This window comes from Streptomyces sp. NBC_01689, from assembly GCF_036250675.1.
Classification (GTDB): domain Bacteria; phylum Actinomycetota; class Actinomycetes; order Streptomycetales; family Streptomycetaceae; genus Streptomyces.
The window spans coordinates 1554735-2016107 of sequence record NZ_CP109592.1 but is presented as its reverse complement, the minus strand read 5'-3'; the positions used below and the strand labels follow the sequence as shown (position 1 = coordinate 2016107).

Annotated in this window: 390 protein-coding genes, 1 tRNA gene and 7 pseudogenes (1 of these 398 cut by a window edge); 196 read left to right on the top strand and 202 right to left on the bottom strand. The window is 72.5% G+C overall.

The genetic code is table 11. From position 1 onward, the window contains the following. Positions 1-764 carry the 5' portion of an ABC transporter ATP-binding protein gene (locus OG776_RS08605; protein ID WP_329319899.1) on the bottom strand. The gene continues 178 nt to the left of window position 1, outside the view, so only the first 764 of its 942 coding nucleotides appear in the window; its start codon is at positions 762-764; the stop codon falls past the left edge of the window. 344 nt (positions 765-1108) lie between these two features. Further along, positions 1109-1588 carry a carboxymuconolactone decarboxylase family protein gene (locus OG776_RS08600; protein ID WP_148009599.1) on the bottom strand — a complete coding sequence of 160 codons (480 nt, stop codon included), beginning with the start codon at positions 1586-1588 and terminating at the stop codon, positions 1109-1111. A 661-nt stretch (positions 1589-2249) separates the two neighbouring features. Between OG776_RS08600 and OG776_RS08595 the strand changes: the two genes are divergently transcribed. Together OG776_RS08595 and OG776_RS08590 are read left to right on the top strand one after the other, a co-directional pair. Beyond that, positions 2250-2675 carry a hypothetical protein gene (locus OG776_RS08595; protein WP_148009598.1) on the top strand — a complete coding sequence of 142 codons (426 nt, stop codon included), beginning with the start codon at positions 2250-2252 and terminating at the stop codon, positions 2673-2675. A 163-nt stretch (positions 2676-2838) separates the two neighbouring features. Beyond that, positions 2839-4053 (top strand): carbohydrate-binding protein, encoded by a 1215-nt coding sequence (locus OG776_RS08590; RefSeq protein ID WP_329319895.1) that lies wholly within the window; start codon positions 2839-2841, stop codon positions 4051-4053. A 35-nt stretch (positions 4054-4088) separates the two neighbouring features. On the opposite strand, the gene OG776_RS08585 is transcribed toward OG776_RS08590, so the two are convergent. Further along, positions 4089-5378: an alpha/beta hydrolase family protein gene (locus OG776_RS08585; protein WP_329319893.1), complete on the bottom strand. Its 1290-nt coding sequence runs from the start codon at positions 5376-5378 to the stop codon at positions 4089-4091. Positions 5379-5667: 289 nt separating this feature from the next. Between OG776_RS08585 and OG776_RS08580 the strand changes: the two genes are divergently transcribed. Then, on the top strand, positions 5668-7800 hold the full coding sequence (locus tag OG776_RS08580; RefSeq protein ID WP_329319891.1) for an FUSC family protein: 2133 nt from the start codon (positions 5668-5670) through the stop codon (positions 7798-7800). A gap of 157 nt (positions 7801-7957) precedes the next feature. On the opposite strand, the gene OG776_RS08575 is transcribed toward OG776_RS08580, so the two are convergent. Together OG776_RS08575 and OG776_RS08570 are read right to left on the bottom strand one after the other, a co-directional pair. Beyond that, positions 7958-9862 carry an N-acetylmuramoyl-L-alanine amidase gene (locus OG776_RS08575; RefSeq protein WP_329319889.1) on the bottom strand — a complete coding sequence of 635 codons (1905 nt, stop codon included), beginning with the start codon at positions 9860-9862 and terminating at the stop codon, positions 7958-7960. Positions 9863-10257: 395 nt separating this feature from the next. Next, positions 10258-11883, bottom strand: coding sequence for a M1 family metallopeptidase (locus tag OG776_RS08570; RefSeq protein ID WP_329319887.1), 1626 nt, complete (start codon positions 11881-11883; stop codon positions 10258-10260). Positions 11884-12692: 809 nt separating this feature from the next. Here OG776_RS08570 and OG776_RS08565 point away from each other — a divergent pair. Continuing rightward, complete coding sequence (locus OG776_RS08565; RefSeq protein WP_329319885.1) at positions 12693-15425, top strand: SpoIIE family protein phosphatase; 2733 nt, start codon at positions 12693-12695, stop codon at positions 15423-15425. A gap of 184 nt (positions 15426-15609) precedes the next feature. Here the strand turns inward: OG776_RS08565 and OG776_RS08560 are convergent, their stop codons facing one another. The 5 genes from OG776_RS08560 to OG776_RS08540 all read right to left on the bottom strand — a co-directional run bounded on the left by OG776_RS08560 (position 15610) and on the right by OG776_RS08540 (position 20962). Then, positions 15610-16785 (bottom strand): PP2C family protein-serine/threonine phosphatase, encoded by a 1176-nt coding sequence (locus OG776_RS08560; RefSeq protein ID WP_358752080.1) that lies wholly within the window; start codon positions 16783-16785, stop codon positions 15610-15612. 465 nt (positions 16786-17250) lie between these two features. Further along, positions 17251-17985 (bottom strand): DUF1345 domain-containing protein, encoded by a 735-nt coding sequence (locus tag OG776_RS08555; RefSeq protein WP_148015076.1) that lies wholly within the window; start codon positions 17983-17985, stop codon positions 17251-17253. A 131-nt stretch (positions 17986-18116) separates the two neighbouring features. Then, entirely contained in the window at positions 18117-19322 is a 1206-nt protein-coding gene (locus OG776_RS08550; protein ID WP_148009798.1) for a cytochrome P450, read from the bottom strand. Between the two features lie 28 nt (positions 19323-19350). Then, a complete protein-coding gene (locus tag OG776_RS08545; protein ID WP_148009799.1) occupies positions 19351-20745 on the bottom strand; it encodes an NAD(P)/FAD-dependent oxidoreductase in 1395 nt (464 codons plus the stop codon). Beyond that, complete coding sequence (locus OG776_RS08540) at positions 20735-20962, bottom strand: ferredoxin (protein ID WP_148009800.1); 228 nt, start codon at positions 20960-20962, stop codon at positions 20735-20737. Before OG776_RS08540 ends, OG776_RS08545 begins: the two co-directional genes overlap by 11 nt. Positions 20963-21280: 318 nt before the next feature. Between OG776_RS08540 and OG776_RS08535 the strand changes: the two genes are divergently transcribed. Beyond that, a complete protein-coding gene (locus OG776_RS08535; RefSeq protein WP_148009801.1) occupies positions 21281-22735 on the top strand; it encodes a hypothetical protein in 1455 nt (484 codons plus the stop codon). Between the two features lie 225 nt (positions 22736-22960). Here the strand turns inward: OG776_RS08535 and OG776_RS08530 are convergent, their stop codons facing one another. Next, complete coding sequence (locus OG776_RS08530) at positions 22961-23494, bottom strand: GNAT family N-acetyltransferase (protein ID WP_148009802.1); 534 nt, start codon at positions 23492-23494, stop codon at positions 22961-22963. A 142-nt stretch (positions 23495-23636) separates the two neighbouring features. Then, on the bottom strand, positions 23637-26987 hold the full coding sequence (locus OG776_RS08525) for a GH92 family glycosyl hydrolase (RefSeq protein WP_329326392.1): 3351 nt from the start codon (positions 26985-26987) through the stop codon (positions 23637-23639). Positions 26988-27508: 521 nt separating this feature from the next. On the opposite strand from OG776_RS08525, the gene OG776_RS08520 reads away from it, so the two are divergent. Next, positions 27509-27790: a hypothetical protein gene (locus OG776_RS08520; protein ID WP_329326390.1), complete on the top strand. Its 282-nt coding sequence runs from the start codon at positions 27509-27511 to the stop codon at positions 27788-27790. 21 nt (positions 27791-27811) lie between these two features. Here OG776_RS08520 and OG776_RS08515 read toward each other — a convergent pair whose 3' ends face one another. Further along, a complete protein-coding gene (locus OG776_RS08515) occupies positions 27812-29161 on the bottom strand; it encodes a flavin-containing monooxygenase (RefSeq protein WP_148012642.1) in 1350 nt (449 codons plus the stop codon). Positions 29162-29369: 208 nt separating this feature from the next. Here OG776_RS08515 and OG776_RS08510 point away from each other — a divergent pair, with 208 nt between their 5' ends. The 4 genes from OG776_RS08510 (at position 29370) to OG776_RS08495 (ending at position 33506) form a co-directional block, all read left to right on the top strand. Next, a complete protein-coding gene (locus OG776_RS08510) occupies positions 29370-30023 on the top strand; it encodes a TetR/AcrR family transcriptional regulator (RefSeq protein ID WP_329319874.1) in 654 nt (217 codons plus the stop codon). After that, positions 30020-31729, top strand: a complete 1710-nt coding sequence (locus OG776_RS08505; RefSeq protein WP_329319872.1) for a GMC family oxidoreductase — start codon at positions 30020-30022, stop codon at positions 31727-31729. Before OG776_RS08510 ends, OG776_RS08505 begins: the two co-directional genes overlap by 4 nt. Continuing rightward, a complete protein-coding gene (locus OG776_RS08500) occupies positions 31726-32367 on the top strand; it encodes an acetoacetate decarboxylase family protein (RefSeq protein WP_222723853.1) in 642 nt (213 codons plus the stop codon). Before OG776_RS08505 ends, OG776_RS08500 begins: the two co-directional genes overlap by 4 nt. Before the next feature lie 194 nt (positions 32368-32561). After that, the gene (locus OG776_RS08495; RefSeq protein WP_329319870.1) at positions 32562-33506 is read left to right on the top strand and encodes a poly(ethylene terephthalate) hydrolase family protein; all 945 of its coding nucleotides are present in this window, start codon (positions 32562-32564) and stop codon (positions 33504-33506) included. A gap of 157 nt (positions 33507-33663) precedes the next feature. On the opposite strand, the gene OG776_RS08490 is transcribed toward OG776_RS08495, so the two are convergent. Beyond that, positions 33664-34638: an aldo/keto reductase gene (locus OG776_RS08490; protein ID WP_329319868.1), complete on the bottom strand. Its 975-nt coding sequence runs from the start codon at positions 34636-34638 to the stop codon at positions 33664-33666. A gap of 569 nt (positions 34639-35207) precedes the next feature. Between OG776_RS08490 and OG776_RS08485 the strand changes: the two genes are divergently transcribed. Further along, on the top strand, positions 35208-35498 hold the full coding sequence (locus tag OG776_RS08485) for a WhiB family transcriptional regulator (RefSeq protein ID WP_329319866.1): 291 nt from the start codon (positions 35208-35210) through the stop codon (positions 35496-35498). Between the two features lie 117 nt (positions 35499-35615). Here the strand turns inward: OG776_RS08485 and OG776_RS08480 are convergent, their stop codons facing one another. The 4 genes from OG776_RS08480 to OG776_RS08465 form a co-directional block, all read right to left on the bottom strand. After that, positions 35616-36311 (bottom strand): alpha/beta hydrolase, encoded by a 696-nt coding sequence (locus OG776_RS08480; RefSeq protein WP_148012637.1) that lies wholly within the window; start codon positions 36309-36311, stop codon positions 35616-35618. 136 nt (positions 36312-36447) lie between these two features. Next, positions 36448-37143 carry an alpha/beta fold hydrolase gene (locus OG776_RS08475; protein WP_329319863.1) on the bottom strand — a complete coding sequence of 232 codons (696 nt, stop codon included), beginning with the start codon at positions 37141-37143 and terminating at the stop codon, positions 36448-36450. Positions 37144-37303: 160 nt separating this feature from the next. Continuing rightward, complete coding sequence (locus OG776_RS08470; protein WP_329319861.1) at positions 37304-37666, bottom strand: DoxX family protein; 363 nt, start codon at positions 37664-37666, stop codon at positions 37304-37306. Beyond that, entirely contained in the window at positions 37663-37791 is a 129-nt protein-coding gene (locus tag OG776_RS08465; RefSeq protein ID WP_329319859.1) for a hypothetical protein, read from the bottom strand. The genes OG776_RS08470 and OG776_RS08465 overlap by 4 nt, the downstream gene beginning before the upstream one ends. Before the next feature lie 80 nt (positions 37792-37871). Here OG776_RS08465 and OG776_RS08460 point away from each other — a divergent pair, with 80 nt between their 5' ends. Beyond that, entirely contained in the window at positions 37872-38723 is an 852-nt protein-coding gene (locus OG776_RS08460) for a LysR family transcriptional regulator (protein ID WP_329319857.1), read from the top strand. A gap of 49 nt (positions 38724-38772) precedes the next feature. Here the strand turns inward: OG776_RS08460 and OG776_RS08455 are convergent, their stop codons facing one another. The 4 genes from OG776_RS08455 to OG776_RS08440 form a co-directional block, all read right to left on the bottom strand. Continuing rightward, complete coding sequence (locus OG776_RS08455; RefSeq protein ID WP_148011587.1) at positions 38773-39435, bottom strand: deoxynucleoside kinase; 663 nt, start codon at positions 39433-39435, stop codon at positions 38773-38775. 497 nt (positions 39436-39932) lie between these two features. Further along, positions 39933-40529: an RNA 2',3'-cyclic phosphodiesterase gene (thpR, locus tag OG776_RS08450; protein ID WP_329319855.1), complete on the bottom strand. Its 597-nt coding sequence runs from the start codon at positions 40527-40529 to the stop codon at positions 39933-39935. A gap of 176 nt (positions 40530-40705) precedes the next feature. After that, positions 40706-42025, bottom strand: a complete 1320-nt coding sequence (locus OG776_RS08445; RefSeq protein ID WP_329319853.1) for a right-handed parallel beta-helix repeat-containing protein — start codon at positions 42023-42025, stop codon at positions 40706-40708. A 396-nt stretch (positions 42026-42421) separates the two neighbouring features. Further along, on the bottom strand, positions 42422-44242 hold the full coding sequence (locus OG776_RS08440; protein ID WP_329319851.1) for a cellulase family glycosylhydrolase: 1821 nt from the start codon (positions 44240-44242) through the stop codon (positions 42422-42424). 759 nt (positions 44243-45001) lie between these two features. Here OG776_RS08440 and OG776_RS08435 point away from each other — a divergent pair. Next, a complete protein-coding gene (locus tag OG776_RS08435) occupies positions 45002-47134 on the top strand; it encodes a glycoside hydrolase family 6 protein (RefSeq protein ID WP_329319849.1) in 2133 nt (710 codons plus the stop codon). Positions 47135-47592: 458 nt separating this feature from the next. Beyond that, on the top strand, positions 47593-49704 hold the full coding sequence (locus OG776_RS08430) for a discoidin domain-containing protein (RefSeq protein WP_329323674.1): 2112 nt from the start codon (positions 47593-47595) through the stop codon (positions 49702-49704). A gap of 141 nt (positions 49705-49845) precedes the next feature. Here OG776_RS08430 and lpdA read toward each other — a convergent pair whose 3' ends face one another. Continuing rightward, positions 49846-51246: a dihydrolipoyl dehydrogenase gene (gene lpdA / locus OG776_RS08425; RefSeq protein ID WP_148009752.1), complete on the bottom strand. Its 1401-nt coding sequence runs from the start codon at positions 51244-51246 to the stop codon at positions 49846-49848. A 238-nt stretch (positions 51247-51484) separates the two neighbouring features. Here lpdA and OG776_RS08420 point away from each other — a divergent pair, with 238 nt between their 5' ends. Both OG776_RS08420 and OG776_RS08415 read left to right on the top strand, forming a co-directional pair. Then, a complete protein-coding gene (locus OG776_RS08420; protein ID WP_148009753.1) occupies positions 51485-51877 on the top strand; it encodes a hypothetical protein in 393 nt (130 codons plus the stop codon). 3 nt (positions 51878-51880) lie between these two features. After that, the gene (locus OG776_RS08415) at positions 51881-52177 is read left to right on the top strand and encodes a PASTA domain-containing protein (RefSeq protein WP_148009754.1); all 297 of its coding nucleotides are present in this window, start codon (positions 51881-51883) and stop codon (positions 52175-52177) included. A gap of 78 nt (positions 52178-52255) precedes the next feature. On the opposite strand, the gene OG776_RS08410 is transcribed toward OG776_RS08415, so the two are convergent. From OG776_RS08410 to OG776_RS08375, 8 genes are all read right to left on the bottom strand, one after another. Continuing rightward, positions 52256-53602: a hypothetical protein gene (locus tag OG776_RS08410; protein ID WP_148009755.1), complete on the bottom strand. Its 1347-nt coding sequence runs from the start codon at positions 53600-53602 to the stop codon at positions 52256-52258. Beyond that, entirely contained in the window at positions 53599-55056 is a 1458-nt protein-coding gene (locus OG776_RS08405) for a hypothetical protein (RefSeq protein WP_329326389.1), read from the bottom strand. The genes OG776_RS08410 and OG776_RS08405 overlap by 4 nt, the downstream gene beginning before the upstream one ends. 3 nt (positions 55057-55059) lie before the next feature. Next, positions 55060-56994, bottom strand: a complete 1935-nt coding sequence (locus OG776_RS08400) for a hypothetical protein (RefSeq protein ID WP_329319843.1) — start codon at positions 56992-56994, stop codon at positions 55060-55062. Beyond that, positions 56994-60482, bottom strand: coding sequence for a hypothetical protein (locus OG776_RS08395; protein WP_329319841.1), 3489 nt, complete (start codon positions 60480-60482; stop codon positions 56994-56996). The genes OG776_RS08400 and OG776_RS08395 overlap by 1 nt, the downstream gene beginning before the upstream one ends. Before the next feature lies 1 nt (position 60483). Beyond that, a complete protein-coding gene (locus OG776_RS08390) occupies positions 60484-63132 on the bottom strand; it encodes a hypothetical protein (protein ID WP_329319839.1) in 2649 nt (882 codons plus the stop codon). A 152-nt stretch (positions 63133-63284) separates the two neighbouring features. Further along, positions 63285-63866 carry a hypothetical protein gene (locus tag OG776_RS08385; protein ID WP_329319837.1) on the bottom strand — a complete coding sequence of 194 codons (582 nt, stop codon included), beginning with the start codon at positions 63864-63866 and terminating at the stop codon, positions 63285-63287. Next, positions 63863-65701: a hypothetical protein gene (locus OG776_RS08380; protein WP_329326388.1), complete on the bottom strand. Its 1839-nt coding sequence runs from the start codon at positions 65699-65701 to the stop codon at positions 63863-63865. The genes OG776_RS08385 and OG776_RS08380 overlap by 4 nt, the downstream gene beginning before the upstream one ends. Positions 65702-65977: 276 nt before the next feature. Continuing rightward, positions 65978-66793, bottom strand: coding sequence for a Crp/Fnr family transcriptional regulator (locus OG776_RS08375; protein ID WP_329319834.1), 816 nt, complete (start codon positions 66791-66793; stop codon positions 65978-65980). A 325-nt stretch (positions 66794-67118) separates the two neighbouring features. On the opposite strand from OG776_RS08375, the gene OG776_RS08370 reads away from it, so the two are divergent. The 19 genes from OG776_RS08370 (at position 67119) to OG776_RS08285 (ending at position 85898) form a co-directional block, all read left to right on the top strand. Further along, entirely contained in the window at positions 67119-67910 is a 792-nt protein-coding gene (locus OG776_RS08370; RefSeq protein ID WP_329319833.1) for a hypothetical protein, read from the top strand. Positions 67911-68509: 599 nt separating this feature from the next. Continuing rightward, positions 68510-69598 (top strand): hydrogenase expression protein HypE, encoded by a 1089-nt coding sequence (locus OG776_RS08365; protein WP_148011244.1) that lies wholly within the window; start codon positions 68510-68512, stop codon positions 69596-69598. An 81-nt stretch (positions 69599-69679) separates the two neighbouring features. Further along, complete coding sequence (locus OG776_RS08360; protein ID WP_148011245.1) at positions 69680-71464, top strand: nickel-dependent hydrogenase large subunit; 1785 nt, start codon at positions 69680-69682, stop codon at positions 71462-71464. Beyond that, positions 71461-72063, top strand: a complete 603-nt coding sequence (locus tag OG776_RS08355) for a hypothetical protein (protein ID WP_148011246.1) — start codon at positions 71461-71463, stop codon at positions 72061-72063. Before OG776_RS08360 ends, OG776_RS08355 begins: the two co-directional genes overlap by 4 nt. Further along, positions 72060-72719, top strand: a complete 660-nt coding sequence (locus OG776_RS08350) for a DUF5947 family protein (RefSeq protein ID WP_148011247.1) — start codon at positions 72060-72062, stop codon at positions 72717-72719. Before OG776_RS08355 ends, OG776_RS08350 begins: the two co-directional genes overlap by 4 nt. Continuing rightward, positions 72716-73408 (top strand): DUF6084 family protein, encoded by a 693-nt coding sequence (locus tag OG776_RS08345; RefSeq protein ID WP_148011248.1) that lies wholly within the window; start codon positions 72716-72718, stop codon positions 73406-73408. Before OG776_RS08350 ends, OG776_RS08345 begins: the two co-directional genes overlap by 4 nt. After that, complete coding sequence (locus tag OG776_RS08340; RefSeq protein ID WP_148011249.1) at positions 73405-74835, top strand: hypothetical protein; 1431 nt, start codon at positions 73405-73407, stop codon at positions 74833-74835. Before OG776_RS08345 ends, OG776_RS08340 begins: the two co-directional genes overlap by 4 nt. After that, a complete protein-coding gene (locus tag OG776_RS08335) occupies positions 74832-75392 on the top strand; it encodes a hydrogenase maturation protease (RefSeq protein WP_148011250.1) in 561 nt (186 codons plus the stop codon). The genes OG776_RS08340 and OG776_RS08335 overlap by 4 nt, the downstream gene beginning before the upstream one ends. Positions 75393-75407: 15 nt before the next feature. After that, a complete protein-coding gene (locus OG776_RS42420; protein ID WP_382650265.1) occupies positions 75408-75512 on the top strand; it encodes a DUF6893 family small protein in 105 nt (34 codons plus the stop codon). A 232-nt stretch (positions 75513-75744) separates the two neighbouring features. Next, positions 75745-76140: a hydrogenase maturation nickel metallochaperone HypA gene (hypA, locus tag OG776_RS08330; protein ID WP_148011251.1), complete on the top strand. Its 396-nt coding sequence runs from the start codon at positions 75745-75747 to the stop codon at positions 76138-76140. A gap of 3 nt (positions 76141-76143) precedes the next feature. Then, entirely contained in the window at positions 76144-76923 is a 780-nt protein-coding gene (gene hypB, locus OG776_RS08325) for a hydrogenase nickel incorporation protein HypB (protein WP_148011252.1), read from the top strand. After that, positions 76920-79370 (top strand): carbamoyltransferase HypF, encoded by a 2451-nt coding sequence (hypF, locus tag OG776_RS08320; RefSeq protein ID WP_329319825.1) that lies wholly within the window; start codon positions 76920-76922, stop codon positions 79368-79370. Before hypB ends, hypF begins: the two co-directional genes overlap by 4 nt. A 62-nt stretch (positions 79371-79432) precedes the next feature. Further along, positions 79433-79741 carry a HypC/HybG/HupF family hydrogenase formation chaperone gene (locus OG776_RS08315; RefSeq protein ID WP_148011254.1) on the top strand — a complete coding sequence of 103 codons (309 nt, stop codon included), beginning with the start codon at positions 79433-79435 and terminating at the stop codon, positions 79739-79741. After that, positions 79738-80862, top strand: coding sequence for a hydrogenase formation protein HypD (gene hypD / locus OG776_RS08310; RefSeq protein WP_148011255.1), 1125 nt, complete (start codon positions 79738-79740; stop codon positions 80860-80862). Before OG776_RS08315 ends, hypD begins: the two co-directional genes overlap by 4 nt. A 25-nt stretch (positions 80863-80887) precedes the next feature. Then, entirely contained in the window at positions 80888-81943 is a 1056-nt protein-coding gene (gene hypE, locus OG776_RS08305; RefSeq protein ID WP_329323673.1) for a hydrogenase expression/formation protein HypE, read from the top strand. 422 nt (positions 81944-82365) lie between these two features. Beyond that, positions 82366-83160 (top strand): SigB/SigF/SigG family RNA polymerase sigma factor, encoded by a 795-nt coding sequence (locus OG776_RS08300; RefSeq protein ID WP_329319822.1) that lies wholly within the window; start codon positions 82366-82368, stop codon positions 83158-83160. Between the two features lie 448 nt (positions 83161-83608). Further along, entirely contained in the window at positions 83609-84289 is a 681-nt protein-coding gene (locus OG776_RS08295; RefSeq protein ID WP_148011257.1) for an ABC transporter permease, read from the top strand. Continuing rightward, positions 84286-84957: an ABC transporter permease gene (locus tag OG776_RS08290; protein WP_329319819.1), complete on the top strand. Its 672-nt coding sequence runs from the start codon at positions 84286-84288 to the stop codon at positions 84955-84957. Before OG776_RS08295 ends, OG776_RS08290 begins: the two co-directional genes overlap by 4 nt. Further along, on the top strand, positions 84954-85898 hold the full coding sequence (locus OG776_RS08285) for an ABC transporter substrate-binding protein (RefSeq protein WP_148011259.1): 945 nt from the start codon (positions 84954-84956) through the stop codon (positions 85896-85898). Before OG776_RS08290 ends, OG776_RS08285 begins: the two co-directional genes overlap by 4 nt. Before the next feature lie 276 nt (positions 85899-86174). On the opposite strand, the gene OG776_RS08280 is transcribed toward OG776_RS08285, so the two are convergent. From OG776_RS08280 to rhaI, 7 genes are all read right to left on the bottom strand, one after another. Then, the gene (locus OG776_RS08280; protein WP_329319817.1) at positions 86175-87329 is read right to left on the bottom strand and encodes an ABC transporter ATP-binding protein; all 1155 of its coding nucleotides are present in this window, start codon (positions 87327-87329) and stop codon (positions 86175-86177) included. 22 nt (positions 87330-87351) lie between these two features. Continuing rightward, on the bottom strand, positions 87352-87999 hold the full coding sequence (locus OG776_RS08275) for a LutC/YkgG family protein (protein ID WP_329319816.1): 648 nt from the start codon (positions 87997-87999) through the stop codon (positions 87352-87354). Continuing rightward, entirely contained in the window at positions 87996-89483 is a 1488-nt protein-coding gene (locus tag OG776_RS08270; protein WP_148011261.1) for a LutB/LldF family L-lactate oxidation iron-sulfur protein, read from the bottom strand. Before OG776_RS08270 ends, OG776_RS08275 begins: the two co-directional genes overlap by 4 nt. Further along, on the bottom strand, positions 89480-90235 hold the full coding sequence (locus OG776_RS08265) for a (Fe-S)-binding protein (RefSeq protein ID WP_148011262.1): 756 nt from the start codon (positions 90233-90235) through the stop codon (positions 89480-89482). Before OG776_RS08265 ends, OG776_RS08270 begins: the two co-directional genes overlap by 4 nt. Before the next feature lie 95 nt (positions 90236-90330). Continuing rightward, positions 90331-91779 (bottom strand): rhamnulokinase, encoded by a 1449-nt coding sequence (locus OG776_RS08260; protein WP_148011263.1) that lies wholly within the window; start codon positions 91777-91779, stop codon positions 90331-90333. Beyond that, positions 91776-93815, bottom strand: coding sequence for a bifunctional aldolase/short-chain dehydrogenase (locus tag OG776_RS08255; protein WP_148011264.1), 2040 nt, complete (start codon positions 93813-93815; stop codon positions 91776-91778). Before OG776_RS08255 ends, OG776_RS08260 begins: the two co-directional genes overlap by 4 nt. Positions 93816-93983: 168 nt before the next feature. Further along, complete coding sequence (gene rhaI / locus OG776_RS08250; protein WP_148011265.1) at positions 93984-95144, bottom strand: L-rhamnose isomerase; 1161 nt, start codon at positions 95142-95144, stop codon at positions 93984-93986. Positions 95145-95450: 306 nt separating this feature from the next. Between rhaI and OG776_RS08245 the strand changes: the two genes are divergently transcribed. From OG776_RS08245 to OG776_RS08205, 9 genes are all read left to right on the top strand, one after another. Beyond that, the gene (locus OG776_RS08245; RefSeq protein ID WP_329319809.1) at positions 95451-96968 is read left to right on the top strand and encodes a sugar ABC transporter ATP-binding protein; all 1518 of its coding nucleotides are present in this window, start codon (positions 95451-95453) and stop codon (positions 96966-96968) included. A gap of 28 nt (positions 96969-96996) precedes the next feature. Further along, positions 96997-98037, top strand: coding sequence for an ABC transporter permease (locus OG776_RS08240; protein WP_148011267.1), 1041 nt, complete (start codon positions 96997-96999; stop codon positions 98035-98037). Further along, positions 98030-99022, top strand: a complete 993-nt coding sequence (locus tag OG776_RS08235; protein WP_148011268.1) for an ABC transporter permease — start codon at positions 98030-98032, stop codon at positions 99020-99022. Before OG776_RS08240 ends, OG776_RS08235 begins: the two co-directional genes overlap by 8 nt. A 29-nt stretch (positions 99023-99051) precedes the next feature. Beyond that, positions 99052-100140 (top strand): rhamnose ABC transporter substrate-binding protein, encoded by a 1089-nt coding sequence (gene rhaS / locus OG776_RS08230; RefSeq protein WP_148011269.1) that lies wholly within the window; start codon positions 99052-99054, stop codon positions 100138-100140. 17 nt (positions 100141-100157) lie between these two features. Then, a complete protein-coding gene (locus OG776_RS08225; protein WP_148011348.1) occupies positions 100158-100478 on the top strand; it encodes an L-rhamnose mutarotase in 321 nt (106 codons plus the stop codon). A gap of 368 nt (positions 100479-100846) precedes the next feature. Beyond that, positions 100847-101872, top strand: a complete 1026-nt coding sequence (locus OG776_RS08220; RefSeq protein ID WP_148011270.1) for a LacI family DNA-binding transcriptional regulator — start codon at positions 100847-100849, stop codon at positions 101870-101872. 121 nt (positions 101873-101993) lie between these two features. Continuing rightward, the gene (locus OG776_RS08215) at positions 101994-103295 is read left to right on the top strand and encodes an alpha/beta fold hydrolase (RefSeq protein WP_329319805.1); all 1302 of its coding nucleotides are present in this window, start codon (positions 101994-101996) and stop codon (positions 103293-103295) included. Between the two features lie 341 nt (positions 103296-103636). Next, positions 103637-104539, top strand: a complete 903-nt coding sequence (gene sigJ / locus OG776_RS08210) for an RNA polymerase sigma factor SigJ (RefSeq protein WP_261994703.1) — start codon at positions 103637-103639, stop codon at positions 104537-104539. A 77-nt stretch (positions 104540-104616) separates the two neighbouring features. Further along, the gene (locus OG776_RS08205) at positions 104617-105471 is read left to right on the top strand and encodes a pentapeptide repeat-containing protein (RefSeq protein WP_148011273.1); all 855 of its coding nucleotides are present in this window, start codon (positions 104617-104619) and stop codon (positions 105469-105471) included. Here the strand turns inward: OG776_RS08205 and OG776_RS08200 are convergent. Further along, positions 105433-106917 carry a cytochrome P450 gene (locus tag OG776_RS08200; protein ID WP_148011274.1) on the bottom strand — a complete coding sequence of 495 codons (1485 nt, stop codon included), beginning with the start codon at positions 106915-106917 and terminating at the stop codon, positions 105433-105435. The genes OG776_RS08205 and OG776_RS08200 overlap by 39 nt on opposite strands. 108 nt (positions 106918-107025) lie before the next feature. Here OG776_RS08200 and OG776_RS08195 point away from each other — a divergent pair, with 108 nt between their 5' ends. After that, a complete protein-coding gene (locus tag OG776_RS08195; protein ID WP_148011275.1) occupies positions 107026-107643 on the top strand; it encodes a TetR/AcrR family transcriptional regulator in 618 nt (205 codons plus the stop codon). A 98-nt stretch (positions 107644-107741) separates the two neighbouring features. After that, positions 107742-108467 (top strand): DUF2470 domain-containing protein, encoded by a 726-nt coding sequence (locus OG776_RS08190; RefSeq protein ID WP_148011349.1) that lies wholly within the window; start codon positions 107742-107744, stop codon positions 108465-108467. Here the strand turns inward: OG776_RS08190 and OG776_RS08185 are convergent. From OG776_RS08185 to OG776_RS08170, 4 genes are all read right to left on the bottom strand, one after another. After that, positions 108435-109688 (bottom strand): lactonase family protein, encoded by a 1254-nt coding sequence (locus OG776_RS08185; RefSeq protein WP_329319802.1) that lies wholly within the window; start codon positions 109686-109688, stop codon positions 108435-108437. The two genes, OG776_RS08190 and OG776_RS08185, sit on opposite strands and share 33 nt — an antisense overlap. Before the next feature lie 113 nt (positions 109689-109801). Continuing rightward, a complete protein-coding gene (locus OG776_RS08180; protein WP_148011277.1) occupies positions 109802-110848 on the bottom strand; it encodes a hypothetical protein in 1047 nt (348 codons plus the stop codon). 52 nt (positions 110849-110900) lie between these two features. Then, positions 110901-112166, bottom strand: coding sequence for an FUSC family protein (locus OG776_RS08175; protein WP_329319799.1), 1266 nt, complete (start codon positions 112164-112166; stop codon positions 110901-110903). 302 nt (positions 112167-112468) lie between these two features. Continuing rightward, a complete protein-coding gene (locus tag OG776_RS08170) occupies positions 112469-113086 on the bottom strand; it encodes a CGNR zinc finger domain-containing protein (protein ID WP_329319797.1) in 618 nt (205 codons plus the stop codon). A 129-nt stretch (positions 113087-113215) separates the two neighbouring features. On the opposite strand from OG776_RS08170, the gene OG776_RS08165 reads away from it, so the two are divergent. Then, complete coding sequence (locus OG776_RS08165) at positions 113216-114217, top strand: quinone oxidoreductase family protein (protein ID WP_329319795.1); 1002 nt, start codon at positions 113216-113218, stop codon at positions 114215-114217. Positions 114218-114268: 51 nt separating this feature from the next. Here OG776_RS08165 and OG776_RS08160 read toward each other — a convergent pair whose 3' ends face one another. Beyond that, positions 114269-114844 (bottom strand): TetR/AcrR family transcriptional regulator, encoded by a 576-nt coding sequence (locus OG776_RS08160; protein WP_315986970.1) that lies wholly within the window; start codon positions 114842-114844, stop codon positions 114269-114271. Between the two features lie 122 nt (positions 114845-114966). Between OG776_RS08160 and OG776_RS08155 the strand changes: the two genes are divergently transcribed. Continuing rightward, a complete protein-coding gene (locus OG776_RS08155; RefSeq protein ID WP_329319792.1) occupies positions 114967-115857 on the top strand; it encodes an NAD-dependent epimerase/dehydratase family protein in 891 nt (296 codons plus the stop codon). On the opposite strand, the gene OG776_RS08150 is transcribed toward OG776_RS08155, so the two are convergent. Together OG776_RS08150 and OG776_RS08145 are read right to left on the bottom strand one after the other, a co-directional pair. Continuing rightward, complete coding sequence (locus OG776_RS08150) at positions 115760-116035, bottom strand: hypothetical protein (protein WP_148014907.1); 276 nt, start codon at positions 116033-116035, stop codon at positions 115760-115762. The two genes, OG776_RS08155 and OG776_RS08150, sit on opposite strands and share 98 nt — an antisense overlap. A gap of 89 nt (positions 116036-116124) precedes the next feature. Beyond that, positions 116125-116895, bottom strand: coding sequence for a TNT domain-containing protein (locus tag OG776_RS08145; RefSeq protein ID WP_187286133.1), 771 nt, complete (start codon positions 116893-116895; stop codon positions 116125-116127). Positions 116896-117441: 546 nt separating this feature from the next. On the opposite strand from OG776_RS08145, the pseudogene OG776_RS08140 reads away from it, so the two are divergent. Then, positions 117442-118170: pseudogene (locus tag OG776_RS08140) on the top strand (reductase); the annotation flags it as partial. A gap of 110 nt (positions 118171-118280) precedes the next feature. Here the strand turns inward: OG776_RS08140 and OG776_RS08135 are convergent. Genes OG776_RS08135 through OG776_RS08120 form a run of 4 tightly spaced genes read right to left on the bottom strand, consistent with a single transcriptional unit; the run spans position 118281 to position 122342 of the window. Next, positions 118281-119093: an ABC transporter ATP-binding protein gene (locus OG776_RS08135; RefSeq protein WP_148014905.1), complete on the bottom strand. Its 813-nt coding sequence runs from the start codon at positions 119091-119093 to the stop codon at positions 118281-118283. Then, positions 119090-120244: a FecCD family ABC transporter permease gene (locus OG776_RS08130; protein ID WP_148014904.1), complete on the bottom strand. Its 1155-nt coding sequence runs from the start codon at positions 120242-120244 to the stop codon at positions 119090-119092. Before OG776_RS08130 ends, OG776_RS08135 begins: the two co-directional genes overlap by 4 nt. Then, the gene (locus OG776_RS08125) at positions 120241-121251 is read right to left on the bottom strand and encodes a FecCD family ABC transporter permease (protein WP_148014903.1); all 1011 of its coding nucleotides are present in this window, start codon (positions 121249-121251) and stop codon (positions 120241-120243) included. The genes OG776_RS08130 and OG776_RS08125 overlap by 4 nt, the downstream gene beginning before the upstream one ends. A gap of 35 nt (positions 121252-121286) precedes the next feature. After that, the gene (locus OG776_RS08120; protein WP_148014902.1) at positions 121287-122342 is read right to left on the bottom strand and encodes an ABC transporter substrate-binding protein; all 1056 of its coding nucleotides are present in this window, start codon (positions 122340-122342) and stop codon (positions 121287-121289) included. 247 nt (positions 122343-122589) lie between these two features. Here OG776_RS08120 and OG776_RS08115 point away from each other — a divergent pair, with 247 nt between their 5' ends. Further along, positions 122590-123132, top strand: coding sequence for a TIGR00730 family Rossman fold protein (locus tag OG776_RS08115; RefSeq protein WP_148014911.1), 543 nt, complete (start codon positions 122590-122592; stop codon positions 123130-123132). A 26-nt stretch (positions 123133-123158) separates the two neighbouring features. Here the strand turns inward: OG776_RS08115 and pdxR are convergent, their stop codons facing one another. Continuing rightward, entirely contained in the window at positions 123159-124598 is a 1440-nt protein-coding gene (gene pdxR / locus OG776_RS08110) for a MocR-like pyridoxine biosynthesis transcription factor PdxR (protein ID WP_148014901.1), read from the bottom strand. Between the two features lie 253 nt (positions 124599-124851). Here pdxR and OG776_RS08105 point away from each other — a divergent pair, with 253 nt between their 5' ends. The 8 genes from OG776_RS08105 to OG776_RS08070 all read left to right on the top strand — a co-directional run bounded on the left by OG776_RS08105 (position 124852) and on the right by OG776_RS08070 (position 137582). Continuing rightward, entirely contained in the window at positions 124852-125994 is a 1143-nt protein-coding gene (locus OG776_RS08105; protein ID WP_329319785.1) for an MIP/aquaporin family protein, read from the top strand. Beyond that, on the top strand, positions 125991-126863 hold the full coding sequence (locus OG776_RS08100; RefSeq protein ID WP_329319783.1) for an NAD-dependent epimerase/dehydratase family protein: 873 nt from the start codon (positions 125991-125993) through the stop codon (positions 126861-126863). Before OG776_RS08105 ends, OG776_RS08100 begins: the two co-directional genes overlap by 4 nt. A gap of 1046 nt (positions 126864-127909) precedes the next feature. After that, positions 127910-128902: a L,D-transpeptidase gene (locus OG776_RS08095; protein WP_148011956.1), complete on the top strand. Its 993-nt coding sequence runs from the start codon at positions 127910-127912 to the stop codon at positions 128900-128902. 376 nt (positions 128903-129278) lie between these two features. Next, entirely contained in the window at positions 129279-129938 is a 660-nt protein-coding gene (locus tag OG776_RS08090; RefSeq protein WP_148011955.1) for a hypothetical protein, read from the top strand. A gap of 5 nt (positions 129939-129943) precedes the next feature. After that, positions 129944-130597: a DUF5987 family protein gene (locus OG776_RS08085; protein WP_222723838.1), complete on the top strand. Its 654-nt coding sequence runs from the start codon at positions 129944-129946 to the stop codon at positions 130595-130597. Then, positions 130594-132183 carry a GMC family oxidoreductase N-terminal domain-containing protein gene (locus OG776_RS08080; protein ID WP_148011954.1) on the top strand — a complete coding sequence of 530 codons (1590 nt, stop codon included), beginning with the start codon at positions 130594-130596 and terminating at the stop codon, positions 132181-132183. Before OG776_RS08085 ends, OG776_RS08080 begins: the two co-directional genes overlap by 4 nt. A gap of 92 nt (positions 132184-132275) precedes the next feature. Further along, on the top strand, positions 132276-135152 hold the full coding sequence (locus OG776_RS08075; protein WP_329319778.1) for a TIGR03767 family metallophosphoesterase: 2877 nt from the start codon (positions 132276-132278) through the stop codon (positions 135150-135152). A gap of 213 nt (positions 135153-135365) precedes the next feature. After that, positions 135366-137582 (top strand): TIGR03767 family metallophosphoesterase, encoded by a 2217-nt coding sequence (locus OG776_RS08070; RefSeq protein ID WP_329319777.1) that lies wholly within the window; start codon positions 135366-135368, stop codon positions 137580-137582. Between the two features lie 38 nt (positions 137583-137620). Here the strand turns inward: OG776_RS08070 and OG776_RS08065 are convergent, their stop codons facing one another. Continuing rightward, a complete protein-coding gene (locus OG776_RS08065) occupies positions 137621-139774 on the bottom strand; it encodes a proline-rich domain-containing protein (protein WP_329319775.1) in 2154 nt (717 codons plus the stop codon). A 357-nt stretch (positions 139775-140131) separates the two neighbouring features. After that, positions 140132-141106, bottom strand: coding sequence for an ArsR/SmtB family transcription factor (locus OG776_RS08060; protein WP_148011950.1), 975 nt, complete (start codon positions 141104-141106; stop codon positions 140132-140134). A gap of 80 nt (positions 141107-141186) precedes the next feature. On the opposite strand from OG776_RS08060, the gene OG776_RS08055 reads away from it, so the two are divergent. Beyond that, complete coding sequence (locus tag OG776_RS08055) at positions 141187-142548, top strand: MFS transporter (protein WP_443077235.1); 1362 nt, start codon at positions 141187-141189, stop codon at positions 142546-142548. Here the strand turns inward: OG776_RS08055 and OG776_RS08050 are convergent, their stop codons facing one another. The 3 genes from OG776_RS08050 to OG776_RS08040 all read right to left on the bottom strand — a co-directional run bounded on the left by OG776_RS08050 (position 142549) and on the right by OG776_RS08040 (position 145495). Beyond that, entirely contained in the window at positions 142549-143136 is a 588-nt protein-coding gene (locus OG776_RS08050) for a hypothetical protein (RefSeq protein WP_148011948.1), read from the bottom strand. It lies immediately after the preceding gene. Next, positions 143133-144581: a sensor histidine kinase gene (locus OG776_RS08045; protein WP_261994811.1), complete on the bottom strand. Its 1449-nt coding sequence runs from the start codon at positions 144579-144581 to the stop codon at positions 143133-143135. The genes OG776_RS08050 and OG776_RS08045 overlap by 4 nt, the downstream gene beginning before the upstream one ends. Positions 144582-144805: 224 nt before the next feature. Then, a complete protein-coding gene (locus OG776_RS08040) occupies positions 144806-145495 on the bottom strand; it encodes a response regulator transcription factor (protein ID WP_148011947.1) in 690 nt (229 codons plus the stop codon). Between the two features lie 271 nt (positions 145496-145766). On the opposite strand from OG776_RS08040, the gene OG776_RS08035 reads away from it, so the two are divergent. Next, on the top strand, positions 145767-146666 hold the full coding sequence (locus OG776_RS08035) for a DUF3152 domain-containing protein (protein ID WP_148011946.1): 900 nt from the start codon (positions 145767-145769) through the stop codon (positions 146664-146666). Between the two features lie 3 nt (positions 146667-146669). Here OG776_RS08035 and OG776_RS08030 read toward each other — a convergent pair whose 3' ends face one another. Beyond that, positions 146670-147569, bottom strand: a complete 900-nt coding sequence (locus tag OG776_RS08030) for a helix-turn-helix domain-containing protein (RefSeq protein WP_148011945.1) — start codon at positions 147567-147569, stop codon at positions 146670-146672. A 221-nt stretch (positions 147570-147790) separates the two neighbouring features. Between OG776_RS08030 and OG776_RS08025 the strand changes: the two genes are divergently transcribed. Both OG776_RS08025 and OG776_RS08020 read left to right on the top strand, forming a co-directional pair. Next, complete coding sequence (locus OG776_RS08025) at positions 147791-148225, top strand: nuclear transport factor 2 family protein (RefSeq protein ID WP_148011944.1); 435 nt, start codon at positions 147791-147793, stop codon at positions 148223-148225. 315 nt (positions 148226-148540) lie between these two features. Beyond that, on the top strand, positions 148541-149383 hold the full coding sequence (locus tag OG776_RS08020; RefSeq protein ID WP_187285837.1) for an NAD(P)H-binding protein: 843 nt from the start codon (positions 148541-148543) through the stop codon (positions 149381-149383). A gap of 197 nt (positions 149384-149580) precedes the next feature. Here the strand turns inward: OG776_RS08020 and OG776_RS08015 are convergent, their stop codons facing one another. From OG776_RS08015 to OG776_RS08000, 4 genes are read right to left on the bottom strand one after another with little or no spacing between them, the layout of a single operon-like run. Beyond that, the gene (locus tag OG776_RS08015; RefSeq protein WP_148011989.1) at positions 149581-150939 is read right to left on the bottom strand and encodes a GH1 family beta-glucosidase; all 1359 of its coding nucleotides are present in this window, start codon (positions 150937-150939) and stop codon (positions 149581-149583) included. A 29-nt stretch (positions 150940-150968) separates the two neighbouring features. Then, positions 150969-151808, bottom strand: a complete 840-nt coding sequence (locus OG776_RS08010) for a carbohydrate ABC transporter permease (protein WP_148011988.1) — start codon at positions 151806-151808, stop codon at positions 150969-150971. A 25-nt stretch (positions 151809-151833) separates the two neighbouring features. After that, positions 151834-152835: a carbohydrate ABC transporter permease gene (locus OG776_RS08005; protein ID WP_148011943.1), complete on the bottom strand. Its 1002-nt coding sequence runs from the start codon at positions 152833-152835 to the stop codon at positions 151834-151836. A 14-nt stretch (positions 152836-152849) separates the two neighbouring features. Continuing rightward, positions 152850-154163, bottom strand: coding sequence for an ABC transporter substrate-binding protein (locus tag OG776_RS08000; RefSeq protein ID WP_148011942.1), 1314 nt, complete (start codon positions 154161-154163; stop codon positions 152850-152852). A gap of 167 nt (positions 154164-154330) precedes the next feature. On the opposite strand from OG776_RS08000, the gene OG776_RS07995 reads away from it, so the two are divergent. Both OG776_RS07995 and OG776_RS07990 read left to right on the top strand, forming a co-directional pair. Further along, complete coding sequence (locus OG776_RS07995; RefSeq protein ID WP_148011941.1) at positions 154331-155653, top strand: ROK family transcriptional regulator; 1323 nt, start codon at positions 154331-154333, stop codon at positions 155651-155653. A 214-nt stretch (positions 155654-155867) separates the two neighbouring features. Continuing rightward, complete coding sequence (locus OG776_RS07990; protein ID WP_148011940.1) at positions 155868-156767, top strand: alpha/beta fold hydrolase; 900 nt, start codon at positions 155868-155870, stop codon at positions 156765-156767. Between the two features lie 327 nt (positions 156768-157094). On the opposite strand, the gene OG776_RS07985 is transcribed toward OG776_RS07990, so the two are convergent. Both OG776_RS07985 and OG776_RS07980 read right to left on the bottom strand, forming a co-directional pair. Then, positions 157095-158054 (bottom strand): SDR family NAD(P)-dependent oxidoreductase, encoded by a 960-nt coding sequence (locus OG776_RS07985; RefSeq protein WP_148011939.1) that lies wholly within the window; start codon positions 158052-158054, stop codon positions 157095-157097. 417 nt (positions 158055-158471) lie between these two features. Beyond that, positions 158472-159509 (bottom strand): PHP domain-containing protein, encoded by a 1038-nt coding sequence (locus OG776_RS07980; protein WP_148011938.1) that lies wholly within the window; start codon positions 159507-159509, stop codon positions 158472-158474. A gap of 132 nt (positions 159510-159641) precedes the next feature. Here OG776_RS07980 and OG776_RS07975 point away from each other — a divergent pair, with 132 nt between their 5' ends. Then, positions 159642-159881, top strand: a complete 240-nt coding sequence (locus OG776_RS07975; RefSeq protein WP_148011937.1) for a hypothetical protein — start codon at positions 159642-159644, stop codon at positions 159879-159881. Positions 159882-160147: 266 nt separating this feature from the next. Here the strand turns inward: OG776_RS07975 and OG776_RS07970 are convergent, their stop codons facing one another. The 4 genes and pseudogenes from OG776_RS07970 to OG776_RS07955 form a co-directional block, all read right to left on the bottom strand. Continuing rightward, positions 160148-161383, bottom strand: a complete 1236-nt coding sequence (locus tag OG776_RS07970; protein WP_329319767.1) for a ricin-type beta-trefoil lectin domain protein — start codon at positions 161381-161383, stop codon at positions 160148-160150. A gap of 135 nt (positions 161384-161518) precedes the next feature. Beyond that, complete coding sequence (locus OG776_RS07965; RefSeq protein ID WP_261994711.1) at positions 161519-162067, bottom strand: VanZ family protein; 549 nt, start codon at positions 162065-162067, stop codon at positions 161519-161521. Between the two features lie 199 nt (positions 162068-162266). After that, positions 162267-162917, bottom strand: coding sequence for a DUF4230 domain-containing protein (locus OG776_RS07960; RefSeq protein ID WP_148011280.1), 651 nt, complete (start codon positions 162915-162917; stop codon positions 162267-162269). Between the two features lie 146 nt (positions 162918-163063). Further along, positions 163064-163314 (bottom strand): annotated as a pseudogene (locus tag OG776_RS07955) (GTP-binding protein); the annotation flags it as partial. 245 nt (positions 163315-163559) lie between these two features. Between OG776_RS07955 and OG776_RS07950 the strand changes: the two are divergent. Continuing rightward, positions 163560-164513, top strand: a complete 954-nt coding sequence (locus OG776_RS07950) for a ribose-phosphate diphosphokinase (protein ID WP_148011281.1) — start codon at positions 163560-163562, stop codon at positions 164511-164513. An 89-nt stretch (positions 164514-164602) separates the two neighbouring features. Here the strand turns inward: OG776_RS07950 and OG776_RS07945 are convergent, their stop codons facing one another. The 6 genes from OG776_RS07945 to OG776_RS07920 form a co-directional block, all read right to left on the bottom strand. Then, the gene (locus tag OG776_RS07945; RefSeq protein WP_148011282.1) at positions 164603-165520 is read right to left on the bottom strand and encodes a DMT family transporter; all 918 of its coding nucleotides are present in this window, start codon (positions 165518-165520) and stop codon (positions 164603-164605) included. Positions 165521-165958: 438 nt separating this feature from the next. Beyond that, positions 165959-166288, bottom strand: coding sequence for an ArsR/SmtB family transcription factor (locus tag OG776_RS07940; RefSeq protein WP_148012050.1), 330 nt, complete (start codon positions 166286-166288; stop codon positions 165959-165961). 158 nt (positions 166289-166446) lie between these two features. After that, the gene (locus OG776_RS07935) at positions 166447-167181 is read right to left on the bottom strand and encodes an SDR family NAD(P)-dependent oxidoreductase (protein ID WP_148012049.1); all 735 of its coding nucleotides are present in this window, start codon (positions 167179-167181) and stop codon (positions 166447-166449) included. Between the two features lie 563 nt (positions 167182-167744). Beyond that, positions 167745-167918, bottom strand: coding sequence for a hypothetical protein (locus OG776_RS07930; RefSeq protein WP_187285846.1), 174 nt, complete (start codon positions 167916-167918; stop codon positions 167745-167747). A gap of 338 nt (positions 167919-168256) precedes the next feature. Continuing rightward, positions 168257-168637: an anti-sigma factor antagonist gene (locus OG776_RS07925; protein ID WP_261994820.1), complete on the bottom strand. Its 381-nt coding sequence runs from the start codon at positions 168635-168637 to the stop codon at positions 168257-168259. A 308-nt stretch (positions 168638-168945) separates the two neighbouring features. Then, positions 168946-169896 carry an NADP-dependent oxidoreductase gene (locus tag OG776_RS07920; protein ID WP_148012047.1) on the bottom strand — a complete coding sequence of 317 codons (951 nt, stop codon included), beginning with the start codon at positions 169894-169896 and terminating at the stop codon, positions 168946-168948. A 70-nt stretch (positions 169897-169966) separates the two neighbouring features. Between OG776_RS07920 and OG776_RS07915 the strand changes: the two genes are divergently transcribed. The 4 genes from OG776_RS07915 (at position 169967) to OG776_RS07900 (ending at position 173903) form a co-directional block, all read left to right on the top strand. After that, the gene (locus tag OG776_RS07915) at positions 169967-170914 is read left to right on the top strand and encodes a GlxA family transcriptional regulator (protein WP_148012046.1); all 948 of its coding nucleotides are present in this window, start codon (positions 169967-169969) and stop codon (positions 170912-170914) included. 636 nt (positions 170915-171550) lie between these two features. After that, complete coding sequence (locus tag OG776_RS07910) at positions 171551-171733, top strand: hypothetical protein (protein ID WP_329326387.1); 183 nt, start codon at positions 171551-171553, stop codon at positions 171731-171733. 3 nt (positions 171734-171736) lie between these two features. Further along, the gene (locus OG776_RS07905; RefSeq protein ID WP_329326385.1) at positions 171737-172849 is read left to right on the top strand and encodes an MFS transporter; all 1113 of its coding nucleotides are present in this window, start codon (positions 171737-171739) and stop codon (positions 172847-172849) included. A 64-nt stretch (positions 172850-172913) separates the two neighbouring features. Beyond that, positions 172914-173903 (top strand): zinc-binding dehydrogenase, encoded by a 990-nt coding sequence (locus OG776_RS07900; protein WP_148012123.1) that lies wholly within the window; start codon positions 172914-172916, stop codon positions 173901-173903. Between the two features lie 22 nt (positions 173904-173925). On the opposite strand, the gene OG776_RS07895 is transcribed toward OG776_RS07900, so the two are convergent. The 3 genes from OG776_RS07895 to OG776_RS07885 all read right to left on the bottom strand — a co-directional run bounded on the left by OG776_RS07895 (position 173926) and on the right by OG776_RS07885 (position 176303). Continuing rightward, positions 173926-174354 carry a VOC family protein gene (locus tag OG776_RS07895; protein WP_148012044.1) on the bottom strand — a complete coding sequence of 143 codons (429 nt, stop codon included), beginning with the start codon at positions 174352-174354 and terminating at the stop codon, positions 173926-173928. A 376-nt stretch (positions 174355-174730) separates the two neighbouring features. Next, the gene (locus tag OG776_RS07890; protein WP_148012043.1) at positions 174731-175501 is read right to left on the bottom strand and encodes a DUF427 domain-containing protein; all 771 of its coding nucleotides are present in this window, start codon (positions 175499-175501) and stop codon (positions 174731-174733) included. 55 nt (positions 175502-175556) lie between these two features. Continuing rightward, complete coding sequence (locus tag OG776_RS07885) at positions 175557-176303, bottom strand: SDR family oxidoreductase (RefSeq protein WP_148012042.1); 747 nt, start codon at positions 176301-176303, stop codon at positions 175557-175559. A gap of 470 nt (positions 176304-176773) precedes the next feature. Between OG776_RS07885 and OG776_RS07880 the strand changes: the two genes are divergently transcribed. Beyond that, positions 176774-177145, top strand: a complete 372-nt coding sequence (locus OG776_RS07880; RefSeq protein WP_384954326.1) for a cupin domain-containing protein — start codon at positions 176774-176776, stop codon at positions 177143-177145. Positions 177146-177506: 361 nt separating this feature from the next. Here OG776_RS07880 and OG776_RS07875 read toward each other — a convergent pair whose 3' ends face one another. After that, positions 177507-178403 (bottom strand): RNA polymerase sigma-70 factor, encoded by an 897-nt coding sequence (locus tag OG776_RS07875; RefSeq protein ID WP_329319758.1) that lies wholly within the window; start codon positions 178401-178403, stop codon positions 177507-177509. 473 nt (positions 178404-178876) lie between these two features. On the opposite strand from OG776_RS07875, the gene OG776_RS07870 reads away from it, so the two are divergent. After that, entirely contained in the window at positions 178877-179947 is a 1071-nt protein-coding gene (locus OG776_RS07870) for a ferritin-like domain-containing protein (RefSeq protein WP_148008204.1), read from the top strand. 267 nt (positions 179948-180214) lie between these two features. On the opposite strand, the gene OG776_RS07865 is transcribed toward OG776_RS07870, so the two are convergent. Further along, on the bottom strand, positions 180215-182149 hold the full coding sequence (locus OG776_RS07865; RefSeq protein ID WP_329319756.1) for an N-acetylmuramoyl-L-alanine amidase: 1935 nt from the start codon (positions 182147-182149) through the stop codon (positions 180215-180217). Between the two features lie 513 nt (positions 182150-182662). Between OG776_RS07865 and OG776_RS07860 the strand changes: the two genes are divergently transcribed. Then, positions 182663-183019: a hypothetical protein gene (locus tag OG776_RS07860; protein ID WP_329319754.1), complete on the top strand. Its 357-nt coding sequence runs from the start codon at positions 182663-182665 to the stop codon at positions 183017-183019. A gap of 753 nt (positions 183020-183772) precedes the next feature. On the opposite strand, the gene OG776_RS07855 is transcribed toward OG776_RS07860, so the two are convergent. Then, positions 183773-186211: a SpoIIE family protein phosphatase gene (locus OG776_RS07855; RefSeq protein WP_329319752.1), complete on the bottom strand. Its 2439-nt coding sequence runs from the start codon at positions 186209-186211 to the stop codon at positions 183773-183775. 308 nt (positions 186212-186519) lie between these two features. On the opposite strand from OG776_RS07855, the gene OG776_RS07850 reads away from it, so the two are divergent. Continuing rightward, positions 186520-187269 carry an SDR family oxidoreductase gene (locus tag OG776_RS07850; RefSeq protein ID WP_329319750.1) on the top strand — a complete coding sequence of 250 codons (750 nt, stop codon included), beginning with the start codon at positions 186520-186522 and terminating at the stop codon, positions 187267-187269. A 75-nt stretch (positions 187270-187344) separates the two neighbouring features. Here the strand turns inward: OG776_RS07850 and OG776_RS07845 are convergent, their stop codons facing one another. Both OG776_RS07845 and OG776_RS07840 read right to left on the bottom strand, forming a co-directional pair. Next, the gene (locus OG776_RS07845) at positions 187345-187899 is read right to left on the bottom strand and encodes a TetR/AcrR family transcriptional regulator (RefSeq protein WP_148012038.1); all 555 of its coding nucleotides are present in this window, start codon (positions 187897-187899) and stop codon (positions 187345-187347) included. Further along, positions 187896-188258 (bottom strand): DUF1304 domain-containing protein, encoded by a 363-nt coding sequence (locus OG776_RS07840; protein ID WP_148012037.1) that lies wholly within the window; start codon positions 188256-188258, stop codon positions 187896-187898. Before OG776_RS07840 ends, OG776_RS07845 begins: the two co-directional genes overlap by 4 nt. 194 nt (positions 188259-188452) lie before the next feature. Between OG776_RS07840 and OG776_RS07835 the strand changes: the two genes are divergently transcribed. Genes OG776_RS07835 through OG776_RS07810 form a run of 6 tightly spaced genes read left to right on the top strand, consistent with a single transcriptional unit; the run spans position 188453 to position 193292 of the window. After that, a complete protein-coding gene (locus tag OG776_RS07835; protein WP_329319747.1) occupies positions 188453-188914 on the top strand; it encodes a hypothetical protein in 462 nt (153 codons plus the stop codon). A 57-nt stretch (positions 188915-188971) separates the two neighbouring features. Next, positions 188972-190618 carry an ATP-binding protein gene (locus OG776_RS07830; RefSeq protein ID WP_148012035.1) on the top strand — a complete coding sequence of 549 codons (1647 nt, stop codon included), beginning with the start codon at positions 188972-188974 and terminating at the stop codon, positions 190616-190618. A gap of 5 nt (positions 190619-190623) precedes the next feature. Further along, positions 190624-191034 (top strand): roadblock/LC7 domain-containing protein, encoded by a 411-nt coding sequence (locus OG776_RS07825; protein ID WP_148011283.1) that lies wholly within the window; start codon positions 190624-190626, stop codon positions 191032-191034. Continuing rightward, positions 191031-191405 (top strand): DUF742 domain-containing protein, encoded by a 375-nt coding sequence (locus tag OG776_RS07820; protein ID WP_148011284.1) that lies wholly within the window; start codon positions 191031-191033, stop codon positions 191403-191405. The genes OG776_RS07825 and OG776_RS07820 overlap by 4 nt, the downstream gene beginning before the upstream one ends. After that, positions 191386-191988, top strand: a complete 603-nt coding sequence (locus tag OG776_RS07815; protein WP_148011285.1) for a GTP-binding protein — start codon at positions 191386-191388, stop codon at positions 191986-191988. The genes OG776_RS07820 and OG776_RS07815 overlap by 20 nt, the downstream gene beginning before the upstream one ends. Further along, positions 191985-193292, top strand: a complete 1308-nt coding sequence (locus tag OG776_RS07810; RefSeq protein WP_329319743.1) for a cytochrome P450 — start codon at positions 191985-191987, stop codon at positions 193290-193292. Before OG776_RS07815 ends, OG776_RS07810 begins: the two co-directional genes overlap by 4 nt. Before the next feature lie 418 nt (positions 193293-193710). On the opposite strand, the gene OG776_RS07805 is transcribed toward OG776_RS07810, so the two are convergent. From OG776_RS07805 to OG776_RS07795, 3 genes are all read right to left on the bottom strand, one after another. Next, a complete protein-coding gene (locus OG776_RS07805; protein WP_261994705.1) occupies positions 193711-194184 on the bottom strand; it encodes a terpene synthase family protein in 474 nt (157 codons plus the stop codon). A gap of 306 nt (positions 194185-194490) precedes the next feature. Further along, positions 194491-196119, bottom strand: a complete 1629-nt coding sequence (locus tag OG776_RS07800; RefSeq protein WP_329319740.1) for an amidohydrolase — start codon at positions 196117-196119, stop codon at positions 194491-194493. 43 nt (positions 196120-196162) lie between these two features. Continuing rightward, positions 196163-197656, bottom strand: a complete 1494-nt coding sequence (locus OG776_RS07795; RefSeq protein ID WP_329319738.1) for an APC family permease — start codon at positions 197654-197656, stop codon at positions 196163-196165. A 118-nt stretch (positions 197657-197774) separates the two neighbouring features. On the opposite strand from OG776_RS07795, the gene OG776_RS07790 reads away from it, so the two are divergent. The 3 genes from OG776_RS07790 to OG776_RS07780 all read left to right on the top strand — a co-directional run bounded on the left by OG776_RS07790 (position 197775) and on the right by OG776_RS07780 (position 199531). Further along, positions 197775-198578: a TetR/AcrR family transcriptional regulator gene (locus tag OG776_RS07790; RefSeq protein ID WP_148011289.1), complete on the top strand. Its 804-nt coding sequence runs from the start codon at positions 197775-197777 to the stop codon at positions 198576-198578. 167 nt (positions 198579-198745) lie between these two features. Beyond that, on the top strand, positions 198746-199057 hold the full coding sequence (locus OG776_RS07785) for a hypothetical protein (RefSeq protein WP_329319735.1): 312 nt from the start codon (positions 198746-198748) through the stop codon (positions 199055-199057). An 81-nt stretch (positions 199058-199138) separates the two neighbouring features. Continuing rightward, on the top strand, positions 199139-199531 hold the full coding sequence (locus OG776_RS07780) for a VOC family protein (RefSeq protein WP_187285760.1): 393 nt from the start codon (positions 199139-199141) through the stop codon (positions 199529-199531). Positions 199532-199569: 38 nt separating this feature from the next. Here OG776_RS07780 and OG776_RS07775 read toward each other — a convergent pair whose 3' ends face one another. Continuing rightward, entirely contained in the window at positions 199570-199902 is a 333-nt protein-coding gene (locus OG776_RS07775; protein ID WP_329319733.1) for a DUF4235 domain-containing protein, read from the bottom strand. 262 nt (positions 199903-200164) lie between these two features. Here OG776_RS07775 and OG776_RS07770 point away from each other — a divergent pair. Beyond that, positions 200165-201079: pseudogene (locus tag OG776_RS07770) on the top strand (cation diffusion facilitator family transporter); the annotation flags it as partial. 254 nt (positions 201080-201333) lie between these two features. On the opposite strand, the gene OG776_RS07765 reads toward OG776_RS07770, so the two are convergent. Continuing rightward, the gene (locus OG776_RS07765) at positions 201334-201777 is read right to left on the bottom strand and encodes a nitroreductase family deazaflavin-dependent oxidoreductase (protein WP_148011292.1); all 444 of its coding nucleotides are present in this window, start codon (positions 201775-201777) and stop codon (positions 201334-201336) included. A 257-nt stretch (positions 201778-202034) separates the two neighbouring features. After that, positions 202035-202667 carry a LysE family transporter gene (locus OG776_RS07760; RefSeq protein ID WP_148011293.1) on the bottom strand — a complete coding sequence of 211 codons (633 nt, stop codon included), beginning with the start codon at positions 202665-202667 and terminating at the stop codon, positions 202035-202037. Positions 202668-203088: 421 nt separating this feature from the next. Between OG776_RS07760 and OG776_RS07755 the strand changes: the two genes are divergently transcribed. Both OG776_RS07755 and OG776_RS07750 read left to right on the top strand, forming a co-directional pair. Beyond that, positions 203089-204276, top strand: a complete 1188-nt coding sequence (locus OG776_RS07755; protein ID WP_148011294.1) for a cytochrome P450 — start codon at positions 203089-203091, stop codon at positions 204274-204276. 19 nt (positions 204277-204295) lie between these two features. Next, entirely contained in the window at positions 204296-204547 is a 252-nt protein-coding gene (locus OG776_RS07750) for a ferredoxin (protein ID WP_329326632.1), read from the top strand. Positions 204548-204738: 191 nt separating this feature from the next. Here OG776_RS07750 and OG776_RS07745 read toward each other — a convergent pair whose 3' ends face one another. Beyond that, entirely contained in the window at positions 204739-205326 is a 588-nt protein-coding gene (locus OG776_RS07745) for a TetR/AcrR family transcriptional regulator (protein ID WP_148011295.1), read from the bottom strand. Positions 205327-205454: 128 nt separating this feature from the next. Here OG776_RS07745 and OG776_RS07740 point away from each other — a divergent pair, with 128 nt between their 5' ends. After that, a complete protein-coding gene (locus OG776_RS07740; RefSeq protein ID WP_148011296.1) occupies positions 205455-205913 on the top strand; it encodes a nuclear transport factor 2 family protein in 459 nt (152 codons plus the stop codon). Between the two features lie 65 nt (positions 205914-205978). Further along, positions 205979-206527, top strand: a complete 549-nt coding sequence (locus tag OG776_RS07735; RefSeq protein WP_148011297.1) for a flavoprotein — start codon at positions 205979-205981, stop codon at positions 206525-206527. Between the two features lie 73 nt (positions 206528-206600). Here OG776_RS07735 and OG776_RS07730 read toward each other — a convergent pair whose 3' ends face one another. The 7 genes from OG776_RS07730 to OG776_RS07700 all read right to left on the bottom strand — a co-directional run bounded on the left by OG776_RS07730 (position 206601) and on the right by OG776_RS07700 (position 214388). Further along, positions 206601-208292 carry a phospholipid carrier-dependent glycosyltransferase gene (locus tag OG776_RS07730; protein ID WP_187285761.1) on the bottom strand — a complete coding sequence of 564 codons (1692 nt, stop codon included), beginning with the start codon at positions 208290-208292 and terminating at the stop codon, positions 206601-206603. Positions 208293-208476: 184 nt separating this feature from the next. After that, positions 208477-209796 (bottom strand): alpha-glucosidase/alpha-galactosidase, encoded by a 1320-nt coding sequence (locus tag OG776_RS07725; RefSeq protein ID WP_148011299.1) that lies wholly within the window; start codon positions 209794-209796, stop codon positions 208477-208479. After that, positions 209796-210377 carry a hypothetical protein gene (locus OG776_RS07720; protein WP_148011300.1) on the bottom strand — a complete coding sequence of 194 codons (582 nt, stop codon included), beginning with the start codon at positions 210375-210377 and terminating at the stop codon, positions 209796-209798. The genes OG776_RS07725 and OG776_RS07720 overlap by 1 nt, the downstream gene beginning before the upstream one ends. Before the next feature lie 5 nt (positions 210378-210382). After that, complete coding sequence (locus OG776_RS07715) at positions 210383-211201, bottom strand: carbohydrate ABC transporter permease (protein WP_148011301.1); 819 nt, start codon at positions 211199-211201, stop codon at positions 210383-210385. Then, positions 211198-212160, bottom strand: a complete 963-nt coding sequence (locus tag OG776_RS07710) for a carbohydrate ABC transporter permease (protein ID WP_187285762.1) — start codon at positions 212158-212160, stop codon at positions 211198-211200. The genes OG776_RS07715 and OG776_RS07710 overlap by 4 nt, the downstream gene beginning before the upstream one ends. A 128-nt stretch (positions 212161-212288) precedes the next feature. Then, positions 212289-213584, bottom strand: coding sequence for an ABC transporter substrate-binding protein (locus tag OG776_RS07705; RefSeq protein WP_329319725.1), 1296 nt, complete (start codon positions 213582-213584; stop codon positions 212289-212291). Positions 213585-213596: 12 nt separating this feature from the next. Further along, on the bottom strand, positions 213597-214388 hold the full coding sequence (locus OG776_RS07700; RefSeq protein ID WP_410093240.1) for an endo alpha-1,4 polygalactosaminidase: 792 nt from the start codon (positions 214386-214388) through the stop codon (positions 213597-213599). Between the two features lie 315 nt (positions 214389-214703). Here OG776_RS07700 and OG776_RS07695 point away from each other — a divergent pair, with 315 nt between their 5' ends. Next, on the top strand, positions 214704-215654 hold the full coding sequence (locus tag OG776_RS07695; protein ID WP_148011304.1) for an alpha/beta fold hydrolase: 951 nt from the start codon (positions 214704-214706) through the stop codon (positions 215652-215654). Between the two features lie 2 nt (positions 215655-215656). Here OG776_RS07695 and OG776_RS07690 read toward each other — a convergent pair whose 3' ends face one another. Next, entirely contained in the window at positions 215657-216478 is an 822-nt protein-coding gene (locus OG776_RS07690) for a phytanoyl-CoA dioxygenase family protein (RefSeq protein WP_329319722.1), read from the bottom strand. Positions 216479-216542: 64 nt separating this feature from the next. Between OG776_RS07690 and OG776_RS07685 the strand changes: the two genes are divergently transcribed. Next, positions 216543-217493 (top strand): helix-turn-helix domain-containing protein, encoded by a 951-nt coding sequence (locus tag OG776_RS07685; RefSeq protein ID WP_329319720.1) that lies wholly within the window; start codon positions 216543-216545, stop codon positions 217491-217493. Here the strand turns inward: OG776_RS07685 and OG776_RS07680 are convergent. Beyond that, positions 217453-217947, bottom strand: a complete 495-nt coding sequence (locus OG776_RS07680) for a universal stress protein (RefSeq protein WP_148011306.1) — start codon at positions 217945-217947, stop codon at positions 217453-217455. The two genes, OG776_RS07685 and OG776_RS07680, sit on opposite strands and share 41 nt — an antisense overlap. A gap of 16 nt (positions 217948-217963) precedes the next feature. Continuing rightward, positions 217964-219220 carry an arsenic transporter gene (locus tag OG776_RS07675; protein ID WP_148011307.1) on the bottom strand — a complete coding sequence of 419 codons (1257 nt, stop codon included), beginning with the start codon at positions 219218-219220 and terminating at the stop codon, positions 217964-217966. Between the two features lie 678 nt (positions 219221-219898). Here OG776_RS07675 and OG776_RS07670 point away from each other — a divergent pair. Beyond that, positions 219899-222997 (top strand): glycoside hydrolase family 2 TIM barrel-domain containing protein, encoded by a 3099-nt coding sequence (locus tag OG776_RS07670; protein WP_329319717.1) that lies wholly within the window; start codon positions 219899-219901, stop codon positions 222995-222997. On the opposite strand, the gene qcrB is transcribed toward OG776_RS07670, so the two are convergent. Continuing rightward, entirely contained in the window at positions 222908-224455 is a 1548-nt protein-coding gene (gene qcrB, locus OG776_RS07665) for a cytochrome bc1 complex cytochrome b subunit (protein ID WP_329319715.1), read from the bottom strand. The two genes, OG776_RS07670 and qcrB, sit on opposite strands and share 90 nt — an antisense overlap. Next, on the bottom strand, positions 224452-225414 hold the full coding sequence (gene sigJ, locus OG776_RS07660; RefSeq protein WP_148014914.1) for an RNA polymerase sigma factor SigJ: 963 nt from the start codon (positions 225412-225414) through the stop codon (positions 224452-224454). Before sigJ (OG776_RS07660) ends, qcrB begins: the two co-directional genes overlap by 4 nt. A gap of 184 nt (positions 225415-225598) precedes the next feature. On the opposite strand from sigJ (OG776_RS07660), the gene OG776_RS07655 reads away from it, so the two are divergent. The 3 genes from OG776_RS07655 to OG776_RS07645 all read left to right on the top strand — a co-directional run bounded on the left by OG776_RS07655 (position 225599) and on the right by OG776_RS07645 (position 230349). After that, positions 225599-227212, top strand: a complete 1614-nt coding sequence (locus OG776_RS07655) for an MFS transporter (protein WP_329319712.1) — start codon at positions 225599-225601, stop codon at positions 227210-227212. Then, the gene (locus OG776_RS07650) at positions 227209-227826 is read left to right on the top strand and encodes a hemerythrin domain-containing protein (protein WP_148014915.1); all 618 of its coding nucleotides are present in this window, start codon (positions 227209-227211) and stop codon (positions 227824-227826) included. The genes OG776_RS07655 and OG776_RS07650 overlap by 4 nt, the downstream gene beginning before the upstream one ends. Before the next feature lie 579 nt (positions 227827-228405). After that, positions 228406-230349, top strand: coding sequence for an RICIN domain-containing protein (locus OG776_RS07645; RefSeq protein ID WP_329319710.1), 1944 nt, complete (start codon positions 228406-228408; stop codon positions 230347-230349). A 132-nt stretch (positions 230350-230481) separates the two neighbouring features. Here OG776_RS07645 and OG776_RS07640 read toward each other — a convergent pair whose 3' ends face one another. Together OG776_RS07640 and OG776_RS07635 are read right to left on the bottom strand one after the other, a co-directional pair. Further along, complete coding sequence (locus OG776_RS07640) at positions 230482-231450, bottom strand: 2-hydroxyacid dehydrogenase (protein WP_148011308.1); 969 nt, start codon at positions 231448-231450, stop codon at positions 230482-230484. Continuing rightward, positions 231447-232616 carry a lactate 2-monooxygenase gene (locus OG776_RS07635; protein WP_148011309.1) on the bottom strand — a complete coding sequence of 390 codons (1170 nt, stop codon included), beginning with the start codon at positions 232614-232616 and terminating at the stop codon, positions 231447-231449. The genes OG776_RS07640 and OG776_RS07635 overlap by 4 nt, the downstream gene beginning before the upstream one ends. Before the next feature lie 113 nt (positions 232617-232729). On the opposite strand from OG776_RS07635, the gene OG776_RS07630 reads away from it, so the two are divergent. After that, on the top strand, positions 232730-233911 hold the full coding sequence (locus OG776_RS07630; RefSeq protein ID WP_222723816.1) for a PucR family transcriptional regulator: 1182 nt from the start codon (positions 232730-232732) through the stop codon (positions 233909-233911). 322 nt (positions 233912-234233) lie between these two features. Here the strand turns inward: OG776_RS07630 and OG776_RS07625 are convergent, their stop codons facing one another. The 3 genes from OG776_RS07625 to OG776_RS07615 form a co-directional block, all read right to left on the bottom strand. Continuing rightward, on the bottom strand, positions 234234-234986 hold the full coding sequence (locus OG776_RS07625) for a cyclase family protein (protein ID WP_148011310.1): 753 nt from the start codon (positions 234984-234986) through the stop codon (positions 234234-234236). Continuing rightward, positions 234986-236581, bottom strand: a complete 1596-nt coding sequence (locus OG776_RS07620; protein ID WP_148011311.1) for a purine-cytosine permease family protein — start codon at positions 236579-236581, stop codon at positions 234986-234988. The genes OG776_RS07625 and OG776_RS07620 overlap by 1 nt, the downstream gene beginning before the upstream one ends. A 245-nt stretch (positions 236582-236826) precedes the next feature. Then, the gene (locus OG776_RS07615; protein ID WP_148011357.1) at positions 236827-237423 is read right to left on the bottom strand and encodes a hypothetical protein; all 597 of its coding nucleotides are present in this window, start codon (positions 237421-237423) and stop codon (positions 236827-236829) included. Positions 237424-237773: 350 nt separating this feature from the next. On the opposite strand from OG776_RS07615, the gene OG776_RS07610 reads away from it, so the two are divergent. Next, positions 237774-238220 carry a protease inhibitor gene (locus tag OG776_RS07610; RefSeq protein WP_148011312.1) on the top strand — a complete coding sequence of 149 codons (447 nt, stop codon included), beginning with the start codon at positions 237774-237776 and terminating at the stop codon, positions 238218-238220. A gap of 331 nt (positions 238221-238551) precedes the next feature. On the opposite strand, the gene OG776_RS07605 is transcribed toward OG776_RS07610, so the two are convergent. Next, complete coding sequence (locus OG776_RS07605; RefSeq protein ID WP_148011313.1) at positions 238552-240051, bottom strand: MFS transporter; 1500 nt, start codon at positions 240049-240051, stop codon at positions 238552-238554. Positions 240052-240262: 211 nt separating this feature from the next. Here OG776_RS07605 and OG776_RS07600 point away from each other — a divergent pair, with 211 nt between their 5' ends. Together OG776_RS07600 and OG776_RS07595 are read left to right on the top strand one after the other, a co-directional pair. Further along, positions 240263-240616 (top strand): ArsR/SmtB family transcription factor, encoded by a 354-nt coding sequence (locus OG776_RS07600; RefSeq protein WP_148011314.1) that lies wholly within the window; start codon positions 240263-240265, stop codon positions 240614-240616. Between the two features lie 6 nt (positions 240617-240622). Next, on the top strand, positions 240623-241159 hold the full coding sequence (locus tag OG776_RS07595) for an SRPBCC family protein (RefSeq protein ID WP_148011315.1): 537 nt from the start codon (positions 240623-240625) through the stop codon (positions 241157-241159). A gap of 4 nt (positions 241160-241163) precedes the next feature. On the opposite strand, the gene OG776_RS07590 is transcribed toward OG776_RS07595, so the two are convergent. The 5 genes from OG776_RS07590 to OG776_RS07570 all read right to left on the bottom strand — a co-directional run bounded on the left by OG776_RS07590 (position 241164) and on the right by OG776_RS07570 (position 248204). Further along, entirely contained in the window at positions 241164-243977 is a 2814-nt protein-coding gene (locus tag OG776_RS07590) for an NHLP bacteriocin export ABC transporter permease/ATPase subunit (protein ID WP_148011316.1), read from the bottom strand. A gap of 1 nt (position 243978) precedes the next feature. Continuing rightward, complete coding sequence (locus OG776_RS07585) at positions 243979-246201, bottom strand: NHLP family bacteriocin export ABC transporter peptidase/permease/ATPase subunit (RefSeq protein WP_148011317.1); 2223 nt, start codon at positions 246199-246201, stop codon at positions 243979-243981. Then, positions 246198-247007 (bottom strand): HlyD family efflux transporter periplasmic adaptor subunit, encoded by an 810-nt coding sequence (locus tag OG776_RS07580; protein WP_148011318.1) that lies wholly within the window; start codon positions 247005-247007, stop codon positions 246198-246200. Before OG776_RS07580 ends, OG776_RS07585 begins: the two co-directional genes overlap by 4 nt. Before the next feature lie 90 nt (positions 247008-247097). Continuing rightward, on the bottom strand, positions 247098-247313 hold the full coding sequence (locus OG776_RS07575) for a type A2 lantipeptide (protein ID WP_148011319.1): 216 nt from the start codon (positions 247311-247313) through the stop codon (positions 247098-247100). 477 nt (positions 247314-247790) lie between these two features. After that, the gene (locus OG776_RS07570; RefSeq protein WP_148011320.1) at positions 247791-248204 is read right to left on the bottom strand and encodes a PaaI family thioesterase; all 414 of its coding nucleotides are present in this window, start codon (positions 248202-248204) and stop codon (positions 247791-247793) included. 197 nt (positions 248205-248401) lie between these two features. On the opposite strand from OG776_RS07570, the gene OG776_RS07565 reads away from it, so the two are divergent. Further along, positions 248402-249742, top strand: a complete 1341-nt coding sequence (locus tag OG776_RS07565) for a S1 family peptidase (RefSeq protein ID WP_187285763.1) — start codon at positions 248402-248404, stop codon at positions 249740-249742. A gap of 362 nt (positions 249743-250104) precedes the next feature. On the opposite strand, the gene OG776_RS07560 is transcribed toward OG776_RS07565, so the two are convergent. Then, a complete protein-coding gene (locus OG776_RS07560) occupies positions 250105-252255 on the bottom strand; it encodes a PP2C family protein-serine/threonine phosphatase (protein WP_261994708.1) in 2151 nt (716 codons plus the stop codon). Between the two features lie 413 nt (positions 252256-252668). Here OG776_RS07560 and OG776_RS07555 point away from each other — a divergent pair, with 413 nt between their 5' ends. Beyond that, entirely contained in the window at positions 252669-255113 is a 2445-nt protein-coding gene (locus tag OG776_RS07555; RefSeq protein ID WP_329319698.1) for a SpoIIE family protein phosphatase, read from the top strand. A gap of 78 nt (positions 255114-255191) precedes the next feature. Beyond that, the gene (locus OG776_RS07550) at positions 255192-255725 is read left to right on the top strand and encodes a metallophosphoesterase family protein (protein WP_148011323.1); all 534 of its coding nucleotides are present in this window, start codon (positions 255192-255194) and stop codon (positions 255723-255725) included. 57 nt (positions 255726-255782) lie between these two features. Here the strand turns inward: OG776_RS07550 and OG776_RS07545 are convergent, their stop codons facing one another. Next, the gene (locus OG776_RS07545; RefSeq protein WP_329319695.1) at positions 255783-257054 is read right to left on the bottom strand and encodes an XdhC/CoxI family protein; all 1272 of its coding nucleotides are present in this window, start codon (positions 257052-257054) and stop codon (positions 255783-255785) included. A 280-nt stretch (positions 257055-257334) separates the two neighbouring features. Here OG776_RS07545 and OG776_RS07540 point away from each other — a divergent pair, with 280 nt between their 5' ends. The 4 genes from OG776_RS07540 (at position 257335) to OG776_RS42410 (ending at position 261705) form a co-directional block, all read left to right on the top strand. Continuing rightward, positions 257335-259323 (top strand): translation factor GTPase family protein, encoded by a 1989-nt coding sequence (locus tag OG776_RS07540; protein WP_329319693.1) that lies wholly within the window; start codon positions 257335-257337, stop codon positions 259321-259323. 256 nt (positions 259324-259579) lie between these two features. Further along, positions 259580-260425: an MIP/aquaporin family protein gene (locus OG776_RS07535; RefSeq protein WP_148011359.1), complete on the top strand. Its 846-nt coding sequence runs from the start codon at positions 259580-259582 to the stop codon at positions 260423-260425. An 88-nt stretch (positions 260426-260513) separates the two neighbouring features. Next, complete coding sequence (locus tag OG776_RS42415) at positions 260514-261155, top strand: FGGY family carbohydrate kinase (protein ID WP_443077230.1); 642 nt, start codon at positions 260514-260516, stop codon at positions 261153-261155. A 4-nt stretch (positions 261156-261159) separates the two neighbouring features. Next, positions 261160-261705 carry an FGGY-family carbohydrate kinase gene (locus tag OG776_RS42410; protein WP_443077229.1) on the top strand — a complete coding sequence of 182 codons (546 nt, stop codon included), beginning with the start codon at positions 261160-261162 and terminating at the stop codon, positions 261703-261705. 63 nt (positions 261706-261768) lie between these two features. On the opposite strand, the gene OG776_RS07525 is transcribed toward OG776_RS42410, so the two are convergent. Both OG776_RS07525 and ctaD read right to left on the bottom strand, forming a co-directional pair. Then, positions 261769-262125, bottom strand: coding sequence for a hypothetical protein (locus OG776_RS07525; RefSeq protein ID WP_148011326.1), 357 nt, complete (start codon positions 262123-262125; stop codon positions 261769-261771). Beyond that, positions 262122-263807, bottom strand: a complete 1686-nt coding sequence (gene ctaD, locus OG776_RS07520) for an aa3-type cytochrome oxidase subunit I (RefSeq protein WP_329319691.1) — start codon at positions 263805-263807, stop codon at positions 262122-262124. The genes OG776_RS07525 and ctaD overlap by 4 nt, the downstream gene beginning before the upstream one ends. A 105-nt stretch (positions 263808-263912) precedes the next feature. On the opposite strand from ctaD, the gene OG776_RS07515 reads away from it, so the two are divergent. Together OG776_RS07515 and OG776_RS07510 are read left to right on the top strand one after the other, a co-directional pair. Then, the gene (locus OG776_RS07515) at positions 263913-264476 is read left to right on the top strand and encodes an RNA polymerase sigma factor (protein WP_329319689.1); all 564 of its coding nucleotides are present in this window, start codon (positions 263913-263915) and stop codon (positions 264474-264476) included. After that, positions 264469-265440, top strand: a complete 972-nt coding sequence (locus OG776_RS07510; protein WP_329319687.1) for a CU044_5270 family protein — start codon at positions 264469-264471, stop codon at positions 265438-265440. Before OG776_RS07515 ends, OG776_RS07510 begins: the two co-directional genes overlap by 8 nt. A gap of 362 nt (positions 265441-265802) precedes the next feature. On the opposite strand, the gene OG776_RS07505 is transcribed toward OG776_RS07510, so the two are convergent. Beyond that, entirely contained in the window at positions 265803-266168 is a 366-nt protein-coding gene (locus OG776_RS07505; protein WP_148011329.1) for a nuclear transport factor 2 family protein, read from the bottom strand. A 173-nt stretch (positions 266169-266341) separates the two neighbouring features. On the opposite strand from OG776_RS07505, the gene OG776_RS07500 reads away from it, so the two are divergent. Beyond that, positions 266342-266638 (top strand): hypothetical protein, encoded by a 297-nt coding sequence (locus OG776_RS07500; RefSeq protein ID WP_148011330.1) that lies wholly within the window; start codon positions 266342-266344, stop codon positions 266636-266638. Between the two features lie 140 nt (positions 266639-266778). Here the strand turns inward: OG776_RS07500 and OG776_RS07495 are convergent, their stop codons facing one another. Beyond that, entirely contained in the window at positions 266779-268533 is a 1755-nt protein-coding gene (locus OG776_RS07495) for an ABC transporter ATP-binding protein (protein ID WP_148011331.1), read from the bottom strand. Between the two features lie 343 nt (positions 268534-268876). Between OG776_RS07495 and OG776_RS07490 the strand changes: the two genes are divergently transcribed. The 3 genes from OG776_RS07490 (at position 268877) to OG776_RS07480 (ending at position 271767) form a co-directional block, all read left to right on the top strand. After that, positions 268877-269962, top strand: a complete 1086-nt coding sequence (locus tag OG776_RS07490) for an S-(hydroxymethyl)mycothiol dehydrogenase (RefSeq protein WP_329319684.1) — start codon at positions 268877-268879, stop codon at positions 269960-269962. Beyond that, positions 269962-270591: an MBL fold metallo-hydrolase gene (locus OG776_RS07485; RefSeq protein ID WP_329319682.1), complete on the top strand. Its 630-nt coding sequence runs from the start codon at positions 269962-269964 to the stop codon at positions 270589-270591. Before OG776_RS07490 ends, OG776_RS07485 begins: the two co-directional genes overlap by 1 nt. A 213-nt stretch (positions 270592-270804) precedes the next feature. After that, positions 270805-271767 (top strand): SDR family oxidoreductase, encoded by a 963-nt coding sequence (locus tag OG776_RS07480; RefSeq protein ID WP_329319680.1) that lies wholly within the window; start codon positions 270805-270807, stop codon positions 271765-271767. A 55-nt stretch (positions 271768-271822) separates the two neighbouring features. Here OG776_RS07480 and OG776_RS07475 read toward each other — a convergent pair. Beyond that, positions 271823-272158 (bottom strand): annotated as a pseudogene (locus tag OG776_RS07475) (hypothetical protein); the annotation flags it as partial. A gap of 50 nt (positions 272159-272208) precedes the next feature. On the opposite strand from OG776_RS07475, the gene OG776_RS07470 reads away from it, so the two are divergent. Then, positions 272209-273069 carry an SDR family NAD(P)-dependent oxidoreductase gene (locus tag OG776_RS07470; RefSeq protein ID WP_148009523.1) on the top strand — a complete coding sequence of 287 codons (861 nt, stop codon included), beginning with the start codon at positions 272209-272211 and terminating at the stop codon, positions 273067-273069. 139 nt (positions 273070-273208) lie between these two features. Here the strand turns inward: OG776_RS07470 and OG776_RS07465 are convergent, their stop codons facing one another. From OG776_RS07465 to OG776_RS07455, 3 genes are all read right to left on the bottom strand, one after another. After that, complete coding sequence (locus OG776_RS07465) at positions 273209-273793, bottom strand: Rv1733c family protein (RefSeq protein WP_148009522.1); 585 nt, start codon at positions 273791-273793, stop codon at positions 273209-273211. Between the two features lie 518 nt (positions 273794-274311). Further along, positions 274312-274590, bottom strand: a complete 279-nt coding sequence (locus OG776_RS07460; protein WP_187285636.1) for a hypothetical protein — start codon at positions 274588-274590, stop codon at positions 274312-274314. Continuing rightward, entirely contained in the window at positions 274587-275450 is an 864-nt protein-coding gene (locus OG776_RS07455; protein WP_329319676.1) for an isocitrate lyase/PEP mutase family protein, read from the bottom strand. The genes OG776_RS07460 and OG776_RS07455 overlap by 4 nt, the downstream gene beginning before the upstream one ends. A 373-nt stretch (positions 275451-275823) precedes the next feature. On the opposite strand from OG776_RS07455, the gene tmpA reads away from it, so the two are divergent. Further along, positions 275824-277530 (top strand): 2-trimethylaminoethylphosphonate dioxygenase, encoded by a 1707-nt coding sequence (tmpA, locus tag OG776_RS07450; RefSeq protein WP_329319674.1) that lies wholly within the window; start codon positions 275824-275826, stop codon positions 277528-277530. Between the two features lie 91 nt (positions 277531-277621). Here tmpA and OG776_RS07445 read toward each other — a convergent pair whose 3' ends face one another. The 4 genes from OG776_RS07445 to OG776_RS07430 all read right to left on the bottom strand — a co-directional run bounded on the left by OG776_RS07445 (position 277622) and on the right by OG776_RS07430 (position 280249). Continuing rightward, positions 277622-278416, bottom strand: a complete 795-nt coding sequence (locus OG776_RS07445; RefSeq protein ID WP_329319672.1) for a GntR family transcriptional regulator — start codon at positions 278414-278416, stop codon at positions 277622-277624. Between the two features lie 152 nt (positions 278417-278568). Further along, positions 278569-278925, bottom strand: a complete 357-nt coding sequence (locus OG776_RS07440) for a hypothetical protein (protein WP_148009518.1) — start codon at positions 278923-278925, stop codon at positions 278569-278571. Continuing rightward, on the bottom strand, positions 278922-279653 hold the full coding sequence (locus OG776_RS07435; RefSeq protein ID WP_148009517.1) for an Asp23/Gls24 family envelope stress response protein: 732 nt from the start codon (positions 279651-279653) through the stop codon (positions 278922-278924). Before OG776_RS07435 ends, OG776_RS07440 begins: the two co-directional genes overlap by 4 nt. Continuing rightward, positions 279650-280249, bottom strand: a complete 600-nt coding sequence (locus OG776_RS07430; RefSeq protein WP_443077355.1) for an RNA polymerase sigma factor — start codon at positions 280247-280249, stop codon at positions 279650-279652. Before OG776_RS07430 ends, OG776_RS07435 begins: the two co-directional genes overlap by 4 nt. 427 nt (positions 280250-280676) lie before the next feature. Here OG776_RS07430 and OG776_RS07425 point away from each other — a divergent pair, with 427 nt between their 5' ends. The 5 genes from OG776_RS07425 to OG776_RS07405 are packed head-to-tail and all read left to right on the top strand — an operon-like array spanning position 280677 to position 284005. Further along, positions 280677-281219 carry an Asp23/Gls24 family envelope stress response protein gene (locus OG776_RS07425; protein ID WP_329319669.1) on the top strand — a complete coding sequence of 181 codons (543 nt, stop codon included), beginning with the start codon at positions 280677-280679 and terminating at the stop codon, positions 281217-281219. Positions 281220-281279: 60 nt separating this feature from the next. Then, complete coding sequence (locus OG776_RS07420) at positions 281280-281465, top strand: hypothetical protein (protein ID WP_148007333.1); 186 nt, start codon at positions 281280-281282, stop codon at positions 281463-281465. After that, the gene (locus tag OG776_RS07415; RefSeq protein WP_329319666.1) at positions 281462-282526 is read left to right on the top strand and encodes a DUF6286 domain-containing Asp23/Gls24 family envelope stress response protein; all 1065 of its coding nucleotides are present in this window, start codon (positions 281462-281464) and stop codon (positions 282524-282526) included. The genes OG776_RS07420 and OG776_RS07415 overlap by 4 nt, the downstream gene beginning before the upstream one ends. Then, positions 282526-283101, top strand: a complete 576-nt coding sequence (locus tag OG776_RS07410; RefSeq protein WP_329319664.1) for a hypothetical protein — start codon at positions 282526-282528, stop codon at positions 283099-283101. The genes OG776_RS07415 and OG776_RS07410 overlap by 1 nt, the downstream gene beginning before the upstream one ends. Continuing rightward, entirely contained in the window at positions 283091-284005 is a 915-nt protein-coding gene (locus OG776_RS07405) for a YihY/virulence factor BrkB family protein (protein WP_148007336.1), read from the top strand. The genes OG776_RS07410 and OG776_RS07405 overlap by 11 nt, the downstream gene beginning before the upstream one ends. A gap of 283 nt (positions 284006-284288) precedes the next feature. Here OG776_RS07405 and OG776_RS07400 read toward each other — a convergent pair whose 3' ends face one another. Further along, the gene (locus tag OG776_RS07400; protein WP_443077226.1) at positions 284289-286970 is read right to left on the bottom strand and encodes a PAS domain S-box protein; all 2682 of its coding nucleotides are present in this window, start codon (positions 286968-286970) and stop codon (positions 284289-284291) included. A 743-nt stretch (positions 286971-287713) separates the two neighbouring features. Here OG776_RS07400 and OG776_RS07395 point away from each other — a divergent pair. Continuing rightward, complete coding sequence (locus tag OG776_RS07395; protein ID WP_329326384.1) at positions 287714-288502, top strand: lamin tail domain-containing protein; 789 nt, start codon at positions 287714-287716, stop codon at positions 288500-288502. 406 nt (positions 288503-288908) lie between these two features. Next, positions 288909-289604, top strand: a complete 696-nt coding sequence (locus OG776_RS07390) for a L,D-transpeptidase family protein (protein WP_148011334.1) — start codon at positions 288909-288911, stop codon at positions 289602-289604. 66 nt (positions 289605-289670) lie between these two features. On the opposite strand, the gene OG776_RS07385 is transcribed toward OG776_RS07390, so the two are convergent. Beyond that, entirely contained in the window at positions 289671-290873 is a 1203-nt protein-coding gene (locus OG776_RS07385) for a Gfo/Idh/MocA family protein (RefSeq protein ID WP_329319658.1), read from the bottom strand. A 218-nt stretch (positions 290874-291091) separates the two neighbouring features. Between OG776_RS07385 and OG776_RS07380 the strand changes: the two genes are divergently transcribed. Together OG776_RS07380 and OG776_RS07375 are read left to right on the top strand one after the other, a co-directional pair. After that, positions 291092-292255 carry an ROK family transcriptional regulator gene (locus tag OG776_RS07380; RefSeq protein ID WP_329319656.1) on the top strand — a complete coding sequence of 388 codons (1164 nt, stop codon included), beginning with the start codon at positions 291092-291094 and terminating at the stop codon, positions 292253-292255. Positions 292256-292326: 71 nt separating this feature from the next. Next, entirely contained in the window at positions 292327-292515 is a 189-nt protein-coding gene (locus OG776_RS07375; protein WP_148011337.1) for a hypothetical protein, read from the top strand. Positions 292516-292610: 95 nt separating this feature from the next. On the opposite strand, the gene OG776_RS07370 is transcribed toward OG776_RS07375, so the two are convergent. Then, on the bottom strand, positions 292611-293978 hold the full coding sequence (locus tag OG776_RS07370) for a S1 family peptidase (RefSeq protein WP_329319653.1): 1368 nt from the start codon (positions 293976-293978) through the stop codon (positions 292611-292613). Positions 293979-294240: 262 nt separating this feature from the next. On the opposite strand from OG776_RS07370, the gene OG776_RS07365 reads away from it, so the two are divergent. Next, a complete protein-coding gene (locus tag OG776_RS07365; RefSeq protein ID WP_148011339.1) occupies positions 294241-295035 on the top strand; it encodes a type 1 glutamine amidotransferase domain-containing protein in 795 nt (264 codons plus the stop codon). On the opposite strand, the gene OG776_RS07360 is transcribed toward OG776_RS07365, so the two are convergent. After that, the gene (locus tag OG776_RS07360) at positions 295032-296378 is read right to left on the bottom strand and encodes an NAD(P)/FAD-dependent oxidoreductase (RefSeq protein WP_148011340.1); all 1347 of its coding nucleotides are present in this window, start codon (positions 296376-296378) and stop codon (positions 295032-295034) included. The genes OG776_RS07365 and OG776_RS07360 overlap by 4 nt on opposite strands. A 240-nt stretch (positions 296379-296618) precedes the next feature. Between OG776_RS07360 and OG776_RS07355 the strand changes: the two genes are divergently transcribed. After that, positions 296619-297254: an HAD family acid phosphatase gene (locus OG776_RS07355; RefSeq protein ID WP_329319649.1), complete on the top strand. Its 636-nt coding sequence runs from the start codon at positions 296619-296621 to the stop codon at positions 297252-297254. Positions 297255-297278: 24 nt separating this feature from the next. Next, positions 297279-297665, top strand: coding sequence for a PPOX class F420-dependent oxidoreductase (locus tag OG776_RS07350; protein ID WP_329319647.1), 387 nt, complete (start codon positions 297279-297281; stop codon positions 297663-297665). 310 nt (positions 297666-297975) lie between these two features. Here OG776_RS07350 and OG776_RS07345 read toward each other — a convergent pair whose 3' ends face one another. From OG776_RS07345 to OG776_RS07335, 3 genes are all read right to left on the bottom strand, one after another. Further along, a complete protein-coding gene (locus OG776_RS07345; RefSeq protein ID WP_329319645.1) occupies positions 297976-298443 on the bottom strand; it encodes a Zn-ribbon domain-containing OB-fold protein in 468 nt (155 codons plus the stop codon). A gap of 289 nt (positions 298444-298732) precedes the next feature. Beyond that, entirely contained in the window at positions 298733-299401 is a 669-nt protein-coding gene (locus tag OG776_RS07340; RefSeq protein WP_187285765.1) for a TetR family transcriptional regulator, read from the bottom strand. A 347-nt stretch (positions 299402-299748) separates the two neighbouring features. Further along, complete coding sequence (locus OG776_RS07335) at positions 299749-301209, bottom strand: MFS transporter (protein WP_148014724.1); 1461 nt, start codon at positions 301207-301209, stop codon at positions 299749-299751. A gap of 342 nt (positions 301210-301551) precedes the next feature. Between OG776_RS07335 and OG776_RS07330 the strand changes: the two genes are divergently transcribed. Beyond that, positions 301552-303324 carry a tetratricopeptide repeat protein gene (locus OG776_RS07330; RefSeq protein WP_329319643.1) on the top strand — a complete coding sequence of 591 codons (1773 nt, stop codon included), beginning with the start codon at positions 301552-301554 and terminating at the stop codon, positions 303322-303324. 83 nt (positions 303325-303407) lie between these two features. Here the strand turns inward: OG776_RS07330 and OG776_RS07325 are convergent, their stop codons facing one another. The 5 genes from OG776_RS07325 to OG776_RS07305 all read right to left on the bottom strand — a co-directional run bounded on the left by OG776_RS07325 (position 303408) and on the right by OG776_RS07305 (position 310168). Next, entirely contained in the window at positions 303408-304586 is a 1179-nt protein-coding gene (locus tag OG776_RS07325; protein ID WP_329319641.1) for an acyltransferase family protein, read from the bottom strand. A gap of 361 nt (positions 304587-304947) precedes the next feature. Beyond that, the gene (locus tag OG776_RS07320) at positions 304948-306030 is read right to left on the bottom strand and encodes an aldo/keto reductase (RefSeq protein ID WP_148014727.1); all 1083 of its coding nucleotides are present in this window, start codon (positions 306028-306030) and stop codon (positions 304948-304950) included. 209 nt (positions 306031-306239) lie between these two features. Beyond that, a complete protein-coding gene (locus OG776_RS07315) occupies positions 306240-306635 on the bottom strand; it encodes a luciferase domain-containing protein (protein WP_148014728.1) in 396 nt (131 codons plus the stop codon). A 279-nt stretch (positions 306636-306914) separates the two neighbouring features. Next, entirely contained in the window at positions 306915-307595 is a 681-nt protein-coding gene (locus OG776_RS07310; protein WP_148014729.1) for a DUF6445 family protein, read from the bottom strand. 110 nt (positions 307596-307705) lie between these two features. Continuing rightward, positions 307706-310168: a SpoIIE family protein phosphatase gene (locus tag OG776_RS07305; protein ID WP_329319637.1), complete on the bottom strand. Its 2463-nt coding sequence runs from the start codon at positions 310166-310168 to the stop codon at positions 307706-307708. Between the two features lie 957 nt (positions 310169-311125). Here OG776_RS07305 and OG776_RS07300 point away from each other — a divergent pair. After that, positions 311126-311506: a peptidoglycan-binding domain-containing protein gene (locus OG776_RS07300; protein ID WP_443077224.1), complete on the top strand. Its 381-nt coding sequence runs from the start codon at positions 311126-311128 to the stop codon at positions 311504-311506. 6 nt (positions 311507-311512) lie between these two features. Here OG776_RS07300 and OG776_RS07295 read toward each other — a convergent pair whose 3' ends face one another. Continuing rightward, the gene (locus tag OG776_RS07295) at positions 311513-312496 is read right to left on the bottom strand and encodes an alpha/beta fold hydrolase (protein ID WP_329319635.1); all 984 of its coding nucleotides are present in this window, start codon (positions 312494-312496) and stop codon (positions 311513-311515) included. 186 nt (positions 312497-312682) lie between these two features. Next, positions 312683-313195, bottom strand: coding sequence for a methylated-DNA--[protein]-cysteine S-methyltransferase (locus OG776_RS07290; protein WP_148008407.1), 513 nt, complete (start codon positions 313193-313195; stop codon positions 312683-312685). Positions 313196-313445: 250 nt separating this feature from the next. Here OG776_RS07290 and OG776_RS07285 point away from each other — a divergent pair. After that, positions 313446-315277 (top strand): annotated as a pseudogene (locus OG776_RS07285) (hypothetical protein). Here OG776_RS07285 and OG776_RS07280 read toward each other — a convergent pair. The 8 genes from OG776_RS07280 to OG776_RS07245 all read right to left on the bottom strand — a co-directional run bounded on the left by OG776_RS07280 (position 315207) and on the right by OG776_RS07245 (position 322271). Continuing rightward, entirely contained in the window at positions 315207-315920 is a 714-nt protein-coding gene (locus OG776_RS07280) for a nucleoside/nucleotide kinase family protein (RefSeq protein WP_148008408.1), read from the bottom strand. The pseudogene OG776_RS07285 and the gene OG776_RS07280 overlap by 71 nt on opposite strands. Beyond that, complete coding sequence (locus tag OG776_RS07275) at positions 315917-316234, bottom strand: DUF6191 domain-containing protein (protein ID WP_329319632.1); 318 nt, start codon at positions 316232-316234, stop codon at positions 315917-315919. The genes OG776_RS07280 and OG776_RS07275 overlap by 4 nt, the downstream gene beginning before the upstream one ends. 164 nt (positions 316235-316398) lie before the next feature. Next, on the bottom strand, positions 316399-317670 hold the full coding sequence (locus tag OG776_RS07270; protein ID WP_148008410.1) for a serine hydrolase domain-containing protein: 1272 nt from the start codon (positions 317668-317670) through the stop codon (positions 316399-316401). Positions 317671-317832: 162 nt separating this feature from the next. After that, on the bottom strand, positions 317833-319113 hold the full coding sequence (locus tag OG776_RS07265) for a CAP domain-containing protein (RefSeq protein ID WP_148008411.1): 1281 nt from the start codon (positions 319111-319113) through the stop codon (positions 317833-317835). 76 nt (positions 319114-319189) lie between these two features. After that, positions 319190-319501 carry a DUF1232 domain-containing protein gene (locus OG776_RS07260; RefSeq protein ID WP_148008412.1) on the bottom strand — a complete coding sequence of 104 codons (312 nt, stop codon included), beginning with the start codon at positions 319499-319501 and terminating at the stop codon, positions 319190-319192. Positions 319502-319608: 107 nt separating this feature from the next. Then, positions 319609-320523 (bottom strand): MBL fold metallo-hydrolase, encoded by a 915-nt coding sequence (locus tag OG776_RS07255; RefSeq protein ID WP_261994462.1) that lies wholly within the window; start codon positions 320521-320523, stop codon positions 319609-319611. Positions 320524-320573: 50 nt separating this feature from the next. Continuing rightward, positions 320574-320951 (bottom strand): hypothetical protein, encoded by a 378-nt coding sequence (locus OG776_RS07250; protein ID WP_148008490.1) that lies wholly within the window; start codon positions 320949-320951, stop codon positions 320574-320576. Between the two features lie 393 nt (positions 320952-321344). Beyond that, positions 321345-322271, bottom strand: a complete 927-nt coding sequence (locus OG776_RS07245) for a MurR/RpiR family transcriptional regulator (RefSeq protein ID WP_148008413.1) — start codon at positions 322269-322271, stop codon at positions 321345-321347. 331 nt (positions 322272-322602) lie between these two features. On the opposite strand from OG776_RS07245, the gene OG776_RS07240 reads away from it, so the two are divergent. After that, entirely contained in the window at positions 322603-323769 is a 1167-nt protein-coding gene (locus OG776_RS07240) for a glycoside hydrolase family 88 protein (protein WP_329319626.1), read from the top strand. 155 nt (positions 323770-323924) lie between these two features. Continuing rightward, positions 323925-324908, top strand: coding sequence for an aldo/keto reductase (locus OG776_RS07235; protein WP_148008415.1), 984 nt, complete (start codon positions 323925-323927; stop codon positions 324906-324908). 122 nt (positions 324909-325030) lie between these two features. On the opposite strand, the gene OG776_RS07230 is transcribed toward OG776_RS07235, so the two are convergent. Next, positions 325031-325732 carry a DUF2238 domain-containing protein gene (locus tag OG776_RS07230; protein WP_329319624.1) on the bottom strand — a complete coding sequence of 234 codons (702 nt, stop codon included), beginning with the start codon at positions 325730-325732 and terminating at the stop codon, positions 325031-325033. 245 nt (positions 325733-325977) lie between these two features. Next, positions 325978-326970, bottom strand: a complete 993-nt coding sequence (locus tag OG776_RS07225) for a hypothetical protein (RefSeq protein ID WP_148008491.1) — start codon at positions 326968-326970, stop codon at positions 325978-325980. Positions 326971-327377: 407 nt separating this feature from the next. On the opposite strand from OG776_RS07225, the gene tgmA reads away from it, so the two are divergent. Both tgmA and tgmB read left to right on the top strand, forming a co-directional pair. After that, entirely contained in the window at positions 327378-327569 is a 192-nt protein-coding gene (gene tgmA / locus OG776_RS07220) for a putative ATP-grasp-modified RiPP (RefSeq protein ID WP_148008417.1), read from the top strand. Between the two features lie 15 nt (positions 327570-327584). Continuing rightward, on the top strand, positions 327585-328526 hold the full coding sequence (tgmB, locus tag OG776_RS07215) for an ATP-grasp ribosomal peptide maturase (RefSeq protein WP_148008418.1): 942 nt from the start codon (positions 327585-327587) through the stop codon (positions 328524-328526). Positions 328527-328719: 193 nt separating this feature from the next. Here the strand turns inward: tgmB and OG776_RS07210 are convergent, their stop codons facing one another. Both OG776_RS07210 and OG776_RS07205 read right to left on the bottom strand, forming a co-directional pair. Further along, a complete protein-coding gene (locus OG776_RS07210; RefSeq protein ID WP_315986883.1) occupies positions 328720-330363 on the bottom strand; it encodes a serine/threonine protein kinase in 1644 nt (547 codons plus the stop codon). Between the two features lie 239 nt (positions 330364-330602). Beyond that, positions 330603-331835: a 4-hydroxybenzoate 3-monooxygenase gene (locus OG776_RS07205; RefSeq protein ID WP_329319620.1), complete on the bottom strand. Its 1233-nt coding sequence runs from the start codon at positions 331833-331835 to the stop codon at positions 330603-330605. A 476-nt stretch (positions 331836-332311) separates the two neighbouring features. Between OG776_RS07205 and OG776_RS07200 the strand changes: the two genes are divergently transcribed. Then, a complete protein-coding gene (locus OG776_RS07200) occupies positions 332312-333853 on the top strand; it encodes a serine hydrolase domain-containing protein (protein WP_329319618.1) in 1542 nt (513 codons plus the stop codon). 266 nt (positions 333854-334119) lie between these two features. Beyond that, entirely contained in the window at positions 334120-335145 is a 1026-nt protein-coding gene (locus OG776_RS07195; RefSeq protein ID WP_148008422.1) for an alcohol dehydrogenase, read from the top strand. 180 nt (positions 335146-335325) lie between these two features. On the opposite strand, the gene OG776_RS07190 is transcribed toward OG776_RS07195, so the two are convergent. The 8 genes from OG776_RS07190 to OG776_RS07155 form a co-directional block, all read right to left on the bottom strand. Next, positions 335326-335676, bottom strand: coding sequence for a UBP-type zinc finger domain-containing protein (locus tag OG776_RS07190; RefSeq protein ID WP_329319615.1), 351 nt, complete (start codon positions 335674-335676; stop codon positions 335326-335328). Next, positions 335673-337121, bottom strand: a complete 1449-nt coding sequence (locus OG776_RS07185; RefSeq protein ID WP_148008423.1) for an ATP-binding protein — start codon at positions 337119-337121, stop codon at positions 335673-335675. Before OG776_RS07185 ends, OG776_RS07190 begins: the two co-directional genes overlap by 4 nt. Beyond that, positions 337118-338794 (bottom strand): FAD-dependent oxidoreductase, encoded by a 1677-nt coding sequence (locus OG776_RS07180; protein WP_148008424.1) that lies wholly within the window; start codon positions 338792-338794, stop codon positions 337118-337120. Before OG776_RS07180 ends, OG776_RS07185 begins: the two co-directional genes overlap by 4 nt. Positions 338795-338912: 118 nt before the next feature. Further along, positions 338913-340202, bottom strand: a complete 1290-nt coding sequence (locus tag OG776_RS07175) for a DUF4032 domain-containing protein (protein ID WP_148008425.1) — start codon at positions 340200-340202, stop codon at positions 338913-338915. Positions 340203-340251: 49 nt separating this feature from the next. Next, positions 340252-340680, bottom strand: a complete 429-nt coding sequence (locus OG776_RS07170) for an amidohydrolase family protein (protein ID WP_261994463.1) — start codon at positions 340678-340680, stop codon at positions 340252-340254. 180 nt (positions 340681-340860) lie between these two features. After that, positions 340861-341664 carry an N-formylglutamate amidohydrolase gene (locus OG776_RS07165; protein ID WP_329319609.1) on the bottom strand — a complete coding sequence of 268 codons (804 nt, stop codon included), beginning with the start codon at positions 341662-341664 and terminating at the stop codon, positions 340861-340863. Between the two features lie 97 nt (positions 341665-341761). Then, a complete protein-coding gene (locus tag OG776_RS07160) occupies positions 341762-342220 on the bottom strand; it encodes a Crp/Fnr family transcriptional regulator (protein ID WP_148008427.1) in 459 nt (152 codons plus the stop codon). A 193-nt stretch (positions 342221-342413) separates the two neighbouring features. Beyond that, the gene (locus OG776_RS07155; protein ID WP_329319607.1) at positions 342414-345122 is read right to left on the bottom strand and encodes a SpoIIE family protein phosphatase; all 2709 of its coding nucleotides are present in this window, start codon (positions 345120-345122) and stop codon (positions 342414-342416) included. Positions 345123-345300: 178 nt separating this feature from the next. On the opposite strand from OG776_RS07155, the gene OG776_RS07150 reads away from it, so the two are divergent. Continuing rightward, positions 345301-345537 (top strand): DUF6296 family protein, encoded by a 237-nt coding sequence (locus OG776_RS07150; protein WP_187285551.1) that lies wholly within the window; start codon positions 345301-345303, stop codon positions 345535-345537. Between the two features lie 187 nt (positions 345538-345724). Here OG776_RS07150 and OG776_RS07145 read toward each other — a convergent pair whose 3' ends face one another. Both OG776_RS07145 and OG776_RS07140 read right to left on the bottom strand, forming a co-directional pair. Beyond that, a complete protein-coding gene (locus tag OG776_RS07145) occupies positions 345725-346525 on the bottom strand; it encodes a VOC family protein (protein ID WP_329319604.1) in 801 nt (266 codons plus the stop codon). A 243-nt stretch (positions 346526-346768) separates the two neighbouring features. Next, on the bottom strand, positions 346769-347071 hold the full coding sequence (locus OG776_RS07140) for a DUF4177 domain-containing protein (protein ID WP_261994912.1): 303 nt from the start codon (positions 347069-347071) through the stop codon (positions 346769-346771). A 136-nt stretch (positions 347072-347207) separates the two neighbouring features. On the opposite strand from OG776_RS07140, the gene OG776_RS07135 reads away from it, so the two are divergent. Continuing rightward, entirely contained in the window at positions 347208-348809 is a 1602-nt protein-coding gene (locus OG776_RS07135; RefSeq protein WP_148012881.1) for an aminotransferase class V-fold PLP-dependent enzyme, read from the top strand. 112 nt (positions 348810-348921) lie between these two features. On the opposite strand, the gene OG776_RS07130 is transcribed toward OG776_RS07135, so the two are convergent. After that, positions 348922-350628: an ATP-binding cassette domain-containing protein gene (locus OG776_RS07130; RefSeq protein WP_443077354.1), complete on the bottom strand. Its 1707-nt coding sequence runs from the start codon at positions 350626-350628 to the stop codon at positions 348922-348924. Between the two features lie 317 nt (positions 350629-350945). Between OG776_RS07130 and OG776_RS07125 the strand changes: the two genes are divergently transcribed. Beyond that, a complete protein-coding gene (locus tag OG776_RS07125) occupies positions 350946-351578 on the top strand; it encodes a DUF6629 family protein (RefSeq protein WP_148011957.1) in 633 nt (210 codons plus the stop codon). 152 nt (positions 351579-351730) lie between these two features. Here OG776_RS07125 and OG776_RS07120 read toward each other — a convergent pair whose 3' ends face one another. From OG776_RS07120 to OG776_RS07105, 4 genes are all read right to left on the bottom strand, one after another. Continuing rightward, the gene (locus OG776_RS07120; protein WP_329319599.1) at positions 351731-353791 is read right to left on the bottom strand and encodes a beta-galactosidase; all 2061 of its coding nucleotides are present in this window, start codon (positions 353789-353791) and stop codon (positions 351731-351733) included. Positions 353792-353891: 100 nt separating this feature from the next. Beyond that, positions 353892-355232, bottom strand: coding sequence for an ABC transporter substrate-binding protein (locus OG776_RS07115; RefSeq protein WP_329319596.1), 1341 nt, complete (start codon positions 355230-355232; stop codon positions 353892-353894). A 93-nt stretch (positions 355233-355325) separates the two neighbouring features. Further along, positions 355326-356282 (bottom strand): carbohydrate ABC transporter permease, encoded by a 957-nt coding sequence (locus tag OG776_RS07110; protein WP_148011960.1) that lies wholly within the window; start codon positions 356280-356282, stop codon positions 355326-355328. Positions 356283-356286: 4 nt separating this feature from the next. Continuing rightward, positions 356287-357213, bottom strand: a complete 927-nt coding sequence (locus tag OG776_RS07105) for a carbohydrate ABC transporter permease (RefSeq protein ID WP_148011961.1) — start codon at positions 357211-357213, stop codon at positions 356287-356289. 282 nt (positions 357214-357495) lie between these two features. Between OG776_RS07105 and OG776_RS07100 the strand changes: the two genes are divergently transcribed. From OG776_RS07100 to OG776_RS07065, 8 genes are all read left to right on the top strand, one after another. After that, complete coding sequence (locus tag OG776_RS07100) at positions 357496-358527, top strand: LacI family DNA-binding transcriptional regulator (protein WP_329319594.1); 1032 nt, start codon at positions 357496-357498, stop codon at positions 358525-358527. 200 nt (positions 358528-358727) lie between these two features. Beyond that, positions 358728-360347, top strand: a complete 1620-nt coding sequence (locus OG776_RS07095; protein ID WP_261994812.1) for an alpha/beta hydrolase — start codon at positions 358728-358730, stop codon at positions 360345-360347. Between the two features lie 247 nt (positions 360348-360594). Then, the gene (locus OG776_RS07090) at positions 360595-361287 is read left to right on the top strand and encodes a response regulator transcription factor (RefSeq protein WP_148011963.1); all 693 of its coding nucleotides are present in this window, start codon (positions 360595-360597) and stop codon (positions 361285-361287) included. Beyond that, positions 361284-363122 (top strand): sensor histidine kinase, encoded by a 1839-nt coding sequence (locus OG776_RS07085; protein WP_329319589.1) that lies wholly within the window; start codon positions 361284-361286, stop codon positions 363120-363122. The genes OG776_RS07090 and OG776_RS07085 overlap by 4 nt, the downstream gene beginning before the upstream one ends. A gap of 782 nt (positions 363123-363904) precedes the next feature. Next, complete coding sequence (locus tag OG776_RS07080) at positions 363905-365356, top strand: carboxylesterase/lipase family protein (RefSeq protein ID WP_148011965.1); 1452 nt, start codon at positions 363905-363907, stop codon at positions 365354-365356. Between the two features lie 133 nt (positions 365357-365489). Then, positions 365490-366245: a hypothetical protein gene (locus OG776_RS07075; protein WP_329319585.1), complete on the top strand. Its 756-nt coding sequence runs from the start codon at positions 365490-365492 to the stop codon at positions 366243-366245. 224 nt (positions 366246-366469) lie between these two features. Further along, entirely contained in the window at positions 366470-367117 is a 648-nt protein-coding gene (locus OG776_RS07070) for a class I SAM-dependent methyltransferase (protein WP_148011967.1), read from the top strand. Between the two features lie 261 nt (positions 367118-367378). Further along, positions 367379-367921: a hypothetical protein gene (locus tag OG776_RS07065; protein WP_329319582.1), complete on the top strand. Its 543-nt coding sequence runs from the start codon at positions 367379-367381 to the stop codon at positions 367919-367921. Positions 367922-368041: 120 nt separating this feature from the next. Here OG776_RS07065 and OG776_RS07060 read toward each other — a convergent pair whose 3' ends face one another. Further along, complete coding sequence (locus tag OG776_RS07060; RefSeq protein ID WP_148011969.1) at positions 368042-369946, bottom strand: AMP-dependent synthetase/ligase; 1905 nt, start codon at positions 369944-369946, stop codon at positions 368042-368044. A 575-nt stretch (positions 369947-370521) separates the two neighbouring features. On the opposite strand from OG776_RS07060, the gene OG776_RS07055 reads away from it, so the two are divergent. Beyond that, positions 370522-372057: an AMP-binding protein gene (locus OG776_RS07055; protein ID WP_329323671.1), complete on the top strand. Its 1536-nt coding sequence runs from the start codon at positions 370522-370524 to the stop codon at positions 372055-372057. A gap of 10 nt (positions 372058-372067) precedes the next feature. On the opposite strand, the gene OG776_RS07050 is transcribed toward OG776_RS07055, so the two are convergent. Both OG776_RS07050 and OG776_RS07045 read right to left on the bottom strand, forming a co-directional pair. Further along, complete coding sequence (locus OG776_RS07050; protein ID WP_148011970.1) at positions 372068-373072, bottom strand: helix-turn-helix transcriptional regulator; 1005 nt, start codon at positions 373070-373072, stop codon at positions 372068-372070. Positions 373073-373214: 142 nt separating this feature from the next. Then, positions 373215-374405 (bottom strand): S1 family peptidase, encoded by a 1191-nt coding sequence (locus OG776_RS07045; RefSeq protein ID WP_443077219.1) that lies wholly within the window; start codon positions 374403-374405, stop codon positions 373215-373217. A gap of 567 nt (positions 374406-374972) precedes the next feature. On the opposite strand from OG776_RS07045, the gene OG776_RS07040 reads away from it, so the two are divergent. Further along, positions 374973-375542, top strand: a complete 570-nt coding sequence (locus OG776_RS07040; protein ID WP_329319577.1) for a lamin tail domain-containing protein — start codon at positions 374973-374975, stop codon at positions 375540-375542. A gap of 319 nt (positions 375543-375861) precedes the next feature. On the opposite strand, the gene OG776_RS07035 is transcribed toward OG776_RS07040, so the two are convergent. Continuing rightward, the gene (locus tag OG776_RS07035; protein WP_148011973.1) at positions 375862-376314 is read right to left on the bottom strand and encodes a MarR family winged helix-turn-helix transcriptional regulator; all 453 of its coding nucleotides are present in this window, start codon (positions 376312-376314) and stop codon (positions 375862-375864) included. Between the two features lie 331 nt (positions 376315-376645). Between OG776_RS07035 and OG776_RS07030 the strand changes: the two genes are divergently transcribed. The 10 genes from OG776_RS07030 to OG776_RS06985 all read left to right on the top strand — a co-directional run bounded on the left by OG776_RS07030 (position 376646) and on the right by OG776_RS06985 (position 387355). Continuing rightward, positions 376646-377590: a hypothetical protein gene (locus OG776_RS07030; protein ID WP_329326381.1), complete on the top strand. Its 945-nt coding sequence runs from the start codon at positions 376646-376648 to the stop codon at positions 377588-377590. Between the two features lie 367 nt (positions 377591-377957). Then, positions 377958-378863, top strand: a complete 906-nt coding sequence (locus tag OG776_RS07025; protein ID WP_329319572.1) for an NmrA family NAD(P)-binding protein — start codon at positions 377958-377960, stop codon at positions 378861-378863. Positions 378864-379036: 173 nt separating this feature from the next. Beyond that, positions 379037-380320 carry a methyltransferase domain-containing protein gene (locus OG776_RS07020; protein WP_329319570.1) on the top strand — a complete coding sequence of 428 codons (1284 nt, stop codon included), beginning with the start codon at positions 379037-379039 and terminating at the stop codon, positions 380318-380320. 217 nt (positions 380321-380537) lie between these two features. Then, positions 380538-381227 (top strand): aminopeptidase P family protein, encoded by a 690-nt coding sequence (locus tag OG776_RS07015; RefSeq protein WP_261994360.1) that lies wholly within the window; start codon positions 380538-380540, stop codon positions 381225-381227. A 432-nt stretch (positions 381228-381659) separates the two neighbouring features. Beyond that, a complete protein-coding gene (locus OG776_RS07010; RefSeq protein WP_261994361.1) occupies positions 381660-382388 on the top strand; it encodes a DUF1684 domain-containing protein in 729 nt (242 codons plus the stop codon). Between the two features lie 45 nt (positions 382389-382433). Then, a complete protein-coding gene (locus tag OG776_RS07005; protein ID WP_329319567.1) occupies positions 382434-383957 on the top strand; it encodes an ABC transporter substrate-binding protein in 1524 nt (507 codons plus the stop codon). After that, positions 383957-384922, top strand: coding sequence for an ABC transporter permease (locus OG776_RS07000; protein ID WP_148007236.1), 966 nt, complete (start codon positions 383957-383959; stop codon positions 384920-384922). The genes OG776_RS07005 and OG776_RS07000 overlap by 1 nt, the downstream gene beginning before the upstream one ends. Continuing rightward, entirely contained in the window at positions 384919-385797 is an 879-nt protein-coding gene (locus OG776_RS06995) for an ABC transporter permease (protein ID WP_148007237.1), read from the top strand. Before OG776_RS07000 ends, OG776_RS06995 begins: the two co-directional genes overlap by 4 nt. Continuing rightward, positions 385794-386594 (top strand): ATP-binding cassette domain-containing protein, encoded by an 801-nt coding sequence (locus OG776_RS06990; RefSeq protein WP_148007238.1) that lies wholly within the window; start codon positions 385794-385796, stop codon positions 386592-386594. Before OG776_RS06995 ends, OG776_RS06990 begins: the two co-directional genes overlap by 4 nt. After that, positions 386591-387355, top strand: coding sequence for an ABC transporter ATP-binding protein (locus tag OG776_RS06985; RefSeq protein ID WP_148007239.1), 765 nt, complete (start codon positions 386591-386593; stop codon positions 387353-387355). Before OG776_RS06990 ends, OG776_RS06985 begins: the two co-directional genes overlap by 4 nt. A gap of 38 nt (positions 387356-387393) precedes the next feature. Here the strand turns inward: OG776_RS06985 and OG776_RS06980 are convergent, their stop codons facing one another. Beyond that, complete coding sequence (locus tag OG776_RS06980) at positions 387394-388287, bottom strand: helix-turn-helix domain-containing protein (protein WP_148007240.1); 894 nt, start codon at positions 388285-388287, stop codon at positions 387394-387396. A gap of 143 nt (positions 388288-388430) precedes the next feature. On the opposite strand from OG776_RS06980, the gene OG776_RS06975 reads away from it, so the two are divergent. After that, a complete protein-coding gene (locus OG776_RS06975) occupies positions 388431-389156 on the top strand; it encodes an alpha/beta fold hydrolase (protein WP_148007241.1) in 726 nt (241 codons plus the stop codon). Positions 389157-389216: 60 nt separating this feature from the next. Here OG776_RS06975 and OG776_RS06970 read toward each other — a convergent pair whose 3' ends face one another. Both OG776_RS06970 and OG776_RS06965 read right to left on the bottom strand, forming a co-directional pair. Further along, the gene (locus tag OG776_RS06970) at positions 389217-389756 is read right to left on the bottom strand and encodes an AAA family ATPase (protein ID WP_148007242.1); all 540 of its coding nucleotides are present in this window, start codon (positions 389754-389756) and stop codon (positions 389217-389219) included. 81 nt (positions 389757-389837) lie between these two features. Beyond that, positions 389838-391721, bottom strand: coding sequence for an ABC transporter ATP-binding protein (locus OG776_RS06965; protein WP_329326630.1), 1884 nt, complete (start codon positions 391719-391721; stop codon positions 389838-389840). Between the two features lie 498 nt (positions 391722-392219). On the opposite strand from OG776_RS06965, the gene OG776_RS06960 reads away from it, so the two are divergent. From OG776_RS06960 to OG776_RS06950, 3 genes are all read left to right on the top strand, one after another. After that, entirely contained in the window at positions 392220-392405 is a 186-nt protein-coding gene (locus OG776_RS06960) for a CsbD family protein (RefSeq protein WP_187285469.1), read from the top strand. A 403-nt stretch (positions 392406-392808) separates the two neighbouring features. Next, positions 392809-393792, top strand: a complete 984-nt coding sequence (locus tag OG776_RS06955) for a tetratricopeptide repeat protein (protein WP_148007243.1) — start codon at positions 392809-392811, stop codon at positions 393790-393792. Positions 393793-394022: 230 nt separating this feature from the next. Next, a complete protein-coding gene (locus OG776_RS06950) occupies positions 394023-394430 on the top strand; it encodes a hypothetical protein (RefSeq protein ID WP_148007244.1) in 408 nt (135 codons plus the stop codon). Between the two features lie 242 nt (positions 394431-394672). On the opposite strand, the gene OG776_RS06945 is transcribed toward OG776_RS06950, so the two are convergent. Further along, a complete protein-coding gene (locus OG776_RS06945; RefSeq protein ID WP_148007245.1) occupies positions 394673-396124 on the bottom strand; it encodes an FG-GAP and VCBS repeat-containing protein in 1452 nt (483 codons plus the stop codon). 323 nt (positions 396125-396447) lie between these two features. Between OG776_RS06945 and OG776_RS06940 the strand changes: the two genes are divergently transcribed. Then, entirely contained in the window at positions 396448-396657 is a 210-nt protein-coding gene (locus tag OG776_RS06940; protein ID WP_148007246.1) for a hypothetical protein, read from the top strand. Between the two features lie 86 nt (positions 396658-396743). Here the strand turns inward: OG776_RS06940 and OG776_RS06935 are convergent, their stop codons facing one another. Together OG776_RS06935 and OG776_RS06930 are read right to left on the bottom strand one after the other, a co-directional pair. Then, positions 396744-398441 carry a peptidoglycan-binding protein gene (locus tag OG776_RS06935; protein WP_329319555.1) on the bottom strand — a complete coding sequence of 566 codons (1698 nt, stop codon included), beginning with the start codon at positions 398439-398441 and terminating at the stop codon, positions 396744-396746. Positions 398442-398641: 200 nt separating this feature from the next. After that, positions 398642-399088: a peptidoglycan-binding domain-containing protein gene (locus tag OG776_RS06930; protein ID WP_148007247.1), complete on the bottom strand. Its 447-nt coding sequence runs from the start codon at positions 399086-399088 to the stop codon at positions 398642-398644. Positions 399089-399351: 263 nt separating this feature from the next. Between OG776_RS06930 and OG776_RS06925 the strand changes: the two genes are divergently transcribed. The 3 genes from OG776_RS06925 (at position 399352) to OG776_RS06915 (ending at position 402446) form a co-directional block, all read left to right on the top strand. Continuing rightward, positions 399352-400317: a peptidoglycan-binding protein gene (locus OG776_RS06925; protein WP_148007248.1), complete on the top strand. Its 966-nt coding sequence runs from the start codon at positions 399352-399354 to the stop codon at positions 400315-400317. Beyond that, complete coding sequence (locus OG776_RS06920) at positions 400314-401435, top strand: helix-turn-helix domain-containing protein (RefSeq protein WP_329319552.1); 1122 nt, start codon at positions 400314-400316, stop codon at positions 401433-401435. Before OG776_RS06925 ends, OG776_RS06920 begins: the two co-directional genes overlap by 4 nt. 72 nt (positions 401436-401507) lie before the next feature. Continuing rightward, entirely contained in the window at positions 401508-402446 is a 939-nt protein-coding gene (locus OG776_RS06915; RefSeq protein WP_148012690.1) for a MerR family transcriptional regulator, read from the top strand. Positions 402447-402644: 198 nt separating this feature from the next. On the opposite strand, the gene OG776_RS06910 is transcribed toward OG776_RS06915, so the two are convergent. From OG776_RS06910 to OG776_RS06895, 4 genes are all read right to left on the bottom strand, one after another. Continuing rightward, a complete protein-coding gene (locus OG776_RS06910; protein ID WP_148012689.1) occupies positions 402645-403511 on the bottom strand; it encodes a carbohydrate ABC transporter permease in 867 nt (288 codons plus the stop codon). Positions 403512-403522: 11 nt separating this feature from the next. Beyond that, positions 403523-404473: a carbohydrate ABC transporter permease gene (locus OG776_RS06905; RefSeq protein WP_148012688.1), complete on the bottom strand. Its 951-nt coding sequence runs from the start codon at positions 404471-404473 to the stop codon at positions 403523-403525. A 12-nt stretch (positions 404474-404485) separates the two neighbouring features. Then, entirely contained in the window at positions 404486-405817 is a 1332-nt protein-coding gene (locus OG776_RS06900) for an extracellular solute-binding protein (protein ID WP_148012687.1), read from the bottom strand. A gap of 414 nt (positions 405818-406231) precedes the next feature. Then, positions 406232-407296, bottom strand: coding sequence for a LacI family DNA-binding transcriptional regulator (locus tag OG776_RS06895; protein WP_261994889.1), 1065 nt, complete (start codon positions 407294-407296; stop codon positions 406232-406234). Between the two features lie 218 nt (positions 407297-407514). Here OG776_RS06895 and OG776_RS06890 point away from each other — a divergent pair, with 218 nt between their 5' ends. Next, positions 407515-409368, top strand: coding sequence for a glycoside hydrolase family 2 protein (locus OG776_RS06890; protein WP_148012686.1), 1854 nt, complete (start codon positions 407515-407517; stop codon positions 409366-409368). Between the two features lie 106 nt (positions 409369-409474). Here OG776_RS06890 and OG776_RS06885 read toward each other — a convergent pair whose 3' ends face one another. The 3 genes and pseudogenes from OG776_RS06885 to OG776_RS06875 all read right to left on the bottom strand — a co-directional run bounded on the left by OG776_RS06885 (position 409475) and on the right by OG776_RS06875 (position 413199). Then, the gene (locus OG776_RS06885; protein WP_148012685.1) at positions 409475-410353 is read right to left on the bottom strand and encodes a geranyl diphosphate 2-C-methyltransferase; all 879 of its coding nucleotides are present in this window, start codon (positions 410351-410353) and stop codon (positions 409475-409477) included. Positions 410354-410368: 15 nt separating this feature from the next. Continuing rightward, positions 410369-411579 (bottom strand): annotated as a pseudogene (locus OG776_RS06880) (family 2 encapsulin nanocompartment cargo protein terpene cyclase). 207 nt (positions 411580-411786) lie between these two features. Beyond that, positions 411787-413199, bottom strand: a complete 1413-nt coding sequence (locus OG776_RS06875) for a family 2B encapsulin nanocompartment shell protein (protein ID WP_148012683.1) — start codon at positions 413197-413199, stop codon at positions 411787-411789. Positions 413200-413873: 674 nt separating this feature from the next. On the opposite strand from OG776_RS06875, the gene OG776_RS06870 reads away from it, so the two are divergent. Beyond that, positions 413874-414152, top strand: a complete 279-nt coding sequence (locus OG776_RS06870; RefSeq protein ID WP_148012682.1) for a GlsB/YeaQ/YmgE family stress response membrane protein — start codon at positions 413874-413876, stop codon at positions 414150-414152. A gap of 528 nt (positions 414153-414680) precedes the next feature. Here OG776_RS06870 and OG776_RS06865 read toward each other — a convergent pair. Next, the gene (locus OG776_RS06865; protein WP_148012681.1) at positions 414681-415949 is read right to left on the bottom strand and encodes a cytochrome P450 family protein; all 1269 of its coding nucleotides are present in this window, start codon (positions 415947-415949) and stop codon (positions 414681-414683) included. A 206-nt stretch (positions 415950-416155) separates the two neighbouring features. On the opposite strand from OG776_RS06865, the gene OG776_RS06860 reads away from it, so the two are divergent. From OG776_RS06860 to OG776_RS06845, 4 genes are all read left to right on the top strand, one after another. Then, positions 416156-417853, top strand: a complete 1698-nt coding sequence (locus tag OG776_RS06860; protein WP_148012680.1) for an FAD-dependent oxidoreductase — start codon at positions 416156-416158, stop codon at positions 417851-417853. 45 nt (positions 417854-417898) lie between these two features. Then, the gene (locus OG776_RS06855; RefSeq protein ID WP_148012679.1) at positions 417899-418900 is read left to right on the top strand and encodes an amidohydrolase family protein; all 1002 of its coding nucleotides are present in this window, start codon (positions 417899-417901) and stop codon (positions 418898-418900) included. A 5-nt stretch (positions 418901-418905) separates the two neighbouring features. Further along, the gene (locus OG776_RS06850; RefSeq protein ID WP_329319541.1) at positions 418906-419073 is read left to right on the top strand and encodes a hypothetical protein; all 168 of its coding nucleotides are present in this window, start codon (positions 418906-418908) and stop codon (positions 419071-419073) included. A 456-nt stretch (positions 419074-419529) separates the two neighbouring features. Further along, positions 419530-420729 (top strand): sensor histidine kinase, encoded by a 1200-nt coding sequence (locus OG776_RS06845; protein ID WP_148012678.1) that lies wholly within the window; start codon positions 419530-419532, stop codon positions 420727-420729. 66 nt (positions 420730-420795) lie between these two features. Here the strand turns inward: OG776_RS06845 and OG776_RS06840 are convergent, their stop codons facing one another. The 4 genes from OG776_RS06840 to OG776_RS06825 form a co-directional block, all read right to left on the bottom strand. After that, positions 420796-421329 carry a hypothetical protein gene (locus OG776_RS06840; protein WP_148012677.1) on the bottom strand — a complete coding sequence of 178 codons (534 nt, stop codon included), beginning with the start codon at positions 421327-421329 and terminating at the stop codon, positions 420796-420798. Positions 421330-421540: 211 nt separating this feature from the next. Then, the gene (locus tag OG776_RS06835) at positions 421541-422389 is read right to left on the bottom strand and encodes an SDR family NAD(P)-dependent oxidoreductase (RefSeq protein WP_148012676.1); all 849 of its coding nucleotides are present in this window, start codon (positions 422387-422389) and stop codon (positions 421541-421543) included. A gap of 480 nt (positions 422390-422869) precedes the next feature. Next, a complete protein-coding gene (locus OG776_RS06830; RefSeq protein ID WP_329319537.1) occupies positions 422870-423973 on the bottom strand; it encodes a Gfo/Idh/MocA family protein in 1104 nt (367 codons plus the stop codon). Positions 423974-424074: 101 nt separating this feature from the next. After that, positions 424075-424413 carry a hypothetical protein gene (locus OG776_RS06825; protein ID WP_329319535.1) on the bottom strand — a complete coding sequence of 113 codons (339 nt, stop codon included), beginning with the start codon at positions 424411-424413 and terminating at the stop codon, positions 424075-424077. A 210-nt stretch (positions 424414-424623) separates the two neighbouring features. Here OG776_RS06825 and OG776_RS06820 point away from each other — a divergent pair, with 210 nt between their 5' ends. The 6 genes from OG776_RS06820 to OG776_RS06795 all read left to right on the top strand — a co-directional run bounded on the left by OG776_RS06820 (position 424624) and on the right by OG776_RS06795 (position 430502). Continuing rightward, entirely contained in the window at positions 424624-425985 is a 1362-nt protein-coding gene (locus OG776_RS06820; RefSeq protein ID WP_329319533.1) for a sensor histidine kinase, read from the top strand. Continuing rightward, entirely contained in the window at positions 425982-426671 is a 690-nt protein-coding gene (locus tag OG776_RS06815; RefSeq protein ID WP_148012674.1) for a response regulator, read from the top strand. The genes OG776_RS06820 and OG776_RS06815 overlap by 4 nt, the downstream gene beginning before the upstream one ends. A 155-nt stretch (positions 426672-426826) precedes the next feature. Continuing rightward, complete coding sequence (locus OG776_RS06810) at positions 426827-427750, top strand: CPBP family intramembrane glutamic endopeptidase (RefSeq protein WP_261994887.1); 924 nt, start codon at positions 426827-426829, stop codon at positions 427748-427750. 273 nt (positions 427751-428023) lie between these two features. After that, the gene (locus tag OG776_RS06805; RefSeq protein ID WP_261994886.1) at positions 428024-428269 is read left to right on the top strand and encodes a hypothetical protein; all 246 of its coding nucleotides are present in this window, start codon (positions 428024-428026) and stop codon (positions 428267-428269) included. 387 nt (positions 428270-428656) lie between these two features. Continuing rightward, complete coding sequence (locus OG776_RS06800; RefSeq protein ID WP_148012673.1) at positions 428657-429649, top strand: epimerase; 993 nt, start codon at positions 428657-428659, stop codon at positions 429647-429649. Positions 429650-430010: 361 nt separating this feature from the next. Next, on the top strand, positions 430011-430502 hold the full coding sequence (locus OG776_RS06795) for a hypothetical protein (RefSeq protein ID WP_148012672.1): 492 nt from the start codon (positions 430011-430013) through the stop codon (positions 430500-430502). Here the strand turns inward: OG776_RS06795 and OG776_RS06790 are convergent. After that, the gene (locus OG776_RS06790; protein ID WP_148012671.1) at positions 430438-431892 is read right to left on the bottom strand and encodes an aminotransferase class III-fold pyridoxal phosphate-dependent enzyme; all 1455 of its coding nucleotides are present in this window, start codon (positions 431890-431892) and stop codon (positions 430438-430440) included. The genes OG776_RS06795 and OG776_RS06790 overlap by 65 nt on opposite strands. A 24-nt stretch (positions 431893-431916) precedes the next feature. Between OG776_RS06790 and OG776_RS06785 the strand changes: the two genes are divergently transcribed. After that, positions 431917-432579: a lysophospholipid acyltransferase family protein gene (locus OG776_RS06785; RefSeq protein ID WP_148012670.1), complete on the top strand. Its 663-nt coding sequence runs from the start codon at positions 431917-431919 to the stop codon at positions 432577-432579. A 237-nt stretch (positions 432580-432816) separates the two neighbouring features. Here the strand turns inward: OG776_RS06785 and OG776_RS06780 are convergent, their stop codons facing one another. The 5 genes from OG776_RS06780 to OG776_RS06760 all read right to left on the bottom strand — a co-directional run bounded on the left by OG776_RS06780 (position 432817) and on the right by OG776_RS06760 (position 436976). Beyond that, on the bottom strand, positions 432817-433470 hold the full coding sequence (locus OG776_RS06780; protein WP_148012669.1) for an HAD family hydrolase: 654 nt from the start codon (positions 433468-433470) through the stop codon (positions 432817-432819). A 119-nt stretch (positions 433471-433589) separates the two neighbouring features. Beyond that, positions 433590-434366: an ABC transporter permease gene (locus OG776_RS06775; RefSeq protein WP_148012668.1), complete on the bottom strand. Its 777-nt coding sequence runs from the start codon at positions 434364-434366 to the stop codon at positions 433590-433592. Further along, entirely contained in the window at positions 434363-435385 is a 1023-nt protein-coding gene (locus tag OG776_RS06770) for an ATP-binding cassette domain-containing protein (protein ID WP_329319524.1), read from the bottom strand. The genes OG776_RS06775 and OG776_RS06770 overlap by 4 nt, the downstream gene beginning before the upstream one ends. A 136-nt stretch (positions 435386-435521) precedes the next feature. Further along, on the bottom strand, positions 435522-436367 hold the full coding sequence (locus tag OG776_RS06765) for a DUF4097 family beta strand repeat-containing protein (protein ID WP_329319522.1): 846 nt from the start codon (positions 436365-436367) through the stop codon (positions 435522-435524). 78 nt (positions 436368-436445) lie between these two features. Next, positions 436446-436976 (bottom strand): toxin-antitoxin system HicB family antitoxin, encoded by a 531-nt coding sequence (locus OG776_RS06760; RefSeq protein ID WP_329319520.1) that lies wholly within the window; start codon positions 436974-436976, stop codon positions 436446-436448. A 608-nt stretch (positions 436977-437584) separates the two neighbouring features. Between OG776_RS06760 and OG776_RS06755 the strand changes: the two genes are divergently transcribed. Further along, positions 437585-437776, top strand: coding sequence for a hypothetical protein (locus OG776_RS06755; RefSeq protein WP_148014230.1), 192 nt, complete (start codon positions 437585-437587; stop codon positions 437774-437776). A 386-nt stretch (positions 437777-438162) separates the two neighbouring features. Then, positions 438163-438561 (top strand): NUDIX domain-containing protein, encoded by a 399-nt coding sequence (locus tag OG776_RS06750; RefSeq protein WP_148014229.1) that lies wholly within the window; start codon positions 438163-438165, stop codon positions 438559-438561. 118 nt (positions 438562-438679) lie between these two features. On the opposite strand, the gene OG776_RS06745 is transcribed toward OG776_RS06750, so the two are convergent. Next, positions 438680-439672 (bottom strand): DMT family transporter, encoded by a 993-nt coding sequence (locus tag OG776_RS06745; protein WP_329323669.1) that lies wholly within the window; start codon positions 439670-439672, stop codon positions 438680-438682. A 52-nt stretch (positions 439673-439724) separates the two neighbouring features. Between OG776_RS06745 and OG776_RS06740 the strand changes: the two genes are divergently transcribed. Next, positions 439725-440249, top strand: coding sequence for a MarR family winged helix-turn-helix transcriptional regulator (locus OG776_RS06740; RefSeq protein WP_329319517.1), 525 nt, complete (start codon positions 439725-439727; stop codon positions 440247-440249). A 126-nt stretch (positions 440250-440375) separates the two neighbouring features. Here OG776_RS06740 and OG776_RS06735 read toward each other — a convergent pair whose 3' ends face one another. Next, complete coding sequence (locus OG776_RS06735) at positions 440376-441338, bottom strand: zinc-binding dehydrogenase (protein ID WP_148014227.1); 963 nt, start codon at positions 441336-441338, stop codon at positions 440376-440378. A 210-nt stretch (positions 441339-441548) separates the two neighbouring features. Between OG776_RS06735 and OG776_RS06730 the strand changes: the two genes are divergently transcribed. From OG776_RS06730 to OG776_RS06705, 6 genes are all read left to right on the top strand, one after another. After that, on the top strand, positions 441549-442193 hold the full coding sequence (locus tag OG776_RS06730; protein WP_187286046.1) for a TetR/AcrR family transcriptional regulator: 645 nt from the start codon (positions 441549-441551) through the stop codon (positions 442191-442193). A 267-nt stretch (positions 442194-442460) separates the two neighbouring features. Then, entirely contained in the window at positions 442461-445235 is a 2775-nt protein-coding gene (locus OG776_RS06725; RefSeq protein WP_329319513.1) for a helix-turn-helix transcriptional regulator, read from the top strand. Positions 445236-445488: 253 nt separating this feature from the next. Further along, positions 445489-447171 carry an acetolactate synthase AlsS gene (alsS, locus tag OG776_RS06720; RefSeq protein ID WP_329319511.1) on the top strand — a complete coding sequence of 561 codons (1683 nt, stop codon included), beginning with the start codon at positions 445489-445491 and terminating at the stop codon, positions 447169-447171. 201 nt (positions 447172-447372) lie between these two features. Beyond that, the gene (locus OG776_RS06715) at positions 447373-448653 is read left to right on the top strand and encodes a PP2C family protein-serine/threonine phosphatase (RefSeq protein WP_148014224.1); all 1281 of its coding nucleotides are present in this window, start codon (positions 447373-447375) and stop codon (positions 448651-448653) included. 182 nt (positions 448654-448835) lie between these two features. Further along, the gene (locus OG776_RS06710; protein ID WP_148014223.1) at positions 448836-449483 is read left to right on the top strand and encodes a dihydrofolate reductase family protein; all 648 of its coding nucleotides are present in this window, start codon (positions 448836-448838) and stop codon (positions 449481-449483) included. Positions 449484-449589: 106 nt separating this feature from the next. Then, complete coding sequence (locus OG776_RS06705; RefSeq protein ID WP_329319508.1) at positions 449590-450456, top strand: hypothetical protein; 867 nt, start codon at positions 449590-449592, stop codon at positions 450454-450456. 159 nt (positions 450457-450615) lie between these two features. On the opposite strand, the gene OG776_RS06700 is transcribed toward OG776_RS06705, so the two are convergent. Next, entirely contained in the window at positions 450616-450783 is a 168-nt protein-coding gene (locus tag OG776_RS06700; protein WP_329319506.1) for a hypothetical protein, read from the bottom strand. Between OG776_RS06700 and OG776_RS42405 the strand changes: the two are divergent. From OG776_RS42405 to OG776_RS06690, 3 genes and pseudogenes are all read left to right on the top strand, one after another. Continuing rightward, positions 450745-451053: pseudogene (locus OG776_RS42405) on the top strand (GMC oxidoreductase); the annotation flags it as partial. The gene OG776_RS06700 and the pseudogene OG776_RS42405 overlap by 39 nt on opposite strands. After that, on the top strand, positions 451025-451249 hold the full coding sequence (locus OG776_RS42400; protein WP_443077353.1) for a GMC oxidoreductase: 225 nt from the start codon (positions 451025-451027) through the stop codon (positions 451247-451249). The pseudogene OG776_RS42405 and the gene OG776_RS42400, both read left to right, overlap by 29 nt. A gap of 23 nt (positions 451250-451272) precedes the next feature. Continuing rightward, positions 451273-451701: a pyridoxamine 5'-phosphate oxidase family protein gene (locus OG776_RS06690; protein ID WP_148014236.1), complete on the top strand. Its 429-nt coding sequence runs from the start codon at positions 451273-451275 to the stop codon at positions 451699-451701. A gap of 190 nt (positions 451702-451891) precedes the next feature. Here OG776_RS06690 and OG776_RS06685 read toward each other — a convergent pair whose 3' ends face one another. Together OG776_RS06685 and OG776_RS06680 are read right to left on the bottom strand one after the other, a co-directional pair. Further along, a complete protein-coding gene (locus tag OG776_RS06685; RefSeq protein WP_148014221.1) occupies positions 451892-452113 on the bottom strand; it encodes a helix-turn-helix domain-containing protein in 222 nt (73 codons plus the stop codon). After that, positions 452113-452604: a DUF2975 domain-containing protein gene (locus OG776_RS06680; RefSeq protein WP_148014220.1), complete on the bottom strand. Its 492-nt coding sequence runs from the start codon at positions 452602-452604 to the stop codon at positions 452113-452115. Before OG776_RS06680 ends, OG776_RS06685 begins: the two co-directional genes overlap by 1 nt. Before the next feature lie 145 nt (positions 452605-452749). Between OG776_RS06680 and OG776_RS06675 the strand changes: the two genes are divergently transcribed. The 3 genes from OG776_RS06675 (at position 452750) to OG776_RS06665 (ending at position 455709) form a co-directional block, all read left to right on the top strand. After that, positions 452750-453187 carry a hypothetical protein gene (locus OG776_RS06675; RefSeq protein ID WP_148014219.1) on the top strand — a complete coding sequence of 146 codons (438 nt, stop codon included), beginning with the start codon at positions 452750-452752 and terminating at the stop codon, positions 453185-453187. 126 nt (positions 453188-453313) lie between these two features. After that, positions 453314-454462 carry a PLP-dependent cysteine synthase family protein gene (locus OG776_RS06670; RefSeq protein ID WP_329319499.1) on the top strand — a complete coding sequence of 383 codons (1149 nt, stop codon included), beginning with the start codon at positions 453314-453316 and terminating at the stop codon, positions 454460-454462. Further along, positions 454459-455709: an MFS transporter gene (locus OG776_RS06665; RefSeq protein WP_148014217.1), complete on the top strand. Its 1251-nt coding sequence runs from the start codon at positions 454459-454461 to the stop codon at positions 455707-455709. The genes OG776_RS06670 and OG776_RS06665 overlap by 4 nt, the downstream gene beginning before the upstream one ends. A 141-nt stretch (positions 455710-455850) precedes the next feature. On the opposite strand, the gene paaI is transcribed toward OG776_RS06665, so the two are convergent. Next, positions 455851-456228, bottom strand: coding sequence for a hydroxyphenylacetyl-CoA thioesterase PaaI (paaI, locus tag OG776_RS06660; RefSeq protein WP_329323668.1), 378 nt, complete (start codon positions 456226-456228; stop codon positions 455851-455853). Positions 456229-456632: 404 nt separating this feature from the next. Here paaI and OG776_RS06655 point away from each other — a divergent pair, with 404 nt between their 5' ends. Both OG776_RS06655 and OG776_RS06650 read left to right on the top strand, forming a co-directional pair. After that, positions 456633-457109: a hypothetical protein gene (locus OG776_RS06655; protein ID WP_410093496.1), complete on the top strand. Its 477-nt coding sequence runs from the start codon at positions 456633-456635 to the stop codon at positions 457107-457109. 672 nt (positions 457110-457781) lie between these two features. Beyond that, positions 457782-458030, top strand: a complete 249-nt coding sequence (locus OG776_RS06650) for a hypothetical protein (RefSeq protein WP_329319496.1) — start codon at positions 457782-457784, stop codon at positions 458028-458030. Between the two features lie 603 nt (positions 458031-458633). Here OG776_RS06650 and OG776_RS06645 read toward each other — a convergent pair. Beyond that, a tRNA-Met gene (locus OG776_RS06645) sits at positions 458634-458708 on the bottom strand. A gap of 147 nt (positions 458709-458855) precedes the next feature. Between OG776_RS06645 and OG776_RS06640 the strand changes: the two genes are divergently transcribed. Further along, a complete protein-coding gene (locus OG776_RS06640; protein WP_187286044.1) occupies positions 458856-459389 on the top strand; it encodes a kinase in 534 nt (177 codons plus the stop codon). Positions 459390-459435: 46 nt separating this feature from the next. Here the strand turns inward: OG776_RS06640 and OG776_RS06635 are convergent, their stop codons facing one another. Continuing rightward, positions 459436-460893 (bottom strand): dihydrolipoyl dehydrogenase family protein, encoded by a 1458-nt coding sequence (locus tag OG776_RS06635; RefSeq protein WP_329319494.1) that lies wholly within the window; start codon positions 460891-460893, stop codon positions 459436-459438. Positions 460894-461373: the final 480 nt, after the last annotated feature.

Below are 461373 nucleotides of genomic sequence, written 5' to 3'. Positions count from 1 at the left end.
ACGTGCAGCTCCTCGGAGCCCGCGCTGCCGGTGATGTCGACGCCGGGCCCGGCCAGCACCTCCCGGAGCCGGGCCGGGTCGGCGGTGGCCACCTTCACGGTGTCGCCGCCCACGTCGCGGATCAGGTCCCGCACGGTGGTGTCGGCCAGCAGCCGGCCCCGCCCGACGATGATCAGGTGATCGGCCACCAGCGCGACCTCGGTCATGAGGTGCGAGGAGACGAAGACGGTACGGCCCTCGGCGGCGAGTCCGGTGAGCAGGTTGCGGATCCACAGCACGCCCTCGGGGTCGAGCCCGTTGACCGGCTCGTCCAGCATGACCGTCTGCGGATCACCCAGCAGGGCCGCCGCGATGCCGAGGCGCTGGCCCATGCCGAGCGAGAACGCGCCCGCCCGCTTCCTGGCCACGCTGCCGAGCCCGGCCAGCTCGATGACCTCGTCGACCCGGCGGCGCGGGATGCCGTGGGTGAGCGCGAGCGCGTGGAGGTGGTTGTACGCGGAGCGGCCGGGGTGGATCGACCGGGCCTCCAGCAGCGCGCCGACCTCCTGCAGCGGGGCGGCGTGCTGGGCGTAGCGGCGGCCGCCGACCCGTACGGAGCCCGCGCTCGGGGCGTCCAGCCCGACGATCAGGCGCATCGTGGTCGACTTCCCCGCGCCGTTGGGTCCCAGGAAGCCGGTGACGGTGCCGGGGCGGACGACGAAGTCGAGACCGTCGACCGCCGTCTTCTCCCCGTACCGTTTGGTCAGCTGCTGTGCCTCGATCATCGCCCATCCCTCGGGTCCGGGCGCCACACCGGTTCAGGAGCGCCTCACCTGCGACGTTAGACTCCGCCGAGCCGGTGAGCCGTGGTACCGGGGGGTGAACTACGGCCATCGGGTGGTACCGCGGTACCACCCGCGGCGCCGCGAGGGTGATCGAGGACGGTGACCGTGCGTCGGCCGCGCCCGACTCCCGGCGCCGGTGGATCCGGACCGGGACCGGACGGGGACCGGCTGGGGACCGGCCGGGCGCCGGGCCGGGACCGGGCCTGGGACCGAGCGGGGGTGTTCCCGCCCGGTGGAGCGGGCTCCGGCGTCCCGGGCCCCGACGCGGGGCCGGTCCGTCCGGGTCAGCCGAACTGGCCGGGCTGGTAGTCGCCCGCGGGCTGCCGGACGATGACGTTCATGCGGTTGTACGCGTTGATGAGCGCGACGAGGGACACCAGCGCGGCGAGCTGCTCCTCGTCGTAGTGCTTGGCGGCGTTCGCCCAGACCTCGTCGGACACGCCTCCGGCGGCGTCGGCGATCCGGGTGCCCTCCTCGGTCAGCTCCAGGGCGGCGCGCTCCGCGTCGGTGAACACCGTCGCCTCGCGCCAGACCGCCACCAGGTTGAGCCGGAGGGCGGACTCACCGGCGTGGGCGGCGTCCTTGGCGTGCATGTCCGTGCAGAAGCCGCAGCCGTTGATCTGGCTCGCCCGCAGCTTCACCAGTTCCTGGGTCGCGTGGGGCAGCGTCGAGTCCGTGACGGCCTTGCCCGCCGAGTTGATGTGCCGGGCGAACTTGGTCGCGAGGGGGCTGCCGTAGAAGTTGAGACGGGCATCGGCGTTCATGGTGGTCTCCTCTTTCGCGTCGGTGGATACACACCCTTGACGGACCGGCCCGGCGGGACGTGACGTCGGAGCGGACACGTTCGGATGTGACCTGCGTCTCTCCGGCCGGACGGGCGCAGCGGATGCGGCGGAGGCCGCGCGGTCGCAGCATGAGAGCCAGAGGTCTCGCCTCAGCGCCGAGCCGGGGGACACCTCGCGCCCTCGGCCCGACACGGCGGCTCAGGCCGCGGAGGTGCCCGATGGCTCCACCCGATACGACGCGTGGCCCCGCACCTGCATCCGGCTCCGGCCCCCGGCCCGGGCCGGGACCGGGCCCGCGGCGTCCGGCCGGGCCGACGCGTCCGGTCGTGAACCGCCGCACGGCCGGGGCGTCTTCCTGGGCTTCGCGCCCTGGATCGTCTTCGACGTCGTGGCGAGTCCCCGTACGGGGAAGTACGCCGCCCTGGCCGCGCTCGTCACCGCGCTGGCGCTCGACGTTCCCGAACTGCGGCGCGGGAGCCTCAAGGTGAGTACGCGGCGGCACCGGGAGACGCACCGGGACCTGGTCCGGGGGACCTCCGGGAGACCTCCGGGAGACCCAGAGGGTGACCGCGTTCCCGGAGAGCGGCCTCGCACGCTAGGGTGAGCGGCCATTCGTGCAGGTGAGGGGTAGGGGAGTCGCATGCTGGATCACTCGGAGGACAGGCTCCTGGAAGAGGCCCTCGGCGCGATCGCCGGGCAGGGGCGTCTCGGCGCGAAGTTCGCGGCCAGGTTCCTCAAGCACGACGTCCACGAGATCGAACTGCGGCTGCCGCTCGGCTTCGACCTCGCGCTCGAACGCGTCCGGGGGAGCCTGGCCGAGTCGACCGGCGCCACGGATCCGTCCCTGCTGCGGGACGGGGCCGACCTGGTGGCGCTGCGCGTGCTGGCGGGGGCCGGATTCGCCGCGATGAACCCGGTCGTGGTCACGGTCACCGTCACCCGTGCGGAGCCGGACAGCACCGGGATACGGGTGCGGGCGGTGGCCAAGGAGGGCCTGATCAAGCAGCACGCGGGGGAACGGACCGCGCAGCGGGTGGCGTCGGCGCTGGAGGACGGACACGGGTGACCCGGACGGGCCCCGCGTCCCGTACGCGGGGGTCACCGCCGCGGCGGAGGTAAAGAATTCGCATGGTCTAGTCCAAAGGGGAATCTGGTCTAGGCCAATCCATTGACATGGCCGCAACAGTCTCACGAAGCTGAGCGAACCCCCTCTCCCCTGGAGGCACGCAGTGAGACGTCTTCGCGCCTGTCTGGGCGCAGTCGCCGCCGTAGGAATCGCCGCGGCGGGCACGACCGCACTGATCGCGGGCAGCGCCTCCGGCGCGACCTCCGCCCTCAGCAACCGCTGGTACGCCGCGGCTCCCTATCTGATGCCACTCGACAACGACCCGCCGGACGCGGCCGCCATCATGGACGCCACCGGTCTGAAGGCGTTCCAGCTGGCCTTCGTCCTCGCCCCCAACGGCGGTGGCTGCAGCCCCACATGGGGCGGCACAGCCGCCGTCTCCTCCGACACGGCCGTCCAGTCGGTCGTCAACACCATCCGGGCCAGGGGCGGCGACGTCTCCGTCTCCATCGGCGGGTACGGCGGGACGAAGCTCGGCCAGGTGTGCTCGGACGCCTCCTCCACAGCCGCGGCCTACCAGCAGGTCATCACCAAGTACGGCCTGCACGCCATCGACTTCGACCTGGAGGAGCCGGAGTACGAGAACACCGCGGCCGTCAGGAACGAGATCGGCGCCGCCAAGATCCTCCAGCAGAACAACCCGGGCCTCTACGTCTCCGTCACCACCGCGGGCACGGCGGACGGCACCGGCTGGTTCGGCAAGCAGATGCTGCTGGAGGCCAAGTCGCAGGGGTTCACCCCGAACAACTTCTCCATCATGCCGTTCGACGGCGGCTTCAACGGCGCGGCCTCGCAGACCGGGGCGCTCACCAACTTCAACCAGATCCTGCAGTCCACCTTCGGCTGGGACCAGGCGACCGCCTACGCCCACGAGGGCTTCTCCGGGATGAACGGGCGCAGCGACGCCGGCGAGTACTTCTCGCAGGCCGACTTCCAGACCGTGCTGGACTACGCGACCGGTCACCACATGGACCGCTTCACGTTCTGGTCCCTCAACCGCGACCGCCAGTGCACCCCGGCGGACAACGGCGGCCGTACGTCCGGCACTTGCTCCAGCGTGGCACAGAACGCCTGGGACTTCGCGAAGTACTCGGTGAAGTTCGCCGGGGCGACGCCGCCCACCTCGACCCCCACTCCCACCCCGACCTCTACGCCCCCGGGTACGGGGTGCAAGACGGCCTGGAGCTCGGCCGCCGTCTACACCGCCGGCAACGAGGTGTCGTACAACCAGCACAACTGGAAGGCCAAGTGGTGGACCCAGAACGAGACTCCGGTCGCCTCGGACTGGGGTGTCTGGCAGGACGAGGGCGCCTGTTGAGGCCCTGACGCGAACGGGGGCGGGGATCTCCGGGGTCAGGCCCCGGGGACCCCGCCCCCTTGTGCGCCGGTGCCGGTGCCGGTGCCGGTACCGGTGCCCGGGCGGCCGGACGGATCCGGCGGGCCGGGGGCCAGTCGCGCGTCCAGCCAGTCGAAGATCCGCTGTTCGAACACCGCGCGGCCCATCGGCTCGCCGTGCAGCTGGGCTCCCTCGGCCTCGGTGAAACAGACCAGCGCCTTCGGACCGGGCAGCGCGTCGTAGAGCCGTCTCGAGGCACCGGGCCAGAGGCGTTCCCCTTCCGGCATGGTGATCAGCAGCGGGGTGGTGATCCGCGCGGCCACCGGGGTCACGTCGTACCGGCCGATCTCGGCCAGCAGGTCGTACGGCGAGTAGACCCCGTACGGCCGGGCCCGCCCGCGCCACCGCGCGGCGAGCGCCGGGTCCGCGGCCAGTGCCTCGCGGACCACGTGGTCGAACGCGTCCCGGTCACCGGAGTCCCACAGGCCCCGCACCTCCGGGCCGAGGCTGTGCCACCAGCTCTCCACGACGGCGACGACACCCGGATCGGCGACCGCGGCCGCGATCCGGTGCTCGAACGCGAGCGCGCGCGGCACCCAGTATCCGGCCTGGCCGACCCCGGCGAGCGCGATACGCCCGGCGTCGACGTCGGACCGCGCGGACAGGAGGTCCACGACCGGTGTGACGACCTTCTCCCAGTCCGGACGGAACGTCACCCCGCGGTCGAACAGCATGGACTGCTGGCCGGGCCCGTCGAACAGCAGCGCACGGTACCCCCGGGCGACGGCCGGCGCGCCGAGCAGCGTCCAGGCGGAACTGACCGCACCGGCAGCGCCGTTGTTGACGATCACCGTCGGCAGCCGGCCGGGCGGGCCGGGCGGGCCGAGCAGGTAGCCCGGCAGTGTTGTGTCCTCGTACGGGACGGCCACGCGCTCGGCGGGCGGGTCCCACGCCCGTGCGAACCGGTCGAAGCACGCGCGGTGCTCCGCGAACACCTCGCGCAGACGCGTCTGCGGGTCCTCGCACGACTCGGCGCCCGCCAGGGCCAGGGCGAAATACCCCGCGGCCCGCAGGAACGCGTCCCGGGCGGTGACCCGCCTGCCACGGGACGCGCTCCGCTCAGCCTGCTCCCGGACGCGCCGGCCGAGCGCGGCCCAGGTCCAGAACCAGGTCTCGCCTCCGGCGCCCGCCACGGTGGCCGACGTCGCCAGCACCTCGCCCACGTCCGCGCCGTGCCACCAGACGGAACCCAGCGCCATCCGTATCTCGTGGTCGAACTGGTCGTTCTCGTGGAACCGGTACGCCATGGCGACTCCCGTTGCCCGGCCCGGCGGACGCCCCCGGGCCGTGACCGCACCGTCCCAGGCTACGAGTCTCCCCACCCGCCCGCACCCGGCGACCACGGCCGCCACCGGCACCGCGTGCGCGGCACCTCCGCCGGGTCGAAAATGAGCGGGGGTCCGGTCGCCGGCGAGCCCGCGCGGCGTCTGCCGAGAGGATCGTCCGCATGTGCCCCACCCGACGCAGGAGCGCACCGCAGCCGTCTCCGTCACGGACCGGCCGGGCCGGGCGGCCCCGCGCGGGCGGCGAGCGGGTATGAGACCCGGGCCCGCCCGTTCCGCGGTCCTGCGGCGCTCCGTACAGGTCACCTGCTCGGCGGCCGCGGGCTTCTACGTCTTCCTCTACGGCCTCCACGAACCCGTGACGGCGCTGTACGCGCTGTTCACGCCGATCGCGCTCGGTCTGCTGTCCGCCATCCCCGGCACCGGCCGCCGGCAGGCGTGGATCACGCTGCGGACCCTGCCGTTCGGGCTGGCCCTCGTCGCGCTGGGCACCATGCTGGCGCAGTCCACGGCGGCCGCCGTGGCCGGCATGCTGGTCGCCGGGTTCCTGCTGAGCTTCAGCGTCGTGGCCGGACCGCGCGCGGCGGGACCCGCCACCGGTCTGCAACTCCTCTACATCCTCGCCTGCTTCCCGCCCTACGCCCCCGAAACGCTGGGCGGCCGGCTGACCGGGGTGGCCGTCGGCGTCGCCCTCCTCGCGCTGTGCCAGGCCTACCTGTTGCGCGGCCCGCCCGCCCGGAGCTTCCGGGCTCTGCTCGCCGACGCCCTGGAGACGGGCGCGGTGGCGGCGGCCGAGCCGGACCGCGTCCCCGTCGCGACCCTGCGGGAACGGAGCGAGGGGATGCGGTTGTCCCGGGTCGCGCCCGGCGAGCGGCCCACCGGCCCGGGACGCGGGGACCGGGCGCTCGGACAGGCGGGCGCCGCGGCCCGCAGGATCCTGGACCAACTGGCCTCCCAGTCCGAACTCTCCGCATCCGAGGGTGTGCCCCTGGGCAGGGACCCGGCCTCCGCGGCGCTGCGCGCCCGCGTCGCGGACGCGTGCGCCGGCACCGCGGCGTCCCTGCGCACCGGCCGGCCGCCGCCGACGGCCGGCCCGCTGCGGGAGGAGATCCAGGGGTTCCAGGCGGACCGGATCCGCCGCTCGGCCGATCCCGCCGAACGGGCCGTGGACGGCCGGGTGCTGCGCGGGCAGGCCGCGGTGCTGACGCTGGCGGAGTCCGCGTGGATCGCGGTGACCGCCGTCGAGGTCGCCGCCGCCGGACGCCGCCGCACACCGCTCTCGCCCCGCGACCTCTTCTGGTACGTGGACCTGCCCACGTCACGGCTGTGGGTGCGCCGGATCGCGGGCAACGCGACCCATCGCTCCGTGTGGTTCCAGAACGCGGTACGGGTCGCGTGCGGCCTCGCCGTCGCCCGGCTCGTCGCGGGCACGCTCGACCTCGCGCACGGATTCTGGGTCCTGCTGACGGTCCTGACCCTCGCGCGCACCACGGTCGGCGCCACCTGGCGCGCGGTCCGCGAGGCGGTGACCGGCAATCTGGTGGGAGCCGTCGCGGCGGGCGCGCTGCTCATCGCCGTAGGCCGGCACCTGGACGCCTACGCGATCCTCCTCGTGCCGGGCATGCTCGTGGCCTTCGCCCTGGGACCCCTGCTGGGAGTCGCCTGGGCCCAGGGGCTGTTCACCCTGGTCGTCTCGCTCGCCTTCGCCCAGATCACCCCGACCACCTGGCGGCTGTCGGAGGCACGTCTCGTGGATGTCGTCACCGGCAGCGTCATCGGCCTGCTGTGCGGACTGCTGGCCTGGCCGGCGGGGGCGCGCAAGGAGGTCCGCCGCACCATGGCGGGTCTGCTGCGCTCCTGCGGGGCCCTGGTCCCCGCCACGGTCGAGGCGCTGCTGGACGCGCCGGACGCCGATCCCTGCGCGCCCTCCACCTATCCCGCCCTGCACCACCTGCGGCTGGCGGAGGCCGCCTACGCCCAGTTCCGCAGCGAGCCGCCCGTCGCGGGGGAAGGGGTCCAGGCCGACTGGCACGGGGTGCTCGTGGTGGCCTACCACACCGTGCTGGGTGCCCAGCGGCTCCCCTGCTTCGAGGTGCCGTCCGCCGACGTGCCGCCGGATGCCTGCGCCTGGGCACGCAGGACCGCCGCGGAACTGACGACGGACGTGGAACGCGTCGCCGTGCACCTGACGAAGGACCGGGGACCCGCTCCCGGGCGGCGGCCCTGCGCTCCACCGCTGCCCCGGCACCATCCGGGGCTGCCCACTCTGGTCGATCTCGAGGTGTGGCTGACGGCGATGGATCACCAGCTCCGCCGCATCGAGGCCTCCCTCGCCGGACCACCGGCCGACCATGAGGGCGGCGGACCGTCTGGGGAGACGGGGTGAAGGGGTGAAGGGGTGACGGCGTGACGGCGTGACGGGGAAGCCGACCGTGACACCGTCCCAGCCCGCGCCGGGGCCTTCCGTCCGTCGTCCGTCTTCATCCGCCAGTCTTCTGCCGTCTGCCGTCTGCCGTCTGCCGTCTGCCGTCTGCCGTCTGCCGTCAGTCGTGGGGCGGGGCCGCCTGTCCCGCCGTGGGCTCGGACCCCTGGGACTCGATCACGTCCACGTCGCTCGCCCGGACGAAGGCGATCCGGTGCCCGAGCTGGATCTCGTACCACTGCTCACGCCCCGTCACGACCGGGCTCGGCACGTCACGGAACTCCGACCTGTCGATGTGGGACCCGACGAGACGGGCCTCGGTCGCGTACCGCTGACCCGCGAGGAAGTGGTACGGCAGCGGCGACTCGGCCTCCTCCTCCACGCCGTCGGGGTAGGCGTCCTTCTCCGGGAGGGCACGCCCGTAGACCGGGACCTCGCTCAGGCCCGGCCTCGGAGTCACCATCCGGCCACGCGCGCCGACGGCGGTCGGGTGGTCCGGCGCGTTCTTGAACCACGCCCGCTGACCCTGGTACCAGATCGCCGTCCAGTCGCCCTCGTACCCCGCCACCGCGAAGGTCTGCCCCGTGGAGACCCGTGCTCCCAGATCGTCGACGTCCACCGTGGAGGCCTCGCCCTTCGGGCGCCGGCCGGGGTCCTGGACCAGCGGAGCGCTCTCGTCCGGCGCGGTGCGCAGGCGCACCGCGCCGGAACCGTGCGCCGCGCAGGGCGTGCCGGCCCCGGCGCAGCCCGTGAACGTCGGCTGGTGGCCGGCGTAGTCCGGCAGCACGGTCACCAGGTCGCTGTCGGGCCCGGCGGTGGCACGCAGCGGGGCGCCGAGGAGGTCGAAATAGTGCCGCCAGTCCCAGAAGGGCCCCGGGTCGTCGTGCATCCCGGGAATCGACGAGGCGGTCGGACCCGGCACGTTGTCATGCCCGAGGATGTGCTGACGGTCGAGCGGGATGTCGTACTTCTTCGCGAGGTAGCGCACCAGCCGGGCCGACGCCCGGTACATCTGTTCCGTGTACCAGGTGTCGGGCTGTTTGAGGAATCCCTCGTGCTCGATGCCGATCGAACGGGCGTTCACCAACTGGTTTCCGGCGTGCCAGGCGATGTCCTTGGTCCTGACGTGCTGGGTCACCTGGCCGTCGCTGGAACGGATCGAGTAGTGCCACGACGGCTGCTTCGGGTTCCGGACGGTGTGCAGCATCGACGACATGTCCGCCTCGGTGTCGTGGATGACGATGTACTCGATCTTCTGGTCCCTCGGCCGGTCGGCCACGTCGTGGTTGCCGTAGCTGCCGTCGTCCGTCCGCTCGTACGGCGCCCCGATCCAGTCGCAGTCCAGCTCCGGCGGGCACTCGACCTCCTGCGCCCGGCGCGCCTTCTGCACGTCGGCGGCGCGCGGGCGCACCCGCGGGCTCGCGGGAAGGGTGACGAGCTCTCCGTCGTCGGTGGTGCGGTGCGCGCCCTGGCGGATCAGGGCGAACACGTCGTTCGCGTACGTCGCGGCCGACGCGGCGTCACCCGTGCCCGAGAAGCGTGCGACGGCGTCCCACCAGTCCTCGGGGTCGGAGCTGAGCGGCTTGCCGAGCCGGCGCTGCACGGCGGCCAGGAGCGCGGCGCCGCCGCGCACGTTGGCGGCGGCGTCCGTCCGCAGCCGTACCGCCGGGGTTCCGATCAGACGGGCGGCGTGGCGCAGGTCCGCCGGCTGGTCGGCGCGGTCGCCCGGGGGGCCCGCGGCGATCGCGGGTCCTCCGGCCCGCCCCTCCTGGGACGTCGACGGGTCCTGGGCCCGGCGGGTGTCCACCAGGTGCATCGGACCGTAGCCGCCGGCGACGCTCGGGGTGCCGGGCCGGGTGTCCCAGCGCGACTGCAGGTACGAGACGCCCATGAGCACGCTGCGCGGTACGTGGTACTCGTCCGCCGCGTCGGTGAAGACGTTCTGCAGCTTCCGGTCGTCCGTCGGGCTCCCGCAGGCCGGGGTGCCGGTCAGCAGGGGAACCAGGAGAGCGGCGGACGCGGTCATGCGGACGGTCCGGCGGTGCCCTCGTCCGGCGCCGGGGACTCGGCGGGTGGAACGTCTCTTCATCGCGGAAGGTCTCCAACCATGCTCGTCGCGGCCGGGACAAGGAGTTGCCCCTTGCACCACCCCCTGTACGTTTCCGTGCCCGACACGCGACGGCGCGCCGAGCGTCACCGATGTGGACCAGCGGCCGGACGGAGGCCACCCGGTCGGCGGCAGGATCATCAGATCTGATGGACGGTCAGCGACTTTTCCGTCCCGTGCGTGAGTGATCGTGACGGGGGTGCCGCGGCGCCGCGTGGTGGCCGGGCGGGGCCGGGTGACGAGCCGTTACGGAATGCTGACGGTCCGGGTGCCGGGTGCGGGGGAGCGTGGCCGGACGCTGACCGCGCGGCGGCTCAGCCCCGGACCGGTTCCTGGTGCCAGTCGGGGTGTCCCGGCATGGGCGGGGTGTGCCCCCCGTACAGCCACGGGGTCAGAAAGGCGCTCAGATCCCGGCCGGCGACCTCCGACGCGAGCGCGACGAAGTCGTGGGTGTCGGCGGCCCGTCCCTGATAAGTCGTCACCCAGGACCGTTCGATCTTTTCGAAGGTCTTCTCGCCGACCTTCTCCCACAGGGCGTAGAGGACCAGCGCCGAACCGTCGTAGCGCATCTGCTTGAACAGGTGCCCGTCCGCCTTGGGTTCGGCGGGCGCGCCGTCGTCACGACGCCACTGGTCGTGCTGTTCGTACGCCGTCCGCATCACGCTCTCGAAGCTCTCGCCGCCGTGGCCGGCGGAGTACAGGCGTTCGTAGAAACGCGCGTGACCCTCGCTCAGCCACAGGTCGGACCAGCGGCGCACGGCGACGCTGTCGCCGGTCCACTGATGGACCAGCTCGTGGACGAGGTTGCGCTCGGCGCCGATCCGGTCGCCGAGCAGGTCGGCCCTCGGCAGCACGGACAGGGACTGCGTCTCCAGGGCCACCGGCAGGTCGGTGTCCGCGACCAGGATCCCGTAGCGGCGGAAGGGGTACGGGCCGAGCCGCTGTTCCAGCCAGGTCAGATGCGCGGGGGTGAGCGAGCGGTAGGCCTTGGTGCCGGCGATCAGCCGGTCCGGGACCACGTCGCGGAGGGGCAGCCCGTGCGGGCCGGTGCTCTCGACGGACGTGAACTTCCCGATCGCCAGCTGGACCAGCTGGGCGGCGACCGGGTGCTCGGAGTCGTACGTCCAGCGGACGCGCCCGTCGGGCCGCCGGACGCGTTCGACGAGCCTGCCGTTGGCCACCGCCCCGAGACCCGGGGGTGTGGTGATGTGGAAGGTGTACGGCGCTCGCAGACTCGGATGGTCGTTCACCGGAAAGACCATTTTGGCGCCGTCCGGCTGCGGGTAGAGCACGGTTCCGTCGGGGGTCGGCACCCAGCCGTAGTCCGCGATGGCGTCGCCGCGGTGCCGTTGCCGGGCCGGGTCGGCGGTGTAGCCGACCCGCACGGTGAAGGCGGTCCCGCGGGGGATGGGCCGGGCGGGGGTGACGACGAGTTCGTCGCCGGCGCGGACGGCGCGCGCCCGGACGCCGTCCACGGTGACCTCGCGCAGCGTGTTGCCGGCGAAGTCGAGGTCGAAGCGGGAGAGCGCCTGGGTGGCGGTGGCGTCGACGGTGGTGCTCGCGCCGAACGGGGTCTTCGGGGCCACCCAGTCGAAGTCGAGGGTGTAGCGCCGGACCGTGTAGCCGCCGTTGCCGTCGAGGGGCATGAGCGGGTCGCCGAGCCCCGCGGCGCCGGGGGAGGGGGCCGCGGCGGGCCGGGTCGGCTCGGCGGGCGGCGCGGGGGAGGGGCCGGGGGCCTGGATGTCGAGGTGGACGGAACGGGGGTCGGAGCGGCGGTCGGACTCCTCGGAGGGGAGGGCGCCGACGAGGGCGACCGCCCCGGCGATCCCGACGGCGCCTCCGAGGGTGAGGAGGACGGCCGTGCGTCGGGAGCGGGGGCCCCTGCGGGGTCGTTCCCGCGGGCCCGCCTCGTCCGGGGGTGGCGTGAGCGACGCGCTCATCGCGGGAACCGGTCCTCGCCCCGGCACGCGCGCACCGGCGGGCCCCCGGCCCGGGATGACCGGACCGGCACGCGTGCGCCCCGGAGGGAGGGGGTTTCCGCGGCCGGGTGTGTGGGCCGGGGCGAGGCGGCATGGGCGGTGGGGTGCGGCGCGCTGGAGGGGAGGGGTCGCGCGGCCGGGTGGATGGGACGGGCCGGCCTGGCTCGCGTGGTGGGGTGTACGGCTCGGGGCGAGGCGGCATGTGCCGTGGGGTGCGGCGCGCTGGAGGGGAGGGGTCGCGCGGCCGGGTGGATGGGACGGGCCGACCCGGCTCGTGCGGTGGGGCGGCCGGTCCGGGACGAACGGGATCGCGTGTGCGGACATGCGGGCGTGCGCGCATCGGTCCAAGGCCGCGCGGGCCCGACGCCGGCCCCCGCCCGGCGCAGCCCGTCGCCGGTCCGCGGGCGCAGGCGGCTCGCGGCCCCGCCGGGGACCTGACCGAGGACGGTCGCGATCTTCATGGCCGCACTATGGCACCCAGGGACACGAGAGTCGCTCATCACCTCATATCAACCGCCCGCATGGACTACCCGGACGCGGGAAACCGTGGCTGAGAGGTCTCCGTCCATGACGCGGAAGCGCGGACCCGGACGGTCGGCCCTCGATGTCGCCCTCCCCGGTCGTCGCTCCGCCCGTCGGGGCCGGTGACGACCGACCGTGCGGGTGGCCCGCCCCGCGGGGTGAGCCGGAGGGGTGAAGCGCCCGGCCCGGCGGGGCCGTTCCACGGGTGGCCCATGGCCGCCAGGGATCACCAGTGCTAGAAAGGTCACATGGCGAATCGTTTCGCCGGATTTGGACGGTTTTCACTCAGGCCGCTGGTCAGCAAGAGCCCGCGCAGCGTAGCCGGGCAGGTGTTGGTTCTCCAGGTGGCTCTGGTCGTGCTGCTCGTGGCCTTCGGCGTGCTCGGGCTCGCCCTGCAGTCGAAGCGCGACACCGACGCCGAGGCCAGACGCCGATCCCTCGCGGTCGCCCAGACCTTCGCGCACTCGCCCGGTGTCGTCGCCGCGTTGGACAGCCCTCAGCCGAGCAAGATCCTCCAGCCGCTCACCGAAGCCGCGCGCAAGGCGGCCGGAGTCGACTTCATCGTGGTCCTGAACACCAAGGGGATCCGCTACACCCACCCCCTGCCGGGCCTGATCGGAAAGCGGTTCGTGGGCAACATCGCGCCCTCGCTGGCGGGGAAGATCTACACGGAGAGTGTCAACGGCCCGCTCGGCCGCGAGGTGCAGGCCACCGTCCCCGTGAAGAACGACGCGGACAAGGTGGTGGGCCTCGTCTCCGCCGGGATGAAGGTCAAGAACGTGAGCAACCAGGTGGCCCGGCAGCTGCCGATCATCCTGGGCGCCGGGGCGGGAGCGCTGCTGGTCGCCACCGGCGGCACGGCACTGGTGGGCAGGCGGCTGCGACGGCAGACCCACAGCCTGGCTCCGGCGGAGATGACCCGGATGTACGACCACCACGACACGGTGCTGCACTCCGTACGTGAGGGCGTGCTGATCATCGGCGGGGACGGGCGGCTGCTGCTGGCGAACGACGAGGCCAGACGGTTGCTGGCGCTGCCCCCGGAGGCCGAGGGGCGGTTCGTGTCGGAGCTGTCGAGCCTCGACGACGAGACGGTGGCACTGCTCGTGTCGGGACGCGAGGCGACCGACGAGGTGCACTTCGCCGGAGAGCGGCTGCTCGCGGTCAACCAGCGGCCCACGGACCGCGGCGGTGGCCCCAAGGGCACGGTGGTGACGCTGCGGGACTCGACCGAACTCCAGGCGGTGACCGGCAGGGCCGAGACCGCGCGCGAACGCCTGAAGCTGCTGTACGACGCCGGAGTCCGGATCGGCACCACCCTGGACGTCCTGCGCACCGCCGACGAACTGGCCAGGGTCGCCGTGCCGCGCTTCGCCGACTTCGTCACCGTGGACCTGGCCGACGCGGTGCTGCGCGGGGAGGAACCCGGCCTCACCGCCACCGGCATGCGGCGCACTGCCGTGTGCGGCATCCGGAAGAACCACCCGCTCTACGAGAAGGGGCGGCTGATCGACTTCGTGCCCTCCACGCCCCAGGCGCGTGGCTACGGAACCGGTCACTCCGAGCTGGTGACCGACCTGTCCACCGCCACCGGCTGGCACGCACAGGACCCGGCACGCACCCGGCGGATCATCGACTACGGCATCCACTCCCTCATCGCCGCCCCGATCCAGGCTCGTGGCGTCGTGCTGGGCATGGCCAACTTCTGGCGTTGCGAGCACCACGAACCCTTCGACGAGGAGGAGCTGTCGCTCGCGGAGGAGCTGGTGGCCAGGGCGGCGGTCAGCATCGACAACGCCCGCCGTTACACCCGTGAGCACGCGCTGGCGGTCACCCTCCAGCGCAGTCTGCTGCCGCGGGCGCTGCCCGAGCTGAGCGCGCTGGAGGTCGGCTACCGCTATCTCCCGGCGCAGTCGGGTGTCAGCGGGGACTGGTTCGACGTGATCCCGTTGCCGGGAAGCCGGGTGGCGCTGGCGGTCGGCGACGTCGTCGGACACGGCCTGCACGCGGCCGCCACGATGGGACGGCTGCGGACCGCGGTGCACAACTTCTCCACCCTCGATCTGCCGCCCGACGAACTGCTCAGCCATGTGGACGACCTGGTGGGTCTCATCGACCAGGACGAGGCGGGTACGGACAGCGCCGTGGGCGTCGTGGGCGCCACCTGTCTCTACGCGATCTACGACCCCGTCACGCGGCGCTGTGTCATGGCGAGCGCGGGGCACCTGGCACCCGCGCTCGTCCACCCCGACGGGACGGTCACCTTCCCGGACCTGCCGGCCGGACCTCCTCTCGGTCTCGGCGGCATGCCGTTCCTGACCACCGAGCTGGAGCTCGCGGAGGGGACCCAGCTGGTGCTGTACACCGACGGTCTGATCGAGGACCGCCGGCGTGACCTGGACGTGGGGATGGACCTGCTCGGCGCCGCCCTCGCGGGTCACCCGGACCGTACGCCCGAGGAGAGCTGCGGGGCCGTGCTGGAGGAGCTGCTGCCGGGACGCCCCAAGGACGACGTCGCCCTGCTCATCGCCCGCACCCGCGGGCTGCCCCGGGACCGGATCGCCGACTGGGACGTGCCGCTCGACCCGGCCGCCGTCGCGGGCATGCGCGACGCCCTGTCCCAGAAGCTCGACGAGTGGGACCTGGCCGAGCTCGGCTTCGGCATGGAGCTGGTCCTGAGCGAGCTCATCACCAACGCCATCCGCTACGGCTCCGAGCCGATCCACGTACGGCTGATCCGCGACCGCACGCTGATCTGCGAGGTGTCCGACGGCAGCAGCACCTCGCCGCATCTGCGGTACGCGGCCACGACGGACGAGGGCGGTCGCGGCCTGTTCCTGGTGTCCCAGGTGACCGAGCGCTGGGGTACCCGGTACACGCCTCAGGGCAAGGTGATCTGGGCCGAGCAGGCGCTGCCGCCGACCACCGCGGAGCCCGGCCAGGAGCCCGCCGAGCAGGCGGAGCAGGCGGACCCGGTCTGACACCGTCACCCCCGAGACGGCCGGCCCCGGCCCCCACGCCCAGGCTCTCCCGTCCCACCCGCTCGCCCCTGCCCCCGCTGTCGCCCCGGGATGCCTCGGCCCGCTGTCCACGGCATCGGCACCGGCACCGGTCCCGGTCCACGGCACCGGTCCCGGCCCGGAGCACCCGTCCCGGCCCGCGGTCCTAGTCCCGGTCCGGGGGCTCTCCCGGGATGCGGTACGCGGCCAGGGCGGCGGTGTCGTCGTCGAGGTTCCCGCCGCTGTGCGCCAGCAGGTCCTGGTGGAGGCTGTCGAGGAGTTCGCGGGGCGGCAGGCGGCACCAGGACCGGGCCCGTTCGGCGAGCGGGTAGAACCCCCCGGCGCGGTCCCGCGCCTCGGTGACCCCGTCGGTGTACAGCAGCAGCTGGTCCCCGGGGTGGAAGGGCACCACGTCCACGTGGTAGTCGTCCCCGGTCAGGACGCCGAGGTTGAGCGGCAGTGAGGGGTCCGCCGAGTCCAGCTCGGTGACGGTGTCACGGTCGATGAGCAGCGGCGGCGGGTGGCCGCAGTTCACGATGCGGACGACGGGTTCGTCGTCGGGAATCTCGGCGAACACGGCGGTGACGAAGCGTTCCGCGCCCTCGCTGCCCGGCAGCAGCGCGGCCCTGCGGTTCATGCTCTTCTCGACCCGGCGCGCCACCCCGGCCAGATCGGGTTCGTCATGGGCGGCCTCACGGAAGGCGCCGAGCATCGAGGCGGCCGTCTCCACCGCGACCAGGCCCTTGCCGCGGACGTCGCCGATGAGCAGGCGGACCCCGTACGCGGTGGGCACCGCCTCGTACAGATCGCCCCCGATGCGGGCCTCCGCGGCGGCCGACAGATAGAGGGTCTCCACCGAGATCGTGCCGAGCCGGCGGGGCACCGGGCGCAGCAGCACGCGCTGGGCGGTCTCGGCCACGGAGCGCACCGTGGCCAGGGTCCGTTCCCGGCGGATCCGGTGGGCGGCCAGAATCGTGCCGAGGACACCGACCAGCGCGGTGGAGATGTACGAGGCCACGTAGTGGCGTTCCCACAGATAGCCCACCGAGCGGCCCGCGCAGCAGGGGGTGCCGGCCAGGACGCCTTCGAACACCACGGCGAACACGGTGACGGCGGCGACGACCGCGGGCCCGTGCGCGTAGGCGGCGACCAGGGGGAGAGCGATGAGCAGGAAGCTGATCGGCCACTGCACCGGGGTGACGGGTTCGAGCAGCAGGAGGAAGGCGACGTAGAGGGCCGGCAGCCACCGCATCCACACGGGCGTCGCGGGTCCCTGCAGACCCGAGGCGCCCGCCCGCTCCGCACGGCGCCGCTCGGCTCCCCGGCTGCCGGGCCACCTCACTGCGCGCTCCGGGGGTGGCCCGGCGTCGGCGGAAGGGGGCGGGGAGAACGGGACGGGCGCACCGGGGAGGAGCCAGGGCCCGGACGGAGGTCCTGGCGGATCCACTCAAGCGGCCTGTGCACGAGAACTCCCGGCGGGCTCGGTCAAGACAACCGCCCTGATGCGGCTCGACAGCTCGACCCGATCATGGCTCCGGCAAGGGCATGTCAGGATCTTCGGGGCAATCCTACGACGAGGAGATCCCCATAAGGGCGTGAACCGCATCGGACCGGGGGAATCGCCGTGAATCGGTGCAAGCGGCACGGGGTCCCGCGTCCGGGGTCCTGACGATGCTGGTCCTGGACGTCACCGAGCGCTGGAACGCCCGCCGGCTCCCGTCACTGATCGACGACACCCGGGACCAGCATCGGCAGGACCCCGGACGCGGTGCGGACGGCCGGAGGCAGCCGGTGCCCGACTCCGGCGTCAGCGGAGGATGTTGACCGCGCGGGCGACCACCAGCACCACGGTCACCAAGGAGATCGAGGACTGCAGCATCATCAGCATCTTGGCCCAGCGCGAGAGGGGCATCACGTCCGTCGGGCTGAAGGCCGTGGAGTTGGTGAACGACAGGTACAGGTAGTCCAGGAACGCCGGTTCCCAGTCGGCCGGCGCGGTCTCCGGGCTCTGCATCTGCACGAAGAGGAAGTCGGCGAACTGGTGATGGCCGCGGGCCCGTGCCATCGGCCCGCCGCGGTCCCACTCCCAGTACCACAGGGCGAACACGATGACGTTCGTGAGCCAGATCCCGCCGCCGGTCAGCAGCAGCGGCCCGGCATCCTCACCCTCGGTGCCGTTCACCAGCCCCGCCACGAGCCTGACCGCCGCCCAGCCGTTGGCCAGGCTGATCACGGAGATCAGTGCCAGGCCCAGCCACCGCAGCCACCGGCCGCGCGGCTCCACCCGCCGGGGATTCGCCGCGACCAGACCGGCCAGCAGTACCGCCTCCAGGGCGGGCAGCGCCCAGTACGGCTGGAGGGCGAGCCCGTGCGGCACCGCCAGCTGGAGGGCGACCGCCACCAGGATCACCGCGGTCACCGCCCAGCGGGGCTCGCCACGCGTCGCCCGACGCCAGGCCGGTGCCACCTCCCGCTCCCGGTTCTCCAGGAGCCGCTCGATCCTGGCCAGCCGGCTCTCGGCGTCGTTCGTCCCGTCGGTCATGGCGAGCATTCTCCCGGGTGCCCCGCCGCCCAGGAGACCGCCCTGCCCGCTGCCCGCCGGCTGACCGCCGCACCGGCCGTCTCCGTGCCGCGGACGGTGCCCGGCCCACCCGCCCGGACGGTCTCCGGAACTCAGTCCGTCAGGCCCCCGATCGCCACGGGAAGATGACGCGGGCCGCGCAGCACCGCGTTCGCCCGGTACGGCGGCGGGTCCTCGAGCAGGCTGAAGTGCGCAACCCGGCGGAACAGTTCGGGCACGGCCGCGTGGAGTTCCATACGGGCGAGCGGGGCGCCGAAGCAGTAGTGGATGCCGGTGTAGAAGCCCAGGTGCTCGTTGTCCTCGCGGTCAGGATCGAACCGGTCCGGGTCCTTGAAACGCCTCGGGTCGCGATTGGCCGCGGCCAGCATCAGCCAGACCGGCGAGCCCTTGGGGATCGTGGTGCCGGCGACGTCGATGTCGGCCAGCGCGGTGGTCCACGGGACGAACTGGACCGGAGGCTCGTACCGCAGCACCTCCTCGATGAGGGGGACGGCCAGACCCGGATCGTTCTGGAACCGATCGAGGACGTCGGGGTGGCGCAGCAGCGTGAGGGTCGTATTGGTGATCGCGTTGACGGTGGTCTCGTGACCGGCGACCAGCAGCAGCACCGCGGTGGCCTCCAGGTCCTCCGGCGTCATGTCGGGGGCGAGCGCGCTGAGCATCCCGGGGCCGGGGCGGCGGCGCCTGGCCTCGATCAGACCGGCCAGATAGGCGCCCAGGTCCGCGCGCGCCCGCTGTGCCTCCTCCCGGCCGTCCTCGCCGGACCGTGGATCGAGCGACGACGCCAGCGCGTCCGCCCAGCCGTGGAAGCGAGGTTCGTCCTCGCGCGGTATGCCCAGGACCCTGCAGATGGCCGTGACGGGCAGGGGGTAGGCGAAGTCCTCGACGATGTCGACCCGCTCCTTGCCGTCGAAGGCGTCCAGCAGCTCCGTGACGACCCCGGCCAGGTCACCGCGCAGACCGTCGAGGAACCTGGGGCTGTGCGGCGGTCCGAACGGCCGGTTGATGGTGTCGCGCAGCCGGTCGTGCACCGGCGGGTCGGTGAAGATGAAACTCGGCGGCAGACCGGTCTCCTCCGCCGGCTGCCCGACGCGGGCGTAGCCCGGCGGACGGTTCCGCGTGTCGTTGCTCAGCCGTGGGTCGTTGGCCAGGCTCCGCACCTCGTAGTAGGTGCTGACCAGGTAGGTGCCGTCGTCCTCCCGCCTGACCGGTGTCTCGCGCAGCTTCGCGTAGAGCGGGTACGGATCGGCGCGATGGGCGTAGTCGGCGATCTGCGCGGAGAGGGGGCCGGACGTCATGGCGTCTCCTCGGGGCTCGGGCCGGTAGTCAGGCACGCGACGGAACGAACTCGACACGCCGCTCGCTCGGTGAGTGCCCCGTCAGCGTGACGGTGGGCCCGTGGGTGGGCAGGTGCGGGTCGGGGAACGCCGGGTCGGCCGCCTGGAGCGTCTCGGTGCGGCGGTCGACCGTGCGGTACTCGGGCGGGAAGGGCGCGCCGGCCGCGATCTGCTGCTCGTAGAACCCCAGCCACTTGGCGCCGTCGAAGGACACCGCGGCGATGACCCGGCCCCGGTACCCGTACACCGCCACGAACCGCTGCTCGTCGAGCGCTCCCTGCGGGACGACCAGACGATCTCCGAGCGAGGGAACCCCCACCGACTTGATGTTGACGCCGAACTGGGAGGACCAGAACATCGGCAGCCACAGGTGCGGACGGCGGTCGGGCCCCGCGCAGATCATGTTGTGGGCGGCGATCTCGGCCTGCTCGACCGCGTTGCCCCAGTGCTCCAGCGACAGGAACTGGTAGTCGAAGAGCGGGTGGGGGCTGCGCGCGACATCACCGGCGGCGTAGATGTCGTCGGTGACGATGCCGTTGACGTCGAGCACCCGGCACCCGGCGTCGCAGGCGATCCCGCGAGGACCGGCGGCCAGTCCCGAGCCGGCGAGCCACTCGGTGTTCCGCACCGCGCCGAGCGAGACGACCGCCACGTCCACGTCGATCGCCGAGCCGTCGGACAGATGGGCGCGCCTGAGGTGCCCGACGTAGTCGCCCTCCAGGGCGGTGACACTGATGCCGCAGCGCAGGTCCACGCCGTGCGCGCGCTGCAGCCGGTCCGCGACCGCGCCGATCACGCCGCCGAGGGCACCCACCAGCGGCGCCGGACCCCGTTCCGTCACCGTGACGTCGAGACCCAACTCCCGGCAGGCCGAGGCCACTTCCGAGCCCGTGAAGCCGGCGCCGATCACCAGGACCCTGGACACGCCCCCGGTCAGCGTCCGGCGCAGGCGCGCGGAGTCGTCGCGCGTGCGGAGCACGAACACCCCGTCCAGCGCGGCCTCTTCCGGGTTGAACCAGGGGCGCGCCCGGGTCCCGGTGGTGATCAGCAGGCGGTCGTAGGCCACGGTGTCGCCGTTCGCCAGGCGAACCTGCTGGGCGTCCCGGTCCAGGCTCTCGGCCGCGACGCCCAGCCGCCATTCGGCGGCGATGTCCCGTCTCCGCGGCAGTGCCGTGTCCTCGGGCCGTGACCGCCCGAGCAGCGCCTGCTTGGACAGCGGCGGCCGGTCGTAGGGCTCGTACGGCTCGTCACCGATCATGGTCAGTGATCCGGTGAAGCCCTGGTCGCGCAAGGTCTCCGCGGCGCGCAGACCCGCCAGCGAGGCACCGACGACGACGATCCGGCCCCGGTGGCGCAGGACCTCGACGTCCGTGTCAGCCGGCATCGGGCTCCGCCCCCTTCGTCGGCTCCTCGGAGCGGTCGACGAGGATGGCCTGCACGGGGCAGGCCGCGGCGGCCTTCTCCACCCGCTCACGCTGGGTCTCGTCGAAGCGGGAGGAGAAGAGCAGCGACTCCTCGCCGTGCAGGGCGAAGACGTCCGGCGCGAGGAAGACGCACTGCGCGAATCCCTGGCACCGGTTGAGATCGACGACAAGCCTCATCGGGAACACGCTCCCTGCGCAGGGCCGCGGTCCCGGCGGGTCCCGCGTGCCTCCGCGCTCGGTCCGGACGGTGGCCGGCATGCCTCTCCCCAAGGATGGGCCTCGGGACGGGGCGCCCGCAACGCGAGGACCGCCGGGCCGGCCGATCCGGCCCGGGGCTGCCGGGGACCGATCGTGGCGGCGGGTCGTTGTCGGTCGTTGTTCCGCACGTCGAACACTATGAACACAACGCCAGAAGCATGGTTCTGGCGCGGTCCCGCTCCCTAGCATCGCCGCCGACGGCGCGCGGAAGCGCCGACGACGACAGGGAGCCGCCCCTTGGACAGGTCGAGAACGCCCGCCCCCGCCCGCCGGACGAGCCGCCGCCGGCGCGCCGGAACACTCACCTCACTGGCGGCGGCCGTCACGGCCGCCTTCACCGCGGCACCGCCCGGGCACGCGGACACCCCGTCGCCCGCCGCCGTCTCCTGCCCGGCGGACCTGGCGGGCCGGGCCACCTGCTACACCGGCACGGACGCCGACGGCGCCGCCTACGCGATCGCCGTCCCCGAGCACTGGAACGGATCGCTGGTCGTGCACGCCCACGGCGGGCCCGACCTCGGCGCGGGCTCGGACCCGCAGCGCAGCGTCGACGACCTGGCCCGCTGGTCGGTGATGGTGGACCAGGGATACGCCTGGGCGGGTTCGTCGTACCGCAGGGGCGGCTACGGCACCCGCATGGCCGCCGAGGACACCGAGAACGTCCGCCGCGTGTTCGTCGCCAACTTCGGCGAACCCGGGCGGACTTACGTGCACGGTCAGTCCTGGGGCGGGAACGTCGCCGCCAAGGTCGCCGAGGTGTACGGCACCCGCGGCGGACCGTACGACGGCGTGCTGCTCACCAGCGGCGTCCTCGGCGGCGGGTCCCGTGGCTACGACTACCGCGTCGACCTCCGGGTGGTCTACCAGTACTACTGCCGCAACCTGCCTCGGCCGACCGAGCCGCAGTACCCGTTGTGGCAGGGGCTGCGCGCGGACTCCACGCTGACGACGGCCGGGCTGCGCGCCCGCCTCCAGGAGTGCACGGGCAACGCCTCGCCGCCGCAGGAGCGCACCGCCCTCCAGCAGCGCAACCTGGACGACATCCTGGCCGTCACCGGTGTCCCGGAACGCACCCTGGAGTCGCATCTGCGGTTCGCGGTCTTCACGTTCCGGGATGTCGTGCACGAACGGCTCGGCGGCCGCAACCCGTTCTCCGACCGGGGCGTGCGGTACTCGGGTTCGCACGACGACAAGGCGCTGAACGCCGGTGTCGAGCGGTTCACCGCCGATCCGACCGCGGTGCGCGACCTGTCGTACGACAGTGACCTCACCGGCAAGGTGGCGATCCCGGTGCTCACCCTGCACGCGATCGACGACCCGACGGCGTTCGTCGAGCACGAGTCGGCCTACCGGGCCACGCTCAAGGGCGCGGGGCGGGACTCCCGTCTGGTGCAGACGTTCACCCACGAGTCCGAGCACAGCGAACTGAGCGACGCCGAGTACGCCAACTCCATCGCGGCGCTGGACGGTTGGGTGCGCACGGGCCGCAAGCCCACACCCCGGACGGTCGCGGCCTCCTGCCCCGCGTTCGACCGGACGTATGCCACGGGCTGCTTCTACGACCCCGGCTTCCACCCGGTCTCCTACGCCTCCCGGGTCCACCCACGACCGGGCGGCCTGCACTGGCCCGCGATGACGGCGGCGCAGGAGAAGCGCTGGAGCAGGATCGACGGAATCGGCATCGCCCCCTGAACGCCCCGGCCGCACGCGCCCTGAACGCCCCGGCCGCACACCTCCGGGCCCCGGCCGCGGACGTCTCCGCGGAGACCGTCACCGGGCCCGGCGGTCGTGGGGGCCGTCCGTGGGGGTCGTCCGGCCCTCCGGCGGCCGGGGCACGTGCCGGCCGGGTCCTCCCGACGGGGTGCCGGCCGCGCCCCGGACCGCGGGCCTGCACGTGGTTCCGGGGGAGCGGGGGGCTCAGGCCTCGGGGCCGGCCTCGGCGCGCAGGACCGAGTAGATGACCATGTCGCGCCAGGCTCCGGCGCGGAAACAGGCGCCGCGCAGCACGCCCTCGCGAGTGAACCCGGCCCCTTCCAGCGCACGTTGCTCGGCGATGTTCACCACCTCGGTGCTCGCCTCGATCCGGTTGACCTTGGTGTGCGCGAACAGATATTCCACGAGCCGTCGCTGGGCCTGCTTGCCGTAGCCCTTGCCGCGTTCGGTGACGAGCAGGGAGATGCCGATGTTCCAGCAAGGTGACGCCGGGCCCTGAAGGACCTCGTGCCACTGCACCTCGCCGACGAACCGGTCGTCGTTCCCGGCGATCGTCAAGCGGCCGCCCCGCGGGGTGAGGAAACCGGACTCGGCCCACTGCCGGCGGAGCAGGCCGGGATTGCGGTAGCCGAAGAAACCGAGCTCGCCGTTCTCGTCGGGGTCCTCGTGAAGACGCTCGAGCGGGTCGAGGTCCTTCTCCGAGACGGGGCGCAGTCGGACATGATCACGATGAGGCATGAGGTCCAGCGTAGGGGCGACGTGCCCGGCCCGTCGGACGGGCCCGCGCGGGAGGCCCGAGTCACCTCCCGGCGACGCCCGGAGGGCTGGTCCCGGAGATCGTGACCGGAACCAGCCCTCTGTCGTCAGTGCCTGGGGCGCGTCACTGCCCGAAGCCGTAGGCGAACAGGTGGACGGTGCCGGTGGAGCCCGTCACCGGAAGGGTGACCGACGCCACCTGCTTGGACACGTCGAGGGGGACCTTCGTCGCGAAGACGTACGTCTTCACGCTGTCCCGGCCTCCGCTCGCCGTGTTCCGGTAGGCCGTCGAGACGGCCGTCGTGTCTCCCGGAATCGGCTTGCTGCCGCCTCCGTTGAGCGTCCAGTCCGAGAAGCCGACCGTCGCCCGGGAAGTGGTGCCGTCGGTGTACGTCACCGTCAGCGTGCCCGAGACCCCGCTGCCGTCGGTCGGCGCGTTGACCGCGGCGCCCAGCAGACCGAAGGACGAACCCGAGGTGCCGGCCGGCATGGGGATGGTCTGGCCGGCCATCTCCAGGTTGTCCGGCTGACCGGAGGTCACCGTGGGCCAGGTGTAGGAGATGCCGTCGGCCGTGACGGCCGAGCCGTTGGTGACCCCGGCCGCCGACAGCGCGTTCTGCGAGAACGCCCAGCCACCGCCGTCGAATCCGGCCGAGAAGGTGGCGCCGTCGGGGAAGACGCCCTCGTTGGTGTCGTAGGGCCACAGCGCGCCCGCCTCGGCGACGGCCACGCGGAGGGCCGCACTGCCCACCGCCGCGCCGGTGGTGTGGTCGGTCAGCGCGAAGGCGACCGGGAAGGTCCCTTCGCCGGAGCCCGCCGTCACATGGACCTTGGCCTCGGCGCTGCCGGACGGGGCCACCGTCAGTGAGCCGGAGGCCGTGTCCAGGGTGACTCCCGAGGGTGCCGTGGCCTTCCAGTCGACCGTGACGGCCTTGCCGCCGAGGTTGGTCAGCTTCAGCGTCCCGTCACCGGACGCGCCCGGCTGGAGGACGAGGCCGTCACTGGTGGGTCCGGTCGCGGCCAGCACCCGGTCACCGCCCGTGGTGTCCGAGGGCGGTGCCGCGGACCGGTCGGACGCCCACGACTTGTCGGGCTGGGTGCCGAGCGTGAAGTCGAGCGTGCCCGCTCCCGCGAACTGCTGGTAGGTCAGCCAGGAGGTCTTCCACGGCTTGCCCTTGACGCCGAGCGACTGCACGTACGGCGCGTCGGGCGCGGCCTGGGGCGCCTTGATCTGGACCGGCTTGCCGCTCCCCGGGGTCACCTCGGCCACCGGGAAGGCCGGACTGCCGAGCACCAGGGTGTCGGCGCCCGGGGTCTCGGGATACACGCCGAGCGCGGACCAGACGTACCAGGAACTCATCGCGCCGAGGTCGTCGTTGCCGAACGAACCGACCGGGGCGTTGAAGTACAGCTTCTGCTGGGCGTCGCGGACGGCCGCCTGGGTCTTCCACGGCTCACCCGTGTACGCGTACTCCCACGGGATCTCGACACTGGGCTCATTGCTCAGATCGGCGTCGGTGCCGCCGGGGTGGGCAACGTTGTCCAACAGGCTGTCCAGGTACGACGAGTACGCCTGTGTGCCGCCCCGCGCCTGGATGAGCTGCTTCAGGTTGAACGGGACCATCGGCGTGTACTGCGCCGACGTGCCCTCGACGAAGCCGTTGGAGGTGCCCGGGGTGAATCCGCCCGCGAACTGGCCGTCCTTGTTCCTGCCCTGCATGTAACCGGTCTGCGGGTTGAAGACGTTCATCCAGTCCTGCGCGCGGGTGGCGAACTTCGTGTAGACGGACGTCTTGCCGAGGGACTTCGCGAAGGCGGCGACGGCGTAGTCCGCGGAGTCGTACTCCAGCTGCGTGGAGACCGGCCCGTAGAAGTTGCAGCAGCCGTAGTCGTTCTCGTCCAGCGGGAGGTAGCCCTTCGCGTCCCGCACCGACTCGCCGGGGCGGTCGTTGTTCGGGGCCGTGCCCTCGTGCTGCAGGGCGGCGAGCGCCTTGTCCGTGTCGAAGCCGCGGGCGCCGAAGGCGTAGGCGTCGGCGATGATGCCGGCGGCCGGGTCACCGACCATGACGTAGCTCTCGCCGTTGTTCGACGCCCACTTGGGGAGCAGACCCGTCTGGTCGTACCCGTTGAGCATCGAGGTGACGACGTCACTGGTGACCTTGGGCTCGACCATCGCCATCAGCTGGGTCTGGGAGCGATAGGTGTCCCAGCCCGAGTAGTTGGCGTACTGGGCCTGTTGTCCCTCGGCCAGCTTGTGGACCTGGTTGTCCATGCCCATGTACTGACCGTCGGCGTCCGAGAGGACGTTCGGGTGCAGCAGGGCGTGGTAGAGCGCGGTGTAGAACTGCGTCTGCTGGTCCGCGGACCCGCCGCCGATCCGGACCTTGTCGAACACCGCGTTCCAGGCGTCGTGGTTGGCCTTCTCGACGGCGCCGAGGTTCCAGTCCTTGATCTCACGGGAGAGGTTGGCCGCCGCGCCGGTGTCACTCGTGTACGAGATACCGACCTTCGCGCGCACGGTGGGGTCGGCGGAGGTGTCGAAGGTGAGGTACATGCCGTTCGCGCCGGTGGTCGGCGGCTCGGCGCTCGACCCGGCCCCGCGCGCGGCCGACCCGGCGGCCGCGCTCGCCGCCGGGGACGGTGCGACGGAACGCGCCGCACCGCGGGTGCCGTGCACCGTCGGTGACGGGGCGGCCGGAACGGTGAAGTGCTTCTCCTTGAGCGCCTTCGACGGCTTCGTCGTCAGGTCCTGCCGGACCTTGCCCGCCTTGAGCGACTTCGCGCTCGGGTTGATCGTGCCGCCGACCCAGGTGCCGCTCGCGGTGAACGGCTGGTCGAACTTGATGTCGAAGTGCAGCGTGTACCTGTTGCCGGCGCCGCAGAAGTGACCGCTGTCGATCGCTCCGCTGATCTCCTTCTTGTTCACCACCTGGACGCGGGTCCCGTCCACCTGCGTGGCGCCGCCGCTGAGCTTGAAGAGCAGGTTGGCCTGCCGGCCGGCGGGGAACGTGAAGGAGCCGAGACCGGCGCGGGTGGTGTCGGTCAGCCGGGTGGTGACCCCGTTGGCGTCGGTCACCTGGTAGGAGCCGATGCCGGTCTTCTCGTCGTCGTGGCTGAAGCCGACGGACGTGCCGCCGAGGCTGCCGGAGAGCGCTCCGGTGACCGGCAGGACGGGCAGGTCACCGGCGACGCCGCAGCCGGGTCCGGAGACATGGGTGAGGCTGAAGCCGGAGATCTTGCTGTCGTCGTACTCGTAGCCGCCGCCCGAGGGCCGGTCGGGCGTGGTGTCGGGGCCCCACTGCATCATGCCGGCGGGCATGTCGGGCCCGGGGAAGGTGTCCACCGCACCGGAGGTGCCGATGAGGGGGTTGACCAGGGACGCGGGGTCCTTGACGAAGCCCGGTGCCGCGGCGCTCGCTGCCTGGGCGCTCCCGATCGCGGGGAGCGGAAGCACGGCGAGGCCCATGACGGACATCACGGCCAGGCGTTGACGGAATCTCTTGCGGTTACGTGGAGCGGCTGAACGTCGGGGTCGTGCCATCTGTTGCCTCCACAGCGGTTCCCACTTCGCACATGAGGAGTCGGCGTGCCGAGGAGCGCACGCCGACGAGAGGCGACGATGCCGGTCGATCCGATCGGCCTGACAACGTTGCCATGCACGAGAGACGAGTGAACGCGCGTGCCTGCGGGGTGTCAACGAGACCAACAGAACTTTCTGGTGGGGCAGTTCACGGTGAGCGACCCCGGGGTCGTCCGAGGTGCCGGCCGGTCGAGCCGCCCGTGGACGGGAGCCGGCCCCGAAGGCGGGCCCCACCTGCCCGGCTTCGGCCGCCGGTCGCCTCGGGCCGGACGACCCGCCCGGCCGCACGGGGCCGGCGGACTCACGCGCAGTCACCGCGGACGCGTCAAAGGTTCTGCAAAGTTGACCGGTGAACCAGGTGGTGGGTGAGGCGCGTGGCGGCACCGTGACAGGAAATCGGTCCCGCTTGTGTCGATTTGGGTCTCAGGTTCGCCGACGCACCTGGTTCCAGGCGGCGTTCATGGCTGGAGCTGGAGCTGGAGCTGGAGCTGGAGCTGGGGCTGGGGCTGGGGCTGGGGCTGGAGCTGGAGCTGGAGCTGGAGCTGGGGCTGGGGCTGGGGCTGGGGCCGGGACGGGGCCTTGGGCCGGGGGACGCGCCCCGGGGGCGCTCGGCTCGTCGGCGGTGCCGCGTTCCACGGTGCCGCGTCCCCGAACCGGTGCCGCGTCCACGGCCGGCCGTCTTCCCGCCCGACGGGTGAGGACGGTGCCGGTCCTCGGGCTCAACGCGCCCGCGGCCGACGGCCGGCAGGCTCGCGGACCCGTGCGCCCGCCCGCCGCCGCTCGTCGCGCAGCTCCCTGAGATAGGAGCGGGCGTCCACCTGGATCGTGTGCCGCGTGGACGCCACGTACCGGCGCGCCAGCGCCGCCCGGTAGGCCCGTGCCTCGGCGCGCATCCCCGCATGCCCGGGCAGGGCGCCGCGGCCGTCGAGGAGGTCCGCCACCCAGTGCGACTGGGCCTCGGCGAGCGGCATGATCGCGCCGAGCGGCTGCACGAGGCCGATGAAGTACAGGCCGGGGTGGTCGGGGGAGACCACCCGGTGGTAGAGGCTGACGGCGTTCTCCACGGGATCCGCCAACTCGCTGCCGAGGAACGGGAAGGAGATGTCGTACCCGGTGCAGTAGACGATGTCGTCGATCTCCTCGGAGGTGCCGTCCGTGAAGACGACGCGGTCCACCTCCAGGCGCTCGGGGCCCGGTTTCACCGTGATGTCTCCGTGGCCCAGGCGGGAGAGCAGGTCGTCGGAGACGGTCGGGTGGGCGCCGAGCACGCGGTGGCGGGGCGTCGGGAGCCCGTAGTCGCTCAGTCTGCCGCGGCTCAGCCGCAGGAGCAGCTGCAGCCCCCGGTCCTGAACCGCCAGCGGTGCCCTGGCCAGCACCGAGCCGGTGAGGTGGTCGGTGGGGATGCCGAACAGGTACTTCGGCAGGATGTGGGCGCCGCGCCGCATCGCGAGGAACGTGCGCCGGGAGACCCGGGAGGTCTCCACCGCGATGTCGCAGGCCGAGTTGCCGATCCCGACGACGAGGACCCGCCGGCCGGTGAAGGGGTCCGGGGTGCGGTAGTGGTGCGAGTGGGTCTGCCGGCCGGTGAACCGTCCGGCTCCGGGCAGCGGGGGCCGCGGCATGCGGGGTTTCCAGTGGTGTCCGGTCGCGACCAGGACCGCGCCGTACGTCCGTTCGCGGAAGTCCTGCGTGCCGACCTGACGAACCGTCACCCGCCATGCAGAGTCGGGTGCTTGCACCACCCGCGTCACCTCGGTACGGAACGTGATCGACGGGCGCAGCCCGAAGTGGTCCACGAAGGCGTCGAAGTAGCGGGCGATCTGGAAGTGGCTCGGGTAGACCGGGTAGTCGTCCGCCATGGGGAAACAGGCGTACTCCATGATCTGCCGCGAGGTGTTGATGTGCAGCGAGCGGTAGGCCGACGACATGCCGTTGTCGTTGAGGTACCGCCAGTTCCCTCCCACCTCCGACCCGGTCTCGTAGCAGTCGTACGGGATTCCGCGGGCCGCGAGCACCTGGCAGGCGGCGATTCCGGACGAGCCGGCGCCGATCACACACACCCGCTCCATGGCGGACCCCTCCTGCTGGAACCCGGCCCTGTGACCGGGTGGTCACAGGCTGGATCCGGCCTCCGTCCGTTGTCAATGACCGTGCGGTGCCGAGGGCGGGCTTCGGACTCCAACAGTCCTTTGTGTCGCACTCGTTGACAGCGCGTGGCGATGCCTCCACGATGACCGGGCGGTCACATGACCGCCCGGTCATCCGCGGGAGCGCCTCATGCCCACCACCACCTGGACAGGCCTGTCACCGGTCCGACGCGAGCGTGTCCTGGTCGCCGCGATGGACGAGTTCGGCACGCACGGATACTCCACCGGGAGCCTCAACGTCATCGCCCGCGAGGCGGGTGTCGCCAAGGGTTCGCTCTTCCAGTACTTCGCCGGGAAGCTCGACCTGTTCGCCTACGTGGCCGAGCAGACCTCGCTGCGCATCTACGCCGAGATGCGTCCCTGGCTCGAGGGATACGACGGTTCCACCGAGTTCTCCGCCTACTTGACGGACGCCCTGGGAGCCTGGCTCGACTACTTCACCACGCACCCCCTGGAACGCGGGGTGACCGCCGCGACCAACATGGAGATGAATCCGTCGGTCCGTGACGCGGTGCGCGCCCCCGTCCAGGAGATCTACCTCGTCGGCCTGCGGCCCCTGGTCGAGCGGGCGGTGGAGACCGGCGACCTGCGCAAGGACGCGGACGTGGACGCCCTGCTGTCGCTCCTGCTGGTCCTCCTGCCGCATCTGGCCCTCGCCCCGCACGCCCCCGGAGGCGAGGGCCCGGTGCCTCTCGTGGGGGAGAACCCCGAGGTGCGCCGGGAGAACATCGCCCGGCTGGTCACGCCCCTGCTCGCCGACTTCTCGGCCCGGAGCGGGCGATGAGCGCCTTCGACTACGACGTGCTCGTCGTCGGCTCCGGATTCGGCGGCAGTGTCACCGCGCTGCGCCTCACGGAGAAGGGTTACCGGGTCGGCGTGCTGGAGGCCGGCCGACGTTTCACCGACGCGGACTTCCCCCGTACCTCCTGGCACGTGCGCGACTACCTCTTCGCGCCCCGCCTCGGCTGCCGGGGCATCCTGCGCATGACCCTGCTCGGCAACATCCTGGTCCTGACCGGAGCCGGTGTCGGCGGCGGCTCGCTGGGTTACGCCAACACCCTCTACGAACCCCCCGATGCCTTCTACCGGGAATCGGCCTGGGCCGGGCTCACCGACTGGCGGGGCGAACTCGCCCCCCACTTCGCGCAGGCCCGCCGCATGCTCGGGGTGACCCCCAACCCCCTCTTCACCGAGGCCGACCGGCTGCTCAAGGACACCGCCCGCCGTCTCGGCCGTGAGCACACCTTCCGTCCCACCCCCGTGGGCGTCCACTTCGGCCCGCCCGGTACCCCGCCGGGGACCCGTGCCGCCGACCCGTTCTTCGGCGGCGCGGGTCCCGAACGGGACGCCTGCCTGCAGTGCGGTGCGTGCATGACGGGCTGCCGGCACAACGCCAAGAACACCCTCCCGAAGAACTACCTGGGCCTCGCCGAACAGGCGGGTGCCGTGGTCCTCCCGGACCGCACCGTCACGGACGTCAGCCCATGCGGCGAGGGATGGTCCGTCACCTCGGTACGGACCGGCGCCCTGCCGATGCGCCGCGGACGGACCCTCACGGCCCGGGACGTGGTCTTCGCCGCGGGCGCCCTGGGGACCCAGAGGCTGCTGCACCGGCTGCGTGACCGCGGCTCACTGCCCCGGCTGTCACCCCGCCTGGGAAGGCTCACCCGTACCAACTCCGAAGCGGTGCTGGCCGTCCGCTCGAAGGACAGGGACGCCGACTACACCAGGGGCGTCGCCATCACCTCCTCCGTGCGCCTGGACGACGTCACACAGGTCGAACCCGTTCGCTACGGCCGGGGCAGCAATCTGCTGGGACTGCTCGGCGCGACACTCGTCGACCCCGTACCCGGCCGGTCACGGCTGCTGCTCGGACTGGCGGCGATGGCCCGCGACGCGCGCGGCCTGCCGCGACTGCACAGTCCGCGCCGCTGGTCCCAGCAGTCCGTGGTCCTGCTGGTGATGCAGTCCGTCGACAACTCCCTGACCACGTACACCCGCAGGACCCCGCTCGGCCGTCGCAGGCTGACCAGCCGTCAGGGTGAGGGCGCGCCCAGCCCGGTGTGGATACCCGCGGCCCACGCCGCGGCGCGCGAGGCCGCCGCGCTGAGCGGCGGGCAGGCCTGCGGAACCTGGGGTGACCTCTTCGACATTCCGACCACCGGCCACCTCATCGGCGGCTGCGCCGTCGGCGACAGCGCGCGCGACGGCGTCGTCGACCCCTACCACCGGCTGCACGGCCACCCAGGTCTGCACGTCATCGACGGGTCCACCATCTCCGCGAACCCCGGTGTCAACCCGTCGCTCACGATCACCGCCCTCGCCGAGCGGGCCACCGCCCTGTGGCCCAACAAGGGAGAGCCCGATCCGCGCCCCGGCCCGGGAGAGCCCTACCGCACCGTCGTCCCGATCCCGCCACGGCACCCCGCGGTGCCCGCCGGAGCCCCGGCCGCCCTCCGTCCGCACCCTCCCGGAAAGGACGCCAGGTGACCGGCTATCCGAAGGAACCGTGGCGGCTGGCCGGGCAGATGTACCTGTCGCTGTGGCTGGTGACACGGCACGCACTGCCCCAAGTCCCCCTCGGGACACGGCCCGTCACCGTCGCCGGCCGTGGTGTGGTGGGAGCGGCCTGGGTCGTCTACGAGAACGACAGCGTCCTGTCGTACAACGAACTGCTCCGGGCGGTCCTGGTCCGGGTCGGGACCCGCCCCCGCGTGTGCATCACCGACATCTGGGTCGACAGCGAGATCTCGAAGGCCGGCGGCCGCGAACTGTGGGGCGTTCCGAAGGAGATGGCGACCTTCCGCCTGGACCGGGCCGACGGGCTGCGGGCCTCCGCAAGCTCCGGCGACGGGCTTGTGGCCGGCGCCGCCTTCCGTCCCGGCAGGGGACTGCCCGGCCGCTGGCCCCTGTCCTACCGCGTGGCACAGACGCTGTCCGGACGGCTGAAGACCAGCCCGGTGCGGTCGCGTACCGACCTCTCCCTCGCGCGGGCCGACTGGACCGTGGCGGACAGCGGCCCCCTGCGGGCGCTGGGCCTCAGCCGTCCCGTCATCAGCCTCGAACTGAGCGACTTCCGGATCCGGTTCGGCGACACCACCACAGGACCCCCCACGGGCGGGGAGTGAGCGGCCGGTCCCCTGAACCGGCCGCTCACTCCGATGTCCCTCCCGGTGCCCGGGCCGCGTGCGCGGCGGGCCGTACACCGACCCGCCGGGCTCCGGCCCGTTCTCCGCCCATGCCCGCTGCAGGCCCGGCGAGTTCACCGAGGGGCCCGACCGACAGAGAGCGTTCTCATCCCCCACATCGAGAAGGTGATCCCGTGTTCCGTCGACTCCTGCGGACCGTGTCCGTGCCGGCGATCCCGCTGACGCTCGCGGTCGCGTTCGCCGTCCCCTCCGCCGCGACCGCGGCCACTCCCGCACCGTCCACCGCCGCGGCGGTGGATCCCTCGAGCGCCGGGCCGTTCGCCGTGGCCCACACCGATCTGACGGTGTCCGCGGCGGGCCGTTCGTTCGCCGCCCGCGTCTGGTACCCCGGGACGACCGCCGGAGCCGATGCGCCCGTGGCCGCCGGACCGCACCCCGGACTCGCGTTCGGCCACGGGTTCTTCCAGGACATCTCCAAGTACGAGAGCCTGCTCACGCACTACGCCTCCTGGGGCGTCATCACGGTCGCCCCGAAGTCCCAAGCCGGCCTCTTCCCCAGCCACTCGGGTTTCGCCGACGACCTCAACGCCTCGCTCACCTGGCTGACCGCGCAGAACTCCACCGGCGGTTCGCGCTTCGCGGGTGCCGTGGACACGGCACGACTCGGTCTGTCGGGCCACTCGATGGGCGGTGGCGCCGCCCTGCTGGCGGCCGGTCGCAACAGCGCCGTCAAAGCCGTCTCCACCCTGGCGGCCGCCGAGACCGACCCCTCCGCCGTCACCGCGTCCGGCACCCTGAGCATGCCCGCCCAGTACGTGGGAGGAAGCGCGGACAGCATCGCCGGCGTCGCCGGGAACCAGCAGAAGATGTACGACGCGAAGCCCTCGCCCACCCAACTCCGCGTCATCACCGGGGGCTTCCACTGCGGGTTCGTCGACAGCTCGGGCATCGGCTGCGACAGCGGCTCCCTCAGCCGCGCCGTCCAGCAGAGGCTCACCCGGGGAATCACCACCGCCTACCTGCTGTACACATGGGGAGTCGACGACTCGCTCTACAACCAGGTCTGGGGCTCCGCGGCCCGGAACCTGGCCGGGGTCGTGTACTCGGCCAAGCCCTGACCACCCGCGAAGCCGTACCGGTACCGCACGGCGCGGTCGGGGGTGCACCCGGTAGGGCCACATCGCCTTGAGGCACGGCACACCATGAGGGCGCGGCAACATGCCGCGCCCTCATGGTCGTTGTCGCTTGTCGCCCGGTGGCGCCGGGGACTGCCCGTCAGTACCGGGCGCCGACGGGAGCCTGGATGGCGTCGAGATCGGCGAGGTCGGCCGGGGAGAGCCGGACGTCCGCGGCGCCCGCGTTGTCGGCGAGGTACTTCGGGGTCTTGGTACCGGGGATGGGGACGACGTAGGGGCCCTGAGCGGCGAGCCACGCGAGGGCCACCTGCGCGGGAGTGGCGCCGATCCGGTCGGCGACCTCGCGGACCTTCGCCGCGATGTCCAGGTTGGCCCGCAGGTTGTCCTGCTGGAAGCGGGGCAGGCGACGCCGCTGGTCGTTCTCGGGCAGGTCGCCGAAGGAGGTGAACCGGCCGACGAGGAAGCCGCGGCCCAGCGGGGAGTACGGCAGGAAGCCGATGCCGTGCTCCTCGCAGTACGGCAGGACCGCGGCCTGGACGTCGCGGGTCCACAGGGAGAACTCGGACTGCACGATTGTGACCGCGTGTACGGCCTGGGCGCGCCGGATCTGCTCGACGGTGACCTCGGACAGGCCCAGGCGGAGCGCCTTGCCGGCCGTGACCGACTCGGCCATCGCACCCCAGGTCTCCTCGATCGGGACCTCGGGGTCGACACGGTGGAGTTGGTAGAGATCGATGTGGTCGGTGCCCAGGCGGCGCAGGCTGCCGTCGATGGCGGCGCGGACGTGCTCGGGCCGGCCGTTGGGCCTGACCAGCGGGGAACCGCCGGGACCGCCGGTGGGGTCCATGGACTCCAGGCCGACCTTGGTGGCGATCACCGCTCCGTCGCGTCGGCCGGTCAGGGCCCGGCCGAGGAGTTCCTCGTTGGTGTACGGGCCGTAGACGTCGGAGGTGTCGATCAGGGTCGTGCCCAGGTCGAGGGCCTGGTGGATGACGGAGACGGAGGTCGCTTCGTCACGCGGGGTGACCATGTCGTAGGCGAAACTCATTCCCATCGCGCCCAGACCGATGACGCCGATCCGTGGTCCGTGGGTGCCCAGAGTGGTGGTGCGCATGCCGGGTTCTGCTTTCGTGTCGGAGCCGAGGGACGTCGCGGCCGAGCGACACTGACCGACCGGTCGACTAGAAGGAACCTAGGTCGCTCGGAGGGGGAGAGTCAAAGGTCCGGAGGCTTTGGTCCGGGACCTGCTTCCTCGCACCGGACAGGCGCGGACTTGCAGTGGGCGCGGCCTGGGCCTCGGAGGCGGCGGGAGATCCATCCCCACGGGGCGGCCGTGGGCTGTGTCCACGCGTCGGTCCACGCCCAGGCGGACGGCGCGCCCGGCGCGGTGGTCATCGCGCCCGGCGACGCACGGCACACCGTGCCGACGGAGGTCCGCCGGGCACCCGGTCACGGACGGTCTCCGCCGGGTCTGAGAGGAAGCGGGTCGCGTTGCGTATATCCGGTTGGACGGTGAAGAACGGGCCGAGGTGCCGGACGGAGCCGCGCTTCGCGGGTGGGGTGCGGGACGACGGCGCCGCGTCGGGGAAGGGCGGAGCGGGACGGCACGCACGGTCCGGGGACTGGATCGGTACGGCAACCTGCAGCAGCGTCATCAGCTCGCTCGGCCGTGGGAGGGACGTCATGACGAGTACGAAGACCGACTGGAGAGAGAGCTCCGCCTGCGGCAGCTCCGATGCGGACGATCTGTTCGCGGACAGTCCGCGCCAGAAGCGGGCGAAAATGATCTGCATGCAGTGTCCGGTGCGCACCGAGTGTCTGGCCGAAGCGCTGGACGAGCGGATCGAGTTCGGGGTGTGGGGCGGCATGACCGAGCGTGAGCGCAGGCTTCTGCTGCGGCGCAGACCGAACGTCGCCTCCTGGCTCTCCGTACTGGAAGAAGCCCGGGACAGCTCGATGTCCAGGGCCGGTTGAGGACTCAGGGGACTCGACGACCGACCGGAGGGCCGCCGGGACCGAGGGGCCGACGGGATCGGTGTCCTGGAACGCGAGCGGGGGGTGCGCCGTCGCGTGGCCGCCCCCCCCGCGATGTCAACTACGGTTTGTGACAGGTCCGTCGAGCCGTGGCTGAGGCTCGGCGGCAAGCTCCCGCAGGAGCCCGACCACGAGATCGGGCTGTCCGACGAACGGGGAGTGGCCTGTCCGCCACTCGCGTACGTCCGTGCAGCGCGAGGCCAGCTTCCGCTGGAGGAGCGGGTCGACGGCCCGGTCCCGCGTGCAGACGACGTAGGTGGAGGGAGTGTGTTTCCAGCCGTGGCGGTCCGGGACGCCCCGCCCGCAGCCGGGGGCCTGTGCACGGAGCAGGCCGACCGCCCAGGCGGCGCGAGCTTCGGAGCAGTCGCCGTAGAGGACGTCGGCGGCCCGGCCGGGGTGCAGGCTGGTCCAGCCGTCGGGCTCGGTGTCGATCGCGTCCTGGAGCTGCGCGGTCGCACCGCCCAGGCCGGCCGCGCTCTCACCGGCATCGGGTGTGAAGGCCGCCAGATAGACCAGGTGCCGCGCCCCGCGCAGGCCGGTGATCACTGATCCGCCGTAGGAGTGGCCGAGCACGATCGCGGGCTCCGGCAGCGAGTCGACGACAGCCTGGACCGCGGCGGTGTCGGCGGACAACGAGCCCTGGTGGAGTTCGGGTACGGCCACCTCGATTCCCGCGCTCCGCAAGGGTTCCGCCACCAGGGCGAAGTGCCCGGGGCGGTGATACAGGCCATGAACGAGCACCACGGCGGCCAATGGGTACGCCTCCTTCGGGCGATGTCGGTCGATTGATCCGCCGGACCGGGACGCGCGTGGGTGACCGGACGTCCGTCGCCGAGCCGTTCGGCCACCTACGCGTGCGTCGCCGACCGGCCGTGGTCGTCGAGGCCGGTCAGCACCGCCGCCACGAACGCCCGCCGGTCGTCACCGTGATCGCGCAGCCACAGCCAAACTGGTGCTGCGCGTGCGGAAGATCGAACCGCGTGTACCGCGCGCACATGGTGAGCGCGTCCTCCACGGCCTCGGTCACCCCCGAAGGGATCACCGCGTCGGTGCCGGGCACGGCCAGTACCGCCCGGCCCTCGAACGCCCGCAGCACCTGAAGCGCGGGCGCCGCACGCCAGCTGTCCGGCCGCCGGAGGATCCCGCTGAACCGGCCTTCACCCTGCCCGAAAGGCACGTCCCACGCGGCGGCCGCGTACACGGCGGGCGCGCACAGGCCCAGCGCCGTCACCCGGGCCCCGTAGTGCCGCACGAGATCGGCGACCGTCTGCCCGCTCATGCTGAACCCCACCAGGACCAACGGCCCGTCGGCCCCCGCGTACGCGTCGATCACCGAGACGGCCTGTCCGCACCGCCGCCGCAGGCTCGACTCGGCAAGGCTTCCGGTGCTGTCGCCCTGCCCGGAGAAGTCGAAGGCGATCCCTCGGCAGCCCTGGGTCACGAACTCCTCCACCACCGGCAGCAGTCGCTCCGTGCTGCCGGCACCCGCGCCGTGCAGTACCACGGCGGTCACCCGGGAAGGATCACCGCCGTACACACCGCGGAGCCGCTCACCGTCGTGGTCGTGTGCGAAGTCGGAAAGCATGCCGCCTATTCACTCACGGGCGCCGAACCCCCGTACCCGCACCCCCGCGGCCGCCTCCCCGGGCCCGTGGACGGGCCGTCCCGACGGGGAGTGGCGGTAGCCGGCGCTGTGGTGAGGGGAGTTCGGCTCCTGGTCCCGTCCGCGCTTCGAGAGCGGTGCGTCACCACCACACCGCGGCAAGCCAGATGGTCACCGCGGAGGTGGCGACGAGGACCAGGTTGAGCGCCGTCCGGCGGTCCTCGCCGGTCAGGTGGACGACGATCGCCCCGGCTTGCAGGAGCAGGAACCCGATGGCCGCTGCCGGTGCCAACCAAGGGGCGATGCCGGTCAGGGGCGGCAGGACGAGTCCGGTCGCGCCGAGCATCTCGATCGCCCCCAGCGCTCGGACGGCGGGCAGGGGCATGCGATCGACCCAGGCCATCATCGGGCGGAGCCGGTCCCGGCTGCGGACCGCCTTGAGCGCGCCCGCGTAGAGGTAGAAGAGAGCGAGGGTGCCGGCGACGATCCAGTACGCGATGATCATGATTTCCGTTCGTGGTCTGCGGCGGGTGCGGCGCAGCGGCCCATCACCCGGGCGCCGGCCTCGGGACCGGCCACCGGTACGGCGGGGTCGGCGTGTGCTGCGCCGGTCTCGGCTGCTTCCGGCATGACCTCAGTGCACCGCCGGGGGCACGCGACTGTCCAAGACCTGTTCCGCGAGGCCGATACCTTCTGGGTATGGTCGCCGCGTGGAGCTACGTACCCTGCGCTACTTCGTGGCGGTCGCCGAGGAACTCCACTTCGGCCGGGCCGCCACTCGGCTGCACATGAGCCAGCCGCCGCTGAGCCGGGCGATCAAGCAGTTGGAGGCCGAGTTCGGCGCCCGGCTGCTGGACCGCTCTCCTCTCGGCGTCACGCTCACCCCGGTGGGCGCGGTCCTGCTCGACGAGGCGCGGGCCCTGCTCGATCAGGCCGACCACGTCCTCGCCCGCGTGACCGCGAGGGCCGACGTCGCGACTCTCACCGTCGGCATCCTGGGCGACGGTACCGACCCGGGAGCGGCCAGGCTGGCGGCCGCCTACCGCCGGAGCCACCCCGATACCGACGTCCGCATCCGCGACACCGACCTGACCGATCCGACCTGCGGGCTGCGCGCCGGACTGGTCGATGTCGCCCTGACCCGGGCGCCGTTCGACGAGACCGCCCTGACGGTACGTGAGTTGCGCTCCGATCCGGTGGGCGTGGTCCTGCGCGCCGACGACCCGCTGGCCCGCCGCGGCCTGTTGCGGCGGGCCGACCTGGGCGACCGCCGCTGGTTCCAGTTCCCGCGGGGGACCGACCCGATCTGGCAGTCGTACTGGAACGGCGGTGAGCCGCGGGAGGGCCCGGTGGTGCGTGTCGTCCAGGAGTGCCTGCAGGCCGTGTTGTGGAACGGCACGATCGGTGTGGCGCCGCTCGGACACGACCTGCCCCCGGAGTTGGCGGTGGTGCCGTTGGCCGACATGGCGCCGAGCAGGGTGGTGGCGGTGTGGAACGAGGGTGACTCCAACCCGTTGATCCGGTCGTTCGTCGAGATCGCGACAGCGGCGTACCGTCCCTGAGACGGTCCTGACGATCCCGTCGCCGGGCGCACCCTCGCGGGACCCGGTCTCAGGCGCGGCGCCCGCCCTCCGCGAGAGCGTCCTTGACCTGGCGCGCCACGCGGGCCGCGTCCTCGGGGCTGTTCACCACATCCGTGTTGTTCATGTCGATGACGAGGACCTCGCTGGCCGAGTAGTGCTTGTGCACCCACTCGTCGTAGCCGGCCCACAGCGTTCGGTAGTACTCGACGAGGGTCTCGTCCTGTTCGAAATCACGGCCCCGCAGCCCGATGCGGTTCAGCACCGTCTCGAAGTCCGCCTTGAGGTAGACCATGAGGTCGGGCGCCTTGCGGTAGGGCAGGCCCTCGATCTCGTGCATCATCTCGTCGAGCAGTCCCTCGTAGACCTGCATCTCCAGGGCGCTGATCCTGCCCAGGTCGTGATTGACCTTGGCGAAGTACCAGTCCTCGTAGATGGACCGGTCGAGCACGTTGTCGCCCTGCTTGTACGCCTCCTTGATCGAGGCGAACCGGGTCCGCAGGAAGTAGAGCTGGAGCAGGAAGGGGTAGCGCTTGGCCTGGATCTCCTCGGGGCTCGCCGTGTAGAACAGCGGAAGGATCGGATTGTCGTCCACGCTCTCGTAGAAGACCTTGCTGCCCAGTTCCTCGGCAAGCAGTTCGGCAACGCTCGTCTTGCCGATCCCGATCATGCCTCCGACGACGATCACCGACATACCTCACTTCCCCTGCGGGTCTCCTGTCCGTGGGCGGGGTCCGCCGACGGCCCTCAACAAAACCATGGGCCGCCACCGGGCCGCGAAGGCACCCCCATTATCAGCCGGTACCGTTCGCCGAGTCCGGGACGCCCACTGTGTCCGACTGATCGCCCAGCGTGACCCGGCGCTTCCCGCGGACGGACTCGTGACCGGCGTCGTCGACCCGGCGTCGTGGGGAGCCATGAGGTGAGGCCACCGGTGTGCGCGGCGGCCCTCACCCGATCCCCCGTCCTCACCGGCGGGTCGGCTCACCGCTGCGCGACGCTGGCAGGTGACGGCTTCGCCACCACTTGCCGATGACCCCCTCGGCCCGGCGCGGACCGCGGCGGCGCCCCCGCACCGGGCCCGACCGGCCGTGTCCCCGCACCCGCTCCACCCTGCGCGCCCCGGGAGTTCCGGAGCGGGGGCGGCGGCCGGAGTGATTCCGTACCACCAGGCGGTCGGTGCCGGTCCGTTCAGGATCCGGCGCCGCCTCTGTCGCCGAAGTCCCACGCGTCGATGTCGCGGTAGTGGATCGGCCCGTGGCCGCGTCCGGCGTTGCTGCCGACCAGGTGCAGACGCCCGGCGGGCCATCCACGGCCGCTGAACCCGGCCAGCCCTCCGGCGATCTCCTCTGCCGAGGACCGGTCGCCCCGGGGGGCACGGGCCAGCGTCAGATGAGGGCGCAGGGGCCGTTCCTCGAAGGTGATCCCGCAGTTCCTGACGGTGGTGCGCACATCGGCGGCGAGTGTGTGCAGTGCGTCGAGGTCTCCGTCGATCCCGCTCCACAGCACGCGGTCGTCGAAGGTCCCGCTGCCGCGCACGGCCAGACACAGGGGCCGCCGGCCGGCCGCGAGACCGGCGAGCGGGGGCCGCAGCAGCGGCACGTGCCCGGTCGGCAGCTCTCCGAGGAACGCCAGGGTGATGTGCCAGTCCTCGATCCGGTTCCACCGCATCCGGGGATGGGTGCCGTAGGCGGGACGCAGCTCCCGGGCGAGTTCCTCCTTCGCGTGGTCGGGCGGGGCGAGGGCGATGAACACACGAACGGTCGCGGGTCGGGTCTGGTCGTTCACACCGGACTTCTTACCGCACCCGCGTGGCGGGGCGAGGGCCCGGGTCACCCGAGCGGCACGAGCCACGACGGACGCGCCGCGGCCCCTGCCGCCGGAGCCGGTCACGGGGCGTGGCCCGGTGACCGGCACCGCCCGGACCCTCGCCGAGCGGTGCGGGGGCGCGTCGTGCCGTCGGGTCAGCGGCGGGTGTAGTAGACCCTGCCGTCGTTGACCGAGGTGACGTCGCACAGACCGTCGCCGTCGACGTCGCGGAACCGGAGGTCGGCGATGCGTTCGTGCGACTGGTTGAGGTACACCCAGTGCTGGTCCCCGGCGCTGGTGGCGTACCACCAGGTCACGCCGGTGGTCATGAAGGGGTCGTCGACGCCGTCGCCGTCGAAGTCACACGTGCGCTGGTTGTCCCGGTTGGCCCCGAGGACGTTCCCGCCGTTGTCGTGCAGCCCGGTCTCGGTCTGGTCCAGCGCACCGTTGGTGAACGTGGTGGACCACCGGACGGTGTGGGCGAAGACGTTGTTCTCGACGTCGAACCCGACCGAGGGTGTACCGCGCAGTTTGATCTCGGTCGAGCTGGTGGACGGGAAGGAGTTGTAGGCGATGTCGGCGTACTCGCCCGCCGGTCCGCACTGGTAGTTGGAGCAGTCCCCGCGGCCGTGCATGTCGATGAGGTGCTCGTAGTGGTCCCAGCCCAGCAGCGAGAAGCCGAGCCCGGGGGACTCCATGAGGTTCCGGTACACGAGGTACCCGGTGCCGGGCCGGCCGTCTCCGGTGACCGAGTGACGGTTGGCCTGGAACTCGTTCCTCTCGATGAGAGCGTAGGCGCCGTTGTTCAGGGACACCCCGTATCCGGCACCGTGGTGGCTGCCGAACGCGTCCTCGATGCCGTTCATGGTGGGGTGCTGGTTGTCATGGATGTAGTTGTCGTGCACCCACACGGTGCCGGCGTCGGCCCGGTCGATCCGGTTGCCGGGATCCTGCACGGCGATCGCGGCGCCGCGCCATCGGGCGAACTCGTCGTGGTCGATCTCCACGTTCTGGCTGGACCAGATGTCGATCCCGTCGGCGTCCGTGGTGCCCACGGACGCCCCGGGGTCCATCGGCTCCCCGCCGTCGAACCTGATCCCGCTGATCCGTACATGGTCCGCGGTGCCGCCGTTGCCGTCCCCGACGGTGAGCAGGGTGCGCGGGAACGTCGTCGTGAAGATCCGCGGCCCCCTCGCGACGACCGTGCGGTCACCGATGATCCGGACCCCCGGTGCCACGGGTATCGCCGACCAGCCGCTCAGGTCGAGATTCACCGTCCCCGCGATCAGCACCGTCGCGCCGGGGGTCCCGACCGCCTGGACGAACTGGTTCTGCTGGTCGTCGGCCGTGATGCTGAAACTCTGCGCGTCGGCCGCGCGGTCGAAGGCTCCCGCGGGCACACGGGCCGACGCGGTGCCCCCGGACACGGCCAGCGAGGCCACCAGGGCCCCGGCCACCGCGAACAGCCGGCTCATTCTCGAAATGTTCATCCCTGTCCCGGTTCTCGACTCGACTGCTGAATCGGTGGAGCCGGCCCGGTCGAGGCCGCGCGCCCTCAAGAGCGCGCGGCCCGTGCCGTTCCGCGTCACCACCCGGGGAGTTGGGCGTTCCATTCCGTTCCGGGCCGTTCCACGGGGTGGACAGGGTCTCGCGGTCCGATCGACGTGCCGCCTCGTCTCAGCGGATGCTCCACACCTGGTTCGGCTGGGTGCCGCCCCCGCCGTAGCAGTCCCAGATCTGGACGCGGGTACCCGGACTCCTTCGGGATGCGTCAAGGTGAGGAGGGCGTCGCGTCCCGCCCGGCCGCGGGCCACCCCACGGCGAGGCGCCGTGCGGCGTGCCGCGGTCCGGACGGGACGGATCCGGGCGACCTAGGCGGCCCGGCAGCTCAGGGCCGGGGTACCGGCCCCGCCCGGTGCCGCCCCGAAGCCGAAGCCCGTCGAGGCGCCCGCCGCGATGGCGCCGTTGTGGTCGGCGTTGCTCGCGGTCACCGTTCGGCCGACCTGGCTGTAGGAGGCGTTCCACATCCCGGAGACGGTCTGGCCGCCCGGCCACTCCCAGGTGACCTGCCACGACCTGGTCGTCGAGGAGCCCGTGTTGACGACCGTGATGTCGGCGTTGAACCCGCTGCCCCAGTCGCTGCTCACCTTGTAGGCGGCCCTGCATCCGCTGGAGCCGCCCCCGGTGCCGGTGGTCGTCGCGGTGACCGGCACCGACGCCGGAGAGACGTTCCCGGCCGCGTCGACCGCCCGCACCGTGTAGTCGTAGCGGGTCCCCGCGGTGAGGCCCGTGTCGGTGAACGAGGTGCCGGTGGTCCGGCCGGCCTTCGCCGTGCCGCGGTAGACGTCGTAGCCGGTGACCCCGGTGTCGTCGGTCGACGCACTCCACGACAGGGACACACTCGACGCGCTGGTACCGGTCACGGCCAGTCCGGCCGGTGTCGACGGCGCGTTCGTGTCTCCGCCGCCGCCTCCTCCTCCGGTGAAGCCGGGTGCCTTGACGGCGGCGAGGTAGCCGTCCTTGACGGTGTCCACGGTCTGCCAGTCGTCCTTGAGGATGCCTCCCGTGTCGCCGGAGTTCGGATTCCACGACCAGAAGGTCCAGTTGAAGCTGTCGGCGCCGTATGCACCGGTGGGCCGCAGATAGTCGACGAGCGCGGCGAGCCACTTCTGGTCGACCGTCGACTGCAGAGTGGTGCCGAACTCCCCGAGCCAGACGGGGGCGATGTTCTGCTTGAAGAGGTAACCCCAGTTCTTGTCCCAGACGGCCGGCATGTTCGCCGGGAACGACGGGTCGCTGAACCAGGGTTGCTGCGCGACGCTGGTGGCGTAGTCGTGGGCCGAGTAGACGAGACGACCGGCGACGTCCAGTCGCACCGGCGCGGTGGCGGCCCCGGCGAGATTGCCGCCCCACCAGTTGCTCTGGCCGTTCACCGTCTGGACGCCCTCGACGAAGATCAGCAGGCTGGGGTTGACGGACAGGACCGCGTTGCCCGCCCGCTCGGCGGCGAGCCGCCAGTCGGTGTTCGGGTCACCACATCCCCAACAGGCCGGATCGTGCGGCTCGTTGTGCAGATCGATCCCGATCACCGCGGTGTTGCCCAGGTAACGCGCCGCCAAGGCCTTGAGGTCGGCGATCCACGTCGTCTCGGGGACGGCGGAGGTGTACCAGAGAGCCGACTGGGCCGAGGAGTCCGGCCGGTGGCGGTCGAGGACGACCTTGAGGCCGACCGAGCCCGCGTAGTCGACGATCCTGTCCATCACGTGAAGCGAGTCGAGGCCCTGCAGGTCGGTGTTCAGGCCGCCCGCGTAGGAGATGCCGTTGGGCTGGACGCCCTTGAAGATGTCGTCGCTGTAGGGCAGTCGGACGGTGTTGTAACCCAGGGCCCTCATCTGGTCGATCATCGACTTGTAGTCGCGTGACCAGAGGCCGTGCGCCACGTAGTCGGCCGTCTCGAACCCGAACCAGTTGACGCCGGCCATGCGCACCGGCTGGTTCTGCGCGTCGAGGATGCGACGGCCTTCGGTGTGCCAGTATCCGGCGCCGGCCGCGGCCCCCTGACGTGACGGGGACGAGGGTCCGGCGGCGGCTCGCGCGGGGACCGTGGCGGTCAACGGGACGAGAGCGGCGAGGGCCGCGGTGAGAAGCCCGATCAGGGCACGCCTGACGCGGATGGGGGGTGGATGACGCATGGTGGGGGGTCCTCTCCGGGTGGGAGCGCTCCCATTCTCGGGCGCACGTCTCCGGGCGGGCAGGCGGGTGGGCATCCGGCGTGACGGCTCCCGCGGACCGTCGGGAGTGTCCCGCTCCCGACGGCCGGCTCGTCGACGCCGGACTGCGCACATGGAAGCCACTAAGCGTGTCCGCGTCAATACCTCACGCAACGATCGGCTCCCCGTGCGGAGTTGTCGGCCACCGGTGCGCCCCGTTTCGGCCAGGCTCGCTCCGGCCGGGCCGCGCGGGGCGCTCGCGCCGGCCGTACGGATCCCCCTGTCGCGAGGGTTCCGGGTCCCCCGTGGCTCGCGCAGGTCGCGACCAGGCATCCGCCCGCGCGGTCGGTGACTGGGTCCGGCGCTGTGCACCAGATGGGCGATGGGCTGTCAGTGGCCGTGTTTCGACAGGGGTGTTGACATCCACGCTCCGGGCCCCGCACCTTGGGAGCGCTCCCACATGCGGTGCCCCCGTCCCCGCCGTCCACTCAGCGACCGGGCACCGTCCGCGCGCGACGACGAGAACGCCGGGCCCCCGCCCGGACGACGCCGCGGCGCGCTCCTGTTCGGCGGCCTCTCAGTTCCACCTCGTGCGACGCGCACGGTCGCACCTTCGTCGTGCCCGCACGGAGCACCCGTCCGGCGGACTGCCGCCCGGCGTGCCCGGACGCGGCACACCGGCCGACCGCCGGCGAGCCCGCACACCGACCGCACCCGCCCGCTCTCCCCAGGAGATGACCGATGCCTTCCCGTAGACCCGACTCCACGTCGCGCCGAAGCGGACCGAAGCGGACCGCCGCTCTCGCCGTCGGCGCCCTCATCGGGGCGCTGTCCGTCACCGCCCTCCCGACCACCGCGACCGGAGCCGCCAAACTCGACAACCCCTATGTCGGAGCGAAGGCGTACGTGAACCCCGACTGGTCGGCCAGGGCGGCGGCCGAGCCGGGCGGTTCGGCCGTCTCCGACCAGCCCACGTTCGTCTGGCTGGACCGGATGGCCGCGATCCAGGGCACCGCCGACGCCCGAGGTCTGAAGGCGCACCTCGACGCGGCGAAGGCCCAGGGCGCCAACCTCGTCCAGCTGGTCATCTACGACCTGCCGGGCAGGGACTGCGCGGCCCTCGCCTCCAACGGCGAACTCGGCCCCGACGATCTGGCCACCTACCAGAGCGACTACATCGACCCGATCGCCGCGATCCTCGCCGACCCCGCCTACGCGAGCCTGCGGATCGTCAACCTCATCGAGCCCGACTCGCTGCCCAACCTCGTGACCAACGCGGGCGGCACCGCGGGGTCCACGCCCCAGTGCGCCACGATGAAGGCGAACGGCAACTACGAGAAGGGCGTCGGCTACGCCCTGCACAAGCTCGGCGCACTGCCCAACGCGTACAACTACATCGACGCGGGCCACCACGGCTGGCTCGGCTGGGACAGCAATCTCACCCCGGCCGCACAGGAGTTCAAGAAGGCCGCCACCACGGGTGGCGCCACCGTGAACGACGTGACGGGCTTCATCGTCAACACCGCCAACTACTCCGCCACCAAAGAGCCGTACGTCAAGGTGACGGACACGGTGAACGGTCAGACGGTGCGCCAGTCCAAGTGGATCGACTGGAACCAGTACGACGACGAGAGCTCGTACGCGCAAGGGCTGCGCACCGCACTCGTCGCGCAGGGCTTCGACGCCGGTATCGGCATGCTGGTCGACACCTCGCGCAATGGCTGGGGCGGTTCGGCGAGGCCGACCGGACCCGGTCCGACGACGAGCGTCGACGCCTATGTGGACGGCGGCCGCATCGACCGGCGCATCCACGCGGGCAACTGGTGCAACCAGAGCGGGGCGGGCCTCGGTGAACGCCCGGCGACCGCACCCGACACGGGCATCGACGCCTATGTGTGGGCCAAGCCGCCGGGGGAGTCGGACGGGGCCAGCCAGGCCGTCGACAACGACGAGGGCAAGGGCTTCGACAGGATGTGCGACCCCACGTACACGGGGAACGCGCGGAACGGGAACAACCTCACCGGCGCACTGCCCAACTCCCCGCTCGCCGGGCACTGGTTCTCCGCCCAGTTCCGCCAACTGCTCGCCAACGCCAACCCGCCGCTGAGCGGTTCGGGCGGCGGTGGCGGTGACACGCAGGCCCCGACCGTTCCCGGTGGCCTCGCGGTCGGCTCCACGACGAGCAGCAGCGCCACCCTGAGCTGGAGCGCGTCCACGGACAACACCGCCGTCACCGGGTACGACGTCTACCGCAACGGCACCAAGGTCGGCACCGCCACCACCACGTCGTACACCGACAGCGGTCTCGCCGCGTCCACCACCTACACGTACACCGTCAGGGCCAAGGACGCGGCCGGCAACGTCTCGGCCGCGTCCACGGCGGTGTCCGCCACCACCAAGGCCTCGGGCGGCGGAGGAGGCACGCCGGGCCTCAAGGCCCAGTACAAGAACAACGACTCCGCCACGGGTGACAACGGGATCAGGCCGGGCCTCAAGCTCGTCAACGGCGGTTCCGCCGCGGCCGATCTGTCCAAGGTGACCATCCGTTACTGGTTCACCGGGGAGTCCTCGGCCGCCGGTTACCAGACCTTCTGCGATTGGGCACAGCTCGGCTGCTCCACGGTGAAGACCTCGGTCGGCACCGTGTCTCCGGGCCGCACGGGCGCGGACCACTATCTGGAGGTGGGCTTCACCTCCGGTTCGCTGGCCGCCGGAGCCGACAGCGGAGAGCTGCAGTTGCGCATGGCCAAGTCGGACTGGTCGAACTTCGACGAGTCGGACGACTACAGCCGGGGCGCCAACAGCTCCTACGCGGACGCTCCCAAGGTGACCGTGTACGTGGCGGGCACCCTCGTCTGGGGCACCGAGCCGTAGAGAGGGCGGAACGGACGGAGGGCCGGGGCGTCGCCGCCCCGGCCCTCACGCCGTTCATGGCGGACGGACCGGGTCCCGTCATGACGTGTCGCGGCGCACGGCCGAGACGGGGGAATCGCGGGGGCGGCGGTCGCCCGCAGGGCGCCGGATCCGGCCCTCGGGGCGCGTCGGGGCCCGGCCGACGGCCGTGTTCAGCGGTTCACCGGCCCGCGAGGACATAACGGGCACGCAGGGTCCTGACAGCTCAGCGGCCTTCACTTTTTGAAGGCATACCCGGACCGGGGAAAGCCGGCCGCCCGATTCCGTTCACAGCCTTGACGTGTCAGCAACAAGGCCGTAACCATCAGTCATCCGGAGAGCGCTCTCTCGTTCGGCGACCAACCACAGGAGACGCCGTGAGTGGAAGACCCCCGTACCGCTTATTCCGCCGCACCACACCACGTTCGCCCCGAACCGTGCTGTTCGCCGTCGTCACCGCCCTGCTGGCGACCTGCCTGCTGGCCCTGGTGCAGGCGCCCGCCCAGGCGGCCGGAACGCTGCTGTCGCAGGGCAAGCCCGTCACCGCCTCGTCCACCGAGAACGCGGGCACGCCCGCCTCCGCCGCGGTGGACGGCGACGCCGGTACGCGCTGGTCCAGCGCCGCCGCCGACCCCCAGTGGCTGCAGGTCGACCTGGGCTCGACCGCCACGGTCGACCAGATCGTCCTGAACTGGGAAAGCGCCTACGCCACGGCATACAGGATCCAGACGTCCGCGAACGGCACCTCGTGGACCGACATCTACTCCACCACCACGGCCACCGGCGGCACCCAGACCCTGACCGTCAACGGCACCGGCCGCTACGTCCGTATGTACGGCACGGCCCGTGCCACCGCCTACGGCTTCTCCCTCTGGGAGTTCCAGGTCTACGGCAGCGGCGGCAGCGGCGGCACCGGATGCTCCACCACCGACGCGGCGCTGAACAAGCCCGCCACCGCCTCGTCCACCGAGAACGCCGGCACCCCCGCCTCGGCCGCCGTCGACGGCCGGAACGACACCCGCTGGTCGAGCGCCGCCGCCGAACCGCAGTGGATCCAGGTCGACCTGGGCGCCACGCAGAGCATCTGCGGCGTTCAGCTCAGCTGGGAGGCCGCGTACGGGAAGGCCTACCAGATCCAGGTCTCCGACAACGGCACCACCTGGACGACCGTGTACCAGACCTCCACCGGTGTCGGCGCCACCGAACTGCTCACCCTGACCGGCTCGGGCCGCTACGTCCGCATGAACGGGACGACCAGGGCGACCCAGTACGGCTTCTCGCTCTGGGAGTTCCAGGTGTTCACCACCGGGACCACCCCGCCACCGGGCGGCGGCAACGCCGTGCTGCTCTCCTACAAGAAGCCCGCCACCGCCTCCAGCGCCCAGGACGACGCGCAGTGCGGCGGCTGCACCCCCGCCAAGGCCTTCGATCACGACCCGGCCACCCGCTGGGCCACGGCCGCGGGCAGCGGCTGGACCGACCCGCAGTGGATCAGCGTCGACCTCGGCGCGAGCGCGCACGTCACCCAGGTCGTCCTGCAGTGGGACCCGGCCTACGCCAGCGCCTACCGGGTCCAGGTCTCGGCCGACAACACGAACTGGACCGACGTCTACTCGACGACCACCGGCACGGGCTTCAAGCAGACCCTGAACGTCGACGGCACCGGCCGGTACGTGCGGATGTACGGCACGGCGCGCGGCACGGCGTACGGCTACTCCCTGTGGACCTTCGACGTGTTCGGCACCGGGGGCAGCCCGACCGCCCCGCCACCGAACCCGCCCGACCCGGGCAACCCCCAACACGTCGTCTTCCAGGACGACTTCAACACCGCCGCCGGCACCACGCCGGACGCCTCGAAGTGGACCCAGGACACCGGACCCGGTGTCAACGGTGAGCTGGAGTACTACACCAACGGCAGGAACACCACGATGGACGGCGCCGGGAACCTCGTCATAGAGGCCCGCAAGGAGGTGACTCCGGGCTCCAGTTGCCCCACCGACCCCCTGACCGGTTCCACGACCTGCCAGTACACCTCGGGCCGGATCAACACCTCCGACCACTTCAACTTCACCTACGGACACGTCGAGTCACGGATCAAGGTGACCGGCACACAGGGACTGTGGCCCGCGTTCTGGCTTCTGGGCTCCAACTTCAAGACCGGTACCCCGTGGCCGGCCTGCGGTGAGATCGACATCATGGAGCACATCGGCAAGGTGCCGGACACCGTCTACTCGACCCTCCACGCGCCCGCCTACAACGGCGGCGGTGGCTTCGGCTCGCCCTACCAGGTGGCCGGCAGCGACTTCTCGTCCGCCTTCCACACCTACGCGCTGGACTGGGACTCCAGCCACATGACCTTCAGTGTCGACAACAACGCGTTCTTCACCGTCGCCCGGTCGACCCTGGAGACGACGAAGGGCCCGTGGGTCTACGACCACCCCTTCTACATGATCCTCAACAACGCGGTGGGCGGCGACTGGCCGGGAGCCCCGAACGCCACCACGGTCTTCCCGCAGAAGATGCTGGTGGACTACGTGCGCGTCTCCCAGTAGCGGAGCGGTCCCGGTCCGACCGGCCGCCGGGCCCTGGGGCGAGATGCGCAGGACATCCCGCCCCAGGTACGGTCCGGTTTCCGGGACCTGCCACCGCCTGCCCGCCGCGGGGGAGAGCGGGTCGGCGGCCGGGCGCTCGGGTCACATGTTGATCATGTGGCCCGCCAGGCCGTGGACGGCCTCCTTGACCGCCTCGCCGAGCGTCGGGTGGCCGTGCACGTTGCGGGCGACCTCATGGACGGTCAGATCCCACTGCTGGGCGAGTGTCAGCTCCGGCAGGAGTTCGGTGACCTCGGGGCCGATCAGATGGGCGCCGAGGAGTTCACCGTGCCGGGCGTCACTGAGGATCTTCACGAAGCCCGCGGTGTCGCCCAGGCCGTGCGACTTGCCGTTGGCGGTGAACGGGAACTTCGCGACCCGCACGTCGAAGCCCCTCTCGCGGGCCTGCGCCTCGGTCCAGCCGAAGCTGGCGATCTGCGGCTGACAGTAGGTCGCGCGCGGGATCATGACGTAGTCGAGTTCCATGGTCTCCGCGTCGGCGATCGTCTCGGCCGCCACGATGCCCATCGCCTCGGCCGCGTGCGCGAGCATCAGCTTCGCCGTCACGTCACCGATGGCGTAGATGTGCGGGACGCTCGTGCGGCACCGCCCGTCGATGTCGATCGCCCCGCGGTCGGTGAGCCGGACCCCGGTGTTCTCCAGCCCGTAGCCCGCCACGCGCGGCTGGAAGCCGATCGCCTGCATCACCTTGTCGGCCTGGAGCGTCTGACGCTGACCGCCCGTGGTCACCATCACCTTGACCGAGTCACCCGAATCGTTGATCGCCTCGACGCGGGTGGAGGTCAGCACGTTGATGCCGAGCCGCTTGTAGCGGCGGGTCAGCTCCGCGGAGACCTCCTCGTCCTCCAACGGGACGATACGGTCGAGGAACTCGACGAGGGTGACCTCGACACCGTAGTTGTGCAGGACGTACGCGAACTCGACCCCGATGGCACCCGCGCCCGCGATGATGATGCTCCGCGGCAGCGTGTCGGCCAGGATCTGCTCCTCGTACGTCACCACCCGCTCGCTGAGCGAGGTGTTCGGCAGCAGTTTCGTGGTGGCGCCGGCGGCGATGACGCAGTGGTCGAACGTGAGGGTCTCCGTGCCGCCGTCGGCGAGGTCGACCCGCAGGGTGTGGTCGTCGCTGAAGACGCCGCGGCCGGTGTACTGGGTGATCTCGTTCTTCTTCATCAGGTAGTGGACGCCCTTGACGCGCCCGTCCGCCACCTTGCGGCTGCGGGTGAAGGCCGCGCCGTAGTCGAAGGTGACCTCCCCGTTCACCCGGATGCCGAAGGTCCTGGCCTCCTGGGTGAAGATGTGGGCGAGCTCCGCGTTGCGCAGCAGCGCCTTGGACGGGATGCAGCCCACGTTGAGGCACACTCCGCCCCAGTACTTCTCCTCGACGATCGCCGTGCGGAGCCCGAGCTGGGCGGCCCTGATCGCCGCGACATATCCACCCGGGCCGGCGCCCAGGACCACCACGTCAAAGTGTGCGCTCATGGCGGCCAGCCTAGGGCCGTTCACTGGATCACGCGTCGGGACGGGGCCGTCGAGGGCCGCGTCGGGGTGTGTCCGGGCGGACGACGGGGACGCCGGGGCCGCCCCGGTCCGCTGACCGGACCGCGAGGCGACAGGGCCGTGCCGCCGCACAAGGCTGTCCGGCGGTCGAGGCCGACCGAAGGCCGTGCGAACGCACGGCCGGGAGCGGCACCCGGCGGAAGATTCCGGAGACGGTCGGATGAGGGCACAACCAGTACTGCCGGGCCGCCGACGGCCCGCCGGGCGAGCGTCCCTGCCGCGGGCCGCCGCCGCACGGCTGAGGCGCTCCCCCAGGGCGGCCCTGCTGACGGCGATCGCCGTCCTGGCGACCGCCTTCGCGGTGACACCCGCGTACGCCGACGATCCGGGCCTGCAGTGCGCGGTGGGCGCGACGGGCCAGATCTCCGTCACGCCGTCACCCGTGGTCTACGGACAGAACGCCGTGGTGCGGTGGGGCGCCGACGGCATCGCCTGCGGTGCCGAGGACGCACTCGTGATCAGCGGGCCCGGATTCGACCCGGGCACCACCGACTTCCCCGACGGGGGCGGGGCCAGGTCGGTGCTCATCGGGTCGACCGGCAGCGTCACCTGAGACATGACCGTGGTCGACCTGTCCTCGGACACCGGTTACAGCCGGCACCTGGCGTCCGTCACCGCTTCGGTGACCGGCGTGACCGTGGTCCCGGACGTGCGGGGTGACACCCGGGCACAGGCGAGCCTGGCCGTCACCGCGGCGGGCTACGCGCTGGGCACGGTGAGCACCACGGTGGACTGCGACAGCGTCGACCGGGTGCGGAGCCAGAACCCCGGGGCCGGCACCCCGGGCCCGCCGGGTTCCACGGTATCGATCACCCTCGGCAAGAAGCCGGCCCCGCCGCGGATCTGCGAGTGACGGCGAGTCCGGCAGCACCCCCCCGCCCGGCGCCGCCGCACCGCTCCTGACCCGGGCGGGAACGCGCTCCCGTCCGGGTCAGGAATCCGTGGGCGGGGTGTCCCGGGCGTCCCCGAAGTCCCAGAGGCAGACGACGGTCCTGTCACCTCCGGGAGACCGCACCGGTACGTTCACCTCCGAGAGGAACGAGGTCAGATGAGGCCGGCGCCCCGCCCAGCGGGCGGCGAACCAGTCCCCGGCCTCGGGGTGCGCCAGCAGTTCCGCGAGGGAGGAACTGCACAGGGCCAGCAGGTCGCCCGGGCGGGTGGTCAGACGGGCGCAGCGCACCCGCCGGGCGGCGGCGGGCAGCAGTGATCCGCGCTCGGCGGCCGTGTCGCCGGGCGTGAACACACTGCTCCAGACCCCGTCCCGCAGCATCATCAGCGCACCGTCGCCGATCCCGAAGGCCAGGTGTTCCCGCTGCCGGCTGTCGCCCAGACGCGAGAGCAGCCCCGTCAGCGCCACCCCGATCGCGGCGTCGTCCGGCTCGCCGCCCGGCCCCTCCCCGCGCGTGACCAGCCGCATGGAGTGCGCCACCCCCTGCAACGCCGTCCGCAGCAGCCCGGTCGGATCGTCGTCCGGGCCGGACGGCCGGTAGAGCTGATGGCCCAGCGTGTCCCCGTAACGGGCCATCTGCGCGGCGAGGTTGCGGCATGCCCGGTCGGCCGCGGACTGCGACCACCGTCCGTGCGGGACCCCGGCCGCCACCGCGCTGAGCAGCGTCGGTGTCCGGATCTCCTCGACGAACCTCAGCAGGAACGCCTCGCGCCGGTGCTCCCCCTCGCGCCGGGCCCGGTCGCCGCGCACCGACGCGGCCCGGACGACGAGCGGTCCGAGGTCCGCGCCGTCGACACTGCTGTCCGACGTCGCGTCCCGGCCGAGCGGCAGCCGCCGGGGGACCGCCGGGGACAGCGCGTCCGGACCGAGCGGCGTACCGCCCTCGGCCTCCGCCTCGGCGAGGCGCCGTTTCAGACCGTCCGCGTCGGACCGCGCGTCGTCCCGCTCCCGCGCCAGATCACGCACCTCACCCTCCAGGGCCCGCAACCGCTGCCGCGCGGCGTGCAGTTCCTGCCGCACTCCCGCGGGCTGCAGGGCGGCGGTCGCGGACTTCTCCTGTGTGTCCTTCAACAGTGCTCTCACCCGCGACAGTTCGAGGTCGCGGCCGCGCAGCAGTTCGTGTGCCGCCGTCACTTCCCGGCGCACGGCATCCCACGCCGACGTCGAGTGCCGGTGTCCGTCGTCCGTCCCGGACGACTCCGCCGACGCGGTGACGACGGGTGCCGACGGCGGCGTGGTGCGGCCTGTCCGCGACGCCCGGAGGGCGAGTACGGCGTTCCCCGCCAGCGACAGGACGAGAAGGGTGATCAGCCAGGTGGTGGAGGTCATGGTGCGCCGTCTCCTCGTGAACGCGCGTCCTGTGGGTGGTCGTCCGGTCCGGGGGCCGGGAACGGCCGTCGTACGGTTCGCCGCGCCAGCGGCACCGCGGCGAACCGGTCCAGCTCGTCCCAGAGTTGCCGGGCCGGCACCTCGGAGGCGAGCACCCCGGCCGCCGACGACGCACGGCCCGTGCCGGGCCGGACGTCGGACCCGTCGAGCCGGATGTCGTGCAGGGCCGCCCGGAGACGCCGGGCGGCGAGCCGCGCCACGGTGGTCGGCGCGTCCCGCAGCGCGGGCTCGAGGACCCGGGCGCACAGGGTGCGCAGCCCGCTCGCGGCCCACTGCTCCTCGGCCCGAGCCCGGGCGGGCGCGGCACGGTCCACCGGGAGCAGCAGGACACGCAGGGCCTCCTCGGCCCGCGGTACGGAGACCGCGTGCACGGGCAGACCACGAGTGAACGGCCCGACGGTGTGCGGCAGGACGCCGCGCAGCCAGCCGGCCAGACCGGGCAGGAAGTCGGCGCCGTCGTGTTCCGGTACGCAGGACACGAGAACCATGGGCGCTCGGCACGGACCACCCGTCGAACCCGCGAGCAGTTCACGAAAACCGGCGGACAGCGGTTCCCGGCCCGCGAGTCCGGCATGCGGCGCGGCGGCCAGCACCAGGTGCGCGGACTCCAGGACCTCATGGGCGTACGGAGCGGGGGCGCCCGTCGCCGGTACGGGAACGTCCGTGACCGTCACGCGCAGCCCGTCACGCACACGGTCGCCGGCCGGGGGCCAGGGAAGGGGGGCGCCCGCGAAGGCGGCGGACAGCGTCGCCGGTCCGTCCGCTCCGTCGGCCGAATCCGGCGTGGTGGTGCGGGGCGTGAACCCGGTGCCCGACGCCGTCACGTCCTGGACACGCCGCCAGGCCCGGGCGACGGTGTCCCGGCCCGTCCAGCGCGTCGCGAAGAAACGGTCCCGCCCCTGCTCGGCGCGGATCCGCAGCCAGGTGACCGTCCCGTGCCGGTCCGCCCCGGGGCCGGGTGGCGTGCCCCGCGCGGAGGTGTCCCGCAGGAGCTGCCGGGCCAGCCGGTCGAGAGCCCGCCGACATCCCTCGGTGATCCGCAACTCGGTCACCGCCGTGGGCTCATGGGCGTAGAGAAGCGGTACGAGGTCCGTCGCCGCCGGGGGTTCGGGCAGCCGGACCCCGGTGAGCAGGGGAACGAGACCTGCGGCGGCCGTCCCGGTGCGCAGGACGGCCACCCGGAACACCGGCGGCTCCGGACGAGCGCTGCCGTCGGCCGCGGCGCAGGACGCGGCGAGGTCCGCCACCACCTGCGGGGAGAGGCCGTTCGCACGCCCGGTCCAACAGGCACCGAGCAGCCGGGCCGCCGACACGGCGCCCGGAGCACGGGCGGACGGACCCGAGGCGGCGGGCCGTGCCACGGGCGCGCGGGGTGTGCCACCCTGCGGGGCCATCGTTCACCGCCGGGTGGGTTCGGCGGGGCGTACGACGACCCGCCCCTTGTGCCTGTTGGGTCCGTAGGCGGCGTTCTTCTTCCGTCGCAACGCCGTCCACACCACCCACTGCACCTCGGGTTCGCCGGCCCCGGCGACCCCCTTCACGGTCTCGGCGATCGTGTACTCCGCGGCGAAGTCCCGGCGCAGATCCTCCAACGGCCGGAAGATCACCTCGTAGTTGGCGTCCTCGGCGAGCGGGATCAGGATCCGGGAGACCCGGGTGCGCCACTGGTACCACCAACTCTCCGGTGCGGCGGGGCGTTTGTGGACCAGACCGCCCAGCACCATGTCCAGGTTGTGGGCGGCACCCAGCCGGTTCTCCCGCGTCCACGCCATCTTCGCGTCCAGTCCCTGTCCCGCGGTGCGCAGCAGCGAGGCCAGCCGGCGCTCGTACTTGTCCCGGTGCTCCTGCTCGGCGAGGCTGCCCGGCTGGTGGTCGTGCAGGAGCGCGACGTGGAGTTCGGGGTCGAGCGCGGCCAGCCGTTCGGCCTGGGCCGCGCGCACCGCCCAGGCGGGGCGGGGATCGCCGGGCGGAAGGGCCCCGATCTCCGCGGCCCCGAGTCCCAGGTACCGGTGGAACTTGGCGTCGACGGCCGCGGCGGCGGCCGGCAGGTCGGCGAGGTCCAGCGGCAGCCGCTCCGCGCCGTGCAGGCCGTCCGGCAGCCCGGGGACGATCACGTCGGGGTCGCCGACCTCCTCGTCGGGTGCCGCGAGCCCCGCGAGGGAGGCCTGGGCCGCCGTCGTCGTACGCCACTCCGCCGCCACGTCGTGGGGCAGCCGCAGCAGGGCCATGTGGACACGCCGCCAGATCCGCCCGACGAGCTCGGCGGCGTCCGCGTCGCGGTCGTCCCGGCGCGGCGGCGCCGGCGGGGGGAGGTAGCGGATCTGTTCGCTCCTGAGCTCCGACTCCAGCCGTTCCAGCGCGGTCGCGAAGTCGGCCAGCGGCTCCACAGGCGCCGCGCTGGAGCCGGGCGGGGAACCGGGCGACGTGCCCGGCGCCGACCGACGGCCCCCTGACTCCGCGGGGGCGAGGACCGCTTGCGTGGAGTCGGGTCGGCGCGGCGGCACCGACGGCTTCGGGGGAATCACCGGCGCGTCCGGAACTCCCGGCACCTCAGGAATTCCCCGCACCTCAGGAATTCCCCGCGTCCCAGGAGTTTCCGGCGCCTCAGGAACCCCGTCGCCTGTCGGAGCTCCTGGATTTCCCTGATCCACCTCGTCCGCTGTTCCTGGTGTCCTGGACGGCTCCGCCACCTCCGGCGCCTCGGGGGTCACCGACGCCACCGGGGTCTCCGGAACCTTCGACGGCCCGGGACTCCCCACCCCGTCCGCGGCTGATGACGGGAAGCCGGCGGCCTGATCCCTTCCGGGCGGTTCCGTCCCGGCGTCCGTGCCGTTGTCCTCGGCGGACTGGCCCTCGTCGGTCCCGCCGGCTCGCCCGCCCGAGCCCGAGCCCGTTCCCTGTCCGTCGACCTCGGCCCCGTCCCCGGCCCTGTCCTCGTCCCGCGCCGGGCGACGGGCTTCGTTCCCGATTTCGGGTCCGTCCCCACCGTCCTCGGGATCGGTCCCGACCTCGGGTCCGTGCGGGGCCGGTGTGCCGTCCTCCTCGGGACGGCGGCCGTGCGGGGCCGCCGCGAGCGCCGACGCCTCGCTCAGGGCCCACCCCAGTTGGGTGCGCGCCTCCACGAAGCGTTCGACGACCTCGCGCCGATCGTCCCGGTAGGGAGGCAGATGGCCGGGGACGTTCTGGAGAGCCTGCCAGAACTCGTGGAGTGCATCGAACAGCGCCTGTCCGCACCGGGAGGGCGAATCCAGTACGGCGGTTGCGGCCTCGGCGAAGGCACCGAGCCGGAGCGCGAGCGCGTCTCCCGGCTCCCGGTCGTGGGCGTCGGTCATCAGTGCCTCCCGCTGTTGGGATCCCAGTGGTGGTTCAGCTTGTTGGTGGGCGGGTCCATCCGCAGACGCAGCACCCGGCCGGGAACCTCCTCCACCTGGCGCAGCTTCTCGGCGGGCAGGTACGGCACGAGGCCGCGGTGCACGCGGAGTTGGCCGTGGGCGTCCAGCGTGGCGTGGTGCCGGCCGTCCTGGACGGCGGGGAGATACCCGAGGAAGACCGGCGCCCCGTCGCCGCGGTCCAGGAAGAACTCGTAGGTGAAGGTGTTGTTCACGTCCGTGGGCGGCACCGGGATCGCGGCGACGCGCCCGGGTACCGGCGGGTCGTGCAGGTCGAGAGTGGGGTGGAAGGACTCCGGCAGATAGCCCTCTGCGGACACGACCGCGTCGCCGGCCAGGTCGGGTGAGGTCGGAGGGAACACCTCCACCAGTCGCCGTACGCCGTGCTCGTCCGTGCCCGCGTCGACGCAGACGCGGCCGGGCACCGAACAGCCCGGCAGGTCGGCGTCGAAGACCAGCCCGGGTGCCGCCCCGTGCAGCGGGACCGAGGGTCCGTCGACGAGCAGATGGGCGGGGCCGTTGCAGAGCAGGATGTACGGCACGAGCCGGTTGTCCATCTCGATCTGGTACCGCACACCGCGCCGGCTGCCGCTGGGCGGCCGCCACACCGACCGGGCCGGTGCGAAGCCCTCCGCGCTCGCGGCCAGGGCGAGATCGAAGGCACCCCACTGCAGGGAGTCGCCGGAGCCGAGGTAGCGGTGGATCGACAGGGTGCGGCTGAGCGCGTTCCAGCCGGTACGGACCCCGAGCCGTCCGGAGGTGTCGAGTTCGACGTAGGGGTCGCCGGCCCGCAGCAGCGGTGTGACCCGGTCCATGTGACCGCGTGGCCCGAAGTCGCACGGCAGGCTGGAGAACAGCCCCTGGAGCCTGATGTCCAGATCGCTGAGCCGGATGGTGGCACCGGCGCGCCCGCCGTCGACGCGGTCGTGCTCGACCTGTCCCGCGACGTTGCGCACCGAATGGGCCCAGGCCGCGCCCAGCGAGGTGACCTGCTTGGCGTACTTCACCTCGGCCGACAACTCGGTGTTCTTGTGCCATCCGAGACCGTCGCCGCCGTCCGCGCCCTTCTGCCGCAGCACCGCCCGGACCTCACCCTCGAGTTGGGCCATGCGGCTGGTACGTCCCGACAGCACCACCTGGTCGAGCAGCGGTTCGGGCAGCTCAGGGAGACCCTTCGCGCGCCGTTCCTCGTTCTCCTCATGGGCCCGGCGGAACGAGCCGCGCACGAGGTCGGCGCCGAGCGAGGCGGCCCGTCGCAGCACCGGCTGCACGAGCTTGGCGAACTGCCCGGCGTCCAGGGTGATCTGACCCTGCACCGTGCCCAGCCGGTGGTTCGGCCCCGCGTTCAGGATGTCGGCCACCCGCTCCGGCTCCAGCACGGCGTCCCCGGCGCCACGCGCGCTGAGTTCACGCTTCTTGAGCTCGGCGAGCCTCCACAGCAGCTCGAACCGGGTTCTGCGCGCGTCCCGTTCGGCCGGGTCGGTGATCCCCGCCCAGTCCGTGGGCAGCGCCTCCGAGAGAACCGCACGGACCTCGGGCGAGACGATCGTGTCCAGTTCGTCGGCCGCGCGCTCGGCCACCGCGTCGGCGTACGCGCGCCGCGGTACGTCCCCGCGCCGGCCCGGTGCGTCGAGCCCGCCGCCTTCGCCGTCGTCGGCCGACTCCTCGCCGAACGACGGTTCCTGCAGGCTCAGTTCATCCACCAGCCGGGCCTTGATCCAGTAGAGGACCTGGAGGGTCAGCAGGTCGCCGCCGAGCCGTTCGTGCCCGGTGGAGCCCAGCAGTTCGGGCTCCAGCCGGTAGTCCCGGCCCGCCACGAACTCCTGGTCGTCGCCGAGGTCGGGTGTCTGGTCGACGAGGGTCAGCCGCAGCAGCGCGATGTCGGTGGTGCCGCCCCCGATGTCGATCACCAGCATGATCCGCTGCCATGTCGGCGGCTTGTCACCGACCCGTCGGCAGCGGGCGCGCAGCGACTCCAGGCCCGCGTTGAGGTTGTCGGTGAGATCGCCCATGAGGAAGTACAGCCCGGCCGCGAGACCCTCGTCGAAGTCCATGACGACGCGCGGGCCGCCGAGCGCCGTGCGTACCAGCTTCTCCAGCTTCTCCTTGACCTCGGGCAGGATCGTCGTCGGATACGTGACGACGACCGTCGCCATCCGGCTGATCGTGTTCAGCGCCGGGTTGTAGGTGGTCTGTTCGGCGCCGTCCACCAGCAACAGGTACATGTGCTGCGCCAGATGGTCGGCTGACATGTCGGAGTCCGCCACCGGCTCCGGGGTGAGCTGCAGGGCCGCCCGCTTGATGCCCGTCAGCCCCTCGACACCGGGCACCCCCTCGGGCCCGTTGCCGCACAGCACGAAGCCACGGTCGCGGGGATGCTCGGGCACCGTGCCCTCCGCGTACTCGACCTCGCGCAGCGCGCTGGCCGGGGCCGTGGTGAGGCGGCCCGAGTCGTCCGGGTACTCGACGGCCCGCAGGGCGTGGCGGTTCAGCGGCGGGGTGCCGATGACCTCTGCGTAGCCCGCGTGGAGCCGCCGGTTGAGCCAGCGCCGCAGTTCTGGGCCGGCCTGCTCGCGGAGGGCCTCGACACGGAGCATCAGCGCGTCGGCGACATCGGGGTCGCCGAGCCGGGCCAGTGCCTCGGCGCCCGTCACCTCGACGTTCCTGCGGGGCAGCGCGACCGGGCCGGTCAGCAGCGCGTCGACCTCCTTGCGCCATTCCGCCGGGGCGTCGGCGGGCGGCGCGAGCAGGTCCGTCAACAGGCCGGTCAGGGAACGGGCCTGGGCCGGATCGACCAGCTGTGCCCTGATCCGGGTCGGGTCGTGCAGGGTGGCGGTGGAGGCCGTCGTCCCGAAGTCGACCACGATGAACTCGTGTTCGTGCGTGCTGCCGGTGATGTCGCGCAGTGTCAGGAACTCGTCGTCGTCCTCCGGCCGCGGTGCCACCGAGGGCTCCTCGCCCAGCGGCGCGAACTCCAGCATGACGCTGCCGTGGGCGGTGCCCGCGTGCTCGACCGACGCGTAGTCGACGCTCCAGTGCACGTCCAGCCGCAGCGGTTCGTCGCCGGCGGCGGCCGGTGGAGCGGACGGGGGGTGCACCAGCGCCGTGGGCAGCAGGGTGTCCTGGGACAGGGTGCGCGGTCCCTCCACGGTGATCGACGTGTACTGCTGCGGCACCCAGCAGTCGGCCAGCGCCTGCGCCAGCTGCGCCGGTACGAGGCCGCCGCTGGGGGTGATGACCTCGATCCGGGCGGGCAGGTGCACAGTCACCATGCGGCTGCCGCCGGTGCCCTCCTGCTCCAGGACGACCTCGGGCAGCGCCGTGCCCTCGGGACCCGTGTGGAGGCGGAAGTGCCGGCGGCCCAACGGCACGACACCCGAGGCCGGATCGGCGTGCGGGGCGCGGAAGGAGATGGTCAGCTCGGTGCTCATGTCAGTCTTCGCTCCAGGCTCGGATCAGGATGTCGATGGGCTCTTCGACCGGCACCTCCGTGGCACCGGCGCCCTCTTCGCCGGAGTGCGGGTCCGCTCCGAGAGGCTTGCGCGGCGCGCGCACCTCGTTCTCCCGGGGCAGGTACTCCACGGTCTTCGAGTACAGGGCGACCAGGTCCTTCTCGATCAGGGCGAGGGTGCGGCCGAGGTGTTCGGTGACGAGCCGGGCCGCGGCGTCCGCGGTGTGCTGGCGCATCTGCACCACCAGGAGCGGGTGCCGTTCGCGTTCCTCGGAGCGCTGGTCCTCCAGCCGGGGCATGCGGTGGTCCCAGGGCAGCGCGTGCGGAGAGCGCATCGGGAAGCGGTTCTCCTGGTCGGCGGGTGTAGGACCGGGCACCGACGCCAGTTCCCCGACCCGTTGTCGCGCGTGCGTCGGGTTCAGTGCCGTCCACAGGTGGTTCAGCTGGATGTCGGCCCGGTGCGCGCTGCCGCGCAGCCGGGTGAACAGGTCGTTGAGCAGAGCGTCGGTGGCCGGGTCCGCCATCCACTCCCGCAGCGGTCCGAACTCGCCCTGCCAGTAGGCCGCCCACTGGTCGAACCAGACGCGCAGCTGATCGTGTTCCTCGCCCGCGCGCCGGTCGACGAGCGTGCGGAACTTGTCCAGGAAGGTCATCGTGACATCGGCCGACTCCTCACCACCGGGCGCCTCCGCCGCGACGGCGGAGGTCCGGCCGGGCCGCACCAGCTGGTCGATTCCGCCCTGGGCGGGCGGTTCGCTGCGCGGGACGAGGTGGTTGCGGTCCCGCTCGGCGCGGCCCAGCAGTTCCTGCCACTCCCGCCAGTCGAAGACGTCGTCGCGCACCGAGTCCGCGATCTCCTCCCGGCGGGGCGGCCGTCCGCCGAGTTCGGCTGCGTACGAGGCGTCGTCGGACCCGGTGCCTCGCGGCACGGGGCTGCTGAGCCGGTACAGCGTGGGCAGCATCAGATCGAGCAGAGCGCGGAACTCGCCCAGTCTCTGCGCCAGTTCGCGGTACTCCTCGGGCTGGTCGCCGCCCGCCGCCCGGTGGACCTGGCGCTGCAGCAGGCTCAGTTCCCGCCACAGCCTGCGGTGCGAGCCGCGCGCCCGCTCCAGCTTCTGGTCCAGTCCGTGACGGCGTACGTGGTGGTCGATCAGCAGGCGCAGCCGCTGGATCCCGCCGTCGTTGTCGTAGGCGCGCAGCCGGTCCGTCCAGGGGTTGGTCTCGTCGGCACGGCGCAGCCGGTCGGCGATCTTCTCCCAGCGTTCGGCGCCCGGCGGGTCGAGGTCCGCCAGTGCCTTGTGGATGCGTTCCCTGGTCTCCGGGGAGGCCTCCGTGTAGGGGAGTTGATGCGCGCGGATGCCGGCGATCGAGGAGACGGCCACGATGCCGTCCTCGCGATGGTGCACGAACTTGTTCCCGTACACGTGCACGCCGTTGACCTCGGCGGAGTGCGACAGCAACTGCCTCAGGGGCAGGGGGCCTTCGGGTACGTCGTGCAGCGCGGGCGGCTTGGCGAGGTCGAAGGCGTTCGCCGCGACGAGGGCCGCGCTGGCCAGGGCCTGCGGCTCCCGGCCGTCCTCGGTGAGCATGTCCCAGAACGTCGAGGCGCCCTTCGACTCGGCGCGTACGGCGCTGATGACCAGCAGGATGGTGTGCACGGACACCAGTTCGCGGCGGCTGAGGAAGGTGTCGCGGCCGTACGAGCCGGCCGCGTTGATGCCCGGGAAGTCCAGCAGCCGTACCGCGGTGTCCTGCGAGATCAGCCCGGACAGGTCCCAGTGGTCGGGGGAGACCTCCACCCGCAGTGTCACCTTCTCGACCAGCGGGAACGCGCGGCGCAGCGCCTCCGCGGCGGCCTCGGTGTCGGTGTTCTTCAACTGACCGGTGTCGAAGGGCCGCACGACCCGTTTGGGCGGGGTCTCGGGGGTGCGCTGGGCGGCGCCGAGGACCAGCGCCGCGCCGACGGCTTCGCGGGACACCCCGACCGAGGTGCCGAGCAGGTCGCGCTGGCTGAGCGCCGCGTCGCGGATCCGGCACAGCTCGGTGACGGCGTCCCGGTGCCCGGCGCCGATCGCCTCGTAGGAGACCGGTCCGCCGGCCGCGGGCCACAGCTTCGGGTACCACGCCTCGAAGGGGGCCCAACCCCGTGGATCGGTCACCGGGTTGTAGCCGGCGAGCGCGGCGCCCGCGCCGAGCTGGGGGTGCCGTTCGTCCAGCACGCGGACCAGGTCGTCGAGGACCGCGCCCACACAGGCGGCGAGCTGCTTCTCGGTGAGGAAGGCGACGTCCGTGTTCTCGGCGGCGGTGGTCGGCCGGCCAGGTTCGCCGCGCGACAGTTCCAGGACGGTGATGTTGCCGGTGCTCGGTCCCGCCTCCACCGGCAGCAGGTCGGGCTTGCCCAGCACGGTGCCGAGGAGCAGGGACTTGCCGACGGAGTACTCGCCGACCACCCCGATGGTGACCGGTGCGTTCAGCCGGGCGTCGAGCTCGGCCGCGAGCGACTGGATCCGGTCGCGGGACTCGTACGCCTCGGGTGTGTCCGGGAGGGTCTGCTCACTGAGCATGGTCAGGGTCTGCTGGGTGAACTCACGCAGCTCCGAGAGGCTCGGGTTCTTCTTGAAGACGGTCACGATGCTCCACGCTCCGTTGGGCTGTGGGTGGGTGCGCTGCGAACCGCGCGCGCCGTACGGGTGGCTCGGCGCGGGCCGGTCGGGCGGGCCGGGTCGCCGGTCCGGGTGCTCGGATCAGGGACGGGGGAGGAAACCGGGTCGGGGGGAGGAGTTCACCGCAGGAGGAAGAAGAGCTCGATCCGGGCCGTGCCCGAGCCGATGTCGCCGCTGCTGTCGTGGTAGCCGCGGATGATCTTCTCCGAGTACGGCGGGAAGAAGGCGGGGGCGGTTCTCGGCAGCAGCCGGGCCACCGCGGTGGCGTACGCGTCGCTGCGCCCGCTGTCGACGGCTCCCCCCACGCCGTGGACCGTCCCGAAGACCATGACGAAGGCCGCGGTCCGCCCCTTGAACCGTCCGATCCCGTCGGAGACCTGGCGCTCCAGATCCGCCTTCGCGGCCTTCGAGCCCGCGACCAGGGCGTCCGCGTCCGTGTGCACGGTGATCGACCGGGTCGCCGGGTCGAGCCCGGCCGTCCCGGCCCGTCGCGTCGAGGTGGGGCTCGGGGCCGGTTCCGGCGTCGCCGTCGGCCGTGCGGTGCGGGTCGGCGCCGCCGCGGGCGACGGGTCCCGCGCCGCCGTCCGGTCGTGCGGGGTCTGTTCGCCTCCCAGCACCACCAGCACGATCACCAGCAGCACGTCCGCGAACAGCCACCCCGCGAGGTACGGCACCGTGGCGCGTCCCGGCCGGCGGGTCACCGCGTTCCCTCCCGCCGCTGGTCCCCGGCATCGCTCGGCACGGGTCGGCGCAGCCGGTGCGTCGACGGGCTCTCCAGGGTGTCGGCCGGTTCGGGGGCGGTCGCGGGTTCGGGATCCACGGGCAGGGTGGCGGGCACGGTGGCGGACGCGGAGGGAGGGGCGGGTGCGGGGACGGGTCCGGGCACACGGGTGCGCGTGGCGTCGTGCGGGTCGCCGAGCGGGGGCCGGGGCCGGGCATCCGGACCCGGAGCGCCGAACGGATGGGTTCCGTAGGCCGGGGGCATGGGATGCGCGGGCCTGCGGTGCGGCACTTCGGAGCCCGGGCCGACGCCGGCCTCCGGACCGGGCTCGGGAGCTGGATCGGACATCGGGCCCGCGGAGGCCCGGAAGCCGTCCGTCGTACGTCGCAACTTCTCAGTGGCCGCGTCGAGTTCGGCCGTTCCGTGGATGACGGAGCGTCCCGCCTCGTCGAGGCCGTCCGTGACGCGGCGCAGCGCCCGCTCGAACTCGGCCGTGGCGGCGTGGAGCAGTTCACTCATCCGCTCCTGACCGCCGCCGAGGTCCCGTTGGACGGCTCGCTGTCCTTCGACGACGGTGTGCAACTGGTCGATGCGGTCGGCGAGTTCGGCGGAGACCTCGCGCACCTCCTGGCGCAGCGAGGCGGCGAGGGCGGTGACCGCCATGTCGTACGCCATGCCGATACGGTCTGCTCCCTCGGCGGCCGAACCCTCCAGGGCGGTGGGCAGCGTGGTGAGCGTGCGGTCCAGTCCCTGCACGGTGGTGGCGAGGAGCCGGGCCGACTCGTCCAGGGACGCCCGCGTTCTCTCCAGGGTCTCCCTGGCCTCGTCCCGGATCCGCTCCATGGATTCGGTGGCGTGGTCGGCCACGGCGGACCCGCGCAGTTCGGCGGCCGAGGTGACCGCGTCGAAGCGGTCGGCGACGGCCGTGCCGGCCGCGCCGATGTGTTCGGCGGCGACCTTTCCCGCCTCGCCGACCGTCTCGCGCAGCGCCGCCACGGACGCGGCCACCCCGCTCGCGAGCATCTCCGCGCCCTGGGCGACCTGTCCCGCGGCGGTGGACGCGCCCCGGGTGGCCTCGCGCGCCTCGGAGGCTCCGGCGCGCAGGACGACGAGTGCCGAGTCGAGCGAGGCCAGGGCCGTCACGGTGCGGTCGGTCGCTCCGTCCGCCTGGGCCACGGCCCGGCGCGCGCCCTCCTGGACGTCGGCGGCGCGGCCGAGGAGCGTGTGCAACTCCTCGGCCGCGCCCTGCAGTTCCTCGGTGAACCGGCGGGGCGAGGTGGCGGCCGCACGGATCGCGAGGGCCTCGGTCTGGGCGAGCGCTCCGGACAGCCGCTGGGAGAGCACCAGACGTTCGCGCTCGTCCCGCTCCTCCCAGCGGTGGCGCAGCATGGTGGTGGTGGCCAGCGCGGCGAGTGCCAGCACCGTCCAGACCGCCATCATGTCGAAACGGAGGAACGGCCACAGATGTCCGTCGAAGCCCTGTTGCCACAGGGTCAGGAAGGAACCCTCGGACCGTCCGCCGGAGTCGTCCATGCGCTGGTTGGCCCAGGCGGCCGCGCCCAGTCCGAACCAGGTGATCAGCAGGGGCACGAAGACGAGCGCGGTGGGCAGCAGCCCGAGGCGGCGTGCCCGGTCGCCCGTCTCGGCGGGGCCGTCGCCGAGCGCGTCGGGCCCTCCGTAGGCGGCGACGAGGCTGCCGCCCGCCCACACCTCCAGGCCGCGGCCACTGCTGACCGCGTCCGCCAGATCGCGTAACGCCGCGCTGTGCCTGGCCAGTCTCGGATGCCCCGCCAGATCGGCCAACTCCGACGACAAAGAGGCCGGTTCGCGATGAGTGGGACCCGGTGCCGGAGGCTGCGCGGGTGCGCGTCCTCGCCTCCGGTGCGGAACGAGCCGGAACAGCCTCACAGCACACCACCCCCCGTAAGTGGCCGGTTGTCACCGGGCCACTGTCGGCGCGTCGCTGCGGCGAGATTCGGTCAGGTGACGTATTCCGCTGACGTATTCACCTTCAGGCGCGGTCCGCCGGGCCGGAGACCCGGGCCGGCGACCCGGTCCGCTCCCGGCATCAGGCCCGGCGGACCGGGTGGATCAGCCGGCCTCGGACAGCGGTGTGCCGCCGGCCGGCGCGGCGAGACGGGTGGCCGACTCCACGTGCGGCGCGGGCGGTTCGAGCGGTGCCCGCTTGGGACGGGGCGGCCGGGGCGCGCGGGGGGTGGGGACGCCCGGCAGCGCACCGGGGTCGGCCGCGGGCCAGCCGCTCTGGGAGGCGATGGCCCGCAGGATGTCCGGCTCACGGATGACGACCCCGCGGTACTTGGTCGTCACCGCCCCGGCGGCCCGCAGACTGCGCAGCGCCCGCTGCACGCTCGCGTCGGAGATCCCGGCGAGCGCCGCGAGGTCCGTGTGGCTGAGCGGTACGTCGATCCGCAGCCCCTCGGGCACGGCGCGCGCGTAGCTGCGGACGAGGTTGTCCAGGGTGCGGGCCAGCCGGACGGTGGCCGTGCCGCCGCTGGTGTCGATGCGGTGGCGGGTGGCGCCGCGCAGTTTGCCCGCCACGGATCTCTGCACGACCTCCGCCGCGTCCCGGCTCTCCCGGAGGAAGGCGAGGAAGACGGTACTGGTGAGGGTGCGGGTGACGGTGGGGCGGGCGGCGATCACGGTGGCCGAGCGCGGCTGCCCGTCCAAAGCCGAGACCTCACCGACCAGTTCGCCCCGCACCCGGAGGGCGAGCAGTACCGTGCCCCCGTCCTCGACGGCACCGACGACCTTGACGCAGCCGTCGGTGAGCAGCAGCACGGTGGTTTCCGGCCCGCCTTCGCGGATGAGTACGTCGCCGGTCTCGTACCGCACGACACGGCCCTGCCGCAGCAGCGCGTCCCGGTCGTCGGGCGACAGATTGGCCATGAGTGTCCCCTGCGGCCAGCGACTCGAGGGCGTCGAGTGGCTCGTGGGGCCGGGATGAATGTGGTCGCGCATATGGTCCCCCCTCGGTCGACACCGTCCGCCTCGTGCACGGACCGGTGAGCCGGTGCGAGGAACTTAGCGCACAAAAGAGTTGTCGGTGAATCAGATGGACAGAACACTCTTGAGGTCGAAAGAGTGTACGTATTCCCCTCGTGGTGTCGCGACTCGTCATGCCTTGTCCAGGCAACCGGTCACCTGACCGGTTCTTGCCCGGTTCGCTCCGCGACCATGGCCCGGCCGCCCGCGTGCCAGCCGAAGGAGCCTTATGGATATCGTGATGCTCGGACCCGGCGGGGTCGGGAAGGACAGCTACCTGGCGCTGATGTACGCGGCGATGCGTGACGGCATCCAGGGCTTCGGGCTCTGTGCGCGGGAGGCGTCCCTGCACGAGGAACTCACCTCGGCGGCCGAGGAGGTGCTGCGGGGGCGCAGCCCGGGCGCGGGGCGGCGGCGGGAGGTCCTGGAGCTGGTGCTCCATCACCGGGGGCGCGCCGTGCTGCCGGTGCGCTGGCGGGACCACCGGTACGGCGCGGGAGAGACCGGTGTGGGGCTGCTCCCCGGTCTGGCCCGCGCGGACGGGATCATGCTGTTCGCCGACGCGCCCCGCCTGCTCGGTGACGACCGGTACCGCGCCGACCTGCATCGCATGGCCGCCGTGGCGCAGGGGGCCCTCGCCGGGCGCGACGGGCGGCTGACCCCGCTCGTGCTGGTCTTCACCAAGTGCGACCGCCTCGCGTCCGGGGCGGGTGCGCCCTCCCCGCTCGACTCGCTGCTCGCACCCTTCCAGGACGTGATCGCGAAGGTCGCGGTGACCGAGAACCTGCGCGGTGCGGTCGCCCTGGTCGCCTGCGGGCGCGAGCCCGCGGGCGTGACCGTCCCGGTCCTGTGGATCCTGCACCACGCCATCGTCGGGCGCGGCCTCGCCCTCCACGCCGCGCTCACCCCCGGACGCGCTCTCGCCCCGGCGGACAAGGCCGCCGAGTACGAACGCCTGGAACCGCTGTTCGCCCCCGCCGAGCGGCTGGTGACCCTGCTGTCCCACGTCCCCAGCTTCTGAGCCGCCTCCGCCCCTGGTCCCCGGCCCGTGGCCGACCCCGGCTTCACGGTGCTGTCCGTCCCCGTCCCCGTCCCCGGTCCCGCCCTGCCCGGCCCCCGGCCCTCCGCCCCAGCCCCCTCCGCCCCCGGCCCTCCCCTCCGTTTCCAGCCGTCGGGCGCCCCCGTGCCGCCCGCCCGCGCCCGCCCCCGCCGCACCCGTAGACCTCCTGCCCCGCCGCACCCGTAGCCCCCGCCCCACCCGTCCGCCCGCCGCCGGGTGGCCGTGAGGCCCCCGCTTTCGGGTGACCCCGCCGCCTGTCGCCCGGGGTGCGCCGGGCGCCGTGTCCGACCATCGCAGTCGACCCGGCAGGGGTGCCGGCCCCGGACGCCGGGACGGGCCCGAACACCGTGTCCGGCACGGCTCGCGGGCGCCTTCGCCGCCCGCCCCGTCCGGACCGGTCCGGACGGGGCCCGTCACCGGAACGGACGGTCATCGCATCCCATCGCGGCCGAAGGGGTGGTACCAAGAGATCTGATGGTCGAATTGAACGCTTTCATCCCCGAAAGGGCTTTCGTCCGCCCGGGGGATGCCATTCCTCACCTCCCCGAGGAGGCGGTCCCATGACAGCGACGACGCCGAGCACGGCCGGCGCCACGGACGCCGGTGGTGCGCCTGCCGACGAGACCCCCACGATCCACATCCTCTGGATCAACGCGGGGCTGAGCTGCGACGGAGACTCGGTCGCGCTGACGGCCGCGATGCAGCCGAGCATCGAGCAGATCGCCCTCAGCGATCTGCCGGGGCTGCCGAAGATCGCCGTCCACTGGCCCCTCATCGACTTCGAGTGCGGTCCGGTCGGCGGCGCGGACACGTTCATCGAGTGGTTCTTCAAGGGGGAGCGGGGCGAGATCGACCCGTTCGTGCTGGTCGTCGAGGGATCCATCCCCAACGAGTCGATCAAGCCCGAGGGCTACTGGTCGGGCTTCGGCGACGACCCGGCGACCGGTCAGCCCATCACGACCAGCGAGTGGATCGACCGGCTCGCGCCCAAGGCGCTGGCCGTCGTCGCCATCGGCACCTGCGCCACCTACGGCGGCATCCACGCCATGGCCGGCAACCCGACCGGCGCGATGGGCCTGCCCGACTACCTCGGCTGGGACTGGACGTCGCACGCCGGCATCCCCATCGTGTGCGTCCCCGGCTGCCCCATCCAGCCGGACAACTTCGCCGAGACGCTCACCTACCTGCTGTACCAGGCGGCCGGTTCCGCCCCGATGATCCCCCTCGACGACAAGCTGCGCCCCGCGTGGCTGTTCGGTGCCACCGTGCACGAGGGCTGCGACCGGGCGGGCTACTACGAGCAGGGCGAGTTCGCGACCACCTACGACTCGCCCAAGTGCCTGGTGAAGCTCGGCTGTTGGGGCCCGGTCGTGAAGTGCAACGTGCCCAAGCGTGGCTGGATGAACGGCATCGGCGGCTGCCCGAACGTCGGCGGCATCTGCATCGCCTGCACCATGCCCGGGTTCCCGGACAAGTTCATGCCGTTCATGGACGAACCCCCCGGCGCGAAGCTGTCCACCAAGGCCAGCGGCGCCTACGGCGCGGTGGTCCGCAGGCTGCGGACCCTCACGACCCAGACCGTCGACAAGGAGCCGAAGTGGCGCCACACCGGGGACAAGATCACCACCGGATACCGGCCGCCGTGGTGACCGACCGCTCCACCTGACACGTACCCCCACCCCGGCCACCCCTCCCGGACCACCCGCGCGAAGAAGGGCACGACACAGACGATGGCACCGAAGACGAAGGCGGCCGGCGACGGTAGCGGCCTGATGGAGATGGCCTGGGACCCGATCACCCGGATCGTGGGCAGCCTGGGCATCCACACGAAGATCGACTTCAAGCAGAAGCGCGTCGCGGAGTGCTACAGCACCTCGTCCGTCTTCCGCGGGTACAGCGTCTTCATGCGGGGCAAGGACCCCCGCGACGCGCACTTCATCACCAGCCGCATCTGCGGGATCTGCGGCGACAACCACGCGACCTGTTCGGTGTACGCGCAGAACATGGCGTACGGCGTGAAGCCCCCGCACCTCGGGGAGTGGATCATCAACCTCGGCGAGTCCGCCGAGTACATGTTCGACCACAACATCTTCCAGGAGAACCTGGTCGGGGTCGACTACTGCGAGAAGATGGTCAAGGAGACCAACCCCGGTGTCCTCGAACTCGCCGAGCGCACCGAGGCACCGCACGCCGGGGAGCACGGCTACCGCACCATCGCCGACATCATGCGGTCCCTGAACCCCCTCGAGGGCGAGTTCTACCGCGAGGCCCTCCAGGTGAGCCGGTACACCCGCGAGATGTTCTGCCTGATGGAGGGGCGCCATGTGCACCCCTCCACGCTCTACCCGGGCGGCGTCGGCACCATCGCCTCCGTGCAGCTCTTCACCGACTACCTCAGCCGGCTGACGCGCTACGTGGAGTTCATGAAGCGCGTCGTCCCCCTGCACGACGACCTCTTCGACTTCTTCTACGAGGCCCTGCCCGGCTACGAGGAAGTGGGGCGCCGGCGCGTCCTGCTCGGCTGCTGGGGCGCGCTCAACGACCCCGAGTACTGCGACTTCACCTACGCCAACATGACGGACTGGGGCCGGCGGATGTTCGTCACCCCCGGCATCGTCGTCGACGGCAAACTCGTCACCAACGACCTCACCGAGATCAACCTCGGCCTGCGCATCCTGCTGGGCAGTTCCTACTACGAGGACTGGCAGGGCCAGGAGCAGTTCGTCACCCACGACCCGCTCGGCAACCCGGTCGACCCGCGGCACCCGTGGAACCAGCACACCATCCCGGCCCCGCAGAAGCGGAACTTCGACGACAAGTACAGCTGGGTCATGTCCCCCCGCTGGTTCGACGGCAAGGACCACCTCGCCCTGGACACCGGCGGCGGCCCCATCGCCCGCCTGTGGTCCACCGCCCTGTCCGGTCTCGTCGACACCGGCTACGTCAAGGCCACCGGACACAGCGTCGTCATCAACCTGCCCCGCACGATGACGAAGCCCGAGACCACCTTCGAGTGGAAGATCCCGCGCTGGAGCAACGCGCTGGAGCGCAACCGCGCCCGCACCTACTTCCAGGCCTACACCGCCGCCGTCGCGCTGCACTTCGCGGAGAAGGCCCTGGAGGAGGTCCGCGCCGGACGCACCCAGACCTGGGAGAAGTTCGAGGTGCCCGACGAGGCCATCGGCGTCGGCTTCACCGAGGCGGTCCGCGGTGTCCTCTCCCACCACATGGTGATCCGCGACGGCAAGATCGCCAACTACCACCCGTACCCGCCCACCCCCTGGAACGCCAGCACCCGGGACACCTTCGGCACCCCCGGCCCGTACGAGGACGCCGTGCAGAACACCCCGATCTTCGAGGAGAACTCCCCGGAGAACTTCAAGGGCATCGACATCATGCGCGCGGTCCGCAGCTTCGACCCCTGCCTGCCCTGCGGTGTCCACATGTACGTGGGCGGCGGCAAGACCGTGCAGAAGATGCACATGCCCACCGGCCTGAGCGGACTGGGCGGATGACCGGGGCACCGGCGGCCGGGGCGACGCACCCGGCGAACGCCGTACAGACCGGGCTGCGGATCGAGGACGTCCTCGACCGGCTCGCCGCCACCGGCGACCCGGCCGTCCGCGCCGCCGCCGAGGAACTGGTGCAGGCCCTGATGGACTTCTACGGGGCCGGACTGGCCCGGGTGCTCCAGCTGCTCTCCGCGCCGGGGAACCGCCGCGCGCAGAGCGACCCGGTCGCGCCGCTGCTCGGCGACGAACTGGTCGCGAGCCTTCTCGTCCTGCACGACCTGCACCCCGAGGACCGGGCGACCCGGATCGCCCGCGCCCTCGACACCGTGCGCGAACACGAGCTGGACGCCGTGGACTTCGACGAGACGACCGGAACCCTCACCCTCCGGTCCGCCGCGGCGGCGGGCGGCGGCTGCGGCTGCGCCGCGAACGGGACCACCGCGCGACAGGCCGCCGAGGACGCGCTCGCCTGCTTCGCACCCGAGGTCACCGCCGTCGAGGTGCGGTCCGACGGCGCACCGGGGGAGCCCCCGCTGCTCCAGATCGGTCTCGGCCCGGACCGCCGGACCGCCGGCCGCCCGGCACCGGCGAAGTCCGCGTGAGCACCCCCACCGGCGCGCGCCCGGCCACCCGGGGGCCGGGCCTGCGCAGGTTCCTGACCGGTCGTGAACCGCGGCCGGAGCGGTGCGGACTGTGCGCGACGGCGGTCGACGAGGCACACCACCGCCACCTCGTCGACACCGAGCAGCGGGCCATCGTCTGCGCCTGCCTCCCCTGCGCCCTGCTCATGCAGCAGCCGGGCGCCGCCGCCGCGGGCCGCTTCCGCGCGGTACCGGACCGGTACCTCACCGACCCGGACCACGCGCTCGACGACGGCGCCTGGGAAGCCCTGCAGATCCCGGTCGGCGTCGCCTTCTTCTTCCGCAACGCGGCGCTCGACCGGCTCGTGGCCCTCTACCCGAGCCCGGCCGGGGCGACCGAGAGCGAACTCGACCCGGCCGTCTGGAAGACCGTCCTGGGCGGCAGCCGGCTCGCCGCGCTGCTCGAACCCGACGTGGAGGCACTCCTGCTGCGCCGCGTCGACGGCCGCGTCGAGTGCGTCCTCGTACCCGTCGACATCTGCTACGAACTCGTCGGCCGGATGCGCCTGTTGTGGCAGGGCTTCGACGGGGGAGCGGAGGCCCGCGCGGCCCTGGACACCTTCTTCGCACGGGTGCGGGAACGCGCCCGGGACGTGGGGGAGGAGAGCCGCCCGTGACGGAGTTCTCCTTCACCTGCACCGGCGTGCGCGCCGACCGGTTCGCCGCCGGACCGACCCTCGTCCTGCGGCTGCGGATCACCGCCTCCGGCGACGAACCGGTGCACGCCGTCGCACTGCGCTGCCAGATCCGCATCGAACCCGCCCGGCGCGGCTACGGGCCCGAGGAGGCCGACGCGCTCGCCGACCTCTTCGGAGAGCGGTCCCGCTGGGGCACCACCCTCCAGCCGCTGCAGTTCGCACAGGTGCCGCTCATGGTCCCCGCCTTCACCGGGGAGACCGAGGCGGACCTCGTCGTGCCCTGCACCTACGACATGGACATCGCCGCGACCCGCTACTTCGACGCGCTCACCGACGGCGAGGTGCCCCTCCTGCTGCTCTTCTCCGGCACTGCGTTCACCGGAGCGGGCGGCTTCCGCGTCGAGCCCGTCCCCTGGGACCGCGAGGCCGTCTGCCGGATGCCCGTCGCGACCTGGCGGGAGATGGTCGAACAGCACTTCCCCGGCTGCGGCTGGATCAGGCTGCCCCGCCACACCATGGACGACCTGCTCGCCTTCCGCTCCCGCAGGGCGCTGCCGTCCTGGGACGCGACCGTACGGGCCCTGCTCGACGGGGACACCGACGCGGCCGCCGGCGCACCCCCGGCGGTTTCCACCCTCACCCGCATCACCGGAAGGACCGCTCCGTGAGCGTGACCGCGTTCGCCCCGGAGACCGAGGCACGTCTCGCCCTCGCCCGGCAGGTCGCCGACGCCGTCCTCTTCGAGGGCTATGTGCTCTATCCGTACCGGGCCTCCGCCGCCAAGAACCGGCTGCGCTGGCAGTTCGGCGTGCTCGTGCCGCCCGGCTGGGGCGCCGCGACCGAGGAGCACGACTTCCAGCACACCGAATGCCTGATGGAACCCAGGGCGGACGCCACCCTCGCGGTCGAGCTGCGCTTCCTGCGCGCCCGGCGGCGGACGGTCCAGCGGGCACGCCCCGACGGGGGTTTCGACACGGTCCCCGAACTCCGGCTGGAGGACCGGATCCTGGTCCCCTGGGACGAGGGCACGGAGGAACGCGTCGAGGCCGTCGTGCGGGTCGGCGACCTCCTCGGTGACGGCGTCACGGTCCCCTTCGGCCGCGCCGCCGCCGAGGACACCGAGCCCGTGCTCGACGAGACCGGGCGCCCGGTGGGCCGCGTGGTCCGCCGCTACGAGGAGACCGCCGGCGCCCTGCGGCTGTCGGCCCGCGAACTCGACGGTCCCTACCGGGTGCTGCGCCTGACCGCCGTCGTGGAGAACACCAGCACCTGGACCCCCACGGACGGCGCGGCCGCCGACCGGGACGCGGCGCTGCCGCGCTCCCTGGTCGCCGCCCACCTCCTCATGGGGCTGAGCGCCGGGTCGTTCCTCTCGATGACGGATCCCCCCGAGTGGGCGAAGGGCGCGGTCGCGGCCTGCCGCAACCTGCACACCTGGCCGGTACTGGCGGGCGAACCCGGCCGCGCCGACGTGGTGCTCTCCTCACCGATCATCCTGGAGGACCACCCGGCCATCGCCCCGGAGAGCCCCGGAGCGCTGTACGACGCCACCGAGATCGACGAGATCCTCGCCTTGCGCACCGCCGCCCTCACCGACGAGGAGAAACGCGAGGCACGTGGAACCGACGAGCGGGCCGCCGCGGTGATCGACCTCGCGGACTCGATGCCCCCCGAGGTCCTGGAACGCCTGCACGGTGCCGTGCGCGGTCTGCGCGAGGTGACCGGAGAGGCCCCGTCCCCCGCGGGGGACGGTTTCCCCGACGAGTTCGGCGTACCGCGACCGGACACCCCGTGGTGGGACCCGGCGAGCGACGCCGGATTCGACCCGGCACAGGACCGGGTCGTCGTCGACGGACACCCGCTGGGCGCGGGCAGCCGGGTGGTGCTGCGGCCCGGCCTGCGACGCACCGACGCCCAGGACCTGTTCCTGGCCGGACGCGCCGCCCGGGTCGAGGCCGTGCTGCACGACGTGGACGGCGGGGTGCACCTCGCGGTGACGGTCGAGGACGATCCGGGCGCCGACATCCGCCGCGAACAGGGCCGTTTCCTGTACTTCCAGCCGGACGAGGTCACCCCGCTGGAGGCCGGCTCATGAGTGCCGTCCCCGACCGGTCCCGCGCGCCGCGCGGCAAGGTCCTCGTCGCCGGCATCGGGAACGTCTTCCTCGGCGACGACGGATTCGGCGTCGAGACCGTACGCGCCCTGACCGGGGTGGATCTGCCCGCGCACGTCGAGGTCGTGGACATCGGCGTACGCGGAGTCCATCTCGCGTACCAGGTCCTGGACGGCTACGACACCCTGATCCTGGTCGACGCCACCGCGCGCGGCGAGGCCCCCGGCACCCTCTACGTCATCGAACCCGACGGACCGGGACCGGACGCGCCGCCGGGCGCGGTCCTGGACGGGCACCGTATGACCCCCGACACCGTGCTCGCGCTGCTCGGGACCCTCTGCGCCGGGACGGGCGGAGAGCCGCCCCGGCGCACGCTGGTGCTCGGCTGCGAACCGGCCTCGGTGGAGGAGGGGATCGGCCTCAGCCCGCCGGTCGCCGCCGCCGTACCCGAGGCCGTCCGGCTGATCGAAGAGTTGCTGCGGACCGACGAGCCGGGAGAGTCCGCGCCGCGGGCCACGGCCGGCGAAGCCGCGAAGTGAAGTGAGGAGAGAACGATGATCAAGACCCTCGTCGGCGGCGTCGTGGCCGCCGCCCTCGCCGCCGTCCTCGTGCAGTCCCTGCCCGACATCAGGCGCTACCTGAGGATGCGCAGCATGTGAGCCGGCGCCCTCCCGGCCGGGCGAGCGCCGGGCGGCCGACGGCGCGCGCCGGAGCACGCCGGACCGTTGCGGCGAACGGCTTACCCGGCCGGGCGGCGACGGCGCGGCGGGCCGCCGCCCCCGGGCGCCTCCCCTGTAATGAGGGCGGTGGACGCCCCGCCCTCAAGGGCCCTGCACGGGCGGACGACCGGCGGCGACCGGCGCGGACCGGCCCCTGCCAGGACGGAGACCGATGCACGAGATGTCCATCGCGCTGGCCGTGATCGGCCAGGTGGAAGAGGCGGCGGAACGGGCCGGCGACGTCACGGCCGTACGCTCGGTACGGCTCCAGGTGGGCGAACTCGCCGGTGTCGTACCCGACTCCCTCTCCTTCTGCTTCGAACTGGCCTGCGCCGGCACCCTGCTCGAAGGCGCCGAACTGGTCACCGAGACGGTGCCCGGACGGGCCCGCTGCGCGCCCTGCGCCCACGAATGGGCCGTCGGCATGCCGCCCCTGCTGACCTGCCCGCGCTGCGGCGGAGCCGGTACCGACCTGCCGGCGGGCCGCGAACTGCAGATTCTCAGCGTGCAGTGGGAGGACGGCCCCACGCACGCGCACCTCCGCGAACCGATCCCCGAGGAGCGCTGAACCATGTGCCGTGTGGTCGACCTGCAGCAAGCCGTACTCGCCAAGAACGACGAGAGCGCGCGCACCCTGCGCGCGGAACTGGCCGCCCGCGGCACCACCGTCGTCAATCTGCTCTCCAGCCCCGGCAGCGGCAAGACGGCCCTGCTGGAACGTGAACTGGAGCTGGCCCGGCGGCGGTCCGTGCCGGTCGCGGCGCTCACCGCCGACCTCGCCACCGAGAACGACGCGCGACGGCTCGCGCGCGCGGGCGTCCCGGTCAAGCAGGTCCTCACCGACGGGCTGTGCCACCTGGAGGCCGGGATGCTCCGCCGTCACGTGGAGGGCTGGCTGCCCGACCGCACCCGGCTGCTGTTCGTCGAGAACGTCGGCAACCTCGTCTGTCCGGCCTCCTACGACCTGGGGGAGACCCTCCGCGTCGTCCTCGCCTCCGTCACGGAGGGCGAGGACAAGCCCCTCAAGTACCCCACCGCCTTCGGTCTCGCGCACCTGGTCGTCGTCACCAAGACCGACATCGCCGAGGCCGTGGAGTTCGACGAGGCGGCGTTCCGCGCCCACGTCGAACGCGTCAACCCGGGCGTCGAGGTGGTCCTGACCTCGGTCCGCCGGGACACCGGGATCGGGACCCTGCTCGACCGGGCGCTCGCGGCCGCGGACGGCGCCCCCGCGCACAACCCCGTGATGGCCCACCGGACGGACACCCCCGCGCACGCCGGAGCCGCGGCCCGCCCGCACGTCCACGAGCACCCCGACGGCACCGGCGCCATGGCGCACTCCCCCTCGTGAGCGAACCACGTTCCCCCGCCGCCGCCCTCGACCGGACGCCGTCACGCCGACGGGTCCTCGTACGGGGCGTGGTGCAGGGCGTCGGATTCCGTCCCTACGTCTACACCCTCGCCACCGGCCTGGACCTGCGCGGACACGTGACCAACACCCCGGAAGGCGTCATCGCCGAGGTCGAGGGCGCGCCCGAGGCCGTCGCCCGGTTCTGCGACGGTGTCGCCGTACACGCACCGCCACTGGCCCGGGTGGACTCCGTCGACCACGAGGAGATGCCCGCCACCGGCGACACCACGTTCAGCATCCTCGCCTCCCGCACGGACGGCCCGGCCCGGACGCTGATCCCGCCGGACACCGCCACCTGCGCGGCGTGCCTGCGGGAGCTCGCCGACCCCGCCGACCGGCGCCACCGCCACCCCTTCGTCAACTGCACCCACTGCGGACCCCGGTTCACCATCGTCACCGGTCTGCCCTACGACCGCGCCCACACCACGATGGCCGGCTTCCCGATGTGCCCCGACTGCGCGCGGGAGTACGCCGACCCCGCCGACCGGCGCTTCCACGCACAGCCCGTCGCGTGCCCGGCCTGCGGTCCCCGGCTGCGGCTGCTCGTGCCGCGGCCGGGCGACACCGGCCCGCCCCGGCCGGTCACGGGGAACGATCCGGTCGCCGAGGCCCGCAGGCTGCTGACGGACGGCGCGGTCCTCGCGGTCAAGGGACTGGGCGGCTACCACCTGGCCTGCGACGCCACGAACCACGGCGCCGTCGCCCTGCTGCGCCGCCGGAAGGCCCGGGGCGACAAGCCGTTCGCGGTCATGGCCCGCGGCCTCGACGACCTCGCGCACCTCGTGCGCCTCGGCACCGAGGAACGCGGTCTGCTCACCGGCCCCACCCGTCCCATCGTGCTGCTGCGCCGCGCCGGGACCGCGCCCGTCGCGCACGCCCCCTGGCCGTCCGACTCCGTCGCCCCCGGCAGCCCCGACCTCGGGGTGATGCTTCCGTACACCTCCCTGCACCACCTCCTCCTCGGTCTGCCCGGCGACGCCGACGGGCCCCGACTGCTGGTCATGACCAGCGGCAACGTCTCGGGCGAGCCGATCGTCACCGACGACGGGGAGGCGCTGCGGCGGCTCGCGCACCTGGCTGACGCCTGGCTCACCCACGACCGGCCGATCCACGTGCCCTGCGACGACTCGGTGCTGAGGGTGTGCGACGGCGAGCCGCTCATGGTGCGCCGAGCCCGCGGCTACGCGCCGCTGCCGCTGACCCTGCCGGTGCCGGTACGTCCGGCCCTCGCCGTCGGCGGCGACCTCAAGAACACGTTCTGTCTCGGCGAGGGCCGGCGCGCCTGGCTGTCCGCCCACATCGGCGACATGGACGACCTGGCCACCCAGCACGCATTCGAGCGGGCGGTCGGCCAACTGGAGTCGATCACGCCGGTGCGGGCCGGACTGCTGGCCGCGGACCGGCATCCCGGATACCGCTCCGCCCGCTGGGCCGCGCGGAACGCGGCGGGACGGCCCGTCGTACGGGTCCAGCACCACCACGCCCATGTCGCCGCCGCGATGGCCGAGGCGGGACTCGACGGCTCCGTACCGGTGCTCGGCGTCGCCTTCGACGGCACGGGGTACGGCGACGACGGAGCGGTGTGGGGCGGCGAGTTCCTGCTCGCGGACTACGACGGCTTCGTACGGTTCGGGCACCTGGCCTATGTCCAACTGCCCGGCGGGGACGCCGCCGTGCACCGGCCGTACCGGATGGCGCTCGCGCATCTGCGGGCGGCCGGGATCGACTGGTCCGGGGACCTGGCCTGCACGTCCGCCTGCCCTCCCGACGAACGCCGGGTACTGGCACGGCAGTTGGAGCGTGACCTGAACTGCGCGCTCACCTCCAGCATGGGCCGGCTCTTCGACGCCGTCGCCTCCCTGACCGGCGTCTGCCACCGCTCCGGCTACGAGGCCCAGGCCGCGGCCGAGTTGGAGGCCGCCGCGCTGACGGCGCCCGCGGGGGACACCGGAGCGTACGGGTTCGCCGTGCGAAGCGCGCCGTCGGAGCGGACCGTCGGGCCGGGCGGCGGCGCCCCGCGCCAGGCCACCGTGTCCGTCCCGGCGCCCCTGCTGGCCGACCCGGCACCCCTGTTCACGGCGATCGTCGGCGATCTGCGCGCGGGCGTGGCCCCGGGCATGGTCGCGGCCCGCTTCCACCGGGCCGTCGCCGGACTCGTCCACCGGATCTGCGGGCTGGCACGGGAGCGGCACGGCGTGGACACGGTCGCTCTGACCGGCGGTGTCTTCGCCAACTCCCTGCTCTCCGCGGCCTGCGCGGCGGCCCTGCGCCCGGACGGCTTCACGGTGCTGCGCCACCACCTGGTGCCGCCGGGGGACGGCGGCCTGGCCCTGGGCCAGCTGATGGTGGCCGCCCGTGCCGAGGAACGGAGCGGGGCCACCGACTGACGACCCGGCCCGGCCCGGGCCGGCCCGGGCGACGACGTACGACCCACAGCGAGGAGAGGCCCATGTGCCTGGCGGTACCCGGCAGAGTGCTGGACATCGAGGAACGCGACGGTACCCGGATGGCCAACGTCGACTTCGGCGGCGTGGTCAAGGAGGTCTGCCTGGAGTACCTGCCCGACCTCCAGGTCGGCGAGTACGCCATCGTCCACGTCGGATTCGCGCTGCAGCGGCTGGACGAGGAGTCGGCGAAGCAGACGCTGGAACTGTTCGCCACCCTCGGCATGCTGCAGGAGGAGTTCGGCGATCCCTGGGACCTGGCCGCGGAGGCGGCCGGGACCCTGCCGCCCGAGGGAGAGGGGGCCCGGCGGTGAAGTACATCGACGAGTTCCAGGACCCGGAGCTGGCGCGCCGGCTGCTCGACGACATCCACTCCACAGTGACGAGGCCCTGGGCGCTGATGGAGGTCTGCGGCGGCCAGACGCACACCATCATCCGGCACGGCATCGATCAACTCCTGCCGGAAAAGGTGGAGTTGATCCACGGCCCCGGCTGTCCGGTGTGCGTCACGCCGCTGGAGGTGATCGACAAGGCGCTGGAGATCGCCTCCCGCCCCGGGGTGATCTTCTGTTCCTTCGGCGACATGCTCCGGGTGCCCGGCACCGGACGCGACCTGTTCCAGGTACGGGGAGCGGGCGGGGATGTGCGGGTCGTCTACTCGCCCCTCGACGCCCTGCGGATCGCCCAGCGGAACCCGGACCGCGAGGTGGTCTTCTTCGGCATCGGGTTCGAGACGACCGCGCCGCCCAACGCCATGACGGTGTACCAGGCCCGCAGGCTCGGCATCAGGAACTTCAGCCTGCTGGTCTCGCACGTGCGGGTGCCTCCGGCCATCGAGGCGATCATGCGGTCCCCGAGCTGCCGGGTCCAGGGCTTCCTGGCGGCCGGGCACGTGTGCAGCGTCATGGGCGTGGAGGAGTACCCGGAACTCGCGGAGCGCTTCCGGGTGCCGATCGTGGTCACCGGATTCGAGCCGCTGGACATCCTCGAAGGCGTCCGGCGGACCGTGACCCAGCTGGAGCGCGGCGAGCACACGGTCGACAACGCCTACCCCCGTGCCGTACGCCCGGAGGGGAACACGGCGGCACGGGCCATGCTGGAGGACGTCTTCGAGGTCACCGACCGGGCGTGGCGCGGGATCGGCGTGATTCCCGACAGCGGGTGGCGGCTGTCCGCCAAGTACCGTGACCACGACGCCGAGCACCGCTTCTCGGTCGACGGCATCCAGACCCGGGAACCGGCCGAATGCCGCAGCGGCGAGGTCCTCCAGGGCCTGCTCAAGCCGCACGAGTGCGAGGCGTTCGGAACCCTCTGCACCCCCCGCACCCCGCTCGGAGCCACCATGGTCTCCAGCGAGGGCGCCTGCGCCGCGTACTACCTCTACCGGCGGCTGGACCTCACCCCCGCCGCCCGGGAGGCGACCCCCGTTGTCTGACACCACGGAGACCACCGACGTGCGGATGCCCGTCCTCGACCCGGCGGCCTGGACCTGCCCGGCCCCGCTGCGCGACCAGCCCCGTGTCGTCATGGGGCACGGCGGGGGCGGGGCGCTCTCCGCCGAACTCGTCCAGCACGTCTTCGCGCCCGCGTTCGGCGGCAGCGTCCTCGCCCAGATGGGTGATTCCGCGGCCGTGACGCTCGGCGGTGTGCGGATGGCCTTCTCCACCGACTCGTTCGTGGTGCGGCCGCTGTTCTTCCCCGGCGGCAGCATCGGTGACCTCGCGGTCAACGGCACCGTCAACGACCTCGCCATGAGCGGTGCCCGGGCCGCCTATCTCTCCTGTGGCTTCATCCTGGAGGAGGGGGTCGAGATGGAGACCGTCGCCCGGGTGGCCGAGGCGCTCGGTGCCGCGGCGCGCACCGCGGGCGTGGAGATCGCGACCGGTGACACCAAGGTGGTGGAGTCAGGCCATGGAGACGGGATCTACATCAACACGGCCGGGATCGGGCTCGTCCCGTCGGGCGTGGACCTGCGGGCGCAGCGGGTGGTGCCCGGCGACGTCGTGATGGTCAGCGGTGCGATCGGTGTGCACGGCGTGGCCGTCATGAGCGTCCGGGAGGGCCTGGAGTTCGGGGTGGAGATCGAGAGCGACTGCGCGGCGCTCGGCGGTCTGGTGGACGCCATGCTCGCGGTCACCCCGGACCTGCACGTGCTGCGCGACCCCACCAGGGGTGGACTCGCGGCCTCCCTGAACGAGATCGCCTCGGCCTCGGGCACCGGGGTCGTCGTCCGGGAGCGCGAGGTCCCGGTCCCGCCCGCGGTCGCCAACGCGTGCGCGGTACTGGGGCTCGACCCCCTGTATGTCGCGAACGAGGGCAAGTTGGTGGCCTTCGTGCCCCGCGAGCACGCCGACGCCGTGCTCGACGCGATGCGGGCGCACCCGCTGGGCGCCGGATCGGCGGTCATCGGCGAGGTGGTGGCCGACCACCCCGGCATGGTGGTGGCGCGCACGGGACTGGGCGGCACAAGGGTGGTCGACCTGCCGATCGGGGAGCAGCTGCCGCGGATCTGCTGACACCCGTCGGCCGGAGCACGGCACGGGAGGCGGCGGGCGGGTCCCGCCGCCTCCCGCCGTGTTCCGGCGGGTTTCCCGAGCCGGCTTTCCGCCCGTCCACGGGAATACGCGACCGTGAAATTCCGGAGGGAGAAGTGCCGGAGTGCGACCGGCGCGGGCGGCGGACGAAGGGGCCGGACGGAAATCCGCGGGCGAATTCGGCGGCCGATTCCCTACGCTCCAGCGTCGCCCGGCTGCCCGGCGTCACTTTAAGGAATCCAGAGGTTCCGGATGACCGAAATAGGGTAATTTAAGTCACAGTGCTTCGGACAGGAGGCACGTCCGTGGGAGCTGGTCCGCCAGATCGCGGGTGTGCCCCGTCCGCCGGTGTGCGCCCACTCCCATGGACTGCCGTCAGTAGCCCTGAGGGAGCGGTGAGCGCCATGCACACCACGGTCAGCACGAGGCATCATCCGCACGACGACGCCCCCGACACCGGCGAGGCCTTCGTCCGGCTCGCCCGGCTGCCCGACGGGCCCGAGCGGGAGGCGCTGCGCGACGAGATCGTCCGGGCGTGGCTGCCCATGGCGCAGCGGGTCGCCGGCCGGTACCGCGGCAGGGGAGAGGCCGTCGAGGACCTCGTGCAGGTCGCGGCGCTGGGCCTGGTCAAAGCCGTCGACCGCTACGACCCCGCCCGGGGCAACGCTTTCGAGAGCTACGCCGTCCCGACCGTCACCGGCGAGATCAAGCGGCACTTCCGCGACCATATGTGGATGTTGCACGTTCCGCGCCGCGTCCAGGAAGTGCGGGCCAGGGTGCGTACCGCGCTCAGGGAGCTCTCCCAGACCACCCCGGGCCGACAGCCCACCGTGGCCGAGATCGGCGCGTGCGCCCACCTGGACGAGGACGACGTACGCCTGGGGCTCGAAGCGCTGGACTGCTTCGCGACCCTCTCGCTGGACGCCGAGCTGCCCGGCGAGGACGACGGCTGCACACTGGCGGACACGCTGGGCGCGCCGGAGACCGGATTCGACCTGGTCATCGACCGCGAGGCGGTCAAACCCGCGCTGCGCGGCCTGCCGGAACGCGAGCGCACCATCCTCTATCTGCGCTACTTCCGCGGCATGACCCAGCTCGGCATCGCGGAGCAGCTCGGGATCTCGCAGATGCACGTCTCGCGGCTGCTCAGCACCTGCTGCAGCACCCTGCGCGAGCAGCTGCTCGCCGAGGCGGCGTAGACGTGGCCGGAGCCCGTTGGCGCGGGGCCGCCGGATCGGCACGGTCCTGCCCGGCCGTCCGGGGGGTCGCCCCGTCCGGGCGGCCGGGGGGCGGGCTCACTGCCGAACCCTCCCGGGAATGGTTGGCCAGCGGGCCGCCTCTCTTCGAACTACCTGGGTGGGCTCGATCCAAACACATTCGGGCCGACCGGCCGGACGGGCCGCCGTCCGGAATTCTCGCGCGTCCGCGGCCATTCCGGGGAGCCATTCCGGCGGCCCCCGCATATCCACCGGAAGACCGGTCACGCGGACGGAAAGGGCCTTACCGCGCATCGGGCCGCCGCATTCCGCCCGATACCGGCCGGCCCCGGCGCCGGGCCCGGAACCGTCGTCCGCGCGTCCGTCCGGCGGCACCCCGTACGGGTCACCAGAACGCGCCGCCCCCCTGCCCGCCCGCTGCAATGGACAGATGACGGCGCCTCCGGACGACTGCCTCGCGCGCAACGAGTGGATCTGCGGCGCGTATCTGAGCACCCGCCGCCAGATCCTCCTGGACGCCGTCGTCCAGCACCTGCAGCTCACGGTGGTCGCCGTCCTGCTGGGACTCGTCGTCGCGGTGCCGCTGGCCGTTCTCGCCCGGCGCTGGGGCTGGGCCGCGGGACCGGTCCTGGCGGTGACCACCGTCCTCTACACCGTCCCGTCCCTGGCGATGTTCTCGCTGCTCCTGCCCGTGTACGGACTCTCCGCGGCACTCGTCGTCGCCGGCCTCGTCCTGTACTCGCTGACCCTTCTCGTACGGAACGTCCTCGCCGGTCTGCGCGCCGTCCCCGAGGAGACCCGGCAGGCCGCGCGCGGTCTGGGCTACGGGCCCGTCCGGCTGCTGCTCACCGTGGAACTGCCGCTCGCCGTGCCCGCCGCGATGGCCGGACTGCGGATCGCCACGGTGTCGGCGGTCTCGCTGGTGACGGTCGGCGCGATCGTCGGCTTCGGAGGCCTCGGAAACCTCATCTACGCGGGCATGAACACGTACTTCAAGGCACAGGTCCTCACCGCGTCCGTACTGTGCGTCGTCATCGCCGTCGCCGCCGACCTCCTGCTGCTCGGACTGCAGTGGCTCATCACCCCCTGGACCCGGGGGTCCCGCGGATGAACACCCTGGCCGAGGCCTGGCACTGGCTCACCGACCCGGCGCACTGGACGGGCGACGACGGCGTCTGGCACCGCCTCGCCCAGCATCTCGTCCTCACCGCCGTCTGTCTGGTCGTCAGCTGCCTGATCGCGCTGCCCGTCGCCCTCGTCCTCGGCCATCTCGGCAAGGGCGGCGCGCTCGCGGTCAACATCTCCAACGTCGGCCGGGCCGTCCCCACCTTCGCCGTCCTCGTCCTCCTGCTGCTCACCCCGCTCGGCCGGTACGGCGAGGGGCCCACGGTCGTGGCGCTGGTCCTGTTCGCCGTCCCGCCGCTGCTCACCAACGCGTACGTCGGCATGCGCGAGGTCGACCGCAGCGTGGTGCGGGCGGCCCGCGGGATGGGGATGACCGGGCGGCAGACGCTGTTCCGGGTCGAACTGCCCCTCGCGCTCCCGATGGTGATGAACGGCGTGCGGATCGCCGCCGTCCAGCTGGTCGCGACGGCCACCATCGCCGCGCTCGCCGGCGGCGGCGGGCTCGGCCGGATCATCACCGCGGGATTCAACCTGGCGAGCACCCCGCAGGTCGTCGCCGGCGCCGTCCTGGTCGCCGGGTTCGCGCTGATCGTCGAGGGGATCTTCGAGACCGCCGAGCGGCTCGCGCCACGCCTGGCCAGAGGCCGCCGATGAAGGGGTGCACCGCCCTCGCGGGGATGCTCCTGCTCGCCGGGTGCGCCACCGGCCCCTCGCTGGAGAACCGCGACGCCGTCACCGCGCCTCCCGGTGACAGCAGACATCTGACCGTCGGCTCGGCCGGTTTCACCGAGAGCGACCTGCTGGCCCAGATGTATTCCCTGCTGCTGAGGCAGGCCGGGTACAGGACCTCCATGCTCACGGTCGCCAACCGGGAACTCTACGAACCCGCCCTGGAGTCCGGTCAGATCGACGTCGTCCCGGAGTACGCGGCGACCTTCGCGGACTGGCTCGACGCCAAGGCCCACGGGCCCGACGCGCCACCGGTCGGCTCGCCCGACCTCACCGCCACCATGAAGGCGCTGCGGTCGCTCGCCGCGCCCCGCGGCCTCACCGTCCTCGCCCCCGGCAGGGCCGTCGACCAGAACGCCTTCGCCGTGACCGGGGCGTACGCCCGGCAGCACCGGCTGAAGACCCTCAGCGATCTCGGCGCGTCCGGACTGAAGGTGCGGCTCGCCGCGGGCGACGAGTGCGTCAAGCGGCCGTACTGCGAACCGGGGCTGCGCAAGACGTACGGCATCGACGTCACCGCGGTCGATCCGAAGGGCGTCGGCACCACCCAGGCGAAGAAGGCGGTGCAGAGCGGCCGGGACCAGATGGTCCTCACCACGACGACGGACGCGACCCTGGGCGAGTTCGGGCTCGTGCTGCTCGCCGACGACAAGCACCTGCAGAACGCCGACTACATCGTGCCGGTCGTCAACCGCTCGCGCGCGGGCAGCGAGCGCGTCACCAAGGCACTCGGCGCGCTCAACGGCGTGCTCACGACGGCGGACCTGGCCGCGATGAACCAGCAGGTGGACAGCTGGCGACGGCTCCCGGAGGACGTCGCGCGCACCTACCTGAAGGAGAAGGGCCTGCTGAAACGACCGACGTGAGCGATCCACGGTACGACGGGCGAACTCCACCGGATGCGCCCACGCCGTACCACCGCCGCCCGCAGACGCCCCGTAAGGGGCGCGGGGAACGGCGCGCGCAACCCCCACCTACCGGCAGTGGAATCCCGCCGGGGATGCGCACACCTCTCACCACCGCCGCCCGCAGACGCCCCGTAAGGGGCGCGGGGAACGGCGCGCGCAACCCCCACCCACCCGCACCCGACCCCACCCCCTCACCCCACCCCCTCACCCCCCAACCCAGCGGAGCGACACCGCTCAGCTGTCGGGGACGGAGTCCAACGTCACCTCCCCGCGCCCCACCCCCCGCGCATCCGCGTCCACCGAGCGCCGCAGGGCCTCGTGCAGCTTCGCCGGGGTCAGGACGCCGAGGAACCGCGCGCCCTCCAGTACCGCGACCCACCCCGCGTCGTGCTGGAGCATGACGCCGAACGCCTGTTTGAGCGGTGCGCCCACCGGGACCCACGAGTTCATCCGGTGGACGTGGTCCCCGACGGACCCGCCCCCGGCCAGCTCGTCGACACCCACCCACCCGTGCAGATCGTCCTCGGCGTCGAGCACCACGGCCCAGCGGGCGTTCCCCGGACGCAGCCGCGCGGCGGCCTCCGCGGCGGGCTCGTCCATGCGGGCGACGGGCGGCTGTTCCAGGTCGTCGGGCTCGATCTCGGTGACCGACAGCCGCTTCAGTCCGCGGTCCGCCCCGACGAACTCGGCGACGTACGGCGTGGCCGGCGTGCCCAGGACGGCCCCCGGCGTGTCGAACTGCTCGATGCGGCCCTGCCCGTACACCGCGATGCGGTCGCCGAGCCGGACCGCCTCCTCGATGTCGTGCGTGACGAGCAGCACCGTCTTGCGCACCGACGCCTGCATCCGCAGGAACTCGTCCTGCAACTGCTCGCGGACCACGGGGTCGACCGCCCCGAAGGGTTCGTCCATCAGCAGGACGGGCGGGTCCGCCGCGAGCGCCCGCGCCACTCCGACCCGCTGGCGCTGACCGCCGGACAGCTGGTCCGGATAGCGGGACCCGTACGTCGTGGGGTCCAGACCCACCAGGTCGAGCAGCTCGGCGGCGCGGGCCCGGGCCTTCGCCCGCTTCCAGCCGACCAGCGTCGGGACCGTCGCCGTGTTGTCGAGGACGGTCCGGTGCGGGAACAGCCCGACCTGCTGGATGACGTACCCGATCCGGCGGCGCAGCCGGACCGGGTCGACCGCGGCGACGTCCTCGCCGTCCACGAGGATCCGGCCCGCGGTCGGTTCGATCAGACGGTTCACCATCATCATGGTCGTCGTCTTGCCGCAGCCCGACGGGCCCACGAGCGTCACGAGTTCACCCTCCGCGACCTCGAACGAGAGGCCGTCCACGGCCGTGGTGCCGTCCGGATAGCGCTTGGTGACCTGTTCGAACCGGATCATCTCCTCACGCTAACCGCGTGGGTCACTCCTCGCTCACCAGCACCACCTCCAGGGTGCGGGGCCCGTGCACCCCCTCGACCCGGTCGAGTTCGATGTCGCTGGTCGCCGACGGGCCGGAGATCCAGGTCAGCGGGCGGGCCGGGTCGAGGCGTTCCAGGGCCTGCGGCACGGAGGCGACGACCTGTCCAGGGACCCGGACGACACAGATGTGGTGGTCGGGGACGAGCGTGATCCGGCGGCGGCCCTGGTCGGGCCCGCCGTCCAGCACCAGGGTGCCCGTCTCGGCGATCGCCAGCGCGCACCCGGTGACCACGCTGTCGACCCGGTCCAGCGCGGCCGTGGTGTCCTCGGCGCGGTCCGGCACACGCGTCACCTCGGTCTCGGCGAGCCATGTCCCGTCCAGGCCGGCCGGTACCACGACCGAGGCCGAGCCGTGCGCGTCGAGCAGTCCGGCGACGGTCCTCGCCAGGTCGCCGGCCGCGCAGCGGTGCACGAGGGCCCGGTAGTCCGCCAGGTTCTCCGCCAGCAGGTCCACCGTCCGCGCCGTGCTCCGGTCGCCGTGCTCGCGCCGGTACTCCCGCTGCACGGCCTGCTCGTACGGCGTGTCGTTCCGGGGGACGTCGGCGAGCGCGCGTCGCACCCGCCCCAGGATCAGGTCCCTGCTGCTCACTTCGGTACGTCCTTTCCGCCTCGGGTCCGCTGCCACCAGTCGCGGAACGGTTCCGCGGGCACCGCCGGGAGGTCCCGGGTGGCGCTCCACGCCCGGCCGGGTCCGGGCAGGGTGCGCGGATGGAAACGGCGTGTCCGGGACGCCAGCCGCTGGCCGGTGCGCAGCGCGCCGGGGTGACCGAACGCCCAGCGCGCCGCGCGCATGGCGGCCCGCTCGGCGGCATGTCCCTTGGCGGGCTTGAGGACCGCCTTGTTGCCCTGCCGCGTCACCTGGCCCCCCTCGGCGATCCGTTCGCGCAGGTGCACGAGGACCTCCGGGATGTCGATGGCGACCGGGCAGACCTCGTAGCAGGCACCGCACAAGGAGGAGGCGTACGGAAGGGAGGCGTCGATCTCGCTCCCGGTGCCCCGGAGCTGGGGGCTGAGGATCGCGCCGATCGGGCCGGGGTAGACCGAGCCGTACGCGTGGCCGCCGGCCCGCTCGTACACCGGGCAGACGTTGAGACAGGCCGAGCAGCGGATGCAGCGCAGCGCCTGGCGGCCGACCTCGTCGGCGAGCGTGTCGGTGCGGCCGTTGTCGACCAGGACCAGGTGGAAGGTCCGCGGGCCGTCCGCCGCGCCGGAGTCCGTGGTGCCCGTCCACATCGAGGTGTACGGGTTCATGCGCTCGGCGGTCGAGGAGCGGGGCAGGGTCTGCAGGAAGACCTCCAGGTCCCGCCAGGTCGGCACGGTCTTCTCGATGCCGACGACCGAGATCAGCGTCTCGGGCAGGGTCAGGCACATCCGGCCGTTGCCCTCGGACTCCACCACCATCAGCGTGCCGGTCTCGGCGACCATGAAATTGGCGCCGGAGATGCCGACCTTGGCGCGCAGGAACTTCTCGCGCAGATGCAGCCGGGCGGCCTCGGCCAGTTCGGCGGGTGTGTCGGTGAGGTTCTCGGGCGCCGGGCGACCCCACTCGCTCATCTCACGGGCGAAGATCTCGCGGATCTCGCCACGGTTGCGGTGGATGGCGGGGACCAGGATGTGCGAGGGACGGTCCTTGCCCAACTGCACGATGAGCTCGGCGAGATCGGTCTCGTAGGCGTGGATGCCCGCGGCCTCCAGGGCTTCGTTGAGACCGATCTCCTGGGTGGCCATCGACTTGACCTTGACGACCTCGCTCTCCCCGGTCGCCCTGACGAGCCCGACGACGATCCGGTTGGCCTCGTCCGCGTCGGCCGCCCAGTGCACGACGCCGCCGGCGGCGGTGACGGACTCCTCCAACTGCACGAGGTAGCGGTCGAGATGACGGAGTGTGTGGTCCTTGATCTGCTTGCCGGCCTCGCGCAGGGCCGCCCAGTCGTCGAGTTCGGACACGGCGACGGCGCGCTTGGCGCGGATCGTGTGGGTGGCGTGGCGGAGGTTGCCCCGCAGGGTGGGGTTGCCGACCGCCTCACGGGCGGCCTCGGGGAAGGCCGGCATGCCGACGAAGGTGCCGCTCATGCGCGCGGGTCTCCTTCCGTGCTCGCGAGGATCTCCGCGATGTGGACCGGCCGCAGGTCCGTGCGCAGCCGGGTCATCGTGCCGCCGATGTGCATCAGACAGGAGTTGTCGGCGGCGCACAGGACGTCCGCGCCGGTCGACTCGGCGTTGCGCACCTTGTCGGCGCCCATCGCCGCGGAGACGTCGGGGTTCTTGACGGCGAAGGTGCCGCCGAAGCCGCAGCACTCGTCGGCGCCGGGCAGTTCACGCAGTTCGAGACCCCTGACGGCCTGGAGCAGCCGCCGCGGCCGGTCCCCGAGCCCCAGACCGCGCAGTCCGTGACAGGTGGGGTGGTACGTCACGGTGTGCGGGTAGTACGCGCCGACGTCCGTCACGCCCAGCACGTCCACCAGGAACTCGGTCAGTTCGTACGTCTTCGGCACGACCGGGGCGAGGGTGGCCGTGAGGGTGTCCCCGCGGCCTTCGGCCCTGGCCCGCTCGCCCATCCGGGGATAGAGCTCCCGCACCATCGTGGCGCAGGAGCCGGAGGGCGTCACGATGGCCTCGTACTCGCCGAAGACATCGGAGAAATGACGGGCCAGGGGCTCTGCCTGATGCCGGTACCCGGTGTTGTAGTGCGCCTGGCCACAGCAGGTCTGGGCCATCGGGAAGTCGACCTCGACGCCCAGCCTGGTCAGGAGTTTCACCACAGCGCGGCCGGTGTCCGGATAGAGCGTGTCGTTGACACAGGTCAGGAACAGAGCGACACGCATCGCGGCTCCTAGGAATCGATCATCGGATGAAAGCAGAGTACGCGGCGGGCGGGCGTCAGGGGAGTCCTTGCTCAGGGAGTCGGGTGAGCCGCTGCTCACGGACGGACGAGCCGGTCCTGCGCGGCGCGCCAGACGGCCGTGCCGCCCCGGGGCTCGTACCGCCGCAGGGGCTGGGTCCGGGCGACGAGCCGGCGCATCGACGTACGGTCGCCGACCAGTCCGGCGGCCCGCGCCTGGACCAGGACGTTGCCGAGCGCCGCGGCCTCCGCCGGGCCCGCGACCACCGGCAACCCACAGGCGTCGGCTGTCAGTTGGCAGAGCAGTTCGTTCCGGGTGCCGCCGCCGACGATGTGCACGACGTCGACCGGGTGGTCGGCGAGTTCCTGCGCGTCGGCGACCGCCCGGCGGTGGGCGAGCGCGAGGGAGTCGAGGATGCAGCGGGTGATCTCGGCGGGCGACGCGGGCACCGGCTGCCCCGACGCGCGGCAGGCGTCGGCGATCCGGGCCGGCATCCGGCCGGGAGCGAGGAAGGCGGCGTCGCCCGCGTCCACGACGGACCGCAGCGAGGGGATCTCGGCGGCGGCGCGCAGCAGTTCGCCGAGATCGGGGTGGTCCCACTCGCGCAGGCACTCCTGGAGCAGCCACAGTCCCATGATGTTGCGCAGATGGCGCACCGTGCCGTCCAGGCCCAGTTCGTTGGTGAAGTTGGCCGTACGGCTCGCCTCCGTGAGGACCGGCGCGGTGAGTTCCAGGCCCGCCAGGGACCAGGTGCCGGTGCAGATGTAGGCGAAGTGTTCGCCGGTGGCGGGTACGGCGGCGACCGCGGAGGCGGTGTCGTGCGAGCCGACGGTCGTGACCGGGACCGGGCCGGTCAGCCCGGTCTCCTCCAGCACCCGGGGCGTCAGGAGGCCGGCCGGGTCGCCCGGCCGGCGCAGCGGCGCGAACAGTCTCAGGTCGATGCCGAGCCGCTCCGCGAGGCCATACGCCCAGGTGCGCGTCCGCGGGTCGATCAGCTGGGTGGTGGAGGCGTTGGTCAGCTCGGTGCCCGCCTCACCCGTCAGCCAGTAGACCAGCAGGTCGGGGATGAGCAACAGCCGTTCGGCGTGGGCGAACTGGGCCGTCGAGCGGGCGGCCATGAGCTGGTAGAGCGTGTTGAACGGCGCGTACTGGAGCCCGGTCGCCGCGTACAGCTCGGCGGCGGGCACCGTGTCCCACACCTGCTCCGCGACACCCTCGGTACGGTCGTCGCGGTAGTGCACGGGGTTGCCGAGCAGTGCCCCGTCGGCGTCCAGCAGCCCGTAGTCCACGGCCCAGCTGTCGATGCCGACGGAGTCGACCGGTCCGGCGGCGCGCAGTCCGTCGAGGACCCCCGCGTACAGCGACAGGATGTCCCAGCGGAGCCCCTCGGGGAGCCGCACCGGCCGGTTGGGGAAGCGGTGGGCCTCGGTCAGGCCGAGTGCCTCGGGACCGACGCGGCCGACCATGACGCGCCCGCTGGACGCGCCGAGGTCGACCGCGGCGAAGGTCCGGTGGTGCTCGCTCATCGCAGGAACGCCGCCGCGACACCGGCGTCGACCGGGACGTGCAGACCGGTGGTGTGGGTGAGGTCCCCGCCGGTCAGCGCGAAGACCGCGTTCGCGACGTGCTCGGGCAGCACCTCCCGCTTGAGGATGGTCCGCTGGGCGTAGAACTCGCCGAGCTTCTCCTCCTCGATCCCGTAGGTGGCCGCGCGCTGGGCGCCCCAGCCGCCCGCGAAGATGCCCGAACCGCGCACCACCCCGTCCGGGTTGACCCCGTTGACCCGGATGCCGTGCTCGCCCAGCTCGGCCGCCAGCAGCCGGACCTGGTGGGCCTGGTCGGCCTTGGTCGCGGAGTAGGCGATGTTGTTCGGGCCGGCGAAGACCGAGTTCTTGGAGGCGATGTAGACGATGTCGCCGCCCAGTTCCTGACGGATCATCACCCGGGCCGCCTCGCGGGAGACCAGGAAGGAGCCGCGGGCCATGATGTCGTGCTGGAGGTCCCAGTCCTTCGCGGTGGTCTCCAGCAGCGGCTTGGAGATCGAGATGCCCGCGTTGTTGACCACCAGGTCGACCCCGCCGAAGGCGAGCACCGCTGCCCGGAAGGCCTCGGCGATCTGCTCCTCGGAGGTCACGTCGACGGTGACGGCGACGGCCTTGTCGGGACCGCCCAGCGCCGTGGCGACGGCGACGGCGTTCTCCGTGTTCAGGTCGGCGACGACCACGCAGGCGCCCTCGGCCACCAGCCGCTCGGCGATCGCCCTGCCGATCCCGCTGCCCGCGCCCGTCACCAGCGCCACCCGGGTGGCGAGCGGCTTGGGCCGGGGCAGCCGCTGGAGCTTGGCCTCCTCCAGCGCCCAGTACTCGATGCGGAACTTCTCCGACTCCTCGATCGGCGCGTACGTGGAGACGGCCTCGGCTCCCCGCATCACGTTGATCGCGTTGACGTAGAACTCACCGGCGACGCGAGCGGTCTGCTTGTCCTTGCCGAAGGAGAACATGCCGACCCCGGGGACGAGCACGATCGCGGGGTCCGCGCCGCGCATCGCGGGGGAGTCGGCGTCGGCGTGGCGGTGGTAATAGGCCGCGTACTCCTCGCGGTACGCGCCGTGCAATTCCTTCAGCCGGGCGATCGCCTCGGCCGGCCCGGTGGCCGGCGGGAGGTCGAGGACGAGCGGCCTGACCTTGGTGCGCAGGAAGTGGTCGGGGCAGGAGGTGCCGAGAGCGGCGAGCCGCGGGTGCTCGGCGCGCGCGAGGAAGTCGAGGACGACGTCGGTGTCGGTGAAGTGCCCGACCTGCGCGCGGTCCTGGGAGGCCAGCGCCCGGACGTACGGCGCGAGGGCCGCCGCGCGTTCGCGGCGCTCGGCCGCCGGGAGGGCCGTCCAGCCCTCGAGGACCGGTCCGAAGGGTTCCGGCCTGCCGCGGTCGGCGAGGAACGTCTCGGCGGTCCTGATGATGTGCAGCGAGTTGCGCTCGCACTCCTCGGCGGTGTCCCCCCAGGCGGTGATGCCGTGGCCGCCCAGCACACAGCCGATCGCCCGCGGGTTGGCCCGCTTGACGGCCGCGATGTCGAGGCCGAGCTGGAAGCCCGGACGGCGCCAGGGCACCCAGACCACGGTGTCGCCGAAGCAGTCGGCGGTCAGCTTCTCGCCGTCGGCCGCGCAGGCCAGCGCGATGCCGGAGTCGGGGTGCAGGTGGTCGACGTGGGCGGCGTCCACCAGGCCGTGCATCGCGGTGTCGATGGACGGGGCCGCGCCGCCCTTGCCGTGCAGGCAGTAGTCGAACGCGGCGACCATCTCGTCCTCGCGCTCCACACCGGGGTAGATCTCCGTCATGGCCCGCAGCCGGTCCAGCCGCAGGACGGCGAGCCCGGCCCCGGTCAGCGTGCCGAGGTCGCCGCCCGACCCCTTCACCCACATCAGCTCGACGTCGCCACCGGTCACGGGATCGGTTCCGGTGCCCTTCGCGGACGTGTTGCCGCCCGCGTAGTTGGTGTTGCGGGGGTCGGCGCCGAGCCGGTGCGACCGGGCCAGCAGTGCGGCGGCTTCGGGATGGGGTGCCATGGTCCTGGTCCTTAGAGAAAGAGGAGCGGAGGAAGAGGAAGGAGAGGAGGGAGAGGAGGGAGAGGAGACGCGAGTGCTGCGGCGCGCCCGGCGGGGACCGGGCGGCGGTACGGCCGGGCCTCGGGGCCCGCGGTCCGCCGGGGCCGACCGCCGGACCCGGGAGTGCCGTCAGGCCCCCCAGCCGGCCTGCTGTCCGCCCACCCGCTCGGCGGCGGTCTTCCCCGCCCATCCGGAACGGTGGTACGCGGCCACCGGGTCGCCGTCCAGACCCAGCTCCTCGCGGACCTCGCGCAGCAGCGGCCGTACGTCGGTGTTGTACGCGTCCATGATCACGGCGTTCGCGGCGAGCACGTCACCCTCGCGCTGGGCGGTGGCCAGCGCGTCCCGGTCGACGAGCAGCGCCTTGGCGGTCGCCTCCTGCACGTTCATCACGGAGCGGATGATCGCCGGGATCTTCGCCTCGATGTTGTGGCACTGGTCCAGCATGAACGCGATGTCCGGGGTGAAGCCCCCGCCGCGGATCACCTCGTACATGATCCGGAAGAGCTGGAAGGGGTCGGCGGCGCCCACCATCAGGTCGTCGTCCGCGTAGAAGCGCGAGTTGAAGTCGAAGCCGCCGAGCTTCCGCTCCCGCAGCAGCGTGGCGACGATGAACTCGATGTTGGTGCCGGGCGCGTGGTGCCCGGTGTCCACGACGACCTGTGCCTTGGGGCCGAGCTTGAGGCAGTGGGCGTACGCGGTGCCCCAGTCCGGCACGTCCGTCGCGTAGAAGGCGGGCTCGAAGAACTTGTACTCCAGGAGCATCCGCTGGTCGTCCCCGAGCCGCTCGTAGACCTGGGCCAGGCTCTCGGCCAGCCGGTCCTGACGCTCCCGGAGGTCGTCCTGGCCCGGGTAGTTCGTGCCGTCGGCGAACCAGAGCTTCAGGTCCTTCGAGCCCGTCGCGTCCATGATGTCGACGCATTCGAGCAGGTGGTCGAGGGCCTTGCGGCGCACCGCCGCGTCCGGGTGGCAGACGCTGCCCAGCCTGTAGTCGTCGTCCTGGAAGGTGTTGGTGTTGATCGTGCCCAGCCGCAGACCGCGCTCCTCGGCGTATCCGGCCAGGGCCGCGTAGTCCTCGACCCGGTCCCAGGGGATGTGCAGGGCGACGGACGGCGCGGCGCCGGTGTGGGCGTGCACCTGGGCGGCGTCGTCCAGTTTCTCCCGCGGAGTGCGCGGCACCCCTGGCTGGGTGAACACCTTGAAGCGGGTTCCCGAGTTCCCGTACGCCCACGACGGCGTCTCTACTGCCTGGGTCTTGAGTGCGGCCTTCACCGTGGCGAGCTCGGTCACTTCGGGGCTCCTGTGACTTCGGGTGGGACGTCGGGTCCGATCGACGGCGACCGGTCCCGACGGCTTCGATCTGAAGAGAGATGGTCTGAAACGATTCAGAACGTTGAAGCTATGAGCACCCCGAAGGGCTGTCAACCCCCTGGGAGAAGACCGCTCTTCGTGACTCGGTTGTGACCTTTGGGTATCGAGAATTTCGACCCGAACCCATTGACGTGACCTGGGCTACCTGCCTAACGTCCCGGCAACCTAGTTGAAACCTTTCACGACGTCGTGAGGCCTCTCCGCCCGCGTCGTTGAGGAGCTCCCATGACCCACCGGTACGACACGGGTCCGGCCCCCGTACTGGCGCTGGAGGACATCTCGAAGTCCTTCGGCGCGGTGCGCGCCCTGCGGGACGTGTCCCTGGAACTGTTCCCCGGCGAAGTGCACGCACTCGCCGGTGAGAACGGGGCGGGCAAGTCGACCCTCATCAAGACGCTCGCCGGAGTGCACCGACCGGACGCCGGCCGGGTGCTGCTGGACGGCGAGCCCACCGTCTTCCACGGTCCCGCCGATGCCCGCGACGCGGGGATCGCGGTGATCTACCAGGAGCCCACGCTCTTCCCCGATCTGTCGATCGCCGAGAACATCTTCATGGGCCGTCAGCCGCGGCGCGCGCTCGGCCGCATCGACCACAAGGCCACCCACGCCGCGACCGCCGGTCTGATGAAGCGCCTCGGCGTCGAACTCGACCCCGAGCGGCCGGCGCGCGGACTGTCCATCGCCGACCAGCAGATCGTGGAGATCGCCAAGGCGCTCTCCTTCGACGCCCGGGTCCTGATCATGGACGAGCCGACCGCGGCCCTGACCGGCAGCGAGGTCGCCCGTCTCTTCGGTGTCGTGCGCACCCTGCGCGAGCACGGGTCGGCGGTCCTGTTCATCTCGCACCGGCTGGAGGAGATCTTCCGGATCTGCTCGCGGGTCACGACCCTGCGCGACGGCGCGCTGATCTCCAGCGAGCCGCTGGAGGGCATGACGGAGGACGACCTGGTACGCCGGATGGTCGGCCGCGACCTCGACGAGCTCTACCCCAAGCAGGACGTCGAGGCGGGCGAGGTCGCCCTCAGCGTGCGCCGGCTGACCCGCGAGGGCGTCTTCACCGACGTCTCCTTCGACGTCCGGCGCGGTGAGATCGTCGGTCTCGCCGGGCTCGTCGGCGCGGGCCGTACCGAGGTGGCGCGGGCCGTCTTCGGCGTCGACCGCCGTGACGCCGGGGAGGTGGTGGTCGACGGCCGCGCGCTCGTGGGCGGCGCGCCCTCGGCGGCCATGTCCGCGGGCCTCGCCCTCGTCCCCGAGGACCGGCGCGCCCAGGGCCTGGTGATGGACATGTCCATCGAACGCAACATCGGTCTGACCGGGCTGCGGAAGACGGTCAGGGCGGGCCTGATGGACCGGGGCGCCGAGCGCAGCCGTTCCCTCGACTGGGCGGTGAAGCTCCAGGTCAAGTACGCCCGGATCGCCGACACCGTGGCCACGCTCTCCGGCGGCAACCAGCAGAAGGTCGTCCTGGCGAAGTGGCTGGCCACCGGCCCCAAGGTCCTGATCGTGGACGAGCCGACCCGTGGCATCGACGTCGGCACCAAGGCCGAAGTGCACCGGCTGCTCAGCGAGTTGGCCGCGGACGGTGTCGCCGTCCTGATGATCTCGTCCGACCTGCCCGAGATCCTCGGCATGGCCGACCGGGTGCTCGTGATGCACGAGGGCCGGATCACCGCCGAGATCCCGCGCTCCGAAGCCACCGAGGAATCCGTGATGGCCGCAGCGACCGGGAGGGCCGCCGCATGACGACGACCGACACGGGGAGGGCCGCCGCATGACGGTGACCGCGCCCAACCCCGCCCCCGCCGCCGAGGTCCCCCGGTCGAGCGGAACCCGGCTGGTGGACCGCGTCTTCAAGATGCGCGAACTCGCCATCCTGGTCGTCTTCCTGGTGATGATCGTCATCACCCAGCTGGGCAACAGCCAGTTCCTGTCCGAACAGGGCATCAAGGACCTGCTGCTGAACGCGACCATCCTGGTGCTGGTCGCCACCGGCCAGTCGCTGGTCGTGATCACCCGCAACGTCGACCTGTCGGTCGGCTCCACGCTCGGCATCACCGCCTTCGCGGCCGGCACCTATCTGCAGGGCGGCGGGAACCCCGTCCTCGCCGTGGTCCTCGCGGTGCTGCTCGGCGTCGGCTGCGGACTCGTCAACGGACTGCTGGTCAGCCTCGGTCAGGTGCCCGCGCTCGTCGTCACCCTCGGCACGCTCTACATCATCCGCGGCGTCGACTCCATCTGGGTCGGCTCCCGGCAGATCACCGCGGCCGATCTCCCGGGCGGCTTCGTCGACTTCGGCTCCGGCGGCATCTCGGCGGTGCCCTACCTCGCCCTGATCGCCCTGGCCGTGCTGCTCGTCACCGCCTACTACCTCAAGCACTTCGGCAGCGGACGGGAGTTGTACGCGCTCGGCTCCAACCCCGAGGCCGCGCGCCTGGCCGGCATCCCGGTCCGGAGGCGCATCCTGACCGCGTACGTGGTCTGCGGAGGCCTCGCCGGTCTCGCCGGCGCCCTGTACCTCGCCCGGTTCGGCAACGTCGACTCCGGCACCAGCACCGGCTACGAACTCACCGTCGTCAGCGCCGTGGTGGTCGGCGGCGTCGTCTTCACCGGCGGTTCCGGCAGTGTCTACGGCGCCGCGCTCGGCGCGCTGCTGCTCACCTCCGTCAACAGCGTGCTGCCCGCGCTCGGCGTCAGTTCCGTCTGGGTGCTCGCCATCAACGGCGTCCTGCTCATCCTCGCCATCGCGGTCGACCGGATCGTCGCGCTGCGCGTGGCCTCCGCACTGAAGAAGAGGAACGCCCGCCATGGCTGACTCGCCCCTCGCGCGCGCCGTCCGCTGGGACACGGTCGTCGGCGCCCTCCTGCTGGTCCTGCTGCTGTTCTCCTTCGGCTTCGTCGACGGCTTCGGCAACGCCCTCAACCTGTCGTTCCTGATCGGCAACACCCTGCCCATCGCCCTGATCGCGCTGCCGATGACGCTGCTCGTGGTGGCCGGGGAGATCGACCTCTCGGTCGCCTCCACGGCCGGTCTGTCCGGCTCGGTGATGGGCGCCCTGTGGAACGAGGGCATGTCGATCGAGACGATCATCCCGCTGTGCCTGCTGCTCGGCGTGGTGTGCGGACTGGTCAACGGCCTGCTGGTGACCCGTCTCGGACTGCCCTCCCTCGCCGTCACCATCGGCACGCTCGCCGCCTACCGGGGCATCGCGCAGATCGTGCTCGGCTCGGACGCGGTGACCGACTTCCCCTCCCAGTACCAGGACTTCGCGTCCGGACGCATCGGGAACACCTTCGTCCCGCAGGCGCTCCCGCCCTTCCTGGTGCTCCTCGCCGTCGCGGTGGTCGTGCTGCACGCCACCCCCTTCGGACGCTCGGCCTTCGCCGTCGGCGCCAACGAGGAGGCCGCGCGGTTCGCCGGCATCCGGGTCCGGCGGCAGAAGCTGATCCTGTTCGTCGCCACCGGCTTCATGGCCTCGCTGACCGGCGTCTTCTGGGCGCTGCACTACGCCAGCGCCCGCTACGACAACGCCACCGGCCTCGAACTCTCCGTCGTCGCCGCCGTCCTGCTCGGCGGCATCGACTTCGACGGCGGCAAGGGCACCCTCGGCGGCGCGATCGCGGGCGTCTTCCTGCTCGGCGCGCTGCAGAACGTGATGAGCCTGTCCAACGTCTCCGCGCAGTCGCAGATCGTCGTCACCGGCGTTCTGCTGGTCGTCTCCGTGCTCGGCCCCCGGGTCGCGCGGCAGATCTCCGTAGCGAGGGCGGGCCGCAGAGCCGCCTCGACTCCGACCTCGTAACCGCCCACCCTCGTAAAGGAACTTCTGCCATGCGCAAGTCAACGATCCGCCGTACCTGCGTGGCGCTCGCCGCCGTCACCTCGCTCGCCCTGGCCGCCACGGCCTGCGGCGGCACCACCAAGAAGGACGTGAACAGCGGTGGCGGCGGCGGTTCGAACGCCACGGCCGGCAAGGCCGACCCGAACGCGGCGACCAAGAAGGGCCTGACGGTCGGGTTCCTGCCCAAGCAGGTGAACAACCCGTACTTCACCTCCTCCGACAAGGGCGGCGAGAAGGCGCTCACGGAGCTGGGCTCCACGTACAAGGAGGTCGGCCCGAGCAGCGCCACCGACACCTCCGGCCAGGTGAGCTACGTCAACACGCTCACCCAGCAGCAGGTCGACGCGATGGCCGTGTCCGCGCAGGACCCGGGGGCGCTGTGCACCGCTCTCAAGCAGGCCATGAGCAACAAGATCAAGGTCGTCACCTACGACTCCGACACCAAGCCCGAGTGCCGCAACGCCTTCGTCTCGCAGGCCAGCGCCGAGGACCTGGGCCGCACCGAGGTGCAGCTGCTCGCCGAACAGATCGGCTACAAGGGCGAGATCGCGATCCTGTCCGCCGCGCAGACCGCCACGAACCAGAACACCTGGATCGACTTCATGAAGGACGAGCTGAAGGACCCCAAGTACAAGGACGTCAAGCTGGTCAAGGTCGCCTACGGCAACGACGACGCCCAGCAGTCCTTCCAGCAGACCCAGGGTCTCCTGCAGGAGCACCCGGACCTCAAGGGGATCATCTCCCCGACCACGGTCGGCATCAAGGCGGCCGCCCAGTACCTGTCCGGCTCCAAGTACAAGGGCAAGGTCAAGCTGACCGGCCTCGGCACGCCCAACGACATGCGCAAGTACGTCAAGAACGGCACCGTCGACGGCTTCGAGCTGTGGGACCCGGCGAAGCTCGGCGAACTCGCCGCCCGTACCGCCGTCGCGCTGGTGTCGGGACAGATCAGCGGCAAGGAGGGCGAGACCTTCAAGGCCGGCGACATGGGGAGCTTCACCATCGGCAAGGACGGCGTGATCAACCTGGGCAAGCCGACCGTCTTCGACGCGAAGAACATCGACCAGTTCAACTTCTAGGTCCCGGAGGGTCCTTGATGCAGCGTGTGTGCTTCCTGCTGAAGGTCCGGGCGGACCGCCTCGACGAGTACCGCGAGCGGCACGCCGCCGTGTGGCCCGAGATGCTCCGGGCACTCTCGGCCACCGGCTGGCACAACTACTCGCTGTTCCTGCGCGAGGACGGGCTGCTGGTCGGTTATCTGGAGACCGAGGACTTCGCGGCCGCCCGGGCCGGCATGGAGGCCACCGACGTCAACGCCCGCTGGCAGGCGGAGATGGCGCCGTTCTTCGAGTCACCGGACGGCGCCAGACCCGACGAGGCGATGACCCCGCTCGCCGAGGTTTTCCATCTCGCCTGACCAGGAGTTCCGTACATGAGACGACGCACGCCCCCGACGGCCCCGCGGTCGGACCCCGCCGCCGATGCCCGGCGCGCCGGAACGGCCCCGGCCGCCGACCGGGGTACCGGCCGGGGCCGTCGCGGCCCCGCCGGGTCTTCGGCGCGCACGTGCCGGGCACCGGACCAGGGGGCCGGCGGCGCCGAGACACATGTTCCGAAGGGCGGGACGGCGGCCGCCCCGCCCACCCGAGGGCCTCGGCGGCACGACGCCCCGGACACGTTCCCCCGCCCGTCTCCGGACGCCCGCATGAGCGCCGGTCCCCGGACACGCGCGGGTAATGTGAAGGCCCTCCCGCCGCTTCTCGTCTACCTGGAGGTTCCTGCCTGATGGCTCAGTCGGTGGGTATCAAGGACGTCGCCCGCGCCGCCGGAGTCTCCGTGGGCACGGTCTCCAACGTGATCAACCGCCCGGACACGGTGGCCTCCGAGACCCGCGCGCGGGTCCAGTCGGCCATAGACCGCCTCGGCTACGTCCGCAGCGAGTCGGCGCGCCAGCTGCGGGCCGGGCGCAGCCGGATCATGGGCCTGCTCGTCCTCGACATGGGCAACCCGTTCTTCGTCGACGTGGCGCGCGGCGCCGAGCGGGCCGCGCGGAAGGCCGGGCTCGGCGTGATGGTCTGCAACAGCGCGCAGAGCGCGAGCGAGGAGGCCGACTACCTGTCGCTCTTCGCCGAGCAGCGGGTCCGCGGGGTGCTGCTCACCCCAGCCGACGCGACGGGACGCAACATCGAGACCTTCCGCCGCAACGGCATCCCCTTCGTCCTGGTCGACCGGGTCGCCGAGGGCACCACCGAGTGCTCGGTCTCGGTCGACGACGTGGCGGGCGGCGCGCTGGCCGTACGGCACCTCGTCGACGCGGGTCACCGCTCGATCGCGTACGTCAGCGGCCCCCCGGGGCTGAACCAGGTCACCGACCGGCGCACCGGCGCGCTGAGCGCGCTGGCCGAGGCGGGGCTGCCGCCCACCGCGCTCAGGGAGCTGCCGACGGAGCGCCTGGACGTGGCCGCGGGGCGGGACGCCGGAGCCCGGCTCCTCGGCCTGGCCGTGCGCCCGACCGCGGTCTTCTGCGCCAACGACCTGCTCGCCCTCGGTGTGCTGCAGGCCATGTACGCGGCGGGCGTCGGTGTCCCCGACGACCTCGCGATCGTCGGCTACGACGACATCGAGTTCGCCGCCGCGGCGGCCGTCCCGCTCACCTCGGTGCGCCAGCCGGCCATGACCATGGGCGCCCTCGCCGCCGAGCTGCTGCTGGAGGAGACGGAGGCCGAGACGGCTCCGGTGCCGCACGAGCACCGGCGCGTGGTGCTCCAGCCCGAGCTGGTGGTACGCCGCTCCAGCCTGTCGGCACGCTGATCCACCCTCGCCCGGTGCTGAGCGGCGGTTCAGTACGTTTCTTGATCCCCGGCCTCGGCCGGGCGCGGACCATGTGGTCAACTGGGACGCAGCCTGGAATCCGTACGTCTGGGGAGTTCCGTTGACCGTCAGCTACCGTCAGCCCGGTGTCGTCCTCACGGACCACCGCTTCACCGTGCCTCTCGACCACGACGAGCCGGCCGGGGAGAGCATCCAGCTGTTCGCCCGCGCGGTCGTCGCGAGCGAGAAGGCGCACCAGGACCTCCCCTGGCTGCTCTACCTCCAGGGCGGCCCCGGCTTCGGCGCCAACCGTTTCGTGGGCAAGCAGGCCTGGCTCGGCCGCGCGCTCAAGGAGTTCCGCGTGCTGCTGCTCGACCAGCGCGGCACCGGCCACTCCACGCCCGCCAACCGCCAGACGCTTCCGCTGCGCGGCGGCCCCCGCGAGCAGGCGGACTACCTCACGCACTTCCGCACCGACTCGATCGTCCGCGACTGCGAGGCCATCCGCCCGCGCCTCACCGGCGGCGCGCCCTGGACCGTGCTGGGCCAGAGCTTCGGCGGCTTCTGCACGGTGAACTACCTCTCGACGGCCCCCGAAGGCCTGCGCGCGGCCCTGGTCACCGGCGGACTGCCCGGACTGGACGCGCACGCGGACGACGTCTACCGGGCCGCGTACCCCCGTATCGAACGCAAAGTGGCCGCGCACTACGCGCGTTACCCCCAGGACGTGGAGCGGGCCCGGCAGATCGCCGAGTACCTCCTGCGGCACGAACCGGTGCTGAGCGGTGGCTACCGCCTCACCGTCGAGGCCTTCCAGTCGCTCGGCATCCTCCTCGGCGGCAGCGAGGGCAGCCACCGTCTCCACTACCTCCTGGAGGAGGCCTTCGTCCGCACCCCGCAGGGGCTCGCCCTCTCCGACGCCTTCCAGGAGGAGGTGCAGGGGCTGCTCTCCTACGCGGGCCACCCGCTGTACGCCCTGGTCCACGAGGCGATCTACGGGCAGGACGACCGGCCCACCGCCTGGTCGGCCGAGCGGGTGCGCGCCGAGTTCCCGCAGTTCGACGCGGCCAAGACGCTCGCGGACGACGGACCGCTGCTGTTCACCGGCGAGTCCGTGCACCCCTGGATGTTCGAGACCGATCCCGCGCTGCGCCCGCTGCGCGAGACGGCCGAGGAGCTGGCCGCCCGCACCGACTGGCGGCCGCTGTACGACCCGGCCCGGCTCGCCGTCAACGAGGTCCCGGTGGCCGCGGCCGTCTACCACGACGACATGTACGTCGACACCGGGCACGCGCTGCGCACGGCCCGCGCCATCGGTGGTCTGCGCACCTGGGTGACCGACGAGTTCGAGCACGACGGCGTACGGGCCGGCGGACCGCGGGTCCTGGACCGGCTGCTGGCGTTGGCGCGCGACGAGGTCTGAGGTCCCCTGCCTTCCTGACGCATTGTCAGAGTTGCGTGGGGGCGCGGATGTTCGGCACCTCGCGGACCGACGTCCCGCCCGGGTGCGGCGGTCGGTTCGGGTGCGCGGTGGCCGGTTCGGGTGCGCGCGGTGGCCGGTTCGGTGGCACGTCGGGATCGGCGGGCCGGCGCCCCGGACCTGCGGCCCGGACGGACGCCCCGGACCGGCGGCCTGGAACGATGGTCCGGTTCGGCGGCTCGGCACGCGGCTCGGCACGGCCGCCCGGCACGGCGGACGATTCCGCGCGGTGGGGCGTGCGGTGGGGAGGGGGACCGGTGGAACGGGCGGGACGAGTAGGACCGGTGGAACGGGCGGGCGACGACGAAAGGCTTCTCGCCGAACGGTTCGAGGAGCACAGGGGCCGGCTGCGAGCGGTGGCCTACCGGATGCTCGGCTCGCTCAGCGAGGCCGAGGACGCGGTGCAGGAGACCTGGCTGAAGCTGAGCCGGACCGACGCGGGCGACATCAGGAACCTGCCGGCCTGGCTGACCACCGTGACGGGCCGGGTCTGTCTGGACCTGCTGCGCTCCCGCGTCGCGCGCCGCGAGGAGCCGATGGACACCCACGTCCCCGATCCGGTCGTGAGCCCCCTGGACCGGGTCGATCCCGAGCGGGAGGCGCTGCTGGCCGACTCGGTCGGGCTCGCGCTGCTCGTGGTGCTGGAGACACTGGAGCCAGCCGAGCGGCTCGCGTTCGTGCTGCACGACATGTTCGCGGTGCCCTTCGACGACATCGCGCCCGTCGTGGGCCGCTCCTCGGCCGCGACCAGGCAGCTCGCCAGCCGCGCCCGGCGTCGCGTCCGGGGTGCCTCCCCTGAGCCCGAACCCGATCTCGCTCGGCAGAAGGAGGTCCTCGACGCCTTCCTCGCGGCCTCACGCGCGGGAGACTTCGAGGCGCTGCTCGCCGTGCTCGACCCCGAGGTCGTGCTCCGCGCCGACTCCGGTGGACTGGTCGGCGGCGCGGCCGCGTCCAAGCTGGTGCGCGGCGCCGCGTCCGTCGCCCGGCAGGCGCTCATGTTCCGGCAGTTCGCGGACTCCTCGCGGCTCGCGCTCGTGGGCGGTGCGCTCGGCGTCGTCACGGCGCCCGGGGGAGTGCCGCTGGCGGTGATGGGCGTCACCGTCACGGACGGCAGGATCGCCGGGATGTACATCCTGTCCGACCCCGAACGGCTGGCCCGGCTGGACCTCTCGCCGTTCACCGGCTGACCCTCAGCCGGTGAAGGGACCGCGGCGGACATCGGGCCGGTCCAGACCCTTCTCCGCCGGTCAGTAGGCTGGTGGGCATGCGGGAAGAGAGCGGAACAGCGACGGACCGGCTCCGGGAGCTGCGGGCCGACTGCGGTGAGTGCTTCGGGCTGTGCTGCGTCGCGCTGCCCTTCGCCCGCTCGGCCGACTTCGCGATCGACAAGGACGCCGGGAAGCCGTGCCCCAACCTGGCGGAGGACTCCCGGTGCGGGATCCACACGCGGCTGCGCCGGAAGGGCTTCACGGGCTGCACGGTCTACGACTGCTTCGGCGCCGGGCAGAAGGTCTCCCAGGTGACCTTCGGCGGGCAGGACTGGCGCTCCCTCCCGAAGGAGCACGCCCGGCGCGTGTTCGACGTGTTCCCGGTCGTCCGCGGACTCCACGAACTGCTCTGGTACCTGAACGAGACGCTCACGCTGCCCGCGGCCGGCCCGGTGCACGCCGACGTCCGCCGGGCGCTCGCCACGACCGAGCGGTTGACCCGCCTGACGCCCGGGGAACTGGGGGAGCTGGACGTCGGCGCACACCGGCAGGAGGTCAACGTCCTGCTGCTGCGGACCAGCGAACTGGTGCGGGCGGGGGCCGGACGCGGGAAGAACGGCCGGAAGAGGGACCGCCGTGGCGCCGACCTGATGGGTGCCCGTCTCCGGGGCGCGGATCTGCGGGGCGCGGACCTGCGCGGTGCGTACCTGATCGCCGCCGACCTCACGGGCGCGGATCTGCGCGGCGCGGACCTGATCGGCGCCGACCTGCGGGACACCGATCTCACGGACGCCGATCTGACCGGGGCGTTCTTCCTGACCCAGCCCCAGGTGAACGCGGCCCGGGGCGGCCCCGGCACCAGGCTGCCGAGGTCAGTCCGCCGACCGGATCACTGGACGGTCGCGGGTTGAGTCCGGCGCGGGCACTCGCTCGTCGAGGTGCAGCCGCAGCCCCTCCGGCATCAGCGTGAGCCGCTCGGCGATCCGCAGCCGGTAGTCCGGCTCGGGGCGCAGTTCGTAGCGCCGCAGCAGCAGCCCGAGGACCAGGGTCGCCTCGTGCAGCGCGAACTGACGGCCGATGCAGGCGCGCGCGCCGGTCCCGAACGGCTTGAAGGTGTGGCCGGGCCGGGAGCGTACCGCCCGTGCGTCGAACCGGTCCGGGTCGAAGGCCTCGGCGTCGGCTCCCCAGACATCCGGATCGCGGTGCAGCATCGTCGTCAGGACCAGGGTCCACGCCCCCCGCCGCATCGGGTGGACCCCGCCCAGCACCGTGTCCTCCCGGGCCTCGCGCGCGAAGGCGGGCGCCGTCGGCCACAGCCGCAGCGACTCGTCGAGGATCCGGCGTACGTACCGCAGCTTGGCGACCTGGTCGTAGCCCGGCCTGGGTGTGTCGCCCCAGACCCGGTCCACCTCGGCCCGGGCGCGGGCGGCGATGCCCGGGTGCCGGGAGAGGTAGTGCAGGGCGAAGGAGAGCGCGCCCGAGGTCGTCTCGTGTCCCGCCACCAGGAACGTGATGACCTGACGGCGGATGTTCTCGGGCGTCAGCCGTTCCCCGGTCTCCGGGTGGGCGGTCTCCAGCATGCGGTCGAGCAGGTCCCCTTCGCCGGTGCTTCCCCGGCGGGCCGCCACCAGCGCGTCGACGGTGCGGTTGAGGTAGGCCATGTCCGCCGCGTTGCGCCGGGTGGCACCGCGCAGCACCACGGGTGCGAGCGGCGCCGGGAGCACGTTGAGCCGCTGGGCGTAGGTCAGGGTGCCGACCATCGCGGTCACGAAGGGATGCGGCCGGGAGCGCTCGAAGGAGCCGAAGTCGTGGCCGAAACCGGTGCGGGCGATCGTCTCCAGGGTCAGCTTCGTCATGTCGGCGGGCACGTCGACCGCGCGTCCGGCGGCACGCTCGGCGTCCCAGCGGTCGGTCAGCCGCTCGGCGACGGCCAGCATCATCGGGTGGTAGCCCTCCATGGCCTCGCGGCTGAACCCGGGGGCCAGCACGTCGTGCGCCAGCTGCCAGTTCGGCTCGTGGTTGTAGGCCGTGAACAGCCCGTCCCCGGCGACCGGCCGGAGGTTGGCGACGCCGAGTCCCACGTGCTTGGCGAACCGGGCCTCGTCGGCGAGTTCGGCCGCGAGGTCCGCGCCCCACACGAAGACGATCTCCTTGCCGAAGGCCCGGCGCCGGAAGATCGGCCCGAGTTGTCGTCCGAAGCGCATCGAATCCTGCAGCGGCGAGCGGACGTTGGAGCCGATCACATCGCCGAGGACCGGGACGCGGTGCGGCGGATGGGGGATGCGGCGCAGTTCGGGCCAGCCCAGCTCGGCACTGCGGAACCCCTTGGGCAGCGTGGCCCCCGTCGTCTCCGCCATCACGCGATCTCCCTTGTGCCTGCGGCCGTTCGGCTCTGTTGTACGCGGGTTCAACAACGGATTCCAGTCTGTTCCCGTTGTTGAACCGACGTCAAGTAAGGTGCGGGCATGACCGGGAATCGGGGGGAGCGGGAGGAGCGTCCGCGCCGTCGGCTCAGCACCGGGGAGCGTCGGGAGCAGCTTCTGTCGGTGGGCGCGCGGCTGTTCTCGGAGAGCCCGTACGACGAGGTGTGGATCGAGCAGGTCGCCGAGATCGCGGGGGTGTCGCGTGGTCTCCTCTATCACTACTTCCCGACCAAACGGGACTTCTTCGGGGCGGTCGTGGAGCGCGAGAGCGAGCGCATGCTGCGCATGACGGCGGCGGTGCCCGGGGTCGCCGTGCGGGAGCAGCTCGGGGCCGGTCTGGACACCTTCCTGGCGTACGTCGAGACGCACGCCCACGGCTTCCGCGCCTTCCACCGGGCCGACGCGGCGGGTGACCAGGCGGTGCGCGCGGTCTACCGGCGGGTGCTGGCCGAGCAGGAGCGGCAGATCCTGGAGGCGCTCGCGGCGGACCCCGACTTCGGCCGCGCGGCGGTGGAGCGGCCCGACCTGCGGATCGCGGTGCGCGGCTGGCTCGCGTTCACCACGGCCGTGTGTCTGGAGTGGCTGCGGGGGGCGGAGCTGACGCGGGAACAGCTGCGCGACCTCTGTGCGCGGGCGCTGTTGGGAGCGATCGCCGGCTAGTTCCCCGGCGTGCCGTGGACGCGGCACGGTTGGCGTACACCCGGATCTTCGGTAGGTTAGGCAAGGCTTACCTAATGGAGGTTGGGATGGGTGACCGAATGGGTGACCGTCATGTCTGGACGGCCGCGCCCGCCGTGGCCGAGCGCGCCCGCTCGGTGCTCGCCGCGGCTTGGTCCTGCGCCGTGACCGCCGAGGGCGGCCGGGAGGAACTCGTCGGCGCGCACTCCGTCACCACGGACGGCAGGGTCCTGCTGCAGGTACCGGACGACAGCGCGCTGCTCGCCGCCGCCGTCTGCGCTCCCCGCGGTGAGCCGCAGGCGGTCCTGGAGTTCGCGGACGTCGCGCCCGTTCCGGTACGCCGCCGGATCCGCACCCGCCTCTGGATGGCCGGCTGGTTCGCGGTGCGGGCGGGGCGCCCCGAGTTCCGGGCCTCGCGTGTCGTGCTGCGCGACGCGTCCGGCGCCGTCGTGGTCGGTCTCGACGAGTTCGCCGCCGCCTCCTCCGATCCGCTGGCCACGGCCGAGGCCGCCCTGCTCACCCACCTCGCCGACGCGCACCCCGACGCCGTCGAGCGGCTGACCCGTCTCGTCGAGCCCGAGAGCCTGCACGGCGCGGTCCGTGTCCAGCCGCTCGCCGTCGACCGGCACGGACTGACCCTGCGCATCGAGCGGGTACGTGGCGACGGCGACGTGCGCCTGCCCTTCCGCGCGCCCGCCGACGACGTCTCCCAGCTCACCGAACGGATGCACGTACTGCTCACGCAGGCGAGCACGGCCGCCCGCCCGCGCGCCCTACAGCGGCAGCGCGCAGACGGCGACGGGTGACGCGAACGGCTTGCCCGCGAGCTTGAGATCACCGTTCGCGCCGTCGACATGGAAGACGCTGACCGTGCCGGAGCGCTGGTTCGCCGCGAACAGCAGCCGCTCGTCCGGGGAGAAGGCGATCTGGCGCGGGAAGTCGCCGCCGGCCGGCACCGTGTCGAGGAGCCTCAGCCGCGCGCCGTCCGCCTCGACCGCGTACCGCGTCAGACAGTCGGCACCGCGATTGGCCAGATAGGCGTACGCGCCGTCCGACGTCACCAGGAACTGCGCCGGGTAGTTGGTGCCGGTTCCCGTGCCCGTCGACTGCGGCTTCCCCGGGGTGAGCCGCCCGCTCTTCCCGTCGTACCCGCAGACCACGACCGTGTTGTCCACCTCGTTGGCGAGATAGGCGAAGCGGCCGCCGGGATGGAAGGTGAGGTGGCGCGGGCCCGCGCCCGGACGGGTGTGCGCCTGGGAGACCTCGGCGAGTGTCCCCTCGGAGGTGTCCAGGCGGTAGGTGTAGACGGTGTCGGTGCCGAGGTCGACGGCGAGGACATGGCTGCCGTCCGGGCCGGTGAGGAACTGGTGGGCGTGCGGCCCCTGTTGGCCGGGGCCGGGAGCCGGGCGGGTGTGCGTGACCAGGGCCGTGCGCTCGCCGAGCGCGCCGGAGGCGCCGATGGGGTGCACGGCGACACTGCCCGAGCCGTAGTTGGCGCTCAGAAGCCAGCGTCCGCTCGGGTGCACGGACAGATGGCAGGGGCCCGAGCCTCCGGTGCTGCGGGTGCCGAGCACCTTGTGGTCCGCGAGCCGCACGGCGGTCACCCGGCCCGCGGGCCGCTCGTCGACGGCGTACAGGGTGCGGCCGTCCGGGTGCACGGCGAGGTACGAGGGGTCGGCGACGCCGGTCACCGTGCCGGTCCCCTCGACGGCGCCCGTCGCGGGGTCGTACGTGGCCAGTCCGATGCCCTTCCCGCCGCCCTCGACCGAGGTGTACGTGCCGATGAACAGCGGGCGGGCGGCGGGGGCCGGCGTGCGGCGCGCGGATTCCTCCCCGGCGGGGGAGGCCGGCCCGCCGGTCGGGGGCGAGCCGACGGACGGCGCCGTCGCGGCGTCCGCGGGCTCGGCGCGCGGCGCCGCCGGAGCGGGCAGCGCCGTCGCCGCGACGGCTCCCGCCAGCGCCCCGACGAACCGGCGCCTGCTCCAGCCGCCGCCCGTGCCGCGTGCCGCTTCTGCACCACTGTTCATGCCTGCACCTCGGGTGTCGGTCGCCTCAGCCGTGACACCCACCATGGCCCGCCGCCCCCGCGCGGCGCAAAGACAGAGCCGGACGGGATGCGGGACCCGACACGCGCCGATTCCTACCAGTCACCGTCCGTGACCGGTTTGCCCGGTGCGTCCCCGAGCTGGACCACCTGGTCCGGCGAGGGTGTCTGCCAGGGCTCGTGGTCGGCGCCGAGCCACTCGCCGACGGGCTGCACCGCGCCGAGTGTGCCGGTGGGGGCCACGTCCACGGCGTCCTGGTCGTAGTACTCGAACCAGGGCAGCCCGGCGCGGGTGTAGGCCGCGCGGTCCACCGGTGACGGCGGCGGATCCTCGCCCGTGACGCGCCGCCACTCGGGAGGCGTCACGAGGTGGACGAACACCCGTCCGGCCGGGTGTTCGGCCCAGGCGCCGAGGGGCCGGTCCGAGCGGTAGATCTCCTGGCGCATCGAGCCGCCGACCCCGAGCCCCATGGCCGGCGCGTTTCCCGACCGGGGCGCGGCGGCGGGAGCGGCCATGGGGGCCGGCAGGGCGCCGGGCGCCGGGGGAGGAGCCCCGTAGCCGGCCAGGGTCCCCGCCGACCGGGCGGCCTCGGCCCTTCGACGCTCCTGTTCGCGCCACCGCGCGAGCTCCGGCGCACGGAGCGGGAACGACTGCAGCTGGATGCCACCCCACACCTCCTCGCCGGTCACCTGCCCCTCGACCGTGGCCCCCAGCCCGAGGGGCACGGCCACGAACTGGCGGACCTTCCCCTTGCCGGAATTGATGCCGTCCAGCCAGGGCTGCCGCGGCAGCACCACGTGATTCTGCGGGCTCAGGGACAGCCGCGGGCTCCACGGCTCGCCCGAGATCGCGCACACCTTGCCCACCCCGACCTGCAGCGCGGCCGGTTCCGCCGAACCCGCGAAGCTGAGCCACATGGCCTCGCGCAGATAGACCGGCAGCATCACCCCGCCGCGCGCACGCCACTCGGCGGGCACCGTGTCCGCATGGTCCTCGACGCGGCGCAGCGGGAACTCCCCGAGGCCGGGCGGCAGTCCGTGCGTCCCCGTCTCGGGCAGCCGCAGCGTCCGCATGAAACGGATCCGCACCCCGCCCGGCAGCAGCAGCGAGTTCTCCTCGATCCGCACGGTGTCCTCGGTCATCCGAGCTCCCCCTCGTCGTCGGCGCCGCGTCCCCCGGAGTGGCGCGGGCTTCTCAGGGAGAACGCCGCGAGCCCGCCGGACGGTTCCGGCTCCGGCTCCGGCGCGGCAGCGGGACGCGCAGGCGCGCGCGGAGCCGGGTGAGCTGCGGGCGGCGCTCGCGCTGTTCACGCGCCCCGCGGTCGAGTTCCTCCATCAGACGCCGCGAGCGGTGCTCCGTGTCGAGCTCGTCCAGGATGCGGTTGACCTCGGTGAGGACGGCACCGTGCAGCTGCCACTGACGGGCGTCGCGCTGGACCCCTTCGAGCAGCAGCTGGGCGAGTTTGTCGCGGGTCGCCGACGCCGTGGCCAGCTCCGCGGCGAGCCGGGTCTCGGCCGACTCGGCGTTCTGGCTGACGTCCGTGGTCACCAGGACGGCGAAGCTGACCACGGCGTCGGCGACCTCGCTCAGCAGCTGCTCAAGTACGGCGCCGACCTGCGGCTCGAACAGGGGCTCGGGATCGCGCTCCTTGGCGAGGTCGGTGAGGGTGCGGGCGAGCACCCGCAGCACCACCGTGCAGATCTCCAGCGTGTCGAGTCCGGTGCGCAGCACGATCCGGTGCAGCAGGCCTTCGCGGACGCGCGGATTGAGCTTCAGACTGTCCTCGGCCTGCCGGAGCGCCGCGTCCACCCCGACGATGTCGTGGTCCAGGCGCCGTGCCTCGTGCAGCCGGGCGGTGGCGTGCGCCACGGGGGTGCGGCCCGCCGCCTCCTCTCCCATGCGCAGCATCAACTGGCGTACGCGCCGCGCCAGGTCCTCGATGGACTGGCCCGCCGCCCCGACCCAGACCGGCGGAGCGAACAGCAGATTGCAGCCGAGGCCGACCACCGCGCCGATCACCGTCTCCAGGACCCTGGCCCAGGCCGTGTCCCCGACCCTGGTCACGCCGAGGACGAGCATGGCGCTGATCGCCACCTCGGGCACGAACTCGCTGACCCGGACCAGATGGCCGACGGCCAGTGAGGCGAGGATGAGGAGCGCCAGGCTCCACCAGGTCAGGCCCACGAGCAGACTGAAGCCGATGGCGACGACGACACCGGCCACCACGGAGTTCACCCGGCGGATGCCGGTGGTGAGGGTGGAGTAGAGCGTGACCTGTACGACGAGGAGCGCGGTGAGCGGGGCCGTGAGCGGCGCGGGCTCGGGGCTGAGCCGGACCGCGATCACATACGCGATGCTCGCCGCCGCGGCCGACCGCACGGACTGGACGACCACGGGTTCCTGGTGCCACTTCCGGAACTGTGGTCCCACCAGGTCCCACACACCACGTACGTCTCGCATCCTTGGCCTTTTCCCCTTTCGCTGCTGTACCGAACGTGCGGATCGAGGACCATAACTGTCCGCAACGAAGCGAAATTTGTCGTGGTCGGGTCCCTGCCCTGATCTGCCCGGACGTACCCCCGGCGGCGCGCCGTCCCCGGCGCGCGGGTGTCAGGGGCGTGCCGGTCCGTGGGTCCGCCGCCACGGAGGTCTCACGGGGGTCTCTCCTTCGCGGGGGCGCCCCTTCACCGTACGGGGACGGGCCGCCGTCCGGCGGGTGGGCGCGGATGCGGTGAGACGTGGATGAGGTGGGACGTGGACGCTCAGCGGGTGGACGCGGTGCGGCCGCGCGCACGGTAGCCCGCCACCTTGGCGAGGTTGCCGCAGCGGTCCATGGAACACCAGCGGCGCCGGCGGGCCTGTGAGTCGTCGAGGAAGAGCAGGGAGCAGGTGGGGTTCTCGCACTCCTTGACCCTCCCGAGCAGAGGGCCGCTGATCAGGAGGACGGCGTCCCTCGCCACGGTGGCCAGTGCCGCGGGGCCGGGACGGGCGGCCGTCCAGCGCAGGGCCGGGCCGGAGGCGCCGTCGTGGGGCTCGGCGAACTGGGGCGCGAGGTCGGGCAGGGCCGCGGCCTCGTTCACCCGCGCGACGTCGGCGGGGTCAGGGGCGGCCTCGCGCAGCGCGGCGTGGACGAGGCGGTGGACGGCCTCGCGCAGCGCGCGGGCGCGGACGAGGTCGGCCTCGCCGATCCGTACCGGCCCGTCGTCCGCTCCCGTGCCCAGGCCCGCCTCGGTGATCCAGCGGGCGAGTGATTCGGGGTCCGGGAGCCGCTCGAGCGGCTCGGTGTGCCGTTTGCCGAGCGTGGCGACGAAGTTCAGGGCGGGGCGGCCGCCGATGAAGGGGAACGCCGTCTGCGGATCGGGGGCGGGGGCTGCGGGCATGGTCCCGAGTCTAGCGCCTTGACACCTGTTCATGAGGTGTCGCAAAGTGACACCACTTCAACCGGTGTCAGTGAACGCGCCCGTCCGGCGCGAGGTGCTCCGGTGCGTCTTCGAGGGAGCGGATGCGGTATGCGCGCGGTGCGGATCGACGAGTTCGGCGGGCCCGAGGTGCTGGTTCCGGTGGAGGTGCCGGACCCGGTGGCGGGCCCCGGTCAGGTGCTGGTACGGGTCGCGGCCGCCGGCGTGAACCGGGCGGACGCGCTCGTACGGGCCGGGGTCTACCACCGGGCGGGCCGTCCGCCGCTGATTCCGGGTGTCGAGGCGTCCGGCGTCGTGGTGGCCGTGGGGGAGGGGGTGACCGGGGTCGGCGTCGGGCAGCGGGTCATGGCCCTGGACGGGGTGAACGCCCCGGGTTTCTATGCCGAGTTGGTCGTCGTCCCGGCCGAGCGGGTGACCGTGCTGCCGGCGGGCGTCGAGCTGACGCAGGCCGCGACACTGCCCGTGGCCTGGCTGTCCGCCTGGTACTGCCTGCTCCGGCTGGCGAAGGTGACCGAGGGGGAGACGGTGCTGGTGAAGGCCGCGGCGAGCGGGGTGGGGACCGCGGCGGTGCAGATCGCGGCCGGTGCGGGTGCCCGTGTCATCGCGTCGGCCGGTTCACCGGAGAAGACCGCCTGGGCGGCGGGGTTCGGCGCCCAGGAGATCCTGGACACCTCCGCGCACCCCGACGACGCCGAGGTCGACGAGGTGCTGCGGCTGACCGGGGGGCGCGGTGCGGACATCGTCCTCGACGCCGTGGGCGGCCCCGCCTTCGGGCGGAGCCTGCGCGAGGTCGGCCACGGCGGACGGGTGGTCGCCCTCGCCAACGTGGCGCTGGAGCCGAGCGTCGTCGACACCCGTGACTTCTACCCGAAGAACGCGTCCGTCCTCGGCTTCCAGCTCACCAACCTGCAGATCCACGGCTACGACCCCCGCGCGGACCTGCGGGAACTCGCTGAGCGGGTCGCGGCGGGCCGGTACCGGGTGCCGGTGGAGGCGGTGTTCCCCCTGGAGCGGGCACGGGACGCGCACGAGCGCCTGGAGCGCCGGGAGCACCGCGGCAAGATCGTGCTCACCGTGCGGGACGGGATGTGAGTGCGGGCGGAAGCGGGTGAGGGGCGGAGGGGACCCGTCGTCCGGTGAGGGTCAGGGAGTCTCCGCCGGGCGGCTGCGGAGCCCGTCGGCCACGAGGTCGAGGATCCGCGCCGCCCGTGCCTGGCTGCCCTCCCCCGGCGGGATCCGCCACAACACGCTGAGCTGCAGGAGCACGTCCTCCGGGTCGGTCCCCGGCTTCAGAGTGCCCTCGGCGGCGCCCGCGTCGAGCAGGGCGGTGATGGCTCCGAGGAAGGGTTCGTAGTGCTCGTCGTCGAGACCGCCGTTCGTCGCCGCGTGGATGACCTCGGCCACGCCGTACTTGAGCTGCCCGTAGCGGGCGACCTCGTCGAACCAGCCGCGCAGGGCCACGAGCGGGGGGCGCGAGCCCGCCAGGGTGTGGGCGAGGTCGATGAGCTTCTGGATCTCCTGGTGGTAGAGCTCGACGACGAGGGCCTCCCGGGTCGGGAAGTGCCGGTACAGGGTGCCGACCCCCACCCCGGCCTGCTTGGCGATGGACGTCATGGAGGCGCTGGTGGACGCCGAGAGCGCCTCGGTGGCGGCGGCCAGGATGCGCGCCCGGTTGCCGAGGGCGTCGGAACGTGTCGGCTTCGGTGGCAGCGAGTTCACGGGTGTCGGTGGTCCGTTCAGTGCGGATTGCGAAACGGAAGGGCTTCCGGTACGTTCGTGACCGTAACGGAGGGGCTTCCGTTTCATTTTCCCACACCCGTCCGACGAAGGGGAGAACGGCCATGGCCGAAGTGGTTCTGGTGACCGGCGGCAGCGGCTACATCGCGGGCTGGTGCATCGCCGAGCTGCTGCGCGGCGGCTACGAGGTGCGCACCACCGTCCGGGACGAGGCGAAGAAGCGGGCCGTCCTCGACGCGGTGTCGAGCGTCGTCGACCCGGCGGGACGGCTGCGCTTCGCGACGGCCGACCTGACGGCGGACGAGGGCTGGGACGCCGCCGTCAAGGGCGTCGACCGGGTACTGCACGTGGCGTCCCCGCTCGGCGCCGCCGCCCCCGGCGACCCGGACGCGGTCATCGCCCCGGCCCGCGACGGCGCGCTGCGGGTGCTGCGGGCGGCGACCGGGGCCGGGGTCCGGCGTGTCGTGATGACCTCCGCGGCCAACGCCGCGAGCCCGTCGTCCTACGCCACGGAGGGCGTGACCGACGAGACGCTGTGGACCGACCCCGACGACCCCACGCTGATCCCCTACCGCCGCGCGAAGACGCTCGCGGAGCGGGCCGCGTGGGACTTCATGGCCGGTCACACCGGCCCGACCGAACTGACCACCGTGCTCCCCGGCGCCGTGTTCGGGCCCGTCCTCACGGCGGCCACCACCGGTTCCGTCGGCATCGTCGCGCGCATGGTCTCCGGCGCCATGGCGGGCATCCCGCGGATCGGGCTGGAGGAGTACGGGGCCGGGGAGCGCCCGGGCGCCGGTGGGCGCGAGTCCGTGGGCGCGGGACCGAGGTCCCCGGTCCGTGACCGGTGCACCGGGGCGGGTGCCCGGTGGTCCGAGGCGGGTGAGCGGTCGTGGCTCATCCCGCCGTGCCGTGCGGCCGATCGGGCTCGGGGGCCGGTGCCTCGTCGACGAGGCGGTCGTAGAGCCATTCGCACGCCCGGGTCTCGTCGGTGAACCGTTCGAAGACATCCCGCCGTCCCCGCTCGTGGACGCCGACCAGCCACTCGCCGTCGTGTTCCTCCAGGAAGTAGCGGTCCGCCGCGCGGTGTTCACCGGGGCAGTCCGGGATCTCGTAGTAGCCGGACGGAACTCCGGCGGCCCGCAGGGCCCGGCACAGCATGAACCGGTCCATGACGTCGGTCCTTTCTCAGGGCCGAAGCCGGGCCCGGAGATGACCGGGCCCGGCTTCAGCGGGATCCTGCGTGGTCGCGGAGAGCGGGACTACCTGTTGATCCGCACCAGGGTGCCGTTCCGCACCAGGTCACCCACGGTGGTGCGCGGGATGTCCGGGCAGAACTGACTGGACGTCACGAACTGGGTGCCCAGGCCCGGCTGCTCGAACCCGGGGGCCGTCTTTCCGGCGCACACCGTGACCGGCTTGGCCACCTTGTACACGTGGTAGTCGTACGGGTAGCGCGGGTCCATGGTGTTGAGGCTCGACGGCGGGATCGAGCGCTTGCCGTACGTGGTGCCCAGCGGGGCGAGGAACCGGCCCGCCTCGCCGCCGAACCGGTCCAGCTTCAGTCCCTTGCGGAGCGTGTAGGGAGCGGCGAGCACCGTCTGGTTCCGGTGCGTGTAGCCGTCGTCCGGCGGGTAACGCCAGTCGCCCTGGCCCGAGTCGGCGGCCGGGTCCCACCAACGGTCCAGGAACCGCACGGCCGTGAGACCGCCGAGCCGGTCGTAACGGTGGAGGATCCTCCCCAGCTCTCCCCGCGTCGGCAGCCGCTTGGGGCCGAGCCGCCAGTCACCGCAGAAGAAGTACGGGCGCAGCGCCGGCGCGATGGGCGCGGGCACCAGCCCCCTGCACGCCCGCGGCTGGACGGGCCCGCCGAGCCCGGACAGCAGTCGCGCGGACGAATCCGCCGCCGACGACGCCGGGTCGACGGGCCAGGCGTGCGCCGCGGCACCCGGACGGCCACCGTCCCTGTCCGCGGGGGCCGCGGACGACGAGACGGAAGCGCCCAGAACCAGGGAGCCGGCCAGGCCTCCCACCGCCGCCAGGCTCGCACACCGATGTGACGATCTCACCAAACCTCCTGCGGGAACGTGTGTCCGGAGCATGCCGCCGCGCACCCTGCCAGGGCGTCGTGGGGCGACCGGAATGTCGGGACTCACACAAGCCAAAGGGGACCGACCGAGCGAGAGGACGTGCCGGAACGCGTCCGAACGGGTCCGGGCTTCATCCCGTTGCCTCACCTGGGCGGTCCCGGGCGGTCCCGGGCGGGGACAGGACGGGACCGGCCGATGCCCCGCGCCGCGGCTCAGGGCGCGGGGACGGCGGTGGGCGGCCACACTCCCGGCGCCCAGCACGCCCAGCACGCCGAGCGCGTAGGCGCGGGCGACCGGTTCCGTACGGGTCGGCCGCTCCCCACCGCTCGGACAGGCGCCGGAGACGGTAGGTGACGCCGTCAGGCCCGTCTCCCGGGCGGCGCGCGCGGTGGCGGCACCCCGGCGAGCAGCTGCAGCACCCGTGTCTCGGCCGTGGAGGCGCGTTGCTCGGGCGGCCGGCACGTCCCCGCGCGCGCCCGGCACCCGTACGGCCACCACCGCACGGTGCTCCCCGTCGACGACCCGGCCCTCGTGGCACGGATCGTCACCGCCCTCGGTCTCGACCCCGACGCGCTCCTCGACATCGGGGCCGGCCGTGCCCGCCGCGACGGCTCGGCAGTGGACCGGCCGGTGACGGCGCGTCATCTGCTGTCCCATCAGGTCGAGTTGCAGACCCGCCCGACCGCCCGCCAGCTCTCCGCGCTCGCCGCCGCCGACCCGTGTCCACCGGAGAGCGCGGCCCTCGCCGCCGCGGCGGCCGTCGACGGGACCCCGGCGGCCGACCCGCGCACCCTGGTCGAGACGATCGAGGGGCACCCCGCGCTGCCCGGCGCGCTCGACCGGCCCGCGCTGCTCGACCTGTTCACCCCGCCGCGCCCCCGCTCGTACTCGATCTCCTCCTATCTGCACGCCGACGAACTCCGGGCCGCCGAGGCCGCCGGAGCGGTGTCCCTGCGCCCGGCCTTCAGCGCGGTCGCCGCCGCGGGCACCGGATTCGTGCAGCACCGGATCGCCGCCGAGGCGGACGAGGTGTGGGGCCCGCTGGAGTCCGGAGCCCGGGTGTACGTGTGCGGCGACGGTTCGCGCACTGCCCCCGGCGTACGGAGCGCCTTCCGCACGCTGCACGCGGACCGGGTCCCCGGCGGGGACCCGCTACGGTGGCTCGACCGCCTGATCGCCGACGGGCGGTACGTCGAGGACGTGTACGCGGCCGGGTAGACGGGTCGCCCGGTGGGCCCGCGCCCACACCCGCGCCCGGTTCGCCGGACGGTGCGGTGAGCGGCCGACAGGGGGCCGTACGGGCCGTGGTGCGCGGCCCGGGCCGGCGGTCAGCGCGGTCCCGCCTCCCACACCCGGGCGGGGACGACGAGCGGGCCGCCGGTGACCGGGTCGGGGACGACGACACAGGAGAGACCGAAGACGTCCTGGACCAGTTCGGCGGTGACGACCTCGGCCGGCGGGCCCTGCGCGACGATCCGGCCCGCCTTCATGGCGACGAGGTGATCGGCGTACCGGGCGGCCTGGTTGAGGTCGTGGAGGACGGCGACGACGGTACGGCCGCGCTCGTGGTTGAGCCGGCGGACGAGATCGAGGACCTCCACCTGGTGCGCGATGTCCAGGTACGTCGTGGGCTCGTCGAGGAGCAGCAGGTCCGTGTCCTGGGCCAGGGCCAGGGCGATCCACACCCGTTGCCGCTGGCCGCCGGAGAGTTCGTCGACCGGCCGGTCGCGGAGGTCGGCCGTGTCGGTACGCTCCAGCGCGTCCGTGACGACGCGTTCGTCGGCCTCGGACCACTGCTGCCACCACTTCTGGTGCGGCTGGCGCCCCCGGGCGACGAGGTCGGCGACGGTGATGCCGTCCGGCGGGGTCGGGGACTGCGGCAGGACCCCGATGGTCCGGGCGATCTGCCGGGCGGGGACCCGGGCGAGCTCGGCCCCGTCCAGCAGGACGGAGCCCCCACGCGGTTTCAGGAGACGGCCCAACGCCCGCAGGACCGTGGACTTGCCGCAGGCGTTCGGACCGACGACGACCGTGACCTCGCCGTCGGGTATCTCCAGGTCCAGCCCCTCGACGACGGTGCGTTGCTCGTAGGCGAGCGTCAGGTCGTGTGCCGACAGGCGGCTGACGGGCGGGCTGCTCATGAGGAGATGCCTCCGGTACGGCTGCGGGTGCGGACGATGAGCCACATCAGGTACGGGGCGCCCACCGCGGCGGTGAGAACGCCGACCGGCAGCTCGATCGGGGAGAACAGGCGGCGGGCCAGCAGGTCCGCGACCACGACGACCAGCGCGCCGGTCAACGCCGAGGAGAGCAGCGGGGTCTGCGCGGTGCGGGTCAGCCGGCGCGCGATCTGCGGGGCGAGCAGGGCGACGAAGTCGACCGGTCCCGCGGCGCCGGTCGCCACCGACGCGAGGACGACACCGAGCGCGGTCAGACCGAGACGTACCCGGTCCGGACGCATGCCGAGCGCGGTGGCGGTGTCGTCGTCGAAGGCCGCGCCGCGCTGGGCGCGCGCCGCCCACAACGCCACCGGGACCGCGGCCAGCAGGACGAGCGCGAGGGGGCGTGCCTCCTCGTACCCACGGCCGTTGAGGGAGCCGGTCAGCCACACCTTGGCCTGCTGGGCCACCAGATAGTCGCCCTTGGTGAGGAACAGCTGCGTCAGCGAGCCGAGTGCGACGGACACACCGATGCCGACCAGCACGAAGCGTGCGGAGTTCAGCCCGCTCCGCCACGCGAAGGCGTACACCAGCACGGCCGCCGCGAGGCCGCCGGTGACGGAGACGTACGGCAGGAATCCGTGGCCGACCGCGTCGAAGCTCATCGCGGCGACCGTCGCCGCGCCCGCGCCGTGCGTGACACCGATGACGTCGGGGCTGGCCAGCGGATTGCGCGCGACGGTCTGCACCAGCGCCCCGGCGACGCCGAACGCGGCCCCCGCCAGCAGCCCGACGACCAGTCGGGGCAGGCGCAGCGTGCCCACCACGAGTTCGTCGGGGCTCGGGCGGCCGGACAGCACGCGGACGACCTCCCCGGGTGCGACGAAGGACTCGCCGACGCACAGAGAGGCCACCACCGCGCAGGCGAGCAGTGCCGCGAGCGCCGTCGCGACGACGACCGCTCTGCGGTGCACGAGGAAGCTGGCGCGTCCCACGCGCAGGACCGTGTGCCCGGCCGGACGCACGGCGGCCCGCCGGACGGCCGCCCCGGCTCCGCCGGTGCTGCCGGTGGTGCTCGTGCCGGGGGTGGTGTTCGTGTCGTTCGTGTCGTTCGTACGGCTCAGGGAGGTCATGCGGGCACCACCGCGCGGCGCCGTACGAGCGCGATCAGGAACGGCACGCCGATCAGGGCGGTCATGACGGCCACCGGTACCTCCGAGGGCGGGAAGACGATGCGGCCGATCACGTCCGAGCCGAGGATCATCACCGGACCGAGGAGCGCGGCCACCGGCAGCACCCAGCGGTGGGCGGTGCCGACCAGTGCGCGCGCGAGGTGCGGAACGGCGAGGCCGGTGAAGGCGATCGGGCCGACGGCGGCCACCGCCGCGCCCGTCAGCACGGTCGCCCCCAGCGCGCCGAGCGCGCGCAGCAGACCGACGTTGTGGCCAAGTCCCTTGGCGGCGTCGTCGCCGAGCGCGAGGGCGTCGAGGCCCCGCGCCGTGGCCGCGACCAGCACCAGACCGCCCAGCAGGAACGGCCAGATCTGGCCGATGACCTCGGTGCCGCGACCGCTGAGCGAACCGACCTGCCAGAAGCGGAACTCGTCCAGGGCGCGGGCGTCGGTGGTGGCGATCCCGGAGACGAGCGAGGCGAGGAAGGCGTTCATGGCGGCGCCCGCGAGCGCGAGTTTGACGGGCGTGGCGCCGCCCCGGCCGCCGCCGGCGACGGCGTGGACGCCCACGGCCGCCAGGGCCGCGCCCGCGAAGGCGAACCACACATAGCCGTCGAGCGTGTGGACGCCGCAGAACGCGATCGCGCACACCACGCCCACCGACGCGCCCTGGCTGACACCGAGGATGCCCGGTTCGGCGATGGGGTTGCGGGTGACGCCCTGCATCACGGTTCCGGCGAGCGCGAGCGCGGCGCCGGCCAGTACACCGATGACCGTGCGGGGCACCCGCAACGACCGCACCACCTGGGCGTCGTCGCCGGTGCCGCCGTGCAGCAGGGCCTGGATCACCTCGCCCGGTGCGATCTGCCGGCTGCCCACGGCGAGGCTCAGCAGGACGGCGGCCAGCAGCATCGCCGTGCAGGCCAGCAGCACGCCGGCCCGGCGACGGGTGGGGTCGGGTGGCGACATGCGCCGCGCTCGCTCTCTGTTCTCGGGCTCTGTGCTCAGGCCGTCAGGTACTTCTGGAGGTCGTCGAGCACCGCGTTCGCGGCGGTGACGCCGAGCCCCAGGTACCAGGTCTCGTCCGGTACGTCGTGGGCGTGGCCGTCCTTGACCGCCTTGAGGTTCTTCCACAGCGGGTTGGCCTGGGCCTTGCTCTTGTCGGTGGCCTTGGCGTCGCCGTAGACACCGGTGAAGATCCAGTCCGCGTCGGCCTGGTCGATGTTCTCAGGGCTGATCTCGGCGGCCAGGTCCTCGATGTCCTGGTTCTTCGGGCGCGGGATGCCGACGTCCTTCAGGATCGTGCCGATGAACGAGTCGTTGGCGTAGAGCCGGATGACGCCGTCGGGCAGGTAACGGACCATCGACACGGTCGGCTTGTGGGCGCCGAGCTTCTCGCCGAGGGCCTTCGCGCGCTGCTCGTAGGCGGCGAGGTTCGCCTTGGCCCGCGCGGTCCGGTCCAGCGCGGCGGCGTTGAGGAGGTAGTTCTCCTTCCACGTGAAGCCGGGGCGGATCGAGAAGACGGTCGGCGCGATCTTCGACAGCTCGTCGTAGGAGTTGGCCGCGCGCAGCCGGCTGCCGAGGATCAGGTCCGGCTTGAGCGCCGCGATCGCCTCCAGGTTGAGGCTGTTGATGGTGCCGATGTTCTTCGGCCGGCCGGCGTTCTTCAGGTACGACGGCAGCTCGGGCGAGCCCTCGGTCGGGGCCAGGCCGACCGGCTTCACACCGAGGGAGACAACGTTATCGAGCTCGCCGACGTCCAGCACGACCACCCGCTTGGGCTGCGCCGGGATCTCGGTGCTGCCCATCGCGTGCTTGATGGTGCGCGGCCACTGGCCGGCCGCGGCGTCGGTGCCGAGCGCGGCCGTCTTCTCCGCGGCGTCCGCGAAGTCCTTGCCGCCCTTCGCCACCGACTTCGAGTCCTTCGCGCCCGACCCGGCCTGCGTGGCGGAGCCGCCCTCCTTCCCGTTCGCGGAGGAATCGCTGCCGCACGCCGCGAGCGACAGTGCGGCGGCGACGGCGAGAGCGACGGCGGCTGTGCCGCGGCGCCGAAGAGACATGGGACGGGCTCCTAGCTGTGGTTCACCTTTGAAGTATTAGGCGAGCCTAACCTTATGAGAAACCTGTGCGCGAGACGCAAGCGGGGTCGGCGAGCCGGGTCGGCGGCCCCGGGGCGGCCACCGGCCGGCGCGCCCCACCGCGCTGCACGCGAGAGCGGATTGGTTCCGTCCGCGACCCGTGAATTGGCCCCCGCGCCCGGTGTGCGCGGTGCGTAGGGTCGGGATCATGACCGCCACTGCCGCCACGATGAACGTCTGTGTCTTCCTCTCCGCCGCGGATCTCGACGAGCGCTACACCCGCCCGGCCCGCGAACTCGCGGAACTGCTCGGCAAGGGCGGTCACACCCTGGTGTGGGGCGGATCGGACACCGGTCTGATGAAGGTCGTCGCCGACGGGGTGCGGCAGGCCGGAGGACGCCTGGTGGGGGTCTCGGTCGCCTTTCTGCGTGAGTGGGCCCGGCGGGACGCCGACGAGATGGTCTTCGCCGACGACCTCGCGGAGCGCAAGGCCCTGCTGCTCGCCCGCGCGGACGCGGTGGTCGTGATGGCGGGCGGCCTGGGCACGCTGGACGAGGTGACCGAGATCCTGGAACTGAGGAAGCACGGCCTGCACGACAAGCCGGTGGTGCTGCTGAACACGGCCGGGTTCTACGAAGGCCTGACCCTCCAGCTCCGCCGGATGGAGGCGGAGGGGTTCCTGCCGGTGCCCCTGAGCGGGCTGTACTTCGTCGCCGACGAGGCCGCGGACGCCTTCGCCCGCCTGGAGGAGTGTTTCGCCGCACCGCGCTGAGCGGGCGGGGCGCTCCCGCCCCGTGCCTACGGCATCACCTCGCACAGGATGTCCAGTGCGCGCTTCCACGCACTGTCCGAGGGGGCGGCGTAGTTCACCACGAGCGCGTCCTGCCGGGGGAGTCGCCGGCCGGATTCCGGTGTCTCGTACCGGAATTCCGCGAGGCCGCTGACCGCGAGGCCCCGTCGCGCCGCCTCCTGGGTCACCGACTGCTCGGTCCCGTCGGGGAGTTCGAGGACGGCCTGCAGTCCGGCGGCCATGCCCTTCACACGGACGTGGGGCGCACGGTGGGCCAGGGCCGTGACCAGCTGCTCGCGGCGACGCCGGTAGTGCAGGCGCATCGCGCGCACATGACGGTCGTACGCGCCCGAGGTCAGGAAGTCCGCGAGGGTCAGCTGTTCGAGCGCGCTCGACATGTAGTCGCCGTATCCCTTGGCCGCGACGATCTCCGGGACCAGCTCCTCGGGCAGGACCATCCAGCCCAGCCGCACCCCGGGCGCGAGCGACTTGCTCGCCGAGCCGAAGTACACCACCCGCTCGGGGTCGAGCCCCTGTACGGCGCCCACCGGCTGGCGGTCGTACCTGAACTCCCCGTCGTAGTCGTCCTCCAGGATCAGACCGCCGGTGCGCCGTGCCCATGCGACGGCCGCCGTCCGTCGGTCCGGGCGCAGCGCGACCCCGGTCGGGTACTGGTGGGCGGGGGTCATCAGCACCGCGCCGACGTCCGCCAGCCGCTCCAGGCCGTCGGTGCGTGCGCCGTGCTCGTCGACGTGGACGGGCAGGGTGCGCAGACCGGCCTCGGTCAGCAGGTCCCGGTAGAGATCGAGTCCGTACGACTCGACGGCCACGGTGCGCACCTGACGCTCCCTCAGTACCGTCGCCATCAGGGCGAGTCCGTGATGGAAGCCGGAGCAGACGGCGATCCGCTCCGGCTCGGCGTACACCCCGCGCGCCCGCGCCAGATAGTCCGCCAGGGCGGTGCGCAGGGGCATCTGGCCGAGGGGGTCGCCGTAGCCGAAGGCGTCGTTCGGTGCCGCCGTCAGGGCTCGGCGGGCGGCGGTGAGCCACTGGGCGCGGGGGAAGTTCGCGAGGTCCGGCGAACCCGGCCGCATGACGTAGGCCGGACGCTCGGAGGCCCGCCGTGCACGGGCGGCGGGCGACCGCCCGCCGCCGGCCCGGGCCCGCTCCGCCACCCGGGTTCCCGAGCCCTGCCGCGCGGTGAGCCAGCCCTCCGCGACGAGTTCGGCGTAGGCGTCGGTGACGGTGTTGCGGGAGACGCCGAGATCGGTGGCGAGCGAGCGGGACGGGGGCAGCCGGGTGCCGGGTGCCAGCCGCCCCGTCCGCACGGCGTCCCGGAGAGCGCTCGTGAGCCCGGCGCGCAGCCCGGGGCCGCGCAGTTCCAGATGGAGGTCGGCGCCGGCGGCCGCAGGTGGGTCGCTCCCTGGATTGGTCTGGGAATCTGTCACAGAAGTGGACCCTACGTCAGAGCCACTGGATGCATAGCGTGGTAGTCATGAAACACGATGAAGCGCATGAGAAGCATGGCAATGGCAGTGAAAGCGGCATCTTTCACAAACGGGACGGTTGCCGTCCTTCTCGCGAGCCGGTGCCGGTGCCGGTGCCGGAGTCGGAGTCGGAGTCGGCGTTCGGGTCCGTGGCCGGGGCGGAGGCGTGGACGGACCGGGCGGACCTCCTGCCACGCGCGCTGCGGAGACCATGATGCGTTCCGTCCGTGTTCTCACGGTTCTCACGCGCCGGCTGTGGCCGTCCCGTGCCGTCGACGAGTTCGTGCTCTCCACCGTCCTGCTGTTCCTCGCGGTGACGGTCGTACGGTGGCTGCGCGACCCGGGTTCCGCACTCCGTGTCGCGGACCCCGACGTCGCGATCGTCGTGATCGCCGCCCTCGGCGGAACCGTCCTCACCGCGCTCATCCTCAGCCCGCCGGGCAGGCGCAGCGGGGGACACATGAACCCGGCCGTGACGGTCTCCCTGTGGCTGATGGGCGTCTTCCCGGGACGCGGCGTCCTGCCCTACGTGCTCGCCCAACTCGCGGGCTCCGCCGCGGGGACGGGGCTGGCGCGACTGGTGTGGGGACGCCCGGTGAGCGGCCCTGGCGTCGGCTGGGCCGCGCTCGGGCCCGGACCCGGCTGGCAGCCCCCGGCCGTCCTGCTCGCCGAGGTGGGCGGTATGGCGGCCATCGTCCTGGCCGTGGGATTCGTCCTGGCGCACGACCGCCTCGCCCGCCTGCTGCCCTACGCCGTCGGACTCTCCGTCGCGCTGGTGATCGCGCTGCTCGGTACCCGCAGCGGGGGCTCGGTCAATCCGGCCCGGCAACTCGGTCCCGCGCTGCTGGCCGGGCACACCGAGGACCTGTGGATCTACTTGCTGGCGCCGATCCTGGGGGCCGCGCTCGGCGCCGGACTGGACCGCATCCTCGGCCGCCTGCCGGGCCGGCGCCGGCTTCCGGCGGCCGCGCCGCGGACGGCGGGTGTGCCGAGGACGGCGGGTGTGCCGAGGACGGCGGGTGTGCCGAGGACGGCGGGTGTGCCGAGGACGGCGGGTGTGCCGAGGACGGCGGGTGTGCCGAGGACGGTGAGCGCGCCGCGGACGGCGGAGGGTGCGGACGGGTCGTACGAGAGCAATGGCCCCGTCCTCGTCGCGGCGGCACCCGCCGTTCTTCGCGTGTCGTCCGGGGAGGCCGCGCCGCTGTCGTCGGTCCCCTGCCCGCCTTCCTCCTGCGCGGGCGTGGCTCCCTCGAACGCCCCCCTCGTCCCCCGTGTCCTCGCCGTCCCCGGCTCGCCCGTCCCCGTGACATCCGTGCGGACGGCAACCTCCACGACCGAAAGGACTGATCTTCCATGAACATCCTCATCGCCGGTGCGACCGGCGCGGTGGGCCGCCTCCTCGTGCCCCTGCTGCTGAAGGAAGGACACCAGGTCACCGGTGTCTCCCGTACTCCCGAAGGTGCCGAGCGCGTACGACGGCAGGGCGCGTCGGCCGTCCAGGCGGACGCGTTCGACAGGGAGGGGCTGCGACGGGTGATGGCCGCGACCGCTCCGGACGCGGTGATCCACCAGCTCACCGCCCTCTCGGACGCCGACGGGGAGACGACCGACCGGTTGCGCCGTGAGGGCACCCGCAATCTCGTCGACGCCGCCAGGTCCGCGGGAGTGGAGCGGTTCGTGGCGCAGTCGATCGCCTGGGCGTACGTGCCGGGGGAGACCCCGGCGGAGGAGAGCGAACCGCTGGACCTCGGGGCGCCCGGACCGCGCGGAGGGATGGTGGACGGGGCCCGGGTCCTGGAGGAGACGGTGGCGGAGATGAAGTCGGGTGTGTCCCTGCGCTACGGCATCCTCTACGGCCCGGGCACCTGGTACGCACCGGGCGGCGCCGTGGCCGCGGCCTTGGCCGGCGACCCGGACGCGCGTCTTCTCGCCCACCTGGAGGCGGATCGCTCGGTGACCTCCTTCGTCCACGTCGCCGATGCGGCCAGAGCCGCCGTCGCCGCCCTCGGCTGGCCGTCGGGGCCGGTGAACATCGTGGACGACGAGCCGGCGGAGGGCCGTGAGTGGCTACCGGTCCTGGCCGACGCCCTCGGCGTCCCCGCACCCGAGGCGCGCACCGGACGGCAGCGTGGAGCCCGGGGCGCCTCCAACGGACGGGCCCGCGCCCGGGGATGGGAGCCCGAGCACACGACGTGGCGGCAGGGCTTCGCCACGCAGGACGTCTGACGCGCGGGAGGCGGGGGGCTGGTTCGACCCGGCCGGCGGCCGGGTCGAACCAGCCCCTAAGCGGTCTCCCGCACAGCGCGGCCGGTCGTGCGCAGCTGCCGCAGGTAGGCGGCGGGTCCGGGGTGTGCCGCGTCCTCGGTGCAGTTCCGTACGGCCGTCCGGGTGCAGGCGGAGCGTGGTGGTCGCGGCCCGGGGCGGGGAGCCCGGCGGGTCCGGGACGGTGCCGGGGAGCGCGGCGGGGTCGAGGACGGGAACGTGGCCGGGGAACAGGGCGCGTGCCCGGGTCGCGGTCGGCGCCGGGGGCAGCCCGGTGCGGTTGGCGCTGCTCACGTACAGGACGGGGTGCTCGTCCAGGACGGGCCGCAGAGGGCTCCAGCGGGCGCCGAACAGCAGGGTCCACCCGTCGTGGGTCGCCGGGGCCGGCCAGTCGGGCGGTGTGTGGTCGTGGCGCAGCGGGGCCAGTACGGTGACGCGCTCCTCGGCCAGCAGCAGACGGGCGGATTCGGCGGCCCGCGGTGCCAGCCGGAGTGACCTCAGGACGAGCTCCGTGGTGCGTGGATGGTGGGTCCACAGGGCAACGGGTCGGTCGGCGGGGCGCCCCTTGGCCCGGTTGACCGCGTGCGCCGTGGTCGCGGTGATGACGAAGGTCAGGGGCGCGGGGTCGGGCAGTACGACGGCCCGGCCCAGGGACAGGCACGCGCGCACGGCGTCGACGCCGTCGGTGCGCGGCGCGGTCATCGCGGAGTCCGGCGCGGTGGGGACGGCCGGCCCGGCGGGGTGGTCAGCGCGGTCCGTCTCGTGGTCGCGGCGAGAGCCACGGCGGCGCCTCCTCGGGTCACGTCCGGACGCGGACGGTGAGCGGACCCGCCGGACCTGTCGAGCCGGCGGCCGCGTCCGTGAGCGAAAGGTACCCCTCCACACGAGACGCGTCGCCCACCGGGTTTTGAGACACGCTTTACGTGAAACCCGCAACTAGGACCCGCCCGTCGTTGTCTGACAGGGGGTGGGGCCCGGCAGGGTCATGGGGCGAGAGAGCGGAGCAGGTCGTGGGACGGCGCAAGAGTGGCATAGGGATCGCACTCCTGACGAGTGTGGTGCTGCTGGGCGCGAGCGCCTGCGGCGGGGGCGGGAGCGACAAGGCGGGCGGGGACGACGCGAAGGCGCCGGGCAAGGCGAGCACCAGTGCCTCGCCGTCACCGTCGCCGACGAAGCCCGCGGGCCCGCCGATGCTGCTGGACACCATCACACCGCAGACCGGCACCACGGTCGGTGTGGCCATGCCGATCTCGGTGGTCTTCACGAACCCGGTGGGGGCCAAGGCGCGGGCCACGGTCGAGAAGCACCTCAAGGTCAGCGCGTCGCAGCCGGTGGCCGGCGCCTGGCACTGGTTCGGCGACAGGCGCGCCGACTGGCGCCCGAAGGCGTACTGGCCCTCCGGGACGACGGTGCGGATCGACGCCGACATGAAGGGCGTCGCCAACGGCAACGGGCGTTACGGCGTGCGCAGTTACACGCACACCTTCAAGATCGGTGACGATGTGCGCGCCGATGTCTCGGTGACCGGCCACACCATGAAGGTGACCCGGAACGGCGCGGCGGTGCGCACCCTCTCGATCAACGCGGGCAGCGCCCAGTATCCGACGTGGAACGGCACGATGGCCGTCATCGACAAGCAGGAGAAGGTCCACATGACCTCCTGCAGCGTCGGCATCAGCTGCGACAAGGGCAGCCCCAACTACTACGACCTGACGCTGCCCTGGGACGTGCACCTCACCCAGTCCGGCACCTATGTGCACTATTCGACCGGCGACCCGAACCCGGGCAGCGGCAGTGCCCGCGGTTCGCACGGCTGCGTCCACCTGTCCCTCTCGGACGCCAAGTGGTTCTACGGCCAGGTGAAGCAGGGCGACCCCGTCACCATCACCGGCTCGCCGCGTGCCAAGGCGTCGGCCGACAACGGCTACGCCGGATTCAACCTGGGCTGGGACCAGTGGCTCGCGGGCAGCGCCTCCGGGGAGGGGACGACCGCGACGCTGTGACGCGCAGCGGAGGTACGACACCGGGTCCGCAGGGGAGACCGGCGGGCGGCACGGTGAAGCGGAAGGTGGGGCGGCGCGCCCGCGGGTGACGCGGAACGCGGGCGGCGCCGCCCGCGGGTGACGCGACGCGGGCGGCGCCGCACCCGCCCGGGGCGGGCCCCACCGGGGCGTCACCCGAGATCGGGAGACCAACTGCCCCAGCGCCTGGCTCAGTTGGCGGAAAATTTTTTGGAGGTTCAGTGGCTCAGTCACTGACCCACCTCTTGTACTGACCGGTAGGTCTGCCTCATCCTCGGTGTGCCGGCCGGGCCGCCGCGCGATGTGGCGGTGGCCGGTCCTGCGTGACGTCCACCGTGCTCCGCCTACGGGAGGTCTCGTGATTCCCCTGCGCCTTCGTGTCTCCGCAGCCGGCTGTGCGCTGCTGCTGGGAGCATCCGCGGTGCTGCTCGCGAGCGGCACCGCGTCAGCGGCACCGCCGAAACACACCGTCCGCGAGAGCCCGGTCCGGGAGGCCGCCCCCTCCGCGGGGGCCGCCGCATCGTCCACGGGCCCGTTCACCGAGCCGGGATTCGCCGCCGGCTGCACCTGGCACGCGTTCGGAGAGGGCGAACAGCCGCCGTGGTGGCTGATGTTCGCCGACCCGCTGTGCGTCGAGTACAGCAAGCGGGACATCACCGTCGACGACGGCGGAGCCCTGCGGTTCCTGCTGGCCGAACCCTCCCGGTTCGCCCTCGCCATGGTGACCTGCCACTACTACCAGAAGGACCACTGGAGCGTGCAGTCCACCCACGGCGCGACGCCGTGGGTCGCGTGGGACGGTCAGTACTGGTGGGACAAGGCCGCGGGCCGGGCCGGAGCCCGCCTGACGAACTTCCGCGTCGACGGACACACCGTGGGCGTCGGAGACGCGGTCACCGCCCTCGAACCGGTCTTCCCCGACGTCGCCCGCGCACTGAGCGACTACGGCCGGGCCGCCGGCGAGACCGGCCTGACCGTGTCCCTGCCCTACGACCTGCGCTGCGCACTGGGCGGGTGACCGCCATGGACGAGCCCGAGCGGAGAACCGTCCTCAAGGCGCTGGTCGCCACCCTCGCGGGACTGTCCACCGGCGCTCTGGAGACACCCGAGGCCGCCGCGTCCACCGCCTCCGAGAGCTGGACGACACAGACGCTCGAAGCGTTCGCCGACACCCTGATCCCCGGCGAGCGACGCTTCCCCGGCGACATGGTGGTCGCGGGGGCGGTCACCGGGCCCGGAGCGGTACAGGCCGGGGTGGTCGGCCTCCTCCAGTCGCCCCGGCTCCCGGTGGCGCCGCTGCTGCCGGCCATCGCCGCGCTGCTCGACGCCCGCGCCGTCGCCTACGCGGCCGTCCGCCTGATCTGGCTGTCGCCGGCGCGCCCGCCGTTCGTGGGCCTGCCGTTCTCCGACCGCACCGCCCTGGTCGCGGGCCTCTTCGACCCCGACGACCTGGACCGGCCCGTCTGGCAGGTGATGAGCCTGCTGGTGGGGCTGGCGTTCGACACCGCCGCACCGCAGGACACCGCCGAGGCACTCGCGCAGGGCCATCCCGGACTGACGTGGCTGCGCTTCCCCGAGCCCGGCCCGGACGGCCTCTGGCGCTTCCCAGACTTCTCGTACGGCCGCCCGCTGGCGGTCCTCCATCCGGACACGACCGCCTCCGGGAGCCCGGCATGACGGCGCAGACCACGGACGTCCTGGTGATCGGCAGCGGCTTCGGCGGCGCGATCCCGGCCTACTACCTCGCCGCGGGCGGGGCGCGTGTCACCGTGCTGGAGCGCGGACCGCGCGCCTCCGCCGCCGACTTCACCCAGTCGATGCGCCTGGGCACGTACAACAAGATCGTGGACGTGGTCCAGGGCGACGGCGTCGCGGTGGTCGCCGGCAACTGCGTCGGCGGCGGCAGCGTCGTCTACTTCGCCGCCTCGCTGCGCGCACCGTCGTTCGTCTTCGAACGGCACGGCGGCCTCGGTCGCCGGCTGTGGCCGGCCGCCCTGACCCGGGCCGCCCTCGACCCCTGGTACGACCGGGTCGAGGAGGCCCTGCCGGTCACCCGGACCGACTGGCCGGACGTGTCCTACGCGGGCGGGGTCCTGGCCGCCGCCTGCCACCGGGCCGGACACACCTGCAACCCCGTGCCGGTGGCGGTCGACACCAGCACCTGCACCAACTGCAACTGGATGCTCTCCGGCTGCCGTTTCGACGCCAAACGCTCCCTGCTGCTCAACTACCTGCCCGCGGCGGAGGCCCACGGCGCGGACATCCGCCCCCTGCACGAGGTCCAGACGGTCGTCCCGTCGCCGCTGTCCGGGTTCCGTTACGCCGTCGGCTACACCGTCCTGGATCCCGATGATTATGGCTGCACCGCACAGGCCGGCGTCATCCACGCCAAGGTCGTCGTTCTCGCCGCCGGCGCCGTGGGCACGCCCGTGATCCTCCGGCGGTCCGCGCCCTTCCTCGGGGGTGTCCCGGCCGCCGTGGGGCGTTACTTCTCGGGCAACGGGGACCGCGTCAGCGTCGCCGACGTCGACGAGCGCAAGGCGCGTTCACTGCTGGGGCTGTCCCGTCCGGACGGGACCGCGTACGAAGGACTGCCCGTGGGCCGGCCCATCACCGCCGCCACCTACGACCACCTCGACCCGGCCGCCCCGGAGTACAGCCGCTTCACCCTCCAGCAGATCTACTTCCCTCCCCTGACCAACCTGCTGGCCCAGTCCGGCGGTTCACCCGCCTGGTTCGGCGTCGGGAAGCGGGACATGCGGGCGCGGTGGCGGTCGTGGCTCACCCTGCTGGCGATGACCGAGGACGACAACGAAGGCACCTTCGGGGCGGTCCCGCCCACCGGCGGCTTCATCCGGCTGGCGCCGGGACTCGGACAGGGCACGATGACCTACCACCCGACGTCCCGCACCCGCCGGGCATGGGACCGGGCGGACACCGCGCTGCGGGACATCATGGAGAAGGACGGCCTGTCCCGGGTCCTCCCGTGGAGCGAGGACGTCGCCGACACCGTCACCGCCCATCCGCTCGGCTCGGCGCGGATCGGCGACGACCCCGCCACCAGCGCGCTCACCGACGGCAATGAACTGCGCGGCCACAGCGGTCTGTTCGTCACCGACGGCGCCGCCGTCCCGACCTCTCTCACCGTCAATCCGTCACTGACCATCGCGGCCCTCGCCGAGCGCGCGGTCGCCGGCATCGCGGGCCGTGCCGCCGACGCCGGGGTCGCTCTCCGCCGCGACGTTCCGCTCCCCGGCCGATGAGGGAGGCCTGGAACGCGACGGAGTGGAACGAGACGGAACGGAATGGAACGCCGGACGAGGAGACGGGTTCGACCTTTCCTGGGAGACATGGCGTGGGTATCTCGCGAAGAAGGCTACTGACGACGACCGGTGTGGGCGTGGTGGCCGCGGCCATCGACGCGGGTGGTCTCGGCGCCGCCGCCGAAGCCGCGACGCGGACGGCCGGCCACCGGACGGCCGCCGCCCGGAAGACCGTGGCGGCGGAGTCCGCCTCGGACGCACCGGGGGCGACCACATGGGACCGGACGGTGCAGCGGGAGAGTTACGCCCAGGGCGCCGGCTACCAGCGGCTCGTCGCCGGGCCGGGCGAGGCGCACACCATACGGACCGACCTCTGGTCCCGCTTCGGCCCGCCGACGACGGCGCTGGCGGCGTTCGCCCAGATGACCGATCTGCACATCGTGGACGACCAGTCACCGGCGCGCCTGGAGTTCATGGACCGGTACGCGGACGCCGGCCCACCGCACCACGCCTCGTACCCCACCGATTCCGCCTACCGGGGCCACGAGTTCCTGTCGACGCAGGTCGTCGACGCGATGTGCCAGGCCATCGCCGATGTCGGCAAGGGCCCACGGAGCGGGAAGCCGCTGCAGTTCACCATCGTCACCGGCGACGCGATCGACAACTGCCAGCACAACGAGAACCGTTGGTACATCGATCTGCTCGACGGCGGCCGCACCATCGTCCCGGACTCCGGCCGGACCGGCCTCGACCAGAGCTTCTCCGGCGGCGCCCTGACCGGCGGCGGCCCCGCGGACGACCACTACTACTACCCGTCGGTGCCCCCGCAACAGGTGCCGGGCAACCGGTACACGGGCACGTCGGGGCTCGGATTTCCCTATGTCCCGGGCTTGTTGGACGCGAGCGGCGCGGTGGGCGCGGCCCGGCGGCCGTTCGTCTCGCACGGCCTCGGCATGCCCTGGTACGCGGCGTACGGCAACCACGACGGCCTCTGGCAGGGCAACGAGCCCATCGACAACAACCTCGTCGACGTGCAGGGCATGACGGTCGGTTCGTCCAAGACGACCGGGACCTCCGCCGACCTGCCGGACGACTACAGCGATCTCGGCACCTTCGGCAAGCTGATGGTCGCCTGGGACCTGGAGGGCACGAGGGTGGTCGCGGACCCCGAGCGGCGGCTGCTCACCCGCAAGGCCTTCATCCAGGACCACTTCAACACCGCGGGCCTGCCCGTCGGCCACGGATTCCAGGGCGTCGGGATCGACAAGGCCTACTACGCGATCCCGTCCGGCTCCGGCGACCTGATCCGCTACCTCACCCTCGACTCCACCAACACCAACACCGACGGATTCGGCTCCGGCGCCGCGGGCGGCTCGATCGACAGCGACCAGCTCGGCTGGCTCGAACAGCAGCTCAGGGCCAACAGCTCGCGCTACATCGACACCGGCAACCGCGTCGTCACGCAGAGCGGTGTGCAGGACAAGATGTACGTGCTGTTCTGCCACCACACGCTGGCCACCATGGACAACCTCGACGACGGCATCTTCGGCGGGATCTTCGGCGACCGGCACACCGGGGACGAACTCAAGGCGCTGCTGCTGCGCTACCCGAACGTGATCGCCCTGGTCAACGGACACACGCACGCCAACCGGATCACGCCCCATCCGACGCCCGCGGGCAGCCCGATATCCGGCGGCTTCTGGGAGATCTCCACCGCCTCGCACATCGACTGGCCGATCCAGAGCCGCATCATCGAGATCATGGCGAGCCCCGACGCCCAGAACGCGGGCGAGTTCGGATCCGCCGCGGGGCCGGCCACCCTCTCGATCTTCACCACCATGGTCGATCCCGCCGCACCCCTCTCCTACGGGGGCGACACCAGCACCCCCGCGCAACTGGCCTCCCTGGCACGGGAGCTGGCCACCAACGACCCGCAGGAGGTGAACCACGGCATCACCAACCGGATGGGCGTCCCGCAGGACCGCAACACACAACTGCTCCTGCCGGCCCCCTTCCCGCTGCACGCCCCGCACCCCCTCGGCTCACCGATAGCCGCCGCCCGCAACAAGGACGGACGCCTGGAGCTGTTCGGCACGGACGCGCAGGGCAATCTGTGGAACACCAGCCGCCAGGCGACCACCGGCGGCGGCCTGCAGCCCTGGACGAAGCTCGCCGCCGGTCCGGGGTGGCAGTCCGTCACCGCCGCCGGCCACCAGGACGGCCGGGTCGAGGTGTTCGCCATCGACCAGAACGGTTCCGTCACCCGCCGCGCACAGACCAGCGCGGGCAGCGCCACCTACACGGCAGCCCAGCAGTTCGACTCCGCTTTCACCTCGGCGACCGCGGTCCAGGACCAGTGGGGCGGCATGCAGGTCTACGCGACCCGTGGCGACAACACCATCCGTCACCGCTGGCAGGACTTCCTGAACGACGACACCGCCTCGAACGGCTGGTTCACCCCGTGGACCCAGCTCGGCGGCACCGCGATCCAGCTCGCCGTCGAGACCGGCTCGGACGGGCGCGCCGTCCTGGTCGCCATCAAGGAGGACGGCCTCCTCATCCAGCGCAGGATGAACGTCGCCAACGCGCAGACCGAGAGCGAGTGGGGCGGCGTGCTGCCGCTGGACGGCATCCTCGACTCCGTCGACCTGGCCCGCAACCTCGACGGACGCCTGGCGCTCTTCGGCACCAACCCCGACGGGATGCTGTGGCGCCGCTTCGAGACCGCCCCCGCCGCGGGCACCTGGCAGGGCTGGTCCCAGATGCCGACCCGACTCGGCACCACCACCCTGCGGATGCGTCACGTGTGCGCCGAGCGGAACGGCTCCGGCAGGATCGAACTGTTCGCCGTCGACAGCACCGGCACCCTGTACCACTCCACGCAGAACGACCCCAGCGGCACCACGTGGTCGGCCTGGGAGTCCTGCCAGTTCCAGCTGCGCGCCACGCACACCTCCACCGGCCTGTGACCGGCCGGCCGACACCCGGCCCGTCCCGCTCTCCGGCCTGAACCGCGGGGGCCGGCCACGCCCTCCCACGGCGTGGCCGGGCCCCGCGCGCACCCGCACCGCCTCCCCGTGGCCGTCCCGTCACCCGTTCCCCGCCCCCACCGGCCCCGACGTGGTGCGGGACGCGCGCGGGGCGGCCCACGACATGTCCGCCCCCACACCGAAGGAATCGACATGGCCGTCTCCCGTCGCAGCATCCTGACCGCCGCCGCAGCCGCCGTGGTGGCCGCGGCCGTCGACGTCGGCGGTCCGCGGGCCGTCGCCGCGTCCCCGCCTCCCGGCACCGGTGCCGCGTTCGGGCTCACCACGCTGGACGGGACCGTACAGATCGGTCCCGACCTGGGCAGTGGGTACCGCGGTGTGGTCGCCGGACCCGGCGAACCCCACCTCGTCCGCGACGACCTCACCCCCGCCGGCGCGCCCCGGATCACCCGGTCGCTCGTCGCCTTCGCCCAGATGACCGACCTGCACATCGTCGACGACCAGTCACCGCTGCGCGTCGAATGCCTGGACCGGCTCGCGGACTACGGGCCCCCGCACTACCACTCGTACCCGACCGAATCGGCCTACCGCGCCCACGAGTTCCTCTCGACCCAGACGACCGACGCCATGTGCCGGGCCGTCCGTCAGGTCGTGCGCGGCCCGCGCACCGGCGCACCGCTGGCCTTCACCGTCGTCACCGGCGACGCGGTCGACAACTGCCAGTACAACGAGACGCGGTGGTACATCGACCTGCTCGACGGCAACCCCGTGCACCCCGACTCCGGTGACCCCACCAAGGACGAGAGCGTCGCGGGCGGGCAGTTCGGCACGGAGACCCACTACTGGCATCCGGAGGCCCGGCAGACCCCTCCCGACGACAACGCCCTGCACGGCTTTCCGGTCGTGGGCGGCCTGCTCCGGGCCGCCCGCAGCCCCTTCACCGCGACCGGTCTCGGCATGCCCTGGTACGCCGCGTACGGCAACCACGACGCACTCGTCCAGGGCAACGTCCCGATCGACATCCTCCCCTTCGACCCGCTCAAGGCCGTCGCCACCGGCTCCACCAAACTGACGGAGGTCGAAGGAGTCCCGGACGTCTTCGACAACACCGCGACGTACTACCTGGACCTGCTGAAGGACGTGCTGACGGGGGAGTTCACCCTGCGGACCGCGCACGTCACGGCGGACCCGTCCCGACGGCTCCTCGCACGGGCCGACTTCATCGCCGAGCACTTCGACACCACCGGCACCCCTCGCGGACACGGCTTCACCGCCGGTAGCGACAAGGGCTACTACGCGATCCCCGCGATGCCGGACGACACGGTCCGGTTCCTGGTGCTGGACACGACCAACACCGGCGGCGGTGCCGACGGAGCCCTCGACAAGGACCAGTGGAACTGGCTCAACACCCAGCTCAGGGCGAACAGTTCACGGTACGAACTCGACGACTCCGACGGCGGCGGAGCCAGAACGGTCGTCGAGCAGCCCGGCGTGACCGACCGGCTCATCGTCGTCTGCTGCCATCACACGCTGGACTCCATGGGCAACACCGACAGCGCGTCCCCGTACGGCGGGACGGAACTCCGCGATCTGCTGCTGCGCTTCCCGAACGTGATCCTGATGGTCGACGGCCACACCCACACCAACAACATCACCGCCCACAAGCCCACCTGGCCGTCCGCCCTCGGTCACGGCTTCTGGGAGGTGAACACGGCCTCGCACATCGACTGGCCCGTCCAGAGCCGGATCTTCGAGATCGCCGAGGGAGGCGGTGTCCTGTCCGTCTTCACCACCATGGTCGACTCTGACGCACCGCTGTCGAGCGGTGGGGACACCGGAAGCCCCGCCGCACTCGCCTCACTGGGACGCGAACTGGCCGCCAACGACCTCCAGTCGGTCGCGGCCGGCATCGGCCGACGCCGGGGAACGGCCGACGCCCGCAACACCCGACTGCTGCTTCCCGCGCCGTTCGCCCTGCCCGCCGGACGCGGCACCCCGCTCCCGGGCACCGACTGGCCGGTGATCCAGCAGGGGGCCACCGGTGAGCGGGTCAGGACCGCGCAGTACCTGCTCAACGCCCGGGGAGCCGCGCTCGGCGTGGACGGCTCCTTCGGCACATCCACCGGCGGCGCGGTGCGGGCCTTCCAGACCGGCCGCGGGCTGTCCGCCGACGGGATCGTCGGACCCGCGACCTGGCAGGCCCTCGCCGTCGTCCTGCAGCGGGGCGGCAGCGGGCCCGCGGTGACGGCCCTGCAGCGTCAACTCAACGCCCACGGGGCCTCGTTGAACATCGACGGATCGTACGGTTCGGCCACCGACAGCGCGGTGCGGGCGTTCCAGTCCGCCCATGGCCTGCCGTCCGACGGTGTCGTCGGCTCCACGACCTGGCAGACCATGACGGGTCTGTGACACGGACGGTCCGTGCGGGCCGGGCGGCCCGGTGCCGGTCAAGCGGGCCAGTACGAGCAGCGCACCCCGGTGTGCACCGCGTGCCGCAGGTGTTCTCCGATCACAGGGTCGGCCGCCGCGATCCGGTCCAGCGCGCGGCGGACGGCCTTGCTCACCGCGACCCGGGAACGTTCCCCGCCGTCGGGGAAGCGGCGGGCGCGCCCGGCCAGCCCGGTGGCGCTCGCCAACTGGCCCACCAGCCAGTCGTGTTCGGCCTGGGCGACGGCCGCGCGCTCATGGTCGCCCGCCGCCTGGAACTCGTCGAGTTCGACGCGCAGCCGGGCCAGGCGGCCGCGGTACTCCCGCATCGCCACCCGGTCCAGCGCCCGTTGTCCGGAAGGGACCGAGCGCTCGGCGGCCCCGTCGAGCGCGGTCAGCCCCGCCACGAGGTCGACGGCCCGGATCTCCTGGCGTGGGTTGGCGATCAGCACCACCAGATGGAGCATGCCCACGCTGTGGTCCACCAGGACGCTGCGCCCGCCGAACCCGACGCGCCACTTACGGCCCAGCCGGGTGCACGAAGCCGGTGGCAGCTCCTGCCCGTCCTGCTCCTGTCCCTCCTGCTCCGGGCCGCCCTCGTCCTTTCCGCCCTCGTCCCGCCCGTTCCGGTTGCGGCCGTCGCGATCCTTCGGGGCGGGGTCCCCGCGGCCGGGATACTTCCGGTCCCCGTTCGCCCGGTCGTGATCCTGTCCGCGTCGGTCCCGTCCGTCCTGCCCCGGCGGGTCCTGGTCCCGTCCTCGCGGCCCTGAGGCCCCGTCCGTCCCGGGCGGCGGTCCCGCGCTCCCGGCGGCCACGGCCATCTCCCGCCGGACGGCGTCGGCTTCGTCCGGGCGACCGGCCCGTACGAGCGCCATCGCGAGCCGCTCCCAGGAGGCCGTGACCGCGGGCCAGTGTCCGAGGGCGAGGTTCTGCCGTACCGCGTCCCGCAGATGCGCCACGGCCCGGTCGATGTCGCCCACGGTCAGCGCGGCGACCCCCAGCGCGTGATGGGCCGAGCCGAAGCAGGCGACGGCGAGGCTGCCCACGATCGGCAGATGGGCGTACGGGCTCAGCAGTTCGTGGACCCGCGCGGCCGTGGCGGTGTCGTCGAGGAGGAAGGCGGCCTCCGCGACACCGTGCATCGTGACCATCCAGCTGCTCGACCGGGGCAGGTCGCCGAGGTCGTGGCCGCACAGCGTGGCAAGCGCCGAGACGGCCTTCCGCCGGTCGCCGGCCGTCACCGCGGCCACCGCCAGCGCGGCCAGGGCGTGATCGTCCACGGCGCTCAGCGTGGGGGAGTTGACCATTTCGCTGAGCAGCGGCACGAGTTCGACGATCCTGCCCTGGTACCAGCGGATGGTGACCAGTTGTGCGGCCCGCCACACCGTGGCGTTGACATCACCGGCGGCGATCCCGCGCTCGGTACAGGCGCGGGCCAGGGTCTCGGCCTCGTCGAGGCGGCCCGCGCGGACGGCGAGCATGACCTCCATCGCGCTCACCACGAAGCCCACCGCGAGATGGTCCTGTTCGGCCAGCAGGCCGCGCAGCTCCGAGAGACAGCGTTCCGCGTGCGGGTCGCCGTCCAGGAACATGTCGACGGTCTGCCACAGCAGGCCCATCAGCAGATCGCTGCGACGGGCGGTGCGGAAGCTCTCCGCGACCAGCTCGGCGGCCAGTTCACGTCGCAGCGCGCCGTGTTCGGGGCCGATCAGGCAGTGGTGGGCCAGGCTCAGCGCCTCCGCGCGCGCCATCGGGTTCTGCCCCGCACGGGCCTGCTCCAGCAGCTCCAGCACGGCCGTGGTGTCGCTGTTGCGGTAGTCGCCCTCGCCGGCCAGCCGGATCCGCAGCCGCAGCGCGAGTGAGGACCGGGGGTCCAGTGTCTCCAGGGCCCGGCGTATCCGCGACTCCAGGAGCACGGAGCCCGCGACCGTGCGGTGTTCATGCGCCCACAGGCCGCCGAACCCGAGCGCGGCCACCGCCATCGCCCGGTCCTCGCCCGCCGACTCGGCGACACGGAAGGCGCGTTCGAAGCGGTCGCGGCCGGTGCGCAGGTCGCCGCGGTCCACGACGGCGCGGGTGCCCTCGTCGAGCAGTGTCCGGAGGTCACCGGGGCCCGGGCCACCCGGCCCGGCCGGACCGGGCGCGTCCCGGACGGGTGCGTCCACTTCGTTCACGGCTGTCTTTCTCTCCTGGGTGCACTCGACAACGCCAGGTGAAGCCGGCCGGACCGCCGCGTCGGTCGTGATCGATGGCCTTGCCACAGGCGGGGGACGGCCAGTGAGCCTATCGCAGAGCCCTCGACGGGGGAACAGCCCCGAGCCGTACGGGAGATGGACACAACAGACCGGACGGATGGACCGCCTGAGCCGGTGCGGTGCGGTGCGGTGCGGTGCCGGGGCGTGCCGTGCGGTGTGGTGCGGTCGGCTGACGGCTGACGGCTGACGGCTGACGGCTGACGGCCGACCCGGTCCAGGGCGGCGCGTCGGGCCGAGCGTGGTTCAGAACTGCCGTGGTCCGGTCGGCCGGACCGCTCAGGCGTCCGCGAGCGCCGTGCCCAGCGGCGTGCGCTCGTAGAGCACCTGATGGCCGTAGCGCCGCGAGACGAGCAGGCCCGCGTCGCGGAGCACCGACAGATGGGCCGAGACGGACGACAGGGCGAGCCCGTGCCGGTGGGCGAGCGCGCTGGTGGTCGCCGGTTCACCGAGACCGCCCAGGATCGCGGCCCGGTTGGCTCCCAGCAGCCGTACGAGGGCGTCGGAACCGGACCTCGGGGCCTGCCACAGATCACCGATGCCACGTGCCGGATAGACGACGGTGCCCTGCCAGGGCGGGTCGAAGCCCGCCGCCACGTCCGGCCACACGAAGACGCTGGGGGCGAGGACCAGACCGTCGCCGCCGAGTTCCCGGTCGTGCTCGGTCCGCCGGTGCAGCGTCAGGGTGCCGTTCGCCCAGCTCAGCGCGGGATGGAGATCGGCGAAGAGCCCGGACAGCCCGTCGTCCGCGAGCCTGCGGGCCCGGAAGGCGATGTCGGCCTCCAGCACGGCGCGCAGCCGTGGCCAGTGGGGGGCGACCAGCGCGTGCCAGACCCGCTCGCAGAGATCCGCCAACTCCCGTACCGCGCGCGCCGGATCGGCGAGCATGGCACGGCCGTGCGGGGTCTCCGCCGCGCCGGGGGTGTCGGCGAGGGAGCGCGCGAGGTCGTCGCGGGCGACGGCGGGGTCGGTGGCGCGCAGGCGGCCCAGATCCTCCTCGATGGAGGTCAACGGCCCGGCGGGCGGCGGACAGAGGAAGTCCGGGGTGTGCCCCGGAGACGGCATCAGCAGCCACAGCGGGGTGAGGTCGAGCTCACGGGCCGCCGCCTCCGTCTGCCGCAGCCAGGGCAGATGGTAGCCCTGCAGCCGCACCCGTCCGAGGACACGCGCCGCACCCTGGGTCTCCCACAGCGGGGAGATGCCGAACCGGCAGCGCAGCAGGTCGTCGGGCCCGAAGCGCATGTGGACGGGCATCGGTGCTCCTCCTCCCCACGGAACTTTCGGCCACGGCCGAAACACTACGGCGACGGGCGCCGGGCCGCCAGGCTGCGGTCATGACGCTCAACGCCGACGCCGACGCCGACGCCGACGCCGACCCGGGCACCGGACCCGCCCTCACCGGCACCGGACCCGAACCCACCAGCGCCGGACCAGCCCTCACCGGCACCGGACCCGCCCCCATGACCGGCCCGTCCGCACCCCCCGCCGGACCGGCGCGCCCTGTCGCCGCCCAGTCCGGGGGCTACCGGGCCGTTTTCGCCGTACGGGAGTTCCGGGCCGTCTTCGCCGCGCACGTACTGTCGCTGCAGGGCACGGTGGTGGCCCAGATCGCGCTGGCGGTACTGGTGTTCCGGCTCACCGCCTCGCCGCTGCTGTCGGCGCTCACCTTCGCGCTGGGCTTCGTGCCGTACGCGATCAGCGGGACGCTGCTGGCCGGGATCGCGGACCGCTTCCCACCGCGCCGGATCCTGGTGGTCTGCGACCTGCTGTGCGCGGCCTGCGCGGTCGGGATGGTGCTGCCGGGGACGCCGATCGCCGTCCTGCTCGTCCTGCGTGGCCTGATGGCGACGGTCGGTCCGGTCTTCTCGGGGACGCGGGCGGCGAGTCTGGCCGACATCCTCCCCGGCGACTCCTTCGTGCTCGGACGGTCCCTGATCCGGATCGTGGCGCAGGGCGCGCAGGTCGTCGGATTCGGGGTCGGCGGACTGCTGCTGATCGTCGTGTCGCCGCGCGGCGCACTGCTGCTCACCGCGGCCGCCTTCCTCGGCTCGGCGCTGCTGCTGCGCCTGGGTACCCGGCGGCGCCCCGCGCGCGGTGACCGGGGCCGTGCGGACGGTGGCGGCACCGGCCGCCTGCTGGCGGACCGGCGGGTGCGTTCGCTCCTGCTGCTCGGGTGGGTGCCGCCGTTCTTCGCCGTCGTCCCCGAGGCGCTGGCGGCGCCGTACGCGGACGCGGCGGGCGCCGGGACGACGGGACTCGGCCTGTTCATGGCGGCGATGCCGGTCGGCATGATCCTCGGGGAGTCCCTGGCCGGCGGGCGTCTGAGCCCGGCGGGCCGCGGCCGGATCGCCGTTCCGCTGGCGGCCTGCACCCTGCTGCCCTACGTGGTCTTCCTGCTCCGGCCCTCGCTGCCCTGGTCCCTCGCCGCGATGTTCGTGGCCGGCCTCACCTGCGCCTACACCCTGGGCGTGGACCAGTGGTTCGTCGACGCCGTGCCGGAGGAGCTGCGCGGGCGGGCGATGACCGTGCAGTCGGCGGGTCTGATGACGATCCAGGGCGCCGGCATGGTGGCGGCCGGTGCCGCCGCGGAGTTCCTGCCCGTCCACCTGGTGAACGGCTGGACCGGCGTGCTCGGCACCCTGTGCGTCCTCGTGGTGCTGCGGCCCGTACGGGGAGAGCCGCGGCGCCACCCGTGATCAGCCCGAGGGGCCGGGACAGCCGTCGGCCGACTGCGTGACCGTCCAGCCGTCGCCGACCACCTGGACGCTCCTCGCCCCGAGCGCGCGCCGCGCCGTGGCGGAGGGAGCCGGGACGGCGCCCTCCTGCCCCGCGTCCGCGGGCGCCACGGCGGACGCCAGCGGCACGTGGGCCATCGTGCAGGCCAACTGCCGCATGGCGAGGTGGCTCAGGGGAGGGACCTTTTCGCGGAGCCGGACCGAGAGCGAGGTGCCGTCGTCGATCACCACGTCCGGTGCGGCCGTCAGCCGGGGCAGCTCGGTGGTGGCCGTCACCGCCTCGGTCGCGGTGGGTCCGTCGAACAGCAGACGGACCACGGCTCCGAGATCCCCGGGGTCGTAGACCTTGCGGAGGTACGGGGACGGGGAACCGTCGCGTACGAAGTAGAAGGGGACCGCGGCGGGCACCGGGGGCGTCGCACGGGGAGAGGACAGGCCGCTCGCGGGCACGCCGGCCTGGATGACGCCGGACGGCGGGACCCCGCAGCCAGCGAGCGTGAGCGCGGCCGTGAGGCCTGCCAGCAGCGCGGCTGCGCGCGCCCCCTTCACCGGGCACCCGCGTCGTCGTCGGCGCGGGCCGCCGCCGAGTCGCGGCGCAGCGGCAGTTCGACGGTGAACACCGATCCGCCCTCCGGCCGGTTCGCCGCACCGATGCGGCCTCCGTGCAGGTGCACGTTCTCGGCCGTGATGGCGAGGCCCAGCCCGCTGCTCTCGCTCCTGGTCCGCGCGGTGTTCGCCTTGTAGAAGCGTTCGAAGATGTGCGGCATGGCGTCCTCGGCGATCCCCGGTCCGTTGTCGTCGACCTCGATGACCGCCCACGCCACGCCGGTCCGTTCCTCCCGCACCCGCAGGGTCACGCGCACCGGCGGGGCCCCGTGCCGCAGCGCGTTGCCGATCAGGTTGGCGGTCACCACGTCGAGCCGGCGCGGATCGACGCGGGTCCTGAGCGTGCCCGGCCGCGGCAGCCGGGTCTCCACCCGGCCCTGCCACCCCCGGGAGGCGAGGGTGCGCAGGACGGACTCGGCGAGGTCGACCTCGTCCAGGTGGAGCCGGACGGCGCCCGCGTCGAAGCGGGAGATCTCCATCAGGTCCTCCACCAGACCGCTCAGCCGGCTGGTTCCCTCACTGACGAGCCGCAGCGCGTCGCCGGTCTCCCGGTCGAGCTGCGCCGCGTTCTCGTCCAGTACGTCGGTGACCGCCGACATCGCCGCCAGCGGCGTCCGCAGTTCGTGGGAGACGTCCGCGGCGAAGCGGCGGGCGCGGGCCTCCAGCCGGCGCAACTCCGCGACCGACCGCTCCAGCGCGGCGGCCGTCTCGTTGAACGACCTCGAGAGATCGGCCAGTTCGTCGGAACCGTCGACGGCGAGCCGGATGTCGAGGTGCCCCTCGGCCATCCGGCGGGTCGCCCGGCGCAACGCGCGCACGGGACGGAGCACGCCCCTGGCGGCCAGCAGCGCCAGGACGACGGCGAGGCACAGCGCCACCAGCGTGGCGCGTTCGATGCCGCTGACCATCGCCTGCACATAGGCCTGTTCGGTGTTCTGCGGCACCACCAGGTACATCACGAGCCCCGAGAGCGCTGTCTCCGTGCCGGGTCCGGAGTCGTAGGTCACCGGCATCCCGACGACGAGACAGGGGCGTCCGTCGGCGTTCACCCGCTGGAACACCGCCGCGCGCCGGGCGGCCACGGAGCGGCGCAGCTCCGGGCTCAGCCGGTCGGAGACGTCCTCCGGCGTGAAGGCGCTGAGACCGCCGTACGTCGCCATGACCTGCCAGCCCTGCGACTGGTTGGCGTGCAGCACCCGGGTCACCGCGCTCTGCAGGTCCGAGCGGCTCGGCGGCAGGGGAGTGGTGAGGGCCACGGCGTCGACGCTGGTCCGGAACTGGCGGATGACGGAGTCCTGGCTCTGCTGCAGCACCCCCGTGCGGGCCTCCCGGAAGGCGAGTGCCCCGGTGCTCAGGGCGCTGACCACGGCCACCAGGGCGAAGGCCACGACCAGCCGCGGGCGCAGTCCCCGCAGCGGCAGCGGGGTCCTCGCCAGGACCGCCCGGAGGAACCGGACCGGGCCGCGTCCCTTCCCGGCCGCGCCGCCTTCGCGATTCCGTGAGGTGCGGCCGTCCCGCGCCGCGCCGTCCCCCTGGTTCCGCGGACCCCCGCCGCCGGATGCGGTCTCGCCTCTCCGTGCGCCCTTCCGAGCCCGTGGGGCTCCCGGGACGTTCACGCGCCACCGAAGCGGTAACCGAAGCCGCGTACGGTCTGGATGTACCGCGGGTCGCCGCCCAGTTCGCCGAGTTTGCCCCGCAGCCGCTTCACACAGGCGTCGACCAGTCGTATGTCGCCGTGGTAGCTGTGCTCCCAGACCGCTTCCAGCAGCTGCTGGCGGCTGAACACCTGGCCGGGCGAGGCCGACAGGGTCAGCAGGAGCCGGAGCTCCGAGGGAGCGAGCGCGACGGGTTCACCCCGGTGGGACACGAGGAGTCCGGCGCGGTCGATGACCAGTTCGCCGTGCGCCTCCGCCCTGGGCCGGACCGCGCCGGAGGCCGGCGCGTCCTGCCGGCGCAGCACGGCCCGTATGCGCGCGTCGAGGACCCGGGCCTGTACGGGCTTGACCACGTAGTCGTCCGCGCCGGCCTCCAGCCCCACGACCACGTCGATGTCGTCCCCCTTGGCGGTCACCATGATGATCGGCACCTGGTCGCGGTCCCTGATCCGCCGGCACACGTCGAGGCCGGAGATGCCGGGCAGCATGAGATCGAGGACGACGACGTCCGGGCGGAAGGGGCGGAGCTGGTCCAGTCCCTCCTCACCCGTTCCGGCGGCGAGGACGTCGTGCCGCTGATGTCTCAACGCCAGCTGGACGGCCATACGGACATCTGGGTCGTCTTCGACAAGGAGGACTCGTGGCACCTCGACAGTATGCACAGAACGTGTTCGGTCACTGTTCGAGAGAGGGGCCTCCCCCGGGAGCTGTTACAGAAGGATCACATGGGGCCGGGGCGGGCCGGTCGCCTTTGATCGGCCCGGCGTCCCGCGGCGGTATCCATCGGATCGGGCGGTCGAGGCAGCCGATTTCCGCCGGTCCGGCCCGAATGAGGCACCTCCACCGCAAACCACTCGTTATCCTTTCGTTATGATCCGGGCCAATGGCGATCATCTGGCCTGACCAGTCTCGGCTGCCATGCATTCGGCACCAGAGCGGGCATCCGCACCACCCACCGGCAGCGCCGTGGTCTCCCACCGTGGCGGCGGTGACCGGCCGTACCGGACCTCCCACCGCCGGGACCGGCCGCGCCGCCGGGGCCGCCTCCTGGCGGCCGGTGCGGTGGTGATCGCCGGTCTGCTCGGCTGCGCGGCGTACGGCCTGGTCGGCGCGGACGGCGAGGCGTCGGACGGCACGTCGGCCGGTACCCCGCGCCCACGGGACACGGCGCGCGTCGCTCCGGCACCCACCCCGACCCGCCGCGCCTCCCCGAGTCCGGCACCGAGCCCCACGAAGATCGACGTCCCCGCGACGGGCACCGGCACGTTCGTCGCCGCGCACGCCACCGGCGCCAAGGTCGGCCGGGGCGCGCGTCCGCTCCGCTACGTGGTGGAGGTCGAGACCGGGATCGACCTCCCGCCGGCCCGGGCGGCCGACGAGATCGCGGGCATCCTCGGCGCGCCCCGCGGCTGGACCCACGACGCGTCCCACGCCTTCCGGCTGGTGAGCGCGGGGGAGCCTCACGACCTCACGGTGAAGATCGCGACGCCCGGAACGGCGGACGCCCTGTGCTGGGCGGGCATCCACCAGGACACCGGCGGCGAGTACAACTGCGAGACCCCCGGCGGGGTGGTGGTGAACCTCAGACGCTGGGTCGAGGGTTCCCCCACCTTCGACGGCCCGATCCACGAGTACCGGGCGCTGATCGTCAACCACGAGATGGGGCACTTCCTGGGATACACGCACACGACCTGCGCCGGTCCCGGACAGCCGGCCCCTGTCATGATGCAGCAGATCAAGGGGCTGCACGGATGCGTCGCCAACGCCTGGCCCTACGACAGGAACGGCCGCTTCGTCACCGGGCCGCCCGTACGGTGAACGTCAGGTCCGGCCGCCCTCGCCCGGGCCGGAGGCCGGAGCGTCCCGCTCCGGCTCGGTCGTGGCGGCCCAGGTCGCGAGCAGTCTCAGAGCGTCCTCGGCCACGCTGCCGGGCGGCGGGCTGTAGACGACCACGCTCAGCCCGCTCTCGTCCGGCAGGCTCATGGTCTCCTGGTCGAGTTCCAGGTCACCGACCGCCGGATGGTTGAGGCGCTTCGTGCTGTCACGGAAGACATGCACGTCGTGCGACGCCCACAGCACACGGAAGGCGTCGCTGCGGGTGGACAGTTCACCGATCAGGTTCGACAGTTCGCGGTCGTGGGGCTTCCTGCCCGCCTCGACGCGCAGCGATCCCACGGCGAAGCGGGCCATGCGCTCCCAGTCGACGTAGAACCGCCGGGCGGCGGGGCTGAGGAACGCGAACCGGGCGACATTGCCCCCGCACGCCGGGTCCGCGTACATCTCCGCGTACAGGGCCCGGCCGATCGGGTTGGCGGTCAGTGTGTCGAGGCGGTTGTTCATCACGTACGCCGGCAGGTGCGGCATTCCCTCGACGATCCGTGCCACGCTCGGCCGCACCGCCGGGCGGCCCGTCCGTCGGCGTACCCGGGCCCCTGGCGTCGGGTCGGCGGCGCGGGCGAGGTCGTAGAGGTACATGCGCTCGGTGTCGTCGAGCCGCAGGGCGTGGGCGAGGGCGTCCAGCACGCCGTCCGAGACCCCTCTGAGGCTGCCGCGTTCCAGGCGCGTGTAGTACTCGACGCTCACCCCGGCGAGCGCGGCGATCTCGCCCCTGCGCAGTCCGGGCACCCGCCGCTGTCCGTACACCGGCAGACCGGCCTGCTCGGGGGTGATCCTGTCGCGTCGGGAGCGGAGGAAGGCGCTGACTGCGTCCCGGTTGTCCATGGGGACAGAGTAGGCAGGATGCCCGCTGGGTGGGGGTCCCTGCCGGTACCCCTCACGGCAGGGGCTCCCCCGGCCCGACGGGGTGCCGTTGCATGGTGTCCGTCCCGATCGGTTCGGGGCACGGCCGGAGCGCGGAGGTACGGGTCCGGCCGGACGAACTCCGCGGTAGGGGAACCCTGTTGAGGATCCACCTACCCGGACAGGACTGAAGGGGAACTGAGATGAGCGAGCGGAACGAGACGGTCCCGGAGAGCCCCGCGGACGTCGTGCGCGGCCTGTACGACGCGCTGGCCAAGGGTGACGTGCCGGGACTCCTGGCCAGGCTCGCCCCCGAGGTGATCGTCGACGAGCCGGGCCAACTCCCTTACGGCGGCGTGCACCGGGGCCGGGAGACGTTCGTGCGGTCGGTCCTCGGCGCGATGACGGGCCACGCCGCCGTCGCCGTCACCGCCGCCGATGTGTTCGAGGGCCCGACCGGCGTGGTCGGGGTCCTCACCGGAACGCTCACGGCCCACACCACCGGCGAGGAGTACCCGTTGACCATGGTCGAGATCCACCAGGTCGAGGACGGCACCGTGCGCAAGATCGACGTGTACACCAAGAACCCGCACGAGCTCGCCGCGTTCTACGCACGCGCCGAGGCGGGAATCCGCTGACGGCGCCGCGGCTCCGTGACCGGCCGGCCGGCCGGCCGAGCGACCGGCTGACCGACCGGCCGGGACGCGTGGCGGGAGCGGGAGCGGGAGCGCGGTACGAGCGACCGTGGTGCCCGCACGCCGGGCCGGACGTCCGGGGCGCCCGTCCACCGCCGCAGCTCCCGACCGGCCCCGGCGGGCGCCCGTGCGTTCACCGCGGCCCCGAAAAGCCTTTGACGAGCCGCCGGCCGATCCCCGAGGGTGAGCCGACGATCGGACCGGCCGGGGCCGGACCACTGGGCCGGTACGGCCGCACCGCGGTGAGGGAGTTCTCGGATGATTGTGGTGACGGCCGCCTCGGGGGCCCTGGGCCGGCTGGTCGTCGGCCGGCTGCTCGGGCGGTGCCCCGCCGACCGGATCGTGGCCGCGGTGCGCGATCCCGGCGGATGCGCGGACCTGGCCGCACGCGGGATCACCGTCCGGCTCGGTGACTACGACGACCCGTCGACGTTGCGCACCGCGTTCCGGGGAGCCGACCGGCTGCTGCTGATCTCGTCCCCGGAGCTGGACCCCGACCGCCGCGTCGGCCAGCACCGGAACGCGGTCGACGCGGCCCGCGCCGCCGGAGTGGGCTCGGTCATTTACACCAGTTTCCTGGGCGCCGACACGCAGGCCGACGGATTCACCGCGGCCCACCACGCGACCGAACGCCTGCTCGCCGCCTGCGGGTTGCCCCACACGGTGCTGCGGCACCCCTTCTACAGCGAGGCGTTCCTCAACCCGGGTCTGCGCGCCGCCGTCCTCTCGGGCGAGCTGCTCGACGGCACCGGCGGGCGCGGGATCAACACCGCCCTCCGCGGAGATCTCGCCGAGGCCGCCGTCCGAGTACTCACCGAGGACGGCCATCTCGGCCGTGCCTACGACTTCACCGGCGAGCCGTGGACCTACGGCCGGCTCGCCCGGGTTCTCGGCGACCTCTCGGGGAAGCCCGTCGTGCGCCGGGACCGGCAGGATCGCGCGCCCGGTGCCCAGGGCTGGCTGGAGGACCAGGTGCGGGCCGGCGCCCTGGAGCGGCGGACCGGCGATCTGCGACACGTCCTGGGCCACCCGCCGACGACCCTGGACCGAGCGGTCACCGCGATCCTCTCCTCGCCCGAGGGCGCCGCGCACACGTCGTAGTCGCTGCGCCGCCGGCACGGCCGGGCGAGGACGGCCGCCCGGGTTCGCGGGCCCCGGCGAGGGCCGTACGGCGGATCACCGCCGCCCCGGCGAGGGCCGTACGACGAGTCACCGCCCGCGCTCCCGGACACGGCCGCAGGAGGGGGCAGCGGTGTCCGGCGGCCGGAGGGGAACACTCTCCGGCCGCCGGCGCCGTGTCACGCGGCGTCGCGGCCGCGTTCCCCGTACTGGCGGATGATGTCCGCGTACCGGTGTCCGCTGCCCTTCACCGTGCGCTTCTGGGTCTTGTAGTCGACGTGGACGAGTCCGAAGCGCTTGTCGTAGCCGTAGGCCCACTCGAAGTTGTCGAGGAGGGACCAGGCGAAGTAGCCCGCGAGGGGGACGCCCTTGCGGGCCGCCGACGCGCAGGCGGCGAGGTGGCGCTCCAGGTAGTCCGTGCGCTCCGGGTCGTGGACCGTTCCGTCGGGGCGGACCACGTCGGGGTAGGCGGAGCCGTTCTCCGTGATGTACAGCTTGCGGGCGCCGTAGTCGTCCGTCAGCCGGTGCAGGAGACGCTCGATGCCGGCTTCCTCGACCTCCCAGTCCATGGCCGTGCGCGGCACCCCGGGCCGGCGCAGCGCGCGGACCTGGGGGATCGGCCCGGTGGGGTCGTCGACGACGCTGGACGGGAAGTAGTAGTTGAGGCCCAGCCAGTCCAGCGGTTCGGCCATCGTCTCCAGATCGCCCGGCTGCTCCGGGAGTTCGACGCCGTACAGCTCGCGCATGTCCGCGGGGAAGCCGCGGCCGTGCACCGGGTCGAGCCACCAGCGGTTGGTGTGCCCGTCGAGGCGGTGGGCCGCCGCGACGTCCTCGGGGCGGTCGCTCGCGGCCTCCACGGCGGCCAGGTTGTTCACGATGCCGACCTGGGCGTCCGGGACCGCCGCGCGGATCGCCTGGGTGGCCAGGCCGTGCCCGAGGAGCAGGTGGTACGACGCGGGCACCGCGACCGCGATGTCCTCCAGGCCGGGCGCCATCCGCCCCTCCAGGTGACCGATCCACGCCGAGCACAGCGGCTCGTTGAGGGTGGTCCAGTGCTTGACCCGGTCACCGAGGCGCTCCGCGACGACCGACGCGTACGAGGCGAAGTGCAGCGCCGTGTCGCGGGCGGGCCAGCCGCCGCGGTCCTGGAGCACCTGCGGCAGGTCCCAGTGGTAGAGGGTGACCGAGGGGGTGATGCCCGCCTCCAGCAGGCCGTCGATCAGCGAGTCGTAGAAGTCGAGGCCCTTGGCGTTGACCGGGCCGTCGCCGCCCGGCACGACGCGCGGCCAGGCGACGGACAACCGGTAGGCGTTGGTGCCCAGTTGACGCATCAGCGCGATGTCCTCGCGCCAGCGGTGGTAGTGGTCGCAGGCGAGGTCGCCGTCGTCGCCGTTGTCGATCTTGCCGGGGGTGTGCGAGAAGGTGTCCCAGATGGAGGGGGAACGGCCGTCCTCGGTGACGGCGCCCTCGATCTGGTAGGCCGACGTGGCCGTGCCCCACAGGAAGTCCTCGGGAAGTGCGGCGAGGTCGATGGTCACGGAAGTCCCTTCGGGGGTGGTGGGGTCGGTCACTTGACGGCTCCGGCGGTGAGCCCGGCGACCAGGTAGCGCTGGAGCAGCAGGAACCCGGCGACCACCGGGACGCTCACGACGAGCGACGCGGCCATGATCTGGTTCCAGTAGACGTTGTTGAGCGTGGAGTAGCCCTGGAGCCCGACGGCGAGGGTGCGTGTGGTGTCGTTGGTCATCACCGACGCGAACAGCACCTCGCCCCAGGCCGTCATGAAGGCGTACACGGCCACCGCGACGATGCCGGGGATCGCGGCAGGCACGACGACCCGGAACAGCGCGCCCAGCGGACCGCAGCCGTCCACCAGCGCGGCCTCGTCCAGATCGCGCGGCACCGAGTCGAAGTACCCGATCAGCATCCAGATCGAGAACGGCAGCGAGAAGGTGAGGTACGTCAGGATCAGCCCGCCGCGGGACCCGAACAGGGCGATGCCCGTCGCGTTGCCGATGTTGACGTAGATGAGGAACAGCGGCAGCAGGAAGAGGATGCCCGGGAACATCTGCGTGGACAGCACGGTGACCGTGAAGGTCCGCTTGCCCCGGAACTCGTAGCGGCTGACGGCGTACGCGGCGAAGACCGCGATCACCACCGAGCAGACCGTCGCGGCACCGGCCACGATCAGCGAGTTGACGAAGTACCGCGCCAGCGGGACCGTCGACCAGATGTCGATGTACGGGCGGATGGTCAGACCGCTCGGTATCCAGCGGAACTTCCCCGAGACGTCCGCGAGCGGCTTGAGGGAGCTAGAGACCATCACGTAGACGGGCACCAGGACGAAGCCGGTGAGCAGCGTCAGGAAGATCCGCCGGGACCAGAGGAAGGAGTTCGGCGGAGCCATCGGCGAGCGGTGTGCCTGCGAGGTGCTAGACATCGGCGGTCTTCCTTCCCCGGGAGGTCAGCAGCAGGTAGGCGCCCGTCACCACGAGCAGGAAGAGCAGCAGCAGGACCGACATGGCGGACCCGGTGCCGAAGTTCCAGGTGACGAAGGACGCCTGGTAGATGTGGACCGAGATGAGGTCCGCGGACTCCGGGGCGGTTCTGCCGAACAGGACGAACGGTGTGTTGAAGTCGTTGAACGTCCACAGGAAGAGCACCAGGATCAGGACCTGGTTGACCGCCCGCAGCGACGGCAGGGTGATCCGGCGCAACTGCTGCCACAGGCCCGCGCCGTCGAGGGCGGCCGCCTCGTACAGCTCGCCGGGGATGTTCTGCAGGCCGGCCATGATGATCAGGAAGGCGAACGGCCAGCCCTTCCACACCGAGACGACGAGCAGCGCGTAGAAGCTGTTGTCGCCGATGAGCCAGAAGGACGGCTTGTCGGTGAGGTGCAGCTGGTCGTGCAGCACATGGTTCACCAGGCCGTTGTCGTGCTGGAACATGAACACCCAGGTGATCACCGCCGCGTACACCGGAAGGGCGTACGGGACGAGGAACAGCGCGCGCAGCAGGCCGCGCCCGCGGAAGGTGTCCTGCATGTAGATCGCGGCCGCGGTGCCGATCAGCCAGCACAGGCCGACCGAGAGCAGGGTGAAGCCGACGGTGACCAGGAACGAGTGGAGCAGTGCCTCGCCGACGGGCGCGCTGAAGTCCACCGAGATCTTGTAGTTGTCGAAACCGGACCAGGGCGCGGTGCCCCAGTCGCGGATGTAGAACTGGGTGAGCTCCTTGAAGCTCATGACGATGCCGATCACCATCGGCACCAGGTGGACCAGGAGTTCGAGGAGCAGGGCCGGCAGGAGCAGCAGGTAGGGCAGTCCGATGCGGCGGATCCGCCCGGCGCGGCGCGGGCCGCGCGCCGCGCCGGGGGAGTCCTTGCGCACCGTCCGCTCGCCGGAGTCGGCGGAGGCGGCGGTCGTGGTGGTCATGACGGTGTCCGCACTCACTTCTTCGGCATCTGCTGCTGGGCCTTCTCCAGCTCGGCCTTCACCGAGGCCGTGGTGACCGGGTGACCCGCGGCCGCGGCGGCGAAGAGGTTCTTGACGGCGGTGCCGACCGCCGTCTCGAACTGGGACTCGTCGGCGACCTGCGGAAGCGCGGCGGCGCTCTTGGCCAGGGTGTCCTTGAGGACCGCGTTCGAGGGTGTGTTGAAGGCGCTGTCCTCCTGGGCGGTCTTGACCGGCGGAATGGAGCTGTACGCGGTGTTGAGGATCTTCTGCTCCGCGTCGCTGGTCATGAACTTCACGAACTTGGTCGCGCCGTCCAGGTTCTTCGAGTTCTTGAAGACGGCGAGGTTGATGCCCGCGACCATCGAGTTGACGTTGGCGCCCGTGCCCGGGGTGCCGGACTGGACCGGGACCGGCGCGATGCCGTACGCGTCCTCGCTCATGCCCTGCGACTTGAGGTTGGCGGACGCCGACTGCCACAGCAGCATGGCGTTCTTGCCCTTGGCGAAGTCGCTGACGGACTGGTTCTGCGCGTACTCGGCGTTGCCCGGCGCGATGATCTTGTCCTTCGACATCAGGCCGACGTACTGCTGGACCGCAGCGACCACACCGTCGTTGGTGAAGTCGGCCTTGCCGTCCGAGGTGAAGAAGTCGGCTCCGTGCTGCTTGGCGAAGACGAAGACGTGGTGGATGTTCTCCGACACGTTCGAGCCCTCGGCGCCCAGGCCCCACTTGCCGCCCTTGGACAGCTTCTTGCCGTCGGCGACCAGCTCGTCCCAGGTGGCCGGCGGCGCCGCGATGCCCGCGTCGGCGAACGACTTCTTGTTGTAGTACAGCGCGTACGCCATCGAGTACAGCGGCACCGCGGCCGGGTCCTTGCCCTCGGCCCCCGTGGAGCCGAGCGCGGAGTCGACGAAGCGGTCCCGGCCGCCGATCTTGGCGAAGTTCTTCGCGTCCCACGGCAGCAGCGCACCGGTGGCCTGCAGGGAGGCGCTCCAGGTGTTGCCGATGTTGAGGACGTCCGGTCCCTGCCCCGAGGTGGTGGCGGTGAGAATCCGGTTCAGCAGGTCGGACCAGGGTACGACCTCGACCTTGACCTTGATCCCGCTCTGCTTCTCGAACTTGTCCAGCTCGGGCTGGAGGACCTTCTTGTCGATCTCGATGCTGGCACCCTGGTTGGAGGCCCAGTACGTGAGCGTTTTCGGCGAGTCGTTGGACCCGCCGTTCGACGAGCCGCCGCCACAGGCGGTCGCGGCGGTCAGCAGGGAGATGGTGACCGCACCGGCGGCCGCGGCTCGGATTCTGCGCATGGCTGCGTATGTCCCTTTCCCGGAGGGAGCCAGGAGGGTGGAGTCCGTTCACTTCCCGAACGACCCTCATGGCTTAATTTAGGACGTGAGTTAAGACCCGGAAGAAAGTCGCGTCAAGGGATCGCGCAGTTGTATCTTGCAGGTCGGGCAGGCCGGAAGGGATTCACATGGCGGGGCGCAACGGTCGGACAGTGCGTGACCTGCGGCGGGGCAATCGCACCGCCGTACTGCAACGTTTGTATTTCGAAGGCCCCATGAGCCGCTACGAACTGGGCCCGGCCACCGGACTGAGTTCCGGTTCCATCAGCAACGTGGTCGCCGAGCTGGTCGCCGACGGACTGGTCGAGGAGGCCGGCAGCGTCGAGTCCGACGGCGGACGGCCCCGCACCCTGCTGCGGGTGGCGCCCGACAGCGGTCACATGATCGGCGTCGACGTCGGCGAGACCCGGGTCCGCGTCGAGCTCTTCGACCTCACCCTCACCGAACTCGCCCGCGCCGAGAAGCCGTTGGAGCGCCAGGGGTTCGAGGTCGACCGTCCTTCGCAGCGCCGGGAGTACGACGTCGACGTCATCGTCGGGCACATCCGCGACGGCATCGCCGAAGTGCTCACGGAGGCGGGCGTCGATCCGGAGCGACTCCTCGGCGTCGGTATCGGCGTCCCCGGCATCGTGGCCCGCACGCCCGAACGCGGCGCGGTGGTGCACGGCCAGACGATCGGCTGGGACGCCGTCCCGCTGGAGTCCCTGCTCCGCTCGGCCTGCCGACTCCCCGACACCGTCCCGTACTTCGCCGACAACGGCGCCCGTACCCTCGGCCAGGCCGAGATGTGGTTCGGCGCCGGCCGCGGCGCGCGCAACGCGGTCGTCGTGCTCTTCGGCTCCGGCGTCGGCGCCTGCCTGGTCACCGAGGACGTCGAGAACGGCCGCTCCGTCGAGTGGGGGCACCTGACCGTACGGGTCAGGGGGCGCCGCTGCCGCTGCGGCTCCCTGGGCTGCCTGGAGGCCTACGCGGGCGCCGAGGCACTGCTCGACCGCTGGCGCGAGGAGGGCGGACGCCCGCCGGAGGGCACCGACGAGGAGACCGCGCTCACCGCCATGCTCGCCGCCGCCTATCCCGAAGGGGACGCCGAGCACGACCCGGTGGCCCTCTCCGTGCTGGAGGAGACCGCCGAGTACCTGGGCGCGGGCCTGTCCGACCTGATCAACCTGTTCCAGCCCGAGCGCATCCTCATCGGCGGCTGGGCGGGCCTCCAGCTCGGCACCCGCTTCCTGCCCGCCGTCCGCCGGTACGCGACCTCGTACGCCCTGCGTTACCCCGCCCAGCGCGTCTCCATCGACCTCGGCCGGCTCGGACCGGACGCGGTGACGGTCGGCGCCGCGATCCTTCCTCTGGCCGACTTCTTCGCCCGGGGCGGCAGACGCGCGTCGCCCGTGAACGAGGGGCCCTCCCCGGCCTGGCGCACCGCCCTGGAGGAGCGGGCGCCGCACTGACCCGCCGGTCCGCGCGCCGCACCGGCGTACGGGAAACCGGCGTACGGGTCCCGGGGTACGGATACCGGCGTACGGTCCCGGGCGACCGTCGGCCCGCCGTCCGGCGCTGTCCTCATGACGTCCGGGGTAATCGACCCGGCGGCCCGCTCCCCGGAACCATGAGGGACGAACCCGGGCGCGCCCACGCGCCGTCACCGGACCCCGGAGGATTTCCATGCCGTACTTCGAGAGCCCTGTCGATGGCACCCGGCTGCACTTCGTGGACCACGGTCCCGCCGAGGGCCCGGTGATCGTGTTCGTCAACGGCTCGTACTTCGACACCGGGATGTGGGAGTTCCAGACGCTCCCGCTCGCCGGTGAGGGCTTCCGCTGCGTCGGTCTCGACCGGCGGGGCCACGGCCGGTCGGACGACGTGTGGGGCGGCTTCGACCTCGACAGCCTCGCCGACGACGTCGCCGGACTGCTGCGCCATCTCGATCTGCGCGACGTGACCCTCGTCGGGCACTCGGTCGGGGCCGCGGAGGCCGTGCGCTGCCTCAGCCGGCACCGCGACGCCGGGGTGGCCCGGGCCGTGCTGGTGGCCGGTGTGGTGCCGGGCGTCGTCCGCACCGCCGACCATCCGACGGGCATCGAACCGGCGGTCGTCCGGACCGGCAACGAGACCGTCCGCCGCGACCCGGCCGCCTTCTTCGCCGGGGGAGCCGACGCCTTCTTCGCCCTCGGCCTGCCCGGCAACGACCTCTCCCCTGAGTACGTCCGCGGGGCGGTCGCCCGATGCCACGGCGCGACCGCGAGGGCCGGGGCGGCTCTCCGGGAGCTCGTCGCCACGTTGGACCTCACCCTCGAACTGCCGAAGATCGATGTCCCCGTGCTCGTCGTGCACGGCACCCACGACACGTCCGCGCCGCTCGGGCCGACCGGCCGCCGCGCCGCGGACCTGCTGCCCGGCGGCACACTCAAGGTGTACGAGAACGCGGGCCACGGTCTCTACGCGACCCACGCGGACCTGCTCACGGCGGATCTCCGGGAGTTCGCGGCCGGTGCCCGGGACGTGCTCCGGCCGCCGTCCGGGCGGGCCGGTACCCGGGGCCCCGCCCGGCCGGGGCGGACCTGAACCCGGGCTTCCCCGCGGCGCGTTGGCCGTGCCCCGCTTCCCGGCGCCCTGCCGGGCCGGTCTCGGGGCCGCCCGCTTCGTGGTGGCCCCGGACTCGCGTCCACCTACGGCGCGGTGGGCCCGACCCCCTGTCCCGTCGGTCGCGGTGGACCGGAGTCCGGGCCCCTCGTCCCGGACGGGCCCGGCTCGGCGCAGCCGGCGTCGCGGGGAGCCGGTGGCCCACGTCGATCCGGTGGATGAGGGAGCCGAGGGACCCGGTGGGGCCCGAACCCCCAGGCTGTCCCGCTGTGGTGAGCCGGGCCCGGGCCGCGGTGCAGGGGAGCCGGGTCAGGCGAACGCGTTCACCCCGGTCAGCTCCGCGGACAGCGTCCACAGCCGGGCCGCCTGCTCCGGATCGATCGCGTACTCCCGTACGCCGGTCCGCTCGCCGCCCTCGGGGGTGACCTCGGCGATGTCGCAGTCCTCGCAGTACACCCCGCCCAGACCGTCGAGTTGAGGCGAGGTCGCGGCCCACACCTGGGTCGCGGCGCCCTGGGCGGGCGACTTGAAGGCGTCGGGGTTCAGCGGGACGCCGTTCTCGTCGATCCATCCGCGCTCCATCATCTCCTCCTTGGGGAGGTGACGCTGGAGCGGTGTGAGGATGCCGCCGGGGTGGAGGGCGAACGCGCGCACGCCGAAGTCCCGGCCGAGCCGGTCGAGGTGGACGGCGAACAGCACGTTCGCGGTCTTCGCCTGCCCGTACGCCCCCCACTTGTCGTAGCCGTCGCGCCAGTGCGGGTCGTCCCAGCGGATGCCGGAGTTGTGGTGGCCGGTCGACGACACGGAGACGACCCGCGCGCCACCGGGTTCGATCGCGGGCCAGAGCCGGTTGACGAGCGCGAAGTGTCCGAGGTGGTTGGTGGCGAACTGGGCCTCCCAGCCGGGCCCGACCCGGGTCTCCGGGCAGGCCATGATCCCGGCGTTGTCGATCATGATGTCGACGGTCCGGCCCGAGGCGAGGAAGCGCTCGGCGAAGCCGCGGACGCTGTCGAGGTCGCCGAGGTCGAGTTCGTCCACCTCGGCACCGGCGATGGCCGCCACCGCCTCCCGGGCGACGTCCGGGCGCCGTGCGGGGACGACGACGTGGGCGCCGGCCGCGGTGAGCGCGCGCGTCGTCTCCAGGCCGAGCCCCGAGTATCCACCGGTGACGATCGCGAGCTTCCCGGAGAGGTCGATCCCCTGGAGGACGTCGTCGGCGGTGCTGCGGGCGCCGAACCCCGAGCCGATCTTGTGCTGTGCAGTGGTCATACGACGACGTTACGGATTGGAGAGCACTCGAAGTCAACCGCGCGCCGCCGCCCCGGGACCGGGGTCCGTCACGACGGCCCCGGGGCCGTACGGCGCCCGCGGGCAGGAGAAAGGCCCCGACCGGACGGGGGAATCGCGGTCGGGGCCGACTGTGGTGGGCACGGACGGCGGTCGCCTCTCGGCGGGGGGCTCCACAGGGCTTCAGCCGAACGATCGTCCCTGTGGGCTACAGGTGAGGCCCGGGGACACTGTCCCGTCCATACCCACGGCTGGTTCAACGGGGAACTACCCGCCGGTGTTCCCTCCGGACCAGGGCGGGAGCGGTGATGTGGGTCACCCGGAACGGAGGGCGACGGTGGCCGTGGGTGCGGGGCGCCGGAGGCCGTGCGGGGCGCCCCGCACCCACGGTCACCGTCGTCAGGGGGCTGCCGCGCGGGAGGGAGGGGTCCGGTCCCGGGTCCAGGTCAGCAGTTCGTCCGCCGTCCAGGTGGTGATCACCCGTCCGGCGGGCACCCCGCACTCCTCGGCCCGCGCGCAGCCGTGGATCTGCCAGTCGAGCTGACCGGGGGCGTGCGCGTCGGTGTCCACGGAGAACAGCACGCCCGCGTCGACCGCCCGCCGCAGCAGCCGGCGCGGCGGGTCGAGCCGCTCCGGGCGGCTGTTGATCTCCACGGCCGTGCCCGATTCCGCGCACGCGGCGAAGACGGCGTCCGCGTCGAACTCCGACTCGGGCCGGCGGCGCCCGGTGAGCAGGCGGCCCGTGCAGTGCCCGAGCACGTCCGCGCGCGGATCGCGTACGGCGGCGATCATGCGGCGGGTCATCGACCGCGCGTCCATGCGCAGTTTGGAGTGCACCGACACCACCACGACGTCCAGCCGTTCCAGCAGCCCGGGCTCCTGGTCCAGCGATCCGTCGTCGAGGATGTCGCACTCGATCCCCGTGAGCAGCCGGAACGGGGCCCACCGGCGATTGAGTTCCGCGACCACGGCCAGCTGTTCCCGCAGACGGTCGGGGGACAGGCCGCGGGCCACGGTGAGCCGCGGAGAATGGTCGGTGAGCACCGCCCACTCGTGCCCGAGCCGGGCGGCGGTCCGGCCCATCGCCTCGACCGGGCTGCCGCCGTCCGACCAGTCGGAGTGCAGATGACAGTCGCCGCGCAGCAGCGCCCGCAGCGCCTCGCCGCCCCGGGCGAGCGGCTCCCCGGCCGTCCGTTCCAGGTCCTCCAGATAGCCGGGTGTCCGGTCGTCGAGCGCCTCCCGTACGACCTGCGCCGTCTTCGGGCCGATGCCCTTCAGTGACTCCAGGGTCCGGTCGGCCACGCGCCGCTCGACCTCTCCGCCGGGGAGTCCGGCCACCAGGGAGGCGGCGGTGCGGAAGGCCCGTACGCGATAGGTGGGGGCCTGGGACCGCTCCAGCAGGAACGCGATCCGGTCCAGGGCCTCGACGGGGTCCATCGGCGCCCCCTTTCACCAGCTCCGCGGGCCCTTCCAGCCTCACCCGGCCGTCGCGCCTCCGCACGGCGGGACGGCTCACCCGGCTGGACGCGCGCCCCCGCCCACGTGCGCGAATCGATCTACGCTCTATTCATGACCGAAATCGCGAGCCCCCACATCTCCCAACCACGGATCCTGGTGCTCGGGGTACAGCCGGGCACGCCGCCGTTCCGGATCATGGAGATCGACGGCGAAGTGGTCTGCGAGGCGAGGGCCATCACCGACGTTCTCGTGACGGCGGCCGCCTACGGGATCACCGTGCACGATCTCGACGACCCGGACGTGGTGCGCTGGGTGGGCGGCGACAAGTTCACCTGGCTGCCGCGCCACTGACCGCCGGGCCACTGACCGTCGCGTCACGGCCCCCGCGGCCGTGCCGGTTCTCGCGGGGGCGTCGGCCGGGGCGCGTGCTTCCCGGTTCGTGCCGGAACCGTCACGCTCCGTACGGGCGAGTGTCCCGCCGTCGTTAGGCGCGCCCGGCACGGGACCACGGGAACCCGGAGCCCCGGATCGGTACCCGGGCGGACATGTACGGGGGGTCCGGCGGGGGCGCGAACCCCCACCGGACCCCCCGTCCCCCCGTCCCCCGAGGTGGAATCTCAGCTCACGGACCACTTCTGGTTGGCGCCGCCCGAGCACGTCCAGATCTGCAGCCGTGTGCCGTTGGCCGAGTTGTTGCCCGTCACGTCCAGGCACTTGTTCGCCTGTGGGTTCACGATGTCGCGGGCCCCGCTGACGGCCCACTTCTGGTTGGGCCCGCCGGTGCAGTCCCACAGCTGGACGGTCGAACCGTCCGCCGTGCCGTTCCCGGTGACGTCGAGGCACTTGCCCAGCGCACGGATCGTCCCGTCGGACGAGACCGTCCACTGCTGGGCCGCGGTGCCGTTGCAGTCGTAGAGCTGTACGGGCGTGCCGTTGGCCGAGCTCGCCCCGGCCACGTCCGCGCACTTGCCGGCCAGACCGGTGATCGGGTGCCCGGTGGACCCCGAGCTGTCGCCCGTCGTCACCTTCACCTCGTCCACCACCAACTGCTGCGGGAAGGAGGTGGAGCCGTCGGGGTCGCCCGGCCAGTAGCCGCCGACCGCGAGGTTGAGGATCATGAAGAAGGGTTTGTTGAACACCCAGGTCCTGCCGCCCAGATCGGCGGGCGTGCGCCGCTGGTAGACGTTGCCGTCCACCGACCAGGTGATCGAGTCGGGGGCCCAGTCGATGGCGAAGGTGTGGAAGGCGTCCGCGAACGCCTGGCCGCCCGGCAGTGAGTACCCGGCGCCGATGCCCCCGGAACCCGAGTATCCGGGCCCGTGGATCGTGCCGTGCACGGTCGAGGGCTCGAAGCCGACGTTCTCCATGATGTCGATCTCGCCCGAGTCCGGCCAGTTGACCGGCGTACCGAGCATCCAGAAGGCGGGCCACATGCCCTGCCCGCGCGGGATCTTCATCCGGGCCTCGACATGGCCGTAGGTGCCGGTGAACTTCCCGGAGGTGTTCAGCCGCGCCGAGGTGTACTCGCAACGCCCGTACCAGCACTGATAGTTGCCCGGGTTCTCGCGACGGGCGGTGATCACCAGGTGGCCCTGGCCGTCCAGCTGCGCGTTGCTGTTGCCGGACGTGTAGTACTGACGCTCGTGGTTGTTGACGTTGTCGCCGGTCTCGACCTGCCATTTGGAGGTGTCGACACCGGCTCCCGAGGCACCGTCGAAGGTGTCGGAGAAGGTGGTCACGGCCGCGGCCGCCGTCGGGGGACCCGCCTGGGCGGGAACGACAGCGGCCGCGGTGACGAGCGCTGCGGACAGCACGGCCAAGAGGCATCTGCGGAGCAGGCGTGGGGAGTTCAAGACTCTCCCTTCCGTACGGTGCCCCGGGGAAGGAGGCGCCGACTGAGGTGGGGGGTGCGTGCTTCGCCTCTTGATTTAAGAAGTGAGGTAAGGGGGTGTCAATACTTTGGTCCGGACCAGCGCATCGGGTTCTGCTCAGGCCTCCCGGGAGTCGCGCCGGTTGCGGAAGCGGCGGCGCGGGTGCACCGCCCGGCCCATCCGCCGCCCCAGCAGCAGATAACCCAGCAGGGCGCCGCCGGTGTTGAGGATGACGTCGTCGATGTCGAAGGCGCGCCCGGTGATGAACGCACCCTGGGCCAGCTCCACGAGCAGCATCACCGCGGCGGTGAGCACCACCACGCGCAGGATCCCGCGGGTGCGGGGGACCAGGACCGGCAGGAGCACACCGAAGGGCACGCCGAGCAGGATGTTCCCGCCGATCTGCTTCACGGCGTCACGCAGGGCCGGCTGGTCGAGGTAGGCGCGCAGCGACCGGCCGGGGTGCAGATTGGTGTGGATGAGCGCCTTCGACGCGGGAGACGGCTCCAGGGTCAGCCGCGCCAGCACGACCGCGAACCCCACCATGGCCACGAAGGCCACCAGCATGACCAGCAGCCGGACCAGCAGCGGGAGCGATTTGCGCTGGTCCTTGGCGGGTGCCGGGCGCGCGTCCCGGGCAGGTTTCCCCGAACGGCCCCGGAGGATCTTGGTCCTGCCCTCGGACGATGTCTTGCGCTTGTCCTGTCCGGACGCCTTTCCCTTGCCCTGCGACGGTACGGTTGTCCGGCGCCCGGATTTCCCGGCACGCGTGCCCAACGCCGTACGGATCACTCGATCCTCCCGGTCTTTTCCACATGTCTCTGGTCGAGGCCTGTTACCCGCATTGCTGTCCAGCACTCCCGTGTCAGGTGCCGTAGGTGACGGTCACGTCGGTGAAGCCGAGCGAGCGCAGCAGGCCGTCGAGCATGCTGGTGGTGTTCTGCTCGGCGCGTGCGGTCAGACGACTGTCCTTGGCCGCGTCGCCGATGTGCTTCGCGGCGAGTTTCTGCACGGAGGCCTCGCTGTTCGGGTTGTCGGAGAAGAAGTCGCCGAGCCGGTCCAGCAGACCGCGCTGCTTGGAGACGGCGTACGAACGGTCGGGATCCAGGGCGGGTTTGCCGAGCACCGCGTGCGGCAGCCGCAGGGTGGCCGAGGTGCGGTCCGAGTTGACCGTCACGTCGTTCTTCGCGAGGGTGCCGAGGTCGACGTACGCGTCGACCGTGCCGGCGCCCACGTACAGCGTGCGGGAGCCGCGGATGGCGTCGGGCAGGAACTTCGCGTCCTTCTCCAGGTCCACCACCACCTGGAAGTTGCCCGAGGCGGCGTCGTAGCGGCTCATGTCCTGGATCGACTGCAGAAGAGCCGGCCCGGAGCGGTCGTGCGTCTCCGTGCCGAACAGGTCGCGCAGCCCCGGGAGAACGGCCAGCCGCAGCCCGGCGAACAACACCACGAGCACCAGCACCACGGCGGTGATCACCTTGGCCCACACGGGCATGCGTTTGATGGACGTCGTCATGTCGACGGCCCTCCTTCCTGCTCCCCGGATGCCCGCCAATTCCGTTGCTAGACCCTTCCGTTCGCCTCCCGCTGTCCGTGCATGGGACACCCGTCCGGGTCGGGCGCGGACCCCGCGAGCCGATCGCCCGACGGGCGCGGTCACCAGACACCGGCGATGAAGTCGGAGGGCCCGAGGGTGTCGATCAGGTGACCTGGACGCCCCCGGCGGTGAAGGCGGCGGCCGAGTGGATGGTGATGCCGCGCCGGCGCTCGATCCCGCCGTCGTCGGTGCGGGTGTCGCCCGCGTCGACGCTGCCGAGCCGGTCCAGGGCGTCGCCGTCGAACAGCAGCCGTTCGGTGAGGCCGGTCCTACCCGCGTCGACGTGGGCCAGAACGCCGATGTCCAGGGTGTGCATGCGTGGTCGAGTCCTCGGGAGTGGTCGTCCGGCAGGGGTACTGAGACGTTCCGAGGAATCGGCGCATGTCGTTCTCCCGAGGATGAGAGGACGGGCCGGGTCATCACGGCGTGCGGACGGTGACCTCGCGCAACCGGATTTCCCCCGGTGGGGTGGGGTGCCCCTTCCCAGTACGATGAAGCACGCATCCGGGGTCGATCATGCCGACCGGCGGCGCACCCGGTTCGATCTCGCGAGGAGCGGTCGTGCGTGACATCGCCGTGTTCAGCGGTAGTGCCCATCCCGAGCTGGCTGCGGAGGTCTGCGCGCATCTCGGTGTGCCCCTCAGTCCGACCCGGGTCAGCCGGTTCGCCAACGACTGCCTGGAGGTGCAGCTCCAGGCCAACTGCCGTGAGCGTGACGTGTTCCTGGTCCAGCCGCTCGTCACCCCGGTGCAGGAGCACCTGGTGGAGCTGCTGATGATGTGCGACGCGGCCCGGGGGGCGTCGGCCGGGCGGATCACGGTGGTCATGCCGCACTACTCGTACGCACGTTCGGACAAGAAGGACATGCCGCGGATCTCCATGGGCGGGCGGCTGGTGGCCGACCTGCTGGTGGCGGCCGGAGCGAGCCGGGTGCTGGCGATGACGCTGCACGCCCCGCAGGTCCACGGGTTCTTCTCGGTGCCGGTCGACCATCTGCACGCCCTGCGTGAGCTGGCCGCCCACTTCCGCAGGCACGACCTCTCCCGTACGACGGTGGTCTCACCCGACCTGGGCAACGCCAAGGAGGCGGCGGCCTTCGCGCGGCTGATCGGAGCCCGGGTGGCGGCCGGCGCCAAGCAGCGGTTCGCCGACGACCGGGTGAGCATCAGCTCCGTCATCGGCGAGATCACCGGGCGTGATGTGATCGTGCTCGACGACGAGATCGCCAAGGGCAGCACGGTCCTCGAACTGCTCGAGCGGCTGCGTGAGTTGGGGCCGCGCTCGATCCGGGTCGCCTGTACGCACGGCCTGTTCGCGGCGGGCGCGCTCAAACGCCTGAGCGAGCAGGAGGACGTCCTGGAGATCGTGTGCACCAACACGGTGCCCGTGCCCCGTGAGGAGTACACCGAGAAGCTGAGCATCCTGTCGATCGCCCCGGCGCTCGCGGAGGCCGTGCGGCGCATCCACAACGGTGAGTCGGTGAGCGCCCTGTTCGACGCGCCCCCGAGCGAATAGGCGGGGCCGGGCCTCCCGGCTTCCTCGAGGGCGGTGCGGGCACCCTCCCGTGCCGTGGGCGCGGTCGCTTCCCGTGCCCGGGTGACGTGTCACATCGCCGCGGTGGCGCGTCCCTCCCGCCGCGGCGACCTCGCTTCCCCGTCCGTGCCGGCGGCGGTGCACCGGGCCAGACACCGGGTACGGGACAGCGCGAAGACTCCGTAGAAGACGAGGGCGGCTCCCAGGAGCGCGGGCACGAGCCACAGCCCGAGACGCGGCGCCTCGGCGTAGAGCGTTCCCCCGAGGCAGAAGCCGACCGCGGCGTCACCCAGGGTGAGCGCGGGCTGCGAGGCGATGAGGGGACCTCCCTGCATGGCGTAGCCGAGCAGCAGGATGGACGACGAACCGGCGACGGCGAAGGCGTAGGTCTGCCAGGCGAGGAAGAACCCCGTCGCCCCCTCGCGCGACATGACGTCCATGGCGGACTTCACCAGGGCGGCCGTGAGCGCGTTGCCGACGGCCGCCGCGGCCGCCAGGCAGGCCGCGCGTGTGGGGCCGTGGGGGCGCCGCAGACCGGTCAGCACGAGCGCGGTCGCCACGGCGCCCACGACGGCGAGCGCGGGTATCCACCACATCCCCGGCACCTGGGACCGCCCGCCGGAGGGCGCGGCGGCGAAGAGGCCGACCGCCAGGCCGACGAAGATGCACGCGACGCCCGCCCAGGCCCGGCGCGACATGCGGATCCGGAAGACGGCGCTGCCTATCAGGAGGGCCAGCGGAAGTTCGAGTACGAAGATCGGTTGCACCGTGGCCAGCGATCCTGACCTCAGGGCGAGCGCCTGGAAGAGCGCGGCGAAGACGACTCCGAGGATCCCTGTCAGCCAGGCGGGGTTGCGCAGCAGGTCCCGGACGAGGAGCAGTCCCTGTGCCCGGGCGTCGGGCACGTTCAGTACCGCTCGCCGTTGCAGCACCGTGCCGAGCGCGTTGCCGGCGGCGGCGAGTACGGCAAAGATGATCGCCAGAGCCATTCCTGTAGCACCGCTTCTGCGTTGTGCGCTGTCGTCACCGCACAGCGCTCCGTCTCATTGCTCTTCCGGGAACCCCTGCGCCGGTCCGTCCGAAGTCACCCGCGTGCACGTGTCCGCGTGCGCACGCGGACCGACGGCACCCGGCCGCATCCGCGCCGTTCGACACCGGCATCCGGCATCGCCTACGGGCGCTCATTCAATGATGACCAGAACATCGTACATTTCAGGAGAATTCCCCGGCAGGGGCGGCTGCTGGGGTAGATGCGGTGGCCGGCGGCAGGCGGAGGGGTGAGGGCGGTGGGGGGTGCCCGCGACGGGCGGCGGTGTGACGCGGGGGGAGGAGGGCCGGGACGTGCGCCGGGTGTGGCGAGCGGTGGCGGGGTGCGGGGCGTCCTGACGGGACGCGCCGGGTGCGCGTGTCGTGAGGGGTGGTTGCGGCTACCGCTCGGAGGCGGGGCTCTGCCGGGCGTCGACGAGGTCCAGCAGGCCGGGGAAGCGGCTTTCCAGCTCCGCTCTGCGCAGGGTCACCTTGCGGCTGTTGCCGTAGTTGACCTGCCGGAGGAGGCCCGCCTCGCGCAGCACGCGGAAGTGATGGGTCAGCGTCGACTTGGAGATGTCCAGCCCGAAGGACGCGCACGTCCGCTCGACGCCGTCCTTCTCGCAGCAGAGTTCCTCGACGACCTTGCGCCGCTGGGGATCCGCGAGAGCGGCGAACACCGCTCCGATCTCCATCTCCTCGAGGGTCGGGTGGCCTTCCGGGTCCGGCATGGCGGCTCCTCCCTTCGGCGGGGCGCGATTCCATCAAGGTACGAAGAAAATCGTACCATGGGTGCTTTTGCCCGGGCCGCCGCCGTATCGGAGCGGGCGGAGCGTGGAGGACGAACGGGGCTGCACGGGGGTGCGGGGACGTACGGGCGAGGCGGAGGTCAGATGAGGGCGGGGCGGCCGCCGCCGACTTCGAGGAGGGCGCCGGTGATGTAGCCGGCCCGGTCGGAGGCGAGGAAGGTGACCGCCTCGGCGACCTCCTCGGGCTCGCCGACGCGGCCCATCGCGGTCATGCCGTCGGCGACGGCCTTGAGCATGGCCTCGTGCTCAGCCATCCCCGGGGTACGGATCGGGCCGGGGGCGACGGTGTTGACCCGGACGCCCTCCCGCGCGTACTCGGTCGCCCAGATGCGCGTCAGCTGCTCCAGTGCGGCCTTGGAGGCGGCGTAGATGCCGGTGCCGGTGGTGGCGAGGGTCGCGGCGACGCTGCTGATGTTCACGATGGAGCCGTGGCCGCGGGCGGCCATCCGGGGTGCCAGTTCCCGCACCAGGAGGTAGGGGGCCCTGGTGTTGAGGTTCATCTGGAGGTCGAAGAGGTCGGTGGTCATCTCGGGGGTCGAGTGGAACCTGTAGACGCCGGCGTTGTTGACGAGGACGTCGACATCACCCGCCTCCTCGGTCAGGCGCTGTGCGTCCCGCGGGTCGCCGAGGTCGGCCTGGACGAAGCGTGCGGTGCCGCCGGCCGCGGTGATCTCCGTGACCACCTCGTCGCCGCGTGCGGTGTCCCTGCCGTGGACGACGACATCGGCGCCCTCTCGTGCCAGTTGCGCGGCCACGGCACGGCCGATGCCCGCGGTGGCTCCGGTGACGAGGGCCGTACGTCCGGAAAACTCCATGATCCTCAGCTCCTCCGTAGCGGCCGGACCGGCCGGGTGCCCCGCGGGCCGCGGGTGCGGGGTGCACCCGCGGCCGCTGTCGGCCGGCTCATGGCGTCCGGGGTGACGCGGGAGCGGGGCGGCGGACGCGCCGCCGTCGGGTCGTGACGCGCGGCTCGCGATGCGTCCCTCGTGGCGAGCGCCCGCGAGAGGCGCTGCGTGTCGCGCGACCCGGCGGGAGCGGCGGCGATGGGGCCGCGCTCGCCGAGGCCGGGGGCAGGCGTCGCGCGCGCCGTCCAGGGCGGCAGGAAATCCCTGACGGGACCGCGTCCTCGGTCACCTTCGGTGGTGTCGGCGACACCCCTCACATTGTAGTCGCGGCGTCACGGCCCGGCGCTGCGGAACGGGCTTCCGGACGCTCGCGGCAGCGGTGCTCCGCGGGGTCCGCAGGGAAGGTCGACCGGAACCAACAGAACTGACGGCTCGTCAGGTGGTGCCGTGCGGAACCCCTTTCGGTGCGGCCGGGGCGGTCGGACCGGGTCGGGGACTCGCTCGGCGCTCCGGCCGCCCGGATCGCTGCCCAGCTAGAGGGAGGAGTCCTGGGTCGCGGCCGAGGTCTGCGGACAGGTGCGGGGGGCCTGGGGTGCCGGCCGGTCGCTCCGTGTCGCGGGGGAGGCGGCGCGCAGGGCGGACACGGTGCCGGGGAGGCGGATCCGACGCAGCCGGGCGGCGGGAACCATCGTGCAGGTGATCGGCATGGAGGCGTCCTTCGGTGTCGTTCCGCCGGGGGGCGTGGGTTCGTCGCCGTCGCGGTGCCGGGCAGGCGTGTGGGCCGTGACGGGCGACCGAGCTGCGGCCCGTCCGGCAGAAACCGGTACGGAACCTTCCGCTCTAGGTACGGCTTTGATAGTACCTAGGGGTCCCCCGGCGTGGAGGGCTGTCAGGTATGACGCGCGTCATACCTTCCGCTCTCCCGCGGATGACGGGACGTCGGTCCCGGGCCAGGTCGCGCCTGAGCGTTGCGTACCGTCAGCCGGCGATGGACGGATCCGGGGGTCCGATGTCGCACGCGCCGCGAGGCCCGGCCGGGCCGTCGTCACAGGGTGCCGGGCGCCGTCTCCGGCTGCTCCAGGACCTCGTCGAGGGTCGCCGAGGGCGGCAGGACGCTATCCAGGCCGGTCACCGTCAGCATGCGCAGGGTCAGCGGACGGTCGCAGACGAGGTGCAGGCTTCCGCCCCGGGCGAGGACCCGGCTTCTCGCCCGGTACAGCAGACGCAGCCCCGAACAGTCGAAGAACTCGACGGGCCGCAGATCGATCACGACCCGCGGCTCGGGCGGGCGGGTGGCCGAGTCCAGATACGGGGCGATCGCCAGAGCGGTGAGGATGTCGATCTCCCCGTGCAGCTCCAGCACGGTATGGCCGCGGTCCTGGTGGACGCGCAGATTCCGGTGCGGCGGCGCGGGGGCGTGGTTCACGACGACATCGCCTCCAACCGGCCGCTGGTCCGCCCGTGAGGGCAGGGGGCGGCTCACAACTCCGGCCCCCGCACTGCAAGTTACCCTCGTTGGAGTGAATTTCAGCATGTTCGATTGACATATGTCTTCGATTTGAGCGGCGAGTCTTTCAGCAGTCCGCCGCTCGGCTCGGCCGGCGCGGTGTGCTCGTCCGCACGGCGCGCTCGGCGCGCGCTGGAGGGTAGGGCGATCACCGGGGAGGCGATCATCACGGAGGCGCGCGCCGCGCGGGCACGGGCGCCGAGCGCGCCCGTGCCCCCCGGTGTGCGTCAGTCGACCACCAGCACCAGCTTGCCCACGGTCCGGCCGGTCTCTCCGAGTGCGTGCGCCTCGGCGGCGTCGGCCAGGGGGAACGTGCCGGCGATCGTCGGGCGCAGCAGGCCCTCGTCGACGAGGTCCGCGACCGCCCGCATGCTCGCCTGATCGGCCTCCACGAGCATCCGCGCCGCCCGTACGCCCAGCCGCGCGGCTTCCTCGTACAGCTCCTCGGGGCCCATCGGCAGGATCGACACCACGATCCCGCCCTTGCGCAGTACGCGCAGCGACCGGAAGGTGTTGTCGTCGCCGATCGTGTCGAGGACCACGTCGACGTCGCGGACAGCCTCGGTGAAGTCGGTCTCCCGGTAGTCGATCAGCTCGTCCGCGCCCAGCTTGCGCAGGTAGTCGTGCTTGCCCGCGCTCGCGGTGCCGATCACGTACGCGCCGCGTGCCTTGGCGATCTGTACCGCCACGTGCCCGACCCCGCCGGCCGCCGCGTGGATCAGAACGCGCTGACCCGGCTGTACGTCGGCCGTGTCGACCAGTGCCTGCCATGCGGTGAGCGAGACCAGCGGCAGGGCGCCGGCCTCCGTGTGGTCGAGGCCGGCCGGCTTGCGCGCGAAGGAACGCGCCGGAGCGGTCACGTACTCGGCGTGCGAGCCGTGGCCGAACGGATAGGGCAGCATGCCGAAGACCTCGTCGCCCGGCGCGTGAACGGTCACGCCGATACCGACGGCCTCGACCACGCCGGACACGTCCCAGCCCAGGACGAAAGGCGGCCGGCCGAGGAACGCGCCCGTCGCCCGGTGCTTCCAGTCGGTCGGGTTGACCCCGGCCGCCCGCACCCTCACCAACACCTCGCTGGGCCCGGGAACCGGGCGCTCCATCTCCACTTCCTTGAGGACCCCGGGGTCGCCGAGAACGTCCTGACTGATCGCGCGCATCGTGTTCTTGTCACTCATGGCTTCCACCCTGCCCGGATCGGAAGCTCCGTGAAATGGCACGATTGCCAATCTCCGATAGGATCGTGCCATGCGGCGTGCGGAGAGAGTGGTCGTGCTGGCGCTCGACGGTGTCTACCCCTTCGAGCTCGGCATCCCCAGCCGGATCCTCGGTGCGGCCGACGACCGGTACGAGGTGCTGACCTGCACCGTCGACGGCGGGCCGGTCCGCAGCAACGCGGACTTCTCGATCACCGTCGAGCACGGTCCCGAGGTCCTGCGCACCGCGGACACGGTGGTGATCCCGGCCATCACGCCGTCGAGCGTGACCGAGGAGCTGCCCGACGAGGTCGCCGCGGCACTCGCGCTCATCCGGCCGGGCACCCGGCTCGTCTCCATCTGCACCGGCGCGTTCGTGCTGGCCGCGGCCGGGCTGCTGGAGGGACGGCGGGCCACCACGCACTGGCAGCTCGCCGACGAGTTCCGCCGTGCGTACCCCGGCGTGGACCTGGACCCGGACGTGCTCTTCGTGGACGACGGCACGGTCCTCACCTCCGCCGGTGCCGCCTCCGGGGTCGACATCTGCCTGCACATCCTGCGCAAGGACCACGGCAGCGAACTGGCCAACAGCGTGGCGCGGCGCTGTGTGGTGCCGCCCTGGCGTGACGGCGGTCAGGCCCAGTACATCGAGCGGCCCGTTCCCGATCCCGTGGCGACCAGTACGGCCGCGACCCGGGTGTGGGCACTGGCCCGTCTGGGTGACCCGCTGACCCTGGCCGACCTCGCGGGCCACGCCCGGATGAGCCTGCGGACCTTCGCCCGGCGGTTCCACGACGAGGTGGGACTGAGCCCCGGCCGCTGGCTCATCCAGCAGCGCGTCACCCGCGCCCGCCACCTTCTGGAGTCCAGCGAACTCTCGGTCGACCAGATCGCGGGCGAGGTCGGCTTCGCGACGGGCACGTCCCTGCGCCAGCATCTGCACGCGGCGATCGGCGTCTCGCCGCAGGCCTACCGGCGTACGTTCCACGCGGCCCGCTGACGTTCCCCGCCGGCTCTCCCCGCTGACCCGGGCCGCCTGAGCGGCCCGGCTGAGCGGCCCGGCTGAGTGGCCGGACCGAGCGGCCGGGCTGAGCGGCCGGGCTGAGCGGCCGGGCGACGTGACGCGCCCCCCCGACCGTCGTACGCGTTCCGGCCGTCGCGCGCGCTCCCGCTGTCGTGCGCAACCCCCACCGTCGCGCGCGTTCCGTCCGCCGGCCGTCATCGCCCCGGTCCGAAGCCGCGGAGGGGACCGTTTCGCATGTCCCGGACCTCGCTGCGCCGCCAAGTGCCTTTCTCCGGGCGGGTGTTCCGTGCCCTCTCGCGCCCGCGGTGCTCTTTCCCGTGCCCTGGTGCGACACCGTGGCGTACCGGTGGCCACGTTCCGGCGTGACGGGCTCGTGCGGCCGCCCGGCCGCGTGAGGGGAAGCGTTCGCGAGTGCCCGCCGAGTGCGCGTCCGGCTCCGTAATCGACCGACCGGCGGTCCTGTCCATGGCAGGAGCTTCCCGACGGGCCTCCCGAGAGGCCCGCGGTTGACTTTCAGGATGACTGAGGTAATCCTGATTTGTGGATGTCTTACATCATCCACAATGACGTGGAGACCGAGTCGCTCGCATCCCGCACCTGAGGACCGATCCCATGACCAGCGCAGTCACCCGTCCGGGCGTGAAGCGGGGCACCATCCCCGTCTTCGCGACGGCGACGGCCATCACCGTGTCCAACATCTATTTCACCCAGCCGCTCCTGGACGAGATCGCCCGCGGCTTCCACACCTCGGCCTCGACCGCCGCACTGGTGGCCACGACCGGGCAGATCGGCTAAGCGTTGGGCATCATCGCCATCGTGCCGCTCGCCGACGGCGTACGGCTGCGCCGTCTGTCGACCGTGCTGCTGGCCGTCACCGCCGTGGCTCTCCTCGCCGGTGCCGCGGCCCCCTCGGTGGCCCTGCTGAGCATGGCCACCCTGGTGCTCTCCGCCAGTACCGTGCTCCCGCAGGTCATCATGCCGACCATCGTCTCCATGGCGACTCCGGGCCACGCCGGCCGCGTCCTCGGAGCCGTGGGGACCGGCCTGACGATGGGAGCCCTGCTCTCCCGTACGGCCGCCGGGCTGATCGCCGAAGCCACCGGAACCTGGCGGGCCGGCTTCGTCGTGGCCGCCGTGGCCACCGGCGCCCTGCTCCTGGTCCTCCCGCGCTACATGCCCGCCGACCCGCCCGTCCGGCGCGGACCGCGACAGAGCTATCCCCGCCTGCTGGCCTCGCTCCCCGGGCTGATCGCCGAACACGCGCCGCTGCGCCTCTCGGCCGCGCTGGGGGCGACGGTCTTCGCCGCCTTCTCCGCGTTCTGGTCGTCGCTCGCCTTCCATCTCACCGCCGCCCCGATCGCACTCGGACCCGCGGTGATCGGCCTCTTCGGGCTGTTCAGCGTCCCCGGAGCGCTGGCCGCCCGCTACTCGGGACGCCTGGCCGACCGCTGGGGCGCGCGCAGGGTCAACGCCCTGTCCCTCGCGTCGGTCCTGCTCGCCTTCGCCCTGTTCGGAGCCACCGGCCAGTCGCTGATCGCCCTCGCCGTCGGCTGCAACCTGCTCGGTTACGGGACCACCAGCGGTCAGATCGCCAACCAGGCACGCATCTTCGCCGCACCGCCGGAGATCAGGGCCCGCCTCAACACCGTCTACATCTTCGCGGTGTTCGCGGGCGGCGCCGTCGGGTCGGCCGTCGCCGGAGTGATGTTCTCCGCGTTCGGGTGGACCGGCGTGGTGGTTGGCGGAGCCGGCTTCGTACTGCTCGCGGGAGTCGTCCTCGTCGCGCAGGCCGCGCACGTCCGCGGCCGGGGCGAGAGCGGGCCCGCGGTCGCCGGCGCGGTGCACCCGCGGGCGTCAACGGAACAGCAGGGCAAGCGAGTTGGGAATGAACGCGGGCCCGCCGTACGTTGAGCACCGCCGTCCGGCTCTCCTACCCAGGGAAGAAGGCAGGCCCGTGACGTCCTCGCCGACCACCATGCGCGCCGTGCGGCTCTCCGCTCCCGGCCCCGTGTCCAACCTGCGGCTGACCACCCTCCCGCTGCCACCGAGGAAGGACGGCTGGGTACGCATCCGGGTCGAGGCGTTCGGTCTCAACCGCTCGGAGCTGAAGCTCCGGCTGGGCCTGAGCGTGGGCGTCGGATTTCCCCGGGTCCCGGGCATCGAGGCGGTCGGCACCGTCGACGCCGCCCCGGACGGCAGCGGGCCGGCCGTGGGGCAGAAGGTCGTCGCGATGATGGGAGACATGGGACGCACCTACGACGGCGGCTACGCCGAGTACACGTCCGTACCGCTGTCCCAGGTCATCCCCGTCGACACCACCCTGGACTGGGAGGTGTTGGGTGCCCTGCCGGAGATGGTGCAGACCGCCCACGGCTCGCTCACCGTCGGCCTCGACCTGAGGGCCGGTCAGACGGTGCTCATCCGCGGCGGGACCTCCTCGGTGGGCCTGGCGGCCGCCTCGCTGGCCCGATGGCGTGGCGCCACGGTGCTGTCCACCACCCGGCGGGCCGACCGCCTGGACTCACTGAAGCGGCACGGTGTCGACCACCCGGTGCTCGACACCGGTGAGATCGCCCCCGCCGTACGCGAGCTGTACCCGGACGGGGTCGACGCCGCCCTCGATCTCGTCGGCACACCGACCCTGCCCGACACCCTGCGCGCGGTGCGCGTGCACGGCACGGCCTGCTTCGGCGGCAGCCTCTCCAACCAGTGGACGGTGAAGGACTTCTCACCGAACGAGTACCTGCCGAGGGGGGTGCGGCTGGCGGGCTACTTCGGCGACGCCGCCGACCTGCCCCGGGAGGTGCTCCAGGAGATCCTCGACGCGGTCGCGGCCGGGCGGCTCTCCTTCCCCGTGGACCGTGTCTACGACGGGCTGGAGCAGGTGCGGCAGGCCCACGACGACATGGAGAACGACCGCGCCACCGGCAAACTCGTCGTCCGCGTCCGGCACCGGGCCGGGTGAGGGACCGAGCGGGCCCTCCCCCTCAGGACGCGTCGGAGGGAGCGGCCAGGACTCCCCGGAGCAGACCGGTGGACTGGCCGACCTCGATGAGATGGCCGTCGGGGTCGCGCAGGTAGCAGCGGACCTCGGACGCCCGGTCGAGGGGCTCGGTCAGGAAACGCGCGCCCTTCGCGACGGCGTGCGCGTGGAACGCCGCCATGTCGGCCACGCGCACGTTCAGGAAGCTGGACACGCGCTCCGTCGTCCGCGGCACCTCCAGGGTGACGTCCGGCTTGTCCGGCGTGGGTCCGCCGCCGGGATTCATGATGAGCCAGCTGTTGGCCACCTTGACGATCGCCGGATTCTCCTCCATCACGACCTCGCCGCCGAAGACGTCGGCGTAGAAGCGTCGCGAGACCGCTACGTCGGTCACCGTCAGGAAGTACGTGAGGAGAAGGCCGTGTTCGGGCACGGGGAGATCGCCGTGAGCGGTCGTCGGTCCCGCGTCCCCGGGCCGCGGAGCCGTGCCGTGCCCGGCGGTCCCTTCACCGCTCCCCGCCCGCCGCTCCGTCCCCGCACCGCCGCCGTTCCCGTCCGTGTGCGCTGAATCCCTGTCCGACACCGTCTCGTACCTTCCCGTAGGTCCCTCACGTCACGGGGCGATCGCGCCACCACGTCGGTGCGGTCGCGCGTCGCGGCCCGTCTCCCCACGATGACCGGGTGCACCGGCGAGCTGTGACAGGTGCGCCGCCCGGTCGGGGGAAGGGCCCGTCCCACCGGACGACCGCGCCGGAACGGGACCCGTCCGGCCGGATCTCCGAACGGGTCCCGCTCCGACACGACTGCCTCTAGAGCCCGTCGGGGCGAGGCAGCCGGGTGCCGTCGACGAACAGGTCGACGTGTTCGTTGTAGAACGCCGTCATGCCCGCGATGCGGTTGGCCTGAATGGTGGGGAAGTCGTACATCCAGGCGATGTCGTCGTGGGTGGACACGTCGCTGTCGAACGACCAGTAACTGCTGGTCGTTCCCTTGTACGGGCAGTGCGTCACCGTGTCGGAGCGGCGCAGCAGGGTCCAGTCGACGTGTTCGCGGTCGAGGTAGTACCGGGTCGGCAGACCGGTCTCGAACAGCTTCACGCAGTTCGGCGCGTCCGCCAGCACGACGCCGTCCAGCTCCACGCGAACCCCGCTCGACGAACGCAGGGCGTCCACCCGGGAGTAGGGGCTTCGCGGGTGGACGAAGACCGGTTCGTCCTCCTCGAACCAGGAGTCCAGCGCCTTCCATTCGAAGCGGACGGTGCCGCGCAGGGGCTCCGGGGCGTCCTTGTCCCAGACCCACGCCGCGCCGTGGCGGACCTCGGACCCCACGCGCAGGGAATGGCGGCGCGCGGGCCCGGCGCCGAGCACCTCGACATGGCCGTCGTCCGTCAGCACCCCCTCGGCCAGGTCCTCGACGGGGATGCTGAACTGCGGGTAGGCGAGCCACTCCCACACGTACAGCGCGCGCCGGGTGTCGAAGACGGTGCGGCCGCCGATCAGCCCGCGGATACGCCGTGGTACGGGCTCCACGTGTCCGACCGGCGCGATCAGCCGTGGGTGCAACACGCTCTCTTCGGTCATCGGGTTCTCCTCGGTTCGGTCGTGACACGAGCTCTCGGTGCCGGGCGGAGCACCACTACCGCTGCCGGGCGGCCCAGTCGGCGAACCGCACCGCCCCGACGCGGACGTCGGGGCCGGGGAGCAGGGTGGTCTCCCGCAACTGGGCACCGAAGTAAGGGGCCTTCGGGTCCGCCACGACCGTGCGCGGGTCGTTCCCGGCGGCGAGACTCCCGGCGATCAGCTCGTCGAGCTGGAACGTGTCGGGCCCCGCGACCTCGACCACGCCGTGGACGGGGGCGCCGACGGCGGTGACACCCACGGCGGCGGCGACGTCGTCGGAGTACACCGGCCGGATCCCGACGGGGGCGAGACGCACGGTGTCACCCTGGGTGGCCGACTCCGCGATGCCCTTCATGAACTCGAAGAACTGCGTGGCGTGCACGAGGGAGTAGGGAATCCCCGACGCCTTGATCAGATCCTCCTGCACCTGCTTGGCGCGGAAGTAGCCGCTCTCCTGCAGGCGTTCGGTACCGACCACGGAGAGCGCGACATGGTGGGTCACACCCGCCTCCTGCCCGGCCCTGAGGAGGTTCGTGGTCGAGGTGCGGAAGAACGCCATGACGTCGTCGTCCGCGAACGAGGGGGAGTTGGAGACGTCCACGACCACCTGGGCCCCCCGCAGGACCTCGGCCACGCCCTCGCCCGTCAGTGTGTTCACCCCGCTGCCGGGGGAAGCGGGCACCGCCTCGTGGCCGTGCCCGGCGAGCTTGCTCACCAGTTTCGATCCGATGAGTCCGGTTCCGCCGATGACTACAACCTTCATGATGGGGTCCTCTCGGATGGGTGCCGCTGTGCGGTGCGCGGCGGAAGCCGACGTGGTCCCCCGTCGAGGGGGCTCTCGTCCGCACGGTGCGGCCGGGTCTGTACTTGCACAGACAGGGCAGCGGCGGGCCGTGTGACACCGCCCCCGTGGCGAGGGCCGCGGGCGTGACGTGGGGATCGGCGCGGGGATGCCATGGCGCCGCCGGACGGGACGCGGCCCCGCGGGCCCGGGAACGACGAGACGTCCTCCGTGTCACAGATCCATGGGTTCCCCGGTCATCACGGGCAGACGGCCATGGGAGCCGGGGACGTGACCTCGGGTCCGTCGGACGTGGGGCGCCCATGGCCACCCGGATGATCTACGGAAGGTGCGGCACAGTGTCGGACAAGGACTCAGCGCACGGTCACGGTCATGGGCACGGCGGCCACGGGAACGGCGAGGACGGGCCGAGCTGGACGCGGGCGGCGAAGATGCTTCAGGACGCCTCGCCGATCACCGTCCCCGAGGGTGCCTCGGCGATGACGATCCACGTCGCATGGGAGCCCGGCGACCCGGGAACCCCTCCGCACCGTCACTCGGGCCCCGCGTTCGGGTACGTCGTGGAGGGCGCGGTCCGCTTCGAGCTCGAAGGCGAGCCCGAGCGCGTGATCGAGGCCGGCGGTACGTTCTGGGAACCGGGCGGCGACGTCATCCACTACCAGGACGGCAACGCGCTGGCCGACGCCCGCACGCGCTTCGTGGTGACGATGCTCTGCGCACCGGGCAGGCCCATGCTCGAACTCGTCGACGAGGAGGAACTCGCCCAGCGCGCCCCTCTGCGCGCGCCGCGCCCCGGCGTCTGACCCGGCGGGCCGCCTCCGAGCGGCTTCCGCACGCGGCCGGCATGATCGCGAGGGGCTGGATGACTCGCCGTGCTGCCGCTCATGGCCTCCTGACCTGCGCCCGCCTGGCCATGGGCCGCAGGATGCCGACCGCCCGCCGGAACGGGTCCGAGCCGGCGGGCGGACGGTCGCTGCCGCTTCTCGGGCCGGGGGCCGACTCCTGGGCCGGGGGTGCCGTGTCCGGTCCCACCGTGGACCGGTCCCGCGCCGCGAGGGCCGCGGTCGGTGGTTTCCCCGGCCGGGCCCGTGCAGATGCGAACGCGGCGTGGGGCGGTGCCTCCCGTGCTCGGCGGGGATCCGTTGCTCGCTCGCGAGCGTCGGATCACCGGTCGAGCGAGGCGGCGTAGGGGCCCAGCTTGGCGGGGTTCATGACCCACATGACGCGTTCGATGCCGCGTTCCGACACGTCCACGGAGAGCAGGGCCACGGGGGTGCCGTCGACCGAGACGAGGACGGCGGGGCGGCCGTTGGCCTCGACCCAGCGCACCTCGGCCGGGGGCCAGAAGCGCGGGGCGAAGGCGGCGAGGTACTTGGACACACGGAGCCGCCCGACGACCGGGATCCTGGACGCGCCGCGGATGCCTCCGCCGTCGGCGTAACTGACCACGTCGGCGCTGAGCACGTCCTCCAGCGCCGACAGGCGGCCGGTCCGCGCCGCCGCGAGGAAGACCTCCAGCAGCCGGCGGTGAACCGCGGGGCTGACCGGTTCCCTGCGCTCCGCCGCGAGATGCTTGCGGGCCCGGCTGACCAGCTGACGTGCGTTGACGTGACTGGTCTCCAGGATGTCCGCGATCCTCGCGTACGGGTAGTCGAAGGCCTCCCGCAGGACGTACGCGGCCCGCTCCACCGGGTTGAGCTTCTCCAGCAGGAAGAGGACGGCGAGGTCCAGGGCCTCGGCCCGTTCCGCGCCCAGCTGCGGGTCCACACCGGTGTCGACGGGCTCGGGCAGCCAGGGCCCGATGTACCTCTCGCGCCGCACCCGGGCGGACTGGGCGAGATTGATCGCCAGCCGGGCGGTGACCGTCGCGAGGAACGCCGCGGGCTCGCGGATGCCGGTGCGGTCGGTGCTCTGCCAGCGCAGCCAGGTCTCCTGCACGACGTCCTCGGCCTCCGTCGAGCTGCCGAGCACGCGGTAGGCGATGCCGAAGAGCTGGGGACGGGCCGCGACGAAATCCCTCGTCGCCCGGTCGAGGGTGTCGATGTCATTGCCGGCGTGCATAGGAGCCTCCAAGTTCGCTACCGCCACGGCGCAAATATTGCCACGGACAAAAATTGTCCGAGTAAGCGGGGTGGGGTCCGTGCGGGCCCGGGAGCCCGTCGCGCCGGTTCCCGGGATGCGGCGGCCCCGGGGGTGGGCCGGGCGCGCGGGCCGGGCGCAACGCGGGGCGGCATCCGACGGCGGGGTGCGCACCGGCACCGATCGTGGAGCCGCTGTCACAGTTCCGGCGGCGGTCCTGTCTTGGTTGAGGGGCGAACGGTGGCGGGTGTCCCGGCGGACCGGGAACGGCCTGAAGGCCGCACCGGTCGGAGGCGTCGACCGTCCTGGACGCGGCTCCCGCCGACCGTACGGAACCCGTCCGGCCGGCGAGGTCCGCGTCCGCCGGACACTGCTCGGCCGCCCCGGCGTACGGCCCGAACCGCCGTCGCCACCCGCGTACTCACCCGTCCTCAGCAGTCGAAGCGAGAAGACCTGTGCCCCGTCAAGAACAGTCCGACGTCACCGAGACACGTTCACCGGCAGCAATCACGACCCTGGAGAGCCTCCGAGAACATCTGCAATGGGCGATCGAACTGGAACACGCCACTCTGCCGCCCTATCTCTGCGCCCTCTACTCGCTGGACCCGACGAGGAACCCGGACGCCGCCCAGGTCGTGAGCGGCGTCTTCGTCGAGGAGATGATCCACCTGGCACTGGCGGCGAACCTCCTCAACGCGGTGGGCGGCAGGCCCCGCCTCGACATGCCGGAGATGCTGCCTCAGCATCCCAGGCGTCTGCCGCACGGAGATCGCTCGCTGGAGATGTCGCTGGTGCCCTTCGGGCCGCAGGCGCTGGAGATGTTCCTCCGTCTGGAGCGGCCCGCGCGACCCGGTGCGCCCGCGGAGGGCGACGACTACGAGACGATCGGACAGTTCTACGACGCCATCGAGCGAGGACTGCGCCACCTGTGTGCCGAACTCGGCGAGGCCGCGGTCTTCTGCGGCGATCCGGCCCGTCAGGCCGCCGCGGGCCCCTTCGCGCACACGGGCGCGAAGATGACCGCGGTCACCGGCCTCGACTCGGCGCTGGCGGCACTGAAGGAGATCGTGGAACAGGGCGAGGGCGCGTCCCGCGGTGAGGTCTGGGACGGCGACGCGGACATCTTCCACTCCGAGCGCGACGAGGTCGCCCATTACTTCCGGTTCCAGGAACTCAAGGCGGGGCGGCGCTACCGGCGGGGTGACACGCCGCGATCCGGGCCCACGGGCGAAGCGGTCGCGGTCGACCTCGAAGGCGTGTACCCGATGCGCCCCGATCCGCGGATGGCGGACCACCCCGTGGGCAGTCCGATCCGGACCGCCCAGGAACAGTTCAACAAGACGTACTGCGTCCTGCTGAACCAGTTGGAGGAGGCCTTCAACGGCAGCCCGAAGACGCTGGGGGCCGCGACAGGCACGATGTACGCCCTCAAGGCGCAGGCGCAGAGCCTGATGCAGACACCTGACGGGGACGACACGTCCGCCGGTCCGACCTTCGAGTACATCGCACCCGAACTGCGCGGCTGAGCGACGCCGTCACGGACCGCCGGCGTACTGGTGACCCGGGAGGGACCCGACTTCCGTCGCACGGGTCACCAGTACGCGTCCGGGGCGACGGCGGTCCTTTCAACTTCTCCTCGGAGACGATGAGTTGGGCGAGCGGTGCCGCCTGGTGTCCGCCGACGGGACGGACACGCGAAGGGTCCGGCCCTGGCGGGGCGGCGGCTGTGGGGTGAGGGGTCTGGCCCGGTGGTGTGCCACCGGGCCAGACCCCTCACTGTGCCGACCGGGTTGTCAGTTGCCGCCGTCTTCCCAGTGGTGGGTCGCGGTGGTCGCGGTGACGTCGTCGGCGTAGAGGAGCGCCACGCGGTGGTTGTACTGGACGGTGTACATCTTCTTGGCGCCGATGACGACCGCTCCGGAGGTGAAGTAGTCGTCGGTGGCCGCGGGGGCCTGGGTGGCCACGTAGGCCTGGCCCGCGGGGACGGTGTACATGCTCAGGGGTGCCTGGGTGGAGGCGCCGAGGCCGGTGGGGTACTCGGACTTGTCCGGGTAGCTGGAACCGTAGACGGCCACGGGGCTGGTGCCGGACGGCTTGATGATCTTGACGCCGTAGGCGGTGCGGGTGTTCTCGCCGTCGGGGTTGTGGAACCAGACCTTGGCGCCGCTGTACCAGATCGCGGTCCAGTCGTCCTGGACGTCGGCGACGACGAACTGCTGTCCGGACTGTGCGGTGCTGCCCCAGTCGTTGATCCGGTCGGTGCCCGTGCCGGTCGGGTGGATGGCCTGGTCGGCGAAGAGCGGCGCGGTGGCGTCGGGCGCGGTCCGCAGGTAGACGAAGTTGGACGCCTGCTCCTTGTCGGTGCAGGCGGGGGTGGCGCCGGTGGGGTCGTCGGCGGGGCAGACGTTGACGGTCTGCACGTTGTCGGCGAAGGGCGGGTCGATGGTGACGACGGAGCCGATGGACGGGGTGGCGTGCGGACCGCCGAGGGGGCGGCCGAGCAGGCGCATGAAGTGGTCCCAGTCCCAGCCGTTGCCCGGGTCCCAGTGCATGCCCGAGACCAGGGAGGAATTCGGTCCGGCAACGTTGTCGTGACCGATGATGTGCTGGCGGTCCAGGGGTATCCCGAACCGGCCGGCGAGGTATTTGACCAGGTCGGCGGTGGCCTCGTACTGGGCCTCGGTGTACCAGGTCGCGCCCTGTGCGGCGTATCCCTCGTGCTCGATACCGATGGAGTGCAGGTTGGAGGAGTAGTTCCCGGCCTGGAACGCGATGTCCTTGGTGGGGACCATCTGGGTCACCGCGCCGTCGGAGGAGCGCATCACGTAGTGCGTGGAGGCGGCGTTCTTCGGGTCGGCGAGGGTGTTGATGCCGGCCTGGTAGGTGGACTCCAGGTCGTGGATGACGATGGTGTCGATGCGGATGCCGTTGGCGGGCCGGTTGGAGACCTGGCCGCCGGCCGCGGAACCCGGCACGAACGAACAGTCCACGGAGGCGGGGCACTCGATGTCGGCGGCGGTGGCGGCCGCGGCCTTCAGATGCAGCCGGTCGACCTGGGCGGTCGCGGGCCGCACCGAGGGAGCGGCGGCCAGCCGGACCCGCCCGCCGTCGTCCGTCCCGCCGGTCGCACCGGCACGGATCGTGGCGAAGACACGGTCGGCGAACCGGACGGCGGCCTGCTTCTGGGTGGACTGGCTGTAGCGGGCGACGGCTCCGTACCACTGGGCGGCGTCGGCCGGCGTGCCGCCGGTCAACTCCTTCTGGTACGAGGCGAGCAGAGCGGCTCCACCGCGGATGTTCGCGGCCGGGTCGCTGCGCAGCGTCTCGGGGGACAGGCCGGTGAGTTCGGCGGCCGCCTGCAGGGTGTGCAGGGCCGGGTTCGCGGCGAGGGTGGCGAGGTCGCTGCGTCCGGCGGCGCCGGCGTCGTTGCCGGCCATCATGGCGGGGGTGACGTCGGTGAGATGCATGGGGCCGAAGCCACCGTCGGTGCTGGGCAGTTCACCGTGCGACTGCCAGCCCGACTCCTGGTAGGCGAGGCCGAGCAGGATGTCGAGGGGGATGTGGTACCGCGCGGCGGCTGCACTGAAGTCCTGCTGCCGGGAGGCGTCCGGCCCGTTCCGGGCGGTGTCGGCCAGCGCGGTGAAGGGCAGGGTGGCCAGGCCTCCCGCGGTCAGGGCGCTGACCGCGAGCGCGGCCGAGAGCCGCAGCCGTTTCTTCCTCTTGTGCAAGATGCTGATCCTTACGGAAATGTCGCGTGAATGGCCGTCAACTGGCCCATGACCAGGCGGCCGAGCAGGGTGACCGGTGTCGGCGACCCGAAGTGCCAACGAGTGTATGACCGGTTGAGTGGATCAGTTGTGACGTCGGTGGCTGCTCGATCCGGAGGTTCAGGACGTGCCGGGGAGGCCGCCGGTTCCCTCCGGGCGGCGGGAGTGCCGGCACGGTGTCCTGGACGGCCCGGAGTCGCCGGGGGTTCCGGGGCACACGTGCGCCGTGCGTACCGGTCCATGGCCCCCTCGTCCGTCCGGCCGCCCTCGCCGCGCCCGGTCGTCGATGTGACGGCTGTCACAAACCGGCGTGCCGTCCAGTCATTCAGGTAGACGGAGAAAATCAGTCAGGCCGGTGCGAGACCGCAGCCTGGACCGAACGCCGTGGCACCCGAGGTGCCGCGAGAGCCCCAGGACGGGAGGCGAGACGTCATGTTGCTCGAGGCCGACACATGCATCTGTCGGGGTGTGTACGTGACCGATTTTTCCGCATCGCGGAATCCGTGGGGCGTCGACGACTCCCTCGCGCACGCGGAGTTCCCCTCCGACGGCCTGGCCACCGAGGAGTGGCCGCCGCCCCCTCCCCAGGAGATGTGGCTGGTGGGTCTGGAGACGCGCGACACGGACCGGCCGCCCGTGTGGCGGTACTACGTCGTGGATCACGCCCACAGCTCCTGTCAGGCGTCCCTGGCGGCACTCCGGCGTGCCGACAGCGCCCCGGAGCGGGCCGCTTGGGGGGAGGCCGACGGCGTCGACCGGGTCGAGAGCGTGGAAGTCCAGCGGATACTGCGGGACGTGCTGGGGAACGTCACCCTCGCACCGCGGTCCTGACAGCGACGGCTTCCTCGCCGGGAGTCCCCCGCGAGGAGGCGCCGCCCGCGGCGGACTCCGGCAGCCCGCCCGGGGGCCCGAGTTCGGCGGCCCGCGACCGTGCGACGTCCCGATGGCCCGATCCGTGGTATCGATGTCCTTCCCGCTCCGGGCGCGTCCTGGGTGCCGCCCGGCATGATGAACCTGAGAGGGACCGGGTGACCGCGGCGGAGCGGGACCGAGCGGCTGTCCCTTGAGGACGGCCACCGCGGCCTACTTGGCCGACGGGGTGGATACGGCGGATACGGCCGGCGCGGTGGCTGCCGCCTGTGCGGGGGGTGCGCCGAGAGGGCGAGTACGGCCGGTGCGGCGGGCGACGGTAGGTACCGTCGCCCGCCGCACCGGCGCGCTTCGGGGAGTCGGGGTGGCCGGTCCCACTCCGCCGGAGCCGGGCCGCCCGCGGTCACCGCCACGCGGACGGGTCTCGCACCGCCACGCGGACGGTCCCGCCCACCGCCGGGCGGATGGTCCCGCACGTCCCACGTTCGACGCGCGGGGGAGGGGCGGGTGACCGGCCCGGCGGAGCGGGGTGTGCGCGGACCGGACGGTGTGCGGTCGTCGCACTCGCCCGCCGCGCAAGGGCGGAGGCCCGCGGTCACCGCCGACGGAGCCGGCCGTTGCGCGGTACCGAACGGGTGCGGGACGGCCCGCGGGTCACGAGGGGTCCGCGGTCGTGGACGCGGCTCGTGAGGGGTCCGCGGTCGTGGACGCGGGTCACGAAGGGTCTGCGGTCCTGGAGGGCACCGGGCGGCCGGACGGGGCCGCGGGACCCGGGAAGGCCGCCCGTCCATCGCGGCTCGGGACCGTCGCCGCCGTGGTGCGGAAGCGGTCCCGGTAGGTGCCGGGGCTCACCCCGAGCCGGCCGCGGAAGGCCCGCCGCATGGTCTCCTCCGTACCGAATCCGCTGCGTCGCGCGACGGTCCCGAGCGGTTCGTCCCCGCCTTCGAGAAGCGCTTGTGCCGCCTCCAGGCGGACGCGCTTCACGTACTCGCCGGCCGTGGTGCCGACCTCCGTACGGAACAGCCGCGTCAGGTGCCGTGAGCTCAGGGCGGCCCGGTCGGCCAGTGCCTGCAGGCTGTGGTCCCCCCGCGGGTCGGCGGCCACGCGGTCCAGGACGGCGCGCAACGGCGAGTTCTCGGGCCGTGGGGACTGCTGGCGCACGCTGAACTGGGACTGTCCGCCGGGGCGGGCCATGAAGACCACCAGGTACTTGGCCACCGCGCGGGCGACCTCCGGGCCCAGATCGGATTCGACGAGCGACAGCGCCAGATCGATGCCCGCGGTGACCCCGGCCGAGGTGACGAACCTGCCGTCCCTGACGAAGATCGCCTCGGCATCCACCCGGACGCGGGGACGGCGGGCGGCGAGATCCGCGGCGAGCTTCCAGTGGGTGGCGGCCCGGCGCCCGTCCAGGAGACCGGTCTCGGCCAGCGGGAACGTTCCGGCGCAGACGGCCGCGACCGTCGCGGTGGGGGACTCTTCGGCGAGCCGCGCGATCCCCTCGATCAGCGGAGGGTCGGCGACCGCCTCCCACCACCGGGGGCCGCCGGGGACCACGAGGGTGTCGACGCCCGGACCGACGTCGCCGAGCGCCGCGTCCGGCACGAGCCGGAGTCCGGAGGTGGTGCGCACCGGCCGCCCGTCCGGGGACGCGGTGGTCAGGCGGTAGTCGCCGCCGGACTCGTTGGCCGCGGCGTACACGTCCAGAGGTCCGGTGACGTCGAGCGCCTGCACGCCGTCGAACATCAGCATGAGGACGTGATGAGGTCCGGCGTTCCGGTCGCCCGCCGTGGAGCGGACCCGGGACGGGCCGGGGGGCACGGTGTGTTCCTTCCCCGTGCGCCGCTGTTCCGGTCCCGCAGGCGCAGGCGCAGGCGCAGGCGCGGGTGCGGGCACGGTCCGCGGCGAGCGCGGAGCGGCGCTGCCGTGGTGATCCGTAGGGTCCTGGGCCGACGGCCCGGCCGTTCCGGCTCCGGGCACCCGGGGCGGCGCGGGATCGGTGGTGCGCTGCAGGGCGATCATGGCGGCGTCGTCCCCGAGGGGGCCGCTGATGTGCCGGGAGAGGTCGTCCTGGACGTACCGGAGGAGTGGGCCGGGGCCGGTGCCCGTCCAGGAGGCGACGCGGTCCTTCAGGGGGTAGAAGGCGCCGGCCTCGTCGCGGGCCTCGGTGATGCCGTCGGTGTAGAGCATCAGCACGTCCTCGGCGGTGAAGGGGAAGGTGTCCTGGTGGTGGTCGCGGGCGGAGACGCTGCCCAGGCCCAGGGGCGGGCTGCACCGGCGGGGCTTGAGGTGGACGGTCCGGCCTCCGCCCGACAGCAGGGGCGCGGGATGGCCGCAGCTGACCGTGTGGACCACGCGGTGGTCGTCGGGGATCTCCAGCAGCAGAGCGGTGACGAAGCGTTCACCGGCCTCGTGATCGGTCTCGACGGCCTCGTCCAGATGACTGCGGATGCTGGCCTCCAGATGAGCGGCGACCTCGGGGAGGCTGGGGTGGCAGCGGGCCGCCTCCCGGAACGCGCCGAGCGCGGCCGCGACCTCGTGGATCCCCTGCAGGCCCTTGCCGCGGACGTCACCGATGAGGACCCGGGTGGCACCGGGGACGCGGACGGCCCCGTACAGATCGCTGCCGACCGTGGCGTGCGCGTCGGACGCCTGATAGGTCGCGGCGACGCGCAGCGGTCCGAGCCGGTCGGGAAGAGGGCGCAGGACGACCCCCTGCGCGATCTCCGAGACGGCGCGCAAGGTGCTCACCTCCGTGCGGTGACGCCGGCGCAGGCCGCAGAAGGCGGTGACGACCGCGGGGACGAGCAGCATGGTGACGGAATGCGAGGCGGTGGCGGACAGGAGCCGGGAACAACTCAGGTCGAGGCCGATCCTGGCCGCGCCCGAGACGAGGACGACTCCTCCGGTGAGCGTGGGGCCCGCGAACGTGGCCGCCACCGCAGAGACGGCCGCGAGCAGGGTCGCCCAGCCCATGGCGGGAACGAACGCCCCGTCGAGGGCGATGGCGCTCACCAGGGCCAGGAGGGCGACGGCCGGCAGCAGACGCGACCACGGGGAGCCGCCGCGGACGCCGGTCCGGTCGGCGGCGGCGGGGCCGTCGTTCCACCAGGGGGTCACGGCGGGGTCGGGGAGGGTGGGAGAGGTGATCACGCACTGTTCCTAACGGGGTCGGGGACCACTGCCCGGCCGGTCGAACGCGGCGGACGGTCGACGGGCCTGTTCTGTGGAGGCGCGCTTCGAGCGGGGCCACAGTCGCGGGCTTTCCCTGTATGACCGCCGATGTGGCCGATATGTGACATCGGAGAGTTCTGTCATGGTTCGCGGCCGGGGGTTCGGGCCGCGGTGGCCGTCCGCTCGGCGGCCGTCGGGTGACGCCCCCGGCCGGGAGTCCCGATGTCACACTTTCCGGGTCTCCGCCGTCATGTACCCGTACAGCGTCTAGTGGGACAGGAGCAGTCATGAAGATCGCGGTGGCCGGCGGTACGGGAACCGCCGGGCGGCTGGTCGTGGAGGTGCTGCGGAGTCGCGGGCACGCGCCGGTGGTGTTGTCCCGCCGGCAGGGTGTCGACCTGCTGAGCGGGTCCGGACTGGATGCGGCGCTGGCCGGCGCCGAGGCGGTCGTCGACGTCAGCAACGTGACGACGATGCGCAGATCCGTCGCGGTGGACTTCTTCGACCGGGCGGGCCGGCAGCTCCTCGGCGCGGCGGAGCGGGCAGGCGTGGGCCATCTCGTGACGCTGTCGATCGTGGGGATCGACAGGGTCAAGAATCCGTACTACGCGGGGAAACTCCGGCAGGAGGAGATCGTCCGCGGCGGCCCGGTGCCGTGGACCGTGCTGCGGGCCACGCAGTTCCACGAATTCGCGGAGCAAATGCTGGACACCCTGCCCGGGCCGATCGCGACGGTTCCCATGGGGCGGGTCCAGCCCGTCGCCGTCCGGGAGGTGGCCGAAGCCCTCGCCGACCTCGTCGTCGCGGCGCCGCAGGGCATGGCACCCGAGATCGCCGGTCCGCGGGTGGAGTCGCTGGTCGACATGGCCCGGCGCCGGATCGCCGCGGGAGGCGTACGACGGCGCCCGGTCCTGCCCCTGTACCTCCCCGGCGGGATGAACAGCGGCGGCCTGCTGCCGACCGGCCCGGGACTCCGGGGCACCCAGACCTTCACCGACTGGCTCGTCGAGCAGCGGGCCGCGGGTACGCACGCCTGAGGGCGGCCGGACCGGCCGCCGCCGCGCGGAGGTGCGGGCGAGGCCGGGCCGCGGGGCGGGCCGGCTCGTGCGGTGTCACCGGCTCATGTGGAGGGACACCAGCAACTGCCAGACCTGGTGGGCGACTTCCTCCGGAGTGCCGTCCAGCAGGCCGTGCAGCCAGTCCGCGAGCACGCCCGCGAAGGTCGCCGCGACCGCGGACGCGACGAGGGCGGCGTCCGGGGCGCCCACGAGAGTCCGCTCGGCCAGGCTGCGCGCGCGCAGGTCCCGGTGCAGGACGTGCCCGAGCGGGCCGCCCCCGCCGGGGCTCAGCAGCGCCCGGTAGAGACCGGCGTGCGGGGCGAGGCCGGTGAAGAACGCGAGGAGCGCGGGCGGCGCCGACACGGGGTCGGGCCGGCCGCGCCACGCGTGCAGCGCGTCCACGGCCTCGCGTACGACATCCGCGCAGGCGTCGACCGCGAGCGCCTCCAGATCGGCGTAGTGCACATAGAACGTGGCCCGGCCCACCCCGGCGCGCCGCACCAGCGCGGCGACGCCGACCTCCTCCAGCGGGCGTTCCGCGCACTCCGCGAGCAGCGCCTGCCGCAGCCGCTCCCGGGTGCGGGCCGCCCGAGGGTCCTCCGCGGTCACCGGGCGGCGAGGACGGCGGCCAGCGCGAGCGCGCCGGGCAGTGCCTGCGCGAAGAGGATGCGCCGGTTCGCGGTGACGGCTCCGTACACCCCGGCGATCACGACGCACACCAGGAAGAAGACCCGTACCCGGAAGCCCGTCGGGTCGTCGGCGATCAGCCCCCACACCAGACCCGCGGCGAGAAAGCCGTTGTAGAGCCCCTGGTTGGCGGCCATCGGCGCGGTCGCCCGGGCCATCTCCGGATCGAAGCCGTGCAGCCCCCGCCCCGGCTTCCTCTCCCAGAGGAACATCTCCATCACCAGGATGTACACGTGCAGGGCGGCCACCAGGCCCACCAGCACGTCCGCGACCGTCTCCATCGTCGGCGAGCTCCTTCGTATCACCAGAAATCATGGACAGGTGTCCACTATAGCTGGACACCTGTCTTGAAAATCTCCAGCTGGCGGCCACCTACCGCCGGCACGGCCACGATCGGGACGCCCGTACGGTCCTGCTCGCCCAGCAACGCAGGCTGCGCGGCACACTGCCGTGGACGGGACGGGTGTGGAGCGGCTTGCAGGACCTCACCGTGGGCTATGGATACCGGCCGATGCGCGCCGTGTGGTGGCTGTGCGTCATCATGCTCAGCGGCGTCCTGCTCTTCACCCGCCGGCCGTCGCGGCCGGTCGACCCGGGCAAGCCGCCCCACTTCCAGGCGGCCATCTACGCCTTCGACCTGGTGCTGCCCCTCGTCGACTTCGGACAGGAGCAGGCGTTCAGTCCACGGGGCGGTCTCCAGTGGGCGGCCGTGGTCCTCGTCTGCCTGGGCTGGCTGCTCGCCACGACGGCCGCCGCGGGCGCCGACCGCGTCCTCCGCAGGACCTGGCTCCCGCCCGGACACGGCCGCCGGAGGATGATCGAATACGCTCCCGTCCGCGGCGCTCGGTTGATCCTTTTGATCCAGGACCCGATAAGCTCCCCTGGAACAAGGCGAGTTGAGACGGACACACTCGATCGTCCGGTGCCGCGCGGGTGACGCGTACGGCGCCCGCACACCCCCTGTGTCCGAGCGTGCTGGTCGTGAAGGATGCAGATGGAACAGGCCACTTCGCCCCCGGCGGCGCGGTTACCCGTCGCCTGGTACAGCTGGTGGCTGATGCCGGTCGCGCTCGGGGCCGGCACCGCCGCCACCGCGGTCGCCGGACCCGACCCGGTCCGGATCCCCGCGGCCCTCGCGGGTACCGCGGCGACCGCGGCCGGTGCGATCTGCGTGCGGCTCCTGCTGAGCACCCGGTCCCGACTGCTGCGCGCCACCCAGGAGATGCGTGGCGCGCGCGCCGAGCAGACCCGTACATTCGAGGCGCGCCTCGCCGAGCAGGCCCGGGCCCACGACGCGCGGATCGCCGAGCAGGCCGCGGCCCACGAGACCGGGATCGCCGCGCGGACCCAGGCCTGGCAGGAACAGCTCGCCGTACAGGTGGCGGTCGTCGGCAGGCTCGGTGACACGTATCTCCCCGGCGCCCTCGAACGCCTGCGGGACGGCGAGGCGATCGACGACATCCTGCCGGACGTGGCCCGTGAGACGGACGCGAGCCCCGAACTCCGCGCCGGACTGCGGAAGATCCTGCGCACCGCGCTGATCGGTGTCGAGGCGGAGTTCGACCGCTCCACCTCGGCCGAGCAGGCCGTGATCAGCATCGGCAGCCGTATGCAGGTGCTGACCAGCAAACTGCGCGGCCGACTCCACGAGATGCAGGGCGAGCACGGCCGGCTGCCCGCGGTGGCCCGGGGACTGATGGAGCTGGACCAGGAGATCGGCCCCGCCGACCGGCTCGCCGCCAGCATCGGTGTCCTCGGCGGCTCGGACCGGCCCGGCCGTCAGTGGCAGGAACCGCAGCGACTGCTCAGCGTGGTCCGCGGAGGTATCGGCCGGATCAAGGACTTCGAGCGCGTACGGGTCCGCCGGCTGCCCGAACTCGGCGTCGACGGCACGCTGGTGGACCACCTGACGCTGATCTTCGCCCACCTCCTCGACAACGCGGCACGCTATTCACCCCCCACCGAAGCGGTGCTCGTCTCCGGTCGCGAGGTGCCCAACGGAGTCGGCGTCGAGATCCAGGACGCGGGCAAGGGACTGAGCGAGGAGAAGAAGCAGGAGGCCGCGCGCGTCCTCGCGGGCGAAGCGCCCGGCCCGGGGCTCGGCGGCATCGCGGAGGACGCCAACCTCGGCCTGCGCGTGGTGGGGACGCTGGCGCGCCGCTACGGCATCCGGGTCACCTTCGCCGACTCGCCCTGGCTCGGCACCTCGGTGGTGGTCGTCGTGCCGCACAAGTACTTCAGCCCGCTGCCCGCCACGGTCACCGACCCGGTCCCCGGCCCCGGGTCCGAGGCGGCCCCGGGAGCAACGGACCCGAAGGGCGCCGAAGAGCCGGACACCACCCCCGGCGGACTCCCGCGCCGGCGCGGTGGCCGGACCGGAACCGCGCCGGCCCGCTCCGGCAGCGGAGCACCCTCCGCCACCGGTGCCTCGGCGGGGCCGCGCGCGGAAGACACGAGCCGCGCCGCGGCGTCCCGCCCCGGAGCCGCGTCCGGTACCGAGGAGTCCATGGCCGCCGTACCCCCCGCCGCGTCCTTCGCCGGTCTCGCCGCCTTCGCCACGGCCGGACGGGAGAGCGGGCCGGCGCACGGCACGGCCGCGGGACACGAGTCCGACGAGCACCGCACTGAAGAGAGCGACTAGTTCACATGACGCATCAAGGAACCGACGTGAGCTGGGCGCTCCGGGACCTGACGGAGAGCATCAAGGAGATCCGCTTCGCCCTCGTCGCCTCCAGCGACGGCAAGGCCATCACCTCCTACGGTGCCGACGACCCCGACGACGTCGACCGGTTCGCCGCCGTCGTCGCGGGTCTGCAGGCGCTGGCCCAGCCGGTGGCCGAGCAGTTCCCCCGCTCTGCCGGAGGGCTGCGGCTGGCGATGATCGAGGTCGACGGCGGCCACCTGTTCGTGGTGCGGGCGGGGGTGGAGACCTACCTCGGCGTGCTGGCCAAGGAGGGCCTCGACCAGGGTCTCCTCGGTCACCAGATGCGGGATCTGGCCCGCAGGATGGGTGAACTCCTGGGCACCGAGCCGCGTTCGGAGGAGCACTCTGGATGAGCGCCGCCCGCCGGCCCACGGACCCGTCCGGCCTCGAGCGGTACTACGTCCTCACCGGCGGCCGCAGTGGCCCGGGCGGCGGTCCGGCGGCGGGCCTGGACGTCGCGACCCTCGTCGTCTCCCGCGCCGTCCCCGAACCGGGCATGCAGCGTGAGCACGAGGAGATCCTCCGGCGCTGCCGCGAGCCGCTCTCGGTGGCCGAACTCGGCGCCCATCTCGAACTGCCCTTCAACATCGTCGCGGTGCTCCTGGCCGATCTGCTGGAAGCGGGCCGTGTCGAGGCCCGTCATCCCCTGCCGGTGCCGGACACCGGTCGCGGGCCCGGCCGCGCGCTCCTCGAGGAGGTACTCCGTGGACTCCACAGGCTTTGACCGTCCCGACCGGCCGGACGGCGGCCCCCGCTCGGTGAAGGTGATGATCGCCGGTGGCTTCGGCACCGGCAAGACCACCCTGGTGGGCTCGGTCAGCGACATCAGACCGCTCACCACCGAGGAGACGCTGACGGAGGCCGGCGCCGACGCGGACGACCTGATCGGGGTGGCGGGCAAGACGCGCACCACCGTCAGCATGGACTTCGGCAAGATCTCCCTCAACGAGCGACTGGTGCTGTACCTGTTCGGGACGCCGGGCCAGGAGCGGTTCTGGTTCCTGTGGAACGGCCTCTTCAAGGGCGCGCTCGGCGCCGTCGTCCTGGTGGACACACGGCGGCTGGCCTCCAGCTTCCGGGCGATCGAGGAGATGGAACGCCAGGACGTGCCCTTCGTCATCGCCCTGAACGTCTTCCCGGACTCGCCACGCCATCCGGTCGAGGAGGTCCGCGACGCCCTCGACCTGCCTCCGGACACCCCGATCGTCTCCTGCGACGCCCGGGACCGGTCCTCCAGCCGGGACGTCCTCATCGCCCTCGTGCGCCACCTGCAGGGACGCTCCGCCGCGGCCCGGGAGGTGCGATGACCGAGGGACCGCCCCGCCGTCCCGAGGACACCCGAGGCTGCCCGGTCGCGCACGGCGCCCGCCGCGACGGCGCGCCCGGCCGCGCCGAGAACGGTGCGCCCGGGGGTCTCACCCGGCTCTACGGGCCAGGGGCGGCGACCGATCCACAGGGGATCCACGAACGGCTGCGCGAGGAGTACGGGGCGGTGGCCCCGGTCCTCCTGGAGGGCGACGTGCCCGCCTGGCTGGTCCTCGGCTACCGGGAGAACCGACGCGTCCTCGACAACGCCCACCAGTTCAGCCGGGACGCCCGCCTCTGGCGGGACCGGACGGAGGGCCGGGTCGACGACATGTCCCCGCTGATCCCGATGCTGGGCTGGCGGCCCGACTGCGTGTCGCAGGACGGCGCGCCGCACCGCAGACTGCGCGGCGCGGTCACCGACAGTCTGCGGACCGTCGAGGGACGCGGCATCCGGCGCCATGCCGCGCACTTCGCGCACCGGCAGATCGACGCCTTCGCGGGCACGGGCAGCGCCGATCTGGTGGCGGAGTTCGCCGAGTACCTGCCGATGCTCGTGCTGACCCGGCTGTTCGGACTCCCGGCGGCCGAGGGGCGCAGCCTCGCCGTGTCCTGTTCCCGGGTCATCAGGGGCGGCGAGGACGGCCTCACCCACAATGCCCTGATCATGCGTGTCCTCGCGGACCTCGCGGAGCGCAAACGGGCCGAGCCTGCCGCCGACTTCACCAGCGGACTGATCGACCACGAGGCGGACCTCGACGAGGACGAGATCCTCAGCCATCTGCGCCTGGTGCTCATCACCGCGCACACCACCACCAGCAACCTGCTGGCCCGCGTGCTCCAGCTGGTCCTGACCGACACCTCCCGCCTCGCCGGGCTGGTCGGCGGGGAGCTGGACGTCGCCGCCGTCGTCGAGGAGGTGCTGTGGAACACCCCGCCGCTGGCCGTCCTGCCGGGTCGCTTCGCCGCCGTGGACCTCGAACTCGCCGGACGGAGCGTCAAGAGGGGCGACCTGCTGGTGCTCGGGCTCGGCGCCGGCAACCTGGACCCGGAGATCCGGCCCGACGCCGGGGTCTCCGTGCGCGGCAACCGGTCCCATCTCGCGTTCAGCGGCGGACCGCACGAATGCCCGGGCCAGGGCATCGGCCAGGCCATCATCGGGACGGCCGTCGACGTGCTGCTGCACCGGCTGCCCGGTCTGCGGCTGGCGGTACCGGCCGCGGAGCTCACCTCGACGGCCTCCACCTGGGAGGCCCGACTGGACCGGCTCCCGGTCGAGTTCACGGCGCGGACCGCGGAGGAGTGACGGCCCGCCCGTCCGCCGTCCGGGCCGCCGGCCCCGGACGGAAGGGCGGGCCACGGAGGCGATCCGCCGGGCACCGGCGCGGACCGCACGGCCCGGCGCGAGCGTGCCGGGCGGCCACCGCTGACGGCCTCGGGCCGGGGGCGTCATACCACGAGCAGGTCGTCCAGTGATCCCCTGCCGGCCAGTTCGGCCGCCGCGGCCGGACCGTCCTTCGCCGCGGCGTACCGCCCGGAGGCCAGCGCCCACTCCTGGTTCCCGCTGATCCAGTGCCGGATGGCCTCACCCCCATCCGAACCCGGACCCGCTGCTCGGCGTCGAGGCCGAGCTCGGCGCACATCCCCGGGACGCGCGCCTCCAGTTCCAGGTACGCGTCGAGGATCTCCCTGGTCATCCGGTACGCCTCCGCCGAGGCCTCCTCTCAGGTACCGCCGCGCTCCCGGTGCAGCACGGCGATCAGGTTGTGGCCGTCGCCCCGACGCCGCTCACGCTCGAAGGAGTGGATGTCGTTCATGAACCCGATGGTGTCCGCGGCCAGATCCCGCATGACGAGGAACCGCCCCCAGGAGGCGGCGAAACGGGTCCGCCAGGTCAGGGACGTGCCCTGCGCGAGCCGGGCCCAGACCTCGGCCCAGGCCAGGGTGAGGGGGCAGACCACCCGGGGCGCGGTGGCCGCCGGACGCAGCGGGGTGGCGATCATCTCCCGGGCGACCTCCGCTATCCGGTCCGCGCGGTCCGGACTCGCCGTGTCGAACTGGTCGTCGAAGAGGAAGGCCAGGGAGAACCAGTTCATCAGGACGACCAGGTCGTCGGCCGGGGCGTGCGGGTAGGTCCGGGCCGCCGCCTGGGGGAGGTCCCAGGACCGGTACTCCTCGAACCCGGCCCGGGAGCGCACGAGGCCGCGCTCCCGGACCCAGCGCAGATGGTGCTCCCGGGCGGACGGACTCCAGATGCGGACTGACCGGAGTGGTGAAGGGGAGGTCGAACCTGACGTCCTGCGGCATCGGCGGCGCCCTTTCCGGAGACGTTGCACAGGCCCCCGCCCCTGCGGACGGGCGATCGCCATCGACGCCCGCCGGTCCGGGCTGCGCCTGATGACACCGGAGTTGGCGATGCAGTGCGCTTCGGATCGCCCAGATCCTGAACGATCTTCCATGGGCCCCCGGCACCGCCCCGGGCCGCCGTCCGTCCGCCGTCGTCCTCACGCGTCCGGTGCCTCGTGGACGCGTTCACCTCCCACATAGGTGAGCGCGACCCCCGTCGCGCCGATCTCTCCGGGCGGCCCGGCGTACGGATCGCGGTCCAGCACCACGAGATCGGCCAGCGACCCGGCCCGTACGGTCCCGGTGTCGTCGAGATGGTTGGCGTACGCGGATCCCGCGGTGTACGCCGTGAACGCGGCCGTCAGCCCCAGGCGTTCGGCCGGAAGGAACACCGGTCCGGTCCCGCCCGGGGTGACACGGTTGACCGCGACATGGATGCCCTGGAGCGGGTCGGGGCTGCTCACCGGCCAGTCGCTGCCCGCCGCGAGTCGCGCCCCGGACCGCAGCAGCGAGCCGAACGGATACTGCCGGCCGGCCCGTTCGGAGCCGAGGAAGGGAATGGTCAGCTCGTCCATCTGCGGTTCGTGGGCGGCCCACAGCGGCTGGATGTTGGCCGTGGCCCCGAGCCGCGCGAAGCGGGGGACGTCGTCGGGGTGCACGACCTGGAGGTGGGCGAGGTGCGGACGCGTGTCGCTCGGTCCGTTCGCCTTCCGTGCCGCCTCGACCGCGTCCAGCGCGTCCCGTACCGCCCGGTCGCCCAGCGCGTGGAAGTGGCACTGGAAGCCGAGGGCGTCCAACTTGGTCACGTACGACGGGAGTCGGGCCGGATCGATGAAGCTCGTGCCCCGGTTCGCGGTGGCGCAGCCGCAGGTGTCGAGGTAGGGGTCCAGCAGCGCCGCAGTGCCGTTCTCGGCGACTCCGTCCAGCATCAGTTTCACGCTGGTGGCACGGAACCGGCCGTGGCTCGACGCGGCCCGGCGCGCCACGAGTTCGGGGATCTGCTCGGCCCCGCGTTCGCGGTTCCACCACAGCGCCCCGACGACCCGCGCGGTCAGTGATCCCTCCCGGGCCGCCGTCACGTACGCGTCCGAGGGGTCCTCCATCCCCAGGAAGGCACCGACCAGCGCGTCCTGCCAGGCGGTGATGCCGAGGGCGTGCAGATGCCGCTGGGCGTACAGCAGGGCGGCGAGGCGGTCCGCCGGGGTGGCCGGGGGAGCGAGCCGGCCGACGTACCGCATGGCCCCTTCCTGGAGCATCCCGGTGGGCTCGCCCGTGGCGTCCCGCTCGAAGCGTCCGTCGGCCGGGTCCGGGGTCGCGCGGGTGACACCCGCCAGCTCCAGGGCACGGCTGTTGGCCCAGGCGCCGTGGTGGTCCCGGTTCGGCAGGTACACCGGGCGGTCGGGCACGACCGCGTCCAGCGCCTCCTTCGTCGGCGTACCGCCCTCGAACGCCTCCATGGACCAGCCACCGCCCGTGATCCACTCCCGGTCGGGATGGGCGTCGGCGTAGGCCCGGACGGCCCGCACGGTCTCCTCGGCGGTCCGCGCTCCCGTCAGGTCGCACTGGGTCAGTTCCAGTCCCGCCGGGACCGGGTGGAGGTGCGCGTCCTGGAAGCCGGGCAGCAGCAGCCGTCCGGCGAGGTCGACGACCTCGGTCCGGGGGCCGGTCAGCTCGCGCGCCGGGGCTCCGACGGCGGTGATCCGGTCGCCGGTGACGGCGACCGAGGTGACGGTGGGGCCCTCGGGGGTGAGGACCGGTCCACCGGTGAACAGGAGGTCAGCGTGCATGGTTCCGTTCCCGGTTCTGGTGTCGGCGGTGCGGGGGAGGGGGTCAGCGGGGCGCTGTCAGCAGCCTGGGCGCGTCGGCGTCGGTGCCGCGGCCGGTGCGGAAGTAGGGGGATCTGCGCACCCACTTGGCCCAGGCGGCGGCCACGCACCCGGAGGCGATCATGAGGGCGGGGACGAGCAGCAGGAACCACCCGTTGTCCGCGCTGACTTCGAGATGGTCGGTGGAGGTGTAGAACGACCAGGCGAGGTAGCCGCCGAGGCCGAGCAGGGCGGCGGCGCTCAGGGAGGGGAGCACCACGGCCCGTATCCCCTGGCGCCGGTCCTCGCGCAACAGGCCGCGGAAGCGCGCGGCGGCCGCCAGAGCGGTGAGCGCGTAGGACAGGGCGACGACGATCCCGACCGCGTTCACCGTGGCCATGATCATGTCGGCGAGCCGGGGGATGACCAGGGCGAGCGCCGCCACCGCCGCCGCCAGCGCGCCGATCAGCAGGGTCCCGGCCGCCGGAGTCTCGTACCGGGAGCTGACCTTCGACCACACCGGACCCAGCGTGCGGTCCCGGCTCATCGCGAACATCCCGCGCGCGGTGGGGATCACCCCCGACTGCAGCGAGGCGACGGCCGAGAACATCAACGCCACCAGGGGCAGCGCGGCGAGCGGCCGGGAAGCCAGACGGTCGCCGAAGTACGCGAGCCCCTGGGCGCCGTGGCCGACCAACTCGTCCTCGGAGAGCACGCGTTGGAAGGCGACCGAACCGAGGAGGAACAGGACGAGCATGGTGACCAGCGTGATGATCCCGGCCCTGGAGGCGTCCTTGGGGTCGCGCACCTCCTCGTTCACCGTGAACGCCGCCTCGAACCCCCAGTAGCAGAACACCGACAGCAGCATGCCCTGCGCCACGGCCGTGGCCGAGGGGATCTGGAACGGGTCGAACCAGCTCAGCCGGAACGCGTGCGGACCGGTGACGATGCCGTATCCGCAGAAGCCCAGCAGGACGACGTACTCGAAGACCAGCAGCCCGCTCTGCAACCGGGCCGCGGTCCTCACCCCGGTGACCGCGGTGAGGGTGACCGCGACGAGGACGACGACGCCCACCGCGGTCGTCTGGGCGGTGGAACCAGGGTCCAGCGCGAGACCGGCCACCTCGTGCAGCCCCGCCTCGCCCGCGAGTTGGAGCAGGGCCGAACCGGTCACGGCGGTGGTGTAGGCGAGAAAGGCCACGGTGGCCACGATGTTGACCCAGCCGACCAGGAAACCGAGCCAGGGAGTCAGTGAACGGCCCACCCACACATAGCCGTTGCCCGCGTTCGGCTCCACCCGGTTCAGCCGGGTGTAGGCACCCGCGATCCCCAGGACCGGGAGGAAGGCCAGCAGCATGATGGCGGGCAGATGCAGGCCGACCACCCCCGCCGTCACGCCCAGCCCGATACCGATGCTGGTGGTCGCCGCCGTACTGGAAGCGGCGATCGCGACGCCGTCCACGACACCGAGGGACTTGCGCAGGGACGGGGGATCCACACCGTACGGCTTCTGCGTCATGGCCTGCTCCGATCGCACCCGGGGCCTGGTTCCGGCCCGATGACCGGAAATGAAACTGCTCGGGCCCTTAACAGGTCAACGCCGTTGACATAAGGTGCCCGCACCGGAGGGAGAGCCCATGGCCGAACGAGTCGTCCCACCCGCCGCCCGGCGGCGCAGACGTCCCACCAAGACGGGTGTCGTCCTCTCCGAGGAGCTGATCGTCGAGACGGCGCTGCGGCTGCTCAGGGAGCACGGTGCCGACGCCCTCACCGTCCGCCGTCTCGGCCTCGCCCTCGGCGCCGATCCCACGGCCCTGTACCGGTACTTCCGCGACACCGACGACCTGCTGCTCGCCATCGCCGACGAGCTCATCGGCCGGACGCTGCGGACCTGGCGCCCCACCGGGGACTGGCGGGCCGACCTGCGCGACCTCGGCCTGCGGATGCACTCCGGATCACTCGCCCATCCCCAGGCCGCGGTGCTCAGCGCGTACCGCGTCACGGGCCGGGTCCACGAGATCGCGGCGGTCGAGACGATCCTCGGAGTGCTGCGCGGCGCCGGTTTCCCCGACCCCGAGGCCGTACGGATCTACCACGCCTTCGTCGACCAGGCGCTGGCCTTCGCGGCCCTCGACGCCGCGAGCGTGGCCCTTCCCCCGGCCGCCCGGGAGGCCGAGGCCGGCGTGTGGCGGGCCACGTACGCGCGCCTGTCCCCCGACACGCACCCGCACATCGCGGCGACGGCGCGCCACCTCGTGGCGGACATGCGCCGCAGCGCCTACCCGGCGGCGCTCGACCTGCTGCTGGACGCGGCGGCGGCCCGGCTGGCGGAGGCCGGGCCGCCGCCGGTGCTCCGGCGGGCGCAGACGCGGCCGGCGGGCCCCGCCTGTCACACCGGCGGGCTCCAGGCCGTCGTACCACCGGACCCGTCCGCACCGTGACCCAGGAGGCCGACCGCGCATGACCGAGCCCGCCCGCACCGTGAAGCAGCGCACGCAGGACACCCTCAGGAGGCTGGAACAGGACGTCGACGTCTGGTGTCCACCGCGGCCCCGACGGGACGCCACCCCACCTGATCCCGCTGTCCTGTCTCTGGGACGGCACGACCGTGCCGCTGGCCACGCCCGGCGTCGGTCCGACGGGCCGCAACCTGCGCGCCACCGGCACGGTACGGCTCGACTTCGGGCCGACCCGTGACGTGATGATGGTCGAGGGCACCGTCGAGACCCTCGACTCCGCCGCGCTGCCCGCCGGAGTCGGCGACGCCTTGGCCGCCCGGACGGGCTTCGACCCACGCGCCCTCACCACCGTGTATCTCTACTTCCGGGTCACTCCGCGGCGGGCGCAGGCGTGGCGCGAGGCCGACGAGCTCGTCGGCCGGGACCTCATGCGGGACGGCGAGTGGCTCGTGGACGACTGATTCCGTGGGACGGGGTATCCGGGAGGCGCGGGGCAGCGACGGCCGGGCCGGCCGCGCCCCCGATCCCCTAACGGAGGAAGCATGGCACTGGTCATGGCAGGCGTGGTGGTGCTGGACTGCGCCGAGCCCGAGAAGCTCGCCGCGTTCTACCGGGAACTCCTCGACGGAGAGGAGACGGACACGAGCGCCAACCGCATCGACATCAGGGGCGCGGACGGGACGCGGATGGGTTTCCGCAGGGACCTCACGGCGACGCCGCCGAGCTGGCCGCGCCCCGAGAACTCCCTCCAGGCCCACCTGGACTTCCAGGTGACGGACCTCGACGAGGCGGAACGCCGGATCGTCGGTCTCGGCGGCCGTCCCATCGAGACCAAGGACGCGGCGGGACCCTTCGAGGAGCGGGGCTACGCCGACCCGGCGGGGCACTCGTTCACCCTCTGCCGTACGCCCGCCATGGCGCCGAAGCTGGGCTGAACCCGCCGTCGCCCCCCCCGCCCCGCCCCGCCCCGCCGTCAGGCCTTGCCGCCCCGGGCGCCCCCGCTCCTTTTCCCCTTCTTGTCCGGGGACGGCCAGACCCCTGTCGAGCGTTCGACGGCCTTCGCGCCGGTGCGGTCCGCCGCGCTGCGGGCGACGGCGAACAGCGCGCCCTGGAGGGCCGCGGCGAGCAGCACCTCACCCCAGCCGCGGTCCTTGTCCAGCGCGTCGGGCGCGTCCTCCTCGTGACGGACCGCCTTCCAGGCCGCCTCGAAGGCCAGCCCGGCCAGGGCACCGCTCGCCCAGCCCAGCGCGAACCCCAGCGGCTTGTAGGCGAGGGGGAGTTTGAGTTTCTTCCGCTTCTTGGGCATGCGGGTCTCCTTCCGTGGTCCGGGCCGACGGTGCCACCGAATCCCGCCGCCCGGTAGAGGGCAGGACCGTCCTCCGAAGTGTGAGGAGCCCGGCCCTGGGCAACCGGACGGGGTGAATCGGACATCGCAGGACCGGTCGGACCGGTCGAAGCCGTCGGCGGCACCCGCGGAACGGACGGAACGGAAGGAACCGAAGGAACCGAGGGAACCGGCGCGGTCGGAACCGTCACCGAAGCCGAAGGAGCAGGACCACGGGACGCGCCTGACCGTCCTCGTGGCCCTCGGGGCCAACCTCCTGATCGCCGTGGCCAAGGCCGTCGGCGGACTGTTCACGGGCTCTCCCGCGCTGCTCTCCGAGGCGGCGCACTCCGTGGCCGACAGCCTGAACGAGGTCTTCCTGCTCGCCGCCCTGCGCCGCAGCCGCCGGCCCGCCGACAGCCGGCACCCGTTCGGCTACGGAAAGGAGCGGTTCTTCTGGTCGCTGCTCGCGGCGGTCGGCATCTTCGTGATGGGCGGCTGCTTCTCGTTCTTCCAGGGCTTCGAGGCGCTGCGGAACGGCGGCGAGGAGTCGTCCGGCGGCTATGTGGCGGGGCTGGCCGTCCTGGTCGTCTCCCTGCTCGCCGAGGGAGCGTCCCTGTTCCGCGCGGTGCACCAGGTGCGCGGACAGGGCGGCGCCGGAGGGCTGCGCGACCCCGCCCTGCGCACGGTGGTCGCCGAGGACGGCACCGCGGTGCTGGGCGTGACGCTCGCGATCGTCGGCATGGCGCTGCACATGATCACCGGGCAGATCGTGTGGGAGGCCTCGGCGTCCTTCGCCATCGGGGCGCTCCTGGTGGGTGTCGCCTACTGGCTGGGCCGCGACGCGCGGGAACAGCTCATCGGCCGGGCCGCCGACCCCGAGTCGAGCGGCCGGATACGGGCCCTGCTGCAGGCGCAGCCCGAGATCGACAGCGTGGAGTCACTGCTCACCATGGAGATCGGCCTGGACTCGACCCTGGTCGCCGCCCGCATCGACCTCGTACCGGGGCTCGACAGCGAGGAGGTCGAGGAGGTCGCCGTCCGCATCAAACGTTCCGTCGCGCACATGGTCCCCGAGGCGGACCAGATCTTCCTGGACGTGACCGACGCGGCTGCGGCCCGGGCTCCCTCCCGCGAGGACGGGGCACGCGAAGACGGGGCGCGTGCGGACGGGGCACGCGGGGACGGGGCGCGTGCGGAAGGGGCACGTGCGGACGGCGCGAGTACGGAGGCGGCGGGTACGGAGGCGGCGCACCGGGCCGGGACAGCGGAGGGCCCCGCCGCGACGGGGGAGCGCGGCGGGGCCTGAGGAGCGGGTGCCCGGCGGGCTGTGGCGCACGCACGGGCCGCCCCCGGGGATCGGGGGCGGCCCGGCACCCTCCGAGGGCTTCGGCGCGGACCCGGCCTGGCAGGTCAGTCCGTCGGCTCCAGCACGAAGACGGGGATCTCGCGGTCCGTCTTCTCCTGGTAGTCGGCGTACGAGGGGTACGCCGCGACCGCGCGCTCCCACCATTCGGCCTTCTCCGCGCCGGTGACCTCACGCGCCCGCAGGTCCTGGCGCCGGGCGCCGTCCTGCAGTTCGACGTGCGGATCGGACTTCACGTTGTAGTACCAGACCGGATGCTTGGGGGCTCCACCGAGCGAGGCGACGGCCGCGTACCGGCCGTCGTGCTCGACGCGCATCAGCGGGGTCTTGCGGATCTTCCCGCTCTTGGCACCGCGGGTCGTGAGAATGATGACCGGCAGTCCCGTGTCCTGCAGCGTGGTGCCCTCCGTACCGCCGGAGCCCTCGTACAACTCCACCTGGTCGCGCACCCACTTCGTCGGGCTGGGTTCGTACTCACCCTCAAGAGGCATGACTTGCGTCCCATCTCGCGTCGTACTGGTCCTGTCTCGGCATGATTCAACACCAGCACGGACGCGATTCATCCGCATCATGACGCCCGGCATCGATCTCCGGCCCGCGACCCCGTGCCGTGACCGGGAAGCCTCCGCGCACGATCGGCGCGCGCCCGCCCGAACGGATCGCCGAGCTCTACGCCGAACGGAGCGACGCGTCGAGCACGAACACGTCGGCCGCCGCGGGGACGCCGCCGCCGCGGCGGCGCGCGCGGTCACGGCGGGGCGACGAGCATCCGCAGGGCGAGCACCATGATCACGGCACTGGACAGGAGCGTGGTGGCCAGACGCCCCCGGTGGCCCGTCAGGACCCGGCCCAGCAGCGCGCCACCCCCGGCGAGCAGCAGTTGCCAGCTCGCCGACGCGACGAACGCCGCGAGCACGAACACCCCCTGCTCCAGCGGCCGTACCGCCTCGGCGGAGCGGCTGCCCAGGACCAGCGCGGCGAAGTAGACGATGGTGGTGGGGTTCAGGAGGGTGATCCCCAGCAGCGTCACATAGGCCCGCGCCGGATGAGCCGGATCCTTCGTGGAGCGGGCGGTGAGGCTCCGCTCGCGGTACTGGCGCAGCCCGGTGACGGTACCCCGTACCGCCAGGACGACCAGGACCAGCCCGGACACCCAGCGCAACGGTGCAAGCACCGGCTGGAGCGTGGCGGCGAGCGCGGCACCCCCGAGCGCGGCGACCAGGGCGTACACCCCGTCCGCGGTGGCGATGCCGAGGGCGGCGGAGCCGCCGATCCGCAGTGACGTGCGAGCGGTGAGGGACACTAGATACGTCGCGACCGCACCGACGGGGATGGCGATGCCATAGCCCGCGAGCAGCCCCGCGACGAGCGCGGCGGTCACGATCGGGGAAGCGAGAGCCTCCGTGGCCGGCCGGGCTGCTGCTGGACCCGCACCGGACGAGTGGCGGCGGAGGTCGGCGGCAGGAAGGCTTCGAACATGGACATGCGCAGATCCTCGGGCCTCCGCGGTGACCCGTGCAACCGGATTTCGGGGGTCGCCGCACCTGTCGAGAGGAACGATGCCGAGCCACGCGGGACGGGTGCCGCCGGGGGCGGGGCGGGCGGTTCGAGCCATGGACACTCCCGCGGGCCGGTCCGCAGGCCCGTGAGCGCACGGCCGGCGTCCGGCCGGGCGACGGCGTTCGGCCAGACCGCCCGACCGGAGCATCTGGCCGGACTTCGAGTGGCTCTGTAGATGCCTGGGGCATCTAATGAGGAGCGGCAAGATCGGCAAGAGGGAACCATCGCATGCGAGGTCACTCATGACAGAACCCGTTGCCTTCCCCCAGGACCGCACGTGTCCTTACCACCCGCCCACCGCCTACGCCCCCCTGCGCGAGGCGCGTCCGCTGTCGCGGGTCTCCCTGTACGACGGCCGCAGCGTGTGGGTCGTCACCGGTCACGGCACCGCCCGTGACCTTCTCACCGATCCACGGCTGTCGTCCGACCGCACCCGCCCGGCGTTCCCGATGCCCACGGAGCGGTTCGCCTCCGCCCGGGACCGCCGGGTGGCACTCCTCGGGCTCGACGACCCCGCGCACCACACCCAGCGCCGCATGCTGGTCCCCAGCTTCACGCTCAGGCGGATCGGATCCCTGCGCCCGCGCATCCAGGAGACCGTGGACCGGCTGCTCGACGCCATGGAGGAGAAGGGGGCGCCCGCCGAACTGGTCGGCGACTTCGCGCTGCCGGTGCCGTCGATGGTGATCTGCGCGCTGCTCGGTGTCCCGTACGCCGATCACGAGTTCTTCGAGGAGCAGTCCCGCAGGCTCCTGCGCGGCCCCACCGCCGCCGACACCCAGGACGCCCGCGACCGGCTGGACGCGTACTTCGGGACGCTCATCGACCGCAAGCAGAAGGAACCGGGCGACGGGCTCCTCGACGAGCTCATCCAGGACCGGCTGCGCGAGGGCGAGGTGGACCGCGAGGAGCTGATCAGCCTGGCGACGATCCTGCTGGTGGCCGGTCACGAGACGACCGCGAACATGATCTCGCTCGGTACGTTCACCCTGCTCCGGCACCCGGAACAGCTGGCGGAGCTGCGGGCGGAGCCGACGCTGATGCCGGCCGCCGTCGAGGAGCTGCTGCGCTTCCTCTCCATCGCCGACGGGCTGCTGAGGGTGGCGATCGAGGACATCGAGGTGGCCGGGGCGACGATCCGCGCGGACGACGGCGTCGTCTTCTCGACCTCCGTCATCAACCGTGACGATCACACCTTCGCCGAGCCGGACGCCCTGGACTGGCACCGTCCGGCCCGCCACCACGTCGCGTTCGGCTTCGGCATCCACCAGTGCCTCGGCCAGAACCTCGCGCGGGCCGAGATGGAGATCGCCCTGCTGTCGCTGTTCGACCGGTTCCCCGGGCTGCGCCTGGACGCGCCGGCGGACGACATTCCCTTCAAACCCGGAGACACGATCCAGGGGATGCTGGAACTCCCCGTGACCTGGTAAGAGGCTTACCGGCATGACCATCCGTATCGCCATCGACAAGGACGTCTGCATCGGCGCGGGACAGTGCGCGCTGACGGCACCGAACGTCTTCACCCAGGACGACGAGGGGTTCAGCCAGCTGCTCCCCGGCCGCGAGGACGGCGGCGGCGACCCACTGGTCCGGGAGGCCGCGAGGTCCTGCCCGGTGGGCGCCATCACCGTCTCCGAGAACGCGGGCCCGCAAGGAGGTGAGGACACTCCCACGGACCTGAGGACACTTCCCCGGACCTGACCCGTCCACGGACCGGGAACACTCCACCGAGGTCAGTCCACCGAGATCACTTCCCGCACCCGAGGACGTCCCGTCCGGGTCCCTCCTCCGCGGCATCCCGCCGCCCCGGCCGCCGTGGCGTCCGGGGCGGGCCGCCCGACGCCCCGCCGGCCGTCACCGACCGTCGGCGGGGCGTCCGGCCGACCGGACGGCTACCCGGCGTGCCGGGCCGACGAGACGAGTGTCGAGACCGCGGTCGCGGCGTGCTCGGCGGCCACCGTCCCGCGGGTGACGCCCGCGGTGACCATGGCTCCCTCGGCGAGCAGGTACACCTGGTCGGCGACGGCGTCCGGCAGCCCCGCGTCGTGCACGAGTCCGCCCAGAAAGTCCCTGAACGCCTTCTTGTGCGCCCGGACCTGTGCGCCCACCCGGGGTGAGGTGGCTCCGAGTTCGCCGTAGGCGTTGATCCAGGCGCACCCGCGGAAGTCCGGCTCCCCGAACCACAGCCGCAGCCAGTCGAAGACGGCCAGGATGCGCCGCTCGGGCTCCCCGTACCGGTCGACGTGCTCGGACAGCCGGCGCCGCCAGCGCACGTCACGCCGCTCCAGATAGGCCTCGACCAGCAGTTCCTTCGAGGGGAAGAGCTGGTAGAGCCGCTTCAGGGAGACGCCCGAGGCGCCCCGGACGTCGTCCATCCCCACGGCTTGGACGCCGCGGGCGTAGAACAGCTGCTCGGCGGCGTCCAGCGCCTGTTCGCGGGCCTGCGCGAGGGCCTGCTCGCGAGGGCTGGTGATGTCCATGAACAAGGGCTCCTTGACGCGAGAACGGACGTTCTCTACGTTAGCAGCCGACCCAGAGAACGCTCGTTCTCCACTTCGCCGCACCGGGCACCCGGAGCCGCACCGCGCGCCCGGAAAGGAAGCCGCTCATGTCCGCACGACCGCCCCTGCCGCCCTTCACCCGCGAGACCGCCCTCCAGAAGGTCCGGGCCGCGGAGGACGCCTGGAACACCCGCGACCCCCACCGGGTCTCCCTCGCCTACTCCGAGGACTCCGTCTGGCGCAACCGGGACACCTTCGTCACCGGCCGCGCCGCGATCGTCGAACTGCTCACCGCGAAGTGGGCGCGCGAGCGGGAGTACGCCCTCCGCAAGGACCTCTGGTCCTTCGACGGCAACCGCATCGCCGTCCGCTTCCAGTACGAGTCCCGCGACGCCGACGGCCGGTGGTGGAGGTCGTACGGCAACGAACTCTGGGAGTTCGACGAGCGCGGGCTGATGACCCGCCGCGAAGCGAGCATCGACGACGTGCCGATCGAGGAGCGGGACCGCCGGCTCTTCGGCCCGCGCTCCGAGGCCGAGCGGGAAGCCGCCCTCCCGCTGCGATAGGGGCTCCGGCCCCGCGCGGGAGACGCGAGCACCGGCGCCCACGGGAGAGCCCTTAGGGTTCCCGGGTGACCGGACACAACGACACGCCCTCCGCCGAACGGCCCTTCCTCTACGTCGTGGTCTGCGCCGCGGGCGTGGCACGGGACGTCGGTACGCTGATCGCCGCCGCGCGGGCGAGCGGCTGGGAGGTCGGCGTCATCGCCACCCCGCAGGCGCTCGGGTTCTTCGACACGGCGGACGTCGAGGCGCGGACCGGCCGTCCGGTCCGGTCCGCCTGGCGGGCCCCGGGCGACCCGCGCCCGTTCCCGGCCCCCGACGCGGTGGCCGTCGCCCCGGCCACCTTCAACACCGTGAACAAGTGGGCGGCCGGCATAGCGGACACCCTCGCCCTGGGCACCCTGTGCGAGGTGTACGGCCTCGGCGTCCCGACCGCCGTACTGCCCTGTGTGAGCGACGCGTTGGCGGCCCACCCCGCCTACCGGGCGAGCCTCGACCGGCTGCGCGGGATGGGCGTCCGCTTCGGGGAGCGGTACTCGGGGGAGCCGGTTGTGGACGGACGCCGTGCCGCGTTCCGCTGGGAGGAAGCGCTGGACCTGCTCACCGCCCGCGCCTGACGGCGGGCGGGGCGAGCGGTGGGGCCGACGGCGGTGCGAGCGGTGGGCGACGGCCGGACCCCTCGCCCCCGGCTCACGGTCTGCGGAAGATCGTGATCGAGTGGCCGACGTCGTCCACGGGCGTACTGCCGTCCAGCAGTGCGGCCAGGCGGCCGTCGGCCTTCGCGACCGACGAGTCCGAGACCGCGAGCAGACCGTGCACCTCGGCCGGCGGCGCCTTGCGCGGATCGGCGGCGTCGATCCCGTAGGCGGAGGGCACACCGCTGCCCTTGTAGACGAGCCAGACCCGCTCGCGCGGATAGTGCTCGGACAGCCGGTCGGCGAGCCGCCCGAGGTCCTGCCCCCAGTCGACGTTCGAGTCGTGCAGCCGCAGCCGGGTCTTCGACGGTCCGCCGAACGCCTCGTTCGAGTACGGCAGGTAGTAGGGGAACGCGCGCGCCGAACTGACCGCGACGAACAGCACCAGAGCCACCGCCGGGAGACGGACCCCGCGGAGGCGCAGCCCCACGACCCCGCCCGCCGCTACCGCGAGGAAGACGGGCACGAACAAGGCGTACCGGACCCCCAGATCACGGGATCCCGTCATGGCCACCGCGAGCAGCACGGCCGGAGGGACGAGGACGTAGGGAGCGGCGGCACGCAGCCGGGGCACACGGAGCATCGCGGCCGCGCCGGCCGGCCAGAGCGCGAGCGCGCCGAGCGGTGTCTTCACCAGCAGCGCGGCCGGCAGGTAGTACCAGAGCGAACCCCGGTACACCCTGCCGAAGAGGAATCCGCTCCATGTCGCGTTCTCGAAGCCGAACTGGATGCGCATCCCGTCGCGGTACGGCTCGGGTACGGGCAGCAGGCGCAGGGCGAGTCCGCGCGGTCCGTGCACGGCCGGGACGCCCCCGGGCGTGCTCCACCGCAGCCGCGGGTCGACGGCCAGGTAGCAGGCCCACACCACGGCGAGGGCCAGCACCGCCATGCCGGCCGCGACCACCAGGGCCCGTGCGGCGAACCGCCACGGCGCGTCAGGGCCGGTCCCGGGGACGCGCCGCGCGTGCCACAGGGAGAGCACCGCCAGGAGCAGCAGCACCGGGACCGCGGGCAGGGTGCTCATCTTGGTGGCGAGCGCCGCGCCGAGCGCGACCGAAGCGAGCGCGAGCCGCCGCAGCGGCCGCGCGCGCCGTGCCCGCCACACCAGCCACGCCGACGTCAGCACGAAGCCGACCGCCGGTACGTCGAGGGTGGCCAGCGACCCGTTCGCGACGACGTCCGGAGACAGCGTGTACAGGGCGAGCGCCACCAACCCGCCCACGGCGCCGAAGAGTTCGCGGGCGAACGACAGAACGACCAGACCGAACAGCAGCGTCAGCACGATCACCGGCAGCCGCGCCCAGAACATCACCCGCCAGGGGTCGTTCCCCGACTCGTACAGCAGGCGCCGGCCGAGCGCCGTCTGATCGTCGCTCGCGTGCGCGTCGAGATGCGGGTGGGCGAACACCAGCCCGGCAGCGATGATCAGTTTGCCCAGCGGCGGATGCTCCGGGTTGTAGCGCAGGCTGTGTTGCTGTGTGTAGACCTCCGCCGTGCCGACGTACACGGGCTCGTCGATGGTCGGCGTCTGCCGCGCCGCGGCCGTGACCATCGCCACCGCCATCTGGGCCAGCAGGGCGGCCACGGCGAGCGCGAGCAGCCACCGCCGGTGCCGCCGGAGCCATGCGCAGCGTCGCGGCGGGGCGGTGGTGCTCGTGGGCAGGCGGCTCTCCCGCCTGTCCGCCATGGAGGTCGACATACCTCTTGATACGTCCGCCCGGTGGCCCGCAGTTCATCCGACACGGGCCGGTTTCGGCACGGGCCCGTGCCGGCACGCGCGCTCCGCGCGCTCCGTCCGGCACCGGCAGCGCGGCGGAGCGGCAGGGCGGAGCGGCAGGACGTGGGTGCCCGGCGGGGGTCCGGGCACCGGCTCAGTGGCCCAGCTCGGCCCGCAGTTCCGGCTGGAGCAGGGTGCCGTGGGCACGGACGAGGTCGTCGCACAGATCCCAGATCCGTTCGACGGGAAGCGCGGCGGCGGTGGCCGGGTCGGCCATGGCGGCGTGCCGGATGTGGCGCGGGTCGTGGTCGGTGGCGGCCCGTACGACCAGGTCGCCCACGGCGACGTAGGCGCTGTTGAGGGCCGCGCACTGCGGCGGGAGCGCGCCGACCCGGGTCGGCCGGACCCCCAGCGCGTCGACCAGGCAGGGGACTTCGACCACGGAGTCGGCGGGCAGGTTGTCGATCAGGCCGCGGTTGGGGACGTTCCCGTAGACCGTGCGGGGGGTGCCGGTGAGAACGCTGTGGATGATCTGCGGGGCATATTCCTCGGTGCCCTCGACGGGCAGCGGCGCGTCCGCCGCCAAGGCCTCGCGGGTCTGTTCGTAGCTCGCCCTGTTCTCTTTGATGATCTCCAGATAGGCGCCCACCGGCAGCCGGAGACGTTCGATCTCGCTGTCGTGGTGCAGGTACCAGGGCACGTACTCCGAGGAGTGTTCGCTGGTCTCGGTGGGGTAGTGCCCCAGCCTGCGGTACATGTCGACACGGACCCGGCGCAGCAGCCCGGGATCTCTGGCGATCGCCTCGTCCAGCAGCGGGTGGAGGTCCTGCCCGGCGCGTTCGAAACGCAGCACCCAGGCCTGGTGGTTGACTCCGGCCGCCAGATAGGACACCTCCTCGAAGGGCACGCCGACCAGCGCGGCGAGGTCGTGCATCGTCCAGTGCACCGAGTGGCACAGGCCCGTCACCCGCAGGTCCGGGGCGATGCGGCTGAGGTAGAGGACGTTCATTGCCATGGGGTTGGTGTAGTTCAGCAGCTGGGCACCCGGGCACAGTTCGGCCATGTCCTCGGCCAGCGCCCGCAGGACGGGGAAGGTGCGCAGGGCGCGGAAGATCCCGCCGATGCCGAGCGTGTCGCCGATGGTCTGGCGCAGACCGTGACGTGCCGGGATCTCGAAGTCGACGCGCGTCGCCTCGTCCATGCCGACCTGGATGATGTTGATGACGAAGTCCGCGTCGGCCAGGGCCGCCCGCCGGTCCAGGTGCGCGGTGATCACCGGCTCGACCCCGCGGGCGGCGGCGATGCGCCGGGCCGCGCCCTCCGCCGTGGCGAGCCGCTCGAGGTCGATGTCGTGCAACGCGATCCGCAGGCGGGCCAGTTCGGGGAAGGCGAACAGGTCCGCGAGCAGCCCTTGGGTGAACACCACGCTCCCGGCCCCGATGAAGGCGATCTTCGCGGTGGTGACGTCGTGCATCAGTGACTCCCTGTGTGCGAGTTGTCCGAGGCGGCGGCGCGGGCCTCGTCCCACGTGGGCCGCGCCGCCGTACCGCCGTGGCCGCGCGTGGAGGACGGACCGCGGGCCACGGCGAGGGCCGACGCGGGGTCCGTGCCCGGCGGGGTCGCCGCGCCGGACCTGACGCCGGAACCGTCCCCGGCGCCCACGGTGCCGACGGGATCGACCGGCACCACGGGCGCGTGCGGCAGCCGGGTCCCCGACGCGGTGCGGACGGCACGGTCCCCGTCCCCGGGGGTGACCACGACCCTGAGCGCCGAGGCCGGTTCGGGGCCGGTGACCGGGAAGCCCGCGTCGACGCCTCGCGCCGGCGCGTCCCCGACGAGCGCGTCCGCGGGACCGGTGCCGGCCCGGCCCGTGGGGGCGTCCCGCGGTCCCGGCCGGGCGGCCCCGCGCACCATGACGGCGGCGGATCCGCCGCTCACCGGTCCCGCGTACGGGGCGGGCCGGTCACGCTGCCCGGAGGTGGGAGGACAGGACGGCGGCCCGGCCACCCCGTCCGGGTTCGCGTCGCCGGTCACACCGGGGTCGAAGGCCCGCACGGCGGTCACCCCTTCAGGCCGCTCGACGTGAGCGACTGCACGAACGTCTTCTGCGCCAGCAGGAACGCCACCAGCACCGGCAGCACGCTGATCATGTTCCCCGCCATCACCGCCGACCACCGGGTGTGGTGCTGTCCCTGGAAGGTGGTCAGCCCCAACTGGAGCGTGTACTGCGTGTCGTGGTTGAGCGCGATCAGCGGCCACGACAGGTCGTTCCAGGTCGACAGGAACGTCAGCACGGCGACCGTCGCCAACGCGGGCCTGGCCAGCGGCAGCACGATGGAGAAGAGGACCCGCAGCCGCGAACACCCGTCGATCCAGGCGGCCTCCTCCATCTCGCGCGGCAGCGAGAGGAAGAACTGCCGGAACAGGAAGACCGCGAACGGGGTGACCAGGGACGGCACGATCAGCGCGCCGAGCGTGTCGATCAGACCCAGCTCCTTCATCACCAGGAACGTGGGGATCATGGTGAGCTGGAACGGGATCACCATCGTCGCCAGCATCAGCCCGAGCAACAGCCGCGACCCGGCGAACCGCATCCGCGCGAACGCGTGACCGGCCAGCGCCCCGAACAGCAGATTCGACCCCACCGCGACCGAGGCGACCAGGAAGGAGTTGGCGAACCAGCGCGGGAACAGCGCGTTCCCGAGCACATAGCGGTACCCGCCCAGGTCGATGCCCTTCGGCCACAGCGCGGGCGGGAACCTGTTGATCTCCGCGTCGCTCATCACCGAACTCAGCAGCAGCCACACCAGGGGCAGCGCGAAGCCCAGGGACAACGGTGCCAGCAGCAGATGCCAGCCGTTCACCCTCCGCGTCCTCATCGGACGCCTCCTTCCGTACGGTCCTGGCGGCGCCGCACCACCCGCAGCGCCGCGCCCGCCACCATCAGCGCCGCGGCCAGCACGTACGCCGCCGCGGCCCCGTACCCGGCGGTGAACGTCTGGAAGGCCTGCTGCCAGACGAAGTAGACGACGACCGTGGTCGAGCCGAGGGGGCCGCCCTTGGTCGTCACATAGATCAGGTCGAAGACCTGGAGCGCCGTGATCACCTGCCACAGCAGCAGGAACACGGTGACCGGTGTGAGGGTCGGCAGCACGATGTGACGCAGGATCAGCGTCCGGCCCGCCCCGTCGATGCGGGCGGACTCGACGAGTTCGGGCGGCACGTCCTGGAGCGCGGCCAGGTAGACGACCACGCAGAAGCCGACGCCGCTCCACAACGAGATGAGGACCAGCAGGTAGATCGCCTGGTCCGGGTCCGAGAGGAAACCCTGGGGCGAGACGCCGAGTTGGTGCAACAGCGAGTTGGCGACCCCGAACTCCGGGTCGAGGATGAACGAGAACAGCACGCCCTGAGCCGTCGCCGACACCACGAACGGGATGAAGACGAGCGTCCGGTACAGGCCGACGAACCGCAGACGGCGGTTCAGGGCCAGCGCGAGGGCCAGCCCGCCGAGCAGACTGAGCGGCACGTACAGGGCGGTGTACAGCAGCGTGTTGCTCACCGCCGTGTGGAAGGCGGGGTCCTGGGTCAGCGCCCGGTAGTTGTCGAGGCCGACCCAGCGGCCCGGCGTGACCAGGTCGTCGGCCCGGAAGGACAGCAGCAGCGACCAGAGGACGGGGACGATGCCGAGACCGAGGATCACGACGACCGCGGGGCCGACGAACCCCCAGGCGGTGGCCGTCTCACGGCGGGCGCGACGGCGTGCGGCACGCCGGGCGGCGGCCGGGGGCACCGAGGTCTGCGGGGCGAGCGTGATGGCGCGGGGCAGAGTGGACAAGACGGCCTCCCTCACCTGGAAGTCACCTGAGAGTCACCAGTGCACGGACGACGGAACGCGGGTGACGCGGGGAACGCGTCGACGGAAGCGGAAGCGGAAGCGGAAGCGGGAGCCGGCCGGGGCCCGGGTCACCGGGGGATGAGCAGGGCGGCGTCGGACCGGTCCGCGCACCGGCGCAGGGCGCCCGCGGGGGAGTCCTTGCCGAGGAGCACGGAGACGATGGCCTCGCCGAGTGCCTGGGAGATCTGGGGATAGGCCGCGTGCACCGGTCGCACCCGGGCGGAGGCCAGCGCTTCGGTGAACACGTCGAGGCCCCGGGTCCGCCGGGAGTGCCGGCGCCACTCCGGCCGGTCGGCGGTGGCCGAACTCAGCGGAAGACTGCCCGCCGAGAGATCCCAGCGGGCGTCCTGGGCGGGCCGCATCATCCAGCGCACGAACTCGACCGCCGCCCGTGAACGGGCCGAGCCGTTGTCGAACACCGTCCAGGTGTCCGGGCCCGAGATGGTGACCGGCCGACCGCTGTAGGTCGGCAGCGGCACGACGCCGTAGTCGACCCCGGCGGCGACGATGTCCGGGAGCTGCCAGGGCCCGGTCCCCACCATGGCCATCCGGCCGGCCATGAAGACCTGGTACATCTGCTCGCCGCCGGGCTTCGGGTCGACGTACACGCTCTTGTCGCGGCTCAGCCGGGCGAGGGTCTCCAGCGCCCGTACGCCCTGCTCGGCGAAGCCGATGTGCCTGCCGTCGGGAGCCACCACGTCACCGCCCAGGTCCCAGACCATCGGCCACAGCCGCCACACCGTGTCCTCGTCGCCGGTCCCCGGCCAGCCCGTCCCGAAGACCCCGCGGCTGGGGTCCGTCAGCCTGCGTGCCGTGTCGGTGAACTCGTCCCAGGTCCAGCCGGCCCGCGGGAAGTCCACCCCGGCCTGCCGGAAGAGTTTCCTGTTGTAGACGACGGCCAGCGAGTCGAGCAGCGCGGGAGCGGCCCGGACCCTGCCGTTGACGGTGATCCCCTCCCGCACCGGGGTCCACAGCGACCGCCACGGAGGGGGGCCCGCGTGCAGCGCGGACGTCAGATCGACGACCCGGGGACTGCGCGCGACACTGGCCAGGTCCGAGCCGAAGATGTAGGCGATGTCGGGATAGGAACCCGAGGCCAGCGCGGCCGTCACCTTCTGGAGCATCGCGTCGGACAGGACCCCGCCGCCCGCGCTGTCCACCCGGATGCGCGGATGGGTGCGGTTGAACTCGGCGACCAGCGCCTCCACGGCCTTCCTGCCAGTGTCGCTCTGCCCGTGCCACAGCTCGACGGTCACCGTGCCGTCGGCACCGACGCCGTCGGCGGCGCCGGCACCGCAGGCGGCGAGGAACGGGGCGGCGGCCGCGCCGGCGAGCAGCCGGCGACGTGCGATCGAGGAGGTCATCACGGCCCCCCGTCAGTGGGTCCGGCGGACATAGTCCGCGCTGCCCGGCGTCGAGACGTCCACGTCCCGGCGCACGATGCTCAGCCGCTTCCCGTAGCGCGCGCGGGCCTTGTGCAGTCCGCTGTCGGTGTACTCGATGACGACGACCCGGTCGTGGAACGCCTTCGCGTACGTCCCGCACTCGTCGAACTCGCCGCACTCCTCCGCCACCGCGAAGTCGAGACCGGTCCGCTTTCTCAGCCCGGCCAGCTCCGCGGTGTTCTTCTGCCCGATGGCCAGGTGACGGGCGTGCGCCCGGGCGGAGAGCAGCGTGATGAACGCGGTGGCGTCGTCGGCGCTCAGCAGATTCCGGGAACGGGTGTAGCTGTCGTAGTTGTCCGGCTCCACCGCGTCGAAACCCTCGTCGGCGCAGCCGTCGATCCACCGTCCGACCCGCGCGGCCACCCGCTCGCGCTTCGCCGGCGTGCCGATGTCGAGCAGCACCTCGTCCCAGTCACGGTCGACCACGGGCCTGCCCCGCGTGTCCCGCAGCAGCAGGTCGGCGGGCCACTGCCGCTGCTCGCCCGGCTGCACCTGGAAGGCGTTGACGTAACAGATGTTGTAGAGGCCGGGCGCGGGCTTCGCCGTACGGTCACGGCTGACGATGCGGACACCCGACGGCGGCCGGTAGGCGCCGCCGATCTGGTAGTCGAAGCCCGCGTGGAGCGGGGGGAGCCGTACGGCCCGCGGGCTCGGACCCGAGCCCGCGGGCCGCGCGGACGGCGTGCCGCGCGCCGGTCCCGGGGCGCAGCTCACCAGTGTCATGAACGCCATCAGGGCAGCGGCCGTCACCGGACCGGCGGCGCGGAGAACACGTTTGACGGGCATGTCCGCTCCATCAATCGCGAGTACGACCCCGCCTCGGACGCTCCCGCGATCCTGGCGACTTTGGCCGGACTTGAACCGTGTCCGTTACCGGCTGGGCGCACCTCTGGGTGCCCGGCTGCACGCCTCGGCACGCCAGGATCAAATCGCCTCCACGCCGCCCGCGTCAAGGCCGCGCCCCGCCGGAGGTCCCCGGAGTGATCACCGACACGCGATGTCCCCGGGGAGCCCCGACCCGGGCCCTATGGTCAGGACATGACCGGAGACCGCATCGCACTGGCCGTCCACGACCACGGGGGCGACGGGCCGCCGCTGATCCTGTTGCACGGAGCCGGCCGCACGCTGGCCGACTGGGCCGCCGTCGCCCCGCGCCTCACCGGACGGCACCGGGTGCTCGCCGTCGACCTGCGCGGACACGGTCTGTCGCCCGCCGGACCCTGGAGCCTGGCCCGGGTGGTCGAGGACATCGAGGGGGTCCTCGACGAGTACGGTCTCCCCGACGCGCTGCCGGTCGGACACTCGCTCGGCGGCATGATCGCGGTGCGCTACGCGCTGGACCACCCGGAGGTCACACCCGGCGCGGCGAACCTCGACGGATTCGGCTGGGGCCGGCCCGACCAGTACGTGGGCCTCGACCCGGCGGTGGTCGCCGAACGGCTCGTCCGGGTGAGGGAGTCGGTGCGGGACGGGCTGCGGGGCGGCCCGCTGCCCGTCGACGGGCTGCAGAACCTGCTCGCGCGGGAGCGCGCCCTGTCCGGGGAACTCGGCATCCCGTACGAGCTGTTGGAGAAGGCGCTGCTCCGTTCCGTGCGCCACACCCCGGACGGGCGGCTGGAGTCGAGGCCGCTGCGGGACGACATGCTCGCGGTGCTGGCGGAGATCGACTCGCTCGACCTGTTCGATCTCTTCGCGCGCATGGACCGCCCGCTGCTGCTCGGACGCGCGCTCCGCCCGACACCCCCGGCCCCGGGCAGGGAGTGGTTCGACGAGCTGACGAGGGCCTACGGGATGGGGCTCGCCAGGGATCTCACGGCACTGGCCGCACGGCGGACCCATGTGCGGGTCGTCGGGATCGACGGCACGCACGCGATGCTCCTGGAGAACCCCGGCGCGGTCGCGGCGGCGGTCCTCGCGTTCGCGGCCGAGGCGCTCACCGATCCCGCCTCGGTCCCCTTCCGGTACGCGCTGCCCGAACCGGAGGAGTGAGGTCAGTGCGGTGGCACGGCGGCGAACTCGTCACCGCACGGGCCGGCGCCCTCGCTCTCCGGAAGGGCGACCGGCTCGCCGTTCATCGTGAGGGTGCGGTAGTGGCCGCCGATGCGGGCCGTGGACCGTCCGACGTAGTGGCCGATGAAGCTCCGGCGGAAACGGCCGGCGCTGCGGTTGGGACCCGAACCGTGCATCAGACTGCCGTTGAGGAACAGCACGTCACCCGGTGCCATGTCGACCGGCACGGCCGCGAGGCCGGGCGGCGGCGGGACGTACTCCCGGACGAACGAGAGCCTCTCGTCCGCCTCCTGCGGGCAGAACAGTTCCATCCGGTGGGTACCCGGCACGATCTCCAGCCCGCCGTTGTCCCGGTCGATCGTGTCGCAGGCGATCCAGGCGGCCACACAGGTGCCGGGCTCCACCCGCAGATAGAAGTTGTCCTGATGCAGCGCCTGGCCCCGGGCGCCGGGCGGCTTGAAGTAGAACATGCTCTGCGCGGCCAGGACCTCCTCGCCCAGCAGGGCTTCGAGGATCATCCGCAGCCGCGGATCGAGCAGCGTGCGCCGGGACAGCGCGTTGATCCGGTGCGGATGCATCACCCGGGGGTGGCTGTGCAGCGGATCGGCCGGCCGGCCGGTCCCCGTGGCGCGGGGCTCGAAGTGCCCCGGCACCGGCCCGGCGGCGTGCAGCGCCGTGAACTCCGCGCACAGTGCGTCGATCTCGGCACCGGCGAACAGCCCGCGGACCACCACGAAGCCGTTGTCCTCGAACTCGTGCTCCCACCCGTACGGGCGCCGCCCGCTCCTGTCCGTGACCGTCATCCGACCGTCCCTTCCGCTCGGGATCCGAGATGTCCCACGCCAGGCGGACGCCCCGCCCCGGAGGATGCCCGTGCGTGCTGACGTCCTGCCCGAGCCTGCTGTCCCGTCCCCGCCGCCGGGCCTGGTGACCGTCGGACGCCACGACCGGCGGCCGGGATACCGCGTCCACCGGCCGCACGGCAGCGACAGCTGGCTGTTCACCTGGACCACGGCCGGACGGGGGAGCCTCCGGCAGGGGACGACCCGGACCACGGCCGGCCCCGGCGACCTGGTGGTCCTGCGACCCGGCGTACCGCACCGCTACGGCGTCGAACCGGGCGCCGACCACTGGGCGTTCTGGTGGACCCACTGCCGGGCCAGGCCGTCCTGGGACCGGTGGCTGCGGCCGTACGCCCTCGACGACGGGGTGTACGCCGTGCGGCCGGCGCGGAGCCGGGACCGTATCGCGTCGGCGTTCCGGCGGATGCTCGCCGACGCCCGCTGGACGGGTGACGGCGAACCGCCCGGTGACGCGGACCCGGCCGCCGGCGCGGTGGCGGTCGCGCACGGCACGGCGGCCAGGGAACTGGCCCTGTGCTCCCTGGAGGAGATCGTGCTGCTGGGCACCGCCCGCACGGAGGCCGGCCGGGCGGGCGCGGACGCCCGGGTGCTGCGGGCGGAGGCCCTGATCGCCGCCGACCCGGGCGCGGCGCACACCGTCGACTCGCTGGCCGGGGCGGTCGCTCTCTCGCCGTCGCGGTTCGCGCACCTCTTCACCGAGCAGGTCGGCCGCTCCCCGATGCGGGTGCTGCGCGAGGCCCGGCTGCTGCACGCGGCCCGGCTCCTGGAGACCACCGGGCTGCCGGTGGAACGGGTGGCCGCGCTCTCCGGATTCGCCGGCGCCCCCCACTTCCACCGGGCCTTCCGGCGGCACTACGGAACCCCGCCGGGCGCCTACCGCCGTGACGTCCGCGGGTCCGTGTCCGGCCGTTCCGCTACGGGTGGTGGTGCGGGGGAGGCGGCGGCAGGGTCGTGACGTCCGGGGCCGGTTCCGGCCAGACGAGCAGCACCGGACAGGGCGCGTGGTCGACGACGAACCGTCCGGCCGGGCCCAGACTGTGCGGGCCCAGCCGGGCCCGGTCGCCGTCACGGGCGAGTACGAGCAGATCGGCGCCGTCGGCGGCGGCGACCACCTCCCGCTCGGCCCGGCCGGCCCGCTCCAGCCGTTCGCACGGGCGGTCCAGGCGCTCGGCCGCCGCGTCCAGCAGCTGTACGGCCGAGGAGGCGCCGAGATCCTCCAGCAGGGCCTCGGGGTCGCGTTCCCGGTGGCCCCGGCCGAGCAGCCCGGCGAACGCGCCGTGCGCCAGACCGGCCACCCCGGGCTCGCTGACGTGCAGCAGCACGATCTCGGTAGCGTGCGGCGCGTGCTCGCGCACCGCGTCCACACAAGCCGGCCAGGTCCCTTCGACGAGCCAGGCGATCACCCGCATGCGCAGCGTCCTCCGTTCAGCCTCCGATGACGTGGAGCGAGGTCCACAGTGCCAGTACGGCGGGGACCAGCGCGGCCGGCACGGCGATCAGGCCGAGCCGGGTGAACTCCTTGAGGTCGACGCCGTGTTCGTGCTGGTGGACGATACGCCGCCACAGCAGGGTCGCCAGGGATCCGGCGTAGGTGAGGTTGGGGCCGATGTTGACGCCCAGCAGGACGGCCAGGACCGCGCCGGAGCCGGACGACGCGGCCAGCGGCAGCAGCACCAGGACCGCCGGCAGGTTGTTGATCAGATTGGCGAGCACGGCGGCGAGCGCCGCGATCCCGAGGAGCGCGAGGAGCCCGCCGCCGTCCGGCAGGATCCGGCCGAGGGCGTCGGAGAGCCCGTTGTCGACCACCGCGCGGACGACGACCCCCAGGGCCAGGACGAAGGCCAGGAAGGCGGGCGCGGTGGCCCGGGCCACGGTGAGCACGGTGGCGCGCCCGCGCAGCACCGCCCGGACGGCGAGCACCAGCGCGCCGGCCGCGGCCGACCACGCCGGATCGATCCCGACGGCGGAGGCGACGACGAACCCGGCGAGGGTGCAGCCCACCGTGACCAGCGCGAACAGCGGCAGCTCCGGCGGCTCGTCGAGGGCGGGCCGGGGGGCCGCGGCGGCCAGGTCGCGGGCGAAGAAGCGCCGGAAGACCACGTACTCGGCGCCGATCGCGACCAGCCACGGAAGGACCATCAGCGCGGCGAACCGGGTGAAGCTCAGCCCGCTCGCGGTGAACGCCAGCAGGTTGGTGAGGTTGGAGACCGGGAGCAGCAGCGAGGCCGTGTTCGACAGGTGCGTGCAGGCGTACACGTGCGGTTTGGGGCGGGCGCCCATCCGGGCCGCGGTGGCGAAGACGACGGGCGTGAGCAGCACGATGGTGGCGTCGAGGCTGAGCACCGCGGTGATCGCGGAGGCGAGCGCGAAGACCGCGGTGAGCAGGCGCCGTGGCCGTCCCGCGGCCCAGCGCGCCATCCAGGCTCCGCACGCGTGGAAGAGGCCCTCGTCGTCGCAGAACCGGGCGAGCACCAGTACGGCCGCGAGGAAGCCGATCACCGGCCCCAGATGCGCGGCCTCCTCGCGGGCGTGTTCCCAGGAGATCGCGCCGGTGGCCATCACCAGCAGGGCGGCCGGGACCGCGACGACCGCCTCGGGCCAGCCGAACGGCCGCACCACCGCGCAGACGAGCACGGCGGCGAGCAGCACGACGGACAGTGTTTCGGCGAACGGGGTGTTCAGGGTTCGGTCCTCCAGGGCACGAGCGGGTGCCCGTCCATCACATCAGATGCCGCACCACCTGCCCCGACGGGACGCGGTCAGACCTCCGGGGACACGTCGGGCCCCGGTCGCCGACGCGGATCGCCGGTGCGGCTCGCGCCTCAGGCAGCGGCGTCGCGTCCGCGCGGACCGCTCCGCAGCCGACCGTGGGTCCGCTGCCCCGGCCGGATGACCGGCGGCGCGCCGACGAGGTTCTCGGCCGTTCGGGTGACGACGGCCGAGGCGCCGACGGGTACGCCGGCCCTGTCGCCCTGTCGCCCTGTCGCCCTGTCGCCCTGTCGCCCTGTCGCCCTGTCGCCCTGTCGCCCTGTCAGGCGCTTCCCGGCGCGTCGCCCCCTCGGACGCGTTCCGGCACCGCGTCGCCGTCCGTCCGGGGCGGGGCGGGGTCGGTCAGCCGGAGTCCTGCCCGGCCGGACCGGCGGCACCCCGCCGAGCCTCTGCCGGGGTCCGCGTCCGAGACGCCGGAGGTCGGCGACCGGACCCTCGGGAGCCCGGCGGCGCGCCGTGTTCCGGCCGATGTGACGTCGGGGGCGGAAGTGGGCGCCCGCCCCTTGACGTCCGTACGCATCATCCCGTCAGAATCTGTTTGTTCACGATCAGTTGTGATGAGTTCTGGGCCCTTGATGAGGGAGAGCCGCCTTGACAGTCACTCGGAGATCGGTATTGATCGCGGGAACCGCCGCACCCACGGCCGGAGCGTTCGCGGGTGCGGCCGACGCCCGGGCGGACTCGTCCGGGTCCACGACGGGCCGCAGCACCGTCGAACTCCACGACGGCTGGCGCTTCGCCCTGGTCGATCCGGGCGGGATCACCGACCCGACCGGGGCCTACGAGGGCGCGGCACAGCCCGGCTACGACGACTCGGCCTGGCGCGAGGTGACCGTCCCGCACGACTGGAGCATCGAGCAGAGCCCCACCACCGAGCACGGCACCACCAGCGGGACCGGCTTCTTCCCGGGCGGCCTCGGCTGGTACCGGATCGCCTTCACCCTGCCGCCCGCCCTCGCGGGCAAGCGCGTCTCGGTGGAGTTCGACGGCGTCTACATGGACTCGTACGTCTACTGCAACGGCACCGAGGTCGGCCATCACCCCTACGGCTACACGGGGTTCGCCCTCGACCTCACCGGTCTGCTGCACACGGACGGCCGCACCCCCAACGTCATCGCGGTCAAGGTGCAGAACCAACTCCCCAGCAGCCGCTGGTACTCGGGCAGCGGCATCCACCGCGAGGCCCGACTCGTGGTCACCGGACCGGTGCACGTCGAGCGCTGGGGCACCTACGTCACGACGCCCGAGGTCACCGCGGGGCGGGCGGTCGTCCGGGCCCGGACGAGTGTGGTCAACGGGACCGGGGCGGCGGCGAAGGTGCAGGTGGTCTCGCGGATCGTCGGCCCCGACGGCCGGACGGTGGCCCGTGCCTCCAGCACCGCGACGGTCGGCGACCGCGCCGACGAGACCCATGAACTCGTCGTGGAGAAACCGAAGACGTGGGACTTCGCGACCCCCGGCCACCGCTACGTCCTGGAGACCGAACTGCGCGTCGGCGGGTCGACCGTCGACACCTTCCGCACGTCCTTCGGCATCCGCTCCTTCCGCTTCGACCCGGACGAGGGTTTCCACCTCAACGGCACCCACGCCAAGATCAAGGGCGTCGACCTCCACCACGACCAGGGAGCCCTCGGCGCCGCCGTCAGCCTCGACGCGGTGCGCCGGCAGATGACCGTCATGAAGTCGATGGGCGTCAACGCCTTCCGCACCTCCCACAACCCGCCCTCCCCGCAGATGATCCAAGTCTGCGAGGAGCTGGGCATCGTGATGATGGTGGAGGCCTTCGACTGCTGGCGGACCGGCAAGACGAGGTACGACTACGGCCGCTTCTTCGACGAGTGGTGCGAGCGGGACGCCACCGAGATGGTCCTCGCGGCCCGCAACTCGCCCGCCGTGGTGCTGTGGTCCATCGGCAACGAGATCCCCGACTCCACCTCGACCGCCGGGCTGGCCATGGCCGACCGCGTCATCGGCGCCATCAGGGCCGCGGACGACACCCGCCCGCTGGTCATCGGCTCCGACAAGTACCGCCGTCTGCCCGCCAAGGACTCCGCGGCCGACCTCATGCTCGCCAAACTGGACGGACTCGGCCTCAACTACAACACCGCGCAGTCGGTGGACGCGCTGCACGCCGCCTACCCCCACCTCTTTCTCTTCGAGTCGGAGTCGTCCTCCGAGACCTCGACCCGCGGCACCTACCAGGAGCCGGAACACCTCAACACCGGCGAGAACCACACCCCCGGCCGGCGGGCCACCTCCTCGTACGACAACAACCTCGCCTCCTGGACCATGAGCGGCGAGTACGGACACAAGAAGGACCGGGACCGGAAGTGGTTCGCGGGCCAGTTCCTCTGGTCGGGCATCGACTACATCGGTGAACCCACGCCCTACGACGTCTTCCCCGTCAAGGCGTCCTTCTTCGGCGCGGTCGACACCGCGGGCTTCCCGAAGGACATGTACCACCTGTTCCGGAGCCAGTGGGTGAGCGAGCCCATGGTCCATCTGGTGCCCATGACCTGGAACCACGAGCAGGGCGACACGGTCGAGGTGTGGGCGTACGCGAACGTCGACACGGTGGAGCTCTTCCTCAACGGAAAGTCCCTCGGCACACGGAAGTTCGACACGAAGAGGACCGTCGACGGCCGTACCTACCTGGAGACCACCGAGGCGACCGGTGACGACAAGACGTTCACCTCGGGCCCCTACCCGGGCAGTTACACCAGTCCGAACGGCAGCGCGGGCAGACTCCACCTCACCTGGAAAGTGCCCTACGCGCCGGGCGAGTTGAAGGCGGTCGCGCGCCGCGACGGCCGTACCGTCGCCACCGATGTGCTGCGCACCGCCGGCCCGCCGCACGGGATCCGCCTCACCGCGGACCGCGCGTCCCTGCCCGCGGACGGCCGTTCGCTGGTGTTCGTGACGGCGGAGGTCGTCGACGCCCGGGGTGTGGTTGTGCCGGACGCCGAGCACCTGATCGCGTTCGAGGCCCACGGCGGCTCGCTCGCCGGGCTGGACAACGGGCGGCAGGAGAGCGCCGAGCGCTATCAGGCGAGCACCCGGACGGCCTTCCACGGCAAGGCCCTCGCCATCGTCCGCGGCGGCACGCGCCCGGGGGGCCTGCGCGTGACGGCCCGCGCTGCGGGACTGCGCGGCGCCACCGTCTCGGTGGCCACCACCACGGCGCGCGTCCGGGCGGTCACCCCGGCCACCCCCTTCGCGCCCGACCCCGGACCCGGCGCCCCCGCCCACCCGTTGGCGGACGCGAGCTACTCGGGGCGCCCGGACTCCCTGCCGGCCGCCATGCTCGACGGCGATCCGGCCACCGGCTGGTCCAACGCCTTCCACAAGTCGGCCACCGCCCTGCTGCCCGCGTTCGACGGAGCCCGCGCGCAGGACTGGGTCTCGGTCACCTGGGCGCGGACCCGGGCCGTCGACCGGGTGGAGGTCTCCTTCACCGTCGACGCCGAGCACACCCTGCCCGCGTCGGTTCGGGTCTCGCTCTGGGACGGCGAGCGCCATGTGCCGGTGCGGGGCACGGCCGTCGACTGGGCCACCGCCTCCGACACGCCGACCGTGATCACCTTCGACCGGGCCCGCGGGTCACGGCTGCGGATCCTCCTGACCAGCGGGCGCCCCGGAGCCGCCGACGGCGCGGTGCGCGTCAGCCGGCTGGAGGTCCCGGTGGTCTGAGCGCCCGCGGTGCTGGTGCTCGGTCAGCGTGTGGAGTTCGGCCGGCCCGAGCGGGCGGTGCGCCTCGACGTACTCGCCGTGCGGCAGGCGTGTGATCACGCCGGTCGCACGGCCGTGCGCCACCAGCTCGCGGTCCCGCTGCTGCAGCCCCAGACAGAGACGGCGCGTCACGACGAGGACGAGGACCGGCACGACGAACAGGGAGATCCGCACGGCCCAGGTGACGCTGTTGATGGACAGATGCAGACGGGTGGCCACGATGTCGTTGCCGCCGCCTGCCAGCAGGATCGCGTACACACTGATCCACGCGGCCCCGATCGCCGTACGGACCGGCCGGTTGCGCGGACGGTCCAGGAGGTGGTGCTCGCCCCGGTCACCGGTGAACCTCGCCTCCACGAACGGATAGACGCCGATGGCGACCAGGAGCAGCGGGAAGACCACGACCGGGACGAGCACACCGAGCACCAGCGTGTGCCCGGCGACATGGACCTCCCAGCCCGGCATCACCCGGACCAGGCCCTCGGCGAAGCCGAGGTACCAGTCCGGCTGGGCGCCCGTCGACACCTGGTCGGCGCGGTAGGGGCCGTATGCCCAGACCGGGTTGACGGTCGCGACCGCCGCGACCAGCGCGAGGACTCCGAAGACCAGGAAGAAGAAGCCACCGGCCTTCGCGAGGTACACCGGCATGAACGGCGTCCCCACGACGTTGCGTTCGGTCCTTCCCGGTCCTCCGAACTGGGTGTGCTTGTGGTACACGACGAGGACCAGGTGCGCGACCACGAGCGCCGCCATGATCCCCGGGATCAGCAGGACGTGCAGCGAGTAGAAACGGGCCACGATGTCGTGACCCGGGAACTCCCCGCCGAACAGGAAGAACGACAGATACGTGCCGACGACCGGCACCGACAGCAACGCGCCGTCCACGAACCGCAGTCCCGTCCCGGACAGGAGGTCGTCCGGCAGCGAGTAGCCGAACAGGCCCTCGAACATGCCGAGCAGCAACAGCGTCCAGCCGAACACCCAGTTCACCTCACGGGGCCTGCGGAACGAACCCGTGAAGAAGTGCCGCATCATGTGCGTCAGCATCGCCGCCAGGAAGACCAGCGCGGACCAGTGGTGGATCTGCCGGATCAGCAGTCCGCCGCGCACCTCGAAACTGATGTCGAGCGTGGACGCGTACGCCTCCGACATGCGGATGCCGTTCAGCGGGAGGTAACCGCCGTGGTACGTCACCTCGTTCATGGACGGATGGAAGAACAGCGTCAGGTACACCCCGGTGAGGACCAGCACCACGAAGCTGTACAGGCAGATCTCGCCGAGCAGGAAGGACCAGTGGTCCGGGAAGACCTTGCGCAGATAGCGCCTGCCGAGGGTGTGGAGGCCGAGCCGGCCGTCGAACCAGTCGGCGAGACGTTCGCCGGAAGACGTCCGTCCCCGCGTGTGCCCGGTGTCCGTCACGCGTGCTCCTCCTCGGTCTCCCCGACTTCCCCGGTCTCCCCGACTTCCCCGGTCTCCTCGTCCCGTCGTACGCGCGCGAGCTTCTCGGGGTTGGTGACGATGTAGACGTCCGACACCCGCTCGCCGTCCGGGGTGAGGTCCATGACCATCACCGCGTACGGCGACTCGCCCGCGAAGAGCACCGCGGAGTCGTCGCCGTTGACCCGCCGGTAGCGGATGTCGAGGCCGCTGCCACGCCGGGCCGCGTAACCGGCGAACAGCCGGGCCGCCTTGTCCCGGCCGCGCACCGGCCGCAGCCCCGCCGGTCCCTTGCCGCCGCCGTCCGTCCACACGGTCACGTCCGGCGCGAGGATCTCCATCAGCGCGCCGATGTCCCCGCCGAGGGCCGCCTCGACGAACCGCTCGGTCGCCTGCCGGCGGACCCGGGGACGCGCGCGGTAGAGCGGCCGCCGGGCGTGCACGTGCTCCCGCGCCCGGTGCGCGAGCTGACGGACCGCCGCCGGGCTGCGGTCGATGACCTCCGCGATCTCGGTGTGCGCGTAGCCGAACACCTCGTTGAGGACGAAGACCGCCCGCTCCAGCGGGGTGAGCGACTCCAGGACCACGAGCAGGGCCAGGGACACCGACTCGGTGCGCAGGGTGCGGTCGGCCGAGTCCTCGGGCGACGCCTCGTCGAGCAGCGGCTCCGGCAGCCAGGGCCCCACGTACGTCTCGCGCCGCCGGATGATCGCGGCGCGGCGCGCGAGCGCGTGGTTCACCCCGATCCGCACCAGGTAGGCACGCGGGTTGGTGATCGCCTCCGGCGGAGTGCGCCGGGCACGCCCCGTCCACGACAGCCAGGTCTCCTGAAGGACGTCCTCGGTGTCGGCGACGCTGCCGAGGATGTTGTAGACGATTGCGAAGAGCAGTTCGCGATGATCGACGAACACCTGCGTGGCGCCTTCGGTCCTCTCGGCCATGCCATTCCTCCCTGGGTGCGCTCACCACTGCGAGCCCCGGAGGGGGCCGGAGTGTGACACCCGGAGGCGGAAGAGTGACGTACGTCTCACGGCGTCACGCGGTCCCGGCGCGGTGCCCTCTTGGACGCGAGTCCGATGCCCCGGCACCCGCCGGAGCACAACTCGCTTCTAGGAGACGGACATCGTGTTCAAGAAATGGCACGGCAATCCCTGGGCGATCCTCGTCACGCTCTCCCTGGGCTTCTTCATGACCCTGCTCGACCTGACCATCGTCAACATCGCGATCCCCGACATGGGACAGGACCTCGACGCCTCGCTGGACGAGATCCTCTGGGTCGTCAACGCCTACACGCTCGCACTGGCCGTGCTGCTCATCACCGCCGGCCGCCTCGGCGACCTGCGGGGCAAACGCGCCCTCTTCCTCGGCGGTGTCGCCCTGTTCACCCTCGCCAGCCTCGCGTGCGGCCTCGCGCGGGACCCGGCCCAGCTGATCGCGTTCCGCGCGGTCCAGGGCCTGGGCGCGGCCCTGCTCATGCCGCAGACCCTCTCGATCGTCGCCGAGGTGTTCCCGGCCGACCGGCGCGGTGCCGCGATGGGTGTCTGGGGTGCGGTCGCGGGCGTCTCCGGCGCGCTCGGCCCGATCATCGGCGGCGCGCTGATCACCCACCTGGACTGGCGGTGGATCTTCTTCGTGAACCTGCCGCTGGGGGCACTGGTGCTGGTCCTCGCCGTGGCGATCATCCCGGCCTCGCACCGCACGGTGCGCCACCGCTTCGACACCCCCGGCGTCCTGCTCGCGTCGAGTGCCCTGTTCTGCCTGGCCTTCGGACTGACGGAAGGGCAGCGGTACGACTGGAACGGCTGGATCCTGGCGTTGTTCGGCGCCGCGGCGCTGCTCTTCGCGGCGTTCCTCGGCCATGAGCGCGGACGCCAGAACGCCGATCCGCTGGTCCCCCTCTCCCTCTTCAGGGACCGCAACTTCACGCTCGTCAACGTCGTCGGCGTCACCGTGTCCTTCGGCGTGATCGGGATGTTCCTGCCGCTGACGATCTACCTGCAGTCCGTGCTCGGCTTCAGCGCTCTCAAGTCCGGTCTCGTCCTGCTGCCGCTCGCGCTCGGCTCGTTCGTGACGGCGGGACCCGCGGGAGTCCTCGCGGACAAGGTCGGCGGGCGGTTCGTGCTGATGACCGGACTGCTGGCCTGGGCCGGGGCCCTGGTGTGGATCGTGGCCGCGGCGGACGTGGGGTCGGGCTGGACGGCGGTGGCCCTGCCCCTGCTGCTCGCGGGCCTGGGCGCCGGGTTCACCTTCGCGCCGATGGCCACCGAGGTCATGCGTCAGGTGCCGGCGAAGCTCTCGGGCGCCGCGTCCGGCCTCAACAACGCGCTCCGCCAGGTCGGTTCGGTGCTCGCGGGTGCCGTCGTCGGCGCGGTGCTCCAGGCCCGGCTGGCGTCCTCGCTCCCCGAACAGGCCCGGGAGCGGGCCGGCGGCCTGCCCGCCGCCTACCGCGACGGTTTCGTCGGAGCCTTCTCCCAGGGGGAGTCCGACCTGAGCGCGGGGCAGTCGGCGCGGCTCCCGGACGGCGTCCCGCGCGACGTCGCCGACCGCATGCGCGCACTCGGCGGCCAGGTCTTCGGCCACGGTTTCGTGCACGCGATGGGGCCCGCCGTCCTGGTCGCCGCCGCCGTGCTGCTGACCGGCGCGCTCGCCTGTCTCGGCCTGCGCCGTCACCACGGCCCGTCGGCCAACCCGCACGCCCTGCCCCTGTACGGACCCGAACTGGAGGAAGCGGCCTCATGAGCACCGACACCATCGACCTCACCGTCATGTACGCGGCCCACGACGCCTTCCGGCGCGACCTGGAACGCCTCGCCACCGCCGTCTCGGACGGCACCGCGGGATCTCCCCGAGTCCGCGCGGGCTGGGACAACTTCACGCGTCAGCTGCACATCCACCACACCGCCGAGGACAGTGACCTGTGGCCGCGTGTGGAACGCGCGGCCGCGGGCCGGCCGAGGGACGTCGCCCTGCTGGCGACGATGGAGGCGGAGCACGCGGGCCTCGGCGCGCTGCTGACGGCCGTCGACACCGCCCTTGGTGAACGGCCGGACGAACTCCCGGCATGCGTGGACGCGTTGGCGGCGGCTCTCGACGACCATCTCAAGCACGAGGAGGACGGCGCCCTGCCGCTCGTCCAGGAGGTTCTGACGCCGGCGGACTGGAGCGCCTTCACCGGGAGGATCCGCCGGGTCCAGGGACTGCGCGGGGCCGCGGTCTTCGTGCCCTGGATCGTCGACGGCGCGCCCGCCGCCGACCGGGCGCGGTTCCTCGGCGCGCTGCCGCCGCCCGTGCGGGTCCTCAACCGGTTCTTCTGGGAGCCGGGTCACCGCAGGCGCGGGTTGTGGCGGGCCTGAACCGGAGAGAGCCCGGACGGGGTCCCTGCTCCGTCCGGGCCGTACCGGCCGCGCGGGCCGCGCAGGCCGTGTCCGGGGCCGCCGGCCGAGGGCGGGAGGAGCGGGGCCGGCGGCCGGTTTCGCGCGGGAGAGCCGCCGTTCCGCGCGGGGCCTCCGAGAAGGGCCGGGTTCCAGTGGACCAGCGGGTTCCGTGCGCCGGGAGCGTGCGACGGGCTCCGGCGCGAGCGCGCGATTCACACGGGGCGCACGGAATTTCGAAAACCGGTGCGAGTGAGGCGAGTTGTCGGGGCAATTGACCATCTTTCAAAAATACGGATGTCGCCCGGGCTCCCTGTCGGTCACGAGCGGGTTGTGCGAGGGTTGACTCACTGCGCGTGGTCAATGGCCGGGTGTGAAATCCGAGTTCGTCATTTCGGATCGCCGGTGGACTCGAAAGGCTCCGGGGAATGGCCGTCACCGGCCTTCCCGCCCGGCTGTTCTCCCGGCGCGCCGCCGAAAAGGGAACGCGCCGGGAAGAGCTGCTTCCCGGCGGCCGGAAACGGCCTGTGCGTCGCCTCGCACCCGGAAGGAACCCGCTCCGTGCCCACCCCCCACCCCCCACGTCCCGCCCATCCTCCCGGCGGCGCCTCCGGTGAATGCGACGAGAGTCTGGCCGCCCGGCTGCGAGGACGGCCGGCAGGCGGTGCCACCCGGTCCGTCGCCCTGCTGATGGCGCGGCACTGGCAGGCGACGTACGACTACTCGGTCATCTGTCTGGCCTCTTCGGCGCATGTCGCCCCGATGGTCGCCGCGACCTCCTTCCACTACGCGCTCGACTCGCTGACGCACGGCGAGTCCGGAGCGGCCCTGCGGCCCCGCCTCCTGGTGACCGTGCGGGACACCGTGCGGGAATGGGCCGCGGAGGACCGGATATCCTGTGTTCTGCCGGAGTTGGGGAAACCCGCCGGTGGTCGTGGTATGCGGGTGGCGGGATCCATGACGGCCGAAAATCGGAGGCTCGCCGAGCGTTCCTTCCACGCGCTCCCGGGTTCCGCGCAGTGCCTGCTCTGGCACACCGAGGTGGAGGCGGAACCTCTATCCGTACCGGCCGGTCTGTCGGGCATGACTCTCGACACCGCGACGGTCGCTCTGGAACAGGCCCGTGAGCAATTCCGCGCGGGATGTGTACGCGCCCACCGGGAACTCGCGCCGGCCCGGGAATGCGGCCTCTACGGCCGGCGCCTGGACGTCCCGGCGCGTCGCGGTGGCGCGCCGTCCCCGGAGGAGCGGCACCATCGCGCGGGGTGCGCCCCCTGCCGCCGTGCCGAGGAACACATCGCCCGGTGCGACGGCGCGTTGGGAATCGTGCTGGCCGAAGCGGTACTCGGCTGGGGTGCACGGCGCTACCTCGACAGCCGCTCCGGGGGCGTGCGGACAGCCGTGCGCCCCTCTGGTGGCCCGGTGTTCGGAGGCACGCGGGGAATCCCCGGTCCACCGGACGGCGCCGGTACGGGTGACCGCGCCGACGCGCGGGGGCCGCGTGGCGCCGGAGGGCTGGAGGGCAACGGAGCCGCGAAAGGCCCAGGAGGGGCGGCGGAGGACTTCGGCGCCGCGCAGGGCGGGCGCCACGGCAGCGGCGGACGCCGACGACCACCCGCGGAGATCAGCACCCCGGGCCGCGGCGTCCCGACCGGACGGGCACGGTCCAAGGCCCTGCTCACAGGGGCGGGTACCGTCTCGGCCGTGCTGCTCGTGACCGTGCTCGCCGTGGGCACGGGGTCCTCCGGGGGCGGCGCCGACCCCGGAGCCTCCACGGGCGTCGGCAGCGGCCGCACCGTGCCGGCGTCCCCGGGTGCCTCGCCGCCGACGCCGGCCGGACCGCCCGCGGGCGTCGAGCGGACCCGGCTGCGCAACCTCGCCGCCGACCTGTGCCTCGACGTCCGGGGCGGCAGAGCGAGGTCCGGCGCGGAGGCCGAACTCGCCGGGTGCTCCCTGGCCCGCACCCAGCAGTGGTCGTACGAGAACGACGGTCTGCTGCGCAGTGCCGCCGACCCCGGGCTGTGCCTGGACTCAGGAGCGGCCGACGGGGTCGTCGCGCTGGACCGCTGCGCCGCTCCGGGGGACGCGCACGGCGACGACGTACGGTACGACCTCACCGTGCGGGGCGAGTTGCTGCCTCGCGCGCGCGGCCGGCTCGCGGTCACCCCCGGCTCCGTCGACCAGGACAGCGACATCGTCGTGAAGGACCGCGGCGGCTCCCTCGCACAACGCTGGCGGACCGAACCGCCGCCGGTCCCGCGGTCGCTGTCGATCGGGGGTGTGACCGGTGCAGGGGGTGCGGGGGCTGAGGTGAGTACGGAGGGTGCGCCGACGTCACCCGCCACCGAGTCGCCGTCACCTGTCACCGAGTCGCCGTCACCTGTCACGGAGTCGGCGTCACCCGTCACCGAGCCTGCGTCCGCCGTCGGCACGCCGGACGGACGGCGCACCGACCCGTCCGCCGTTCCGGGGCCGGTACCGCGTGGCACGGCCCGCCAGCTGTGAGACGGGCGCGTCATCGGCCCACGGGGCGCGCACGGTTCGGCCGTCCGGTGTGCCGAGCCGACTCGCCCCGCCCCGATCCGGTCACCCGCCGAGGTGGGCTCGCCGGGCGTGGCCCCCGGTGCGGGGTGGTGCCTAGGACACCACGTCCCGCGGCGGCCTGCCGGCCACGAAGTCCCCCGCGTTCTGGACCGCCGCCAGGGCGATCCGTACGAGCGTCTCGCGGGTGACGCCCGCGACGTGCGGCGAGAGCACCACGTTCGGCGCCTTGAGCAACCGCAGGGCCGCCGTGGGCGGTTCGGGGTCGAAGACGTCGAGGCCCGCGCCGGCCAGGGCGCCCGCGTCGAGGGCGTCCGCCAGGGCGTCCTGGTCGATCAGGGCGCCCCGTGAGGTGTTGACGACGAACGCGGTGGGCTTCAGGAGCGCGAGCCGTTCGGCGTCGAGCAGATGCCGGGTCGTCTCCGTGAGCGGGGCGTGCAGCGTGACGTAGTCCGACGTCCGCAGCAGCTCGTCGAGTGGGACGTGACGGGCGCCGCCGAGCCGCGCCTCCGCCTCCGCGCCGACGGACTGGGGCCCGGCGTACACGATCGACATGTCGAACGCCACTGCGCGCCGGGCCACCTCCTCACCGATGTGACCGAGCCCGACGATGCCGAGGGTCTTGCCGGACAGTTCGGTGATGGACCGCTGCAGCCGCGGCAGCGCCCAGTCGGCGTCGACGAGCGCGGTGTGGGCCGGGATCAACTGCTTGGCGAGGGCGAGCATCAGGGCGAAGGTCTGCTCGGCCACGTTCTGTTTCTCGGCGCCGCTGGAGCCGATGTTGCACACCGGGACGCCCTTGGCGCGGGCGGCGTCCAGGTCCACGTAGTCGAAGCCGTGGCTGGCGCACTGCACCAGTTCCAGGTCCGGTGCGGCGGCCAGGTGCTCGGCGGTCACCGGGGCGAGGCCGGTGACGATGACATGGGCCTCGCGCAGCGCCGCGGGGTCCTCGTCGGTCGCCTCGACGACCGTGACGCGGGCGTCGCCGGGGAACACCCCGGCGAGAGCGGCTCCGGCGGCGCGACCGCCCACATGCGCGGAGACGACGGCCAGTACGTTCTTCACGGCGTTTCCTCGATCAGGTCGTCGGGGCCGAGGCCCGTGGGGCGGGAGTGCCCGGACAGGGCGAGAGTGAGGTCGAACTCCGCGAGCAGACAGCGGATCACGTGCTCGACCCCGGCCTGTCCGTCGAGGCCGAGACCGTAGGCGTAAGGCCGTCCGACGAGCACGGCCCGGGCGCCGAGGGCGAGCGCCTTGAAGATGTCGTCACCGGTGCGGACCCCGCTGTCGAACAGGACGGTCAGCCGGTCGCCGACCGCCTCTGCCACACGGGGCAGCGCGTCGGCCGCCCCCACCGCCCCCGCCACCTGCCGGCCGCCGTGGTTGGAGACCACCACGCCGTCCATCCCCGCGTGGGCCGCGCGCCGGGCGTCGTCGGGGTGCAGGATGCCCTTCAGGACGAGGGGACCGTCCCAGTTCTCCCGCAGGAAGGCCAGGTCCGGCCAGGTCTTGCCGGGATCGGCGAACATGCCGACGAAGTGCATCACGGCCGCGTTCGGGTCCTCGTGGACCGGCTTGGCGAGGCCCGCGAGGAACGCCGGGTCGGAGAAGTAGTTCGCGGTGCCGACGCCGTGCAGGAACGGCAGGTACGCCTGGTCGAGATCGCGAGGCCGCCAGGCCAGCAGGGGAGTGTCCAGCGTGACGAGCAGAGCCGTGAATCCGGCGGCCTTCGCCCGGTCGAGGAAGCTCCGGGTGACCTCGCGGTCCTTCGCCCAGTACAGCTGGAACCAGCGTTCCGCGTCGCCCATCGCCTCGGCGACCTGCTCCATCGGCGTGCTGGAGGCCGAGGACAGGATGTACGGGACACCCTGTGCCGCGGCGGCCCGTGCGGCGGCGGACTCCGCGTCCGGGTGCATGATCGACAGTACGCCCACGGGCGCCAGGGCCAAGGGCGCGGGCAGGGCACGCCCCAGCACCTCGACGGACAGGTCGCGTTCGTGCACGTCCCGCAGCATCCGCGGCACGATCCGGCGGCGGTCGAGAGCCTCCCGGTTCGCCCGCGCGGTGCTGCCGTTCCCGGCGCTGCCCGCCACATAACCGACCGGACCGGGGCCGAGCCGTTGCTCGGTGAGTTCCTCCAGCCGGGTCAGATCGGTGGGCAGCCGCGGCACGGCGCCCGTCATTCCGTTCAGATAGATCTCGTACTGGAAGTCGGCCCAGTGCTTCGCCATCCGTACGTCCCGCCTCTCGTCCCTGAGATCGCGCTGTACGCCGTCGATCCTGGCGAGTGTGACAAGGCCCGTCCACCGTGGTGCGCACATCGCGCGGCTGGAATCATCACTCTGTGACAAAAACGCCCGTGGACGTCAGGGAACGCGTACGGCAGGAGATGGTCGCGGACCCGCGTGTCGTGGAGGCGGTCGTGGCCGCCGTGCACGCACAGGTGCCGGCCTACGCCGCGCTCGACGGCAGCCGGCTGCCGGAGGTACGGGCCATCGCGGCCTGGGGGCTGGAGCGCCTGCTCCACCTGTGGGCGACCGACTCCGGCCTGGGCCCGTCGGACCTGCGGCGCTTCCGGGGCATCGCGGCGGCCCGCGCGGCCGACGGCCGTCCGGTGCGGGCGGTGCTGCGCGCCTACCGGGTGGCGGCGACCGTTCTCACGGACGAGATCGCCGCCCGCGCGCCCGGACTGACCGCGTCGGATGCCCTGGCACTCACCAGGATGCTGCTGACCGCGCTCGACATCCTCTCCGAGGAGATGGCCACCGCGTACGCCGCGACCAGCGAGGACCTCGCGGCCGACCGCGACCGGGCGCTGCGCCTGCTCCTGGACGACCTGATCGCCGGGCGGCACGCCTCGGCGGGGGCACCGGCCGACCGCGCGGCCCGGCTGGGTGTCCAACTTCCCGACCCCGCCGTCCTGTTGGTGGCGGAGCCGGCCGGTCCGGACCGGCCCGACATGACGCACGACGCGGTGACGGCCCTGCTGGACGCGCTCGACGCGACCGGCGCTCCCGACGTCACCTGGGCGACGACGGTACGGGGCCCCCGCGCCGTCCTGCTGGTGCCCGCCGCCGTCACCTCGGCGGCCGGGGAGGTGCTCCGCGCACGGGACCTGCGCGGCTGTGCGGTCACGGCGGGGAGCCTGGACCGGATCGCCGTGGCGCACCGGCTGGCCGCCGACGCGCTGGACACGGCACCCGCCCACGCGTACCGGGGAGGCCGTCTCCTCACCGACGCCGACGCCCATGTCCTGGCGCTGCTGGCCGGGCATCCGGCCCTGCCACCGGACGCCGTCGCCCGTCTGGTGCTCGGGCCGCTCATCGATCCCGGGCAGGGGCACCTGCTGGCGGCGCTCACCGCGTACCTCGACACGGGGTCGGCGAACGCCGCCGCACGGGAACTCCACCTGCACGCCCAGTCCCTGCGCTACCGCCTGCGCCGCGTCCGCGAACTGACGGACCGCGACCCGCGCGACGCCTGGCAACGGCTCACCTTGGACATCGCCCGCACGATCAGGTCCTGAGCGGGGGCTCTCCGAGGGATTCGCGGCCGGGTCCGTGCGCCGGTAGCGGCTCATCCGGCGCATCGCACGGCGCGACGAGGTCCTGATCCGGGGAGTTCCGGGGGATCCCGGGCCGGGTTCCGGCCGGGTCCCTCCGTCAAGTGCCGGGCCAGGTCCCGCCGTCCGTTCCCGCGCAGGTTCTCCCCACCGGGTTCTGGACCGGAGCCCCCGCGCGGACTCCGGGCCGGATGCCCCGCGCCGGCCTCGGCCCGGGAGCCGCGCGAGGGCTCCGCGCGACGGCTCCGGGCGAGGGTCCGGGCGCGGGCCCCGCCGTCCCCTCCGCTCAGACCCTCTCGCCCGGCGCCGGAGAAGGTCCGCGCCGCGGGCGGGTGTCCGGATCCACGTCCGGGACTGCCACGTCCTCGACTGCCACGTCCCCGACGCGGGCCGTGGCCCGGACCGGCGCGCCGTCCGCTCCCGGCAGGCGCAGCGGGAACAGGAAGACCTCGACCGGCCTGCCCGCGGCCTGCGCCTCCGCGAGCCGGTCGAGTCCGGTCAGGTTCTCGGCGATGACCCCTCCCGCGCCGCACAGCACGCGGTGGGCCGGCAGCTCCGCCCCACCGGTCGGGTCCACGCTCAGCGCGTCGACGGCCACGGTGCGCACGCCCGCGGTGACGAGGGCCCGGGCGGCCTCCGGCGTGAGCCAGGGGTGCTCCGCGTAGTGGTCCGTGCCCCAGTGCGCCGACCAGCCGGTGGCCAGCAGGAGGATCCCGGCCGCACGCGGCCCGAGGAGGCCGAGCGCGGGCGCGAGATGTTCCGGCGTGATCGGCGCGCGCGGCGCCAGTCGCCGGACGTCGGCCACCACGGCCGCTCCGGCGAACCGTGCCAGCGGCAGATCGTCCAGCGTGGGCCAGGACTCGTCCACGTGGTACGGCGCGTCGACGTGGGTGCCCGACTGCGAACCCATGTGCAGCCGCAGGACGTTGACACCGTGCTCGGCGACCGTCAGCGCCCTGGTCACCTCGACCGGCGGGTCACCGGGATAGACGGGCATCCCGGTGGCCACGGGGACCGACAGGTCGAACCAGGAGTCCATCAGCTGCCTCCGGCGGCGACGACCGGCGCCGAGCCGTCCGTGTGCGAGCCGTCGGTCTCCGTGCCCGGCCCGGTGATCGCCGGCACCGGGACGTCGACCGTGCGGGCCAGCCGCGCGCCCTCGGGCCCGTACACGGCCCGGGGTTCGGGGAAGACCCGCAGCAGTGTCAGGAACAGCACCGCCGCGACGGCGAGCGACAGCGGCAGACTGATGTCGACACCGCCCGCCAGGTCGCCCAGCGGTCCGACGAACTGCCCGGGGATGTCGGTGAAGAGCACACCGACCACCGCGGAGACCCACCACGCCGTCATGCCCCGCCAGTTCCATCCGTGCGAGAACCAGTAACGTCCGCCGCGCTGGCGGCGGTTGAAGACCTGCAGGGCGTCGGGGTCGTACCAGCCCCGCCGGGTGTAGAAGCCCAGCATCATCACGACCATCCACGGAGTGGTGCAGGTGATGATCATCGTGGCGAACGTGGAGATGGACTGGACGAGGTTCAGACCGAAGCGGCCGATGAAGATGAAGGCGATCGACAGCACCCCCACCACCAGCGTGGCCTGGACCCGCGAGAGCCGGGGGAACACCGACGAGAAGTCGAGCCCGGTCCCGTACAGCGAGGTCGTGCCCGTCGACATGCCGCCGATCAGCGCGAGCAGACACACCGGCAGGAAGAACCAGCTCGGGGAGATCGCCAGCAGCCCGCCCACGAAGTCGGGGGCGGACGGATCGACGTACTTGGGAGCCTTCGTCGCGATGATGCTCGCGGTGGCCAGACCGAAGACGAACGGCAGCAGCGTCGCGATCTGTGAGAGGAACGCGGCACCGACGACCCTGCGGCGCGGCGCGTCCGCCGGGATGTAGCGCGACCAGTCGCCGAGGAACGCGCCGAAGGACACCGGGTTCGACAGCACGATCAGCGCCGAGCCGATGAACGACGGCCAGAACATCGACTGGGTGGCCGCGTCCGCCGAGGCGGTGAAGACACCCGCGTACGAGGGGTCGAAGTCACCGGCGAAGGCGACCGCGCCGAGCAGGAACAGCACGGTCGCCGAGGTCACCGCGATCTTGTTGACGAAGAGCATGAACCGGAAGCCGTAGACGCACACGGCGAGCACCAGACCGGCGAACAGCGCGTACGCGACGACGTACGACAGATTGCTGCGCTCCAGGCCGAAGAGCCGGTGCGCGCCGCCGACCAGGGCGTCGCCGGAGCTCCACACGGAGATGGAGAAGAAGGCGATCGCGGTGAGCAGGGAGAGGAAGGAACCGACCACCCGGCCGTGCACCCCGAGGTGCGCGGAGGAGGAGACGGCGTTGTTCGTGCCGTTGACCGGGCCGAACACCGCCATCGGGCAGAGGATCAGCGCACCCGCCACCACGCCGAGGAGGGTGGCCATGAGGCCCTGCCAGAAGGACAGGCCGAAGAGGATGGGGAAGGCTCCGAGAACACAGGTGGAGAAGGTGTTCGCGCCGCCGAAGGCGACCCGGAACAGGTCGAGCGGCGACGCGCTGCGGTCCGCGTCGGGGATCCGCTCGACGCCGTAGGTCTCGACCTCGGTGAGGGACGGGGACGTGGTCGGGGAGTTGTCGGACAAGAGTGCTCCAGCGAAGTGGCTCTACCCTGACGGGCGGTGGAGCGCGTGGTGGCGCCCGGGGGAGGGGTGGCCGGTTGTCGTCGCCGGGGTGTGCGACGTGAGCGGAGGCCGTCCCCGTGGGGTGTGCCGACGGTAAGGCGTCGTGGAACAGGGACACCAGTGGACGGATCATCCGTCTTCAGGGTCACCGCAGTACGAACCCTCCATGGAGGCGAGCGGTCCGCCGTCCGGGCGTCACCCGCCGTTCACCCCTTCCCTTCCTGCTCCTCCCCGCCCTGATCGCCCTGCTCGGCTCCGTTGTCGGCGGCGGATTCCCGCGGTCCGGCGTCCGGTCCCTGGGCCCGGACCCGCTCCACGTGCGCGAGGGAGTCGCGCAGTTCTGTCAGCCAGTCGTCGGTGTGGCGCTGCACGAGACGGACGCACCAGGCGAGCGCGTCGCTGCGGCTGCGGGCCACGCCCGCGGCGACGAGGGTGTCGAGGACCTGGCGTTCGGGCTGGCGCAGGCGGGTCATGACAGGTGCCGCGACGTGCGTGAACAGCGCGCGTTCGCCCCCGCACTCCACCCCCCAGGACACCTTCCTGCGGAACCGGTGCTCCGCCTCGCGCGCGACGGCGACCCGGTCGTCACGGGTGCGCTCGCGGAACTCCTGGACGCGGGCCCGGACGGCCGCCTCCTGCTCGGGGGCCGAGGCGCCCTCGGCGAGCCGGGGCTCCGGGATGCGGCCGACGACGGTGATCTCCTCGCGGTCGACGGTCACCTCCGCCAGGCTCTCGAAGAGATCGTCGGGGAGACGGCCGGCGAACCAGCCGCGCATCTGGTCGCGTTGCTCTGCTGTAATCATGTAATCACCATTACTCCGCCGCATCGGCCGCGCAAGGGGCGTGAGGCGCTGTCCGCCATGAGCGGAAGAAGGCTGCGCGGGGCCAGGAGGCGCGCCGAGCGGAATGTTTCAGGCCTATTGCGGAGCCGGGGAAATCCGGCCAGGAAGATGCCCCGGGCGATCAACGCCCGTGCGGTTGTGGGGCTCACACGTTCGGTCTTCGTTACTTCGCGCCAGTGATTCAATACTCAAAGTTACCGAAACGTGTGGGGTCGATGTGTGTTTCCCGTGTGGACTCGGCAGACTCGCGCTCGCCGCACCGACACACACCGAGCCGGTGCCGCATTCAACCGAGCGGAAGGATGCACACAATGCCGAACACCGCGCGCTGGGCAGCGACTCTCACCCTCGCGGCCACCGCCGTCTGCGGGCCCCTCGGAGGGTCCGCGCTCGCCGCCCCCGCCACTGCCCCCGCCCTCGCCCCCTCCGGGCTCTACGCCCCGTCGGCCCTGGTGCTCACCACGGGTCACGGACAGGACGCCGACACCGCCACCCCGGAACGAGCGGTCACGCTGAACTGCGCGCCGACCGCCTCCGGCACCCACCCCGCCGCCGTCCAGGCCTGTGCCGAACTCCGCGGAGCCGGCGGGAACTTCGACGCCCTCTCGGTCAGAGACGGCGCCCTGTGTACCAAGCAGTTCGACCCTGTGGTGGTCACGGTGGCCGGCGTCTGGCAGGGCAAGCGGGTCGCGTACGAACGGACCTTCGCCAACGAGTGCGTGAAGAACTCCTACGGGACGACCGTCTTCACGTTCTGAGAGACCGGGATCGCGCGCTTTTCGTGAGCATCGATCGGGGAGCGTAGCTGGGGAGTGCGAGCCCCGTCGCGGAGCGCAGCGCGATCTCGCACCGAGGGTCGGCCGGGCGGAGTGGGGCCTCCGGCCGGCCTTCGGCATGTTCCGGGCCGGTCCGGTTCCGTCCGGGCCGGCCCAGGCCTGTCCGGGGCCGCGACGGTGTGAGAGGACGGCGGCGCGGTGCGCGGGCTCGTCCGGACGCGGCGCCGCGCGGGGAGCCGCCGGGTGACAGGAGGAGGGGCCGCCGTCTCCCTGCAGACGGCGGCCCCTCGGTTCCGGGGTGATTGCACGGGTACTACATGTGGACGGCGCGCACGGCGTCCGGGTCCTGCTCCTGGGTGCCACGTCGGTAGAGCAGGAAGGCGATCACCGCGCCCGCGGCGAAGAAGCCGGCCGACCACCAGAAGGCGGTGGTGTAGCTCTCGATCGTCGACTGCGCGCGGACCAGCTTGTCCGTCGCGTCCTTGCCGGCCAGGTAGCTGGTCGCGGCGCTCGCGGCGAGGGTGTTCAGCAGCGCGGTGCCGATCGAACCGCCCACCTGCTGCATCGTGTTGACGGTCGCGGAGGCGACGCCCGCGTCCTCGGCGGCGATCCCGCTGGTGGCCAGCGACATGGCGGGCGGCATCACGATGCCGAGGCCCGCGCCGATCAGGAGCAACTGCGGCAGCACGGCGGTGGAGAAGTCCGAGGCGACCCCGATGCCGGTCAGCCAGGCCATGCCGCCGACGGCGATCGCGAAGCCCGCCGGGATGACGATCTTCGGGCCGATGCGCGGCACCAGGACGGTGGTGGACACCTGGGCCATGACCATCAGGGTGGCCATCATCGGCAGGAAGGCGACACCGGTCTTCGTCGGGCTGAAGCCCAGGTTCAGCTGCAGGTAGTAGGTGAGGAAGAGGAAGACGCCGAACATGCCCGCACCGGTGATCAGCACGGTGACGAACGAGGCGGCGCGGTCGCGGTCGAGCAGGACGCGCATCGGCAGCAGCGGGTGCTCGGCGCGGGTCTGCCAGCCGGCGAAGGCGCTGAGCAGGATGCCGCCCGCGATCAGGAAGCCCCAGGTCAGCGGCGAACTCCAGTCGTGGGTCTCGGCGTTGGAGAATCCGTAGACCAGCGCGAAGAGACCGGAGGAGACCAGCAGGGTGCCCGGCAGGTCGAGCCGGGAGTTCGCGGCGTCCCGGTGGTTGCTCAGCAGGACCCAGCCGCCGGCGAAGGCGACGACCGCGAAGACGAGGTTGACGAACAGCGTCCAGCGCCAGTCGAGCGCGTCGGTCAGTACACCGCCGAGCAGCAGACCGACCGCGCCGCCCGCACCGGCGATCGCGCCGTAGACGCTGAAGGCCTTGGCGCGTTCCTTCGCGTCGGTGAAGGTCGTGTTCAGCAGCGAGAGCGCGGCGGGGGCGAGCAGCGCGCCGAAGACGCCCTGGAGGGCCCGTGCGGTGACCAGCATGCCGAAGCTGGTGGAGGCGCCGCCGAGGACCGAGGCGCCGGCGAATCCGGCGACGCCGATGAGGAAGGCGGGCTTGCGCCCGAAGAGGTCGGCGATGCGTCCGCCGAGCAGCAGCAGGGAGGCGAAGGCCAGCGAGTAGGCCGTGACGATCCACTGCCGGTTGCCGTCGGAGAAGCCGAGGTCGGCCTGCGCGGACGGCAGGGCGATGTTCACGATGGTCGCGTCGAGGACCACCATCAGCTGCGCGATGCCGATGATCGCGAGAATCCACCACCGCCGCGGCGACGGCGCGGACGCGGAGTCCACGGAGCCCTTGCGGGCACCTTCGGTCAGGGTCTGGGACATGGGAGAGCCGCTCCAGGGAGGTCGCTCGGGATGACAGGTCGTAAACGAAACTGTTTCGTACACATCGACAGTAGGACACCGCCTGCGAAACGGCAACGTTTCGCTAGGGGAGTCGAGTGAGGCGACCGTCACATCATGGGGCGCGGGGCGGGACTCCCGGAACCCCTCTATGCCTTGACTGGCATATAACCGAAGCGGCATATTGAACTCCGTGCCCGACCCCACTCCCTGGACCGCGCTCGCCGACCCGCACCGCCGCGCCATCGTCGCGCTGCTGCGGGAGCGCCCGCGCCCCGTCGGAGAGATCGTCGCGGCGTGCGGACTGAGCCAGCCGAGCACCTCGAAGCATCTGCGGGTGCTGCGGGACGCGGGTCTGGTCCGGGTCAGCCAGGACGCGCAGCGCCGCGTCTACGCGCTGGACCCGGCCCCGATCGCGGCGCTCGACGCCTGGCTCGCCCCGTACCGCTCGCTGTGGAACGACCGCCTCGACACTCTCGGCCGCCGCCTGGACGAGGCGGCGGGGGAGCCGTCGGACGCCCCCGAAGCCCCCACCGCGAAGGACTGAGTCACCATGTCGGCCGAACGCCCCGCCCTCACCGGCACCTACCTCACCCTCGACGACGGCCGCCCCGCCGTCCGCTTCAGCCGTACCTACGACCATCCGGTCGACCGCGTCTGGCAGTTCGTGACCGACCCGGAGGAGCTGGCGGGCTGGTTCCCCTCCCGCGCGGAGATCGAGCTGAGCCCGGGCGGGACCATCAGGTTCAGCGGCGACCCGAACATGCCCGACTCCACCGGCCGCGTCCTCGCCGTCGACCCGCCCCGCCACCTCTCCTTCGCCTGGGGCGGCGACGAACTCCACTTCGACCTCGAAGCCCTCGACGAGAAGCGCACCCATCTGACCCTCACCGACGTGCTCGCGGCCGAGGACACCGCCGCCCGCAACGGCGCGGGATGGGAGGTGTGCCTCGCCGGCCTCGACGCCAAGGCCCGCGGAGAGCACTCCCCGGGCCCGCACGCCGGCGGCGCGGCACCCTGGCGGGAGGTCTACGGCGCCTACCTGGCCGCCGGTGTCCCCTCCGGGGCTCCGGTGCCGGGGATCGACTGACCTCTCACGCCAACTGCCTGTGCACCAGCTCGTGCAGCCGTCCGCCGGTGTCCGCGAGCAGCCGCTCGGGCGGTCCCTGTTCGGCGACCCGGCCGCCCTCCATCACGATCACGCGGTCGGCGTCCATGACCGTGGACAGCCGGTGCGCGATCACGACCCGGGTGGCGTTGAGCGCGCGGGTGCTCTCGATGACCGTGCGCTGGGTCTCGTTGTCCAGGGCGCTGGTGGCCTCGTCGAAGAAGAGGATCCGGGGACGGCGGATCAGCGCCTGGGCGATCATCAGCCGCTGGCGCTGGCCGCCCGAGACCGCCCCGCTGCCGGAGACGATCGTGTGCAGGCCCATCGGCATCCGCCGGATGTCCTCGGCCAGCCCCGCCATCTCGGCCGCCGCCATGGCCTCCTCGGGGGTGTACGGCTCGGTGCCGCAGATGCAGTCGAGCACGGACCCGGTGAACGGCTCGGCGTGCTGCAGCACGACACCGCACTGACGGCGCACCGCCGACTGGTCGAGGGCCGCCAGGTCCTGCCCGTCGTACAGGACACTGCCCGAGACCGGTCTGTCGAAGCCGATCAGCAGCCTCAGCAGGGTGGACTTCCCGCAGCCGCTGGGGCCGACGATCGCCACGAACTCACCCGCCCGGACGTCGAACGACACGTCGTCCAGGACGAGTGGACCGTCGTCGGCGTACCGGAAGGAGAGCCCCCGGGCCTCGACGGCACCGGACAGCACGCCGGGGCGGGTGCTCGCGACCCGGACCTCCGGGGTGGCGTCGAGCACCGGCCTGATCTCCTCGAACATCGGCAGCGCGGCGGCCGCCGAGACGAAGGCGCCGGTCAGTTGGGTGACCGAGGTCAGCAGCATCGTCACCGAGGTGTTGAAGGTGAGGAAGTCCGCCGCCGACAGCGACCCGCTCGCCGGGCCGGCGAGCAGCATGAACATCAGCAGGGAACAGAGCGGCAGGTACACCGCTCCCAGCACCGTCGTGAGGTTCTTGATACGGCCGACCTTGCGCTGGAGTTCGCGGCTGCGCGCGAACTCGCCCGCCCAGGCCGCGTACGCGTAGTTCTCCGCCGCGGCGACCCGCAGTTTCGGCAGCCCGCGCAGGGTCTGGAAGGCCTGGTTGTTCAGCTTGTTGCCGAGCACGACGAGCCGGCGCTGCCACCGCACCTGCCACAGACCGAGGCCCAGGAACACCCCCGCGACGACCACGAGCATGGCGACCGCGGCCAGCGCCAGGGGCACGCTGTACCAGAGCAGCAGTCCCAGGTTCATCACCCCGACCGTGCCGGCCTGCGCGAGGGTGGGTCCGACACCGGCGAGCAGCCGGCGGATCGCGCTGATCCCCATGGCGGCGCTCGCCAGTTCACCGGTCGAGCGGGAGGTGAAGAACTTCGTCGGCAGCCGCAACAGCCGGTCCCACACGGCCGGTTGCAGCGTCGCCTCGATCCGTCCCTCCATCCGCAGCAGCGTGAGGTTCTGCAGCAGCATGAACGCCGCCGACACCACACTGGTGATCATGATCGCCAGGCAGACCTGCACGATGAGCCCGTGCTGGGCCTTCGGCACGTACTCACCGAGCACCTTGCCGGTGGCGATCGGCACCAGGGCGCCGATCGCCACGGTGACGAGACCGCTGACCGCGAGGTTGCGCAGATCGCCGCCCGTGCCTCGGAGACAGAACCGCGCGAGCCCGAGCGGACTCAGCCGGCGTTCGGGCAGCGGCCGGTAGAACATCACCCCCCGCGGCTCGAACTCGGCCGCGTTCGCCTTCTCGACCGGTGTCTCCCGCTCCGACGACGGATGTACGGCCACATAGCCGCCGCGCCGCCACAGCAGCGCGACCGGGCTGCCGGACACCGCGCGCCGGCCCACCAGCGGACCGATGTCGTCCCGCCACCAGGCCCCGTCCAGGCGCACCGTGCGACTGCGGACGCGCGAGGCCAGCGCGATCCGCTCCACCGGGTCGAGCCGGTCGCTCTCGGTGCCGCTCCGCGCGGGCTCGGCGAGGGTGATCCCCGAGACGCGGGCGACCAGTACGCAGGCCGCGTACGTGGCGTCCGTGTCGGCCGCCGTAGGGCGCTTGGACGACTTGCCGATGGACGCCAGCAGGGTCCGGTCGGCCTGGGCGCGGACGGCCTCACCCGCCTTGATGCCGGCGGCGGTCCGGTCCTCGTGACGGGCCTCCATCTGCTCGATCCAGCGGTCCAGGGTGGCCAGCAGCCGGAACTGCTGGTCGACCATGCCCTGCCAGACCCCCGGGTCCATCAGCAGGTCCGCCGCGGCCTCCGCCCCGTACAGCGAGCCGTACTGCACGCTTCCCGGTGGCACCTGCATCCAGAAGACGTCGTCGTCCGTGAGCGCGGCCGCGTTCTCCGTGGCGGTGGGGGCCTGGAAGAGGATGGACAGGCTGCGGCCGACGCCGAGCGCGAGCGCGTACTCCAGCGGGCTCGAAGTCGGCGGCACGTACTGGGGGTTGCCGTAACCGTCGTAGGACCAGGTCTCGGTGGGCACCGGCTGGTACAGCTCCCGCAGCACGATCCGGCGCACCGCGCAGTCCCGCAACGGGCGTCCTACCAGCGTGTGCTGGGGGCCCGCGACCGGGCCGAGCAGCAGCGACCCCGCTTCGAGACGGCCGAGATGGTGCCAGTGGCCCTGCTGCGCCGCGTCCACGGCGAACAGGTCCAGGGCGCCCGCGGCGACCAGCCACAGCACCTGCGGACCCTCCAGGTCGAGGCGGTTGAGTCCGGCGCAGTCGACCGGCGTCCCCATCGTGCCGAGCGCGCCGAGGACGACGTCGCCCTCGTGAACCGTCGTCATCTCATCGCTCCCTGACCAGCTCGGCGTACGGACCGCCGGCCGCCACCAGGGCGTCGTGCCGCCCGCGTTCCACGATCGTGCCGTGCTGGAGCACGACGATCTCGTCGCTGTCGCGCACCGTGCTGAGCCGGTGCGCGATCACCACACAGGCGCAACCGCGCTTGCGCAGGTTGTCGATGACGGTCTGCTCCGTCTCGGCGTCCAGCGCGCTGGTCACCTCGTCGAGGACCAGGATGCTCGGCCTGCGCACCAACGCCCTGGCGATCTCCAGCCGTTGACGCTGGCCGCCGGAGAAGTTGCGGCCGTCCTGCTCGACCCGGCTGTGGATGCCGCCGGGACGGCGCACCACGATGTCGTACAGGGCCGCGTCCTGCAGAGCGGTGACGACGGCCTCGTCCGGGATGGACGGATCCCAGAGCGCCACGTTGTCGCGGACCGTGCCCTCGAAGAGGAAGACGTCCTGGTCGACGAAGGAGACGGAGGCCGCGAGCGCGCCGCGCGGAATGTCCTCCAGCCGCTGCCCGTCGATGCGGATCGTGCCCTCCCAAGGGGTGTACAGGCCGGAGATCAGCCGGGAGACCGTGGACTTGCCGCTGCCCGAGCCGCCCACCAGCGCCACCTGCCGGCCCGGTCCCACGGTCAGCGAGAAACCGGTGAGCAGCGGCTTGTCGAGCGGGCTGTAGCCGAACGTGATGTTCTCCAGCTCGACATGACCGTGCAGTCTGCGGGTGGAGTCGCCGGTGCCGGAGCGCGCGTACAGCGGGTCGGCCCGGAAGCTCTCGACGTCCTTGAGACGCGCCACGTCGGCGGCGAAGTCCTGGATGCGGCCCGCGACGCCGTTGAGCCGGGTGAGCGGGGCGGTGAAACGGGTGACGAGGGCCTGGAAGGCCACGAGCAGACCGACCGAGATGTGCCCCTCCATCGCCCGCAGGCCGCCGATCCACAGGATCAGCGCGCTGTTGAGCGTGGCGAGCGTCGGCGCGACCACGCCCAGCCAGGCGCTCGGCACACCGAGGCGCTGCTGCTCCTCCAGCGTCGTGGCGTGCTGCCCGGCCCACTTGCGGAAGTAGCCGTCCTCACCACCGGTCGCCTTCATGGTCTCGATCAACTGCAGCCCCGTGTACGCCGTGTTGGTGAGCCGGGCGCTGTCGGCGCGGAGTTTCGCCGTACGGGTCGCGCGCAGCCGGATCACCACCCGCATCGCGACCACGTTGAGCAGTGCCACACCGATACCGACCGCGGTGAGCTGCGGGTCGTAGGTGTAGAGGAGCACGGCGTAGAGCACCACGACCACCGCGTCCACGCCCGCCGCCGCGAGGTCGCGGGCCAGGGTCTCGGCCACCGCGTCGTTCGACTGCAGCCGCTGCACCAGGTCGGCCGGGCTGCGCTGGGAGAAGAAGGTGACCGGGAGCCGCAGCAGATGACGCAGGAAGCGGGCGCTGCTCAGCGTCGAGGAGACGATCCGGCCGTGCAGCAGGTTCGCCTGCTGGAGCCAGGTCAGCAGCACGGTCAGCACGACACACGCGCCCATCGACGCGAAGAGCACGCCGAGCAGCGAGGTCTGACCGCCGATCAGATACGTGTCGATGTACGTCCTGCTGAGCGCGGGCACCGCCGCGCCGACCGCGACCAGGAGCAGACTGGCCAGCACCGCCGCGGGCATCGTGCCCGACGTCCCGCGCAGCCGGGCCGGCATGGCGCCCAGGACCCCGGGTCTGCGGCCGCCCGCGCGGAAGTCGGGACCCGGCTCCATGACCAGTACCACGCCGGTGAAGCTCGTGTCGAAGTCCTCCATGGGCACGAAACGGCGGCCCTTGCCCGGGTCGTTGATGTACACCCCGCGCCGTCCGAGACGGCGGCCCATGCCGTCGTAGACGACATAGTGGTTGAACTCCCAGAACAGGATCGCGGGCGCCTGCACGTCGGCGAGCGCGGCCGTGTCCATCTGCATGCCCTTGGCCGTGAGGCCGTAACTGCGCGCCGCCTTCAAGAGGTTGCTGGCGCGCGAGCCGTCCCGGGAGACACCGCAGGCGATCCGGAGCTCTTCCAGGGGGATGTACCGGCCGTGGTGGCCGAGCACCATGGCGAGGGAGGCCGCGCCGCACTCCACGGCCTCCATCTGGAGCACCGTCGGCGTGCGGACGGTCCTTCGGCTGCTCCTGGGGACGGTGCGTTTCGGCGCCGCGGCGCGACGTCTGCCCCGGGTGTCCTGCGTGGTGGTCACGGCAGCAGCCAATCGACGGGACGCTGATCGGCCAGGCGGATCGAGCCCGTGGCCAGGGTCATCGAGGTCAGCGGGTAGGGAGGCCCGTCCGCCGAGGACCACGTGAGACCGCTCCTGGTACGGGACGAACGGTCGAGGGAGACCAGGACGGCCACCGGCCTGCCCTTCTTGGTGAACTGCTCGCCGAGCTGGCTGTCGCCGAGGTAGGAGGTGATCTGCTGCCGGGTCTGCACGCTCCGGCCGACCGCCTTCACCCGGCCGCGCAGCACTCCGTACTGCTGGGTCGGCACCGACTGGACGGTGAGGTCGACGGCGGCGTCCGCGGGGATCGTGGAGGCGCTCTCGGCGGGCACGTACACCGTCGCGTAGAGCGGGTCGCCCGCGTGCGCGACCTTCTCCACGGCGGCGACGTCCGCGCCGGTGGAGATGATGGCCCCGATGGTGGCGGCGAGGGCGGTGACGCGGCCCGCGGCGACGGTACGGACGACGGACGTCCCGCCCTGTGCGGTACGGACCTTCAGCACCGGGGCGTCGGCGGCGAGCCGTTCACCCTCCTTGGCGAGGACCGCGGTGACCTGCCCCGCGACGGGACTCTGCAGGACGTAACTGCCCTGCGCGTGCGTGAGGACGGCGGGGGCGCCGACCGTCGAGGCCACGGTGCCCGTCACGGCCCAGACCGACGCGGCCGCCATCACGGCCACCGTGACGGACAGGACGAGCCAGCCCTGGGGGCGCGCGAACCGCACCGGCAGGTCGAGCTCTTCGGCCGACTGCAGCTTGGCGAGGGCCTGTTGGCGGAACTGCACGGGACTTCCCTCACCTGTCAAGGAGACCTACGGCATCCGAGAGCCCCGGAACCGGGGAGTGGTTCCGGGACTCAGCGGGATGGGACGCGATCAGAGACCGGCGACCAGACCGGTGACCGGAGCGGTGTTCAGGCCGGTCACACCCTCGACGGTGCCGACGGCCGTACCCACGAGGCCGGACACCGGGGCAACGCCGTCGACCAGGCCGGTGACGGTGCCGACGGCGTTCAGCGACAGGCCGCCGGAGACGTTGTCGAGGTCCGCGTCCGAGATCTCGGCGGTGGCAACCTGGGGGGTGGAGTTCATGGGGGAACTTCCCTTCGTATGGATATTCATAAGGGGGGAGCGGCCCCCTCTGGGGACAGATGACGGCCGCCACCGCGGGGGTGCGGACTCCGGTTCGAGGAGCCGTGCGGCTCCCGTCTCCGGAAGCTTGCCGCGACCTCCGCGGTGCACGGATCAAAGCACGGCCGCGGTCCGCGTATCCAATCAACCAGGGCTCCCACCTGGGAACTTGAGCACGACTTCGGCTCAACCGTGCAGGGTCGCGCACGCCTTTACGGCGACTTCTTCACATGCTGCACGGCATTGTTTCGGCGTCACCCTTGCCGCTCGGCGCACCGAGGGGGGTTCCCGTCCCGAGGGTGCGCGAGGGGCGCGCGACTGTGCAGATCCGTCCCGCGCCGTGACGCGCCTGCGCATGCGATGTGCAGATTCGCTGAAGCAAGGATTCCGGTGCCGTTCGTGGACGGAGCGTCACCGGAACACCGCGGACCGTGGCGCTCAGCCCAGCAGGGCGTACACCGCGGCGGCGTGGGCCACGAGATCCCGGGAGACGCCGGCCGTCATCGTGATGTCGGCGAAGGCCATGCGCCGGCCGAGCTTGGTCAGGACCGCCTCGACCCGTACGTCCGCGTCCGTGACCGCGCGCTGGAAGCTGGTCGACAGCTGGACCGTCGTCATCGGGACGAAGCCGCCGCGCGCCGCCGAGACGGCGATCACGGTCGCCGTGTCCGCGGCGGCCATCAGGGCCTGTCCGGACATCGAACCGCCCTCGCGCGCGAGACGGGTGGACCAGGGCAGCCGCAGGACCGCGCGGTCCTCACCCGACTCCGTGACGGACAGGCCCAGTTCCCGCACCCAGGGCGCGAAGCGGGTGGAGAGGATCTCGTCGGCTTCCGCGAGGCTCAGTGTCATACGGGGCATCGTTCCCCGGTCGGCCGGAGAAGAGGCGCGGTCACCTCGCAATCCATGCTTTTCTCCGGGCCGACTCCTCCGTTTCTCAGAGGGAGTTGAACACGTCCCGCGGCTCACACGTATCAACAGGCATCCGGGCGCCCCCCAGTGTCAGCCGCCGGACGGTGGCATCGACGCCGTCCCCAGGAGGTCAAGAGTTGAGTCACAAAAGGATTCCCAAGCGCAAGGCCGCCATCGCGGCGGGAAGTGTCGCGGCGCTCGGAGCCGCGGCGCTGCTGCTGCCCAACGCCAACGCCTCGCAGACGGACGGGAAGGACGCCGCTCCCAAGACGCTGAGGGCCGCCGACGCCTCGGACCTCGCCTCACTCCTCGCCACCCAGCTCGGTGAAGCCTACGGGGGTGCCTACTACGACGCCGCCAAGAAGCAGGTCGTCGTCAACGTCGTCGGCGGCGACGGCAAGGCGGCCGACGCGGTCGAGAAGGCCGGCGCCGTTCCCCGCAGCGTCGACAACAGCCTGGCCGCCCTCAAGTCCGCCGCCCGGACGCTGCGGACGGACGCGACCATCCCCGGCACCGCCTGGTCGGTCGACCCCAGGACCAACCAGCTCCGGGTCACGGCCGACAGCACGGTCACGGGTGCGAACTGGAACAAGCTGACGTCGACCGTCGACTCGCTGGGTTCCGGCATGGCCACCGTGAAGAAGTCCGCGGGCACCTTCAAGACGTTCGTGGACGGCGGCGACGCCATCTTCGGCGGTGGAGCCCGCTGTTCGCTGGGATTCAACGTCACCGCGAGCGACGGCAGCCCCGCCTTCCTGACCGCCGGACACTGCGGGGTCGCGGCCAAGGAGTGGTCGGACACGCAGAACGGCGCGCCGATCGCCACCGTCGACCAGGCCACCTTCCCCGGTGACGGCGACTTCTCGCTCGTCAAGTACGACGACCCCAACACCCAGGCCGCCAGTGTGGTCGACGTGGGCAACGGCCAGACCGTCGCCATCAACCAGGCCGCCGACGCCGCCGTGGGCCAGCAGGTCTTCCGGATGGGCAGCACCACCGGTCTCAACGACGGCAACGTCACCGGACTCGACGCCACGGTGAACTATCCCGAGGGCACGGTCACCGGACTCATCCAGACCGACGTGTGCGCCGAGCCCGGCGACAGCGGCGGTTCGCTCTTCACCCAGGACGGCAGTGCGATAGGCCTGACCTCGGGCGGCAGCGGCGACTGCACGGTCGGCGGTGAGACCTTCTTCCAGCCGGTGACGACCGCGCTCACGGCGACCGGCGCGACGCTCGGGACGGGGGCAGGCGCGGGTGCCGGCGACGCGGGCGCCACGGCCGGTGCCGAGCCCAGCGACCCCGCGGAGAGCGACCCGGCCGCCGGCGACCAGTCGGGGGCGGCCGACCAGTCCGGCACCGGTGACCAGTCGGGGACGGGCGACCACTCCGGGGCCGGCGGTGACCGGTCGGGGACGGGCGACCAGTCCGGCACCGGCGTGGACGACGGCTCCGGAATGGTGAGCTCGAACGGGTGACACCACCGGCGCAGAGCCACTGACCCGGCCACGGATCGCCGTCCCGGCCGGAGGTGGGAGGTCCGGCCCTCCGGCGGGAGGGCCGGACCGCACCGCGTTCGGGAGCGGCGCGGGCCGGTGTGCGCGAGGCGCCGCCGGGCCGGGGCGCCGGGTGAAGCCGGGCCGGCCCGACGGGTGACGCCGGATCGGTCCCCCCGGGTGACGCCAGCGTTCGCGCTTTCGCGTGCCTCGTGGCGCGGGAGCCGTTCCCGTCGTGACGGACCGGTCCGCCGTGCTCCGTGCGACGCCGCGTGGCGCGGCCGTTCGCGTCGCGCGGGAGCCGCCCGGTGCGCGCCGCGTGCCATGCCGGGCCCGGGACGGCGTCATCCGTGCGCCCGTGTCCGCAGCAGCAGGAGTGCCACGTCGTCGGGCCGCTCCTGCGCGAGCGCCCCGCTCTGCCGCACCAGACTGTCGGCCAGCTCGTCGAGCGGCTGCTCGGGGGCCTCGCCGAGCCGCCGCCCGAGCCCGGCCAGGGCGTCCTCGATGTCCACACCCGGGGATTCGATCAGTCCGTCGGTGTAGAGGGCGAGCACCGAACCGGGCGGCAGGGGCACCTCGGTGGCCTGGTACGTGGCGTCCACGTCGATCCCGAGCAGCGGGCCGCCCGCCAGGTCGAGTACCCGCACCCGCCCGTCCGGTCGCCGCAGCAGCGGGGGCGGGTGACCCGCGCGCGCCATGACGGCGACCTCGCGCGCGGGATCCAGGCGCAGATAGAGACAGCTCGCGAACAGGTCCGCGCCCAGGTCGATCAGCAGCCGGTTGGTGCTGCGCATCACCTCCTCCGGCGGCTGGCCGACGGTGGTGTACGCGCGGACGGCGGTGCGGACCTGGCCCATCAGGGCCGCCGCGGTCACGTTGTGCCCCTGGACGTCGCCGATGACCGCGGCGGCCAGGCCGTGCGAGGGCACCAGGTCGTAGAAGTCCCCGCCGATCTCCATGCCCTGAGTGGCCGGCAGATAGCGCGCGGCCGCCTCGACGGAGGGCAGCGACGGCAGGGTGTGGGGCAGCAGCGCGGCCTGCAGACCGTGCGCCAGCTGGAGCTTGGTGTCGTAGCGCAGCGCCCGTTCCAGCGCCTGCGCGACGAGCCCGCTCAGACTCGTCAGCACGGCTCGTTCGTCGGTGGGGAAGGTGCGCGGTTCCGCGTAGGCGAGGACACAGGTGCCCAGCGGCCGTCCGGAGGCGATCAGCGGCAGGAAGGCCCACGCGGCCATGCCGTCGGAGGTCGCCTTCCGTGACGGATACAGGTGTTCCAGCTGCGCGCGCGAGTCGAAGAAGGCGGGCACCCCGCTGTTCAGGGCGGTGGTGCAGGGGGACCGCGCGCTCAGCGACAGCCCGTCGAGGTGTTCCGCGACGTGCGTGTCCGCGTACCCGCGGTGGCCGAGCACGTGCAGTCGGCCGGCCCGCGAGCCGAGCAGGATCAGGGCCCGGCTGCCGACGGCGGGAGCGATCTCGTCCGCGACCAGCCGCAGGACGTCCTGCACTCCGGCCGCCTGGGTGAGGGCGCCGGCCAGGCTGAGCACCTGCGACATGGTCACCAGGCGGGGGGCGTCCCCGGGCCGCGGCCCGGAGCGGTTCATCTGCGCGACGGCCCTGGCCCGTGAGATGCGGACGCTCAGCCCGGTCGTACTGGGATGGAAACGGAACGACAGCCAGTCACCGGGAGGCCGCAGCGCGACGAACGACGTCATGTGCTGGCCGATCAGCGCGGCGCGGTAACGGTCCTCGTACACCGGGTCGTTGAGCCAGGGCACCGAGGCCCACAGCTGGGTGCCCAGCAGGGCGCTGACCGGCACTCCGAGCAGTTCGGCCGCCGCCGGGTTGGCGTAGCCGACCCGGCCGTACAGATCGAGCGCGCACAGCCCGTACGGCAGTCGCGCCACCATCCGCGCCGCCTCCGCCGTGCCGAGCGTGCCCGGGGCCGGGGCGGCGGACGCCGTGAGCAGATCGGGCTCCGGCCGCACCGGCCGGTGCTCGGCCGCCGCCCGTTCCAGACGCTGCGCGAGCCGGTCGCAGGCCGCGGTGAGGTGGTCGCGCTCCCGGTCGGCGAGTTCCGCCGGGTGGGAGCCCGGCCAGGTGACGAAGACGGCTCCGTAGACGGCCCGCGCGGTCGCCACCGGAAGCGCGGCGAGCGCGAAGGGGTAGGGGAGGACCACGGCGATCCGGGGGAAGCGGCGGGCCATCTCCTCGCCGCCGCCGACCCAGACCAGCCGCCGCTCGCGCACCGCCTCGGCGACCGGGATCGGAGCGTTGAGGCCCACCCGTTCCCAGGGCGCCGCGAACGCCCGGGGCATCCCCGCCATCACGGCCATCTCCAGCACGGGTTCGCCGCTCGCGAGCAGGTACACCGCGCCCGAGTGGGCGTGCACCTCCTCCACCAGGGAGGCCAGCGTCAGGGAGAGCAGGGGCCGTCCGGCCCGGGTCGTACGGCCGGCCGGTGCCTGCACGGACCCCCGCCAGTCGGACACGGCGACCACCTCCTCGCAGGGCCGCGCCGTGGCTCCCCGGGCCGGGGCGAGTCCGGCCCTGATTCCACCGGGCGCCCGACGCCGTGTTCCGGCACAGAACCGGCACGCCGGGCCGCCCCCCGTACCCGGGAGACGCTCTCCGTCCCCCGGAGACCTTCCGGGTACCCGGAAGAGCGTCCGCGTACCGGGACGGGTACACCCGCCTGCCCGGACACCGTCCGCCGGGGGACGCCCCGCCGTCGCGGCGCACCGCCCGCCGTCCGCACCGGAGCGGGCGGACATGATCCAAGGCTCGCGCCTGCGGGCTTCCGCCGCACGGCGAGCGCCACGCGCGGCATCCGGGACGGCTTCGGGGCTCCACCGCAGGCCCGCCGGTGCCGGAACGGTCACAGGGGCTGCGCGGGGGCTCCGGAAGCGCTGTAATGACGGACGTGGTCAGTGAGCGCGCTGCGGAACGCGGAACGCGGACGTTGCGTGCCGAAATCTCCCTGAAGACCCCTACACCGGACGTCGATCCGCGCGAACGGCTGCGACGCGTCCTCGAACAGGCGCTCGTTTTCGCCGGCGCGACCGTCGTCGCCGTGTACTCGCCGGCGACGAAGGGCGGCGAACTGCACCTGGTCGAGTCGGCGGGCGTGCCCAGGACGCTCTACGGGCTGCGCGAGAGCTATCTCCTCACCGGCAGCTCGCCCACGGTGGACGCGCACCGCTCGGGGCGCCCGGTGTGGCTCGGTCCGGAGGAGATCGGCCGCGGCGCCGAGGCACGCCGGCTGCCGTCGCAGGACTTCTGGCTGGCCGTGCTGCCCCTGAAGGGCGCCGGGTGCCTGGTCGCGGTCAGCGAGCACCCCGGCGGCTTCGACACCGAGGACAGGGAGTGTCTCGCCCTGGTCGCCGAGGCCGCCGTCTGCCCGGCCCCCGGTTCGACGACCCCGCCCGGCGCCCCGGCCGCGACCTCCTTCGACCTGGCCATGGACACCGGGCATGTCGAGGTCGGCGACGAGATGCTGGAGCTGTTCGGCCTCGATCCGGCCGAGTTCGACGGCAAGGTCGAGACCCTGCTGGCCCTGACCGTTCCCGAGGACCTGCCCACCCTGATGTCCGTGGTGGAGGCGGACCACATGTCCATCGGGGAACGCGAGCTGGAGTTCCGTATCACCCAGCCCTCCGGCAGACCGAAGTGGCTGCGGCTGCGCGGCCGCATGGTGCCGGGCGGGGACGGCCGACCGGCACGCCTGGTCGGTACGGTCGCCGACGCCTCCAAGCTCCGCTCGGGCGTCAGCGACGTGGCCCGCGTCCAACGGCTGGCCGCGGCCCTCGCCACCGCCGGCACCGTCCGGGACGTGGGCCGGGCCGTCGTGGCGGCGCTGCGGCGGCCCCTGCGGGCGGACCGGATCGCGCTGGCCGAGGTGGAGGGCGACCGCCTCGTCGTCACCGTCCTGGACCCGCCCGAACCGTCCGCCTGGCCGGATCTGTGGCGCTCCGAATGGCGCTCGGAGTGGCCCGACGCGCCCGTGCGCGCGATGCCGACCCTGGCGGCGGCCCTGAACGAGGGACGCCCCGCCGTCTGGCCCGCCGGCTCCCCGCTGGAACCCGCGCTGGCCGGCGTCGGACCCGGCGGCCTCGCCATCCTGCCGCTGCCCGCCGGCGGGCACATGGCCGGCGCGTGCCTGATCGGCTGGGACGCCCCGCACGACTTCGGCCCCGACGAGCGCGCCCTGCTCACCGCGTCCGCGGGCCTCGCGGGCCAGGCACTCACCCGCGCCCGCTCCTTCGACGCCGAGCACGAGCTGGTCACCACGCTCCAGCGCTCCCTGCTCCCGCGCCGGCTGCCCAGGCTTCCCGGGGCGGTCGCCGTCGCCCGCTATCTGCCCACCACGGCCGGACTGGAGGTCGGCGGCGACTGGTACGACGTGATCCCGCTGGCCGACAACCACGTCGCCCTCGTCATCGGCGACGTCCAGGGGCACAACGCCCAGGCCGCCACCCTCATGGGCCAGATGCGTACCGCCCTGCGCGCCTACGCCGTCGAGGGCCACCCGCCCGACGTGGTCGTCTCACGCGCCAACCGGCTCCTCATGGACCTGGAGACCGACCTCTTCGTCACCTGCTGCTACGTGGACCTGGACATGGAGGAGGGCTCCGCCTGGTGCGTACGCGCCGGACACCATCCGCCGGTGCTGCGTCACCCGGACGGCAGCACGGAGGTCCCCTACTCCGACGGCGGCCCCCCGCTCGGCGTCGTCACCCAGGCCGAGTTCCCGATGACCCCGCTGCCGGTGCGGCTCGGCACGGTCGTCGCCCTCACCACGGACGGACTCGTCGAGTCGGCCGAGGTCGACATCGAGGACGGCCTGAACCGGCTTGCCGGGGAACTGGCCGCCTCCGACCCCGCGCACCTCGGCGTGGTCGCCGACGGACTGCTCGCGGGCGCCAACCGGAGTGACGACGTCGCCCTGCTCCTGATGCGCTACGACGGCATGTCGCTGCGTCCGCTCCGGGAGAGCTGGACGATCTGGCGCGTCCCCGAGGCCGTCCGGCACGCCCGCCGCTTCACCCGGCGCACGCTGCGGTCCTGGGGTGTGACCGACGACAGCATGGACACCGCCCTGCTGGTCGTCTCCGAACTCGTCACCAACGCCCTCGTGCACACCGGCGGCCAGGTCAGGCTCGACCTCACCCTCATCAACCGGGTGCTGCGGATCGCCGTCGCGGACTCCTCGCCCCGTACGCCCATCAAGCCCACCAGCATCGGCTGGGAGGCCACCGGGGGCCGCGGCATCCTTCTCGTCGAGGCCATGTCGACGGCCTGGGGGAGCCTTCCGGTCAGCGGCGGCAAACAGGTTTGGAGCGAGGTCCTCCTGGACTGAGCGGCCGAGGGCCGGACCCGCGCCGGGGGCCGTCCCGGGACGGCCCCCGGCGCGGGTCCGGACCATAGGGTGGACACCGTGCGCCTGCTGCTGATGTCCGACACGCATCTCCCCACGCGGGCCAGGGAACTCCCCCCACGGCTGATGGCCGAACTCCCGCTCGCCGACGTCGTCGTCCACGCCGGGGACTGGGTCGACACCGCCACCCTCGACCTGCTGGAGGAACGGGCGCGGAGGCTCGTCGCGGTGCATGGCAACAACGACGGCCCGGAGCTGCGCGCCCGCCTGCCCGAGGTCGCCCGTGCGGAGCTGGACGGCCTGCGCCTCGGGGTCGTGCACGAGACGGGCGCCGCCCGGGGCCGGGAGCCGCGCTGCGCCGAGCGCTTCCCCGACCTCGACGTCCTGGTCTTCGGACACAGTCACATCCCCTGGGACACCACCACCGGCACCGGCCTGCGTCTGCTGAACCCGGGCTCCCCGACGGACCGCCGCCGTCAGCCGCACTGCACGTACATGACCGCGACCGTGGCCGACGGCCGGCTCACCGGCTTGACGCTGCACCGGCTGCCGCCCCGCGCGGCGCACCGGGGGGACGTGGACGGAACCGGCTGAGGGGTTCGGGGCGGGACGGGTGGCACCGGTGGGGGCGTGACGTCGGAACGGGTGCGCTCAGGGGGCGGCCGCCCCTCTCCCGGTGGGTGTTCCCGTGGCGGCCGCGCCCGGCGAGCGTGCCGGCGCTCCTTCGGGCGGGGCCGCCGGCACTCCTCCCGGCACCCCTTCCGGTGGGGCCGCCCGCACTCCTCCCCGCACCGCTTCCGGCGTTCCCGCGCCCGGCGGACCGAGCCCCCTCGGATGGATCTCGCCGTCCGTCAGCGTCAGCGGTGCCCCGGTGCCGCCCCAGCGCAGTGCCACGATCTCCGCGGCGACGGACACGGCCACCTCCTCCGGGGTCCGCGCCCCGAGGTCGAGACCGACCGGTGAGCGGAGCCGGGACAGCTCGTCCGGCCGGACACCCGCCTCGACGAGCCGTTTCGTCCGGTCGTCATGGGTGCGGCGGCTGCCCATCGCGCCGATGTACGCGGCCGGGCGGCGCAGCGCCTCCTCCAGCAGGGGCACGTCGAACTTCGGGTCGTGGGTGAGGACGCAGATCACCGTGCGGGCGTCGGTCGTCGTCCCCCGCAGATAGCGGTGCGGCCAGTCGACGACCACCTCCACGCCCGCCGGGAACCGCTTCGGCGTCGCGAAGACGGGCCGGGCGTCGCACACCGTGACGCGGTACCCCAGGAAGTCCCCGACACGGGCCACCGCGGCGGCGTAGTCGATCGCCCCGAAGACGAGCATGCGCGGCGGCGGGGCGAAGGACTGCAGGAAGACGGTCACCTCGTCCTCACGACGCTCGCCGTGCCGTCCGTAGTGCCGCCGCACGGTGGCACCCTGGGCGAGCTCACCACGGGCGTCCGCGGTGACGGCCGCGTCCAGGCCCGGCGAGCCCAGTGACCCGGCCGCCTCGTCCGGCCACACGGCGCGGACGGCGCCGAGCGGCGCGGGCCCCGCCAGCACCGTCGCCACGGTCACCGCGCGCCCGGCGGCCACCGACTCGGCCACCGCCCCGAAGGAGGGGTCCTCGCCGGGCGTCACCCTGCGCACCAGCAGGCTGATCTCGCCTCCACAGGTGAGGCCGACGGCGAACGCGTCCTCGTCGCTGTACCCGAACGTCTCCACGCGTGCCTCGCCGGACGCCACCACCTCCCGGGCCAGCTCGAAGACGGCGCCCTCGACACAGCCGCCGGACACGCTGCCCACGACCTCGTCGCCCGGCCCCACCGCCATCGCCGCTCCGGGGTCGCGGGGCGCGCTCCGGCTGACCGAGACCACCGTGGCGAGGCCGAAGGGCGAGCCCGCCCTGTACCACCGGTTCAGCGCCGGGAGGATCTCACGCATCGCTCGCCCCGCTCTCCGCTCACCCGCTCGTCGCGGACCACGGCCCGTCCGAGGGGCCCGTTTCCCCTCAAGGGTCCGCTCCTCCCCCCGAGCCCGCCAGCCGTTCCGGCACGGCCCCGCCGCGCCGGGCACTGGTTGACCGTTAATCCGTTGCCACCGGGACGGGGCGGCTGCTGCACTGCACGGGACACATCCACCGGGATCAAGGAGCAGCGATGCGCACACCGTTCATGTCCGCCCCAGGAAGGAATCACCCCCACTTCGAAGGACATGACACCCGGTGCACCTGCTCAACCTCGGAATCCTGGCACACGTGGACGCCGGTAAGACAAGCCTGACCGAGCGTCTCCTCCACACGGTCGGCGTCATCGACGAGATCGGCAGCGTCGACGACGGAAGCACGCAGACCGATTCCCTCGCGCTCGAACGGCAGCGCGGTATCACCATCAAGTCCGCCGTCGTCTCCTTCACGATCGGCGACGACTTCACCGTCAACCTCATCGACACCCCCGGACACCCCGACTTCATCGCCGAGGTGGAGCGGGCCCTGAGCGTGCTCGACGGGGCCGTGCTCGTGATCTCGGCCGTGGAGGGCGTCCAGGCGCAGACCCGCGTGCTGATGCGGACGTTGCGGAGGCTGCTGATCCCCACCCTCGTCTTCGTGAACAAGATCGACCGCGCCGGCGCCCGCTACGCGTCCCTGCTGCGGAACATCGCCGAGCGGCTCACCCCGGCGATCGTCCCGATGGGCGAGGTACGCGGGCCGGGCACCCGCGACGCCCTCTTCACCCGGTTCACCGCGGACCGGCTCCGTGCGGCACGGACGGATCTGCTCGCCGAGCACGACGACGCGCTGCTGGCCGCGTATGTCGAGGGACGGGTCTCCCGCGCTCTCTTCCACGACGCCCTGGCGCGTCAGACCGGGCGGGCGCTGGTGCACCCGGTGTTCTTCGGGTCGGCCATGACGGGCGCGGGGGTCGAGGACCTGATCGCGGGGATCAGGGAACTGCTGCCCCCGGCCGGGGGCGCGGCCGACGGACCGGTCTCGGGCACCGTCTTCAAGGTGGAACGCGGCCCGGCCGGGGAGAAGTCCGCCTACGTCCGGCTGTTCTCCGGGACGTTGCGGACCCGCGACCGGGTCCTCCTGCGCGACGGCCAGGAGGCCAAGGTCACCGCGATCAGCGTGTTCGACCGCGGTGAGGCGGTGCCGGAACCGGCCGTGACCGCTGGGCGGATCGGCAAGCTCCGGGGACTCGGGGACATCCGCGTCGGGGACAGCGTCGGCGTACCGCGGAGGACGCCGGGCGACGCGGGTCACTTCTCGCCCCCGACCCTGGAGACCGTCGTCGTTCCCCGCAGCCCTGCCGACCGGCGCGCACTCCACCTCGCGCTCACCCGGCTGGCCGAACAGGACCCGCTGATCGGCCTGCGCCAGGACGAGCTGCGCGGACAGGTCTCCGTGTCGCTCTACGGCGAGGTGCAGAAGGAGGTCCTGCAGGCCACGCTCGCCGACGAGTTCGGTGTCGACGTCCTGTTCCGGGAGACGACACCGCTGTGCGTCGAGCGGCTGGTGGGCAGCGGCACGGCGGTCGAGTTCAACGGGAAGGACCCCAACCCCTTTCTCGCGACCGTCGGGCTGCGCGTCGATCCGGCGCCGCCCGGCGCGGGCGTGGAGTTCCGGCTGGAGGTCGAACTCGGAGCGATGCCGTACGCGTTCTTCAAGGCGGTCGAGGACAGTGTGCGCGAGACCCTGGCCCAGGGCATCCACGGCTGGCAGGTAATCGACTGCACGGTCACGATGACCCACTGCGGCTACTCGCCCCGTCAGAGCCACGCCCATCAGGGCTTCGACAAGAGCATGTCCAGCACCGGCGCCGACTTCCGGGGCGTGACCCCGCTGGTGGTGATGGATGCGCTGCGCGCGGCGGGCACCCGGGTCCACGAGCCGATGGACCGCTTCCGGCTGGAGGTACCCTCCGACACGCTGGGGGCGGTGCTCCCGCTCCTGGTGCGGGAGCAGGCCGTGCCCGCCACCACCGAGACGCGCGGAACGGCGTGCGTGCTGGAGGGCAGTGTCCCGGTCGCCCGGGTGCACGGGCTGCAGCAGCGGCTGCCTGGCCTGACCCGTGGCGAGGGCGAGTGGGAATGCGCCTTCGACCACTACGCGCCGGCCGCCGGGGGAACGGTCCCCGAGCGACCGCGGACCGATCTCAACCCGCTCGACCGCAAGGAGTACCTGCTGAACGTGACCCGGAGGGTCGGACCGTAAGACCGCGACCCGGAGGGCCGGACCGTGACACGGAGGGCCGGACCGTGACCGTGACACGGAGGGCCGGACCGTGACCGTGACACGGAGGGCCGGACCCGGGCGAGACCGGGTACACCCCCGCCCGTCCCCCGGGTCACCACCTGTCACGCCCGATATCTGCCTGTAAGTGCGGGTATCTGATGATCGCCCTATGCTGAGGTCGGACAAGCTCGGGCAGTCGACGGCCGGTCCCGAGCCGGCGGGAAAGCGGGCTTCCATGAAGGAGCGGTTCGACAGGCTGGGCCTGGTGGGTGAGATGGCCGCCGAATTCGTCGGCACCATGGTGCTCATCCTCTTCGGGTGCGCGGTGGTGGCCCAGGTGGTCGCCGGCGGCGCCCTCACGACCCCGCCGGGTGGACTCGGTGACCACGACAGCATCTCCTGGGCCTGGGGCATCGGCGTCACCATGGGTGTCTATGTCGCGGCACGCCTCAGCGGCGCCCATCTCAACCCCGCGGTGACGGTGACGCTGGCCGCGTTCAAGGGATTCCCCTGGAGCAAGGTGGCGCCGTACGCGCTGGCTCAGACGGCGGGGGCTTTCGTGGCGGCGCTGCTCGTGCGCTGGAACTACACCGAGGCCCTCGCGAAGGCGGACCCCGGTCACACCGTGAAGACCCAGACGGTGTTCTCCACCCTGCCCGCCAACGGCAACCCGAACCTGCCGGTCCACGAGTGGGGCGCCTTCCGCGACCAGGTCATCGGTACCGCTCTGCTGCTGCTCCTGATCCTCGCCATCACGGACCTGCTCAACACCCCGCCCGGCGCCAACCTGGGCGCGTTCATCACCGGTCTGGTCGTGGTGGGCATCGGGATGGCGTGGGGCACCAACGCGGGTTACGCCATCAACCCGGCGCGCGACTTCGGTCCCCGGCTCGCCAGTTTCCTCACCGGCTACCGCGGAGCCTGGCGGGACCAGTACGGAAACCTCTACTTCTGGGTGCCGATCATCGGTCCGCTGGTCGGCGGTCTGCTCGGCGGGGCGCTGTACAAGGGCGTCGTCGGCAGGTTCCTGCCCGCGGCGGAGCCCGAGCCTCCCGGCCGAGTCCCTGCCTCCAAGGCCTGACACCTCACGGCCTGACACCACGGCAGAAGGCGGCACCCCATGGCTGATTTCGTCGGCGCTGGACCAGGGGACCACCAGCACCCGGTTCATGGTCTTCGACCAGGCGGGCGGCGAGGTGGCGAAACACCAGCTGGAACACACCCAGATCCTGCCGCGCTCCGGCCGGGTCGAGCACGACCCCGTGGAGATCTGGGAACGCACCGAGGCGGTGATCCAGCACGCGCTGCGGCACGGGGACCTGTCCGGGGCCGACCTGGCGGCGATCGGCATCACCAACCAGCGCGAGACCACCGTCGTCTGGGACCCCCCCCGACGGCCGTCCCTACGGCAACGCGATCGTGTGGCAGGACACCCGCACCGACTCCATCGCCGCGGCCCTGGAACGCTCGGGCCGCGGCGACGTGATCCGCCGCAAGTCCGGCCTGCCGCCGGCCACCTACTTCTCCGGCGGCAAGATCAGTGGATCCTGGAGAACGTGAACGGCGTCCGCGAGGCGGCGGAGAAGGGCCACGCCGTCTTCGGCACCACGGACTGCTGGGTCCTGTGGAACCTCACCGGCGGCCCGCACGGAGGGGTCCACGCCACCGACGTGACCAACGCGAGCCGCACCATGCTGATGGACCTGGAGACCCCCGACTGGGACGACGAACTGCTGGGCTTCTTCGGCATCCCGCGTGCGATGCTCCCCACCCATCGCGGTCACCGGCTCCGCGGTCCAGTGGCTGCGTGACCAGATGAAGATCATCAAGAACGCGGCCGAGAGCGAGACGCTGGCCCGTACGGTCGAGGACAACGGCGGTGTGTACTTCGTCCCGGCGTTCTCGGGTCTGTTCGCCCCCTACTGGCGCTCCGACGCCCGCGGCGCGATCGTCGGCCTCGCCCGGTACAACGACGGCGGACATCTGGCCCGGGCCACCCTGGAAGCCATCTGCTACCAGAGCCGTGACGTCGTCGAGGCGATGGAACAGGACTCCGGGGTCCACCTCGACGTGCTCAAGGTCGACGGCGGTGTGACCGCCAACGACCTTTGCATGCAGATCCAGGCCGATGTCCTCGGCGTCCCCGTCAGCCGCCCGGCCGTCACCGAGACCACCGCGCTGGGCGCCGCCTACGCGGCCGGACTGGCCACCGGTTTCTGGCGGGACCCCGATGAACTGCGCACCCACTGGCGGGAGTCCAGGCGCTGGGAGCCCCGGTGGTCCGAGGACCGGCGTGAGGAGGGGTACGCGGGATGGAAGAAGGCGGTGCGACGGACGCTCGACTGGGCCGCGGTGGAATAGGCCGCGGCGCCGCCGGACGGCCCGCGCACCGGTCCGCCTCCTCTGTCGTCCGTACCCCGCCGGTCAGCGCGCGCCCGCCGAGGTGAGTGCCACCAGGACCGTGACCAGGGCGGCGGCGCCGAGCAGGGAGGCGGCGCACAGCCGGTGCCGCAGCGCGCGGTAGGCCGCCTCGTACTCGGCCCGCAACTCTCGGCCGCGCAGCGCCGTCCGCTCCCAGGAGCGGCGGGTGAGCGTCAGGTAGTCGTCCGCATAGGACGCCTCCACCTCCTCCCGCTGGGTGTCCGTCAGCCAGACCAGGGACCGGGCGAAGCGGGCCGCCGCCACGCGCCCCTCGGCACGGGTGGCCTCGATCAGCAGATGACCCTCCAACTCGCCGATGAGGACGCGTGGATCGAGCGGGCGGTCGTCCATGGCGGTCATCGCGACCCTCCGCGCGCCGTCTCCGGAAGAGGGCGCACGGCGCCGGTCTCCGGGTGGTGGAGGTCGAAGGCGGGGGACTCGCTGCGGATCCGCGGCAGGGTGTGGAAGTTGTGGCGCGGCGGCGGGCAGGAGGTGGCCCACTCCAGTGAACGGCCGTACCCCCAAGGGTCGTCGGCCTCGACCCTCTCGCCGTACTTGGCGGTCTTCCAGACGTTGTAGAGGAACGGCAGGAGGGAACTGCCCAGCAGGAACGAGAAGATGGTCGACACCGTGTTGAGAGTGGTCAGGCCCTCCACCGCGAGGTAGTCGGGGATGCGGCGCTGCATGCCGTTCGCACCCAGCCAGTGCTGGACGAGGAACGTGCCGTGGAAGCCCACGAACAGCGTCCAGAAGGTGATCTTGCCGAGCCGCTCGTCGAGCATCTTGCCCGTCATCTTCGGCCACCAGAAGTGGAAGCCGGAGAACATCGCGAAGACCACGGTGCCGAACACCACGTAGTGGAAGTGCGCCACCACGAAGTACGAGTCGGAGACGTGGAAGTCGATCGGCGGCGACGCGAGCATCACGCCGGTCAGACCGCCGAAGACGAAGGTGATGAGGAAGCCGGTCGCCCAGAGCATCGGTGTCTCGAAGGACAGCGAGCCCTTCCACATCGTTCCGATCCAGTTGAAGAACTTCACGCCGGTCGGTACGGCGATGAGGAACGTCATGAAGGAGAAGAACGGCAGCAGTACACCGCCGGTGACGTACATGTGGTGCGCCCACACGGTCACGGACAGGCCCGCGATCGCGATGGTCGCGCCGATCAGGCCCATGTAGCCGAACATCGGCTTGCGCGAGAAGACGGGGATGACCTCGGAGATGATGCCGAAGAACGGCAGCGCGATGATGTACACCTCCGGATGCCCGAAGAACCAGAACAGGTGCTGCCACAACAGCACCCCGCCGTTGGCCGCGTCGAAGACGTGCGCCCCGAACTTCCGGTCCGCCTCCAGGGCGAACAGGGCCGCCGCCAGGACGGGGAAGGCCAGCAGGACGAGGACACCGGTCAGCAGCACGTTCCACACGAAGATCGGCATACGGAACATCGTCATGCCGGGAGCGCGCATGCAGATGATCGTGGTGATGAAGTTGACCGCGCCGAGGATGGTGCCGAAGCCGGACAGCGCCAGACCCATGATCCACATGTCGGCGCCCGCGCCCGGTGAGTGGACCGCGTCGGACAGGGGCGCGTAGGCGAACCAGCCGAAGTCGGCCGCGCCCTGCGGGGTGAGGAAGCCCCCGACCGCGATGAGCGAGCCGAGGAGGTAGAGCCAGTAGGCCAACATGTTCAGCCGCGGGAACGCCACGTCGGGCGCGCCGATCTGCAGCGGCATGATCCAGTTCGCGAAGCCCGCGAACAGCGGCGTCGCGAACATCAGCAGCATGATCGTGCCGTGCATCGTGAACGCCTGGTTGAACTGCTCGTTCGACATGATCTGCAGTCCGGGCCGCGCGAGCTCGGCGCGCATCAGCAGCGCCATCACCCCGCCGACGCAGAAGAAACCGAACGCCGTGACCAGGTACAGCGTCCCGATCGTCTTGTGGTCCGTGGTGGTCAGCCATCTCACCGCGGCCGATCCGGGACGACGCGGACGCCCGGCAACGGCCGCGGGCGGCGTCGTGACAATGGTGCTCTCCATGCCCCGCCTGTGTCCGGCCCCGGGGCCGGCGTCACACTTGAGGCAAGCGACGAGCGTCACACCGACGCCTGTGACGTTCGAAGGACTGCCGGACACATACCGATCATGAGCAACGACGAGATCTTCGCCGCTGCCTATCGCGAGCACTACTGGGCGGTCAGCCGCTACGTGGCGAGGCGACTGGACGGCCGGAGCGGTGATGTGGAGGAGGTGGTGGCGGAGGTCTTCACCGTCGCCTGGCGGCGCCGGTCGGACCTGCCGCCGTCCCCGCTGCCCTGGCTGTACGGAGTGGCACGCCACTGCCTGGCCAACGCCGTACGCGGCTACGGACGGCGCCGCAGACTCCTGGACCGGCTCGGCAACGACGAGAGCGCGCACGGCAGACAGGTGGTCGAGAGCCCCGACTCCGGCTCGCCGGGCGACTGGGTCCACGAGGCACTGGCCCGGCTCTCACCGGGGGACCAGGAAATACTGCGCCTCACGGCCTGGGAGGAACTCGGCGTCGACGAGGTCGCCGTCGCTCTCGGCTGCGGCACCCGCGCCGCGGCGATGCGCCTGCACCGCGCGCGCCGCCGGCTCAGGGCCGAGATCGACCGTTCGCACCTCACCGCGGTCTCCGCCCCCGCGACGCATTCCCACGACACCCCGAAGGAGCACGGCCGTGGCTGATGAACTCGACCTCCTGCGCCGCGCCAACCCGGTGCCGTCCGACGACGCACGCTTCCACGACCGCCCGCTCGACCAGCACGCCGAGCGCCGCCTCAACCGGCTCCTGCACGGCGGGCGCCCCCGCCGGCTGCGCCGCTGGGTCCTGAGCGTCGGGACGGCCGCCGCCGTCGGGGTGACCGTCCTGACCCTCCTGCTGTCGGGGTCGGCCACCGCCCCCGCGGTCGCCGCACCCCGGCCCCTGCGGATCGAGTCCGGTTCCACCCCCGTCCCGCTCGGCCGGATCGCCGCCCGGGCGGCCGCCGACCGCTCCCAGCGGCTGCGCCAGGGCACCCACGTGCAGACCTGGAGCCTGAGCATGACCTCGGGCCCCGACGCCCGCCGCGCGGTCACGGTGCCCGAGGAGCGGGTGATCCGCTGGCAGCCGGACGGAAGCCACACGGAACTCGTCGTGGCCACCGACCCGCGCAGGCCGGGCCGTCCCGTCATCACCGGAGCGGACCCCGTCCCGCGCAGCGTCGAGGACGGCCACGTCCTCAGCAGGCGGACCTTCCCGCCCAGCTGGAGCGACGCCCCGCCTCAGGCCGCTCCGCCGCACGACACCGCACGGCTGCGCGCCTACCTCGACGAACTCGACCGCACCGGACCGCTGGGTACGTCCGAACTCCTCGACGCGGTGAGCGAGTTGCTGGACAACTGGACCCTCGGTTCGCGGGAGAACGCGGCCCTGGCGCGGCTCCTCGCCGACGCGAAGGGGCTGCGTCCGGCCGGCGCGGTCACCGACCGGCTGGGCCGCCCGGGACAGGCGTACGTGTACGAGGACACCGCGCACGCCGTGCGCCGGATGCTGATCCTGAACCCGGTGACCGGCGCCGTACTCGGCCTGGAGGACACCGTCACGAAGGACGACCCGCAGGACGGCGTCCGGTCCGGGGACGTGATGTCGTACCGCGCGTGGATGCGCTGAGCGCGCACCCCGGTGGAGCCGGTGGGTCAGGCCACCGGACCAGGAGCGGGCCCGCCCCGCCGTCCGCACCGCGCCGGCTCCCCGCCCCGTGCCGGTCCCCGCACGCACGGGTCCACGGCCGTCGGCGGCCGGAGGTACGGCTCACCGGCGCCGGGCACCCCGTGTTCGGACGGGACACGGGGTGGGGGGACGAGGGCGGGAGCGCGCCGCCCGCAGGGCGGACCTCAGCAGCGAGGCCGACACGCGCAGTCCCGTCGCGGTGACCGGCCGGGTCCGCGGGGACCGGGACCGCCCCATGGCCACCTTGGCCGAGAAGGTCCAGGTCAGACGGGACGACACCTGGACCTTCAGCCAGTTCCTCCTTATTCGTCCCATGCCTGCAGCAATGTCTGTTCGACGATCTTGCCGTCCCGCAGCGACATCATCGAGCTGGCCAGTACCCGCACGCCGTCCGGATAGGTGCAGGACTCGGTGAAGGCGACGTGGTCGCCCTGGACCACACACTCGTCGAGCGTGTGGGTCATGTCCCGGCCGCAGACGTCGTTCAGCAGGTCGGCGATCTCGCCACGACCGTGTTTCACCATCGGGTGGCTGGGCCGCGTGTTGCTGTCGACGATCCGCATCTCCGCGTCGTCCGCGTACAGCGCGAGCAGTTTTGCCGCGTCGTGTCCTTCGATGCCGCGGCGCAGCGCCTCGGTGTCGAAGGCGGGGCCTGCCGTGGTGCCCATGGATGAACCTCCTCGAAAGGCCGCGGCCCGGTGAGGAGCGGGCCGTGAGGGGCCTCTCCTCCGAGAGTCCTCCGCCGCACAGCTCACGGCAAGCCCAGCCCCCGCCGTGAGCCTCACGGGTGAGCGGCGCGGCCCGGCCGTGACCGGGCGGGGCCGGGTGCCGTTGCTGGGACATGATCTCAACACGACGTATCGTCGCCGCCGTCGGTCTCGCCGTCGGTGTCACGGGCCTCGCCGCGCCGATGGCCTCGGCGGCCGCCCCCCAGGCCCCGGACGCCGGACGGCTGAACCCGATCACCGAACTGGACACGCTCGCGACGAGTGGTCTCCCGGCCGAGCACCGCGGCGACATCCCGCGCATCTCCAACCAGCTGGCCGGGCTCAACCACCTCAACGACGTCAACCAGCTGCACCAGCTCACCGACCTCGCGGCCCCCGTCACCGGGCTGCTCCCCGGCATCGAGGCCTGAACCGCCGACCGGTCCGCCCGCACCGCCCGCCCGCACCCTCCTGCCCCCGGCACCCGTGCCGGGGGCAGGACCGCGTCCGGGCGCCGTTCGCCCGGTGAAGAGGTCCGCGGCGGGTGGTCCCGGTGCGGCGCCGCGGAGACTCAGCCGGCCGTGGCGAGGAACTGCGTGGCGGCCAACTCGGCGTAGAGCGGGTCCCCCGCCACGAGCTCCCGGTGGGTTCCCACCGCGCGCACCCGGCCCGCGTCCATGACGACGATGCGGTCGGCCATCGTGACGGTGGACAGCCGGTGCGCCACGACCAGGACCGTCGTCGTACGCGCCACGTCGGCCACGGTGTCCCGCAGCGCCGCCTCGTTCACCGCGTCCAGCTGCGAGGTCGCCTCGTCGAGGAGCAGCAGGCGGGGGCGGCGCAACAGGGCGCGGCCGATCGCGACGCGCTGGCGCTCACCGCCCGAGAGCTTGGTGCCGCGGTGCCCGACCAGCGTGTCCAGACCACGCGGCAGCCGGTCCACCAGCGTGTCCAGCCGCGTCGTCCCGACCACCCGGGTCAGCTCCGCCTCGTCGGCCTCCGGGTTGCCGAGCAGCAGATTGTCCCGCAGCGAACCCGACAGGACCGGGGCGTCCTGCTCCACGTACCCGATGGCGGACCTCAGCTGAGACAGGTTCCAGTCCTCCAGCGGACGCCCGTCCACCGTGATGACACCGGACTCGGGGTCGTAGAACCGCTCGATGAGGGAGAACACGGTGGTCTTGCCCGCGCCCGAGGGGCCCACGAAGGCCGTCATGCCGCGGGCCGGCACGGCGAAGGTCACGCCGTGATGGACGTACTGCAGATCGTCGGCGTACCGGAAACGGACGTCGTCGAAGGCGAGCGAGGCGGGCGCCGAGCCGGTCGTGGGCAGCGGCGCGGGGAGCGATGCCGGTTCCGCGGGCAGGCGCAGCGCCTCCTGGATCCGGGCGAGCGCCGCGGCACCGGTCTGGTACTGGGTGACCGCGCCGACGACCTGCTGGATCGGCGACATGAGGTAGAACACGTAGAGGAGGAACGCGACCAGGGTGCCGACGCCGATGGCGCCGGTCGCCACCCGCGCGCCGCCCACCGCCAGCACCGTGATGAAGGCGATCTGCATCGCCAGCCCCGCCGTGTTGCCCGCCGCCGCCGACCACTTGGCGGCCCGCACGCTCTGCCGCCAGGACTCCTCGGCCGCCGCGTGGATGGCCCGCTCCTCACGGTGCTCGGCGCCGGACGCCTTGATCGTGCGCAGTGCCCCGAGGATCCGCTCCAGCGCGGCGCCCATCAGACCGACGGCGTCCTGCGCCTGCTTGCTGGCCCGGTTGATGCGCGGCACGATCAGGCCGAGCACCGTCCCCGCGCACAGGATCACCCCGAGGGTGACCGCGAGCAGCACCGGGTCGACCAGCCCCATCATCACCACCGTCGCGACGAGCGTGAGACCCCCGGTCCCGATGCCCACGAGCGAGTCGGTGGTGACCTCCCGCAGCAGCGTCGTGTCGGAGGTGATGCGGGCCATCAGGTCACCCGGCTCACTGCGGTCCACGGCCGGTATCCGCAGCCGCAGCAGATAGGAGGACAGGGCGCGCCGCGCACCGAGGACGACCGACTCCGCCGTACGCCGCAGCACGTACGAACCCAGCGCGCCCACCGCCGTGTTGGTGACCACGAGGGCCGCCATGCCGAGCAGTGCCCGGCCGATCGGCCGGTCGTGCGACAGGTCTTCGATGAGCCCGCGCGCCACCAGCGGCAGCAGGAGACCGGTGCCGCCGGTCGCCAGCGCCAGCAGAGCGCCCGCGAACAGCGCCCACCGGTAGGGGCGTACGTATGCGAGAAGCAGGCGCCAGGCGGGTGGTTCGGCTTGCGTCCCTGCGATGGTCACGGCGCTCCTTGCGGGAAGGGATGAGGATGCCTCAGGCTACGTCGGCGGCGGTGCCGCGGGAGCACCGGTCGGGCCCTTGCGAAAGGTGGACCGGCCACGGATCGGCGCGGGGCCGCGAAGGGCCGCGCGCCCTTGGCCGGACAGCCGCCGGACGGCCGCCGGACGTGGGGAACGGGGCGTCCGCCGGGCGGTGTTCGGCGTGCGGCGCGAGGCGCCCCGGGGGCCGGCTGACGGTGGCCCCGCCCACGTCGGCCGGGGCCACCGCGGACCACCTGGCCTGCTACCGGCCGGTCACACCGTAGGGTCGGTCGACGAACGTCGATCTACGGAAGGGTTCACCACCATGGCGCAGGAAGTACGTGGCGTGATCGCCCCGGGCAAGAACGAACCGGTGCGTGTGGAGACGGTCGTCGTGCCTGATCCGGGGCCCGGAGAGGCCGTGGTGAAAATCCAGGCGTGCGGGGTCTGCCACACCGACCTGCACTACAAGCAGGGCGGCATCAACGACGACTTCCCGTTCCTGCTCGGCCACGAGGCCGCGGGCGTCGTGGAGTCGGTCGGCGACGGCGTCACGGAGGTCGCTCCCGGCGACTTCGTGATCCTCAACTGGCGAGCCGTGTGCGGGCAGTGCCGGGCGTGTCTGCGCGGGCGGCCCTGGTACTGCTTCAACACCCACAACGCGAAGCAGAAGATGACCCTCACGGACGGCACCGAGCTGTCCCCGGCCCTCGGTATCGGCGCCTTCGCGGAGAAGACCCTCGTCGCCGCCGGACAGTGCACCAAGGTCGACCCGGCCGTCTCCCCGGCGGTCGCCGGACTGCTCGGCTGCGGCGTGATGGCGGGCATCGGCGCCGCCCTCAACACCGGCAACGTCGGCCGGGGCGACTCCGTGGCCGTCATCGGCTGCGGAGGCGTCGGCGACGCGGCGATCGCGGGGGCCCGGCTGGCCGGCGCCGCGAAGATCATCGCCGTCGACATCGACGACCGGAAGCTGACCACCGCCTCCAAGCTCGGCGCCACGCACACCGTCAACTCCACCTCGACCGACCCCGTCGCGGCGATCCAGGAGCTGACCGGGGGCTTCGGCGCCGACGTCGTCATCGACGCGGTCGGCCGCCCCGAGACGTACAAGCAGGCCTTCTACGCCCGTGACCTCGCGGGTACGGTCGTCCTGGTCGGCGTCCCGACCCCGGAGATGAAGCTGGAGCTGCCGCTGCTCGACGTCTTCGGCCGCGGTGGAGCCCTCAAGTCGTCCTGGTACGGCGACTGTCTGCCGTCCCGCGACTTCCCCATGCTCATCGACCTCCACCTCCAGGGACGACTGGACCTGGGGGCGTTCGTGAGCGAGACGATCGCCCTGGACGACATCGAGGCGGCCTTCGAGCGGATGCACCACGGCGACGTGCTGCGCTCGGTGGTGGTCTTCTGATGACCACACGCGTCGAACACCTCGTCACCTCGGGCACCTTCTCGCTCGACGGCGGCACCTGGGACGTGGACAACAACGTGTGGATCGTCGGGGACGACCACGAGGCGATCGTCATCGACGCCGCGCACGACGCCGACGCCATCGCCGAGGCCGTGGGCGACCGGCGACTCCTCGCCATCGTGTGCACCCACGCCCACAACGACCACATCGACGCCGCGCCCGCCCTCGCCGAACGCACCGGCGCCACGATCTGGCTCCACCCGGACGACCTCCCGCTGTGGAAGCAGACCCACCCCGACCGGCTGCCCGACGCCTGGCTGCAGGACGGGCAGGTGATCGAGGCGGCCGGCGCCGACCTCACCGTCCTGCACACCCCGGGCCACGCCCCCGGCGCGGTCTGTCTGTACGACGCGGGGCTCGGCACCGTGTTCACCGGAGACACCCTCTTCCAGGGCGGCCCCGGAGCCACCGGCCGCTCCTACTCGCACTTCCCGACGATCGTCACGTCGATCCGTGAGCGTCTGCTCGGCCTGCCGGGCGACACCGTGGTGCGTACCGGGCACGGCGACTCCACCACCATCGGCGCCGAGGCCCCGCACCTGGAGGAGTGGATCGCGCGCGGCCACTGAACGACCCCGGCGGACGGACGTCGGCCGAGCTCTCCGGCGTTCGAGAGGACCTGACATCGGGGACACCTGACATCCGGGGCACCAGACGTCCGGGATACCTGACAGAAGATGTCCGGCTTCCACGTCACGCTCGTAGCGACCCATCGGTGACACCACCGCATGAGCACCACGAACACGTACGAACGCGAGAACGTACGGACAGGGAGGCCGGACATGGCAGGGCCGTTGGCGGGCAAGGTCGCACTGGTCGCGGGGGCCACCCGGGGAGCGGGGCGGGGGATCGCCGTGGAACTCGGCGCGGCGGGCGCCACCGTCTACGTGACCGGGCGCAGCACCCGCGAACGCCGCTCCGAGTACGACCGTCCCGAGACCATCGAGGACACCGCGGAACTGGTGGACGCGGCCGGCGGCGTCGGAATCGCCGTACCCACCGACCATCTCGACCCCGGACAGGTCGAGGCACTGGTCGCCCGGATCGACGGGGAACGGGGACGGCTCGACGTCCTGGTCAACGACATCTGGGGCGGCGAGAAGCTCTTCGCGTGGGACGCCCCGGTCTGGGAGCACGACCTCGACGACGGACTGCGGCTGCTCCGGCTGGCCGTCGAGACGCACGCCGTCACCAGCCACCACGCCCTCCCCCTGCTGCTGCGTCACCCCGGCGGACTGGTCGTCGAGATGACCGACGGCACCGCGGAGTACAACCGGGACACCTACCGGGTCTCCTTCTTCTACGACCTGGCCAAGGCGTCGGTCCTGCGCATGGCCTTCGCGCTGGGCCACGAACTGGGCCCGCGTGGCGCCACCGCGGTCGCGCTCACCCCGGGGTGGATGCGCTCGGAGATCATGCTGGAGGCCTTCGGGGTCAGCGAGGAGAACTGGCGCGACGCGACCGGGGACCAGCCGCACTTCGGGATCTCCGAGACCCCTTTCTACGTCGGCCGTGCCGTGGCCGCGCTGGCCGCGGACCCGGACGTCGCGCGGTGGAACGGGCAGTCGCTCTCCAGCGGGGGGCTCGCCCGGGTCTACGGCTTCACCGACCTCGACGGCAGCCGCCCGGACGCCTGGCGCTACATGGTCGAGGTCCAGGACGCGGACGGATCGACGGCCGGACCGGCCGACGGGACGAGCGGCGACGGCCCCGACCCGCGGGCGGTCGTCGCGGCCTATCGCTGACCGGGCCCCGCCCCGGCCGGTTCGGTCCGGGCCCGCCGACGGACCCTGGCCCGTTCTCCACCACGGCCGGGGCGCCGAGGAGCAGCAGCGGCTCGCCGGCCGGGTCCCCGGCCTCGGCGGCCTCGGCGAGCAGGGGGGCCGCCTCCTCGTGCGACGGGGAGTGCGGGTGGGGGTCGTTCCCGAGGTGGGCGGCCACCCGTTAGGTCAGGGTGACCGTCCGCTTGAGGCAGCGCGCGTAGTCGGCGTACACGGACAGCCGCCGCTCCTCCCAGCGCGCTGTCTGCTCCCGGCGGAAGCGGTCGCGGTCGCCCCGCACGATCGCGAGATACGAGCCGAGGGCACCGATGACCACGCCTATCAGCGCCGGGAGTTGTCGTATGAACGCGGACATGGGCGCACGGTATCTGTCCGCGCGACGATCACGGCAGTACCTTCGCTGCCATGACTGACACGGCCGCCATGAGGCGCTTCGAGGGACACGGGGTTGTGATCACGGGTGCGGCCCGCGGCATCGGGGCGGCCACCGCACGCCGGTTCGCCGACGAGGGCGCCCGGGTGCTGGTCACCGACGTGGACCTGCCCGAGGCCGAGAAGACGGCCGCGTCGATCCGTGGGGCCGGCGGCCTGGCCGAGGCGTACGTCTGCGACGTGCGGGACCGCGCGTCGGTCGAGCGGGCCGTCGCGCACGCCGTCGAGGCGCTCGGCTCGCTGGACGTGCTGGTCAACAACGCCTACGGGTGCACTCCGGACGAGCCGCTGTTCGAGGACGAGCCGGACGAGGTGTGGGCCCACGACCTCGACCTGACCCTGACCGGCGCCTACCGGTGCTCGCGGGCCGCGCTCCCGCACCTGGTGGCCTCCGGCCGGGGCGCGATCGTCCACATCGGCTCCGTGAACGGCATCCAGGACTTCGGCAACCACGCCTACAGCGCCGCCAAGGCGGGTCTCATGTCGCTGACCCGGACGCTCGCCGGCCATGCCGCGAGCCGGGGCGTGCGCGTGAACCTGGTCGCGCCGGGCACGGTCCGCACCACCGCCTGGGAGGGGCGCGAGGAGGACCTCGCCGTGGCCGCGGAGCTCTACCCGCTGGGGCGGGTCGGAGAACCGGACGACATCGCGGCCGCGGTCGCCTTCCTCGCCTCCCGTGACGCGTCCTGGATCACCGGGACGACGCTGCCCGTCGACGGGGGACTGCTGTCGGTCAACACCGGATTCCGCACCGCGGTGAGCCGGACCGCGGAGGAGCGGGAGGGGCGGAGTGCGGAGGAGCGGGAGCGGCGGAGTGCGGAGGAGCGGCCGTAACGGAGCGCGGACGGTCGGCGGTGGGCGTACGCGGGCGGAGCCGTGCGGGGAGGGGTGAGGTCCGCCGGGTGCCCCGAGCGGGCACTCCGCCTGCCTCACGCGTCGCGCGCGCCCCGTACGTCCGCGCGGGAACGCCGCGTCAGGGCGTCTTGTGTCCCCACCGCGGGCCCACCTGCTCCCACGCCCGGGCCCACTCGTCGTAGCGGCGGCGGTCCAGCCGCCAGCGGGCGAGTCGGCCGCCGGCGAACACCAGGCTGCCGAACGCGATCGCGGCGCCGGTGCCGAGGGCTCCCGCCTCGGCGGACGCCGTGCCCGGGTCGGGCGGACGGGTGGTGAGCCGGCCCTTGCGGTCCAGCCAGACCATGACCTTCGAACCGGCCGGATGCCCGGCGTTCACCAGCGTCCGGCCGGTGTGCGTGGCGCCGTCCGGCCCCTTCCAGCGGACCGTCGCGCGGACACCGTCGTAGACCGGACCGTCACCCGTCGGCAGGGTCCGCGCGGTGCTGTCGACCAGGACGGCCGGGACCGGATGCCGTTCGCTCCGCAACCGGGCGAAGGACGCGTCGGCGGTACGGGCCGCCACCAGACCGACGAGGGCGCCTCCCACCAGGATGACCACCCAGACGACCAGCACGATCCAGGCCTCCACGACATCGTCGTGCCGGCGCAGCGGATTGCTCCGCCATCGCCAGCACCACTGCTTCGTACCCCGCGTCCTGTGCATCGCCGCACCTCCTCGTCGTGCCTACGGCCGGTGACGCCCGGGGAGCGAGGGGTGGCGGGGCCTTCCGGACGGATCGCGGGCCGTCCGGCCCTCGTTCGCACGCGGGGGCCGTTCCGTCCCGCCGGCTGAGGCCTCGCGAGGGCCGCCCGGTCAGGGGACGGGGACCGATCGGCCCGTGCGCACCATGGGCGCGAGGGGCCGGTGAAGGGATGTCAGGGTCTCGGCGCCCGGGCGGGAAGGGCCCCACCCGCTTCTCGCGGGTCCTGATTGTGCGGTGCGCGGTCGCCGACCGCTTCTCCGCGTCCTTCCCGGGTCCTTCCCGTCCTCTCCAGGACAGCACGTGCGGCCCGGAACCGCCAGGGCCGATCGGCCCCGGCGAGCCGCTCCGGGACCTCGCGCACCCCTCCTGAGCTGGGAGGGCACCGCCCGGACCGACGACGATTCCCGGTCCGGGAGGGCCGGAGCGTCGGTCGGTCGCGGGGGCGTACCCCCGGGCGGTGCCCCGCGTGATCCCGGTGTCAGCCGTCGTCCTCCACGCCCTCCTCGCGCCGGTGCGCCGCCACGAGCGCCTCCACCATGTCGACGGCGCTGCCCTCGTGGTCGCTGCCCGCGGTTCCGCTGCCCTGCTGGACGTTCGCGGCCCGGTCCACCTCGAGGATCGAGTCGGCGTGCGAGTTGTCGAGCACGGTGATGAAACCGTCGCCCGCGACGGCCGGGGCCGCCGTGCCGCCCAGCAGGGCCACCGTCAGTGCGGCGGCCGCGCGCAGGCGCGGCGGCGGGACGCGCCGCGGTGTCACGCGCCCACGCTCTCGGGCTCCGGCCGCAGCCGGGCGATGTTGCGCTCCAGCAGCTGGGTGGCGGTCGCGACACCGACCCCGGTCGTCGTGTCCAACACCGGGAGCCGGCCGTCCGCCGCCCTGAGGTCGGCGAGTGCGGAGTGCATCGCCTGGTGGGCCGCGAACAGACACGGCGTGCTGTAGATGGCGACGTCCACGCCGAGCTCGGACAGTTCGGTCAGGGAGAGCCGGGGCGACTTGCCGCCCGCGATCTGGTTGAACAGCAGCGGCTTGTCGCCGACGACCTTCCGGATCCGCCGGATCCACTCCACGCTCCGCACCCCGTCGACGAGCACCACGTCCGCGCCGGTCGCCGCGAGCGTCTCGGCCCGGTGCAGGATGTCGTGCTCGTCGGTGGCGTCGGTGCGGGCCACCACGACCATGTCCTGCCGGGTGGCGAGGACCATCTCCAGCTTGGCCAGGTACTCGGACAGCGGCAGCACCTGCTTGCCGTCGGCGTGCCCGCAGCGGCGCGGCCGCTTCTGGTCCTCCAGGATCACCCCCGACGCCCCGATCCGTTCCAGTCCCTCCACGACGTGACAGGCGACCTCGGGGTCCACGTACCCGTCGTCGATGTCGACCAGCAGGTGGTGCCGCGGGAACGCGCCCCGCAGGCGCTGGACGAACGCCACCATGTCGGGCCAGGCGATGAATCCGATGTCCGGCAGCCCGTAGTAGGAGGCCGCGAAGCCGAAGCCGGAGACGAACATCCCGTCGTAGTGCTCGGCCGCGATCGACGCGGAGTACATGTCGTAGACGCCGATCAGCGGAGTGGTCTCCGGTCCGGCGATCTGCTCCCTCAGCTTCTTCCCGTAGGTCAACGTCCTTTTCCTTCCTCGGGGTTCGACAGGACGGGCGGAAGGGGGCGTGGCGACACGACACCCCTTTGCCAAGACAAAAGGATCTCTATATCGATACGGGAAGATCGTCTTGGACGGGCTTTGCTCACCCCAATGGCGCAGGCGGTTCACCGGAGAAACGTCACTCGTCCGTCGTCCGTCGTCCGCCGACCGCCGCCTGACTCGCGTGCGGCCTCCCGCCGGTGCGCGGGACTCGCGCGGCCTCCCGTCCGCGCGCGGGAGTCCCGCGCCGGCTCGTTCATCCACGCGCAAGCGGCGCGTCACCCCTCGCTCACCCGCGGCTGAGACCTTCACGGCATCGATAAAGTTGGCTATACAACTTGAGGAGAGAGTGATGAGTGCGTCACCATCGGTCACGAACCCGTCGGCCGGGAAGACCTCCGCGGAGGAACCCTCCGCGGCCGAACCCTCCGTGGAGGGCATCCCGCTCATGTGGCTGCGGGACAACTGCGCCTGCGCCCGGTGCCGGGACCCGCGCAACGGGCAGAAGCTGTTCCAGATCACCGAGCTGCCCACCCCTCTCGCGCTCGGCGCGGTCCGGCGGACCCCCGACGGCGTCGAGGTCGACTGGGCGCCCGACGGCCACCGGTCGGAGTACTCCACACGCTGGCTCACCGCCAACCGGCCGGGCCCGGGCGCCGACGCCGCCCCCGGGGACCGGCGCGGCGAGACGGGCAAGACCCTGTGGACCGCCGCCGACCTGGACGGCCGGCTGCCCGAGGCGGCCTGGGCGGACTACGTGGGCGACCCGGTCGTCAAGGCCCGCGTGCTGGACTCGGTCCTCGGGCTCGGCTTCGCCCTGCTGCGGGACGTGCCGTGCCGCGCGGGCCAGGTGCTCGACGTGGCGGAGACCTTCGGCTACGTCCGCGAGACCAACTACGGGCGGCTGTTCGACGTGCGGGTCGAACCCGACCCCAACAACCTGGCGTTCACCGGCGCGCGCATCGCCCCGCACACCGACAACCCGTACCGCGACCCGGTGCCCACCCTCCAACTGCTGCACTGCCTCACCAACTCGGCGAGCGGCGGCGACTCGGGTCTGGTGGACGGATTCCAGGCCGCGGCGCTGCTGCGTGCCGAGGACTCGGAGGCGTTCGCGGTGCTGACCCGCACACCGGTGCCGTTCCGCTTCGCCGACGCCCGCACGGTACTGGAGGCCGAGCGGCCGCTGATCGACGTCGACGGCCGCGGCCGGATCCGCGAAGTGCGCTTCAACAACCGCTCGATGGCCACCCTGCGGCTGCCCGCCGACGAACTGGAGGCGTTCTACCGGGCCTACCGGACCTTCGCCGAGATCACCCTGCGCCCCGAACTCCAGCTGGACTTCCGGCTCTCGCCCGGCGACTGCCTGGTCTTCGACAACGTCCGTCTGCTGCACGCCCGTACGGCGTTCGAGGAGACCGGCGCCCGCCATCTGCAGGGCGCCTACGCCGACATCGACGCGCTGGCCGGCACCCTGGCCGTCCTGCGCCGCCAACGGCACGCCGCGGGCGAGGAGTTCCTGGACGAGCTGGCCGGACTCTTCGAGGGCGAGGGCGCGGGCGCCTACCTGGGAGAGCCGGTGACGATGGCCCAGCACATGCTGCAGGCAGCGGCGCGCGCCCAGGAGGCCGGGGCCGCCGACGCCCTGGTGGCGGCCGCGTTGCTGCACGACGTCGGCCACTTCCACGGTCCGGTCACCGGCGAGGACCTCATGGCCGGCACCGACAACCGGCACAGTCACACCGGGGCGGACCGGCTGGCCGACTGGTTCGGCCCCGAGGTCACCGAGCCGATCCGGCTGCACGTGGCGGCGAAGCGGTACCTGTGCGCGGTCGAGCCCGAGTACCTCGGCCTGCTCACCGAGGCCTCCGTGTACACGCTCCAGGTGCAGGGCGGTCCGATGTCCCCGCCCGAGGTGGCCGAGTACGAGGCGAACCCCTACGCGGCGGACGGCGTCGCGGTGCGTCGCTGGGACGACCAGGGCAAGGACCCCGAGGCGTCCGCCCCGGACTTCGCGCACTTCCGGCCGCTGCTCGCGGCCCTGCTGCGGACCGCCTGACCCCCTGTCCGTCCGTCAGGGAGGACTCCGGGCGGCCGCCCGGCGGGGAGTTCGAGGCCGCCCGGCAGGGGAACACCGGCCGGGTGGGCCGTCAGGTGTCCCCGGCCGGACGGCGGGCGAGCGAGCCGGACGCGGCCGAGCTGTGCACGGTGAAGGCCACGGTGTCCGGCAGGTACCGGTCGTCGGACCACTCGATGGGGGTGCCCGCCGGATCCGTGCTGCACCGCCGCTCCCGCAGCAGCGGGTCACCGGGCCGGCACCCGAGCAGCCGTGCGTCCTCCGCGTCGGCCGGGCACAGGTCGATGGTGTGCTGGGCGTCCGCGAACAGCACACCCTGTTCCTCCAGGGCCACCGTGTACGACACGGTGTCCGGCGGCAGCTCGGCGACCAGCTCGCCGACGGCCGGCGGGAAGACGGTGCGCTCCACCATCGCGGGCCGGCCCGACAGCGTACGGAGCCGCCGTAGGTGGTGGACCTCGGTTCCCTCGGACAGGCGCAGTTGTGCGCACTCGGTCGCGTCGGCCGGCCGGGTCTCCACGGCGATCAGCAGCCCGCCCGGCTCCTCGCCCGCCGAGCGCGCCCACCGGGTGAAACTGAGCAGTTCGCCGAAGCTCTGGGGCCGCGGGGTCCCGATCACCACCCGTCGGGTACCGCGCCGCGAGGCGACCAGGCCCTCGGTCCGCAGCAGGGCCATGGCCTGGCGGATCGTGCCCCGGGACACGCCGTACCGTTCGGCGAGTTCGCCCTCGGCGGGCAGCCGTCCGCCGGAGCCGTAGCCGCCCTCGCCGATCTCCCTGCCCAGGTCCGCCGCCACCTTCCGGTACAGCGCCTGTTCCTTGCCGCCCGGTGCCGTGAGTCTCCCGGCCCCGGCCGCGCCGTCCGTCACCGTGTCTCTCCGTCCTGCCCTGCCGCCGCCCGGTCCGACCGGGCGGCGGGTGTGCTCCGACCAGGGAGCCTAGCCGGGGCCGGGCCCGCGCACGGCCGACCCCGGCCGGCGTCGGTTGTCCCGAGGCCTGGGCCGAACGCGGGGCGACGGGGTCAGACGAGGCCCGTGACCGTGACGCTGATCCGCGCCGGTGCCGACTCCCGCGGGAGGGCCGAGGCCAGACAGGCCTCGACGGCGGTACGCGTCGCCCGGGCCACGTCGAGCGCCCGGGAGTCGCGCCGGGCGACGATCCGCACCTCGACGTTCCAGGGATCCGCCAGTTCGTGGCCCCCGGTGATCCGCACTCCGGTGGGACGCGTCCCCGCGGGCCGTCCCACCGGGGTGACGACGCTCCGGAGCGACTGGGCCACCCCCGGCCTCAGGAAGGCCACCCCGGCGACCTTCCGTACGGCCTTCGCGACCTCTTCGGTGAGCACGGTGGGACCCGGGTGCGCGGCGTGCTGCGTCATCGGGCAGGGCCTTCCTCTGCGTCGGCGGGTACGTCGGTCAGGTCGGTGACGCGGATGTCGATGCGGGCCGTGTCGAGCCCGAGCCGTCCGTACGCGGCCTCCCGCACCCGGCGGCGGACCTCCTCGGCCACATCCGGCAGCCCGGCACCGGCCGGCGCGTGGATGTCGACCCGTACGTCGACCCGGCCCGGCGGCCCCGGCCGTTCAGCGTCGTGCGCCTGACGGGGACTGTCGGGTCGTCCCGTGCCCGGCGGCCGTCCCGCCGGGTCCGTCCCCCGTGCGCCGGGAGCGACCGGGCTCCCGGGCGGTACGGGAGTGATCCGGCAGGAGCCTGCCCGTACCCCCGAGACCGTCTCGGCGGCCGCGCGGAGCGTCCGGGCCGCGACCGCCTCCATGATCCACAGATCCTCGGCGGGTCCGCCGAGCGGAAGCGGGAGCCCGGGGCGCAGTTCGAGGCGGACGACGTCCATGACCCGGCGCGCCAGCGGAGCGGCGTCGTAGGGCTCCGCGACGGGCGACTCGTCACGCAGCCGCCGCACCGCCGACTCCAGATCCTCCAGCTCCCGCACGGCGGGCCGGCAGTACGGGCACTCCCGCAGATGCGGATCGTCGGCTCCCGCGTTCTCCCAGGCCTCCCAGACCTGGGACAGGAACCGGCCGCAGGGCAGCAGCTCGTCGTCCGGGTCCGGGGGCCTCGGGAGGTCGGGCGGATCGGTGTGGGTGGTCATCGCCAGGCCCCCATTTCGTGGGTGAGACGGCGTCGGGCGCGGAAGACACGGGCACGGACGGCCTCCGGGCTGATGCCGACGGCCTCCGCGATGAACTCGTAGGACCGGCCGTCCCATTCCCTCAGCACCCAGCAGGCGCGCTGTTCGGCCGAGAGCGTGGACAGGGCCGCGCGCAGATCCCGTACCGCCGCGCGCGCCTCGGTGATCCTGGCGGGCGAGACGGCGTGCTCGGGCGCGGGCAGCTCACCGACCGTGTCCAGGGGCGCGAGCGGTCTGCGGGCCCGCAGGACGTTCAGGCAACGGTTGGTGACGATCCGGTAGATCCAGGTGCCGAATGCGGACCTCCCGTGGAACTCGGGCAGCTTGCGCCACGCACTGATGAACGCCTCCTGCACCGCGTCCTCGGCCTCCGGCCGGCTGCCCAGCAGCCCGGTCGCGACCCGGACCAGCGCCGGGGCGTGCCGGACCACGAGCGCGGCGAACGCCTCCTCGTCCCCTTCGGCCGCCCGCACGGCGAGCAGATCGTCGCCGGCACCAGGCCCGTCCTCGGCATCGCGCCGGTCCTCGGGTTCGTGCCCGTTGTCGGCACCGGGCACGGACGTGCCACCGGGCCCGGCACCGATGCCGCGCCCGACGTCGTGGTCGGACCGGTCGGCGGCGGCGTGCTCGTCCGGTGCCGCCGCCGGCACGGTCGGTCTGCGAGGCCCGGGCACTCGACGGCCCCCCTTCCTTCGGTTCCGCCTGTTGGACACCGGCGGGCGTGACTTGTTACGCGGGAAGAGCGCCGGCGGATGCGGTGATCGCTTCCCGGGTTTTGCGGGCACACGGAAAGACGGGTTCCGCGGGCACACGGAAAGAACGGAAGGAACCGGAGCGGGCACACGGACGGAACCGGGGAACGGCCGCACGGCACACCACGGAAAAAGATCGCGAATCCGCGTCACGGATCCCGCGGGGTGGGGTCTGACGAAGCGAGAGCACGACACGAGGCCCCCGGAACGGGGCCCGAGGAGAGGACATCCCATGACCACGCACCCCGCCCCCACGGCCGGGACGACCGCCCCCGGCTCCACGACCGGCCCGGCGCCCGCGGCCGTCACCGGCCTGTCGGGTACGAAGCCGCCGCAGGGCACGACCGCGCTGCAGGGCGGTGCCCCGGGCGCCGACGAGCCCGCCGCCACCCGGGGGCGCACCTCGATCGCCGACGTGGTCGTGGTCAAGATCGCGGGCACGGCCGCGCGGGAGATCCCCGGTGTGTACGCCATGGGCGGCGGACTGTCGCGCACCATCGGCGCGGTCCGCGACCGGGTGCCCGGCGGGCGTCCGAACGTGGGCCGCGGCGTCAAGGTCGAGGTCGGGGAACGGCAGACCGCGATCGACCTGGACCTGGTCGTCGAGTACGGGGTGCCCATCACCGACGTGGCCCGCGACGTGCGCGAGAACGTCATCTCGGCGGTGGAACGTGTCACCGGCCTGGAGGTGGTCGAGGTCAACGTGACCGTCAACGACGTCCACCTGCTCGACGACGAGACCGACGACGTGCCCGCCGGCTCCCGGGTGGAGTGAACGGCCGTACGGCCCCGGAGCGCACGTACCGGTGGATGACCGGGTGAGAGGTGGAGAAGGATGAGTACAGCGTTCGTCGGAATGATCGCGGGCATGGCGCTGGCGTTCGCCGGCTACTTCGGCGGGTTCGGTGCGTTCCTGCTGGTGGCCGCGCTGGGCGCGATCGGCTACGCCGTGGGCCTCTGGATCGAGGGCGGCGGCCGGGCACAGGATCTCCGGGACCTGTACGGGCGGGGCCGTCGATGAGCGTCCCCGCCGCCCGACCGGGTACCACCACCGTCTCCGACAAGGCCGTCCGCAGGATCGCGGAGCGGGCCGCGAGCGAGGCCCTGCCCGGCCGCCCGGTGACCGCCTCCCGTGTGTCGGCCGCGGTCCACGGACGGCGGGCGGACGTGGCACTCGGCGTGTCCCTGCCCTATCCGCTGCCCGTGGCCGAGACCGCGCGCGAGGTCCGGCGGCACGTGTCCGAGCGCACGCGGGAGCTGACCGGACTCGACGTGTCCCTCCGGCGGATCAGCGTCGACACCCTGACGGTTCCGTCCGGGACGACCGCTCCGGACGGCATGCCGCCGCTTCCCACGCCGTCCGTTTCCGCGCCGTTCTCGCCCGCGTTGTCCGCTTCCACGCCGTCCGTTTCCGCGTCGTCCGTTTCCGCGCCGCGCTCCGAGGGCGGCGACCGCCGGGCCCCGCGCCGCCGATGGTCGCGGCGCCGCGTCCCGATGACCGCCGTCATGCTCATGGGCGCGGTGTCCTTCGGCGCGGTGGCCCTCGACATGATCCGGGTCCGGGTCGCGCACCGTCCGGCCGCGGCCTGGCGCACCGGAACGCTGAACTGGCTGACCGGACACGGCCCAGGCGACACCCAGGTCGTCCTCGCCGGGGGCGGCCTTGCCCTGCTCGGCCTGTGGCTCACCGTCCTCGCCGTCACCCCCGGACGGCGCCGGCTGCTCACCCTCTCCGCGCCCGGCACGTCTCTGGACGCGGCGGCGGACCGCTCGGCCGTCGCCGCGTCGGTCCGTGACGCCGTCGCCGACGTCCCGGGCATCGGTCCCGTGGCGGTGCGGGTACGACGCTGCCGTGTCGTCGTACGGGCGGGCCTCGTGTTCGGCGACCGGGGCACCGCGCACGACGAGGTCGCCGCCGCGACCCGCCGGGTTCTCGGCGGCTGGCGGCCGCGGCTCGCCCCACGGGTGAGGATCATGGTGCGCACGGAACCGCTGTGGCGGCCGCCGCGGCCCGAGGCCGAAGGACCGCCGACCGCCCCGGTGACACCGGCGCACACACCCGGAGAAGAGGACGAAGGCTGATGCGACAGCCCCGCGCGGCGGTCAACCGGATCGTGCCGGCCGTCGTCGGTGCGAGCGCCCTGCTCGCCGGCACCCTGCTCGTCGCGACCGGCGGACCGGTCGCCGCCCACCTGCCCGCCTGGTGGCCCACCGTACGACCCGACGGCGCGCTGCTCGATCCGGCCACCCTGTCCGGCCTGCGCGAACGGGGCGTCGGCGTCCTGGCCGGCTCGGTCCTCGCGAGTGGTCTGTGCGCGCTCTGGTGCGTCGGCCGGTTCCGGGCCGGCGTCCGCACCCGACTGCCACTGCCGGTGCCGGACGGCGCCCTGCGCATCCGGGCCCTCGTGGACGTCCTGAACAGCCGCGTGGAGGCGGTCACCGGCATCGCAGGCTCCCATGTCCGGGTGCGGTCGGCCCGTCGCCGACGCCTCGACGTCCTGCTGCGCGTCCGGCTGGACGCGGACACCACCCCCGCCGCCGTACTGCCCGCCGTCGACGCCCTGGTGGCGGAGGCGCAGGCGGCCATGACCCCCTACCGTCTCGTCACCAGGGTGCGCTTCAGCGCCCGCGCGCACCGGAGCCCCCATGTCCGTTGACCCCCGTACGGACGGCCTCGCCGACGCCCGGCCCCTGCGCGCGACCCGCCCGGCCGCGCTCCGGCCGCCCGCCGCCTGGTGGCCCGCGCTGCGCCGCACACCGGTGTCGATGTGGAACGACGACGTCTCCGACTGGGCGGCGGCGCTGACCTACTACGCGATCCTGACCGTGCTGCCCGCCCTGCTGGTCATGGTCATCGCGTTCGGTCTGATCAGCCCGGACACCGCGGAACAGTTCACCGAGCACGTCACCTCCCACGCGCCCGCGCAGTCGGGGGCCGAACTGCACAGGGTGCTCGCCGGGACGCTGCGCGAACGCTCGGCCGCCTGGACCCTGCTCGTCACGGGGTCCGCGAGCGCGCTGTGGTCGGCCATCAGCTACCTCGCCGTGTTCCGCCGCGCCCTGCACCGCATGCACCGGGTCAAGGACTCGCGGTCCGCCTGGCGCACGGCGCACCGCATCGTGCTGACGGCCCTGACGCTGCTCGGCCTGCTGGTGGTCAGTGCCCTCCTGCTGCTGCTGACCGGACCCGTCGCCGAGGGGCTGGGGCACGCCCTCGGACTCGACGCCACCGCGGCCCTGGCATGGAACCTGCTGCGCTGGCCGATGCTGCTGTGTCTCGTGGTCCTTCTGGTGGTCGTGGTCTTCCACGCCGGCCCCCCTCCCGCCCGCCGCCGCGCTCTCAGCCTGCCCGGCGGCGTCCTGGCCGCCGCCCTGTGGCTCACGGTCTCCGCGGGTTTCGCCCTGTACGCCTCGGCGCTGAGCAACTACAGCAGGCTGTACGGCTCGCTGGCCGGGGCCGTCGTCTTCCTCGTCTGGCTGTGGCTGTCCAATCTCGCCCTGCTCGCCGGAGCGCAGTTCACCGCCGAACTCGCCAAGGCCGCACCGGTAAGGAACCGCTGACCCTATGTGACTTTCGTGTGTAGATATCGTTGTATCCCCGTGACTATCCGACAGGACTCCGCTCCGCAGCAGTTGGTTCTCGCCGCTCTCCTCGGCGCCTACTGGCTGGACTCGCCACCGCATTACCACGGCCGGCCCACGCCCCGAGCCGACGGCCCGCGATCCGCCCCCCGGCCGGAGACGACCGCGCCGCCGCGACAGGAACGCGACGGCCCGTCCGGGGGAGGCCCCGGCCGACAGCCGGGCCGGAGGGTCGTTTCCCCGGACTCCGGGGCGGCCCGGGTCAGAGACCGAGGGTGAACCAGGTCGTCTTGCCCTCGTCGGTGGGCCGCACGCCCCAGTCGTCGGCGAGGGCGCGGACCAGGAGCAGACCGCGGCCCGACTCCGCGTCCTCGGCCGCCGGCCGTGGCTGGGGCAGCTGCGGGCTGCGGTCGGCGACCTCCACGGTGAGTTCGGTCGTGGTCCGGCTCACGTGCAGGCGGAGGGGGCCCTGGGCGTGCTGCACCGCGTTGGTCAGCACCTCGGAGAGCAGCAGCCGCGCGTCGTCCGCGGGGCCGGGGCAGTCCCAGGCGGTGAGGGCCTTGACCAGGAAGGCGCGTCCCTCGGGCACGGACTCCGGGACGGCGGGCAGGCCGGTGGTGACCGAGGCCAGCGGGGCGGCGGGCAGCCGAGCCAGCAGCAGGGTGACGTCGTCGTTGTGGCTCTCCGGGTCGGGCAGGAGGGCGGCCAGGACATGGTCGGCCGCCGCCTCCAGGTCCGGGCCGGTCGTGAACAACCGGCTCAACGTACCGGTGAGCTTGGCGAGCTGGTCCTCGATGTCACTGCCGGGGGTCTCGATCAGCCCGTCGGTGTAGAGCACGAGCGTGGCGCCGGGCGGGATGACCACGCTGGACTGCTGGTACAGGACGCCGCCGACGCCGAGCGGCGCGTTCACCGGGACCGGGAGCGGGCGGGCGCCGTCGCCGGGGGTGGCGACGAGGGTGGGCAGGTGTCCGGCCGAGCAGATCGTCACCTCGCCCGCGTCCGAGGCGATCACCAGATAGCAGCAGGTGACCAGTTGGTCCGGCACGCCGAGGTCGGCGACACAGGCGTCGAGGGCCTGCATGAGCTGACGCGGCTGCATGCCGGTCTTGGCCAGGGCGTGGGCGGCGGAGCGCAGCTGGCCCATGACGGCCGCCGCCTCCAGACCGCGCCCCATCACGTCGCCGATCAGGACTCCGACCCGGCCGGCCCCCAGGGGGATGAGGTCGAACCAGTCGCCGCCCACGCCCGCCCCCTGGGTGGCGGGCCGGTACCGGCTGGCCGTGGCGAGACCGGGAATCGCCGGTGGCGTGCCCATCAGGCTGCGCTGCAGGGTCAGCGCGATGTGCCGCTGCTGTTCGTAGAGGGCGGTCAGCTCGGCCTCGGCACGCTTGCGGTCGGCGATGTCCCGCACGATCGCGCACGCGCCGACGACCGTGCCGTCCGCCGTCCGGGTCGGCCACAGCGTGATGTCGACGTCGATCAGCTGACCGGAGCGGGTGAGCCGCAGCGTCTCGAAGTGCTCCACCCTCTCCCCGGTGCCCAGCCGTTCGAGGAGGGCGTCGATCTCGTCCTGGTGCTCGGACGGAGCGAGCATGGAGACATGGCGGCCCATCACCTCCGACGGGACGTAGCCGTACAGCCGTTGCGCCGCCGCGTTCCAGTAGGTGATCTCGCCGTCGAGGGTCTTGGCCAGGATCGCGTCCTGGGACGACTCCACGAGCCCGGCCAGCTCGTTGATCCGCTCCTCGGCGGCTTTGCGGTCGCTGACGTCGCGGACGGCGGCGGAGAGGAGGAGGCCGTCGGTGGTTTCGAGGGGGGAGAGGCTGATTTCTACGGGGAATTCGGTGCCGTTTTTGCGGAGGCCGTTGAGTTCGAGTCCGGCGCCCATGGGGCGTACTTGGCGGTTGTTGGCGTAGTTGTCGCGGTGTTGGGTGTGGTGGGTGCGGAAGCGGCCGGGGACGAGGATTTCGACGGGGTGGCCGAGGAGTTCTTCGCGTCGGTAGCCGAAGAGGGATTCGGTTTGTGCGTTGACGAGTCTGATGGTGCCGGTGTCGTCGACGATGACCATGGCGTCGGGTGCGGCTTCGAGGAGTGCGCGGAAGCGTTCTTCGGCGGCTTTGCGGTCGCTGACGTCGCGGACGGCGGCGGAGAGGAGGAGGCCGTCGGTGGTTTCGAGGGGGGAGAGGCTGATTTCTACGGGGAATTCGGTGCCGTTTTTGCGGAGGCCGTTGAGTTCGAGTCCGGCGCCCATGGGGCGTACTTGGCGGTTGTTGGCGTAGTTGTCGCGGTGTTGGGTGTGGTGGGTGCGGAAGCGGCCGGGGACGAGGATTTCGACGGGGTGGCCGAGGAGTTCTTCGCGTCGGTAGCCGAAGAGGGATTCGGTTTGTGCGTTGACGAGTCTGATGGTGCCGGTGTCGTCGACGATGACCATGGCGTCGGGTGCGGCTTCGAGGAGTGCGCGGAAGCGTTCTTCGGCGGCTTTGCGGTCGCTGACGTCGCGGACGGCGGCGGAGAGGAGGAGGCCGTCGGTGGTTTCGAGGGGGGAGAGGCTGATTTCTACGGGGAATTCGGTGCCGTTTTTGCGGAGGCCGTTGAGTTCGAGTCCGGCGCCCATGGGGCGTACTTGGCGGTTGTTGGCGTAGTTGTCGCGGTGTTGGGTGTGGTGGGTGCGGAAGCGGCCGGGGACGAGGATTTCGACGGGGTGGCCGAGGAGTTCTTCGCGTCGGTAGCCGAAGAGGGATTCGGTTTGTGCGTTGACGAGTCTGATGGTGCCGGTGTCGTCGACGATGACCATGGCGTCGGGTGCGGCCTCGAGGAGCGCGCGAAAGCGTTCCTCCGCAGTTCTGGGTGCCGCCGCGCCGAGCCGGCTCCCGCACCGGCACGACTGCTGGAGGGCGTTACCCGCGGGTCGAGTTGAATGCGATCCGACGAAGTCGCCCATGTCCGCCCCAGGTGTCCTGTTCGCTCTGAATCGGGCCATCCCAGCGGAATGGGGCGGAGCCCGCCCCGCCATGTCGCTTACTGGCTTCACAACGGCCGAATCTGTCCGCGGGCGTGACGTCCGCTGACCGTCCGCGGGCGAAGTCGTCCCGCGGTCCGCGGGGCGGCCACCCGGCCGGCGACGCCCGCCCCACCGCCGTCCTCCCCGCCCCCCGGCCGGTGTCCCGCCCGTGTGCTCCGGTGGTGCGGGGTCCCCCGACCGCTCCATGACGCCGGGGCCCTCACGTTCTGGACGGGTGTTCGGGGCTTCCCTCGGTTGGCCGCGTGGGCGCCGTGGCGGCTGTTACTCACTTTCGGGTGAAGGGAGGGGTGAGGCGCGAGTGCCGTTCCGGTCGATTCCCCGCAGAGCAAGGGTAATTGGCTCTTATACGGGCATATCGGGTGATAGATGTAGATTACAGTCGAGAGTCATGGTCGTGTTGTCGGTCGGTAATGCCGTGCGGGTGGTGGGCTCCGACGGCGTGGTGGAGGGCGAGAGTGTACTTCTCGGCCAGCGGGCCGGGGTTCGAATCCGCGGATCCTCACGAGTGGTCCGCCCGTTCCCTCTAGGGGGCGTTCGTGTCTGTTTCGCAGTCTGTGATGGTTCGTCGTGCTGCTGCGGTCGCGGTGGCTGCCGGTGTGGTGGTGGGTGTGGCGGCGCTGCCGGCGTCCGCGGACCAGGGGCGGCTCCCGTTCCGTGCGCAGGTGCAGATCAGTGATGTCCAGTACGACTCTCCGGGCTGGGACTCGGGGAGCAACTGGTCGCTGAACAAGGAGTGGGTGGACGTGACGAACACGGGCCGCTACGGCGTGAACCTGAACGGGTGGACGCTGGAGGGCCGTGACGGTCGCGCGTACGAGTTCCACCTGCGTCTGGGCGGCCGTGAAACGGTGCGGGTCCACACGGGTGTGGGGCGTGACACCGTCCGCGACGTCTACCAGGACCGCCGTACCTACGCGTGGGACAACCGCTCCGACACCGCGACGCTGCGCAACGACAGGGACCGTGTCATCGACGTCGTGAGCTGGGGCCGCGGGCTCGGGCGCGGTCACGTCCTTCCCGGTCGCCACTTCGGCCGTGGGCACATCCTGCCCGGTCGCCACCACAACCGCGGCCCGGTGCTTCCCGGCCGTCACCACGGCCGTGGCCACGTGCTGCCGATCGGCCCCATCGGTCGTGGTCCGGTTCTCCCGGGCCGTCACAACGGCCGCGTCAACGAGCTGCCGGTCGGTCGCGGCACCGGACTGCCGGTCGGTCACGTCGGCCGGACCAACGAGCTGCCGGTCGGTCACGTCGGCCGGACCAACGAGCTGCCGGTCGGTCACGTCGGCCGGACCAACGAGCTGCCGGTCGGTCACGTCGGCCGGACCAACGAGCTGCCCGTCGGTCACGTCGGTCGCGGCAACGAGCTGCCGGTCGGTCAGCTCGGTCGCGGCCAGATGCTTCCCGGCAGCCACCAGGGCACCTTCGGCCGCGGCTCGGACCGTCACTGACATCACCGCCGGACGGGCGCGGTAGCGAATCCGTCCGGCAGCTTCCCTGAGGGCGTGCCACCGACCGACGGTCGGTGGCACGCCCCTTCTGTGTGCCGTCGCCAGCGAAAAAATGCATGAAAAGCCGCAAAAGCGACTTGTTGATTCATGTCGACTCTTGAGGCGACGGAGGCCGGATTCGCCCCTGTCGGACGGCCCGAGGCATACTTCATCGACGACTGGAGCGGGTCCGCTCCTGCGCCCCCGGGGTTCAACGCCGCACCGCGAGGGGGCGATCGATTCCCACGGTCAATGTCACCGTTTCGTCGCAGCCCGGTCCGCCGCGCAACGTAAGCGCGCCGACGCGTGTCTAGCAGACGGAAACCGCAGGAATCACCACGAAGACATGCAGAGGGAAGGGCCCGCCATGGGTGACGTACGCAGACGGGGAGCCGTCGCGCTGGGGATCACCGGACTTGTCGCACCGCTGGCGCTCGCGATGGGCACGGCGCCCGCGCAGGCCGCGAGCTGTACGACACAGACCGGGCCGTATCAGAAGCAGGTGGAGAAGTTCCTCGGCCGTCCGGTCGACGGCAGGCAGTCCACCGCCGACTGCAAGGCGATCCAGGCCTTCCAGACCAAGCACGGCATCACCCCGAACGCGGGGTACGCGGGATCCGTCACCTGGGGCGTGATGGACCTCATGAACAAGCAGAAGGCCGTCGGCACCAAGCCCAACAAGGACGGCAAGTGCCCCGTCAACAAGGGCCGCATAGCCTGCGTCAACCTCACGCTCCAGCTCAGCTGGATCCAGGACGGCAGCAGGCTCGTCTACGGTCCGGTGCCGGTCCGTACCGGTCGCGACGGGTACGAGACCCGCACCGGTCTGAAGAAGATCTACTGGCGTGACATCGACCACGTGTCGAGCATCTACAACGTGTCGATGCCGTACAGCCAGTTCTTCGACGGCGGCCAGGCCTTCCACTCGGTCGGTCTGTCCATGTGGAACCCGCCCGGCTCGCACGGCTGCGTCAACATGACCCCGGCGACCGCGAAGAAGTACTGGTCGCTCCTGAAGAACGGCGACGACGTCTACGTGTACGGCCGCAAGCCGGGCACCTGACCGGGACGGCCGGCACACCCCCGAGCCGGGCACCGTGTCGTGCCCGGCTCGCCGCGGACCGGGGCCTCACGCCTCGGGCGCATCCCCGAAGTCCGGGATCTCCAGCCTGACCCCGCCCTGCCGCGCGGACTCGTGCGCGACGATGCCCGGCAGGGTGTAGCGGGCGGCCACCCAGGCGTTCACCGACGGCAGGGTGCGGGTGTTGACCGCGGTCACGAAGTCGTCCGCGAGGAAGTGGTGGCTGCCCTCGTGGCCGTTGGGGAGCCGGTCGAAGACCCGGGGCAGCCGGGCCCGGTCGTGGACGGGCGCCGACCCGGAGGTGAACGCCGCCCGCAGGGCCGGAGCGATGTGCTGGAGCGACGGATCGTCGTGCGCCAGCGTCGGCTTGGGCTCCAGCAGCTCGGTGATGTCCCGCACGCCCTTCTTGTCCTGCCAGAAGCTCACCGTGGCGAGCTGCTCCATGCTCGCGTCGGTACCGAAGAACCGGAAACGCGACTCCCGGATGTGCGAGGGATAGCCGACCCGCCGGAACTCGTTGGTACGGAACGAGCCGCCGCCCGCCACCTCGAACAGCGCGGTCGCGTTCGAGAAGTCGTTGCCGAACCGACTGACCTCCTTGTCGAAGACGCCGTCCCCGCGCTCGTCGCGCACACCGATCGCGGACACGCTCACCGCGTGCGTCCGCCAGGCGCCGAGCACCCCGCCCACCGAGTGCGTCGGGTAGAGGAGCGGGGGATAGCTGGCGGTCGCCTTCCAGTTCTCGCCGCCGCTGTACCGGTACGCGTCGTAGAACCCGAGGTCCATGTCGTGGACGTAGTCGCCCTCCGCGTAGAACAGCCGGCCGAAGGCACCCTCGGCGATCTGGTTGCGGGCGTGCACGGTGGCCGGGTTGTACTGACTGGTCTCGCCCATCATGTACGTCAGCCCGGTGTCCCGTACGGCGGCGATGATCGCCGCGATCTCCTCCGTGGTGACCGCCATCGGCACCGCCGAGTACACGTGCTTGCCGGCGTTCAGGCCCTGCAGCACCAGCGGGCCGTGGGTCCAGCGCTGGGTGAAGACCGCGACCGCGTCCACGGCCTTCGACTCCAGCATCGCCTCGTACGAGGGGAAGGTGCCGGACAGCCCTTCGGCGGCGGCCAGCCGCTCGGCGCGCTCGGGCAGGAGGTCGGTGACGTGGACCTCATGGACGCCGGGGTGGGCGAGGAACAGCCGGGCGAACTGCCCGGAGAACTGCCCGGCGCCGACGATGCCGAGGGAGAACGTCATGGATGCGTGTCCTTCACTGGTCGGAGACCGGGCGGTCCGGCGGTGGGTGACGGTCGTCGGGGGCGCACGTTGCCGCGCTTCACCCGGCCGCTTACTTTCGTCGTGGAAGAATCTTTTCGTCAAGGGTGCCGCGCGCCCTGCCCGGAGCGAGACTGAAGGGCCCGGAGTGCGATGAATACTTCCGGGGCAAAAGGAAATCCTGAGGGAGTCCGACACGTATGACCCCACCCACCGCCGCCAGTTGGCTGCCGCTGAGCCCGGGGGAACGGGCCGTGGCGATCGAGGTGCTCGCGCACGGACCGCTGTCGCGCAGCGAGCTCGCGCGCCGGCTCCACCTCTCGGCGGGCAGCCTCACCCGGCTGACCAAGCCGCTGACCGAGTCGGGCCTGCTGATCGAGGCCGCCGGTGCGGGGGAGGGGCCCGTCGTGCGCCAGGGGCGTCCGTCGCAGCCCCTCGACATCGACACCGGGTCCCGCGCGTTCATCGGGATCAAGATCACCGAGGACCGGGTCTACGGCGTCGTCACCACGCTGCGCAGCGAGGTGGTGGCCCGTCACGACCGCCCGCTCACCACCCACGATCCCGCCGAAGTCGCCGACCTCGTGCGGGAGATGACCGAGGAGTTCGGGCGCGCCTTCCCGGAGCCGGCCGGTATCGGCATCGGTGTCGGAGGCCGGGTCGAGAAGCGGGCGGTCGTCGTCGAGTCCGCCTTCCTCGGCTGGAGCGACGTCCCGCTGGCCGGACTCGTCGAGGAGCGCACCGGGCTGCCCGTGGTCGTGGAGAACGACGTCGCCGCGCTCGTCGAGGCGGAGACCTGGTTCGGCGCGGGCCGTGGGCTCGACCGCTTCGCGGTCCTCACCATCGGTGCCGGGATCGGCTACGGCCTCGTCCTGGGCGGCCGGCGGGTGCCCTCGCCCGAGGACGGCCGCGATGTCGGCCGCCGGTGGATGGTGAGTCCGCAGGGCCCCCTCGGTCCCGACGGGGAGCGCGGCAGCGCCGTCTCGTTCCTCACCGTCCCCAGCATCCGCTACCAGGTCCGGGCGGCCACCGGGCGGGACGCGACGTACGAGGAGATCCTCGCCCGTGCCGCCGCGGGCGATCCCGTCTGCGCCCGTGTCGTCGACGAGGCGGCCCGCGCGCTGGGCGTTTTGGTCGCGCAGATCGCCAACTTCGCCATGCCCCGGAAGATCCTGCTCGCCGGGGAGGGGGTCGGCCTCGTCGACGTGGCGGGCCGGGTCGTCGAGGAGACCGTCCTCACCCACCGGCATCCACTGGCCGACCCCGTCGATCTGGAGACGAAGGTCTCCGACTTCCACGACTGGGCGCGCGGAGCGGCCGTGTTGGCGATCCAGGTGCTCGTCCTGGGGCCGGCCGACGAATGAGTGATCAGGTTCACGGTCCGTAATGTCGCCACGTGTACCTTTACTCACATCGCCTTCACTACGGGGCCCGTATGCTTCACACCATGTCCACCACTCCTGAAAGCGACTCCGTGCGCTCCGCCACCGATGTCAACGAGGAGATCCGGGCCCTTTGGTTCCGTGCCGGTGGGACGCTGAGCGGGGACGAGCGCCGGGAGTACCAGCGGCTCGTCCTGGAGTGGGCCGAGGCCGCTCCCACGTCGCCGACCCAGGCGGCCTGACCCCGCTCGGCCGCCCCGCGCGCCGGTGACGGACGGGGACCCGGGTCCTCTCCCGGCTCCCCCGAGTCCTCCGGCTGCTCCGTTGTGGTCCTGCCTCAGCCCCAGCTCTGCGAGTACTGCCGCCGGTAGCGATTGCGGTCCTGTTCCGTCCGGATGTACCGCGTGGCGACCAGCGCGATGACGCTTCCGGCGATCACCAGCAGGCCCGGGCCGATGTTCTGAGGGTCGGTCAGCCGGTCGAGGAGCGACACGGGGTTCCCGGACCCCACGGCCTGCACCGACCCCGGTGCCACGGCGGTTCCCTGGGAGGCCGCGGGGGCGGGGGAGTTCTGGGCGGGGGCCGCTGCCGCCCCCCGGCCCTGGGCGCCCGGTCCGGTCAGTTTCACGGCGAGCGCCGTCATCGCCCTGGTGAGGGGCTGGAAGAACGTCGTACCACCCGTTGAGCAGTCGCCGTTCCCCCCGGACGTCACGCCGAGCGCGATCCCCTCGGAGAACAACGGCCCGCCGCTGTCGCCCGGTTCGGCGCACACGTCGGTCTCGATCAGACCGGTCACGGTGCCCTCGGGGTAGTTGACCGTCGCGTCGAGCCCCTTCACCCGTCCGTCGTGGAGCCCGCTCGTGCTGCCGCTGCGGAAGACCCGTTGCCCGACGGTCGCGTCGGCCGCCCCGAGGATCTCGACGCCCTTGCCGCCACCGATCGAGACGACGTTGTTGCCGGTGTCGTTCTCGCCGTTGTTGTACTGGATGAGCGAGAAGTCGTTGCCGGGGAACGCCGTGGTGATCGTCTGCCCGAGCTGCTTGGTGCCCTGGTTGTCGGAGAACCAGACCGAACCGGCCGGCCCGCAGTGTCCGGCGGTCAGGATGAACTCGTTCCTCCCGTTCGTCACGTTGAACCCCGCCGAGCAGCGCCCGCCGGTCGAGAACATCGGCTGCGCCGCGTTCAACCGCGTGGTGAACGTGCCCTGGGTTCGCTCCATACGGACCGAACTCCCCATGCTCTGGGCCAGCTTCGTCATCCGCGACCAGTCGGAGGCGGAGACGCTGCTGTCGGCCTGCACCACCACTTCGTTGTTCACGTAGTCCATCGCCCAGGCGGTGCCGGCCACCCGCGGCGCCGACTTGAGCGCCTGCGTCACGGACTTCAGGTCCCGCATGCTGTGCCGCACGACCTTCGGGCGGGCTCCTGCTCTCTTCACCTCGGCGGCCGCCGTCGAGTCGGTCACCGCGACGACGGGACGGCCGTCGCCGGCGATCCAGCTGCCCGCCGAACGTGAGGTGCCGAGACGTGACACCAGTCCGGCGCCCTTGGCCGCGGCGAGCTGTGCGGCGCTCTCCGGCGCACGCGACGCGGCGGACGGCTCGCTCGCCATGGCGTGCGTCACCATCAGCCCGCCGCAGAGGAGCCCGCCGACGGCGGCGAAGCGCGCCCCCCGTCGGACGATCCGTCGTCGTGCGTGCCTCATGCATGGGCTCCCGAAGCCGTACGGCACGGTGTCACCACCGCCGGGGCCCCGGTCGTGGGCCCTCCTTCCATACGTGCGTCCGTGCCGCCGCGTTCACCGCCGGACCGGTCTCCGGTTCACATCGTGCGCGCCGCCCCGTCCACCACGGCGACCACGCAGCTCACCGGCCCCCGCCCCACCGCGTGATGCCGTCCGTACAGCGGGAGTTCGGCGGCCGGGACCGGCCCCGGGAAGGGCTCCCGCCGCCTGGCATGATGACCGCATGCGCGTGCTGATGCCGGTCCCCGACCGCGATGCCGACGTCACGGAAGTGGCCGTGCCCTGGCGGATCCTCACCGAGGCGGGACACGAGGTCGTGTTCGCCACCGAGCGGGCGGGCACCCGTCCGGCGGCCGACCCGCTGCTGCTCACGGGCGTGCTGTTCGGGCGGCTGGGCGCCGAGGAGGTACCCCGGCGCCACTACCGACAGCTCACCGGCGCACCGGAGTTCACCGCGACCGTGTCCTGGGAGGACGTGGCCGTCGGCGACTTCGACGGTCTGCTCCTGCCGGGGGGACACGCGCCCGGCATGCGGCAGTACCTCGGATCCGACGCGCTCCAGCGACAGGTCGCCCGCTTCTGGGCGCTGGGACGGCCCGTCGGCGCGATCTGCCACGGAGTCCTGGTGCTCGCCCGCTCGCTCGACCCGGCCACGGGCAGCAGCGTCCTGGCCGGGCGGCGCACGACCTGCCTGCCCAAGTACATGGAACGCAGCGCCTACTTCACCACCGCCTGGCGCCGCGGCCGCTACTACCGCACCTATCCGGCCTACGTGGAGGACGAGGTCAGGGCGGCGCTCGCCGACCCGGCCGCGCAGTTCTCCCGCGGCCCCCGGACCCTCACCCGCCGTGGCACCGCGGCCGACGACACCCACGCATTCGTCGTCCAGGACGGCGCCTACCTGTCGGCCCGCTGGCCGGGCGACGCCTACCTCTTCGGCCGCCGCTACCTCGCACTGCTGGAGGGCGGCGCCGAAGACCGACCCGGGAGCCCTGCGGGCACCGGGGCACCGGGCTAGGAGCCCGTGCGGGCCGCCACCGCCTCGGGGGTCAGATACGTGTCGGTGTGTTCGAAGTCCCGCAGCGTTCCCTTGCGTTCGGCGAGGAAGCCCGTGCGGACGAAGTCGTCGCCGGCGACCGCGTTGAGGAGCCAGTTGGCACTCGTACGGAACCGGGCGGCGCCCGTGCGCAGCGCGTACAGGTGATACCCGCGGGCCACCACCTGCGCGGGCACTCCCCGCAGATCGATGCCGAGAGGCTTCGACACCGCGTCGTGCCCGCCCAGATCGACCACCAGGCCGAGGTCCTTGTGCACGTACGGCGTGGTCGGCCGCCCCTCGAGCAACGCCGTCAGGTTCTTCGCCGTGTGGCGGCCCTGACGGGCGGCGTGCTGCGCGGTGGGCACACAGTACGAGCCGTCACCCTTGGCGAGGTCGGGCACGGCGGCCGCGTCGCCCAGCGCGAACACCCCGTCCATGCCGGGCACCGTGCAGTCCGGGGCGGCCAGGATGCGGCCGCGTACCGTCTCCGCGCCCAGCGAGTCGACCAGCGGGCTCGCCGCGACACCGGCGGTCCACACCAGCGTCCTCGACGGCAGCACCCGGCCGTCCGTCAGGGTCACCTTGTCCTCGGTGACCGAGGCCACGGACGTCTTCAACGAGATCTGCACCCCGCGCTCGGTGAGCATGCGCAGCGCGCTCGCCCCGAGCTTGTCGCCCAGCTCCGGCAGCAACTTGGGGGCGACGTCGAGCAGATGCCACTGGATGAGGCCCGGATCGAGGCGCGGGTGGTAGCGCTTCGACGCGGCGGTGGTCAGGCGCTGCAGGCAGGCCGCGGTCTCGGTGCCCGCGTAACCGCCGCCGACCACCACGAACTGCAGCCGCGCCGCGCGCTCGGCCTCGTCCGACGTGGCCGCCGCCAGGTCGAGTTGGGCGATCACATGGTCGCGCAGATAGACGGCCTGGGCGAGCGTCTTCATGCCGCGCGCCTCGTCGAGCAGGCCGGGAATGTCGAAGGTGCGGGTCACGCTGCCCGGGGTGAGGACGAGGTAGTCGTAGGGCAGGTCGGTGAGTTCGCCGGTGATCTTGCGGACGACACACACCTTGGAGGCGGGATCGACGCCGGCCACCGTCCCGGGCAGCAGCTCCGTGCGGCGCAGGATGCGGCGCAGCGAGGGTGCCACGGACTGCGGGGTGACGACCCCCGCGGCGACCTGTGGCAGCAGCGGCAGGTAGAGCTGGTAGTCGGTGGGGCTGACCAGGGTGATCCGGGCGGCGCCCGGTCCGAGCGCGCGCTCCAGGCCCCGAGCGCACTCGACTCCGGCGAAGCCTCCGCCGACGATCACGATGTTCGGTGCGTCCATCCGTGATGCCTCTCTCCGTGTGCCGACACCGTGGTCCGCCGCCCGCGAGCCAAGGCTCACACGGGTCGTCCCGGTCTGCCACCGCAGGACGGTGGTGCGGACGAGGGCCACGATTTTCTCTACCGATCAGTAATTCCGCCTTCCCCTTTCGTCCATCCTTAGGCACGATCATCGGTCGCGCGGTGTCGGCCGAGGCGCCTGCACCGCTCCGACCGGATGAGCTGTGAAAAGGGGACGAGTATGACTGGACGTGGTGTGGGCCGCCGGATCGGCGCGCTCTCTGCGGTCGTCGCGCTGGGTGTCGGAGGGACGGTCACGGCCGCCGGGGCCGCCGCCGCGGCTCCGGCCCGGACGGCGGTGGCCGCGACGCAGGCGGCCGACGTCGACTACGCCACCTGGCAGCAGGACGTCAGGACCGCGCTCGACCAGGCGGTGCCCTACGTCCGCCAGCGCACCGCCGACGCGGCCGGGCAGAAGCTGGCCGTCGTCTTCGACATCGACAACACCTCGCTGGAGACGGACTTCCACCCCTGGTACCAGCTGCCCACGCCGGCCATCGCGCCGTCGCTCGACCTCGCCCGCTACGCGCGCTCCCGCGGTGTCGACGTCTTCTTCATCAGCGCGCGGCCGGGCATCATCGGCGCCGAGACCAAGTGGAACCTGACGTCCGTCGGCTATCCCGTCTCCGGCCTGTACACGCGTGATCTGCCCGACCTGTTCGACGAGGTCAGCGCCTACAAGACCGCCAAGCGGGCACAGATCGAGTCCCTCGGCTACACGATCATCGCCAATGTCGGCAACAACGACTCCGACCTCGTCGGGGGCCACGCCGAGCGCACCTTCAAGCTGCCCGACTACGATGGACAGCTGTCCTGAGTTCGGATTGCCTAGACTCCCGTCATGGACGAGACAAGGCTCGACACGCTCGCTTCGGGCAAGTTCCTTCTGATCACGAGCTACCGGAAGAACGGCACGGGCGTCCCGACGCCGGTGTGGGTGGTGAGGGACGGTGACGCGCTCTGCGCCTGGACCGTCGCGGACTCCTGGAAGGTGAAGCGGATCCGCAACCGGTCGGACGTGCTCGTGGGCCCCTGCGACGTGCGCGGCAATCCGACGGGCGAGCAGGTTCCCGCCACGGCGGAGATCGTCGACCCGACCACGACGGCGCGCTACCGCGGGATGATCGCACGCAAGTACGGCATCCTCGGCCGCCTCACCCTCTTCGGCAGCCGGCTGCGCCGCGGCCCGGAAGGGACGGTCGGACTGCGGATCACCCCGGCCCCGTGAGGGACGGACGGGGGCCCGGCCGGTGCCGGGCCCCCGTCCGTACCGGCCGTCCCGCAGGGGGCGCCCGGAGCGGGGAGGCGTGATCCCGACCCGACGGCGACGTCCGCGGTGACCCGTCGCCCCGATGAACCGCCGCGCGGTCCTGCTCCACCCGGGTGGGGTACGGCGTTCGCCGGACGTGACCGGAGGCGGTGGCGACGGCACGCGGTGCCGTGACGCCGGGTCTGGCCTTACGCGCGTCCGGCCCGCGAGCGGTTCGGGCGGACCGGTCGCGCACGGCGGCCCGTCCGGTCTCCCGGGGTACGGAGTGTCAGCTCCGGCTCCGGTAGGGCCCGTCGACGAGCTGGAACACCGGCTGTCCGCGCACCGGGTCCTGGGCGGTGGTGAGTTGGACCCGGTCGCCGCTGTGCACATCGGTGGCGAGGCCCGTGACCCTGCCACGGACGGTGAAGCCCTCGGCCATCTCGACGAGGGAGACGTTCCGTGCCGCCGGGGTGTTGCGGTGGACGACGGTCGCGTGACGGACGACACCGGTTCCCGTGCTCGCCTCCGTCCGCAGGTCGCTGCCGGCGCAGACCGGGCACAGCAGGCGCTGGTACATCGCGCTGCCGCACCAGCGGCAGCGTTGGAAGAGCAGCGCGTCCGCATCCGAAGTGCCGTTCTCCGACGGGTCGTTGGCGAACACGGCGGCACCCGGCGCGAGGTGTCCGGGGTCGGCGTCGAGCACGTCCGCCGAAGCCCCGGGGCCCGGATGAAGGGCGAGTCCTGGATGGTGCATGATGTCATCTCCCTGCGCTCGGCCGGAGTGGGGGTGCGTGGATCGCCACGCACGAGCCACAGGGTATGGCACTCAGTGCCACTCGTAAAGGCACTCGGTACCCTCGGGTCGGAGCGAGGATCTCCACCGTCCGCGTGACACGCCGCTCGCCGGGGTCCGGCGGGGCGGGTCCGGTCGACCCTGTCCGGCGGGCCGTGCCCGCTCGGCCGTGCCCGTTCAACCGTGCCGCTTCGTTCGCGCCGGTTCGTTCGCGTCCGCCGGGGTCGCGTCCGCCCTCGTCCCGTCCCGCTCAGTCCCGTCCGAGCGTGGCCTCGATCTCCCGTACGACCCGCCACATGGGCGCCCCGCGCCGGGAGATGACGACGACCACGTCCTCCTGGTCCTCGGCCGGAGCGCCGGCGGGAGGAGTGCCGAAGACGGCCTGGACGTGGCCGAGGGCGTGGTCGACCGCGCTGTCCGCGTCGCCCTGCCCGGCCGAACGCAGCCAGGAACGCAGCGCGTTGTTGTGCGCGGCGACCACGGCGGCGGCGATCACGTCCGCCCGCAGGGCGCCGTCGGGGCGGCCGTCGAAGCGCCCGCGCAGATACTCCGCGAGGGCCCGCTCGTAGCGCCAGACCACCGACAGCTCGTACGCCCGCAGACCGGGCACCTTCTTGGTGAGGCGGTAGCGCTGCACGGAGAAGGTCGGGTTCTCCGCGTACATGCGCAGCACGAGCCGGGCGGCGTCGCAGACCCGTCGTACCGGTTCGTCCTCGTCGGTGCCGGCCGCCAGGAAGGCGGTCATGTCGGCCAGGCAGCGCTCGTGGTCCGGGAAGACCACGTCCTCCTTCGACGGGAAGTAGCGGAAGAAGGACCGCCGGCCGACCCCGGCGAGCGTCACGATGTCGTCGACCGTGGTCTGCTCGTAGCCGCGCTCCGGGAACAGCTGGAAAGCCGCCGCGACCAGCGCGTCCCGCATGGGGGGCTTCACCGTCGTCGTGTCGGCGGTGTCGCTGCGCCGGGGTCCCTCGTTCATGGACGGGAACCTAGCATCGCGCGGAGGCGGGGGCACTCGGTGCGCAGGCGCGGGGGTACCGAGTGCCGCCGACCGGGCGAGGGGCGGCGCGGACCGGGGGAGAGGCGGCGCCGGCAGGTCTCCCGAGTGCTTCCTCGGTCGTCAGGGGGCGGGCGTGGTCCTCGGCCGGAGAGCGTCGGCGGGTCCGTCGCGCCGCGTGGGTAGCGAGCAGGTGAGAACCGGGGCCCGTCGTGCCGTCGTGCCGTCGTGCCGGAGAGAGTCCTGCCTCCGCCGGGCACGGCCCGGTTGGCTCAGGCCTCGACCGCCAGCTGCTGCTCACGGGCGTCGGTGGTGGCCTCCTTGTCGCCGCCGCCCGTCGCGGCACGGACGGCCGGGATGGTGGCCGCGATCACCGCCGCGACGACCGCGACCCCGCCGCCGATGATCAGGCTGGTGCGGAAACCGTCCTCGGAGGCGAAGGTGAATCCGCCCAGCGTGGTGGTCATCTGGGCCAGGACGACCCCGATCACGGCCGCGCCGACCGAGGTGCCGAGGGAGCGCATGAGCGTGTTGAAGCCGTTGGCGGCGGCGGTCTCGGAGAGCGGCACCGAGCTCATGATCAGGGCGGGCATCGCTCCGTACGCGAGGCCGACGCCGCTGTTGACCACGATGCCGACCAGCATCAGGCCCCAGGCGGTCCCCATCAGCGCCAGGGCCAGACCGTAGCCGGCGGCGATGACCAGGACACCGGAGATGAGGGTGAACTTCGGTCCCCGGGCGTCGGTGAGCTTGCCGCCGAGCGGGGAGACGAACATCATCATGATGCCGCCGGGTGCCATCCAGAGGCCGGCGGCGAGCATCGACTGCCCCAGTCCGTATCCGGTGGCCTCGGGGAACTGCAGCAGCTGGGGCAGGACCAGCATGCTCGCGTACATCGCGCAGCCGACGAAGACCGAGGCGAGGTTGGTGAGCAGCACCCGCGGCCGGGCGGTGGTGCGCAGGTCGACCAGGGGGTCGCGGGTCCGCAGCTCCCACGCTCCCCAGCCGAGCAGCACCACGACGGCCGCGGCGAACAGCCCGACGGTGGTGGCCGAGCCCCAGCCCCAGTCGGCACCCTTGGAGACCGCGAGCAGCAGGCAGACGAGTCCGGCGCCGAGACCCAGCGCGCCGGGCAGGTCGAAGCGCTGACCCTCGGCGCGGGCGGGGATGTCGGGGATCAGGAACCAGACGAGCGTCGCCACGACCGCGGCCATGACGGCGGCACCCCAGAAGAGCACCCGCCAGTTCGCGTACTGGGCGACCGCGGCGGCGATGGGCAGCCCGAGGCCGCCGCCGATACCCATGGACGCGCTGACCAGCGCGATGGAGGAGCTCAGCTTCTCCGTGGGGACCACGTCGCGCAGCAGGGCGATGCCGAGCGGGACCATGCCCATGCCCATGCCCTGCAGACCCCGTCCGACGATCATGGGGACGACCGAGGACGACAGCGCGCACACCACCGAGCCCACGATCAGCGGTACCGAACAGGCGAGGAGCATCCTGCGCTTGCCCAGGAGGTCGCCCAGCCGCCCGGAGACCGGCACGAAGACGGCGGCCACCAGGAGGGTGGCGGTGATCACCCAGGCCGCGTTCGACGAGGTGGTGTCCAAGAGCTGCGGCAACTCCGCGATCAGCGGCGTCACCAGGGTCTGCATGATCGCTGCCGTGATGCCTGCGAAGGCCAGGGTGGCGACCACGCCGCCTGAGCGGCTCGATGCCTGGGTGGCATCCATAGGGGGCTCCTCGTACGTGTCTGTGGGGCCTGGGTGCGGAGAAATGATATGCATCATACATGAGGTGTGTATGACACATATTAGATGTAGGTTGCACGTCTCTGGGGAGGACCGGGTTCGCCGCTTGCCCGCCGCGCTCCAGCGCCGACACCGAACGGCTGGACGGCCGTCCGTGGCCCCGTCCCTGAAGCCCGTCACCACCCGTCGGACGAGACTGCGTCCGATGAAGATGATGAGATGACAAAAAAGTCTCACGCTCGGATGAATGGCTTGTTCCGCGTATAGGTGGATATGACATCGGCACACGACGGCCGGTGAACACAGCGGGGGGCGGGCAACTGTGTGGACGACGCGGTGGTGCGTGCCCTGGGCACGGTGGCGAACTGGTTCCTGCTGGCCGTCGCCGCCCTGATCGCCCTCGGGGTCGTACGGAACGCGTCAGCGCTTCTGTACCGGGTACGCGCCCGTGGCCGGATCCTGCCGCTCATCCTGCTGCCCGAAGACCCGGCCGAGGAACCCGCCTCCGCGGCGCCGGGCGCGCACCTGACCGCCCATCTCGCCGCCCACCTCACCGAGCACCAGAAGGACAGCATCCTCGCTCCCGGCAGTCCGTCCGCCGCCACGGCGGTGAGCAGGCCGCAGACCTCCACGCCCGCGCAGGGCTGGGTCGAGTCCCTGATCCGCATGGCCCTGGCCAGTCCGCCCGGCTACGCCGTCCATCTCCACGAACTGGAACCCGACGGTGCCGTCCGCCGTGTGTCGGTCCGCATTCTGCGGGTGCCGAAGAACCGCATCGTCGCCGCCCGCGTCGTCGCCGAGGTCGACGAGGAGAGCCTCGTCGAGAAGATCGCCGTCTACTGCATCGTGCAGGTCCGCAACCAGCCGGAGATGCTGCGCCGGATCCCGCGCTGGGAGCGCTGGGGCGAGGACGAACGGGCCTTCACCCACTACCGCAAGGGCGTTCACGAGCAGCGTCTGCACACGCAGGCCCGTGCCGACGACGCGAGCGCCGGCGTCGACTACGGCACGGCGCTGCGGTCCGACAGCCAGGCCGTCAAGTTCGCGCCGGGGAACCTGCTCCTCCGGCACGGTGAGGCGGCGCTCATCGAGCTGATGCACGCCCACCACCCGGACAGCTACCAACGGGCGATCGCCACCTACCAGCGCTGTACCGAGCTGTGGCCGGAACACATAGAGACCGCCTACCGCATGGCCATCGCGTATTCCCGCGCCGCCCGGCCCCTCCTGCACGACCGTGACCTCCCGCCCGAACGGAGGGCACAGCTGGAGGGGATGGCACACCTGGCCCGGGAACACCTCGCCGACATCTGCGCGCGCCTGCGGCTGCGTTCGCTGCTGCGCCGCTGGCTGCGCAACAGCATTCCCGGCGGCCGGTCCAACAGCGGGGAGCGCCGCTACTGGGGCTCGTGGCTCATGCCCCTGCCGCTGCCCGCGCGGCGTTCCCAGCGCCGTACGTTCCTGGGGGCGATCCGGATCGCCCCGGCGGCGCACGACCTCACCCAGCTCCATCTCAACGGCCACCCCGGCCGTACGAGCGTGGCGGCCGACCGGCAGCAGCGCGCGGTGGCCCGCGCGTTCGACCATGTCGCCAGGGAGGTGCTCGTCCGCACCCGGGTCCCGGCGCGCGGCACCGGAATCCGCCGCCTGCTCTTCGACGACCACACCACGAGGGGTTCCGCCCACGACCCCGACACCCACAGCACCATCACCCATCCGCGGGCGACCTCGCAGCACTGGGGGCCGGTACGCAAGGGGTCGACCGGCTGGATGACCCACTACAACGCGGCCTGTTTCCTGGCCCTCGCGATGACCCTGCCGGACGAGTGCCTGCCGACGGGATACGCGCGCGCCCAGTGGCAGCAGGACTGCAACCGGTCCGCCCTCAACCGGCTCGACCGGAGCCTGCGGACGCCCGACAGCACCCTGACAGGAGACTGGATCGCCCACGACCCCGACCTCGACCAGCTCTGGTCCACCGAGACCGGCGCGGCCTGGGCCGAGTTCATGAACATCGACATCCCCGCCCCGCCGCCGCCGCCCCGGCCGTCCGCCGCACCGTCACCCGTCGGCCGGCCCCGCGTCCCCGGCCGCTGACCGCCGCCATCGGGTCCCCGGGAGACAGCCCACGACCGCCGTGGGGGCACCGGTCCGTACCGGCGCCCCCACCGCGGTGTCGCTCAGTCCGCCTTCGACCGGCGCGACCGGCTGAACCGCCGCATGAGCGGGGCCTCGACCGTGGAGTAGAGCACCCACGACAGCAGGACCGTGACGGCCGCGGTACCGAGGATCATCGCGAAGCCGGCCGTGTCCGAGTACATCCGCTCGGTGCCGAGCGCCTTGCGGAGGGTGGACAGCGCCGTGTAATGCAGCAGATAGAAGGCGAAGGAGATCTCCCCCAGCCAGACCATCGTGCGATTGCGGAACAGGGTGAAGCGGCCCTCGATGTCCGCAGTGGCGGTGGCCGCGATCAGCAGCACGATCGGCAGGATCATCGTGGCGCGCTGGCCGTAGAGGTACGGGACGTGGAAGGTCAGCCAGTATCCGGCCGCCAGCAGCAGGGCCGACCGGACCATGCCGATGTCGCGCCAACGGCCGTGCCGCACCGCGAGCGCCACCAGGATGCCCAGGGCGAAGTCGACCATCCGGACCGGGGGCAGGACGTAGGCGAACCAGTACTGCGACACCGACAGGACCTGGCCGCTGGGGACCCGCGGGGTCTTCGGGAACAGCGCGTACGCCAGCGCGGGGGTGGCCACGACCGCGGCGATCGCCCCGGCGATCCAGTACTTCAGACGGCTGGGGTCGATACGCCGGAACACGTGCAGCAGCAGCGGGAAGCACAGGTAGAAGACCGCCTCGACCGCCAGCGACCAACTCGGCGAATCGACACTGAAGTTGGTGAAGTAGCTGGGGACCCACACCTGGAGCATGAAGAGGTTCGCCACGGAGACGCGGGTGGAGGTGTACGAACCGGCGAACAGCAGCAGCGCGAGGGCCCAGGCGACCACGTAGATCGGGTAGATCTTGACGAACCGGCGCCGCCAGAACGCCGTCGTGGTGTCGCTGTCCCGCGCCGACCAGGTCAGGACGAATCCGCTGAGGACGAAGAAGAACGCCACGCCGAGTCCGCCGCACTGCCCGAACCAGTCGGCCATCCGGAACTCGGTGCGGTCGTCGGCCAGCAGCCGCAGCGGAGGTATCGGGAGGAAGGCGTGGTGGGCGAAGACCGCGAGCGCGGCGGGGAACCGCAGGCCGGTGAGGGACGGCAGCCGCGCGGGGCGGGGACGTCTCGGCTCCGCGGCTGCGCCGCTCTCACCGGCCGGCGCGGAGCCGGTCAGAACTTGATCAGTGGCCATGGGATCTCCGTTGTCGGGCCGTTCTCGGGGAGTCCGGCGATGTCCGGTCCGCCAAGGGGGAGGAGACCGGACCCGTACGGCGCGCGGTGGCGGGGGCTCGACCGGTCGGGTCGCGCACGTCGTGGCGCGGCGGCCGGTGCCGTGCGTCACCTCGCCCCGACCGCCTTGCTCCGGCGGGGAGTACACCGCTTTTTGTACCGGCGCGGGCTAGTGGGTCACTCAAGAACGGGAGGCGGGCCGAGCGGGCCGCGATGGCGGCGCGCTCGACCCGCGGCTCCCCGTCCGGCCCGCGCCACCGTCCCATGAACCGGTGCGCGGCCGGTCCCCGCGGCCCGGGCGTTCCGTGGCCCGGTGCCGGAGGTCAGTAGCGGACGTCGCTCTGGACGAGGGGCGGATACACGGTGGACGGTTGGCCGTCGACGGTGGTGCCCGCGAACTGCAGCATCGACCGCAGGGCGCCGTGCAGCGGCGCCGGGTAGTCCAGGTCCGGTGCCGACACCTCGTCGAGCCGCCGGAGCTGTTCAGGGGTGAGCGTCACCTCCAGACCCGCGAGGTTGTTCTCCAGATGGCCGAGGCGCCGGGCGCCCAGAATCGGTACGACGGTGCCCTCGCGGGCCCGCAGCCAGGCCAGGGACACCGCCGCCGAGGTGGTGCCGAGCTCGTCGGCGACCGCGGCCACGGCGTCGATGACGAGGTACTCGTCCTCGCCGGGTCCGCCGACGAAGGCCGTCCGCGCGGAGTCCGTGACCTGGGCGTCCCGCCGGTACTTGCCCGACAGGAAGCCGTTCCTGAGCGGGCTCCACGGCACCAGCGCCATGCCCTGGTCGCGCGCGAGCGGCGCGAGTTCGCCCTCGACGGTGCGGGCCAGCAGCGAGTACTCCACCTGGAGCGCGATCAGCGGTGTCCAGCCCTTCAGCAGCGCCGTCGTCTGGGCCTGGGCGGTGACCCAGGCGGGTGTGTTGGAGAAACCGACGTAGCGGATCTTGCCGGCCGTGACCAGGTCGTCGAGGGCGCGCAGAGTCTCCTCGATCGGCGTGTGCCGGTCCCAGTTGTGCAGCCAGTACAGGTCGAGATGGTCGGTGCGCAGACGGCGAAGGCTCTCGTCGAGCTGCGCGATGATCGACCTGCGGCCCGCCCCGCCGCCGTTGGGGTCGCCGGGGAAGAGGTTGGTGAAGAACTTCGACGCCAGTACGACGCGGTCGCGCTGCCCCGGGCGCGCGGCGAAGAAATCGCCGAGGATGCTCTCGGAGTGGCCGTTGGTGTAGAAGTTCGCCGTGTCGATGAAGTTCCCGCCCCGGTCGAGGTAGGCCGCCAGGATCTTCTCGGACTCCTCGACGCTGCATCCGGCACCCCCCGGGTCCTCTCCGAAGGTCATCGCGCCGAGGGCGAACGGGCTGACCCGCAGCCCCGACCGGCCGAGGGTGACGTAGTGGTCGAGCGGCATGACGGTACTCCTGGAGGTGTCGCGACGGATTCGGAACTGCTCACCTCCATCGAAACGCGAGGAGAGGGGGCCGGAGTAGGCCGATCCGCGCGGGTGCTTGCACGATCCTCCCCGCTCCGCCCGGACCGGGCACGCCCGGTGGTGTCCGGGGGCCCGCGTCCGGTGCGCGCGTCGTCACCGCCGGCCCCGCGGCCGGCGGGTTCGCGCCGTCAGCTGCCGCTGAGGATGGTGCGCGGCAGTGCCGCGCCGCGGTGGTCGTTGCAGTCGGCCGGTACGGAGTCGTCGGGGACCGGCCACGCCTGGTGGGACTGGAGGGCGACGCTCACCAGGGTCAGGAGCAGATGGATGTCGGCGTCGACCTCGAGCCGTACGGTCACCCATCGCGAACCGGGGACCATCCGGACCGCGCCGGTGCCCTTGAGGTGGTCCTCGTAGCGGCGGATGGCCCGGGCCGTCAGATGCAGGTCGACCTCGTGATCGGAGTGGAAGTGCAGGATCTCGGCGCGGTCCGAGCGCAGTGCCCGTCCCGTGCCGCAGCCGGGCCGGGCCTCCGAGAGGTCCGGCCAGGCCGCCAGTTGCGTCATGGCACGCAAGGCCAACGTCATGCCCCCATCATGACCAGCTCACCGTCCGGCCACCAGGACTTGGGGACGCCGTAACCGAGCGGTGGTCGACGCATATATGTACATATCGGTGCGTAACGACAGGGAGATTCCGACCCGGATGCGGCGCGCCGGGGATCGGCCGGCGGAACGGCCGCGCCACGAGCGCGGACGCACGCGGAGCGCCGGGGGGAGGGGTGAGGGAGGAGGGGAGAGGGGGAGCGGCACGCCGTCCGGCGGCGGTGCGAGGCCCGGCGGCGCGTCATGCCGTCCGGCGGCGGGTCACGCCATCCAGAAGAACACCGCGGTCATCCGCTTGTCCTCCAGGGTGGTGCCCGCGTACCCGGTGGCGCTGTGCATCAGATGGGCGTTGTACAGCAGCAGCCGGTTGCAGCGATGCGGGACGCGGACGTCCTCGACGAACGAGTCCGGCGGTACGAAGCGCGTGCCGAGCGCCTCGACGAGGTTGTTGTGCGGCGCCGTCACCACGTTGCCGCCGAGGCGGCCGCCGGGCAGGTTCTGCCGGTAGAAGCTCGTGCCGCAGTCCTTGGGCACGGCCGGGTTGAGATACAGCACCGCGGCGTACCGGCACAGCGCCCGGGAGTCCGTGTGCGGGCGCGGCTCGCCCTCGTCCGCGCCGACCACCTGGATGCAGTTGTGGTTGAGGGTGGCCCCCGAGGCCGTGGCCTCCTGCCACAGCGTCCGCGCTCCGGTGGCCTTCTTCACCAGCCGCTCCACGCGGGCGAGTTCGTCCGGTTCGAGGCCCGGCATCGTACGCAGCCCCGGCCAGCTCTCCGAGGTGTACGGGTACCCCTTCACCCAGTCGTCGCGGGCGAGACACCGGGCCCGGACGGCCTCCACGTCGGGCAGGACGTCGTCGAGAACCCAGTAGTCCCGGTCGCGGGTCGGCTTCCGGTAGGGGAGGACGGGAAGAGCGGGAGTCCGTGGGGGGTGTGGGGACATGCGGCCGACCATAGTGGCGGCGCCGGTCACCACTGGCCAAGGAGTTGGTCAACAGTCTGTCAACTTCCCTTGGTGGCAAGGGGGTAGGGCGGCCCCGCGACGGGGCACGGTCACACCGGTGGCTCCGTCAGGGACTGCTCGGCCCAGATGATCTTGCCGTCCGGGGTGTAGCGGGTGCCCCACCGCTGCGTGAACTGGGAGATCAGGAACAGCCCTCGGCCGCCCTCGTCGGTCGTCTTCGGGTGGCGCAGATGCGGAGCGGTGGCACCCGCGTCGGAGACCTCGCAGATCAGCGCGTGTTCGCAGATCAGCCGCAGCCGGACCGGACCCGGGGCGTGCCGGATGGCGTTGGTGACGAGTTCGCTCACCACCAGCTCGGTGGTGAAGGCCAGGGCGTCGAGACCCCAGACCCTCAGCTGCTCGGTGGCGGCCTTGCGGGCCCGGGCGACGATCGCGGGATCGTCGGACAGGTCCCAGCTGGCGACCTGGTCGGCACCGAGCCGGCGGGTGCGCGCCATCAGCAGCGCCACGTCGTCGTACGGGCGCGTCGGTACGAGATCGTCGACGATGGTCCGGCACAGCGCGTTCAGCGACCCGTGGTACCCCTCCAGCGCGCGTCGCAGTCGCTCCTGACCCGCCTCCGGGTCCCGGCCCGTCCGGGGTGTGGCGATCAGTCCGTCCGTGTGGAGACCGAGCAGGCTGCCCTCCGCCAGGGTGAACTCGGCGGATTCGAAGGGCAGTCCGCCCACGCCCAGGGCGGGACCGCGGGGCAGGTCGGCGAACGAGACCGTGCCGTCGGGAGCGACGAGGGCGGGGGCCGGATGACCCGCGCCCGCCATGGTGCACCGCCCGCTCACCGGGTCGTACACGGCGTAGAGGCAGCTGGCGCCCACGGCCTGCATGCCGCTGGTGAGGGTGTCCGCCCCGCTGCCCTCCTCCCGGGCGGCCCGGCTGACCAGGTCGTCCAGATGCGCGAGCACCTCCTCGGGCGGCAGATCCAGATCCGCGAGCGTCTGCACGGCGGCCCGCAGCCGTCCCATGGCGGCGGCACCGTCGATGCCGTGACCGGTCACCTCGCCCACGACCAGCGCCACCCGGGCCCCGGACAGCGGGATCACGTCGAACCAGTCGCCGGCCAGGCCCGTCAGCTCGTCCGCGGGCCGGTAGCAGGCGGACACCTCCACGGCGTTCTGGTCGGGAAAGCGGTGCGGAAGAAGATTGCGCTGCAGGACGAGTGCCGCGTCGCGTTCCCGGGTGTAGCGGCGGGCGTTGTCGACGCACAGGGCGGCCCGGCCCACGAACTCCTCCGCCAGGCTCAGATCCTCCTCGTCGAAGGGGTCCTGGCGACGGCGCCGGAAGAACGTGGTGATGCCCAGGGTGACGCCCCGTGCCCGGATGGGCACGATCATGACGCTGCTCAGCCCGAGGTCGAAGAAGTGGGGTACCCCCCGCCCCTCGTCCGCCGTGGCCCACCCCTCGGCGGACGGATCCAGCCACTGTTCGCGCCAGGACCGTCCCTCGGCCAGGCAGCGGACCGGCGGAGAGCCCGCCTGGTACGTCGCCACCGCGCCGACCGCCACGGTGGTCTCGGGTACCCCGGCCCGGGTCGACTGCTGACCGGCGCGCCGCAGCGGCACCGCGTCCGTGTCGCCCTGCGGGCCGGAGGCCGGCTCGGCCCCCTGGAGCACGGAGTCCAGCAGGTCCACGGTGGCGAAGTCGGCCAGACCCGGCACGGCCACGTCGGCCAGTTCCTGCGCGGTCCGCAGGACGTCGAGGCTGCGGCCGATGTGCTCCCCGGCCCGGTCCAGCAGCGCCAGGCGGCGCCGGGCACGGTAACGCTCGGTGACGTCGACGACCGTGTAGTACACACCGATGGGATCGCCGTGGTCGTCGTCGAGCCGGACGAACGACAGGGAGTGCGCGGTCTCGCGATGCGGCGCGGACCGTACCCGGCCCACATGCTCGAACCCGACCACCGGTTCACCGCTCCGCAGCACCTGGCGCATCCTCGCCTCCAGGGCCTCGGCGTCCAGCCCCGGCTGCACATCGGCGAGTCTCCGCCCGAGCCTCCGCTGCGGCGGGCCGCCCCCGAACTGCTCCAGCGCGGTGTTCGACCACACGAACCTCAGGTCCGTGTCGACGATCGCGATGCCCACCGGCGAGCCCGCGTTCATCCGCTCCAGCACGCTCCTGCTCATGTTCCATCCGAGGCCGTCGGCGATGTCGGAGAGGAGTACGACCCAGTGCGTCGGCGTGCCGTCGTCCCGCACGGGGATCGCCCGGACCATCATCCGGACCGCGTGGCCGTCCCGGTGCAGTACCGACAGCAGCCCGGACCAGCCGCCGGCGCCGTGACACCGCTCGGCCCGCTCCGGGACGCGCGCCGCGTCGTCCGGGGACAGCAGCTCCACGACGCGGTGCCCCACCACGTCGGCGGCCCGGTACCCCAGCAGGCGCTCGGCGTCCGCGGTCCAGCCGATCACCGTCAAATGGGCGTCGAGCAGAAGTGGCGCGGCATCCGCCACGTCGAAGTGCCGCCGGGACGGCACCTCTGGTTCCTCGCTCACGGTCACGGTGACCCTCTCCGCTCCCCGAAGGTGGTCCTACCCCGTATGTGCCCATTCTTCACGTTGTCCGACCCGCCCTCGGGCCGCGGTCCCGGCACCGGGTGCCCGGCGACGGCCGCCCGGGGCCCCGGCGCAGGCGCCTCGCGCTGAACTCCCGGGCCGGCCGTCGCGTATCACTCCACGGGGACGGCGTGAGCGCGCGCACGGAAGGAGAGCAGTGTGTCGACACCGCCCGAACCGGGGCAGCCACCGAGGCGGCGGGCGATCGAGCCCACCCATGTACAGCGGCGCCGCCGGACGGAAGCACTGGCGCAGCTCCTGAGGGAGGTGCGGGAGGAGCAGTACGGGGCCGATCGGGACGGCGACTACGAGATGGTCGCGGTGCCCGCCGTCCCGGCGAGGGCCGCCCCGCCGGCGGCCGAGGGGGAGACGGCGGAGGAGGAGACGGCCGAGCTGCCGCCGTTACCGGGGGGCGAGGACTACACCCGCGACGATGCCCGCGACGCCCCGGCCACGGGCGGTTCATCCCGGCCCGCGGCCGTCGCACCAGGGCCGGCGGGCGCCGCGCCCGCGGGCAGCGCGCCGCCCTCCGCGCGCAGCGCATCCGACGCCGCGCGCGGGACCGTGCGAGACCCCGTCGACATGTCCGGGAACGAGGGCGGGGCCCCGTGGGGACACCGGCCCGGACCGGGAGGACGCCCCGAGCCCGGACGGCAGGCGACGCCGGGGGGACGACCTGAGCCGGGACGGCAGGCCCCGCCCGGAGGACGACCAGGGCCCGAACCGCGACCTGAGCCCGGACGGCAGCCCGCGCCCGGAAGGCGACCGGGGCCCGGACGACGGTCGGTCCCCGGGTGGCGACAGCCCGCGCCCGGACGGGAACACCGACCCCGCCGGGGCCACGCGGACCACGCCCGCGCCGTCGACGGTGCCGGCCGGCGCCGGGCCGCCGTCGCCCTGGGGGTGACCGCGGCGGCCCTGGCGGGCTTCGCCCTCGCGCTGCTGCTGCCCCGCGACCAGGAGGCCCCCGCCCGGGCGGGGGCGCCCCGTACCACCCCCTCCGCGCCGGCCGCCGCCCCGGCGCCGCCCGGTGGCGCCGACCCGGACGGCGCGGGCACCCTCCGCGAGGGGGACAGCGGTCCCGACGTGGTGGCGCTGCAGCGGCGGCTGCTCCGTGTACCGGACGTGTACACGGGCGGCTCCGCCGACGGCAGTTACGACGCCACGCTCACCGCCGCCGTCGCCCGCTTCCAGCTCTGGTACGGCATCCGCGGCGACGAGACCGGCGTCTACGGCGACGACACCCGTGCGGCCCTGGAGTCCCGTACGGCTCCCGCGCCGTAGACGGCGTCAGGCGGGGAGGGCGGCGAGCCAGTCGATCAGGATGCGGCTGACGTCCTCGCGGCGCTCCTGCTGGATCCAGTGACCGCAGCCCTCCAGGATGTGGGAGGAGACCAGACCGGGCAGGGTCGTGGGGAACGCCGCGATCGCGTCGGCCAGCCAGGTCGTGGACGCGTCGAGGGCGCCGCCGATGAACAGGGAGGGCTGGGTGACGGGAGCCCCGTCGTGGGCGGCCAGGTCCTCCCAGTCACGGTCCATGTTCCGGTACCGGTTGAGCGCTCCGCGCGTCCCGGTCCGCTCGAACTCCTCCGCGTAGACGTCGAGGGTGGACTCGTCGAGCCAGTGCGGGAGAGGTCCGGCGGGGAACCGCTCCCGCAGCGTTCCGCCGGGGCTCACGAAGTGCGGGTCCGGCGCGCCGGGGCCGGGCATGGTGTCGCCGGACAGTGCCGCGTAGAAGCCGGCGAGCCAGCCGCGCACGTCGGGCTCGATCTCGGCCTCCGCCCGGCCGGGCTGCTGGAAGTAGGAGACGTAGAACTCCTCGGGGCCGCCCATCCCCGCGAAGACGTCGCTGGGACGCGGGCCGCCGCGCGGGGTGTACGGCACGCTGAGCAGTCCGACCGCGCGGAACACGTCGGGGCGGACCAGCGCGGAGGTGGCGGCGACGGTGGAACCCCAGTCGTGCCCGACGACGGTGGCGGTCCGCTCACCGAGCGCGTGCACGACGGCGACGCAGTCCTCCACGAGGTCCAGCATCCGGTACTCGGCCACGCCGTCGGGCCTGGACGAGCGGCCGTAGCCGCGGACGTCGAGGGCGACCGCGCGGTGGCCGGCCGCGGCGAGCGCCGTCAGCTGGTGGCGCCAGGAGTACCAGGACTCCGGGAACCCGTGCACCAGCAGGACCAGCGGGCCCGTCCCCTGTTCCACCAGATGGATCCGGCCGGCCGGTGAGGACACCAGACGGTGGGTGCGGTCTGCTGCGGACGACTTCGGCATGGATCCTCCCAGGACACTCCGCCTACGGTGGGGGCGACGAACGGGTTCCCCGAAGGCCCGGTCTCCCCGTGCCGGCACCACGGCTGATCATGGCGTCGGCCTACGAGCGATCATGCGGGGGCCCGCCGGGCGTGGCCCAGCGCTGTTGCCGAACCGGCAAAACCGGGGACGTCGCCCGGTCACCGCTCACCCCGGGCGCCGGGTGTTCTCCAGGTCCAGCAGCCGCTGCTTGCGTTCGAGGCCCGCCGCGTACCCGGCGAGCGCGCCACCGGCGCCGATCACCCGGTGGCAGGGGCGCACCACGAGTACGGGGTTGGCGCCGATCGCGGTGCCCACCGCGCGCACGGCCGCGCGTGACGCCCCGATCCGGGAGGCGATCTCGCCGTAGCTGACCGTCGTGCCGTACGGGACGCCCTCGACGGCCTTCCACACCCGCCGCTGGAAGTCGGTGCCCGCCGCCCCCTCGGCGTACTCGACCGAGAAGTCGGTGAGCGCGCCGTCGAAGTAGGAGGTCAGCTGCGCGACGATGTCCGTGAACGCGCCGTCGTCGCGCGTCCAGCCGTCCCGCACGACCGCGCCGGACTTCTGGCCGGGCATGGAGAGCGACACGAGCGCTGTGCCGCCCCTGGCGGTGGCCGACTCCTCGCCCACGAGAAGCAGCTCGCCCAAGGGGCTGTCGATGGTCGTCCAGACCGTCATCGGAGGTGTCCTTTCACCGGTGGTCCCAGCGGTGCGAGCACCGCTTCACCTGCCATGTTGCCGTGTTCCCCGCACGGCGTCCGGCGGGAATCGGACACCGAGTGCGGCCCCCGCCCCCTCGGCCCTCAGCCCTCGGCCCGATGTTCGCCGGGCCGACACGCGCCCTGCGGCCCGCGCTCATCCGCCCTCTGCCACGTCCGGAAGAGACTGACCCGGGAACAGGCGACCTCCGGGACGAAGGGACGGTCAGATGCATCTCCCGTACCAGCGCGGCCGGTTGCACGGTCTCGCGGACGATCCGGCCGCCTACGACAGCGTTCTCGTCTCCGTCACCGAGGAGGCCCTGGGCCGCCTCACCCCGGACGGCAGCCTCGAACACCCCGCGGCCGTCCTCGACGTCGGCGACACCTCGCTCGGTGTCACCTCACTGCCGGCGCTCGCCTGGCACCGCACGGGGGACGCGCGTCTGCCGGAGGCCGTCCGCCGCGGCCTCGCCTTCCATCTGCGGGAACGCGTCTTCACGTGCGACAACCCCGGGTCCGCCCACCTGAGAATCCGTGACTCCGGCCTGCCGTACGCCCGTTACGCGCTGGAGGAGGGCGCCCGTCCTGTCGGCGACTGGCCGAGCACGGTGTGGGCGCTGCTCCGGGCGGCCGACCTCCTGGATCTGGCCGAAGGACTCGTCGAGCCACTCCGCGCGCCGAACTGCGGGACCTGGCCCACGGACACTGGCGATGGCTGACCGAGGCGACCTTCTTCAACCCGCAGGAGGCCGGCGGCCAGGCCATCGGCTGCGTCGTCGGCGGGCTCATGCTCGCCCGCCATCTCCCGGCCGCGCAGGGGGAGTCGGTGCGGTCGCGGGCGCTGCGTCTGTACAGCGACGGGATACGGGCCCGGAGCGTCCGGGACCGGGGAGCCCTCCTGCCTCCCGAGCACGGCGGAGCCTACGACAACGACTACGGACCGATCTCCCTGTCCTTCCTCGCGCAGGCCCACCGGGTCAGCGGCGAGCCGGTGTTCGCGCAGGACGGCGACGTGCTCGCCCGCTATCTCGACGCGCGGCTGACGGCGGGCGGCTTCGACGTCGGCGGTCCGCGCTGCAGCGAACAGCACTGCGGCTTCGAGGCGGTTCTGGGCCTGCGCCGCTTCGGCGCCCGGATCGGCTCCGACCTCGGCCGCTACCGGGGCGACTCCCGCTGGGGACGGCACGCGACCGGACTGGACGGCGCCCTCGACGGCCACTTCGCCGTCATGCTGGTCCGGCAGATCCAGGACACGGTCCGGTGGCACCGCACGCCGGGGACGACGCCGGTACGTCACCGACTGCGCGCGGGCACCGTCTCGGTGGCGTTCGACGACCGGATGACGCCGTCCCCGGTCGAGGCGGCGGGCACCCGGCTGCTGCCCGCCGTCGTGAACCGGCAGCACGGCTTCGGCCCGGTCGTCGACGGCTTCCTGCTGAGCCGCCCGCTGGGCGAGGTCCGCGTGCGCGACGTGGAGAGCGAGGGGCCGACGGCGAAACTCGTCAGCAAGCCGGTCGTCACCCCCGACCACGTCCTGCGCCACGTCAGGTCGCTGTACGTCACGGACGGCACCGCCCTGTGGACGACGGTCGCCGTCGAACGGCTGGACGGGAACCCGTACTTTCTCGCCGGTATGCCGTACGCCGCCGCCGACGGCGACCGGGTCCGCCGGGTCGCCGAGGCCGAGGTGGCGTCCGCCGGCACCCTCCGGCTGACACATCCGGGGACTGGGGCCGCGGACCGCTTCGACGCCCGCTCGCGCACCACCCAGGAGGAGGCCGCCTTCGCCCTCGCCGCCGACCCCCGGGGCTACGGCAACCCCGACGAGGGCTGGCGCCACCTGGTCGCCACCTCGGCGTACGAGGCGGGTCCGGCGCCGGGAGCCCCCCAGGAGCCGCACGTCCTCGCCGTCCGGCACGGCACCCCGGGTCCCTTCGCCCCGGTGCCGGAGCGCGCGCCCGAGGGGCTGACCGTCCGCGCCGAGGTGTTCACCGCGCTGATCGGGAACCCGGCGGGCGATGCGCGGGGGGAACCCGAGGCATGGATCCGGAGGCGGTGACCGCGGGTCCCACGACCAGGTCGGCACGGGCCCGCGTCGCGGCGACCAGGTCGGCGTTGCGCCGGTCCGTGCCGAGCACCCAGGCCACCGCCGTCTCGTGGTCCTTGCCGAACTCCTCGTGGCGGGCCACGAGCCGGCTCACGCGTTCACTCTCGTCGAGCTCGCAGAACCAGACCTCGTCCAGCTGCGCCCGCACGCGCTCCCACACCGCGTCGCGCAGGAGGAGGTAGTTGCCCTCGGTGATGATCAGGCGGGCGGTGCGGGGGACCGGGACGGCGCCCGCGATCGGCTGCTCCAGGGTCCGTTCGAAGCCCGGCGCGTAGACGATGCCGTCGCCCTCGTCCTCGCCCTCGTCCTGCTCGCGCAGCCGGCGCAGCAGCGCCGCGTACCCCGCCGCGTCGAAGGTGTCGGGAGCGCCCTTGCGGTCCCGGCGGCCCAGGCGCTCCAGCTCGACGTCCGCGAGGTGGAAGCCGTCCATCGGCACCTGGGCGACCCAGTGGCCGCCGTCGCCGTTCAGCTCCCCGACCAGACGCTCGGCCAGCGTGGTCTTGCCCGCTCCGGGGCTTCCGGCGACGCCGAGGATCGCGCGCCGGTCCGGACGGACCAGGGAGGCGGCCCGCTCCAGGAGGTCGTCGAAGGTCATGAGCGGCGCCCCGGGCGCACGACCGCCGTGCCGGCGTTCAGATCGACGGTCGTACGGTACGCGGGCGCCCCGTCCTCCTCGTCGTCCCGCATCACCAGGGACGACCGCCGTTCCTCGAGCTCGTGCTGCTTGCCCGGCGAGAGGCTCGCGTGCAGCAGCTCGAAGCCGGTGGCGGATATCTGTCCCTGGCGCGCTCCGTTGCGCCACGGCAGGAGGCCGGCCCGTCCGGCGCGCAGCAGCGCCTGGTCGGCGAAGGCCGTGAGGGTCAGGACGACGACGAGTCCCGGCAAGGTCATGAAGACGGCGAATCCCATGCGCCCAGTATCGGGCGCGGACGGGGAGAGCGGCGGGACGGGAGATCAGCGCAACGAAATCAGCGCAAGGAAGTAAGCGCAAGGAAGTAGGCGCAAGGAAGTCAGCAGCGCGAGGACATCGCGGTGGGGTGCGGTCGGCGCCGGTCCGGCCGCACCCCGGCACGTCAGTCGCGGGCGACGCCCGGCGCGATGTCCTCGTACCGCTCACCGGGCGTGGCCGGCACCGTGGCGTTCCTGGCCGCCCTGGAGGGTGTCGACGGCTTGCCGCAGAACGCGGACTCCAGGGTGCCCGCCATGGTGGTGAGCACCGCGGAGTTGTTCGAGGTGTTGGCGAGCGCGGTGACGCTGCGCCGGCCGTCCTTCGAGGTGAAGGCGTACGTGTAGTACCCCTGGACGGTGCCGGTGTGCCCGTACACGGAGACACCGCAGGACAGGTCGCGACGGCGCAGCCCGAGACCGTAGCCCTGGGTCGCGTTGACGAAGGTCCACCGCTGCATCTGGGCGAGCCGCGCGGCGGACATCAGCCGTCCGGACATCAGCGCGGAGAAGAAGGTGTTGAGGTCGCGTGTGCTGGAGATGATCGCGCCCGCGCTCTGCGCCCAGGACACCGTCTGCGCGGTCGAGTCGACGAGGGCCGCGCCGGGCTCGTCCGGGCGGAGATAGCCGTCGGCGTGCGTGCCGGGGATGGCGGTTCCGGGGTGCACGTAGAAGGTGTCGGTGAGCCCGAGCGGCCGGAAGATGCGGTTCCGGTACTCCGTGGCCACCGGGTTCCCGGTGAGCTTCTCGATGAGCAGGCCCGCGACGACGAAGTTGGTGTTGGAGTACGAGTAGGCCGCTCCCGGCTTGTTGGTGGGCGCGTGCTTCAGCGACAGGCGCACCAGGTCCCGGTATCCGAAGACCTTGTCCCGGACGGCCTCGAACCCCGGGACCGTCCGGGCGAACATGGTGTTGGTGTAGTCGTAGAGCCCGCTGCGGTGGCTGAGCACGTGGCGCACGGTGATCCTGGCGTCGGGGAGCAGACCCGGCAGGTACGTGTCCACCGAGGCGTCCAGGTCCAGTCGGCCCTGGTCGGCCAGTTGCAGCAGGACCACGGCGGAGAAGGTCTTGGTGACGCTGCCGACGCGGAACCGGTCGGCCGTGGTGAGGGCTCGGCGGGTGGCCCGGTCGGCGAGCCCCTCGGACAGCCTGTGGACGGTGCCCGCGTCGTCGACCCGTACCGTCGCGCCCGGCGCCCCCTTGGCCAGCGCCGAGCGCAGCACGCTCCGCAGCCCGGCGTCGTCGGGCGCGCCCGGACCCACCGCCGCGACGGTCGCGACCCGCCCGGTGTCCGGGCCTCCCGGCGCTCCGGGGACCGCCTGCGCGGGGACCGCGACGAGGGAGAGCAGCACCGCGCCCAGCGCCGTACCCGTACCGGTGCCCACCGATCCTGAGACCATCTGATTCTTCTCCCGACTCTCTGCGCGGGGCCGCCCACCGGTGCGGACGTCCGGCGTGAACCGTGCCGCGGACGCGGCGCCGGTCTCCTCTCTACGCGCCGGAGGGGCCGGTGGGCCGCACGGCACGGAGGGGAATCGGAAGGTACGTCAGAAAGAGGACGCTCAGCCGCCGAAGAGCTGGGTCCAGTACATGCCGGCCTCGCCGCCGCCCGCGAGGCCGACCCCCAGGTGGGTGAAGTCGGGCTTGAGGATGTTGGCGCGGTGTCCGGGGCTGTTCATCCAGCCGCGGACCACCTCGGCGGGGGAGCGCTGGCCGCAGGCGATGTTCTCGCCGATCGTCCGGCGCGTCGAGCCCGCGGCGGCGGCCCGGTCCCAAGGACGGCCGCCGTCGGGCGAGGTGTGGGAGTAGAAGGCGCGGGCCACCATGTCGTCGCTGTGCGCCTGGGCCGCGGCGGCGAGCGGGGCGTCGGCGAGGAGCGGCGGCAGCCCCTCGCCCGCCCGCTCCGCGTTGGTCAGCTCGACCACCTCGCGCGTCGTGCGGGCCAGGCCGTCGGCGCTGAACGGCCGAGCCCACAGCGCCGTCCAGTACAGGTCGCCGGACCGGGGGTGGGCGACGGAGGCGAGGCCCGTCTGTGTGTACGCGCGCTCGTACAGCGTGGCGCGGGACTGCTCGCCGGTGAGGCAGCACTCGACGAACTCGCCGGGTGTGCGGGGTCCCGAGACGAGATGCTCGCCCACGGTGAGGTACGCGTATCCCGCGGCCGTGACGCGTTGGTGGACCGAGAGCCCGTCCGTGCCCCGGGAGGCGAGCAGCCCGTGCGCCGCCATGTCCGCGGCGTGCGCCCGGGCCGCTCCCGCGAGCCGCGCGTCGAGCGACACGGGCGGGGAACCGGCCGCGGCGCGCACGGAGTTCACCAGCTCCAGGAAGCCGTCCGGGCCGGGCGCCGCGGCCGGCGGGGCGTCGTCCTCGGTGACGTCGACGCCGAAGTCCCGGGCGATGCCGGCCAGTCCCTCCGCGTACCCCTGGCCGAGCGCCCGCAGCTTCCACTCCGTGCCGCGCCGGTAGATCTCCGCGAGCAGCAGCGCGGTCTCCCGCTGCGGGCGCGGGGGAGTGAAACGGGCCAGGGCGCGCCCGCCGGGGCCGCTGACGAGCAGGGTGGGGGCGGGCAGCCGGCCCAGCGGGGTGCCGGGATCGGCCGGGGTGACGAGCACGGTGACGCGGCTCGCCCCGGAGCGCAGGCCCCGCGGGTCGACCGTGAGGCTCTCCTCGGTGAGGCGTGCCCCCGGCACCACGGGCTGGTTGTAGAAGACGAAGTCGGCGTCGCCGCTCACCTTGCCGGTGTCGTCGGTGACGAGTGCCGACACGTCGAAGGGGCCCGGCACCCGGATCGTCAGGGTGCCGCCCGGCAGGGGCAGGTTGCCCCCGGGAACCAGCTCGCTCATGGTGCCGCCCGTCGCTGTGGTGATCCCCGCGGACCTCCGGCGCGGGCGCCCGGCCGACCGCGGCCCGCTCGGTCCGTCAACGTCCGGTGCGCGCGGGAGGGTTCCCGGGTTCGTCGGCGTCGAGCAGTTCCGGCCGGCGCAACGAGCGCAGGGCCAGCAGGAGTACCCCGATGTCGTCCAGGTAGATCGGGTCGGGAAGCAGGTCGGTGGGGAGCAGCAGATAGGCGACGGCGCCCCAGAAAACCCAGCGGGAGCCGGTCGGGAGTCCGGCACGCCGGAGGTCGCGGCGCGTCCGTACGAGCCGGGTGAGGAGCCGGATCGCGACCGCGAGGGCGACGGCACCCAGGATCGCGGCGACGACGACCACCGTCCATGTCGTGGAATCCATGCGTCCGTCCAGAGGTCTCGGCGGGAGGTTCGGGCTTTCCTGCCTGTCGTCTTCCCCTTCGCGGCGTTCGTACCGCCCCGGTTCGGCCGGCCGCGGGCCGAGGACCCCTACGCGTCCTCGGGGACGCCTCCGGGCAGGTCGCGGCGGCAGAGGACGAAGTCGTCGAAGACGTGCCTGCCGGGCCGGTCGCCCACGGTGTCGATGGCCGCCCGGACGGCGCGCAACTGAGCCGTCGTCATCTCCAGGGGCGGTTCGTCCGGCTGGTAGGTGGTGCGCACGGGGTAGTCCTGGCCCGGTTCCCGGGTCATCTCGATGTGGCAGCCGAGCACATGGGTGACCTGCCGGCCGGCGCAGAAACCGATCAGCCGCTCGACGGTGCGGGTGAAGGCGGCCCAGTCCTCGATGTAGAGCCGGCCGGGGTAGACGGTGTCACCGGTCAGGAGGAAACCGGTCCAGGGGTCGAAGTACGTCACCGCGGCGGCGTGATGCCCGGGGGTGGCCAGGCACTCCAGGACCCGGCCGCCGAGGTCGACGCGGGCGACGCCGTCCGGGTCCCGGTCGAATCCGAAGAACGTCCACGCCTCGTCGAGGGACGCGTCGACCACCCGGGTGCCGGGCCGGTCCGTGAACTGGCCGTCCCCGGCGACGTGGTCGCCGTGCGGATGGGTGTGCAGCACCAGCAGTTCGTAGTCGTCCCGGGGGCGGGCGGCGAGCCGGTCCCGCATCAGCTCGTCCACCACCCGCCGCAGCGGGAAGTGCGCGGGCGAGGCCGTGGCCCCCGTGTCGACGAGCACGGCCCGTTCCTCGCCGAACAGCAGGAACAGGAAGGGCGCCTCGTAGTGGACGGCCATGTTCTGGCGCAGGATCACGGTGTCGGCGTCATGGACGTACACCTGGAGTTCGGGGTCCGTGTCGTGGCGCGCGGACGGCGATCCGTGGATCCACCGCACGTCGAGCGGCCGTGCCGCGGCGATCCGCTCCCGCGCGGCCAGGTCCACGGTCTCGGGCTCCTGTGCGTCCACGACGTCTCCCGGTGGGTCGGTGCACCCGGCCGTCGCCCGGACCCAGGGCCTCAGGCGCGTGCGGCGGCGCTGTCCGTGAGCGCGTGGGTGACCGCGCGGACGCTGCGGGCGATATGACTGAGCTGCAGAACCTCGGCAGCGTACATCTTGATGGTGTGCTCGATCACCGACTCGTGCAGACCGAGGGCGGGCAGCTCGGAGCGGGCGGTCTGCAGGGCGGTACGGGCGACGCGGATCTCGTGCTGCACCTGGATCTGCGCGTGGCGGGCGAGCAGCACGGGGTGCTTCATCAGGGTCGGGTAGCTCGCGTAGCGGGCCGGCACCAGTTCGCGCAGCCACTTGATGGCCGAGCGCTCCCAGTCGAAGCTGCCGGGGGTCTTGACCTGGCACGGCCAGTCCGAGGTGATCGGTGAATACGTCAGGGCCATGTTCATCGCTTCCGGGTCACGTCGGCGGCAAGGGCGGTCGGCCTTCTGGGGCGGCCCCGGCCAGGGGAAGGCCGGGGCCACCACCGCGGACCCCGCTCGCACGGAGTCCGTCCGAACACCCGGGACCCGTTGCGGGTAGGAGCGGACGGCCCCGGGTGGTCGTAGGACGCGACCCGGAGGCCTCCGGTCGCGATCCGCGAGCAGTATTTATATATACCGGCAGTTACGCAAGAACATGAAAAAATTCATGCGGGATATGGGGTGATAGGTCCCGTGATGCCGTGCTGGGAGGCGGGACGAAAGGGGCGCGGGGGAGGCGGGCGCGACCGTCGTGAACCCGGGATCCCGGGGGATCTCCGGCAGGTCCGGTCCTGGGGCTCCGGGCCCGGGAGGTCAGTCCTTCAGGAAGAACTGGTGCTGTTCGGCGATCTGCTCGTACTCCTCCAGACGGGCCTGCGTGCGCTCCGGATCCGCGTCCGTCATGGCCTGGAGCAGCGCCGCCGACATCACGACGGGCGCGGCGTACGAGTCGAAGACGAGCCGGGAGCCGGTGCCCACGGTGAAGGTCACGTCGGCCTCGTCGGCCAGCGGTCCGAGCGCCAGGTCGGTGATCAGGGCCACCTTCAGCCCGGCACTGCGTGCCACCCGCACCGCGGTGAGCGTCTCCTGCGCGTGCCGGGGCATGCCGAACGCCAGCAGCCAGGTACCGCCCGCCTCACGCGACTGGAGCAGTGCGTCGTACGCGACGCTGCCGCCCCTGGTCACCATCCGCACGTCGGGGTGGACGCGGCGCGCCGCGTAGGTGAAGTACTCGGCCAGCGACACCGAGATGCGCAGCCCGAGAACCGTCAGCGGGGTCGACCGCGAGAGCGCGCGGCCGAGTTCGATCACCCGGTCGGGGTCGGCGAAGTCGCGCCGCAGGTTCTCCAGGTTCTCCATCTCCACGTCCACCGCCGCCTGCAGCTCGTTGCCGCGGTCCTCGGCGGGCGCGCTCGGGGCGCCGCCGCCCAGTGTCTTGAGCGCGATGGCCTGGAGCCGCTCCCGCAGCGCGGGGTAACCGCTGAACCCGACCGCCGCGGCGAAGCGGGTCACGGACGGCTGACTCACCCCGACACGCTCCGCGAGGTCGGTGATCGACAGGAAGGCGGCCTCGGTGATGTGCTCGATCAGGTACTGGGCGATGCGGCGCTGCCCCGGCGACAGCCGCGGCCCGTCGAACAGTTCCCGGAGCTGGGACGCGGGCGCCGCGCCCGCCTCCGGGGCCGACTTTCCCGACGTGATCGCGGACGCCTGCGCGCGTGCCTGCTGCGGCGATGGCACCGATGTGCCTCCTTCATGTCCCACGAGGACTCAACATAGCTCACGGACCGTGCTCGCCAGAGCGCGGATGACCACTCGCAGTAGCTCACCGCGGGCCCGGAGGGGTGCGGCGCGGACGGGCGGCCGGGCCGTGAGGCGCCGCCCGGCACGGACGGCGGACAGCGGGGCGGTGGACCGCTGCACCGACCGAGTGCGGAGCGCCGGTTCCTCCGCGCGCCGATCGTACGTGTACATGAACTCGGCCTGGTTCACGTCAAGTTGACGACCGACCATGGACAGTGCGGGAGAGGGGAGTTGAGGATGAGAATCCCCATCCGTAGGAGTTGTTCATATGCGTAGACGACGCCTGCTGGCGGGCGGTACCGCCCTCGCGGCCGCCGCCTCCCTCCACCCCGCCCTCACGGCACCCGCGCGGGCCGCTCGACCGGCGGGGCCGCCCGCACCGCGGGACGCGTCGGCGCTCCCCCCGAGGAGCGAGGTCGTCGCCGTACTGCGGCGGGTGGCCGATCACTGGATCGCCGCGCACGCGGACTCCGGCGACAACGGCTGGGCCAACGCCACCTTCTTCAGCGGACTGCTCGCCCTCCACCGGCCGGCCGGCGACGCCCGCCACCTCGCGTACGCCCGCTCCTGGGCGGAGCGGCACGCCTACGGGCTCAACGGCGGTGTGACCACCCGCCACGCCGACAACCACTGCGCCGGGCAGGCCTACCTCGACCTCTACGAGGCCGAGCCCGAGGAGCGGAAGCTCACCGCCATCGAGACCTCGCTGCACCGCATGGTCCACACGGACCAGCCGGACAAGAACGACGACTGGTGGTGGGACGACGCCCTCCACATGGCGATGCCGCCGTTCGCCCGCCTGGGCGCCCTCCGTCGTGACCCGCAGTACTGGCGGAAGCTCTACTCCCTCTACGACCACACCAAGCGGGCCGAGGGCGGTCCCGGTCTGTACGACGCCGCCACGGGCCTGTGGTACCGCGACGCGCGCTTCCTCCCCGGCGGCATCGTCTCTCCCTCGGGCCGCGCCGTCGTCTGGTCGCGCGGCAACGGATGGGTGGCGGGCGGCCATGTGAAGACCCTCAAGGCGCTGCCCTCCACGGAGCGCCACACCGCCGAGTACCGCGACGCCCTGACCCGCCTGGTGCGGGCCGCCGCGGCGGTGCAGCGCGGCGACGGTTTCTGGAACGTCAACCTCGCCGACGCGAGCCATCTGCCCGGCCCCGAGACCAGCGGCACGTCCTTCCTGCTGTACGGCACGGCGTACGCGGTCGGCGCCCGGCTGGTCGACCGGGCCGCCTTCCTCCCGGTGGCGGCCCGCGCCTGGAACGGACTCGTCGCCACGGCCGTGCACCCCGACGGCTTCCTCGGCTACGTCCAGAACGTCGGGGACCGTCCCGAATCCAGCCAGCCGGTCACCTACGACAGCACCGCCGAGTTCGGCGTGGGCGCCTTCCTGCTGGCCGGCACCGAACTGGCCCGGCTCACCACGGGCTGACCGCCGCGGGAGCGGCCCCTCGGAACGGCCGCCCGGGGAATCACGCGTCCGGGCGCGGCCGAGGGCGCAGCCGGACGGCGTCCGAGCACCCCGGCGGCGGCCGTCGGCGGGCCCGGGGTGCCGCCCCTGTCGGTGCGGGATGACAGACTGATCACATGGACGAGCGTGAATTCGGCAGGTCAGGTCAGAAGGCGTCGGTCATCGGTCTCGGCACGTGGCAGCTCGGTGCCGACTGGGGCGACGTGAGCGAGGCGGACGCCAAGGCGGTGCTGGAGACGGCCGCCGAGTCCGGGGTGACCTTCTTCGACACCGCGGACGTGTACGGCGACGGACGCAGCGAGCAGACGATCGCGTCCTTCATGAGCGGCCGCCCCGACCTCCATGTGATGGTCGCGACGAAGATGGGCCGCCGGGTCGAGCAGATCCCCCAGAACTACGTGCTCGACAACTTCCGCGCGTGGAACGACCGCTCGCGGCGCAATCTGGGGGTCGACCGCCTCGACCTGGTGCAGCTGCACTGCCCGCCGACCCCGGTCTACTCGTCGGACGAGGTGTTCGACGCGCTGGACACCCTGGTCGAGGAGGAGCGGATCACCGCGTACGGAGTCAGCGTCGAGACCTGCGACGAGGCGCTGACGGCGATCGCCCGCCCGAACGTGGCGAGCGTCCAGATCATCCTCAACCCGTTCCGGATGAAGCCCCTGCGGCAGGTTCTTCCCGCGGCCCGGGAAGCGGGGGTCGGCATCATCGTCCGCGTTCCGCTGGCCTCCGGTCTGCTCTCCGGCAAGTACACGAAGGACACGGTGTTCGCGGCCGACGACCACCGTACGTACAACCGCCACGGCGAGGCCTTCGACCAGGGCGAGACCTTCTCCGGCGTCGACTTCGTGACCGGTGTGGAGGCGGCGGCCGAGTTCTCCGCCCTCGCCCATGAAAGCTGCACCCCGGCCCAGCTGGCGCTGCGCTGGATCATCCAGCAGCCGGGCGTCACGACGGTCATCCCGGGCGCGCGTTCACCCGAACAGGCCCACGCCAACGCGGAGGCCGCGAAGTTCCCGCCGCTGTCCCAGCAGACGCTGGACGCGATCGACGAGCTCTACGACCGCCGGATCAAGGAGCAGGTGGAGAGCCGCTGGTAGCCGGCCGCGGAGAGCCGCCGGCTACCGGCTCCCGGAACCCCGGCCAGGACGCCGGCCGTCACCCGGCGGTCGGCGTCGCGGGTCCCGGGCCGCGGACACGCGACGCGGTGGTGTCATGTCCGTCACCGGGACGCCTTAGCGAGCCCCCGGCTCCGCAACGCGTCGAGCCGGCGGTCGTGGACCCGGCCGAGCAGGAGTACGGACAGGGTGGCGCCGATCAGCGCGCAGAACATGTCCCACTGGGTGTCCCACACATCACCCTGGGTGGCCAGGAAGGCGTCGGCGGAGTGGCCGCCGATCACCGCGGCCGCCCATTCGAACATCTCGAAGAGCGCGCTGAAGGCCAGGCACGCGCACACGGTCAGTGGCGCGAGCCAGCGGCTGCCGCGCAGCGGTGAGGTCCGGCTCAGCAGCTCGCGCACCAGGACGGCGGGCACGAATCCCTGCATGAGGTGACCGAACCGGTCGTACGGATTGCGGGAGAGCCCCAGCCCGTCCCGTACCCAGTCGCCCACCGGTACCTCCGCGTAGGTGTAGTGACCGCCCGTCGCGAGGACCAGCGCGTGCGCCGCGAGCAGGCAGCAGAGCAGGTCCGTGAGGGGGAAGCGGCGCCGGGTCAGGACGACGAGGGGCAGCCCGAGCAGCACCCACACCGTCTCCAGCAGCCAGGTGGTCCGGTCGTGCGGGTTCCAGGCGGAGACGGCCAGGCCCGCGACGACGAGCGCGACGAGCGCCGTGGGCAGGACCCGCCGCCCGGAACCCTCCCGCGCTGATTCCTCGGAGGCGGCGCGGCGGGCGATCGGGGAGACGCGAAGTCCGTTCATGGTGAGGCTCCTTGGTCCGGGTCGCCCCATCGTGCTGGAGCGGGGGAGCGGGGACATGAGTACGCCTACTCACCCGGGGGCGCGAGAACGGAGACGAACGTCAGCCCGTGCCCCGGCCGGTCCGGACGCGCCGCCCCCTGCCGGCCGACCGCATGAACCACCGCCTCGAAGAACGCGCCCCCGGGTCCTTGTCCGGGGGCCGATCCCGGCGCCGACGGTGACACCGGCGCCGGCGTGGGCGGGGTTCACTCCCGCGGTGCCGCGCTCCGGAGTGCCGTGATGCAGGAGCCGATCGCCTGCTGGAGCTCCTCGAGGCGCTGCACCATGTCGTCCTCGTAGATGTCGTCGGCGTCGTCGAAGGTCAGCTCCTCGAAGACCTTCGTGGCCCGCTGCAGGCTGTTGTAGAACTTCGTACGGCGTTCCTGGACCCGGAGTTCGGGGTCCGCCTCGACCGTCTCGACGACCAGGCCCTTCATCGTGTCGTAGGCCTCGGTCACCCACTCGCCGGTGTCCTCGCCCTCGTCGAGCTCGTCGAGGAGCGACAGGTGCCGCTCGGCCTCCGAGCGGAGCTCCGCCGGGGCGTCGAGGGTCTGTCCCGCCGGGGTCCGGATCTGCCCCTTCTCGGCGATCTGACGGACGTAGCCGATCCGGTCGGCCGCCCGGGTCTCGGTGGCCACCGCCTTCTTCAGTTCGTCGGTACGCGCGATGTCGCGGGCCAACTCCGCCTGCAGCGCCGGGTCTTCCTTCACCCGGTCCAGGAGCGCGGTCCGGGCCGCCTGGGCCGTGGAGGGGTCCGCGAGGATCGCGGCCCGCAGCGCGGTGGGATTCTCGGCGACCTCCAGCGCCTTGGTGGGGCGGATGCCCTCGGCCTGGGCCGCCTCGGCGATGGCGGTGCCCCGCTCGGACGACGCGCTGGAGCGGGAGGCGTAGTACGCCGCCCACGCGTCCGCGCCCGGCAGTTCGACCTCCTCACCCGGGACGAGAACCTCGAAGTGCGGCACGAGACCGTCGTCGGCCGCCCGGTCCCACGCCTTGTAGTGACGCATCACACGTTCGGGTGAGCACGCGGCCAGTGCGGCGAACTCCTTGGCGGACACCTTGGGGGTCTCGTCGGCCGCCTGCCCGCCGGGACGCACACTGCGCGCGACCTTCAAGGCGAAGGCCCAGCCACCGGTCCGCGCGTAGGCCCCGAAGTCCCGCGCGTCGCGCGAGACGGCGGCGTGCACGTCACGGGGGATGACGTCCCGCGCGTCGGAGGTGAGGGCGTCGTCCGCGTCGGAGGAGAGCACATCGTCCGGGCCGGACGCGAGGGAGTCCTCGCCGTCAGGCGAGACGGCGTCCCGCGCGTCACACGAAAGGGTGTCCTCCGCGTCGGGCCGTGCGACGGATTCTTCGGTCGGGACGAAGGTTGCGGTCACCGGGAACTCTCCTAGGTAAGTGCGGAGTTAAGATCACAGAGAATGAAGCTTTGGCCGTAGGTTGGGCCGGATCAAGCAGACACACAAGCAACAACGGAATCAAGTAAGCCTGAAACGACGCGATGTGACGCTGTTCACCCCGATGTGGCGCAAAGTGATGAATTCCTTACAGGAATCACACGTAGGGGAGGGGGCAGTGCATCGTGAGACCGGCGGGAGGATCCATCGTGCGACCGTTCACCCTCAACTACGCCTTGCCCACAGGGCATTCGGCCGCTGTACCCCCGTACCACTTCGACGTGTCCCTGCAACTGAACGTGCTGCCGGACGGCCGGCCGGCCGTCAGTGACCGAGCGCTCCTGATGGCGACCGGTACGACGACCTCCACCGCCGGCTCCCAGACGCACTTCGACGACTGACGGCCACTCACCCCGATGACGGTACTGATTCTCACGGCGGAGCAGGACGTCACCGCCGACATGGTCGTGGCCAGACTGCACGAACAGGGTGTGCCGATGGTGCGCCTCGACCCCGCCGACGTCCCGGGCAGGGCGGTCCTGTCCGCGGACTACGCGCACGGCGACTTCGACGGCTACCTCTCGGTCAACGGCCATGTGCTCAGCATGGGCGGCCTGCGGTCGGTGTGGGTGCGCCGTCCGGGCGAGCCCGCGGCGCACGCCCCGGAGCCCTCGCCGTGGCTGACCGCGGAGACCCGGCAGGCGCTGTTCGGCATGCTCTACTCCGCCTCGACCCGCTGGATGAACCACCCGCGCCGGGCCGAGCAGGCCCGGCACAAGCCCTGGCAGCTGAGGGTGGCGCACAGCAGCGGGTTCGCCGTGCCACCGACCGTCATCACGACCGCGCCGCGCGTGGCCCAGCAGTTCGTCGAGGAGTACCGGCAGGTGGTGGTCAAGTCCGCCTCCGGGCCACCGCCCGGCGAACCCAGGGTGGCGCTGCCCACCACCCTGATCGGCCCCGACGCGGACTTCTCCGGTGTGGCGGCCGGACCCGCGCTGCTCCAGCAGTACATCCCCAAGCGCGCCGACATCAGGCTCACCTGCATCGGGGACCGGCTCTTCGGTGCCCGGAAGACCGCGGTGGCGGGGCAGGTCGACGGGCGCTTCGGCGAGACCGGTCACGCCTGGGAGCCCGTCGCGGTGCCGGGACGCATCGCCCGGTCGGTGCAGGAGTACACGGCCTTCACCGAACTCGCCTACGCGGCCTTCGACTTCGCCGAGGACGAGGAGGGGGTGTGGTGGTTCCTGGAAGGCAACCAGGGTGGCCAGTTCGGCTTCATCGAGCTGGAGACCGGCCAGCCCATCTCCGAGGCGGTCGCCCTGTGGCTCGCCCGGCGAAGACCCGGCGACCGCCGCTGACCCCGGCCGGTCCTCGTCCGCGCACCCGGCCCGGACGGCATCCGGCCCGGACGGCACTCGGCCTGGACGGCATCCGGCCTGGACGGCATCCGGCCCGGACGGCATCCGGCCCGGACGGCATCCGGCCCGGACGGCATCCGGCCCGGACTGAGGAACGGGCGCGGGCCCGTGGGACGGCCGTCACGACCGGGAGTCACCCCGACGTGAAAGCGAACGTCCGCAGGAACGTGTCCAGCGCCTGCCGGTCCGCGGACGAGTCCCGGGCGTCCGCCGGGGTCGTCCACCGCAGCGAGAACCCCCTCCGGTCGCCGACGAGGAAGCCGCGGCCGAACGTCCGCTCCCGGACCCCGTCGGACGTGGAGAGCCACTCCATGTCCGCGCCCCGGTAGCCGCGATAGTCGACGGCACGGATGTCACCCGCCCGCGCGTAGTCGATCGGATCGCTCCGCAGCGAGCTGTCCACCTCGCTCCAGACCGCGACGGGGTCCGGAGCCAGTCGCGTGCTGTACGTGACGGTCAGTGTGCGCGGGTCGCCGCCGGCGCCGAGCAGGACACGGTAGGACCCGTCGGCGGACCGCTCGGTCCGCAGCGCCGCCCACCCCCGGGGGAGATCGACGGCGAAGCCCTGGGGCGAGGAGAAGCGGAAGAACCCGGCCGGCGGATCCTGCCGGACCGTACGGGACGGGGAGGGGGAATCCGACGGAGACGCGGACGCGGACGCGGAACGGGATGCCGGGGCCGGCGGCGTTCCCCGCGGGTCCGCGCCGCGGGCGGTGGCGGCGGCCGAGCCGCTCGGCCGGGCAGGGGCGGACGGGGACGGCGTGGAGCCCGCCGCGGTCGTGTCACGTCCGGACAGCCCGCCCGCCGCGGCGAGCCCGGCGAAGCAGAGCGCCGTCACGGCCAGCGCCGCCCCCAGCAGCACCGGCCGGCCGACGGGCAGCCCCCCGCGCGGCCGCCCCGGGCGTGGGCCCTCGCGCCCGGACTCCTCGAACAACGGCAGCGTTCCGGTCGGCTCCGAGTCGTCGAGCGCGGCCCGGAGGACGCGCGTGAGCGCCTCTCGTACGACCGACTCGGGCACCCGCTCCACGGGGTCCCTGCGCAGCAGCCCCTGGATGGCCGGACCGAGCGGCCCGGCGTTCGACGGAGCCCGGACGGGCAGCCGTTCGACGGCGCGGAACGTCGCCTCCCGACCGCCCCGGTCCCGGATGACGGGACGGCCCTCGACCATCTCGTACATGATCGCGCCCAGCGCCCACAGATCCGCGGCCGGTCCGCCGCCCTCACCGCGGGCCTGCTCGGGGGAGGCGTACGACGGAACCGTGACGCGGGGCGATCCGGAGGCGCCCGTCACCCCGAATCCGCTCACGGTCACCCCACCGAACTCCTCCACCCACACCTGGCCGGGACTGAGATCGCCGTGCGTGAAACCCTCCCGATGCGCGGCGCCCAGCACATCGAGCAGATCGAGCCCGACACGCGCGGTCCTGACCTGGTCCAGCGGGCCCTGCCCGAGGAGCGCGCCCAGCGGCACGCCCGCGGGCCGCGCGGTCACCGTCCACAGGAACTCGCCGTCCACGACGACGTCCACGACGACCGCCACCCGACCGGGACACACCAGACCCAGCGCCTCGGACTCCCGCGTGATCCGTACCGCGGTGCGCAGGTCGGCCTCCTCGCGCGGACGGTCCGGGCGCCGGGACCTGGTCAGGGTGACGAGCCGCAGGGACTCCACGTCCTGGCCGTTCCAGGTGTCGCGCCCCTCCTCCCGATGGACGGCCTCCAGGAGCCGGTATCTTCCCGCGACAGACTCGTCCGTGGAGACTTGCACCTTGACCATGGTCATCCCTCGCTGCGCACCGGGCACTTTCCCGTTGGTACGGAGGGCGTGGCGGCGGGTGTTCAAAGCCGGGCGATTCCGGGGCCCTGTTTTTCCTGACTTTCATTCATCTGGCACCCATGTGCGCACAGTTCGGTCCCGAGTCGGCTCGCGTCGTCGCGTCGTCGGGCTGTCGGGCTGTCGGGCTGTCGGGCTGTCGGGCCGTCACGTCGCGGGGCGCCCCGTACGTGATCGGCCGTTCAGCCCACGGCGGTTCGGCCCGCGGCGGCCTTCCCAATGTACGACGCGGCGAAGGCGGCCGCCGCCGCGGGGGAGTCCAGCACGCGCCGCAGCCGGGCGCGCGCGGCACCCGCACGGAAGGGGTCACCCGAGGACGGCCCGTGCAGCAACTCGGCCAGCCATACGGAGAATTCCTGGTACTCCCAGACCCGCCGCAGACAGGCGTCCGAGTAGTCCCGCAGCCCGCCGCCGTCCCCCGTACCGAAGTACCCGACCAGGGCGTCCGCCAGAAGCAGGGCGTCGTGCAGGGCGAGGTTCATGCCCTTCGCGGCGATCGGTGCCACGAGGTGGGCGGCGTCGCCCGCCAGGAACAGCCGCCCGTAGGCCATCGGTTCCACGACATAGCTGTGCATGTCGAGGACGCGCTTCTCGATCAGCGGCCCCTCGGTCAGCGCGGGCGCCCCGGCCACCGCCAGCCGGGCGTGCAGCTCCGACCACACCCGGTCGTGCGACCAGCGTTCGGGATCCTCGCCGGGCGCCACCTCCAGGTAGTAACGGGTGACTTCCGGGCCGCGGGCCATGTGGGCGGCGAAACCCCGGGGGTGGACCCCGAAGACGACACAGTCGCTGGACGGCGGCGCCTCGGCCAGCAGCGCCAGCCATCCGACGCCGTAGTCGTGACGCGCCACGGTGCCCCGCCCGGGCACCGCGTGGGGCCGGGTCACCCCGCGAGCACCGTCGCAGCCGGCCACGAACTCGCAGTCGAGGCGGCGCCGTTCGCCCGTGGCGGGATCCGTGTACAGCACCGAGGGCCGGTCGTCGTCGAGGCCGTGCAGAGCCACGTCCCGTACCCCGAACCGGATGTCGCCGCCCTTCACGTCGGCGTACGCACGCACCAGATCGGTCACCAGCAGCGGCTGGGGATAGACGAAGTGCCGCTCGCCGGTCAGCTCGGTGTACCGGAAGCGGTGGCGTTCGCCGTCGATGCGGAACTCGCACGCGGTGTGCGCCTGCGCCCGCTCCACCAGCCGGCCGGCGAGCCCCCGCTCGCGCAGCGCCCGCACCGCCCACTCCTCGATGAACCCCGCGCGTGGCCGCTGTTCGACGAACTCCCTGCTCTCGGTCTCCAGAACCACGCAGTCGACGCCCGCCGTGTGCAGGATGTTCGCGACGGTGAGCCCGGCGGGCCCCGCGCCGATGACGACGACGGGGACGCGACGCGTCGGCTCCGCGGTGGGGGAGGGCTTGATCATCCGTGCATTATGTCGGTGGCCCGACAACCCCTGGCGGGTCTGCACAACCCCCTGACACTTCCTTCGCCGACGTGCCGCGAGCAGCCCCGACGCTGCTCGGCCGCGCGCCATGAAGTCCCGACTCCCGTGCTCCACCGTGTACACGGTGAACCTCGGCTCCGCCCGCCGGACACCGGCCCGTTCTGCAGCCGCGCGGGTCCTGCCCGCACGTCATGGACAGGTGACGGCGGGCCGGGGAAGGATGGTGGATGCACCGAGTGTCACCCGTGATCCGCCACCACCCGTCGCCGCCGGCCACGGTCCGTCGCCACCCGTCACGCCACCACTGTTCCCGTCCAACGGCGTTGGCCCCGTCCACCACCACTGGCCCCGTCCGTCACCACTGGCGCCGTCCGTCACCACTGGTCGTCGTCCCCCGTTCGTTGTCGTCCTCGGCAGTCCCTGTCGTTCCCCCGAACCGCCCCGGAGGCCCGCGTATGAGTGCCCGTCCCCTGCCCGTCAGCAGCCCCGCAGCCCAGGGCGTCGACTCCGCCGGCATCCTCGCGTTCCTGGACGCCGTCGAGGCCGCGCCGGACATCGAACCGCACAGTCTGATGATCCTGCGCCACGGTCATGTGGTGGCCTCCGGCTGGTGGGCGCCGTACACGCCCGACCGCGTCCACCTGCTGTACTCGCTCAGCAAGAGCTTCACGTCCACGGCCGCCGGGTTCGCCGTCGCGGAGGGGCTGGTGCGTCTCGACGACCCCGTGATCTCGTACTTCCCCGAGTTCGAGGCCGAGATCACCGACCCGCGCAGCCGCGCCATGCTCGTCCGGCACGTGGCGTCCATGGCGAGCGGTCACCTCGGTGACACCTTGGAGGAGGCCGCCCGCCTCGACCGGAAGGAGTTCGTACGGGGTTTCCTGCTCGTGCCGCCGGACCGGGAGCCGGGCACCGTCTTCGCCTACAACCAGCCCGCGACGTACACCCTCGCCTCGATCGTCCAGCGGGTGACAGGACAGTCGCTCACCGAGTACCTGCGGCCCCGGCTGCTGGACCCGCTGGGCATCGGGGAGACCGCCTGGCTGCAGCGTCCGCCGGGCCGTGACCTGGGGTTCAGCGGTCTGCACGCGGCGACGGACGCGATCGCCCGGCTCGGCCAGTTCTACCTCCAGGACGGCGTCTGGAACGGCGAACGCCTGCTGCCCTCCTCCTGGATCGCGGAGGCGACGCGCGAGCAGATCCCTACCGTGGACGCATCGGCCGGGGACTCGGGGTCCGACTGGGAGCGGGGGTACGGGTTCCAGTTCTGGATGGGACGGCACGGCTACCGCGGCGACGGCGCCTTCGGGCAGTTCTGCGTGGTGCTTCCCGAACACGACGTGGTGATCGCGACGACGGCGGCGACGGTGCAGATGCAGGACCTGCTGGGCCTGATGTGGCGGCACCTGCTCCCGGCGATCGGACCCGAGCCGCTCGCGGGCACCGCGGACGAGGGGCTGCTGCGGCGGCTGGCGGCGCTGACCCTGCCACCGGTCGTGGCGAGCGCGGGACCGCCGGCGCTGGACGCCGGTCCGTCGGCCGGGGAGCCCGCACCGCCGGGCGGGGAGGCCGACCGGTCCGACCGCGGCGCCGGTTCGTCGGCCTCCGCCGACGCCTGGGCGGGTGCGGTGTTCGTGCCGCGGGACGGCGTCTGCGCGGAACAGCGGACCCTGACGCGTGTCGAGGTGGCGGCCCCGGCGGACGGTGACGGGCGGCCGGACGGCGACGGCTGGACGGTGTCGCTCGCCGAGGCCGACGAGCGCTACGAGCTGCGGCTGTCCGCGACGGGGTGGACGGTCGCGGAGGGCCCGCTCCCCATGGCGGTCAGCGGAGGATGGGCGGACCGGGACACCCTCCGCTTCGACGTGTTGTTCCTGGAGACCCCGCATCGGATGACCGTGAGCTGTGTGCTGCCGGACGGCACGTTCGACGTGCGCTGGCACACGACTCCGATGCACCGGGGGCCCCTGCGCTCGCTGGCCGCGCCCGGACGGTGACGGGTGCCGCAGTGGCCCGGGGGGCCGGTGGACTCGCCGCCCCCCTGGAGCTGCTGTAGCGTGAAATGACCCGCCGCCGTGCCCGTCAGCGGGCCCGTCGAGGCGCGGGGGCGAACCCCCGCCCGGCCGCTGACCGGACGCACATCACAGAGGCGATGCCCGTCGGCCGGTCCGTGTGCGACACGCGTCGGGTTCGCGGGACCGAAGCGGCCACCTGCGGGACGAGAGCCTCGAGAACGGTCCGACTCTCCAAGGCAGGTGCGCAGATGACTACCTATCGAGTCGCTCAGGTGGACACCGCCGGTGGTTCGTTCGAGATCGCCGAGCGCGAGACGACTCCGCCGGGCCCCGGGCACGTGCGGGTCTCCGTCGACGCGTGCGGGGTGTGCCACAGCGACTCCGCCTTCGTGAACGCGGCGGTTCCCGGCGTGACGTTCCCGGTGGTCCCGGGGCACGAGATCGCCGGGCGCGTGGCGGTGCTCGGCGAGGGTACGGAGGGCCGCGGCTGGGAGGTCGGCGACCGGGTGGCGGTCGGCTGGTTCGGCGGCGCCTGCGGCTACTGCACGCCGTGCCGGGAGGGCGACTTCATCGTCTGCGAGAACCTGAAGGTTCCCGGTTGGGCGTACGAGGGGGGATACGCGGAGTCGGTCGTCGTCCCCGTGGACACCCTGGCCCGCGTCCCCGACGCGCTGGCGGCGACGGACGCCGCGCCGCTGGCCTGCGCGGGAGTGACCGTGTTCAACGGGCTGCGGCGCAGCTCGGCCCGGCCGGGCGACCTGGTGGCCGTCCTCGGGGTCGGCGGGCTCGGTCATCTCGCGGTGCAGTACGCGGTCGCGATGGGCTGCGAGACGGTCGCCATCGCCCGCGGCGCGGGCAAAGCAGACTTCGCCAAACGGCTCGGCGCCCATCACTATGTCGACAGCACCGCCGACACGCCGGTCAGCGAGGCGCTGCGGTCGCTCGGCGGCGCCCAGGTCGTCCTCGCCACCGCCGCGAACTCCGAGGCGATCACCGCGACCGTGGACGGACTGCGCCACCGCGGCGAACTGGTCGTCATCGGCCTGGACGGCACACCGCTGGGGATCAGCCCGACCCAGCTGATCACGAGCGCGAAGATCGTCCGCGGCCACCCGAGCGGCACGTCCCAGGACACGCAGGACACCATGGCGTTCAGCGCCCTGCACGGCATCCGCCCGATGACGGAGGTCGTACCGCTGGACCAGACGGAAGACGCCTACCGCAAGATGCTCGCCGGCTCGGCCCGGTTCCGGATGGTGCTCAGCAACGGGTGAGCGGGTGGGCAACGGGTGGAGGGGTGCGGGTGGTTGGTCGGGGGTCGTGGGCTACGGGTGTTCTCCGCCGCGACGAACCCGACGGACAACACGCCGGACAACACCGGACGCCCGAGCCGCAGGCCCCGTACGCCCGAACGCGCCACGCCGGCCGGTCCCGGTCGGCGTGGCACGGCGGCCTCAGCGGAGCGTCTCCGCCCAGTTGGCCGGGACGCGGCCCGCGGGGCCCGGCGTGGGCTGGTCCAGGGGGTGGGACTCCGGGGGGAGGAGTTCGGGGCCCGACTCGTACATCTCCGACGTCTCGAAGTTCCAGAACCACGTCTCGCCGGGCTCGTAGCTGCGGATGACGGGATGGCCGGTGCTCTGGGCGTGGGCGGTGGCGTGCTTGGACGGGGAGTCGTCGCAGCAGCCGATGTGACCGCACTGGGCGCACCGGCGCAGGTGGAACCACCAGCCGTCGACGGCGTCGCAGTCACCGCAGCCCGCGCCGCTGGGCGGGACGGTCGGGTCGATTCCGGCGGGCAGCGTCATGACGCCTCCTCGGGTGTCTCGGTGTCCGCCGCGGTCAGCGGCAGTCGGACCTGGAAACGGGTGTCACCCGGGACGGACTGCACCTGCAGGCTCCCGTGGTGCTTGTTGACGACGATCCGCCAGGAGATGTCCAGCCCGAGACCGGTGCCCTCACCCACCGGCTTTGTGGTGAAGAACGGATCGAAGATGCGGTCGCGGATCTCGGCCGGCACCCCGGGCCCGGTGTCCCGGAACTCGACGAGCAACTGGTCGTGGTCGTGCGCGGTGCGCACCGTCAGCGTGCCCTCGCCGTCCATCGCCGAGGCGGCGTTGTCGATGAGGTTCGTCCACACCTGGTTCAACTCGCCCGGATAGGCGGGGATCCGCGGCGCCGAGAGGTCGTACTCCTTGGTCACCTTGATGCCGGAGCCCATCTTCCCGGCGAGCATCATCAGGGTGCTGTCGAGGAGTTCGTGCACGTCGACGACCTGGTAGGGCGCGCGGTCGAGCTGCGAGTACTGCTTGGCCGCGTTCACCAGGTGCGAGATACGGGTCGTGGAGTCCTCGATCTCGTTCATGAGGAGCTCGGTCTCCACCGTGTAGTTCAGCCACCGCACGGCGCCTTCGAGGGTCTCGTCGTCCACGGCGGCCGCGACCTGGTCCAGCCAGTCCGTGTCGAGCCCCGCCTGCACGAACGTCGGCGCGAGCTGCCAGCCACCGGCGATGTCGTGGTCCTCCAGCCAGTCACCGAGCGCGTCCTCCCGGTCGGACGCCTCCAGCGGGCTCAACGGCGTGGCCTTGGCGACCCGTTCGGCGGTGCGCTCCTGGATCTCGATGAGGGTCTCCAGGGTGTCGCGGGCGTACGGGCCCGCGGCGATGGCGCCGAGCTTGTGCCGCATGTGGGCCACCCGGTCGCGCAGGGTGGAGGTGGCCCGTACCGCCGCCGCGGCCGGGTTGTTCAGCTCGTGCGTCAGACCGGCCGACAGCGAGCCGAGCGCGAGCAGCCGCTCGCGCTGGCCGATGGTCCGCTGGGTGTTCTGACTGCCGAAGAACAGCCCCTCCAGCAGATGGACGGCCATCGGGAACCAGTCCCGCAGGACCGCCGCGAAGACCTCGGCGGGCAGGACGAAGAAGCGGGAGGGCTCGGTGACCCTCATCGACCCCTTGTAGAACGACTGGTCCGGACCGTTGAGATAGGCCTGCATGGCGCCCGCGTACACCCCGCGCTGGGAGCTGCGGCTGATCTCCACGTCGTCGCCGGCGACCCGGCGCGACATCACGACGGTGCCCTGGAGCAGCACGAAGAAGCAGGTGGCCGCGTCACCCTCGGTGTAGACCGGACCGGGGTCGAACAGCTCCACCCTGCCCTCCTGGCAGAGCCGCTCCAACTGGTCCTGGTCCAGCTTCTCGAAGAGGAACAGCGAGCCGAGCTCGCTCTTGTCGCACGGCAGCGGCCGCCCGCTCACGACTGCTCCAGATAACGGTGGACGAGCATGACGGCCATGGCTCCCTCTCCGACCGCGGAAGCGACCCGCTTCGCGGACTCGGCACGCGCGTCCCCGGCCACGAACACGCCGGGCACATTGGTCTCCAGGTGGTACGGCGGGCGGTCCAGCTCCCAGCCCTCGGGCGGCTGCCCGTCGACGGTCATGTCGGGTCCCGCCATGATGAATCCGCGTGTGTCCCTCTGCACCGTACCCTCCAGCCAGTCCGTGAGGGGGGCCGCGCCGATGAACACGAACATCCACTGGGCGTCGACGAGTTCGGTGTGCCCGCTCGCCACGTCCCGCAGGGTGAGCTGCTCCAGGTGGTCCGAGCCGTGCGCGGCCTCGACGACCGTGCCGGTGCGCACCGAGATGTTGGGGGCCTCCTCGATCTGCTGCACCAGGTAGTGCGACATCGAGGCGGTCAGCGAGGGTCCCCGGACGAGGAGGGTGACCGACTTGGCGCCACGTGACAGATACATGGCGGCCTGTCCGGCCGAGTTCGCGCCGCCCACGATGTACACGTCGTGGCCCTGGCAGGACGCCGCCTCGGTCAGCGCCGAGCCGTAGAAGACACCGCAGCCCGTCAGGTCGGCCAGACCGGGCGCCTCCAGCTGCCGGTACGAGACACCGGTCGCGAGGATCACCGCGTGCGTGGCGATCGCCGATCCGTCGGAGAACCGGATGATGCGCGAGGCGCCGGTGACCTCCAGCCCCGTCACCTCCCGCGCGGTCAGGATCTCCGCGCCGAACTTCGCCGCCTGCCGGCGGGCCCGCCCGGTCAGCTGGGAGCCGGAGACCCCGTCGGGGAAGCCGAGGTAGTTCTCGATGCGGGAGCTCTGGCCGGCCTGCCCGCCGGTCGCCGACCGTTCCACGAGCACGGTCCGCAGCCCCTCGGACGCGCCGTACACGGCGGCCCCGAGGCCGGCCGGGCCACCGCCGATGACGACCAGGTCGTAGAACTCCTCCGTCGGGGTCGTGGCCAGACCGACCCGGGCCGCGAGGTCCGGGTCGTCCGGCTCGACGAGCGGGGTGCCGTCCGGCGTGATCACCAGGGGCAGCCGGTCGCCGTCCTGGCCGGCCGCGGACAGCAGCCGCTGTCCCTCCGGCGTGTCCGACGAGTACCAGCGGTACGGCACCTGGTTGCGGGCCAGGAACTCCCGTACGTCCGAGGAGCGCGCCGACCACCGGTGCCCGACCACCTTGCAGGTCGGCACGGGCCGGAAGTCGCTGGCCCGCCAGGCGTCCAGCAGATCGTCCAGCACCGGGTAGAGCTTCTCCTCCGGCGGGTCCCACGGCTTGAGGAGATAGTGGTCGAGATCGATCACGTTGATCGCGTCGATCGCCGCGTTCGTGTCCGCGTAGGCGGTCAGCAGCACCCGGCGGGCGCCGGGATACACGTCGAGCGCCTGTTCCAGGAACTCGATGCCGTTCATCTGCGGCATCCGGTAGTCGGCGAGGATCACCGCCACCTGGTCGCCGCGCAGCTTCAGCTCCCGCAGTGCCTCCAGGGCGGTGTCCCCGGACTCCGCGCGCACGATGCGGTGCGACTCGCCGTAGCGGCGCCTGAGGTCACGCGCCACGGCGCGCGACACCCCGGGATCGTCATCCACGGTCAGAATGACGGTCCGCGCTGTACCGGCGGCCTGTGCCATACGTCTCCCACCCCGAGCAGGTCGATGTCGTCCCGGCCGTGCCCGCACCGTGCGGCGCCGAACGGCCGGTCCTCGCTCAATCGTATGTATGAACGGTCACCTTCGCTCTGCAACCGCCTCACGCGGGCTCCGCGGGGCCCTCCGGCGGTGGCAGCAGGGACTCCCGTACCTTGGGGAGGACGGTGGTGACGTAGTCCCGGACGGCCGTGTCCAGCCCGATGTCGTGCTGAGCGCGCTCGGACAGGTACCACCGGTGTTCGAGCAGCTCGTGGTAGATCTCCGCGGGGTCCATGGAGCCGCGCAGCTCCGGCGGCACGGCGCGGACGGTCGGCCGGAAGACGTCGCGCACCCACCGGTGGGCGAGGACCTCGGGGCGCGCGGCCCGCGGATACGCGTCGTCCGCCGGGGGCGACGAGCTCGCGGAGGCACCGCCGGGGGCGTAGTCGTCCTGGGTGGCCATCCAGCTCTCCAGGTCGTTCAGCAGCCGGCGGGCCTGGTTCTCCTCCGTGTCGAGCCCGGTCAGTCGCAGCAGCTGGCGCTGGTGGTGGCCCGCGTCGACGACCTTGGGGACGAAGGTGACCGTGTCCCCGTTCGAGGAGTGCGCGATCTGCATCTCGGCGACGTCGAACCCGAGGTCGTTGAGGCGCCGGATGCGGCGGTCGATGTAGTGGTGCTTGCCCGCCGGATAGACGGAGGTGCGGGTCAGCTCCTCCCACAGACTCCGGTAGCGGGCGCAGATCTCCGCGCCGAACTCGATCGGGTCGACGGAGGGGTGCAGCGCCCCGGCCGCCTCCAGGTCCAGCAGCTCGCCGCTGATGTTGACGCGGGCGAGGTCGAGGTCGTACTCCCGCTGCCCGTCGCTCAGCCGGGGCTGCAGCTCCCCGGTCTCGGCGTCCACCAGATAGGCCGCGTACGCTCCGGCGTCGCGGCGGAAGAGCGTGTTGGAGAGCGAGCAGTCGCCCCAGGCGAAGCCGGCGAGATGCAGCCGGACCAGGAGCACCGCCAGCGCGTCCATCAGCCGGTGCATGGTGGCCGGCCGCATGGTCGTCTCGAACATCGACCGGTAGGGCATCGAGCCGCCCAGATGGCGGGTGATGAGGACGGACTCCAGGGGTCCGCCGTCGGCGTCGGTGCGCCCGGTGACCACGGCGAGCGGGTCCACCGCCGGGATGGAGAGCCGGTCCAGGCCGCGCAGCATCTCGTACTCGCGCAGGGCGGGCCGTTCGGCGAGCTCCTTGACCGCCACCACTTCACTCCCGGCGCGCGCGTAGCGCACCACGTGCCGTGAGATGCCGCGCGGCAGCGGGACCAGGTGATGCTCGGGCCACTCCTCCAGCGGCAGGTGCCAGGGCAGGTCGAGCAGGAGCGTGGGGTGCTCCGGGTTGGTGGCGCTGATCTGCAAGGCCATCGGCGGGCTGCCCTCACCTCGGGGTCGGACGGGTACCTGCCCCCAGCATCTACGAATGATCGTCGAGGTGGAAGACGCGCCTGGCGTTGCCGGAGAGGAACAGCTCGGTGGTCTCCTCGTCGAGGCCCAGCTCGGGGAGGTGCTCCAGCGCCCGACTCGGCGTGATCATGGGGTAGTTGCTGCCGAAGAGGATCTTCCGCCGCCCCCGGCCGCGGAGATGAGCGACCAGTTCGGGCGGGTAGCGGCTGACGGTGTAGGCGCTCGTGTCGATGTACACGTTGGCGTGCTTGTCGGCGACCGCGATCATCTCGGTGGTCCACGGATGGCCGATGTGCCCGCAGACGACGATGAGTTCGGGGAAGTCCAGCGCGACCTGGTGGATGTACGGGATGGGCCGGCCGGTCTCCGAGGGGCGCAGCGGCCCGGTGGGGCGAACATCTCGTGGTTGGCGTGGCGCACGGTGGGGTGCTGCATCCACGCGTCGACGACCGGCATGATCCCTTGCCCTCCGGAGTCCGAGGCGGAGCGACTGCTCGCCCCGACCCCAGGCGGCGGCCCCGCCGCGCGGCCACCCCCATATGACCGACTCCCCGCGCACGTCCGTACGGCCACCCCGATACGGCCACCCCGACAGGGCCACCGTGGTGCGACCACCCCGTCACGGCTGCTCCGACAGGGCGTCGACCAGGGTCCCGAGCGCGCTCGCCAGACGCGCGAGCCCCGGACCGGCCGGGCCGCCGGGCTCGCTCATGTACGTGTCCCGCCTGATCTCCACCATCAGGGAGGTGACCCGTGGATCCTCGCCGTGGAAGCGCAGCGGCACATAGGCGCCGGAGAACGGGCTGTCGATCCCCACGGTCCCGACGCCCTCGAACGCCTTCCTCGCCCGGTCCACCAGTGCGGCGGGGGTGTGGAAGGCGTCGGTGCCCAGACAGACCGCCGGACGTGGGCCCTCGCCGTGCAGCTCGTACGGCAGCCGGGCCGTCGGATACGAGTGGACGTCGATCACCACGGCCCGCCCGGTGGCGGCCAGCCGGTCGGCCACGGCGGCGGTCATCGCCCGCGCGTACGGGCGGAAGAAGTGTTCGATCAGCGGTTCCGGGTCGGTGTCGGCCGGACGCAGCACGGCGCCGTGGGTCGTGCGCGTGTAGACCGCGCCCATGCCGACGGCGCGCATCTCCTCCCGCTCGTCCGGAAACCGCTCGGGATCGACCACGAGACGGGAGAGGCGGTTCACGCATCGCCACGGAGCGACGCGGGCCGCGCGTGACGCCCGTTCCGCGAGTTCGGCGGTGTGCGCGTCCGTGATGTGGTCCAACTCGGCTTCCAGGGCCCGGTCGTCGAGAGCGATCCCGGCGCGCACGGACGCCGGGACGTGCCGCGAGGAGTGCGGGACGTGCAGGACGACGGGGGAGGTGTCGGCGCCGGGCAGCAGCGCGAAGGAGGCGGGGTTCTCGGTCACCCCTGATTCCTACCGCAGACCGGAGGGAGCCCGTGAGCCCCAGGAGCGGGGGGGCCCATGGGTGGGCGGACCGGAGAGGGCCCGTGCGCGTCGCTTCCTAGCGCAGGCCCCCGCCTCCGTGCCGCGCGTAGTGCTCGATCAGGGCCGCCCGGGTCGTTTCCAGCCGGTGGGCGAGGATCGCCGCGATCGTCCGGGTCAGCGACAGCTCCAGCGCCGGATCCTTCGCGCAGAGCCCGAGCACCTCGCCGGCGTCGAACTCGTAGGCGCGTACCGGGCTGAACGCCTCGGCGCCGAAGTCCCAGTGGTGCGGTGGGAACAGCCAGGACCAGCCCAGCAGATCCCCCGGCCCCAGCGTGGCCACGGAGATGCGCCGTTCCCCGACGACCTGTTGGTACAGCGAAACGGTGCCCGAGCGGACCACCCAGAAGCGGTCCGCGGTTCCCCCCGCCTCGAAGATCTTTCCGTCCGCGGGGAAGGAGACCTCCCGTGCCACGGTCATCAGCCGGTCGCGGTGTTCGGCGGAGAGGGCGGGCAGCAGCCGCAGGGCAGTGGGCATCGCGGACCTCCATCGCACCGCCGCGGGACCACGCGGGCTCGGCGGCGCTGTCGTGCCGGTGGAATACCGTCACCCTCCATTGGAGCCGGATCCGCCCGATTCGTCTCGTCGGGGGACCCCGCTGTCCTCCGGGCCGCGCCGGAACCTTCGGACCACGGGCCGCATCCCACCCCGTCCGGCCGCTGCGCCGAGCTCAGGGCAGGGGCAGCTCCGCCCAGATCACCTTGCCGGCGAGCGTATAGCGCGTACCCCAGCGTTCCGCCAGCTGAGCCACCAGGAACAGGCCGCGGCCGCCCTCGTCGGTGCCGGCCGCGTAGCGCAACCGCGGCGAGGTGCTGCTCCCGTCGAAGACCTCGCAGATCAGACTGTGGTCGCGCAGCACACGGACCTGGATGGGGCCGGTGCCGTAGCGGAGCGCGTTGGTGACCAGCTCGCTGAGGATCAGCTCGGCGCTGAACACCAGTTCGTCCAGTCCCCACGCGGCGAGCTGACGGGTGACCGCGGCGCGCACCTCGCCGACGGCCACCGGATCGGACGGAATGTCCCATTCCGCGATGTGGTCGGCGTCGAGCACCCGCGTGTCGGCGACGATCAGGGCGATGTCGTCGCCGGGCCGGGCGGGCAGCAGGGCGTCGAGGACGGCCCGGCAGGTGTCGTCCGGGGAACGGCGGCCGGTCCCGGCGAGCGTGCTGCGCAGCAGTTCCAGGCCGACGTCGATGTCCCGGTCCCGTTCCTCGACCAGCCCGTCCGTGTACAGCACCAGGCGGCTGCCCTCCTCCAGCTTCAGTTCGGCCGTGTCGAACGGCAGGCCGCCCAGTCCCAGCGGGGGACCGGCCGGCACGTCGGGGAACTCGACGCTGCCGTCGGGCCGCACCAGCGCGGGCGGCGGGTGCCCCGCCCGGGCGACGGTGCAGAGCCGGGACGCCGGGTCGTAGATGGCGTACAGGCAGGTGGCGCCCGTGATCGCGGCGCTGCTCTCCTCCGTCGCCTCGTCCAGGTCGATGCGGGCGACCAGCTCGTCGAGGAGCCCGAGGATCTCGTCGGGCGGCAGGTCCAGGGAGGAGAAGTTGTGCACCGCGGTACGCAGCCGCCCCATCGTGGCCGCCGCGTGCAGCCCGTGGCCCACGACGTCACCCACGACGACTGCGACCCGCGCGCCGGACAGCGGCAGGACGTCGAACCAGTCGCCGCCCACCCCGGCCTGCGCCGGGAGATAGCGGTAGGCGATGTCCAGGGCGTTCTGCGCGGGCAGGCTGCGCGGCAGCAGGCTGCGCTGGAGGGTCACGGCCATGTTGTGCTCGCGGGTGTAGCGGCGCGCGTTGTCGATGGAGACGGCGGCCCGCGCGACCAGCTCCTCGGCGAGGGCGAGCTCCTCGTCGTCGAACGGCTCCGGCTTCTCGGAGCGCCAGAAGTTGACCACGCCCATCGCGAGCGGGCCCACCCGCAGCGGCACCGTGATCAGCGAGTGGATGCCGTACTCCACGACCTGGCCGGTGCGCCGGAGGTCCTGGGCGAGCCAGCCCGGGGCCTCGTCCAGCTCGGGCTCGACGATGGCCTCACCGGTACGGAGGCTGCGGGCCTGCGGCGTCGTGGCGAGGAACCGGATGTGCTCGCCCACCGGGTAGAGCGGGGCGTTGTCGCGGATGCCGCTGAACGCCGTACGGCGCACGTCGGTGCCCGCCTCGGGATCGTCGCCGTTCAGCACCGAGTCGGCCAGGTCCACCGTCACGAAGTCCGCGAACCGCGGCACGGCCACCTCGGCCAGCGCCTCGGCGGTGCGGGTCACGTCCAGGCTCGTGCCGATGCCCACCCCGATGTCGTACAGGAGCTTCAGCCGCTCCCGCGCCACCTCGGCCCTGCCGGACAGCGCGCGCAGCTCGGTCGAGTCGCGCAGGGTCGCGACGCTGCCGGGCGGGCCGCCCTGGAGGTCCGTGGGCCGCTGGTTGACGGCCAGCAGCCGGTCACCGACCAGGTGCACCTCGTCGGTGACGACGCGGCCCGAGCAGAGCAGCGCGGCGGTGTCCGGGTCCAGCCCCAGTTCGAGGACGTGCCGTCCCTCCGCGTCCGGCGGCAGGTCCAGCAGCCGCTGCGCCTCGTCGTTGGCGAGCAGCAGCCGCCCCTCCCCGCCGGCGATGATCACCCCCTCCCGGACGGCGTGCAGCACCGCGTCGTGGTGCTCGTACATCCGGGTCATCTCGTACGGACCGAGGCCACGGGTCTGGCGCAGCAGCCGTCTGCTCACCAGGGCCGTCCCCGCCGTGGCCAGGGCGAGGGCCGCGGCCGCGGCGGCCAGGACGAGGGGCAGCTGCCGGTTGGCGACACCGCCCACGTTCGCGGTGGTGATGCCCGCCGACACCAGTCCCACGACCTTGTCGCCGGGTTCCTTGACGGGGACCACGGCCTGCACGAGCTGCCCTATGGTGCCGTGGACCTCCTCGACGCTGGTGCGGCCCTCCTGGGCGGCGGCGATGTTCCCGACGAACTTCTTGCCGATCCGGTCCGGCTTGGGGTGCGTGTAGCGGATGCCGTCGGTGTTCATCACGACGATGAAGTCGACGCCGGACGCCTTGCGGGCGGCCTCGGCCCGCGGCTGCAGGGCCGCCGTGGGGTCGGAGCTGTGCAGCGCCTCACGGGTGCCGGGCGAGTTGGCGAAGGTCTCGGCGACGGCCAGGGAACGATTGCGGGCCTCCTGCGTGCTGTCGTGCCGTACCTGCAGCACCAGCGCCACCACCGCGGAGACGACCAGCACCAGCACGATCACCACTTGCAGGACGAACACCTGGCCCGCGACGCTGCGTCCGCCCAGCGCCGACCTCAGGATCGCCGCGCGCCCGGCCCGCTCGCGCGGCCCTCCCGGGCGAGCGGTCGACCGAGTCCGGGAGCGACCCAAAAGTCGGACCATGTGCCCATGTCTACACTGCCCGGCGCCCTGAGGCGAGAGGCCTCGCACGGTGCGGATGAGGCCGGAATACGGGCGTCCCCGCCGTGACCTCCGGCGCGTGGTGCCGGTGGGGCCATCTGGCCGCATCATGGAGGGAAGTCATTTGCCCGTATTTGTATCTCGGGCGCGGGAGGTCACGATGCACACCCCTGACCGCTACCGGTTGAGCTTCACCCACCAGGAATCGGGCGTCGGCGTCATCACGGACGAGGTGGTCGTCGAACGCACCGCCACCCTCGGGCCGGGCGGAAACCCGGTGTACTCCGATCCCACGGGCATACTCCGCGCCGAGATCAGCTCGGCGGGCGAGGTGCGGATGCTCGCCAGCGGCGGCTACCAGTCGCCGGTGTCACCCACCGCCGAACCGCTTTCCTGAGTCGAGTTCCCGGGCCGCCCCGCCCCGTCCCCGACGGGCGCGGGGCGTGTGGTGTGCCCCGGCACGCGGTGCCCCGGCCCCGATCCGGCCCGGGACGCAGGTGAGGGAACGGCGGGCGGGCGTGGGGTGAAGGGGTAGGGGGACGACGGACGGCAGGAGCCGGGGGGCGGGGGAGGCCCGCGGACGTCTATTTCGCGTCGTGGCAGCTCACGCTGAAGTGCGCCCCGTCGGGGTCACTGAGGATCGCCTCCGTGGAGCCGGCCCCCTGCTGGTGGGCCGTGCCCCCGTGGGCACGCGCGGCGCGGGCGCAGGCCTCCACGTCGTCGACCGTGAAGTGGACCCGCCAGTGCGGTCTGATCGTGGGGTCGGGGGCGGCCCCGACCGCCCCCGAGTGGATACGCGCCACGACGTCGCCCTGGCTGCGCAGCACGACCTCGTTGTCCTCGTAGTCGACCTGGCAGGAGGCGGGATCGGCGGAGGCCCACTGCAGGACCTCCGCGTAGAAGATGGCGGCGTCGAAGGCGTCACGGGTGTGCAGGCGTACGAAGACCGGCGCCGCCCGGCGCCAGGCCTCCCAGCCGGCCACCAGCCGGCCCTCCCAGATACCGAAGACCGCGCCGTCCCGGTCGGCCAGCAGCGCGGCCCGCCCCGGGGGGAAGGAGATGGGACCCACCGCCGTCGTGCCGCCGCGCTCCTGGCTGCGTGCCACGGTCTCGTCGGCCGAGGACACGGCGAAGTAGGCGGTCCAGGTGGCCATCTTCGGCCCGATCCCGGACATCCCCGACACTCCGGCGACCGGCACCCCGTTGACGCGTGCGAACCGGTACTGGTCGCCCAGGGTGCCGGAATGCCATTCCCAGCCCAGGACGGCGTGGTAGAAATCCTCGGTGGCGCGCAGATTGTGTGTGGTCAGACTGACCCAGCACGGCGCGCCGAACACCGTGTGGCTGGAGACGACCCCACGGTCGAGTGTCCTGTCGCTCATCATCGCCGCACCGTCCTGACATCACTGGCCGGCTGCGGTCGGGCAACGGGTGCCCGTGGGGATGTCCGCGGCCTGCAGCTCGCCTCCGGTATCCGCACAGCCGACAGGGGCCCTCCGGTCCGGAAGGCCTCCGGCGGCATCAGTTCACTCGCGGATCCGCTGTCCCATCAGTAACAGCATCCCCCGGCTCGGCGTCCGGCGCACTCCAACGAGGTCACAAGCGGGCATAAAGAAACGTAAACGGACTTATCCGCGCGGTCGCTCGAAGGTCAGGAGAAGCCCCTCGACGGCGCCCGGACCTATCCGGCCCTTGACGTCCGCGGACGTGATCGCCTTGAGCGCCCAGCCGTCCTCGGCGTGCTTGTTCAGCACCTTCTCCAGCTTGTCGCTGTCCAGCGCGTCGCCGATGAGCGACTCGCGGAAGGTGACGACCTTGTATTCGTACGTGTAGGCGCTGCTCATGGTGGCGAGGTTCTCCTGCGGATCGAAGGGCGGGGATCGCACGGTGTGGATCTCGAAGACGTGGATCCCGGGTGGGGCGGTGTCCACCCAATCACCCTTCGCCGCCGTGGCACAGGGGCGAACCCGCCGGTGGGGATACCTTTGTTGAAGCTTCATGAAGGACCGGTCCACTGAAGGACCCGTCCGGGGGTTCGGGGGAGGACCGGCCGTGCGGAGGGGACTCATGGACGTGACACGGAGCTACGGACGCGGGGGCGACGGCGCGGAGGACGCGGGCTGCGGGAACGAGGACGCCGGGGACGGAGTCCGAAGGGCCGGGGACGCCGGGGACGGGAGCCACCGGGCCGAGGACGCCGGGGACGCGGGCCACCGCGAGGAGGTCGCGGCCGGCAGGGCCGGGGCGGGGGAGGACGACGGCTTCGCCGGTCTGCGGACGCGCGAGTTCGGCTACCTCGACGAAGGCGGCCACACCTATCTCGACCACACGGGCGCGGGGCTTCCGCCGAGGTCGCTCGTCACCGCGAGCGCGGCGCGCATCACCGGCGGGGTGTTCGGCAACCCGCACTCCGAGAGCCCGGCCTCCCGCGCCTCGGGGCAGCTGCTGGCCGAGGCCCGCCGGGCCGTCCTCGCGCACTTCGGCGCCGATCCCGCCGAGTACGCCGTGATCTTCACGCCCAACGCGACGGGTGCCCTCCGTCTGGTCGGAGAGGCCTACCCGTTCCGGCGCGGCGGCAGGCTCGTCATGTCGCTCGACAACCACAACTCGGTGAACGGACTGCGCGAGTACGCGCGGGCGGGCGGCGCCGCGACCGCCTACGTACCGGTGAGCGGACCCGGTCTGCGCATCGACGAGGAGGAGCTGCGGCAGGCGCTCTCGGGCCGGCGCCGACGGCCAGGTCCGGCGCGCGGGCGGCGCGCGCCGGGGGCACGCGGGCTGCTGGCCTACCCGGCGCAGAGCAACTTCACCGGGGTCCGGCATCCGCTCGAATGGATAGCGCGGGCCCAGGAACACGGCTACGACGTCCTGCTCGACGCCGCCGCGTTCGTCCCGGCCAGCCCCCTCGACCTCGGCCGGTTCCACCCGGACTTCACCGTCGTCAGCTGGTACAAGGTCTTCGGCCATCCCACCGGCATCGGCAGTCTCATAGCCCGCCGCGCGGCCCTCGCCAAGCTGCGCCGCCCCTGGTTCTCCGGCGGCACCATCTACGCGGTCAGCGCCCAGGCCCAGTGGCACGTCCTCGCGGAGGACGAGGCGGCCTTCGAGGACGGCACGGTGAACTTCCTGTCCATCCCGGACGTCACCGCGGGCCTCCGCTGGATCGGCGGCCTCGGCATGGACCGGGTGCGGGCCCACGTCGCCGGCCTCACCGGGCGGCTGCTCGACGGGCTGCGCGCGGCACGCCACAGCGACGGCTCCCCGATGGTCAGGATCTACGGTCCCGAACAGGCCGGGGCAGCCCGCGGCGGCACCGTCGCGCTGAACCTGCTCGGAGCCGACGGCCGGATCGTCGACGAGCGGATCGTCATCCGTGACAGCGCCGACCACGGCATCTCCCTGCGCACCGGATGCTTCTGCAACCCCGGCGCCGGCGAAGCGGCGTTCTCCCTCCCGCCGCGCCTGCTGCGCTCGGCGGCACGCCGCAAGGTCGGTTCGCTGGAGGAGTACCTGGAACTGCTGCGACTGCCGTCGGCGGGCGCCGTGCGGGTCTCGCTGGGCATCTCGTCACAGCCCAGGGACATCGACACGTTCCTGGCGTTCGTGACCCGGACCTACCGCGACCGCGTCCCCGGCGCCGGGGGCCTGGCGGCCCGGGCGGGCTGCTGAGCGAGGACCCGGGACCGGGGAGCCGGCCGCGCGGGAGAAACCGGACCGACCCCGCAGGGGCCCAGGGCCCGGGGCCGGTCGTGCCCTCGGTGACGGCGGGCGGAGGGTCATGTCACCGTCCCGCGCGGCTGCGCACCGCACCCTCCCGGCACTTGCGGACCAGAACCGCCCATGTCACCGCCAGGAACACCGCCGTGAACCCGGCCAGGACGAGCCAGCCCCGACCCGCGGGACGACCGAACGAGTCCCCGTACGAATCCAGCAGGGGCCGGCCCAGCGGCGAGGCGCCCGCGCGCCACAGCGACTCCAGGCCGACCCCGCTGCCCAGCGCCTCGAACGCCCACCGGTTCGTCATCGCCCAGCTGATCGCCTCCCCGGCACCCGTCATCCGCGGTACCGGCACGAACGCCCCCGAGAACAGCACCTGCGGGAAACAGAGCAGCGGCAGCATCAGGGTCGCCTGTGCCGGTTCCGCCACCGCGGCCGAGGCGAGCAGTCCCAGCGCGAGTGCGGCGGCCGAGGCCAGCACGCTCGACACGAACAGGGACCCGTACGCGGGCCACCCGGCGGCGGGCAGCCGGTCCAGCGCGCGCAGCACCACCAGCAGCAGGGCGTCCGCGACCGCGAGCACCGGCAATGTAGTGGCCAGCTTCGACGCGAGATACGGCCCGATCCGCAGACCGGCGAGCCACTCGCGGCGCACCACCGGCAGCTCGGCGCAGATCTGGAGCAGTCCGTATGTCAGCCCGAAGAAGAACGCGCCGAAGGCGATCCAGAACATGATCATCGCGCTCGACCCCGGATCGGGCGCCGCGGGATCGAACGCGCCCGGGCGGAACAGCACCGCGAACATCGCCACGATCATCAGCGGCGAACCGGCCAGGACCGCGACCGAGAGACGGTTGCGCACCAGCAGCGCGACACCGCGGCGGGTGAGCAGCGACCACTGCCGCACGGCGCCGATCCGCCGCGTGTGCGGGGGAGACGGCGCGGCCCCGGTCCGTCCGGCGGCGGGCGGAACGGGCGCCCCGGCGTCCTCCGGCCCCCTCCGCGCCCCGGCCGCCACCGCCTCGTAGACCTCCTCGACCGTGCCGACCCCGAACGCGCCGCACAGCGCCCCCGGTTCACCGGTGTACGCGACCTCGCCGCCGGGCGAGAGGAACACCACCTGGTCACCGCGGAGCAGATCGGCGAGGGTGTGGGTGGTGAGGACGACGGTGGTGCCCTCCTCGGCCAGCGCGCGCAGGGTCCGCAGCAGAGCGGCCCCGGTCACCGGGTCGAGCCCGGAGGTGGGCTCGTCGAGGAACAGCATCCGTGGCCGGGTGAGCAACTCGGCCGCGACACAGGCCCGTTTGCGCTCCCCGCCGCTGAGCGCGCGCACGGGCGTCGCGGCCCGCGGGGACAGCCCGAGCGTCTCCAGGACCCGGTCCACGCGCGCGGCGACCGACCCGGCGGGGGTGTCCGCGGGCATCCGCAGTCCCGCCGCGTACACCAGCGTCCGGCGCAGCGGCAGTTCCCGGTGGAGGATGTCCTCCTGCGGTACGAACCCGAACTCCGTTCCGGGCGGCCCCGGTTCGGCTCCGTCGTGCAGGACCGATCCCTCCGTCGGGGTGCGCAGTCCGGCCAGGGTCTGGAGCAGGACCGTCTTGCCCGCGCCGCTGCTGCCCGCGATCACGGTGAGCCGTCCGGGGGCGAGGTCGAGGGAGACGCCGGCGAGGACCCGGCCCGCCCCGCGGACCCGCTGACTCACCGAACGCGCCTGTACGTGTGTGCCGTTGAGCGGGGGTGCGGGGGCTTCGGCGGACGAGCGCGGCTGCATGGGCGTCGACATGGGTGCAGCATGCCAGGGCCGGCCGCGCCCATGGGCCGGGCCGATCGGGCGCCGGGAATCCCCGCGGGGGACAGGTCCGGTCGACGGACCTCAGGAGGCCGACGTCCCGGTACCCCAGCACCCGGCCCGGTCGGCGGGGTCGGCCACTGGCCGCACCGGACACCGCTCGGGCGCCCCGGCCCACCCACCCACCGCGTGGTCGGTCGCCGCGGTGGCCGTGTCCGGGCCGGGCATCGGCCGGGGGAGCCGTACGGTGGGGCACCGTAGAGCTGGAAGACCGTGACGGCCGACCCCCGGGTGACGCGATGTGTTGGAGTGCGACGGCCGACCTGGCGGCCGGTGCCGCTGTCGCCGCTGTCGGCGTGGCCTGTGTGACGCGTGCGCGGCGGCCCGGGGACCTGCCGCTGGCCGTGCTGCCGCTGCTGCTGGGAGCCCACCAGATCGTGGAGTCCCTGGTCTGGCGCTCCGGCGGGGGCACCGGCCCCGCCACCGTCGCCTGGGCCGCCATCGCCCTTCCGCTGCTGCCCCTGTGGGTGTCGGCCGGTGTGCTGTGCGCGGCTCCCCGGCACGCCCGCCGCGTCCTCGCCGTTCCCCTCGTGGTCGGCGTGGCCACCGCCGCCGCCCTCGCCCACGCACTCGTGACCCGCCCGGTGCGGGCCGAGATCCGCGGCCGCACCCTCGGCTACGTGGTCGATCTGGCCCACCCGGGGCTGCTGATCGCCGGCTATCTGCTGGCCACCGTCGGCGCGCTGCTGCTCTCCGCCGACCGTGTGCTGCGGCTGCTCGGGGTGCTCGTCGCCGCGGGCGCGCTGGTCTGCTGGGCGCTGTGGGAGCTGGAGTTCGTGTCGACCTGGTGCGCGTTCGCGGCGGTCTGCTCCGTGGTGCTGTACGGGTGGGTGCGGCGGCGCCCGTCGGCCGCCGGGGAGCGGAGGACCTGATCCCCTTCCGGCACCGCGACGGCGCCGGACGCCGCCGCGCGTCCCCTTCCGTGGCGCCGGCGCCACGCGTCGTTTTCCGTTTCCGTCCGCGGCGGACACGCGAACCGCCGTGCCCCGGACGGGGACACGGCGGCGGTGCGGTGCGTGGGGTGTCAGCCGGCGGGCCGCCGGAGCACGGCGACGCCCCTCGGGGGGAGGACGACGGTGCCGTCGTCGTCCGCCCGGCCGACCAGCGGCTCCCCCGTGATCCCGGGGAGCGCCACCGTCTCGTCGGTCCGGTTGACCAGGAAGAGATAGCGGCTGCCGCCACCGCGGCGCACGATCAGCTCGACGCTCCCGCGCGCCGCGTCCGGCAGTTCACTGCCGACCCCGGCGGGCAGCAGCAGCTCCGGGAGCAGGCCGGTGAGCCCCCCGGCGCCGAGCCGGGTGGACACGTACGCGGCCGAACCCTGGCCCACCGTGCGGCGGGTGACCGCGGGCCGGTCGGCGTACGTGCCGCTGCGGTAGTGGGCCAGCACCTCCACCGAGGGGTCGGTGACGGTGATCCGGTCGGTCCAGACCGAACCGGTCGCCCCGTCGGCCACGCCCTTCACGCCGACGTCGACGGTGTCCGTGCCGAGCAGCGGGCCGAACTCCTCGATGCGGATGCCGAGCAGGTCACGCAGGGCGCCCGGGTAGCCGCCGAGCCAGATGTGGTCGTTCTCGTCGACGACGCCGGAGAAGTACGTCGTGACCAGATGGCCGCCGTTCTCCACGTACCGGGTGAGTTCCTTGGCCAGCGGGGCCGGGACCACGTGCAGCACCGGCGCGATCAGGACCTGGTACCGGTCCAGTTCGGTGTGCGGGGTGACGACGTCGGCGCGGACACCTAGGGCGAGGAGCGCCGAGTACCAGTTCAGCGCCTCCTGCCGGTAGTCGAGCAGGGAGCTCGGGTGGGAGTCCTGCTCGCTCGCCCACCAGGAGTCCCAGTCGAAGACGATGCCGACCCGGGCCGGCTCGCGCTCGGTCCCGGCGACCGGGGCCAGCGCCTCCAGGGTCTGCCCGAGACCGGCCACGGCACGGAAGACCTCGCTGTCCGCGCCGGCGTGCGGGACCATCGCCGAGTGGTACTTCTCCGCGCCGGCCGCCGACTGGCGCCACTGGAAGAAGCACACCGCGTCCGCGCCGTGCGCCACGTGGACCAGCGAGTCGCGGGCGAGGTCGCCCGGCCGCTTGGCCACGTTGACGGGCTGCCAGTTGACGGCGCTGGTGGAGTGCTCCATGAGGAACCACGGCCGGCCGCCCGCGATCCCGCTGACGAGGTTGGCGGAGAAGGACAGTTCGTCCCGGTCCTGCGGTCCCGGCACCACGTAGTGGTCGTTGGAGACGAAGTCGATCTCGGCCGCCCAGTCCGTGTAGTTCATGCCCTTCGTCCCGCCCATCACCATGAAGTTGGTGGTGACCGGCACCGCGGGGGTCAGCTCGCGCAGCACGTCCCGCTCCGCGCGCAGGTACCCCTTGAGCGCGTCGGACGAGAAGCGCTTGAAGTCCAGCTGCTGGGTGGGGTTCGGGTGGGAGGCGGCCAGCCGCGGCGGCAGGATCTGCTCCCAGTCGCTGTACCGCTGCGACCAGAACGCGGTGCCCCAGGCGTGGTTGAGGGCGTCGAGCGTCGTGTAGCGCACGCGCAGCCAGTCGCGGAAGGAACGGGCGGCGTCGTCGGAGTAGTCGTAGACGTTGTGGCAGCCCAGCTCGTTGGAGACGTGCCAGGCCACCAGCGCCGGGTGGTCCGCGTACCGTTCGGCCATCGTCCGCACCAGGCGCAGCGCGTGCTCGCGGAACACGGGCGAGGTGGGACGCCAGTGCTGCCGCGCCCCGGGCCACAGCGTCTCGCCGGAGGCGGTCACCGGGAGGATCTCCGGGTGCGCCGTGGTGAGCCAGGGCGGCGGGGACGCGGTGGCGGTGGCCAGGTCGACGCCGATGCCGCCCGCGTGCAGCAGGTCCATGACCTCGTCGAGCCAGGCGAAGTCCCACTCGTTCTCGGCCGGCTGGATGCGCGCCCAGGAGAAGATGCCGACGGAGACGATGTTGACGCCGGCCTCGCGCATCAGCCGGATGTCCTCCTCCCACACCTCGCGCGGCCACTGCTCCGGGTTGTAGTCGGCGCCGTAGGCGAGCCGGGGAGCGGGGTCACCGTCCGGCCCGTGCCGCAACGGGGACAGGAGGGTGGAGATCATGGCGGTCCTTCCGATGTGCTGCACGGGGTGGCGCATGGTGCGTGGTGGGTACCGGGGGCTGCCGCCGAGCGTCCGCTTCTCGGCGGCAGCCCCCGTGTGCTTACTTCTCGACGGTGAAGCCCTGCTCGTTGCCGTACTTGATCGAGGCGTCCTGCCAGGACTTCAGGCCCGCGGCCAGCTTGGTGCCGGAGATGTAGGCCTTGCCGACGGTGTCGTTGAAGATCGAGTTGGCGTACTGCTGGAAGGGCAGGTACGACCAGTCGCTGCCGACGTTCGCGGCGGACTCGGCGAAGATCTTGTTGGCCTGCTGGCCACCGAAGTAGTCGAACTTGATGTTCTGGAAGTCGGCGGACTGGAGTTCGGCCTTGGTCGCCGGGAACGCGCCCTCCTTGATGCGGCTCTGCACGCCGGCACCGGAGTCGGCGTACTCCACGAACGCGTAGGCGAGTTCCTTGTTCTTGCCCAGCGCGGGCAGGGCGAGGGAGCTGCCGCCGTTCTCCGCGGTCGTCTTGTCGCCCTCGGTCCACTGCGGCATCGGGGCCGCGCGCCAGTCACCTGAGGCGTTCGGCACTCCGGAGACGAAGTTGGCGGGCATCCAGGCGCCGGTCGTCAGGGTGGCGATGGTGCCGTCGCCGAGGCCCTTGTACCAGTCGTCGGTCCAGCCGTTGATGGGCGCGAGAAGCTTCTCGTCGATGAGCTTCTGCCAGGTGTCCGTGTACTTCTTGGCGCCCGCGTCCTCGAAGTTGACCGCCACCTTGGTGCCGTCGACCTTGTAGGGGCGCGAACCGGCCTGCCACAGCATGCTGGTGGTGAAGCCCGCGTCGCCGGCGTCGTTGGCGATGTACGCCTTGGGGTCGGCCTTGTGCAGCTTGCGGGCCGCGTCGACGTACTCGTCCCAGGTGGTCGGGACGGCGATCTTGTACTTGTCGAAGACCTTCTTGTTGTAGAACATCGCCATCGGGCCGGAGTCCATCGGCAGGCCGTAGACCTTGTCACCGTCGCTCACGGCGTTCCAGGGGCCCGGGGTGTACTTGGCGGCGAGCTTGCCGGCGCCGTACGGGGCCAGGTCGCTGAGGCCCTTGGTGAGGGAGTACTGGCTCAGCGCGAAGTACTCGACCTGGGCGACGTCGGGGACGCCCTTGCCGGCCGCGATCGCGTTCGACAGGGCGGTGTAGTGCTTGTCGCCGGACCGGTCGCCGACCAGGTTGATCTTGACCTTGGGGTACTTCTTCTCGAAGTCGGCGACGACCGTCTTCAGCGTGGGCTCCCAGGCCCAGACCGTGACCGACCCGCCCTTCTTGAGGGCCGCCTGGATGTCCGTGGCGGAGACCGCCTTCTGACCGGAGCTGCTGTCGTCGGAGCCGCCGCAGGCGGTCGCCCCCAGGGCGAGGACGGAGAGGACGGTGAAGCCGCGCAGCAGGCGGCCGGTGGTTCTACGCATGGAGGTGCTTCCACTTCTTCGTGGGCGGGACTTCTTCATGGGTGGGACACGGGGAGAAGGAAGGAGGCCGGGCCACGGGGGTCCGGCCCCGGGTCATTCCTTGACGCTTCCGGCGGCGAGGCCCGACTGCCAGTACTTCTGCAGCAGCAGGAACGCGGCGATCAGCGGCACGATGGTGAGCAGCGAACCGGTGATCACCAGATTGAAGATCACGTCGCCGCCGATGGTCTGGGCCTGGGAGTTCCACGCGTCCAGACCGAGGGTCAGCGGATACCACTTCGGATCCTTGAGCATGATCAACGGCAGGAAGTAGTTGTTCCAGGTCGCGACGGTGGTGAACAGCAGGACGGTCACCGTGCCGGGGGCGAGCAGGGGCAGGGCCACCTGGAAGAAGGTGCGGATCTCGCCCGCTCCGTCGATGCGGGCGGCCTCCAGCAGTTCGGTGGGGATGGCCTCACTGGCGAAGACCCACATCAGATACAGACCGAAGGGCGACACGAGCGAGGGGATGATCACCGCCCAGGGCGTGTCGGTCAGCCCCATCTTGCTGAACATCAGGAAGGTCGGGACCGCGAGGGCCGTGCCGGGGACGGCCACGGCGCCGATGACCACGGCGAAGACGGCGCGTTTCCCCGGGAACCGGAACTTCGCCAGCGCGTAGCCGCCGAGGATCGCGAGGAGGGTGGCACCGCCGGCCCCCAGCACCACGTACAGCAGGGTGTTCAGCAACCACCGGACGAAGATGCCGTCGTGGTACGTGAACGTGTCGTGGACGTTGCTCCAGAGGGCGAACTTGTGGCTGAACCACAGTCCGGACGAGTGGGCGAGCCCTTCCTGGGTCTTGGTGGCGCTGATGACGAGCCACAGCAGGGGGACCACCGTGTAGACCAGGATCAGGCCCGTGAGCACGGTCAGCAGGATGCTGCGTCTCGGGCGCCTGGACACCTGCTTGTTCTTGCGGGAGGAACGCAGTCGGGGCGTGGCGATCGCGCCCGGCCCGGCGGGGGTGGAGAGGGAGCCGTCCGTGACGGGGCCGCTCGTGCTGCTCATCGGGTCACGCTCCCTTGCGCATGCCGCGGAGCTGCACGACATAGGCGATGACCATGGTGATCAGCCCCATGATGATGGCGACCGCCGCGGAGTAGTTGTGCTGCTGTCCGTTGAAGGACAGTGAGTACGTATAGAAGTTCGGGGTGTAGTCCGTGGTGATCGCGTTGCGCGCGAGCGGGCGCAGGATGCTGGGCTCGTTGAACAGCTGGAAGCTGCCGATGATCGAGAAGATCGTCGCGATGACCAGGGCGCCGCGGATCGCGGGGAGTTTGATGGCCGTGATGACGCGGAGCTGCCCGGCGCCGTCGATCTCCGCCGCCTCGTACAGGGACTGCGGGATCACCCGCAGCGCGGAGTAGAAGATCAGCATGTTGTAGCCGACGAACTCCCAGGTGACGATGTTGCCGATCGACGCCAGGATCAGGTCGGAGGAGAGCGGGTCGGGAAGGGTGACGCCGAAGGCGCTGTTGATGTCGCCCACCAGTCCGAACCGCGTGCCGTACATGAAGCCCCACATCAGGGTGGCGACCACGGCGGGCACCGCGTACGGCAGGAAGATCGAGATCCGGAAGAAGTCCCGGCCGTACAGGCGGCCGCTGTCCAGGGCGAGTGCCACGAACAGCGCGATGCCGAGCATGATCGGCACCTGGATCACCAGGAACAGGGAGACGCGGGTCAGGGAGTCCCAGAACTGCTGGTCCTGGAGCGCCTGTCGGTAGTTGTCGAGGCCGACGAACGACGTCCCGCCGATGAGCTTGTCGCGGAAGAGGCTGAGATAGATCGAATACGCGATCGGAGCCAGGAAGACGAAGGCGAAGACCACCGCGAAGGGGCCGATGAACCCCCAGCCTGTCCAGGAGCGGCGGTCCCGTTTCCCCGGAGGCCTGTCCGGGCGCCGGGTCACGGCCGCGGAGGGTTGAAGCGTCGTCATGTCGTTCCTCGCTCGTCCATCTCGGAACCGGCGTCTCACGCCGTCGCGATGTTTGCGTAAACATCAGCCGCGGGAAGGGGCTTGGCCTGTTATGTTTACGTAAACATCTGATGGCGGCATGTCTACACTGCGCCAATGTCGGTGGTCAAGAGTCGCCGGAGGAAACGGTTACTCGCGGAGCAGGGGAGACCGGTGGGCACTGCGGACAGCGGGGCGACGGACCTGGATCGGGCCCGTACGCGCACGGGAAAACGGGCGGGGCGTCGTACGCAGGGAGCGTCCATGGCGGACGTCGCGCGACTGGCCGGCGTCTCCTCGCAGACGGTGTCCCGGGTGTCCAACGGCTACGACGGTGTCAACGAGGAGACCCGGCAGCAGGTGCTGGCGGCCATGAAGGAGCTGGGGTACCGGCCCAACAGCGCGGCCCGGGCCCTGAAGCGCGGTGAGTTCCGCACCATCGGCGTCATCACCTTCAACCTCTCCACCACGGGCAACATGCGCACCCTGGAGGCGATCGCCACCTCCGCGGCGCAGGACGGTTACGCCGTCACGCTCCTGCCCGTCGCCGTCCCGACCCAGGACGAGGTGCGGGGCGCCTTCTCCCGGCTGGGTGAGCTGGCCGTCGACGCCGTCATCGCCATCATGGAGGTGCACCTGCTCGACGCGGCGACCATCTCCCTCCCTCCCCATGTGCAGGTCGTGGTGGCCGACTCCGACGCCGGTGACCGCTACGCCGTGGTCGACACCGACCAGGCCGGGGGCGCCCGTGCCGCCGTACGGCATCTGCTGGACCTCGGCCATCGCACGGTCTGGCACCTGGCGGGGCCGGAGGAGTCGTTCGCGGCGCAGCGCCGCGCCGACGCCTGGAGCGCCGCGCTGGCGGAGGAGGGCCGCGTCGCGCCTCCCCTCGTACGGGGCGACTGGTCGGCGGAGTCCGGGTACCGCGCGGGGCTGAGCCTCGCGGACGAGCCGGAGTGCACGGCGGTGTTCGCCGCCAACGACCAGATGGCGCTCGGGCTGTTGCGGGCCCTGCACGAGCGGGGCCTGAGGATTCCCGAGGACGTCAGTGTCATCGGCTTCGACGACATCCCCGAGGCCGGGTCCTTCCTCCCGCCGCTGACCACGGTGCACCAGGACTTCGCCGAGGTGGGACGCCTCTGCGTCGAGGGTGTCCTGCGGCGGATGCATCTGGAGGGGACGGAGCACGGGACCACCCTCGTCCCGACCAAGCTCGTGGTGCGCGCCAGCACCGCGGCGCCGCGCGAGGGAGGACGGCACGACGGCGGACCGGGGGTGCCACTCGGCGTGAGGTGAGGGCCCGCGGGGATCCTGGCCGGTGGCCGGTGGCCGGTGGCCGGTGGCCGGTGGCCGGTGGCGGGTGGCCGGTGGCCGGTGACTGATGGCCGGTGGCGGGGCGGGGCGGGTCACTCCATCGGCTCAGCTGTGGATGCTCCGCCGGTGGGGGTGGAGTCGACTGGGTGGACCGCAGGGCCCTCCGTCGAAGGGGACAGATCGTGCCCATATCCGGTTCCACAGCGGGCCGTCGGCGCGGGGCCATGGTCATCGCGTCGGCGGTGTTCTGTGCCACGGGCCTCGTCGCGGCGGGCCCGGCTCCGGGCGGCGGGCCGTTCCCCCCGGCTCCCGTCCCGCGACTGGACTGGCAACCGTGCGCCGACGGACCGGAGTTCGACTGCGCGGTCGCCCGGGTACCGCTGGACCATCTCGACCCCGGTGGCCGGACCATCGAACTGGCCGTCGTCCGGCACCGGGCGACCGGTCCCGGACGACGCGCGGGCACCCTGTTCTTCAACCCCGGCGGTCCGGGCGGCCCGGGGACGGTGCAGATGCCGCAGAACTACGAGTCCTTCCCCCGCGAGGTGAGGGAGCGCTTCGACATCGTCAGCTGGGATCCCCGCGGCGTCGGGAACAGTACGGCGGTGAACTGCTTCGCGACCACGGCGGAGGCGGTCGCCTGGCGCACGAGCAAACCGGTCGGTCTCCCGGTGGGCGAGAAGCAGCGGCGGGACTGGATCGACGCGTTCGCGGATCTGGGCCGGCGCTGTGAGCTGCGGGACCCCGACCTCCTGCGTCATGTGTCGACCGCCGACACCGCCCGCGATCTCGACCAGCTCCGGCAGGCGGTGGGCGACCCGCAGCTGACCTACCTCGGCGTCTCCTACGGCACGTTCCTCGGCGCCACCTACGCCAATCTCTTCCCCGGCAAGGTCCGCGCCATGGTCCTCGACAGCAACGTCGACCCGCAGGCCTGGACGAACCACGCCTCCGACGCGGAGCCCCGACTGACGCCCTTCCTCCGCCTCGGCTCGGACCTCGGCGCCGCGGCGACCCTGGACCAGTTCCTCTCCCTGTGCGGGGCCGCCTCCACGGGCGGGTGCGCCTTCTCGGCGGGCGGGGCGCGGGCGACCCGGGACAAGTTCGACGAGCTGATGCGGCGCCTGCGGCAGCGGCCGGTGGGCGACTGGACGTACGGCCGGACGGTCGGTGACGTGGTGAGCGGCCTCTACGTCGTCCACCCGGGCTGGACGGACCTCGCGGGCAGGCTGCAGGACCTCTGGCAAGGACGCGTCCCGCCGCCCGCCGCCCCGTCGCCGGAGCCGCCGGTGCCCGTCCCCTACACGGGAGACGAACAGGCCGGCTCCATCCTGTGCTCCGAGAGTCCCACTCCGCGTGACCCCGGTGTGTACCACGCGCTGGAGGAGGCCGCAGCCCTGCGCGCGGGCGACTCCGGACGCTTCTGGGCCTGGGCGGCGGAGGCCTGTGCCACCTGGCCGGTCGTCGCCGCGAACCGCTACCGCGGGCCGTGGGACAGGCCGACGGCCCATCCGCTCCTGGTGGTCGGTACCACCTACGACCCGGCCACGCCCTACGCGGGCGCGCGGGCGATGGCGGCGGAGCTGGCCTCCGCCCGGCTCCTCACCGCTCAGGGGTACGGGCACACGGCGTTGCTCAATCCCAGCGCGTGCGTCGGACGGTACGAGAGCCGCTACCTGGTCGACGGTGCCCTCCCGCCCGCCGGAGCGACGTGCCGGCAGGACACCAGGCCCTTCCCCGCCCCCAAACCGCGGGGCGGCGTCGCCACCGGCGGCGGCGGAGAAGCGGCCTCCGTCTCCTGAACCGACACCGTCGACCGGCCCCGGACCCGCCTCACCCGGGCGCCTCGTCCCTGCTTCTCCGCCTGCCTGCTCGTCCGCCCTCCGAGGGCCCGCGCCGACCCCGCGAGCGGGACTCCGCGCGGCGGCGGCGACGGGACCGCGGGCACCCGCCGGGCACCCTCGCACCCGGATATCAGGAAGTTGTCAGCGTGTGGGAAGCGTCTCCCACCTGCACCGTTCCGATCCGCCGGCGCCTACCATCGGCCGGGTGTGCGCACATGTGCTGGTCGCGGAGGACGACGAGAAGCAGGCGGAGCTGATACGCCGCTCCCTGCTGCAGGAGGGACACACCGCGACCGTGGTCCACGACGGCGGGGCCGCTCTCGACGAGGTCCGGCGCCTCAGGCCGGACCTCGTGGTCCTGGACCTGATGCTCCCGGTGATCGACGGCTTCGGGGTGTGCCGGGTGCTGCGCAGGGACGGCGACATCCCGGTCCTCATGCTCACCGCCCGCTCCACCGAGGACGACGTCCTGCTCGGCCTGGAACTCGGCGCGGACGACTACATGACCAAGCCGTACAGCCCCCGTGAGCTGATGGCCCGGATCCGCACGGTCCTGCGGCGCAGCGGGCGTACGTCCACCGGGAAGGACCGCGTCGTACGCGCCGCGGGCATCGCCGTGGATCCGGTACGGCACGAGGTGTACTGCGACGGCTCGCGCGTGGAGTGCACGCCGGGCGAGTACGAGATCCTGCGCGCCATGACCGCCGAGCCCGAACGGGTCTTCTCCCGGAGGCAGTTGCTGGACCGCACCCGCGGCAGCGACCGGGCCTCCACCGAGCGGGCCATCGACGTGCACATCATGAACCTGCGCCGGAAGATCGAACCGGATCCGCGCCGGCCCGTACGGCTGCTGACGGTGTTCGGCGTCGGGTACAAGCTCAGCGGTGACCGGGGATGAGGTCCGGCATACCGCTCCGCAAGAGCCTGCTCGTACGACTGATGATCACCTCGGTGCTGATCGCCCTGTGCTCGGTGGCGGCGACCGCGTGGCTCGCGGTGCAGACCACGACGCGCGCCATCCAGGAGGAGCAGGGGCAGGCGCTCGCCGACGACACGGAGATCCTCCGGCAGCTCAGCGGGTACGCGGCGACGCACCCCGACTGGTCCGGGGTCGGGCCCACGGTGCGCGCCCTGTCAGAGCGGACGGGACGGCGCGTCGCGCTGACCGCGCCGGACCGCACACCCGTCGCCGACTCCGCGGCCCGTGGCACCGCCCTGCCGCCCGGGGCCGCGGCCACCGTCGACCCCCTGCACACCGACACCTACACCGAACCCGGGGCACAGCTCAGCGGCATCGACCCCCGCGCGGTCGGTCCCTACCGCCTGCCCTCGCCGGAACGGGCGCGGCTGAGCGTCCTGGCGGCGGAACGCCAGAAGTGCTTCCGGCGCAACGGCATCGAGACCACCGTCGTGAAGACGCCGAGCGGCCGGCCCGTCCTGATCGACGGGAACGGCGTGGACGGCAACGCGAACGTGCCGAACGAGTGCGCCGACGGACTGCTCAACACCCCCACGCGCACCGAGCAGAAGGCGCTGGACGACCTGACGAGGATCGCCCGGCCGTGCCTGGACCGGGAGCGCGTCGGCCCCAGCGGGTTCGTCGACTTCGGTGTCACCGGCCGGATGATGCTGCCGGGCTTCGCCCTCGGCAAGGCGGCGCCCGGCGGCCAGGACGCGGCGCGCGAGCGCAAGGGCAACGAGTGCGTCACCGAGGCACGCCGCGAACAGCTCGACCCCACGGTCGCCCCGGTCGCCGAGCTGTTCCTCGGCACGGGCGACACGGCCGTACCCCACTTCGACATGTCACCCGCCAACAAGGCCAAGGTCGTCGCCGTCGCAGGTCTCGTCCTCGCTCTCACCGTGGCCGTGACCGCGCTGGTCGCCACCCGGCTCGTCCGTCCGCTGCGCGCGCTCACCCAGGCCGCCCAGCAACCGCCCGAGGCGCACGTACGGGTACCGGTCACCACCCGGGACGAGACGGGCATCCTGGCCATGGCGTTCAACGAGCTGACCGAGCGCCGCGAACGGCTGGAGGCCCAGCGCAAGGCGATGGTCAGCGACATCGCCCACGAGCTGCGCACCCCGCTGACCAACATCCGGGGCTGGCTGGAGGTGACCCGGGACGGCATCGTCGCCCCCGACCCCGAGCTGCTCGCGTCCCTGCACGAGGAGGCGATGCTCCTCCAGCGGGTCATCGACGACCTCCAGGATCTCGCGGCGGCCGACGCGGGCGCCCTCACCCTGCACGCGGAGGCGGTCCGCGCCGACGAGCTCGTCGAGCAGGTGGCGGCCGTCCACCGGGTGGGCGCCGAGGCGGCGGGTATCGCTCTGCGGACGGCGGTGGACGGGACACCGTGGTTCGACGCCGATCCGGTGCGGATGCGGCAGGCGCTCGGGAATCTGGTGTCCAACGCGGTCCGCCACACCCCGCGGGGCGGCACGGTCACCCTTTCGGCCCGACGGGTGGATTCCGAGGTGGTCCTCGACGTGTCCGACACCGGCAGCGGCATCGCGCCGGAGGACCTGTCCAGCGTCTTCGACCGTTTCTGGCGGGCGGAGAAGTCACGCAGCCGGCGCACGGGCGGCAGCGGACTCGGCCTGTCCATCGTCCGTCAGCTCGTCGTGGCGCACGGGGGTACCGTCACCGTGGCGAGCGAGCTCGGGACGGGCTCGGTGTTCACCCTGCGGCTCCCCGGAGGCGTCCCGCCGACCGGCGCGGAGAACGACCGCTGACCGTCCGTGGGGCGTGCGGGACCGCGCCCGGCGGCCGTCCGGGAGCCGTGTCGCGGCGGCCACCGACCGTGCGGGGGACCGCGCGGGACCACGACCGCTGACCTCCGCAGAGTGGTGCCGCGGGTACCAGGATCCGCGTTCCCTCGCACAGCGGTGATCTGGCTGCCCCGGCTCCCTGGGAGCACTGTGGTCCCATGAACACCACCAGGATGTCGGGGGCCGGAGTCCGGGTCACGCCCCTGAGGTCGCTCGTGGGACGCACGTACGTCCCACGCGACGGACGCGCGGGACACGGCGCCCGGAGCACGGGCCCGAACACCGGAACCGGCGGCGGAGGCGGAAACACCGGCGGGAGTACCGGCACCGTGGGGAACGGCACCGGCGGTACGGGTGCCGGAGGGATCAGCATCGGAAGGACGGGCGCCGGAGGGACCGGCACCGGGAACACGGGCGCCGACCGCGTCGACGCCGGCGACATGGGCGCCGGCATCGCGGGGACAGGCGTCGTGAGCGGCGGTGCCGAAGGTACCGGGGCCGGAAGACGGAGACAGAGGGTCGGCGGCTCGACGGGCGGTGCAGGCGATGTGACCATCGACGGGAGCCGTCCGTGCCGGTGAGATCCGGGACGCCGCCGGGCGGTCGGCCTCGGCCGCGGGACTGAGGACCTGGCCGGGCGCCGGCGCCTCCAGGCGGCGGCGTGCGGTCGGCGGACCGGTGCCGGCCCGGCCGGACGCCTCCCGGCAGGACGGTACGACACAACCGGGTCGAGAGGGGTGAGCACGGTGACGGCTGCCGAGGACCGCGTCGCGGAGACGGACCGGGGCCGGGTCGAGGGGGCCGCGCGAGGTGAGGTGATCTCCTTCCGGGGCATCCCCTACGCCGCCTCGCCGGTCGGTGACCTGCGGTTCGCCCCGCCCCGGCCGCACCCGGGATGGACCGGGACGCGGGAGGCGGTTCACGCCGGGGTCGCGGTCCCCCAGGCGGCGTCCCGGCTGGAGCGGGTGATGGGGCGCCGTGTGCCGGACTGGCGGGAGGACGGCAGTCTGACCGTCAACGTCCACACTCCGTCGGCAGCCTTCGGGAACGGCGCGTCCCGGCCGGTCCTGGTGTGGTGGCACGGAGGCGGCTTCACCAGTGGCTCCGGCGGATGGGACTGGTACGACGGGAGCGGACTGGCCGCACTCGGAGACATCGTGGTGGTGACCGCGAACTACCGCGTGGGTCCGCTCGGTTACCTGTACCTGCCGGAGATCGGCGCCGCCAACCTCGGAGGCCGGGACCAGGCCGCCGTGCTGCGCTGGGTGCGGGACAACATCGCCTCCTTCGGAGGTGATCCGCGCGTGGTGACGGTCGGCGGGCAGTCCGCCGGGGCGTACTCGGCACTGTCGCTGGCGCTCGATCCGCGGACGTCGGAACTCGTGACCGGGCTGCTGCTGCAGAGCGGCCCCTTCGGCCTGACGCCTCAGGACCCGCAGGACGCGGCCGAGCACGCCGAGGCCTACCTGCGGCTGCTCGGTGTGCCGGACGGCGCGGACGTCGCGAAGGCGTTGCGCGCGCTGCCCGTCGAGCGGCTGCTGTCCGCCTACGGCCGGCTCGCCGGCCACCTCTCGGTGCCGGGCGACGCCGCCCCTCCGATGTATCCGGTGCTCGGGGGTCCAGGCGTACCGCGCGGCTTCCAGCGGGCGATCGAGGACGGCGCGCTGGAGGGCAAGGCCGTGCTGATCGGCACCACCCGGGACGAGGCCACGGCCTTCACCGCCTTCGACCCCCGGATCCAGAACCTCACCTCCGCCGGCGTGCTGGACCTCCTGACCGCCCGGTTCGGCGAACAGGCCCACGACATCCACCGGCGCTACGCCGTCAGGCTCCCGGGGGCCACTCCGGCGCAGCTCTTCACCGCGGTGCAGACCGACCGGCTGTTCCGCGACGACTCGCTGCGGATCGCCGACCACCACGCGGCCGGAGGCGACGCGACCTACGTCTACCGGTTCGACCGCCGGCCGGCCGGGGACGAGTTCGCCCTGGGCGCCACGCACTGCGCCGAACTGCCCTTCCTCTTCAACACCTTCGACGCTTACCCGGACAGCCCGATGCTGGGCACGACCGGCGACGCCGACCGGGCCCTGGGGGAGAGCTTCGCGACCGCGGTCGCCGCGTTCGTCACGACCGGCGCGGCGACCGACTGGCCGCCCTACGCACCCGCGACGGCCGCCCGTGTCCGGCACTTCGGCTGAATCCTGAGTTCCCCCGGCCCGGACCGGCCGGCGGGGTCCGGCTGGATCGGCGTACGTCAGCCGGGCGTTGCGCCGCTCCGCCGGGTCACCGGGCACGGCGCGGGATGTCGTAGGCGGGTGAGAGCCTGGGCCGGTGCTGACAGAGGGATTCGTGAACGCCCCCATCGTCGCGGGGGAGGAACTGCAGGGGTTGCCGGGGTTCTGGGCGGCTCATCTGATGTGGCTGAGCGAGACGGCGGAGTACGACCCTGTGCCGGAGTGGTTCGGTGTCGACGGGGCCGACGCCGACGCGGCCCTGGACGCGCTGACCGACGAGGACCGGTGGCCGCTCTTCCGTATCCCGTTCGGGGGCGGCCACACCGCGAACGTCCTCGGCGTCAACTTCCCCGACGACCCGGGAACGGAGTACTTCATCACCCACCCGGACTGGGGACGCCACGGGCGCCTGGCCGGCCTCGGCGGTCACCACGCGGGTCCGGGACTCTCCTGGCGGGAGCTCCACCACATCGCCCGCACGCCCGACCTCACCGCCCCCGGGATCCACGCCGAACACGCGCGCCTGCTCCTGCTGTTGCCGGTGCTCGGCGACCGGGACCTGCCCGAGGACGCCACGGACACGGTCGGGGACGCGCTGACGAGCACCGGTCTTCCGGCGGTGGAGGCACGTTCCCTCGCGGAGGCGCTCCTCGCGGACCACCCTCTCTGGGAGCCGGCCGAGTGGGAGCTCGCCTCAGCGTCTCCGCTCTCGGGCGGCCGGGAACCCTTCCAGGGAATCCTGCACTGCGACGAGCCCCTGAGCCCCCGGTTCGGCACTCACCTCGCCCGGGGCATCACCCGGGAGCAGAGCGACCGGCTGGCCCACGCGCTCGGCACCTGGCCCACCACCTGACGGCGCGGCGAAGGCCGCACGGCACCAACACCGGGCAGGAGGGCTTCCGGCGTACCGGCCGACACGCGTCGCGAGCGGGTTCTTCCAAGTCCCGCGGCATCAGGACGAGTTCGCTGCCAGCACCCGGAGGACCGGGGGCCGGGGGACGGGAGGACCGAAGAACCGGACGGTTTCCGCCGTCCGGGGCGCGGCTGCGGATCCGTGACCGGCTACTGTCGCGCAGCATGGTCGAACACGATGCTTTCAGTGCCACCCGCGAGGCCTATGACGCGGCGGCTTCCACGTACGCGCGGCTCTTCGGTGACAGCCTGCGGGACAGTCCCCTGGACCGCGGCATCCTCGGCGTCTTCGCCGAACTCGTCGGTGCGGACGGGGGCGGGCGGGTCGCCGACGTGGGCTGTGGGCCCGGGCATGTCACCGCTCATCTGGACGGACTGGGGCTGGCGGCGTTCGGTGTCGACGCCTCTCCCGCGATGATCGAGCTGGCTCGGCAGGCCTACCCGGGACTGCGCTTCGACGTCGGCGCGATGACCGCGCTGGACCTCGCGGACGGCACGTTGGACGGCGTCCTGTCCCGCTGGTCCGTCATCCACACGCCCCCGAGGGAACTCCCCGCCGTCCTCGCCGAGTTCCATCGCGTGCTGGCACCCGGCGGGCACCTGCTGGCGGGCTTCTCGGCGACCGACGGTCCGTCCCACCCGACGCAGGTCTTCGATCACGCGGTCGCGCCGGCCTATCGGTGGTGGCCCGACCATCTCGCCGCGCTGCTGCGCGAGTCGGGGCTGACCGAGGTGGCCCGCCTGGTGCGCGAGCCCCTGCCCACCGACCGACGGCAGTTCCAGGAGGTCCACCTGCTCGCCCGCAAGGTCTAGCGAGGGCCTGCGGGCAGGTGAAGCCGAGGGCGGTGAGGAAGGCGCGGTCCGGCCGCAGGCACTCGGCCACCGACGCGACCGCCTCCGTGAGGCCGCGTGCGGCGAGTTCGCCGTCGCCGGGGGGGCGACCGCGCGTGCCGGCGACGGCCGTTCCCGGCTCTCGGACCTCGCCGGATGTGAAACGGCCGCCAGGTCTAGGTGTTGTCCGCGATGCGCCGCTCGTGTTGATCGTCGACGCGTGGGACCTGCGATGCTGGGGTCATGCTGAGAGGTCAACTGCCTCCCCTGGCGACCGTGGTGGGGCGGGTGGTCGTGTGCGAGGTGGACCTGCGCGCCTTTCCCCCGCACACCCACGTCTACGTGGCCGTCGTCACCGAACCCGAACCGCACTACGGAGGTGGGCGGCTGGCGATGATCGTCATCGTCAACGATCCGAGGGAGGCGCCACGGGAACTGCGGGAGAATCCACTGCCGGACGCGGTGTGGCTGCGTGATCCCCCCGAGCCCACCGTCACGAACCTCTACGCCCGCCCTGCCTTCCGGAGGAGGGACATCCCGGCCAGACGGCCCGCCGTGCAGGTCGGGAGGCAACTCCGGGAGCGGGAACTGCTGTTGCGGCACTCGACCATCCGCTCCGCTGACGGCGACGGGTGGGCCGAGGCCGTCGGCGGGACCATCCCGTCCCTCGAGGAGGAGACCGTCGGCTCGGGCTTCGGCTCCTGGGCCGAGCGTGAACTGGACCGGATGGAGCGCCAGTCGTGGTGGCACCACCTGGAGGCCCGGAGGCCCGGACCGGGCAGGTGAGACGGCCGCCCGGTCCGCCGGGCGGCGGACCCCAGGGCGGCAGACCGTGGGGCGACGGCCGGGCGACCGGACCGGGGTAACGGGTCGGGCGAACGGGTCAGGAACCGGACGGGCCCCCGCTCAGCGGAACACGTTGTCCGAGTCTTCCCAGACCGAGGGCTCGTTCGGCGTGTACTCGCGCGGCAGGCGCGAGGACGTCTGGTACATGGCGTCGATCTCGGCGGCGAACCGCTGCGAGATGGCGTCCCGTCGCAGTTTCATCGAAGGCGTCAACAACCCGTTGGCCAGGTCGAAGGGTTCCGGCAGGACGCGGAACACCCTGATGGACTCCGTGGGGGAGACGGTGCTGTTGGCCGCGGCCACCGCCCGCCTGACCTCCTCCCGCAGCTCGTTCTCCTCCCGGGCGTCCCGGGGAGCCGCCGCCTCGCCCTTGGTCCACGTCCCGCGCCAGTGCGCGAGGAAGTCGGGGTCCAGCGTGATGAGGGCGCCCACGCACGGCCGGTTGTCGCCCACGATCACCGCCTGGTGGATCAACGGATGGACCCGCAGCCGCTCTTCGAGGGCGGCCGGTGCCACGCTCTTGCCGCCGCTCGTGATGATGATGTCCTTCTTGCGGCCGGTGATGGTCAGATACCGCTCCGTGTCGAGGTGGCCGATGTCGCCCGTCGCGAGCCAGCCGTCCTGGAACGAAGCCTGGGTGGCGGCGTCGTCGTTGATGTACCCCTGGAAGACCGACGGCCCCCAGACCAGGATCTCCCCGTCGTCGGCCACCCGGATGTCGGTGCCCGGCAGCGCCTGCCCGACGGTTCCGAACTTCGCCCGGCCCACCGGCTGCGCGGTGATGCCGCCGCTCGTCTCGGTCAGCCCGTAGCCGTCGTGGACGAGGATCCCGATGCCCGCGTAGAAGAGCGCGAGATCCCGGTTGAGCGGCGAACCGCCCGACACCGCGCCGCACACCCTGCCGCCCAGGGTGGCCCGCAGCTTCCGGTAGACGGTCTTCTCGTAGAGGGCGTGCTGCAGTTTCAGGTCGAAGCCGGGGCCGGACCCGGTGCCCAGCCGCTGGCGCTCCCCGGCCGCGGCGAAATCCTTGGCGGTCTGCACGGCGCGCTCGAACAGGGCGCCACGCCCGCTCTGGTGCGCCGCCCGCACGAAGTTCTTGTAGATCTTCTCGAAGAGCGACGGGACGGCGTAGAGGAAGGTGGGACGGAAGGAGAGGAGCGCCGCGGAGAGCGCCTCCTCGCCCAGGTCGGGCTCGTGACCCAGCAGGATGCCGCCCCGCAGACACAGACCCTGGATCATCAGCCCGTACACGTGGGAGAACGGCAGGAACGCGAGGATGGCGGGCTGTTCGCCGGGGGGCGCGGCCGTGTGTCTCCAGCCCGAGAGCAGCGTGTCGACGGGGCCGGCCAGGCTGCGGTGGGTCAGGGCGCAGCCGCGCGGGGTCCCCGTCGTGCCGGAGGTGTACGCGATGACCGCGGTCGAGTCGGGCAGCACGATACGGCGGAGCGAGTCGACCGTCGTCGGTGGGATCACCCGGCCGCGTTCGGCGAGCTGTGTGAGGGCCCCGGCGTCCAACTGCCAGACGTGGCGCAGCGCGGGGAGTGACGCGCAGGCCGAGCCGACGGTCATGATGCCCTGTTCGTCCTCGACGACCACGGCGACGCAGGACGCGTCCCGCAGGATCCACGCGACCTGCTCGTGCGAGGAGGTCGGGTAGATCGGGACCAGCTCGGCGCCCACCGTCCACAGCGCGTAGCTGAGCACGGTCCATTCGTAGCGTGTGCGGGCCATGATGGCGACACGGTTGCCCGGGCGTATCCCGGAGGCGACCAACCCCCTGGCGACGTCCTGGACCTCGTCCCACAGCTCGGCCGCGGTGATCGGTGCCCAGATGCCGGAGGCCCCGTCGAGACGGCGCGCCACCTGGGCGAGTGCCGGCTCACGCCGTGCCGTCTCGAAGAGACTGTCGGCGAGTCCCCCCTGCATGACGCCGGTGGCCGGTGGAGGAAGTTCGAACGCGTGCATCCCCGCTCCAGAATTCTCCTCGCCATGGCCCCGCGGAGAGGCGCCTGTGCCGAGGATTCACGAATCTAGCCCAGTCCGACGACGACTGTGCAGGAATCGCGAAGCAGTTCGTACCGATGCGGTTACGGTCCGCGGGCGAGGCTCCCGCGCAGGTGAGCGGAGCACCCGACGCACTCGGCGACGGCGCCGGACGGAGGCGGTCGGTACCGGTCCGCACCGGCCCGCGTCCGACAGGGGAACCGGTCCGCCCACGGTCCACTGCGGGTCCGTCCGGGACCGCCGACGGCACCGCACACCGGGACGCCGACGCCGGACACCCAGCACAGCGCCGGCCGCGGCGACGCACAGGGTGATGCCGGTGGCCGTGATCCCGGCCGCCGCCGTCGTGGCTGCCGTGTCACCGGACACCGCGGCGCGTCACCCGCCGCCGGTCACGGCTCACCGTCGCCTCCGCCCCGGACACGGCCCGGACGCGGTTCGGCGCCCGAGCAGGTCGCCGGGCCCGCGGGGTTGTCCATCCGGCCCCGCCGTGGCCGGATGGAAGCCGCACATCTTCTGAGCTTCGGGAGGCCATGATGATCGTCCCGTTCGGGGCCCGTGATTTTCTGGACCGCGCCACGACCGTGTACGCCGACCGGATCGGCGTCGTAGACGAACCGGAGCAGCCGGCCGATCCCTGGGACGGGCTGACGTACCGGCGGATCGGCGAGCTGGCGCGCGCCCAGGCCGCAGGTCTCGACGCGCTCGGCGTGCCGCACGGCGCGCGGGTGGCGGTGGTCTCCCCCAACAGCGCGCGGCTGCTCACCGCCTTCTTCGGCGTCAGCGGTCACGGGCGGGTCCTGGTACCGGTCAACTTCCGGCTGACCGCGGGCGAGGTGAACTACATCGTCGACCACTCGGGGGCGAGCGTCGTCCTCGTCGACCCCGAACTGACCGACCGGCTGGCCGGGATCACGGCCAAGCACCGGTTCACGATGGGGGCGGCCAGCGACGCGGAGCTGTACCGGTTCGGCACCGAACCGGCGCCCTGGCGGCCCGACGAGAACGCCACCGCGACCATCAACTACACCAGCGGCACGACCGCCCGCCCCAAGGGCGTCCAGATCACCCATCGCAACATCTGGGTGAACGCGGTGACCTTCGCCCTGCACGCGGGGGTCACGGACCGCGACGTCTACCTGCACACGCTTCCGATGTTCCATGCCAACGGCTGGGGCATGCCGTTCGCGATGTCGGCCCTCGGCGTACGGCAGGTCGTCCTGCGCAAGGTCGACGGCGCCGAGATCCTGCGCCGGGTCGCGGAGCACGGCGTGACGGTCATGTGCGCGGCCCCCGCGGTCGTCAACGCGGTGCTCGACGCGGCCCGTTCCTGGGAGGGCGCGATCCCCGGCCGGGACCGGGTACGGATCATCGTCGCCGGTGCCCCGCCGCCCACCCGGACCGTCGCCCGCGTCGAGTCCGAACTGGGCTGGGAGTTCATCCAGATCTACGGCCTCACCGAGACCTCGCCCCTGCTCACGGTCAACCGCGCCCGCGCCGAGTGGGACGGACTGGACACGCAGGCGCGCGCGGAGCACCTGGTCCGGGCCGGCGCCCCCGCGCTCGGCGTCACCCTGCGCACCGACGAGGAGGGAGAGATCCTCGCCCGCTCGAACGTGGTGCTGGAGGGCTACTGGGATCAGCCCGAGGAGACCGCCCGCGCGCTGTCCGACGGCTGGTTCCACACCGGGGACGGCGGATCGCTCGGCGAGTACGGCCACCTGACCATCAGCGACCGCAAGAAGGACGTGATCATCACCGGTGGTGAGAACGTGTCCTCGATCGAGGTGGAGGACGTGCTCTTCAGCCACCCGGCGGTCGCCGAGGTCGCCGTGATCGGCGTGCCGCACGAGAAGTGGGGCGAGACGGTGAAGGCACTGGTGGTCCTCGCGCCCGGGGCCGAGGTGACGGAGGACGAACTGGTCCGGTACAGCAAGGAGCGCCTCGCCGGGTTCAAGGCGCCGACCTCCGTCGAGTTCCGGGACCGGCTGGCCCGGACGGCGACCGGCAAACTCCAGAAGTACAGACTCCGTGAGCGCTACTGGGAAGGTCACGGCCGGGGAGTCGACTGACCGGTCTCCCTCAGAGCCATCCCCGGCGTGCCGCCTGCCAGGCGAGCTGCATCCGGGTGGCCGCGCCGGCGAGTTCCATCATGTGCTGGATGTGACGCTGCACGGTACGGCGGCTCAGACCCATCTGCGTGGCGATCGCCTTGTCGGCGACACCGGCCACGAGGAGGGACAACAGCCGCCGGTCCGTGGCCGAGAGCGGGTCGGCCGCGCCGACACCGTCCGTGCCGGCCACCGCGCCCGCGTCGTCGACGTCCAGCGGGACGGCGTCCTCCCAGTAGCGTTCGAACAGCGCGATGAGAGCGGCCAGCAGATTGCTGTCCCGTACCAGCGCGGCGGTCGGCTCGTCGGGGCTGCCCTGCGGGCCGCCCGGCACGAGCGGGCAGACCGCGATCGCGCGGTCCGCGACGGCCAGGCGCAGCGGCAGATGGGGGACCGCGCGTGCGACCTCCCCGGCCCGCACCCCGGCCACCACGTTGTCCACGGCGCCCGCGTCGTCGAAGAAGGCCTTCTCGTACAGGACCCGGTAGCGCACCCCTCGCGCCAGTGCCTCGAACTCCGAGCTGTTGCTGCCCGACGGCATCGCCACGTACTGGGCCTTGCAGAACCAGAGCATCTCGTCCTGCACGCTCGCCTGGATGTGGCGCAGATGCTGGCGCAGCGCCTCGGCCCCGATGATGACCTCGATCAGTTCGCTGGCGTCCTGCCTGCGCATCGTGTCGCGGTAGGCCTGCAGCAGACTGGTGGCCTCCGCCCTGGCGAGGTCCAGCGCGTCGGCGTTCCGCTTGAGCCGTGGCATCAGCGCGACGTCGGGCGGGGTGGCCTGGAAGGTGCGGGGGAGCACGTCCGTGTGGCTGGCCATGCCCTTGGCCGAGAGCGCTTCGAGCGCCTGCTCGGCCTCCGCGTGGCTCAGACCGGTGCGTTCGGCGACGTCCCGCGCCGAGGCCCGGCCCGTCGTCACCAGGTGGCGGTAGACGAACTCCTCGGTCACCGACACCCCTGCCGCCTCAAGCGACACAGCGCCCTCCCCGAGACCGACCGCCTTGACGGTTTAACACCGTACTGCATGCCGTGCGGAGCCGTGTTCGATCTCCCCCGCACACCGTACCGAGGCCGGGACCGCGCGCCGGTACGGTGTGCGGGGGGACGAACGGTCCCGGTCAGGCGGTGTGCAGCGTCAGCCCGTACCGGCCGAGGATCTCGTTGACCGGCTGGTACCAGGTCTCACCGCCGCTGCCGCAGTTGCCCCAGCCGCCCGAGGTGACACCCTGGGCCTGGTCGCCGCTGATGAACGAGCCGCCGGAGTCGCCCGGTTCGGCGCAGACACTGGTCTTCGTCATCTGGTGCACCGCGCCCTGGCTGTAGTTGACGGTCTCGTTCTTCGCGAGCACGGTCCCGCAGTGCCAGTGCGACGTGGACCCCGACCGGCAGATGGAGGCGCCGACGGGAGCCTCCGCGGACCCACGGACGAGCTGGTCGGAGACGGTTCCCCAGCCCAGCACGACCGGGACGGTCCACCATCCGCTGCCCACGTTGACCCAGGCGTAGTCGTTGTCGGGGAAGGACGACCCCTGGAAGTTGCCGATGTAGCTGCCGTCCCAGCCGCTGACACCGGCTCCCGGCTGTGCGCAGTGGCCCGCGGTGACGAAACCGCCGTACACCGAGAAGCCGATGGAACAACGGACGTTGCCCGTGTAGTACGGGTCGCCGCCCACCGTTCCCGCGGCGAAGGTACGCGGTCTCTGCCGCGTCTCCTCGACGGTCACCGGACCACTCCTGCGGGCCCGGTCCAGGAAGGCGCGGACATCGTTGTCGTCGCGGTGCGCGGAGACCACGTCGACGACGACCGAGTTGTTCTTCGCGTCGACGTGCCAACTGCTCACGCCGGCCGGTGCGTCGAGGGCGTCGATCCGCTTCAGGGCGGCGTCGAGCTGCCGCTCGTCGTGCCGGACGAGGGTGACCTCGGCCCCCGTCGCGGCGACGGCGTTCCGTACGGATCTGTCGGCGACGGCCACGGTGAGCTTCCCGGTCTTCGCCTCGAACCAGGAGCCGCCGTACGCGTGACCCGCGGCCCGCCTGGCCGCGCGGTCCACCGCCCGCGCGGCCGTCTCGGCCTTCAGCCGTGCGGTGGCCTGGTCCTGGGACAGGCCCAAGTCCCGCTGCATGGCGGTGATCAGAGCCGACGACGCCTGGGCCGTGGGCGCGGAGGGGGGCGCGCCCACGGAGGTGTCGGAGGCCGAAGCCTGGGTGCCGAGACCCGCGGCCACGGTGCTCAGGAGCAGCGCAGCGGACAGGCCGGCGCGCAGAACTGTAGTGCGTCTCAAGGGAGTTGCCTTTCGTCGTTCCGTCATGGGGGAGTGGAGCGGAAGGGCAGGCTGAGAGCGCTCTCAGAGATGTGCGACGCCGAGGCTAGCGACCGATCGCGCGGAGGTCCATACCAAATCCGCCCTCGCGTGGACGGCCTCCGCCCGGCGGGGCGGACAGGCCTGATCCACGGTCCGCGGCGCGGTCGGGGTGTTACTCACTTTCGGGTGAAGGGTGGGGTGGCGTAAAGGGTGGCGTTTACGATGAAGTCCCGTGTTTTAAGGGCTTGTAGCGTCAATGTGGAGAACTGGGCGATACATGCAGAATGCAGCCGAGGGTCACGGTGATGTCGTCGGTCGGTAATGCTGTGCGGTTGCTGTGCACGGGTGATGCGAGAGGGCGGGAGGGTGTGGTTCTCGGCCAACGGGCCGGGACTTGTACTCGCGGATCCTCTGGTGCGGTCCGCCTGTTCCCTGTAGGGGGCGTTCGTGTCTGTTTCGCGGTCTGTGATGGTTCGTCGCGTTGCTGCGGCTGCGGTGGCTGCCGGTGTGGTGGTGGGTGTGGCGGCGCTGCCGGCCTCGGCGGACCAGGGGCGTTTTCCGTCTCGTGCGCAGGTGCAGATCAGCCAGGTGCAGTACGACTCTCCGGGCTGGGACTCGGGGAGCAACTGGTCGCTGAACAAGGAGTGGGTGGAGGTGACGAACACGGGGCGGCACGGCGTGAACCTGAACGGGTGGACGCTGGCGGGGCGTGACGGTCGCGCGTACGTGTTCCACCTGCGTCTGGGTGGCCGCGAGACGGTGCGGGTCCACACGGGTGTGGGGCGTGACGCCGGCCGGGACGTGTACCAGGACCGCCGTAGCTACGCGTGGGACAACCGCTCCGACACCGCGACGCTGCGCAACGACCACCGTCGTGTCGTCGACGTCGTGAGCTGGGGCCGTGGGCACGGCGGCCGTGGGCACGAGGTGCCCGGACACCACGGTCACGGACACGGTGTCCCCAGTGGTCACCACGGTCACGGACACCAGGCTCCGGGCGGTCACCACGGTCACGGTCAGCAGGGTCCCGGTGGTCACATCGGTCACGGTCAGCAGGGTCCCGGTGGTCACATCGGTCACGGTCAGCAGGGTCCCGGTGGCCACAACGGCCACGGTCACCAGGGGCCGCACCGGCGTGCCTGACGCCCTTCGGGCAGGGCATGATGCCGGGCGTCGCCCGGTGTGCGTCGGGCCGGTGCGTGCGTGGGCGCGCACCGGCCTTCGGCCTGTCCTGGGCCGGGCCGTGCTCCGACGCGGGTGAGCACGATCGTGATCGGGGGCCGCGCCGGGCCCGCGGCACCGCAGGGGAACGCGGGGCCGATGGTGTCAGCCCGGGTGATGTCCGCGCCGGCGGCGCGCGGCGGCGCCTCTCTTCGAGTCGTCGAGAACGAAGGGCGGACCCGGCCCGCCCCCGGGGTGTCCGTGGTCCCGGTGGGCGGTCCGGTCGCCGGGATCCGGTGGGCTATTCGGCCCAGGGCTGGAAACCGGTGTCGAGAACGGCCTTGAGCGATCTGCGCAGACCGGCCGCCTCGTCGCTGCCGAACTTCTCCTCGAACCGGTCCTGCACGGCCTTCCACAGCGGGATCGCGGCCTTCAGCCGGGCGCGGCCCTCCGGGGTGATGGAGGCGATCCGGGCGCGGCGGTCGGTCGCCGACGTCTCGACGGTCACCAGGCCCTCCCGCGCGAGTGGTTTGAGGTTCGACGCCATCGTCGTACGGTCCATGGCGATCGTGTCGGCGAGGCTGGTGATGGTCATCTCGCCGAGCGTGCCCAGTCGCTGGAGGATGCTGAACTGCGTGGAGCGCAGACCGACGGGGGCCAGCGCCCTGTCGTACGTCGCCCCGAGATAGCGGGCCGCCTTGCGCAGGGCCAGGTTGTTGCACTGGTCGGCGGCGCTCGTCGACGTACCGGTCATCGTCTCCTCCTGGGCTCCCGCCCATCGTACGAGCAGGTGCTGCCGGTCATGCCGGTCATGCTGCTCATGCCGGTCATACTGCTCATGCCTGTCGGGCGGCCCGCGGGGGCCGGGGGCGGGGTGGCCCCCGCCGCGCGGACTTGCCGTCCCCACATTAGGAGTATATGCTCCTAACGATCGATGGGGCGTGCCTGTCCGCCTGCTCCGTTCCCGCGCCCTCTCCCCAGAAAGCCCCGCCATGGAATCCCCCGTCGGAGCCGCGCCCGAGCGTGAGCAGACCCGTCCGGCAGTGACCGAGCCGTCCCGGCCGCCGCGCCCTGTCCGTCCTCCGGTGCGGACGTGGCTGCAGCCGGCCGTGATCTCCCTGGTCGTCGTCGCGGCCTTCATCTCCTGCTACGTCGGCCTGCAGCGCGATCCTCGGCCCCACCGGTTGCCCGTCGCCGTCGCCGCGCCTGTCCCGCCCGGGGCGATACGCGCGGCCCTCGGCGACACCGTCGAGGTGCGTCCGGCGGCGGACGCCCGCGTCGCACGCCAGACGGTGGAGGGCCATGACGCCGTCGCCGCGCTGAGCGCGGACGGCCCGGACGGCCTGCGTCTGGAGATCGCCGGCGCCGACGGCACGTCCACCACGTCGGCCGTGAAGACGCTCGTGAGCGCGTACGCCCAGGGAGCGGGCAAGCACGTCACCACCGAGGACGTGGTACCGCTCGCCCACTTCGACACCAGGGGCCTGGCCGGTTTCTACATGGCCTTCGGAGTGACCCTGGCCGGGTTCGTCCTCGGCTCGAACGCGCTCGGACTGGCGAACCTCCTGCACCTGCGCCACCGGTTCTGGCTGCTGGCCGGCGCCTCGGTGGCCATCGGCACGCTCGCCGCGATCATCGCGGGCCCCCTCATGGGAGCGGTCCCCGCCCCGGTCGCCCCTCTGATCCTCACCCTCACCCTGCTGGCCGCCGCGGCGTCCTTCACCACCAAACTGCTGGGCACCTACCTCGGCCCCGTGGGGGTCCCCGTCGCGACCCTTCTGCTCCTCACCGTCGGCAACGCCACCAGCGGTGCCACCATCGGGCCGGATCTGCTGCCCGCCGCGGCCCGGGCCGTCTCGGCCCTCCTGCCGCCGGGCGCCGCCGTCCGCGCCGTCACCGATCTGAGCTATTTCGAGGGCGCGCACGTGGCGGGTCCGGTGATCACGCTCGCCCTGTGGGCCTGCGTCGCCGCGTTCCTGCTGGCCCTGCGACCCCGTCTGACGCGGCGGCGCGCCCGGGGCACCGCCTGAGCGCCGTCGCTCCGGCCACGCTCCGTTCCTCCGTCGCCGCGCCCGGAACGCGTCACGGACGCGGGCGTGTGAGGGGGCAGGAGCGCGGACGGCCCGGCAAGCGGGGGCGCTCGGGCCTCCATAGATTGGGAGGGGCGGAGGCGCGGGCCCTCGGACCCGGAGACGCGGTGGCACGGGACCGTCGCCGTGGACCGGCCCGGAAGCCCGCCTCGACCGCCCGCCCAGGGCCGCCGGCCGGACCCGGCACCCCTGCGCCGACCCCGCCCCCGCCAGGCAGCGCGTTCGCCCCGGGCCCGTCACCCGGCTGACCCCTCGCTCACCCAGTCCACCGACACCCCCTCCCACCGACTCAGCAGGAGGCCCACCGATGCCCGCCAACGACCTTGTTCTCCTCTCCAGCGCCGGTGACGTGGGCCGCGCGGTTCTCGACCGGCTGCGCGCCGAGGACGTCCCCGTCCGCGTGCTGGTCCGCCGTGACGACGAGCGCGCGGCCGGGCTGCGCGCGCTCGGGGCCGAGGTCGTCGTCGGCGACCTGACCCGGCCGGAGACCGTCGCCGCCGCGCTGGAAGGCGTCGGGAGGATGTACTTCGCGATGCCTGTGTCGCCGGACCACCTGCTGGCGACGACCGTGGTGGCCACCGTGGCCCGTGACTGCGCGGAGCTGGACGCGCTGGTCGACATGTCGCAGATGACGGTGTCGCAGATGACCGCCACCAGCACCGGCGAGTCGAACCAGCAGCGACTGCACTGGCTGGGCGAGCAGGTGCTGAACTGGTCGGGCCTGCCCGTGGTGCACATCCGTCCCACCTCGTTCCTGGACAACCCCCTCTTCACCGCGCTGCCGGCACGGACCATCCGCGAGAACGGCACCATCGTGCTGCCCTTCGGTACCGGTCGCACCTCGCCCATCGCCGTCGAGGACGTCGCCCGGGTGGTCGCCACGGTCCTCCTCGACCCGGCGCCGCACATCGGCCACGTCTACGAGCTCACCGGTCCCCGCTCGATCGACATGGCCGAGATGGCCGAGGAGTTCGCCCGGGCCCTCGGGCGTCCCGTGTCCTACGTGGACGTCCCGCTGGACCAGTGGCGGTCCCAGGTGCTCTCCCGGGCCGGCCTGCCGCCGCACACCGAACAGCACATCGCCACCATGGCCCGGCTGCACCACGAGAACCGCTACGACCGGACCTCCGGCGACGTCGAACGCCTGACGGGGGTCCCGCCCCGGTCGGTCGAGGAGTTCGTGGCCGCGCACAAGGACCTCTACCTGGGCTGACCAGGGACACCCCGACGCCGGCCGGAGGCGGCCGACGTGAGGCGTACGGCGGAACCCATGGGACGCGGCGTCACTCCGGCAGCTAGTGCGAGGCAATATGTGCGCATCGGCTCGCAAGTACGGTGTAATCACCGCGATCCGGGTCGTATCTGCTGACTGATGGGGGCGAGGCTGTGGGTGTTCTGGTGGTGCAGCACGTGCGGGAGGAAGGCCCGTACGCGGTGGGCGAGGCGCTGGCCGCCGCGGGGCTCCGGATGCGCCCCTGCCGGGTGTCGGCGGGGGATCCGCTGCCGGAGAACCTGGCCGGGGTCGAGGCGCTGGTCGTGATGGGGGGCCCGATGGCCGCGTACAGCGATGCCGGATTTCCCACCCGGGAAGCCGAACTCGCCCTGCTGCGCGCGGCCTTGGCCGCCGAGGTGCCGGTGCTCGGGGTGTGCCTGGGCGCGCAGCTGCTGGCGGTCGCGGCGGGCGGCACGGCGCGTACGGGATCCGGCGCACAGGTGGGCTGGGGCGAGGTACGGACGCGTCCGGCGGCGGCCCGCGACCCCCTGTTCGCGGGAGCGCCCGAGCGGCTGCGGGTGCTCCACTGGCATGCCGACACCATGGAACTGCCGCCCGGGTCGGTGCCGTTGGCGTCCTGCGAGCGGTATCCGGCGCAGGCCTTCCGGGTGGGCGGGGCCGCCTGGGGCCTCCAGTTCCACCTGGAGGCCGACGAGGCGGCCGTGGACGCGTTCGCGGCCGCGTTCCCGGAGGAGGCCGCGACCGCTCCCGGCCTGCTGGAGGACGCGCCCGCCGAGCTGGCCGCGCTGGCTCCGCACCGGGACCGGGTGTTCGGCCGGTTCGCGGAGCTGGTCGCCGCACGGGCCGAACACACCGCGACCCGGGCCTTCTTCACCCCGAAGGCGGCCGCCTGGGAGGCACGCTTCGCCGCCGACGGCCCGCGCTACGAGGCGGCCGTCGCCCGTATGGGTCTGAGCCCCGGCCAGACGGCTCTCGACCTCGGCTGCGGCACCGGACGCGCCCTGCCGGCGCTGCGCGCCGAGGTGGGTGACAAGGGGACGGTGCTGGGCGTGGACGTCACGTCGGCCATGCTGGTGACCGCGGCCCGCGAGGGCCGGGCCGGCCAGGCCGGTCTGCTGCTCGCCGACTGCCACCGCCTGCCTCTCCCGGCCGGCGCGGTGGACGGGATCTTCACCGCCGGGCTGCTCGACCACCTCCCCGACCCGATCACCGCCCTGCGCGAATGGGCGCGGGTCACCGCGCCGGGCGGAGCGCTGCTCCTCTTCCATCCCTCGGGCCGCGTCGAACGCGCCCGCCGTCACGGCCGCCCGCTGAGCCCCGACGACCCGCTGGGCGAGCCGAACCTCCGTCCCCTGCTCGACGGCAGCGGCTGGCAGCTGGACCGCTACGAGGACGCCGCCGCGCACTTCCTGGCCCGTGCCGTCCGCACCTGCTGAGCGGCCCGTGCCGGCTGGGTCGCCGCGGCCTGTCGGGTGTCCGGTGGCCACGGCGCCCTTTCCGGAGGCCCGACCGCGGCATGCGCCGGGTACCGTCATGATCGGTCCTGGTGGAGTCCGAGGCCACGACGACAGGACGCACGTCTCCGGGACGCACGTCCACGGGACGCACGTCTGTGGGAAACAAGACGACGGGACGCACGACGATGGGGGAGACGTGACCGACGAGACCACCCGTGCCGCACGACTGCTGGACGCCCAGGCCAAGGCGGCCGCGCTCTTCGCCGAGATCGAGGCCAGGGGTCTCGTCGCGCCGGGCGAGGGGGAGCGGGCCGTCAGCGACCGGATCCGCGACCTGGCGAACGACCTGTTCGGCCCGACGCGCCACTGGCACAAGCGCATCGTCCGCTCGGGACCGAACACCCTCCACCCGTACCGGGAGAATCCCCCGGACCGGGTCATCGGCCGGGACGACATCGCCTTCGCCGACTTCGGGCCGATCTTCGAGGAGTGGGAGGCCGACTTCGGCCGCACCTTCGTCCTCGGTGACGACCCCGTCAAGCACCGGCTGCGCGACGACCTCGCCGAGGTCTTCGCCGCAGGCCGGCGCGCCTTCGAGGCCGACCCGGACATCACCGGCGCCCGCCTGCACAACGAGATCGGGCGCCTGGCCGCGGGACGCGGATGGGACCTGGGCGGGTGGCACGCCGGACATCCGGTGGGTGAGTTCCCGCACGAGAAGATCGACGGCGCGGACATCGAGTCGTACATCGCCCCGGGGAACGACACCCGGCTCCGGCGTCCCGACCGCGCGGGACGTGTCTGCCACTGGATCCTGGAGATCCACCTCGTCGACCGCGAGCGCGGCTTCGGCGGCTTCTACGAGGAGCTCCTCGACCTGGGGTGACCCTGGGCCGCTCCGTCGCCCCCGCATCCCGGTGCCCCGGATGCCCCTGGCAGCTCCGGCCGCCCGGGCTGCCTCAGTCCGCCCGAGGCCCGGGCGGGCCTCGAACAGCCGATACCCGCCCCGCCCGGTCCGGCGAGGCGGGTCTCGGTCTTACCGGTGCGTCGGGCGGGACTGATCCTGCGGGTACGGCGACCGGTGCCGATCCTGTCGGTCCTGGGCGCACCCCTGTGCGGGACGCCCCCACGGCCAGTCACCGGGTCGAGTCCGGCCGGCCTGGGGGAAACGTCACACCGGGGTCGTCTCACCATGTGACTCTGGCATTTGACATTAGATCCTCTTATGGATGATAAAGAAGTTGCTTTGGCCATACATGTGCGTGGCGGGACCCCCGCGGCGCGAGGCCGCCACCCCGCCCGAGTGAATGAGTCCGCCGTGCCCCACCCCATCGCCGAACAGCCCGCAGCCGACGCCGTCGGGCAGTGGCACGCCTGGCGCGCCGAACGTCATCGGGCCCTCACCTCGGCGTCCGGGAACCTCGCCCTCGTCGAGACCCGCTGGCTCCCCGCCGGCACCCGGCCGGACGCCGAGCAGGCGCGGGCCGGTCAGCCGGACACCGTCACGGTCACCACGCTGAGCCGGACGGACCTCGTCACCGGCGGGATCGAGGACGGCCTGCGTTTCTGGGACGCCGACGCGCCCGCCATCCGCGCCTTCGACCGGGTGGACGCCTTCGCCTACGACCCGTCCTGGGTGCTCCACGCGACGTACACGCCCGTCTCCGGCGCCCGGCGGGTCTCCTTCGAGCACCTGAGGGACAACGGGGGCACCCGCGATCTGGTCGTGCCCGGCGACATCACCCTCACCGTCGACGGCCGCGACTACACCCTCAGCGCCTTCGACGACGACGGCACCCTGCTCCTCGTCTTCGGCGACCCCACCAACGGGGACACCACGTACGGAGCCGGCCGCTTCCTCTTCGTCCGGCGCACGGAGGACGAGCACCGCGTCCTGCTCGACTTCAACCGGGCCTTCGTACCGCCCTGCGGGTTCTCGGATCAGTACAACTGTCCGATGCCGCCGCGGCAGAACCGCTTCCACCTGCCCGTCGAGGCGGGCGAGAAGCTTCCCGTCCTCCGCGCCGGCTCCTCCGCGCAGCACTGATCGCCCCCAGCCTCCCGCACCGCAGCACGAAAGCGCACCCTCACCATGAGCATCAAGAAGACGTCCCTGTACGGCACCGCGACGGCGGCCACTCTCGTCCTGGCCCTGACCGCCTGCGGCGGCTCCGGCACGGGCGGCGGTGCCACGGCCGGCGGGTCCTACGACAAGAACGCCACCGTCAACATCGGCTCCCTCTACGAGCCGCAGAACCTCGACAACACCGCGGGCGGCGGACAGGGCGTCACCGAAGCCCTCAACGGCAACGTCTACGAAGGTCTGTTCAAGCTCACCGACGACGGCAAGGTGGAGAAGCTCCTCGCCCGGGACTACAAGGTCAGCGGCGACGGGCTCACGTACACGTTCACGCTGCGCGACGGCGTGAAGTTCCACAGCGGCAAGGCGTTCACCAGCCAGGACGTCAAGTACAGCCTGCAGAAGGTGCTCGCCGACGACTCCCAGTCCGCGCGCAAGAGCAACCTCGAGGTCGTCAAGGACATCGCCACTCCGGACGCGCGGACCGTCAAGGTCACGCTGTCCAAGAAGTCGATCTCCTTCGTCTACAACCTCTCCTACGTCTGGATCATCAACTCCCAGGCCAAGAACCTGAAGACGACCGAGGACGGCACCGGCCCCTACAAGCTGGACAAGTGGACCCGCGGCTCCGCCCTCGGTCTCGACCGCTACGCCGGATACTGGGGCCGCGCCGCCGGCAACCAGAAAGTCGTCTTCCACTACTACAAGGACGCCACGGCACTGAACAACGCGCTGCTGACCAACGCCGTCGACGTGGTCACCAGCGAGCAGTCGCCCGACGCCCTGGACCAGTTCAAGAGCAACCAGAACTACAAGGTCAACGACGGCAACTCCACCACCAAGCTGCTGCTGGCCTTCAACGACAAGGCCAAGCCCTTCACCGACGTCAAGGTGCGCCAGGCCGTGTCCGCCGCCATCGACGACAAGAAGCTGCTGGAGTCGGTCTGGGCCGGCTACGGAAAGCTCATCGGATCGATGGTGCCGCCCACCGACCCCTGGTACGAGGACCTCACCAAGGTCAACGCCTACGACCCGGCGCACGCCAAGCAGCTGCTCGCCGACGCCGGGTACGCCAAGGGCTTCACCTTCACCCTCGACACCCCGAACTACGACCCGCACCCCACCGCCGCGACCTTCATCAAGTCCCAGCTCGCCAAGGTCGGCATCACCGTCAAGATCAACACGATCACGCCCGACGAGTGGTACACGAAGGTCTACAAGAACCACGACTTCACGGCCACGCTCCAGGAGCACGTCAACGACCGTGACCTCGTCTGGTACGGCAACCCCGACTTCTACTGGGGCTACGACGACAAGCAGGTCACCCAGTGGGTCGAGCAGGCCGAAGAGGCCTCCACCACCGCCGAGCAGACCGCACTGCTGAAGAAGGTCAACGAGAAGACCGCCCAGGACGCGGCCAGCGACTGGCTGTACCTCTACCCGCAGATCGTCGTCGCGAGCAGCAAGCTCTCGGACTACCCGCTCAACGGCCTCAACTCGCAGTTCTACGCCTACGACATCAAGAAGAAGGGCTGATGGCGCGCTATCTCCTGCGCCGACTGGCCTTCCTCGTCGTGTCGTTGGCCCTGGCGAGTGTCGTGCTGTTCGTCCTGCTGCGGCTGCTCCCGGGCGACCCGGCCAACGCGCTGACCTCGGTGGGCGCCAGCCCCGAACAGATCGCCGCGGCACGGCACTCCATCGGGTCCGACCGGCCGCTGCCCGAGCAGTTCACCCACTGGCTCGGGCAGTTGGCCCACGGCGACCTCGGCACGTCCTTCGTCAGCTCACTGCCCGTCGGCCCCGAGGTCACCTCCCGGCTCGACGTCACCGTCCCGCTGACCCTGGCCGCCTTCGTGCTCGCCGTACTCATCGCCGTGCCCGCCGGGTTCGTCGCCGCGTACAAGCGACGCACCTGGTACGGCGCGCTCCTCAGCGGTGTGTCCCAACTGGGCATCGCCATACCGGTGTTCTGGCTCGGCATGATCCTCATCGCCGTGTTCGCGCTGAACGCGGGCTGGCTCCCGGCAGGCGGCTTCCCGCCCGACGGCTGGTCCCAGCCCGCCGAGGCGGTCCGCTCCCTGGTGCTGCCCGTCGTCACCATCGCCCTGGTGATGAGCGCCTCGCTGATCCGCTACGTCCGCTCCGCCACCCTCGACGTCCTCGACAGCGACTACCTGCGCACCGCCCGCGCCCTGGGATCGTCGTTCGGACGGGCCATGTGGCGGCACGGACTGCGCAACAGCTCCGTGCCGGTGATCTCCGTCCTCGCCATCGAACTCGCCTCCACCCTGCTCGGCGCCGTCGTCGTGGAGTCCGTGTACGCGCTGCCGGGTCTCGGCTCGATGCTCGCCACCGGCATCGCCCAGCACGACTACCCCGTCATCCAGGCCGTCCTGTTCGTCTCCACCCTCGCCGTCCTGCTCATCGGCTTCGCCGCCGACCTCGTCCAGCGGATCGTGGACCCGCGGCTGCGCGGACGGCTCTCCGGAGGTGCCCGATGACCCCGTCCGACGTGCTCGGACCGGTGCTGTCCCAGGACGCGCCGCCGAGCCGCAAGCGCCTCGGCCGCTCCGTCACGCTCGTCGTCGGCTGCGTCCTCGCCGGACTCATCGCGCTGCTCGCCCTCGTCTCCCTCTTCTGGCTGCCCTACTCGGCGGACGACACCTCCGGCGGACGGCTCGCCGGACCCGGCGGGGGACATCTCCTGGGCACCGACAAACTCGGCCGCGACCTGTTCACCCAGGTCATGACCGGCTCACGGATCGCCGTCGAGGCCGGCCTCGGATCGGTGCTGCTCGCCGCCGCCATCGGCGTCACCCTCGGTGTGCTCGCGGCGTTCGCGCAGGGCTGGATCGACGACACGCTCTCCGCTTTCCTCGACATCCTGATCGCCTTCCCCACGCTGCTGCTCGCGATGCTCATCGTCGCCGCGCGCTCGGCGACCCTCGGCTCCGCGATCCTCGCGATCGGGCTGGCGCAGAGCGCCGTCGTCGCCCGCCTCGTACGCATCCTGGTCAAGCGGGTCCTGGCCCAGGACTACATCACCGCCGCCCGTACCTCCGGGACCTCCTGGCCGCGTACGGTGCTCGGACACGTCCTGCCCAACATCTGGCCCACCCTCGTGGTCAACCTGGCCCTGCAGTTCGGGCTCGCCGTGCTGGCCGAGGCCGGCCTGTCGTACCTGGGCCTGGGCGCGCCCCCGCCCAACGCCTCGTGGGGCCGCATGCTCCAGGAGGCGCAGGCCACCTTCACCACGGCCCCCGCCGGAGCCCTCGCTCCCGGCATCCTGCTCGTCCTGCTCGTCATCGGTGTCAATCTCATCGCCGACGGCGTGCGGGACGCCCTCGACCCCGCGACCCGCCGGAGGCGCACATGACCCTCCTCGACGTACGCGGCCTCACCGTCACCGCCGCCGACGGCCGGACCCTGGTCGACGACCTCTCCTTCACCGTGGCGAGCGGCGAACGGCTCGGTCTCATCGGCGAGTCGGGCTCCGGCAAGTCGCTCACCACCCTCGCCGTGCTCGGCCTGCTGCCCGACGGCATGACCGTCACCGGCGGTATCGAACTCGCGGGCACCCAGATCGTGGGCGCCGGCGAGAAGAGACTCACCGCCGTACGCGGCCGGGACGCCGCCGTCGTCTTCCAGGAACCGCTCACCGCGCTCGACCCGCTGATGCGGGTGGGCCGGCAGATCGCCGAACCCCTCCGCAGGCACACCGGACTGCGGGGAGCCGGTCTGCGGGACGCCGTACGGGACGCCCTCGCACAGGTCCGGCTGCCGGAACCCGAACGGATCGCCCGCGCGTTTCCGCACGAGATGTCCGGCGGACAGCGGCAACGTGTCGCCCTGGCCATGGCCCTGGCGTGCTCACCCGCACTGCTGATCGCCGACGAGCCGACCACCGCGCTGGACGTGTCCGTACAGGCCGAGATGCTCGACCTCCTGGACACTCTCGTGCGGGAACGGGAGATGGCGGTGCTCTTCGTCAGCCACGACCTCGCCGTCGTGGCCAGGGTGACCGACCGTGCCCTGGTGATGAAGGACGGCCGGGCCGTCGAGCAAGGACCCGTGCACACCCTCATCCGCTCGCCGCGCGAGGAGTACACCCAAGCGCTCGTGGCCAGCGCCCGCAGACTGCAGTCGGCCCTGGACCTGAGGAGCGCGCGGTGACGCCCGTACTGGAACTGAAGGATGTGGCACTGCGCCACCGCGGGAGCGCGGCCAACGTGGTCGAGGACGTCTCGCTCACCGTCGAGACCGGGCACAGCCTCGCCCTCGTCGGCGAGTCCGGCGCGGGCAAGACGACGCTGCTGCGTCTGCTGCTCGGTCTCTCCCGCCCCACCGCGGGCAGTGTCCGCTTCGACGGCGCCGACCTGTCCCCGCGCGACCGGCGGCAGCTGCGCAGCTTCCGCAGCAGTGTCCAGTGCGTCTTCCAGGACCCCTACTCTTCACTCGACCCCCGCCGCCGGGTCGGCGCCATCGTGGCGGAGCCGCTGCGCTCCCTGGGGATCGACAGCCGGGCCGGCGCGGCGCCGAAGGCGGCGGCCGCCCTCGAACGCGTCGGTCTGCCGGCCGACGCGGCGGACCGCTACCCGCACGAGTTCTCCGGCGGGCAGCGGCAACGGATCGCCATCGCCCGCGCCACGGTGTGCCATCCGCGGGTGCTGCTGGCCGACGAGCCCGTCAGCGCGCTCGACGTCACCACCCGCGTCAAGGTCGTCGACCTGCTCGCCGACCTCAAGCAGGAACAAGGACTCACGATCGTCATGGTCTCCCACGACCTCTCGGTCGTCGCGGCCCTGTGTGAACGGACCGCCGTACTGGAACGCGGCCACATCGTCGAACAGGGCGACACCGAGCAGGTGTTGGGCGACCCCGCGCACCCCTACACCCGCCGCCTGCTCGACAGCGTGCCGAGACTTCCCGTCTGAACCGCCCCCGGAGCGGGGCGGGTCGGGGCGAGGGTGACTCAACCCGCGCCGGTGGCCCGGTGTCCGGAGCCGGTACCCGCCCGCGCCTCGGCGACGGTGTCCCGGGGTGCGGCCGGTGCCGGGGCGCCGGAGGCGAGGAGCGCCAGCCTGTCGGCGCTGTCGGTACCGGCGTCCGGGTGGTAGACGACGAGTGTCTGACCCGCCGTCCCCGCGATGCCGAGCCTCTCCCGGTTCAGCGACAGACCACCGACCTGCGGGTGGTCGATGTGTTTGGACGCGCCCTCGCACGTCGCTACGTCATGACGGGCCCAGAGCCGGCTGAAACGCGGGCTGGCCAGGCTGAGTTCACCCACGAGCTCGATGAACCGGGGGTCGTCGGTGTCGGTCCCGACGGACTCGCGGAACCCGGCGACCATGCCCGCACCGGCGCCGTCCCAGTCCGCGTACAGGGCCTGCTCGGCGGGGTCGAGGAAAGTGTCCCGCAGCCGGTTGGCCCCCGCGACGAGGCGCGGGGACAGCGCGGTGGCCAGGGAGTTCGCGGCGAGCACGTCGAAGTAGCGGCCCTCCACCAGTGCGGGCAGCGGGAGCGTGGCGACGAGCTTGACGATGCCCGGCGGAACCGTCTCCTTCGGGCGTCGGCGTCGCCGCCGGGGTGGACCGGCGCCGAGGCGCAGCAGATGGGCCGTCGCGTCGTCGTCGAGCCGCAGCACCCGCGCGAGGGACTCCAGGACCTGCGCGGACGGATTGCGGTCACGTCCCTGCTCCAGGCGCAGGTAGTAGTCGGCACTGATGCCGGCCAGCATCGCGACCTCCTCCCGGCGCAGGCCCGGCACGCGCCGGATCCCCACGACCGGGATGCCGGCCTGGTCGGGAGTGACGAGCTCGCGCCGGGCGCGCACGTAGTCGCCCAGCGGGTTCGGTCCGTCGGTCATCGCTCCACTGTAGGTCGGCCCCCGCCGAGGGTGCCTGGCCCTGTCACCCCCAGGATCGCGGGGGCCCTGGCCCGGCCCGAGCCGGGACGCCAGCGTGGTCGACGACCCGCGGAACGCGGACCGGCACAGCGAGGAGCACGACCATGTCGACCTATCTGTTGGTACACGGAGCCTGGCACAGCGGGGAGTGCTGGAAGCGGGTGGTACCCCTGCTCGAGGCCGCCGGCCACCGGGTGCTCGCCCCGTCGCTCACCGGCTACGGGGACAAGGCGCATCTGCTCGGCCCCGAGGTGGGACTCGACACCCACGTCGACGACATCGTCGCGCTGATCCTCGACGAGGACCTCACCGACGTGATCCTCGTGGGGCACAGCTACGCGGGGCTGGTCGTCTCGTCCGCCGCCAACAGGGTGCCGGACCGGATCGCGCACCTGGTCCACCTCGACGCGATGGTCCCGCGGGACGGCGAGAGCGCGGCCGACGTCATGCCCGTGACCCAGGCGCTGATCGACCTCGCCCTGGCGTCGGACAGTGGCTGGCGGGTTCCGCCGCTCCCCGAACTTCCGCCGCCCGCAGGGCTGTTCGGGGTCACCGACCCGGAGGACGTGGCCTGGCTGCGCACCATGCTGTCGGACCAGCCCGTGCGGTGCCTCCAGCAGCCGGTCACACTGGACGACCCCGCCCTGGACGCCGTCCCGCGGACGCACATCCACTGCACCGCCGGTCTGCCGGACGGCTTCGCCCGCCGCCCCGTACCCGCGACACAGCCCGATGGCACCCCCGCACAGGTGTGGGAACTGGCGACCGGCCACGACTGCATGATCACGATGCCGGCGGAGCTCACCGGACTGCTGCTCAGGCTCGGCTGATCCGCTGCCCTTCCCCGTCGTCACCGACCGGGGACGCGGCACGCGGCGAGCCGGGCACCGTCAGGCCGGGGGCCCGGCCTCATCCAGCGTGCGGAGCCATGCGTCCGCCTGCCGGGGCGAGCGGAAGCGCACGACGCGGAGCGGCGCGAAGCGGGGGTCCTGAGCGCGTCGGCCGATCTCGGACCGCCGCGCGCCGTGCTGGGACCAGGCCCACCACGCCGGGTGATCGCGCGTGAACCAGTCGGACAGGGTCTCCACGTTCCCGCCGAAGATGCGTTCGCGCAGCAGGGTCCGGCGCAGCGACCTGCGCAGGATGCGCGGCATGATGACGGATCGCGGGTAGTCGAGCCAGACCACGGTGTCGGCCCGCGTCCACAGCAGATCGCGGACCTCCGGATAGCCGAAGGAGTCGAAGACCCAGCCCGGGCCGTCCGTGATGGTGGCCACCTGGCTCTCCAGCTCCGGGTTGGACGTCCACCGCGGGCCGGTGAACTTCAGGGCGTCCATCTCGTGGAAGGGCAGCCCCAGCCGCGCGGCGAGGGCCTGGGCCATGGTGGTCTTTCCGGCCCCGGTGATGCCGGCCACGAGGATGCGTTTCACCGGGGAAGGGTACCCGCCGTGCCGGTGCGCGGTCGGCGGGGGAGGTCCCGGGGCCGCGCACCGTGGCGTACTTCGGCGAGGTCACCGGGGTTCCTGCCGCCGGTCGGAGGGGGACCGGGGCGCGGGGAGCGGCTCCCCGGTCGGCACGGCGAGCCCGTACTGGGCGGCCTGGGCGGCGTACATCCGCCGGTAGAGGCCGCCGTCGAGGGCCATGAGCTGGGCGTGGGTGCCCTCCTCGGCGACGCGGCCCCGGTCGAGTACGTAGATGTGGTCGGCCCTCGCGGTCGCGGCGAGGCGGTGCGTGACCAGGACGACCGCGTGACCGCGCTGGGACAGCGACCACAGACTCTCGAACGCCGCTATCTCCGCGTGCGGGTCGAGTGCCGAGGTGGGCTCGTCGACGAGGTGGAACGGCGCCTCACGGTAGCGGGTGCGGGCGGTGCCGAGCTTCTGCCACTGCCCGCCCGAGAGCTGGACACCACGCTCATAGCCCTTGAACACGATCGAGTCCCAGCCGTGCGGGAGTTCCTCGACGAGGGCGCGGACGTCGGCGGCCTGCGCGGCCGCCCTGACCTCGTCCATGTTCCGCGGCCGGTCGCCGGCACCGATGGCCACGTTCGTCGCCGCGGTCATCTCCCAGTGCGGGAAGTCCTGTGCGAGCAGCCCCACTTGGGCGAAGACCTGGGCGCGGGCGGCGGCCCTGAGCTCGACCCGCTCACCGGACGCGCCCGTCCACCACACGTTCCCGTCGTCGGGCAGCAGCAGTCCCGCGAGGATGCGGGTCAGGGTGGTCTTGCCCGAGCCGTTCGCGCCCACCAGGGCGGTCACCTCGCCGCGACGCACCGACAGGCTCACGCCCCTCAGCGAGGGCGCTGCCGCACCGGGGTAGCAGAAGGACACGTCCTCCAGGTGCACGACGGACACGTCGGACGGCAGGGGAACGCCGGTGAGCGGGATGGCGTGCTCGGCGGCGAGTTCGGTGGCCCGCTCGGTATCGGTGAGGAAGAGCATCTCCTCGTAGAGCCGGTTGACCTGCTGGACCAAGGAGGTGAGCCGGGCGGTGGAGTTGCGGATGGCGATGACCGCCGTTCCGCCGACGGCCAGCGGGAGGCCGCCGCCGCTCAGCAGCCACCACAGCAGCCCGTAGCAGGCGAACGAGGCCAGACCCGAGAATCCTCCCGCGACCAGGTCGGTGGTTGCCTGGGCCCGGGCCAGACGACGCTGCTCCGCCTCCGTCTGCCGGGACATCTCCTCGTAGCCGGACAGCAGTTTCGCTCCGGCCGCGTGCACGCGGATCTCCCCGGCGGCGTGCGGCCGCGTCAGGTACGCCAGCAGGGAGGCGATCGCGCGCCGGTGATCGACCCAGGCCAGGCGCGAGCCGTAGTCGCGGCGGGCGGAGCGGACCGCGCCCCACCCCTTGGGCAGGGCGATCGCCAGCAGCATCGGCAGCAGGACCCAGTGCAGGGAGGCCAGCACGACGGCGGCGGCCACCATGCCGATCACCACGTTCCCGACCCCTACCGAGAGACGCAGCATGCTCCGGGCCGAGTCGGTGCCGAACTTGCCCGCCTCCAGCACCCGTTGGACCTCCGGTCGTTCCGTCACCGCCACCTCGACCCGGGTGACGGCCTCGTAGTAGCGGGCGGAGACCGCGCGTTCCACCTGGGGTTCCAGACGACCGGACATCGCCGTCGACCAGGCGCTCAGGAGGGCCGTGCCCACGGACAGCGCCGCCAGCACGACCAGCGACGGAAGCGCCTCACGCAGCTTGTCCCCGGTCGGACCGTTCGCGAACAGCCGCGTCAGGACACTGTTGACCGCGACCAGACCCCAGCCGGCGGTCACCCCCTGCCCGACCTGGGCCGCAATCACCCCGGCCAGTGCCCGCCGGTCGACCTGCCAGCCGGTGCGCAGCACCATTCCCGCCATACGCGGCAGGGCCGCCGCCATCTGTCCGAATCCCATTCTGGTCAGGGCGCCTGCATAGTGCACGAAGGTCTGGTCCCACCGGAGTCGGCCGCCGTACAGCTCCTGCTCGGCGTCGGAGATCCCACTCGCCGCCGGGGCGCGTTTCGTCCGGATCCTCACCGTCGGCGCCTCCGATCGGGTGACGGCCCCCGGCCGGCTCCGAGCCCTGCCGCCCGGGACCCGGGGTATCGCGCTGTACGTCCCTGCCGTGCCGTGCGTGGACGGTGGACGTCGTGCTCGAATTCGGTGGCGACGCACACGGAATGCAAGGTGGTCCTCCCTCTGGGCGCGTGTGGAGCACTGGTGTTCCAGGAAGCGCCCCCGAGGAGGTGGGTGCGTGGGTGCCGGGCCCCGGAGGCAGGTGTCGGGCGGATGGTCTCGGTACGCCGGGCGAGCGGTCAAGGGTCCGCGACGGCCGGGGCCGCTCGCTCCGGATGCGGGAGCCGGTGACCGCCCCTAGCGTGGCAGGCGTAACCCCCCAACCAAGGAGTGATCATGGGCAAGAGTTCCATGGACAAGGCCAAGGGCAAGGCCAAGGAGATGGCCGGCAAGGCCACCGGCAACGAGCGCATGGAAGCCGAGGGCAAGACCGACCAGGCCAAGGCCAACGTCCGCGAGGCCGCGGAGAAGGCCCGCGGCAAGGCGGCGGGTGCCCGCGACTCACTCCGCGACAAGCACTGACCGGCTTCGCCCCGCACGCGCGACGCCCCCCGGCCCTCTGGGCCGGGGGGCGTCCCGCTGCCCCGGTGGTGTGCCCCCGTCCCGGCCATGAAGCGTTCACCAAGGGTGTCGCGGCGGGTGGCGAGCCCGGTGAGCGGCGGGCGCGGGACGCTCGGGACGCCTGTCGCCTGATCCGGTCCGAGCGTGCCTGATCCGAGCGGGCCCGATCCGCGTGGGCCCGAGGATTCACCTGAACGGCTGTGGACGGTGCACCTCCGGCAGCGACGGGAGCCGTCGACGCCGGAGCGGGTGACCAGGACGGAGGGCCGCGACAGGCCGGAGTCGGCGGAACGCCCGGCCGGGGCCGTGGCCTACCGCGTACCGGGGCCCGAGGGGCGTTCAACGGCTCTTATATTCTCGGGCGATGGTGAATCGAACCGCTGCTCCCGGGGTCGGCCTCGCCCGGGTGATGGCGCACTGCGGAGGCGACCTCAAGGCGGCCGTTCATTACGGGGTGAGGGCCATTGCCTCGGCGCCCGAGGCCCCGGAGCCGTACGAGATCCTCGCCGAGCTGTGGCGGGACCGGCGGCAGGACCTGGCCGAGGTGCTTCAGGGCAGCGACTCCCTGCCGGCGGTGCTGGCGCAGGCGTATGTCGGTTTCCTGGAGAACGACATGGATTTCGCCGTGATGTCCCTCGGCTCGGTGACCGGCGCGCAGCCCTCCGTCGCCTGGGCGAAGGCCCCTTGGTTCAGCGACGCGCGCTTCCTCGCCGGGGTGGGGCCCGAGGCCGTGGCCGAGGCGGTCATGCGGACCATGGACCACGGCAGGGACCTGGAGGCACCCGCGGTACGGGAAGCGCTCCGCCCCTGGTTCGACCTCCTCCCCGTGGTCTGCGACCGTGAGCCCCTGCCGGAGGCGATGGCCAGGATGGCGATCTTCCTGCGGGCGAGCGGACTTGTCGAAGAGTCGCTGGCCCTCTGTGACCGCGCCGACTCGATCGAGCGGGTCATGCTGACGGAGGTCGTACGGGCGGGGACCTGGCGCAAGTCGGGCGATCCGGCACGCGCGGCGGCGGCGTTCCGTCGTGCCCTCGCCCTGGAGCCGGACAACTGGTCGCTCCATCTCGACCTGGCCGACCTGCACGCCGAGCAGGGCAGTTTCGCCGACGCGGCGCGATGTGCGGCGGAGGGGCTGGAGCACGGGCCGGAAGAGATCACGCTCCGCGCGGCCGAGGCCGCCTACCGCGCCCGGCACTCGGGCGAGCCGGACGCCTTGCGCGAGTTGATCGGACTGTTCCCCCGGCTGCCCCACGACTCGTACCGGGACCTGCTGGTCGACCACGCGTGCGCGGGCCCTTCCCTGCCCGCGGAACTCATCGCCGAGGCGCGCGGCATCCAGCGAGGCTGAGGGTGTCCGGGCTTCCGTCGTAGGCCTCGCGATGACCCGGGGTTTCCGCAGGTGTGCATCCCTGATCCGACGCCGGTGGTGAACGGGCGCTCTCCGCACCGGTGTTGCGGCAGAACCGAGGTCACCTTCCTCCCCTCCCCGCCAGGAGGTGGGTGAGTCCGGTCGGGACCACATGATGTTGAATGGCACCGGTCAAGACAAAGGGACGATTGCGGCGGAGTGGAGAGCGTATGAACAGGCTGAGGGGCGCGCTGACGGTGATTCCCGCGGCGGCGGCACTCATCGCCGTCGGGACGGCGACAGCGGCGTCCGCGGCGGACGGCACCGCGAGCGGCGCGCCTCCGTCGGGCGCCACGTGTGTGTCGACGACCGGCGCCAAGGCATGCTTCGTCGCCTACGGGGACCGGGTCTATGTCAAGGACACGAAGGCGAACGGGGAGTCCGTCGCGGGCACGATCAAGTCGAAGCTCCCGGCGCACTGGGGCCGTGAGTGCTTCAACGACCGTGGTGAGGCCGGTGGTTGGGTGATGTGCAACTTCGACGTGCCGGAGAACCAGAAGGGTGAGCTCTGGGCCGTCAGCAACCCCTTCATCGGCAGCCAGGCCTACACGGACATCTGGACCAGCGACACCATCTGAGCCGCCGACCGCCGACCGCCGACCGCCGACCGCCGACCGCCGAGACGGACGGCCACCCGCTGACACCCGGGTCCCCGGCCGCCAAGTCCTCACGTACCCGAGGGACATCTTCCGCGCGCCGGGGGTGACGCTCCCCCTGGCCGGGTTCTCACTCTCCTCGCCGGGACGGCACGAAGCCCCCGCCCGTCGCACCGTGCGGGCGGGCGGGGGCCTGCCGGGATCGCTTCCCGGCGGTGGGTGGATCAGCGGGCGAACGGTCCGCCCAGTCGGTTGTACGACATCTTCAACGACGTCACGGAGTAGGACTTCGAGCCCGTCGCCGTGATGCCCGAGGCGGAGCCCTTCAGCTGGTGGACGAGGCCCCAGCGGTTGTCGGAGCCCAGCTGCTCATTGGTGTCGATCAGGAGGTCCGAGCGGCCGTCCCGGGTGAAGTCGGTGAGCTTGAGGTGGGCGCCGAACAGATCGTCGGCCTCGGCGGTGCCGGTGATGCCCGAGGTGTCCTGGGTGAAGGACTTGGCACCGGTGCCGGACAGGCCTCCGGCGCGGCCGAGGAGGACGGTGACCGTGCCGGCGTCGCGCGTGGTGCCGAGGTCCTCGCCCGGGATGCCGACGGCGAGGTCCGCGTAGCCGTCACCGTTGACGTCACCGGCGGCGACGGCCGCGCCGAAGCGGTCCCCGTTCTCGGAGGAGCCCGGCACGCCGGCCGTGTCCTGGGTGAACTTGACCGGTTTGCGCGCGGAGTTGGGCCCGTTCGAGCCCCCGTACTGGACCGTCACGTAACCGCGTTCACGGTCGCCCGGTTCGTAGCCGCGGCCGATGGCGAGGTCGCCGTAGCCGTCCTTGTCGAAGTCACCGACGGAGAGGAGGTCGCCGCTCTGGTGGCCCCCGTCGTCGGGCACCCGCACCTCGGCCGCGCGCTGGGTGAAGGTGCTGCCGCCGCGGTGGAAGTAGGCCCGCAGGTCCACATCGCTGTTGCGCTGGAGGTCGGCGCCGAGGATGTACAGGTCGGTGGCGGCGTCGGCGGTGACCCGCCCGGCGACCAGGTCGGCGCCCCACAGGAGGCCGTAGGAGTCGCCCAGGGAGCTCCAGCCGCTCTTGCCGCCGGCGCGGGTGAAGGGGCCCTTCAGGAGGACCACACCCGCCCGGCTGTTGCTGGTGACGGCCAGGTCCTGGTCGCCGTCGCCGTCGAAGTCACCGGACACCACGTCCTCACCGAACGCGTCACCCGCGTTCTCGTACTCCTGCGGGACCGGCGAGTTGAAGACCGTGCCCGAGCCGAGGCCCTGGGCGCCACCCCACACGACGGTCAGCCCGCCGCGCATCTTTATGTCGCCGACGTTCTCGCCGGGCGAGGAGACGACCAGGTCGGCGTAGCCGTCGCGGTCGAGGTCGGCCGTGGTGGCGGCGGTTGCCCACCCGTCCCCCGCCTCCACCGAGCCCGGGATGCCCGGCGAGTCCTGGTGGATGGTCTGGACGCGGGTACCGGGACCGGACGAGGTGCCGTAGACGACGGTGATGCGGCCGTCCTTGCCGTGGGTGCCGCCCTGCATGACGAGGTCACGGTAGCCGTCGCCGTTGAAGTCGTCGGGCAGCTTGGCGGGAGCCGCCGAGGCCACGGGGGCGGTCAGGAACGGTGTGCAGACCGCTGCCACGAGGGCCACGGCGGCAGCGAGCGCGGTACGTCTGGCGTGCATGGGACTCCGTTGTCGAGAACGTGCTGTGAGTGACCTGTGAAGAAGATCAGATCGACTGCGCTCTACGACATACGGGGTGGCCGGATGGTTGTACGGATTCGGACCGCGATCGTTCGGAAGGGTGAGGCCGGGACGGCGGCCGCTCCTGCCCGGGCCGGGCGCACTGCCGCCGGGTGCCGGCCCGCTGCGGCACGGGCGGCACCCTCCTGGACGGCGGCCCCGTCACGGAGTGAAGGTCTGCGCCCGTTCGGGGATTCGGGTTGCGGACCCCTTCGGAAGGGGAAAGATGGGGCACTGGTCGGCAGCGTCAGCGGAGGTGTCAGGTGCGGAGTGGTCTGCGAGCCGGCAAGGTGGTCTCCTTCGATGTCGCGAACGGGCTAGGCCTCATCGCGCCCTACGGCGGTGACGAGCACGTTCCCTTCCAGGCACAGGCCATCAGGTTCGTGGACCGGGTCACGGAGGGACAGCCCGTCATCTACGCGACCGAAGGGGCGGTCGCGGCGGTACGAGCCGTGGAGGTCCGGCCCGCCTGACCCTCCGGGGCGGGGTGCGGAGTGCCGGAGCTCCGAGGAGACCGCCCGGTGCGGGCGAGACCTCCCGGGAACCCCGGCACGGCCGCTCAGCGGACCCGGATGAAGACCACGTCGTAACCGCTGTTCGTGGAACGCGACTTGACGTACACACCGTCACTGCCGCCGTTGGGGTTACCCGTGTTGCCCTCGACCGTGGTGAAGGACGACCCGGACACCGTCCGCACGAAACCTATGTGTTCGTTCCCGCCGGTGAAGTCGCTTCCGCCGTCCCAGTCGAAGGCCACGATGTCACCCGGCTGCGGGCTGGTCGTCACCGACAGGTGGTAGTTGCCGGCCCGCGCCTGCTTGACCCAGCCCGAGACATAGGAGTTGCGGTAGGAGGTGGCCCCGGTCTGCTTGGCCACCCAGCTCACGAAGGTCGCGCACCAGGCGTAGTCGCTGGTGGACAGCGAGAGCCCCACCGCGGAGCCGTAGCTGTTCGCGCGGGCGCTGCCCTCGACCGTACCGACCTCGGCCGCGGCCACGTCGAGCATCTTGGCGTAGCCACCGCCGGGCGGGGGCGACGACGGCGGGGTGACCGCGCCGTACAGTGCGGACTTGGTGTTCGGACCGACATGGCCGTCGACCGAGAGACCCTTCTCGGCCTGGAAGTCCCGGACGGCGCTGTCGGTGAGCGAACCGAAGTCGCCGTCGACGGCTAGGTCGGCACCGTGGTGGTTGAGCAGGCTCTGCAGCTCGGTGACGCAGCCGCTCCGCTGCCCCTGGACGATCTCGCCGGGGCAGGAGGCGGAGTTCAGGTTGATCGGCGCGGGCGCGCCGTTGCCGCCGCCACCGCCGATGTTCGCGTACAGGGCGGCCTTGGTGTTCGGACCGACCTCGCCGTCGGCGCTGAGGCCGCTCGCGGACTGGAACGCCTTCACGGCCGCCAGGGTCTGGGGGCCGAAACTGCCGTCGACGTCGAGGCTCTGGCCCTTGCCGTTCAGCAGCGACTGCAGCGTGGCGATGCAACCGCCGCTCTGGCCCTCCACGATGTTCTCCGGGCAGGATGACGACCGCAGGTCCAGGCCCGTCGAGGGTGACTCGTCGGTGTCGTACAGCGCACGCTTGGTGTTGGTGCCGACCTGGCCGTCGGCCGTCAGGCCGTAGGAGGTCTGGAAGCTGCGCACGGCACTCGCGGTCCCGGCGCCGAAGTCGCCGTCGACGTCCACCGCGTAACCGTGGTGGCGCAGCAGCCGCTGGAGCTCGGTGACACAACCGCCCTTGTCGCCCTGGACGATGTTCGCGGGGCACGAGGAGGACTGGAGGTTGATCGGGGCCGGCGCCGAGCCTCCGGTCGCGTACAGCTTGCTCTTGGTCGCGGGGCCCACCCGCCCGTCCACGGCGATCGCGGTGGACGCCTGGTACTCACGGACCGCGTAGAGCGTACTCGGCCCGAACTGGCCGTCCACCACCAGACCGGCACCGTGCGCGTTGAGCAGGTTCTGCAACTCCGTCACACAGCCGCTGAGTTGACCCTGCACGATCTCGACGGGGCAGGACGCGGAGGTCAGCTTGATCGCGGCGGGCGCGGCCGCCATCGCGGGGCCGGCACCGAGCACGAGGCCGGCCGAGATCATCGCCGCGGTTGCGGCGAAGGTCCCGACGCGGATCCGCCACCCGGTCCCGGTGCGGCGCGCCTCCCGGCGCCGTGAGCTTGCGTCTTCGGTGCGCACTGGGGGCGCGAGTCTTCCCATGGCGGCGAGGTTCTCCTTCGTTCGCTGGAACACGGCCTGACGCATGGTCATGTGACGGCCGTCGGGTGTGTCCGGTGCTTTCCGGCCTGCGCCGCGTGGTCACGGGGCCGGACCCGGTCCGGACGAGGAGCGGGAACACGCGTCCCCGGCCCGCCCTCGCTCCGCGAGGACGGGCCGGGACCCGGTGTCGGTCGGCGGGGCCGCCGTTCGGACCGGTCCGAACGGCGGCCCCGCCGGGTGAGCCGGGCTGATCAGGCGGCGAAGCGCTTGAACGCCGCCCGGGTGCCCGCCCCGGCGACGCCGTCGATCGCGCCCGTGTAGCCGTAGTCGTCCGCCAGCAGACGCTGCAGCGCCTTGATGGTGTTGGTGCCCGGGTCCCCGTCGATGGCGCCCGTGTATCCCCAGTACCTCGCGAGGCAGCGCTGGAATGCCTTCCAGCTGTTGGTGCCCAGCTGGCCGTCGATGGAGTCGGTGTAACCCCAGTAGTCCGCGAGGAACTCCTGGACGTTCTTGGCCTCGGCCGTGGTCAGGCCGAAGTTCTGCGTCGCGGCCGCGGCTGCGGGCTGTACGGCCACGGCGGACCGCGCGGTGGTCGCGGTCGCCGCGAAGCTGGTCCCCGCGGTCGCCACACTTCCGGCGGCGAGGCCGGCAACGGCGATGAGGCCGGCGATGGTCCTGCCCAGAGCGTTCGGTCGCATGCGTTCCTCTTTCGGTCGTGGGTCGGCACCTGTCCCGCCCGGCGGGCAGGTGGCGAGATCCAAGGTGCGGGCGACCCGGGCGCGACGGCTACCTCCGCGGCGCAGGTGGCGGCTTTTCGGGACGACCACCCCGCTGACCTGGGACGCCACCGTCCCGCAGGACGGTGGCGTGAGACACCTGTGACAGATGTGGTGGGCTCATGCAGAATGCGCAACAGCGGAGGGGGCCGCTGTTGACACCGATGAACGCATTGGGGGGAAACATGCCGCGCTCCAAGGTGCTGCCCGCCGAACTAGATCCCTGCGCCCGGCAGTTGATCGAGCAGTTACGTCGACTCAAGGACCACAGCGAGTTGACGATGCGGCAACTCGCGGCCAAGACCGGCTACAGCGCCAGGTCGTGGGAGCGCTACCTGGGAGGTACGACGCTGCCGCCCGGGGAAGCGGTCGAGGCGCTGGCCCGGATCACCGGCGCCGACCCCGTCCCTCTCTTCGCGTTGCACGAGGTCGCCGCCGCCACCTGGGGCAGCCGCCGTGCCGGCCCGGCCGCACCACCCCGGCCCACCGCGCCCGTGCGGGAGCGGCGACACCAGGAGGGACAACAGCCGGAACGGCAGCAGGAGAAAGAGCACGAAAAAGAGCAGGAGCAGGAACAACAGCGCGAGCGCCCGCGGGAGGGGAGAGGGGATCAGGGCGAGGAGCGGGAGGAGAAGCAGGGACAGCCGATACCACCGATACAGCAGACGGAGCCGCAGGTCGCGGCACCGGCCTCGTCGATCGACCGCACGCCGTCACCCGCCCCCGCCCCCGGCCGGTTCCCGCACATCGCCCTCACGGCGGGCGTCGTCGCCCTGACCGTCGCCGTACTGGCGGCGGTGCTGCTCATGCTGCGCCTCGACGAGGACGGTGCTCCGGCGCCTGTCGTGGTCTCGCCCCGCACCACCACGGCCTCGCCACCGCCCACCTACACCTGCCGCATCACTCGCGTCGACGGTCACTGGTCGGCCGGCATCAACGACGGCCGGAACACCGAGATCTTCTACGGCGCCACCGGTGCCGATGTCGCCGAGGCGCAGTGCCTGCTGCGCCGGGCAGGCATCTCACCCGGTGGGATCGACGGCATGTTCGGCCCGTTGACCCTGCGGGCGGTCAAGGCGTTTCAACAACGCGCCGGCCTGGTCGCCGACGGCATGCTGGGGCCGCGCTCCTGGAAGGCGCTGCGCGGATGACTCCGAGCGCACCCTCGCCGTCGGGTGCCCGACTGGCCATCGCGCTGAGGCAGTTGAAGCAGCGCACCGGGCTGAGCCTGGCGCAGCTCGCGAACGCGACCACCTTCAGCAAGTCGTCCTGGGAGCGCTATCTCAACGGCAAGAGCCTGCCGTCCCGCAGTGCGGTCAAGGAGCTGTGCCGTCTCGCCGGTGAGCCCGCGGACCATCTGCTGGCGCTCTTGGACATCGCCCGAACGGACCGAACGGACCGAACGGACCGAACGGACCGAACGGAGCGGACCAACCCAGCGGATCAGGTGGGTCAGTCGGACCGGACGGACCCGACGGAGGACATCCAGTCGACGCGGGAGCCACCCGCGCGGCAGCTCACCGCCACCCGAAGCGACCCTCCGGCTGCGGCCCCCGCGACCGACGCCCCCGCGACCGACGCCCCCGCGACCGACGCCCCCGCGACCGGCGCGTCCGCGACCGACCCGTCCCCGACCGACTCGTCCATCACCGCTCGGCCCGTCAGCTCTCCGCCCGCCACGGGCCGGAGCGAGACAGCCGCGAGCGAATCAGCACCGCGCGCCCCTGACCACGCCCGCTTCGGCCCGGCCACCCACCGGCGCGCAACCGTCCTCGCCGCCCTCGCGTCCGCGCTCGGCGCCGTGGTCCTGGGAACACTGGTGCTGACGCACCTTCCCGCCGCCCCGCGCAGGCAGGTGTCACCGTCCCCCACATCCCCTCCGGTCACGGGGGCACTGTGCCGGCACACCGCCTGCGAGAACAAGGACCCGATCTCGACGCGGTGCGCCGCATCCCCGTTGACCCTCGCCGAGCACGAGACCACCACGGGAGCCTGGATCCAAGTCCGCTACAGCGAGGAATGCGGGACGAGTTGGGTGCGGATGTGGGGCGCGGCCGTGGACGACCGTGTCGAGATCCGTGTGGGCGGCCGGGACGACTCCCTCCGCGCCGCCCGGGTCACCAGCCGCAACGAGGCGGACACCTATGTCCACACCACCATGAGCGTGATCAGCCTCGGGACGTCCGTGCGATCCTGTTTCCTTCCCGCGGCGGGCGGCCGGAAGGAATGCTTCGAGGCGCGTACGCAACGCGAGAAATCCGCACCCTGAGTTCGGCGACGGCGCGTGGAGACGTGAGCTCGGACTTGAGTCTCCCGCAGGGGGAGACCGGAAGATGAGCCCATGGACGGCGACATCCTCTACTCGATCGGTGAACTGGCCCGGCGCACCGGGCTGGCGGTCAAGACGATCAGGTTCTACTCCGACCGCGGCATCGTGGCGCCCGTCGCCCGCACACACGCGGGCTACCGGCGCTACGCCCCGGAGGCCGTCACCCGCCTCGCCCTCGTGCGGACCCTCCGAGAACTGGGGCTCGGCCTCGATGTGGTCCGCCAAGTCGTGGATCGGGAACGCACCCTCGATGAGGTCGCCGCGGAGCACGCCGCCGCACTGGACGTGCAGATCAGCATCCTGCGTCTGCGGCGGGCGGTGCTGACGGCCGCCGCGGAACGCGCGCCCACCCCCGAGGAGATGGAACTCATGCACCGGCTGGCCACCCTCTCGGAAGCCGAACGCCGACATCTGATCGACGACTTCCTCGACAACGTATTCGACGGTCCGCTCGGTGGCTCCCGCCTCGCGGGGGTCCGGCGCTCCATGACACCCGAGCTGCCCGACAGGCCGACGGACGAGCAGGTCAGGGCTTGGGTGGAGCTGGCCGAACTGTCCCTGGACGCGGACTTCCGCGCCATGGTGCGCGGTCTGGCCGCCGATCACCTGGACGAGCCGCCCCGGGGCGCCCCCGTACGACCGCGCCCGGGCGTGGTCGCCGTCGCCCGTGATCTCGTCGGACCCGCTGTGGCGTCCGGCGTCAGTCCGTACGCGCCCCAGGCCGACGAGATCGTCGCGGTGCTCACCGCCCGGTGCGCGCGCATCCACCACCGTCCCGACGACGGCGCCCTGCGCCGGTGGCTGCTGCACCGTCTGGAGGCCGTGAACGACCCCCGCAGGGAGCGGTACTTCCGTCTGCTCGCGCTGGTCAACGGCTGGCCGGAGCCCGACCGGCTCGCCCCGGTGCTCGACTGGTCCCTCACCGCCCTGCGCAACCGGGCGGCTCGATGACCCGGCGGTCCCACCGGCCCGCACCAGCGACGGGGACCGGAGACGGGGGAGCGCTTCTCCGCCCGGTGGACGACGCGGCGCCGTGCCGGGTGCCGCGAAAGTGGGGGTACGAACCGGGCACGCCGCCGCGGCGGTGCCGTCTCCCGTTCCGGTCTCCCGGTGGGGGACGTGGCACCGCCGCGGCGGGGGAGGGGTCCGTCACTTGATGCCTGTCGTGGCGATTCCCTGGACGATCTGCCGCTGGAAGACCAGGAAGACCGCGATGAGCGGGATGAAGCCGAGGACCGAGGAGGCCATGACCTCGGCGTACTGGGGACTGCTCGGGTCCACCAGCGAGGCCAGGCCCACCGGGATGGTCTGGGACTTGGTCTGGCTGAGGACCAGCAGCGGCCACAGGAACGAGTTCCAGGAGCTGATGAAGGTGAGGATCGCGACCGTGGACACCGCCGGGCGGCAGATCGGCATGCAGACGTTGGCGTAGATGCGCCACCAGCTCGCCCCGTCGATGCGGGCCGCCTCGATCAGCGCCGTGGGGATGCCGCGGAAGAAGGAGTGGAAGACGAACACCGAGATCGGTGCCGCGACCGACGGCAGGACCAGTGCCCAGAACGTGCCGAGCAGGTGGAACGACCGGTACTCGATGAACTGGGGCAGCACCAGCGCTTCGGTCGGCAGCATCAGGCCGGCCGTGGCGACGGCCATGACCACGCCCCGGCCGCGGAACCGCAGGAAGGCCAGCGCGAACCCGGCCATGGAGCAGAAGGCCACCGTGAAGATCACGGCGAGCACCGAGATCACCAGGCTGTTGAGGTACCAGGTGCCGATCGGATGGTTGTCCCAGGAGGTCGAGTACGCGTCCAGTGACCAGCCGCCGGCGAAGATCGACGTGGGACTCTGGGTGATGGACGCGTCGTCGCGCAGCGAGGTGATCAGTGCCCAGACGAAGGGCACCAGCCAGATCAGGGCGAACAGGGTCAGGCACACGGCGCAGAGCCGGTTGAAGAGCTTGGCGCCGTTGACCGCGCCCTTCGGGTCGGCGGGCCGCGGCTGGGTGATGGTGGTCATGAGTCCTCCGCTCAGGCCGCGCTGCTGGTCGCACGACGGCGCCGCAGCCCGTACCAGGCCGCCGAGATCGCGACGATGATGACGAAATACACCATGGTGGCGGCAGCGCCGTAGCCACCCCGGTAGGCGGTGAAGCCGGTGTCGTAGATGTACTCGATGACCGGTCGGGTGGACTGGTTGGGTCCGCCGCCGAGCAGCTGGTAGATCTGGTCGAACACCTTGAGCGAGGCGAGGATCTGAAGGATCAGCACCAGGCTGGTGGTCCGGCCGAGCAGGGGCACCGTGATGTGGCGGATCTGCTGCCAGGGGCTCGCGCCGTCGATCGCCGCCGCCTCGTAGACGTCCGCGGGGACGTCCTGGATCGCGGCGGTGAAGAGGACGAAGTTGAAGCCGAAGGTCCACCACACGGTCATCAGCACGACGGCGGTCCAGCCGCCCGAAGTGCTGCCGATGAAGTCCGGCACCGGCAGCCCGACGGCGTCGAAGACCTTCGGTATGAGGCCGATCTGCGGGGTGTACATCCACAGGAAGACCAGGGTGACCACGGAGGACGGCACGACGTACGGCAGGAAGAAGGCGATGCGGTAGAAGAGCCGGCCGCGGCGCATGCGCGAGGCCAGGATGGCGACGCCCAGGGCGAGGATCACCAGCGGGGGAGTGGTCAGCAGCGTGAACAGCACCGAGTGCCACAGGCTCTCCCAGAAGAGGGAGTCGCCCAGTACCTCGCGGTAGTTGGACAGGCCGACGAAGTCCCCGAGGCCGCTCTTGACGGTGGTGGTGTTGAAGAAGCTCAGCACCACGCCGACGAGCAGCGGGCCGACCAGGAAGAGCAGGTAGACCACGAGGAAGGGGGCGGTGAGCAGTCTGCCCGCCCTGCGTTCGGAACGGGTGGGCCGGTCGGCGGTCAGGCCCGTGGGGGCAGCCGCGGCGGGTGCCGGTCGCGTCGGGGCGACGGTCGTCATGGTGACTGCCTCCTACTTCATCGTGACCGGCGGTCGGGACGTGGTGTACCGCTTCAGGGCGGAGCGCATCGCGGACGCCATGCCCTTGGGCGTGATGCGCCCGTTGAGCGCCTCGATGACCGTGCCGCCGATCACGCCCTGGAAGTCCGAGCCGGCGCCGGTGTACCAGGCCACCGGGTCGTACTGGGCGTTGAACGCGGCCTCGACGTAGTTGCGCTGCGGCGACTGGTCGAGGAACGCCTTGCTGTGCTGTGTCGGCAGCCAGGCCGGGATGTGCCCGCCCTCGGCCCACACCGCGCTGCTGTCGAGGAGACTCTTGACGAACTTCGAGGCGTTGCGGGTACGGGTCTCGTCGCCGCGGTCGTTGCGCGGCAGGACCAGCGCGTGCGAATCGGCGTACGCCACTGGCTTCGAGCCGAGCAGCGCCGGGAACGGCACCACGTTGAACTTCAGGTTCTTGACCGCCCGGTACGTCGGGATCTGCCACTCGCCGTCGAAGAGGAAGCCCGACTTGCCCGTGGAGAACAGGGCGTTGGCGCCGGCTCCGGTGAGGTTCTTCGGCATCAGGTCCGGGCCGGTCAGGCTCTGCATGAAGGCGACCGTCTCCTGCATCGCCTCCTCGTCGATGGCGATCTTCGTCCCCGAGTCGGTGACGATCGGGCCGGCGAGGCCGGAGTAGACCATGCTGAAGAAGCGCCAGGCGGTGGACGGGTCGGCGGTGATCGACATGACCGCGCCGAACCGGGCGCCGCCGGCGTCCTTCATCGCCTTCACCGCGCCGACGAAGTCCTCCTTGCCCTTGAGGGGCACGAGGCCGTCACCGGCGGAGTTCAGCAGTCCCGCCCTGCGGGCGATGTCGACGTTGTAATAGAGCACGAAGGGGTGCGTGTCCAGCGGGACCGCGTACACCGTGCCGTCCACGGTGGCCTTCTTCCAGGCCGCCGGAGTGAACTTGTCCTGGGTGACACCCAGTTCCCCGAGGGGGGTCCGCTCGATCGGCTCCAGCAGGCCGGACGCGGCCAGCAGCGGAAGCCGCGAGAGGTGGGTGATGCCGACGTCCGGTGGCGTGCCGCTCGCGGTGGCCAGTGCCAGCTTGGTGTAGTACGGATTGCCCCAGCCCAGGATGGTCGCCTCGACCGTCGTTCCCGGGTCGGCCTTCCGGAACGCCTTCTCCATCAGCACCATGTTGGCGCCGTCACCACCGGTGAAGAGGTTCCAGAAGATGACATCCGCCGTGTTCGGCTGCGAGCCCGTCAGGCCGGACGCGAGCGGGGAGGAGCACGCCGCGAGCCCTCCGGTCAGGGCAAGGCCACCGCTGAGGGCAAGAAACCGTCGGCGAGCCATCGCTCCGCTCATAGGGGTATTCACCTCGTTAATTCGATGTGAACTCGATGGCGCAGACCCTCGCACACGTTTTGCAACGATGCAATAGATCGATGGAAAGGAGTCCGCGGAGCCGCTGTCGTGCCCCTGCCACCCTTCTCTCGCGACCTGGCCGGGCAGGGTTCCGCGGCCTTTCCGGGGTCGGCCGCGCAACGGCGCGGGGGGAGGATCGGCGGCGGCGTGTCCGCCTCGCCATGCCGGTCAGGGCTGGGATCACACTGACTCACACCCTCATAAATCGGGCACCTCGGGGGCGCGCGTGCGCGCCGCGCCCGACGTGCCGGACCCAGCCTGCACCTGCCGGGCCGTCGTCCACCGCGACGGGGATCACACAGCGACAGGCGTCACATCGCGGGGGTCGGCCCCCGCACCGGCTCACCCCTGGGCGGGCTCGCGACGCGAGGACTCCCGGACGACGAGGCGGTACGGGGTGGTCTCCTGGGGGGCCGCGGGCACCGCTCCGGCCTGCGCGTCCTCGGCGGAGTCGGTGCCGGCGGGCTCGGCAGGGGCCCGCATCTGCTCCTCCAGCAGGGTCAGCGAGCGCTCGGCGATGGCGTCGAGGTCGGGGGCGACGGAGGTGAGCGGCGGGTGGGTGTAGGCCGACTCCTGGATGGCGTCGATGCCCACCACGGCGATGTCCTCGGGCACGCGTACCCCGGAGGCGTCCAGGGCTCGCAGCGCGCCGACCGCGAGCGCGTCGTTGAAGGCGAAGATGGCGTCGGGCAGCGGGCCGTCGCCCTCCAGCAGCTCCCGTACGGCCGCGTAGCCCTGCTCCCTGGTCCAGTCCTCGACCGGTACCACCAGCCAGTTCACCCGTCGCACCCGGGCCGCCGACATCGCCTGCTCGTACCCCTCGGTGCGCTGGCGGCCGTTCTCGCTGCCGTTGCGGCCGAGCGCGACGATCCAGCGGCAGCCCTGCTCCAGGAGGTGTTCGACCGCGGTGCGGGCGGCCTCCACGTTGTCGATGCCGACCCGCGGGAACTGGTCACCGACGGTGTGCTCACCCAGCATGACCAGCGGAAAGTCCGGCTTCTTGGCCGCGATGCCGTCGGCCGGGAGGGTCAGGGCGCTCAGCAGCACGCCGTCGGCGACATTGGTCAGGCCGCCCTCCAGGATCCGCCGTTCCACCTCGCTGTCGCCCGCGGTCGACTCCACCAGCACCGTGATGTCGCGCCGGGCTGCGGCCCGGATGACGGCCTGGGCCAGCTCGGCGAAGTAGGGCTCGGCGACGAACGGCACCGCCAGGGCGATGAAACCCGTCCGGCCCGAGCGCAGGCCCCGGGCCAGGTAGTCCATGCGGTAACCCAGCTCGTCGAGTGAGCGCTGCACCTTGGCGCGGGTGTCGGGGCTCACGTGCGAGAAGCCGTTGACCACGTTCGACACCGTCCGCACCGACACCCCGGCGTGCTCGGCCACGTCCCGCATCCGCACTCTGGCCACTGGGGCCTCCTTCCCGTCGTGCCGGCACCCGGAGCCTGCCGGGTCCCCCCCCGGCCCGGCGTCCGGCAGGCTCTCAGAGTCTGCCGCACCGGGGAGCTCCGACTCACTCTCGCACCTCGGTAGGCCTTGCATCGATGCAAACGATCACTCATGATGGCAGGGCTTCGATCGTAGAAACGCCTATGCCGGGAATTCCGGATACGGCAGGAGGAGGATCCGTGAGCGCGAGCGAGCAGGACGGGACGTATCCGAGGCCGATCCTGCGGCGGGAGCGGTGGCACAGCCTCGACGGCGTCTGGGAGTTCGGGTACGACGACGCCCGCGAAGGCGAGCGTGACGCGTGGTTCTCGGAGGAGGCGACGGGTGCCTTCGACCGGGAGATCACCGTCCCCTTCCCGCCGGAGGCCCCGGCCTCCGGCATCGGCGAGACCGCACCCCACCCGGTGGTCTGGTACCGCCGCCGCGTACCCCACGAGGCACTCGCCGTCAGCGGCGGCGACCGCGCGCTGGTGCACTTCGGAGCCGTGGACCACCGGGCCAAGGTCTGGCTGGACGGCCGGCCGGTGGCTGAGCACGTGGGCGGCCAGACGCCGTTCACCGCCGACGTGACCGACGCGCTGCGCCCCGGCGCCGACGAGCACGTGCTCGTCGTGCGGGCCGAGGACGACCCGGCGGACCTGGCACAGCCGCGCGGCAAGCAGGACTGGCAGGACCGGCCGCACGCGGTCTGGTACGAGCGGACCACCGGCATCTGGCAGTCCGTGTGGACCGAGACCGTCTCGGCACGGCACATCGCCGACCTGGCCTGGATCCCCGACCCGGCCCGCGGCGTCGAGGCCGAGATCACCCTCGCCTCGGTGCCGGCCGCTCCCGTCAGCGTGGAGATCGTGCTGACCCACGACGGCGAGGTGCTCGCCGAGTCCACCACCGCCGTCCGCACCCCGCGCAGCCGCGTGGACCTCGTCGTCCCCGCCCTGCGCAACGGCATCGACCGCGAGGATCTGCTGTGGAGCCCCGAACGGCCCACGCTGATCGACGCACGGGTCACCGTCCGCGACGCCGCCACCTCCGAGGTCCTCGACACCGTCGACAGCTACGTCGGACTGCGCAGCGCCGGTGTCGGCCGGGGCGCCTTCCTGCTCAACAACCGCCCCTACTACGTGCGTTCGGTGCTCAACCAGGGATACCGCCCCGACACCCTGATCGCGAACTCCGGCACCGCCGAACTGCGCCGCGAGGTCGAGCTGATCAAGGCGATGGGCTTCAACGCGGTCCGTATCCACCAGAAGGCCGAGGACCCGCGCTTCCTGTACTGGGCCGACCGGCTGGGCCTGCTGGTGTGGGGCGAGACCGGAGCCGCGTACGAGTACGGCACCGAGGCCGTGGAACTGCTCACCCGTGAGTGGCTGGACATGGTGCGGCGGGACCGCAGCCACCCCTCGATCGTCACCTGGGTGCCGGTCAACGAGAGCTGGGGCTGCTCGGACATCGCCGACGACCCGGCGCAGCAGGCCTACACGATCGCCCTCGCGAACCTCACCCGCGCCCTGGACCCGACCCGCCCGGTCATGTCCAACGAGGGCTGGGAGCACACCGACAGCGACATCATGGGTGTGCACGACTACTCCTCCGACCCCGAACTGCTCACCCGCCGCTACGGCGACGCCGCCGGGTTCGAGGAACTGCTGGCCTCGCCGGGCCCGGCCGGGCGGACCCTCTCGCTCGACGGCCGGCAGACGGAGCGTTATCGCGCCGGTGAAGCGCCGCTGATGGTCACCGAGTTCGGCGGTCTGTCCGTCGGTGCCGAGGAGGACGAGTTCTCCTACACGCGGACCAGCACCGGCGCCCAGTACGCCGCCCTGCTCGGCGACATCTTCGGGGTGCTGCACAGGAGCCCGATCGTCGCGGGCTTCTGCTACACGCAGTTCATGGACACCGCCCAGGAGACCAACGGCCTGTTGTACACGGATGGTTCGCCGAAACTGCCGATGGAGACGATCCGCCGCATCGTCACCGGCACCGAGCCCGCCGCGGAGGAGAAGCCCGAGCCGCCGTTCCCGTCCGTCCAGTAGGACCGCGCCGCCTTCGCCCGCGGGTGGGCCGGGCGGCGGCCCGACGGGTGCGGGCACGTCGGAGGACGTGCCCGCACCCGTCCCGTCGTGGGCGGTGGCGCGTCGGTCAGACGCGGTCGGCCGCGATCAGGAGGTACTGGAAGGAGCCGTCCTTGTACGAGTTGATGAACGCCGTCTCGATGCCGGTGACCAGAGAGGACGTGGCACGCAGCTCCCAGTAGGGGAGCGTCTGCGGCGTCAGGTCGATGACGGCCTGCGGTACGAGTCGGTTGTTGGCCATCGCGCGAAGGTACTCACGGCGGGAGTGGATGTTGCACTCGAAGTGCGTGTTGATCTCGGAGACCCACTTCGACGGCTGGCCGTAACGCGGGTTCCAGCAGCCGGTGATGGTCACATAGCGGCCGCCGACCGACAGGACGCGGGAGTGCTCGGCGAAGAGGTCCTCCAGGTCGACGTACATGCTCGACTCGTTGTTCCAGGAGGCGGCGACCTGCCCCTTGTCGAGCGGGGTGTCGAGCATGTTGCACACGCGGGCACGGACGCGGTCCTCGATGCCGAGCTCCAGGGCACGGCGGTTGGCGAACTCCGCCTGTTTGGCGGACAGGGTGACGCCTTCGACGTTGCACCCGAACCGCTGGTGGGCCATGACCATGGAACCACCGCGACCGCAGCCGGCGTCCAGCAGCGTGTCCTCGCGCCCGACGGGACCGAGGTGGTCCAGGAGGACTTCCGCCTGGGCCGACTCCAGGCGGTGCAGTTCGGAGATCAGCCTGCTCTCGTAACCGTCGTCTCCGGCGTCCCCGAGAGCCGCGTGGTCGATGTCGCCGATGCCGTAGTGGTGGTGGTAGAGCCCGTCCACGTCACCGAGACGCAGATTGACGGGCCTGGCCTCGCCGTCCCAGTAGCGGGCGATGTCCCCTTGGTAGGGCGAGGCAGGACCGGGAATGAACGGGACGGTGTCGGTGGTCAGTTCGGCGCTGGTCATGGTGGGATCCGTTCCTTACCAAAAGTCGGGCAGGCTGTAGCGGTAGGTGTTGGTCTGGTGCCAGTAGTGGTTGCCGTCGACCCACACGGCCACGCCGCGCAGGAAGCGCAGCACGCTCGGCACGGGGCAGTCGGCCGCGAGGGAGGCGGCTTCGGACTCGAAGGTGTGCATGAGGTCGTTGTGGATCTCGACCGCTTTCAGATAGCCGTCCCGGTCCGAGACGCCCTCACGTTCGGCGAGCACCACGGGCAGGTTCAGATGCGTGCCCGGGCTGTCGAGTTCCTTGGTGTACGAGTAGAGGTCGTTCACGATGGTGGTGGCGTTCGAGGCGAGCGCGATGACGCGTTGCATCTCCGGCCGGGCGTGCAGGTCCGCCGGCAGTTCGTAGCCGCCGATGGTGTCCGTGATCGTCGGGCAGGGACGGAAGTTGTTGAACTGACGCATCGCCAGGTACTCCCAGACCTCCGGCACGTGGTCCGCCTCGGCCCAGGCGGCCTCGGCGAGGTAGCCCAGGTGCAGGCGGGCCATGTCGTGCCGGTACCGGTCGGCCTGCGAAGGAGTGGCCTGCTCGACGAAGTACGCCATGGCGGAGCGGTAGGCGCGCCGGGGCGCGTCCGACCGGAGCGACTGCGCCCACGGCTTCTCGTACTCCCCGGTCGTGAGCAGGGGGTCGAGAGCCGTGTGGGCCAGCAGCAGGCGGCTGCCGAGCCCGACCGGCGAACCGCCGTGGTCCTCGCAGTAACAGTCGTCGAGCACGTTCTCCGCGACCATCAGCCGGGTGGCGACCATGAGGTGATCGACCGTCGGTGCGTCGGGATGGCAGGCCACCATGTAGCGGCCGACGGAGAAGCCGTCGAACTGGTCCTCCCACTCAGGGGGGTAGGCCTGGACCTCGTCGACGGCCCACCGTTTGATCCTGCGACCGACCTCCTCCACCCGCACCGGGTCGGGCGGTGTGACCGGGTGGTGGTAGAGGCCGGGGACCGGCGTGCCGTCCTCCGGCGTACCAGCCTCCCGCGGCGCCGGTGGCGCCGGGGGTTCCTCCGGCCGGGTGAGGAACAGACCGGTCGTGCCCAGCCCGCTGGGCCCCCGCAGGATGCGTTCCAGGGAAGGGGCCGCGGGTGGATCCAGCGAGGCGTCGCTCGCCGCATCGCTCTCCAGCACGTGGTGTGCCACCGAGTCGCCGGCGACGGCGTGGCCGGATCCGGAGGGGGGGAGGCGGACACGCGCCCCCACGAGGGCCATGGCGTCAGCCAGGCGCGACCGCACGGGGGAAGGCCCGGGCTCGGGCATCCTTGGCTCCTTGGTGAGAGGGGGAGGGCCTCGCCGGGCCGGGAGACCTGGGTGTGGACCTGAGCGGGACCCCGGGCATGGACCTGGCGGGGGCGGGGCGGCCGAACGCGCGCCCGCCGGGGATCACGGGACGACAGCCCTCAGGGGCGACTGCGGGCGATCTGCACGTTCTCCAGCACGCCCAGCGCGTCGGGCAGCAGCACGGCGGCCGAGTGGTAGGTGGTGACCAGGTACGAGAGGATCGCCTGCTCGTTGATGCCCATGAAGCGCACCGACAGCCCCGGCTCGTACTCGTCCACCAGGCCGGTCTGACGCAGGCCGATGACGCCCTGGTTGTCCTCCCCGGTGCGCAGGGCGAGGATCGAGCTGGTGTTCTCCTTGCTGATGGGGATCTTGTTGCAGGGCAGGATCGGGACTCCTCGCCACCCGGGGACCTGCCGGCCGTCGAGGTCGACCTGTTCCGGGTAGAGCCCGTAGGCGTTGAACTCGCGGCCGATCGCCGCGATCGTCCGGGGGTGGGCGAGGAAGAACTTGGTGCCCCGGCGTCGGCAGAGCAGATCGTCCAGGTCGTCCGGTGTGGGTGTACCGGAGTGGCTCTGGATCCGCTGCTTGAAGGCGACGTTGTGGAGCAGGCCGAACTCCCGGTTGTTGACGAGCTCGTGCTCCTGGCGTTCCCGCAACGCCTCGACGGTGAGCCGGAGTTGTTCCTTCGTCTGGTTCATCGGAGCGTTGTACAGATCGGAGACCCTGGAGTGGACGCGCAGGATCGTCTGCACGACGGAGAGTTCGTACTCCCGCGGGTGGAGTTCGTAGTCCACGAAGGTGCTCGGCAGATCGGCTTCGCCGGTGTGACCCGCCGACATGGCGATCTCGGCCTCGCCGTGGTGGGTCTGCGGCCGGAGTGCCCGGGCGCCGAACTGCTGCAGATGGGTCCGCAGGCCGGGGGCCGAGGACAGTACGGCGGCGAAGTCGGAGCGGGAGAGCGTCAGCAGGGTGCCCGCCGTCTGGGCGGTCAGGGTGCAGTCCCAGACGGCGTCGGTGTCGAGGAGGGCGTTCTCGCCGACGTGGCCGCCGTCGGCGAGCAGGGCGTCGGTCACCTCGTCCCCGTACCTGCCCACGGAGGTCCGACGGACCCGGCCGTGGGCGATCAGGTGGATCTGCTCGGCGGGGGTGCCACGGCGTGCCAGGACTTCGCCCGCCCGGAAGTCGCGCTGGACGCACCGGTCGGCGATCGCCGTCAGCACCTCGACGTCCTCGAAGCCGCGCAACAGGGCCAGCTCACCGAGTTGTCGGGGAATCACACGGACCGCGGCGCCGTCCTGGACGAACTCGATGTGTCCGTCGCCGACACTGTGGTTCAGGCGGCGGTTCACCCGGTAGGTGCCGCCCTTGGTCTCCACCCAGGGGAGCATCCGCAACAGCCACCGGGAGGTGATCTCCTGCATCTGCGGGGCGGACTTGGTGGTGGTGGCGAGGTTGCGGGCGGCCGCAGTGCCCAGGCTGGACTGCCGACGCGGCTCCAGCCCCGCTTCCGGGCTGGTCTCAACGGTCATCGAGCGGGGTCTCCTTTGCGACGGCGTCGATCGGCGTACGGACGCCGGTCACTGCGTGCGGAAACGGGTGGGTGAAACGCGGGGAATCCGTCCAGATCCACCGGAACCGTAACGGCCGCCGCGCCCGACCTGCCCGCTGTGCCAACCGAGTTACCTCGATGCAGCGATCTTGCTTCGAGTCGGGTTTATCGGATAACCGACGATATTCGGACAGCGGGATCACGGTCCGGCTGCTGTCCGGAAGCGGCCCGCGCCCTTGTCGTCGCCGCTGCCCGACGGCCGCTCGTGGCGCGGAGTTCGGGGTCGGGGGCGCAGGGATTCGGCCAGGAGGGACGGCGAGGCCGACCGGATCGCGGGCCGGAACCATCGGCTGTCGCGGGACACCCAGGGCCGTCGGTGTCCCGCGCGGCCGGGCCGAGCCGGGTCGGGCTGATCCGAGCCGGGCCGGTCCGAGCCGGGTCGGTTCGGGCCGAGGCAGGCGGACGCGGGCCGAGCGTGAGGCTGCGGCGAGCCGCGTCGATGTGCCGGGTGGCTCTTCGGCTCGGCCCGCCGCGCCGAACAGCCCTCTGTCCGAGGCCGCCAGGAACGCGTCGGAAGAGGGGACGTTTGTTCGCGCGTATTCGGTGCACACGATGAGCTGACACGATTCTTATCCGAGGAAGCGGAGCAGCCTCATGGGCATCATCGCGTGGATCATCATCGGTTTGCTCGCCGGCGCCATCGCCAAGGCCCTGATGCCGGGCAAGGACCCCGGCGGCATCATCATCACCATGCTCATCGGCATCGCCGGTGGTCTGCTGGGCGGCTGGCTCGGCAAGGTGATCTTCGGCGTCGACTCCATCGACGGGTTCTTCGACGTGTCGACCTGGATCGCCGCGATCGTCGGCTCCTTCATCCTGCTCGCCGTCTACCGCCTCATCACCGGTAACCGACGCTCGCACCGTCACGCCTGACCCGCTCGCGGCACACGCGCCCGGAACGCCGAACGGTCCTCGCGGGTCGGCGGGGACCCGGGCACGGTCGCTCGTCCACGGCCACCGGGGTGGCGGGCCACGGCCCGCCACCCCGGCCCGCGTACGGCACCCCGCCGGGCGCGGACGCGAGACCGAGGCCGGGGCCTTCGCCGCCGCCGAGCCGTGCTGCCGGTTGGCGGAGATCGGCTTCCTGTGCCCCTGGGGATGGCGCCGATCCTGACGGCGTCACGGATGCGGTCGGTCGCATCGACCGCGGAGGCATCGACCGCGAAGGCGTGTCACCGGCACGGCGGCCGGGTGGTGCGCCGGTTCAGAGGAGGGTGACGCCCATCCAGCCCGCGACGAGGATGCCGAGCACCGTGGCGTGCCGGGACCAAGGGTGGGGCGGGATTCATTTCCTCACCGCGGTCCGAAGGCGTCCTCGCCCGGCGCGATCGTGCGGGAACAGCCGAACACCCCCGCCGGGGCGGGGGTGAGGCCAGGAAGAGCCGCTGTTCGGGGGTGCGTTCAGTCGGCCATCCGCTCCGGGTCGAGGACCACGGGCAGTTCGGTGAGTCCGCGGAACGCGGGGAAGGGCACGGTCAGCCAGCGCACCTCGTGCGGCGGCACGGCCAGCGTGATCTCGGGATACCGGCGGAACAGCGTGGTGAGCGCGACCTGCATCTCCAGGCGGGCGAGCGGCGCTCCGATGCAGTAGTGGGGCCCGTGTCCGAAGGACAGGTGGGTCTGGTCACCGGTGCGCGTGACGTCGAGCCGGTCGGGGTCGGCGTACACCTCCGGGTCCCGGTTCGCGGAGGTGATCGCGATCTGGACGAGCGCGCCCTTGGGGATCACCACACCACGCATCGGGATGTCCTCGGTGGCGTGGCGGAAGGTGGAGCTCTCCACCGACCCCTCGAACCGCAGCATCTCCTCGATGGCGAGCTTCAGGGATTCGGGGCTCGCGAGGGCCGCCTGCCGCTGGTCCTGCTTCGCCAGCAGGTGGTACACGGCGTTGCCGATGAGGTACGCGCTGGTCTTGTGACCCGCGAAGAACAGCACCCACGCCGTCGAGACCAGCTCATGGTCCGTCAGCGCGCCGTCCTTGTCCTGGGCCGTGACGAGCGCGCTCATCAGGTCGTCGCCGGGCTCGCTGCGCTTGCGCGCCACGAGGTCGACCAGGAAATCGCGCAGCTTCCCCTCGGCCTCCGCCAGCGCCTTCTTCCCCTCCGGTCCGAATCCGGTCCTCGCCACGGTCGTCGCCCACTGGTGGGCGCGCTCGCGCTCACCCTCCGGCACACCGAGCAGTTCACAGATGACCTGGAGCGGCAGCGGGAACGCGAAGTTCGTGAGCAGGTCGATGGACGCGTCGGTCGCGCAGCGGTCCAGCAGCTCATCGGCGACCTGCTGCAGCCGAGGGCGCAGCAACTCCACACGGCGCGTGGTGAAGGCACCCTGCACGATCCTCCGGAGCCGGGTGTGCTTGGGCGGGTCGGAGAACAGCATGTTGTCGTCGAGCGCGATGGAGGAGTCGCCGAAGATGCGGTGGTACGCGTCGAGGGCGCCGTACATGTCCTTGCTCAGCCGGGGATCGGCCAGCGCGGCGCGCGCGTCGTCGTGACGGGTGATCAGATACGTCTCCACGCCGTGCGGCGGCTGCAACGGGCACACCGGCGCGCTTTTCCTCAACTCCGTGTACACGGGGTGTGGATCGGCGCGGAACTCGGGGGTGCATCGGGAGGCGGCGGCCACCGGGTCCGCGGATCCGGCTTCGGTCTGCAGGGGTGTTTGGGTCATGGCCTCGACGGTTCCCGGCGGGCAGTCGCCAGCAAACGTCCTTAGCCCATCCGGGGCGGACCCGGGACGCGGCGTCGCGATCGGAGCAACAGGAGGTGCGCGGTGCGGGAAGCGGGCGAAGAGTTGATGCCGAATGGACAGGCCCCGAGTCGCCGTTTCCGACGGTTGGGGCGCACGTCGGACGACAGACGATAGGGGAACAGCCGATGAGCAGACGAGCCGTGGAATCCGTACCGGTACTGGTGGTAGGCGGCTCCCTGGTGGGCCTGTCCACCTCGGTCTTTCTCGGTCGCCTCGGCGTCGAGCACCTCCTCGTCGAGCGCCACGCCGCGACCTCCACCCACCCCCGCGGCCGTGGGAACAACCTGCGCACCATGGAGCTGTTCCGCACCGCGGGTGTCGAGCCGGACATCCGGGCCGCGGCGGGCGCCCTGACCGGGAACGACGGTGTCCTCCAGGTGAGCTCGCTCGCCGGCGGCGAGGAACGGTGGATCGTCAAGGCCATCGACACGGGTCCGTCCCTGTCGCGGATCACGTCGTCCGGCTGGTGCCTGTGCAGCCAGAACGACCTCGAACCCGTCCTCCTGCGCTACGCCCGCTCCCTCGGTGGCGACATCCGCTTCGGCACCGAGCTGGTCTCCTTTACCCAGGACGCCGAAGGCGTGCACGCGGAGGTGAGGGACCGTGACAGCGGCGAGACCCGCATCGTGCACTCCCGTTATCTCGTGGCCGCCGACGGGCCCCGCAGCCCGGTGCGCGAGCGGCTGGGCATCTCCCAGTCGGGTCCGGGCGCCCTGTTCCACAACGTGAGCGTCACCTTCCGCAGCAAGAAGCTCCAGGATGTCGTCGGCGGCAGGCGCTTCGTCGTCTGCTACATCACGAACCCCGCCGGAGAGGGTGCCCTGCTGCCGGTGGACAACGGCGAGCAGTGGGTGTTCCACACGCCCTGGGCCCCGGACCGGGGCGAGACGCTGGACGACTTCACCGACGAGCGCATCATCGCCCACATCCGCGCCGCGGCCGGCGTCCCGGACCTCGACGTCGAGGTCACCGGCAAGGCCCCCTGGCACGCGGCGGACCGCGTGGCGGACAGCTACGGCGAGGGCCGGGTCTTCCTGGCCGGCGACTCGGCGCACGAGATGCCGCCCACCGGGGCGTTCGGCTCCAACACCGGTATCCAGGACGCCCACAACCTCTCCTGGAAGATCGCCGCCGCCCTACGCGGGTGGGCCGGACCGGGGCTGCTCGACACGTACAAGGCGGAACGGCGGCCGGTCGCCGTCGCGACGACCGCCCGCGCCCTGTTCCAGGCGCGCGAGGAACAGCACCCGGGCTACACCCCGGAGAGGAAGCGCAAGGACGAGCCGGCCGACGCCCTGACGGTGGCCCTGTGCTACCGCTATCCGACCGGAGCCGTCGTCGGCGCCGAACCGGACGCCGCGATCGTGCCCGAGGACTTCCAGCTGGGCGGCGCCCCCGGCAGCCGCGCCCCCCACATGTGGCTGACCACCCGGGAGGGCCGGCGGATCTCCACCCTCGACCTCTACGAACGGTCGTTCGTCGTCCTCACCGGCCCCGGTGGCGAGGCCTGGCTCACCGCGGCCCGTGCCGTCAACGAGCGTCTGGGCATCCCGGTGGAGGGCTACGTCGTCGGCGCGGACCGTGATCTGGTCCCCGAGGACGGATTCGACTGGGCGGGGCTGCACGGCACCACGGAGTCCGGTGCCGTCCTGGTCCGCCCCGACGGTTTCGTGGCCTGGCGGTCGCCCAGGCTCGCCCCGGACCCGGAACGGGCGCTGACGGACACGCTGATGACGGTGCTCCACCGCGAGGCGCCGTCGAACACCGAGACCGAAGCCGTGGCGGAGCAGCCGCTGGCGACGGCGTCCGACGTACGCGTCTGAGTGCCTTCACCCGAACGCCGTTTTCGAACGAGGAAAGAGCCCCCGATGATATCTTCCGACCGCTCGTCGTCCGCCCCGGCCGATGACGACGCCCGCACCTCCCGTGTGGACGTCCACCACCACTTCACCGCCCCGGCCTGGCTCGACTGGGCCGAGGCGCAGGGCCTGGTCCGACGCGACAAGCTGCCCTGGTGGACCCGCTGGGACCTCGACACCGCGCTCGCGCTCATGGACCGTACGGGCATCCGCACCTCCGTCATGACCGTGGCCATGCTCGGCCGCATCCAGGAGCGCGCCACGCGTGAGGAGAGCGCGCGGGTCGCGCTGCAGGCGGCGGCGAAGATCGTCGCGGACCACCCCAGCCGTTTCGCCTTCTTCACGCCGGTCTTCCTCGACGATCTGGACCTGTCGAGCTGGTCGCTCAGGTACGGCCTCGACGACCTGGGCGCCGTCGGGGTGAGCACCCGTACCAGCGCGGGCGGTGTCTATCTCGGCGACCCCTCGCACGACCGTCTCCTCGGCGAGCTGAACGACCGTTCCGCGGTCATCAGCACGCACCCGATGGACGTACCCGGTGGCAACGCCGACGGGGCGGGTGTCCCGGGCCTGCCGCCGTTCATGTGCGACTTCCTCATGGACACGACCCGCGCGGCGATCAACCTCATCCTGAACGGCACGCTGGACCGCTACCCGAACCTCACCTTCGTCCTCCCGCACGGCGGTGGCTTCCTGCCGTACATGGCGACCCGCCTGGAGCTCTTCGGCAGTCACCTCACCCCCGAGATCGAACCGTCCCGGGTACGCGACTACCTGCACCGCTTCTACTACGACACGGCGGGACCCATGTCCCCGTCCTCGACCCCCACCCTCATGGCCACCGTCGATCCCGCCCGGATCCTCTTCGGCACCGACTGGCCGCCGACCTCCGCCGACATCGTCTCCGACGTCGCGGCTCCGGCCCTGGACAGCGACCCGGCCATCGCCGGTCACCAGCTCCGCGGCATCAACCGGGACAACGCGCTCCGGCTGATGCCGAGGCTCGGCTGAGCCTGGTGCTGGTGCTGGTGCTGGTGCTGGTGCTGGTGCTGGTGCCGGTGCCGGTGCTTGGGCTGGGCCTGGGCCTGGTGCTTGGCCCGGGCCGGCCGGGCTCCGGTCCTCGTCACATCCGGCGTGATCCTCCCGCTCACGCCGGCGCTCGCCTCGACGGCGGCGCCGGCTGATCGCGATCCGCCGTACGACCGCGGCGTGACCGCCGCGCGTCCGAGCCGCCGCCACGGAACGAGCACCCGTGGCGGCGGCTTCCGGCGCTGCTCCCCCCTGCGTGCCGCCCCGCCACCGTCCGTGCTCGCGGGGCAGGCCGGGCGAGTGCGTCGCGGCCCCGAGCCGGCGACCCGCTCGGCGGTCCCGGCGGTCCCGGCGGTCCTGTCTCACGAGGACGAGCGGGGACTGCGGGGGCCGTCGGCGAGCGCCCCTCCGCCAGGACCGCGGGACGCCACTCGTCCAGGTCCGCCGAGCCGGCGGGTGCTCGACACCGTGACGGGGTCCCCTGGTTGCTGGCGTCACTCGAAGGGATCAACCCCGGCCGGGCCGGACGCGGGCCGTCGGTGCCGGGAAAGCACGCTGCCGACCGACTTCGCCGGCGCGCGCCGGGTGGGCGGTGTCCCTACGGTGGTGCCATGGCGGTGAGGGCGAGTACGAGGAGCGGGCGGGGGCAGGGCCGCCGCGGCAGATCCTGGGACGTGGCGGTGGCGTTGGGACTGTTCGTGCTGTCCGTCGTCGCCGCCTCCGTCATTCCGCGCGAGCACCGCTTCGACCTGCGCTGGACCGCTGCCCTGCTCGCCGGCGTGGGCTGCTTCGCGCTCCCGTGGCGCCGCCGGTACCCCTTCGCCGTGGCCGCTCTCGCGGTCGGCTGCGGAGCGGCGTTCCAGGTGCTCGGGTTCCGCGAGAGTCCGCTGGTGACGAGCCCGGTCATCGTGTCGGTCTACTCGGTGGCCGCGTCCACCGACCGCCGTACCGCCTGGGGCGTCGCGGCGGCTTCGGCCGCGGTGCTGGTCGGGGCGGAGGTGGTGTACGAGCCGGGCTCCTGGCTGCAGCCGGGCAACGTCGCGATGCTGGCGTGGACGGCGCTGCCCGCGGCGGTGGGGGACGGCGTGCGCTCGCGCCGCGCCCACATCGCGGCCGTGGAGGAACGTGCGGAGCACGCGGAGCGGACCCGTGAACAGGAGGCACGGCAGCGGGTGGCGGCCGAACGGGTCCGGATCGCCCGTGAGCTGCACGACATCGTCGCCCACAACATCGCCCTGATCAACGCCCAGGCCGGTGTCGCGGTCCATGTGGGCAAGGAGCGGCCCGAGCAGATCCTCGCCGCTCTCACGGACATCCAGAAGGCGAGCCGGTCCGCGCTGGACGAGTTGCGCGCGACCGTGAGCCTGCTGCGCCAGTGCGACGACGGCGACGCGCCGCGCGATCCGATCCCGGGCCTCGCACAGCTGCCCGCGCTCCTGGCGTCGTTCGAACGTGTCGGTCTCTCCGTGGTGTGCACCCGGCACGGATCCGCCCCTCCGCTGACACCCGCGGTGGATCTGGCCGCCTACCGCATCGTCCAGGAGGCTCTGACCAATGTCCGCAAGCACGGCAGCGCGGACAAGGCCCGGCTGCAGCTGAGCTTCGGACGGCACTGCCTGACCGTCACCGTCGAGGACGACGGCTGCGCGGTCCCGCGCGGGCCGCAGCAGGGGACCGGCCATGGACTGATCGGGATGCGCGAGCGGACGGCCAGCGTGGGCGGGAGCCTCACCGCCCGACCGCGGCCCGAGGGAGGTTTCGTCGTGATCGCCGAACTTCCCCTGCGTCCGGCCACGGGGGACGACCCCTGAGGCTCGTCGCCCGTCGCGGATGCCGACGCCCGGGTCCTGCGGACCGGTTGGCGGTCGGGCCCGCGCTCAGACGGCCGGTGCCTGTGCCGGGGCGGGGCCGGGACGCGGGGTGAGCGCCTCCAGCCGCTTGATCCTTCTCCGTACGACGTACAGGGGGATCACGCCGAGGAATCCGAAGGACATGTCGATGACCGTCCACCAGAAGGGAATTCCCCGGAGCGGCCCGCAGATGAGCGCGAGCGGGACGATGCCGGCACAGGCGATCATGCCGAACTCGACGACCCAGATGTTGCGGACGGGATCGCGGTAGGGACCGTAGAAGGCCACCGCGATCATGAGGTGGGCGAAGGCCAGCCAGTCCGTGCCGTACAGGAGGAAGGGGTACTCGGCGTCCGCGGTGTCGAGTCCGCGGCGTACGCGCTCGATCCAGTCCGTCAGGGCGGGCAGGTGCTCGGGCACGGACAGGGTGCGCAACAGGTCCTCGGTCCAGCGCAGTTCGTGCACCAGGGGGAAGGCCGTGGCGCCGCTGAGCACCAGACAGACGACGAAGAAGACCAGCCATGCGCGAATGCCCTTGACCAGGGCGGCTCTGTCGCTCATGGCATGAGCGTACGCCTGAACTTGAACATGTTCAAAACTGTGGGCCCGTCCGGTACGTGAGATCCGGATCACCGCCGGGGCGGCCCCCGCCGCCCGGCGCTCAGGGCCGTGCGACGGCCGGGCCCGTCCTCCGCGGAAGACGGACTCCCATCCTCCGCGGACGGCGAACTCCGGTACGGAGAGGCCGCTTCAGGCCGAGCCCGTGCGCGCTTCAGGCGACCCAGGTGCCGGTCAGGCCGAGCACCTTCGCCCCGTCGGGGTCGGCGAGCTTGGTGCCGACGAAGGCGCGGGCCCCGTCCGAGGTCTGGACCCGCAGCGCCGGACGCTCGGAGGTGAGCACCGCGACCACGACGGCGGCGGCGTCGTAGGAGGACTGGGCGGCGGCGAAGGCGCCCGCGGTGCGGGTCAGGTAGGCGTCCATCGCGGCCGCGTACGGTCCCAGGCGCTCCGTCATCTCGGTCCGGTCGTCGGGGATGCCCACGTTCGCGACGAATTCGCTGGCCACCGCTCCCGGTTCGACGAGGGTGACGTCCACCCCGACCGTCGCCGCGACGGGCGCGAGTGACTCCAGGTAGCCCTCGACGGCGAACTTCGCCGCGCAGTATGCCTCGTTGAACGGCTGTCCGACGACACCGCCGACGCTGGAGACGGCGATCACCCGGCCTCCGGACGCGCGCAGGTGGGGCAGGGCGGCGGCGGTGGTGTTCAGGACGCCGAAGAAGTTGACCTCCATGACACGGCGGACGGCCTCCACACCGTCCACTTCGAGGGTGCCGACATGGCCGGCCCCGGCATTGTTGATCACGGCGTGCAGGGCGCCGTGGTCGGTGACGACGCCGGAGACGCAGTCCCGTGCGGAGGCGGCGTCCGTCACGTCCAGCCGCCGGACCTCGATCAGCCCGGCGACTCCCGCCGCGGTCGCCGCCTCGTTCAGCGCGCCGGCCTTGCCGGGATCACGCATGGTGGCGACCACGCGCCATCCGGCGCGGGCGGCACCGAGGGCCGTCTCCAGGCCGATGCCGGTGGAAGTGCCGGTGATCAGAACGGTCTTGTCGGTCATGGGGACTCGCATTCGTCGGAAGGGCCACGATCGGGGGCACGGAGCCGGAACCGGGCGTCCAGGTCCTGTGCGGACCCCGCCGCGGCGATCATCTCCCCTGGAGGGCACTCCAGGGCAAGCGTCGGCCGCGGCCTCACGGGGACGGTCGAGGGGGTTCATCCGGATGCCGGAAGCGGATTTCCCCGTGCTCACGCTCGACGACGCGGGCCGCCGGGCCGACGCGTCGGCCCGCGACGCCCGCCATCTCCCGTGGTCAGGAACACGGGAGGCCGACCACGGTCGTCGCCTAGGACAGCGCCGCGTGGCACCCGACTCCTTCTCGGGCCGGGCGATCCGGATCCTCGGGCCGGGCGATCCGGATCCGGTGGGGCCGACGACGGATCATCCGGCGACAACTCCGCACCCCGGCGCGGGACTTCCCGCCGACCTGGGCGGTGATGCGCAGGGGGAGTCGAGAGGACCCCGCGAGGTCCCGGGGGATCAGCGCGCCGCCCAGGCCTCCGCAGCCGTCGTCACGGGCGCTCCCGTGCGCGCCGACTCCTCGACGGCCAGTGCCAGCAGATGGTCCTGGCAGCCCTCGGCCAGCGGATACGGTTCCGGGCCGGCGTCCCGGACCCATGCCCCCGTGCGGCACAGCAGGTCCACGACGGCGAGGTCGTCCTCGGAGAGACTCGCGCCCAGGTAGTCGTTGCGCCACACCACCCGTCCGTCGAACGAGATGTGGTGCACCTCCGCCCCTTCGAGGTTGAGATCCGTCCCTGTGCGCCGACGCGTCAGCGGGGACTCGACGGCGGTGCGCGGATCGGTCATGCGGACCACGGTGTCGTCCACCATCTCGCCGAGCGAACCGCGTACCACGATCCGGCGGGCGCGCAACGGATTCCACCACTGGTTGTCCGTGAAGTCGTACAGGCCCGTGCGGGCCCCGCCGAAGTCCAGCAGGGCGAGGGTGGTGACGGCGTCCTTGGGCGTCAGGTCGTCCGACCAGCCGGCGGGGGACAGCGGATCGGCGAGCGGGGCGGTGAAGGCGCGCGCGGTCACCGTCACGGGCCCGTGGCCGACACCCAGCGTGTGCCGGATCAGCGACATCGCGTGATACATGTGCGTCGAGGACACCTGGACGGACGTGACCTCGCCGATCACACCCTCGCGTACGAGGGCCAGGCGGGCGGCATGGCCGGGCATGAGCGTGTACTGCTCCGCGACCTGGACGAGTGCGCCGCCCCCGGCACGGGTCACGCCTCCCACCGCCTCCCACAGGTCCCGCAGGCCAGGCACGTCGGGCGCCGGCGGAGTCTCCGCGAGGACCGGCACCTCGTGCTCGACCAGTTCCCGCACGACCTGCGGCGTGATCTCCCAGGGCACCGAAGGGATCACGAACTCCGGTTCGGCGGCGCACAGTTCACCGACCGTGCGGAAGGTGGGCACACCCCATTCCGCCTCCACCCGGACAGCGCGTCCGGCCGAACGCGTCACCACGCCGACCACCGCCAGCCGCTCGGGGAGCAGCCTCGCCAGCCGGGCGAAGAATTCGGCCCGCCAGCCACTGCCCACGATGCCGAACCGAATGGGTGCCGTCTTCACGTGTCCGTCCCTCCCCGCGACCGCCGCGAGTCTAGCCCGGCGACCTGGGCCGGGGGCCAGGGCGGTAGTGCCGCGGCTCATCGGCCCGCCACGGCGTCGGGTCACCGCATGAGGTCGTGGATCTTCCGCAGCCAGGGTTCCCGGACGGCGGGCGTCCGGGCCAGGGTGTGGCGGAACGCTTTGCCGGACGGCCGGAACCGGGTCGGTGGGTGGGGCGGCAGCGGATCGTCGCGCTCCACGCCCGTCGGCAGGCCGCCGGCAGCCGGCAGCCGGGTGCGATGGGGCGGGAAGGCCGACTCGGCCCACAGGGCCGCTTCGAGGGGCACGGCCACCGCCCCGCAGCTCGACCGCCACATCTCGCCGGTCTGTGGGTGGACGGGCACCAGCACCAGTTCGGAGGCGGGCTCGCCCAGCCCCGGTCCGGCGAGGTCCCGCCGCATCGCGCCCGCCCCCGAAGGCAGGAGCCCGCGCCGCCGACGTGTCCGACAGCGACGCCGGCTTCGTGACCGCTGGACATCAGCGGACAGGACGGGCGGGTACGGTCCGGCCTCGACACCACGGCGAGACCTCTGATCGGACGGACGCCCCCGCGCACGACCTTTGTCGGGGACCCGGCCTCTCGGTGTCCCCGCTGCGGCTACGCTCTGTGGGTGTTCGAGGCGACGGCGTCACCCTTCCTGGGCAGGGCGCGGGTGGGTGTGGCGCGCTGGAGTGCGCTGAGCGTGGTGGAACGGGACGCGGTCTGCACGTTGCTGCTCGCGCCGGTGGTGTTCGCACCCGTGACAGCACGGATCGGCGCGGAGTTCGGTGATCTGCCGCAGCGCCCCTACGACCTGGCCGGAGTCCTGCTCGCGCTCGCCCTGTGGCTGCCACTGGTGCTGCGGCGGCGGTGGCCGGGGATCTGCCTGGGCCTGGTGGCGGGCGCGTTCGCCGTGCACGAACTGCTCGGCTGTCCACAGACGTTGGCGAGCTGGGGACTCTACATCGCTCTCTACAGCTTCGGTGCCCACGGGACCCGTGCCGACGGCGCCCGCCTCGGTCCGGTGGCGGCGGTCGCGACCGGACTGTACGTGATGTTCGCGCTGGGGCTGTACGGAAGAGGTTCCCCGCAGCGGACGACCGATTACGTCCTCATCTACCTGGTGCTGATCGGCTGCTGGGGCACCGGCCGGGCCGTACGGGCGCGACGGGCGGCCGAGACCGAGCAGCGGCGGCTGGGTGTGGAGGCGGCCATGGCGCGGGAACGGGCCCGTATCGCACGGGAGTTGCACGACGTCGTGACCCATCACGTCACCGCGATGGTGGTGCAGGCCGACGCCGCCCAGTACCTGCTCGCCGACGCTCCTGACCGGGTGGCCGTGGGTCTGGAAGCGATCAGTGACTCCGGCCGCCACGCCCTGACGGATCTTCAGGATCTGCTCGGCGTCCTCAAGGCGTCCGGCGGTGCGCCCGCCGACGGCGGCGCCACGGACGGTGGCGCCACGGACGGTGGCGCCACGGACGGTGGCGCCACGGACGGTGGCGCCACGGACGGTGGTTCCGCGAACGGCGGCGCCGCGGACGGTGGGCCCGCGGGACGCCGGACGCCGGCCCTCGGAAGGCTGGGCGATCTGGTGGAGCAGACCCGAGCGGCGGGACAGCCCGTGCGGCTGACCGAGTCGGGGGAGCGGCGTCCCCTGGCCACCGCCGTGGAACTGGCCGCCTACCGCGTGGTGCAGGAGACCCTGACCAACGCGCTCAAGCACGCCCCCGGCCACCGCACGGACGTCCAAGTCCGTTACGGACGGGCGGAGATAGAGGTCGAGGTCACCACCGAGGGAACGCCCGCCGCGCCTGCCGGGCCCGCCGCGTCCGGCTCACCCCGGTCCGGACCGCTCGTCCGGGGTGGCGGGCACGGGCTGCTCGGGCTGCGTGAACGGGTCGGGGTGTTCGGCGGCGAGCTGCTGTCGGGTACCCGCCCGGACGGCGGATTCCGTGTCCACGCCCGCATTCCCTCGAAAGAGCCCGTATGACAGCCGTCGACGCTCCGATCCGTGTCCTCGTCTGCGAGGACCAGGAACTGGTCCGCACCGGATACGTCACCATCTTCGGCGCGCAGCCGGACCTGGACGTCGTCGGGGAGGCCGCGGACGGCCGCACTGCGGTGGACTCCGCACGCCGGCTGCGCCCGGACGTGGCGGTCATGGACATCCGGATGCCGGTCCTCGACGGCATCGAGGCGACCAGGCTCCTCGCGGGGCCCGACGTCGTCGCCCCCGTGAAGGTCCTGGTGGTCACCACCTTCAACCTCGACGAGTACGTGTACGAGGCGCTGCGCGCCGGGGCCAGCGGCTTTCTGCTCAAGGACGCGCCCCCGCGCGATCTGGTGCACGGGATCCGCACGATCGCAGCGGGGGAGTCGCTGCTGGCGCCCGCCGTCACCAGACAGCTCGTCGGCAGGTTCGCCGACCGTATCCGTAGCCCGCGCCGGACCACCGCCGCGGCCGAGGCGCTGTCGGTCCTCGCGCCCCGCGAGACGGAGGTGCTGCGGCTCATCGCGGAGGGACTGTCGAACGCCGAGATCGCCGACCGGATGGTCATCAGCCGCGAGACGGTCAAGACGTACGTGTCGCGCATCCTGACCAAGCTCGACCTGCGCGACCGCGTCCAGGCGGTCGTCCTCGCCCACCGGGTTGGCCTGGTCACCGCCGACGGCTGACCTCCAGCCTGTCGGCGGCGGACGCGAGTGTCCCCCGAGCGAGCCACACGCGACTGTCCACCCCGGGGCGACGCCCCACGCCGGTACCCACTCGTAGCGTTCCTGACCTCGACACCGCGGCGGCCGGGCCGCGGTGAAGCAGATGAGGAAACGCCATGACGCAGAGTCCGCTCAGGTCGCGCACGCCGTTCAGGAACATCCGGCCGCCGAGGTCCACGGGCGGACGGCTCGCGGTGATGGTGGTGCTGTTCCTGATGGTGACGGCCCTGGCCGCCGGAGTGCGGGCCGTCGCCGGGACCAACCCGTTCCTGTCGCTGATCGCGGGCGCCGTCGTGGCGGTGGGGGCGCTGAAGGCGTACGCCGTGGCCGTACGGGCGGTGGAGAGACGCGGCCTGCCCGAACTGGACCCGACGACCACCGTCTCCGGACTGCGGACCGGCACCCTCGCGGGACTGCTCCTGTTCAGCGCGACGATCGCGCTGATCGCCCTGTTCGGCGGATACGGCACGAAGGGCGGCGTCTCGGTCGGCGGAGCGATCGCCGTGCTCGGGACGATGGCGGGGGTCGCGGTCGTCGAGGAACTGCTCTTCCGCGCGATCGTCTTCCGCCTGGTCGAACAACTCGTCGGCACAAGAGGGGTGCTGGCCATCACCGCTCTGCTCTTCGGCGGCCTGCACCTGGTCAACTCCGGGGCCACGGTCTGGGGTGCGCTGGCCATCGCGGTGGAGGCCGGCCTGATGCTCGGCGCGGCCTACGCGGCCACCCGTACCCTCTGGCTGCCGATCGGCCTCCACTTCGGCTGGAACTTCGCCGAGAGCGGCCTCTTCGGGACCACGGTCTCGGGCAACGACGGAGCCCCGGCGGGCCTCGTCCACGGAGTGCTGTCGGGTCCGACGGCCGTCACGGGCGGCACCTTCGGCCCCGAGGCGAGCATCTTCGCCATCCTCGTCTGCGCCGTCCCCACCCTCGTGTTCCTGCGCACGGCGAAGCGCCGGGGCCACCTGCACACCCGCGCGGAACTGAAGGCGGCCACGGGTACGGCCACGGGCACGGACACCGAGGCCACGACGGGCCCCTGAGCACGGGCCGAGCACCGGCGGACGGACCCGCAGGTCACGACGGACGGCGGCCTGAGCACGAGGGACGGCTGCGGACCCGCGCCTCTCCCGGCCCTGAATCCAAGGGACTTGGCCTCGCGGGTCACGCGCGCGACCGGAACGGTGCGAGCGCGCCGGGAGCGGAGCCGGAGCCGGTCTCCGACGAAGCATCGGGGCGGATGCCCGCCCCGATGGGCGCGCGCACGGGCGAGCCGCGGTCCTCACCGCCTCGGCCCCGCGACGGCGTAGGCCGCCGTGCCGACGACCGCGAGGACCGTGGCCGTCCAGGTGGCCGCCGCCGTGCCGGGCTGCAGCAGCAGCCGGCTCGCCACCCGGGCCGGCGCACTCGCCGGGGGCGGATCGAAGAACGCGAGCGAGAGCCAGGACAACGCCGTGGCCGCGAGGCTGTACGCCTCCGTGGGATTCCGGCCGACGGAGGACTCCCCGGGCGATGAGGTCGTCGCCAGTCTGCCTGTGGTCGAGGGCCGGTTGAAGCCCTGAACCTCGACTACCCCGAAACCTCAACTCCCCCGAGTCAGCGCTCCGAGGGCCGGCGAGGGCCGCCCTGCCGTCTTCCCGCACGGCCGGGCGCCTCACGCGCTGCGCCCCTTCCGGCGGTGGGCGGCTCCGGGCGGTGGCGTTCGCCGAGCACGCCGGTCGCCGACCTGGGACCGACGCGAACTCGGCCGCGAAGAGCGCCACTTGACCATGTGGGCTCACCGGCGGCGGGGCGGCCCCGGCGCGTCAGGTACAGGGCCGAGGCGAGATCCCGGGACGGTGCTCCCGCGGAATCCCGGTGGTGCGGTGCGCCACGTGCGGGGTCCGACACAGTTGAACACGTTCAAAAGTGGCGGCTATGCTGGTGCGGAGCGAAGCCGAGGGGGTTCGATGAAGGTGGTGCTGCCGGGGGGAACCGGGCAGGTGGGCACGATTCTCGACCGGGCGCTGACGGCAGCCGGCCACGAGGTCACGGTGGTGACGCGGCATCCCGTGCGCGCGCACCACATCGGCTGGGACGGGACGTCGCTCGGCCCCTGGGCCGCGGCGATCGACGGCTGCGACGTCGTCGTCAACCTGGCCGGACGCAGCGTTTCCTGCCGCTACACGGCGGACAACCTGCGCGCGATGATGGACTCGCGGGTGGATTCGGCGCGGGTGGTCGGCGAGGCGATCGCCGCCGCCGCGCGGCCACCGCGTGTGTGGCTGCAGATGAGCACCGCGACGGTCTACGCCCACCGCTTCGACGCCCCGAACGACGAGGCGACCGGAGTGATCGGCGGTACGGAGACCGGAGTGCCGGACCACTGGGCGTACAGCGTGAGGATCGCGGAGAACTGGGAGCGGGCACAGGCCGAGGCCCCGGCCCCCGCGACCCGAAAGGTCGCGCTGCGCTCGGCGATGGTCATGAGTCCGGACCGGGGTGGCGTCTTCGACGTGCTGTCGCGGCTCGTACGCCTCGGGTTGGGCGGTGCGGTGGCCGGTGGTGCTCAGTACGTGTCCTGGATCCATGACGAGGACTTCGTGCGAGCGGTGGAGTTCCTGATCGCCCGTGACGACATCGAGGGACCGGTGAACCTCGCCTCGCCCGGCCCCCTTCCGCACCGCGACTTCATGCGGGCGCTGCGCACGGCCTGGGGCGTCCCGGTGGGCCTGCCGGCGACCCGCTGGATGGTCGAGCTGGGGGCCTTCGCGCTGCGCTCGGACACGGAACTTCTGCTGAAGAGCCGTCGAGTGGTGCCCGGCCGGTTGGACGCGGCCGGGTTCGCCTTCACGCATCCCGGATGGGAGAGGGCCGCAGACTCCCTCGTGCGGCGGGCCAGGCGGGTACGTGGGGCATCGGGACCGGGGGCCGGTACGCCGATCGAGCGGCAGGCCGGGTAGCCGGCCGGGCGCAGATGCCGACCGGTCGCCCTGGCAGCCGGATTCATGGGTGGATCGCCTGTCGACGGGATGCACCGGACGTCCCCGGTCCGGACGGCGGCCACGGGCCCCGGCACCGGCGAACCGCCGTCGCCCCGGCGTCTCGCGGGAGCACGGGGCCGGTCGGCGTACCGCGCCGAGCGCCGTGTCTCCGATGCCGCCCGCAGTCGACCTCCCGGCGGCCCGCCGGGCGAGTCACACTGGCAAGGGGGAGTGACGGCCCGGCCTCGCGGTCGCGCCGCACGCGGGGGAGGCGAAGCCCTGTCCGCCCGGGGGTGAGACGCAGACGTGCCGCGCCTGTCGGCACAGGGTTCTGGAACAGATGGCCCAGGAGGGCATCGTCACACGGCGTGATCACCGATGGGCGATCGCGTCCGGCTTCGGAGAGCTGATGCGGGCGGGAGCGCGGTTCTCGCCGTTGGAGGCCGTCGCGCGTCCTCGGATGAACGCCCTGGCGCGGGCCACGGGGGCGACCGTGGTCCTTCACCGCGTGTCGGAGGGGGTGGTGGACACCGTGTACTGCGCTTACGGGCCACTGCTGGCTCCCCTCGTGCCCGCGGCGGAACAGCGACTGGCCGCGGTGCACCCGGCGGCCTCCCTCTGGCGCGCCCTCGCCTCCGGGCAGGTGGCGGCCGAGTACCAGGAGGTCCACCCGGGATGCGTCTGCATCGCCGCCCCCGCGGCTCTGCCGTCGGGCGGAACCCTCGTCGCGTCCCTCGCCCGGACGGAGAACCGCGAGGTGGAGTCCCTCAAGCATCCCTTGGAGAAGGTCGTGTCCCTGATCGTCTCGGACGAGCGGCGCTTCCGGCGCTGAGTCCTCCACTCCGGGACCGGACCGACGGGCCGGCTGTTCGCGGGGGTCGTTCAGCGTGTCCCGTCGGACGGTCGACCGAGGCCCGTCCCTGTCCGGCGAGCGCCGAGCGGTACGCGTTCCCAAGCAGACCGGCCATCGTCTCGATCTCCTCGGCGGTACTGATCAGCGGCGGTGCGACGACGACGGTGTCCCCGACGGCCCGCACCAGAAGCCCCTGCCCGACCGCCTCGGCCATCACCCGGGAGCCCCACTCGCCCTCCTGCCGGCCGCCGGTCCCCGTGCGGAAGGTGACCGCGGCCAGGAAGCCGTACCCCCTGACGTCCCGCACGGACTCCCTGCCTCGGAAGGCGTCGGTGAGACTCTTCATGAATACGGGAGCCGTCTCGCGCACGTGACCGGGAATGTCCTCCTCCACGACGATGGCGAGTGCCTCGCGGGCGACGGCCGCGGCGACCGGATGTCCCGAGTAGGTGAACCCGTGGCCGAACGCGCCGATGGTTCTCGATCCGTCGGCGATGGTGTTCATGACCCGCCGTCCCACCAGCACGGCGGAGATCGGCGCGTAGGCCGAGGACAGCCCCTTCGCCACAGTGATCAGGTCGGGACTCAGGCCGAACTCCTCGGTGGCGAACATCGCTCCGGTGCGGCCGAAGCCGGTGACGACCTCGTCGACGATGAAGAGGATGTCGTGACGTGCGAGGATCTCCCGCACCCGGGGGTAGTAGCGCGACGGCGGGATGATCACGCCACCCGCGCCGAGGATCGGCTCCGCGATGAACGCGGCGATCGAGTCCGGGCCCTCCGCGGTGATGAGCCGTTCCAGATGGCCGACGAGCCGGTCCCCGAAGTCGTCCTCCGACAGACCCTGCCGCAGGGCGCTGTCCGGATCGGGGCAGGGGACCTGGATGTAGGCCGGCAGCGGGAGGCCGAATCCCCGGTGGACGAAGTCCAGACCGGTCGCCGAACCGGCGGCCACGGTCGTGCCGTGATATCCCCTCTCCTGGGAGAGGATCTTGAACCTGCCGTGACGGCCGAGACACTGGTGGTAGTACCACGCCAGCTTGAAGGCGCTGTCGTTCGCCTCGGCACCGGAGTTCGCGAAGAAGGTACGGCCCATGGGGATGGGCGAGAGCCGCGCCAGGTCCTCGGCCAGGGCCAGCGTGACGTCGGTGGTGCGGTGGGCGAAGGAGGCGAAGAACGGGAGCTCCGCCATCTGCCGGGCCGCCGCCCGCACCAGTCGCGGCTGGCTGTATCCGAGGTTGGTGCAGAGCATTCCCGAGGTGGCGTCGAGATAGGAACGCGGGCGGTCGTGGTGGGTAGGACGGCCGGGAAGATGAGTACGACAGCTCAGGCTCCGGCGGTGACCGGCACCGACGATGGGGGCGACCATCGCCGCCGAGCCGGGAGTCCGTTCATGCTCAGTCGTACCGCCGGCATCGTGATACCCGTCGTCGGACGGCTGTCCGTGACCCGCGACCCCGGCGCGGAGTTCGCGCCGGGCAGCATCGTCGCCGCGAACCACACCTCCCTCGTCGACCCCGCCGTAGTGATCGCCGCGCTGCACCGCCTCGGTGTCACGCCGGTCATCATGGCCACGGCAGGGCTGTGGCGCATCCCCCTGCTCGGCCGCGCCCTCACCCGCGAGGGACACATCCCCGTCCACCGGCGTGACCGGCGAGCCGCCGGCGCACTCGACCTCGCGGCACAGGCCCTGCGGCAGGGACGCGTGGTCCTCATCTACGCCGAAGGCGGCCTGCCCCGGCGCAAGGACGCCATGGAGGCGGCCCCCGGCGACTTCCGCACCGGACTGGCCCGCCTCGCCGAACGCACCGGCGCCCCCGTCGTACCCGTCGGCCAGGCCGGCGCCCGCCGTGTGACCTCGGGCGGCACGATCAAGCAGATCGCGGGCGCCGTCACGGCACCGCTGCGCCGACCGGCCCTGCACGTGCACGTGGGCGCGCCCCTCCTCTTGACCGGCGACAGCACCGTACGCACGGCGCAGGCCCGTACCGCGGTGACCACCGCGTGGAGGACGGCGGCCACGCACCTCGGTGAGGGTGCCGCGCCGGCCGCATGACCTGGGCGACGGACCCCGTGACCCGGGACCTCGGCCCGCACGCGATGGTCCGCCGGTGCGCGCGCGGCGCCCGATGCGCGGTCCACGGCGGGCGGCCGGCGGTCGGGGGAGCCGGACGGCCCTCGGCCGCACCCGGGGTGAAGGGGCGGCCGCCGAGGGCCGGATTCCCGTCGGGCGTGCGGAGGCCCGGTACGGTGCCGGGCCGCCGGCCTGGGGCGACGACCCGTGCGGAGACGGTCAGGCGTCGAGGCCGAGCAGTCCGGGCAACTGCTCCATGTCACCGAAGTAGCCGGTCGCCCCGGGGAGTCCGTCGGCCGTCACCATGCCGGTGAACGCGAAGGCGTCCATCCCGGCGGCGACGGCGGCCCGCACCCCGATGGGGCTGGCCTCGACCGCAACGCATCGCGAGGGTGCGACGTCCATCTGCTGCGCGGCGTGCAGATAGAGGTCCGGGGCGGGTTTCTCCTTCGCGACGTCCTCGGCGCTGCACATCCACTCCTCCTCGAAGAAGTCGTCGATTCCGGCGGCGCGGAGCGCGACGCGGATCTGGTCGTGACTTGCGGAGGAGGCCAGACAGTAGGAGATGCCGTGCGCGGTCAACGCGCCGAGCACCTCTTCCATGCCCCGCACCGGGCTGAGCTTGCGTTCGAGCGCGGCCGACGTCCTGGCCCGGAGGGTCTCGTCGAACTCGGCGGGCAGCGGCTCGCCTGTCCGTTCGAGGACGACATCGTGCACCCGGCGCGAGGAGGCCCCCAGGTAGTCGCGGAGCACGTCGTCGTACGAGGTGGCATGCCCCAGTTCGCTGAGGTACTCAGCGAGGACCGTGCCGGCAATCGGCTCGCTGCCCACCAGTACGCCGTCGTGGTCGAAGATGACGAGGTCATAGCGCATACGTTCACGGTACGAGCGGACGGTCCCCGACTCCCCTGAGCCATGCCAGCCATCCGGGTCCTTCCGCACCGGAAGCCGCGCCGCGGCTTCCGGTGGACGTCTCCGGGGTGGTGGGGGACCTATTTGGGTTCGCGGTTGAACTGGGTGGTGGACCAGTGGTGGCCGAGGAGGGTGAGGGTGAGGGTCCAGGCGAGGGTGATCCAGCCGTTGTTGCCGATGGGGGTGTCCAGGAGGAGTCCGCGGAGGGTTTCGATGGCGGGGGTGAAGGGCTGGTAGTGGGCGATGGGCTGGAACCAGCCGGGCATGGAGTGGAGGGGGACGAAGGCGCTGGAGATGAGGGGCAGGAGGATCAGGGGCATGGCGTTGTTGCTGGCGGCTTCGGCGTGGGGGCTGCTCATGCCCATGCCGACGGCGATCCAGGTGAGGGCGAGGGCGAAGAGGGTCAGGAGTGCGAGTGCGGCGAGCCATTCCAGGGGGGTGGTGTGGGTGGTGCGGAAGCCCATGGCGGTGCCGACGGCGGCGACGAGGAGGGTGCTGGTGAGGGCTTGGAGGACGCTGCCGGCGACGTGGCCGAAGAGGACGGATCCGCGGTGGATGGGCAGGGTGCGGAAGCGGGCGATGATTCCTTCGTTCATGTCGGTGGCGACGGCGACGGCGGTGCCGACGACGGTGGAGCCGATGGTCATGAGGAGGATGCCGGGCAGGAGGTAGTCGATGTAGGCGGTGCGGCCGGCGCCGGCGCTCATGGTGGTGCCGAAGATGTAGACGAACAGGAGCAGGAGCATGACGGGGGTCAGGAGGAGGTTGAGGGTCATGGAGGGGTAGCGGCGGGCGTGGAGGAGGTTGCGGCGCAGCATGGTGGAGGAGTCGCGCAGGGCGAGGGACAGGGAGCTCATCGCACGGTGTCCTTGGTGTGGTGGGTGTGGGTGGTGTGCCGGGCGGTGTCCGGGTCGGTGTGGGTGTGGGTGTGGGGGGTGAGGGCGAAGAAGACGTCGTCGAGGTCGGGGGTGTGGATGGTGAGTTCGTCGGCTTGGATGCCGGCGGTGTCGAGTCGGTCGAGGAGGGTGCGCAGGGTGTGCTGGCTGCCGTCGCCGGGGATCTGGAGGGTGAGGGTGTGGTCGTGGGGGGTGGCGTCGGTGAGGGTGTGGGTGGCGGTGCGGTAGGTGGTGGGGTCGGTGAAGCGCAGGCGGATGTGTCCGCCGGGGACGAGTCGTTTGAGTTCGTCGGGGGTGCCTTCGGCGGCGATCTTTCCGTGGTGCAGGACGGCGATGCGGTCGGCGAGTCGGTCGGCTTCCTCGAGGTATTGGGTGGTGAGGAAGACGGTGGTGCCGGTGGTGAGGAGTTCGCGGATGATCTGCCACATGGTGTGGCGGGAGCGGGGGTCGAGGCCGGTGGTGGGTTCGTCGAGGAAGATGATGCGTGGGTTGCCGACCAGGGTCATGGCGAGGTCGAGTCGGCGTTTCATGCCGCCGGAGTAGGTGGCGGCGGGTTTCCCGGCCGCGTCGAGGAGGTCGAAGCGGGCGAGGAGGTCGGTGGCGGTGCGGTGTCTTTGGGTGCGGGGCAGGTGGTGCAGGTCGGCCATGAGGAGCATGTTCTCCTCGCCGGTGATCAGGCCGTCGACGGCGGAGAACTGGCCGGTCACCCCGATCGTGGCGCGTACGGCCCGGGCGTCGGTGGTCAGGTGGTGGCCCCCGACGTGGGCCACTCCGTCGTCGGCGGGGATCAGCGTGGAGAGGATCTTGACGGCCGTGGTCTTCCCGGCACCGTTCGCACCCAGCAGAGCGAACACCGAGCCGGCCGGGATGTGCAGGTCGATGCCGTCGAGAACGGTCTTGTCCCCGTAGGACTTGCGGAGCCCGACGGCGGAGATCGCCGCCGGTGTCGGCCGACCGTCGTTCCGGATGGATGTGGGCATGACAGACGAAGGCATGGGACCCTCCCCTTCGAAGGCGTGGCGAGCGGTGCGGCGGTCGTGCTTCAAGGGCGATGAGGCAGTGGGGCAGTGCAGTGAGGCGGTGGGGCGGTGGTGCGGTCCGGGCTGGGGCCTGCGCTCAGGCCCGGGGGCGGCGGATGTCGATGTTGCCGAAGCGGGTACGTGCCTTGACCTCGACGGTTTCCTCGGACTCGGCGGGGCTGTCGGACGGGGTGAGGGCGTTGTGCACCTGTCCGTTGCCCGAGCTGACGTCCAGCCAGGCGGCCGTGCCCTCGCGGATGCCGATCTCGATGGCGCCGTAGGAGGTCTCCAGCTGGACGGTGCCGCGCGCCACGTCACCGACGCGCAGGGTGCCGTGGGCCGTGGTGGCGGTGACCGAGCTCTCCGCGCGCTGGATGTCGATGTCGCCATTGGCACCGCTCACGCGCAGCTCGCCGATCGCGGTGCCGACGCTCGTGGTGCCGTGCGAGTTCTTGAGCACGGCGGGACCGTGGAGGGTACCGACGCGCAGGCTGCCGGAGCTGGTGGTGATCTCGGCCAGGCCCTCGACCTGATCCACGGTGATCGAGCCGTGGGAGGCGGTCAGCTGCAGGGGGCCCGTCGAGTCCAGGCGAACGTCACCGGCCGACGTCTTCACCCGGACCTCGCCGAGCCGGCCCTCGCCCAGCACCTGGGTCCAGGAACCGGTCGTCTCCACGTGTGAGCCGGTGGGCAGTTCGACCGTGACGTCGATGCTGCCGGTGGGTCCGACGAGGTAGCGACCCTTGGGTGTCCTGATGGTGAGCACGCCGCCGGTGCAGGTGACCTCGGTCTGTTCGGCGACGCGTACGTCCTTGTCCTTCTTCGGGTCGCGGGGCCGTACCTCGACGACCGTGTCGGTGCGGTCGCTCGCGGAGAACTGGATGGAGCCGGCGGCCACGTGAGCGGTGACCGAGATCGGCTGGGGGGTGTCGAAAGCAGGCATGGCTGTCCCGTCCTCATGGGTCTTGGTGGCGTCCCCGCTGGTGGGACGTGATGGGGTGGTGTGCGGTGGCCGGTGGGGTCAGCGGACCCAGCCGGTGAAGTTCTGTCCGACGGTGCGGGTGGTGCGGGTCTTCTCCGTGGTCGCCCGTGACGGGATGCCGCCGTCGACCGCGGCCGACACCGCCCGTACCAGCCACGCGTTGACCGACAGGCCCTCACGGCTCGCGGCTTCCTCGGCGCGCGCCTTGAGATGGGCGGGCAGGCGCAGGTTGACGCGTGCGGTGCCGCTCTCGTCGCCCTCCGCGGGAGCGGAGGTCCTGAGGGCTTCCACGGGCGGCGGGACCGGCTCCGAGGGGCCGGCGTCGGCGGGGGGCCGGGTCACGACGAAGTCGGGGTCCAGCCCGCGCAGTCGTACGTCGACCGAGCCGGGGGCGAGTTCGAGGGTGACCTCGTCCATCGCGGCGGAGAGCACGTTGAGCATCGTCAGCCGGGTCGCCGACTCCAGGGGGGCGGTCAGTCTCTCGGCCAGCTCGCGCGCCTCCTCGCCGCCGGCCTCGGCGGCCACCGCGAGTTCGCGGCGGAGGGTGTCGACATACGGGGTGAGGTCCATGAAGCTATGGTGGCACCATTATGGCGCCAAACGCAAGCCTAAATGGCACCACGCTGTGTGACCGACTTCTGGAATCGCCCCTGAACTGCGGGAATGCGGGCATGGTTGCCAAGCGATTGTGGTGCCATGGTTCTTCGAGGTGGTGTCGTCGGGAGTGAAGTGGCACCACCTGGCACCACCTGGCACTCTATGGCGCCATGTGGTGCCACATGGGTGTCGCCCGGTGGCCGTATGGGGTCGAGCGCGGAAGGATCGGGCGCTCCCTCCCGGGGGAGCGCCGTGTGTCGGCCCGTGCGGCGCTGCGCCCGGCCCGCGGGGCGCCCGACGGCGGGTCGGGGACCCCGGACGGTGGCCGGCGCGCCCGCTGATATCGGTGCCCGGGGCCCCGCCCGAGGGTGAAGGCCGCCGCCCACGGCCTGTCGGGCCGAATGTCCGTGACCGCGGACCCGGATGCCGTCGGGGCCGAAATGCGGGTCGACGCGCTCCCGTGGCGGGTCTGCCGCCTCCCATGGGATCTAATGGGGTCGATACGCGGGGGAGTTGGACGCCGATCATCGCCGGTCGCGCCGCTTCGGATCCGTGCAACTTTCAACTCTGGATGGTTGTGTATGGCTGCTGTCTCGCCCAGGCCCGATTCTGCCCGTCCCGCGCAGGAGGCATCCGACGTGCCGGCTGCGCCGCAGCACAGTGATCTGTTTCTGCAGCCGCAGTACACGGTCGATCTGCCGCCGCTGGATGAGGACGAGGACACCTACGCGCCGCCCGCGGAGCGGCGGGGCGGAGCGATCCGGAATCGCTGAGCGACCCGTGTTCCGCCGGGGTCGGGGACTGCCCCGCCTCGTCACTCGGCGGTCGGATGTCTCGGGCGGGTGGCGCGGGGCCGCAAGCGGAGCCGAGGCCGTCCCTGTCGCGGGTCGGACGGCCCGCAGGCCTTGCGCCGCCCCGCGAACGGAGCCGGCCGGCGGTACCGTTCGAAGCTGGTGCGGACACGGCGGAACTGTGGGAACGTAGATATATCTGGCTCGCCGCGATCCCCCCTCGCGACGAGCCAGGTGTACGAAACGGGCCGCCCGGCAAGGGCGATGGGGGCCGCGGAGCGGAACCGCGCGGGGTCCCCGTACCGTCGTGGCCCCTTCCCGGGGGCAGGGCGAGGACCCGGCGCCGTGGTCGGACGGTACCCTCGCCCATGGCTGTTGACGGATTGATCGCCGGAGCTGTGGTCGTACGCGCCGGGCGGGTGCTGATGATCCGCCGAGCCGTCCCGGTGGGAGGGCTGGTGTGGCAGTTCCCGGCGGGCAGGGTCGAGGCGGGGGAGTCTGTCGCGGAGGCCGCCGCGCGCGAAGCGTCGGAGGAGACCGGCGTACGGGTCGAGCCGGTCTCGGTGATCGGTGAACGGGTGCATCCGGAGACGGGGCGGCGCGTGGTCTATGTGGCCTGTCGGTGGGTGTCCGGAGAACCGTGGGCGGCCTCGCCGCGGGAGGTGGCCGAAGCGGTGTGGGTGCCGTCGGCGGAGGTGGCGGAGCGGATTCCCGGCGGGGTGTTCGGGCCGGTGCGGCGGCATCTAGACGAGGTCTCGCCTCGCTGAGGAGTGCGGGCGCTCCTCGCGGAGGGCCCTGGCCCCTCCCCGTTGCGGGGAAGGCGCGAAGGAGGGTCAACTCCTCTGTTCTGTAGGGGTGTTCTGTACGGGGTTCCGTGCGCGTATCTCATCGGCGCTCGGGGTGCCGGGGCGTGACGCGTATCGGTGCGGAGGTCCGCGCGGGTGGTCGTGTCCGTGTGCCGCTGATCCCGCCGACCGCGGACTCACGGGCGGGCCGTTCGTCGGCCGCGGGCCGGAACGCGGTCCGGGTACTGGCCCGTCGCCCGGAGCGACGCGGCCGGCCCAGGAGGACTCCGATCAGGACCAGGGCCAGCCCGCACGACTGCCGGACCGTCAGCACCTCGCCGGCGACCGCGGTGCCGAGCAGCACGCCGGTGACCGGGTTGAGTAGTCCCACCAGGCCCACGGTCCCCGCGGCCAGGTGTCGCAGCCCCGTGAACCACGCGGCGAAGGCCAGCGCGGTGGCGATGAGGGTGACGTAGCCGAACGCGAGCAGCGCCGATGGGGAGAGCGCGGGCGGAGCGCCCTCCACGGCCGCGGCGACCGGCAGCAGTATCAGCCCGCCGGCGGTGAGCTGCCAGGCCGTCGACGCGAGCACATCGGTACCGGCGCTCCACCGCTTGGTGAGGATGTGACCGAAGGACGAGACGAGCATGGCGGTGGCCGAGGCGAGGACTCCCGGGACGCTCACTCCCGCCGTGCCCGTGAACAGCATGAGACAGACCCCGCTCAGCCCGACCGCGGCACCGGCCAGGTGCGCGCGGCCGGGGCGCTCGGACACCAGAGCCCAGGCCATGAGCATCATCGCCAGCGGGGACACGGCCATGACGGTCGACGCGGTGCTGGTCGGGAGGAGCTGGGAGGCGGCGTAGACGAGTACGAAGAACACGCTCACGTTGAGCAGTCCGAGCACCGCGGACCGCCACCACCAGGAGCCGTGGGGTCGTCTCCCGCACAGGGCCAGCAGGACGAGTCCGGCCGGCAGTGCCCGCAGGGCCGCTCCGTACAGCGGACTGCCGGCCGGCAGGAACTCGTGGGTGACGAAGTAGTTGGTGCCCCAGGCCACCGGGGCAATGGCCGTCAGTGCCGTCCACCGCATATTGGCTTCCACGGAAGCCAATATAGCTTCCCGAGAAGCTATATTGGTGGGCATGGATGATCCGCAAGCTCTGGACCGCGTGGCCCGCATTCAGGCCGACTGGCGCCGCGAGCGGCCTGACCTGGACATCTCCCCGCAGGGAGTGATCGGCAGGCTGCACCGCCTGGCCGACCGTCTCGCCGAGGAGCTCTGCCTCGTCTACGGGCGTTACGGGCTCAGCGAGGGGGAGTTCGACGTCTTGTGCGCGCTGCGCCGCGCAGGCGAGCCCTACGAGCGCGCGCCCGGTGAACTCGCCGCTCACACCATGGTCACCACCGGCGCGATGACGAAGAGGATCGACCGCCTGGAGCGTGCCGGACTCGTCACCCGCCGCCGTTCCGACGACGACCAGCGCGGCCGGATCGTCGCCCTCACCCGGCCCGGGCGCGAGCTCATCGACCAGGCGTTCACCGACCACATGCACAATGAGCGCCACCTGCTGGACCTGCTGACGCCCACCGAGGCCACGGCGCTCGAAGGACTGCTCACCACCTGGCTCTCCCGCGTGGAGCGTCCGGGTCCGTCCGACGTCGGCTGACCCGCCGACTCCGGTGCCGGGTCCGCTCGACGAGCGGTGCTCCGGACCGCGGGGCGCCGTGGCCGAGCCCGCGACCACGGTCGCGCGGGCCGCGGCGCGGACGAGGGGCCGGCCGCTCTCCGCGGTTCAGGGCGTGAGTACGACCCTGCCGAACACCTCGCCCGCGTCCATCGCGTGATGGGCCAGTGCCGCCCGCTCCAACGGCAGCACCTCGTGCACCACCGTGCGCAGCTCCCCGCGCGCGGCCTCGGTGAACTGGGACGACCGTACGGCCTGCCGGTCGGAGCCGGGCACGGTGTCGGAGCTGAAGGTGGCGAACGACAGCGATCGGCGGAAGGCCTCCATCAGCCGCGCGCCGAAGTCCGCCGGAGGCGGTCCACCGACCACGCCGACCGCCACGTACCGCCCGTTGGCATTCAACCTGTCGAGGAACAGGGGGAGTTGTGGGCCTCCCACGACATCGATCACCACGTCGAAGCCCGGCAGCGCTTCCCGGCCGGAGTCGCCGGCGCGGCCGAGGACATGGGTCGCGCCCAAGTCCCGCAGGCGGACGCCGCGTTCGGCCGACGAGGTGGTGACGGCCACCGCGCCCGCACCCCTCCCGGCGGCGAGCTGGACGGCCGTGATCCCGATGCTGCCCGCCGCACCGCGCACGAGCACCGTCTCGCCGGGCGCGAGACGAGCGCGGTCCAGGGCGAAGTGGGCGACCACACCGGAGCCACCGAGCGTCACCGCGTCCGCGCCGCTCAGACCGTCGGGCAGGGCAAGGACGTCCTCGACCGGGGCGACGGCCTGCTCGGCGTACCCGCCCGACAGGCCGGTGAACGCCCACACCCGCCGCCCGACCCAGGAGGCGTCCACGCCCTCTCCGACCGCGGTGACGACGCCCGCGACCTCGCTGCCCAGGAGGTGGCCCTCCCGGAAGCCGTACGCGGCGAGCGTGCCGCGCCGGATGACGGCGTCCACGCCGCCGACCCCGATCGCCTCCGTGGCGATCCGCACCTGTCCCGCCGCGGGGACCGGCACCGGCAGGTCGACGACCTCCAGACCGCCGGGGTCTCCGAACTTCCTGATCACGACGGCTCTCATCTCTGCTCCTCGGGTCGGTGAACGGACGGGGCGCGGCCGCCGCGCCCGTGCGACGGCCCGGTTCCGCGGCGCGTGCGGCGGCCAGGTACCGCGGCGCGTGCGGCGGCCAGGCGCGGCGCGTGCGGCACCGGCGAGGCGCCGGGACCGGGGCGCGTGACTACCATCGGAACGTAACGGACGCCCCCGTCCGCTCGGCCGAAGTGAGAGGTCATGACCGACCGTTTGCCTCACCCCGTGCGCTCCGACGCCCGTGACAACCGCGCAGGCATCCTGGAAGCCGCCCGCACGGTCTTCGGCGAGGAGGGCCTGGGCGCGCCCATGCGCGAGGTCGCCCGGCGGGCTGGCGTCGGTCCCGCCACGCTGTACCGGCACTTCCCGACCAAGCAACTGCTCATCGTGGAGACCTTCGCCGAACAGCGGCGAACCTGCCGTGCCGCCGTCCGCGGCGCCCTGGCGGACCCGGACCCGTGGCACGGATTCCAGACCCTGGTGGAGCGGATCTGCGAACTCCACGCGCACAGCCGGGGATTCGCCGACGCCTTCATGACAGCCTTCCCCGAGGCCATGGACTTCGCCGCCGACCGCGAGGGGACCGTCCGCGCGGTGGCCGAACTGGCCCGCCGCGCCCAGGAGTCGGGCCGGCTCCGCCCCGGGTTCGTCGTCGACGACCTGATCCTCATGCTCATGGCCCACCGGGGCCTCCAGGACGCACCGGCCGCCGCGCGGATCACGGCCTCCCGCCGCTTCGCCGCCTACGTCATCGAGGCGTTCCGCGCCACGCCGGAGACGGGAGCGCCCACCTCGCTGCCACCGGCACCCCGCCTGCGGCTCGCGCACGCGCCCGCGTCGCCGTGAGTTCGCCCCGCGTGCAGCCCGTGCCGCACGGGTGTCGGCTCCGGGGCGCCGGTGATCTGCCCGTCCGCCGTGCCGCCCCGCCGCCGAACGCCACGACGGCCTGGCGGTCTGGCGGCCTGACGACCCCTGTGACGACCTGACGACCTGACGACCTGCGGCTCCGCCCCCTCCGCGGCCCCGCCGTCACCGTGGCCCACTGACCGGGGCCGACCACCATCAGGCCAGTTCGGAGAGGTGACGACAGGGCGTCGCAGGTAGATTGGGGACATGGTGTGGCCGGGGCATCCCGGGGTTCTGCTGGGGCGGCGCGCCGAATGTGCCTGGTTCGACCGCTGGCAGGATGCCGTCAAGGCCGGCCGAGGAGGCGCGCTCGTGGTCCTCGGTGAGCCCGGTATCGGCAAGTCCGCGTTGCTCGATCACATGGCTTCGGCCGCGGTCGGCTTCCGCGTGGTGCGGGCCGTAGGGGTGGAAACGGAGGCGGAGCTGCCCTTCGGGGCGTTGCACCAGGTCTGCGCGCCGTTCCTGACCGCACTGGACCATCTGCCCGGACCGCAGCAGGACGCCTTGTCCGCGGCTTTCGGGCTGCGGACGGGAGCGGTTCCCGACCGGCTCATGCTGAGCCTGGCCGTACTGGGGCTGCTGTCGGAGGCAGCGGTCCGCCAACCGCTGATCTGCGTGATCGACGACGCGCAATGGCTCGACCCCGGTTCGGCCCAGGCCCTCGCGTTCGTCGCACACCGCGTCGGCGCGGAGCCCCTCGGCCTGGTGTTCGCCACCCGCCACGCCCTCGGTGGTCTGCGCGGGCTGCAGCAGATGGTGCTGACCGGACTCGGCCCCAGGGACGCGCGTGACCTGCTGCACTCGGCGCTGCACGTGCCGTTGGACGAGGGAGTCGTGGACCGGATCGCCGCGGAGGCCCGGGGCAGTCCGCTCGCCCTCCTCGAACTGCCCCGGTCGATGACGGCCGCGGGATTCACGGGCGGTTTCGGCCCGACGGACACCGCGGCCGCCGTGCCGGGGCGCATCGAGGACGGTTTCCGCCGCAGGGTCCTCAGCCTTCCGCCGGCCACCCGCATGCTGCTTCTGGTGGCCGCCGCGGAGCCGACCGGCGACTCCGCGTTACTGTGGCGCGCGGCCGCACGCCTGGGAATCGGTGTCTCGGCCGCGACGGCGGCCGAGACCGACGGGCTTCTCTCCATCGGCACGAAGGTCGTCTTCCGCCATCCCTTGGTGCGCTCGGCCGTGTATCAGGCGATGCCTCCGTCGCAACGGCGAGCCGCGCACCGGGCCCTCGCCGAGGTCACCGCCCCTGCGGAACCCGACCGGCGGGCCTGGCACCGCGCGCTGGCAGCCGTCGGCTTCGACGAGCGGGCCGCGGCGGAACTCGAAGGGTCGGCCGACCGGGCCCTGGCACGCGGAGGGATCGCCGCCGCCGGGGCTTTCCTGGAGCGGTCGGCCGCGCTGACCGCCGAACCCGCCGCCCGCGCGGAACGGGCACTGCGTGCGGCACGCGCCAAACTGCAGGCGGGCGCGTACGACAGGGCTCTGGACCTTCTCGCCCTGGCCGATCGAGGTCCCGAGAACGAGCTGCGGGCCGCCGACAGTGAGCTGCTGCGGGGGCAGATCGCCTTCGCCCGGTGTTTCGGCGGCGGGGCCACCCCTGTGCTGCTGAGCGCGGCACGCCGCTTCGAGTCGATCGACACCTCCCGCGCGAGGGACGTCTATCTGCAGGCGCTGGCAGCGGCGATGCTCGCCGGGCGACTGGGCGACGAGTGCCTGATCGGGGAGGTCGCGCACAGCGCTCGCCGGCTGCCCGCGGCATCCGTACCCGGCGCCCCCGACCTCCTGCTGGACGGGCTGACGCTCCTCGTGGCCGAAGGCCGCGACGCCGCTCTCCCGGTCCTGCGCAAGGCGGTCTCGGCGTTCACCACGGCGGAACTCGCACCGGACGAGGAACTGTACTGGCTGTGGCTGGCCGGCCACGGCGCCGGCCTGCTGTGGGACGACGAGGCATGGCGCGTGCTGGCCACGCGGCTGCTGCGATCGTGCGAGGTACGAGGAGCGATCAGCATTCTCCCGGTCGCCGCCGCGACGCGCGCGGGACTGCACCTGCTGAGCGGGGAGCTCCTGCAGGCCGCATCGCTGGCCGAGACGGCGGCCGACGTCACGTTCATGACCGGAGCCGGACCGGTCGCGTACGCGGAGGTGGGGCTCGCCGTCTTCCGCGGACGGGACGCCGAGGCCGTCGCCGCCATCCGCACCGCGACCCGGGACTCGAAGACGCGGGGCGAGGGCATGGCGCTGACCTATCTGCAGTGGGCAACCGCCGTGCTCCACAACGGCGCGTGCCGGTACGAGCAGGCGCGGGACTCCGCGCGCCGGGCCGGTGCCGATTCCAGTGTCCAGCGGATCCGCAACTGGGCGCTGGCCGAGCTCGTCGAAGCGGCCGTGCGTACCGGAGACCGGGAGGTGGCGGACGAGGCGCTCCGGGAACTGCGCCGCACGACCGGGCCCTGTTCCAGCCACTGGGCCGCGGGTGTCGAGGCCCAGTGCCGGGCCCTCCTGGCCGACGGCCCGGATGCGGAGGACCTGTACCGCACGGCGCTGGAGCGGTTCGAGCGCACCCGGCTGCGAGCCGCGGTGGCCCGCGTTCATCTTCTCTACGGGGAGTGGCTGCGCCGCGGACGCCGCCACCTCGAGGCACGCGAGCAGCTACGACAGGCACACGAGATGTTCGTGCGGTTCGGCATGGAGGGTTTCGCCGAACGCGCCCGCAACGAACTGTCGGCCGCCGGTGAGCCCACCGACCGGCGCCGGTCCTGGTTCGGGGACCAGCTCACCCCTCAGGAAAGACGCGTCGCGATGCTGGCGGCCGAGGGAGCCACCAACCCCGAGATCGCCGTGAGACTGTTCATCAGCGCCAGCACGGTCGACTACCACCTGCGCAAGGTCTTCCGGAAGCTCAGGGTCACCACGCGTACTCAGCTAGCCCGGCTGCTCCAAGGTGACCAGCCGATGTCCGCGGACGAAGCCGGTCGCTGACACCGCGACCGGGCAGGACTACGCATTCACGTGATGCCCCCGGGCGGTCGGTCGTGCCTACGGTTACCGGTGATGCGGCACCGGCGTGGACCCGCGGGCCGCCGCCGGGCCCGCCTGGCGCGACGCACCGCGGAACCGACGCGACGCACCGCGGAACCGAGGGGACCGGCAAGGGGCGCACCTGATCGTTTTCCCCGTGCCGCCACCGCGCCACTGTCGCGCGGACACGAGACTCAAGAAGGGCGGCGGGCGCATGTCCATCCCACTCATCGGCGCGGCCCAACGCGTGGTGGAGACCCTCTCGCAGTACGGCGTGCCGTACGTCTTCGGTGTCCCCGGAGCGGGGACCGACGCCGTTCAGGACGCCCTGGCCGTCGCGGGCCCCGAGCTCGTCCTGTGCCGCCACGAGAACAGCGCCGCCGTGATGGCCGCCGCCGTCGGGCTGCTGACCGGCACTCCCGGAGCGGTTCTGGCCGGCTCGGGGGCGGCCACCACCGATCTGCTGACCGCTCTGCTGAGGGCGACGACGGAACAGCACCCCGTGATCGCCGTCTGTGGCACCGCGGCCTGCCGGGACCGGTCGGAGCGAGCCCGGCGGTCGCCGGACGTCGTCGCCGCGCTACGGCTGCTCACCACGTACACCTGCGAGGTCCACGATCCCGACCAGGTCCCCGAAGCCGTCGCCAACGCCCTGCGCGCGGCGGTCACCCCACCCCGCGGCGCCGCGGCGGTGGTCCTGCCCGCCGACATCGCGGGCGCACCCACCGCGGCCACCGTCGTCCAGCCGCACAGGCACCCTTCGTACGGGCCCGCGCCCGCCGAATGCATCCACCGCGCGGCGCAGATCGTCCGCGCCGCGCGGCAGCCCGTCCTCCTGGTCGGCCTGCGGGGTGCGGATGCCGAGGCGTGCACCGCGCTGCGTGAGCTGATCGGTGTCAGCGGGCTTCCCGTGGTGGAGACCTTCCAGGCGGCCGGCATCGTTCCACGCCTGCTGGAGGAGCAGTACGCCGGTCGCGTCGGCCTCTTCCGGGATCAGCCCGGGGACGTCATGGTCGGGCACGCCGACGTCCTGATCACCGTCGGCTACGACCCGGTGGAGTACGACCCGGCCCTGTGGAACGCCGACCCGACCCGGACGATCGTCCACATCGACGCGGTGCCCGCCGTCGTCGGCAGCCACTACCAGCCCGCGCTGGAACTGCGGGGCGATGTGGCCGCGACGGTCGGTGAGCTGTCCGGGAGGCTCGCCGGACACCCGGTCGGTGACCTCACCCGCGCCGCCCTGGCGGAGCAGCGCGCCGCCCGGGCCGTCCTCGTCGAGCAGGCCAGAGCGGCACCGGCCAGTGCGGCCGGCCTCGATCCGGCCGCGCTGGCCCAGAAGATCGCGGACATCGTGGAGGACGACGCCACCGTGGTGTCGGACACCGGCTCGCATCTCCACATGGCCCGTCATCTGCGGGGACATCAGCCGCACCGACTGCTGCTCTCCTGCGGTTCGGAGACACCGGGAGCGGCCCTGCCCCGCGCGATGACCGCCGCGTTGCTGCGGCCGGGACGACAGGTGGTGTCGATCACCGGGGAAGCCGGCTTCCTGTCCAGCGCGGCGGAGATCGAGACCGCCACGCGTCTGGGCCTTCACGCCACGCATGTGGTCATGCGGGACAACGCCTGCCACATGGCGACGTGCGGGGAGCACCGCGGATACGGCGGAGCCTCCGCCGTCCGGTCCCGGGCCTGCGACATCGCCCTGTACGCCCGCGCGTTCGGCGCCAGAGGAATCCGGACCGGGACGATGGACGCCTTCGAGACCGAACTGCGCGCTTCCCTTGATCCGGCCGGACGCCGCGACCCCGGCATCACGGTCATCGACGTCCCGGTCGACCACGCGCACAACGCCGCACTCGTCGCGGAACTTCACGACGGCATACCGAGATGACGGCCCGACGACCGGGCCTCCGGCTCCGTCCCTCACCCGAGATCGACCGCGATCCAGCGCTCAAGTCGGCCCGCTCGACGGTCCGTCGGCCGCGTCGGGACGACCGGAACGACATGAGGTACGACCGTGGCTCCACGTCGGTCCCGGCAGCCCCGTCCGGAGGCCGGACCGGTCCCACGGCGCACCTGACAGGAGGTTCTCGTGATCAAGCAGACAGGCACGCTGACAAGCGCGCACGCCACCGCGACCGCAGCGGCACCCGCGGTCGACCTCCCGGCGATACGGATCCGCGCGTTCATCGCGGTCGCGGTGGCCTCGGTCGTACTGCTGGGGGTCACCCTGTGGGGCGTGATCGTCCCCGCTGACGTGCACCTGGAAGTGCTGTTGGTGGCGGTGCCGGCGCTCACGGCCGCGGTGGACAACGCATGGACGACCGTCAGCATGACGGTCCTGGCCTGTCTGGGCGTCGTCGCGGTCGACCTCGACGACGGTCTGCCCCGCTCGCCGATTCTCCCGATCGACGTCCTGGGCCTGCTGGTCGTCTGCGCCCTGGTCCTGGTGTTCCGGCGCCTGCGGGACGGGGACCACCGGACACTCTGCGCGGTCCGCCGCGTCTCGGAGACGGCGCAGAAGGCGCTGCTGCCCCCGTTGCCCTGTCGCCTGGCGGGGCTGGAGATCGCCACGGCCTACCGTTCGGCCGCCGCCCACGCGCACATCGGCGGAGACGTGTACGCGGCGGAACGGGTCGGTCACACGGTCCGCATGTTGATCGGTGACGTGAGGGGCAACGGTCTGGCGGCCGTCGACGACGCGGCGGCCGTCATCGGCGCGTTCCGCGAAGTCGCCCACCGCGAGGTGCGGTTGGAGCACGTCGCGGTGTCCCTGGACGCCGGAGTGCGCCGCAGGGTCGAGCAGGTCGCCGAGACGGACGCGAACGCGTCGGAGCGGTTCATCACGGCTCTCGTCCTGGAGGTACCCGACGACTTCCCCGTCGTCCGGGTGATCAGCTGCGGACACCCGGACTCGATGCGTTCGCACGGCGAGGACGTGGACCTCCTGGAAGTGCCGGAGCCGGCGCCGCCGCTCGGCCTGGGCGGAGAGCGGACGGCCTATCAGGTCAACACCTTCCGTTTCGAGCCGGACGACACACTGCTCCTGCACACCGACGGCCTTCTCGAGACCCGGGACGGGGAGGGCGTGTTCTACCCCGCGCTCGACCGATTCGCGCTCGTCGCCGAGGACGAACCACACCACCTGATCGAGCACCTCATGAGTGATCTGACGGTCCACGCGGGCGGAGAGGTACAGGACGACGTCGCCGTGGTCGCGGTCCGCCGCCGGGCCACGAAGGCCGTCGAGCGTGCCGGTCAGGACGGCCGCCACGCCGGTCCTCCCGCGGCGCAGCCCGGATCGGTCACCTGCGGGCGCGGAACCAGGTCGTCCGGTCACTCACCCGGATCCGGCGAGCCGCCTCGTCGCTGACCCGTGCCGTGTACCGGACGCTCGCGTTGTCATGGGTGCCGAGGAGCCGCGCAGGGCGGGTCACGACGGTCGTGCGGCCGTCGGCCGGACGGGCCGGTGTCGATTCGGGTACGTCTCGTTCGACGTACTGATGTGAGGCACCCCGCCACACCGAGTTGCGACAAGAGCCGAAGAGGAAACGCGTGGATCAGCTGCTGAGAGTCATGAACTTCAACGTCTCGCGGGACGGAATCGGTGCCGGTGAGCACCAGAGTCTGGAGAGGCCGTTCGGCGACGCCGAACATCCCGAGAGGCTGTTCGCCTGGGCCGGAGCCACGGCGAGCTGGCCCATGCGCACCGACCCCGGCGGGAGCCGCGGCCTCGACGACTACTTCACGCGGGACTTCGCTCGCAACATCGGCGCCGAGATCATGGGCCGCAACAAGTTCGGTCCGCAGCGCGGGCCCTGGCGCGACCACGACTGGCAGGGCTGGTGGGGTGACGAACCCCCGTTCCGCACCCCGGTGTTCGTCATGACCCACCACGCACGTCCGTCGATCACGCTCTCCGACACGACGTTCCACTTCGTCGACGGCGACCCGCTCAGTGTTCTCGAACGCGCACGAGAGGCGGCCCAGGGCAAGGACGTCCGACTCGGCGGCGGGGTCAGTACCGTCCGGCAGTTCCTCGACGCCGACCTCGTCGACACCCTGCACGTGGCCGTGGCGCCGGTGGAACTGGGTTCCGGGATCCGGCTGTGGAGGTCGCCCGACGAACTGCTCGACCGGTTCCGGCTGGAGGTCGTGCCCAGCGCCAGCGGGGTCACGCACCACCTGTTCTGGCGGAGGTGACACGAGGTACGGACCCGTCCACCGGCCCGGCGGACCGCGGCGGGAGGGTCCTGGGGCGTCGCGGCGCCGGCGAACGCCGTCCGCCGGGGCAGTACCATCCCGTCGTATGACGAAGCGGGGGCGGCGGCTGGGTGCCGTGGCGGGGGCGGCACTGCTGACGGCGATCTGCGCCTCCGGTCCGGAACGTCCGCAGGCCGTCAGCACGGCGTCGGACCTCGGCCCCCTCCCCGCCGACCGCTACAGGTACACGCCGCGGGACTATCAACGGTCGCAGCGGGCAAAGGCGTTGCTGATCCGGCAGTGCATGGCGGAACACGGGCATCGAGACTTCCCGCTCGACCCCCGCTTCCCCAGCGATCCCGTCGTCGCCACCGCGGTCGGCACCGACTACGGTGTCCTCGATCTCGCCTCCGCCCGTCGATGGGGCTATGGCTGGGACCCGGCGGAGCAGGAGGTCTCCCGGCCGAAGGGGCGCCGGATGACCACCGTCGAGTACGCGGCCCTGCCCGCCTGCGACACCGAGGCGAACCGGCGGCTGATGCGTGACATCGACATCGGGCGGGACTGGCTGTACGCGACCACGCGTGCGGCCGAGGTGGACAGGGCGGTCAAGCGCGACCCGCGTCTCCGCGCGGCGTGGAAGGCGTGGTCCCGCTGTGTGACGGAACAGGGATTCACCCGCTACTCCGACCCCGTCGCCGCGTACACGGACGGCGTGTGGGCCCGTGGCAGTGACGGCAACACCCGGCACACGCGACGGGAGCGCGCCACCGCGGTCGCGGACGTCACCTGCAAGCGTCGCCATCACACGGCCGAACTGTGGCACGCCGTCCGGGCGCGCGAGCAGGCCGCGGACATCGCGCGGCACCGCGACCGTTACACCGCGGGCCTGCGGGCGCTGCGGACGTACCGGGCCAACATCGCCGAGGTGCTGCGGAGCCTCGGCCGGCGCGGCGCCGACACGCCACGGTGAGGACACGCCCATGGAGCGGAGGCCCGCCGGAAGCCGTCGGGCGCGGTGTCATTTCCCCCAGGCCGCCGAGACGTGCGCGGTGAGGGCCTCGAAGACGAGAAGGCCCCTGGTCCACCAGCTCCTCCCGCGAGAGGTCCAGAACTCCGTTGGACCAGCTCGTCAGCATCTCGCCGACGGCGCCACGACCGCGACCGACAGCGGCGCGGTGTCGATCCGCGGGTCGTGAAGCCCTTCCTTGAGGAGGGATTCCACCAGGCCGCTCATGCGCTGCGTGCGCAGACGTCGTTCGTGTGCCGTGAGCGGGCCCGCGGCCAGGGACTCCGTCACCTGCTGCCCCCCACCCCGCGGACCCGCGGCACCGTCCGTCTCGCGGCGGCCGATCCGCTGACCCCGCCGCGGATCGATCCCCGCTACGTCGACGTACCGAGGGACATGCCGGTCATGCTCGCCGGACTCAGAGCGGTCATGGACATCGCCCGCCGCGCATCGTTCGCCGACCGTCTCACCGGGCCGTACCTGCCGGTCGGCGCCGACCCGGACCGGCCGGACGGCGTCACCGACGCGGCCCTTGAAGAGCACGTCCGCACACGGAGCGCCACGGCCTACCATCGATGGGAACCTGTGCCATGGGTACCGGGGACGACTCGGCGTCGGTCCGGACCTGGAGGTCCACGCAGTGCAGCGACTGCGCGTCGTCGACGCCTCGGTCATGCCGACCCTCGTCAGCGGAAACACCGACGTACCCACGGTCATGATCGCCGAGATGGCGGCCGAACGCATCGGGGGACGGTGAGCGCCCGGCCTAGAGTCGGACGCATGGCACTCTCACGTGAAGAACGCGAAGCCTTCCTGGCGCAGCCGCGCGTCGCCGCGCTGGGTGTCGACGCCGGGCCCGGCCGCGGACCGCTGCTGGTACCGATCTGGTACGGCTACCGCCCCGGTGGCATGCCGTGGATCCTCACCGGCGCGCACTCGCGCAAACTGCGTCTGATCAGGGCGAGCGGCCGGTTCAGCCTCCTGGTGGAGCGGAGTGAACCCACGCCTCGGTACGTGTCCGTCGAAGGTCCCGTCACGGACGTCACCGAGCCCGGCCCCACCGCTCACCGCGACCTGGCCGCGCGATACCTGAGCGGCGAAGTCCTCGACCGCTACACGGCATGGGCCGAGGCCGAACTCGCCGACCATGTGGTGGTCCGGATGCGGCCGGAGCACTGGACGGGCACCGATCTGGGCACGATCACCTGACGGCCGGGCGACGGTCACCGGCCGGAGAGGTTCCGGGCCGCCACCCGCCCGGCCGGCCCCGGGCGCCTGCGGGCCGGTGTCCTGGAGTCGTGACACCAGAAGTCCTCGGCCCTGGAGCGGAGTCGGCGGCTCGACCGAGTCCCTCGCCCGCCCCGCCGGAAGAGTCGGACAGGGCGGCACGAGGAGGACGTCATCCGGCGGCGGGGTCCTCGGTCTCCCAGCGCAGCAGGTCGCCCGGCTGGCATGCGAGCACCTCGCACAGAGCGGCGAGCGTGGCGAAGCGCACCGCCTTGGCGCGGCCGTTCTTGAGTACGGCGAGGTTGGCCGGCGTGATCCCCACGCGGTCCGCGAGTTCCCCCACGGACATCTTCCGCCTGGCCAGCATGACGTCGATGTCGACGGCGATCGGCATCAGATCACCTCGTCGAGCTCGGCCTGCATCCGCGTGGCCTCGACGTCGCGCGCCACGGCCTGGGTGAGCAGCATCCGCAGGACGAGCACGATGAGCGCGACCCCCAGGATGGCCAGGCCGATGCCGCCCATGATGAGGGTGACTCCCGGGTCGTCCCGTTGGCCCGGGGCGTTGACGGCCGTGACGGCGAACCACAAGAGGGCGGCCGCCACGATCGCTCCGATCACGGCGTCCACGTACCGGAAGGCGCGGAGGGAGAACACGGTTCCGCTCCGCACCATCGTCACCAGTCGCCATACGCAGACCAGAGCGACCTGAGCCGACACCATGCCCAGGATCGTGATCACGCGCAGCGAGGTCAGCGGGAGTGACCCGTCTTCCGAGTCCTTCCCGCTGGCCAACGCCCACACCATCCCCGCCTGTACGAACACGGTGCCGGTGAGCACCACCACGAGCACGGCGCGCAACGCACGCACGGTCAGCTTTCCCACGACTCTTCCTTCCATCGAATGGCGATGGAAATCTATCGATATTCGATAGCTCAGGCAAGGGGTCGGTTCATCCCTGGGCAGGGCGGCGCCACAAGGAATCCCTCTAAACACGCACATCGTGATGGATCGACTATTTTGTGTGGTCATGAGGATTCGGTCGGTGCACCGTGAGCGCCGTCCCGCGCGACGGGCCGGGGCGCTGCCGGCGATGATCCTGACCGTCCTGGTGCACCTGCTGGCCTGTGCCCACGGCTCCACGCCCGAGGGTGCCCACCGGGCGGACGCGCTCCTCGTCGTCTCGGGTTCCTCCTGCGCGCCGAGCGGACAGCACGAAGCCGCCGAGTCGCGCGTGCCGGGGCTGAACCCCACGCGGGACCACGGAGGCCACTGCCAGGGACTGGACCAGCCGACCGTGCAGCCGCCGCGAGCCGTCACCCTCGCCGCGGCCCTCCACACTCTCGTGCCGGCCGACAGCGTCGAGCGGCGGCCGGCCCCGCCGGGGGAGCGTCCGTGCCGGCATCCGGCACCACCCCTCGCCTCCGCCCAGCGGGAGTGCGCGCGACTGGGCGTGTGGCGGACCTGAGCGGCCCCGGCCGCCCCCGCGGACAGCACGTGTCCGCGGCGGCGACGGCCGCCGAGCTGTCCGCCTCCTTCCCCTACTCAACGGCCGGCGCCCCTTCGAGGCCGTCCGCCGCGGGAGAACCACGCCATGAATCCGACGACACCGCCCCTCAACCCACCCGCCCGGCTCCGGGCCGACGCCAAGCCCCCGCTGCACACGCCGGCCGGACTGGTCGGTGACACCCCGGTCCTGTGGATCGGCGCCCCCTTCACCAGCGGCGAACGCGGCTTCTGGGTCAAGCTGGAGGGCCGGAACCCCGGCGGCATCAAGGACCGCGCGGCCCTGCACATGGTCCGTGCGGCACGCGAACGCGGCCTGCTGGTCCCGGGCGCCGGGATCATCGAGTCCACCTCCGGCACCCTCGGGCTGGGTCTCGCGCTGGCGGGTGCGACCTACGGCCACCCGGTCACCGTCGTCACCGACCCCGGTATGGAACCGCTCATGACGGGGCTGCTCGCGGCGTACGGTGCCGCGGTGGACCTCGTCACCACGCCCCACCCCGTCGGAGGCTGGCAGGAGGCACGCCGTCACCGGGTCGAGGAACTCCTGGCCGAGCGCCCCGCCGCGTGGTGCCCCGACCAGTACAACAACCCGGACAACGTGGCCGCCTACGCGCCCTTGGCCCGTGAACTCGTCGCACAGCTCGGCCGCGTCGACACCCTGGTCGTCTCCGTCGGCACCGGCGGCCACTCCGCGGGCATCGCGTCCGTCCTGCGCGGCTTCCACCCCGGGTTGCGGGTGGTCGGGGTCGACACCACGGGATCGACGATCTTCGGCCAGCCCCCGGCGACCCGGCTGATGCGCGGCCTCGGCAGCAGCATCCATCCCCGCAACGTGGCTTACGAGCTGTTCGACGAGGTCCACTGGGTCGCGGCCCCCGAGGCCGTGTGGGCCTGCCGGCGCCTGGCCCGCGACCACTACGCCACCGGCGGCTGGAGCGCGGGCGCCGTCGCGCTCGTCGCCCGCTGGCTGGCCCGCACCCGGCCCGCCGGCAACCGGATCGTCGCGGTCTTCCCCGACGGCCCCCAGCGGTACGTGGGGACCGTCTTCGACGACGCCTACTGCCGGTCCCACGATCTGCTCGGGCACCCGCCGGCCGACGATCCCGACGAGATCGGCCGTCCCGGCGACCGGGTCGTGACCCGCTGGACACGCTGCACCCACGTCACCGACCCGCTGGCCGCCGCGTCCGGTCGGGCGGACACCACCGAAGCCCTCGCGGGAGCCGCACGATGAAGACCCTCTGGCAGCAGACGCTCTCCTTCGGCCCCGCCGCACGACTGCTGATGTTCAATCAGTTCGCCATCAACCTCGCCTTCTACATGCTCATGCCCTACCTGGCGGCCCACCTCGCCGACGGCCTGGGCCTCGCCGCCTGGGCGGTCGGTCTCGTCCTGGGCGTGCGCAACTTCTCCCAGCAGGGGATGTTCCTCATCGGCGGGACCATCGCCGACCGCTTCGGCCACAAGGTCCCGATCATGGCGGGCTGTCTGCTGCGCACCGTGGGCTTCGGCCTGCTCGGCTGGGTCGACAGCCTTCCCGCCCTGATCGCGGCGTCGGCGGCCACCGGCTTCGCGGGCGCCCTCTTCAACCCGGCGGTCCGGTCCTACCTCGCCCAGGAGGCCGGTGACCGCCGCGTGGACGCGTTCGCCACGTTCAACGTCTACTACCAGGCGGGCATGCTGCTCGGCCCGCTCGTCGGACTCGCCCTGCTGGCCGCCGACTTCCGTCTCGTCTGCACGGTCGCGGCCGCCGTATTCGCCGTGCTCACCGCCCTGCAGGCCCACGCGCTGCCCGCCCGCGGCCGGACCACCACCGCCGCACGGGAACCGGTCCTCACCCAGTGGCGCACGGTCGTGACCAACCGGCCCTTCCTGCTCTTCTCCATCGCGATGATCGGCGCCTACGTCCTGACCTTCCAGGTCTATCTGGCCCTGCCGCTCGCCGCGGCCGACGCTCTCGGCGGCCGGGGCGCATGGATCACGAGCGGCCTCTTCGTCGTGTCCGCGGCCGTAGCCGTCGTCGGTCAGCTCAGACTCACCGCCTGGGCCGAGCGACGCTGGAGCCCCGCCCAGGCACTGGTGCGCGGACTGGCCGTCATGGGCCTCGCCTTTCTCCCCCTCGCCCTCACGCCCCCGGACGCCGCCGTCGCCGTACTCGCCTGCCTGGTGGCGGCGGTCGCGCTGCTCGCGGCCGGCAGCGCGGTGGTCTACCCCCTGGAGATGGACACGGTCGTCGCGCTCTCCGGGAACCGGCTGGTCGCCACCCACTACGGCCTGTACAACACCGTCTCCGGTCTCGGGATCACCCTGGGCAATCTCGCCACCGGAGCCCTGTGGGACTACGCCGAGGACCACGCGGCCCTCCGGCTGGTCTGGTTCGTCCTGGCGGCCACCGGGCTGACGTGCGCGGCCTCGGTCGCGGCGCTCGCGCGCACCGGGCGCCTCGCCGTCCGCACGGAGCCACAGCTCGCCGCCGCCTGAGAACACCGGCGCCGCGAAGCGGTCCGGCGCCGAGGGAGGTTCCGGCCGCCATGGGAGCCGCCGGCGTCCGGCCGGTCCCTGGCCGCTCATGACCAGGGACCGGCCGCCCGGGGGCTGTCCTCCCGGGTTCGAGCGCGCCGCCTACTCGGGTGGGTCCCCGATGACCCGGCTGCGCCCGCGGAACTCGGCGATGACGGTGTCGCCGCGCGTGACGGTCACGTCGTAGATCCCGCTCCGGCCGTACCGGGCGCATTCGCGGGCGGTCGCGGTCAGAACGTCGCCCTCTCTGGCGGGGGCCGTGAAGGAGCTGTCGGCGCCCGAGGCGACGGTCACCGGCCCGTAGCTGTTGCAGGCGCACGCGAACGCCGTGTCGGCGAGGGTGAAGACGAAACCGCCGTGGGCGATGCCGTGCCCGTTGACCATCCCCGCGGTCACCGTCATCCGCACCGCCGCCGCCCCGCCTCCCGTCTCCAGCAACTCGATGCCGAGCCCGCGCGAGGCGGAGTCGGCTTCGAACATCGCGCGTGCCGGGTCGGTCCGCGGGCCAGGAGTATCCGTCACGGGGTGCACCTCCAGGGTGTCGCCGGCGTTCCGCCGGAGGCCGATGCGGCGCGGTCCGCCCGGCCGCGCACGTGGGCCGGGGCGGGGACGGGTCGCGGCCCTCGACGCGCGCGGCGACCTGGCGGTCCGGGCTCCCGCACCCGCGACACCCTATTCCCTCGGCGCGGAACGCCGACGTCGAGGTGGTCGCCTCCGGAGTCGGCCGGATTTCAACCTTGTCGGCCCGTGTCGCCCGCGCGTCAATGGGACGGTAAGTTCTGACACTCTGTCAGATCGACCTCGCGGTGTGTCCGCACCCACCCGGTCCGGGGTCGCCGTCCCTCCATGGCATTCCCACGTAACGGGAAGGGAGCCCGATCTCCATGAAGCGATTAGCCACTGGTGCGGCACTGACGACGGGGGTCCTCGCCGCCACGGCGTTGGCCCTCGCACCTGCCGCGAACGCGGCCGTCACCCCGAGTTCCGCCACCATCACCGCCACCTGCGGCATCTTCGGCGGCGGCACGGCCACGCTGACCGCCACCCAGGTCAGCGGTACCTCGGCGACCGTCACCCTCAGTTCCACGGCCATCACGACCCCGCTCGCGCTGTCCGCGAACTCCATCAACTCCACGCTCACGATGACCAACTCGACCGGCGCCGACCGGGTCTTCAGCGGCACCGCGAACCCGGCCATCCCCGCGGGCGGCGCGGTCAGTGTCGGCCCGCTGCCGGGCACCGTGGCCGTCGGTGACAGCCTGGACTTCTACAAGGGCTCGCTGAAGATGGTCATCTTCGGCATCACCGTCACCTGCACGTCGACCGCCGCGCAGGCACCGGGACCCTTCGTCTTCAGCTGAGCCGCACGCGTGAGTGAGTCGTTGTGATGCCGCGGGAACCCGGGGGAACTGCCGGTCGGGTCCGTCCGGTTTCCGTGGCATCCGCCCCCGCGCACCGGCGGGCGCGCGACCCGCGCGCGTCAGCAGCCGTCGTCCTGCGATGAGGGGAGACGGCGGACGGCTCCAACATGGGACGGTTCCAACAGCGGACGGCTCCAACTGCTTGGCGGACAGCGGTCGAACGCGTACGGGCACAGGCCGAAGCGGAGTTCCGCACCGTCGTCGGGCCGAGACGCGGGCAGGGCCCGCGCCAGTACCGGGAACAGGACAACTGCCGGAAGCCCGGCCCCGAGCCGGGGCACCGGGTCGGGGCCGGGCGAGCGCCGTCGCCGGCTGCCGCGGTGTTTCCGTCGACGCTGGTCGGAGCCGGTGTACCGGGTCCGGAGCGACAGCCGGACGGCCACTCGCCTTTCGGCCTGGCACGCCCGTTCGGCCCTTCTGGGTGTGACAGCCTGGGCCGCCCCGAGCCCGGAGGAACCGACCGACGTGACCGGCACTCGTGAGCCCATGCGGTACAAGGCGCGACAACTCTGGAAGGCCGGTTGCGCGCTCGTGGCGGAACCCGCCCCAGGCCATGGGGTTTTCCGGTTGACGGTCACCGACGAATCGGACAGGGCGGCGCGGTGTCGGGCGGTGTCGTTCAGCCTGCCGGCCGGCACCCACGCCCACCGGGAAGGGACCGAGTTCGACATCCGTCCGGAGGCTTCCAAGGCGCACGGCCTGCCGGAACTCTTCGAGCTGGACCTCCTCGGGGACGTCTGTCTCTGCTCGGCGACCTGGAGCCTTCCTCCTGGTGAACAGGCCGCGATCACGGTCACCGTCCACGGCGGGAACGCGCTCGAACGGTCGGACGTGCCACAGGGGTTCGGCGTGTTCGCGTAGCACGCGTCGGGCGCCACCGGAACCCGACCGATGACCCCGCTCGCCGGACACCGGGGTCGTCCTCCGCGAGTCGCGTGGTGCTCGCTGCTCCCGTCACGTCCCGCTCCTCACCTGAGGGCGCACGCCCCGGTCCGTACGTCGCTCGACTCCCGCCTGTCCCTGCGCCGTTCGGACCTGGCCGCGGAGGGCAGGTGCCGGGCCGTGCGCCGGTGCGTGGGCGGGGCGGGGCGGGGTGCAGGCGGGTGTCGCGCCGTGCAGATCGGGCCAGGTCGCCGGTTGTTCCCTCGCCGGCTCCGCACGGTTCACCCTTGAATCTGGCGCGAACGAGTCACGTACCGCTACCCCTCGCTCCAGATCGTCTCCGGGGCTCGGGCAGGGCTTTGGGCAGGGTCTTGGGCAGGGCATGGACGCTTCGGAGGACCTGGCCGTCGTGGGGTTGTCGGCCGGCTGCCGTGCCGCCCCGGCCGAGTGACGACGGTCGACGAGGCCGCCGCCTTCGCCCTGTCGGACGGGGTTGTGTGGCTGTCGGGTACGGCACGGGAGCGCAGCTCCGCAACGACTCCGGCCCCCGGCGACATCGTGTCGCCGAAGGCCGGATCCTCGTAGCGGGGGCGGGATTTGAACCACGCGACCTCTGGGTTATGAGCCCAGCGAGCTACCGAGCTGCTCCACCCCGCGTCGGTTCGTCCAGAGTACGGGATGCGGGCGCCCCGCGCGGCGGAATTTTTGGACCCGGGTTGGAAGGGCTCGGCGAGCGGGTGGCGGCCCTGCCGGTTCGGCACGGGTGTCGATCGCGCCCGGGCCGCCGATAACGTGGTCGCCGTGATGGTGGGAACCGAAGAGACCCGGCTGGTCGTGCTGCGTGGCAACAGCGCCTCGGGGAAGTCGTCCGTCGCGGCCGGGTTGCGCGAGCGGTTCGGGCGCGGCCTGGCCGTGGTCGGCCAGGACAACCTCCGCCGCATCGTGCTGCGCGAACGGGACCGGCCCGGCGCGGCGAACATCGGACTGATCGGGCTGACCGCCCGTTACGCCCTGGACGCGGGTTTCCATGTCGTCGTCGAAGGAATCCTCTACGCCGACCACTACGGCGCCATGCTCACGGCGCTGCGCGCCGACCACCGCGGCCCCACCCACGGCTACTACCTGGACGTCCCGTTCGAGGAATCACTTGCGCGGCACACCACCAAGCCGATCGCGGACGACGTCAGCGAGGCGCAGCTGCGCGAGTGGTTCCGGCCGCGTGACCTGCTGCCCGGCGGCACCGAGACCGTGATCGGTGCCGACAGCACCCTGCACGAGACCGTCGACCGCATCCTGCACGACACCGGCCTGGCCCACCTGCCCGAGGTGGACCGCTGACCGGAGCGTTGAAGGAATTGGGGTCACGACGAGGTTGCCCGTCCGGTCAGTTGTCCTTCCGCTGCTGGTAGGCGGCGAGCAGGAAGAGCCAGATCTCGCTGATGGTCGGAAAGCAGGCGACGGCGTGCCGCAGCCGTTTGAGGGGGACCTCACCGACGACCGCGACGGTCGCCGAGTGCAGCAGTTCGCTCACTCCCTGGCCGACGAAGGTCGCCCCGAGCAGCACTTCCCTGTCGAGATCGACGACGATCCGGGCGTGGCCCTGGTAGCCGTCCGCGTACAGGTTCGCTCCCTGGGCGGCGGTCATGTCGAGATCGATCGTGGTGCAGCGGTGGCCGGCGTCGGTCGCCTGCTCGGCGGTGAGTCCGACCGAGCCCGCCTCCGGGTCGGTGAAGAAGACCTGGGGGACGGCGTGTTGGTCCGCGGTGGTGGCGTGGTCGCCCCAGGCGCTGTCGTCCAACGGCTCTCCGGCGGCCCGGGCACCGATCGCGTCGCCGGCGGTGCGGCCCTGGTATTTGCCCTGATGTGTGAGCAGGGCACGGTGGTTGACGTCGCCCAGCGCGTACAGCCAGTCGCCGTCGACTCCTTCGACCAGGCACGTCGTATCGACGTCCAGCCACGCGCCAGGGGTGAGGCCGACGGTGTCCAGGCCGATGTCGCCGGTGGCCGGAGTCCGTCCGGTCGCGCACAGGATCTCGTCGGCTTCGATCTCGCTGCCGTCATCGAGTGTGAGGGTGACGGTTCCACCGGTGTCGGGACGGCGCAGGCCCGTGACCTGGACGCCGTCGCGGACGTCCACGCCCGTCTCGGTGAGTCCCCGGGTGACGAGGTCTCCGACGAAGGGTTCCATACGGGGGAGCAGGCGGCGTCGCGCGAGGAGGGTGACCTGCGAGCCGAGCCCCTGCCAGAGGGTGGACATCTCGACCGCGACGCCGCCTCCGCCGACGATGGCGAGCCGGGCCGGCACGGTACTGGAGTCGGTGCCGTGCCGGTTGGTCCAGGGCCGGGCCTCCGCGATACCCGGGATGTCAGGCAGTGCCTGAAGGCTTCCGGTGGCGATGGCCACGGCGTGCCGGGCGCCGAGGATCTCGCGTGTGCCGTCCTGCCTGGTGACCGAGACGCGACGGGGGCCGTCGAGACGGCCGTGGCCGCGGAACAGGTCGACGCCGGTGGATCTGACCCTCCGGGCCTGGCCCGAGTCGTCCCAGTCGGCCACGTACCGGTCGCGGCGGGCGAAGACGCCGCCCGTGTCGATCGGACCGGTGACGGCCTGCTTGGCGCCGTCGACGCGCCGGGCGTCCGCCACGGCGAGGACGGGCCGGAGCAGGGCCTTGCTGGGGACACAGGCCCAGTAGGAGCATTCCCCGCCGACGAGTTCACGCTCCACGACCGCCACGGACAGGCCCGCGGCGTGGGCGCGGTCGGCGACGTTCTGTCCGACCGGCCCCGCCCCGAGCACGATCACGTCGTAGGTGCTTCGCTCATCAGCGGGTGTCGCGGTCATGGTTCCTCGCAGACGGTTCGGGCCGATCATCAACTCGCGTTGCTGCCCCCCGCGTTGCCCCGGTCAGCGATCAGCCGCCTGGAGGAGACCGTCGATCGGGTGACCAGTGGTGACAGAGCGTGTCCGAAGGGTGGTCCGGCGGTCGGGACCCGCGGGAGATCGCGCTCGTCCACTCTCCAGTGGAAGACGATTCTCGCGGAAGAGCATGTCGATCTTGTGGAGTTCGGGCGGCGTCAGGGTCCACCCAGGCGGCGGAGACCACGACGACCGGGCCGTCCGGCTGGCGCGGCCCTCGACCCGCGGCGGCAGCGGTTCACCGGTGGCGGCGAGATACGCGGTGCCCGCCAGGCCGCCCCGCTCCGGCCGCATCGCGACGACCGGCCGCCCGGTCACGCGGGACTCGGCTCCCTTCGTGAGGGCGAGGCGCTGCCGCTCCAGGACGGAGAAGCGCATGGGGCGGGCCGCGGCGGCCTGTTGGGC

Bases quoted from the DNA above. Each gene is read 5' to 3' on its own strand.
- OG776_RS08600 (WP_148009599.1), bottom strand. From the start codon at position 1,588: ATGAACGCCGATGCCCGTCTCAACTTCTACGGCAGCCCCCTCGCGACC.
- OG776_RS08595 (WP_148009598.1), top strand. From the start codon at position 2,250: ATGCTGGATCACTCGGAGGACAGGCTCCTGGAAGAGGCCCTCGGCGCG.
- OG776_RS08585 (WP_329319893.1), bottom strand. From the start codon at position 5,378: ATGGCGTACCGGTTCCACGAGAACGACCAGTTCGACCACGAGATACGG.
- OG776_RS08580 (WP_329319891.1), top strand. From the start codon at position 5,668: ATGAGACCCGGGCCCGCCCGTTCCGCGGTCCTGCGGCGCTCCGTACAG.
- OG776_RS08575 (WP_329319889.1), bottom strand. From the start codon at position 9,862: ATGACCGCGTCCGCCGCTCTCCTGGTTCCCCTGCTGACCGGCACCCCG.
- OG776_RS08570 (WP_329319887.1), bottom strand. From the start codon at position 11,883: ATGAGCGCGTCGCTCACGCCACCCCCGGACGAGGCGGGCCCGCGGGAA.
- OG776_RS08565 (WP_329319885.1), top strand. From the start codon at position 12,693: ATGGCGAATCGTTTCGCCGGATTTGGACGGTTTTCACTCAGGCCGCTG.
- OG776_RS08555 (WP_148015076.1), bottom strand. From the start codon at position 17,985: ATGACCGACGGGACGAACGACGCCGAGAGCCGGCTGGCCAGGATCGAG.
- OG776_RS08550 (WP_148009798.1), bottom strand. From the start codon at position 19,322: ATGACGTCCGGCCCCCTCTCCGCGCAGATCGCCGACTACGCCCATCGC.
- OG776_RS08545 (WP_148009799.1), bottom strand. From the start codon at position 20,745: ATGCCGGCTGACACGGACGTCGAGGTCCTGCGCCACCGGGGCCGGATC.
- OG776_RS08540 (WP_148009800.1), bottom strand. From the start codon at position 20,962: ATGAGGCTTGTCGTCGATCTCAACCGGTGCCAGGGATTCGCGCAGTGC.
- OG776_RS08530 (WP_148009802.1), bottom strand. From the start codon at position 23,494: ATGCCTCATCGTGATCATGTCCGACTGCGCCCCGTCTCGGAGAAGGAC.
- OG776_RS08525 (WP_329326392.1), bottom strand. From the start codon at position 26,987: ATGTCCGTCATGGGCCTCGCCGTGCTTCCGCTCCCCGCGATCGGGAGC.
- OG776_RS08515 (WP_148012642.1), bottom strand. From the start codon at position 29,161: ATGGAGCGGGTGTGTGTGATCGGCGCCGGCTCGTCCGGAATCGCCGCC.
- OG776_RS08510 (WP_329319874.1), top strand. From the start codon at position 29,370: ATGCCCACCACCACCTGGACAGGCCTGTCACCGGTCCGACGCGAGCGT.
- OG776_RS08505 (WP_329319872.1), top strand. From the start codon at position 30,020: ATGAGCGCCTTCGACTACGACGTGCTCGTCGTCGGCTCCGGATTCGGC.
- OG776_RS08490 (WP_329319868.1), bottom strand. From the start codon at position 34,638: ATGCGCACCACCACTCTGGGCACCCACGGACCACGGATCGGCGTCATC.
- OG776_RS08485 (WP_329319866.1), top strand. From the start codon at position 35,208: ATGACGAGTACGAAGACCGACTGGAGAGAGAGCTCCGCCTGCGGCAGC.
- OG776_RS08475 (WP_329319863.1), bottom strand. From the start codon at position 37,143: ATGCTTTCCGACTTCGCACACGACCACGACGGTGAGCGGCTCCGCGGT.
- OG776_RS08470 (WP_329319861.1), bottom strand. From the start codon at position 37,666: ATGATCATCGCGTACTGGATCGTCGCCGGCACCCTCGCTCTCTTCTAC.
- OG776_RS08465 (WP_329319859.1), bottom strand. From the start codon at position 37,791: ATGCCGGAAGCAGCCGAGACCGGCGCAGCACACGCCGACCCCGCCGTA.
- OG776_RS08455 (WP_148011587.1), bottom strand. From the start codon at position 39,435: ATGTCGGTGATCGTCGTCGGAGGCATGATCGGGATCGGCAAGACGAGC.
- OG776_RS08445 (WP_329319853.1), bottom strand. From the start codon at position 42,025: ATGAGCCGGCTGTTCGCGGTGGCCGGGGCCCTGGTGGCCTCGCTGGCC.
- OG776_RS08440 (WP_329319851.1), bottom strand. From the start codon at position 44,242: ATGCGTCATCCACCCCCCATCCGCGTCAGGCGTGCCCTGATCGGGCTT.
- OG776_RS08435 (WP_329319849.1), top strand. From the start codon at position 45,002: ATGCCTTCCCGTAGACCCGACTCCACGTCGCGCCGAAGCGGACCGAAG.
- lpdA (WP_148009752.1), bottom strand. From the start codon at position 51,246: ATGAGCGCACACTTTGACGTGGTGGTCCTGGGCGCCGGCCCGGGTGGA.
- OG776_RS08420 (WP_148009753.1), top strand. From the start codon at position 51,485: ATGAGGGCACAACCAGTACTGCCGGGCCGCCGACGGCCCGCCGGGCGA.
- OG776_RS08415 (WP_148009754.1), top strand. From the start codon at position 51,881: ATGACCGTGGTCGACCTGTCCTCGGACACCGGTTACAGCCGGCACCTG.
- OG776_RS08410 (WP_148009755.1), bottom strand. From the start codon at position 53,602: ATGACCTCCACCACCTGGCTGATCACCCTTCTCGTCCTGTCGCTGGCG.
- OG776_RS08405 (WP_329326389.1), bottom strand. From the start codon at position 55,056: ATGGCCCCGCAGGGTGGCACACCCCGCGCGCCCGTGGCACGGCCCGCC.
- OG776_RS08400 (WP_329319843.1), bottom strand. From the start codon at position 56,994: ATGACCGACGCCCACGACCGGGAGCCGGGAGACGCGCTCGCGCTCCGG.
- OG776_RS08395 (WP_329319841.1), bottom strand. From the start codon at position 60,482: ATGAGCACCGAGCTGACCATCTCCTTCCGCGCCCCGCACGCCGATCCG.
- OG776_RS08375 (WP_329319834.1), bottom strand. From the start codon at position 66,793: ATGGCCAATCTGTCGCCCGACGACCGGGACGCGCTGCTGCGGCAGGGC.
- OG776_RS08370 (WP_329319833.1), top strand. From the start codon at position 67,119: ATGGATATCGTGATGCTCGGACCCGGCGGGGTCGGGAAGGACAGCTAC.
- OG776_RS08365 (WP_148011244.1), top strand. From the start codon at position 68,510: ATGACAGCGACGACGCCGAGCACGGCCGGCGCCACGGACGCCGGTGGT.
- OG776_RS08360 (WP_148011245.1), top strand. From the start codon at position 69,680: ATGGCACCGAAGACGAAGGCGGCCGGCGACGGTAGCGGCCTGATGGAG.
- OG776_RS08355 (WP_148011246.1), top strand. From the start codon at position 71,461: ATGACCGGGGCACCGGCGGCCGGGGCGACGCACCCGGCGAACGCCGTA.
- OG776_RS08335 (WP_148011250.1), top strand. From the start codon at position 74,832: ATGAGTGCCGTCCCCGACCGGTCCCGCGCGCCGCGCGGCAAGGTCCTC.
- OG776_RS42420 (WP_382650265.1), top strand. From the start codon at position 75,408: ATGATCAAGACCCTCGTCGGCGGCGTCGTGGCCGCCGCCCTCGCCGCC.
- hypA (WP_148011251.1), top strand. From the start codon at position 75,745: ATGCACGAGATGTCCATCGCGCTGGCCGTGATCGGCCAGGTGGAAGAG.
- hypB (WP_148011252.1), top strand. From the start codon at position 76,144: ATGTGCCGTGTGGTCGACCTGCAGCAAGCCGTACTCGCCAAGAACGAC.
- OG776_RS08315 (WP_148011254.1), top strand. From the start codon at position 79,433: ATGTGCCTGGCGGTACCCGGCAGAGTGCTGGACATCGAGGAACGCGAC.
- hypE (WP_329323673.1), top strand. From the start codon at position 80,888: ATGCCCGTCCTCGACCCGGCGGCCTGGACCTGCCCGGCCCCGCTGCGC.
- OG776_RS08300 (WP_329319822.1), top strand. From the start codon at position 82,366: ATGCACACCACGGTCAGCACGAGGCATCATCCGCACGACGACGCCCCC.
- OG776_RS08295 (WP_148011257.1), top strand. From the start codon at position 83,609: ATGACGGCGCCTCCGGACGACTGCCTCGCGCGCAACGAGTGGATCTGC.
- OG776_RS08290 (WP_329319819.1), top strand. From the start codon at position 84,286: ATGAACACCCTGGCCGAGGCCTGGCACTGGCTCACCGACCCGGCGCAC.
- OG776_RS08285 (WP_148011259.1), top strand. From the start codon at position 84,954: ATGAAGGGGTGCACCGCCCTCGCGGGGATGCTCCTGCTCGCCGGGTGC.
- OG776_RS08280 (WP_329319817.1), bottom strand. From the start codon at position 87,329: ATGATCCGGTTCGAACAGGTCACCAAGCGCTATCCGGACGGCACCACG.
- OG776_RS08270 (WP_148011261.1), bottom strand. From the start codon at position 89,483: ATGAGCGGCACCTTCGTCGGCATGCCGGCCTTCCCCGAGGCCGCCCGT.
- OG776_RS08265 (WP_148011262.1), bottom strand. From the start codon at position 90,235: ATGCGTGTCGCTCTGTTCCTGACCTGTGTCAACGACACGCTCTATCCG.
- OG776_RS08260 (WP_148011263.1), bottom strand. From the start codon at position 91,779: ATGAGCGAGCACCACCGGACCTTCGCCGCGGTCGACCTCGGCGCGTCC.
- OG776_RS08255 (WP_148011264.1), bottom strand. From the start codon at position 93,815: ATGGCACCCCATCCCGAAGCCGCCGCACTGCTGGCCCGGTCGCACCGG.
- OG776_RS08245 (WP_329319809.1), top strand. From the start codon at position 95,451: ATGACCCACCGGTACGACACGGGTCCGGCCCCCGTACTGGCGCTGGAG.
- OG776_RS08240 (WP_148011267.1), top strand. From the start codon at position 96,997: ATGACGGTGACCGCGCCCAACCCCGCCCCCGCCGCCGAGGTCCCCCGG.
- OG776_RS08235 (WP_148011268.1), top strand. From the start codon at position 98,030: ATGGCTGACTCGCCCCTCGCGCGCGCCGTCCGCTGGGACACGGTCGTC.
- rhaS (WP_148011269.1), top strand. From the start codon at position 99,052: ATGCGCAAGTCAACGATCCGCCGTACCTGCGTGGCGCTCGCCGCCGTC.
- OG776_RS08225 (WP_148011348.1), top strand. From the start codon at position 100,158: ATGCAGCGTGTGTGCTTCCTGCTGAAGGTCCGGGCGGACCGCCTCGAC.
- OG776_RS08220 (WP_148011270.1), top strand. From the start codon at position 100,847: ATGGCTCAGTCGGTGGGTATCAAGGACGTCGCCCGCGCCGCCGGAGTC.
- OG776_RS08205 (WP_148011273.1), top strand. From the start codon at position 104,617: ATGCGGGAAGAGAGCGGAACAGCGACGGACCGGCTCCGGGAGCTGCGG.
- OG776_RS08200 (WP_148011274.1), bottom strand. From the start codon at position 106,917: ATGGCGGAGACGACGGGGGCCACGCTGCCCAAGGGGTTCCGCAGTGCC.
- OG776_RS08195 (WP_148011275.1), top strand. From the start codon at position 107,026: ATGACCGGGAATCGGGGGGAGCGGGAGGAGCGTCCGCGCCGTCGGCTC.
- OG776_RS08190 (WP_148011349.1), top strand. From the start codon at position 107,742: ATGGGTGACCGTCATGTCTGGACGGCCGCGCCCGCCGTGGCCGAGCGC.
- OG776_RS08185 (WP_329319802.1), bottom strand. From the start codon at position 109,688: ATGAACAGTGGTGCAGAAGCGGCACGCGGCACGGGCGGCGGCTGGAGC.
- OG776_RS08180 (WP_148011277.1), bottom strand. From the start codon at position 110,848: ATGACCGAGGACACCGTGCGGATCGAGGAGAACTCGCTGCTGCTGCCG.
- OG776_RS08175 (WP_329319799.1), bottom strand. From the start codon at position 112,166: ATGCGAGACGTACGTGGTGTGTGGGACCTGGTGGGACCACAGTTCCGG.
- OG776_RS08170 (WP_329319797.1), bottom strand. From the start codon at position 113,086: ATGCCCGCAGCCCCCGCCCCCGATCCGCAGACGGCGTTCCCCTTCATC.
- OG776_RS08165 (WP_329319795.1), top strand. From the start codon at position 113,216: ATGCGCGCGGTGCGGATCGACGAGTTCGGCGGGCCCGAGGTGCTGGTT.
- OG776_RS08155 (WP_329319792.1), top strand. From the start codon at position 114,967: ATGGCCGAAGTGGTTCTGGTGACCGGCGGCAGCGGCTACATCGCGGGC.
- OG776_RS08150 (WP_148014907.1), bottom strand. From the start codon at position 116,035: ATGGACCGGTTCATGCTGTGCCGGGCCCTGCGGGCCGCCGGAGTTCCG.
- OG776_RS08135 (WP_148014905.1), bottom strand. From the start codon at position 119,093: ATGAGCAGCCCGCCCGTCAGCCGCCTGTCGGCACACGACCTGACGCTC.
- OG776_RS08130 (WP_148014904.1), bottom strand. From the start codon at position 120,244: ATGACCTCCCTGAGCCGTACGAACGACACGAACGACACGAACACCACC.
- OG776_RS08125 (WP_148014903.1), bottom strand. From the start codon at position 121,251: ATGTCGCCACCCGACCCCACCCGTCGCCGGGCCGGCGTGCTGCTGGCC.
- OG776_RS08120 (WP_148014902.1), bottom strand. From the start codon at position 122,342: ATGTCTCTTCGGCGCCGCGGCACAGCCGCCGTCGCTCTCGCCGTCGCC.
- OG776_RS08115 (WP_148014911.1), top strand. From the start codon at position 122,590: ATGAACGTCTGTGTCTTCCTCTCCGCCGCGGATCTCGACGAGCGCTAC.
- OG776_RS08105 (WP_329319785.1), top strand. From the start codon at position 124,852: ATGCGTTCCGTCCGTGTTCTCACGGTTCTCACGCGCCGGCTGTGGCCG.
- OG776_RS08100 (WP_329319783.1), top strand. From the start codon at position 125,991: ATGAACATCCTCATCGCCGGTGCGACCGGCGCGGTGGGCCGCCTCCTC.
- OG776_RS08085 (WP_222723838.1), top strand. From the start codon at position 129,944: ATGGACGAGCCCGAGCGGAGAACCGTCCTCAAGGCGCTGGTCGCCACC.
- OG776_RS08080 (WP_148011954.1), top strand. From the start codon at position 130,594: ATGACGGCGCAGACCACGGACGTCCTGGTGATCGGCAGCGGCTTCGGC.
- OG776_RS08070 (WP_329319777.1), top strand. From the start codon at position 135,366: ATGGCCGTCTCCCGTCGCAGCATCCTGACCGCCGCCGCAGCCGCCGTG.
- OG776_RS08060 (WP_148011950.1), bottom strand. From the start codon at position 141,106: ATGCCCGTCCACATGCGCTTCGGGCCCGACGACCTGCTGCGCTGCCGG.
- OG776_RS08055 (WP_443077235.1), top strand. From the start codon at position 141,187: ATGACGCTCAACGCCGACGCCGACGCCGACGCCGACGCCGACCCGGGC.
- OG776_RS08035 (WP_148011946.1), top strand. From the start codon at position 145,767: ATGCATTCGGCACCAGAGCGGGCATCCGCACCACCCACCGGCAGCGCC.
- OG776_RS08030 (WP_148011945.1), bottom strand. From the start codon at position 147,569: ATGGACAACCGGGACGCAGTCAGCGCCTTCCTCCGCTCCCGACGCGAC.
- OG776_RS08025 (WP_148011944.1), top strand. From the start codon at position 147,791: ATGAGCGAGCGGAACGAGACGGTCCCGGAGAGCCCCGCGGACGTCGTG.
- OG776_RS08020 (WP_187285837.1), top strand. From the start codon at position 148,541: ATGATTGTGGTGACGGCCGCCTCGGGGGCCCTGGGCCGGCTGGTCGTC.
- OG776_RS08010 (WP_148011988.1), bottom strand. From the start codon at position 151,808: ATGGCTCCGCCGAACTCCTTCCTCTGGTCCCGGCGGATCTTCCTGACG.
- OG776_RS08005 (WP_148011943.1), bottom strand. From the start codon at position 152,835: ATGACCACCACGACCGCCGCCTCCGCCGACTCCGGCGAGCGGACGGTG.
- OG776_RS08000 (WP_148011942.1), bottom strand. From the start codon at position 154,163: ATGCGCAGAATCCGAGCCGCGGCCGCCGGTGCGGTCACCATCTCCCTG.
- OG776_RS07995 (WP_148011941.1), top strand. From the start codon at position 154,331: ATGGCGGGGCGCAACGGTCGGACAGTGCGTGACCTGCGGCGGGGCAAT.
- OG776_RS07990 (WP_148011940.1), top strand. From the start codon at position 155,868: ATGCCGTACTTCGAGAGCCCTGTCGATGGCACCCGGCTGCACTTCGTG.
- OG776_RS07985 (WP_148011939.1), bottom strand. From the start codon at position 158,054: ATGACCACTGCACAGCACAAGATCGGCTCGGGGTTCGGCGCCCGCAGC.
- OG776_RS07980 (WP_148011938.1), bottom strand. From the start codon at position 159,509: ATGGACCCCGTCGAGGCCCTGGACCGGATCGCGTTCCTGCTGGAGCGG.
- OG776_RS07975 (WP_148011937.1), top strand. From the start codon at position 159,642: ATGACCGAAATCGCGAGCCCCCACATCTCCCAACCACGGATCCTGGTG.
- OG776_RS07960 (WP_148011280.1), bottom strand. From the start codon at position 162,917: ATGACGACGTCCATCAAACGCATGCCCGTGTGGGCCAAGGTGATCACC.
- OG776_RS07945 (WP_148011282.1), bottom strand. From the start codon at position 165,520: ATGGCTCTGGCGATCATCTTTGCCGTACTCGCCGCCGCCGGCAACGCG.
- OG776_RS07940 (WP_148012050.1), bottom strand. From the start codon at position 166,288: ATGCCGGACCCGGAAGGCCACCCGACCCTCGAGGAGATGGAGATCGGA.
- OG776_RS07935 (WP_148012049.1), bottom strand. From the start codon at position 167,181: ATGGAGTTTTCCGGACGTACGGCCCTCGTCACCGGAGCCACCGCGGGC.
- OG776_RS07930 (WP_187285846.1), bottom strand. From the start codon at position 167,918: ATGCCGATCACCTGCACGATGGTTCCCGCCGCCCGGCTGCGTCGGATC.
- OG776_RS07920 (WP_148012047.1), bottom strand. From the start codon at position 169,896: ATGAGTGACAAGAACACGATGCGCGCGATCAGTCAGGACGTTCTCGGC.
- OG776_RS07915 (WP_148012046.1), top strand. From the start codon at position 169,967: ATGCGGCGTGCGGAGAGAGTGGTCGTGCTGGCGCTCGACGGTGTCTAC.
- OG776_RS07910 (WP_329326387.1), top strand. From the start codon at position 171,551: ATGACCAGCGCAGTCACCCGTCCGGGCGTGAAGCGGGGCACCATCCCC.
- OG776_RS07900 (WP_148012123.1), top strand. From the start codon at position 172,914: ATGCGCGCCGTGCGGCTCTCCGCTCCCGGCCCCGTGTCCAACCTGCGG.
- OG776_RS07890 (WP_148012043.1), bottom strand. From the start codon at position 175,501: ATGACCGAAGAGAGCGTGTTGCACCCACGGCTGATCGCGCCGGTCGGA.
- OG776_RS07885 (WP_148012042.1), bottom strand. From the start codon at position 176,303: ATGAAGGTTGTAGTCATCGGCGGAACCGGACTCATCGGATCGAAACTG.
- OG776_RS07880 (WP_384954326.1), top strand. From the start codon at position 176,774: ATGCTTCAGGACGCCTCGCCGATCACCGTCCCCGAGGGTGCCTCGGCG.
- OG776_RS07875 (WP_329319758.1), bottom strand. From the start codon at position 178,403: ATGCACGCCGGCAATGACATCGACACCCTCGACCGGGCGACGAGGGAT.
- OG776_RS07850 (WP_329319750.1), top strand. From the start codon at position 186,520: ATGAAGATCGCGGTGGCCGGCGGTACGGGAACCGCCGGGCGGCTGGTC.
- OG776_RS07840 (WP_148012037.1), bottom strand. From the start codon at position 188,258: ATGGAGACGGTCGCGGACGTGCTGGTGGGCCTGGTGGCCGCCCTGCAC.
- OG776_RS07830 (WP_148012035.1), top strand. From the start codon at position 188,972: ATGGAACAGGCCACTTCGCCCCCGGCGGCGCGGTTACCCGTCGCCTGG.
- OG776_RS07825 (WP_148011283.1), top strand. From the start codon at position 190,624: ATGACGCATCAAGGAACCGACGTGAGCTGGGCGCTCCGGGACCTGACG.
- OG776_RS07820 (WP_148011284.1), top strand. From the start codon at position 191,031: ATGAGCGCCGCCCGCCGGCCCACGGACCCGTCCGGCCTCGAGCGGTAC.
- OG776_RS07810 (WP_329319743.1), top strand. From the start codon at position 191,985: ATGACCGAGGGACCGCCCCGCCGTCCCGAGGACACCCGAGGCTGCCCG.
- OG776_RS07800 (WP_329319740.1), bottom strand. From the start codon at position 196,119: ATGCACGCTGACCTCCTGTTCACCGGTGGACCGGTCCTCACCCCCGAG.
- OG776_RS07795 (WP_329319738.1), bottom strand. From the start codon at position 197,656: ATGACGCAGAAGCCGTACGGTGTGGATCCCCCGTCCCTGCGCAAGTCC.
- OG776_RS07790 (WP_148011289.1), top strand. From the start codon at position 197,775: ATGGCCGAACGAGTCGTCCCACCCGCCGCCCGGCGGCGCAGACGTCCC.
- OG776_RS07780 (WP_187285760.1), top strand. From the start codon at position 199,139: ATGGCACTGGTCATGGCAGGCGTGGTGGTGCTGGACTGCGCCGAGCCC.
- OG776_RS07775 (WP_329319733.1), bottom strand. From the start codon at position 199,902: ATGCCCAAGAAGCGGAAGAAACTCAAACTCCCCCTCGCCTACAAGCCG.
- OG776_RS07765 (WP_148011292.1), bottom strand. From the start codon at position 201,777: ATGCCTCTTGAGGGTGAGTACGAACCCAGCCCGACGAAGTGGGTGCGC.
- OG776_RS07755 (WP_148011294.1), top strand. From the start codon at position 203,089: ATGACAGAACCCGTTGCCTTCCCCCAGGACCGCACGTGTCCTTACCAC.
- OG776_RS07745 (WP_148011295.1), bottom strand. From the start codon at position 205,326: ATGGACATCACCAGCCCTCGCGAGCAGGCCCTCGCGCAGGCCCGCGAA.
- OG776_RS07740 (WP_148011296.1), top strand. From the start codon at position 205,455: ATGTCCGCACGACCGCCCCTGCCGCCCTTCACCCGCGAGACCGCCCTC.
- OG776_RS07730 (WP_187285761.1), bottom strand. From the start codon at position 208,292: ATGGCGGACAGGCGGGAGAGCCGCCTGCCCACGAGCACCACCGCCCCG.
- OG776_RS07725 (WP_148011299.1), bottom strand. From the start codon at position 209,796: ATGCACGACGTCACCACCGCGAAGATCGCCTTCATCGGGGCCGGGAGC.
- OG776_RS07715 (WP_148011301.1), bottom strand. From the start codon at position 211,201: ATGAGGACGCGGAGGGTGAACGGCTGGCATCTGCTGCTGGCACCGTTG.
- OG776_RS07705 (WP_329319725.1), bottom strand. From the start codon at position 213,584: ATGACCTCCTCGATCGCACGTCGCCGGCTGCTCGCCGGCGCGGCCGCC.
- OG776_RS07700 (WP_410093240.1), bottom strand. From the start codon at position 214,388: ATGACACTGGTGAGCTGCGCCCCGGGACCGGCGCGCGGCACGCCGTCC.
- OG776_RS07695 (WP_148011304.1), top strand. From the start codon at position 214,704: ATGACCGGAGACCGCATCGCACTGGCCGTCCACGACCACGGGGGCGAC.
- OG776_RS07690 (WP_329319722.1), bottom strand. From the start codon at position 216,478: ATGACGGTCACGGACAGGAGCGGGCGGCGCCCGTACGGGTGGGAGCAC.
- OG776_RS07685 (WP_329319720.1), top strand. From the start codon at position 216,543: ATGCCCGTGCGTGCTGACGTCCTGCCCGAGCCTGCTGTCCCGTCCCCG.
- OG776_RS07680 (WP_148011306.1), bottom strand. From the start codon at position 217,947: ATGCGGGTGATCGCCTGGCTCGTCGAAGGGACCTGGCCGGCTTGTGTG.
- sigJ (WP_148014914.1), bottom strand. From the start codon at position 225,414: ATGGCCGAGAGGACCGAAGGCGCCACGCAGGTGTTCGTCGATCATCGC.
- OG776_RS07650 (WP_148014915.1), top strand. From the start codon at position 227,209: ATGAGCACCGACACCATCGACCTCACCGTCATGTACGCGGCCCACGAC.
- OG776_RS07635 (WP_148011309.1), bottom strand. From the start codon at position 232,616: ATGGCGAAGCACTGGGCCGACTTCCAGTACGAGATCTATCTGAACGGA.
- OG776_RS07625 (WP_148011310.1), bottom strand. From the start codon at position 234,986: ATGGACTCCTGGTTCGACCTGTCGGTCCCCGTGGCCACCGGGATGCCC.
- OG776_RS07615 (WP_148011357.1), bottom strand. From the start codon at position 237,423: ATGATTACAGCAGAGCAACGCGACCAGATGCGCGGCTGGTTCGCCGGC.
- OG776_RS07610 (WP_148011312.1), top strand. From the start codon at position 237,774: ATGCCGAACACCGCGCGCTGGGCAGCGACTCTCACCCTCGCGGCCACC.
- OG776_RS07605 (WP_148011313.1), bottom strand. From the start codon at position 240,051: ATGTCCCAGACCCTGACCGAAGGTGCCCGCAAGGGCTCCGTGGACTCC.
- OG776_RS07595 (WP_148011315.1), top strand. From the start codon at position 240,623: ATGTCGGCCGAACGCCCCGCCCTCACCGGCACCTACCTCACCCTCGAC.
- OG776_RS07590 (WP_148011316.1), bottom strand. From the start codon at position 243,977: ATGACGACGGTTCACGAGGGCGACGTCGTCCTCGGCGCGCTCGGCACG.
- OG776_RS07575 (WP_148011319.1), bottom strand. From the start codon at position 247,313: ATGAACTCCACCCCCCAGGTTGCCACCGCCGAGATCTCGGACGCGGAC.
- OG776_RS07570 (WP_148011320.1), bottom strand. From the start codon at position 248,204: ATGACACTGAGCCTCGCGGAAGCCGACGAGATCCTCTCCACCCGCTTC.
- OG776_RS07555 (WP_329319698.1), top strand. From the start codon at position 252,669: ATGACGGACGTGGTCAGTGAGCGCGCTGCGGAACGCGGAACGCGGACG.
- OG776_RS07545 (WP_329319695.1), bottom strand. From the start codon at position 257,054: ATGCGTGAGATCCTCCCGGCGCTGAACCGGTGGTACAGGGCGGGCTCG.
- OG776_RS07535 (WP_148011359.1), top strand. From the start codon at position 259,580: ATGAAGGAGCGGTTCGACAGGCTGGGCCTGGTGGGTGAGATGGCCGCC.
- OG776_RS42415 (WP_443077230.1), top strand. From the start codon at position 260,514: ATGGTCTTCGACCAGGCGGGCGGCGAGGTGGCGAAACACCAGCTGGAA.
- OG776_RS42410 (WP_443077229.1), top strand. From the start codon at position 261,160: ATGAAGATCATCAAGAACGCGGCCGAGAGCGAGACGCTGGCCCGTACG.
- OG776_RS07525 (WP_148011326.1), bottom strand. From the start codon at position 262,125: ATGACCGCCATGGACGACCGCCCGCTCGATCCACGCGTCCTCATCGGC.
- ctaD (WP_329319691.1), bottom strand. From the start codon at position 263,807: ATGGAGAGCACCATTGTCACGACGCCGCCCGCGGCCGTTGCCGGGCGT.
- OG776_RS07515 (WP_329319689.1), top strand. From the start codon at position 263,913: ATGAGCAACGACGAGATCTTCGCCGCTGCCTATCGCGAGCACTACTGG.
- OG776_RS07505 (WP_148011329.1), bottom strand. From the start codon at position 266,168: ATGGGCACCACGGCAGGCCCCGCCTTCGACACCGAGGCGCTGCGCCGC.
- OG776_RS07500 (WP_148011330.1), top strand. From the start codon at position 266,342: ATGATCTCAACACGACGTATCGTCGCCGCCGTCGGTCTCGCCGTCGGT.
- OG776_RS07490 (WP_329319684.1), top strand. From the start codon at position 268,877: ATGGCGCAGGAAGTACGTGGCGTGATCGCCCCGGGCAAGAACGAACCG.
- OG776_RS07485 (WP_329319682.1), top strand. From the start codon at position 269,962: ATGACCACACGCGTCGAACACCTCGTCACCTCGGGCACCTTCTCGCTC.
- OG776_RS07480 (WP_329319680.1), top strand. From the start codon at position 270,805: ATGGCAGGGCCGTTGGCGGGCAAGGTCGCACTGGTCGCGGGGGCCACC.
- OG776_RS07470 (WP_148009523.1), top strand. From the start codon at position 272,209: ATGACTGACACGGCCGCCATGAGGCGCTTCGAGGGACACGGGGTTGTG.
- OG776_RS07465 (WP_148009522.1), bottom strand. From the start codon at position 273,793: ATGCACAGGACGCGGGGTACGAAGCAGTGGTGCTGGCGATGGCGGAGC.
- tmpA (WP_329319674.1), top strand. From the start codon at position 275,824: ATGAGTGCGTCACCATCGGTCACGAACCCGTCGGCCGGGAAGACCTCC.
- OG776_RS07440 (WP_148009518.1), bottom strand. From the start codon at position 278,925: ATGACGCAGCACGCCGCGCACCCGGGTCCCACCGTGCTCACCGAAGAG.
- OG776_RS07435 (WP_148009517.1), bottom strand. From the start codon at position 279,653: ATGACCACCCACACCGATCCGCCCGACCTCCCGAGGCCCCCGGACCCG.
- OG776_RS07425 (WP_329319669.1), top strand. From the start codon at position 280,677: ATGACCACGCACCCCGCCCCCACGGCCGGGACGACCGCCCCCGGCTCC.
- OG776_RS07420 (WP_148007333.1), top strand. From the start codon at position 281,280: ATGAGTACAGCGTTCGTCGGAATGATCGCGGGCATGGCGCTGGCGTTC.
- OG776_RS07415 (WP_329319666.1), top strand. From the start codon at position 281,462: ATGAGCGTCCCCGCCGCCCGACCGGGTACCACCACCGTCTCCGACAAG.
- OG776_RS07410 (WP_329319664.1), top strand. From the start codon at position 282,526: ATGCGACAGCCCCGCGCGGCGGTCAACCGGATCGTGCCGGCCGTCGTC.
- OG776_RS07405 (WP_148007336.1), top strand. From the start codon at position 283,091: ATGTCCGTTGACCCCCGTACGGACGGCCTCGCCGACGCCCGGCCCCTG.
- OG776_RS07400 (WP_443077226.1), bottom strand. From the start codon at position 286,970: ATGGGCGACTTCGTCGGATCGCATTCAACTCGACCCGCGGGTAACGCC.
- OG776_RS07390 (WP_148011334.1), top strand. From the start codon at position 288,909: ATGGGTGACGTACGCAGACGGGGAGCCGTCGCGCTGGGGATCACCGGA.
- OG776_RS07385 (WP_329319658.1), bottom strand. From the start codon at position 290,873: ATGACGTTCTCCCTCGGCATCGTCGGCGCCGGGCAGTTCTCCGGGCAG.
- OG776_RS07380 (WP_329319656.1), top strand. From the start codon at position 291,092: ATGACCCCACCCACCGCCGCCAGTTGGCTGCCGCTGAGCCCGGGGGAA.
- OG776_RS07375 (WP_148011337.1), top strand. From the start codon at position 292,327: ATGCTTCACACCATGTCCACCACTCCTGAAAGCGACTCCGTGCGCTCC.
- OG776_RS07370 (WP_329319653.1), bottom strand. From the start codon at position 293,978: ATGAGGCACGCACGACGACGGATCGTCCGACGGGGGGCGCGCTTCGCC.
- OG776_RS07365 (WP_148011339.1), top strand. From the start codon at position 294,241: ATGCGCGTGCTGATGCCGGTCCCCGACCGCGATGCCGACGTCACGGAA.
- OG776_RS07360 (WP_148011340.1), bottom strand. From the start codon at position 296,378: ATGGACGCACCGAACATCGTGATCGTCGGCGGAGGCTTCGCCGGAGTC.
- OG776_RS07355 (WP_329319649.1), top strand. From the start codon at position 296,619: ATGACTGGACGTGGTGTGGGCCGCCGGATCGGCGCGCTCTCTGCGGTC.
- OG776_RS07350 (WP_329319647.1), top strand. From the start codon at position 297,279: ATGGACGAGACAAGGCTCGACACGCTCGCTTCGGGCAAGTTCCTTCTG.
- OG776_RS07345 (WP_329319645.1), bottom strand. From the start codon at position 298,443: ATGCACCATCCAGGACTCGCCCTTCATCCGGGCCCCGGGGCTTCGGCG.
- OG776_RS07340 (WP_187285765.1), bottom strand. From the start codon at position 299,401: ATGCGGGACGCGCTGGTCGCGGCGGCTTTCCAGCTGTTCCCGGAGCGC.
- OG776_RS07335 (WP_148014724.1), bottom strand. From the start codon at position 301,209: ATGGATGCCACCCAGGCATCGAGCCGCTCAGGCGGCGTGGTCGCCACC.
- OG776_RS07325 (WP_329319641.1), bottom strand. From the start codon at position 304,586: ATGGCCACTGATCAAGTTCTGACCGGCTCCGCGCCGGCCGGTGAGAGC.
- OG776_RS07320 (WP_148014727.1), bottom strand. From the start codon at position 306,030: ATGCCGCTCGACCACTACGTCACCCTCGGCCGGTCGGGGCTGCGGGTC.
- OG776_RS07315 (WP_148014728.1), bottom strand. From the start codon at position 306,635: ATGACGTTGGCCTTGCGTGCCATGACGCAACTGGCGGCCTGGCCGGAC.
- OG776_RS07310 (WP_148014729.1), bottom strand. From the start codon at position 307,595: ATGTCCCCACACCCCCCACGGACTCCCGCTCTTCCCGTCCTCCCCTAC.
- OG776_RS07295 (WP_329319635.1), bottom strand. From the start codon at position 312,496: ATGCCGAAGTCGTCCGCAGCAGACCGCACCCACCGTCTGGTGTCCTCA.
- OG776_RS07290 (WP_148008407.1), bottom strand. From the start codon at position 313,195: ATGACGGTCTGGACGACCATCGACAGCCCCTTGGGCGAGCTGCTTCTC.
- OG776_RS07280 (WP_148008408.1), bottom strand. From the start codon at position 315,920: ATGACCTTCGACGACCTCCTGGAGCGGGCCGCCTCCCTGGTCCGTCCG.
- OG776_RS07275 (WP_329319632.1), bottom strand. From the start codon at position 316,234: ATGGGATTCGCCGTCTTCATGACCTTGCCGGGACTCGTCGTCGTCCTG.
- OG776_RS07270 (WP_148008410.1), bottom strand. From the start codon at position 317,670: ATGGTCTCAGGATCGGTGGGCACCGGTACGGGTACGGCGCTGGGCGCG.
- OG776_RS07265 (WP_148008411.1), bottom strand. From the start codon at position 319,113: ATGAGCGAGCTGGTTCCCGGGGGCAACCTGCCCCTGCCGGGCGGCACC.
- OG776_RS07260 (WP_148008412.1), bottom strand. From the start codon at position 319,501: ATGGATTCCACGACATGGACGGTGGTCGTCGTCGCCGCGATCCTGGGT.
- OG776_RS07250 (WP_148008490.1), bottom strand. From the start codon at position 320,951: ATGGCCCTGACGTATTCACCGATCACCTCGGACTGGCCGTGCCAGGTC.
- OG776_RS07240 (WP_329319626.1), top strand. From the start codon at position 322,603: ATGCGTAGACGACGCCTGCTGGCGGGCGGTACCGCCCTCGCGGCCGCC.
- OG776_RS07235 (WP_148008415.1), top strand. From the start codon at position 323,925: ATGGACGAGCGTGAATTCGGCAGGTCAGGTCAGAAGGCGTCGGTCATC.
- OG776_RS07230 (WP_329319624.1), bottom strand. From the start codon at position 325,732: ATGAACGGACTTCGCGTCTCCCCGATCGCCCGCCGCGCCGCCTCCGAG.
- tgmB (WP_148008418.1), top strand. From the start codon at position 327,585: ATGACGGTACTGATTCTCACGGCGGAGCAGGACGTCACCGCCGACATG.
- OG776_RS07210 (WP_315986883.1), bottom strand. From the start codon at position 330,363: ATGGTCAAGGTGCAAGTCTCCACGGACGAGTCTGTCGCGGGAAGATAC.
- OG776_RS07205 (WP_329319620.1), bottom strand. From the start codon at position 331,835: ATGATCAAGCCCTCCCCCACCGCGGAGCCGACGCGTCGCGTCCCCGTC.
- OG776_RS07200 (WP_329319618.1), top strand. From the start codon at position 332,312: ATGAGTGCCCGTCCCCTGCCCGTCAGCAGCCCCGCAGCCCAGGGCGTC.
- OG776_RS07195 (WP_148008422.1), top strand. From the start codon at position 334,120: ATGACTACCTATCGAGTCGCTCAGGTGGACACCGCCGGTGGTTCGTTC.
- OG776_RS07190 (WP_329319615.1), bottom strand. From the start codon at position 335,676: ATGACGCTGCCCGCCGGAATCGACCCGACCGTCCCGCCCAGCGGCGCG.
- OG776_RS07180 (WP_148008424.1), bottom strand. From the start codon at position 338,794: ATGGCACAGGCCGCCGGTACAGCGCGGACCGTCATTCTGACCGTGGAT.
- OG776_RS07175 (WP_148008425.1), bottom strand. From the start codon at position 340,202: ATGGCCTTGCAGATCAGCGCCACCAACCCGGAGCACCCCACGCTCCTG.
- OG776_RS07160 (WP_148008427.1), bottom strand. From the start codon at position 342,220: ATGCCCACTGCCCTGCGGCTGCTGCCCGCCCTCTCCGCCGAACACCGC.
- OG776_RS07155 (WP_329319607.1), bottom strand. From the start codon at position 345,122: ATGGTCCGACTTTTGGGTCGCTCCCGGACTCGGTCGACCGCTCGCCCG.
- OG776_RS07150 (WP_187285551.1), top strand. From the start codon at position 345,301: ATGCACACCCCTGACCGCTACCGGTTGAGCTTCACCCACCAGGAATCG.
- OG776_RS07145 (WP_329319604.1), bottom strand. From the start codon at position 346,525: ATGATGAGCGACAGGACACTCGACCGTGGGGTCGTCTCCAGCCACACG.
- OG776_RS07135 (WP_148012881.1), top strand. From the start codon at position 347,208: ATGGACGTGACACGGAGCTACGGACGCGGGGGCGACGGCGCGGAGGAC.
- OG776_RS07130 (WP_443077354.1), bottom strand. From the start codon at position 350,628: ATGCAGCCGCGCTCGTCCGCCGAAGCCCCCGCACCCCCGCTCAACGGC.
- OG776_RS07125 (WP_148011957.1), top strand. From the start codon at position 350,946: ATGTGTTGGAGTGCGACGGCCGACCTGGCGGCCGGTGCCGCTGTCGCC.
- OG776_RS07120 (WP_329319599.1), bottom strand. From the start codon at position 353,791: ATGATCTCCACCCTCCTGTCCCCGTTGCGGCACGGGCCGGACGGTGAC.
- OG776_RS07115 (WP_329319596.1), bottom strand. From the start codon at position 355,232: ATGCGTAGAACCACCGGCCGCCTGCTGCGCGGCTTCACCGTCCTCTCC.
- OG776_RS07110 (WP_148011960.1), bottom strand. From the start codon at position 356,282: ATGAGCAGCACGAGCGGCCCCGTCACGGACGGCTCCCTCTCCACCCCC.
- OG776_RS07105 (WP_148011961.1), bottom strand. From the start codon at position 357,213: ATGACGACGCTTCAACCCTCCGCGGCCGTGACCCGGCGCCCGGACAGG.
- OG776_RS07100 (WP_329319594.1), top strand. From the start codon at position 357,496: ATGGCGGACGTCGCGCGACTGGCCGGCGTCTCCTCGCAGACGGTGTCC.
- OG776_RS07085 (WP_329319589.1), top strand. From the start codon at position 361,284: ATGAGGTCCGGCATACCGCTCCGCAAGAGCCTGCTCGTACGACTGATG.
- OG776_RS07070 (WP_148011967.1), top strand. From the start codon at position 366,470: ATGGTCGAACACGATGCTTTCAGTGCCACCCGCGAGGCCTATGACGCG.
- OG776_RS07065 (WP_329319582.1), top strand. From the start codon at position 367,379: ATGCTGAGAGGTCAACTGCCTCCCCTGGCGACCGTGGTGGGGCGGGTG.
- OG776_RS07060 (WP_148011969.1), bottom strand. From the start codon at position 369,946: ATGCACGCGTTCGAACTTCCTCCACCGGCCACCGGCGTCATGCAGGGG.
- OG776_RS07055 (WP_329323671.1), top strand. From the start codon at position 370,522: ATGATCGTCCCGTTCGGGGCCCGTGATTTTCTGGACCGCGCCACGACC.
- OG776_RS07045 (WP_443077219.1), bottom strand. From the start codon at position 374,405: ATGACGGAACGACGAAAGGCAACTCCCTTGAGACGCACTACAGTTCTG.
- OG776_RS07035 (WP_148011973.1), bottom strand. From the start codon at position 376,314: ATGACCGGTACGTCGACGAGCGCCGCCGACCAGTGCAACAACCTGGCC.
- OG776_RS07025 (WP_329319572.1), top strand. From the start codon at position 377,958: ATGCCCGCCAACGACCTTGTTCTCCTCTCCAGCGCCGGTGACGTGGGC.
- OG776_RS07005 (WP_329319567.1), top strand. From the start codon at position 382,434: ATGAGCATCAAGAAGACGTCCCTGTACGGCACCGCGACGGCGGCCACT.
- OG776_RS07000 (WP_148007236.1), top strand. From the start codon at position 383,957: ATGGCGCGCTATCTCCTGCGCCGACTGGCCTTCCTCGTCGTGTCGTTG.
- OG776_RS06995 (WP_148007237.1), top strand. From the start codon at position 384,919: ATGACCCCGTCCGACGTGCTCGGACCGGTGCTGTCCCAGGACGCGCCG.
- OG776_RS06990 (WP_148007238.1), top strand. From the start codon at position 385,794: ATGACCCTCCTCGACGTACGCGGCCTCACCGTCACCGCCGCCGACGGC.
- OG776_RS06980 (WP_148007240.1), bottom strand. From the start codon at position 388,287: ATGACCGACGGACCGAACCCGCTGGGCGACTACGTGCGCGCCCGGCGC.
- OG776_RS06975 (WP_148007241.1), top strand. From the start codon at position 388,431: ATGTCGACCTATCTGTTGGTACACGGAGCCTGGCACAGCGGGGAGTGC.
- OG776_RS06965 (WP_329326630.1), bottom strand. From the start codon at position 391,721: ATGGGATTCGGACAGATGGCGGCGGCCCTGCCGCGTATGGCGGGAATG.
- OG776_RS06960 (WP_187285469.1), top strand. From the start codon at position 392,220: ATGGGCAAGAGTTCCATGGACAAGGCCAAGGGCAAGGCCAAGGAGATG.
- OG776_RS06955 (WP_148007243.1), top strand. From the start codon at position 392,809: ATGGTGAATCGAACCGCTGCTCCCGGGGTCGGCCTCGCCCGGGTGATG.
- OG776_RS06950 (WP_148007244.1), top strand. From the start codon at position 394,023: ATGAACAGGCTGAGGGGCGCGCTGACGGTGATTCCCGCGGCGGCGGCA.
- OG776_RS06945 (WP_148007245.1), bottom strand. From the start codon at position 396,124: ATGCACGCCAGACGTACCGCGCTCGCTGCCGCCGTGGCCCTCGTGGCA.
- OG776_RS06935 (WP_329319555.1), bottom strand. From the start codon at position 398,441: ATGACCATGCGTCAGGCCGTGTTCCAGCGAACGAAGGAGAACCTCGCC.
- OG776_RS06930 (WP_148007247.1), bottom strand. From the start codon at position 399,088: ATGCGACCGAACGCTCTGGGCAGGACCATCGCCGGCCTCATCGCCGTT.
- OG776_RS06925 (WP_148007248.1), top strand. From the start codon at position 399,352: ATGCCGCGCTCCAAGGTGCTGCCCGCCGAACTAGATCCCTGCGCCCGG.
- OG776_RS06920 (WP_329319552.1), top strand. From the start codon at position 400,314: ATGACTCCGAGCGCACCCTCGCCGTCGGGTGCCCGACTGGCCATCGCG.
- OG776_RS06915 (WP_148012690.1), top strand. From the start codon at position 401,508: ATGGACGGCGACATCCTCTACTCGATCGGTGAACTGGCCCGGCGCACC.
- OG776_RS06910 (WP_148012689.1), bottom strand. From the start codon at position 403,511: ATGACCACCATCACCCAGCCGCGGCCCGCCGACCCGAAGGGCGCGGTC.
- OG776_RS06905 (WP_148012688.1), bottom strand. From the start codon at position 404,473: ATGACGACCGTCGCCCCGACGCGACCGGCACCCGCCGCGGCTGCCCCC.
- OG776_RS06900 (WP_148012687.1), bottom strand. From the start codon at position 405,817: ATGGCTCGCCGACGGTTTCTTGCCCTCAGCGGTGGCCTTGCCCTGACC.
- OG776_RS06885 (WP_148012685.1), bottom strand. From the start codon at position 410,353: ATGACCAGCGCCGAACTGACCACCGACACCGTCCCGTTCATTCCCGGT.
- OG776_RS06875 (WP_148012683.1), bottom strand. From the start codon at position 413,199: ATGACCGTTGAGACCAGCCCGGAAGCGGGGCTGGAGCCGCGTCGGCAG.
- OG776_RS06870 (WP_148012682.1), top strand. From the start codon at position 413,874: ATGGGCATCATCGCGTGGATCATCATCGGTTTGCTCGCCGGCGCCATC.
- OG776_RS06865 (WP_148012681.1), bottom strand. From the start codon at position 415,949: ATGACCCAAACACCCCTGCAGACCGAAGCCGGATCCGCGGACCCGGTG.
- OG776_RS06860 (WP_148012680.1), top strand. From the start codon at position 416,156: ATGAGCAGACGAGCCGTGGAATCCGTACCGGTACTGGTGGTAGGCGGC.
- OG776_RS06855 (WP_148012679.1), top strand. From the start codon at position 417,899: ATGATATCTTCCGACCGCTCGTCGTCCGCCCCGGCCGATGACGACGCC.
- OG776_RS06845 (WP_148012678.1), top strand. From the start codon at position 419,530: ATGGCGGTGAGGGCGAGTACGAGGAGCGGGCGGGGGCAGGGCCGCCGC.
- OG776_RS06840 (WP_148012677.1), bottom strand. From the start codon at position 421,329: ATGAGCGACAGAGCCGCCCTGGTCAAGGGCATTCGCGCATGGCTGGTC.
- OG776_RS06835 (WP_148012676.1), bottom strand. From the start codon at position 422,389: ATGACCGACAAGACCGTTCTGATCACCGGCACTTCCACCGGCATCGGC.
- OG776_RS06825 (WP_329319535.1), bottom strand. From the start codon at position 424,413: ATGCGGCGGGACCTCGCCGGACCGGGGCTGGGCGAGCCCGCCTCCGAA.
- OG776_RS06815 (WP_148012674.1), top strand. From the start codon at position 425,982: ATGACAGCCGTCGACGCTCCGATCCGTGTCCTCGTCTGCGAGGACCAG.
- OG776_RS06810 (WP_261994887.1), top strand. From the start codon at position 426,827: ATGACGCAGAGTCCGCTCAGGTCGCGCACGCCGTTCAGGAACATCCGG.
- OG776_RS06800 (WP_148012673.1), top strand. From the start codon at position 428,657: ATGAAGGTGGTGCTGCCGGGGGGAACCGGGCAGGTGGGCACGATTCTC.
- OG776_RS06795 (WP_148012672.1), top strand. From the start codon at position 430,011: ATGGCCCAGGAGGGCATCGTCACACGGCGTGATCACCGATGGGCGATC.
- OG776_RS06790 (WP_148012671.1), bottom strand. From the start codon at position 431,892: ATGGTCGCCCCCATCGTCGGTGCCGGTCACCGCCGGAGCCTGAGCTGT.
- OG776_RS06785 (WP_148012670.1), top strand. From the start codon at position 431,917: ATGCTCAGTCGTACCGCCGGCATCGTGATACCCGTCGTCGGACGGCTG.
- OG776_RS06780 (WP_148012669.1), bottom strand. From the start codon at position 433,470: ATGCGCTATGACCTCGTCATCTTCGACCACGACGGCGTACTGGTGGGC.
- OG776_RS06775 (WP_148012668.1), bottom strand. From the start codon at position 434,366: ATGAGCTCCCTGTCCCTCGCCCTGCGCGACTCCTCCACCATGCTGCGC.
- OG776_RS06770 (WP_329319524.1), bottom strand. From the start codon at position 435,385: ATGCCCACATCCATCCGGAACGACGGTCGGCCGACACCGGCGGCGATC.
- OG776_RS06765 (WP_329319522.1), bottom strand. From the start codon at position 436,367: ATGCCTGCTTTCGACACCCCCCAGCCGATCTCGGTCACCGCTCACGTG.
- OG776_RS06760 (WP_329319520.1), bottom strand. From the start codon at position 436,976: ATGGACCTCACCCCGTATGTCGACACCCTCCGCCGCGAACTCGCGGTG.
- OG776_RS06755 (WP_148014230.1), top strand. From the start codon at position 437,585: ATGGCTGCTGTCTCGCCCAGGCCCGATTCTGCCCGTCCCGCGCAGGAG.
- OG776_RS06750 (WP_148014229.1), top strand. From the start codon at position 438,163: ATGGCTGTTGACGGATTGATCGCCGGAGCTGTGGTCGTACGCGCCGGG.
- OG776_RS06745 (WP_329323669.1), bottom strand. From the start codon at position 439,672: ATGCGGTGGACGGCACTGACGGCCATTGCCCCGGTGGCCTGGGGCACC.
- OG776_RS06740 (WP_329319517.1), top strand. From the start codon at position 439,725: ATGGATGATCCGCAAGCTCTGGACCGCGTGGCCCGCATTCAGGCCGAC.
- OG776_RS06735 (WP_148014227.1), bottom strand. From the start codon at position 441,338: ATGAGAGCCGTCGTGATCAGGAAGTTCGGAGACCCCGGCGGTCTGGAG.
- OG776_RS06730 (WP_187286046.1), top strand. From the start codon at position 441,549: ATGACCGACCGTTTGCCTCACCCCGTGCGCTCCGACGCCCGTGACAAC.
- OG776_RS06725 (WP_329319513.1), top strand. From the start codon at position 442,461: ATGGTGTGGCCGGGGCATCCCGGGGTTCTGCTGGGGCGGCGCGCCGAA.
- alsS (WP_329319511.1), top strand. From the start codon at position 445,489: ATGTCCATCCCACTCATCGGCGCGGCCCAACGCGTGGTGGAGACCCTC.
- OG776_RS06705 (WP_329319508.1), top strand. From the start codon at position 449,590: ATGACGAAGCGGGGGCGGCGGCTGGGTGCCGTGGCGGGGGCGGCACTG.
- OG776_RS06690 (WP_148014236.1), top strand. From the start codon at position 451,273: ATGGCACTCTCACGTGAAGAACGCGAAGCCTTCCTGGCGCAGCCGCGC.
- OG776_RS06685 (WP_148014221.1), bottom strand. From the start codon at position 452,113: ATGCCGATCGCCGTCGACATCGACGTCATGCTGGCCAGGCGGAAGATG.
- OG776_RS06675 (WP_148014219.1), top strand. From the start codon at position 452,750: ATGAGGATTCGGTCGGTGCACCGTGAGCGCCGTCCCGCGCGACGGGCC.
- OG776_RS06670 (WP_329319499.1), top strand. From the start codon at position 453,314: ATGAATCCGACGACACCGCCCCTCAACCCACCCGCCCGGCTCCGGGCC.
- OG776_RS06665 (WP_148014217.1), top strand. From the start codon at position 454,459: ATGAAGACCCTCTGGCAGCAGACGCTCTCCTTCGGCCCCGCCGCACGA.
- paaI (WP_329323668.1), bottom strand. From the start codon at position 456,228: ATGTTCGAAGCCGACTCCGCCTCGCGCGGGCTCGGCATCGAGTTGCTG.
- OG776_RS06655 (WP_410093496.1), top strand. From the start codon at position 456,633: ATGAAGCGATTAGCCACTGGTGCGGCACTGACGACGGGGGTCCTCGCC.
- OG776_RS06640 (WP_187286044.1), top strand. From the start codon at position 458,856: ATGGTGGGAACCGAAGAGACCCGGCTGGTCGTGCTGCGTGGCAACAGC.
- OG776_RS06635 (WP_329319494.1), bottom strand. From the start codon at position 460,893: ATGACCGCGACACCCGCTGATGAGCGAAGCACCTACGACGTGATCGTG.